Source organism: Pseudomonas sp. GW821-FHT03A09 (genome assembly GCF_059421065.1).
This window is the reverse complement of record NZ_JBWKUX010000005.1, coordinates 125,871-483,251: the sequence shown is the minus strand read 5'-3', so window position 1 is coordinate 483,251 and position 357,381 is coordinate 125,871. Positions and strand designations below refer to the sequence as shown.

Here is a 357,381-nt window from a genome sequence, read left to right as displayed (position 1 = left end):
GATTCAAGCGTCGGCACGGCACTTCTCATATTGAAATGCGAGAAGCCAACGACCCCAACAGAACCTGGTGTGTTGACTACAAAGGGCAATTCAAGATGCTCAACGCGCAGCTGTGCTTCCCACTGACCGTGACAGACCATGCATTCCGTTTGATTCTGGCTTGCAGGGCCCATCCTAAAATCAAGACCCAGCCTGTAAAGCAAACCTTTGAGCGGCTTTTTCAGGAGTACGGCATGCCGGAAGTCATTCGCTCTGACAACGGTGTCCCCTTCGCTTCTCCTGGTCTGGCAAGAATGTCCACGCTGGCCGTTTGGTGGATCCGTTTAGGTATTTATCCCGAGCGAACCATGCCAGGAAGGCCCGCCCAGAATGGTCGCCACGAACGAATGCACCGCAGCCTGAAACTTGAGCTACCGCTAGGGAGTAATTTGGTTGAGCAGCAGCTTTTGCTGGAGCATTTCAAGCATGAGTTCAATTACGTACGCCCTCATGAAGCGCTTGGTATGAAACGTCCGGGAGATGTGTATGTGCCGTCTACCCGACTTTACCCAGGATGCTTACCCGATGTGGAGTATCCGGCAGAAATGCGGGTTCGAAGCGTCAGGCAGGATGGATCGATCAAATGGAACGGCAAGTTGGTATTTGTCAGCGAGGCCCTATCCGGGGAAAGGATAGGGCTCAAAGAAGCTGAGGATGATGTCTGGGATTTGTACCTGTGTGATTATCCCTTGGGGAGGCTTGGACGAGGTATGACCCGCGTCCAAGCCTCAAATGTGTAAACGATGTCCCCGGTTTCAGATGTAAACGATGTCTACGGTTCTACACCCCGATTGCGGAGTATCAGCTAATGAATACTTAGCTGAATGACCGCTATCGGGGGCAAGCCCCCTCCCACATTTGGATCTGTGTTGTTCAGGCAGGGGACCGCTGGTCAAATAACTCCGTGCCCTGGCGGTCCATCCCCCCTAAAATGCCCGGCATTCCCAGCCCGAGGCGTTTTTGTTCATGTCCGTCACCGCTCAACCTGCCCGCCCTGCGCCGGATCATCACGCCCAGTTCATTGAACTGCTGAGCACAAGCCTGGCGCAGCATGCATTCATCAAGCTGGTGCTGGCCAAGTACGTGGGTGAAGAAGCCGAGTTGCAGCGGCTGATCATCAAGCCGGTAACGGTCAAGGAACAGCCGTGCCTGTCCTTCGTCTACCGCTACAAGACCCGCGACATCACCAAGAACTTGCCCCTGGCCGATGGCGTGGCGGCGATTGCCGAGTTGCTGCCGGCCTCGTTCAAGAACGCACACTTGCTGTCGCTGACCGACGAAGCCCAGCTGGAATACAGCAAGAAGAACAAAAGCTCGCTGTTCAAGAGCAAGCCGCAGCAGCTGCGCGAAGCGCCATCGGCCGAGCACAACCGCGAGAAAAATCGCTTCCTCGACCTGAGCCGGCCGTTCCTGGCTGACCTGGGCGTGACCGACGCCAAGCAGGCGCTGATCCCATCGATGTCGCGCAAGTGGAAGCAGATCAACAAGTTCATCGAAGTGTTCAGCCATGCGTTGACCTCGTCACCGTTGAAGCTGGATCGGCCGGTGCGCGTCGCCGATTTCGGCTCGGGCAAGGGCTACCTGACCTTCGCTATCCACGATTACCTGCGCAACACCCTCAAGGCCGAGGGTGAAGTGACCGGCGTCGAGCTGCGTGAGGACATGGTCACCCTGTGCAACAGTGCCGCCGCTCGCCTGGAACACCCGGGGCTGGTGTTCAAATGCGGGGATGTACGCAGCGTGGCGCCCAGCGAGCTGGACGTGATGATCGCCCTGCATGCCTGCGATATCGCTACCGACTACGCGATTCACACCGGTATCCGCTCCGGTGCCTCGATCATCATGTGCTCGCCGTGCTGCCACAAGCAGATCCGCCTGCAGATCCAGAGCCCGGTGCTATTGAAGCCGATGCTGCAATACGGCCTGCACCTTGGCCAGCAGGCAGAAATGGTTACCGACAGCTTGCGTGCACTGTTCCTTGAAGCCTGTGGCTACGAGACCAAAGTGTTCGAGTTCATCTCGTTGGAACACACCAACAAGAACAAGATGATCCTCGCGGTCAAGCGCGCCGAGCCGTTGGATAACGTGCAATTGCTGGAGAAAATCCAGGAACTGAAGGCGTTCTACCACATCACCGAGCACTGCCTGGAAACCCTGCTGCGTGCGGATGGTTACCTGAACTGACACCGGGTAAATGTGGGAGGGAGCAAGCCCCCTCCCACATTTTAAGCAGCGCTCGGCTTTGAAACGGGGGCTGGGTGTACAGCGGTCTTGCGCCCGAGCATCACCGTGACGATCACGCCACAGGCAAACAGCCAGGTAACCGGCTCGATCTGTTCACCGAAGAACATGGCCGAAAACGCGATGGTGAAGAAGATCTGCAACAGCTGAATCTGGCTGACCCGGGCTATACCGCCCATGGCCAGCCCGGCGTACCAGGCGAAGAACCCGAGGAACTGCGAGAACAGCGACACATAACCGAACGCCCACCAGGTGCGCATGGAAATCGCGCCTTGATGTTGCGCCGCCAGGTACCACACCGGGCCGATCAATACGGGTGTCGACAGCACCAGCGCCCAGCAGATCACCTGCCAGCCACCCATCTCCTTGGCCAAGCGGCCACCTTCGGCATAACCCAAGCCGCCTACGGCAATCGCGCCGAGCATCAACAGATCGCCCGCCTGAATACTGCCGGCGCCGGTGATCAATGCGTAACTCAGTACCAATGCGCTGCCCAGCGCCGCACAGGCCCAGAAGGCTTTCGATGGCCGCTCATGGGACAACCACGCCGCGTACAGTGCGACGCACAGCGGTTGCAGACCATTGACCAGTGCGCCATGGGACGCCGGCAAGGTTTGCATGGCCCAGGCCGACAGCACCGGGAAACCCAGGATCACGCCGGCAATGACCAGGCATAAACCGCGTACCTGACGCCAGGTCGGCCAGCGCTCACGACGCCACAGCAACAGTGCCGCCGCCGGGATCGCCGCAAACAAGGCGCGGCCCAGGCCATTGAGTAGCGGGTGGATTTCCTGCACCACGATACGGGTGAAGGGCAGGGTCAGGCTGAAGATGATGACGCCCAACAGGCCGAGGGCCATGCCGGTATTTTCGCGCGAGCTCATGGGAGGATCCGAAATGAAGAGGGCTTCCAGGGAGGCTCATATAGCCACAACCCTCGTCGATCATGGGCCTACAGCTGCGTGTGGATTTATCCGTACAGTTTCGCCAGACACTGAAGATCAAATGTGGGAGCTGGCTTGCCTGCGATACAGGCACCTCGGTTCGTTAGTGAAACCGAGGTGATCCCATCGCAGGCAAGCCAGCTCCCACCCTGACCCGTGCGAGCCTTAGAAAAATCGTGTGATGCTGATCTTCGCATCGCGGCCTTTGGTGTAGGCGCGGTCGCCGCTCAAGGCCGGGCGGAAGTTGCTGTTGAACAGGTTGTCCACGGTGAAGTTCACCTCGGTGCCTTTGAGGTAAGCCTGTTGCGGTTTCCATTTGGCAAACAGGCCCTGGGTGTTGTAGCGCTTGTTACCGTACTGGTCGTAGAACAAATCGCCGAGACCGCTGCCAGGGCCGCCAGCGTATTTGTCGCTGGGCAGGCGATCGGTCGCGCCGATGAACTGGCCCATCCAACCCACCTGGGCATCCCAGGCCGGAATGTTGGTGCCCAATACCAATACCCATTTGGTCGGTGGAATATCACGTGCCGGCACGTCCGGGCCCCACGGGTTGGTGTACGCGCCTTCGTGGTCACCCTTGGCATAGGCGAACGACACCGAGCCGAACAGGTAGGTGGAGTTGTAGAACGATTCCAGCTCAAAGCCCTTGATGGTCAGGCCGCCGATGTTGCGATAGTTGGACATCGCGCCCGGTGGGCAGGCGCTGGAAATGCTACCGCCGTTGATGGCTTGGTTCTGGCAACCCACGCCCGTGGCCTTGAAGATTTCGTCTTCGACCTTGTTGTGGAACAGCGTGGTACGCAGTTGCAGGTTGTCGTCCTGGGTGATGATGTTGTCGAAGCTGGTCACGCTGCCCACGCTGATCGAGGTGATGCGCTCCGGGTCGAGGTCGACGCTGGTGGCCGTGCGGCTGCCCAGGCCTTGGACTTCATACTGCTCGTCGATGACTGGCGCGCGCCAGGTCTTGCTCCAGTTGGCGAACAGTCCCAAGTGTGGGTTGACGTTCCAAAACAGCGCCAGGCGTGGCGACCAGCCGGTGTAGGTGCGATCGCTGTAGTCGTGTCCGTAGGACGGGTCCGGGTTGTTGTAGTACGGCGCATCGTTGCCTTCGCCACGGTTGCGCACATGGTCGTAGCGCAGCGAAGGGGTGATGGTCAGGTCGCCGACGGTGACTGCATCTTGCACAAAGAAACTGTTGGTATCGACCTTGCCATGGGGCATGAAGCCCGGTTGGAAATGTCCGTAGTTGTAGCGTGCGGTGTTGTAGGTGGCGCCGGGCATCCACATCTCGGTTTCGCGAATGTGCTTGCGGATCTGCCCACCCACTGTCAGCGCGTGTTTCAACGGCCCGGTGTCGAACAGGCTGATGTTGCGCACGTCGAGGTTCTTGTCGGTGTAGGACGTGTCCATCTTGCGTCCGCCGGTGGCCAGCTGGAAAAACGCGGTGGCGTCGCGCTCATCGGTCTGGTCGGTGTTGGACTGGGAGTACTTGATGGTCAGGTCTACCAGCGGGTTGTCCTGCGGCGTGTATTCATACTTGCCCGACCAGGTGGTGTCGGTAGTGTCACGGTGGGCTAAGAAACGTTTCAGTGCGTTTTCGTAGCCGTAGCGGTCGATGTTGAACTGGGACGGTGGCGTCGGGTAGCTGGCGGCGGAGAAGGGTGTCCAACGATTGCTGTGGGAGCGCGAGTAGGACAACCCTACGCTGTGCTCGTCGGTGAAGTGCGCGTTGACCTTGAACAACTTGCCGTCCACGTCCTGGGCCGAGTTGGGCAGGCGCTGGGGGTTGATCGGGTACTGGTTGTTCTCGTTGGGCAGTTTGGCGGCCACTTTCATGTCGCCGCCGTCACGTTGGGTGAGGTAGGCCAGGGCGTCGAAACGACCGTCGTCGGTGCGGCCATATACGGCGCTGCTGTAGACCTGTTCGTGGTCGTTGCTGGAGTAACCGTATTTGAGCATGGCGCCGCTGTTGCGGCCATCCTGGAGCAGGTCGGGGGCATCCTTGGTGGTCATGTTGACCGTACCGCCAAAACCGCCGTTGCCGGTGAACGGCGAGTTGGGACCTTTCTCCACCTCGATGCTTTTGATCAGCTCGGGCTCGATAAATACCGTGCCTTGCTGGTAACGCTCGAAGCCACTCTTGGTGGCACCGTCGACGGTCATCGGCACGTCTTCGGCATCGCCGAAACCACGGATGTTGATGGTTTGGCCCCCGGGTTTGAGCGAGCCGCCCTGGCTGACGCCGGGCAACGTCTGCAACAGGCTGGGGATGTTGTTGGACTGGTAGCGGTCGATATCGGCCTGGGTCAGGGTGGAGCGGTTGACGGTGCTAGAGTCGACTTCGTTACCGGTGCCGATCACGCTGAGGGCGTCCAGTTGGATCGCACCACTGTTTGTGGTCTTGCCTTCATCGGGACGCACCACGTAGGTAGTACCGACCTTGATCAGGGTGAACTCGCCGTTTTTCAGCAGGCTGCGAATCGCCACTTCCGGAGTGAAATCGCCGCTGAGCGCCGGTGCCTGCACATTCTTGAGCAGCGCTTCATCGAACAACAGCTGGATTTTCGCCTGCTGCGCCACTTGGCTCAGGGACGTTGCCAGCGGTTGGGCGGGCAGTTGCAGCTTGAACGACTCGGCCTGGGCACTGAGGCTGAACGCCAGGCAGGTGGCAATAAGGGTCGGTCGAAGAAACAGGTGCGAAGCGTGGCAAGGCGCGCGAAACATGAAATCCCCCGGTGCGGCTAAATAGCCAAAAAGGTGTGCTTATCAAACACAGTCGGGAGGAAGACGGGACAGGCAAAAAAATCCACACATGCAAATGCAAAATATTCTCAAGTGTGAATTCTGCGGCCCTACTTACGCGGTTCGATTCTGACGATGCCATCGGCCGAGGCCACGGTTTTTACCGGCAGCAGGGCAGGCAAAGCATTGAGCAGGGCGTCCGGGTCATTCACATCCAGATTGCCCGAAACCTTCAACTGCGCCACGGCACGACTGACCTGCAACGGGGCCTGAGGGCGGTAGAGGCTCAGTTCATCGATCAGGCTGGCCAACTCGCGATTGCGAAAGGACAGGTGCCCGCTGCGCCAGTCGGCCACCTCTTCAGCGGTGAGGGTTTGCTGCTGCACGGAGCCTTTGGCGTAGCTGTAGATGGCGCGTTGCTGGGCGCCGAGCAGGGCCACCGGGCTTTTTGCATCCGGCTCGAAGGCCACTTGGCCATGGGCGACGCTGACCACCAGTTGCTGCTGGCTGCGGCGTATGTCAAAACCGGTGCCGACCACCCGTACATTTGCCTCGCCGGCTTGCACGTACAGCGGCCGTTCTTTATCGGCGGCGACTTCGATGTACAGCTGACCTTTTTCCAAGTGCAGGATGCGCTGGCGGGCCGTGAAATCCACGCGCAGGCGTGTGTTGGCATTCACATACAAGGTGCTGCCGTCGGGTAGGTGCAGGGTGCGCATGCCTTTGGCGTGGGCGGCGATTTGGCTGTGGTAAAGCTCGCGGGGCGCGCCGATATGACTGGTCATCAAGGCGCAGACCAAGGCAGCGGCCACGGCCAGGGCAGGGCGCCACGCTGAGGGTTTGCGTTTGGGCAGTGGAACGGGCTTGTTGTGTTGCTGCAATTGGGCGAGGTCGGCCCACAATTGCTCGAACTCGGCATAGGCGCGGGCGTGGGCCGGCTCCGCTTGCCAGGCGGCAAAGGCCTTGCGGTCGGCTCGCCCCGACTCGCTGCGGTTGCGCGCAAACCAACTGGCGGCTTGGGCATCGATCGAGTCGCTCGTTTCGATGTCCAGGGCGTCGTTGTCGCTCAGGCGGTTCATTCTGGCTGCTCCGTGCCGGGTGCGTGTTGAAGGCGTCGCTTGCAATGCAGCAGGGCAAAAGCGATGTGCTTTTCCACCATGCTGGTCGAAATGCCCATGCGCTCGGCGATCTGCGCCTGGCTCAAGCCTTCGAAGCGGTGCAGCATAAGGGCTTCTCGCCTGCGGGGCGAGAGTTCGGCGAGGACTTCTTTCAACTGTTCCAGGCGTTGCAGGCGAAGTGCGGCGGCCATGGGGTCGTTTTGCTCGTCGGTGACCGGCTCGGCGTCCATGTCGCTCGGTCCTGCGTGGGCGGTGTGCCGTACCTTCTGTTTGCGCCAGTGATCACGCAGCAGATTGCGCGCCATCTGGAACAGAAACGCCCGTGGCTGCTCGACCTTGGCGCGGTCGCGGTAGTCCAGCCATTGGGTGAAGACATCCTGGGTCATGTCCGCGGCGTCGCTGGCGTTGTCCGTGCGTTTGCGCAGGAAATGCAGGATATCTGCATAAAACCCGCGAAAGACATCGGCCGACAACGGGTCGGGCTTGGGACGAGACATGGATACCCTTCTTGACGAAGCACGACTTAGAAAAGTCGCGAATGATATCGAGAACTATTGTCATTTGTCTCTATTTAAGAAATCTACTCGACCAAAATGTGGGAGCTAACGCCTGTGGGAGCCGGGCTTGCCCGCGATGGCATCGTCTCGGTTCAACTGAAAGACCGAGGTGTTGCTATCGCAGGCAAGCCAGCTCCCACAGGGACTACGGCATTAACGCAGGAGTGTTTTCAGCTGTTCGATGCCGGCGTCACTTAATGGGAACACCGGCAACCGCGGATCACCCACTTCCAACCCGGTCAAACGCAACCCGGCCTTGATCGTCGCCGGCAACCCACCTTTGAGGATGAATTCCAGCAGCGGCAACTGGCGATAGAACAGCTCCCGCGCCAGGGACAGGTCATTGGCCAATACCGCGTTATACAAATCCAGGTTCAGCTGTGGGATCAAGTTGGGCGCTGCCGTGCACCAGCCCTTGGCTCCTGCGGCGAAGGCCTCCAGGGCCAGCGGGTTGCAGCCGTTGTAGAACGGCACGTCGCTGTGGCGGCGTAACTGGTGCATGCGCTGAATATCGCCGGTGCTTTCCTTGACCATGGTCACGTTGGCCACCTGCTTGACGATACGCAGGATCAAGTCCACCGACATGTCCGTGCCGCTGGTGGCCGGGTTGTTATAGAGCATGATCGGCACGCCGACGCTGTCGCCGATCGCGGCGTAGTGGGCGAGGATCTCCGCCTCGCTGAGTTTCCAATACGAGGCCGGCAGCACCATCACCACATCGGCGCCATTGGCCTCGGCGTAACGGGCGCGGCGTACGGCTTTGGCGGTGGTCAGGTCGGACACGCTGACGACGGTCGGCACACGCCTGGCAATTTTTGCCAGGCTGTAGGCGCTGACTTCGTCCCACTCGGCATCGCTCAAGTAGGCGCCTTCGCCGGTGCTGCCCAAGGGGGCGATGGCGTGCACGCCGCTGTCGATCAAACGGTCGATGGAACGGCCCAGAGCGTCGAGGTCAATGCGTTGGCCGTCGGCGCTGAACGGGGTGATGGTGTAGCCGATGATGCCGTGGATAGTTGGGGTGGACATGGGAAAGTCTCCGCTCGAAAAAAGGGCAATCAGTTCAGGCAATCGGCGTGTTGACGCAGGTTCTGCCGGGCGTAGTAGTTGAAGGCGGCGCCATGGCGCTTGGGCTTGGAGATCCAGTCATGGGCCTCGCGACCAAGCTCCGGCAGGATCGGTTTGATCGTGCCGGCCGACATCGCCAGCAACTGCAACTTGGCCGCCCGCTCGATCAACTGTGCGATCACGCAGGCTTCCTCGATGCTCGCCCCGGTAGAGAGTTGGCCGTGGTGCGAGAGCAGAATCGCGCGTTTGTCGCCCAGCGCCGAGGTGATGATTTCCCCTTCTTCATTGCCCACCGGCACGCCCGGCCAGGCTTCCAGAAACGCGCAGTCTTCGTACAGCGGGCACAGGTCCATATGGGACACCTGCAACGGCACCTCCAGCATCGACAGCGCGGCGATGTGCGTCGGGTGAGTGTGGATGATGCAGTTCACATCCGGCCGTCCACGGTACACCCACGTGTGAAAACGGTTGGCCGGATTGGGGATGCCATGACCTTCCAACACTTCAAGGTCTTCGTTGACCAGCAGCAAATTGCTGGCCGTGATCTCATCAAAGCCCAGGCCCAGTTGTTGAGTGTAATAGGTGCCGGGCGTGGGGCCGCGTGCGGTGATCTGCCCGGCCAGCCCGGAGTCGTGACCGTGCTCGAATAGGATGCGGCAAGTGAGCGCCAGCTTTTGCCGGTCGGTCCACGTATTATCCGCCAGGGTGTTTTGCATCTGGATCAGCGCTTGCTTGACCAGTTGGTCTTTGGGGAGTGCTAATGTCTTGGCCATATCGGGTGCCCTCGGTGGCTGCAAATGACACTAACGATGCTATATGACACTTTGTGTCATTGGCAAGCATAGCTCATCGCTTTCTGCATGGATTAACCGCAGCACATGTCTATCCGTTTGAAATTATTGAGAAAAAAACTTGGCGTAACCCTTGAGGCCCTGGCTGAAAAATCCGGGATGACCAAGAGTTACCTGTCCAAGGTCGAGCGTGGGCTGAATACACCGTCCATCGCGGCCGCGCTGAAACTGGCCAAGGCGTTGAACGTGAAGGTCGAAGAGTTGTTCAGCGAAGACAACGTGAGCCTCGACAGCTACAGCCTGGTGCGCAGCCACGAGCGACCAGACACTTCGCCGGGATATGCGGTGCTGGCCCATCAGGTCAGCGAGCGCAGTTTGCTGCCGTTCATCATCTACCCGCCGACGGAGTTCACCGACAAGACCTTCAAGGAGCACCTGGGGGAAGAGTTTCTGTTCGTGCATGAAGGTCAGGTGGAAGTGGACTTCATGAACGAGCGGGTGATTCTGGAACGGGGCGATGCGCTGCACTTCAATGCACAGAAGCCCCATCGGTTGCGCTCGGTAGGCGATGTGCAGGCGCAGTTGTTGGTCGTTGTTCACAGCACCGAAGAGTGACAACGACGGTGACTTGAAATGCACTCCACTGTGGGAGGGAGCAAGCCCCCTCCCACAGTGGATCGCCTTTGTTCTGGATATCAGCGTTCGACTGGGACGGACAGTGTTGGGTTGCCCAACGGGTGCGTACGCGCCGCGAAGAACTTCAGCGCCACTCCCGTGCCCTCGAACAACTCCGAATACCGGCGCTTCTGCTGGCGGATAAACCCGTCACTGCGGCCCGATACCGAGATCGCCAGCGTCGTGAGCTTCGCCTGGCGAATCGCATCCACCAGGTGTTTATCCTGCGGCCCCAGCTCATGCCCGAAGATGCACAGCGCCCCTTCATGGCTGAGCAACTGCTCATAGCAGAACGACAGATAGTCTGAACTGCGGATGGTCTTGAGCTTCTCTTCTACCTTTCCTTCGTTGACGAACAACGGCACGTCGTCGAGGGTCTTGATCGTGTTGTTGATCGCGAAACTGCTGAGCAAGGTGCTGTCGGTGGAGGCCAGCTTGCGCGCCGTGCCATCGAGGTTGCGCACCAGGTGCAGGCCACCGTGCAGATAGAGGATGCGCGTGGCGGCGGTGTGGGTGTTGCGCAGGTCGAAGCTGGCGTCGGCACTGCGGAACAGATCATCGATGCCCGGCGTGTGCAGGATCGCCCAATAGTTGAGCAGGTCGTAGTTGCTGGTGAATACGGTAGGGTAGCTGGCCAACTCTGTGTTGATCGTCGCCAGCGTCGATGGCTGCACCAGGCGCCATGGGATGTGCACGGCGTGGATGGTGTTGATCAGCGCTTCCTTGATCGCGTAATAGCGATTACGCGGCGCCGCCGAGCTGACGGCCAGGGCCTTGTTGACCCGGCTGGTGGTTTTCAGCGCGCCCAGGGTCTGCTCGAAACTGCGGGTTTGCAGGGCATCGAACACGCTGAGTTCGGATTGGCTCAAGGGTTTTTCTTCGACCGTACGGGCGTTTTCGAACAGCGAGTCGTAGGCGAAGTCTTCCCAGATCGTGCGGCTGGCGCCGTTACCGATCAGAATCGCGCTGAAGTCGATGGCGCTGCGCAACGCGCTCCAGTCTTCGAGGTGGGCGTCAATATCCTGGAAATCCTTCATTGCGGCGGGTCTACTCAAAATCGGCGGGTGCGTGACTTTATCACGAGCCGGCGTTGATCCTGATCAAGATGCCGCAGGCCACTGAGGTTGATTCTGTAGGCATAACGCCTCTGAGGATTCGCCATGAGCAGTACTTTCTTCATTCCCGCCGTCAACATCATGGGCATCGACTGTCTCGACGAAGCCATGACTGCCATCCGCAACTACGGCTTTCGCAAGGCGCTGATCGTCACCGACGCCGGCCTGGCCAAGGCGGGCGTCGCGAGCATGATCGCCGAGAAACTGGCGATGCAGGACATCGACTCGGTGATCTACGACGGCGCCAAGCCCAACCCCAATGTGGAAAACGTCGAGAAAGGCCTGGCGCTGCTGGAGGCCAATGCCTGCGATTTCGTGGTGTCCCTGGGCGGCGGTTCGCCCCATGACTGTGCCAAGGGCATCGCCCTGTGCGCCACCAACGGCGGGCATATCGGTGATTACGAAGGCGTCGACCAATCGAGCAAGCCGCAACTGCCGCTGGTGGCCATCAACACCACCGCCGGCACCGCCAGCGAGATGACCCGCTTCTGCATCATCACCGACGAAACCCGCCACGTGAAAATGGCCATCGTCGACCGTAATGTCACGCCGCTGCTGTCGGTCAACGATCCGGCGCTGATGGTTGGCATGCCCAAGGGACTCACCGCCGCCACCGGCATGGACGCCTTGACTCACGCCATCGAAGCCTACGTATCCACCGCCGCCAACCCGATCACCGATGCCTGTGCGATCAAGGCCATCGAGTTGATCAGCGCCAACCTGCGTCTGGCCGTCGGTGACGGCAGCGACAAGGCCGCACGGGAAAACATGGCCTATGCCCAGTTCCTCGCCGGCATGGCCTTCAACAACGCATCCCTGGGATTCGTGCATGCCATGGCGCACCAACTGGGCGGCTTGTATGACCTGCCTCACGGCGTGTGCAATGCGGTGTTGTTGCCCCATGTGCAGAGCTTTAATGCGAGTGTCAGTGCCAAACGCTTGAGTGACGTGGCACGCGCCTTGGGCGCCGACATCAAAGGCAACTCGCCGGAAGAGGGCGCCCAGGCGGCAATCGCAGCCATCCGCACCCTGGCTCAGGACGTGGAAATCCCGGCAGGCCTGCGCGAGTTGGGCGCCAAGTTGCAGGACATTCCGCTGCTGGCCGCCAATGCATTGAAAGACGCCTGCGGGCTGACCAACCCACGACGGGCCGATCAGCGTCAGATTGAGGAGATTTTCCGCAGCGCGTTCTGATCCCTTCGGCACCGGACGGCGCACGCCAATGCGCCGCCTGCCAACGCCACGCACAACAGCGCCATCGGCCACGCCTGCTGACTCACCAGCAGGCTAGCCGCACCGCCGATCAATGCGGCCATCAGTTGATGCATAAAACCACTCAACGCCATGGCATAGGAACCGCTGACCGGTGACTCATCATTGGCTAGGGACAGGCTGATGGGGTAACTCATCGACTGCCCGAAAACCGCCAGGCAATACGGCAGCCACAACAATACGGCCAATGTCGTGGCAAACACACTGCCGAACAGCATCACCGCCGTGCCCAGCACTACCAAGGCCACGCCCCAGCCCATCATCGTCAGCCTTCCTGTGTGCGCAACGAAGCGGTTGACCATCAATGCGCCTGCCAGATAGGCCGCGCTGATCGGCCAACCCAGCCAGCCATACTGCGCCGGGCTCCACTCGAAATGGCCCTGCAGAATCAGTGGGGCGCAGGTATTGAACGCGATGATCACGCCATAACCCAACCCACCGGCCAGCGCTGCGTACAGAAAAGGTGGATGACGCACAATCGTGCTGTAGATGCGCCAGGCCGAGGCTGACGAATCGGTTTTTAATACAGTAGGAAACTCAACCCGCAATAACACGATTATCAAGGCGGAGGCGCCGATTGCCAGCCCGTAGAAAATTGCTTGCCAACCAAACGCCACCTGCAACAGGGAACCCGCAAACTGCCCGATGCCCAAGGCGACGACGAAGGTCATCCCCAGCCACGACAACCCCTTGGCCAATAAGGCTCCGCTGAAACTGTCCCGTACCAACACCCGTGCCATCACGGACACTCCGCCCGCACCCAGGCCTTGGACCAGGCGTAACGCCAGAAACGATTCGATATTGAATGCCGAAGGTATCGCCGCACTTGCCAGCCCATACACCACCAACGCGGCGAGTAGTACTGGCTTTCTGCCGAAGCGTTCCCCCAGGCTGCCCCACAGCAGCATGGGCAATGCCATGCCAATCAGATATACCGCCAGGGCCAGCGCCACCTGATCTTCAGACGCAGGCAGGGACTGGGCGATGGCGGGGACGGCGGGCAGGTAGCTGCTGATGCCGACTTGACCGAGGAATGCGGCACAGCACGCGAGAGCGAGAGTGGTGGTATTTTTCACGGGCGGACTTATCCTTTTTCAGCGGTAAGCTACAAGCTGATAGTGTGTTTGTCTCTAACGTGCGGCTTAGCGTTTGTAACCAAGGAAGCAACCCATGAGAGTTCTGCTATTCGGCGCCACCGGCATGGTCGGCCAAGGCGTGCTGCGCGAGTGTCTGCTGGCGCCTGACGTTCAGGAAGTTGTCGCCGTGGGTCGTACGCCGTTGACTCAGGAACACGACAAGCTGCACCAGGTGTTGCACAGCGATATGTTGGATTTCCAACCGCTGGAAAACCTGTTGCAAGGCTTTGATGCGTGTTTCTTTTGCCTCGGCGTCTCGTCGGCAGGGATGAATGAAACCAAGTACACCCATCTCACGTATGACCTGACGCTGGTCGCCGCGAGCACGCTGGCGCGGCTCAACCCGCAGATGACGTTTATCTATGTCTCCGGTGCCGGTACGGACAGCTCCGAGGCGGGCAAGTCGATGTGGGCGCGGGTCAAGGGGAAGACTGAAAATGCCTTGCTGCGTTTGCCGTTCAAGGCGGTGTACCTGTTCCGGCCGGGGGTGATCCAGCCATTGTATGGCGTGCGTTCGAAAACGCCGCTGTATCAATCCTTCTACACCATGCTTGGCCCTTTGCTGTCGTTCTTTCGCCGGGTCAAACCCAGCTGGGTGGTGAGTACCGAAACGGTCGGCCAGGCGATGCTCGCAGCGGTGCGTCATGGCGCGCCACATGCCGTGGTGGAGCAGGCCGACATTAACCGCCTGGCCACTGAGCGTCACTGATGTTGCACAAGAGCCTGGTTCGTCGCCTGGACTTGATCACCCTGCAATTGTTCGTCGCGGTGTTTGAAGAGGGGACGTTGACCCGCGCTGCCGCCCGGGAAGCCATTGCTGTGTCGGCGGCCAGCAAGCGCTTGATGGAATTGGAGCAGGTGCTGGGCGTGAGCCTGTTCGTGCGTCGGGCCAAGGGCATGGACCTGACGGCTGCGGGTGAGACGTTGCTGCACCATGCGCGGCAAATGTTGTTCAACGTGGAAAAAATGGGTTTGGAACTGGGAGAGCACAGCCACGGTGTGCGGGGTTATGTGCGGATGCTGGCCAACCTGTCGGCGATCATTCAGTTCCTTCCTGAAGATCTGCGGGACTTTTCCGAGTTGCATCCAGAAGTCAAAACCGACCTTGAAGAACGCCCTAGCAACGGGGTGGTGCAGGGCGTGCTGGATGGCGTGGCGGACCTGGGCATCTGCTCCAGCGATACCGACACCAAGGGCCTGCCCAGCGTGACCTATCGTCTCGACAAGCTGGTGGTGCTGATGCCGGCGGATCATCCGTTGGCAGCCCGTGAAACCCTGGCCTTCGCCGAAACCCTGGGCAGCGATTACGTTGGCCTGCATTCCGCCAGCTCGATCAATATGCGCACCCACGCCGCTGCAAGGGAGGCGGGCAAGATGCTGCGCCTGCGGATTCATGTGCCGGGGTTTGATGCGATGTGCCGGATGGTCCAGGCGAACATGGGCATCGGCATCCTGCCACTGAAGGCGTACGAATTATTCGGGCGCGCACTGGGTTTGCATGCGGTGCCATTGACCGATGCCTGGTCGGATCGCAGCTTGATTCTGGTGGTGCGGGATGAAGCGCAGTTGTCGCCGGTGAGTCGTTTGTTGTTCGAGTATCTGCGAGGCAGTTCCTACAGATAATTCCCGTTTCGTTCGCGTTTTGCGAACGCTCCTTGCCAACTGACGGTTGGATTTCCCCTGAGTCTGTCCTCTAGCCTTGGCCGCACATTCCAAGAACAAGAGGTACACCCCATGACGGCTCCCCTGAGCGGTATCAAGGTGATCGAGATCGGCACCCTGATTGCCGCGCCGTTTGCCGCGCGGTTGATGGCCGAGTTTGGTGCCGAGGTGATCAAGATCGAAGCCATGGGGCAGGGCGACCCGCTTCGCAAATGGCGAAAGCTGCATGAAGGCACCTCGCTATGGTGGTACCTGCAATCGCGCAATAAGAAGTCGTTGGCGTTGGACCTCAAGTCCGTAGAAGGCTTGAGCCTGATCAAACAACTGCTCGGCGACGCCGATGTGCTCATCGAAAATCTGCGCCCCGGCGGCCTGGAAAAACTCGGCCTGGGTTGGGATGTATTGCACGCCCTCAACCCCAAGCTGACCCTGGTGCGCATCTCCGGCTATGGCCAGACCGGCCCGTACCGCGACCGCCCGGGTTTCGGCGCCATCGGCGAGGCCATGGGCGGCATCCGCTACACCACCGGCAACCCGGACTCGCCACCGGCACGGGTGGGCGTGAGCCTGGGGGATTCCCTGGCATCGTTGCACGGCGTGATCGGCGCGCTGATGTCGCTGTTGCGGGTCAAGACCGGACAGGGTGATGGCCAGATCGTCGATGTGTCCCTGGCCGAAAGTGTGTTCAACCTGATGGAAAGCCTGGTGCCCGAATACGACATGCTTGGCCATGTGCGTGAACGCAGCGGTGGCGCCTTGCCCGGCATCGCACCGTCCAACACTTACCTCACGGCTGACGGTGCCTATGTGGTGATTGCCGGCAACAGCGACCCGATCTACAAGCGGCTGATGACCACCATTGGCCGCGCTGATCTGGCCGACGCGCCGGAGTTTGCCCACAACGATGGCCGCGCGGCGAAAAGCGGCTTGCTGGATGCCGCGATCACCCACTGGACCAGCAGCCTGCCGATCGAGCAGGTGCTCAGTGCCCTGGAAGCCGCCGAAGTGCCGGCCGGGCGCATCTACTCGGTGGCCGATATCATCAGCGACCCGCATTACCAGGCGCGCGACATGCTGCTCAATGCCGAATTGCCTGGCGGTGTGTCGGTGAAGATGCCCGGCATCGTGCCCAAGCTTTCCGAAACCCCCGGTGCGGTGAACTGGCAAGGTCCGACCCTGGGCCAACATACAGACGACATCCTCGGCAACCTGGGCCTGACGATTGCCGATATCCAACGTCTGAAAACCTCGGGAGTGGTGCAATGATCACTGACTATTCAGATCGACTGATCGTGCAGGAAGTGTCCCCGCGCGACGGCCTGCAAATCGAGCCGACCTGGGTGGAAACGGCCGACAAAATCGCACTGATCGACCAGCTTTCCCTGGCCGGCTTTTCACGGATCGAAGCCGGTTCATTCGTGTCGCCCAAAGCCATTCCTGCGTTGCGCGATGGTGAGCAGGTGTTCCAAGGCATTGCACGCAGAGCCGGAGTTATCTACGTCGCGCTGATCCCCAATCTCAAGGGCGCCCAGCGCGCCATCGAGTCCCGTGCTGACGAATTGAACCTGGTGATGTCCGCCAGCCAGACCCACAACCTGGCGAACATGCGCATGCGGTGTGAGGCGTCGTTGGCCGCGTTTGCCGATATTGTGAGTTTCGCTGCCGACCACCCGATACGCCTCAACGGCAGCATCGCCACTACTTTTGGCTGCCCATTCGAAGGCAAGATCGATGAAGACCGCGTACTGGAAATGGTCGACGCTTATCAAGCACTCGGCATCCAGGGCATCAGCCTCGCCGACACCACGGGCATGGCCAACCCGCGCCAAGTAGAACGCCTGGTCAAACGTGTCTTGAAGCAAGTCCCCGCCAGCGACCTGACGCTGCATTTCCACAACACCCGTGGCCTGGGTTTGTGCAATGTGCTGGCGGCCTACGAGGCCGGTGCCCGGCGTTTTGACGCCGCCCTGGGTGGTCTCGGCGGCTGTCCATTTGCTCCGGGAGCGTCGGGCAATATCTGCACCGAAGACCTGGTCAATCTGTGTGAAGAGGTCGGCATTCGTACCGGCATCGACCTACCACATCTGTTGGATATGTCACGCCGCCTGCCGTCGCTGCTCGGCCATGAATTGCCTGGCCAGGTGGCCAAGGCTGGGCGTAATTGCGACCTGCACCCACCACCGGCTTACATCACCACGCTGTAACGCCGCACCAGACAACAAAAACAATCGGACGCCTGTGAGCCGTCCGCTGGAGAGAAACCATGAGCACCCAAACGCTGGAGGCTGGCGCGCGCCTGGCCGCTGAAATCGATGCCGAAAAGGAACTGGTCAGCAAGGTCGCCTGGCGCCTGATGCCGCTGATCATGGTGTGTTACCTGTTCGCGTTTTTTGATCGTATCAACATCAGCTTCGCCAAATTCCAGTTGCAAGCCGACCTGAGCCTGAGCGACACCGCCTATGGCCTGGGAGCCGGGTTGTTCGTGGTGGGTTATGTGATCTTCGAAGTGCCGAGCAACATGATGCTGTACAAGGTCGGTGCCCGTCGCTGGATTGCGCGGATCATGATGTCATGGGGTTTGGCGACGGCGGCGATGGTGTTCGTCACTGCCGAGTGGCAGTTCTATGTGCTGCGATTTTTGATCGGCGCGATGGAAGCAGGGTTCGCGCCTGGCGTGCTGTATTACCTGACGTTGTGGTTCCTGCAGCACTTCCGTGGCCGTATCACGTCGATGCTGTTCCTGGCGTCGGCCTTCGCTGGGTTGGTCGGCGCGCCGTTCTCTGGCCTGGTGTTGGAGCACCTTGATGGCGTCCTGCAAATGCGTGGCTGGCACTGGCTGTTTTTGCTCGGCGGCTTGCCCTGCATCGGCCTGGGCTTCATGGTGCTGACGATGCTCAAGGACCGTATTGAAGACGCCCATTGGCTCACCCCGTCGGAGAAGACGCTGCTGGCCAGCCGCATTGCCAAGCATGAGCCGAACCCGCATGGTGGGTCATTGCTGTCGGCGATCCGTATTCCAGGGTTCTTGATGCTCGGCTTCATCTACTTCTTGATCCAGGTAGCTTCCTACGGTCTCAACTTCTGGGCACCGCAGTTGATCCGCAGCGCCGGCACCCAGAGCCCGGTGATGATCGGCCTGCTCACGGCGATTCCTTATGTATGCGGTGCGATCAGTATGGTGGTGATCGGGCGATTGTCGGACGCCACTGGCGAGCGCCGCAAGTTCGTCTGTGGCTTGGTCGTGCTGGGGGCGGTTGGTTTTTTCAGCGCCGGGATCTTCGCCGATCACACCACCTTTCTGATCGTCTCCCTGGGCATGTTGGGTGCGGGCATCATTGCCTCGATCCCGACCTTTTGGACCCTGCCGCCCAAGTTGCTGGCCGGAGCCGGTGCCGGTGCGGCCGGTGGAATTGCGGTGATCAACACCCTCGGCCAGTTCGGCGGGATTGTCAGCCCGGTGATGGTCGGACGGATCAAAGACCTCACCGGCAGCACCACCCCGGCGCTGTATGTGATCGGTGTATGCGCGCTGTTGGCCGCAGCGCTGTTGTTGTGGGGCTTGCCGCAAAAGCTGCGTACGCTGGACAAAAGCTGATCAGCTCGCGGCTGCCAGTGCGCGGGCCGGTGTGGCGCTGAACTGAATCAACGCCACCCCGCCAATCAACAACAGTGCTCCCAGCATGCGGGGCGTTGTCAGTGGGCGCTCCACCAGGCCGAACAGGCCGAAGTGATCGAGCAGCAGCGAGGCGAGAATCTGCCCGGCCATGGCCAGCGCGATAAACCCCGAGGCGCCCAACTTGGGCAGCAGCATCAAGGCCAGTGAAATAAAACACACACCAAACGCCCCACCGGCCCACACCCACAGCGGTGCCTTGCTGACAAATGCCAGGCTCGGCAGCGGCAGGCGCAGCGCCAAGATCACCGGCAGCAATACGATGATGCTCACCAGCAGCGACGCGAGGGTGGCCCACAGCGGGTGCCCGAGCCCGCGCCCCAGGTTGGCGTTGATCGCACTCTGAAACGGCACCACGGCGCCAGCGATTACCGCCAGTGCCAATAATCCTACCCAGTGCAACGTCGACATCTTCATTCTCCCAGAGGTTTTGCTGGACTCTAGGCTATTCGTCGCGCAAATTTAAATTCCAAGTTCTTATGTAGAGCATGCAGCTGATGAATGAGCTGAGGCGCATTGACCTCAACCTGCTGGTGGTCCTCGACGCTTTGCTCAGCGAGCAACACGTCACCCGTGCGGCTGAGCGTCTGCACCTGAGTCAACCGGCGGTCAGCCATGCGCTGGCGCGCTTGCGCGATGTGCTGAGTGACCCGTTGCTGGTGCGCCAGGGCGGCATCCTGGTGCCGACCGCTCGAGCCTTGGAGCTCGCGACGCCGTTGGCCGAAGTGTTGGCCCAGGTGCAGGCGCTGCTGGCGCCGAATCGGTTTGACCCTGCATCCGCCAAGCGCCGGTTTCGCGTTGCAATGTCGGACTACAGCGCGGCGATTTTCCTGCCGCAATTAGCGCGTGTCCTACGCCATGGCGCCCCTGGCATCGACCTGCAAATCATCCAGGCCAGCCGCGAAGGCATGGTGGATGGCGTGCTCAACGGTGACATCGACCTGGCTGCCGGCGTATTCCCTGATATGCCTGCTGAGCTGCGCACCACGCCTTTGTTCGAGGAGCATTACACCTGCCTGGTGGACCGTAACAGCCTGTCGGAAGGTGGCGCGTTGGACCTGCCAACCTACCTGTCGCGTCCCCATGTGCTACTGGAAATGCGCGGCAGCGGCACGCCGGAAATCGAGCGGGCGTTGACGGCGATTCGCCAACGTCGGCACGTGGCAATCAGCCTGCCGCATTGGGGGGTGGCACCGCAGTTGATCCAGGGCACGGATTTGATTCTGACGGTCTCGTCCCGAGGCGTGCTGAACATCGATCATCAGCATTTGCTGACCGTACCGCCGCCGTTCCATATTCCCTCGTTTGCTTTTGAGCTGGCGTGGCATGCGCGACGAGGTGGGGATTCGGGATTGCAGTGGTTAGTTGGGCAGGTGCAGGATGTATTGTCCGAAGGACATCGATAACAGGAAAAACAAAAATGCTCTCAGGCCTCAACCACCTGACCCTTGCCGTTACCGACCTGAACCGCAGCGTCAGTTTCTACCATGAGCTGTTGCAGCTTCGACTCGACGCCACCTGGGATAATGGTGCCTACCTCTCGCTGCCCGGCTTATGGGTGTGTTTGTCGCTAGACCCGTCGCGTCTCTCGGTGCCGACGGCTGAATACACTCACTACGCGTTTACCGTGCCCGTTCATGACTTCAGTGAGGTCGTGACGCGCCTGCGGGCTGCGGGGGTGCAAGAGTGGCGCGATAACCGCAGCGAAGGTGCTTCGTTTTACTTTCTCGACCCCGACGGCCATAAGCTCGAAGCCCACGTTGGCGACTTGGCGTCTCGTCTGCAAGCCTGTCGCGCCAAGCCTTATGCAGGAATGAAGTTTTACCCGTAGCACCAGAACGTGCAGAATCCGTCCACTCTCAACCGTCTGTCAGAGTCGCGTCCATGACCCCATCCTTGCTGCTCGCCGTCGTCGCTTCGGGTTTTATCTACGGTATTACGCCTGGCCCGGGCGTCCTGGCCGTGTTCGGCATTGGTGCCGCCCGTGGCCGCCGTGCCGGGGCGGGATTTTTGTGCGGGCATTTGCTTGGGGATGTGGTGTGGTGCAGCACCGCGCTGATCGCCATCGTGGGCGCGCGGGAAGTCGGTAGCAGTGCATTCGATGTGTTGGGCGTGCTCAGCGGCCTGTATCTGTTCTGGCTCGGCTGGCGTGCCATTCGTACCCAGCGTCGCAGCAGCGATGCGCCTCAAGGTGCCGCACGGCATCCGTTCTGGCACGGTATTCTGTTCGGTTTGACCAACCCCAAGGCGTACCCGGTGGCGGTTGCAACCTTTACTGCGTTGTTGTCCAGCCGTGCTGAATTGCTCACGTGGTCGATGCTGCCGGCATTGATTGTCCTGAGCTTCCTCGGCGGCCTGCTGGCCTACGCGATCCTGATTGGGGTGGTCGGCGCCCAGCGCGTGCGCACGGTGTATCAGCGTCATGAAGTGCTGATCACCAAGCTCTGCGGCGTGATGTTTATCGGCTTTGCCATCAATGCCCTGGCGCATGCGTTGCCGGGGCTGTTTGGCAGCAAACCGGCCTGAGGTGACGAAGACCGTTCGTCGCGCTGGTCAGTTTTTTCTAAACCTTTACCGCCATGAAAATTCGAATTGAGGGTGGGGACTTATTGCCCCGCCCTTATTTTTGCCCTGGAGGACCCCATCATGAGCCGCATGGCTATCCGGTTACGCACCGCCAGTTTCGCGATGCTGCTGGGCCTCGGCGCCAGCAATGCTTTCGCCCAGTCGCCTGCTGAATTCATCGAGCAGGCTTCGGCCAAAGGGATGGCCGATATCGAAACCAGTCGCATGGCCCACGCCAAGACCTCGTCACAGGAAATCAAGGATTACACCATCGAAGTGATCAACGAACGCACCCTGGCCAACCAGCACCTGGCAGCGATTGCCAAGAAGCTCGACTTGCCAGTGGCACCGCGGGAGAAGATCGTCGATAAAGCCGAAACCCTGATGCCGGAACTCAAGGACGGCGACTCCTTTGACGCCGCCTACACCGCGCAGCAGGTCAAGGAAAACGAAGACGCCATTGCGCTGTTCAAGCAGGAAGGCGCGGTGTCGGATGTACCGGAAATAAAAGCCCTGGTAGATGAGACTCTGCCCAAGTTGGAGGAGCGTCTGCAGAAAGCCCGGGCCCTGGCGTCAACCTACGGTAAAGGTCATCAAGGCGACGGTTGAGTCCGTCACTGGCAATGAAGAACGGCGGTTGGATCATCTCCAACCGCCGTTTTTTGTGCCTGGGCCGTCCAGGCCTCTCAGAACGCAAGCTCTGCCTGGCCTGCTCCTTCGAGTGCGAGCAGATATTGCTTGGCTTCCAGCCCTCCAGCGAAACCGGTCAGCCCGCCAGAGGCACCAATGACCCGATGACATGGCGCGATGATCGAAATCGGATTACGCCCATTGGCGGCACCCACCGCGCGTACGGCCTTTGGATTGCCGATCTGCCGGGCGATCTGGCTGTAGCTGCGGGTTTCACCAAAGGGAATGGTCAGCAGTGCCTGCCAGACCTGCTTCTGAAAGTCGGTGCCATCGAAGTCCAGCTCCAGTTCGAAGTGGTTGCGGGTGCCGGCGAAGTACTCCTTCAACTGGCGTTCGGCTTCCTGCAGCACCGGGCTGTCGTTCACTTCGTACAGCTCGCCTAGGCGTACGCGGTTGGCGCGCTCTTTTTCCCACAGGATGGCGCTGAGTTTGCCATTGCGTGCTACCAGGGTGAGCTGGCCGACGGGAGAGGGCATGAGCTTGTATTCGTAAGACATGATCGGGCTCCTGAGGAGGAAAGGTACGAGGCTACTGTAAGTTCATTTGCCCGAGTGGAAACTACGATTCTTGCGGTCGAATTTTTCGGTTGTCTAGAAATTCCAGTAAATCCAATTGGAGTAGTACGGGTACCAGTAGAGCCAGGAAAGTCTATAGAGCCCCATGAGTGCGGAGACTTCACCTATCGCAAATGTAGAAATCACATTGAGCAACGTGACGATTAGAGCGAACAAGGTCACTCGTTGGCTGGCGTGGTACCTGGCAAAACGTACGCCATAAGCCGACGCGACAAGTGTGCCTAGCACTAGAAACAATCCAAACGGAAACGGCAGCCTCACAAATGAAACCAATAGTGGCAATACCACCACCCAGCCCACCACTTGGCGCAGTATGGGTTTGGGGGTGGGTTGTCCAGGTTCAAGCATTGCGCGGGTCCTTCTTTCTGAGCTGACGAGCAGGCATCATCATAGGGTTGGTCCGTCACGTCATTCAGATATTTCTGAGCGGCGGTCAACGTTCCTGTTGCAACACCTTGAGTGCCGCCGACGCAAGAAATCCTGAGCGGCTTTTTTCTTCAGGGTGGTGCAGTACGTATTCATCGATACGGTTCAGCAGATACCCCGGCAACGTGATATTGAGCTTCTGTGCCTTGCCCAGGTACTTGGTGACGTCAATGTCCACCACCGCCCAGGTGCAGCCGGCATACTGTGGGTTGGCGGCGTGCACGGTGACTTTCTGCGCGTTGGGGATCGGCGCGCCGTCTTCCGCGAGGATCTCGAAGTGCCCTTCGATAGCTTCGCGGGCCATGGTCATGGCGTCGTCCAGGTCGTCACCCGCCGAGTAGCAGCCAGGAATATCTGGAACCTCCACGCCCCAGGCGTGATCGTCGTCGCCGGTTGAAATTGCGATGGGGTAAAGCATGTCTGTAATCCTCCAGGGACGTTAACTCAGCAGAGCTTGTTTCAAGATGCTCTTGGCGGTCTTGTCCAACAGGTCTTTTTTGGGGTGAGGAATCGTCACCAGCCCTGGTTTCACAGGGTGCTTGAAGTGGTGATGGCTGCCTCTGATGCGCACTAGATACCAGCCGTCCGCAACGATGTGACCTATCAAATATCGGCTATCCACATCACCTCCTTGTGGTGTGTGTTGGTGGTGACTATAACTACTGAAATTAAATTATCAACACTCTACCTACCGACGGTCGACGACCGGCGTTTCACTAGGCATTGAGTGAATTGTATGAGCGCGCAGGAACGGCGCCGGAGAGAGGTATTACGAGGTTTTGCGCAGATGTTAGTTGGTGTGTAGGGCCGCTGTGATAACGCTGAGAAAGGCTTCAACCAGCACACTTCTTGTTTCACTCGGGGTCAGCACCAACAACTGTGCACACGCATCCACCTCTGCCAACGGCCTGTACGTCACGCCCTTGTTCGTCAGGCTCTGTGTACATTCCGGCACCAACGCCACACCTTGCCCGGCTGCCACCAGGGCAATGATCGAGGTGATCTGCCGCCCGGTCGGGCCGGTACGCAAGGGAACGCCGTGGTGGCGGTAAAGCTGCTCGATGGACTGGTTCAACCCCGATCCGTAATCCGGCGGGAACAGGATCAACGGGTAAGCACTCAGTTGCGTCAGGCTGACCTGAGGTTGGAGCGCCAGGGGGCTTTCGTTGGAGACCGCTGCCACCAATCGTTCTTCTCCCAATGACAAGGCTTGTACGGCTTTGTCCTGTGGCAGCAGGCGGCTCAGCCCGATATCCAGCCGCCCATCCGCCACCTGCGCGCCGAGGCTGCCGGAGGCGCATTCCACTAGGGTCAGTTGCACATCGGGAAAACGCTGGGTGAACGCCTGGATGGCCTTGCTGAACAGATCCGACAAGGCGATAGAGCTGACATAACCCAATGCCATCTGCCCGGCGGTGCCGGCGACCAGTTTGCTGGCGATGACTTGCGCCAATTCGACTTGCTCCAATACGCCGCGGGCATAGGGCAGGAATGAACGGCCTTGGGCGGTGAGGGTCACCGTGCGGCTGGTGCGATCAAACAGCTTGAAGCCCAGCTCCGCCTCCAGGGCCGAGATCTGCCGGGTCAGCGGTGGCTGGGCCAGGTGCAGGCGCAGCGCGGCGCGGCCGAAATGCAGTTCTTCGGCGACCGTCAGAAAGTAACGCAGCTTGCGTAAGTCGAGCATCCGGGTCCTTGGGTATTGATCGGTCGGAAATCGGTATTGGTCACGATCCTGCCGCCCATTTTATAAAGGCGCTACAAAATAAAACGAGAGGTTTCATGAAACCGCGCCTGCATTGTGCCCGCCTGGCCCTGTTTTTGTGTGGCTGCGCGGCGTTTCTCAACCTCTATGCGACCCAGAGCATTCTCCAGACTTTTGCCGCGCAGTTTCAGATCAGCGCCAAGGCGGCGGGGTGGAGCATCACCGTCACCACCTTGGCGGTGGCCATCACTGCGCCCTTCGTCAGCCGCCTGACCGGGCGTTTCGAGCAACGCACAGTGATCGTCGTGGCCGCGTTGTTGCTGGTGGTGCCGGCGTTGATGACGGCGTATGCCGGGAGCTTCGCCGAAGTGCTGGTGTGGCGATTCGTCGAAGGCATGTTGATCCCAGTGGTGTTTGCCACCAGCGTGGCTTACATCGGCGATCGCTGGAGTGGCGGCACGGTGACTGAAGTCACCAGCCTCTATGTGGCTGGAACTGTGTTGGGCGGGTTTGCCGGGCGCTTCGTGACGGGGGTGATGACTGAATATGTGGGCTGGCGCGAAGCCTTTGAAGGGTTGGCGGTGCTGAGCCTGATGGTGGGCGGGTTTATCCAGTTTCTATTACCCGCCAATCGGCCACGGGCGGTGCCGGTGAAAGTGGTCTCATCGGGCATCTTTCGCAAGCCGTTGTTGGCAGCCTACGCTGTAGGTTTCTGCGTGTTGTTTTCTCAGGTTGCAGCGTTTACCTACGCTGGTTTGTACCTTGGCCTACCGCCTTACAACCTTGGACCTGCAGCCTTGGGGACGCTCTATATGGTGTTCCTGCTGGCCTTGATCGTGATCCCCATCGCCGGTCGCCTCAGCAAGGCCCGGCCCCATGCCGAGCTGCTAAGCATTGCCGCCGTGCTCGGCGTCACAGGTTCGGCGCTGACCCTGTTGCCGCCCTTGTGGTGCATCGTGGTGGGCCTGGCCCTCAGTTCCACTGGCGTATTTCTCGCCCAGGCCGCCGCGAATGCCTTTACCACGGCTACCGCCCGGGACAACAAGGCCGCTGCCGTTGGTGTCTACCTCACCTGCTATTACCTGGGCGGTAGTTGCGGTGCCATCGTCCCGGCGTTGATCTGGGAGCACTGGGGTTGGGTTGGCTGCGTGAGCCTGATTATCGGCTTCCAACTGTTCACCCTGCTGATCGCCCTGACCGGTTGGAAACCTGTTAAGCCTGAACGTGTACCGACACCATGAACGATACCCTCGCTTTGTCTGTCACCGAGAAATCCACCCGCCGCCGCTCACTGATCGCCGGTTGTGGCGCCCATGCGGTGCACGATGGCCTGACTGATGTCATCTACGTGTTGTTGCCGATCTGGCAAACCCAGTTCGCGTTGTCCTACGCCCAGATAGGCCTGTTGCGAGGTGCCTATTCCGGGATGATGGCGGTGTTCCAACTTATGGCCAGTCGCGCGGCCAAGCGCTGGGGGCGCATGCCGATGCTGGTGGGGGGCACCGCACTGGCGGGCGCGGCATACTTGTTGGTCGGGCAAGCCAGCGGCCTGGCCATGTTACTGCTGGCACTGCTGCTCGGTGGCCTGGGCGCCAGCACCCAGCATCCGCTGGCATCCTCGATGATCACTGACGCTTACGAGGAGGGAGGTGGTGTCAAGCAAGCTCTGTCCCAGTACAACTTTTCTGGTGACATTGGCAAAACCTTGATTCCGGGGTTGGTCGGCCTGCTGCTTACCGTTGTCAGCTGGCGTGCCAGTGCCACACTGCTGGGATTGATAGGATTGGCAGCGGCGCTGGCCCTATGGTGGTTGGTGCCTACGCAAATCTTCGAATCCACCGCCACAAAAAAGGCCAAGCCGCTCAGCAGAACGGGCTCGACCACTGGCCTGCGCGCATTGATTCTCACCGGTACCCTCGACAGCGCCGTACGCATGGGGTTTCTGACCTTCCTGCCGTTCCTGATACAGGCCAAAGGTGCCGGTACTGCCGGTATCGGCTTGGCGCTGACGATGCTGTTTATCGGCGGCGCATTCGGCAAGTTGCTCTGCGGCTACCTCGGTGCGCGTATCGGCATGATGAAAACCGTGTGGCTGACGGAGACCAGCACCGCGCTCCTGATTGTCACGGCTGTGTACCTGCCGCTGACCGGGTTGATGGTGATACTGCCGGTGCTGGGCCTGGTCCTTAATGGCACGTCATCGGTGCTGTACGGCGCAGTACCGGACTTGGCCGGTGCGGGCAGGCGGGAACAGGCGTTTGCGCTGTTTTACACCGGCACTATTGGTGGTGGGGCGCTGGCGCCGGTGATGTTTGGTGGGGTTGGGGATGTATTGGGTGTGCCGATGGCGGTGATGGTGTTGGCGGGACTGTTGTTGGTGACGTTGCCGTTGGCGTGGGTGGTGCAACGGGATGCCAAATTTGAGGTATAAAAAAACCGGTCGCCAAGGACCGGTTTTCATGTGTCTCCCGTCATGAGTCACCTCGACGTGAGAGCAAAATCTGAGTGGAGCGGGTAGAGGGAATCGAACCCTCGTCGGAAGCTTGGGAAGCTACTGTTCTACCATTAAACTATACCCGCTCAGAGCGGCTGACTTTGTACCAGATGTTCGCCGGGATTTGAAGTTTTTCTTCAAAAATGTGGGTGTGGGAGCTGGCTTGCCTGCGATAGCATCACTGAAGTGTGACGGACACTCCGAGGTGTCGATATCGCAGGCAAGCCAGCTCCCACACCCGCTTGCACCTCAGATCGCAAAGGCATGCTGCGTCTGGCCCTGGTGGAAGCGCAATCGACTGGCCTTACGCTGTGGTTTCAAGAAACCCACCACCGCATCACGGCTGTCTCGGCATGCCACCTTGTGCTCCATATCCAGGAAATGCCCGGTGGCCTGAATGGTGCTGAAGCTGCTGTTGGCTACGTGCTGGCCGAACAGCTTGGCGTCCTGGGCGCTGGTGTACTCGTCCCATTCGCCATTCAGAAACAGCACCGGGATGTTGATCTGTTTGGCCGCCTTGAGGTAGCACAGCCGATCGCCGTTCAGCACATGGTTGATGTGAAAGTGCATCTGTCCATATTCGTGCTCGGCCAGGCTGCTCACGTGCTTGTAGTTGAAGCGCTTGAACAGCGATGGCAGGTGCTTGCCGATGGTGCTGTTGACCAGGTGGCCGACGCTGTGACGATCGAGGTTGCCGAGGTAGTCGACGCCGCGCTCAAGGTAATCGCGCATGGGTGCGTTGATCACTGGGGAGAACGAGCTGATCACGGCTTTTTCCACGCGGCGGGGCCGCTGGGCAAGGGCGATCAGGGTGGCGGCGCCACCCCACGAGAACGACAACACATGCTCGGCGGCGAAGTGGTCGATGAGCTCCAGGAGGATCTGGCCTTCGACTTCCTTGGTCAGCATCTGCTCATGACGGTTATGGATTTTGGAGCGGCCAGCGTAGGGCTGGTCATACAAAACCACATTGAATTGCGGGTACAGGCTTTTCACGGTTTGGGCGAAAGATGCCGTGGTGGCCATGGAGCCGTTGACCAGGATGATGGTCTTGTCAGCAGCTTCCGCGCGATAGAACTCCGTGTAAACCCGATACTGACCCTGTATATCCAACACAGCGATTTCTGGCCTCATGTCGTAAGACTCCTGGCAAGCGGGTAGGGCGCGCAGATGACTCTGCACGAGCTTTGTGACAGGTAGGCATACGCCTGGAAAAATGAGGGCCCATGTCGATCCGATGACGGCTGGCCGACGGGTGTTGTTATGGCGGGCTGTTTGCCGGGGAGGCCCGTAGATCAAGCGCGGGCGGGGCAAAGTGTTTCTTGGAGGTTATAGGCGACTCATCAGTCATATTTTGGCCGACGGTTTGATTCAAGCAGCAGACGTTGGAAGTCGCAAGTCACAGAAATAGGTTTTTGCGATCACCGGCCGAATGGTCGTCAGATCTGTTGGATTTCGTCGATGGTCAGTTCCCGATACTCGCCCGGCGCAAGGGCTGCATCCAGCACCAGAGGGCCCATCCGCTCACGATGCAAGCGGATCACTTTATTATCAAAATGGCCGAACATGCGTTTTACCTGGTGATAGCGGCCTTCAATGATGGCCAGCCGCGCCGTCCTCGGTCCCAATATTTGCAGATGCGCAGGTTGGGTGGTGAGGTCCTCGAAGGCGAAATACAAGCCCTGCGCAAACGTCGCCGCGTACTCATCACCGATAGCCTGTTCGGTCTCCACCAGATAGACCTTGGGCAGTTTGGTCTGAGGTTGCGTGAGGCGCCGCGACCACTGGCCGTCATTGGTGATCAGCATCAGGCCGGTGGTATTGAAATCCAGACGGCCAGCGATATGCAGCTCGCCCTTGTCCGGTTCGTCGAGTAAATCGAGGACCGTCGGGTGTTGCGGGTCTGAGGTGGCGCTCACGCAGCCTTGCGGTTTATGCAACATGAAATAGCGCGCCGTTTTACCCGCTTGCAGGACTTCATCGTCAACACATACACGATGGAATAGGCGCACATCATGGTGCGGGTCGCTGATTGCCACACCATCGACCGTGACCCGCCGTTCAACCAACAGCCCTCGGACTTGCTTGCGATTGAAGCGAGGCAAGTTACTGAGAAAGCGATCAACCCGCATTACTCCGGCTCAGCCGTGCGTAGTTGCGCGTCTACCTGGGCACAGCGCGGGCACAGGCAAGCTTTATTGCGCAGCTCGTCAGGCAGCGCTTCGAGCACTGACGGGTCGATAGTGGCGCCGTAGCACCAGCATGGCTGATCGACAGTGCGTGGGTCGGCCAGCGTGCAGTCATTACGGGCGCCACAGGCAGGGCAAAGAGTTGGCGTGGTCATCACTCGATTCAGAGGGTAGGGGTAGTGTCTCGGGAAGTCCCGGCACGATACAGCGCCAGCCAGCTTGGTTCCAGTACGACAGGCGTTGGGCTGCCAGGCAGGCTCTGTTCGTCCGAAACAGGTGTTTCAGGTTGTGACAAAAACGCACCAGATTCGGTTTTTGATGTCAGATATTTCGTCATTCAGTGAAATCTGAATGCCGCCCCCCAGCGTCGCTGGAGGCGCTCTTTCGCGGTCCAGGAGGCCGCCATGTATCGACGACTGCTGCTCACCGCTTTTCTCGGCCTGACCCTGTCAGCTTGCGTGCCTTACTACGATGGAGGCGGCACTTACTACCGCTCGGAAGTCTACACGGCGCCGGCGCCGGCTTATTACTACGGCGGTCCTGCCTATTACCCGTACGGGCGTAGCTATTATGCCCCGTCACCTCGCTACTACTCGGCACCCCGGTATTACCAAGCGGCGCCGCGTTATTACCCACGACCCGGTTACCGGCCTTATCAAAACCAGGGCTGGGGGAATCGTTGGGGCAATGGTGGCCAGGGGCGTGGGTCCGATCATGGAGGTGGACACGGAGGTCATCGTTAAAGAGTCAAAAAAGCGGCGCAGGATGCGCCGCTTTTTTATACGTGTCATTTATTAGAACTGTCAGATTTAACAGCTATCTTTAGGGTTCAAATCATATTTCACTGCTGAAAAAACCATAGTGCTTGTTCAGTGGAGCGGCTATTAAATGAACCTCCCAATGTTCAAACAATTGATGGGCCTGCTTATATTGATGATCAGCGTCGTTGGCCAAGCGCGGGCCGAGCAAGGTTGCCCGTATCCATCGACGATCAAATACATCGATGGGCATTTCAAGATATCGGACAAGAAACTGTTGTGGCAAAGCCCCAAGGTCGAAACCAGCGATTTTATCGATCTGTTTGTCGGCGCAATCTTTATGCCTGGCAAGGGGCAAGAGCGGGAAAACGGCTACATGGACAAGTGCCTCTATCGCACCGGCAGTGGTCAACTTGCAGTATTGAGGCCTGTCACGGGAGACTTCGCCACCAATATGTCATTAACCAGTACGTTGTATTGGCAGCTCGGCACAGACTCATTCAATCAGCCGGTTTATCTGTGCCAGGACAGCCAGCCTGACAACTGCGCTTTCAGAGTCAACAGCCAACTGTAGTGAATGGTCAGTAGTCAGATAAATCCGCCAGTGGGTGGCGACCTTCCCAGGCCTTGTTGAAGTGCGCTTGCACCACCGCTTCCGGGACCGTGTTGACATCCGCCCAGTGCCAATGGGGCGTCTGGCCCTTATCGATCAATCGCGCCCGTACGCCTTCGGCAAATTCCGGGTGACGGCAGCAGTTCAGGCTCAAGGTGTACTCCACCTGGAATACCTCGGCCAACGACAGATGACGGGCACGCCGCAGATGCTCCCAGACCAGGTGTGCGGTCAGCGGGCAACCTTCGCTGAGGGTTTTGCCGGCGCGGCTCAACAGTGGGTCAGAGTGATCGCGCAGCAGGCTCAAGGCACGCCAGGCACCGCGCACATCTCCCACGTCCAACCACTCGTCGATCTGCGCACGGCGCGGCAACCATTGCGCTTCGGGTTGCTGGCTAAGCGCTTCCTGGCTGAGGGCCTTGAGCAAGCTGTTGAGCTGTTTCGCGGTCTGCTCCTGCCAGTTCAGGCGCAACAGGCCGTCGATCAGTTCCTCTTGTTGATCATCGCGCAGGAAACGGTCGGCCAGTCCCATGTCCAAGGCATCCCTACCGTTGATATGGGCGCCGGTAAGACCGAGGAACAAACCCAATTTGCCGGGCAGGCGCGAGAGAAACCAGCCAGCGCCTACATCCGGGTACAGGCCGATGCTGATTTCGGGCATCGCCAGGCGGCTGCTTGGCGTCACGATGCGCACCGCTGCGCTTTGCAGCAAGCCCATGCCGCCGCCCAGCACGTAGCCGTGGCCCCAGCAGATCAGCGGCTTGGGGTAAGTGTGCAAGCGATAGTCGAGGCGATACTCCGCCGCAAAAAACTGTGCAGCCAGGGCGGGCACCGCGCCGGGTTGTTCACGACAGGCTTGGGCCAGGCTGCGTACTTCGCCACCAGCACAAAACGCTTTGGAGCCGTTACCGCGCAGCAGTACGCAGACGATGTTCGGATCCTTGGCCCAGGCGTCCAGGCGTTCGCTCAGGGCCAGGATCATCGGCAGGGAAAGGGCGTTCAGGGATTTTTCTGCGTCGAGGCTGGCGATGCCGAGGCGGGCACCGTCGCTGCCGGTCAGCTCTTCGAAGTGCAGGTTCATCATGACCTCAATCGATACGTTGAAGGATCAGTATGATCGCTTGGTAGGAAAGTGCCGGTGGTGTGTCAGATCAATTGACAAGCGGGGTCGGCTTTCCTAGGGTTCGCCTCATTCTTTTTTACAAGACAATTCAACCATGACCGAAGACGACCGTATCAAACTCGAACCCAGCTGGAAACACGCCCTGCGGGATCAGTTCGAGCTGCCGTACATGGCTCAGTTGCGCGAGTTCCTGCGCCAGGAACATGCCGCAGGCAAAGAGATTTATCCGCCCGGACCGCTGATTTTCAATGCGCTCAATTCCACGCCGTTGGACAAGGTCAAGGTGGTGATCCTCGGCCAGGACCCGTATCACGGCCCTGGCCAGGCACATGGGTTGTGCTTTTCGGTGCAACCGGGCGTGCCGGCGCCACCGTCCCTGGTCAATATCTACAAAGAACTCAAGCGCGACCTGAACATCGACATCCCCAACCACGGCTACCTGCAAAGCTGGGCCGAGCAGGGCGTGTTGCTGCTCAACACCACCATGACCGTCGAGCGCGCCAATGCCAACGCCCATGCGGGCAAGGGCTGGCAGTTCTTTACTGATCGGATTATCGAGGTCGTCAGCCAGCATCAGCCGAACTTGGTGTTCCTGCTGTGGGGCGCCCATGCTCAGAGCAAGCAGAAGCTGATCGATGCGACCAAGCACTTGGTACTGACGTCAGTGCACCCGTCGCCGTTGTCGGCGTATCGCGGGTTCTTGGGGTGTGGGCATTTCAGTCGCACCAACAAGTTTCTTGAGCAGAATGGCGAGACGCCGATCGAGTGGCGGTTGCCGCCTCTTTGATGTAGGGAGCCCAACCGCTACAAGCGGACCTCGGATATTGTTGCGTTGCCGATATTTGCCACGTACGCAATGCGTCCGTTGGGTGTCACAGCGATACCGCGCGGTTTATTGAAGCCAGGGATTGTGCCGGTCACGTTTTGGGTGCTGGTATTGATGACGCTGACTTGGTTGCCATCGGTTTCGGTGACGTAAGCGCGCTCCAGCATCGTGTGAAAGGCCACCTGGAAGGGCCCGAGCAAACTGCCGAGTATCGAGCTGACCTGTGCAGTGGCGGTGTCACCGATATACATCTCGCCACGGTCCCGGTAGGTGATGTAGACGCGAGCGGCGAAACGAGCATGAGCAATGCTGGTGGGGTCCCCTACAACTGTGTTGGCCTGGAACACGACTCTGTTGGTACCCAGGTTGATGCCGGTCCAACCATCGATAATCGATGCAATATGCGAGCGAGCGTTGCCGGGCGCCACACTGATGTCTTTAGGGTAGGCCACCGGAGTGGTGGTGATGCGCTGATCGTTGGTGGTGTTGATCGTAACGACTTCTGAAGCGCCGTTGTCAGCGACATACAAACGTGCTCCGGTCGAATTCAATGCCATGCCGTTTACGGTCGTGAACCCCCCGATTTGATTGATGACGGTGTCGGTCGAGGTATCGATTACGGTGATGGGGGTATCGCTTGCCTGGCTGTTGTCGCTGGCATAAAGGCGCTGGGCCGTAGGATGCATGGCGAGCCAGATAGGCGATCCCACATTGACGATCATCGTGAGGATGCTGAAGCTTGCTGTGTCAATTACGGTGATGCCCTGTGGGAGTGTGGCACTGGCGACGTAAAGGCGTGTTCCGTCCTGGTTTAGCACAAGACGGTTGGGGGAACCTTGGACGGCAACCGTCCTGACAATGGCGGCAGGAAGGTCCTCGTCATCTTCGATATCTGAAAAGTACGCCATGATTGGAGTCCTCAAGCAGGCCTTTGGACCTTCTTGTTAACGCCGTCGCTCGGTCCCGTCCAGCTGTGAAAGTTCACAGTTCAGACCAGTGGCATTGAGTAATCAAATCAAGGCAAGCGGTTCCAATGCTTGAACAACGGCTCCGCCAGAAACAACACAAACAACAAGCGCATCACCTGCATCGCTGTCACCAACGGCACCGACAGTTGCAGGGTCTCGGCTGTAAGACTCATCTCGGCAATACCGCCGGGCATCATGCCCAAGGTCAGTGAGCGCAGATCAAGGCCAGTCAAGGCGCCCAACCCCACTGCAGCAAAAGTCGCCAGCGCCATGGTCAACGCTGTGCCAATCAGGGTGCGGCCCATGAACGACGGCGCCCGACGAAAGAACTGACGATTGAAGTGGCAACCCAGGCCGCTGCCGATCAGCCATTGACCGATTTGGCTGCCGCCGTCGGGCAGGCCGAGATGCAAGTCCCAGATAACACTCGCGGTAGCACTCACCAGCAGCGGCCCGAACAACCACGGGTTCGGCTGACGCAAGCGTTGCCACCCCCAGGCCACCAGTGCTCCAATCGGAAACAGCGCTAACAGCCAAGGCCAACTCACTGGCGCCGGATGAAACTGCGGCGCGCCGCCCTCCAGCACATACTTGAAGATCGCCGGCACACACAGCACCACCACCAACACTCGCAAACTCTGCCCCGCCGCGACCCGGCTGAGCACCGCGCCATTGCGTGCGCCGAGGTTGACCATTTCACCGGAGCCGCCCGGCATGCTCGAGAAAAACGCCGTGGCACGGTCTTCACCGCTGCGGCGCATCAACCACACGCCGACGATGCTCGACAGGCTGGTGACCAGTGCACCGAAGAAGATCAGGCCGAAGTGGCTCATCACCTGTTCGATCACCACCGGGGTGAAGTGCAAGCCAATGCCGATGCCCACCACCCATTGACCGCATTTGCGCCCGCCAGGAATCTCCGCCAACTGCCACGGCGTGAGGCAACGCACCAGGATGATCGCCAGCAACGAGCCAACCATATACGGCAAAGGCCAGCCGACCAGGCTGGCCAGGTAACCGCCGGCCAGGCCGACCAGCGGTGTTCCCCACCATTGTTTAAAGGTGGCCTCAGACATCGGCCACGGCACGACGCTGCAGGGCACGTTTGCGGTAGATACGTACTAGCGGGAAGGCCAGCATCAGTGCCGTCAGCACCCACACACCAAAGGTGATCGGGCTCGACCAGAGGATGTCCAACGCACCGTTGGAAATCGACAGCGCACGGCGCAGGTTCTGCTCCATCAGGCCGCCGAGGATAAAGCCCAGCAGCACCGGCGACAGTGGGAAGTCCAGCTTGCGCAGGATGTAGCCGAAGATACCAATGCCGATCATCAGGAACAGGTCAAAGGTGGTGGCGTGCACTGCGTACACACCGATCGCAGTGATGATGGCGATCACCGGCACCAGCGCCCAGTTCGGCACGGCGAGGATACGCGTGAAGATGCGGATCATCGGGATGTTGAGGATCACCAGCATGATGTTGGCGATAAACAACGACGCGATCAGGCCCCAGACGATGTCGGGTTGCTGTTGGAACAGCAACGGGCCGGGTGTGATGTTGTACAGCGACAGCGCGCCGATCATCACCGCCGTGGTGCCCGAACCGGGTACGCCGAGGGTCAGCATCGGCACCAGCGCGCCGCAGGCGGATGCACCGATGGCGGTTTCCGGCGCAGCGAGGCCACGCATGTCGCCCTGGCCGAATTTACCGCTGGCACCGGCCAGCCGTTTTTCGGTCATGTAGGCCACGGCCGAGGCCAATGTGGCACCGGCGCCAGGCAATACGCCCATGATGAAGCCGAGCAAACCGCAGCGGATGTTGACGACGAAGACCGCGCCCGCTTCCTTGAGGTTAAACATCATGCGCCCGGTGGCCTTCACGGCTTCCTGGCCCCGGTGGGTTTTTTCCAGCAGCAACAGGATCTCGCTGATGGAAAACAGGCCCAGCACCAACACCACGAACTGAATGCCGTCGGTGAGGTGGATGTTGTCGCCGGTAAAGCGGTATACGCCGCTGTTAGCGTCGATGCCCACTGCCGAAAGGAACAGGCCGATCAGCGCCGCCACGAAGGTCTTCAATGGTTTGTCACCGGCCATGCCGCCAAGGCAGACAATCGCGAACACCATCAGGACGAAATATTCCGCCGGCCCGAAGGCAATCGCCCATTTGGCCAGCAGCGGCGCAAACAGCACCATGCCGCAGGTGGCGATGAATGCACCGATGAACGAACTCCACGCTGACAGCGACAGCGCCACACCGGCCAGGCCTTTACGGGCCATCGGGTAGCCGTCGAGGGTGGTCATCACGGTAGAGGCTTCGCCCGGGATGTTGAGCAGGATCGAGCTGATACGCCCGCCGTATTCGCAACCCAGGTATACGGCGGCCAGCAGGATCAGCGCCGACTCAGGCGGCAGGCCCAGGGCAAAGGCGATGGGGATCAATAGCGCCACGCCGTTGATTGGACCCAGTCCTGGCAACAGGCCGACCACGGTGCCGATCAAGGTGCCACACAGTGCGGTCACCAGGTTGTAAGGGGACAGTGCAACGCCGAAGCCCTGGCCCAAATAGCCGAAAGTATCCATATCAGTTCTCCAGAACGTCGAGCAGGCCGAGGGGCAGCGGTACGTCCATGGCTTTATCGAACAGCAGATAAAGACCGACGCTCATCAAGGTGATGATCACCGCACCGGGCAACCAGCGGCCGCCATACAGCCGTGCCATCGGAATACCGATCAACATGCTGCTGAGGATGAAACCCAGGGACTCGAAGGTGCCGGCAAAGACCAGCAGCAGTACCACGCAGATGCCGATCTTGATCAGGGTTTCGCGGTCCAGTGCCGGTTCTTCCTCGGTGTGCTTGGTTGGCTGTGGGCGAAACAGCATGTACAGCAGGCCCAGGCTCATCAGCCCGAGCATCAGCAGCGGGTAGGCGCGAGGCCCGACCGGCTCGTAGGAAAACGACGCCTGATACGGCCAGGCCATCAGCGCGAGACCCGCGCAGACCAGCAGCATCACCGAGGCAAAAATGCGTTGTAAGAGCATGTAGAACTCCTGGGCCGCGCCGCCCGCTGAGGAGGGCGCAGCCAAGCAAAAGAGGGGCGTTTACTGGATCAGGCCGAACTCTTTGGCCAGCACTTTGTAATCAGCCACCTGTTTCTTCACATAGGTGTCCAGCTCTGGGCCGGTCATGGCGAACGGGAACAGCTCACGCTGGTCACGCAGCTTGGCGAACTCTTCGGAGGCCAGCAGTTTGTCGAACGCGTCTTTCCACCAGGCGTAGTCGGCATCGCTGACTTTTGGCCCAAGGTAGAAACCACGGACTACTGGCCAGACGATGTCGTAGCCTTGCTCCTTGGCGGTCGGAATGTTCTTCATTTCCGGTTCGTCCAGGCGCTCTTCGGCGAACACCGCTAGCAGGCGCATGTCACCGCTCAAGATGTGTGGCATGGAGTCGGAGATGTCGGTACTGCCCACCTGGATATGCCCGCCGAGCAGGGCGGTGGCGATTTCACCGCCGCCTTCGAGGGCCACGTAGCGCAGTTCACGCGGGTTGATCCCGGCGGCCTTGGCGATCAATGCGGTTTGCATCCAGTCCTGGCTGCCGACGGTGCCGCCGGAACCGATCACGACGCTGCCTGGATCTTTCTTCAGGGCTTTGACCAGGTCGTCGAGGGTCTTGTAGGGCGAATCGCTTTTCACCGCGATGGCACCGTAGCTGGTGCCTACCGCCGCCAACCAACGTACGGCGCTTTCATCAAAGCGACCGAACTTGCCCTGGGCCAGGTTCAGCAGCGAACCGCTGGACCAGGCAACCAGCGTGCCGGCATCGGCAGGCCGCTGGGCCACCACGGCGTTATAGGCCACCGCGCCCACGCCGCCGGGCATGTAGGTCACGCGCATCGGCTTGCTCAGCAGTTTTTCGTTGACCAGCGCGCTTTGCGCCAGTTTGCAGGTCAGGTCAAACCCACCGCCAGGGGAGGCCGGGGCGATACACTCCGGGCGCTTGGGCTCGTCAGCCAGCAGTTGGCCGGCGAACAGCATGCAGCCGGCAGCAAGGGCCAATTTACGCAGTGAAAAGGTCATGGTGTCTCTCCGTCTTTGTTGTTATGAGGTGGCTGACTACCAAAGCGCCACGCTGTAGCTGACCAACAGGCGCACTTCGTCCGCATCACGGGCCGAATAGTTGGAGCGGTACGTGGCGTTACGCAGGCGCACGGCCACGTCCTTGAAGGTGCCGCTTTGCACCACATAGCGGATCTCGCTGTTGCGCTCCCACTCTTTGCCGGTCTCGCCGTTCTTGAGCTTGATATTGTCACCCGACAGGTAACGGCTCATGAAACTCAGGCCGGGAATTCCCAGCTTGGCGAAGTCGTAGTCATAGCGTGCCTGCCAGGAGCGTTCTTCGGCTCCGGCGAAATCATTGATCTGCACGAAGTTGACCAGGTACGGGTCGCTGCCATCCACATAGGGAAAGGCGCTGTCGCCGGACATGTGCTGGTAGCCGGCGCTGAGCTTATGGCCATTGAGGGCATAGCTGAACAGGCCGTTGAGAGATTTGTTATCGATGTTGCCACCGCGGGCGGCCCCGGTGTCATCGCTGATCGCCAGGCGCAGGTCGGCGCCAAAGGTGCCGGGGCCCATAGGGCGCGAAGCCACTAGGCCGAGGAAGTGCTGACGGTACACGTCGTCGAGCTGGGCGAAGTGGTAGCTGCCGGTGATCTTGTCGGCGAACTTGTAGTCGACGCCGCCGAAGTTGAAGTGCCTGCCGGTGGCACCACCGACGAAACGGCTGTTCTTGTTGTTGAGGGCGATGTCTTCGTAGTCGGTGGAGTCGCGGTCTTTGGCTTTGTCCAGGCGACCACCGGTGAACACAAGGTTTTTGAATTCTTTCGACGTCAGCAGGCCGCCGTTGAAGGTCTGCGGCAGGATACGGCCGTCGTTGGGCTTGAGGGTCGGCAGTTCGGGGATCAATGCGCCGATTTTCAACTCGGTGGCGGAGATCTTCACTTTGCCGGTCAGGCCCAGCTTGGAGTACTCGTCGACCGCACGACCGTCGTCCGTGGGCAGCAGGCCGGTACCGGTGCGGTCGGGGCTGGAGTCGAGCTTGACCCCGAGCATGCCCAATGCGTCCACGCCGAAGCCGACGGTGCCGTCGGTGTAGCCCGATTGCAGGTTGAGCATGAAGCCCTGGGCCCATTCGTCACGCTTGGATTGTTGGGCACTGGTGCCGTCGCGGAAGTCGCGGTTGAAGTACATGTTGCGGGTTTCCAGGGTCGCGCTGCTGTCTTCGAAGAAAGCGGCCTGGCTGAGCGGCGAAAAGCCGGCGAGGGCGGCGGCACTGGCGAGGGCGGTCTGGGTCAGGCGGGAAAAACGAACAGGCGGGCAAGCCTGGGGCTGTGTCGACAGCATCGTGGTGTACTCCGTTATTGTTCTTATTTTGGCGAAAACGCTTCGAGGCGTTTTTCGGGTGTTGCGGATCAGGCAACGGGGTGGGCATAGACCACCGACGTTGGATGCTAAAGGGCGAACCTTTCACTAACCTTTCAGTTGTCTTTCAATGTTTTCGGGCTTCACAGGGCAGGTGGCGCCTGTAAACTGCCTCGCAAAGCGTGGCGCCGACCATGCCCGAATAAGGTGGAAATCCATGCGTGTCCTCTTGGTTGAAGACCATTTGCAACTCGCCGAAAGTGTCGCCCAGGCGCTCAAGAGCACGGGGTTGACCGTTGACGTGCTGCACGATGGCGTGGCTGCGGACCTGGCCTTGAGCAGCGAGGAATACGCGGTGGTGGTCCTCGATGTCGGGCTGCCGCGCATGGATGGTTTCGAGGTGCTGGCACGTTTGCGGGCGCGTGGGAAAAACCTGCCGGTATTGATGCTGACCGCACGCAGTGACGTGAAGGATCGCGTACATGGCCTGAACCTGGGCGCCGATGATTACCTCGCCAAGCCCTTTGAACTGACGGAGCTGGAAGCACGGGTCAAGGCGCTGCTGCGCCGCAGCGTACTTGGCGGCGAGCGCCAGCAGACCTGTGGTGTGCTGGTCTATGACCTGGATACGCGGCGGTTCACGGTGGGGGGCGAACTGATGACGCTGACCTCCCGCGAACAGGCGGTACTGGAAGCCTTGATCGCCCGCCCGGGCCGCGTGATGAGCAAGGAGCAACTGGCCTCCCAGGTATTCGGCCTGGACGAAGAAGCCAGCCCCGATGCCATCGAAATCTACGTGCACCGGCTGCGTAAGAAGCTCGATGGCCAACCCATTGCCATCGTGACGTTCCGTGGCCTGGGTTACTTGCTGGAAGCGCGTGATGCATAAGCCCAGCAGCCTGCGCTGGCGGCTGCTGTGGAACCTGGCGCTGCTGTTGGTGGTGTTGATGCTCGCCAGTGGCATGAGTGCTTACTGGAATGGTCGCGAAGCTGCCGACACCGCCTACGACCGTACGCTGCTGGCCTCGGCGCGGACGATCGCCGCCGGGTTGACCCAGGTAGATGGCACCCTCAGCGCCAATGTGCCGTATGTGGCCCTGGACACCTTCGCCTATGACAGCGCAGGGCGAATTTATTATCAGGTCAATGACATTGATCAGAAGCTGATCTCCGGCTACGAACATCTTCCCGGCCCACCACCCGGTACGCCGCGCACGGATGATTATCCCGCCTTGGCGCGCTTCTACGATGCCAAGTATCAGGGCCAGCCCGTGCGGGTGGTGAGCCTGCTCAAGGCCGTTTCCGAGCCGAACATGAACGGCATGGCGGAAATCCGTGTGGCTGAAACCGATGAAGCTCGCGTTGCCATGGCGCGTAGCCTGATGGCCGACACCTTGCTGCGCTTGGGCATGCTGGCTATCGGCGCGTTGCTGCTGGTGTGGTTTGCCGTGAGCGCGGCACTGCGCCCGCTGGAGCGCCTGCGCACGGCGGTTGAGGAGCGTCAGCCCGACGACTTGCGGCCGCTGCCACTGGTAGAGGTGCAGCACGAGTTCGGCCCGCTGGTACGCTCCATCAATCACTTCACCGAACGCCTGCGCGGTCAGTTTGAGCGGCAGGCGCAGTTCATTGCTGACGCCTCCCACGAGCTACGAACCCCGCTGGCCGCGTTGAAGGCCCGACTGGAACTGGGCTTGCGCGCAGAAGATCCCGGCACCTGGCGCAGTACCTTGGAGACCGCTGCCCAGGGCACCGACCGCCTGACTCACCTGGCCAATCAATTGTTGTCCCTGGCGCGCATCGAAAACGGTGCCCGGGCGATTGCCGAAGGGGGCGCGCAATTGCTCGATCTCAGCCAATTGGCGCGGGAGTTGGGGATGGCCATGGCGCCGCTGGCTCATGCGCGGGGTGTCGCCTTGGCCCTGGAGGCCGACGAGCCGGTGTGGCTGCGCGGCGAGCCGACGTTGTTGAACGAACTGCTGAGTAACTTAGTGGACAACGCACTCGCCCACACTCCACCGGGTGGCAATGTGATCCTTCGGGTCACGGCCCCGGCAGTGCTTGAGGTGGAGGATGATGGGCCGGGTATCCCGCTGGATGAGCGGGACCGGGTCTTCGAGCGTTTCTACCGCCGCAGTCAGCAGGGTGTGGGGTCCGGCCTGGGCTTGGCGATTGTCGGGGAAATCTGCCGGGCGCACTTGGCGCAAATCAGTTTGCACGACGGTGAGTCAGCGGGGTTGAAAGTGCGGGTGAGTTTTATCGCGGGTTGATCAGTAAAACATCGAGCGTGCTTCATCCAGTTCTGCACGCAGGGCGTCGCTGTAGGGATCCAGGCGCAGCTTCTTGATGGCCGGCAACGTTGAAACAGGCACACTCGCCAAGGGATGGTCGGTGCCTCGGTGGCAATACAACGTGGCGATTTGCACCAAATCGATGTAGTCCAGGCGCGGTGACTCGCGTTCCAGGTCCAGGTATTGCCCCGGCAGGCTGGCCAGCATCTCCGGGAAGTCCCAGACACGCAGCAGTTTGTCCCCCAACACCGGGTGAATGCTGTCGATCACGTGGTTGAGGCTGACCGGGTCCGAGAGCAGCTCGTAGTGGTCTTCGGCGTAGGTGAGGATCGGCAGCACGCCAATCTGATGCACCAGGCCGCCGAGGGCTGCCTGGTCCGGCTTGAGTTGGCTGTGGCTGCGGCACAGGGCATAGCTGACGCCAGCCACTTCCAGGCTGCGCCGCCACACTTCGCGCATTTTCAGCTCGACCACCTCGGAGCGGGCGTGAAAGATCTGCTCCATCACCAGGCCAATGGCCAGGTTGCTGCTGTAGTTGGTGCCCAGCCGGGTGATGGCGGTATGTAGGTCGGTGACTTCCTGGGTGGCGCGCAACAGCGGGCTGTTGACCACTTTGATCAGCCGCGCCGACAGGGCGGTATCGCGACCGATCACTTTGCTCAAATGGCTGATGCTGATATCCGGGTCTTCGGCGGCTTGGCGAATCTTCAGGGCCACTTCCGGTAATGTCGGCAGAACCAGGTCATCGTTGTCGATGGCCTTCACCAAAGCCTGTTGGACTTTTTCCGCCAGCTTGTTCATTCATGCTCTCTAGGGTGCTGCAAAAAGGTACGACGATTAACGCTGGATCTCTTTATCGCGATCCAGTGGGTAAGGCAGGTCAAGCAATTGCAAGCGTGGGCCTTCCAGGGTGCCTAAGTGCACATCGCCGCTGTCGGCAGCTTCGGCTTGCAATACGGCTAGAAGTTCAATGGTTTGGTCGGCTTTTGCGGCGATCACCACTTCGCCGATCGAACTGTTATGGCTGGGCGAGAATAGCGCAGTGCCAGGCTCAGGCAGTTCGGCGGCATTGAGGCTCAAACGATACAGGCGACGCTTGAGCTTACCGAGGTACTGCATGCGCGCGACGATTTCCTGGCCGGTGTAGCAGCCTTTCTTGAAGCTGACGCCGCCTACGGCCTGCAGGTTGAGCATCTGCGGGATGAACAGTTCGCGGGTTTGTGGCATGACCTGGCCGATGCCTGCGCGGATCTGGCCGAGCAGCCATTCATTCAATTCAGCTGCTTCAAGCTGTGCTGCCAATTGCGTACGTACGGCTTCGCCCTGGTCGGCAGGCGTCCAGAGTTCGGCGCGGCCGGGGGAGACCCGAATAGCGATCAGTGAGTCTGTACGCACGACGCTGTCGGTCTCGACAGGCAATTCCAGGCCCAGGCCGGCCAAGGCCTGATCCGCATTCGCCAGGCCAAAACGCGCCCAGGCGGCGCTTTCGTCGGTGAGCTTGGACTTGGAGAACACGGCGTACTTCTTCAGGTCCGCCAGTTGCGGTTCGAGCAGTTCGGTGGCCATCGCCAGGAGTACGCCGTCACCTTGCAACAGGATGCGAAAGCTCGACTGCATGCGCCCTTTTTGTGTGCAGCGCGCACCGAGGCTGGCCTGGGTGTCACTCAGGTAATTGAGGTTGCAGGTCAGTTGCCCTTGCAAGAACTTGGCAGCGTCGGCGCCGCGGACGGCGAGAACGCCTTCGTGGGACAGGGGGCAGAAAAAAGCAGAGTCAGCCATGGGTCATCGCAGGTCAAAAAGTCATGGGTGCATCATAGAGGGGCGCCCGGCAAATGGATAGTTTCCGTAAGGGCCGACCAAAGCCGAGTGTTCCACTGCCGTCGGGCCTGTATACTTGCCGCCTATTTGAGGAGCGCTCCATGGTCGAAGATGTAGAAATCAATCGCCTCTACTGGCACAGCCGCCGAGGCATGCTGGAGTTGGATGTGTTGCTGGTACCTTTCACCAAGGAGGTGTATGCGACGCTCAATCAGGTGGATCGTGACCTCTACGTCAGGCTGCTGACCTGCGAAGACCAGGACATGTTCGGCTGGTTCATGGAGCGTGCCGAATCGGAAGACCCTGAGCTGCAGCGCATGGTTCGGATGATCCTGGATCGTGTCCAGCCCAAGTAATCGCTTCGAATGCCGCTGGCAGGCCTCTCGGCTGCTGCTGGCGGCGTATCTCCTTGCCCAGTCGTTTGCGCTGGGTAGCTTGTTGGTTCTCGATTTACCCTATTCAAGCCTTGGCATGCTGGTGTGCCTGGCTCATGTCGCCTGGATAGTGCCGCGACATGTCCTGTTGACTCACCGTTCGTCGGTTCGTGGTTTGCGCCGTGACGAGGACGGCTGGCAGTTATTCAGTGATGAGCGCGGCTGGCACGCTGTGCAACTGCGCCCCGATAGCCTGGCATTGCCGCTGGTCGTGGTGCTGCGTTACCGAGTACAGGGCGAATGGCGCGTGCGCTCGCTGTGCGTGCCGAGGGATTCGCAGGTCGCCGATGTGCATCGGCGCCTGCGGGTTCGCCTGAAGTTCAGTCGTCGTAGGTGGCTGGCACCAGGATAGTGTCGCGGGCTTCGGGCAGCATTTGCGGGTAGTCGAGGGTGTAGTGCAGGCCCCGGCTTTCTTTGCGTTCCATGGCGGAGCGGATCATCAGCTCCGCGACTTGGGCCAGGTTGCGCAATTCGATCAGGTCGCGGCTGACTTTATAGTTGCTGTAGAACTCGTCGATCTCGTCCAGCAGCAGTCGCACCCGGTGCTGGGCGCGTTGCAGGCGTTTGTTGGTGCGCACGATCCCTACGTAGTCCCACATGAAGCGGCGTAGCTCGTCCCAGTTGTGGGCGATGATCACGTCTTCGTCGGAATCGGTGACCTGGCTGGCGTCCCAGCGGGGCAGGGCGGCGGGCACTGCGATATGGGGCAATTGTTCCAATATGTCCGCCGCCGCCGAGCGTGCGTAGACGAAGCATTCGAGCAGTGAATTGCTGGCCATGCGATTGGCGCCGTGCAGGCCGGTGAAGCTGGTTTCGCCAATCGCATACAGGCCCGGTACATCGGTGCGACCGTGCTGGTCGACCATCACGCCGCCGCAGGTGTAGTGCGCGGCCGGCACCACCGGGATCGGGCCTTTGGTGATGTCGATGTTGAAGGTCAGGCAGCGTTCGTAGACCGTCGGGAAGTGGGTCTTGATGAAGGCTTCGGGCTTATGGCTGATATCGAGATAGACGCAGTCGATGCCCAGGCGCTTCATTTCGTGGTCGATGGCACGGGCGACGATATCCCGAGGGGCCAGTTCGGCACGCGGGTCGAAGCGCTGCATGAAGCGCTCGCCGTTCGGCAGCTTCAAATGCGCACCTTCACCACGCAGGGCCTCGGTGATCAGGAAGCTTTTGGCCTGCGGGTGGTATAGGCATGTCGGGTGGAACTGGTTGAACTCCAGGTTGGCCACCCGGCAGCCCGAACGCCAAGCCATGGCGATGCCATCACCGCAGGCGCCGTCGGGGTTGCTGGTATAGAGATAGACCTTGGCCGCGCCGCCCGATGCGAGGATGGTGAAGCGCGCACCATAGGTGTCGACTTCGCCGCTGGCACGGTTGAGCACGTAGGCGCCGAGGCAGCGTTCGCCTTCCAGGCCCAGGCGTTTCTCAGTGATCAGGTCAACGGCGACGCGTTGCTCCAGCAGTTCGATGTTGGGGCGTTGGCGGGCCTGGTCGAGCAACGTCTTGAAGATCGCGGCACCGGTGGCATCGGCGGCGTGGATGATGCGGCGATGGCTGTGACCGCCTTCGCGGGTCAGATGGAACTCGAATCCACCGTCATCGTTGCCGCCCTGTTCGTCGCGAGTGAACGGTACGCCCTGGTCGATCAGCCATTGGATGGCTTCGCGACTATGCTCGACGGTAAAGCGCACCGCCTCTTCGTTGCACAGGCCGCCTCCGGCGTTGAGGGTGTCTTCAACGTGGGACTGGACCGTGTCGGTGTCGTCCAGCACGGCGGCGACACCACCCTGGGCCCAGAACGTCGAACCGTTGGCCAGGTCGCCCTTGCTCAGTACTGCAATGCGCAGGTGGCTGGGAAGGGTCAGCGCAAGGCTCAACCCGGCCGCGCCGCTGCCGATCACCAAAACATCGTGTTGAAACTGTTGGCTCATTGGAAGGATTCCGCAAAAAGCGATCCGAAGGGGAGGCGCAAACAGGACGCCTGGATCGGCGAATCAAAGGGTCACACGGGCCACTAGTATATAGAGGGGGGGAGCGGCACAATAGCCGGACATTCGTGGCAATGTGAGATTAGTGTGCACGAATCGGGCGCAGTGAGCCGGTTATTGACGTGGGAACTTTTTGCATGAGCCCCGACTCAATAGCAGGTTGCCCGAAAGCTGGGAAAACGTTGAGTTTATTGGCCCGTCGGGAGCATTGGACGCGTCAGGAAGCCGACGACAAGATTATTCGCGCAGCCGGCATCGCCCGTGCTGCGTTTTTCGTGTGTGCCAAATCAGTGCGCACCGGAAACTTGCTTGAAGGGGGAGAACTTTTGCGAAAAGCCCGAGTCTATGTTTGCAAGCCTGATCGTTTAGTTATGCAAGCCTCCTTCAAGTACAACGAGGAGTGTTCATGCTAACCCAGGAAGAGGATCAGCAGCTGGTCGAACGCGTTCAGCGCGGCGACAAGCGAGCATTTGATCTGCTAGTGCTGAAATACCAGCACAAAATTCTCGGGTTGATCGTGCGATTTGTGCACGACACCCATGAAGCGCAGGACGTAGCACAGGAAGCCTTTATCAAGGCATACCGGGCGCTAGGCAATTTTCGCGGTGACAGTGCGTTTTACACGTGGCTATACCGCATCGCCATCAACACGGCGAAGAACTATCTGGTGTCTCGCGGGCGCCGCCCACCTGATAGCGATGTAAGTTCAGAAGATGCAGAATTTTACGATGGTGATCACGGCCTCAAGGATCTCGAGTCGCCGGAGCGAGCACTGCTGCGCGACGAGATCGAAGGCACCGTTCATCGCACAATTCAGCAACTTCCGGAAGATTTGCGTACGGCGTTAACTTTACGTGAATTCGACGGTCTGAGTTACGAAGACATTGCGAGCGTCATGCAGTGTCCGGTGGGGACTGTAAGGTCACGGATTTTCCGGGCCCGGGAAGCCATCGATAAAGCCTTGCAACCGTTGTTGCAGGAAAACTAAAGACAGCGGCGACAGCCAAGAGAGGAACCGCCATGAGTCGTGATGCCCTGCAGGAATCGCTGTCCGCAGTGATGGATAACGAAGCGGATGAACTGGAACTTCGTCGAGTGCTCAATGCATTCGATGATGCCGAAACCCGTGATACCTGGTCTCGTTACCAAGTCGCTCGGGCGGTGATGCACAAGGATCTATTAGTCCCTCGTCTGGATATTGCTGCGGCCGTTTCTGCTGCGCTGGCCGATGAAACCGTTCCGGCCAAAGCTTCTCGAGGTCCATGGCGCAGTCTGGGCCGCTTGGCGGTTGCTGCTTCGGTGACTGTTGCCGTATTGGCGGGTGTTCGCTTGTACAACCAGGATGAGATCGCCGGTAACGAGTTGGCCCAACAGACTCAGCAACCCGTCATGGCCGGCCCGCAAGTTAAAGGCCCGGCAGTGCTGGCCGGCTACAAGGAAAGCTCTGATACCACCGGCCCTATGGCCAACGGTGTACTTCAAGGGCAATCCGGTTGGCAGGATCAGCGCCTTCCAGGTTACCTGCGCCAACACGCACAGGAATCGGCCTTGAAAGGCACTGAAAGCGCTTTGCCTTATGCCCGTGCTGCAAGCCTGGAAAACCGCTGAACCGCTAAGGGGCCCTATGCGCGCCATACCGCTCCTTACGCTTTTGCTCAGTAGTTGGTTTGCACTATCCGCCCATGCCGACGAAGCCCAAGACTGGCTGACTCGACTTGGGCGTGCAGAGCAGCAGCAAAGCTTCGAAGGTACGTTCGTCTACGAGCGTAATGGCAGTTTTTCTACCCATGACATCTGGCATCGTGTCCAGGATGGTCAGGTTCGCGAGCGATTATTACAACTCGACGGATCTGCCCAGGAAGTCGTGCGGATAGATGGTCGTACTCAATGCGTCAGCGGCACACTCGTCGCCGGCCTTGGTAACTCAAGTGATGCATCGTCTCCGCGTGCCCTTGATCCACAAAAGCTCACTCAGTTTTATGACCTGGCCGTTATTGGCAAATCCCGCGTGGCCGGCCGTAATGCGGTAATTGTCTCGATCACCCCGCGCGACCAATATCGGTATGGCTTTGAGCTGCATGTGGATCGCGAAACGGCGTTACCACTCAAATCGTTGTTGCTCAACGATCAAGGGCAGTTGCTGGAGCGCTTCCAGTTCACTCGCCTGAACACGTCAGTCGCGCCCTCTGATCGAGATTTGCAACCCAGCAGCGAATGTACGCCCGTCACGGTTTCCAATAACAAAGCACCAGAAGTGCCGGCCAGTCAGGCATGGCACCTGGATTGGTTGCCGCCTGGTTTTCAGCTCACCAGCAGTACCGCACGTCAAGACACCCAAACCAAATCCACGATCGACAGCTTGATGTATGACGATGGGCTTGCGCGATTCTCGGTTTTCCTTGAGTCGACAGACGGTGCGAGCGTGACGGAGGCCCGTACTCAGCTTGGCCCTACGGTGGCCGTGTCACGGCGCCTGAACACCGTGGACGGTGAGGTGATGGTGACGGTTGTCGGCGAAATCCCCATCGGCACTGCCGAGCGCATCGCTCTATCGGTACGTAGTGAAAAGGCTGCCTCCCAGCCGTGAGTTGTTAATCCTATGTTCATCCAGACCTTTCAATGTAAACCTATGCTTGTTTGGGGGCTGAGAGCATGAAATGTCCGGATCAGTATTTTCACTTGCAAAAAATCCCCATGTTTTTTATAGGTCAGGGCTTGTCGGCTCTGGCCTTGTTTTGTTCGCGGAACAAAGATGTCGGTCGCAGTTTTCGGCGTTTCTTGAACCCTGTCGCTCAACCCTGCTCGTCGTAACGGGAGCTGTATGTCGATACCACGTTTGAAGTCTTACTTATCCATAGTCGCCACGGTGCTGGTGTTGGGTCAGGCTGTGTCCGCGCAAGCGGCCGAGCTGCCCGACTTCACCCAACTGGTAGAGCAGGCCTCGCCTGCCGTGGTGAACATCAGTACCACGCAAAAGCTGCCGGAACGCAAAGTCTCCAACCAGCAGATGCCGGACCTGGAAGGCCTGCCGCCGATGCTGCGCGAGTTCTTCGAACGTGGCATGCCGCAACAACGCTCCCCGCGTGGCGGCGGTGGTGGTCAGCGTGAAGCGCAGTCCCTGGGCTCGGGCTTCATCATTTCGCCTGATGGCTACATCCTCACCAATAACCATGTGATTGCCGATGCTGACGAGATCCTCGTGCGCCTGGCCGACCGCAGTGAGCTGAAAGCCAAGCTGATCGGAACTGACCCACGTTCCGACGTGGCCCTGCTGAAAATCGATGGCAAGGATCTACCGGTGCTGAAGCTGGGTAAATCCCAGGATTTGAAGGCCGGGCAGTGGGTCGTGGCAATCGGTTCGCCGTTTGGCTTTGACCATACCGTTACACAGGGCATCGTCAGCGCCATCGGCCGCAGCCTGCCGAACGAAAACTACGTGCCGTTCATCCAGACCGACGTGCCGATCAACCCGGGTAACTCGGGTGGTCCGCTGTTCAACCTGGCGGGTGAAGTGGTGGGTATCAACTCGCAGATCTACACCCGTTCCGGTGGCTTCATGGGCGTGTCCTTCGCGATTCCGATCGACGTGGCCATGGATGTTTCCAACCAGTTGAAAAGCGGTGGCAAAGTCAGCCGTGGCTGGTTGGGCGTAGTCATCCAGGAAGTGAATAAAGACCTGGCTGAATCCTTTGGCCTCGACAAGCCGGCCGGTGCCTTGGTCGCGCAGATTCAGGACGACGGTCCGGCTGCCAAAGGCGGCCTGCAAGTCGGCGATGTGATCCTGAGCATGAATGGCCAGCCGATCATCATGTCCGCCGATTTGCCGCACTTGGTCGGTGCTCTGAAGGCGGGCAGCAAAGCCAAGCTGGAAGTGATCCGTGAGGGCAAGCGCCAGACCGTTGAGCTGACCGTCGGTGCGATCCCCGAAGAAGGCGCGACTCTGGATGCGCTGGGTAATGCCAAGCCAGGTGCCGAGCGCAGCAGCAACCGTCTGGGCATTGCTGTCGTTGAGCTGACCGCCGAGCAGAAGAAGAGCTTCGACCTCAAGAGCGGCGTGGTGATCAAGGAAGTCCAGGACGGTCCTGCCGCCTTGATCGGCCTGCAGCCGGGCGATGTGATTACCCACCTGAACAATCAGGCGATCAACTCCACCAAGGAATTCACCGACATCGCCAAGGCGTTGCCGAAGAATCGTTCGGTGTCGATGCGTGTCCTGCGTCAGGGGCGTGCCAGCTTCATCACCTTCAAGCTGGCTGAGTAATTCTCTAGCCCAATAAAAAGCCCCGCTTTCGTTTGACGAAGGCGGGGCTTTTTTGTGGGCGATGGGTTTAGCTCATCATTCCTTTTACCAAGCGTTCCTGTTCGATCAATTCACGCTGGCGTGCGTCGATACGTGAAGACAGCGGGAAGTTGTTGCCGGCCCGACGCTTGGCGAAGTCCAGTTGTTGAATGGCCTGTTTGAAGTCACCGACCAAGGCAAAGTATTCGGCCCGGGCCTGATGCAGGCCGATGATGTTGCCGGACAAACCGCGTGTTTCTGCGACCTGGTACCACACATCTGGATCGTCGGGGCGGGATTTGAGTAACCCATCCAGCGCCTTTTCGGCATCAGCGGTGCGGTTTTGCTTGAGCAGCAAGTCCACTCGCGCCTGGTTCAATGGATAGTTTCCAGGGTATTGGGTGAGCATCCGGTCAGTACGCTGCTGGGCGTCCGGCAGACGATTGTTGGTGATGTCCAGCTCGATCTGCGCCAGGTTGTAGGTAATGTCGTTGGGCGCCTTGGCCAGCAGCGGTGCCAGGCTTTCCCGCGCTTCCTTGAGTTTGATGCCCTTGATTTGGGCGATGGCCAGGCCATAGCGCGCCACGTCGTTCTTCGGATTTTCGTCCAGCTGTGCCTGGAAGCGCTTGGCGGCCAGGCCCGGGGTGTCTTCATATTGCAGTTGCACGCGTGCGCGGATCAGTTGATAGCGCAGGCTGTCTTCCTTGCCGCCGGGCTTGGCTTGTTCGGCGCGGTTGCGCGTGTCGGCGATCCGCGACTCGGTCACCGGGTGAGTCAACAGGAATTCTGGTGGCTTGGCGTCGAAGCGGTATTGGCGCATGAGCCGTTCGAACATGGTGGGCATGGAGCGCGGGTCGTAACCGGCTTTTTCCAGGTTGAGGATGCCAATACGGTCAGCCTCCTGCTCGTTCTGGCGCGAGAACCGGCGTTGCTCCTGGATAGCCGCTGCCTGGCTGCCGGCAATGGCAGCAATACCGGCGTCACCCGCACCTGCCGCCGCCGCGATGATGCCGCCGAGCAGGGCGGCCATCATCGGGATCTGCATGCGCGACTGCGCTTCTACGCCCCGTGCAAAGTGACGTTGGGACAAGTGCGCCAATTCGTGGGCCAGTACCGAAGCGTATTCACCTTCAGTCTGGGCATTGAGGAACAGACCACCGTTGACCCCGACAATCCCCCCAGGCGCGGCAAAGGCGTTGAGTTGCGGGCTGTTGATCAGGATGAACTCCAGGCGCCGGTCGTTGACCTGGCTGGTCTCCACCAGTTTATACACGCTGGTTTCGACATAATCCTTGAGCTGTGGGTCATTGAGCTGCGAGACCTGACCGCGCAAGTAAGCGAGCCAGGCGCGGCCCAGTTGAAACTCCTGTTGTGGCGAGACAATGGCAGAACTGGCGTCGCCAAGTGACGGCAGGTCGTCAGCGAAGCCCGGAGAGGCCAGCAGGCAAGCCAGCGTCAGCAGGGTAGGGCGCAAAAAAGTCATGCACAAAGCCTTTCGACAAAGAGCTTACTGTAGCCGGACACTGAGCTTCGGACCAGATATTCTAAGCAGCCCAAACGCTTGTCCGGAGTAAACCCATGACCGACGCTGTAGCCTTTGATGCCGAGCTCGACGCCAGCGGCCTCAATTGCCCGTTGCCCCTGCTCAAGGCCAAGCTGGAACTCAATCGATTGGCCAGTGGTGCAGTACTCAAGGTGACCGCCACTGATGCTGGCTCCCAGCGCGATTTCCGGACTTTTGCCAAACTGGCTGGTCATACTCTGCTACACGAAGAAGACGCTGCCGGCGTGTACCGTTATTGGTTGCGCAAAGCCTGAATCGTTCACCCCACCACCCGAGGTTGATTGATGTTCAAAGTGTTACGAGACTGGATTCAGCGCTACTTTTCCGATGAAGAGGCCGTGGTGCTGGCCGTCCTGCTGTTCCTGGCTTTTACGGCCGTACTCACTTTGGGTGGAATGCTGGCGCCGGTGCTGGCAGGGATGGTGCTGGCCTACCTGATGCAGGGGTTGGTCACTACCCTGGAGCGCTTGCGTTTACCGGGCGGTGTGGCGGTGGGGTTGGTATTTGCCTTGTTCATGGGCGTGCTGGTGGTGTTCATTGTGGTGGTGCTGCCGTTGCTATGGCATCAGTTGATCACTCTGTTCAATGAATTGCCGGGCATGCTTGCCAAGTGGCAATCACTCTTGCTCTTGCTGCCCGAGCGCTATCCGCATTTGGTGTCGGATGAGCAGGTGTTGCAGGCCATTGAAGTGGCGCGCGGTGAGATCGGAAAATTCGGGCAGTGGGCGCTGACCTTTTCTCTGTCCAGCCTGCCGTTGGTGGTCAACATCATGATCTATCTGGTACTGGTGCCGATCCTGGTGTTTTTCTTCCTCAAGGACCGCGCGATGATCGGCCGCTGGGTACGTGGCTACCTGCCGCGTGAGCGCGCGTTGATTACGCGGGTGGCCGAAGAGATGAACCGCCAGATCGCCAACTACATTCGTGGCAAAGGGATTGAGATCGTTATTTGCGGAGGCGTCACCTACATCGCCTTTGTCGCACTTGGGCTGAACTACGCGGCGCTGCTGGCGTTGCTGGTAGGTGTTTCAGTGGTGGTGCCGTATGTCGGCGCCGTGGTGGTGACGGTGCCGGTGATGTTGATCGCTTTGTTCCAGTGGGGCTGGAGTGACCAGTTCATCTACCTGATGGCGGTGTACGGCATTATCCAGACCCTGGATGGCAACGTGCTGGTGCCGCTGCTTTTCTCCGAAGCCGTCAACCTGCACCCGGTGGCAATCATCTGTGCAGTGCTTTTGTTTGGCGGGCTTTGGGGATTTTGGGGGGTGTTCTTTGCGATTCCCCTGGCGACGCTGTTCAAGGCGGTGCTGGATGCGTGGCCTCGACAGGAACCGGTGGTTGCACCGCTGTTGTAGTGAGCGGGGCAAGCCCGCTCACTACAGGGTCACGCTTTGTTCAAGGCTTGAGCGGCCGCCAGTACGGCATCTACATGGCCCGGCACTTTCACGCCGCGCCACTCTTGACGCAGCACGCCATCCTTGTCGATCAAGAAGGTGCTGCGATCAACACCCAGGTATTCCTTGCCATACAGCTTCTTCAGCTTGATCACATCAAACAGCTGGCAAACCGCTTCGTCCTTGTCGCTGATCAGCTCGAAGGGGAATTCCTGCTTGCCCTTGAAGTTCTCGTGGGACTTCACGCTGTCGCGTGACACGCCAAACACCTCGGTGTTGGCGGCCTTGAACGCCGTGTACTGGTCACGAAAGCCCTGGCCTTCAGTCGTGCAGCCCGGGGTGCTGTCCTTCGGATAGAAGTAGATCACCACTTGCTTGCCCTTGAGGGCGGCGAGGCTGAAGGTCTGGCCGCTGGTGGCCTGGGCTTCGAAATCGGCCACGGGGGTGTCGATGGCTACCGGCATGGTGTCTTCCTTACATAGGGTTCTGTGGGCGCCATGGCTCGATCAGGGCGTCGAGGTTCAGGGCATCGGCGAAATCCAGGAACTGGTCGCGCAGCCAACTGATCTGCACGCCGGCCGGCAAGGTCACGGTGAACGTGGCGTTGAGCATGGTGCCGCCGGTCTGTGGTGCCTGGTAGGTGTCGCAGGTCAGGTTCTCCAGCTCGACGTTGTGGTCGATGAAGAACTGGCACAGCTCATTGACGATGTCCGAGCGGTACGCCGAGCTGACATACGCCACATAAGGCAGTGCCTGTGGGCGGTTTTCCAGCGCGGCACTGCGTACCACGTTGACGGTGAAGTCGTGCTTCTTGGCCAGGCCCGGCAGGCCGGTTTCCAGGCGCGCCAGGGCATCCCAGCTGCCGGAAATCTGCAGGACCAGCGCGCTGCACTCGCCATGGCGGGTCAGGCGGGAGGTCACGACGGCGCAGCGGTTCTCATGGCTGGCGCGGCACAGGACGTTGGTCAGCTCCATGGGGTTGGCGCCGAGGGCACTGATAACAAGGAATTGTTCGCGAACTGTGGGGGTGGACATGCAGCCTTCCTAAAGCGATGAGCGGTCGATACCGTGTGGGCTGTATCGATCAAAGGATGAAGGGTAGCGAAAAGCGTCGCCAAGGGCTAGGAGGTGGCGTTTTCATTGCGTGATAGGTCTGATTTCATCGTGCTACGGGCCAGGCTTTGGCCCAATGATGGCATTGCCCGTCGTTTAGTTGATCCAGAACGCATCCTCAGGCGGTACTTCGCTTGTGCAAGCATCTTGGCGCCAGTACCATTACGGCTCTCTTTTTCCGGCAGGAGCGGTTGCATGATTGCGGGCAGTATGGTGGCACTGGTCACACCCATGGATGCACAAGGTCATCTCGACTGGGACAGCCTGGGCAAACTGGTGGACTTCCACCTGCAAGAAGGCACCAACGCCATCGTTGCGGTCGGCACCACCGGTGAGTCGGCGACCCTCGATGTGGAAGAACACATCCAGGTGATCGAGTTCGTGGTCAAGCGTGTCGCGGGTCGCATTGCCGTGATCGCCGGTACGGGCGCCAACTCGACGCGCGAAGCGATCGAACTGACCAAGAACGCCAAGAAGGCGGGTGCGGACGCTTGCCTGCTGGTGACCCCGTACTACAACAAGCCAACCCAGGAAGGCCTGTATCAGCACTTCCGCGCCATCGCCGAAGCGGTTGAAATCCCGCAGATCCTCTACAACGTTCCGGGCCGCACCGCCTGCGACATGAAGGCCGAGACCGTGATCCGCCTGTCCACTGTGCCGAACATCATCGGCATCAAGGAAGCGACCGGCGACCTGCAGCGTGCCAAGGACATCCTGGCCGGCGTGAGCAGCGACTTCCTGGTGTATTCCGGTGACGACGCCACCGCTGTCGAGCTGATCCTGCTGGGTGGCAAGGGCAACATCTCCGTGACCGCCAACGTGGCCCCGCGTGCCATGAGCGAAATGTGCGCCGCCGCCATCGCCGGTGATGCCGTGACCGCCCGCGCGATCCACGAGAAGCTGATGCCGCTCAACAAGACACTGTTTATCGAATCCAACCCTATTCCCGTGAAATGGGCACTGACTGAAATGGGCATGATGCCGGACGGTATCCGTCTGCCGCTCACCCGTCTCAGCGAAGCCTGTCACGAACCGCTGCGACAGGCCCTGCGCCAGTCCGGCGTCCTGGTTTAATTGAGGAAGCACTACGCATGAAGCGATTGGCCGGACTTTCCGCACTTGCCTTGATTATCTCCAGCACCAGTGGTTGCGGTTGGATTTGGGGCCCGGAAGGCTACTTCCGTGACCGCGGCAGCGATTACCTGGACGCGCAAGCGACCAAACCGATGCAACTGCCGCCTGATGTCAATGTCGCCAAGCGCCTTGACCCTCTGTTGCCGATTCCACGCAACGTAGCCGACGACACCGTCAAAGGTGAATTCGTGGTGCCGCGTCCACAGCCAATCACGGCCGTGGCGGATGCCAGCGACTACAGCCTGCAGAAGAGCGGCGACAACCGCTGGATCGTGGCCCAGCGCCCGCCAGCCGAAGTCTGGCCGGTGGCGGTGCAGTTCTTCCAGGACAATGGTTTCCGCCTCGACCAGCAGCGCCCGCAAACCGGTGAGTTCACCACTACATGGCAGCGTGGCAGCGAACTGTCCGCCAACATGGCCCAGCGCCTGCTGGCCGGTGGCGTAGCGGCTGACAGCGAAGCCCGTGTGCGTGTGCGCATCGAGCCTGGCGTGCAGCGCAATACCAGTGAAGTCTATGTGGTCAGCGCCGAGCGTCCTAGCGGCAGCACCACCAACGTTGACTTCACCAACCGCTCGGTCAACACCGGTGTCGATGCCGCTCTGGTCGACGAGATGCTGGCCAGCATGAGCCGTATCTCCGAGAAGGGTGGCTCGGTTTCCCTGCTTGCCGCCCGCGACTACGACACGCCTAACCGCGTCAGTCTCAGTGAAGACGGTAGTGGCAACGTGGTACTGAACCTGGGTGAAGACCTGGATCGTGCCTGGGCCAGTGTAGGTCGCGCGTTGGAGAAAGGCCCTTGGCGTGTTGAGGACATCAACCGCAGCCTGGGCCTTTACTACATCAACGTGGCTGAAAAGGCCGAGAAGAAAGACGACGAGCCAGGCTTCTTCGGCAAATTGTTCGGCAGCAAGCCGACCAAGGAAGAGATCGAAACCCGCGCCGAGCGTTATCAGGTTCGTTTGAGCAAGGTTGGCGACAGCGTGCAAGTCACCGTCGAGAAGAACATCAACACCGTTGCGCCGGCTGAAACAGCACGCAAAGTGTTGGGCGTGATTCAGGACAACCTGGGCTGATTCGATGCGTTTTGCCGTTCTCGGCAGCGGTAGCCAAGGGAACGGCACGCTGGTCGCACATGACGACACGTATGTGCTGGTGGATTGTGGTTTCTCGTTAAAAGAAACCGAGCGGCGCCTGCTGCGACTGGGGGTTCACCCCTCGCAGCTGAGCGCGATTCTGGTGACCCACGAACATGCCGACCACGTGCATGGCGTGGGTTTACTGTCTCGGCGCTACAATCTTCCGGTGTACCTCAGTCGCGGCACCTTGCGCGGGATGCGCAAACCCATTGAACCTGCAGGCTTCCTGGCCGGTGGTGAGCAACTGCAAATCGGTGCGTTGGGCATCGATGTGATTGCCGTCGCACACGACGCCCAGGAACCGACGCAATATGTATTCAGTGGCGGTGAGCGACGTTTCGGCGTGCTTACCGACCTGGGTTCCTACTGCGCGAAGGTGCTGGACGGTTACCGCGACCTCGATGCCTTGATGATCGAGTCCAACCACTGCCGAGACCTGCTGGCTCGTGGTCATTACCCGTACTTTCTCAAGCAACGGGTGGGCGGCGAACTGGGACATTTGAACAACCACCAGGCGGCATACCTGGTGTACGAGTTGGGCTGGCAAGACCTGCAACACCTGGTCCTGGCCCACCTGAGCAGCAAGAACAACCTGCCGACGCTTGCCCGGCAATGTTTTGTCGACACCCTCGGGTGCGACCCGGACTGGCTGCAACTGGCCGATCAAGATTCAGGGCTCGACTGGCGACATATCGCCTAGCCCACCTCACTCAAATCGGAGCCCATCATGGAAAAACGTGAAGAACTCTACCGCGGCAAAGCCAAGTCGGTTTACAAGACCGACGACGCCAACCGCCTGATCCTGCTGTTTCGCAACGACACTTCGGCGTTCGACGGCAAGCGTATCGAACAACTTGACCGCAAAGGCATGGTGAACAACAAGTTCAACGCCTTCATCATGCAGAAGCTCGAAGCGGCCGGCATTCCGACCCAATTCGACAAGCTGCTGGGCGACAACGAGTGCCTGGTGAAGACGCTGGACATGATCCCGGTCGAGTGCGTTGTGCGTAACTACGCTGCCGGCAGCCTGGTCAAGCGTCTGGGCGTGGAGGAGGGCCTCAAGCTCAATCCTTACACCTTCGAATTGTTCCTGAAGGACGACGCCAAGGGCGACCCGTTCATCAACGAATCCCACGTCGTGGCGTTCGGTTGGGGTACCGCTGAGCAATTGGCGCGCATGAAGGAGTTGTCCCTCAAGGTCAACGACGTGCTGAGCAAACTGTTCGACGACGCCGGCCTGCTGCTGGTGGACTTCAAACTGGAATTCGGTGTGTTCCACGACGGCTCCATCGTCCTGGGCGACGAATTCAGCCCGGACGGCTGCCGCCTGTGGGACAAGGACACCAAGAAGAAGATGGACAAAGACCGCTTCCGCCAGGGCCTCGGTGACGTGATCGAAGCCTACGAAGAAGTCGCCAATCGTCTCGGCGTACCGCTTTAATCGACGCAAGCATCTGATAGCACGGAAAAAAATCTCTTTTGGGGTTTGCTTCCACGAAACACACTGTTATGATGCGCGCCGTTGGAGAGATGCCAGAGTGGCCGAATGGGACGGATTCGAAATCCGTTGTACCTTCACCGGTACCTAGGGTTCGAATCCCTATCTCTCCGCCATTACATAGAAAAGCCCCGCAGATCAAAGTCTCGGGGCTTTTTGCATTTCAGGACTCTACGTAAAATACATCGCCTTTAGCGCTCCTTGTCGCTCTTCTCTACGTCGATTGGCATTATTCGCGAACCCAAGCGCTTCGACCGTCATTCCTCTTGAGCAGTGTCCTACGCATCCTGAAGCCAAGCCATAGCTACGGGTGTGCTCGGACCTTAGCCTTTACGCTCTCTTCTTGAAAGATCCGGACAGTGATGTGTGATGTATACAGCGCTGGTTTTAGTACTCAGTAGAGGTTTGCCGTGATGCCGACGGTGCCTAGGCGGAAATTTGATCTTTGAGATAGGGACCAAGGACGAAATCAACTCGATCAAAAACCAGACCTAGGGATTGATGTGCTGATGCATAGCTCTCTTCGTCCCACGTCGACCATACAAGGCTATCTGGCAAGCGATTGGGGCAGAGCGAATCCGAGTCACTGAAAAGCACTTCGCTGTGTACGCGGCAAACCAATTTCCTGATTGAACGCACAGTACAGGCCATGCACTTAAGCGAAGGGCGATAGCAATATTGTCGCTGATATCCATCTGGGGCCATTCTCCCAGAGGTGTATTTATCCTCGACAATTACAAAAGGTTGTCGTGACAGAAACGTCTGCATGACGCACCCTAAGTATGTTGAAGTCCTTGAGCGCAGGCGGGCCCGCGGTGCAAGGGTTGCCGGGCTGTTTCCAGTCGATGCTCTGCGTCGTCAGGAAGACCAGCAGTACCGCGCTAAGGCATCCCGCATCATCCTTGGCGTTCCGGTCTGAGCCCGACCGGCACTTGCCCTGAGGCGGTAGCTGAACTTGCATGGGGTCAGCCCTTGCAGTCGATCAGTACCAGCCCTGGAGTTGTACGGCCATCGTATTTCTTATGGGTGTATAGAAGTGCGAAGAACAGTGCCATTTTCAGTGTCAGGATGGGGCGGGTATCCATGGGGACCAAACGCACATCCAGGCCCTTGAGCTTCTGGGCGCGCTGCCATTGGTCTAGGGGAAAGGCAATTTCTTCCTTGTTCAGCGAATAAAAAAGTACGATATCCAGATCACCTGGAGTGCTTTTCAAGGTCAGGAAGCTGCCTCCGACCAGTGCGATATCAGCGCTCAATCCTGCATCGTTCAATTCGCTAATCGACAGTTTCAACTGAGCCGCAAGTCCCTGTCTGGGAGGGCTCGGGTAAGCCTCGCAGAAGTGCGAGAGCGAGGTGACGTAAGGTGCGGAGTTCAATGGTGTGCTGGTGATGTCAGAGTCGAGAAAGGCCGGAAATGCACGTTTGCTCGCCTGGTTGTAGTAGCACGAAAGCAAAGTGTCTAATTCGTCTGCAGGCATGTTGCATTCTCCGCTGCTGGTTGTGATCTGGGGTGAAAGAGCCGAATAGGTATTGAGGTGGGGTGGTAACGGTTCTAGTTGATTGCGCCTTGATTAAAGTTGCGCTGGCTCGGGGGGTACAATAGATCTTTTATTCTTGAGTCAAACTCGTCAGTTTTGGAGTTGTGCGGATTTTTTTCAGTCTTGGTGGAAGGGGAAAAAATATTCGGAACATGCTCCGTCAGGGGGTGCAACGGTCCCGAATGATTCTTTGAGGGATCTGTGTCGGATGGGACCGAATAAGCTGAGTATTCCTTTATACAGTTCTCTTTCTCGATGCCTTCTGGTGCATATTGGCAGGCTTGTCGGGCATTGCGTTTGAAACACGCTGCTCGTTCCGTTTCCAATAATCGGTTTTGGCAAGTGCTCACTGAAAGTAAGACTTGCGCAAGTTTTCCCCAACCAGTACCGCCAGAAAATGAGTCGGCATTTAGCGTGTTGGATATTAAGATGCAGACAACTAAAGCTATCTTTTGATGCAAGGGTAGGGTGAGCATATAAGTTGTCCATATTATGGATATTTCGGGCTATATAGCACGATTTCTTGTTGCCTGCAAACGTTGTTCATGGGTTTTATTTAGTTTGCCGCCTGTAAGAAAAGTGCAATCTCCAGCTGTTACAACGGCTGTCAGGCAATAGTTCCTCAAAGGTTTATCGTCGCTATGGAAGGCAATGTAGTTGAAAGGAAGCTCCTGCTCTATCCGGACCTGAAGTTACTCGCGGTCGAAACGCTGCGGTATGTCGGCAGAACGAATAAACAGCTCGTTGTCCATGGCCATCGAAACAGAGCTGAGCAGCTGCAAATCATTCACAGTGATGACTCGTTGGCAGTACTGCGACATTCATTGAGTCCGTACTACATGCAGAGAAATCCGCCGGCCCATGTAGCGAGTCGTTCACTCAGTGAAGTTGAGGCGATGAGCCAGCTCGCCGAGGCCTTTGCAAGTTGCATGGAGCAATACCGACCTCTGCAGTTCTACAGGTTCATCGAGGCGCTGGGTTGCCTGTTACTGGAAAAGCCAACCTCGCTTCGCAAGGGCTCGGTTTTTACCACGGCGGATCGACAGGGCAGTCGGGTCAAGTATCCTGATGCAGATCATATAGAGCCTGCGTTGAATGAAATGCACAGGTTCATTCTCTCTCGTAAGGATTCACTTCCTGATGTCGTCACTGCTGTTGTTGTGTCTACAGTATTGTTGAATTGCCATCCTCTGGTGGACGGAAATGGGCGAGCAGCGAGGATATTGTTGAATTTTTTGCTATTGCGTAGTCCACAAAATTACTTGCACTTATACGACGCTTATTCGGCAGCTCAGGGCGGTTATCAGATTCGTGTGCGAATGGCCGAGACTTTGGGTGAGTGGGATGAGTTGCTGGGTTTCTATTGTTCTTTGATCAGCCGGCTATGTGCGGCTTGATACAGCGCCTCAAAGGAACTTGATGCGTGCGTTAATGGCCAGGGAAGGAAAACCAGGGAATGATATTTACTTCATTGAGCGAGGTTTGCAATGCGTGAACTAACGGCTGCAGAGTTGCTGCTTGTTTCCGGCGGGAGTCCTACAGATCCTACTTCGGATTGGAATGATGAAAATGGAGTTCATGACAGCATAAGTAGCAGCGGCGGCGGTGGGCATAGCTTTACCTTTACCACCCCCAATGGAGTACAAGTTACTGTCGGTAGTATGAATGGCAATTCGATAACAGAAACCCATGGCACCAATCAACCGTCTACGCCGAGTGGCTTCCAGGGCGCGACTAACAGTTCTGTCGATCCCAATGGCGGGGCTGGAGGTGGCGTGACGGTCACAATACCAATTCACTAACGCTGTAAAGGTACGACTACTTTTAGTTCGTACCTTTTTTTGAAGAGTTGCAGTCGTTGCGAGTCCAATGATGAAAGTGCGTGGCTTGAGCAATATTGTTCTTATGCTTGTCATGTTGTTGTGGGGGGGGGGAGGCGCCTTTGCGGCGCCCAGTGAACTGCCGGGTATTGAGCAAGCGGCTTTTCTGCCGAAGGCACCGGCCCTTTCAAGGCTTCTGGAAAGACACAATGAGCAGAGTGTGATCGCCGCGATCATTCTGAGGCGCTCGTTACAGTCGGTTGCAGGGGCTGGAACAGACAGCCTTGCATGCGCTCAAATTGTCTCCGAGGAAAGGCGATTGGCCTGCCAGTTATTGCTGCTGGGCGAAGCATTCAATCAAAAGAACTATCAAGAAATGCTTCGGCTTTATCGGCTGCTGGACACGGACAGTAGAGCGATCTGGTCAGCCAAGGTGCCAGGGCTCAATGATCAGAGCCTGGCGGCCATCAAGGAATTCCCCGCTTTCGAACAAGGCCCCGGCCCCGGCGCAACAGCGATCGGGTGGCAGACGGTGGACAACGGTTTTCTGATGTTGCGGGCCAAGCCGTATCTGACTGTTGAAATAAATGGCGTTGCGCTCAAGGCCAAGCTGGATACCGGAGCCAGCGTCAGCCATGTATCAGCCGCCGATGCTCGACGTCTGAACCTGCAGGTCAGTCCTTGGGCGTTCGATCTGGCGACCTATTACCAGGGTTCGACCGCGAAGTCGAAGATGACGCTCTTGAAGACCCTCGATGTTGGAGGACAAAGGTTGAAAAACGTGGCGGTTCTGATGGGAGGCACGGAAACGCTCCTGGGTCTGGACCTGCTCTCCAAACTGGGCCGGATAAGCATCGACGGCTCGGATATCACCTTTGGCGGTACTGCCGACCAGAACCTGTGTGAGTCCAGGGTATTTCTGGGCGGCAACTTGTCCCGTACCACACAATTTTTATTTACCTATCTGCTGGTCGATGGCGAGAAGGTTCCAGTTCTATTGGATACCGGAAACATGGAGTACCTGAGTGGTGGGAAAAAACCGCTCGGCAGTGGTGTTTCCGTTCAAAGCGGCCGGATAAACGACCTGACCGGTTCCTATCATGAAGTTCAATATCGGGTCAGTGAGGTTATTAGCCTGGCAGGCAAGGACAGATCAGCGCAAAGACTGTATTCGCCAACACGCACTTACCTGCTGCCCTATGTTCTGGGATGGAGCGCATTCGAACACTACCAATTGGTGGTGGACTTCAATCAGGGGTGGGGGTGTCTGAACAATGTCCAGTAGGCTGATGGTGTTGATGACCACGCTGTTTTTTCTTCCCTGGGCCTGTTCGGCGGATATGAACCAAGCCTTGGCCGCTTACGCGCAGGAGAACTACGCCAAGGCCTATGAAATCGCCCGGGCTGTGCGTGACAGGGATAACTCTCAGTCGTCGCGTATTTTTATTGCCCGGCTGTTCTTTTACGGACAAGGCGTTGGGCGTGACACTGGCCGGGCGGTCAAGGAGTGGGAAGTGCTTGCGCAGGAGGGGAACATTGCCGCTCAGTCGGTATTGGGCGCCTTGTACATCGAAGGCAGCACGATACCGCGAGATATAGGCAAAGCGCTTTATTACAGCACCCTGGCCGCGGCCGCCAAAGACCCTGAGGCCATTTATAACCTGGGGTATCTAAACGAAATGGGGCTGGACGTAGAACAGTCCTACGCAAAAGCCGAGCACTTGTATCAACAGGCAGCCGATCTGGGCTTGCTCAAAGCATCGCTCCGGCTGGGCTACCTGTATGGCGATGGCGTGGGCTCCCACGCCAGCGCTGTGAATGCCTGTGATTGTTTTCAGAGGGCAGCGGATGGCGGCAATGCCGAAGGGCAACTGTTGTTGGGCAAGTGCTTCGCTACGGGGACCGGGCGCAGCAGGGACTTCCTCGCTGCCTCTGAATGGTATCGCCGGTCAGCCCAGATGGGGTTTTGGCTAGCCCAGGCCAATCTTGGTTACTTGTATGAGAAGGGGCTGGGTGTTCAGCAGGACCTGGACGCCGCGAGAAAATGGTACCTGCTGAGCCGTGAGCATATTCCCAGCGCTAAAACCAGGCTGAAGGCCTTGGAACGGGTGACCCCTCATTGAACAGTGCCCGAGATGATCTGGAACAGCTGTATTCACAAACGGCGGTAGAGGCCCGTTCCAAACAGCGATTATGAGGGGGAGCAAGACCGCATATATCACGGCAGTGCGTTCTATATTGATGCTCAGGTTCGATTGGTGCGTCGTGATGGCGAGTGGCTGATTGCTGAAAAGGGTTTGGGAATTCTTGCAGGAGAGAGCGACAAGGACCGGGATCGCGAAGTGGAGCTGGATGATCAATACGTTCAGTGGCTTGATGAACAGAGCGGTAGCGATGTCTGTGGGAAAAGTCTGATGGCTTGGGAAAAATCCTATATTAATTTTCAGCTATTTATGGAAGTCAAATATTAGAATGTTCCACTCGTCGGAAAATTCTTACTCAAGTATTGTTTTAATGGTTGTTAAATTTTATTTAAATCAATAAGTTAATATTGTTTTTGGCGTAAATCCGCAATTAGTCAGAATGTTGGCTTGATCTAAGTTCGATGTTAGTTTGCCAGCCTTCCTAATTCGACGGATCGAACATGCCTTCTCTTGTGCCAAGGACTCGGCTTCTGCTGGGCGTCTGCCTGCTGACTTGCTTCGCGCTGAACAGCGCGGCGGCTGCCCCGACGCCTGGCGATCAGGACTTGATCCGCGACCGGCAAAACCGCCTGTTGGAAGAACAACAGCGGCGTCTTGAAGAACTCAAAGACCTGCCCGGCGAAGCGGCAAAACCCGTCGCCCCCACCACCCCGGTGGATGCTCGTTGCTTCCCCATCCAAGACATTGAGCTCAAGGGCGCCGATAGCCTGCCTGCCTCTGACCGCGAGCGCTTGCTCAAGCCTTATATCGGCCAGTGCCTGGGTGTGTCTCAGCTTAATGAACTGCTCAAAGCCATTACCGACTACTACATCGACAAAGGCCTGGTGACCAGCCGCGCTTACTTGCCGCAACAGGACCTGTCCAAAGGTCATCTGCAAGTGTTAGTGGTGGAGGGCAAACTTGAAAGTTTGAAAGGCGCCGACAACAGCAAACTGTCAGAGCGCGAACTGGCGATGGCCTTCCCGGGTAAAAACGGCGACTTGCTGAACTTGCGCGAAATCGAGCAGGCCATCGATCAGCTCAATCGTTTGCCATCAAACCAGGCGCAAATGGAACTGGCGCCAGGCGATGCCGTTGGCGGTAGTTCGGTGCTGGTGAAAAACAACCCGCAAAAACCTTGGCGCGCGAGCCTGTCGCGCAATAACGACGGGCAAAAAAGCACCGGCGAACAGCAGTGGGGCACAGGCCTTGAGTGGGACAACCCGCTCGGCCTCGCTGATCAATTGATTCTGCGCGGTGGCCACGACGCCATCAGCGACCACCAGAAGACCTCGAAAAACGCGATGTTCTACTACAACCTGCCGTGGGGTTGGTGGAACTTCAGCTACAGCTACAACCAGAGCGATTACCGCTCGGTCGCGCAGGGCGACGGCTTTGATTTCAAACAGAGCGGTGACAGCCAGAACCACCAGTTGCGTGCCGAGCGCGTGATCCATCGCGATGCGCTGAGCAAGACCTCGATCAACGTCGGGCTGTCGCATCTGCGCACGAACAACTACATCGAAGACAGCCGCCTGGCTGTCAGCAGCAATCGACTCAGCGAATTGCAACTGGGGATCAACCACGGTCGCCGGATGGGCAGCGCCTACGTCAACATCGATCTTGGCGTGCAGAACGGCATCGGCGCCTTCGATGCCCAGCGCGACGATCAGCACCGTGATCGCTTCGGCAACCTCACCGCCACCCCGGACTACCGCAAATACACCGCCACCATCAGTTACCTGCAACCGTTCACGTTGTGGGGCGAGTCGTTCAGCTTTACCAGCCTGGCCACCGGGCAGCGCAGTGAAGACGTGCTGTTCAGCCCGCAACGCATGAGCCTCGGCGGTTCGTCCTCGATACGCGGCTTCAAGGACCAGCAACTGACTGGCGACAGCGGCGGCTACTGGCGCAACGACCTGCGCTGGTCCCGCCCGGTGGCCTGGGGTTGGATGCGCCCCGTGTTCGCGGAATACGGCGCCAGCGTCGGTTACGACCAAGGTGTGATTCGCAATGATCGCTACAACGGCGAAGTGCACGGGCGGGTCTCGAGTAACTCGCTGGAGCTGTTTGCCCGTGGCCAATACGTCAGCACCAGCGTGACCTTTGCCCATTCGCTGGAACGCCCGGGCGCGCTGCTTGAACGCGAAGCGCCGATCTACTTCCGCATGGACTTTTTCCTGTAATTCAACGCCTAGTTGCATCGAGAGTTTGAAATGGATGTTCGCCAATTTGCCTTCCTGGTCCGCCAGCCCTCAGCCACTCTGAAACGCCGTGACACGTTCTTGGGCCTGCCCAAACGTGGGCTGGTGCTGGTGCTGGTGAACGCCATGTTCTGGCAACCGTTGTGGGCACAGGCCGACGGCATTGTCGTCAGCGGTCCGGGAGCAACGGTGGGGCAGGCGGGCAATGGCGTCCCCGTGGTGAACATCGCTGCTCCCAATGGCAGTGGTTTGTCCCACAACCAGTTCAAGGACTACAACGTCGGCGCCAACGGCGTGATCCTCAACAACGCCACCGACCGCACCCAGTCGACCCAACTGGGCGGCATCATCCTCGGCAACTCGAACCTGCAAGGCCGTGCGGCCAACATCATCCTCAACGAGGTCAACGGCGGCGGCCCCAGCCAGCTACGCGGCTACACCGAAGTGGCGGGCCAGTCGGCCAAGGTCATCGTCGCCAACCCCTACGGCATCAGCTGTAATGGTTGCGGCTTCATCAACACCCCCAACGTCACCCTGACCACCGGCAAACCCATCCTCGATAACGGCCGCCTGGACCGTTATCAGGTCGACGGCGGCGCCGTGACCATCGACGGCCAGGGACTGAATGCCAGCAACGTCGACCGCTTCGAAATCATCACCCGCTCGGCGAAGATCAACGCGCAGATCAATGCACGCAACTTGACCGTGATTACCGGTCGCAACGACGTCAACGCCCAGACCCTGAATGCAACCGCGCGCGCCGATGACGGCAGCACCAAGCCGGAGCTGGCGATTGATTCGTCGGCGTTGGGCGGGATGTACGCAGGTGCGATCAAACTGGTAGGCACTGAAGCCGGTGTCGGGGTGAAGCTGGACGGGACGTTGGCGGCCAGTGGTGGGGATATTCAGCTCGATGCCAATGGGCACTTGAGCATGGCGCAGGCGGCGGCCAGCGGCGCGGTCAACGTCAAGGCCGCAAGCCTCGAGGCTCAGGGGGCGGTCTACGCCGGCACTGCGCTGGGTCTGCAGACCCAAGGCGACTTGAACAGCCGAAAAACCCTGGCCGCCCGCGACAGCATCACGCTGTCCAGTGGTGGTCAACTGACCAACAACGGCATTATCGAAGCCGGCGTCAACGCGGATAACACGCGCAACACCACGGGCGATGTCAGCCTTACTGCGCAGACCCTCAACAATACCGGCAACAGTGTGATCGCCAGCCGTGTGCTGACGGTCAACACCCAGGCCTTGAACAACCAGGGTGGCACCCTCAGCGCGAAACAGAGCGCGAAGATCACCGCCGTCACCCTCGACAACCAGAACAAAGGCCGCGTGCTCAGCAATGCCAGCCTGGATGTGAAAGCCGATCGCGTGCTGAACGCCCAAGGTGGGCTCATCACCAGCAGTGGCCCGCTGACCGCCACCCTTGGCGAGTTGAATAACCGCGGTGGCGAAGTGTCCAGCCTCGACGTGGCAGCCCTGAATATAGCCACCCTGGACAACGTCGCCGGGCTGGTCACGGCGGGCAACACTCTGAGCCTCACCGCCAGCGGTGCCGTCAACAATCAGGGAGGTACCCTCAGTAGCCAGGGCACGCTCGCGCTCAAGGCGGGCGCCGTGGATAACAGCGCGGTCGGCCGCATCGCCAGTAACCAGGCATTGACGGCCAACGTTGCCAGTCTCAACAACAACGGTGGCCGGCTCACCAGCGTCAACGGTCTGAACCTGGACCTTAATCACGGCCAACTGGACAACCAAGGCGGCCTGATCCGTGGTCCGGGCCTGGTGTTCAACAACCTCGCCGATGTGGCGAACCAGGGCGGCGAAATTTCCAGTACCCAGGGCTTCACCCTGGCGGCGCAAAACCTCGATAACAGTGGCGGCAACCTGATCAGTGATCAAGGCTTGACCCTGCGGCTCGCCCAGGCCTTGAGCAACATCAAAGGGCTGGTGTCTGCCGGCAGTCTCGACGCCCATGTCGCGAGCCTGGACAACAGCAATGGCATGTTCAGCAGCAAGGGCGCGTTGGATTTGACCGTCGATGGCGCGCTGACAAACCAGAGCGGCGTAGTGGTCGCCGATGGCAACGCCAACCTGATCGCCACGAGCCTGGATAACAGCAACGGCCAGGTTTCCGGCAAGCAAAACGTCAATGCTCGTATCGCTGATGTGGCCAACCACAATGGCCTGGTGATCGCTCAAGGTGTCATGAGCCTGGGTGGCAATGCTCTGGACAACCGCCAGAATGGCCTGGTGTCCGGTACTCAAGGTGTGCAGCTCACCGTTGCCCGTGTCGACAACCGTGGCGGCGAAGTGTCGAGCAAGGCCGCTGTCACCCTCAACGGTGCGCACCTGGACAATAGCGACAGCGGCCGAGTGATTGCGGGCACTGCGCTGAGCCTGACCGTCGATGACATTCTCAACCGCAACCTGGGCGTGTTGCGCGGGCAAACCGGCGTGAGCCTGAGCGCCGCACAACTGGACAACACCGGTGGCACCGTCGCCAGTCAAAAAGACAGTGCATTGGTCCTCAGGGGTAACCTGCAAAATGCTCAAGGCCTGATCAGCAGCGAAGGTTTGCTGACGGTCACTGCAACAGCCTTGGCCAACCGCCTGGGCAGCCTGTCCAGCGCCGGCCAACTGAGTGTCACCACCACGGGCTCCGTGGATAACCAGGGTGGCCGTTTGGTCACGGACAGTGGCCTGGACCTGCGCAGCGCCAGCCTCGACAACAGTCAGAAAGGCACCGTGAGCACGCGCCAGGCGGCACACATCAATACCGGCACCCTGGACAATCATCACGGTGGCGGTATCAGTTCCGCTGAAACGCTGGGCATCACCGCCGGCCAGCTCAACAACGGCGACGGCGGGCAAATCAGCAGCGCCAAGGCTCTTACTGCCAGCGTCAGCGGACTGGACCAGCAAGGCGGTCAGTTGACCAGCGGCGAGTCCCTGAGCCTGGACCTGAACCGTGGCCAGTTGAATAACCAGGGCGGCTTGATCAACGCCCCATTGTTGTTGCTCAAGAACCTCAAGGATGTGAACAACCAAGGCGGTGAAATCTCCAGCCGCCAAGCCTTCACCCTCACTGCCGATAATGTCGATAACGGCAACGGCAAACTGCTGAGCAACGATGCGCTGACCGTGCGCATCAGCCAGGCGCTGTCCAACGTCAAAGGCCTGATCGCTGCGGCGTCGGTGGACGCCCACGCGGCGACGCTCGATAACAGTGGCGGGACGTTCACCAGTCGTGGGGATGCACTGCTCAACGTTGATGGGCAACTGACCAACCAGAACCAGGGCCTGATCAACGCAACCCGCACCCTGACCATCAACAGCGCCGCGTTGGTCAATCAGAACGGTTCGTTGCTGGGCAGCGCCATTGCGCTGGATTTCGGCAGCGCCACAGGCGACTTGAACAACGCTGGTGGTTTGATCACCACAGCAGGTGTCCTGAGCCTGGACCACCTGCGTGATGTGAATAACCAGGGAGGCGAGATCTCCAGTGCGCAGAGCCTGAACCTCAGCGGCCGCACCCTGGACAACAGCGCCGGCAAGCTGATCAGCAACAACCTGCTCGTGCTCAAGGCCAACAACCTGATCAACCAGGGCGGTTTGATATCTGGCTGGCAGGGCTTGACCGTCAGCGGCGAGAGCCTGGACAACCGCAACAACGGCACGCTCTCCAGCCGTTACGGCGACCTCAACGCGACGCTCACCAACCGCCTGCTCAACAGCGGCGCCGGTGCACTGGTCAGCCAGAAAGCACTGACGGTCACCACCGCCGAGTTGGACAACAGCGACAAGGGCATTCTCTCCAGTGCGAGTGATCAGACCCTCACCGTCAGTGGCCTGCTAAACAACGCCCAGGGCGGCGTGATCGACAGCGGCGCAGCCCTGAACCTGACGGCACAGAATCTCGACAATAGCGGCGGCAGCATCACTGGCGGCACGGAGGCCACCCTCGGCCTGCTCGCGACCCTGACCAATACCAACGGTAAACTGTCCAGCGGTGGCCCGTTGTTGATTTCCCGTGCCGCGCAGATCAACAACCAGGGCGGCCAAATCGCCAGTCAAGGTTTGTTGACCCTGTTGACGGGCGGCCTCGATAACCGCAATCGCGGCACCGTCGCGGCCAATGAGCGCCTGACCCTCACTGCCAGCGGTGTCGTGCAAAACGGTAGCGATGGTTTGATCTACAGCCAAAACGCTGACCTGAGGCTCACCGCCAACCGCTTGGACAACGCCAAGGGCGCGGTACAAAGCAAGGCGGGCCTGACACTGGACGTCGCAGGCGATATCGATAACCAAAGCGGCAAGCTGATTGCTCAAACGGGCGACCTCAGCGCGCAAGCCGCCAGCCTCGATAACCGTGGCGGCGTACTTTCCAGCCTCGCAGGCGCGCTGCAAAGCCGCGTTGTCGGTGTGCTGCGCAATGGTTATGACCTGAACAACAACCGCCAGGGCGGCATTGTCCAGGGGCAATCCCTGAACCTGCTGGCTGGGACTCTGGATAACTATGGCGGGCGGCTCTCTGCGCAAAGTGGCAATGCCCTGGTCAGCACCGGTAACTTCGACAACCGTGACGGCGGGCTCTATGCCAAGGGCCTGGTGAGCGTCACCGGCTATGATTTCGACAATAGCGGCGACAACGGTGGCCAGATTGCCGGCCAGCAGATCGACCTCAACCTGAACGGTGCACTGAATAACCGCAAGGGCATTATCGAAAGTGAATCGACCCTCAAGGTCAGCGCCGCCAGCCTGGACAACCAGACCGGTCGGCTGCGGGCGCTGGGCGCCAGCGGCAGCACTGAGTTCACCATCGGCGGCCTGTTTGATAACAGCAATGGCCTGTTGGAAACCGCCAACAACACCCTGACCCTCGCTGCGGGCAGCCTGCAGAACGCAGGCGGCACGGTGTTGCACGTGGGCACCGGCCGCTTCGACATCGCTCCGGGCAACCTCAACAGTGTCGGCGGCAGCCTGGTGACGCGGGGCGACCTGACCGTCAATCAGGACGCCTGGACCAACAGCAGTGTGATCCAGGCCGGGCGCCTGACCGTCAACGTCAACCAACTCGACCAGACCAGCGGCGGTCAACTGTTGGCTGCCCAACGCTTTATCGGCAGCGGCGGAAACTGGTCCACCAATGGCCTGATTGCCAGTGATGGCAGCCTCGACTTGACCCTGAGCGGCGCCCTGAACGGCACCGGGCGCATCAGCAGCCTGGGCAACCTGACCCTCAGCGCCGCGCAACTGAACCTGAGCAACACCGCCAGCATCGCCGGAGGCGGCCTCACCACCGCCAACATCACTGGCACCCTGAACAACTACGGACGCCTGACGTCCTCCACCGACCTGAACCTGACCGCTGGCGCTATCAACAACTACGCGACCCTGGGCAGTGGCCAGAACCTCACCGCCACCACCGGTGCTTTGCTCAATGACCACGGGCTGATCTTCAGCGGTGGCAACATGAGCCTGCGGGTGGATGCGCTGAACAACAGCTACGCCGATATCTACAGCATGGGCGACCTGAGCGTCGACCGTGACGGCAAGGGCGGCTTGGCCAGCAGCATCACCAACAGCTCCTCCAGCATCCAGAGCGACGGCAACCTGAGCCTGGCCGCTTCGATGATCAGCAATCGGCGCTCAGTGCTGACCACTAATGACGGCGGCATCTACACGGCTTCGATCACTGAGTTTCCTTGTCAGGAAGGTCCCAACTATGCCGGCGATTGCAGCGGCGGCAAGGAAAACCACCTGTGGCAAATCGTTCAGCGCGACAAGTTCGAAGTTACCGACGCCAGTGCGGCATCGAGTATCAGCGCTGGAAAAAACCTGACCATTACCGGGGGTGACCTGCTGAACGCGAGCAGCAGCATCGGCACCGCTGGCAACCTGAATATCTCGGTCAACAACCTGGCCAACAACGGGATTGAAACCGGCGAGACCGAAACCTGGCGCCTGTTTATCTCCGAGCGTACCCGTGATGCCAGCGGCTGGTATTCGGCGGCCGCTGCGTTCAACAACCGCTACTCCAGCACGGGCGCAGCCTATAACCCCAAGGACCTGACCGGTCTTGAAGCGGCCATGGCCTCGTTCATCGGCATGACCGAGCAAGAGCGCACGGCGCTGCGTCGAGTCACGAAAATCGACTCCGGTGATCAACGTTACGCGGCCGTGATCCAGGCCGCCGGTGTGGCCACCGTCAAGGCCCAGGGCAACATCGATAACAGCGTTGTGCGGCCAGGCTTCAACTACGTGGGCGCAGGCGCCAAGACCAGCACCGACGCTTCGGGTGCCAGCGCGGCCAACGGTTTCTCGACCCGCATCACCATTAACCAACAGCTTCCACCAGACCTCGCCCAACAGCAGATCAACCCGCTGAGCCTGCCCGGCTTCAGCTTGCCCACCGGCCAGGGCGGCTTGTTCCGCCTGAGCGGCGAGGGCACTGCCATCCCCACCGATACCGGCCCACAAAGCTGGACGTTGGGTGGCAACAACCTGGCGGCGGCGGATCGCCCGCAAGCGGCGCCAGGTACCCCGTCACGCACGGTGGCCGGTCAAGGCTCGGCCAACCCGCTCGACCCGGGCCAAGCGACTGTCACGGGCAGTGGCACGTCAGTCAACGGCTTGACCGTCAACCGCGTGCAAGGCCTGCCCGACAGCCAGTTCGCATCCAACCCGCAAAAATACCTGATCGAAACCAACCCGCTGCTCACCAATCTGCAGCAGTTCATGGGCTCCGATTACCTGTTGTCGAAACTGGGGTATGACCCGGACCAGTCCCAAAAGCGCCTGGGTGACGGGCTCTACGAACAACGCCTGATTCAACAGGCCGTGATCGCCCGCACCGGCCAACGCTTCATCGACGGCCAGACCAGCGACGCCTCGATGTTCAAGTACCTGATGGACAACGCCATCGCCAGCAAGCAACAACTGAACCTGGCGGTGGGCGTGAGCCTTACCGCTGAACAAGTCGCGGCCCTGACTCATGACATCGTCTGGATGGAAAACGCCACCGTCGCCGGCCAACAAGTGCTGGTGCCGGTGCTCTACCTGGCCCAGGCCAACAACCGCCTGGCGCCCAACGGTGCGCTGATTGCCGGCAGTGACCTGAACCTGATGGCCGGGGCCAACCTCGACAACGTCGGCACCCTGCGCGCCACCCAAAACCTGGCCGCCAGCGCCGGACGCGACATGGTCAACAGCGGCCTGATCGAAGCCGGCAACCGCCTCGACCTGCTGGCCACCAACAACCTGACCAACCGCGCCGGCGGCATCATCGCCGGCCGCGACGTCAGCGTCTCGGCGGTCAATGGCGATGTGCTCAACGAACGCAGTGTCACCAGCCACCAGAGCAGCAGCGGCTACCGCACCGAACGCAGCGATGTCGTCGACAACGCAGCGCGTATCGAAGCCGCCAACAACCTGAGCCTGGGCGCCGGGCGCGACGTCAACAGTGTGGGCGGGGTGCTGAAAAGCGGCGCCGACACCGTCATCCAGGCCGGACGCGACGTTAATCTTGTCTCCGCTGAACAACGCAACGCCAACGCGGTGACTGATATGTCTCGCGGCAGCAGCACTACCCAATACGGCACCGTCATCGAAGCCGGCCGCGACTTCCAGGTCGTCGCCGCACGAGACATCAGCGCCATCGGCAGCCAGATCGATGCCAAGCGTGACTTGGCCATGGCGGCCACGGGCAATTTGACCTTGGCCTCGGCGGAGAATGAACAGCATTCGGCGTTCAATTCGAAGAAGGTGACGAGTCAGGAGGATCATGTTCAGCAGGTCGGCACGTCGTTGGTCGCCGGTGGCAACGCTTCTCTAAGCGCGGGCAGTGACCTGGCGCTCATCGCCAGTCGAGTGAGTGCCGGTAAGGAAGCTTATCTGTACGCAGGCGGTGACCTGGACCTGAATGCCGCGCAGAACAGCGATTACAGCTATTACCGCAAAACCAAGACCAGCAGTTCAGGGTTGTCCAGCACCCAGAAGACGCGCATCGATAGCAGCAGTTCAACGACGCAGCAAGGTTCCTCTGTCAGTGCCGACACCGTGGTCGTACGTGCAGGGCAGGACATTGGCACTTCTGCCAGCGACATCGTCTCCACTAACGGCACCAGCTTGATAGCTGGGCGCAATGTGGTGATCGACGGGGCTACTGAAACCTTCGAACAAAGTCATTCCTCATCGACGAAAAAATCGGGTTTGTTGAGCAGCGGCGGGATTGGCTTCACCTTGGGCTCGACCAGCAACCAGAACACCTCGACCAGCTCCACTGAAACCACCCGAGCCAGCAACGTCGGCAGTGTGCTTGGCAGCGTGAATATCGAGGCGGGTAAGGACCTGACGATCAGAGGCTCTGACGTCGTTGCGGGCAAGGACATTCGTCTTGTCGGACAGAACGTCAACATCCTTGCGGACGAAAACAACAACCGGAGCGAGCAGACCTCCAAGAGCAAGAGCAGTGGCCTGACCTTGGCATTGTCCGGGACCGTGGGCAGTGCGGTCGACTCCGCCTACCAGACGGCCAAGCAAGCCAAGAACGAGGACGATAGTCGCCTCTCCGCGTTGCAAGGTGTCAAGGCAGGCCTGACAGGTGTGCAGGCTTGGCAGGCGGCTCAACAAAATGGAGGAATGGCCGGCGATAACGCAGGGCAGTTCGTTGGTATCGCCATCTCGCTCGGCTCGCAAAAATCCAGCTCCAAGCAGACCCAGGAACAGACAGTCAGCCAGGGTAGCAGCCTGACCAGCGGCAATAATCTCACCATCGTGGCAGCCGGTAATGGTACCCCCGGTGCGGACGGTGATATCCGTATTCAAGGCAGCAAGCTTCAGGCAGGCAACGAAATGTTGTTGGCTGCTGAGCGCGATATCCGCTTGGAGGCTGCGGCTAATACGCAAAAGCTCGACGGCAAGAACAGCAGCAGTGGTGGGGCGGTTGGTGTCAGTCTGGGGGTTAGTTCCGAAGGCGGAATGGGCCTGAGTATTTTTGCCAATGCGAACAAGGGTACGGGCAGTGAGAAAGGTAATGGCACTACGTGGACCGAAACGACGCTGGATGCGGGTAAACAAGTCAGCCTGATCAGCGGGCGAGACACCGCCCTTAAGGGCGCACAGGTCAATGCTGAGAAGATCACTGCCAACGTAGGCCGTGACCTTACGCTGCAAAGCTTGCAGGACACCGACGATTACAAGTCCAAGCAAACCAATGTCAGTGGGGGCGCGAGTATCGCCATTATCGGCACGGGTGGAAGCGCGAGCCTTAGCGTCAACAAAAGCAAGATCGACTCCAAATACGAGAGTGTGCAGGAACAAACCGGCCTGTTTAGCGGCAAGGGCGGTTATCAAGTCGATGTGAAAAATCACACACAGCTCGATGGCAGTGTCATTGCCAGTACCGCAGACGCCGACAAAAATCGGCTGAGCACAGGGACTCTTGGTTGGAGTGAGATCAAGAACAAAGCCGATTACACCAGCAAGCTGCAGAGTGCCAGCGTCAGTAGTAGCAGCGATGGCGCTGGCAAATTTGTCAGCAACATGCCCAGTGGCACGTTGATCGCCTTCAACCATGGCGACAGTGCCAGCGGCACTACTTCATCGGCTATTTCCAAAGGCACCCTGGATATTCGTGAGCCCGCCAAACAGCAGCAGGACGTTGCGACTCTGAGCCACGACGTTGAACACGCCAACGATAGTATCAGCCCGATCTTCGACAAGGAGAAAGAGCAGAGACGGTTGCAGCAGGTGCAGTTGATTGGGGATATCGGTACACAGGCTGTAGACATCGTTCGAACCCAAGGCCAGATCGATGCCGATAAAGAGGCTCGTGCTGAACTTGATAAGCGTGGTGTCAAGGAGCCTGGCAAAGATGCCAGCAAAGAGGATATCGACGGATACAAACAGCAACTGATTGCTACGGACGCCTACAAACGGATCATGGAGGACTACGGTGTGGGCGGTAATTACCCGCGCGTAGCTCAGGCGGTGACGGCAGCATTGCAAGGACTGGTAGGGGGAGACATCGGTTCCGCCCTTGCTGGTGCATCGGCACCGTACCTAGCGCAAGTGATCAAGAAAACAACTGGAAACAATACCGCGCTCAATACTATGGCTCATGCTGTATTGGGAGCGGTGGTGGCGCAAGCTCAGGGCAACTCGGCGCTGGCAGGTGGGGCTGGAGCGGCGACGGGCGAGTTCATTGCTCACCAACTGTATCCGGGCATCAAAACCTCCGATCTGACGCAGGAGCAAAAAGAGACGGTTGTTGCGCTGTCGGGCTTGGCGGCGGGGTTGGCCGGGGGGATTGCTGGTGGTGATCTGGGCGGTGCGGTTGCCGGGGCAAATGCAGGAAGAAATGCGGTAGAGAACAACGCCATCAGTGATATCGCCGAAGCATCAGCGCTAGGTAAAACACAGGCGCAACTGGCTGAAGAGCGCGTCAAAGCAGAAAATGAGCACTACAAGGAGCAAAACTGCGCAGGACTGAGCGCGCAAGCGTGCTCGGCGCAAATGTATGATGAGCGTCGTAAAACACTTGCTTATACGGTAGCGGGTGGTGCGGTAGTCGCTGGAGCAGTGGCAGGCGCAATGTTGCTTGGTCCGGCACTGTTAAATTCCTGTGGGATGAACCCAGTTGTTTGCACCGAACTGACATTAGCTGCAGTTGAGGTGCCTTTTGGTGCCGCGACGGCTGGTGGTGCGGCGCTGGGTATGGGAGGGTTTGGCAGTCTTGCGGCGAAGGAAGTTGCTGCTACTGCCGATGCTGCTGCTGCGGTTCGAAATGCTGAAACCGCGAAAGTGGTTAATCAAGTTGAACCAGAGGTCCTTGCAAAAGTTAATGGTGGACGTGCGCCATACTCTGAGTTAAACGGCGCAATTGGGGAGGCTCGGGGTTGGAATCAGGCACTTGAATCAGGGCAAATACCAATTTCCGGACCAGGGAAGGCGTCATTACCTGGAGCTGATTTCATTACATATGATTCTGCAACGCGATCTGTGATCGTCTGGGATGCCAAATACCGTGCTCCTGGAGGAAGCTATCCATCGTCTTTGGCTCCGTCTAAACTGCAGGCATGGCAGACAGAAATTATCAATTCTGTAAAAAATATGCCGGATGGGCCAGCTAAAATATCAGCAGAGAATGCATTGAAGGCTGGTAGGGTCGAAGGTCGAATATTCAAGTGGCCACAATAGGCCAGGGAGGGATAAATATGCTCGATTGGCCGGATCTATGTAAGTTAAATGATGGGTGTACTTTTGATATTTTGGAAGGTGCAATTGCTTTAGAAGACGGTGTATATAAAATTTCAGATTCGAAATACTTTCTAGCTGATGTCGTTTGTGAGGGCGGAAAAGAAAAAATTAAATTTGTTTCGTTGTTTTGGGCTTGCAGTGAGCCTGCATTTCGTCGTGTCTATTTTAGGGATGTTGAAAATGATGATATGGTTAAGTGTTTGCCTCCACTAGAATTACTTCCAGTTGGCTCGGGGATGAGCTATGGCAGCATACGAAGTGCTTTGAGGTCTCATGAGTTGGACCAGTTTATGGAGTATGCAACTTATCGTGTTATGTCTGATGGTGCGTTTGTTCATAAGAGTTTGGCTGGTTTTAGAGCAGTTTATTATTTTCGCTCGCCTGATGATGATGTCGATGAGTTGCCTTACGCAATTTTGTGGAAGTCAGAAAACTAGAAGGAGGGGCGGAGTTATTTAAGTTTGGTGGAAAAGGGGGGTGTTTGATTTCCAAAAAATAAATGTGTCCCCTTTTTTGGGAGAGCACTGCGTGATAACTGGGGTAACCTTGGATATGGTCAAATATTAAGTACTGAAAATCGGCGATGCATGGGTTAAGGTTTTTCCTGAAGATGCAGGGCTAAAGGGCGAGAGAATTCCTATGCACCATATCCAGGGTTCGCCACTTACTGTGCCGTTGCCTGATACGCGGCATTTGGACGCGCAAATGCCGGGAGGATTTAGATATAATCCGGGCGGTCCAGGGTCAGCTCTCCCGGCATACTCTCCGAAAAAAGGAGCTGAGTAATGCATTACATACCGCTAGAACTTGCGAAGCAAAAGTTCATTTTTTATGTGGCTCAGGATTTGGACCAGTCTATTAGATCTAATGTACAGCAGCTTGTTAGTGAGGTTGCTGCGTCAAGAATATGGAGCGTTACTCCGCCAAGCTTTATTGATGAGATAGACAAAACTGGCGCGGAGGTAGTAGGTGGGATTTTAGAGCTTTATTCGGCTTTGCAGCCAAATTTACTCCATATTGAGATGGACTCAAAAAACCTAGATGACGTAGAGGCGCTGGTAGGTGCCGTAAAAAAAATATCTGAAAAAGAAAATCTTTCCTTTGAATTTCAGTTAGATACTACTTTTGTTGGCGCTATTGATGATGGTGTTATTGATCGAGTTCTGCTGGGCGGTTTGCTTGTACCGTGGCGAAATCACATCAAAGGGAAAAGTTGAGTTGGTGCGAAAGCAACTGGTGGCGCTGCCGGAAAGGTAGAAGATCTCACTGCTAGTGGATTAAGTTAAGCGTAAAACCTTACAAGTGGAACAGATCTTGGTGGTTTCAAGGTCGGCTTAAGTGCAGACGACATCACTGCTATAAAATCACAGTTTTGGGGTAGAAAAGGGGACGGATTTATTTAATTTCCAAAAAATAAATCTGTCCCCTCTTTTATTTGCATATCACGCTATAACATCATCAGGCCTCACAGTTACAAAGGCTACTGGTTGCCAGTCATAAGGGCTCGATTGGCTACGTAAAAATTTACGGGGGGCAAACTATTTAACCAGCTCAGTATTGATAGGCACTAAATTGCAGCAGGCGAATAGTTCTCGCATGTTCACCCTCCACTGCAGCCATCACCCCATATGCGATACTCCAAACGTTTTAACTCGCCGGTCGAATCTCTATAGATCATTGTTGCATCGGTAATGCCACAGGCGTACGGATCGGACTCGATACTAACCACTTCAGATATGTCTGGTTTTTCAGCAGCGTGAACTTGCATGCTCAAGGGGCTGAGCAATATATTTAGTAATATCAATATGGATAATTTGATTTTCATGGGGGAGACCTCGATTTAAGTTGGTCGAGTGACCGAAATCAATCCTTAATTGGGGTAAGCGATAGCTCTATTCAGTGGGCTGAAACGCTTTGCTGGAAGGGAACATCGATATGCGGTAGCTGTGTTTAAATAGTAGGAATGACGCAGCCATCAATACCAGATCTTTCATTAGAAAAGAGGTATGACCACCCATTGCAGGAAACCCTCCAGCAGAAACCTCCCAGGCGTTAGGGGTCGAGAAAATCAAACTGTATGTTGTCAAAAATGTAATAACTGAGCCTGCAGCAGCGAGGGCGGATACTCTCGGCATCCAGGCCCCGATAGCCAACCCTAGACCAATGGTCCACTCCGCAGTCCCCAGCGCATAACTGGCACCACTTACACCAAGTACGGAATGCATCCAGGAAAGTATAGGGCTGTTTTGTATTAGCGGGACTAGAGCCTCTGCTTCGTATGGGAACCATTTCGAGTAACCGAAGAATGCAAATACGAGCACAAGCATCCAGCGAATTAGTTCAACTTCGATGAGGCGACGGCTGGGTGTCGGAATATGATTGTTGTGCATGGGGTTAACCTCTGTTTTTTTGGGGGTTCAAGCTTCTAGAGTCAAGAGACACCCGTGCGTTACAGAGGGAGAATTTGTTTTTGTGCAATAAACGTTTTTCTCCGTGCCGCCGCGCCTGTACTAAAAGCGATGCGACGGCTCACTTTCAACCCTCCGAACATGCGCTCAATGATGTTGCGCTGGGGATTGAACAGACTGGGGAAACACGGTCGAGGCTTACGTTCCATGCTTCGCACAAAGGTCACTGGCGGCATCCGATAACGATCAGAGCCATGGCGCAAAATCTATGACGCCGAGTGGACGCAAGAGGAGGCTCGAATCCCTATCTCTTCGCCATTACATAGAAAAAGCCCCCGCTCAATTGAATTGAGCGGGGGCTTTTTTATGCAGGTTTTTATACCCGCTTGGTTAGCTTGGTTGCGCCGCGAGGCTATTACTCACATTCCGCCCCAACACCAACACCGTCATAAATCCAACCCCCACCAACGCCGTCGCCAAACTCAGCAGCACCGCGCTGCCCATCTGGTCGACAATCCGCCCACCGAAGAACGAGCCCAAGGCAATAATCACCTGGAACAAGGCGACGAACAGCGGCATGCCGCGTTCAACATCCTTGGGCGCTACTACAAACATCCAGATACTGGCGCAAGCCGGGAAGGCGCCGAAGGCGAAGCCCCAGAGTGCGATCAGCATCGTTGCGCCGGTCAAGCCGGTGGCGAAGTAGGGGAACAGGGCCGTGCTGGTGCCGATCATCAGCGCCACCAACAGCAGGGTGTAGCGCACGCTACGGTTGGCGGCGAATCCGGCAAAAACGTTACCGGCTACGCCCGCCACACCAAACATCAGCAACAGTGAGCCAATAGTCTGGCCGTCGAAGCCGGAGCTGTTTTTAAAGAAAGGCGCGACGTAGGTGTACGCGGCAAAGTGCGCCAGGCCGATCAGCAAGACCGCGATCAAGCCGACTCGAGCGCGTGGATTGATAAACAAGGCCGGCAGGTCACTGATGAGAATGGCCTTTTCCGGGTTGAGCCGGGGCAGCAGGAAGACTTGCGCCAACAGCACCGGGACGCCCACCAGCGCGGTGACCAGGAAGGTCATGCGCCAGCCCATCAGGCCACTGAGCCAGGTGCCGACGGGCACGCCCAGTACGGTGGCCAGGGTCACGCCCATCATGATGATCGAGGTGGCCTTCGCTACGCCCACGCCGTTGGGGGCCAGGCGGCCGCTGAGGGCGATGGCCGTGGCCCAGAACCCGCCGATGCTGATACCCAGCAGGACGCGGCCGAATAGCAGCAGGCTGAAGTCGCTGGCGAAAGCCACGACGGTGTTGGCGATGATCATGATCAGCGTCAGGCCGATCAGCAGATAGCGACGGTCCATGGCGCCAATGATCACCGACAGCAATGGAGCGGCGAGGGCCGCCATGATGCCGGGCAGGGTCACCATCAGGCCGGCATGGCCGGCGCTGATGCCGAGGTCACTGGCGACGTCGTTGAGCACGCCCACCGGCAGGAATTCACTGGTCACCAAGGCGAATGCACCCACGGCTACCGAGAGAATCGCCAGCCACTGCTGTTTGACACTCTGTTGATTATGTTCAGGACGGCCGCTAGGGGCCTGGCTGGCACTTGGCATGGTATTGGGTTCCAAGGGGGAATGTCGCCTGAAGTCAGGCGTGGGGAGGGGAGAAATTGAAGGCGATTATATAAACCGGTTTTGCCAAACCCTCAGGCGCTCGTTTCGATAATAATCATCAGTGCAATCGATTAGACGCACTTTAGCCAGCAGTCGGTCGACGCTTAACCTGGTGACGAAAAGGGTGCATGGTGGCTGTGTCTCTTGCTGTATTTCCTCATCGTGATGGAGCAGACCACCATGAAGACCTATCGCACCGTGCTTTTCCTGGTCGCGGCTGTACTCGCAGGCCACGCCTACGCTTCCGGTGATGAGTCGACACCGCCCAAGCCCAATTGCCCCAAAGGCCAGGTTTGGGACACCAAGACCGGCAAGTGCGTACTGCAAACCAGCAAAGCCACCTCGGACGCCGATCGCACCGATTATGCCTATCGCTTGGCCAAGGCTGGCCGCTACGACGAGGCCCTGGCCTTGCTCGACACCCTGCAAAACCCGAACACCGCCAAGGCCCTCAACTACCGCGGTTATGCCACGCGCAAGTTGGGGCGCACCGATGAAGGCATCGATTATTACTTGAAGTCGGTCGCGCTCGACCCCAACTACGCCCAAGTTCGCGAGTATCTGGGGGAGGCCTACGTGATCAAGGGCCGCGTGGACCTGGCGCAGGAGCAATTGGCGAAAATCAAAGCCTTGTGCAGCACGACTTGCGAAGAGTACCAAGACTTGGCCGAAGCTATCGCTGCCGGGCCACAGACGTGAAGCCGGGTGGCATGCCAATCACCTGAGTGTGGCGGGCGGGCCGTGATTATCGGGCAAGCCGTGACGAAAGCTGCTCGATAAACACCGCTTCCGCCCGACTCATCTTTTGCTCCCGATTCCACAGCAAATGAATATCCACATCGGCAATCCCGTCATCCGGCGGCAGCCGCCACAGCAGCCCGTTCTGCACATCTTGCGCCACCACATGAATCGGCAGGCAGCCCAGGCCGTACCCGGCAATCACCAGGCGGCGCACTTCTTCCAGGCTGGACGATGACGCTACGATGCGCCCACTGAAACCTTGCTGGTCGCGGAAAATCGTCAGCGGCGATAGCATTCCACCGATCTGGTCGCTGGTAAAACTCACGAAGTTCTCTGACTGCAAATCGCCCTCGGCCAACCCCGTACGCCCGAACAGTGCATGGTGTTTCCCGCAGAAAAACGCGTAGCGCTGACGCAGGAACAGGCGTTGTTCCAGGCGCGGTTGTGGCCGGCGGTTGAGGCTCAGGCCCAGGGTGGCGGTTTTTTCCAGCAGCGCGGCAACGATGTCGGAGCTGCGCATCACTTCAACTTCCAGGTCTACCCGGGGATGCTCACGGTGGAAGTCGGCTAGAAAGTCGTCGAAGGTGTCCGAATTTATCCGGCTGATCATCAGCAAGCGCACTTTGCCGATCACTTCATCACCGGGTTTCTGCAAAGCATTGCTCATTTGCGAGACCTGACCATACATCTCGCCGGCAATGGCGAAGATCTGTTCGCCCGCCTCGGTGAGTACAAAGCGAGGACCGCGACGCACGATAAGTTGGCAGCCGAGCTGCTCTTCCAGGCGTTTGAGCGCCTGGCTGATGGCGGGTTGAGTCAGGTGCAGACGCGCGGCGGCGCGGCTGATGCTCAGTTCCTGGCCAATGACGCGGAAGGTGCGCAGCAGGTTCCAGTCCAGCCGATCATTGAGCAGCGGGTGAATATCGCGGCGGGTTTCGGGCATGGTTTGGCTCAATAATAAGTGAGATTTATAATTTGAATAATAAATAGAAAATTGACTAATCATAGCCTCGCGTCGATAAATCACCCTCAACAAGCGCCATCAGAGCGCATGCGTTTGACCTTCTCCTGCCAAAAAAATAACCAAAGGAGCCAGCCCCATGAAGCCTTCCGCTTCACCACAGCCGCGCCGTGCTGCGGCCGCCGCTTTTATCGGCACCATGATCGAGTGGTACGACTTTTACATCTACGCCACCGCCGCCGCGCTGGTGTTCGGCCAGCTGTTTTTCCCTTCCGACGACAAGCTGTTCAGCACCATGGCGGCGTTCGGCACTTTTGCCGTGGGCTTCTTTGCGCGGCCATTGGGCGGCATCGTGTTCGGACATATCGGTGACCGGATCGGGCGCAAGAAATCCCTGGTGATCACGTTGGTGATGATGGGCGTGGTCACGGTATGCATCGGCCTGTTACCAACCTACGCACAGATCGGTGCCGCCGCGCCGGTACTGTTGGTGTTGTTGCGCGTCGTGCAGGGCATTGCCGTCGGTGGCGAGTGGGGCGGGGCGGTACTGATGGCCGGCGAACATGCGCCGAAGGGCCGTCGCAACTTCTTTGCCTCCTTTGCACAACTGGGCAGCCCGGCGGGGTTGATCCTGTCACTGCTGGCATTCAGTGCGGTCACCCGGTTGCCGGAGGAGGCCTTGTTGAGCTGGGGCTGGCGTGTGCCGTTCCTGGCCAGTGCCTTGTTGTTGATCGTCGGTTTGGCGATTCGTCTGGGTGTGAACGAATCCCCCGAATTCCTTGAAGACAAAGCCCTGGCGGAAAAGGCCCGCGCGATCAAGCAGGATCAGGCCCCGGTCATCGAAGTGCTGAAGACCGCCTGGCGCCCACTGTTGTTGTGCATCGGCGCCAACACCCTGGGCATCGCCGGTGTGTATTTCACCAACACCTTCATGATTGCCTACAGCACCCAGCAACTGGGCCTGCCACGCTCGTTGATTCTGGAGTGCCTATTCTTCGTCGCCATTATCCAGTTCTGCATCCAGCCACTGGCCGCCTGGGTGGCCGAGAAGATCGGCGCCACGCGTTTTCTGTGTGCCATGACGGTACTGGCGATGGCCTCGCCTTACCCGATGTTCGTGCTGGTCAGCAGCGGCCAGGCGCCGTTGATCATCCTCGGCATTGCCCTGGCGGTGGTGTGCATGGCCTCGTTTTATGCGGTGATCGCAGGCTTCGTCAGCGGCCTGTTTGAAACTCGCGTGCGGTACACCGCGATCTCCCTGGCTTACCAGGTGTGCGGTGCGTTGGCTGGTGGCCTGACGCCGTTGATCGGCACCTGGCTGGCCCATGAATACCAAGGCCAATGGTGGCCGATGGCAGTGTTTTACAGCCTGATCGCGGCGGTCTCGCTGGTGTGCGTACTGGCGTTGTCGCGCCGCCACGCCAGCGCCCATCGTCTTGAAATGGCCCACAGCGTTTAAGAGGATAAGGTGATGTTGAAGATTAATGGCGAGCGCCTGTGGGACAGCCTGATGGCCATGGCCGAGATCGGTGCTACGGCACGGGGCGGCAGTTGTCGGCTGGCGTTGAGTGCTGAAGACAAGGCCGGTCGCGAACTGTTCAGCCACTGGTGCGCCGCCGCCGGGCTGACCTTGAGCGTGGATGCCATCGGCAACCTGTTCGCTCGTCGCGCCGGTACGGATAAGGACGCCGCCCCGGTGATGATGGGCAGCCATCTCGACACCCAGCCCGAAGGCGGGCGTTTCGACGGTGTCTACGGTGTGTTGGCGGGGCTGGAGGTGGTCCGCAGCTTGAACGATCACGCTATCCAAACCCGCAAACCGTTGGAAATTGCGGTGTGGACCAACGAGGAGGGCGCGCGTTTTACGCCCGCCATGCTCGGCTCGGCGGTGTTCACCGGCAGCCTGGAACTGGGCAAGGCCCTGGCGACCACCGACGTCGAAGGGATCAGTGTGGCTGAGGCGTTGCGCACCAGCGGCTATAACGGCTCACGTGTTTTGGGCGGCGACGTGGATGCGTATTTCGAAGCGCATATCGAGCAAGGCCCGATTCTGGAGGACAACGCCAAGAGCATCGGCGTGGTCACCGGTGGCCAGGCGATTCGCTGGCTCGATGTACGGGTCGAAGGCATGGCCGCCCATGCTGGCACCACACCGATGCCGCTGCGTAAAGACGCGCTGTATGGCGCCGCCCAAATGCTCCAGGCCCTGGAAAACCTCGCGGCGGATTTCGCCCCGGAAGGGCTGACCACGGTCGGTGAATTGAGTATCGCCAAGTCATCACGCAACACCATTCCCGGCCTGTTGACCTTCACTGTCGACCTGCGTCATCACCGCGATGCCGACATTGAGGCCATGGAGCAACAGGTGCGCGCGCGCCTGCTGGCGATCGCCGAGCAACGTGGCTTGAGTGTGACCATCAGCCCTCACTGGATCAGCCCGGCCACACCATTCGACGCCGATTGCGTGGCGTGCGTGCAATCGTCGGTGGACGCCCTAGGCTACAGCCAGCAACGCATTGTCAGCGGTGCCGGTCACGATGCCATCCACTTGGCGCGTTACTGCCCGACCGCGATGATTTTCATCCCTTGCGTCGGCGGCCTGAGCCATAACGAAGCCGAGGATGTACTGCCCGAGGACGTACGCCAGGGTACCGATGTATTGCTTAACGCCGTGCTGAAACGCGCCGGCCAGGTTCAGTAAGGAGATAGCCCATGCGTACTTTTTTCCACCCCGAACAACTCCTGCACCATCCACGCAGCTATTACTCCCGTGGCCAGATGCGCACGCCGCAGGAAGTCCCCGAGCGCGCCCGCAACCTGCTGTTGGCGGCGCAAACCCTGGGGTTTGAGATTCAGCAGCCGACGGACTTCGGCCTTGATCCATTACTTGCCGTGCACAGTGCGCCGTACTTGGCCTTCCTTCAGGAAGCGCACCAGCGTTGGAAGGAAATCCCTGAGGACTGGGGCGACGAAGTCATGTCCAACATCTTCGTGCGCGAACCCAACGCCTTGCGCGGCATCCTTGCCCAGGCAGCGCGCTACCTGGCCGATGGCAGTTGCCCGATAGGCGAACTGACCTGGCGCTCGGCCTACTGGTCGGCCCAAAGCGCCGTTGCTGCGGCCAAGGACATCCTCGATGGTGCGCCGGCCGCTTATGCCTTGTGCCGACCGCCGGGCCATCATGCCCGTTACGATGCCGCGGGTGGCTTCTGCTACATCAACAATGCGGCGGTGGCTGCACAGGTACTGCGCGACGGTTTCCAGCGCGTTGCCGTGCTCGATACCGACATGCACCACGGTCAAGGCATCCAGGAGATTTTCTACGAGCGCGATGACGTGCTGTATGTGTCGATCCATGGCGACCCCACTAACTTCTACCCAGGCGTGGCCGGTTTTGCGGAGGAGCGTGGGGAGGGCGCGGGAGAGGGATTCAATCTCAATTTGCCGATGGCCCACGGCGCCAGTGAAGCGCTGTTTTTCGAGAAGGTGGAGCGGGCGTTGTCTGCCGTGAAGGACTTCTCGGCGGATGTGCTGGTGTTGTCCCTGGGCTTTGATATCTACGAGCTGGACCCGCAGAGCAAAGTCGCGGTCACGCGAGAAGGGTTTGTCCGGTTAGGCGAGTGCATACGGGCGCTGGGGCTGCCGAGTGTGATCGTGCAGGAGGGTGGGTATCACCTGGAAACGCTGGACAGTAATGCCCAGGCGTTTTTCGCCAGCCCGCAAGCGTGGACCCGGTAACGCGCACCCTGGCGCTCGCGTGCCAGGGCTGCGCGTTCAGTGAAGTGCTTTACGGTGCGACGGTGTGGGTCTCGGGTGCCAATTCCAACACCCGGTTCCTGCCACCTTCCGCCAACAGATAAGTCCCTCGACCCGTCGGTACAATCGACTGCGGCGCTTTGAGGAACGACAGAATGGTTTGTTGCTTGCCCTGAGGGTCTACCAGCAACAACCGCGCCCGGTGTGTCGAGTCCTCGTTGATCCACAACCCACGTTCATCGCACATCAGGAACGTCGGCTTGTTCAGGCCCGCGAGCACCACCGGGTCTTGGCCGTCGTCGGTCAACTCACGCACCACACCCTTCTTCTTCTCCGTATAGAGCATCCGCCCATCCGTGCAGCGCACGATGGACTCGCCTTCCTGCACCTGATCGCGCAGCACGCTCAGGGACTGGTCGCTCCAACGGTAGCGCATCAGGCGACCGGTGGGCTTGCGGTCTTCAATGGCGTAGAGGTCGTCGCCCTCGACCCACAAGCCTTGTACGTTTTCACCGCGGAACAGTTCCGTGACGACACCGTCCTTGAGAAAGCTGACGGGCGCATTGTCAGACTCCTGGCTGAACACCCAGCCGCCACGGGTGGCGACCATGCCGTCGGGTTTGGACAGGTTGCCCACCACGACTTCGCGTTTTCCATTTCCATGGATACGCACGATGCTGCCTAGCCCGTCCTTGAGTTCCTGGGTGACCATCAGCGAGCCGTCGTCCAGTGGCATCAGCGACGCGGCCTTGGCCACATCGCGATGAATCACTGCATAGCTCCAGCCATCGGTGGCACGCACGGGGTAAAAACTCTGCCAGGCAAAAAAGCCCAGGGTGGCGGCACAGAGCAGGCCGAGGATCCATGCACCGAATCGTAGTGTTCGGTAGGTTTTTATTGTTTGGGTCATTGATGTGCGCCGAAGGGGAGTGGGAAATAATCGAGTCGGACACCCTACCAAGCCTGCCGTTGAACTTCACCCTGGGATAATCGGCTGTCCCTGGAAAACGGTACCTGTATGCATCACCGACAACCCGATGTCAGTCTTCGTCGTTCTGCAACAGCGCTGTGTAATCTTGCCCGCCGTAAAACACGCCTATGATCGACACGGCTTGCGCCTGTGAATCCATCGTGAAGGCGATGACGGTGGTCTGTCGAAAATGAGTAGTGCGTAAGTGGGGTAGCAGTTCGTCACGGCGGGTGCCACGTAACGGAAATACGCAAAGGCTTTCGCAATAGCCGATGATGTTGTCGACGAATCGTGCGGCGATGAGTGGGTCTCTGTTGGTACTGATGTAGTCTTCAAGGGTGTCAAGTTGGGCCAACGCCTCAGGCGAAAAGGCCACTGAGTAGCTCACGATTTACCGTTGCTTTTTCGTTGGCGCTTGGCGGCCATGTGCTGCCGAACTTGATCGACAGAGAGGGCCCGCTCTGGGTCGGCTTGCAAGGCGACAGCCGCCGGGACCACTTGCTCACGCAACCAGTCATCCATGGCCCGGTCCCGCGCCAGCAAGGCCCGGAGCCCGTCACGTATGACTTCACTTTCGGTCGCATATTCACCCGCTGCGACTTTGGCTTTGACCAGTGCGGCCATTTCCAGAGGCAGCGTAATGCTCATTTGCTGGGTCGAGCGCATGGGGACGTCCGTCAATGATGAGTAGGATTCAATCCTACTCACCCCTTTGGGTGTTGCAAGGGGTAACTGACCGGCGTAACTGTCAGGTGTCTCATGGCTAATCCAAAAGCTGTCGGTATTCATGCAGGTTGAGCCTCACGGCGGCATCAGGATTGAATCGCAAGTATTGCCGCCATTTCCCGATCTTGCTTCTACGCCTCGCCGATAAAGTGCTGAATTTTATGACTTCATATTTGTAGCAGGCTATTGAGACAACCGCTGCATGACGTCACATCCACTCCCGTACGATAATGGCCCTCACCCGACAGCCACTGGCCACCTCCGTGATCATCAACTTCGACCTCAACGACCTCCAAGCCTTCCGCGCCGTGGTAGACAAGGGCAGTTTTCGCGGCGCCGCCGAGGCCATCCGTATCTCGCAACCGGCTCTCAGCCGGCGTATCGAGAAGCTTGAATCCGCCCTCGATGTGAAGCTGTTCGAGCGCACCACCCGACGCGTCAGCCTGACCATGGTTGGCCGTGCGTTCCTGCCCCAAGTCGAGCGTATGCTCGATGATCTCGACATTGCCTTGATGGGCATCAGCAACGTGGCGTCCACGCGCATGGGCAATGTCACCATCGCCTGTGTGCCGTCTACCGCTTATTACTTCATGCCCCACGTGATCTCCGAATTTCACAAGTTGTACCCGAAGATCCGCCTGCGGGTGCTGGATGCCAGCGCCGGTGAGGTATGCAATGCGGTGGAGAGTGGCGAGGCGGATTTCGGCGTGAGTTTCAGCGGCAGCCTGGCCGATGAAGTGGAGTTCGAGCTGCTGTTGCAGGAACGCTACGTATTGGCCTGCCGTCGCGACCACCCACTCGCTGAGCGAGAGAGTGTGAGCTGGGCCGAAGCCTACGAACATGACTACATCACCGTGGATAAAACCTCAGGCAATCGCTTCCTGCTGGACCAAGCCTTGCGCGGTGTGCGAGTCAAGAAGCCGAGTATCTGCGAGACCCACCACGTGACCACGATGATTGGGCTGGTGGAGGCTGGGCTGGGCGTGGCGATGGTGCCCTCGATTGCGATGCCGGCGGGCGAACACCCGATTCTGGTGAGTGTGCCGCTGGTGGAACCGCAGGTGATGCGCAATGTGGGCTTGATAAAACGCCGCGGGCGGACACTGCCGCCAGCGGCGCTGGAGTTGGAGCGGTTGGTGCGGGAGATGCCGTTTCGGTCAGCGTGACACCGAGTCCAGGCCGGTGGATTGCACCACCGGTTGCGCCTCGGGCGAAGCCAGGTATTTCAGCAGCGCCTTGGCCTGGGCCGGGTGTTCGGCGTTGACCGGAATGCCCGCCGCAAAACGCGTCACGGACTGCACGTCTTCCGGGATCTTGCCGACATACGTCACCCCCGGCACCGGCAACAGTTCCGCCACCTGCTGCAAGCCCACCTCGTAGTCACCCTTGGCGACCTGCTCAGCCATCGGGAGGCGTTCGATCATGCTGCCTTTGGCGGGCATGCCGAGCTTCTTGAACAGCTCTTTCTCCACATACACACCGCTGGCGCTGTCCGAATACGCCACGGACTTGGCTTGGCTCAGCACGGCTTTCAACTCGGCATCGGTGCCGATTGAGGGTTTGGCCGCGCCGGCTTTCACCACCAGGCCGATGCGCGAATCCGCCAGCTCCACGCGGGACGCGGGGTCGACCTTGCCTTGCTTGATCAAGTCATCCAGGGCATAGCCGACCATGATCACCACGTCAGCGTGTTCGCCACGCGCCAGGCGGTTGGGAATCGCTTCCGGCGCCTTGCCCATGGACGGGCCGAGGATGGTGTCCAGGGTGTCACCACTCGCCCGGGAATATTGCGGACCGAGCAATTTATAGGCGGCCGTGAAGCCGCCAGAGGTCATCACCTTGAGTTCTTCGGCCTGGGCCGTCAGCGCCAGGGCGCCGAGGGCCAGGGCCGCTAGGCTGTTGAGCAGCGGCCGCATCACACCGCCTCCTGCATCACCTGCCCACGGGTACTGGCGCTGCGGTACAGGGCCAAGGTCGAGCACAGGGCGCACAGCGCGGCAAACATCATCCAGTAGGCCGGCGAAGCCTTGTCTTCGGTGATGTGAATGAACCAGGTGGAGATCGCCGGGGTAAAACCGCCGAAGATTGCGGTCGCCAGGCTATACGCCAGGGAGAAGCCGGCCACGCGCACTTCCACCGGCATGATTTCGGTCAGGGCCGGGATCATTGCGCCGTTGTACATGCCGTACAGGAAGGAGAACCACAGCAGGGTTTCCAGCATGTGCGCGAAGCTCGGCGCATTCACCACGAACGACAGCGCCGGGTAAGCGGTGATCACGGTGAGGGCGGTCATTACCACCAGCACCGGTTTGCGCCCGAAGCGGTCGCTCAGGGTGCCGCCGATCGGCAGCCAGACAAAGTTCGATACCGCCACCAGCAAGGTCACCAGCAGGGCATCGGAGGTGCTCAGTTGCAGCACGGTCTTGCCAAAAGTCGGCGCGTACACGGTGATCAGGTAGAAGGCGGTAGTGGTCATGGCGACCATCAGCATGCCGCCGATCACCACGGTCCAGTTCTTCGCCAGGGTCGCCAGCACTTCGCGCATGCTCGGGCGATGCTTGCGGTTGGCGAACTCTTCGGTTTCCTGCAGGTTGCGCCGCAACACGAAGATGAACGGGATGATCACGCAACCGATGGCGAACGGAATGCGCCAGCCCCAATCGGCCACCACGGCCGGTTCCATCCACTGGTTCAGGCCATAACCCAGGGCGGCCGCGACCACGATGGAGATCTGTTGGCTACCGGACTGCCAGCTGGTGTAGAAGCCTTTGCGGCCTGGGGTGGCCATTTCAGACAAGTACACCGACACACCACCCAGTTCCGCACCGGCCGAGAAGCCTTGCAGCAGGCGGCCGAGCAGTACCAGCAAGGGAGCCCACAGGCCAATGGTTTGATAACCCGGCACCAGCACGATCAGCAGTGTGCCGCTGGCCATGATCGACAAGGTGACGATCAACCCTTTGCGGCGACCGACGTCATCGATGTAGGCACCCAGGATGATCGCGCCCAACGGACGCATCAGGAAGCCTGCGCCGAACACGGCGAAGGTCATCATTAATGACGCAAACTCATTGGCGGCGGGGAAGAACGCGGCAGCGATATAAGTGGCGTAGAAGCCGAACAGAAAGAAGTCGAACTGTTCGAGGAAGTTACCCGAAGTCACGCGGAAAACCGCACCAACTTTCGAGCGGGCAGAATCGGGCCGAGAAGGGCTAGTCATGGTTTTGTGTCTCCAGCGTTCTTTTTAAAGTGCTTGTTTCGCTTAAGACCGCGGATAGTGGCTGACACATTTAGAAATGATAAGTGAGTTATTTGGATGTATTGATGCGCATAGGTTATCAATAGGGGCAGCCAATCAAAATGCCCACCCTGTTCTATGCTGAAGGTGTGACCAATTCTTACGGATGGGAGGTGGCTATGGGTAATGAACAGAAGAAGCGGGATGAGCCGGAGCGTGAACAACCCCGGCGTCAGCGCGAAGAGGAAAAACCCCAGACCTGGAAGCATCCTGACGACGGTACGGAACTGTCCGAACGTGACCAGGAGTTTCCGCTCAAGCCTTGAAAAGACGTACCCCGATCAATGGATCGGGGTGCACAACTCCACCAGCGTTCCATCTGGGCAGCGCACGTAAGACACCACTTGCCCCCAGGGCTTTGTGTTCGGTGGCGACAGCTCTGTCGCGCCTTGCGCAAGGGCCTTGGCGTGGGCGACGAACACATCTTCGGTGACGAAACCCACTTCCATCCCCAGCGGCTGGCGTGACATGTGGGCTTGCACATGGCCCCCGTCGAAGTTCATGTCCCCCAATTCATGGGCGGCAAACGACAGGGTGGTGTCGCCTGTTTCCAGCTCTCCATAGGTGCCTGATTCATGCAGGAAACGGCGACTGAAACCGAAGGCTTTTTCAAAAAAAGCCAGGGAGGCGGCGACATCCGGTACGTAGATGATGGTGTAGGCGAACTTCATGGTTGGCAGTCCTTGCACATAGATAAGTAGCTGAGATTAAACCAGCAGCGATGTCGGAAATCCCGCCGCCAGTACCATATAGGCAATCACTGTCGCCAGGCACAAGCCAATAAATACTCGCAGCAGCGTCCTGACAGTAGGATTGGCGATGAGTTGGACAACCCAGAGACAGAACCCGGCTACGACAATAGCCAAGGCGGAAATGACCAGCACGATGGTGTTCCTTTGACCTTCAAGAGCTGATTTATAGTCCCAAAGTGGTTCGATGAACAGTGTTCACATAGACGCAGCCTCGCGGGCTTTCTACACTGCCGGCTGTCTTGGGGAAAGGGGCAGGCGCTGATGAATCGTAATGAACTACGCAAGGCCGACATCAACCTGATGGTGGTTTTCGAAGCACTGATGCTCGAGCGCAACGTCACGCGGGTGGCGGAGAAGCTGTTTCTTGGCCAGCCCACCATCAGTTCGGCCCTCAACCGTCTGCGCACATTGTTCAATGACCCGCTGTTCATCCGCGTCGGTCATCGCATGGAACCAACGGCGCGGGCCGAGGAAATCATCCAGCACCTGTCGCCGGCCTTGGATTCACTGTCGTCGGCCCTGAGCCTGACCCACGATTTCGACCCGTCCCAGAGCACCATGACCTTCCGCATCGGCTTGTCCGATGACGTCGAATTCGGCCTGCTGCCGCCGCTGCTGCGGGCCTTGCGCCAAGAGGCACCGTTGGTGGTGTTCGTCGTGCAGCATGTGGATTACTGGCGCATCCCGGACCTGCTGGCGTCCGGCGATATCACCGTCGGCATCACCCAGACCCGCGGCCTGCCGGCGAATGCCAAGCGCAAACTATTGCGGCATATCCGTCCGTGCCTGTTGCGCGCCGATGCCTCGGACACACCGCTGACCCTCGACGAATATTGCGCACGCCCCCATGTGCTGGTGTCCCACACTGCGAACGTGGCCGGGTTTGCCGATGAGTGGCTGGCGGAGATTGGCCGCAAGCGCCACGTGGTGCTGTCGGTGCCGCAATACAGTGCGCTGCCGGCGTTGCTCGCCGGCACCGACATGATCGCCAGCCTGCCGGATTACACGGCCCAGGCCATGGCCGCCAGCGGGCAACTGTTCTGCGAGCCGTTTCCGTTTGAAACCCCGACCCTGGACCTGTCCATGGTCTGGCTCAGCCACGTCGACACCGACCCGGCGGAACGCTGGATGCGCTCGCGGCTGGAGGCCTTCATGAGTGATCGCGACCTGCTGCCAGAGATCGCGCCAAAATCTTGAGATAACCCTTCAGGGAGATCCACCGATGACCTCATCCCGTTCTTTGTTACGTGGGCGCGGCAGCCAGGACAGCGGCAAGGTCGGCATGGTCGAGTTGTTTTTCGACCTGGTGTTCGTGTTCGCCGTGACCCAACTGTCCCACTCGTTGCTGGCCCACCTGACCTTGGGTGGCGCGGTGCAGGTGGTGCTGATGATGGTCGCGGTGTGGTGGGTGTGGATCTTCACTTCGTGGATCACCAACTGGCTCGACCCGGAAAAAATCCCCATCCGCATCGGCCTGTTCGGCTTGATGGTGGCTGGCCTGTTGCTGTCGTCCTCGATCCCCAAGGCGTTTACGGATCGAGGCCTGTTGTTCGCCGGGGCCTACGTCGTCATGCAAGTGGGCCGCACGCTGTTTGCGTTGTGGGCCGTGCGCGGCGAGTCACTGAACATGACCCGCAATTTCCAGCGGATTCTCGCGTGGATGCTCTGTTCCGCGGTGTTCTGGCTGACCGGTGCGTTGCTCGAAGGCGAGCAGCGCCTGGTGTTCTGGGCGCTGGCGTTGTTGATCGAACTGATCTCGCCGTCGGTATATTTCTGGGTGCCGGGGCTTGGGCGTTCGACGCTGGCGGACTGGAATGTGGAAGGCAATCACATGGCCGAGCGTTGCGGCTTGTTCGTGATCATTGCCCTTGGCGAGTCATTGCTGGTGACCGGCGCCACCTTCGCCGAGTTGCCCTGGAGCATCGAAGGCCTGGGGGCATTCCTGGTGGCCGTGGTGGGCAGTATTGCCCTGTGGTGGATCTACTTCGACAGCGGTGCCGAACGTGCCCATCACCGCATTGCCAGTTCCGCCGACCCGGGCCGTCAGGCACGGATCGCCTACACCTACCTGCACGTGTTGATCGTCGCCGGGATCATTGTCAGCGCGGTGGCCGATGAACTGGTGCTGGTGCACCCAGGGCATGCCAGCCAGGCGGGCGTCGTGGCGATCATCGCCGGCCCAGGTTTGTTTCTATTGGGCAGTGCGTTGTTCAAATGGGTGATGAGTGACCGACCGTGGCCGCCGCTCTCGCACCTGGGCGGTTTGCTCATGTTGCTGGTGCTATTGCCGCTGGGCTGGCAGCAGGTGTTTTCGGCGCTGGTGCTGGGGGCGCTGACCACGGCAGTGTTGGTGGTCGTGGGGTTTTGGGAGAACCGTTCGTTGCGTAGCGTGACTGAAGTTTCACACTGAAAGCGCTCTGATTCCGTTCGGCTGCGTGCTATACGTATGACTCTTTTCCTACAACCATTGGGAGCTTTTAATGCCGCACCTGCACCTGGAATACACTGCCAACCTGACAGACTTGCCCGTCGAGAAAACCCTGCTGCGGCTCAACAACGTGTTGATGGCGTCCGGTCAGTTCGCTTCCGAGTTCGATATCAAGAGCCGCGCAGTGAAGGTGGAGAGTTTCCAGGTCGGCACTTCCCTCAGCCCGCGTGGTTTTATTGCGGTGACCCTGTCGCTGCTCAGTGGACGTTCACCGCAGATCAAGCAGCAATTGTCGCAAAGCCTGTTGGCCGCGTTGCAAGACCTGGGTGAATGGCCGAAGGATCTACAGGTTCAACTCAGTGTGCAATTGGTAGACATGGACCGTGAGTCCTACAGCAAAGTCGCGATCGGCTGAGGCTTACAACAAGCCCTGATCGGCACACACCTTCACCACCTGTTCACGAAACCAGGTATTGGCACTGTCCTGTTCACTGGTTTCGTTCCACTGCATATCCAACGTAAACCCCGGCAACCCGTTGGGTGCTTCGCAATGGCCGAACGTGGGGGCCAGTGCCAGTAGCTTTTGCACACGGCGCGGCAGGGTGACGATAAAGTCGGTGCCGGCGATCATCTTCAAGGCGGCACTGTAGCTGTTGGCCCGGGCGATCACCTGGCGCTTGTGCGCCTGGCGGGCCAGCCAGCCGTCGATCATATTGGTGTCCGAGTTCCACGGCGTGGGGAACACGTGGCGCCGTTCGACGAAGGATTGCAGGCTGAAGGCCGGCTCCCGTGGCGCCGAGCGTTTGTCGAAGACGCACACCAGGTCATCTTCCAGCAGCATCTGGGTCTTGAAGTCTTTATGGGCGCGGTGAAAGTGCGGACCGAAGCAGACCACCAGGTCCAGGCGACCTTCGCGCAGGTCATCGGCGGGGATTTCGGTTTCCAGCTTTCGCACATTGACGACCACTGGCAGGTCGGCGTGGTCGAAGTGCTTCAGCAGGCGCGGCAGGATCAACTGTTCGAAATACTCCGGTGCGCACACGTTGAAGGTCACGGCCTTCTGCGTCGGGTCGAACGCCTGGCCACCGGCGTGGCACTGGTTGATGCTTTCCAGGATCTTCTGCACGTGGCCATACATCGTGGTGGCCTTGTAGGTTGGCCGCATGCCAGCCCGCGTGTTGATAAACAGCTCATCTTCAAAGCTGGTGCGCAGCTTCTTCAGGCTATAGCTCACGGTGGACTGGCTGACGAACAGCGTTTCGGACACCTCGGTAACGCTGCTCTGGTCATAGACGGCGATAAACACCATCAAGTCCTGCATATCGAGCTTTCTGAGCAAGTTACTGTTTAGCATCGGTTTCGTCCGTAAACCCTTTGTACCGAACTCAGTACAAGACTGCGCAAAAGCTTAACGGAACGGTCGTACCAATAGAAAGCTCTGTAGGACGTTTCTATGTTTGGTGTGGGACAAATACTGTTGGCAACACGACGTCAGTGGATATGCCGGGCGTAATGCTGGGGATTGAATCGAGTCACGATCACCAGCATCACCACGACCACGGCCGTCAGCGACCACCAGGCCCATTCGAAACTGCCCAATTGGTCGCGGATCATCCCGGCAATCAGCGGCGACAGGCCTGCGATCAGGTAGCCGATGCCTTGCACGAATGCGGTCAGGCCACCGGCGCGGCGTGGGTTGTCCAGATGGTCGAGGGACAGGATCAGGCTCATCGGAAACAGCCCACCGATGCCCAGGCCGAGCAGACACGGCCACAGCAGGCTCAGGTGCTGCGGGCTAAGAATCAACCCGCAGAAACCGCCGATGATCAGCACCAGCAGCACCGCGACCACGCTGCGTTTGTCCTGGCGGCGGTTGGCGATGGCTGGCGTTACCAACCCGGAGATCACTTCCATAGCGGTCAAGAACCCCAGCAGCAGGCCGGCGTTCTGTTCGCTCCAGCCTTGCTCCACGTAGTAAGGCGCCAACCACGCCAGCACGCAGGTGTAAGACGCGGTGCCGAGACCGAAAAAGATAGCCAGCAGCCAGGCGCGGCGATTGCCGAAAAACGACGCTTGCGGGCCTGCACTGGTTTGGGGCAGAGGCGGTAACACCGAGCGTTGTCCGTACCAGAACACCAGAGCCAGCAACGCCAGCACCGCCCAGATCGCCAAGCCAATACGCCAACTGCCGGTCTGCACTTGCACGAACGGCGCGAACGATGCCGCCAGCGCCGCGCCGCCCATGATGGCGGTGACGTACAGGCCCATGAACAGCGACACGTTATCGCTGAACCGCGACTTGATCAGCGCCGGCATCACCGCCTGGATCATCGCGATCCCTACACCGGCCGCGATGGCGCTGACGATCAGTTCCAACGCCGAGTCCAGGAACAGCCGCGACAGCGTGGCCACACCGATCACCAGTAGCGACAACACGATACTGCGGTGCTCGCCAAAACGTTTGGCCAAACCCATGCCAAAGAACATCGCCAAGCCCATGGCCATGACCGGCAACATGGTCAACAAGGCGGCACTGCTGAAACTCAACGGCACATCACCGCGAATCGAAGACAGCAATGGCCCCACGGCCGCCATCGACGGGCGCAGGTTAAGGGCGACCAGTACAACGCTGATCATCAGCCAAATGGCGGTGGTGGGTTTTGCGTGAACGTTTTCCATGAGCGGGCCTTGAGTGAACAAGGACGAATCAGGCCACGCGTGGGGGAGGGGAGCAAACGAGAAAGTCGCAAGGGCTATTGAAAAAATGCAGTGAGCTGACACACCACCGATCAAAATGTGGGAGGGGGCTTGCTCCCGATAGCGGTGGGTCTGTCACATATTTGTTGGCTGACAGATTGCTATCGGGGGCAAGCCCCCTCTCACATTAGATAGAGCGGATCACATGCTTGATCTCCTGAAACGCCGCCAACCCCCACGGCCCCAACTCGCGGCCGATGCTGCTCTGCTTGTAACCGCCCCACGCTGTTTGCGGGAAGATCACTTGCGGGGCGTTGATCCACACCATCCCGGCCTGCAAGGCATTGGCCACGCGCTCGGCGGTTTCGACGTTGCGGCTGACCACGCTGGCGACCAGGCCGAAGTCGCTGTCGTTGGCCAGGGCGATGGCCTCGGCTTCATCGGCGAAACGGCGGACACACAGCACCGGGCCGAAGATCTCTTCGTTCCACAGCGCACTGTCCAGCGGCACGTCGGTAAACACGGTCGGGCGGATGAAGTAACCTTTTTCCAGGTCCGTCGGGCGTGCTCCGCCGCACAGTAGTCGGGCGCCGTCCTGCACGCCGCGCTGGATATGCCCCAGCACCCGCTGGTACTGCGCACGGTTGATCAGTGCGCCCATTTCCACATCGTCGGTAAACGGGGCCGCGACACGAATACTTTCAGCCCGTGCCTGCAAACGCTGCAGGAACTCATCCGCCAAACTGTCAGCCACCAGCACTCGGCTAGTGGCTGAGCACATTTGCCCGGCGTTGAAAAAACCACCACCGCAGGCCAGTTCAACCGCCAGGTCGAGGTCGGCATCCGCCAGCACCAGTAGCGACGATTTACCGCCCAACTCCAAGCTCACGCCCTTGACGGTTTCGGCGGCACGTTGCATTACCTGGACGCCCACCGCATTACTGCCGGTGAAGGAAATCTTCGCCACCCGACGGTCTGCCGCCAGCGGCGCACCCACGGCCAAGCCGGTGCCGCATACCAGGTTGAACACCCCCGCCGGAAACCCGGCCTCGGCGATGATCCGCGCCAGCTGCAGCTCGGCCAACGGCGTGACTTCCGATGGCTTGAGCACTGCGCAGCAGCCAGCGGCAAGGGCCGGGGCGAGTTTCCAGGCGGTGGTCACCATCGGGAAATTCCACGGCACGATCAGTCCCACCACGCCGCACGGTTCCCGGCGCAGGCGTGCGCTGAACTCGTCGATGGGCAGTGCCACCGGGGCGTCTTGTCCCGCGTCCATCGCGTCGCAGACGCCGGCGTAGTACTCGAAGGTGGCGACCACGTCGTCCACATCGATGCCCGCCTCAAACAGCGGCTTGCCATTGTTGCTCGCCTGTATGTGCATCAATTGTTCACGCTGCTCGCGCACGCCTTGGGCGACTTTGCGTAACAGGGCGGCGCGATCACCCCCCGTGCTTTTCGACCAGTCGGCAAAGGCCGCGCTGGCAGCATCCACTGCCAGCTTCACCGCCACGGCATCACCGACACTGACCAGGGCCAGGGGCGCTTCCGTGGCCGGGTTGATCACCTCCAAGACTTCATGGCCGGCGCGCCAAGTGCCATTGATGTAGACACCGTTCAATACCGTGCTCATACCGCCACCGCCTGCATCCACAATGCCTGGTCGATTTCAATCAATGTCGGCCCCTGGCGATCCGTTGCCGCCCGCAACGCCGCCCGCAACGGTTCGATGCCGTGGACGCTTTCGGCCGCGCAGCCCAAGGCTTTGGCCACGCCGATAAAGTCCGGCGTGTAGATGTCTACGCCCACCGGCTCGATGGCGCGGTTGACCATGTATTTCTTGATTTCTTCATAGCCCTGGTTATTCCACAGCAGCACGATGACCGGCGTGCGCGCTTCCACCGCACTGGCCAGTTCCGGCAGGCTGAATTGCAATCCACCGTCACCGATCAGGCACACCACCGGTTGCCCATCGCCACGCCCCAGCCATGCGCCGATCGCCGCCGGCAAGGCATAGCCCAAGGTGCCGTAGCCGGTGGAAGAGTTGAACCAGCGACGCGGGTGGTCGAGGTTGAGGGTCAGGTTGCCGCTGTACACCGGTTGGGTGGAGTCGCCCACCAGCACGGCGCCGGGCAATTCATCCAGGAGGGTGTTGAGTAGCAGGGTTTGCGCACGGGTGGCTGCATCCCACGTCGGTGTCAGTTCGGCCCACAGGCGGGCGACCCGTTGCTCGCCCCAGGTTGAATCCCGGTCAGGCAGAGGCTTGCTGCGCAAGTCATCCAGCAAGGCCGTGGCGGCGATTTGCGCGTCGGCCACCAGCGCGACCTGGGGCGGGTAATTGCGCACAGTCTGGTCGGCGTCGATGTCGATACGTAGCAACGCACCCGGAATTTCGAAGCCGCCGGCGAAGGTCACGTCATAGTCGGTTTCCGCCAGCTCGGTGCCAATGGCCAGCACCACGTCCGCCTCGGCCACCAGCGCACGCGTGGCGACCAGTGTCTGGGTCGAGCCGATCAGCAGCGGATGAGAGGAGGGCAGCATGCCCTTGGCATTGATCGTCAGGGCCACCGGTGCACCCAAGGTTTCGGCCAGGCGCGTGAGTTCAGGGGCGGCATCGATGGCGCCACCACCCGCCAGGATCAACGGGCGTTTCGCTGCGGCGAGCAACTGGCTCATCTGCTTGACCGCCGACGGCGCCGCACCGGCTCGGGCCACGCTGATGGGCTCGCTGCCCAGCAACGCATCGGCGTTTTCCACCAGCACGTCCAACGGGATTTCGATATGCACCGGGCGCGGTCGACCGGCCTGGAACAATGCAAAGGCTCGCGCCAGTACGCCGGGCAATTCTGCGGCCGACATCAAGGTATGGGAGAACGCCGCCACGCCCGCGATCATTGCGCTCTGGTTCGGCAACTCATGCAACTTGCCGCGCCCGCCGCCCAATTGGCTGCGCGATTGCACGCTGGAGATCACCAGCATCGGGATCGAGTCAGCATAGGCCTGGCCCATGGCGGTGGTGATATTGGTCATGCCGGGGCCGGTGATGATGAAGCACACGCCGGGCTTGCCACTGGTGCGTGCATAGCCATCGGCCATGAATCCGGCGCCCTGTTCATGGCGCGGGGTGACGTGACGGATGCCGGAACGGGCCAGGCCGCGGTACAGCTCCACGGTGTGCACGCCGGGAATACCGAACACCTGGTCCACACCGTAGCTTTCCAGGAGGTTGACCAATACTTCGCCGCAGGTCGCCATGCTTGTCGCTCTTGTTATGGATTCGAGGCGGTATTGGAGCGGCTGGCCGGTAGCGGCAACAATCGATAAAAAGTCATACTAGCCATGTCCTCACGTCATGGCTCAATTCCAATGAAGCGCCTTCCACCGCTGCCCGCCTTGCACACGTTCTGGGTCACGGCCCAGTGCTGCAACTTCACCCGCGCCGCCGAGCAGTTGCACATTACCCAAGGCGCGGTGAGCCGGCAGATTGCCGGGCTGGAAAACCATTTGGGCTACGCCTTGTTCCAGCGCCAGGCGCGGGGCTTGAGCCTGACTGAAGAAGGTCGCGAATGGTCGCTGCGGGCGCAGCAGGTGTTTGGCTTGATCGGTGACGCGGTGGAGCAGATCGGCAGCCGCCGCCAAACCCTGCAACTCAAGGCGTCTACCTGTGTGATGCGTTGGCTGCTGCCGCGCCTGATGCAATGGCAAAAAGAACGCCCGGACGTGCCGGTGGAACTGACCACCACCGTGGCCTACACCGTGGACTTTCGCCGTGAGCAATTCGACGCGGCGGTGATTTATGCGCCCATTGCCGAGCAATCGGCCGAGGCGCGGCATTTATTCGATGAACAACTCACGCCGGTCTGCGCCCCCGCGTTGCTCCCAGGCTTGCACACACCGGCAGATTTGCAGCGACAGGTGCTGCTGCACCCCACGCGGGATGAACGGGACTGGGCATTGTGGTTGAAAGCGGCGAACACCCGCTTGAGCAATCTGGCCCAGGGGCATCATTTCGAGACGCTGGATCTGGCCATGACGGTGGCGTCACAAGGTTCAGGCGTGGCGATTGGCGACAGCGCGTTGATTGGCGAGGATGTGATGGCAGGAAGGTTGGCGATGCCGTTTGAACTGCGGGTGCCGACGGGGATGGGGTATTACTTGGTGTATCCGCCGGAGACTGAGCCGTCGGCAGGGTTGGAAGCATTGATGGAGTGGCTAGTGAGTCAGGCAAAGTCTCCTGAACACTGAAGATCAAAATGTGGGAGGGGGCTTGCTCCCGATAGCGGCGGATCAGTGACAGATGCAGTGACTGACACTCCGCTATCGGGAGCAAGCCCCCTCCCACAGTTTTACCGAGTTGAATCAGTAGCCGACGGTGAAGCGCTGGCGCGGATGCTTCGGTGTTTCCACTTCATCGATCAAAGCGATGGCGAAGTCAGCAAAACTGATCCAACTGCGACCTTCGCTGCTCACCAGCAAATTATCCTGGCCCAGGCGGAATTTGCCGGTGCGCTCGGTCTCCACGAACTCCGCCGATGGCGACAGGAACGTCCAGTCCAATTCCTTCTCTTTGCGCAGCTCATCCAGGAATGCAGCACCCGCAGTGGCCTCTACCTTGTATTCGGCCGGGAAGTTCGGGCTGTCGAGCAACCGACCGCCGTCTGGCAGCAGCAGGGAGCTGGCACCGCCTACCACCAGCAGGCGTTTGACCCCGGCCTTTTTCACCGGGCCGATGACGGCACTGGCGGGCAGGGTGGTGAAGTGTGCCGCACTGATCACCACATCATTGCCGCTCACGGCTTGTTGCAGGGCATTGGCATCCAGGGCGTCGACTTGCTTGACGGTCAGGCCCGGGCGTGCCGCCAGCTTGTCAGTGTTACGAGCGATGGCAGTGACGGTATGCCCACGGCGCAGCGCTTCTTCCAGCAGTTGGCTACCGGCACGGCCGGTGGCACCAATGATTGCGATCTTGCTCATGACATTCTCCAGTACGGTCAGGGTTTAAAACCAATCACCACTTCATTTCGCCCTTGGCGACTTTGGCACTCAGTTCCAGAGAGCTTTCGTCAGCGAGGGTTGGGTAACGCTTCTTCATGGCCGCGATCAGGGCGGCGGAATCCTTGGCCTTGGCGGTTTCTTCGTCGAACGCTTTGATGTAGTCCGCGGTGAAGGCCACGGATTTGAGCGACGGGCTGCCCAAGTAGTGACCTGGAATCACGGTGTGCGGTTTCAGCTGTTCGATACGTTGCAGCGTAGCCAACCAATCTTTGTGGGACTGCGCGCTCTGGGTGTCGGCCATCCACAGGTGGATGTTTTCTGCGACGACCACGCCGCCCACCACCGCCTTGATCGATGGAATCCATACAAAGCTGCGATCCGGCTGCGGGCCGCCGAGGCCGACAACGTCCAGTTGCTGACCTTCAAGTGTCAGGCTGTGGCCCTCAAGCACCTGCGGCACGATGGTTTTGGCCGGTTTGTCGGCACCCATTTTCGGGCCCCAGAATTCCAGCTTGCCAGCCACGGTGGCCTTGATATGGTCGACTACCGGTTGCGGTGCCAGCACCTTTGCGTCGGGGAAGGCAGCGGTCAGGGTGTCGAGGCCGAAGTAGTAGTCCGGGTCGCCATGGCTGATGTAGATGGTGGTCAGGTGCTTGCCGCTGGCGCGGATCTTTTGCACAAGCTGCTCGGCCTGGCTTTTGCCGAACTGCGCATCCACCAGGATCGCGTCCTTGGCACCGCTGACCAGCACCGAGCTGACCGGGAAGATCGCGGCTTCGCCTGGGTTGTACACGTCGAGTTTAAGGTCGGCCGCTGCCGCGTGGGCTGCAAAAGCCAGGGCGGCGGTGGCCAGGGTCAAGCGTTTGAAGGTCGAGAACATCGGGCAGCTCCTGCCGTTGCTAAGGGATGCACAGAGCTTAGTTGCACCAAACGCAACAAAAAATGCGATGCTTGGACATAGTTTGTTTCTGAAAGCGGGCAAATCATGGATCGTCTTCAAGCAATGCGCGTGTTTGTCACAGTCGTGGACTTGGGCAGCCAATCCGCCGCCGCCGACCACCTGGACCTGTCACGCCCCGTGGTCTCGCGCTATCTGGCCGAGCTGGAAGACTGGGTCGGCGCTCGCCTGTTGCACCGCACCACGCGCAAGTTGAGCCTGACCGCCGCCGGCAGTGAAACCCTGCCGCGCTGCAAGCAACTGTTGGACCTGTGTTGCGACATGCAAGCCGCCGTCGCCGAACCCGATGACGCGCCTCGTGGCCTGTTGCGCTTGAGTGTCAGCACCTCGTTCGGCCAGGCGCAATTGGCGGACGCCATCGCCGAGTACGTCAAGCTCTACCCCTTGGTGACGGTGGATATGCAAATGCTCGACCGTACCGTGAACCTGGTGGACGAACGTATCGACGTGGCCATCCGCACCAGTAATGACCTGGACCCCAACCTGATTGCCCGGCGCCTGACTGTCTGTCGTTCCATGGTGTGTGCTTCGCCGGCTTATTTGCTCGAGCATCCTGCCCCACAGAAGGTTGAAGCGCTGGCCCGCCACAACTGCCTCACCCACTCTTATTTCGGCAAAAGCCTGTGGCATTTCGAAGAAGGGGGCGAGCATGTCTCGGTGCCAGTGCAGGGCAACATCACCGCCAACGAATCGAGCACCCTATTGCGTGCGACGCTGGCCGGTGCCGGTGTGTCGCTATTGCCCAGCTACCAGGCCGGTGACTACATTCGCGCAGGCGAGTTGGTGCGCTTGTTACCCCAGGCTGAGCCCCGGCATATGAGCATTTACGCGGTGTACGCCTCACGCAAGCACATGCCGTCGGCCCTGCGCAGCCTGCTGGATTTCCTGGTACTGCGCTTTCCGGAAGAGCCGGTGTGGGACGTCGGTCTGTAAACCGACATAAACCGGTTGAATGACGCCCAATAATGGCAACTAGCCCTGACTGACCTATGCTTATAACAGCACTGTGTAGATCCGTGCAGAGGTCTGTGCCATGAGCATCAAAACCAGAAAATACCTGATGATTTTCACCCTCAGCGCATTCGCCACGGCGCTGTATGGGACTGCCGCCTACCGCGTTGAACAAACGCGCATGCAACCGGCGGCATTCGCAATCAGTTGTCATCAGGACCAATGCGTTCCCCGCACCGGCAGTTTCAGCGCGCTCAGGTAGGCTGCTCAGCCTTCAATTGCTCGCGAAACGCCTTGGGCGAGAACCCGACCCGTCGGCGAAACAGCCGAGAGAAATTCGTTGGGTCGGAAAACCCCAACACCTCCGACATTTCATTGATGGTCATGCTGGTGTAAGTCAGCAAGCGCTTGGCCTCCAGCAACTGGCGGTCGTGCATGATCTGCAACGCGGGCTGGCCGCCCAACTCCCGACACGTCCCGTTCAAGTGTGAGACCGAGATGCCCAGCTTGTGGGCCAGGTCTTCGATCTTGGGATGCTCGCGGTAATGCTGTTCAACCAACTGGGTGAAGCGGCGAAAATACTCGCGGCCCCGGGGCGTCCGTGGGTGGCGCCGCTGGATCGCCTGACGGCTGATCCACACCAGCAGCACGCTGACCAGGGCATGCATCATCATGTCGCGCGCCGGTTGCTCATCGGCGTATTCGTCCTGCAGGCGGGCGAACTGCGCGTTGAGATACTCGCTGTCTTTGCCCGCCGGATAATTTCCTAAGGTTTGCAGGCCGCCGACCGTCGAGCCCAACTGCGCCTGCAAGTGGCTGACCAGCGGTGCCGACAACGTCACCACGTAGCCTTGCACTTCTTCGGCAAACCGAAACCCGTGCACGCACAAGGGCGGCAGCACTTGCAGGGTGGCTTCGTTGAGCGTGGTGCGCTGGCCTTCGATTTCCAGGTGAGCCTGGCCTTTGTGGACGTAGAGCAATTGGCACAGATCCGCGTGCCGGTGGGGCTGGATTTCCCACTGGTATTCCCGACTCCGTCGGGAAATGGTTTCGCAGTGCAACAAATCGGGTGTCGGCCATTGCTGGCTTTCTCCGTAAAGCTTGAAGACCGGAATCGCGGTTTTGGTCATGGTTTCAATCCGATACTCAGGACAGTGGTGCGGTAATCGCCCCAATTGGCAAAAAGTGCAGGCTTTCTGGCAGTTTTCACCTTCTTATGCTGCTCGCTCAAGCGAAAAATGTCAGCAACAAGAGCAATGACAACTCTTTCACTTGATCGGTTCGGGTGAAGCTTGCGGGCGATAAAAATAATGAAAATACTGAAAACCCAAGTCGCCATTATTGGCGCCGGTCCTTCGGGATTGCTGCTAGGCCAACTGTTGCATAACGCGGGTATCCAGACCCTGATTCTAGAGCGCCAGAGCGCCGATTATGTACAAGGTCGCATACGTGCCGGGGTGCTGGAGCAGGGCATGGTCGACCTCTTGCGCGAGGCGGGCGTCAGCCGACGTATGGACGCCGAAGGGCTGGTGCATGACGGTTTCGAACTCGCACTCAATGGCGAACTGACCCACATCGACCTCAAGGCACTGACCGGTGGCCAATCGGTGATGATCTACGGTCAGACCGAAGTCACCCGCGACCTCATGACCGCCCGCGCCGCTGCTGGCGCTGTCACCTTGTACGAAGCATCGAATGTGCAGCCCCAGGATCTGAAAAGTGATCGGCCCTGGCTGACCTTCGAGCACCAGGGCGAAACCTTTCGCCTGGAGTGTGACTACATTGCCGGCTGCGACGGCTTTCATGGTGTAGCCCGGCAGTCGATCCCGGCCGAGTCGCTGAGCGTTTTCGAGCGGGTCTACCCCTTTGGCTGGCTGGGCATCCTGGCCGACACGCCGCCGATTCATGACGAACTGGTGTATGCCAAGCACGAACGCGGCTTTGCCCTGTGCAGCATGCGCTCACCGAGCCGCAGCCGCTATTACCTGCAAGTCCCGGTGGATGAAGCGCTGGAGGAATGGCCGGATGAGCGCTTCTGGGATGAGCTTAAAACCCGCCTGCCAGGCCCCCTTGCGCAACGATTGATCACCGGCCCGTCGATCGAGAAAAGCATCGCGCCCCTGCGCAGTTTTGTGGTGGAGCCGATGCAGTACGGGCGTCTGCTCCTGCTGGGGGACGCTGCGCATATCGTGCCGCCGACCGGAGCCAAGGGCTTGAACCTGGCGGCCAGTGACGTGAGTACGCTGTATCGGATCTTGCTCAAGGTATACCGCGAAGGGCGGGTGGACTTGCTGGAGCGATATTCCGCCATCTGCTTGCGGCGTGTGTGGAAGGCCGAACGGTTTTCCTGGTGGATGACCTCGATGTTGCACGCGTTTCCGGAGGCGGATGCCTTCAGCCAGCGCATTGCACAGAGCGAGCTTGAATACTTCATTCACTCGCAGGCCGGTCGCCAGACCATCGCAGAAAATTACGTCGGCCTTCCTTACGAAGCTATCGAGTAGCCTGCTATCGTATCGAGCATTCCCGCGCGCTTTCCCTGCCTCGCGGGTCTTGCTCGAAGGTTCTGCCGTGACCCACCTGAATCAACCCACCCAACCCGTTCCCGCCGTACGCAGTGTGCTCGTCGCCTTGATGATGGCGATCTTTCTCGGAGCCCTGGACCAGACTATCGTCGCCGTGTCGATGCCGGCCATTTCCGCGCAATTCCATGACGTCAACCTGCTGGCCTGGGTGATCTCCGGCTACATGGTGGCGATGACGGTGGCGGTGCCGATCTATGGCAAGCTCGGCGACCTTTACGGGCGGCGCCCGATGATGCTGATCGGCATGGGCGTGTTCACCCTGGCCTCGCTGTTCTGCGGCATGGCGCAAAGCATGGAGCAACTGGTGCTGGCGCGGATTCTCCAGGGCATCGGCGCCGGCGGGATGATCTCGGTGAGCCAGGCGATCATCGGTGACATCATCCCGCCCCGCGAGCGTGGGCGCTATCAGGGTTACTTCAGCAGCATGTACGCGGTGGCCAGCGTGGCCGGGCCGGTGCTGGGTGGTTACATGACCGAGTACCTGTCCTGGCGCTGGGTGTTCCTGATCAACCTGCCCCTGGGCGCTGGGGCCTGGTACGTGGCCTACCGCACCCTGGTAGGGCTGCCGGTGCCACAACGCAAGCCGATCATCGATTACCTCGGCACCGTGCTGATGATCATCGGCCTGACGGCCTTGCTGTTGGGCATTACCGAAATCGGCCAGGGCCATCATTGGCGTGACGAACAGGTGCTGGGGCTGCTGGCCTGTGCGTTGGTGGCATTGACGGTATTTGTCTGGCACGAACGGCGTGCGCGGGAGCCATTGTTGCCGATGCACCTGTTCGCCAATCGCACTGCGGTGCTGTGCTGGTGCACGATTTTCTTCACCAGCTTCCAGGCGATCTCCCTGACGGTGTTGATGCCCCTGCGTTATCAGACGGTGACCGGCTCTGGTGCCGACAGCGCCGCTTTGCACCTGCTGCCGTTGGCCGTGGGTTTGCCAATGGGGGCTTACTTTGCCGGGCGCATGACCTCGGTGACGGGGCGCTATAAACCGATGATTCTTACCGGCGCACTGTTGAGTCCTTTCGCGATTCTAGGCATGGCCTACAGCGCGCCGCAGGCGGTCGGGCTGACAGCGATCTTCATGCTGCTGTGCGGGATCGCCGTGGGCATGCAGTTCCCGACTTCGTTGGTCGGTACGCAAAACTCCGTTGAGCAGCGGGACATCGGCGTTGCTACCAGCACGACTAACCTGTTCCGTTCGCTGGGCGGCGCGGTCGGGGTGGCGTGTATGTCGGCACTGTTGCTGGCGCTGTTGCAGGACTCCAGTTTCGCCCACCTGGCCAGCGGTTCGCTGGTGGCTGAAGGCAGCTCCGGCAACGTGCTGCTCGATGGCTTGAAAGCCGCCCCGGGCCCGGCGCAGGATGCCTTGCGCGGTGAGCTGGCGGTGACGTTCCGGCATTTGCTGATGGTGAGTGCGGCAGTGTCGCTGCTGGGGTTGGCGGCAGCGGTAGCGATGCCTAACCGTCTGTTGCGCGGTCGTGAAGACAAGGCCCGTTAGCAGGTACGCCATAGAACCCCATGTGGGAGCGGGCTTGCCCGCGATGGCAGCGTGTCAGTCGATACATTCAGTGACTGATCCACCGACATCGCGGGCAAGCCCGCTCCCACAGGTTTAACCGCTTTTCAGCCTCAAGGGCTGTAGTACCCGACAGCGACCATGAAATGCCCGGCCTTGCGCAAGTACGCATGCTTGTTCTCGACCTTGTCGGTTGCCGGGTTTTTCCAGCGGTACTTGTATTCACTCTGGTCCTGCTGGGCCATCAAGTGCAGGATCGGCTCGCCGACAGGCTTGCCGTCCGGGTCCTTGATCTTGCTGAAGTCGGTGTTGACCAGGCGCAAGTTGGTGCCGTGAGCCACATAGCGCCGGGTATCCAGGTCCACCACGAACACATACAGGTCATCCTGCAGGAACCCGCCTTCCAGTGAGTTGATGGCCTTGAGTGTACCGGCCTCATCCTTGAGCAGCGCTTTCACCGCCTTGTCGCGCAACGCCCGCGCTTGTTCCGGCGTGGCCCGTGGCAGGTAGTAACCCACTGCCAGGATGCGCTGGCCCATGCGCTGATAAAACACGTGCTTGTGTTCGACCTTGCCATCGTTCCAGTTCTGCCAACGGTAATCGGCTTGTTGGATACCCTGGCCTTCGGGGGTGGCCAGTGCTTGTTTGAACGAGGCTTGCAGGTCCGGGCCGAGCAGCTCGGACACGTCGCGGCCGATCAAGGCGGAAGAGGGCCCGCCGCTGGCCAGCAGCACACCTTGGGTGTCGACCACGAACACATAACGATCGTGGTCGATGAAGTCGCCCTGACGACTGAACGCCGCGAAGGCTTTGTCGCCGTTGCTCTGGTAGTAAGCCAAGGCTTTTTCCAGCAGGGTCTTGGCGGCCTGTGCGTCCTCATCCTGAGTGGCCGCGTGCACCGAGCCGAAACACAACAGCAGCAGCCAGGTGATTCGGAGCAATCCCTTCATTCCCTATCCCTCCTTCTTGTTGATGTGACAACAGCGTAGACGGCGGCGGCTCAAGGCGCCGCCAGCCACTGGTTGACGATGCCTGCGTACACGCCAGTGGCCACGCTCAGATGCAGCCACTGGTCGACGTAGCTTTTCCACGCCACATCATCCCGGGGCAGCAGGAAGGCTTTTTCGCTGAATTGCATGTACTGCTCCGGGTTGACCGCGCATAGCCCCGGTTTCTGCTTCTGCTGATAACGCGCCTCGCTGGCGTCGGTGATCATCACATCGGCCTTGCCTGCCAGCAGTTCGTCGAAGATGGTCACGTTGTCATGCAGGCGTATCTGCGCCTGGCCCAGATGGGCGCGGGCAAACACTTCATTGGTGCCGCCTGCCGGCTCGATCACCCGCACCTGTGGTTGGTTGATCTGCGCGATGGTCTGGTAACGCTGCACATCGGCGCAGCGCACCAATGGGATCTTGCCGTCGACGCCCAAGGGCTGGCTGAAGAACGCTTTTTTCTGACGCTCCAGGGACACGGAAATACCACCCACGGCGATGTCGCAGCGTTGGGCAAGGAAGTCCGGCATCAAGGTTTTCCAGGTGGTGGGCACCCAGTGGATCTTTGCGTTGAGGCTCTTGGCCAAGGATTCGGCCATGGCAATGTCGATGCCTTCATAGCGGCCATCGGCGCGCAGGGCGGAGTAGGGTGTGTAGTCGCCGGTGGTGCAGACGGTCAGCGTGCCACGTTGCAGCACGTCATCCAGGCGCGAATCGGCCAGGGCGTGGGTGGTCAGACTTGCCAAAAAACAGAAGGCCAGCGGAGCTTTCATGCGGTCGAGTCCTTGGGGCATGGGCGGGGAGGCCATTATTTCCAGCAGGTGGTGGGATGGCAAATGTTTAGCCCCGTCGCAACCAAACTCCGCCAACCCTGAATTGAACAACCTTTGCCCGCGTGTGACGCTGGCTGGCATCTCCCTCACTGTGATTGACACATGGATGGTTCCCCCGACACTCACCCCGAGACATCGCCTGGCGTTTTAGTGCCGAGTGGTTCGACGGTCGTCGAGGCCTTACCGTCCGAGTTGGCGTTCTGGGCGCTGTTCCACTGCCGTCACGCCCGCCCACCAGATACCTCTCTTCTACGTTGATCTTCCCCATGGATGACGCGCGCCTGTGCGCATCTGCCCGGCGGCGCCTGTGCGCCTGCCTGACGCAAACGTATGAGAATTGCCATGAGTGTTTTTGCCAGCCTGCACGAAGCCCAAGCGTTCCTTGAACACAACCCGGACATCGAAATGTTCGAGCTGTTTATCCTCGATAACAACGGCGTGCCACGGGGCAAGTTACTGCACCGCGATGAGCTGTTGGCGGTGTATGAAAGTGGCCGGCCACTGCCCAGCACCATCCTCGGCCTGACCATCAATGGCGACGATGTGGAAAACTCTGGGTTGGTGTGGGAGGTCGGTGATATCGACTGCCGCGCCTACCCGGTCAGCGGCAGCCTGCAGCGCATGCCGTGGCGGTTGATCCCGACGGCCGCCGTGCAGGTCAGCATGCACCCCACCGAAGGTCTGCCCGCCACGGTGGCCGACCCTCGGCATTTGCTGGCCAAGGTCATCGACGGGTTGAAAGCCGACGGCTATTACCCGGTGATGGCTGCGGAACTGGAGTTCTACCTGCTCGACCAGAAGCCCGATAGCAACGGTCGCCCACAACCGGCGCGGGATGTGGACGGCCATCGCCCACGCTCGACCCAGGTGTATGGCCTGCGTGAGCTGGAGCAGATCGAGCCGTTTCTGGCCGACCTCTACAGCGCCTGCAAACTGCAAGGCATCCCGGCGCGCACGGCGATCTCCGAATACGCCCCGGGCCAGGTGGAAATCACCTTGGAGCATCGCGCCGATGCCCTGCAAGCCATGGACGAAGCGGTGCGCTACAAACGCCTGGTCAAAGGCGTGGCCCATAAACACGGGATGACCGCCTGCTTCATGGCCAAGCCGTTCGACGACCTGGCAGGTACTGGCATGCACATGCACGTCAGCTTGGCGGATGCTGAAGGCAACAACCTGTTTGCCAGCGAAGCCGCCGACGGTACACCGCTGCTACGCCAGGCGGTAGGCGGCATGCTCGACACTTTGCTCGATTCGCTGCTGATGTTTTGCCCCAACGCCAACTCCTACCGCCGCTTCCAGACCAACAGCTACGCGCCCTTGGCCGCTACCTGGGGCGTGGACAACCGCACCGTCAGCCTGCGCGTGCCCGGCGGCCCGGCGAGCTCGCGGCATATCGAGCACCGCATCTGCGGTGCCGACGCCAACCCGTACCTCGCTGCCGCCGCGATGCTGGCCGGCATCCACCGTGGCATCCGCGAACGAAGCGATCCAGGCGCCCCGGTGGAAGGCAACGGTTATGCCCAGGCCAAGGAGTTTTTGCCTACGGACTGGCTCACCACCCTGCGTGCATTGGAGGCTTCGAGCTGGGCACGGGATGCGTTCGGCAGCGAGTTCCTCGGGGTATTCCTGGCGGTCAAACGCGCCGAATATCGCCAGTTCATGGGCGAAGTCGGCGAGCAGGATTGGCGCTGGTACCTGAACCAGGCCTGAAGGGATTTGCGACGGCGGCGGTTTCGACCTTTTTTTCACGTTGCAGTGATTAAGCTGTGGATCAAGGTCGTTCACTACCGTTTCGCTTACATGAGCCCGTGATGTCGCCACAACCTCCATCCTCCATCGAGATCGAATTCACCGAGCGCTGTGACCGTGAGCATGCCCTAGTCTGCGGTGATACCCGCCCGCAAGGATTGTTGCAGCGCTTGGCCGCGTGGCGTACGGCGCGGCTGGTACGCCATGCATTGAAAGTGGCGGGCGAGCCGGGGCTGATTCTTGACCTGGCCTGCGGCTCGGGGCAGTTCTGGCCAGTACTGGGCGAACACGTCAACCGGGTGATCCTGGCTTCGGACAACTCCCAGGCCATGCTCGACCATGCCCGCACCCATCACCCGGCGACGCTGCTCAAGCGGATCAAGACTTTTCAAGGCTCGGCGTTTTCCATCGGCCTGTCGGCGAATGCGGTGGACTGCATTTTCTGCCTGGAATTGTTTCGCCATGTCCCCGACAGTGATGTGCGTTTAACCTTGCTGCGCGAGTTTCATCGGGTCAGCCGTGACACCGTGATCGTCTCGGTGAGTGCGCGAACGCTGGTGGAGGGTGAGTTCCGCGAAGCCGGTTTCAAAGTCCTGAATTACCAGGAGTTCCTCCCAGGCTCCACGTCGTGGCGGATCTACGTTCTACGTAAGAGAGGATAAGTCCCGCTCGTCGGACTATTCTCCGTCTCTTGTCGGAGTTTTCATGATCGTGTGTGCACTGCGAATGCTCGCAAGCCCCTTTCGCGATATATACTGCGCGCCATTCTTCAAGGGAGAGCCGTGTGGCCATCGATATTCACTGGATCTGCGACAACGATAGCCTCGGCCAACATTGCGCCGAATGGCAGCAGTTGCCATTCGTCGCCCTCGACACCGAATTCATGCGGGTCGACACCTTTTATCCCATTGCCGGGCTGATCCAGATTGGCGATGGCGTACGCGCTTACCTGATCGATCCCCTGACCATCGACAACTGGCAACCTTTGGCCGCCTTGCTGGAAAATCCAGCGGTGATCAAGGTGGTGCACGCCTGCAGCGAAGACCTCGAAGTGTTGTTGCGCCTGACTGGCAGTTTGCCGGTGCCGCTGTTCGACACCCAATTGGCCGCGGCTTACCTGAACCTCGGTTTCTCGATGGGTTACTCGCGGCTGGTGCAGGCCGTGCTCGATATCGAGTTGCCCAAGGGCGAGACCCGCTCGGACTGGCTGCAGCGGCCGCTGTCCGAGACGCAAGTGAGCTACGCCGCCGAAGACGCTGTGCACCTGGCCGAGGTCTACACCCGGCTACGTCCGCGCCTGTCCGATGACAAATACGCCTGGGTACTGGAAGACGGCGCCGAGCTAGTGGCCAACCTGCGCCGCGAAGTCGACCCGTACGAGGTGTACCGCGAGGCCAAGCTGGCGTGGAAACTGTCCCGCGCCCAGCTCGCCGTACTGCGTGAACTGTGCGCCTGGCGCGAACAGCAAGCCCGTGCCCGTGACCTGCCGCGCAATCGCATCATTCGTGAGCATTCGTTATGGCCCCTGGCCAAATCCCAGCCGGATAACCTTGCCGCCCTGGGCAAGATCGAAGACATGCATCCGCGCACCGTGCGTCAGGATGGCCAGTTCCTGCTGGACCTGATCAAGCGTGCCGGTAGCGTGTCAATGGACCAATGGCCGCCTGCCGTCGCAGAACCCCTGCCGGTAGACGCCGCCGCGTTGATCAAAGAGCTGCGTGCCTTGGGCCAGGCGTTTGCCGAACGCCTGGACATGGCGCCGGAACTGATGCTGCGCAAGAAAACCCTCGAAGCCCTGGTTAAAAGCGGCTACCCCGATGGGCCTTACCAATTGCCAGACTCGCTGCGTGGCTGGCGCCGCGAGTTGATGGGCCAGGCGCTGCTCGACAGCCTGGCCATTGCCGGAGAACAGCCTTGAAACGTATTTGTTCCATCTACCGCAGTTCGAAACGCACAGGCATGTACCTCTACGTGCTCAAGAGCGACGCCCTTGAACGTGTGCCTGAAGCCCTGATCACTATTTTCGGCAAGCCGGCGCACGCGTTCGATCTGGTACTGACGCCCGAGCGCAAGCTGCAACAGGAAGACATCGTGCAAGTCCTGGAAAACCTCGACAAGCAGGGCTACCACCTGCAAATGCCGCCGGCCGAGGACGAGTACATCGAACACTTGCCTGAAGAGCTGCTGCGCCGCAACGACCCGATGTGATCGATCAGTGCCCCGCCCGGGGCACTTGCTTCAATGGAATCGTATAAGTGGGCGGTGGCCGTAAGGATGCGGGCGGCCGTCCGTATTGTTTTTGAAAGGTTTGAACCATGCGTGTTCTGATTGCTGAGCAGGATCACCCGCTCTACGCCCAACTGCTGCGTGACGCGGCGCCGGACCTCGAGGTACTGACCAGCGGCGATTCGGCCGAACTGTCGCGCCTGGCCGCCGATTGCCCGGTATGGCTGGGCCAGCCGGACCTGCTGGCCACCCTGTTGCGCCAGGGCCACCAGCCGCAGTGGCTGCAATCGACCTGGGCCGGTATCACGCCACTGCTGGCCGAAGGCTTGCCGCGCCACTATCGCTTGACCCGAGCGGTCGGCATCTTTGGCCAGGTGATGGCCGAGTTTGTCCTCACCTACATGCTGGGCCATGAACGTGAAGTGCTGGCGCGGCTGGTCAGCCAGGTCGAGCGCAAGTGGGACAACCGCATGGGCCAGAGCCTGGCGGGGCGCAAGGTGCTGATCGTCGGCACCGGCGATATCGGCCAGCGCGTGGCCGAGTTCCTGGTGCCGTTCGGTGTGAAGCTGTATGGCATCGCCAGCAGTGCGCGGGAGCAGGCGCCGTTTACTGAGGTGGTCGGGCTGGATCAACTGGGTCGGTTGGTGGGGGAGGTGGACTACGTGATCAACCTGCTGCCCAATACACCTGACACCCATGATCTGTACGACGCTGCGCTGTTCAAGCAATTCAAGCCGACCGGGTTGTTCATCAACGTCGGGCGCGGCGTGGCGGTGGTAGATGCCGATCTGGTCGAAGCCTTGAAAGAAGGGCACCTGGCCGGTGCGGTGATCGATGTATGCCGCCAGGAACCGCTGCCGCAACGCCATCCGTTCTGGACCGCGTGGGGCCTGTTGCTGACCGGGCACAGTTCGGCACCGACGTCGCCTTCGATGATGGTGGAGTTGTTTGTGCAAAACCTGCGGGCGTATCAGGCTAAGGAAGCGTTGCGCGGGGAAGTCAGCTTCGAACGCGGCTACTGAAGCCACTGCTAATCAAAATGTGGGAGCGGGCTTGCCCGCGATGACGGTAGGCCAGCCAACATCTCTGTAGCTGACACACTGCCATCGCGGGCAAGCCCGCTCCCACATTGGGTATTGCGTCAGCGTCAGAGGCTGAAGTCACCTTCCGAAACCAGCTCGCTCAACGGCCGACGCGGGCTTGGCGCCTCACGGCCTTGCAGGTACTCCGGCAAGGTCGATTTGTCACCCAGCTTGCCCACGGCCACCGCCGCGTGCAGAGCATAACCCTGCGGAATCTTCAGCTCTTTGCGTGTCAGTTCCTGATCGAAACCGGCCATGCCGTGGGTGTGCCAGCCGGCGAGGCTGGCTTGCAGCGCCAAGTGGCCCCAGGCCGAGCCGGTGTCGAAGGTGTGCCACAGGGCTGGGGTTTCTTCGCTGGCGCCGGGGGCGGTGAAGTCGGTTTTCGAGGCGATGATCACCAGGGCCGACGCGTGCTGCGCCCAACCACGGTTGAATTCATTGAGCAGGCCCAGGAAGCGTTCCCAGTTTGGCGTGTCGCGGCGCGCATACAGGAAACGCCACGGCTGTGAGTTGTAGGCCGACGGTGCCCAGCGTGCGGCTTCGAAAAAGCTCAACAGGGTGTCCTGCGGGATGCTTTCGCCGGTGAAAGCGCGAGGCGACCAGCGGTCGGTGAACTGGGTGTGGATTGGATAGTCGGCAACACGTGTCATTGAGCATTTCCTGATCGTCAATTCGGTGCTCAAAGCTACTGCGCGGCCACTAGACTGACAAGTCTTGTCACACCGCCAGTCGTAAGCGCTTGGCCCCAAGGGCCTTGGGCACTAGACTGGCGGCCTTTTCACCTAGCGATGTTGATGTAGAGCCATGGCCGCCAAAGTCGAACCTTTCTGGATACGCAAAACCCTTGAACACCTTGATCAGGAGGAGTGGGAGTCGTTGTGCGACGGCTGTGGCCTGTGCTGCCTACAGAAGCTTGAGGACGAAGACGACAACAGCGTTTATTACACGCGTATCGCCTGCAAACTGCTCGACCTGAAAACCTGCCAGTGCACCGACTACCCCAACCGCCGTGCCTCGGTGCCTGATTGCATCCAGCTCACCCCGGGCCAGGCTGATCAGTTCAAGTGGTTGCCGCCGACTTGCGGCTACCGACTGGTTAGCGAGCGTAAAGACCTGCCGCTTTGGCATCACCTGGTCTGTGGCGACCGCGACGCAGTGCATCACGAACGCATTTCCCAGTCCGGGCGCATGCTCAGCGAAGGCAGCGTGCCCGAAGACGACTGGGAGGATTACCTGATCTTCCGCGCGGGCTGAACAAGGAGTGAGTATGCGGGTGGGAACCAAGCTGGCGGCGGGCCTGATGTTGCTGGCGTTGAGCATGCCGGCATGGTGTGCGAAGAAAGTCGACCTGGACTATCACGTCAAGTTGCTGCCCCAGAGCGACCAGGCCGAAGTGCGCCTGAGCCTGTCCCAGGGCTCGGCGGTGCGCAGCCTCGACTTCGACCTGGGCCGCGCGGGTGACTACAGCGACTTCAAGGCCGACGGCCAATGGAAAGTCACCGGCAGCCGTGGCCTGTGGCAACCCAGTGCCGACAAAGCCAGCCTGACCTATCGCGTCCGCCTTACCCATGCGCGCAAACCTGGCACCTATGAAGCGCGGATGACGCCCAACTGGGCGCTGTTTCGCGGTGAAGACCTGGTGCCGGCTGCGCGGCTGGATCAACAAGACGGCATCGAGCTGGTCTCGCGCCTGGTGTTCGAACTGCCGGCAGGTTGGAAGAGCATCGAAACTGCCTGGCCGCGCATCGGCAAAAACAAATTTCGCATCGACAACGTCTCCCGCCTGTTCGACCGCCCCACCGGCTGGATGCTTGCCGGAACCCTGGGTAGCCGGCGTATGCGACTTGGTGAAACCGAAGTCACCGTGGCTGCCCCCAAAGGGCAGGGCATGCGGCGCATGGATGTACTGACGCTGCTGACGTTCGTCTGGCCGCAATTGGAGGCGGCGTTCCCGCGCCATCCAGCGAAACTGTTGATCGTGGGCGCCAGCGACCCCATGCGCCGGGGTGTTGTGGCGTCGCGCGATTCGATCTACCTCAACAGCCACACACCGCTGGTCAGTGAAAGCGGCAGCAGCCCGTTGATCCGCGAAGTGGTGCAGGCCATTGGCCGCTTCAATGATCACGACAGTAGCGATTGGATTCGCGAGGGGCTGGGGGAGTATTACGCGATCGAGCTGGTGCGCCGCGCCGGTGGCATCACCGACGAGCGCTACGCAGCCATCCAGGCGCGGTTGAGCAAGGAAGGCAAGGACGTCACCACCCTGCGGGGTGAGCACATCAGCGCCGGCGCCGTGGCCCGGGCGGTGGTGGTGTTGCAGGAACTGGACCGCGAGATCCGCGTGAAAACCCACAACAAGCGCTCGCTGGATGACCTTGCGCAGGGGGTCATGCGCTCGAACGGCATTACCACTGCTGAGTTTGTGCAACTGGCTGAAAGTGTGATCGGCGAGTCGTCGGTGGTGCTGGACAACAAACTGCTGCGCTGAGCCCAAACCTTGCACACAACCAAATGTGGGAGCGGGCTTGCCCGCGAAGGCGGTGTGTCAGTTACAGATGTTTCAACTGATCCACCGTATTCGCGGGCAAGCCCGCTCCCACATGTTGATCTCCACTATCCGGAAGATCACCTTCAGCCGGTGGTTTTGGTTGTTTTCTCAGCCGCCACTTCGGCCTTGGTCTTGAGGTTCTTCAGCTCTTGGCCGGCGCGCTCGATCTTCGTGCGCACGCTGTTCATGTCTTGGCGACCCTGTTCCAGTTTGTCCTTGAGCGAGCTGTGCCCGGTGAAGCCACGGGCCAGCGCCACACCGCCGATCGCCACTTGGATCAAGCCGAAAATCCCGCCACGGCGCAGGCCTTTGCCAACCATCATCACGCCGCCGGCTACCGAGCCGATACGTTCCCAGCCGTGCACGTTCTGAGTCGGCGGGGTGTCGAGTGGTGCGTGTTCGATGATCGGTCGCAGGTTTTTGCTGTCGCTCATGGTCTGTCTCCAACAAGGGCAAGTGTAAGTAGCTGACTGTTCGCAGGCGCTGGATGTTCCCGAAAAATCAGTACTTGGGGCCTGAACGGGTGTTGTTGCCCTTGGCCAGGCGGTCGTAAAGCACCACGTTGACGGTGGCGGCGAGGTTCATGCAGCCAGTGGTCGGGATATACACCACGTCTTCGCACCAGTCGCGGATCTCTTTGTCGAGGGAGCCGTCTTCGGGGCCGAAGATGTACAGCGCGCGGTCGGGGTGGGTGTATTCGGGCAGCGGGCGGGCGCCTTCCACCAGTTCCACGGCGACCGGGATACAGCCCAGGGGCAGGATCTTTTTCAGGTCATCGATGCCGATCAGCGGAATGTCGTGGTGGACCTTCTTGGTGTCGGTGATGAAGTCCCGGGCGCGCTCGTAACGCACGCCGGTGTAGAACACCGAGGCCACGCCGTAGCAGCCGGCGGCACGCATCACCGAGCCGACGTTTTCGGGGGATTTGGGGTTATACAGACCGATGCAGCTGTAGCGTTTATTGCCCACGGGGAAGGGTGCCTTGGAGAAAAACGGCGATTATACGGCCTTGGAGGGATGCGGTGTTTGGGGGATAGCTATCGCGGGCAAGCCAGCTCCCACATTTTGACTTGTGAACACGTTCAAATGTGGGAGCTGGCTTGCCTGCGATGGGGCCAGGACAGGCAAAGAAGACCTTCAGTCGTCTTTCTTCATCAGGCCAGCCAACGCCGCAAACGGGTTATGCGTGGCCTTGGCAATGGTCGGGCTACTGGTGGAGCCGTCGCCGAAATACTGCTGGTCGGTGTAGCGCGAGTGTTCGTTGTCGTGACAATACAGGCACAGCAACTCCCAGTTGGAGCCGTCCTGGGGATTGTCATCATGATTGTGATTTCGGTGGTGTACTGTCAGTTCGCTCAGGCGTTTGCCGGAGAACTCACGGGCGCAGCGGCCGCACACGTGGGGGTACATCTTCAAGGCTTTGTCGCGGTAGCCCATTTCCCGGTCGCGCTGGGCATCGGCGAGGATGCGATCCAGCTTGGCGGTGTGGGAGGGCGGGTTGGTCGAGCTCATCATGGCTCCTGGCTATCTTGCGGTTCACGGATAGGGTTGATTCTAGCCGCTCGCGTTGCAAATGACTGCTTCACTTTACATATAAGGATCTGAAACTCATGCGTCTGCATTCATGGATTGTTGCGTTACTGCTGTGTGTCGTTACCGCCCAGGCCCAAGCGTTCTCCACACCCAAACCCGGAGAGGTGATCGAGGTGGCCCTGGAGCGACTGCACCCGACCCAGGCCGTGGTGGGTTTTGACCAGATTTATTACAGCCTCGGCTTGTTCGCCGATAAACCCGCCAAGGTTTTCGATGAATACTGCGAGACCAACGGCCAGGGCAGCGCTGACAAAGTGCCGAAAAAAGCCGACCTGCACAAACCCGACAGCTTCACCTGCAAGGACCCGGTGGGCACCCATCCCGAAGACATGAAAACCGTGGTGGTCGGCCCCGCGGGCCAGTTGTACCTGACCGATGGCCACCACACGTTCACCACCTTGTGGGAAACCACTGGCGGCGGTTCGCAGTTGAAAATGTGGGTCAAGGTCACCGACGACTTCAGCAACAGCCCGGACATGGCCACCTTCTGGCAGCGCATGCAGGCGGCGCGCAAGGTCTGGCTCAAGGACAACCAGGGCCAGACCTTGCCGCCCGAGCAACTGCCGGCGCACCTGGGCTTCAAGAACTTGCAGGACGATACTTTCCGCAGCCTGGTGTATTTCACCCGCAAGGCCGCCTATGGCAAGCCGGATGACGGTGCGATTGCGCCGGAATTCCTGGAGTTCTACTGGGGCAACTGGTTGCGCACCCAAGTTGACCTGAGCGCGTACAACCTGAACAAGAAGAGCGGCTACAAGGATGCCATCGAAGCGGTGGCCAAGCGCATGGTCAGCCTGGCGCCGGGTTCACAGGTGGGTGACAGCGGTTTTACCGCCCGCCAACTGGGTGGCATGACCCAACTGGATCGCGATGAGCTTGAGAAGACCTTCGATAAAAAAGTGCCGTACGTGATCGATTACCGCAAATCCCGAAACTGACCCAGCACAAAATGTGGGAGCTGGCTTGCCTGCGATAGCGGTGTATCAGACGGCAGATGTGTTGACTGTTACGGCGCTATCGCGGGCAAGCCCACTCCCACAGGGGATTTTCTGCGTTGGGTGAATCGTGTTCAGCCCTTGAGCTTCTCGGCAATCCAGATGGTATGCCGGGTGCCCTTGTTGCCATGGGCAAACACTTGCACCTCTTCGGCCTTGAACCCGGCCTTGCGCAGTTTGTCGCTGAACAGTTTGTCGGCGCTGGCCGACCACACGGCCAAAACGCCTTTGGGGCGCAGGGCCTTGGCACAGGCGGCCAGGCCACTGGCGGAGTACAGCCAGCTATTGGCCTTTTGCGTGAGGCCTTCGGGGCCGTTGTCGACGTCGAGCATGATCGCGTCAAAGCCCTGGGGCTCGGCTTGCAGTACCTTGGCCACGTCCTCCATGCGGATTGTGGTGCGCGGGTCCAGCAGCGGGCGTCCGGATTTTTCCCCGAGCGGGCCGCGGTTCCACTCCACCACGCCGGGCACCAACTCCGCGACCACCACTTCGGCCGTCTTGCCCAAATGCTTGAGCGCCGAGGCCAGGGTAAAGCCCATGCCCAACCCGCCGATCAGTACCCGTGAGCCCGGACGCCCGGCCACTTTACGGCAAGGAATCTCCGCCAGTGCATCTTCGGAACCGTGCATGCGCGTGTTCATCAACTGGCCGCCGTCACCGCCCTGAATCTTGATGACAAAATCCTCACCGTATTCGAACAGGCACAAGGCTCCGCCGTTGTCGGGGATCGGAGTGGTGTCCAGCAGAACGAAACGTTTCATGGAAATCTCATTGGGAAGGGCATTCTTGCGCGGTTGGGAGTAGCCTTACGACATTCCGGTCAGGCCATGGAGCCATCGATGAAGTGCAACATTCTAACGGTCATTGTGCTTGGCGCGCTCACATTGGGTACGGCGCAGGCGCAAGAGGTGCAAACCGTGCCGGTCGCACCCGCGCCAACCCCCGGTGCGCCGGGCACACCGACGCCCACGCTGTATCCGCAAGTCAGTCCGCCCGTCGCCCCCAAAGCCACCGCCAATGGCTCGCCCGCGCTGGTGCCGATCGTGTTGCCCGCGCCGCCAAAAGATCAAACGGTGCCCGGCCTGCAACAGAACGACAGCAAGCCGAAGACGCCCGGCGGTTAATACTGCTGCGAGAGTAATTGCCCATCGGCCATGCGCAAGCGCTTGGAGAGGGCAATCGCAATAGCGCGGATCATCTTCGCCGCCACACAGCTGGCGGAGCGCCGTTCGCCGTCGAGCACGGCCCTAAGTTCCTAAATCAGGCCGAGGGCCTTGAAGACAAATCCATATTCGAGCGCTACGTCACGCAATCCCTGGTAACGACCGCTCATGCCACCGTGGCCGGCGCCCAGTTCGGTCTTGAGCAGCAACAGGTTGTCGTCGGTCTTGGTGCCCCGCAGCTTGGCCACCCACTTGGCCGCTTCCCAATACTGCACGCGGCTGTCGTTGTAACCGGCGATCACCAAGGTGGCCGGGTAGGCTTGGGCGCTGACGTTTTCGTAGGGGGCGTAAGCCTTGAGGCGTGCATACACCTCGGGCTCTTCAGGGTTGCCCCATTCGTCGTACTCGGTGATGGTCAGCGGCAGCTCGGGGTCGAGCATGGTGTTGAGCACGTCGACAAACGGCACTTCGGCAATCGCCGCCTGGAACAGCTCCGGACGCTGGTTGAGCACGGCGCCAATCAACAAGCCACCGGCGCTACCGCCGCTGATTGCCAATTGCTTGGCCGTGGTCAGGCCTTCGGCGATCAAATGCTCGGCACAGGCGATAAAGTCGCTGAACGTATTCTGCTTGTGTTCCTGCTTGCCATTGCGATACCAGGCTTCACCCAACTCGCCGCCGCCGCGCACATGCGCGATGGCAAACGCCACCCCACGGTCCAGCAGGCTCAGGCGGGCATGGGAGAACCACGGGTCGAGGCTCTGGCCGTAGGCGCCGTAGCCGTAGAGGTAAAGCGGGGTTGGCTTGCCCAGTTGGTCGCGCTTGACCACCAGGCTGATCGGCACCTGGGTGCCGTCGGCGGAGGTGGCCCACAGGCGCTGGCTGACATAGTCATCGGCGTTGAACACGCCGAGCACCGGGGTTTCCTTGAGCACAACTTGCGCACCTGTGGCCAGCTCGAGCTGGCGCACCTGGGCGGGGCGGTTCAGGGCTTCGTAGCGCAGGCGGATCTTGTCACTGGCAAATTCCAGGCTGTTCTGTACGTAGAGGCTGTAGGCAGCGTCGGGCAATTCCACGCGATACGCCGGCAAGTCCTGGGCGTGCACTTCGATCACCGGCAGGCCTCCGATGCGCAGGCTCAAGGTCATGGCCTGGGCGTTCAGGGTCACGCCGTCGAGCATCACGGTGGCGTCGTGGGGGATCAGGTTTTGCCAGTCCTCCTCATTGGGCACGCTGCCGGTGTCGGCGGCGACGAATAGTGCGTAGTTGATGCCGTCACGGTTGCTGCGGATGAACCAGGTCCACTCGCCATTACGCTTGCCGTGGTCCACGTCGTATTCATGGTCTTCGACCCGTGGTGCCAGGCAGGTGAAATCCAACTGCGGCTGGTCGGCGTCCAGCGCCCAGATTTCACTGGTGGTCTTGCTGCCCAGGGCCAGCAGCAGCTGGCGCTCGGAGCTTGCGCGGTAGCAATGCAGGAAGAAACGCCCATCGGGTTCGTGGAACACTTCCTGCGCCGCCGTGCCGTCCAGGCGATAGCGATACAGCTTATGTGGGCGATGGGTGTCGTCCAGCTCGCCGAAGAACAGGGTCAGGCTGTCGTTGGCCCAGGTCATGCTGCCGTCGCAGTTTTCGAATGCCAGCTCGCTGACTTTGCCGGTGGCCAATTCCTTCACGTACAGGGTGTAAATCTCTTCACCGCTGGTGTCGAGGCTGTAGGCCAGGCGCTGGTGGTCGGGGCTGATGCTGAAGGCGCCGAGGGAGAAAAAGCCGCCGTTGGCCAGCACGTTGGGATCGAGCAGCAGTTCTTCGCTGCTTTCATCCACGGCATGGCTGTCATCCGCCGGACGGCGGCAACGGTAGTGGCGGGCGTATTCGTCACCGGCGGTGGTGCGGGTGTAATACAGGTAGGGGCCCCACGGCGAGGGCAGGGACAGGTCGGTTTCCAGGATGCGGACCTTGATCTCTTCGAACAGGGTTTCGCGCAGGGCTTTCTGGTCGGCAAGCTGGGCTTCCTGCCAGGCGTTCTCGGCCTTGAGGTAATCGAGGACGTCGCTACTGTCACGCTCTTGCAGCCAGGCGTACGGGTCTGGACCTTCGGCCTTGCGGGCAATCGGGGCGGTCGATATAGGCATGGATTATTCTCTATCTGGCGGACGGTGGCAGGCATTGCAGCCGAGACACGCAAAAGCCGTTATCATAGCCGCCTCTTTGCCAGCCTTGCCATGGACACCATGACCGAGAACGACTATCTGACCGCTTGGGGCCTTTACGCCTTCGCCGCTTTGGGCTGCCTGTTGGTGTGGTGGCGCATGACCCGCTGGATCTGGCGCTGGCTGCGCGAGCCGCTGCAGTTGCTGATGGCAGTGCTGCTGCTCAGCCCGACCATCGTCGATCCCGTCAAGACTCAATTTGCCCCGGCCGTGGCGATTACCGCCCTGGACCTGGTGCTCAAGGTCGGTAATAACGCCTGGCGGGCCATTTCCGATCTGTTCATGTACACGATGATCGCGTTTGCCGTGTACCTCGTGTTCGTGCTGATCCGCTGGCCCATCGAGCGCGCCGCCAATGCCCGCCGTGAGCGCAAGGCCGCTGCCGATGCTGCCCTGGCCGCCGAGCCTGTAGAGGACGACGAACCTTTCCGCCGCCCGGCACCTGTGAGCGGCATGCGCGTCGAACCGCGCCTTTAACGTTGCAGCGAGAGCCCTGGCATGTGTGAATTATTGGGCATGAGTGCCAACGTCCCCACCGATATCGTGTTCAGCTTTACCGGGCTGATGCAGCGGGGCGGGCGTACCGGCCCCCACCGCGATGGTTGGGGCATTGCTTTCTATGAAGGTCGTGGGCTGCGCCTGTTCCAGGACCCGGCCGCCAGCAGTGAGTCGGAAGTCGCCTTGCTGGTGCAGCGTTATCCCATCAAAAGTGAAGTGGTGATTGGCCATATCCGCCAGGCCAATGTGGGCAAGGTGTGCCTGTCCAATACTCACCCGTTCGTGCGCGAACTGTGGGGGCGCAACTGGTGTTTTGCGCATAACGGCCAACTGGCGGGCTTCAACCCTCGCGCCACGTTCTACCGCCCGGTGGGCGATACCGATAGCGAAGCGGCATTCTGCGACTTGCTCAACCGCGTGCGCGAGGCTTTCCCCGAGCCGGTGGACATCGAGCAGGTCTTGCCGGACCTGATCGCCGCTTGCGCCGAATACCGCAGCAAAGGCGTGTTCAACTGCCTGCTCAGCGACGGTGACTGGCTGTTTTGCTACTGCTCGACCAAGTTGGCGCAGATCACACGGCGCGCACCGTTCGGCCCGGCACGCTTGAAAGATGTCGACGTGATCGTCGATTTTCAGGCTGAAACCACGCCAAACGATGTGGTGACAGTGATCGCCACCGAACCTTTGACCGACAACGAAAACTGGACCCGCTACGAACCGGGCCAATGGAGCCTGTGGCGACGCGGTGAATGCGTCAGCCAGGGCGTCACCGAGTAAGGATATCGACCATGTTGCTCAGCTATCTGCGGTTGGTGCTGTTTGCCATTGGCTTGTTGGTCGGTGTGCAAGTGCCGGGGTTTATCAACGACTACGCCAAGCGCGTCGAAGCCCATTTGATCGAAGCCCGGACCGGCTTGCGTGGCTTTGATGCCACCGCGCAGCAATTTTTCAACGGCGACTTGCAGGCATTGGTGGCGCATTACCGTGCCAGTGATGACCCGGTATTCCGCAGCGACGCCAACAGCCTGGGCACCTTGCTCGACCGCCAGGTGGCGTTGGACAAGCAATTCCAGGCCATGCAAGGCCCTTGGTACATCCGCGCCCTGCAAGTGGCCGTGGCCGCCGATCCGGATATTCGCCTGGAAACCTGGAACGGCTACAGCTATCAGATCCTGCTGACGCCCGAGGCCATGGGGTGGGGGTTGGGCGGGGCGTTGTTGTTGTCGTTCGGCCTGGAGTGCCTGTTCCGCTTGATCGACTGGGTGGTGTTGGGCGGCAAGCGCCTGCGCCAGAGCCGGCCGATTGAAGAGCGCGACCTCAAGGGGTTGTAAGTGCACCTCTGATCCAAATGTGGGAGCTGGCTTGCCTGCGATGGCGGTGGGTCAGCTTGCACATTTACTGCTGATACTCCGCTATCGCAGGCAAGCCAGCTCCCACAGTTTTAATCGGGTTTCGTCAGTAACATCCTTTCCTCACCCACTTCCTCGGCATACCGCGCCACTACCGTTTGGCACAGCGCCACAATCTCCTCCACCAACTCCACCCCCACGCGCCATGACACCACCACCTGCAAGTTCGGCAGTTTTTGCGCCATGGGTAACATCACCAACTCGCCCCGTGCCAGTTCCTCGCTGACCAGTACCGGCGGCAACGCGCCAATGCCGAAACCATCGCGTAGCAACCGGGTGATCGCCGACACTGAATTCACGCAGTTCATCCGTGGCGCGGCCACGCCGTTGGCTTGCATCAGGCTCAGCACGTCCTGGTGCGGGTGGGAGTTTTTCGAGTAAGTGATGATGCGTTCCTGGGCCAGTTCGGCGAGGGAGGCGTAGTCGCGGTTGTAGATGGAGTGGCTGGCGACGATCCAGGCCATGGGGTGGCTGGCCAGTTCCAGGCTGCGCACGGTTTCCAGGCGCAGCAGGTCGGTTTGCAGGATCAGGTCGAGGAAGCCTTTTTGCAGCTGATCGCTGAGGTTCAGCGCGGTATCGGCGATCAACTCGATTTCCACCAGCGGAAAATGATCCATCAGTTCCGCTACCAGCGGGCTAAGCCAGGTATGGATGACCGTGTCCATCACACCGATCCGAATGCGCCCGACCTTGCTGCTGGTGGTTTCCAGGGACTGCTTCAGGCCCTGCATGGTCACCATCATCTGCTCGGCGTAATCGAGCACCTTCAAACCTTCCGGGGTCAGGCTCACACCCCGTGAGTCGCGCAGAAACAGCTTCACGCCCAATTCGCTTTCCAACACGGCGATACGGCTGGAGATCGAGGCCTGGGTGGTGAACAACTTCTCGGCGGTCAGGCGAAAGCTCTTGAGCTTAGCCACCCAGATGAAGGTTTCGAGGAACTTCAAATTCATGGGATCAACTTTTCTTATGCATGGATCGGTTTTTATTAGTTGGACGCCGCGCGGGGCCAGCGCCAAAAATCGAGTTATTCCACGATAAGCGTCGTTGGGGGCTCAGGACAAGTTGCGAGTTCTGCGTAAAAAATCCCACACTACAAAAAAATAAAGCCTACAGGAGTACCCCACCGTGAGCCGCTTGCTACTGAACTGCGACATTGGCGAAAGCTTCGGTAACTGGACCATGGGTCTGGATGCCGAGGTCATGCCGTTCATTGATTGCGCCAATGTGGCCTGCGGCTTCCATGCAGGCGACCCGAGCATCATGCGCAAGACGGTCAGCCTGGCGCTCAAGCATGGCGTGCAGGTCGGTGCGCACCCGGCGTATCAGGACCTGCAAGGTTTCGGCCGCCGCTCCATGGCCTACACGCCCCAGGAAGTGCAGGACCTGCTGCATTACCAGATCGGTGCCCTTGACGGTATCTGCCGTGCCCAAGGCGGGCGGGTCAGCTACGTCAAACCCCACGGCGCGATGTACAACGACATGATGGCCAACCCTGCGCAACTGCGTGCCGTGATCCAGGCCGTGGCGGCTTACGGTGGCTTGCCCCTGATGCTGCTGGCCACCCGCGATAACAGCGCGGCCCAGGCCCTGGGCGATGAATATGGCGTGACCTTATGGTTCGAAGCCTTTGCCGATCGCGCCTATGACGCGAACGGCCACTTGGTTTCCCGGCAGTTGCCCGGGGCGGTGCATCACGACTCCGGCACCATCTTGCAGCAAGCCTTGACCATTTCCCGTGGCGAAGCCCTCACCGCCAGCGACGGCAGTGCCTTGGTCTTGCGGGCCAACACCCTGTGCGTGCATGGCGACAACGCCAGTTCGGTCGCTGCGGTACAACGCATCCGCGAGGCGTTGAAGTCCGCATGAAGCCCCGCATTGAAGTGGTAGCCATCGACTGCCTGATGGTGCGTCTGTTCGACGTGATTGCCGAAGCCAATATGCCGTGGATGCTCGCCGCCACTGGGCGGCTGCGCGAGGGGTTTGGCGCTGCATTGGTGGATCTGGTGCCGTCCTACACCACCTTGATGGTGCATTACGATCTCACGGCGTTGAGCCCGGCCCAGGCACGGGAGCTGATCGACATGGCGCTGACGGACCTGCAACCCCAAGCCCAGGGCAGCGGCCAGTCCCACGTGCTGCCGGTGTGGTATGACCTGAGTGTCGGCCCTGAATTGACCTTGCTCAGCCAGCGCAGCGGCTTGACGGTCGACGACGTGATCCGTCGCCACAGCGCCCACGACTATCAAGTATTCGCCCTCGGCTTTGCCCCGGGATTCGCCTTCATGGGGCTGGTGGATGAAAGACTCGCCACGCCGCGCCTCGACACACCGCGCAAACGCATCGCCGCGGGGAGCGTGGGTATCGCCGAACGGCAGACCGCCGCCTATCCGGTGGTGTCGCCAGGCGGTTGGAACCTGATTGGCCGCACCCCGGCCAAACTCTTCGACCGCGAGCGCGACGGCTACAGCTTGATGCAACCCGGCGATACGGTACGTTTCGAGCCGGTCGACCATGCGGAATTTATCAACCTGGGTGGCGATGACACGCCGTTGGAGGCGCAGGCATGAGCCGCTTGTTGATCGAGGCCAGTACGCCGCTGTGCCTGTTGCAGGATGCTGGTCGCTTTGGTGTGCGTCACCTGGGCGTGACCCAGGGCGGAGCGCTGGACTGGGTGTCGATGTCTTGGGCCAACTGGCTGCTGGGCAATGCGCTGGATGCGCCGGTGGTGGAAATCACCCTGGGTGGTTTTACCGTGCAGGCCGAGGATTATTGCCTGTTGGCATTGGCCGGAGCGGATCTGGGCGCGTACATCGATGAACGCGCGATCAGCCCGGGCCGCAGTTTCATCCTGCAAAAGGGCCAACGGCTGCGTTTCACCCAGCCGTTCAGCGGTGCCCGTGCCTATCTTGCAGCACCGGGTGGGTTTGATGCGCCGCAGGTGTTGGGTAGTTGCGCCACGGTAGTCCGCGAGGCGCTGGGCGGTTTGGATGGTTTCGGCAAAGCACTGGTCGAAGGTGGGCGCCTGGCTTACTCAGGAACAGGAGGGGCGATGAAGGTGCTAAATGCGCCTGCTCTGCCAACCCAAGCGGTGCTGGACGTGATTGTCGGTGCCCAGATCGGCCAGTTCAGCGGCCAAAGTCTGTTTGATGCGTTCAACACCGAATGGGCCCTCGACAGTCGCGCCGACCGCATGGGCATGCGGCTGTTGGGCACGCCGTTGCAGTATCAGGGGCCTTCACTGATTTCCGAAGGCATTCCGCTGGGGGCGATCCAGGTGCCGCCGGATGGGCAGCCGATTGTGTTGCTTAATGATCGCCAGACCATTGGTGGCTATCCGCGTCTGGGGGCGTTGACACCGTTGTCGCTGGCGCGGCTGGCGCAGTGCCTTCCGGGGGAGAAAGTGCGGTTGGCGCCGGTGGTGCAGGAAACGGCTCACCGGCAGCATATGGACTTTTTGCAGCGATTTCTGAATAGCTAAAAGCATCGCAGGCAAGCCAGCTCCCACAGTTGAATGCATTTCAAAGTTGGAATGCATTCAACTGTGGGAGCTGGCTTGCCTGCGATAGCTTCTTATTTGGAGAGAAAGCGCATTCCTTCTTCCAGCCCGCGCAACGTCAGCGGATACATCTGATCCTCCACCAACTCCCGCACAATCCCCGTCGACGCCGTATAGCCCCACGTGTCCTTGGGATACGGGTTAATCCAGATCAGTTTCTTGTACTTGGCCATGAAGCGCTGCATCCATACGTACCCCGGCTCTTCATTCCAGTGTTCGACGCTGCCGCCGGCCTGGGTGATTTCGTAGGGTGCCATCGACGCATCGCCGATAAAGATCACTTTGTAATCCGCCCCGTACTTGTGCAGCAGGTCTTGTGTGGAAGTGCGCTCCGACGTACGGCGCTGGTTGTTCTTCCACACCGACTCGTACACGAAGTTGTGGAAGTAGAAGTACTCCAGGTGCTTGAACTCGGTCTTGCACGCGGAGAACAGCTCTTCGCAGATCTTCACATGGGCGTCCATCGAGCCACCGATATCGAACAGCAACAGCAGCTTGATGGTGTTGCGCCGCTCCGGGCGCATCTGGATGTTCAGCAAGCCGGCATCGCGGGCGGTGTGGTCGATGGTGCCGTCGATGTCCAGCTCTTCCGCCGCTCCTTGGCGTGCGAATTTGCGCAGGCGGCGCAGGGCGATCTTGATATTGCGCGTGCCCAGTTCCACCTGATCGTCGAGGTTCTTGTACTCGCGCTGGTCCCACACTTTCACGGCCTTGCCCTGGCGCTTGCCCGCATCACCGACACGGATGCCTTCCGGGTTGTAGCCGCCGGAGCCAAACGGGCTGGTGCCGCCGGTGCCGATCCATTTGTTGCCGCCGGCGTGGCGTTCCTTCTGTTCTTCCAGGCGCTTCTTGAATTCCTCGATCAGTTTGTCGAGGCCGCCGAGGGACTGGATCTGCGCGCGCTCTTCATCGGTCAGCGAGCGTTCGAACTCCTTGCGCAGCCATTCTTCAGGAATCAGCGCCTGCAAATGGTCGTCGAGCTTTTCCAGGCCGTTGAAGTAGGCGCCGAACGCTCGGTCGAACTTGTCGAAATGCCGTTCGTCCTTCACCAGGATGGCTCGGGCCAAGTAGTAAAACTCGTCCATGTCGGCGAAGGTCACGCGCTGTTTCAGGGCGTTGATCAGGTCGAGCAGCTCGCGCACCGACACCGGCACCTTGGCGGCGCGCATCTCGTTGAACAGGTTGAGCAACATCAGCGATTACCGCGACGGCTCATGAACGCCAGACGCTCCAGCAACTGCACGTCTTGCTCGTTCTTGACCAAGGCACCGGCCAGGGGCGGGATCGCCTTGGTCGGGTCACGCTCGCGCAGCACGGCTTCGCCGATGTTGTCGGCCATCAGCAATTTGAGCCAGTCCACCAGCTCGGAGGTGGAGGGCTTCTTCTTCAGGCCCGGCACTTTGCGCACATCGAAGAACACGTCCAGCGCTTCGCTGACCAGGTCTTTCTTGATGTCGGGGTAGTGCACGTCCACGATCTTTTGCAGGGTGGTGCGGTCGGGGAAGGCGATGTAGTGGAAGAAGCAGCGACGCAGGAACGCGTCCGGCAGCTCTTTTTCGTTGTTGGAGGTAATGATGATGATCGGGCGTTTCTTGGCCTTGATGGTCTCGTCGATTTCGTAGACGTAGAACTCCATCTTGTCGAGTTCTTGCAGCAGGTCGTTGGGGAACTCGATATCGGCCTTGTCGATTTCATCGATCAGCAGGATCACCCGCTCTTCGGATTCGAACGCTTCCCAGAGCTTGCCTTTCTTCAGGTAGTTGCGCACGTCGTGCACTTTGTCTACGCCCAGTTGCGAGTCGCGCAGGCGGCTGACCGCGTCGTACTCGTACAACCCCTGGTGGGCCTTGGTGGTGGACTTGATGTGCCAGGTGATCAGCTTGGCGCCGAAGGATTCGGCCAGTTGCTCGGCGAGCATGGTCTTGCCGGTGCCCGGTTCGCCCTTGACCAGCAGCGGTCGCTCCAGGGTGATGGCGGCGTTGACGGCCAGTTTCAGGTCATCGGTAGCCACATAGGCCTGGGTGCCTTCGAACTTCATCGGTCATTCCTCGAATTCATCAATGCCCGGACTATACCGCGCGGCCCCGGCGACTGTGAACGCAGGCGGATTATTCAGTCTCTGAATGAGCGGTCACATTCAATCCACCGAGGGCTTGGGCTGTTCATGCCAGGCAGGCGATGGATCTGCGTGGCGGGTGCAACTTTCCTCTGACTGGACGCCTAGGATGACGAGGCATACCCTTGATGCCTTCTTCAAATCGCCTTAAGGACCCCGTCATGAGCCGCATTTTTGCAGACAACGCGCACTCCATCGGTAACACGCCCCTGGTGCAGATCAACCGCATCGCACCGCGTGGCGTGACCATCCTGGCCAAGATCGAGGGGCGTAACCCGGGGTATTCGGTGAAGTGTCGTATTGGCGCAAACATGATCTGGGATGCCGAAAGTACCGGCAAGCTCAAGCCGGGCATGACCATTGTCGAACCGACGTCCGGTAACACCGGTATTGGCCTGGCGTTTGTCGCCGCGGCCCGTGGTTACAAACTGCTGTTGACCATGCCGTCGTCCATGAGCATCGAGCGACGTAAAGTGCTCAAGGCCCTCGGCGCCGAGCTGGTGCTGACCGAGCCGGCCAAAGGCATGAAGGGCGCTATCGAAAAAGCCGGCGAAATCGTCGCCAGTGATCCCTCCCAATACTTTATGCCGGGCCAGTTCGAAAACCCGGCCAACCCGGCGATCCACGAAAAAACCACCGGTCCGGAAATCTGGAACGACACCGACGGCGCGGTGGATGTGTTGGTGGCGGGCGTGGGGACTGGCGGCACCATCACCGGCGTGTCGCGTTACATCAAGAACATTGCCGGTAAACCGATTCTATCGGTGGCCGTTGAGCCGATCATCTCGCCGGTGATCACACAAGCGCTGGCCGGTGAAGAGATCAAGCCCAGCCCCCATAAAATCCAGGGCATCGGTGCTGGTTTCGTGCCGAAAAACCTCGATTTGTCGATGGTCGACCGGGTGGAGCTGGTGACCGACGATGAGTCCAAGGCCATGGCGCTGCGCCTGATGCAGGAAGAGGGGATTCTGTGCGGTATCTCCTGTGGCGCTGCCATGGCCGTGGCCGTGCGCCTGGCCGAAAAACCGGAAATGCAGGGCAAGACCATCGTGGTGATTCTGCCGGACTCGGGTGAGCGCTACCTCTCGAGCATGCTGTTCAGCGATTTGTTTACCGAGCAAGAGAACCAGGCTTGATTTGAGTCAGCGCCGATAAGCTGGGCCTTCTGCATACTGGCCCAAGTGTTTATCATGGCCGGCTGCTACGTCTGCTGTTGGCCAGGCGCTTATTTTCAGGAGTTGCTGCATGACCTTTTCTTTGGCCGCCAAACTGTCGGTGTTGTCGCTGTTTATCGGCAGCATTCTGTACGTGCACCTGCGCGGCAAGGCGCGTTTGCCGGTGTTGCGTCAGTTCGTCAACCATTCGGCGCTGTTCGCCCCTTATAACGCCTTGATGTACCTGTTTTCGGCGGTGCCGTCCAAGCCCTACCTGGACCGCAGCAAGTTTCCGGAGCTGGATGTGCTCAAGGACAACTGGGAAGTGATCCGCGAAGAGGCCATGCACCTGTTCGACGAGGGTTACATCCGCGCAGCCGAAAAGAACAACGACGCTGGCTTCGGTTCGTTCTTCAAGAAGGGCTGGAAGCGTTTCTACCTCAAGTGGTACGACAAACCGCTGCCATCGGCCGAGGCGTTGTGCCCGAAGACCGTGGCCCTGGTCAGCAGCATTCCCAATGTCAAAGGCGCGATGTTCGCGTTGTTGCCCGGTGGCAGCCATCTCAACCCGCACCGCGATCCGTTCGCCGGTTCCTTGCGTTATCACCTGGGCCTGTCCACACCGAATTCCGACGACTGCCGCATCTTCGTCGATGGCCAGGTCTACGCCTGGCGCGACGGTGAAGACGTGATGTTCGACGAAACCTACGTGCACTGGGTGAAGAACGAAACCGAAAAGACCCGCGTGATCCTGTTCTGCGACATCGAACGCCCCCTGAGTAGCCGTCTGATGACTCGCGTCAACCGCTGGGTCAGCAAGCAACTGGGCCGCGCCACCGCGCCACAGAACCTGGACGACGAACGTGTGGGCGGGATCAACCAGGCCTATGCCTGGAGCAAGACCTTCAGCGACAAGTTCAGTGGTGTGGTCAAGCAGTGGAAGCGCAAGCATCCGAAGGCGTACCGCATTGCACGGCCGGTGTTGGCGGTGGTTGTGCTGGTGCTGCTGTGGAAGTGGCTGTTCTGATCAGAGCACGCTCAAAACTGTGGGAGCTGGCTTGCCTGCGATAGCGGTATGTCAGTTAAACAAATGCTGGCTGGCTTGCCGCAATCGCAGGCAAGCCAGCTCCCACATTTGATCTCCAGTGTTCTTTAGCTGGCGATCAGTTGGCGCAGTACGTAGTGCAAGATGCCGCCGGACTTGAAGTACTCGACTTCGTTAAGCGTATCGATCCGGCACAACACCTCCACCTTCTCGCTACTGCCATCCTCCCGCGTAATCACCAGTGTCAGGTTCATCCGTGGCTCGATCTCGGCATCGGTCAGCCCCAGGATGTCGATCTTCTCCTTGCCCGTCAGCTTGAGCGTCTTGCGGTTCTGGTCCAGCTTGAACTGCAACGGCAGCACGCCCATGCCTACCAGGTTGGAGCGGTGAATACGCTCGAAACTCTCGGCGATCACTGCCTTGACTCCCAGCAGGTTGGTGCCCTTGGCGGCCCAGTCACGGCTGGAACCGGTGCCGTACTCCTGCCCGGCGACCACCACCAGCGGCGTGCCCGAGGCCTGATACTTCATCGACGCATCGTAGATCGCCATCTTCTCGCCAGTGGGGATGTACAGCGTATTGCCGCCTTCCTCGCCGCCAAGCATTTCATTGCGGATACGGATGTTGGCAAACGTGCCGCGCATCATCACTTCATGGTTGCCCCGGCGTGAGCCGTAGGAGTTGAAGTCACGCGGTTCCACGCCTTGTTCGCGCAGGTAGCGACCGGCGGGGCTGTCGGTCTTGATGTTACCGGCGGGGGAGATGTGGTCGGTGGTCACCGAGTCCCCCAGCAGGGCCAGCACGTTGGCGCCCTTGATGTCCTTGATCACCGGCAGAGGCCCGGCAATATCATCGAAGAACGGTGGGTGCTGGATGTAGGTGGAGTCCTTTTGCCACACGTACGTCGCGGCCTGCGGCACTTCAATCGCCTGCCACTGTTCATCACCGGCAAACACCTCGGCGTATTCCTTGTGGAACATGCCGGTGCTGACCTGGGCCACCGCATCCGCGATTTCCTTGCTGCTCGGCCAAATGTCCTTGAGGTAAACAGGCTTGCCATCCTGGTCGTTACCCAGCGGCTCGCTGCTGATATCGATGCGCACCGTGCCGGCGAGGGCATAGGCCACCACCAACGGCGGAGAGGCCAGCCAGTTGGTTTTCACCAGCGGATGCACGCGGCCTTCGAAGTTGCGGTTGCCGGACAGCACCGAAGCGACGGCGAGGTCGGCTTTCTGGATGGCTTTTTCAATCGGCTCCGGCAAGGGGCCGGAGTTACCGATGCAGGTGGTGCAACCGTAACCCACCAGGTCAAAGCCGAGTTTATCCAGGTATTGGGTAAGGCCCGCCGCCTTGTAGTAGTCGGTGACCACTTTGGAACCTGGAGCCAGGGAGCTCTTGACCCAAGGTTTTCGGGTCAGGCCCTTTTCCACGGCCTTTTTCGCTACCAACCCGGCCGCCATCATGACGCTGGGGTTGGAGGTATTGGTGCAGGAGGTGATGGCTGCAATGACCACGGCGCCGTTTTTCAGGCGATAGGTCTGGCCGTTGTGCTCATAGTCGGTTTCCCCTACCAGGTCGGCATTGCCCACGGCGACACCGCCGCCGCCTTCACTTTCCAGGCGGCCTTCTTCTTTGTTGGTGGGTTTGAATTGCAGGTCGAGGAAGTCGCTGAACGCCTGGCTCACATTCGGCAGCGATACGCGGTCCTGCGGGCGTTTCGGCCCGGCGAGGCTGGCTTCGACGCTGCCCATGTCCAGCGCCAGGGTATCGGTGAACACCGGCTCCTGGCCCGCGTTGCGCCACAGGCCCTGGGCCTTGGTGTAGGCCTCCACCAGCTTGACGGTTGCTGCTGGACGACCGGACAGGCGCAGGTAATCCAGTGTCACATCATCGACGGGGAAAAAGCCGCAGGTGGCGCCGTATTCCGGGGCCATGTTGGCGATGGTGGCGCGGTCCGCCAGGGGCAGGTCGGCCAGACCGTCGCCGTAGAATTCGACGAATTTACCCACCACCCCTTTTTTGCGCAGCATTTGGGTGACGGTCAGCACCAAGTCGGTGGCGGTGATGCCTTCCTTGAGCTTGCCAGTGAGCTTGAAGCCGATCACTTCCGGAATCAGCATCGACACTGGTTGCCCGAGCATCGCCGCTTCCGCTTCGATCCCCCCCACGCCCCAGCCGAGTACGCCCAGGCCGTTGATCATGGTGGTGTGTGAGTCGGTGCCGACCAGCGTGTCGGGGAAGGCATAGGTGCGGCCGTCTTCGTCCTTGGTCCACACGGTGCGGCCCAGGTATTCGAGGTTGACCTGGTGGCAGATGCCGGTGCCGGGTGGCACGACGCTGAAGTTGTCGAAGGCGCTCTGGCCCCAGCGCAGGAAGGCGTAGCGTTCGCCGTTGCGCTGCATTTCGATGTCGACGTTTTGCTCGAACGCGCTGGTGGTGCCGAACTTGTCGACCATCACCGAGTGGTCGATCACCAAGTCCACGGGGGAGAGCGGGTTGATACGCTGCGGGTCGCCCCCGGCCTTGGCGACGGCGGCGCGCATGGCGGCCAGGTCGACCACGGCGGGTACGCCGGTAAAGTCTTGCATCAGCACCCGGGCGGGGCGGTATTGGATCTCACGGTCGGACTGGCGCTCTTTGAGCCAGGCGGCAATGGCCTTGAGGTCCGCACCGGTGACGGTCTTGTTGTCTTCCCAGCGCAGCAGGTTTTCCAGCAGCACCTTGAGCGACATCGGTAGCTTGTCCAGGTCACCCAGGCTCTTGGCGGCTTCGGGCAGGCTGAAGTAGTGGTAGGTCTTGCTGTCTATTTCAAGGGTCTTAAGGGTTCTCAGGCTATCAAGCGATGACATGACACAACTCCTTATGGTCCGCACGGCTACGGACCTGACGGGACGAACAGAGCTATCACGTTAGCCCTGTTTTCATTAGCAGGCTAATAACTGGACTCTATCGTTAAGTCCAAGGTTCCGAACTCCGTTATCATGCGCGGGTTTTCATGACAGGTATTGCGATAGCGCAATCCAGTTGCCAGGAGAGTTGATGAACACCCTTTTTATGCATTGCCGCCCGGGTTTTGAAGGCGAAGTCTGTTCCGAGATCGCGGAACACGCCGCGCGCCTGAACGTTTCCGGCTATGCCAAGGCCAAGACCGGTAGCGCCTGCGCCGAATTTGTCTGCACCGAAGAAGATGGCGCCCAGCGCCTGATGCACGGCCAGCGTTTTGCCGAGCTGATCTTCCCGAGGCAGTGGGCGCGCGGGGTATTCATCGACCTGCCGGAAACCGACCGCATCAGCGTGATCCTCGCCCACCTGCAAGGCTTCCCTGTGTGCGGCAGCCTGTGGCTGGAAATGGTCGACACCAACGACGGCAAGGAACTGTCGAACTTCTGCAAGAAATTCGAAGTGCACTTGCGCAAGGCGTTGTTGAACGCCGGCAAGCTGGTGGACGACGCGAGCAAGCCGCGCCTGCTGCTGACCTTCAAGAGTGGCCGTGAAGTGTTCATGGGCCTGGCCGAGTCGAATAACTCGGCGATGTGGCCGATGGGCATTCCCCGCCTGAAATTCCCCCGTGAAGCGCCGAGCCGCTCGACCCTGAAACTGGAAGAGGCCTGGCACCACTTCATCCCTCGCGACCAGTGGGACGAGCGCCTGCACGGCGACATGACCGGCGTCGACCTGGGCGCCGCGCCGGGCGGTTGGACCTGGCAACTGGTCAATCGCGGCATGCTGGTGACCGCCATCGACAACGGCCCGATGGCCGAAAGCCTGATGGATACTGGCCTGGTGCAACATTTGATGGCCGACGGCTTCACCTTTGTGCCCAAGCAGCCGGTGGACTGGATGGTCTGCGATATCGTCGAAAAGCCTGCGCGTAACGCAGCGCTGCTGGAAACCTGGATCGGCGAGGGGCATTGCCGCGAGGCAGTGGTGAACCTGAAATTGCCGATGAAACAGCGCTACGCGGAAGTGAAACGCTTGCTGGAACGCATCGAAGAGGGTTTCAAGGCCCGCGCTATTCGCGTGGAAATCGGCTGCAAGCAGCTGTATCACGACCGTGAGGAAGTGACGTGCCATTTGCGTCGGCTGGAAAGTGCAAAGAAACCCAAGGCCCGCTGACTTCAAGTCAGGCGCCGCTCAAAATGTGGGAGCTGGCTTGCCTGCGATAGCGGTATAACTGTCGATATCTATGTTGAATGTGCCCCCGTCATCGCGGGCAAGCCCGCTCCCACAGTAGAGCGGGTCCGTTTCAGGAGTGATGAAGTATGAGTGTTGATTTGGCGGTCGATGGCATTCTGGACGCAACGGGCCTCAACTGCCCGGAGCCGGTGATGATGCTGCACCAACACATCCGCGACCTGCCGCCAGGCGGCTTGCTCAAGGTGATCGCGACCGATCCGTCGACCCGTCGCGATATTCCCAAGTTCTGTGTGTTCCTTGACCACGAGCTGGTGGATCAGCAGGTGCAGGCCGGTACGTACCTGTACTGGATTCGCAAGAAGCTGGCTTAACCCCGCGCCTTGTCTGCGCGGATGCGCCGGCGTGCACTGCGCGCCAGGCGCACCAGCAGCATCCCCGCCGCACAACTCAAGCCGACGATCAGCCCTTGCCACAAGCCGCTTGGGCCGCTGGGCGCGCCGAGCCAGTCGGTCAGGCCCAGGGCGTAGCCCACCGGCAGGCCCACGCCCCAGTAGGCGAATAAGGTCAGTACCATGGTCACCCGGGTGTCCTGGTAGCCACGCAGTGCGCCAGCGGCGGTGACTTGGATCGAGTCGGAGAACTGGAACAGCGCCGAAAACACGATCAGCGTCGAGGCCAGGTGGATCACTACGGGGTCCGGGGTGTAGATCGTCGCGATCTGTTCGCGGAACAACAGCATCAAGCTGCAGGACAAGCAGGCATAGGCCAGCGCCGTGCCCATGCCGACCCCCGCCGCAAAGCGCGCTTCACGCGGTTCGCCACGGCCCAGGGCCTGGCCGACACGTACGGTGACCGCCATGCTCAGGGAGTAAGGAATCATGAACACCAGGGAACTGACGTTCAGCGCGATCTGATGCCCCGACACCACCGTGGCGCCCAGGCTGCCGATCAGCAGCGCGATCACCGCAAAAATGCTCGACTCGGCAAAGATCGCGACGCCGATGGGCAGGCCGATGCCCAACACGCGCTTGATGACCGACCACTGGGGCCAGTCGAAACGCTTGAACAGCTCGCTGCTCTGGTAGGCCGGGCCCCAGCGTGTCCACGCGGCCAGGCCGAGCATCATCACCCACATCGCAATGGCCGTGGCCCAACCGCAGCCCACGCCGCCCATGGCCGGTACGCCCAGGTGGCCGTAGATGAAGATGTAGTTCAGTGGAATGTTCAATGCCAACCCGCACAGGCCCATGACCATGCTCGGCCGCGTGCGGCCCAGGCCGTCACTGAAGCAGCGCAACACGTAATAAAACGCGATGGCCGGCATGCCGGCGGCGATGCCGTGCAGGTAGCCCATGGAGGGTTTGATCAGGTCGGGCTCGACCTTCATTGCATGCAGGATGGGTTCGGCGCAGAGCAGCAACAGCGCCGCGGTGATCCCGACCACCAGCGCCAGCCACAGTGATTGACGCACCAGCGGGCCGATCTCGCTGAATTGACCGGCGCCGTAGCGCTGGGCGACTTTCGGCGTGGTGGCCAGTAGCGTGCCGGTCATCAACAGATACACCGGAATCCAGATCGAATTGCCCAGGCCCACCGCTGCCAGGTCCTGCGGGCTGACGCGCCCGGCCATCACCGCGTCGACAAAGCTCATCGCCGTGGTTGCCAGTTGGCCGATCATGATCGGCAGGGCGAGGGTCAGCAGGCCGCGCACTTCCCGGCTGATGCGGGCGGGGCGGGTGAGGGTGGCGGTGGCAGTGTTCACGTACGGGTGTCCAATCGGGAAGCGAAGCGCAAGGACGGCGGATTCTACGCTTTGACGCACTGGTCAGGAAAAAACCTGTGTTAGGTATTTGTAAGCAATCTACCAGCAGGCGCTGAGTTCTTGTGGGAGCTGGCTTGCCTGCGATGGCATCAACTGGATATGTCTGATGTACCGAGCCGCCTGCATCGCAGGCAAGCCAGCTCCCACATAAACAGATCTCATCCCTGTACACTGCGGGTCCGCGAAAGGAGCCTGCCATGCTGATTGTTGCCGACGAAAATATCCCGCTGCTCGATGCCTTCTTCGAAGGGTTTGGCGAAATTCGCCGGGTGCCCGGTCGTTCCATCGACCGCGCCACGGTCGAGCAGGCCGATGTGTTGCTGGTGCGTTCGGTGACCAACGTCAACCGCGCCTTGCTGGAGGGCACACCGGTGCGTTTTGTCGGTACTTGCACCATCGGCACCGATCACCTGGACCTGGATTACTTCAAGCAGGCCGGCATTGCCTGGTCCAGCGCTCCCGGCTGCAATGCGCGGGGCGTGGTGGATTACGTGCTGGGCAGCCTGCAGACCCTGGCTGAAATCGAAGGTGCCGACCTCAAGCAGCGCACCTACGGTGTCGTGGGTGCCGGTGAAGTGGGCGGGCGTCTGGTCAAGGTGCTCAAGGGGCTGGGCTGGAATGTGCTGGTGTGCGACCCGCCGCGTCAGAGCGTCGAAACCGGTGACTACGTCAGCCTGGAGCAGATCATCGAGCAGTGCGATGTGATCAGCCTGCACACGCCGTTGACCAAATCGGGCAATGGCTCGACCTGGCACCTGTTTGATCGCCCGCGCCTCAACCGCCTCAGGCCCGGCACCTGGCTGATCAATGCCAGCCGTGGCCCGGTGGTCGACAACGCCGCCCTGCGTGACGTGCTGCTGGAGCGCGAAGACCTGCAAGCGGTGCTCGACGTCTGGGAGGGTGAGCCCGAAGTGGATGTCGACCTGGCTGACCTGTGCGTTCTGGCCACGCCGCATATCGCCGGTTACAGCCTTGATGGCAAGCAGCGCGGTACGGCGCAGATCTATCAGGCGCTCTGTGCGCATGTGGGCCTGGAGCCCAACATTCAATTGAGTGACTTGCTGCCGCCGCCATGGTTGGCCGAGGTGCACCTGAATGCCTCCACCGACCCGGCCTGGGCGCTGGCGACCCTGTGCCGCAGCGTGTACGACCCACGCCGTGATGATGCGGATTTCCGTCGCAGCCTCGTGGGAACCGTGGAAGAACAGCGCAAGGCATTCGACCTGCTGCGCAAGCACTACCCGGAGCGCCGCGAGATCGATGGCCTGCGTGTGCGGATCAACGGAGAGTCGGCAGAGCTGTCGAGCATCGTGTCGGCATTGGGCGCAGCCACGATTTAAACCTCAATAAAAAACCCGGCCATTGAGGCCAGGTTTGAAAGAGCGTGGGCGCTTCAGCCTTGCTGGGCAGGTTTGACCAGTCGCTGTTCCAGCTCGCGGCACGCTTGCTGGATCATGTCCTCGGTAATCGGCACCTCGCGCCCTTGGGCGTCGATGATCGAACAACCCAAATGAGCCTGGCGCTCTTTGCGGACAACTTCTACTTTGTCAGTGCTGCTGGTGTGCAAGGTCATGGCCTGTCTCCTCATCAGGTTGTGTACCTACTTTAATTCCCCCGCGTGACCGAGCTATTACAACTCCTTACAAGATCACCGGTTCGAGCCTCCAGTCCACCAGAAACCGATACATATTTCCAGCCGGGGCTTAGACCGATAGCCTCTAGGGGCCAGTGTCGGTGGGCATAATTAATCCGACTCATTGCTTTTACGAACGTTGTTATTTACCCAAGCTCCCCCAATGTTGCTGTGTAGCGACCTATCTCCCTGACGCAGGTGATACCCTCCATGTTCTCGATCCGTCAACGCCGTGCGATTCGCCTGGCCAGCCGCTTTATCGCGCCTTATCGCTGGCAGGCGTTGGGTGCCCTGTTGGCATTGATCGTCACGGCAGGCATCACGCTGTCCATGGGGCAGGGCATCCGCCTGTTGGTGGACCAGGGTTTCATGACCCAGTCGCCGCACCTGCTCAACCAGTCCATCGGCCTGTTCATGATTCTGGTAGTGGGCCTGGCCGTGGGCACGTTCACCCGGTTCTATCTGGTGTCGTGGATCGGCGAGCGGGTGGTGGCGGATATTCGTCGGCAGGTGTTCAACCACCTGATCTACCTGCATCCTGGGTTCTATGAAAACAACCGCAGTTCGGAAATCCAGTCGCGGCTGACCACCGATACCACCTTGTTGCAATCGGTGATCGGCTCGTCGCTGTCGTTGTTCCTGCGCAATGCACTGATGGTTATCGGTGGCATCGTGTTGCTGTTTGTCACCAACCCCAAGCTGACCAGTATCGTGGTGGTGGCACTGCCACTGGTGCTGGCACCGATCCTGATCTTCGGCCGCCGCGTGCGCAGCCTCTCGCGTTTGAGCCAGGACCGTATTGCCGACGTGGGCAGCTACGTGTCCGAGACCCTCGGCCAGATCAAGACCGTGCAAGCCTACAACCATCAGGTGCAGGACGAACAACGCTTTGCCGTGACCGTGGAAGAGGCGTTTGCCACGGCGCGCAAACGCATTGCCCAGCGCGCATGGCTGATTACGCTGGTGATCATGCTGGTGCTGGGGGCGGTGGGCGTCATGCTGTGGGTCGGCGGCATGGATGTGATCAACGGGCGCATTTCCGGCGGTGAGCTGGCGGCGTTTGTGTTCTATAGCTTGATCGTCGGCAGTGCCGTCGGCACCTTGAGTGAGGTGCTCGGTGAGTTGCAGCGTGCTGCGGGTGCCGCTGAGCGTATTGGCGAGCTGTTGCAGTCGAGCAACGAAATACAGGCGCCGGCCAGTGGCACGGTGCAATTGCCTGAGCGGGTCAGCGGTCGCATGGAACTGCGGGATTTGCGCTTTTCCTACCCATCGCGGCCGGACAGCTACGCCATCGATGGCTTGAGCCTTACGATCAACCCTGGCGAAACCCTTGCCCTGGTAGGCCCGTCCGGGGCGGGCAAGTCGACGATTTTCGACCTGTTACTGCGTTTCTATGACCCGCAGCAAGGCCGCATCCTGCTGGAAAACCTCCCGCTGACCGAACTCGACCCCATGGACCTGCGTCGTCATTTCGCCCTGGTGTCCCAGAGCCCGGCGCTGTTTTTCGGCAGCGTTGAAGAAAACATCCGCTACGGCAACCCGTCCGCCACCCGTGAGCAAGTCGAAGCTGCTGCGCGTATCGCCCACGCCCATGACTTCATCCTGCAAATGCCCGACGGCTACCAGACCCACCTCGGCGACGGCGGCATGGGCCTCTCCGGCGGCCAGCGCCAACGCCTGGCGATTGCCCGTGCGTTGCTGGTAGATGCACCGATCCTGTTGCTGGACGAAGCGACCAGCGCCCTCGATGCCCAGAGTGAACACTTGATCCAGCAGGCATTGCCGCAATTGATGCAAGGCCGCACCACCTTGGTCATCGCCCACCGATTGGCGACAGTGAAGAACGCAGACCGGATTGCGGTGATGGACCAGGGCAAGTTGGTGGCGGTGGGCACGCACCAGCAGTTGATTGCGAGCAACCCGCTGTATGCGCGGTTGGCGGCGTTGCAGTTCAGTGATGGGGTGAAGGTCTTGGAAGGCGAAGGCTAGGAGAGAAGGCTACAACCGAGAACCTTGTAGTGAGCGGGGCAAGCCCGCTCACTACAGGACTTTCATCGGTCGGTGTTACTGATCATCAAAGTATCGCTCGTGCCAATCCACCAGCGGCTGTGGCGAGTTGAGCTTCTGCCCGTAGATCACCGAATAAGACAGCACGTTCTGTACGTACTGGCGGGTTTCGTCGAACGGAATGCTTTCCACCCATACATCGAAACTCAGGTGGTCGGCCCCGCGTAGCCATTGGCGCACGCGGCCAGGACCGGCGTTGTAGGCGGCGGAGGCGAGCACGCGGTTGCCGTTGAACTGGCTGTGTACCTGGCTCAGGTAGGCGGCGCCCAGCTGGATGTTTTTGTCCGGGTCGAGCACCTGGGCCGGTGAGGCCAGGGGAATGCTGAATTTGCGCGCGGTTTCCTTGGCGGTGCCAGGCATCAGTTGCATCAGGCCGCTGGCGCCGACGCCGGAGCGGGCGTCATCCATGAAGGCGCTTTCCTGGCGAGTGATAGCGAACACCCAGCTGGAGTGCAGGCCACGTACCTTGGCTTCACGCACCAGTGTGTCGCGGTGGGCCATCGGGAAGCGGATGTCCAGGTCGTCCCAGTACTGTGCCTGGCTGATGGTGCGGATGGCCGGGAAATACCATTTCATGTCGTAGGCCAGCTTGGCCTGGGCGACCATTTCATCGCGATTGAAGTGACGACTGACGTGGTACCACTCGCGACGTCCATCCACCACTTGGCCGCGGGCGTAGAACTCCAGGGCACGACGTACGCCGGGGGTGTTGCGCACCTTGTTCATCAGGGCCTGGCTCATCACCAGCGGCTTGTTGGTCAACTGGTAAGGCGATTTGGAGCGATCAGCGGCGAGGAACCCGTAGAAATCCCGCTCCTTCGCCACGTTTTTGTACAGCACCAGCGCCTGGGGATTTTTTGGCTCGGCCAGTTCCAGGCTGCGCGCCTGCCAGTAGCGCCAGCGGTTGGTGGTCGCCAGGTCTTGTGGGAGTTTGCGGGTGAGCTGGTAGGCATCTTCCCAACGGGCCAGGCGCAGCAGCAGGCGCAGACGCCACTCGGACACCGTGTTGTCGCGCAGTTCAGGGTCGTACTTGGTCATCACGTCCAGGGCGCGCGGATCGTAGCGGCGCGCCAGGGTCAGGCCGATTTCCCGGGCGATCGACACTTTTTCGTCACGGGAGAAGTGCATGCTGCTGGCGTAGCCATCGAGCAGGGCCATAGCCTTGTCCGGGTCCTGGCGTGCCAGGCGGCGCAAGCCCAGGCCGACCGCATCCGACATCGCCTCGCTGGCGGGCAGGAAACGTGACGGATCGCCGAGCATGTCAGGCTTTTGCGCGACGTCGACCATCAGGCGGCCTTGGGCGCCGAGAGTGGGCAGGGTTTTCACCAGGCTGTTAGCCAGTGAGTAGTTGCGCGCTTCGGCGGCGAGCTTGGCGCGGTCCCAGATCTTCTGTTCGGTGAGTTGGCCATCGGCGGCCCACTGACCAAAGGTGGCATCACAGGCGGCCGGTTGGGATTTGCCGGTCATCCATAGCTTTTCAGTCGTCTTGTAGCCTTCGGCTTTCAGATTGTGCGTGAGCTGGTATTGACCGTGCAGGCAGTCCAGTTCGGCGAAATTGAGCTTGGTGTCGTAGTACTTTTCGAATGTCTGCCAGTCGCCACGGTCTGCCAGCCAGCGCAACCAACGCAGTTTCATCCAGTTGGCCTGGGGCAGGTCGCCGTTTTTGGCGAGGAATTGTTCGATTTCCTCGTTACTGGCGGTTTTCAGGCGCGCGGTCAGCTCGTCGTAGGCCAGGTAGGGTGTCAGCGGGTAGTCGGCCAGGGCCTGGCTGTATTGCATGTACGGCCCGCTGTCGCCTTTGGCCAGGGCGCGCTTGGCTTCATCGTAATATTGACGTTGGGTGGTGAGGTCCACGGCCTGGGCGGATTGAGCGGCGGTGGCGGAAAGAAGCAGACAAGATAAAAAGTTGAAAAGGCGGCTGCGCATGAGTCGTCCGTGCAGAGGAATCTGGACAAGTGCCGAGGTCGCCGGCACTGATTGTCCCTAGCTTAGCCTTTTGCCCGCGGCCGGTGAAAGCTTTGAAGGGCGCTTCGCTCAAGTTCCTCGGAAATGTCTCTCAGAGTGTGTCGCCCGAGAAAATCCCGGCCGCCTTAGCCCCTAACTCAGGTAGAATGCGCGCCCAGTTTTTGGAGAAGCGTATGACCCTGCTCAAATTCAGCGATGTGTCCCTTGCTTTCGGCGCTATGCCGTTGTTGGACAAGGTGTCCTGGCAGATCGCCCGTGGTGAGCGGGTGTGCATCATCGGCCGCAACGGCACCGGCAAGTCCAGCATGATGAAGCTGGTCAAAGGCGATCAGAAGCCCGACGACGGCTCTGTTTGGCGCGCTCCGGGCCTCAAGATCGGCGAACTTCCGCAAGAATTGCCGGTAGCCGACGGACGGACGGTGTTCGACGTGGTCGCCGAAGGCCTCGATGGTGTGGGCGCTCTGCTTGCCGAATATCACCACCTCGCGCAGAACTGCGTCACCGAAGAAGACCTGGACAAGCTGATGCACGTCCAGCAAGACCTCGAAGCCCGTGACGGCTGGCGCTTGCAGCAGTTGGTGGACAGCACCCTGAGCCGCCTGCAATTGCCAGCCGACAAGACTCTCGCCGAGCTGTCCGGTGGCTGGCGTCGTCGCGTGCTGCTGGCCCAGGCGTTGGTGTCCGAGCCGGATCTGCTGCTGCTCGACGAACCGACCAACCACTTGGACATCGGTGCGATTGCCTGGCTGGAAGAAGCCCTGAAGGATTTCCAGGGCGCCGTGCTGTTCATCACGCACGACCGTTCCTTCCTGCAGAACCTGGCAACGCGCATTCTCGAGTTGGACCGTGGTGGCCTGATCGACTGGAACGGCGACTACGCCAGCTTCCTGGTGCACAAAGAAGCTGCACTGGCCGCCGAAGAAACCGCCAACGCGCTGTTCGACAAGAAACTGGCCCAGGAAGAAGTCTGGATTCGCCAGGGCATCAAGGCCCGCCGCACCCGCAACGAAGGCCGTGTACGTGCCTTGAAGGCACTGCGCGTTGAGCGCAGCGAGCGTCGCGAGCGCACTGGCAAGGCCAACATCCAGCTGGATACCGCCGACAAATCGGGCAAACAAGTGATGGTGCTGGAGAACGTCAGCTTCCATCATCCGGACGGCCCGTTCCTGATCAAGGACTTCTCCATGGTCCTGCAGCGCGGCGACCGTATCGGCCTGCTGGGCGCCAACGGTACCGGCAAGACCACTTTGCTCAAGCTGATGCTCAATGGCCTGCAACCGACCAGCGGTAAAGTGGAAGAGGGTACACGCATCGACGTGGCTTACTTCGACCAGTTGCGCCACCAGTTGGACCTGGAAAAAACCGTGATCGACAACGTTGCAGAAGGTCGCGACTTTATCGATATCGACGGCCAGAGCCGTCACGTGCTCAGCTACCTGGGCGACTTCCTGTTCAGCCCGCAACGTGCACGTACGCCAGTGAAAGCCTTGTCCGGTGGTGAGCGCGCGCGCCTGCTGCTGGCCAAGTTGTTCAGCAAACCGGCCAACCTGCTGGTGCTCGACGAACCGACCAACGACCTCGACGTGGAAACCCTCGAGCTGCTGGAAGAGGTGTTGTTGACCTTCAACGGCACCGTGCTGATGGTCAGTCACGATCGGGCATTCCTCGACAACGTGGTCACCAGCACCCTGGTCTTCGAAGGTGAAGGCAAGGTGCGTGAATACGTCGGTGGTTATCAGGACTGGCTGCGTCAGGGCGGCTCGCCGCGCCTGTTGGGCGTGACCGAGAGCAAGTCCGGCAAGGCCGACCTGAACTCGGCAGTGGTCGCCCCGGCGCCAGCGCCCGCACCTGTTGAGCAGGCAGCACCGGTTGGCAAGAAGAAGCTCAGCTACAAGCTGCAGCGCGAGCTGGAAGCTTTGCCGGGCGATATCGACGCCAAGGAGCAGCAGATTGCTGCGGTGGAAGCGGAAATGGCTGATGCGGGTTTCTATCTGCGTCCTGCGGCTGAAACCGCCAAGGTCATCGCTTCGCTGGAGGCGTTGAACCAGGAGTTGGAAGTGCTGATGGAGCGTTGGGCGGAGTTGGATGCCTGATTGATTCCAGTGCATTGAAAAACCCGGTGCTCATCTGATGAGCACCGGGTTTTTCATATGAGAATGCAGTTTAAATGTGGGAGGGGGCTTGCCCCCCGATAGCAGTCTGTCAGTCGATACATCTGGTGACTGATACTCCGCCATCGGGGGAAAGCCCCCTCCCACATTTGACCTTCATTGATTTAAGAAGGGTTTTTGACCAGTTTCACGGCCAGTACGTCGCACGGGGCACCGTGCAGTACGTCATTGGCAGTAGAGCCCAGCAACAGCGCCAGGCCGTGACGACCATGGCTGCCGACCACGATCAGGTCGCAGTGCTGTTCCTTGGCCAAATGGTGGATTTCCTGGCGTGGTTGGCCGTAAGTGAGGTGGGAGTTTTCCTTGGTCACCTCGGGGTACTTGAGGATCAACCGATCAAGGCGCTCTTTGGCTTGATCGAACTGTTGTTGTTGCAACTGGGAGAGGTCCATGGGCACATCGCCGCCGAAGGCCATGGCCATGGGCTCGACGATGTGTACCAGCGACAGCTTCGCGCCGCTGGCGACCGCGAAGGCGCGGGCGCGCTTGATCACTGGATCGCACTCTTCGGTCAGGTCGACGGCGACCAGAATATGTTCGTAGGACATGGGGCGTTCCTCCAGGGGACTGCAATAAATTCAGTATGGCTGCTTTCAAGCGGATCGCGTTGCGTCAGATCAAATCCGCTCATCTGGAAATTCGGGAGTACACATATGACGGTCTGGATAGTGGTGTCAATCCTTGCGGTGGTTCTGAGCCCCCTGGCATGGCTGCGTCCGTCGCGCCATCAGAGCGGGCGCATGGCCCTGCGCATGGAGGCGCGCCGCATGGGACTGACCATGCAATTGGCGCCCCAGGAATGGCCGCACTGGCTCAAGCAGGAGCCGCCAAGCCCGTGTGCGCAGTACTGTCGACCACGGCGCGGCACGATGCCGGCGATCTGGAGTTACTGGCAGTTGGAGCCGGGTATGTGGGTCAATCAATGGCGCGAAACATGCGTTGATGAAAAGTTGTTGCCGCATTTTGCGACGCTGCCGGCCAACGTCTACAAAGTCGAGGCCGACAAGCAAATGATCGCCTTGTACTGGGGCGAAAAGGGCGAGTCGAGTGTGTTGAAGGATATTGATGCGCTGCTAAAGGCATTGGCTTGAACGCAGGCAATAAAAAGCCCGACATCATCATCGGGCTGGAGTTGGCCAGGCAGGCCGGTAATTCTGTGTATCCCGCGCTGGGTGTTCATTCCGGCGCATCAGGGTTGTCGCTAGCCTAGCGGCATATCCCATTCTGTACAGCCTTTTCCCACAAGTTTTCTCTTATTGATTTCGTGAATATTTGAATATTGACGCGAGGCGGGCGTAGGGGCGGGGTTCTGAAATGACTGGAAAGTCGCGTTTTTCCTAGCCTTTGGAGCGATTGACAATTGCTCGGAATTGGATGAAGGTGGCGTACCCAAATCAAACGGGCGTATGAATTGAGCGTTTGTCTGTCAGATTGCTCATACAGAACCCCGACTAGCGCATTGACGGGTGTGCCTGGCGGATTGGCGTGAGCATTGACGTAACTATCAATGTCCAGCCATAGGCCAGCGTTCAATGTGTACTGTTCAGCTTCCATATCGTGGAGATCAGTTGATGATTTACGAAGGTAAAGCCATCACGGTTAAGGCTCTTGAAAGTGGCATCGTCGAACTGAAGTTCGACCTCAAGGGTGAGTCCGTCAACAAGTTCAACCGTCTAACCCTGAACGAACTGCGTCAGGCCGTAGACACCATCAAAGCAGATGCCTCGGTCAAGGGCGTGATCGTTTCCAGCGGCAAGGACGTGTTCATCGTCGGCGCTGACATCACCGAATTCGTCGACAACTTCAAGCTGCCCGATGCCGAGCTGGTGGCTGGCAACCTCGAAGCCAACAAGATTTTCAGCGATTTCGAAGACCTCAACGTACCCACCGTTGCCGCGATCAATGGCATTGCGTTGGGTGGTGGCCTTGAAATGTGCCTGGCCGCAGACTTCCGCGTGATGTCGGCCACGGCCAAGATCGGCCTGCCTGAAGTCAAACTGGGCATCTACCCAGGTTTCGGTGGCACCGTACGTCTGCCGCGCCTGATCGGTGCCGACAACGCCATCGAGTGGATCGCCGCCGGTAAGGAAAACAAAGCTGAAGACGCGCTGAAAGTCGGCGCCGTCGACGCAGTGGTTGCACCGGACAAACTGGCCGAAGCCGCACTGAACCTGATCAAGGGCGCCATCAGCGGCGAATTTGACTACAAGGCCAAGCGCCAGCCGAAGTTGGAAAAACTCAAGCTCAACGCCATCGAACAAATGATGTCGTTCGAAACCGCCAAAGGTTTCGTGGCTGGCCAGGCCGGCCCGAATTACCCGGCGCCGGTTGAAGCGATCAAGACCATCCAGAAAGCCGCGAACTTCGGTCGCGACAAAGCCCTGGAAGTGGAAGCGGCAGGTTTCGTCAAACTGGCGAAAACCTCGGCTGCCCAGAGCCTGATCGGCCTGTTCCTGAACGATCAGGAACTGAAGAAAAAGGCCAAGGCCTACGACGAAATCGCCAAGGACGTGAAACAGGCTGCCGTACTCGGCGCCGGTATCATGGGCGGCGGTATCGCCTATCAGTCGGCGTCCAAAGGCACGCCGATCCTGATGAAAGACATCAACGAGCACGGCATCGAGCAAGGCCTGGCGGAAGCCGCCAAGCTGCTGGTCGGCCGCGTGGACAAAGGTCGTATGACCGCCGCGAAGATGGCTGAAGTGCTTAACGGCATTCGCCCTACGCTGTCCTACGGCGATTTCGGCCACGTCGACCTGGTGGTCGAAGCGGTTGTCGAGAACCCGAAGGTCAAGCAAGCCGTATTGGCAGAAGTGGAAGCCCAGGTTAAAGACGACACCATCCTGGCGTCCAACACCTCGACTATTTCCATCTCGCTGCTGGCTAAGGCCCTCAAGCGTCCGGAAAACTTCGTCGGCATGCACTTCTTCAACCCGGTGCACATGATGCCGTTGGTGGAAGTGATCCGTGGCGAGAAGTCCAGCGAGCTGGCCGTTGCCACCACCGTCGCCTACGCCAAGAAAATGGGCAAGAACCCGATCGTGGTCAATGACTGCCCGGGCTTCCTGGTCAACCGTGTGCTGTTCCCGTACTTCGGCGGTTTCGCCAAGCTGGTCAGCGCCGGTGTGGATTTCGTGCGCATCGACAAGGTCATGGAAAAATTCGGCTGGCCGATGGGCCCGGCATACCTGATGGACGTGGTCGGCATCGACACCGGCCACCACGGTCGTGACGTGATGGCTGAAGGCTTCCCGGACCGCATGAAAGACGACCGCCGCTCGGCGATTGACGCGCTCTACGAGGCCAAGCGCCTGGGCCAGAAGAACGGCAAGGGCTTCTACGCCTACGAGGCCGACAAGAAGGGCAAGCAGAAGAAAGTGGCCGACCCATCGGTGCACGAAGTGCTGGCTCCGGTCATCTACGAACAGCGTGAGGTGTCGGACGAGGACATCATCAACTGGATGATGATCGCCCTGTGCCTGGAAACCGTGCGTTGCCTGGAAGATGGCATCGTCGAAACCGCCGCCGAAGCCGATATGGGCCTGGTGTACGGTATTGGTTTCCCTCCATTCCGTGGTGGTGCTCTGCGTTACATCGACTCGATCGGTGTGGCCGAGTTCGTTGCCCTGGCTGATCAATACGCTGATTTGGGCCCGCTGTACCACCCGACCGCGAAGCTGCGTGAAATGGCCAAGAACGGCCAGCGCTTCTTCGGTTAAGTGCCCAGACGACTAGAGCGAGAATATTTATGAGCTTGAATCCAAGAGACGTCGTGATTGTCGACTTCGGTCGTACTCCGATGGGCCGCTCCAAGGGCGGCATGCACCGCAACACCCGTGCCGAAGACATGTCGGCACACCTGATCAGCAAATTGCTGGAGCGCAACGTCAAGGTCGACCCGAACGAAGTCGAGGACGTGATCTGGGGCTGCGTCAACCAGACCCTGGAGCAAGGCTGGAACATCGCGCGCATGGCGTCGCTGATGACCCAGATCCCGCACACCGCCGCCGGCCAGACCGTCAGCCGCCTGTGCGGCTCGTCGATGAGCGCGCTGCACACTGCCGCCCAGGCGATCATGACCGGCAACGGTGATGTGTTCGTGGTCGGTGGTGTAGAGCACATGGGCCACGTCAGCATGATGCACGGCGTCGACCCTAACCCGCACATGTCGCTGTACGCGGCAAAAGCTTCGGGCATGATGGGCCTGACCGCAGAAATGCTTGGCAAAATGCACGGCATTACCCGCGAAGCCCAGGATGCGTTCGGCCTGCGCTCCCACCAGTTGGCCCACAAGGCGACCGTGGAAGGCAAGTTCAAGGATGAAATCATCCCGATGAACGGCTACGACGAGAACGGTTTCCTGAAGCTGTTCGACTACGACGAAACCATTCGCCCGGACACCACCCTGGAAAGCCTGGCGGCCTTGAAGCCGGCCTTCAATCCAAAGGGCGGCACTGTGACAGCGGGTACTTCGTCGCAGATCACCGATGGTGCTTCGTGCATGATCGTGATGTCGGCGCAGCGTGCCCAGGACCTGGGTATCCAGCCGATGGCCGTGATCCGTTCGATGGCCGTAGCGGGTGTAGACCCGGCGATCATGGGCTATGGTCCAGTACCGGCCACACAAAAAGCCTTGAAGCGCGCGGGCCTGACCATCAATGACATCGACTTCTTCGAGCTCAACGAAGCTTTCGCTGCACAGGCCTTGCCAGTGCTGAAAGATTTGAAAGTACTCGACAAGATGAATGAGAAGGTTAACCTGCACGGCGGTGCAATTGCCCTGGGCCACCCATTCGGTTGCTCCGGTGCGCGTATCTCCGGCACTTTGCTTAACGTGATGAAGCAAAATGGCGGCAACCTTGGGGTTGCAACCATGTGCATTGGTCTCGGCCAAGGCATCTCCACCGTCTTCGAACGCATCTAAGTGTTGGGGTGACGGAAAGCCGGGGCCCAGTGCCCCGGTTTTTGTTTTTTGGCGGTTTTGTATTTTTTTTTTAACAAATTTTGTGAGAGGGCCAGAGCATGAAAGTCGAACCAGGGCTCTACCAGCATTATAAAGGTCCGCAGTACCGCGTTTTCAGTGTGGCGCGGCACTCCGAGACCGAAGAAGAAGTGGTGTTCTACCAAGCACTGTATGGCGATTACGGCTTTTGGGTGCGCCCATTGAGTATGTTCCTGGAGACCGTCGAAGTTGACGGCGAGCAAGTCCCGCGCTTTGCTTTGGTCCAGGTCGAACCCAGTCTTTTTTCAGGGCAATAACGGCAGGCCGCGCAGAATGCTGCGCTTGACCTCACCTTGTTGCCACTATATATAGCGTTGCCGCGACAGGCGCCAACTGCCTTTCACTTCTCGAATTCAGGAATTTTCCGATCCATGGGCAAATCGCTGGTCATTGTGGAATCCCCGGCTAAGGCCAAGACCATCAACAAGTACTTGGGCAACGAGTACGTGGTGAAGTCGAGTATCGGCCATATCCGAGACCTGCCCACCAGCGGTTCGGCTAGCGCCAGCAAGGAGCCTGCTGCCAAGCGCGGCAAGGCGGCTGCGGGCGAAGGTCCGGTGCTCAGCCCTAAAGAGAAAGCGCGCAAGCAGCTGGTTTCGCGCATGGGTGTGGACCCGGATCATGGCTGGAAGGCCAAGTACGAGATCCTTCCTGGTAAGGAAAAGGTCATCGAAGAGCTGCGCCGGCTCGCCAAGGATGCCGACACCATCTATCTCGCAACGGACTTGGACCGCGAAGGGGAAGCCATTGCCTGGCACCTGCGGGAAGCCATCGGCGGTGATGACAGCCGCTACAAGCGTGTGGTGTTCAACGAAATCACCAAGAAAGCCATCCAGGAAGCCTTCTCCAAGCCGGGCGAGCTGGACATCGACCGCGTCAACGCCCAACAGGCCCGCCGTTTCCTCGACCGCGTCGTGGGTTACATGGTCTCTCCACTGCTGTGGGCCAAGATCGCCCGTGGCCTGTCCGCTGGCCGTGTGCAATCGGTTGCGGTGAAGCTGGTGGTGGAGCGTGAGCGCGAGATCCGTGCGTTCAACCCCGAAGAGTACTGGGAAGTTCACGCTGACCTCGGCACCGCCAAGGGCGCCAATGTGCGCTTCGAAGTGGCCCGTGAGAAAGGCGAGGCCTTCAAGCCGCTGAACGAAGCCCAGGCCATGGCCGCGCTGGAAAAGCTCAAGGCGTCCAGCTACAGCATCGTCAAGCGTGAAGACAAACCGACCAGCAGCAAGCCGTCGGCGCCGTTCATCACCTCCACCTTGCAACAGGCCGCGAGCAATCGCCTGGGCTTTGGTGTGAAGAAAACCATGATGATGGCCCAGCGCTTGTACGAAGCCGGCTACATCACTTACATGCGTACTGACTCCACCAACCTGTCGGTGGACGCGGTGGCGATGGCGCGTACTTATATTGAAGGCGAATTCGGCAAGAAGTACCTGCCGGAGAAGCCAAACGTCTACAGCAGCAAGGAAGGCGCACAAGAGGCTCACGAAGCGATTCGTCCTTCCGACGCCAACACCACGCCTGCCAAGCTGAGCGGCATGGAACGTGACGCTGAGCGCCTCTACGAGCTGATCTGGCGCCAGTTCCTGGCCTGCCAGATGCTGCCGGCGCAATACCTGTCCACCACTGTCAGCGTGGGTGCTGGCGATTTTGAGCTGCGTGCCAAAGGCCGCATCCTCAAATTCGACGGTTACACCCGCGTAATGCCGCAAATTGCCAAGCCTGGCGATGATGACGTGCTGCCGGACATGGCCCAGGGCGACACGCTGAAGCTGATCAAGCTTGACCCGTCCCAGCACTTCACCAAGCCGCCGGCGCGTTATTCGGAAGCCAGCCTGGTGAAAGAGATGGAAAAACGCGGTATTGGTCGTCCTTCGACCTACGCGGCGATCATCTCCACCATCCAGGATCGCGGCTACGTGGCGCTGCACAACCGTCGTTTCTATTCGGAAAAGATGGGCGACATCGTTACCGAACGCCTGTCCGAGAGCTTCTCCAACCTGATGGACTACGGCTTCACCGCTGGCATGGAAGAGCATCTCGATGACGTGGCCCAGGGCGAGCGCGACTGGAAAAACGTACTCGACGAGTTTTACGGTGACTTCAAGAAAAAACTCGAAGTAGCCGAAAGCCCTGAGAGCGGCATGCGTGCCAACCAGCCGGTAATGACGGATATTCCGTGCCAGACCTGTGGTCGTCCGATGCAGATTCGTACGGCATCCACCGGTGTATTCCTAGGCTGCTCGGGCTACAGCCTGCCGCCAAAAGAGCGCTGCAAGGCGACGGTCAACCTGGTGCCGGGCGATGAAATTGCCGCCGATGACGAAGGTGAGTCCGAGTCGTTGGTACTGCGTGGCAAGCACCGCTGCCCGATCTGCAGCACGGCGATGGACGCCTACCTGCTGGACGAGAAGCACAAGTTGCACATCTGCGGTAACAACCCGGATTGCAATGGCTACGAGATTGAGGAGGGCACCTACCGCATCAAGGGCTACGAAGGTCCGAGCCTGGAGTGCGACAAGTGCGGCAGCGAGATGCAGCTCAAGACCGGCCGTTTTGGCAAGTTCTTCGGTTGCACCAACCCGACCTGCAAGAACACTCGCAAACTGCTGAAGAGCGGTGATGCGGCGCCGCCGAAGATGGACCCGGTGAAGATGCCTGAGCTCAAGTGCGAGAAGGTCAACGACACCTACATCCTGCGCGATGGTGCTTCGGGTCTTTTCCTGGCGGCCAGCCAGTTCCCGAAAAACCGCGAGACCCGTGCGCCGCTGGTGCTGGAGATCGTGCCGCACAAGGACGAAATCGATCCGAAGTATCACTTCCTGTGTGAAGCGCCGAAGAAAGATCCGGATGGTCGTCCAGCCGTGATCCGCTACAGCCGCAAGACCAAGGAGCAGTACGTGCAGACCGAAGTGGACGGCAAGCCTACTGGCTGGAAAGCGTTCTACGACGGTGGCAAGTGGAAGGTGGAGGACAAGCGCCAGGGCGCTTGATCCGCTAATCTGCGAAAGACAAAGGCCGCCTGTATAGGCGGCCTTTTTTTGCGCTTGCAGTGCGTTCGGCTGATCCGTGACACTGTTCAGCCAGTATCACGCTTATTTGTTGTGGAGACTGCCGTTATGGCCAACGAACTCTATACCCGTACCAATCAGAAAATTTACTTCGCGGGTTTGTCCCTGGAAGCCCTTGGTCGCGCCGAGGAAGGGAAGGAGATGAATGCCATCGCTCTGGTCCAGGCGGGGCGAGAAGCGGCGTTGTTCCACTTGTACGGTGCTTTGCTGGGTTTGTGCCATGAGATCGCCGGGTTCTATCGCTTGCCCCAGGCCGGTTCGCCTCGCGCGGAAATGATCGTGACTCGCGAAGTACTGGAAAGCATGGCCATCCCCGAACTGGCTGAGTTGGTAGAAATGGCCCAGAGTCCGGACAGCTGGGTAGCGCGCTTGCTGAAGGCTCACGCCGACATGTTTCAGCCTCCGCGTATTCCCCATGTGCCCAAGGGCGACGTGACCCAGCCGTTGATCTTGGCCGTCGCGCTGGAAGAGGACGAACCCAAGCCGCTGAGCCGCGAAGAGTTGGAAAGCTGGCGTCAGGAGCTAAAAAAGATGGCACTGCGCTTTCGTGAGGGTTTGAACGAGTGCTGAGAGGTTTGCACTGAACAAATGTGGGAGCTGGCTTGCCTGCGATGGCATCGGCCCGGTTTAACTGAAGAACCGAGGTGCCTGCATCGCAGGCAAGCCAGCTCCCACATTGATAGGCGTGTTCCCGAGACCACCATTCATCACGTCGTAAAGAAACCTGTTCAGATCCTCGGCGGGGCCGGGTGGATGACTGATATAATCCCGGCCTTTCGTGGAGAACAGACTTTTATGCCTACGTCCTTTCTGGAAATTGTTGAATTGCCTGACGGCCGAATCGAGCTGCGCCGGGCTGAGGACGAGGGTTCTCTGGTGACTTTGGATTTTTCCGAGGATGCGAAAGCGTTCCTGCAAGGCCAACACGTGGAAGTGGCGAAGGCTATGTTGAGCGTAGGTGTGCAAATGGCAGGGCGGTTGGCGGAAGGTGAGCCAGAGAAGGAAGATGGGCCGCGGGTTCTTCACTGAGTAGCAGTTGTGTGCGGCCCGCTCACTACAGTAGCCCGCCTTTATCCCAGTCGAATATTCAAACTTTGCGCATCGCCGACGCGAGCAGCGCTGATTAACTGCTGCTTGGCGGTGGCATTCAGCGGGTTCAGCCAGCTGACAACCGTATGGCTACGCCCCAGTCGCAAAGCTTCGCAGGTCAATTGCTGGGCACTTTGCGTACCACGTGGTTGCAATAGCAGGATGCGTTCACGATTGAGTCCCGCGTCCCGCAACCAGGCCTGGGTCAGGCTGGCAGGTGGAGCGATCAGCGTCAGCCAGCGTGCATCCTGCTCTTCGCTCAATTCGCGAAGGATCGGCGCCAGCAGGCTCAAGCAGCTCCCGGCAGCACCGCGCAACGACAGTTCACTAAACGCCTCAGGTTCGGCGCCCCAAGGCGCTTCAGCCGTTTCCTTGAGGATGGGCGCTAAAGGTTGGGCCATAAAGGCTTCAAACAGCGACAGTTGTGTGTGTTGCGGGGTGTGCACGAGCTGCATGGTGTCTCCTTTAGCGGCGAATAACGCCGACGCTCAAGCCTTCGATCACCAGGTCCTGATCTTTCAGGTTGACTTCGATCGGGGCGAACTCAGGGTTTTCGGCCAGAAGCCAGACCTTGCTGCCTTCACGCTTGAAGCGTTTGACCGTGACTTCATCGCCGATACGGGCGACGACAATCTGGCCGTTTCGGGCTTCACGAGTGGTGTGGACGGCTAGCAGGTCACCGTCGAAAATGCCCACGTCCTTCATGCTCATGCCGTGAACCCGTAACAGGTAGTCGGCGCGCGGATGGAAGAAGGTCGGGTTGATGTTGCAGGACTCCTCGACGTGCTGCTGCGCCAGGATCGGCGCACCGGCGGCGACACGGCCGATAATAGGCAGTGTCGATTCGTCGGCCTTGGCCTCGAAGCCAGGGATGCGAATACCGCGTGAGGCACCTGGGGTCATCTCGATCGCGCCTTTGCGAGCGAGGGCCTTGAGGTGTTCTTCAGCGGCGTTCGGGGACTTGAACCCCAGTTCCAGCGCAATTTCCGCTCGCGTCGGCGGGTAGCCGTTGTCATCGAGGCAGCGCTTGATAAAAGCCAGAATCTCAGCTTGGCGTGGCGTCAGTTTTAGCATGTTGATCGCTCTGTCTTTTTATACAGTGACTGGGATTATATACAGTGGACTGCACTTGGCAATCATCCTTTTTGGCCACTCCGCTGGACGGTCATTCGTCAGTCGTCCTGCAGGGCAGGGACAGCGCTGCCTACAGAGCCGGAAGGATGTGATTAAATAGCGAAGAAATAGGTGGCTGGCCGGCCGGAAAACGGACCCGCAGGGTTGACAAGACACACTCTGAAACGTATGTTTCAAACAAGTGTTTGTCAGGCGGAGTAGCCATGGCCCAGTCGGAAACCGTTGAACGCATTCTCGATGCTGCCGAGCAGTTGTTCGCGGAAAAAGGATTTGCTGAAACCTCATTGCGTCTGATCACCAGCAAGGCTGGAGTCAACCTCGCGGCAGTGAATTACCATTTCGGCTCGAAAAAAGCCTTGATCCAGGCGGTGTTCTCGCGCTTCCTGGGGCCGTTCTGTGCCAGCCTCGACCGTGAGCTGGAACGCCGCCAGACCAAGCCTGAAAACAAGCAAAGCCTGGAAGACCTGTTGGAAATCCTGGTTGAGCAGGCGCTGGTGGTACAACCGCGCAGCGGCAACGACCTGTCGATCTTCATGCGTCTGTTGGGCCTGGCGTTCAGCCAGAGCCAGGGCCACCTGCGGCGTTATCTTGAGGATATGTATGGCAAGGTATTCCGCCGTTACATGTTATTGGTCAACGAAGCGGCCCCGCGTATTCCTCCGATCGAGCTGTTCTGGCGCGTGCACTTCATGCTCGGCGCGGCTGCGTTCAGCATGTCCGGGATCAAGGCGCTGCGTGCCATTGCCGAGACCGACTTCGGCGTCAATACCTCTATTGAGCAGGTGATGCGCCTGATGGTGCCGTTCCTCGCCGCCGGCATGCGGGCTGAAACCGGTGTGACCGATCAAGCCATGGCCGCTGCCCAATTGCGCCCACGCAGTAAATCCACGCCGGCCGTCGCCAAGGCGTGATCGCTCTGGGTGTGCGCGGCCGCTTGCATCCGCTAAGCTAGCCGCCATGCCGATTTCAGCTATCTACTCGCAACCCGTTGTGCTCACTGCGCTTACCGCGCTACGTGAGGGCAACGGGTTGTGTGCGTTATTTAAGGAAGGTTTATGACTGCTGCCCTGCAAGGTTCTTTGATGGTCGACGTTGCCGGCACTTGGCTGACGGCCGAGGATCGCCACCTGTTGCGCCAGCCTGAAGTGGGCGGGTTGATCATTTTTGCGCGCAATATCGAGCACCCGCGCCAGGTCCGCGAGCTGAGTGCGGCAATTCGCGCCGTGCGCCCGGACTTGCTGTTGGCGGTCGACCAGGAGGGCGGTCGCGTGCAGCGCCTGCGCCAAGGCTTTGTGCGCCTGCCGGCCATGCGCGCTCTGGCGGATAATCTCAACGCCGAGTACCTGGCCGAGCAGTGCGGCTGGATCATGGCGACAGAAGTACTGGCTGTGGGCCTTGACCTTAGTTTTGCCCCGGTACTGGATCTGGATTACCAGCGCAGCGCCGTGGTCGGCACCCGCTCTTTCGAGGGTGATCCCGAGCGCGCCGCCGTACTCGCTGGCGCTTTTATCCGTGGCATGAACAGCGCCGGCATGGCCGCCACGGGTAAGCATTTCCCGGGCCACGGTTGGGCTGAGGCCGACTCCCACGTTGCTATTCCCAATGACGAACGCAGCCTGGAACAGATTCGTGCCAATGACCTGGTGCCTTTCGCGCGCCTGAGCAAGCAGTTGGCGGCAGTGATGCCTGCACACGTGATCTACCCGCAAGTTGATGCTCAGCCCGCTGGTTTTTCGCGCCGCTGGCTGCAGGACATCCTGCGTGGCGAATTGCAGTTCGATGGGGTGATTTTCAGCGATGACCTGTCCATGGCCGGTGCTCATGTGGTGGGCGACGCTGCGAGCCGTATCGAAGCGGCGCTGACAGCGGGTTGTGACATGGGGCTGGTGTGTAATGACCGGGCTGCTGCCGAGCTTGCACTCAGCGCTGCACAGCGCATGAAGGTCAAGCCATCGCCGCGTATTGCTCGCATGCGGGGGCAGGCCATTGCTTCGACGGACTACAAGCAGGACCCGCGTTGGTTGGTGGCGTTGACCGCGTTGCGGGATGCTCAGTTGATCGATTGAGCACAGCGTTGCTGCCATCGCAGGCAAGCCAGCTCCCACACTTGGAATGCATTCCCCTGTGGGAGCTGGCTTGCCTGCGATAGCGATCTGACCGTCAGCGCTTTTCTTGCTTATTGGGCAACGGCGCAAACAACGCTTCGATATCCTCGTTGCCCAATTGCCAATCCCCGGTCGTCCGTCCGTCCAGCACACCCGCTGCCAAGTCGGACTTCTCCTTCTGCAAGTGCTGGATTTTCTCCTCCACCGTGCCCCGGGCAATCATCTTGTAGACAAACACCGGTTTCTCCTGCCCGATGCGGTAGGCGCGGTCGGTGGCCTGGTTTTCCGTGGCCGGGTTCCACCATGGGTCGTAGTGGATCACCGTATCGGCTTCGGTCAGGTTCAAGCCCACGCCGCCGGCCTTCAGGCTGATCAGAAAAATCTGTAGCTTGCCGCTCTGGAAATCCTTCACCGGCGTACGCCGATCACGGGTCTGGCCAGTCAACAGAGCGTAGGCGATGCCGCGTTTTTTCAGCTCGTCTTCGATCAGGCTCAGCATCGAGGTGAACTGGGAAAACAGCAGGATTCGCCGGCCTTCCTCAAACAGCTCCTCCAGCATCTCCATCAGGCTGTCGAGCTTGCCCGAGCTGCTGCCGCGGGCAGGCAGGGTGGCGTCGTTGACCAGGCGCAGATCGCAACACACCTGCCGTAGCTTGAGCAGTGCTTCAAGAATGATGATCTGGCTGCGTGCCACGCCCTTGCGAGTGATCTCGTCGCGTACCTTCTTGTCCATGGCCAGGCGCATGGTTTCATATACATCACGCTGGGCTTCGTTGAGGTCGACCCAATGGATGATCTCGGTCTTGGGCGGTAACTCCGTGGCCACCTGCTCTTTGGTGCGGCGCAGCAGAAACGGTTTGATCCGACCGTTGAGGTGCTGCAATCGCACCTCGCTCGCGCGTTTTTCGATGGGCATGCGGTAATCGCGGTTGAAGCTTTTCACATCGCCCAGCCAGCCCGGCAGCAGGAAGTGGAACAACGACCACAGTTCGCCCAAGTGGTTTTCCAGTGGCGTGCCACTCAGGCACAGGCGTTGGCGTGCGTTCAGCTCGCGTGCAGCCTGGGCTGCCTTGCTGTTGGGGTTCTTGATGTACTGGGCTTCGTCGAGGATCAGCACGTGCAAGGGGAGGGCGGCGAGCTGTTCGATGTCTTTGGGCAGCAATGCATAGGTGGTCAATAACAGGTCATAGTCTTGCAGGTTCGCGAAGTGTTTCTTGCGCCCGGCGCCGTATAGCGCCAACACCTTGAGTTGCGGTGTGAAGTGCGCCGCTTCATCCATCCAGTTGGGGATCAGGCTGGTGGGCATCACCACCATGCACGGTCGGTCCAGGCGACCAGCGGCTTTTTCACTGAGAATGTGCGCCAGGGTTTGCAGGGTTTTACCCAAGCCCATGTCATCCGCAAGAATCCCGCCGACGTCTAGTTGACGCAGCGACTGCATCCAGCTCAGGCCTTCCAGCTGATACGGGCGCAGGGTCGCATTCAACCCTTCAGGCGCCACGCAGGTGAAATCCTTGATGTCGCGCAAGCGTTGGGCAAAGTTGCGGATCTTCTCGCCACCCTCCCATTGCAGCGGTAGGTCTTCCAGCGGGTTCAGGCGGGTCGCATCGGCCTTGGCCAGGCGCAACGCCGTGGTGCCGGGATCTTGCAGATAAAACTCGCCGAGGGTCGCCAGCACCGGTTTCAAGCGGCCGTAGGGCAACGCCACTTGTATCGGGCCATGGCCATTTGGCAGGCCCGGGATATTCACCAGGATCAGCTCATCATCTCGACGCCGAGCAAGCTTCTCCGGGTTGAGAATCTCGGTGTGAGAGCGCATCAGGTTCAACAGGATCGGTAACAGGCTCAGCCGCTCGCCGTTGACGATGATCCCCAGTTCCAGATCGAACCAGTCGCGCTCCGGCCCTTCATCGACCGTGGCGTACCAGTCATCGACGGCGCTCAGGTCGAAACCGAAATCATCGTCGATCAGCAACTCCCAACCCTCTGCCCGCAATGTCGGTGTGGCATTGAGGGTGAACGTCAGCCAGGCGCTGTCATTGACCATCTCGAACAGTTCGCCGGCGCTTTCCGGCAAGGCCTTGCTCTGGCGCGTGGCAATCTTGAAGCCCAGCAAGCGCAGTTGCTCGCGATAGCGCTGCTCCAGCTCGGGATGGCGTTTGATCCGCAGGCTCTGGGTTTCCTGGCGCACGATGATATCGGCGTTTTTCTGCCCGCTGACATAGTTGCCCAGGTAATTGAACGACAACGCCGCGCGGTGCTGGATATAGCGCTGCATCTTGCCGTTGCGCGGTTCAAACGCACTGAACTCCACGCTTGCCATCCACAGGCGCGGCACCGGCAGCACATCTTCCATCACGACCTGCGGCAACACCACACGGTTATCCAACACGGCCTGGAGTTTTTCCAGCAGCTCGGCATCCTGGGCGGCGGCAGGGTAGGCCAGGGTTTCCTGGACTTTGAGCAGCACTGCCGCGATGTGCTTGCAGTTGGTATGCACCGGGCAGGTACAACGGCTGTCCACGAGGATCAGCGTGCCCTTGGCCGATTCGCGCAGTGAGATGGTCTGGCGGTAAACGTTGCCGCCGGAGCCTTCGCAGCTGGCGACGATGGTGCTGTCGCCGGATTCGACGATGCGCACGCGATTCTCCAGCGCGTAACGCCGCCCGCGCTCGAGGCTCTGCTCTTTGAAGCGATTGGCCCACGATGGGGCCAGGGGTTTGGTCAGCGTCGACGTCAGGGGCATGGCGTTGGATCAGTCCTGAATGTCGGGCGGTGGTGCGCTGGGTGGCTTGGCGGTCAGCGACGTGATCTTGATCAGCAGCGCCAGATGGCCGCCATCCAGATAATTGAGCTGGTTGTTCTTGGTACGTACGTCTTTCTGTGCCAGGTGCTCGCTGGCGATCACGCTACCGTTGCTGTCGAACTGGTTGATCCAGAAGTCCGCGTCGATGTCGGTGAAACGGCCCAATTGCAGGTTCAGTACGCCCTCGATAGGGAACTGGCCAAACTGTTCCTGGCCGTCGGTAATAGCGATCTTCACCGGCTGATCGCCGAGGTTCTGCTCCCACGCCTTGTGCGCCAATACGGTGTAGCTGTTGTCGGTATTCAGCTTATCGACGATGTTGTTCAGGCGAGGCGGGCTCAGTTTGTCGTTGCTCAGGTGTGCGGCGCCGGCGTCCCAGTTTTCCGGAGCTGCGCGGCTGTTGATCACCGGCTCCGCATTCTGGCGCACCAGGATCATTTCCACCTGGTACAGGCTGTCGGCAAGTGCCGAAGGCGCGAGTACCACCAACAACAGGCTCAGAATGCGGAACACGCGCATGGGGGCGTCCTTAAACAGATTTCGGGATGAGGCGTTCAAACAGCGCCTCCAGGGTATTGAAGCGTTCTTCGGCGCGCTCCATCGGCACCATGAATTTGAACAGCGTAGCCCCTTCGAACTTGTAGCGGTTGGGCTGGCCCTGGATCAGCTTGATCAGCACCAGTGGGTCCACCGGCGTTTGCGCTTCGAACTCGATGCGCCCACCCTGCGGTCCGGCGTCGACTTTCTTGATGCCAAGCTGTTCGGCCTGCAATTTGAGCAAGGTCAGACGCACCAGGTTCTTGGTCGGTTCCGGCAACAGGCCGAAGCGGTCGATCATCTCCACTTGCAGATCCTTGAGGCCTTCTTCGTCGGTGGCCGAGGCAATGCGCTTGTACAGGATCAGCCGCGCATGCACGTCCGGCAGGTAGTCTTCGGGGATCAGCGCCGGCAAGCGCAGGTTGATCTCCGGACCGCCGCCCAACGGCTGATCGAGGTTCGGCTGCTCGCCTTTGCGGATGGCTTTCACCGCCCGTTCGAGCATCTCCATGTACAGGGTGAAGCCCACCGCCTGGATCTGTCCGCTCTGGCCGTCGCCCAGCAGTTCACCGGCACCACGGATTTCCAGGTCGTTGGTGGCCAGTACAAAACCGGCACCCAGGTCCTGCGTGTTGGCGATGGCTTCCAGACGCTTTTCCGCATCGCCTGTAATCTGCTGGCGCGGAGGTGTCAGCAAGTAAGCATAGGCTTGGTGGTGACTACGCCCGACCCGGCCGCGCAGCTGATGCAGTTGTGCCAGGCCGAACTTGTCCGCGCGCTCGATGATGATGGTGTTGGCGCTCGGCACGTCGATGCCGGTCTCGATGATGGTCGAGGCGATCAACACGTTGAAGCGCTTGTGGTAGAAGTCGCTCATCACCTGTTCGAGTTCGCGCTCGCGCATCTGGCCGTGGCCGATGGCAATACGGGCTTCCGGTACCAGTTCGGCGAGGTCGGCGGCGCACTTCTCGATGGTTTTGACGTCGTTGTGCAGGTAGTAAACCTGCCCTCCGCGCAGCAGTTCACGCAGCAGGGCTTCCTTGACCGTGCTTTTGTTCTGCTCCATCACGAAGGTACGCACCGACAGGCGACGTGCTGGCGGCGTGGCGATGATCGACAGGTCGCGCATGCCCGACACTGCCATATTCAGCGTGCGCGGAATCGGGGTGGCGGTCAGGGTCAGAATGTCGACCTCACTGCGCAGGGTCTTGAGCTGTTCTTTCTGGCGCACACCGAAGCGGTGTTCTTCATCGATGATCACCAGGCCCAGGTTCTTGATCTTCACGTCGTCCGACAGCAGCTTGTGGGTGCCGATGACGATGTCGATCTTGCCTTCAGCCAGGTCGGCGACGGCGGCATTCACTTCCTTGGCGGACTTGAAGCGGCTCATCACCTCTACGGTCACCGGCCAGTCGGCAAAACGATCGCGGAAGCTGTTGTAGTGCTGTTGGGCGAGCAGGGTGGTCGGCACCAGGATCGCTACCTGGCGGCCACCGTGCACGGCGATGAAGGCGGCGCGCATCGCCACTTCGGTCTTGCCGAAGCCCACATCGCCGCACACCAGGCGATCCATCGGCTTGGGCGCGAGCATGTCGGCGCGCACGGCTTCGATGGTGGTCTGTTGGTCCGGGGTTTCTTCGAAGGCAAAGCCGGCGCTGAAGGTGGCGTAGTCGGCTTTCGGGTCGGCGAACGCATAACCTTCGCGGGCGGCACGACGGGCATAGATGTCGAGCAGTTCGGCGGCCACATCGCGCACCTGTTCGGCGGCTTTGCGCTTGGCTTTCTGCCAGGTCTCGGAGCCCAGGCGGTGCAACGGCGCCAGGGCGTCGTCGCTGCCGGTGTAGCGGGCGATCAGGTGCAGGTTGGCCACAGGCACGTAGAGCTTGGCGCCTTCGGCGTACTCCATGGTGAGGAATTCGGCGGCCTGGTTATCGATCTCGAGGGTCTGCAAGCCCAGGTAGCGGCCGACGCCATGGTCGATATGCACCACCGGCGCGCCTTCGCGCAGCTCGGTGAGGTTCTTGATCACGGCATCATTGTTGGCGTCGGCGCGTTTTTCGCGGCGACGACGCTGCATCACGCGTTGGCCGAACAGCGGGCTCTCGGCGATCAGCGCCAGGGCCGGGTCGTCCAGTAACAGACCTTCGTCCAGTGGCGCGATGGTAATCGCCAGGCGTTCTTTGCTTTTTACAAAGTCCGGCCAACTGTCGACGGTTTTGGGGCGCAGTTTCAGGCGTTCCAGCAGTTCCAGCAGCACTTCACGGCGGCCGGCGGATTCGGCGGTAAACAGCACGCGGCCGGGGAAGTCACCGAGGAAGTTGGAGAGTGCTTCCAGTGGTTGGTTGGCCTTGGCTTCAATCGCCAGGTTGGGCAACGTCTGCGCGGGGAAGCGCTCGCGACCGGCACCACTGTCCACATCCTGCTGGCTGGCGACCACGCGTGGCCAACTCTTCAGGCGGGCGAAGCAGTCTTCCACCGGTAGGAATAATTCGGCTGGCGGCAATAAAGGACGGGAGGGATCGACGCGACGTTCTTCGTAGCGGTTACGCACATCGTTCCAGAAGTTTTCCGCCGCTTGCTCGATGCCCGGCAGCGAGAACACCTGTGTGTCCTGGGGCAAGTAATCGAACAGCGTGGAGGTTTCGTCGAAGAACAACGGCAGGTAGTACTCGATACCGGCGGGTGTGATCCCGCTGCTCAAGTCCTGAAAGATCGGGCAGCGGCGGAAGTCGACGTCGAAGCGTTCACGGAAGCGCGCCTTGAAGCGGGTGACCGCATCTTTTTGCAGCGGGAATTCCCGTGCCGGCAGCAACTTGACCGAGTCCACTTTATCGATAGAGCGCTGGTTCTCTGGATCGAAGGTACGCAGGGTCTCGATTTCGTCATCAAACAAGTCGATGCGGTACGGCAGTTTGCTGCCCATCGGGAACAGGTCGATCAAGGCGCCCCGCACGGCGAACTCGCCGTGCTCGTACACCGTGTCGACGCAGCGGTAGCCGCTGGCCTCCAGGCGCGTGCGCATTTGCTCTACATCCAGCTTCTGGCCGACATCCAGTACCAGGCTGCTGCCTAGCAGGAATTTGGTCGGTGCCAGGCGATGCAACGCCGTGGTAATAGGCACCACCAGCACGCCGTGGGCCAGTTCCGGCAAGCGGTACAGGCTGGCGATGCGTTGGGAGATGATGTCCTGGTGCGGCGAGAACAGGTCGTAGGGCAGGGTTTCCCAGTCGGGGAAATGCAGCACCGGCAGATCAGGGGCGAAGAAGCTCAGCTCCTGCTCCAACCGTTCAGCGCTTTGGCTGTCGGCGGTGAGCAGCAGGGTAAAGCGCTTGGCTGCGCTGGCAGCCTCGGCAATGGCCAGGCTCAGGGCGGCACCGGGCAGGTTGCCCCAGTGCTGTTTGCCTGCCGCGGCAGGGAGTAGCGGTAGACGCAGGACGGGCACGGAAGGTTGAGCTCCAAGCGTTGCGACAAAGTCGGTAATTGTAACGGCCCAAGGTGCCGCCTGTCAGTTGCTGACTGTGCCTAATGCGGTTTGTAGGAAATGTAGTGGCTAAGACAAACAATGACGGGTTTTGACTCAATATGTAGTGCCAAAATGTACGCGTTTTTCGGAGGGTTACGGACAAGTTGTCCCGTGCGTGCCATTGGTGGCCTTCTGGAGCCCGCGTATTTACTGGGCTGTAGCGGGGTGTCAATTTTTCGCAAGCACTTTTTGTTGTCGGGCGTGCATTGCTCCGAGGGCGGCCGGGCGGCATAATGTAGCCCCTTTTTTCTGCCCCTACATGTGGAAGGTTCCCGTGACTCAGAAGCCCGACCAGTGTCTTGGTGAATGGATCGACCGTGAAGCACTCGCAGAAGCGATGATTCCGCTTATCGGCCAGCTGTACCGCAATAACAATGTGGTGAGCTCGATCTATGGCCGCAGCCTGATCAACCAGTCTGTCATCGCGATTCTCAAGGCGCACCGTTTTGCGCGCCATCGCTCCGCCGACGACAGCGAACTCTCCGTCCACGAAACATTCCCACTGCTCAAAGCCATGAGCGAGCTCAAGCTCGGCGCGGCTTCGGTAGACCTGGGCAAGTTGGCCTATAAATTCCGCAACGAAGGCAATGGCCGTACCGCCGAGCAGTTCGTGCGCGAAGAAATGGCCGATGTGGTTGGCCAGCAAAATGCCGCTGCCCGTAAAGGCACCGACGTTGTCCTGTACGGCTTCGGTCGTATCGGCCGCCTGCTGGCGCGCATCCTGATCGAAAAAACCGGTGGTGGCGACGGCCTGCGCCTGCGCGCCATCGTGGTGCGCAAGGGCGCCGAGAACGACCTGACCAAGCGCGCCAGCCTGCTGCGTCGCGACTCGGTACACGGTCCGTTCAACGGCACCATCGTCATCGACGAAGAAAACAACACCATCACCGCCAACGGTAACCTGATCCAGGTGATCTACGCGAAGAACCCGTCCGAGGTGGATTACACCCAGTACGGCATCAAGGACGCCCTGCTGGTGGACAACACCGGCGTATGGCGTGATGCCGAGGGCTTGGGCCAGCACCTGGCCTGCCCGGGTATCGACCGCGTTGTGTTGACTGCGCCTGGCAAGGGCAAGCTGAAGAACATCGTTCACGGCATCAACCACGCTGAAATCACCGCTGACGACAAGATCGTGTCTGCCGCTTCCTGCACCACCAACGCCATTGTGCCGGTGCTGAAGGCTGTGAATGACAAGTTCGGCATCGTTAACGGCCACGTTGAAACCGTTCACTCGTACACCAACGACCAGAACCTGATCGACAACTTCCACAAGGGCGATCGCCGTGGCCGTAGCGCCGCGTTGAACATGGTGATCACCGAGACCGGTGCTGCCACCGCTGCTGCCAAGGCCCTGCCTGAGCTGGCCGGCAAGCTGACCGGTAACGCGATCCGCGTTCCGACGCCAAACGTGTCGATGGCCATTCTCAACCTGAACCTTGAGAAAGCCGCCACCCGCGAAGAGATGAACGAGTACCTGCGCTACATGGCGCTGCACTCCGATCTGCATAAGCAAATCGACTTCGTCAACTCGCAGGAAGTGGTTTCCACCGACTTCGTGGGCTCGCGTCACGCCGGTGTGGTGGATGCCGAGGCGACCATCACCCAGGACAACCGCGTTGTCCTGTACGTGTGGTACGACAACGAGTTCGGCTACAGCTGCCAAGTGGTTCGCGTGATGGAAGACATGGCTGGGGTCAACCCGCCTGCGTTCCCGCGCTAAGCATTTGCGCTAAATGAAAAAGCCCCGACTGGTTCGGGGCTTTTTCATGTCTGTTGGTTTTATGTTGCTTGTACCGGCCTCATCGCAGGCAAGCCAGCTCCCACATTTGAATGTATTCACAAATCAATATGTGGGAGCTGGCTTGCCTGCGATAGCGATCCATCAGGCGCCGCCGACTACCGAGGCTTGCGCGGTGCGCAGTTCATGCCGATTGCCTTTGAACAATACCAAGGTCGCAATCAACCCCAGCACCGCCGCACCACTGAGCCAGATCCCCGGTGCCGCCTTGTTGTCCAGCACATGGATCAGGTACGTGCAGGCCGCTGGCGTAAACCCACCGAAGGTCGCTGTTGCCAGGCTGTAGGCCAAGGAGAAGCCGGTAGTGCGCACTTCGACCGGCATGATCTCGGTAAGCGCCACCACCATCGCACCGTTGTACGAACCGTACAGGAACGACAACCACAACAGCACGATCAGCAGATGGCTGAAGCTTGGGTTGGCTACCAGCCACGACAGGGCCGGATACGCAGTGAGAATTGCCAGAATGGTCGCGCCCAGCAGCAGGGGTTTACGCCCGATCTTGTCGGACACTGCGCCCATCACCGGCAGCCAGATAAAGTTGGAAATACCCACGCACACCGTCACCAGCAGGGCATCGAAGTCCGACAAGTGCAGTTCCGCTTTGCCGAAGGTCGGCGTGTAGGCCGTGATCAGGTAGAACGACACCGTGGTCATGACCACCAGCGCCATACCGGCAATGACGATGCCGAAGTTCTGACCGATAGAGCGCACGATTTCTTGCAGGGTAGGGCGGTGTTTGCGCGCCTGGAATTCAGGGGTTTCCTCCAGGGAGCGGCGAATCACGAAGATCACCGGCACGATCAGGCAGCCGATCAGGAACGGTACGCGCCAGCCCCAGTCACCCATGTCTTCTGGGCTCAGCCAGTGGTTCAGGCCCACACCGAGCAGGCCGGCGAATACCACAGCAGCCTGTTGGCTAGCGGACTGCCAGCTGACGAAAAAGCCCTTGCGGCCTGGTGTGGCGATTTCCGCCAGGTACACCGAGACACCGCCCAGCTCCACGCCGGCGGAGAAGCCTTGCAGCAGTCGACCAAACAGCACGATCAGTGGCGCAGCAACACCCAAAGTGGCATACCCGGGCACGCAGGCGATCAGGATGGTACCGGCGGCCATCAGTGCCAAGGTGATCACCAAGCCTTTTTTGCGGCCGTGGCGGTCAATGTAGGCACCGAGGAAGATCGCGCCGAGTGGGCGCATCAGGAAGCCGGCGCCGAAGGTCGCCAGGGAGAGCATCAGGGAAGCGAAGGCGCTGTCGGCCGGGAAGAAGGTTTTGGCAATGGCCGTGGCGTAGAAGCCATAGACCATGAAGTCGAACATTTCTAGGAAGTTACCGCTGACAACGCGAAAGATCGCCTTGCCTTTGCCCGTTGAAGTGGACATGTCATGCACTCATTTTGGCTATCTTATTAGTGATCCCTGGTCGTCGTTCGTCCTTGCTACCGTTTTGTAACCATATGTGTATTGGCCACCACAGGCAATAGGAACCCATAGCTGGCTGACTAAATGCCGTAAGAACTGAGGGCAGCGAAAATCCCACAGGGGATTTGTGTTTAATTCAGGAGGGGGCGTCGATGTCGCGAAAGTAATACCGCGTAATTGCAATTTCCTGAGCTTGTAGTTAAGGCAATACTGGCCTACGACGCGACCAAGGGTTAATGTGCGCGGCGTTGAGCCTTATATAGACTGTGCCCCGGTTCACACACTTGAGCCGAATTGTCCTTCATGACCGCTGGCCGCGGCATGATTTAGCCAGGCGTTCAACCGTGCGCCTGGCCTGTTCTGAGGAGTACGCATGGCTGTCTACAACTACGACGTGGTGGTACTGGGTTCCGGCCCGGCTGGAGAAGGTGCGGCGATGAACGCCGCGAAGGCAGGGCGCAAGGTGGCGATGGTCGATAGCCGTCGCCAGGTCGGCGGTAACTGCACCCACCTGGGTACCATTCCGTCCAAGGCCCTGCGTCACTCGGTGCGCCAGATCATGCAGTTCAACACCAACCCGATGTTCCGGGCCATTGGTGAGCCGCGCTGGTTCTCGTTCCCGGACGTATTGAAAAGCGCCGAGAAAGTCATCTCCAAGCAGGTTGCTTCGCGTACTGGTTACTACGCGCGTAACCGGGTCGACCTGTTCTTCGGCACCGGCAGCTTTGCCGACGAGCAAACCGTTGAAGTGGTGTGCTCCAACGGCGTCGTCGAGAAACTGGTGGCCAAGCACATCATCATCGCCACCGGTTCGCGCCCCTATCGCCCGGCCGATATCGATTTCCACCACCCGCGTATCTACGATAGCGACACCATCCTCAGCCTGGGCCACACCCCGCGCAAACTCATCATCTACGGCGCTGGCGTGATCGGCTGCGAATACGCCTCGATCTTCAGCGGCCTGGGCGTATTGGTGGAGCTGGTGGACAACCGCGACCAATTGTTGAGCTTCCTCGACTCGGAAATCTCCCAGGCGTTGAGCTACCACTTCAGCAACAACAACATCACCGTGCGCCATAACGAAGAGTACGAGCGGGTCGAAGGCCTGGACAACGGTGTGATCCTGCACCTCAAGTCCGGCAAGAAGATCAAGGCCGACGCCTTGCTGTGGTGCAACGGGCGCACCGGCAACACCGACAAGCTGGGCATGGAAAACATCGGGGTCAAGGTCAATGGCCGTGGCCAGATCGAGGTCGACGAGAACTACCGCACCTGTGTGCCGAACATCTACGGCGCGGGTGACGTGATCGGTTGGCCGAGTCTGGCCAGTGCCGCGCATGACCAAGGCCGCTCGGCGGCGGGCAGCATCGTCGACAATGGTAGCTGGCGTTATGTGAACGACGTGCCGACCGGGATCTACACCATTCCCGAGATCAGCTCGATCGGTAAGAACGAGCACGAACTGACCAAGGCCAAGGTGCCTTACGAAGTGGGCAAGGCATTCTTCAAGAGCATGGCGCGCGCGCAGATCGCCGGCGAGCCGCAAGGCATGCTGAAGATCCTGTTCCACCGTGAAACCCTGGAAGTCCTTGGCGTGCATTGCTTCGGCTATCAGGCGTCGGAGATCGTGCACATCGGCCAGGCCATCATGAACCAGCCGGGTGAGCAAAATACCCTCAAGTATTTCGTCAACACCACGTTCAACTACCCGACCATGGCCGAAGCCTATCGGGTAGCGGCCTACGACGGCCTCAACCGGCTTTTTTGAGCGGCTCCGGCCGGTGGCCTGAGCCGGCCGGGGAGACCGATTTCAGTAATTCTCGAGGGTGGCAGTGGCCAAACCGGGAAAGTCTGTAATCAGGCTATCTACGCCGAAGTCGGCGAGCCTGCGCATCAGCGCAGGTTCGTTGACCGTCCACACGGACACGTGCAACCCCTGGCGCTGGGCTTTTTCCAGACGCTCAGGGGTGCACAACGTCCAGTTCAACGCCAGGATGTCACAGCCGTAGTTCTGCGCGACCTTCAACGGGTCGAGCCAGGCGTACTCGGCGACCAGGCCGCGTGACAGGTCCGGGGTGAGTTCAACTGCTGCCTTCAAGACTTCCCGCGAGCTCGAGGTTACGGTGACCTTGTCCATCAGGCCAAAGCGTACGGCCATCTCCCGGATCGCCAGTACGGTGGTGGCAGCACGGGTGCGCGAGGCGCTTTTGACTTCCAGTTGCCAGTGATCGAAGTCGCACTGTTCGAACAATTCTTCCAGGCGTGGGATCGGGCAAGGCTTGACCCAGCCCGGGCCGCCTTTGCGTGCGTCCATTTTCACTAGGTCCGCTGCCGAGTATTCGACGATTTTGCCACGCCGATCGGTGGTGCGCTTGAGGGTCGGGTCGTGGATGACCATCAGCTCGCCGTCCATGGACAGGTGCAAGTCCAGTTCGCAGCGGCGTACACCGTGCTTGAGGCATTCCTGAAAGCTGGTCAGGGTGTTTTCCGGTGCTTCGCCTTTGGCACCGCGATGGCCGTAAATCAGGGTCACAGTTGCTCCTTTACGCCAGGTTGTCTGGCGGGGTGAATATCAATTCAGGTGTCTTGGGCGTCGCTCTGTTCCCGCGCCAGGCGTCGTTCCTGTGCCTGTTTCTGCAGGATATAGCGGGCGAGTAGCTGGCGCTGGGCATCGGTCATGGACTCGAACTCGGTGCCCACGTCAAAGCCGTCGCCTTTAGGGTCGCAATGGGTGATCTTTGCACGCAGCAGCAAGCCGAGCGCCTGGGGCATCAGCACCAGCTTGACCGCCAGGTGTGCACCGGGTACCAGGGGCGTGGGGTGCTGGAAGTCGATGCCGCCTTCGGAAATGATCACTGGCTGCGGGGCGCCGACTTCACTCAGCAGGCCGCGGGCCATGACCTGGCTGAGCAGGTCCAGGCGTTTGTTCTGCACTTTGAGGAAGGCGGCCAGGCTGCGATCTTTCTCGTTGATCTGGCGCAACAGGTGCTGGGCTTCGAATTCGCTGAGATGCAGTTCGCTGAGCAGATTGAACAGCGGTGAATCATCCAGCAATACTTCCTTGCTCGCGGCCTCGGGGGCGGACAGGCTTTTGATTTGGAGTGCGATCATGTCGGCGATACGGTAGTATTCGCGGCGTTCTTCTTCATCTAATGTCGACATGGCGAACCCCAGGTAACGGTAATGGTCAGAGTGTAAAGCTGCTTACCAGACCCCGCCACCGGGACGTCTTCTTTTCCTCCGAACAAGCCCCGACATGTTCAGACCTCTCTTCGTATTTATCGGCACGCGTTATACCCGTGCAAAGCGTCGCAATCATTTTGTGTCGTTCATTTCCTTGACCTCGATGATCGGGCTCGCCTTGGGCGTGGTCGTGATGATCGTGGTGTTGTCGGTGATGAATGGCTTTGATCATGAGATGCGCACCCGCGTGCTGGGCATGGTGCCCCACGCGACCATCGAGGGTGACTCGCCCATCAGTGACTGGCAGAGCCTGGCCGACAAGGTCAAGCAGAATCCCAAGGTGGTGGCTGTCGCGCCGTTTACCCAGATGCAGGGGTTGCTGACCAATGACGGCAAAGTGCAGAAGATCCTGCTCAACGCCATCGACCCGGCACAGGAGCGCAACGTCTCGATCATCGACAAGTTCATGCTGCAGGGCAAACTCGATGATTTGACCCCCGGCAGCTTCGGCATCGTGATCGGTGACAAGGCCGCGACCAAGCTCGGCGTGGGCATCGGCGACAAGCTGACCTTCGTCGCGCCGGAAGTCACCGTGACTCCGGCCGGTATGTTCCCGCGTATGAAGCGGTTCACTGTGGTCGGCACTTTCCACGTCGGCGCCGGTGAGATCGACGGTTACATCGGCCTGACCAACCTCACTGACCTGGCCCGCCTGCATCGCTGGCAGCCGGATCAGGTGCAGGGCCTGCGCCTGAAGTTCAATGACCTGTTCGACGCGCCGCGCACGGCCTGGGAAATCGCCCAGCACTTGGGCGACAGCCAGTACTACGCCCGCGACTGGACCCGCACCCACGGCAACCTGTACCAGGCCATCCGCATGGAAAAAGCCATGATCGGCCTGCTGTTGCTGCTGATTGTCGCCGTGGCCGCGTTCAATATCATTTCCACGCTGGTGATGGTGGTGAACGACAAGAAGGGCGACATCGCGATCCTGCGTACCCTCGGCGCCACACCGGGTCAGATCATGGCGATCTTCATGGTGCAGGGCACCGTGATCGGTGTGGTCGGCACTTTGATCGGCACCGCCGTCGGCATCCTGGCGGCATTGAATGTCAGCGCCGCCATCGCCGCGCTGGAAAAAGTCATCGGCCACAAGTTCCTCAACGCCGACGTCTACTTCATCGACTACTTGCCGTCCCAGGTTCAGGCCCAGGACGTGTTGATGGTGGGCGGCGCGGCGTTGGTCTTGAGTTTCCTTGCCACCCTGTATCCAGCCTGGCGCGCGGCACGTACCCAGCCAGCACAGGCCTTACGTTATGAGTGAATCGGGCATGAGTGAAAAAGCAATCCTGAGCTGCCGCAACCTGGGCAAATCCTACGAGGAAGGCCCGGAGTCGGTGGTGGTGCTGTCCAACCTGCAGCTTGAACTCCACCCTGGCGAGCGCGTGGCGATCGTCGGCAGTTCCGGTTCTGGCAAAAGTACCTTGCTCAACCTGTTGGGTGGGCTGGATACGCCGTCCCAAGGCAGCGTCTGGCTGGCAGGCGAAGAATTGTCGGCCCTGGGCGAGAAGGCCCGTGGTCAGCTGCGCAACCGTTCGCTCGGTTTTGTTTACCAGTTCCACCATCTGTTGCCGGAGTTCACCGCCCTGGAAAACGTGTGCATGCCGTTGTTGATCGGCAAGATCGCGATTCCCGAAGCGCGCGAGCGTGCCAAGGCGTTGCTGGAGCGTGTAGGCCTCGGTCATCGCCTGGAGCACAAGCCGGCTGAGCTGTCCGGTGGTGAGCGCCAGCGTGTGGCGATTGCCCGTGCCTTGGTCAACAACCCGGGCCTGGTGATGCTCGACGAGCCGACCGGCAACCTCGACTCCCACACCGCCCAGGGCATCAAGGACTTGATGCTGGAACTGAGCACCCAGATGCGCACCGCGTTCCTGGTGGTGACCCATGACATGAGCATGGCCCGCCAGATGGATCGCGTGCTGCACCTGCAGGAAGGTCATCTGGTCGCCATTTGACCCGTTTCAAGCCTGGCGCCTGGCGTCGGGCTTTTTAATTTTTTCAACGGTGCCCGCGAATGTTCAGACCGTTATCGATTTTCATCGGCACGCGCTATACCCGCGCCAAGCGCCGCAACCGTTTTGTTTCGTTTATCTCGATGACTTCGATGATCGGCCTCGCCCTGGGCGTATTGGCCATGATCGTGGTGTTGTCGGTGATGAACGGCTTCCAGCGCGAAATGAGCTCGCGCATTCTCGGCATGGTGCCCCACGCCACCATCGTTGGCGTGAACCCGATCGATGATTGGCAGCCGGTGGCCGCCGCCGCGATGAAGAACCCACAAGTGACCGCTGCCGTCCCGTTCACGCAGATGGACGGTATGTTCTCCTACAAAGGTGCGATGCAGCCGATTGAGATCAGCGGCGTTGACCCGGCCCAGGAAGGCAAGGTGTCGATCGTGGCCCAGCATATCGTGCAGGGCAAACTGGATGACCTGAAGCCCGGCGAGTTCGGCGTGGTGGTAGGCGAAATCACCGCACGGCGTTTTCGCCTGAACGTGGGTGACAAGCTGACCCTGATCGTCCCGGAAGTCAGCACTGCGCCGGGGGGGATCACCCCGCGCATGCAGCGTTTGAACGTGGTGGGCATCTTCAAGGTCGGCGCCGAGCTGGATGGCTCCATGGCCTTGATCCACATGGCCGACGCCGCGGAAATTCAGCATTGGCAACCGAACCAGGTGCAAAGCGTGCGCCTGGCGGTGAAAGACCTGTACGCGGCACCCAAAGTCTCGGCGGATATCGCCGCCAGCCTGGGCGCGGCCTACAAGGCTGACGACTGGACCCATACCCAGGGCAGCCTGTTCAGTGCGATGAAGATGGAAAAGACCATGATCGGCCTGCTGTTGCTGATGATCGTTGCCGTGGCTGCGTTCAACATCATCGCCACCCTGATCATGGTGGTGAACGACAAGGGCGCGGATATCGCCATCCTGCGCACCATCGGCGCCACGCCACGCCAGATCATGGCGATCTTCATGGTGCAGGGTACGGTGATCGGTATCGTCGGCACCCTGATTGGTGGCGTGCTGGGCGTGATTGCGGCATTGAACGTGAGTGAGCTGGTGGGCTGGCTGGAGCGGGTGTCCGGGCAACATATCTTCAGCTCGGATGTGTACTTCGTCAGCAACCTGCCTTCGGAGCTTCAGGGCGGTGATGTGTTGCTGATTTGCACGGCAGGGTTTGTGTTGAGCTTCTTGGCGACGCTGTATCCGGCGTATCGGGCGGCGAAGATCGAACCGGCGCATGCCCTGAGATATTCTTAAGCCTTTAGGCCGCCATCGCAGGCAAGCCAGCTCCCACATTGGAATGTATTCACAGCTCAAAATGTGGGAGCTGGCTTGCCTGCGATGGGGCCGGCCCAGCTGCATCAACTTCCCTTGGGCAACTCAATCACAAACCGCGTCAACCCCGCCTCCGACTCACAATAAATCCTCCCGCCGTGGGCCCGCACAATCGACTGGGTAATCGCCAACCCCAGCCCTGCATGCTCGCTGCTGCCTTCCCGCCGCGCCGGATCGGCCCGATAGAACCGGTCAAACAACCTTGGCAGCAGCTCCGCAGGAATACCATCCCCGGTGTTCTCTATTGAAAGCCTCACTCCATCGTCTATCCGCACACGCACTTCGCCACCTGGCGGGGTAAACCGCAATGCGTTATCCAGCAAATTCGAGAATGCCCGACGCAACATCCCGCGATCACCCGTTGTACGGGCCGTGCCTTCGCGCACCAGGCTGATTTGCCCGTCCTCCGCCAACAGGGTGAAGAACTCCAGCAATGTGTCAACCTCATCTGCCAGCACCAAGGTTTCCCGCTTAGGCACCAGCAAACCATGATCCGCCTTGGCCAGGTACAACATGTCATTCACCAACTGTGCCATCCATTGCAGCTCTTCCAGATTGCTGTGCAACGCCTCGCGATAATCTTCAAGTGGGCGCGGTTGAGTGAGGATGACCTGGGTCTGCGTCAACAGGTTCGACAGGGGGGTGCGCAGTTCGTGGGCGATGTCGGCGGAGAATGCCGACAGGCGTTGGAAAGCATCGTCCAGGCGGTCCAGCATGGCGTTGACCGCCTGTGCCAGCTCGGCCAGTTCCACCGGCATTTGTTCCTGGGGCAGGCGTTGGGTCAAAGAGTGGGCGGACACGCTGGCAGCCACTTCACCCATGCGCCGCAATGGCCGCAACCCACTGCGTGCCGCCCACGCGCCGAGCAGGGCGGTGGCCAGGGCCGAGAGGCCGACGGTGAGCCAGATCAGGTGTTGCATGCGTTGTAGGAAGTGTTGGTGATGGGTGATATCCAGCATCAGCGTCAGCTTCGGTGAGTCAGGTTGGCCTGCTCTCAAGGGCGCGTTGTATACCCGGTAGTCGGTGCCCGCGTTTTGCAGGCTGTGCAGACCGGGAGCTTCGGGCAGGGTGATGTCGGGAGCATCGTCCAGCCAGCGCTGGCCTGCGGCGGTGATGCGCAGCGTCAGGTCCTGCTGGTGAAGGAGCTCGCCGCGCAGTTGTGCTTCGTGGCGGGCGAATGACTCTGGCGAGTCGACACCCTGCAGGGTTGCGCGCAATGCCAGCAGCTTGCTGTCGAGTTGCTGCTGGTCCAACTCAATGAAGTGCGCCTCGCTGGCGCGGTTGAACAGTACGCCAGCCAGCAACGAAACCACTGCCGTACACGCGGCAAACAGCAGTGCCAGGCGGCTGGATAGGGACAGGCGCTTGATCAATTGACGCGCTCCTCCAGCACATAGCCCATGCCACGTACGGTGTGGATCAGTTTATTGGGGTAGTTGTCGTCGACTTTCAGGCGTAGCCGGCGGATCGCTACTTCGATGATGTTGGTGTCGCTGTCGAAGTTCATGTCCCACACCTGAGAGGCGATCAGGGTCTTGGGTAGTACTTCGCCCTGGCGGCGCAGCAGCAATTCCAGCAGGGCGAACTCCTTGGCGGTCAGGTCGATGCGCTGGCCATCTCGCTCGACACGGCGCCGGATCAGGTCCAGGCGCAGGTCGGCCAGTAGCAGGGTGGTTTCCTGGGGCGAACTGCTGCCTCGGCGCAACAGGCTGCGTACCCGGGCCAGTAGCTCAGAGAAGGCGAAGGGTTTGACCAGGTAATCATCGGCCCCCAGCTCAAGGCCGTGCACACGGTCTTCCACGGCATCGCGGGCGGTGAGAAACAACACCGGAAGGTCCAGACCGGCGCTGCGAACGGCTTGCAAAATCTGCCAGCCGTTTCGGCCTGGCAGCATGACATCGAGGATCAGCAGGTCGTAGTCGCCGGTCAGCGCCAGGTGCTGCCCCGTGGTGCCGTCAGCCACCAGCTCGGTGGTAAAGCCAGCTTCGGCCAAACCTTGGCGCAGGTATTGACCGGTTTTGGGTTGGTCTTCGACGATCAGCAATTTCATGGGCAGCTCTTGGCAACGGGTTACGACGGGCTTTATACCTTGGGTGCCAGGGGATGGGCGCAACCTGACAAAGTTGTAATCTAGCAGTCAGGTGGCTGGCAGCGGCGCTATCTTAGAGTGCATCGCAGGCTTAACCCACATATTGGAGAGTGAGAAATGGCGTTGCGTACACCTTTGTTGTTGGCAGGTTGCCTGTTGGCGTTAAGCCTTGATGCGGTGGCTGACGCGGCACACACCTATGCGTTCGGCCAGCCGGCGCCGGCGAGCAAGGCCACACGCACCGTAGAAGTTGTGCTGCAGGACATTTCCTTTTCGCCCAAATCTTTGGACGTAAAAGCCGGTGAGACAGTGCGCTTTGTACTCGTCAACAAAGGCCAGTTGCTCCACGAATTCAATCTGGGCGACGCGGCGATGCACGCCGAACACCAGAAGGAAATGCTACAGATGCAGGCCAGCGGGATGCTTACCTCTACCGGCATGGGCAAGATGGACCACAGCGCCATGGGCCATGGCGATATGGGAGGCATGAAACACGATGACCCCAACAGTGTACTGGTGGAGCCCGGCAAGACCGCTGAGCTGACGTGGACCTTTACCAAGGCCACCGGACTGGAGTTTGCCTGCAACCTGCCAGGGCATTATCAGGCGGGTATGGTCGGCAAGCTTAACGTCGATTGATCCGCTGCCGTTTAGGCGCGGGAGTAAAGGCTGGTAGACTGGTGCGGTTTATTTAGCCAGGTTTCCGCCATGCATCCCGCAGCCGAACATTCGCCGCTGGGCAAGTCCAGTGAATACATCTCCACCTACACCCCTTCGTTGCTGTTCCCGATTCCTCGTGCCGCCAAGTGGGCCGAGCTGGGACTGAGCGCCGAGACCTTGCCTTACAAGGGCGTGGATTTCTGGAACTGCTTCGAATTGTCCTGGCTGCTGCCTTCAGGCAAGCCGGTGGTGGCTATCGGTGAGTTCAGCATCCCGGCCGACTCGCCTAACATTATCGAGTCCAAGTCCTTCAAGCTGTACCTCAACTCGCTGAACCAGACCGCGTTTGCTGATACGGCCAGCCTGGAAGCGACCCTGCGCACCGACCTGAGCGCCGCTGCCGGCAAGCCCGTGACCGTGCGCATTCGCAAGCTGGCCGACATTGAGGCCGAAGGTGTGATGGCGTTGCCGGGTGTGTGCATAGATGACCTGGATATCAGCGTCAGCAACTATGAGCACCCGCGCCCGGAACTGCTGCGCTGCGACGATTCACGCATCGTCGAGGAGAGCGTGCATAGCCATCTGCTCAAGTCCAACTGCCCAGTGACCAGCCAGCCTGATTGGGGCAGTGTGGTGGTGGAATACCGTGGTTCGGCGTTGGATCACGCAAGCCTGCTGGAATATATCGTGAGCTTTCGCCAGCACTCGGACTTCCATGAGCAATGTGTGGAGCGCATCTTCCTGGACCTGCAGCGCTTGCTGAAGCCAGAGAAATTGACGGTGTATGCGCGGTATGTACGTCGTGGCGGGTTGGATATCAACCCGTATCGCAGTACTGAAGATGTGGCGTTCCAGAACGTGCGCCTGGCCCGCCAGTAGCCTTTATACAAAACCAATGTGGGAGGGGGCTTGCCCCCGATAGCAGAGGTTCAGACACAGACTCTGTGACTGTCACTCCGCCATCGGGGCAAGCCCCCTCCCACATTTTGATCTGCGCTTGGCTGACGGGCAGATTAGATCCCGATATTACCCAGGGTGATCATGATATTGCGCAAGGTCCCGGAAATGACCGGGTGTTCGGCGTCAAACTCGATGGCCGCTTGATTCACATCGTCGGAAATGCTGGGTGTCTGGGTGGCCGGCTCCAGTTCAAGTTGTAATTCAAACTTGGCAATCAAGGCTTCCAGCGCTTCACGTTTTTCTTCCGGCAGCGGCGGTTCCTGTTCCAACTGCCCGCGCAGGATTTCGACCTGTTCTTCCAGTTTTTTGCGATCAGGCATGACGTGTTTCCTTTTATCGATAGGCACTGGCATAGACCGCGGCACGCCGAGAAAGGTCTACGAGCTGACCTGTAGATTAATCCACTGGCGTCGACTGTGCATGATCCGTGTCAGGGCTTCTCGCCTTTGAGCTGGCGCAGGCTGATGTCCGCCAGGCAGGTGCCGAGTTCGCCCAGGTGGTCGATCACCGAGTGTACACCCAGTCCATACAGTGCCACCGTGGCTTTACCGCGCTTGTGCTCGCGTTGTTGCTCGGTAAGTGCCTGCCACTGCTCGGGCGCCAGGCCACAGAGTGAGCCGCAGGACGCCAAACCGATGGTCCACAGCCCGGCATTCAGACCCGATTGCAGCAGGCGCGGCTCACCGCTGACCAGCACGCAGCCTTCCAGGCGTTCGATGTTCAATTCCATCAAGGCTTGCCAGCACGCATGAGGCGCCGGCCAGCGGATGGAGGAGGGTGATGTTGCTTTCAGCCAGCCAGGCAGTGTCGCAGCCAATGGCGTGGTGATTGAGGCGGGCAGTTCATCCAGCCATGCGCAGGGCACGCCTTGGTCCTTGAGGCTACGCAGGATCTTCAGCGCGCCAGGAGTGGCTTGGGAGTCGGGAGAGGGCGAATCGGTGCGTGCCTGGGAACCGAAATCCACCAGGCAGCCACTCAAGCCGAACAGCACGGCGGTCAAGGAAGGGGCGCTGGCGACGGCAATTTCGGCTTGAGGCATTTCGACATCCCTGAAATAGCTGTGACGCTAGCGAGGCGGGATGACAAGCAGATGACACTGGCAGGAGATTGTAGGGATTTTGTGCATTTTCTATATGACGTTTCCTACTGGCTGCCTAAATTGATACTTCCGTCATATACTGACGGTCTTCTTCAGGGCATAGCGCCCATGACAGACTATTCAAGGAGCTAAAGCTATGCGCTGGAGCCAGTATTTCGCTCAGCTATCTGTGTGTGCCACTATTCTGATGGCCCCGTTCGCCGCTCAGGCTGCGTCGGAAGACGACCCATGGGAAAGCGTCAACCGCCCGATCTTCACCTTCAACGACACGGTTGACACCTACGCCCTCAAGCCATTGGCTCAAGGCTATCAGTTCGTCACTCCGCAGTTCGTACAGACGGGCATCCATAACTTCTTCCGCAACATCGGTGATGTTGGCAACTTTGCCAACGACGTGTTGCAGCTCAAGCCGCACGCGGCGGGTGTCGACACCGCTCGTCTGCTGGTGAACACCACTTTTGGCGTGCTGGGCTTTATTGATGTCGGCACCAAAATGGGGCTGCACCGCAATGACGAAGACTTTGGCCAGACCCTCGGCTACTGGGGCGTTGGCAGCGGTCCTTACGTGATGCTGCCGTTGCTGGGCCCAAGCACCCTGCGTGATGCACCGTCCAAATACGTCGACACCTACACCCAACCGTATCGCTACATGAACGATATCGGCTGGCGTAACAGCACCTTTGGCCTGAACGTTATCGATACTCGTGCCAGCCTGCTGGACAGCGAGAAACTGATCACTGGCGACAAATACACCTTCATCCGTAACGCTTACCTGCAGAACCGTGAGTTCAAGGTCAAGGATGGCAAGGTCGTCGACGATTTTTAAATCGTGATGCTTTGAAATGAAGGCGACCCTGGCGGTCGCCTTTTTTGTGGGCGGATTTCAGTGCATTTTCAAGATCTTGAGGCCCAGGTGCTGTTCATCCCCCGCGGCCTTGGTCCACACCACTTCAGTGTCTGCCTCCAGGCCTTTGAGGGCTGCGTGCTCCGAATCGATGCGCACCGTCAGTTGGTCACCCACGTTGAATTGTCGAGGGGCCTGCACCTGCATACCGGAGCTGGAGAGATCCAGGCAAACCCCGGCAATCTCCTGGCCGGCGTGGATCAACGACACATCGGCATCTACTCGCATACGGATGAAATCGCGTTTTTCGGCGTAGTCGCGCTCGTGTTCGCTCATGGGTTCCATCCTTACTTTGTGTTGTGGTGGTGGGTGTTCTTATAACTCCCGGTGATTTGCGGTGTAAAGACGCCCAGCGACCATCGGCATGAGCTTGAAACCCCTGACGGATGGGAGTACCGTCTGCGCCTTAGAAGGGCACCTCTGCTTTACAGTTGTGCGTGGGTTAATTGCCTATGCTTTGTAGGACAGAGAGGCTAGAAAGCGAATCCAGTACGTGAGCCCGGCCATTGTCGAGCCACCTACGCCAACCTAATTCTGGCGCCGTTTGCCCACATGCAAAAAACCAGTGCCACGCTGCTGATAATCGATGACGACGAAGTAGTGCGCGCGAGCCTCGCGGCCTATTTGGAAGACAGTGGCTTCAGCGTCCTGCAGGCCGGCAATGGCCAACAGGGTCTCCAGGTGTTCGAGCGCGACAAGCCCGACCTTGTGATCTGCGACCTGCGCATGCCCCAGATGGGCGGCCTTGAGCTGATCCGCCAGGTGACCGAGCTTGCTCCGCAGACGCCGGTGATTGTCGTGTCCGGTGCCGGCGTGATGAACGATGCCGTCGAAGCCTTGCGCCTGGGCGCCGCCGACTACCTGATCAAGCCCCTGGAAGACTTGGCCGTGCTGGAGCACTCGGTGCGCCGCGCCCTGGATCGTGCACGCCTGCTGGTCGAAAACCAGCGCTACCGCGAGAAGCTCGAAACCGCCAACCGCGAACTCGAAGCCAGCTTGAATTTGCTCCAGGAAGACCAGAACGCCGGTCGCCAGGTGCAGATGAACATGCTGCCGGTCAGCCCCTGGACCATCGACGACTTCAAGTTCGCTCACCAGATCATTCCGTCGTTGTACCTGTCGGGTGATTTTGTCGACTACTTCCGGGTGGATGAGCGGCGTGTGGCGTTCTACCTGGCCGATGTCTCCGGCCACGGCGCTTCTTCTGCTTTTGTGACCGTGTTGTTGAAGTTCATGACCACACGGCTGTTATTTGAATCCAAGCGCAATGGTACCTTGCCGGAGTTCACCCCTTCCGAGGTGCTGGGCCACATCAATCGGGGCCTGATCAGCTGCAAGCTGGGCAAGCACGTGACGATGGTCGGCGGCGTGATCGATGAAGAAACCGGTCTTTTGACCTACAGCATTGGCGGTCACCTGCCGATGCCTGTTCTATACACTCCTGACAGTGTGCGTTACCTGGAAGGGCGTGGTCTGCCCGTTGGCTTGTTCAATGAAGCCACTTACGAAGACCACATCCTGGAACTGCCGCCGACCTTCAGCCTCACGCTGATGTCCGACGGCATCCTCGACCTTCTTCCAGAGCCTACACTCAAGGAGAAAGAAGCCGCCTTGCCCCAAAAGGTCAAGTCGGCGGGCGGCAGCCTGGATGGCCTGCGGCAAGTGTTTGGATTGGCCACGCTGGGGGAGATGCCGGATGATATCGCCCTATTGGTGTTGAGCAGGAACCTTTGATGAGTACCGGAAGAATCCAATTCGCCGAGCAAGACGGGACCTTCGTCCTGAAGTTTGTCGGTGAAGTGCGCCTGACCTTGTGTTCGGCGCTGGATGCGACGATTGAGCGGATCTTCACAGCGCTGAACTTCTCGGCGATCGTGATCGATCTGACCGAAACCCGCAGCATCGATAGCACCACCCTGGGCCTGTTGGCCAAGTTGTCCATTCTGTCTCGGCAGAAGGTCGGCTTGTTGCCGACAGTCGTCACCACCCACGAAGACATCACCCGTCTGCTGCAGTCCATGGGGTTCGACCAGGTGTTCAACATCGTTGATCGCCCGATCCCTTGCCCGGAATGCCTGACCGACCTGCCATCCCAGGACCAGTCCGAGGAAGTGGTACGGGTCAAGGTGCTGGAAGCGCACAAGATCCTGATGGGCTTGAACGAGTCCAACCGCGAAGCCTTCCACGACCTCGTCAATGCCCTCGAGCGCCACTGATTCCCCAATTGAAATGTGATCAAAATGTGGGAGGGGGCTTGCCCCCGATGACAGTGTGTCAGCCAAGGTATCTGCGCCTGACCCACCGCTATCGGGGGCAAGCCCCCTCCCACATTGAATTGAGCTGGGCTTCAGATCTGCTGAGCATAAAAAAGGGCGGTACCCGCGAAGGGTACCGCCCTTTTTGCCGCCGCCGCTTTTACAGCTTGGCAGTCAACAACGCCTCCAGCTTCTCCTGGTCCCGAGCAAACTGACGAATCCCCTCTGCCAGCTTCTCAGTTGCCATCGCATCTTCGTTGGACGCCCAGCGGAACGCCTTTTCGTCCATATGAATACGTGCCTCACCGGCATGGCCCGGCGCCAACTTGCGCTCCAGCTTGCCTTCATCTGCCGCCAGCTTCTCCAGCAGATCCGGGCTGATGGTCAGGCGATCACACCCAGCCAGCTCTTCAATCTGGCTCAGGTTACGGAAGCTTGCACCCATCACTACGGTCTTGTAGCCATTGGCCTTGTAGTAGTTGTAGATGCGCGTCACCGACTGCACGCCCGGATCATCCGCGCCGGTGTAGTCGTTGCCGTTGGCCTTCTTGTACCAGTCGTAGATACGGCCCACGAACGGCGAAATCAGGAATACGCCAGCCTCTGCGCAAGCCACAGCCTGGGCGAAAGAGAACAGCAGGGTCAGGTTGGTCTGGATGCCTTCTTTTTCCAGCTTCTCCGCCGCACGGATGCCTTCCCAGGTGGAAGCGATCTTGATCAGCACGCGGTCACGGCCAACACCGGCCTTGTCGTACAGGTCGATCAGACGGTGCGCACGTTTGAGAATGGCGGTTTCGTCGAACGATAGGCGGGCATCCACTTCAGTGGAGATACGGCCTGGCACCACTTTGAGAATCTCTTGACCCACCGCCACCGCAAAACGGTCGCTGGCCAGGCCTACATCGCCGTTGCAGTCCTTCACGGCCTCATCCAGCAGCTTGGCATAAGCCGGAATCGACGCAGCCTTGAGCAGCAGGGAAGGGTTGGTGGTGGCGTCTTGTGGCTTGAGCTTGGCGAGTGCCGAAAAATCGCCGGTATCGGCAACGACAGTGGTGAATTGCTTGAGTTGTTCCAGCTTGGAAGTCATGGGCGTGCTCTGTCCTGTGGGTCTGATGACATTACCCGAGCACCGGCAGGCGCTCAAGGGCGCAAACGCGTTCGAGCGTTTGCGAGGGCAATAACGTGAAAACAGCCGTTTGAATGACTGGCTGTGCTGCTAAATAGGAGGGCAAAATCGGGGGTAGGTTCATTCTGGGTGGACGCACCCCGAGCCGCCGTCTTTATATATTCAATTTCACTGTTTTGAAGTTGTGAAAACTTTATTTTATTTAAGTTTATTGGTTGCTGTTTTTGCCTGTGCTATACCTGATTCGCAGACGCTGAATATGCCGATAAAAATTCTGAGGACTTAACTGTTCGCGGCGAAGTGCGTGTGTGTCTTCCCATTAGTAATCTGCTTGTTCGCTAGTTAAAAAGCAAAGGAGAGATATGATGAAACGGAATATATCAACGCTAGTCGCTGCCATGGGTTTTATATGTTCAACGGCGGTATTTGCCGATGTAACAACAGTGCAGCAGGCCCTCACCGCCGGTTGCTACGATACCCAGGAGATGCGCGCAATCATCGACACCGCCAAGGCTGGTAAACCGATGGGGAGCCGCACCCTTGAAAAGGAAAATGAACTGACCTCGACCTATGGAGGCAAGATCACCGATTCCAGAGTGACGGCGCCTGCCACCTGGGTGTATCGCGCGTATGAAAACGCAGACACCAACAATTGGCATGTCCAGAAGCTGAAGGCGGGCGTGATCTATGCCAAGGCCCAGAACGACCTGGAGAGATACATTAAAAACGGCGGCACGCCCGAAAAGTACTGGGCCATCGACGGGCCCGACCTGCATCAGGCGGATTTCCCCACTGCCACTTACACGACAATGCGACTGCTCGCGTTACAGTCCAGCGACACTCCGCAAAGCCAATTTGTAAGTTTTGCACTGGACTACGCTACCACTGGAACCTTTGGAGAGGCGGTGTATGCACTTCAGGTGAACCCGAATTCACCCATTCTAGGGCTGGTTAACTGCAAGGCTGCCGGTGGTGAAGTTCAAGTTCAAATTCTTGGCGGCACCACATTCGATACGCTTTACCGAAAACTTAGAACGGAGAGTGTTTGGAAACGATATGACCGCAAGGCAGACGCATGGGTAACTGTACCCAATGGAACAGTGCCGGAAAAATTGTAAAACCGCAGCAAGGGCCGGCAGCCAATGCCGTGCCCTTGCACTTGATCCACTCTGAGCTTAAGACATCACACTTGAAATGTGGGTGCTGGCTTGCCTGCGATGCCTGCGATGACGGCCTTGCAGGCACTGACACTTTTCTGATGTACACCACACCAGATGTTGGAGGGGGCTTGCCCCCGATAGCGGTGTGCCAGTTACCAATCTATCCGCTGACACTCACCGCCCTTCCAACAGCCCCGCAGCCTGATCCAACAACGCCAACGGGTCAGCAGCCTTATGAATATCCACCGACAACAACTGCCTGAACTTGCGCGCCCCCGGGAACCCAGTGCCCAGCCCCAGCACATGCCGCGTAATATGATGCATCGTCCCACCACTGGCCAAATGCTCAGCAATATAAGGCCGTAACTGCGCAAGCGCCTCCGCCCGACTGATCACGGGTCGGGTACTGCCAAACAACTGCTGATCCACCTCCGCCAGCAAATACGGGTTGTGATAAGCCTCTCGCCCCAACATCACCCCATCAACCGTCTGCAAATGCTCATGGCACTGCTCCAACGTCTTGATCCCACCGTTGAGCACAATCTCCAACTCAGGAAAGTCCCGCTTCAACTGCGCCGCCACGTCATAGCGCAACGGTGGAATATCGCGGTTCTCCTTGGGCGACAACCCCTCCAGAATCGCAATCCGCGCATGCACTGTAAAACTGGTACACCCCGCGTCCTTCACAGTGCTGACGAAATCACACAACTCGGCATAACTGTCGCGCCCATTGATCCCGATGCGATGTTTCACCGTCACCGGAATCGAAACCGCATCGCGCATCGCCTTCACACAATCCGCCACCAACGCCGGGTGGGCCATCAGGATCGCACCGATCATATTGTTTTGAACGCGGTCACTGGGGCAGCCGACGTTCAGGTTCACTTCGTCATAACCGGCCGCCTCGGCCATGCGCGCGCAGGCGGCCAGGTCTGCGGGGACGCTACCGCCCAGTTGCAGTGCAAGCGGGTGCTCGGCTTCGTTGTGGCGCAGGAAGCGCTCGTGATCGCCATGCAGGATCGCGCCGGTGGTGACCATCTCGGTGTAGAGCAGGGCGTGTTTGGAGAGCAGGCGCAGGAAGAACCGGCAGTGGCGGTCAGTCCAATCCATCATGGGGGCGACGGAGAAGCGGCGGGAGAGTGGGGCGGTTTGTAAGGGCATTGGGGGATCTGAGTCAGCGAGGCGGATGGGGCACAGTTTATCAGGGATGGGTCGCGGGGAGGTGTTAGCCGTGCCTTTCACCATTTCGAGAAAACCATCTTGTGCTGCTTTTTCGTAGGGTTGCTTGATTGCGTCATGGTGGGTCTGAGAGCGTTTGTGTCTTTTCAGCATGAGTTGTATTTGGGCAGCGTCCAAATTAGTATCAGGCGCACAATGCGCGTTCACCATGGAGGGTATATGACTTGGGTCGTTGGTGGTAATTGTTTTAATGGTTTTATATGTGTGGCTGATATTCAGGCTACTATCATATATCCGGGTGTTAAGGGTGCTAAGTATTATAATTGTGTTCAGAAAATTCACAGGGTTTCAAATAACCTTTGCGTTGCTTTTTGTGGAGATATACGCAGTGGTCTTGAAATTATTCAAGAGTTGAGATGGGCTCTTGAGGGGGTCATAAAGACCAATGAGTATTTTGATATTGATGGGCAATCCAAGAGCGTAATAAATTTTTTGAGAGAGAGCTATAATCGGTTGAATCCGCGTTCTAAGCCTGTTGTAGAGTTTATGTTCTTGTGGAATGCTCAGGATGGTGAGGATGAGCATTTTCGTCCGTTTTGTATGAAGTTTCGTTCTCCGAATTTTGGCATGTCTTCAACTGCCCGAATTGGTTTGACAAGAATCGGTTCAGGAAATGACAGCGAAGGTTTTCGTGCAATTGCAGATTTTCTTGCAGGTGCGGATGCGGTTACTGAAACGTCTAAAAGAATTTTCCCTAATCAGCCGGAAGCGCCAAATATTTGGACGGTTCAAAAGTTTAAGAAGCTTCTTTTTAATGAGGCGACTAATATTGACTTTGCAGGCGTAAGTAAGAGCTTTATTTCCTTTGAGTCGGTTGTGGATTATGCGGGCATTTTTCCTGAAGATATTCATCTGGATCTCACGGATGCTTTCAAGAAAATCGGTGTCGCTTATGACGTTGTCCACACGGAGAATCATTCTTATAATCAAGTGACTTTGGATCCTGATAAAATAAAGAAAACTGTTTCTGAACTCTTTAGGTCGGATATACGGTCTGCGCGCGATGTGCAAAAAAAATTACAGGCAGGGTTGGCCAGTGCAAACCTTGAGTCGATATCAAAACTGCCAACTATCAAGGTAGATAAGATCTATGGCGATGAGGAAATTCATAGCTATAAACTTGTAACTACTTGGGATGGGATGAGTGATTTTCTTGATGGGTGCAACATCAAGGCTGATGCCTGCATAGCGAATGCTTGAGAAATTGCTAACTGGAGTACCTGGTGCAAGCCAGGTTACTCCCTTGTTTTTCTCGGCTCAGCTATCAGGCTTCATGCCGCTAACCTATTCAAATTGACGCAAACTGAAGGTGAACGGGACGAGGTAAACGGGACAGATTTATTTTTCGCCTAATACTCTAGCTTCAATTTTAAATAAATCCGTCCCGTTTACTCTAAAACAGGCCGCGCCGGCCTAGTCGACTTCGCGCTTTGGCGGATGAGCCGTGATGATTTCGGCATAGTGGGCTTCGATTACCCTTGGTCATCACTGCCCTGTGCAGCAGCAATCAACCAGTCACGCAATTGCACGGCGGCTGCGTTGAGAGGCCGATCCTTACTCGTGATTAGGTAGTAACCCTTTCCAGTGCGCAGTTTGTGCGCAAATAACTGTACCAAGTGGCTCTTATCCAGATCTTCTTCTACCAACCATGGGCTGGTCAGCACCAAACCCTGACTTCGCCGTGCCGCATCGATGGCTATTTCCGACTGGTCGAAACGTAGATGGCTTGTCATGCCGTCGAAGGAGAGTCCGACCTGCGCGAGCCATCGCGACCAATTTGAGTGCGAGGTCGTTACTAGCAGGGTCGCTCGCGTCATGTCCCCCACATTTAACGCTTGGAGCCACTCCCGATAAGCGGGGCTGCAATAAACGCTCACTTCGTCAGGCAGCAGCAACAGGACATTCAGATTGTCGTCCTGGCCGTCGAAGTACCGGACAGCCAGATCGTATGTGTGGGCGTTGAAATCCACGTTTTCGGCTGACGCGCTGAGATGAAGCTCCAGGCCAGGATATCGACCGGTTAGAGAGGGCATGCGTCTCGCGAACCAGGTGTTGGCGAACGCTGGCGGCATGCTCAGACGCACTTGAGATTCGTGTCGATGCTGTACCGAGGCATTGGCTTCGTCAATCTGCTGCAGCGCAGGTTTTATCTGTTCCCAATAGTGCGTCGCCTGTTCGGTCGGTTGCAATTTGCGCACGGTGCGCACGAACAAAGGAACGCCCAGCCACTCCTCAAGCTTGCGAATCTGTTGGCTCACTGCACCCGGCGTGACAAACAGCTGTTGAGCAGCTAACGACGCGCTACCGGTCTGCATAACCGCGTCAAAACAAGCAATGGCCTTAAGCGGAGTATCAGATCGCATAGTTTAGTTATTCTCTACCATAGCGATAAAACAGATGGTTTGTACGGCATTAGCGAGGCCATGACAATGACTCCGTCAATCGTACAAAGCTATGGAGGTGTAAGACATGAATATTCTGATCATCCACGCTCATCCCGAACCTAAGTCATTCAACGGCGCCATGACTAAGACCGCTGTGCGCACTCTTGAAGCGCTAGGGCATAAAGTCCAGGTCAGCGACTTGTACGCCATGGGGTGGAGTTCTGCGCTTCACCCAGATGAGTTTGGCGATCGTGCCGATGCAAACTATTTTGATCCATCTAACGAACAAGAGCATGCGCAGGCCAGTGCGACAGTGTGCCGCGAGGTCGAGCGTGAACAATCAAAAGTCGCCGAGGCCGACCTGGTCATTTTTCAGTTCCCGATGTGGTGGTTTTCCATGCCAGCAATACTCAAAGGATGGGTCGATCGGGTCTTTAGCCGTGGCTTCGCGTACTCCTCCGGGCGCAAGTATGAAACCGGACTCCTCAAGGGCAAGCGAGCAATGCTAAGCCTGACCACAGGCACGGCCAGCACTCTATATGAGCCCAACGGAGTTGATGGCGATCTGCACCATATTCTTTGGCCCATTTATAACGGGATTTTTGCCTACACCGGCTTCACTGTCCTACCACCTTATGCCGCTTGGATGCCTGCGCGAGTGAGCCATCTGCAGCGCGAACAGTACCTGCGGGATTATGTTGAGCGCTTGTCTAACTTGGATGAACTCCAACCGTTGTTCCTCCACCCCCGTCGGGATTACGACGAGCATCAACAACTCAAGCCCGGTGTCATCGCCCGCTCTGGCGTCCAGTGGAATCCGCGCGCAGAGCAGACCTTTGAGGAGTCGGCAATCAGCTTTGCGCAGCCGCGCCTTGAAGATGAAAAGAACTCACAAACCTCATGCTTCAACGAGATTGAATCTTCACGGGGGGAATCCCAGTGAAAGGCTATTGGATCATTCTGGGGACGGATGTAGTCGACGCCGATGCACAAAAAGAATACAGCCGGCTTTGGGCGCCGATAAGCAAAAAATATGGTGCTAGGGTCAGGCTTTTAGAGCCCGGCGTGCTGGTGGAATCTGTGACCACTAAGCGGGTATTGGCTGTCGAGTTTCCAAGCTATGAACAGGCCAAAGCCTGCAATATTGATCCTGACTATGCTGAAGCAAGGTTGATTGCATTACGTGCTTACAAGCGCGAGATGATAATTATCCAAGGCGATTTGGCGTAATGCCTTGCGGGTTGGTAGAGGTTCGTATCCTTTCGAAACGTTGCAACTTTCTGATTCTAGTCGTTTAGCCAAACCGTAAAGCTCAACTTGGAGTTATCCGCCTCAGAGGGTAGCTAATGTCAAATTTCGCAAGTTAGTGGGGGATAACTATGGGGCGGCGCTATAACTCGATGACGTCATCGCCCAAAGCAGTCAGCTGAGTATTACGGTCGCGCAAAGCTACTGAACCGGAAAGGCTCTGCGGCGCCCAACATCGATGGGGTAAACGGGACAGGTAAACGGGACAGATTTATTTTGCGCCTAATACTCTAGCTTCAATTTTAAATAAAACCGTCCCGTTTACTCTGTGTAGTGCCGCCGAGGCAAAGCACATCACGGCGGCTGAGCGTGTTGCTCGTCGTCCCTCGTTCCAGGGGGAGAAAGTTGTTGTCACCCCTCGAGGCCAAGCAACTGGGAGAGCACGCGTCCTTGCGGGGTAGTCCAGTCGATGGCCAGCTCCGACACGACTTGTGCTGTCGATGTGATCACGGCTCCGGCCTGCTCCATACGCCGTAGCGCGGCGTCGTCTCCTATCTTTGTGAAAGAAGCAGACGCGTCCGTGACAACCTGAACGTGATACCCCTCGTCAAGCAACTGGAGCACCGGAAAGACGACACAGACCTCGGTTGTGATGCCGGCGACAATCACCTTCTTTCTTCCTGTGGCTTTGACCGCGTTGTTGTAGTTCGGGTCGTGCATCGCGTTCACGATTCCCGTGCGCTTGACCCGCTTGGCGAAGGCGTCCGGTACGACCTCCTCTAGCTCGGGAATCAGTGGGCCCTGGAGGTTTTCCTCCATGCTTGAGGTCAGTACCAGTGGCATGCCGACGCCCTTGGCGATCTTCGCGAGCTGCACGGCGTTCCTCTTGATTTGCTCGACGTCATGCGATCGTGTCCAAGATATCGTTCCCGTCTGATGATCGATCAGCAGCATCGCGGCGTTTTCTGCGGTGTAGACATTCTTATGCATGGCTTGCTTCCTATCTGGTGATTGTCGACTCTCCATGAACACAATATGTTTCGTCATTTTCTTGCACAAGCAATGGTTTATTGGCAACATTGTTCCATGAATAGAACGATCGATCTCAATCAGCTCTTGATTTTCGTACGGGTCATTCAGGCGGGGAGTCTGAGTGAGGCCGCGCGACGTTTGAACCTGCCAAAGTCCACAGTGAGTCGGAAGATCTCCGACCTGGAGGAGCGGGTCGATGAGCGGCTCATCCAGCGCACGACGCGTAAACTGAGCCTCACCGAGGCGGGCCGTCTGCTCTTCGAGCGTGTTTCCCCGGCCATGAGCGACATCGAGGAGGCTGAGAGCGCGGTGGCTGGAATGCGTGGGGCTCCGCGCGGCGTGCTGCGGGTCGCGGCTCCCATGTCGTCCAGCACGCTCGGCCCGATCGTCGCCGAGTACTTGATTCGTCATCCGGACGTGGCCGTTGAGATGGTGTGCTCCGATCGTCGTGTTGATCTCGTGGAGGAGCGCTTCGATGTGGCCATTCGAGCGGGAGAACTTGTCGATTCGACCCTTGTTGCGCGCAATCTCGGAAAAGCGAAGTTCATGCTGGTCGCAGCCCCCGAGTACTGCAAGCGCCATGGCGTCCCGAAGACACCTGCGGAACTGACGAGTCACGCATGTATCGCGTTCGGCGGCGGAGCCGCACCGCACATCTGGCCTCTGGAGTCGAAGGGGAAACGTGTCGAAGTCCGCGTTACCCCACGACTGACGGTCAATGACATGGAGATCGTTCGCGAGGCCGCCCTCATGGGCGTGGGGATCGCATGGCTACCCCAACTCTTCTGCACCGATGACCTGCGCCATAAGCGCTTGCTGCCCTTGCTCGTCGACTGGTGCTCGACAGCGATCCCCGTGAATGCGCTCTACCCAACGAGACGTCATCTTTCGCCAAAGGTGGTTTCCTTCGTCGACCTGCTCTCCGAGCGGATCCAACTGCACGATCACTAACGCGCAGCTTTCTCAGAGGGTAGCTAATGGTCAATTCTCGCAAGTTAGTGGGGGATAGCTATGGGGCGGTGCTATAACTCGATGACGTCATCGCCCAAAGCAGTCAGCTGAGTATTACGGTCGCGCAAAGCTACTGAACCGGTTCCAGGCTCGCTCCGCCGACTGCCTTGTACAGCGCGACCACAGCCAGTGCCTGCTGCTCGACAACGTCCGCTCTGCTCAGTTGCGCTTCGCGCAAAGCCTTTGTCGCGTCGAGACGGTCGAGCAGGTCCGTGATACCGCGTTGATAAAGCGTATCGGCATGGCTGACCGTGCGCTGGGCGGCGGCGAGGCGAGTCTCTTCCTCAAAGGCTCTGCGGCGCCCAACATCAATGGCGTTGAGTGCATTTTCTGTATCTTCGATGCCTTCAAGCACGGCCAGGCGGTACGCAAAGATCGCTTCCGTCAAACCTGCTTCACGCGCACTCACCACCGCGCGGCGAGCGCCCCAATCCAGCAATGGGATATGGATGGACAGTCCCGCCGATGCGTTTGTCGCGCGTTTGGCTAGAGGTGTGCCGATCAGGTCGCCCTTGGCGGTAATGTCGCCCACCAGAGTCATGCGCGGGTAGAGGTCGGCAACAGCGATACCCAGCTCCGCGCTGGCTTGTGCAATCGAGCGTTCTGCACGCTGGATTTCCGGGCGCACGCGCACCAGATCCGCCGGTAGAACACGCAGCGCCAAGCGCTCAGCCACGGGTTGTGGCATCGGTTTCAGTAAGTGGGAGTCAATGGTGGTTTTACCGGTCAACACGGCGATGCGCTGGGCGGCTTGCTGTATGGATTGCTCAAGCAACGGCAACTGCGCCGCTGTCTCCGAGGCTGCGGTCAGGCTGCGATCAATGTCGAGATCGCCCACGATACCGGCAGCGCGGCGGTCGCGTGTCATCGCTACGAGACGGTTTTGATCTTTGAGGTTTTCTTTTTGAAGCGCCAGGCGGCGTTGTCCGCTACGTAGTTCGATGTAGCTGCGCACCACTTCGGCGACTACGGAAACACGCGCCATTCGCGACTCGGCCAGCGCGCTACCGGCTGTTGCGTGGGCGGCTTCTTCGGTAGCCGCGAGGCGTCCGAACAGATCCAGCTCCCAGGAGGCGTCGAAACCTGCCTGGAAGTAGCTGCTGGCTCGCGATCCGGAAGGCGACTGCAGGTCGTCTTCCGAGGTGCGCTCAAAGTCACTTTCGGCCCGGCCGGACAGACGCTTCTGGCGCCGACCTTCAGCGCTTGCGCCCACCTGCGGCAATCGTTGAGCTGCGGCCGTTCTCGCTAGCGCCCGGGCGGCTTGCAAGCGATTGCTGGCCTGCAACAACGTCAGGTTCTGTTCAAGCGTCTGTGCAACCAACGCATCCAGCACCGCCTCATCAAACGCCTTCCACCATTGAGCAGCGTCGACACTCGGGGTGCGATGCACGGCGCCACGGTTCGCCCAGTCGGTTGCAACGGGCTGCGCGCTGTCTGGCTGCGGGCCAAGCTTTGCGCAGCCCGCCAACGCGACGGCCATGACGATGGCCGCGAACAGGGGCGGTCTTTGCCTGAGATAAGGGGTTGCCTGTCGGCTCACGGAAAGATCCTTTCGTGTCGTTGCTTGACTGTGACTGGGGCTTCCTAAATACTAGACTAAGTAGTCGATCTAATGAAAGGGGCATACATCAGCATTGGCCTCTACGGAGAAGAAATGAGAAAAGTTGATCCTGAGAAGCACCAGGCCAAGCTGCAGCAGATCCTTGAGGCTGCGGTCATGTGCTTCGCTGAAAAAGGTTTTCGCGGCACATCGACCAACGAGATCTGTGCTGTCGCGGGCATGAGTCCGGGCAATCTCTTTCACTATTTCCCCAATAAGCAGGCAGTGATTGAGGCCATCGTGGAGGAGGACCGGCGCGAAATGAGTGAGCGCTTTGCTCAACTGGCCAGTGAACCCGACGCCATAGTGGCTGTTGAACAATTGGTAAAGGATCTCTTGAAGCAGTGCGCCGATCCTATCTACGCCAAGATCGGTGTTGAAGTGGTTGCCGAGTCCATGCGCAACGCTGAAATGGCAGCCTTGGTTGCTGTCAGCGAGGCTTCGATCAAGGGCGATCTGGTCGCGCTTCTCCAGCGCGGGATCATCCAGGGTCAGATCGATGCGACCTTGGACCCGAAGGTCGCGGCGACCTGGCTCATCGCGCTGCTTGACGGCGCAGTCTCTCGTTCTGTGCTGGACCGGGATTTCAAGCTCAAAACGTATACGCCGACGCTGATGCGCATGATCCGGCGATTTCTTGAATAGATCGCCTCACTAGGTCTATCGCCTGTGTACTGCCCCTTCTCCAGTGAAAGCTGGAGCCGCAGGGGTGTGCGTCAAGCCCACGGTTGTGCTGCGTTCCGACACGCTTTTTCGGACTACCTCAATGAAAACTCCGATGAATCCTGCTCCCTCTATTCCTGGTGCGCCAAAACCCTGCAACCTTAAGCGTTGGACATGCATCTTCCTGCTGCTGGTCAGCATGGGGGCGTGGTTGCTTTGGCCTGTCAGCAAGCCTGTAGCCCCCGTAGCACCACCACTGCGTGTCAGCACTGTCACGGCCGGCCCGGCGATGTTTGATCGCACTGTACAGATGAATGGAACACTGGTTGCCCGCGAGGAAATCGCGATCAGTTCCTCTGTACCGGAACAGCGCGTGACGGAGGTGAGCGTGGAGGAGGGCGACAGCGTCGAGGCTGGACAGTTACTGGCGCGACTGGAAACACAAGGGCTGGACGCGCAGGTTCGCCAGGCGCAAGCGGCATTGGCACGTGCGCGTGCGGCAGTCGGCCATCAGGAGGCTGTCACCGTAGAAGCACACGCCACTTTCAAGCGTATCGAGCCGCTGGGGGGAAGTGGGACGGTCAGTGAGCAGCAGGTCGACGAGCGTCGCGCCCAGGCGGACTCGGCAGCGGCCAGCCTGCGTGCGGCACGTGCGGAAGTTGACCAAGTACTCGCGCAACTGGCCGACGCTCGCCACCAGCGGAGCAAGGCTGATATCCGGGCACCCTTTGCGGGTGTCATCGTGGAGCGTGTGGCACGTACCGGTGCGTTGAGTGGGAGTGAACCCATGTTCCGGCTGATTAGAGAGGGGCTCATCGAATTCGACGGGGAGGTGGCGGAAACCGATCTGATCGACATCGCGCCAGGGCAAACGCTTCGCGTCCAGGTTGCCGGGATCTCTTCCCCCATGGAGGGCACGGTTCGACGGGTGGACCCCAAGGTTGATGCGCGATCCAGACTCGGCCGTGTACGCGTTGCGTTGGACTATTCGCCTTTGCTTCGCACCGGCACCTATGCCCGGGCGACGCTAGGCCTTGCGCGGCGCAAGCTCGACGTGACGCTACCGGTGCGGGCATTTTCTATCATTGATGCCAGTCGGGCTTTCGTGATGCGAGTCAATGAGCAGGGGATCGTCGCCCGGCAGGAAGTGGCAACCGGTCGGCGCAGTGTCGACTTGCTGGAGATCACCTCGGGTTTGCAAGCTGGCGAGCGTGTCGTAGCGAATGCATCTGCTTTTGTGCGCGAAGGTGATGTCGTCATCGCCTCCACCGCAGATGCCCCTCTGACGCAGGAGGCGCCATGAGCTTCCAGATTTCATCCTGGGCGATTCGGCGGCCCATCCCTACATTGGTGCTGTTCTTCCTGCTGGCTGTCGTCGGCATCAGCGCTTTCTTGCGTCTGCCCATCAACGCGAATCCACGGGTGGACTTTCCCGTCGTTACCGTCGCTGTCACCCTCCCGGGAGCGGCATCGAGCGAATTGGAAAACGCTGTCACTCGTCGTGTGGAAAACGCTATCGCCGGGCTCGCCGGTATCCGGCACATGAGTTCAACGCTGAGCGATGGCACCTCGCTGACCACGGTTGAGTTTCAACTCGGCGTTGATCCCGACCGCGCAACGAATGATGTGCGTGAAGTTGTCACCGAGGCGCGTGCAGAGTTGCCGCAGTCAGTGCTTGAACCACGCGTTTCACGGGTGGATATAGAAGGTGGTGCGATCCTTTATTACGCCGTCGATTCCGCTGAGCGCAATACCGTAGAACTGTCGTGGTTCGTGGATGACACCGTCAGCCGAGCCTTGCTTGCGACGCCCGGTGTACAACGTGTGCAACGTATGGGCGGGGTGAATCGTGAGATCCGTATTGAACTCAAGCCTGATCGGCTGACCGCACTCGGTATCAGTGCCGAGCAAGTCAACACTCAATTGGTGCAAAGCAATGTGGATGTGCCCGGTGGACGTATCGTCCTCTATGGCCGCGAACAAGCCATCCGCACCTTGGGGAGCGCCGTTAGCGTAGAAGCGCTCGCGGCTCGCCCGATTGCCCTTCCGGGTGGGCGGTGGGCCACGTTGGCCGACCTGGCGACTGTGCGCGATGCCAGTAGCGAGAGTCGGGAGCTTGCTCGCTTGAATGATCGGGAAGTCGTAGGGTTTGCCGTCTACCGCGCCAAGGGGTCCAGTGACACGGTGGTTGCGAAGGGGGTCGAGGACACCATCGCCGACCTCCAACACCGTTATGGCGATCTCAAGATCCAGCAGTTCGCCTCCACGGTGGACTACACCCGCTCCAGCTACAAAATGTCCATGATGACGTTGTTGGAAGGTGCGGGCTTGACCGTCCTCGTGGTGTTCTTCTTCCTGCGCAACTGGCGCGCCACCCTGGTCGCGTCCATTGCGCTTCCGTTGTCGATCCTGCCGACATTTGCCGCCATGTCATTGCTGGGCTACACCCTGAACAGCATCACCTTATTGGCCTTGACCCTGGTGATAGGCATTCTGGTGGACGACGCGATTGTCGAAATCGAGAACATCGAACGCCACCTGGGCATGGGCAAGCGCCCGTTCCGTGCGGCGATTGATGCCTCCGATGCGATCGGCTTCGCTGTCATTGCGATCACCGCGACCATTGTGGCCGTGTTTCTGCCGGTCAGTTTCATTGGTGGCTACATCGGGCGCTACTTCACGCAGTTCGGCGTCACGGTTTCCGTCGCCGTGCTGGCCTCTATGCTGGTCGCACGGTTGGCAACGCCGCTGCTTGCAGCCTATCTGATGCAGCCTAAGCCCGAAGTGGGTTCAGATGGGCATGGCAGCCACGGCCAACCAGGCAAGCTCATGGGGCGTTACCTGAGTGTGTTGGATTGGTCGCTTCGCCATCGCCGCAAAGCGCTGGGTATCGGGGGCGCGTTTCTCATCAGCTCGCTGCTCTTGATTCCTTTGCTTCCCACGGGGTTCCTGCCCGTCAGCGACCTCAGCCTTACGCAAGTCAACGTTGCGATGACACCGGGCACGCCACTGGCTCAGATCGACGAGAAGCTGCGAGAAGCCGGTAACCAGATCGCCCAGCGCCAGGAAGTGAGCGCCGTGTTCACGTTGTCGGGAGGCCAGGATGCTGCGGGCGCCAACGATGTCACCAAAGGTATGCTGTTGGTCCGCCTCAAGCCCCCGAGTGAGCGCGAACTGGATCAAAAAGGCTTCGAGCAATCGCTGCTGCAAGATCTTAATCAGTTCGATGACATACGTTTCACATTCCAGGGCGGAAGCGATGGACGCGACGTTTCCATTATCCTGCTGAGTGCGGACCCCGCAACACTGTCAGAGACCGCAAATGAACTTCAGCGACAAATGCGAGGTGTCGCAGGTATTGCCAACGTTCAGGTTAACGAGCCGCTTGCGCGCCCGGAATTACTGATTCAGCCGCGTGTGCACGAGGCAGCACTGGCGGGTGTCTCTGCGTCCAGTATCGGCAACGTCCTGCGTGTCACCACACTCGGTGAAGTCAATGCTGGTTCTGCGCGATTCAATCTGACGGACCGACAGATACCCATTCGGGTCGCCCTGGATGAGCGCTCACGCGGTGATCTGGATACGCTTCGAAACCTGAGCATTCCCACCGACGACGGCAACAGCGTTCCGCTGCATGCCGTCGCTACCCTCGGTTTTGCAGATGGGCCCGCCCGCATCGAGCGTTTTGACCGTCTTCGACGGGTATCGGTCGATGCGGACCTGAGTGCTGGCGCCACCCTGGGCAATGCCCTCGACAGTATTAATGCCTTACCCGTACTGCAAGCGTTGCCTGACGGCGTACGCCGTGTTGAATATGGTGACGCCGAGTACATGAACGAGATGTTCGACAAGTTTGGTGTGGCCATGGGGTTTGGCATCTTGATGGTGTATGCCGTTCTCGTGTTGCTGTTCAAGGACTTCCTTCAGCCCATCACGATCCTGGTCGCGCTGCCTCTGTCCATTGGTGGTGCCATTGCGGGCTTGCTGCTCTATGGGGCAGCACTCGACCTTCCCGCGATGATCGGCATCTTGATGTTGATGGGCATCGTCACGAAGAACTCAATTCTTCTGGTTGAGTTTGCCAATGAAAAACGCAGGGAAGGGGTTTCGCGCCGAGACGCACTTCTGCGTTCGGGAGCAGAGCGTGCGCGGCCGATCATCATGACGACCATCGCCATGGCCGCGGGCATGGTGCCCGCGGTACTCAGCAGCGGTGCCGACAGTGGTTTTCGGGCGCCCATGGCGATTGCTGTGATCGGAGGTTTGATCACGTCTACCGTCCTGAGTCTGGTTTTCGTGCCGGTGGTGTTCACCTATATGGACGATTTGCGCGGGTATCTCGCGCGCAAGTTAGGGCGATTGACCTCGGTCACCGAGCAGGATCGAAAGGAGGGGAACTCACTGGTGGGATGATGGCCGAATGGCCGTTGAGTCGAATCGCATGGCAGGTAAGCCGATCTGCCACAGCAACACAAGCACCGCCAGTACCGTAGCACCGAACCCAATCCAGGCCAGGCTTGGCAGCCCCCAACGCGTCAGTGCGGTCGCGCCCAACATCGAACCTATGACTACACCGCCGTTGAACGCGGCGATGTTCAGGCCCGAGGCAATGTCCAGCGCTTGTGGTCGGTGCCGCTGAGCCAATCCCAGGATGCGCGACTGCAGGGGCGGGATGGCGCCGTAGGTTGTCAGGCCCAGCGCCATGACTAGCAGCAGCATCGCAGGAAAACTCCGCTGGCCTAAGCCGATCATTGCCAGCACCAGCGCAATGCCGACCAACAGCCAAAGGGAAGCACGATCCATGCCCAGGCGATCGGTCATTCGTCCACCCATGACATTGCCGACTGCTGCGCCAATTCCATAGGCCAACAGCATCATGCTCGCACCTCGAATGTCGGTGTGGGTGACCTGTAGAAGCAGCGGCGTGATGAAGGTATAGAGCGCGAACGAACCACTGTAGGACAGCAACGGCAAACTGGCCCCGGCGAGCAAGCGTCGGTCGAACAGCACCGGCAACTGCCGCCAGCCCGCGCCCGTCGTTTTCAGGTCGCCCGCCCCGGACGGCATCCACCTGGCCAGCCCCAGCGCACCGATGAGTCCACACCCCGCTATCAAGGCGAAGATCCACTGCCATGGCAATACGCTGCCGAGCCAAGTGCCCGCCGGCACACCCAGGGCCATCGCAACCGTGACACCGCTGAACACCAGGGCCAGCGCCGCACCGGAACGCTTTGGCGTCACCAGTCGTGTCGCCACGCTTGAAGCCACCGCGAAGAACACCCCATGTGCCAGCCCCGACAGCAAGCGGGCCGCTAGCAGCTGTGGTAGGTGTGTCGCGAACGCGGCCAGCAGGTTGCCCACGGTGAACGCCAACATGGCGATCAGTAACAGTCTCTTGCGTGGCCAGCGGGTCGCGAATGCGGTCAACACCGGGGCGCCGATCACGACGCCGAGCGCGTAGTAGGTCACGGCCAGACCCGCCTGGGACACACTGGTATGTAGATCCGTCGCTAGCGTCGAAGCGAGACCGATACTGATGAACTCGGTAAAACCGATGGCGAAGGCGCAAAGCGTAAAAATGTAAATAACGACGGGCATCAGGAAACTCCAGGGCGCAGCTGCTCGCGGATAGCCGACGCAGAAAGGCAAGTTGATGAGCCTAATGCCAGTCAGTTAAGCGGTGGTATGTCGAACGTATCATTTGTAGTGAGCGGGCTTGCCCGCTCACTACAAGAGTCTGGTCGCGGCAGATTTTCTTAACTGATTGGTATTAAGTTGATGAGCGCCCATTCTGAGCATCCCATTTGTTTCCAGAAACGAGTAAGTTGGCCAAACACTTGTGGCGAAATGGATCAAGTCATGGCATTGCGTAATCTTGATGATCTCGCGATCTTTCTGAAGGTCGTCGAGTGCGGGAGCTTCTCATCCGCCGCTCGGGCGCTGGATTTAGCCCCGGCCACCGTCAGCAAACAGATCGCCAGGCTGGAGCAGGCGCTGGGTGCGCGAGTCTTCGAGCGCAACACGCGGCATCTGCGTATCACTGACGAGGGCCGTGCTGTCGCAGAGCGTGCGTGGCCGGCTTTGGCCCTGCTTGACGAGGCTGTCGACGTCGCCCGACAGGGCGCGCAGACGTTGACTGGCTTGTTGCGCGTGACAGCGCCGGTGCCTCTAGGGGGGCGTTATCTGGCACCCGTGATCGCGGCCTTCCGCGAGCGGCATCCCCAACTCGGCTTTCATTTGCAGCTGAGCGACCATGTGATTGATCTCTACGAGGGTGATATCGACCTGGCTGTGCGCGTTGGCCAACTCGCCGACTCCCGACTGGTCAGCCGCAAGCTGGCGGACAGCCAGCGGATCCTTGTGGCGTCGCCCACCTATTTACAGCGCGTCGGCACCCCCTTGCATCCGCGCGAGCTGTCCCGCCATCAATGCCTGTTGTTTGCTTACCCTGGCCTGCGGCAGAACCGTTGGACGCTCAAGCGCAGTATGGGTGACAGCGTTGAGTCGGTGGAGGTCGTGGGCGATCTGCGCAGCGACAATGGTGATGCCTTGCGAGCCTGGAGTGTGGCCGGGATGGGGATCTCGCTGCGCGAGACGTGGGACGTCGCCGATGAACTGCGCAGTGGCGTTCTGGTGCGCGTCCTGCCCGAGTGGGCAGAACCCGCGACACCGATTCAGGTGGTACGTGCCCAGCGTGATCCGATGCCACGCCGGATCAGTGCATTCGTGGACTTCCTGGCAGAACAATGGCGCAAAGCGCCTTGGGATGATCATCCTGGGTAGCGTTAATCCTGGAGAACTTTCTCGGTTTTCGAGTGAAATCGGGTCACACGCAGGGCAGTCACAACGGCCAAGATGGGCGCGAGCGCGAACACCCCAAACAACCAGCCCGCAGCGCTCGCCATGCCGGCGATGCCTCCGGGATCAGTGAGGCCAGCAAGGTTTGCCACCATTCCCGCGAGAGCAGCGCCGAGCGCGGTGGCGAACAACTGCACGGTCGTGATGGATGCAGCCGCAAGGTCCTGCTCGCCAGCCGGTGCGACCTGAAATACACGGGTCAGCAGATGTGGCCAAGCCAGCCCCACGCCCAAGCCGATTGCGACGAGTGCCAGGCAGATCGGCGTGACCGTCAGCCAGCCACCCGCACTTTCGGTTCGAATCAACACGGCAAGCGCGAGCATGCCAGCCAATCCAAGGATCGGGCCGGCAAGGATCGCGCGCCTGATGCCTTTGCCGCTCGCCCCAGAACTTGCGATTGACCCAAGCGTCCATCCGGCAGCCATGAGCGCTGCGAGATAGCCGGCGAAGAGTGGGGATTGATGGTGAAGAACTTGGAGGAACAGTGGCACGAATATCTCGCCACTGGTCACGGCGACTGCAAGCAGCGACATCGTTGCATACAGCGCTCCCAGTGCTGACGTGATTCTGAATGCACCGGCTGGTAGCAGCCTGTGGCGGGCGCGGCTTTCCGTCGCTATCAGCAGGGCCGTCAGGATGACGGCGGCGGCAAGGCCCGCGATGTTCCAGAAGATGATTGGCGAGACGCTGCCAGCGGAAACGGCAAGAACTGCCGACGTCAGAAACACGAGCTGTGTGAGTGGAAGCGGTGAGCGTTGCGATTTTTCAGCGCTGCGTTTGGGCAAGACGACCGCAGCCAACAGGGCGAACAGCGTTGCGATGGGGATCAGCGCCCAAAAAGCCGCTCGCCATACACCGAGTTCAGCGAAGATGCCGCCGACCGCAGGACCGATCAGCGTTGCAACTCCCCACATGCCGGAGACCAACGCCATCGCGCGCGACCACAAGGCTTCATTGAAAACCAGCCGGATCATGGCGTAGGAGAGGGCGAATAGAAAACCGCCGCCCAGCCCCTGAATAAGGCGGCCGGCCAGCATTGCGGGCATTGACGGGGCAAACGCACATATGAGGGAGCCGCTCGCAAACACCAGCGTGGCGAGGATGTATGCGCCGCGTGGCCCAGCGCCGATTAACAACCTCGCGGACAGTGCCGAGCCGAGGATGGAGGCCGCGACGAACAGCGTGGTGTTCCAGGCGTAATAGTCGATGCCGCCAATGTCCCTGACCACCGACGGTAGAATCGTGGTCGCAAGGTAGACGTTGATCGCATGGAGGACGACGCCTCCCGCCAGTGCTAGCGAGCGCACGCCATTCGAACCCGACAGCAGGGCGGTCCAGCCTGCATTTGAAGAATGGCCACCCAGAGGCGCCCTCACTTCTGGTACGGATTGCTGATCAGATGAGGCGTTATGTTTATTCATGTCGGCTCCATTTCAAGATTACACACGCGGCTGCGAGCGAGGCTTGCGAAGGCAAACCGACATCCCTTATAAAACCTCATGTAAAGATGAGGTCAAGAGGCGTTTGGAATCCATGATCGATGTGCACTTGCCACTTTCGGTAGGAGAGCTAGCCCGCCGATGCGGCGTCACTGTTGCGACAGTCCACTTTTATGAGGCCAAAGGCCTCATTCAAGGTCAAAGGAGCGCGGGCAATCAGCGTCGTTATGCCCGGGAGGTTCTTCGCCGGATTGCCGTCATCAAGGTCGCACAGCGCGCAGGTATTCCTTTGGCGACCATCAAGGCCGCGCTGGATCAGCTCCCATCCGGGCGTCCGTTAACGGCAAAAGATTGGACGCACCTCTCCACCGTTTGGAGGGATATGCTGAGTGAACGGATCCGCAGCCTTACTCAACTTCGCGATCAGCTCGATGGCTGTATCGGCTGTGGGTGTCTTTCCATGGACGAATGCCCGCTTCGCAATCCAAGAGATCGTTTGAGTCGGCTCGGGACCGGTGCCGTCTTGATCGAGGACGGCATCATGCCGACAGATTGAGTGAGTCTTCTGCGTTTTATTCACCGTCAATGTCCACGCTTGATGCCTGGCTTGACCGTGTTGTAACAAGACCACTCAGCCCACGAAAGCTGGGTGGTCTTGGGTTTTCAAAACGTGAGGGCCAACTTCTCCTTGGCTGATGCTGAGCCCAATCAAGGCGTCATAGAGATCCTGCTGCCCAGCTGGCAGAACAGGGAGCAGCGTCGCGCGGCGCTTATCGACATCGAACCAGGACTCAACCAGCCATCCCACCAGATAGAGCGCCGCAAGGCATCCGCCAGCGGTTGCAACGTTTCCCTGCCATACCAGAGGCTGGTCCACGGGCTCCAGCCCTAGCGCCAGCAGGCGCGGTCGTGCGTCTGGGTGAGTAGTCGCCCGGCCGCTGAGCAGCAGGCCAAGCCGTTCGAGAATGAAGGCTCCCGCGCAGATGGAGCCGATTCGCTGGCGTGTGGGGTCAAGTTCAAACGACGGCAGGAAATCTGGAGCGGCCAGTGCGGCGGGTATTCCCTCTCTGCCGCTGACGAACAGTACCGCGTCGGCACTGTTGGCCTCGGAAAGCGGGCCGTGCACCGGAACAGGCAGGCCGTGCGCCGAATGCACGATAGCGCTGGAACCCAGTATTCGGACGTGCCATTCCTCGGTGTTGCGGCCTAAAATATCCCACATCAGGAATAGGTCGATGTCGGTGAATTGGTCGAAAGCGACCAGAGCGATTGTCTTCAAGGCAAACTCCATGAGAAGTACTGGCGTGCAAAGCGCAACGCCTGTCTTTGCTGGTGTTTGCAGGGTATCAATCGGTTTTGCACCATACACAGTCTGTATGGCGCCATTGAACGTGAGCGAAGCAACTCGTGAGAACACTAACGCGTAACCATTGGGTCGCGGCGGGATTCGATGCCCTCGACCAAGTAGGGCATACCGAGGTTTCGGCCGAGAGTCTGGCGCGCCGATTGAATGTGACCCGCGGATCGTTCTATCACCACTTCCGCAATCGCGAAGACTTTGTCCGAACCTTGCTGGCCGCTTGGGAAGAAGAGTACACGGAGCGGATGCTTGCCCACGCAGTGCAGGGCCGTAGCGCAGGCGAAACCTTGAAGCGCTACTTGAGTATTGCTGCCGAGAAGCAACCTGGACGGGAAGTTTCCATCCGAGCCTGGGCGCTGCAGGACCCATTGGTAGCCGAGTTCCAGCAGCGTGTCGACGCAACACGACTGGCCTTCGCGATACGGGTGTGTCGTCGATGGGGCCACGGGCCAGGTGAAGCGGAAGTCATTGGCCAGGTGGCCCATTTGTGCCTGATCGGTGGGCAACAGGCAGGGCTGCGACGTGATGCAGCGCGCTTCAACCGTTTTCTGCAGCGAGCGTTCTCGCTTTTCGAAGGGGGGCTTCCACCGTGGCGACGCTAAGCATCGCCACCGCCTGACACCCAACTCTGCCGCCTTACCCCAAGGCGGCAACCTGAACCCATCCTGTCATCCCGCAAAGTTTCATCATTCCCTGCACCTTTGAGGTCTACGATCCTCATCAAGAGAGGACCTCCGTGCCTCCAGTCCATAGGGAACTGAAAACATGATCTCGAACCTCGTGAAAGTCGTGATGATTGCTGGCACGTTGCTGTTGGGCGCTTGTTCGTCGGGTTCGTCGGGCGTGAGCAGTGATCCTTGTTTTTCCGGGGGATGCCAGGCGTTTGGCGACCATAGTCCGAGCAAGGCCGCCAAGATGAATTTTGGCGGCAGTGGGCTGGGGAGTAGTTATGGAGAGTATGGTTCGGGGTTGTTGCATGATGATTGATGGGGTGGTGGGGCAGTCATTTATTGATTGACTGGCCCACCGCTATCGCGGGCAGGCCCGCTCCCACAATTGGGGTTGTGGTGGCCTGAAAAATATCAGTGGCCGCCTTTCATGCGGCGGGCGATGAGGTAGATGCCCAGGCCGACCAGTGCTGTCGCTGCACCGATGTAGCCGGTGCTGGTCCAGCCATACCCAGCGGTAATCGCCATCCCGCCAAACCAAGGCCCCAGCGCGTTCGCCAAGTTGAACGCCGCATGGTTGGACGCTGCCGCCAAGCTTGGTGCTTCATGGGCGATGTCCATCAGGCGGATCTGCAGCGGTGCAGCCAGCGCCACCATGGTGCCGACCAAACCCATGCTCAGCAGCACGCTCCACAGCGACGCCGCCGCGAAGGGGAAGAACAGCAGCACCGCCATCGACCACACTAATATCAAGCCCACCGCCCGGAACTGCATGCGATCAAACAGCTTGCCGCCCGCGATGTTACCGATGATGCCGCCCACACCAAACGCCGCCAGGCCAAACGGAATCCACTGTGGCGACACTTTGGTCACCTCCAGCATGGTTGGTGCCAGGTAGCTGAACACGCAAAACATCCCGGCAAAACCAATCGCGCCGATGGACAGTGCCATCCACACCTGGGGTTTGGTGAACGCGCGCATCTCCTTGCGTGGGTCGCTGCGTTGTTCGTCGCGGCGATGGGGCACAAATTGCCAGACCAGGGCGATGGTGCACAGGGCAATCACGCTGACCAGAGCAAACGCCGAGCGCCAGCCCAGGTGCTGGCCGAGAAAGGTGGCGATGGGGTTGCCGAGCAACATGGCCAGGGTCAGGCCCATCATCACGCGCGCCACGGCGCCGGCGCGTTTGTCGTTGGGCACCATGCTGGAGGCGACCACTGCTGCAATCCCGAAGTAGGCGCCGTGGGGCAGGCCGCTGATGAAGCGGAAGGCCACCAGCGAGCCGAAGGTCGGGGTAAAGGCGGTGGCAAGGTTTCCCAGGGCATACAGGCCCATCAACAACAGCAGCATGTGCTTGCGCAGCAACTTGGCGCCGAGGATGGCCAGCAGCGGGGCGCCAACCATTACACCCAAGGCATAGGCGCTGATGGCGTGGCCGACCTGGGGTTCACTTAGGTTCAGGTTCTGCGCGATGTCGGGCATCAAACCCATGATGGCAAATTCGCCGGTGCCGATCGCGAAAGCGCCCACGGCCATGGCAGCTTCCATTTTGGCGGCGCTGCGCGCGGGCAGCACGTGCCCGGGTGTTTGCTGGATAGTCATGGGGAACTCTAGTTAGGATGGATCGCACGAAGGAGAGTCGCCGATGCTACGCAAGCAGCGGCGAGGGTGTCTAGAACAGCCTTTTGCGCGAGAGTTCCACTCAAGCGTCCCTAGCCGTTCACGGCGCTGGGTTCTCCATCAAAAAGTCGAGCAAATGCCGGCAAAACGCTTCCGGCGCCTCTTCCATCACAAAATGCCCGCAGTCCTTAATGATCGCTCCGCGTAAATTCACCGCGCGCGCCTCCAGCGTCACCAGCGGGGCATCGTTGGTGGCGTGCTCGGCGCCGATAGCCAGTACCGGCATCTGCAATTGGCGGGTTGCCCGGCCATGGTTTTGCCGGATGGTTTCGGGAATCGCACGGTAGTAGTCAAACCCTGCGCGCAGGCCGCCCGGGGATGAGTAGGCACGAATGTAGACCTCAGAGGCAACGGCGTCGCGGTGGAAGGCCCAGCGATCAAACATGAAGTTCAAGTAGGTTTCTTCGCGCCCGGTGATCAGCGCCTCGGGCAGGTCCTGGACTTGGTTGAACAGAAAGTGCCAGAGAAAGATGTTCTGTTCCGGTGCGACGAATATGGGCGGTGGTGGTGCAAGGCCGGGGATTACGGCTTCGGTCAGGGTGAGTGTGCGCACAACCTGTGGCTGGTCACTCGCCAGCGCGTAGCCCACCCACATTCCTACATCGTGCCCGACGAGGTGATAACGCGTGATATCAAGCGCCTGCAAGGCGCGGTGCAGTACGTCGGCAATATTGCCGGTGTCGTAACCGTGTTCCGGTCGGTCCGAGTTACCGAGCCCTGGCGGATCGACGGCAATGGCCTGGTAACCCTGGGCAGCCAAGGCGGACATGACGTGCCGGAAGGCATACCAGGTTTGTGGCCAGCCCGGTATCAGCAACACCGGTTCGCCACTGCCCGCCATCACGCAGTGAAGCTTTTTGCCATCAACTCTTACGTAATGGTGGGTGAAGGTGTCGTCGGTGCTCAGAGATGTAGCCGTCGCTGCGTTCATGGGCGTGCCTCAAGCGGTTGAGTAAGGCCGAGCATGGCCTGGATCTGTTGTAGGTCGACCGGCGCGCCGGCGAAGTCGTCGAAGATGCGGTCAGTGACGCCGATAATGTGGCGGTTGATGAAGTCCACGCCTTCGCGCGCGCCGTCTTCCTGGTTTTTCAGGCAGCACTCCCACTCCAGCGTGGCCCAGCCGGGGTAATCATATTGGGCCAGTTTGGAGAAGATGCCTTTGAAGTCGACCTGGCCATCCCCAAGCGAGCGGAAGCGTCCGGCGCGGTCGGCCCAGGCGCTATAACCGCCGTAGATGCCTTGGCGGCCGGTGGGGTTGAACTCGGCATCCTTGACGTGAAACATGCGGATGAATGATTGGTAAATGTCCAGGTAGCTCAGGTAGTCCAGCTGTTGCAGGACAAAATGGCTGGGGTCGAACAGTATCCGGCAGCGTGCATGCTGGCCGACGCGCTCGTAGAAGCGCTCGAAGCTGGTGCCGTCGTGGAGGTCTTCGCTGGGGTGGACTTCGTAGCAGATGTTTACGCCGTGCTGCTCGCCCAGGTCCAGAAGCGGTCGCCAACGTCGGGCTAACTCCTCAAACGCGGCATCAATCAGCCCTTCCGGGCGTTGGGGGAAGGGGAACAAATAGGGCCAGGCGAGTGAGCCGGAAAACGTGCCCAGGTCTTCAAGCCCCAGCCGTTGCGAGGCAATGATGCTCATGTGCATGCGTTCAATCGCCCATTGCGTGCGCGCCTGGGGATTGCCCCGTAGAGGCTCCGGGATGGAGGCGTCCCACATGGCGTCGTAGGCAGGATGCACGGCGACCAGTTGGCCGAAGATGTGGCTGGTCAGTTCGCTGATCTGCAAGCCGTGGCTGGCGAGTGTGCCTTTGATGTCATCGCAGTAGCTCTGGCTGCGGGCTGCCCGTTCGACGTCGAAGAAGCGGTTGTCCCAGGCAGGAATTTGCAGCGCCTTGAATCCTTTGGCCTTGGCCCACCGAGCGACGGCATCCAGGCTATTGAAAGGTGGTTCGCTGTGGCTGAATTGTGCCAGGTGCAGGCTGGGGCCTCTAAGCGTACGCATCGAAATCATCCTATTGTTTGTCGATCAACAAAAAATAGGTCGGCAGGTTTGTCAGCGTCAACTCGATATGCGTTAAAGTGATGGAATTACACCACTAGGTAAGCGAGCAATGGCCGGACGTCCGCGCGAATTTGATAGGGAAGCCGCACTGGAGCGCGCCATGCGACTGTTCTGGGAGCAAGGTTATGAAGGCACCAGCATGTCTGCGCTGGTCGACGCTTTAGGCATCGCCTCGGCGAGGATCTATGCCGCGTTTGGCAGCAAAGAGGGGCTGTTTCGTGAAGCTGTGGCTTTGTACGAACAGGCCGAAGGCGGTTTTGCGAGCCGTGCTCTGCTTGAACCGGGCGTCAGAAGCGCCATCAAACGTATGCTTGACGATGCCATCACCACCTACACGCAGCCCGGCCGCCCTACCGGGTGCTTGGTAGTGAGTGCCGCGAGCAGCACCAGCCCGGACGGTGCGGATGTTCAACAATGGCTGCGTGAACATCGCAGGCAGCGCACTGACTCGATTATTGCGAGGCTGCAGCAAGCCAAGGTCAATCAAGAGCTTGGCGATGAGGTTGATGTGCAGGGCCTGGGCGATTTTTACGCGACGTTCCTGCACGGTATCTCTACCCAGGCGCGAGACGGCGTACCTGCGGATCGGCTCCACCAGTCAGTCGACGTGGCGCTTAGCCTGCTGCCCGTAGAACCGCCGAGTCCAGAACAGACGCCCGATCCCGTCGGAGCATGATATTCTGCGCGCCATCTTGGTCTAGTCTGTCTTGGGTACGTACATCCGTATACGTCCCAGCGATTGGCTGTCGCCCAGGTAGCTGAAGCCAATAATGATAAGAAGTCAGCGCAGAAGGGACATAAACAGTGAGGTCGATACGTCGGCCTTGTGTGCCCACCCTGCGGTTTTCTGATGAATGTGCGAACCCCGCGGTGCGTTGCCTGGCGCAGTGTGATTGAGGGTCGCTCGGGATCAGGGACAGTGGGGCGGATGGCGTTTTATCATAGGTGCTACTGATGTTTAAAAAAGTAAACACTGCCCTGCTGGGGCTGGCTTTGTCGCTGGGGATCAGCTCCGCTCACGCGGAAGAGGCAAAGAAAGTCGATGTGCTGCTGATTGGCGGCGGCATCATGAGTGCAACCCTGGGTGTCTGGCTCAACGAGCTGGAGCCGGGCTGGTCGATGGAGATGGTCGAGCGCCTTGATGGCGTGGCCGAAGAAAGCTCCAACGGCTGGAACAATGCCGGTACCGGTCACTCGGCCCTGGCTGAGCTGAACTACACCCCGGAAGACAAGAACGGCAACGTTGAGATCCCGAAAGCGGTCGAGATCAACGAAGCGTTCCAGATCTCCCGTCAGTTCTGGTCCTGGCAGGTCCAGCAGGGCGTGCTGAAGAACCCGCGTTCGTTCATCAACACCACACCGCACATGAGCTTTGTGTGGGGCGATGACAACATCAAGTTCCTCAAGAAACGCTACGAAGCCCTGAAAGCGAGCCCGCTGTTCGCCGGCATGCAGTACTCCGAAGACCCGGCGCAGATCGCCAAATGGGTTCCGCTGATGATGGAAGGGCGTGACCCGAACCAGAAAATCGCGGCCACCTGGAGCCCGCTGGGTACCGACATGAACTTCGGCGAAATCACTCGCCAGTTCGTCGCTCACCTGCAAACCACGCCGAAGTTCGACCTGAAACTGTCGAGCGAAGTGCAGGACATCACCAAGAACGCCGACGGTTCGTGGCGTGTCAGCTACAAAAACCTGAAAGACGGCACCAAGACCGAAACCGACGCCAAGTTCGTGTTCATCGGCGCCGGTGGCGGTGCACTGCACTTGCTGCAAAAGTCGGGCATTCCTGAAGCTCAGGAATACGCGGGCTTCCCAGTGGGCGGTTCGTTCCTCGTGACCGATAACCCTGCCGTGGCCGAGCAGCACCTGGCCAAGGCCTACGGTAAAGCTTCGGTTGGCGCGCCACCGATGTCGGTTCCGCACTTGGACACCCGCGTGCTGGATGGCAAGCGCGTGATCCTGTTTGGCCCATTCGCGACTTTCTCGACCAAGTTCCTGAAAGAAGGCTCGTACCTGGACCTGCTGACCAGCACCACCACCCACAACATCTGGCCAATGACCAAAGTCGGTATTCGTGAATACCCACTGGTCGAGTACCTTGCCGGTCAACTGATGCTGTCGGATGACGATCGCTTCAAGGCGCTGCAAGAGTACTTCCCGAACGCCAAGAAAGAAGACTGGCGCCTGTGGCAAGCCGGTCAGCGCGTGCAGATCATCAAGCGTGACGAAGAGCAGGGCGGCGTCCTGAAACTCGGCACCGAAGTGGTCAGCTCCGCCGACAACAGCATTGCAGGCCTGTTGGGTGCATCGCCAGGCGCATCCACTGCGGCTCCGATCATGCTGTCGGTGCTGCAGAAAGTGTTCAAGGACAAGGTGGCGACCCCTGAGTGGCAGGCCAAGCTGCACCAGATCGTACCGAGCTACGGCACCAAGCTGAACGACAGCCCTGAAGCCGTTGCCAAGGAATGGGCCTACACCGCCAACATCCTGCAACTGCCTACCCCGCCTGTGATTCCACAAGCGGCTGCTCCACAGGCTACCGAGGCTGCCAAGCCTGCGACCGAGCCGAGCAAGCCTGCATCTGACCTGGCGCTGTAAGCCGAGTCCTGATGTAAAGAAGCCCGCTGAACCGGTGACGGTCAGCGGGCTTTTTAGTGGGCGTTGTTCAGAGCGTGAAGCCGTTTTTCAGTTGCTCATGCAGATGAAGCGCCAGGTGGTTTGCGCTATCGGATAACAAGTAAATGTGGTGGCGCGGCAGTTCCGGTAGCTGCATGCCCGGAATATCTCTAGTCAATCCGGCAGTGATCCGGCTTTCCTCGATCATACCGACGGCCAACCCGCAGCTGACTGCCGTTTCTACGGCGGTTGAGCTGGCACTTTCCAACAAGATTCGATAGTAGATGCCGTTTTCCTTCAGCACCCGCATCGCTGAGGCTCGATAAGGGCAACCCGTTAGTTGCACCGCAATCGGCAACGGCGTCTGCTCCGGCGTTTCGAATTGTTCGGACACTACCCACACCGGTTGTATAGAGCCTAACTGTTCCCCTTGCTCCAAAGGTTGGGCGCTCACGATGAGTGCCAAGTCGATCTGTTCGCGACTGAACATCGTGAACAGTTCACCACTGGATCTGGCTTCCACCTCCAGTTCCAGCAGTGGGTTATCCGCGATGAGTTGTGGGAGAAATTCACGCATAAATGCGGGCGCATAGGAGTCGGGCAGGCCCAGTCGGATCCTTCCCTGCATACGTTGTGGCGTCAATGACGCCAGGAGCCGGTCATGGCTCTTGAGAAAGTCGGTGGTTTCGCCGAGCAATTTTTTGCCATACATCGTCAGCTCTACGCCCTGATTGCTTCGGCTGAACAGGCGTTGGCCCACCAAACTCTCCAGTTTCTGGATCTGCGTAGTGACGGTCGATGCGCTGCGGTGAACATGGTTGGCCGCTTCGTTGAAGCGTCGAAAACGTGCGACGGCATGGAAGGTGCGCAATAGGTCGATGTTGAGCTGTTTGGTCATGGTTCCACTTTTGGGGATTAGTGGTGCAGATTATTCAAATATACAAAATCATGCGCGCTGCCTAGGCTTCGGTCAAACAGGTGAGCGCGTGCGATGGGCACCTGACAATAAGAAAAGGGAGCGGATATGGATATCAACGAATTGGTGGTGTCGTCACTTAGAAACAACCATGGGCTGGAAGGACAAATCTGGACGATTGAAAACGCCGAAAAATACACGGCTGTGTGTTCCGGGTTCGCCGATCAAGACCAGCAGCTCAGTGAGGAAATTCTCAAGCTGATGACCTTGCTGAACCTGGAGGGTATGCATCGAGTTGACCTCTGTGCCGCGCCTTGCGGCAAAGGCGGGTTGAGTGAGCTGCTGCGTTGCGTGGCGGACGATCTGGTTGATCTGGTGGGGGAGGGGCAGTTGCATTATGTCGAGTTGGGACCTGAGCCGATCAAAACGTCTGCGCTCATTCACTACTTGCTTGAACACGGCACAGAGCCTCTTCATTACACTGCGGTTGATGTCAACCAAGCATCACGCGGTGTGATGCGCCAAGTCGTCGAGCCGTTGTTGGCAACTCCCCAGGGGTTTCGTTATCTCGCCACTGACTTTCGCACGTTGTGTCGTAGCCATATCGAGCACGGACAGGACGTGACATTGATCACCATGCTGGGCTTTCAGGAAGGAAACGAACTGCCCGACACCATCGGTCAGATCATCCGTCAGATAGGCGGTGAAAGGACCTATGTCTTATCCGAAATGCAGTTGTCCCTTCCGGGAAACGATGAGCATATTTATCGGTTTTACCGGCACGACTGCATGCATCGTTTTTCTGACCTGATAGGAATAAAGCTCGGTTTTGAGAAGACCGGCAACCACCGGGTCATCGTTTTAGACATTGAGCATGGCGGGGATCGTTACCGCGTTGCCGCGACGCTGCTGCCCGTCAGCAGTGGTTCGGATCAAGGGCATTTGTTGACCAATGTCTGCTTGAAATACACCCGTGAGCAATTTACTCGAGTACGTCAGGACTACGGCGGCTGTCGGGTCATTGGCGAGTATTGCAGTGGTGACGGCAGCGTTCTGTATCAGTTGTCGGAGTATTGCGCGGGTCACGGTGTCGTCAACTGAATGAGGGATCACGATGAGAAGACAAGGTGAATTACCGGTATTCGCACAGGGGATAGGTCGCTTGAAGTCAGCCTTGCAGGCGTCACTGTCCCCAGCATCGCGGTGCAAGCATCCAGGCGCTTTGCTCGATACGTTGCAGCATTGGAGTGACAGTTATCTGCGCGTTGGTGGGCCACGTTTTGCCAGCTACCACAGCCTCGCTGATCTGGGTTACAGCACATCGCCGCTGGAGATTTCCACACCAGAGCAATTGACGGCCCTGGCACCGGTGTCCGGGCTGTTCAACGAACAAGGCATCGCACAGTTGCGACGCGCCTGTTACCAATTGGAGGCAGGGTCCAGCGAGAGTGACTGGATTATCTCGAATCGCACACGCTCTGCGACTCAGTTTTCGACAGTTATCCGAGAGATGATGAGCAGCCGCGCGTTCTTACTGGCGGTGTCTCGCATTGCGGGGGTTCCACTGGTGCCCCATCCGTTTCTGCGGGCTCGATCACAGGTCAACTATTTCTACCCACCCCAAAAGCGTGAAGACAAGGCTCAAATCGGTATGTGGCATACCGATGGCACCAGTTTTGTCCTGAATATTCTCTTGTCAGAGCCCAGTGAGTACGACGGCGGTGAGTTTGTGTATTTCGCGGGTCCCGTAGAGCAGTTCGAAGAAGGTGACGAAATGGATCGGCGCGTGCGCAGTTGCTCTGTCGAGTCCATTGGCGACGCCGTCTACATTTACGGCAGCCGAGTGTTCCATGGGGTACGCCCGCTTACACGCGGGCGTCGCATGTCGCTGGTGCTGTCGTTTCATTGCCCCTATACCCAGGAAGATGCAAACAGGTTCTGGCACCTGGCATCTGACGATGGTGTGCTAAGGACTATCAAGCCTTGGTTCCAACTCCTGCGCGACCTGCGCCGACCCGCCAGTGATCACTATCAACGGTTGGGGATAGAGCCCATTACGTTTGCGGACCTTGCGCCTTTGACGGTGCCACGGTGACATTCGCTCGAAAGGCTCCGGCCGGTGGTTATCTCAAGTTGCTGCTGCTCCAGGTGGTGTTTGTCATGTCCTGGAGTTCCGGCTTCATCGGAGCCAAGTTGGGCGCGCAGAGTGCTGGCGCTTTCAACCTGCTGTTCTGGCGTTTTCTTTTGGTTTGTGTGTGCTTGGGTATGTTTCTGAATATCCGACTGCTGAGCGTCTCTTGGAAGCAAATCCGTCATCACGCCGTGATTGGGTTTCTGTCGCAGTTTCTCTACTTAAGCTGCGTTTATGTTGCCATCCAGAACGGTCTGCCGCCGGGTATTGCAGCGATTATCGCGGCATTGCAGCCTTTGATGACGGCGGCAATGTCCACAGGTCATGCCTCTGAGCGCAGTGGTAGTTGGCAATGGCTTGGATTGATGATTGGGTTCGCCGGAGTCTCTGTTGTTATTTTGGGTCAGTACGGCAGCAGTGGAGGAGGTATTGGCCTGGTAATGTATTTGCTGCCACTGGTATCTGCATTGGGGCTGACACTGGCGACCCTGTACGAGCGCCGAGCCGTGCACCGCCAGGACGCGGGCCTTGTATTGCCACTGTTTATCCAGTCACTGCTGACTCTGGTGGGCTTTAGTGCTGCGGTCTTGTACACCGATACCCTGAGCATACCCCGCGACCCTGATGTGTTGATTTCAATTGTCTGGCTGACGGTGTTCTCCACTTTCATCGCTTATCTGAGCCTGTGGATGTTGCTTCGGGTAATGACCGCTACCCATGTGGCGGTGCTGGTTTATCTGGAGCCTCCGGTCACTTTGGTGTGGGCGGCACTGATGTTTGGCGACGCGATCCAAGCGTCAACCTACATCGGCGTTGCCGTCGTGGTTGCAGGGCTGATTCTGGTACGACTGAAACAGCCGACCGTCGCGTGTGCTTCCTAAGTGCAGGTTCAGCAAATCGACAGACATCACCTGTTAAAAAGACCCCATAGCCAAGCAGGAGCGAGGCTGCAAGAAAGGGGGCATTTTCAGCGTGTTTGTTGGGCGTTTACGCCCGAGGGTTTTGTATGTTGCTACGTTATGCGGCATTGGCGGCAGTGGTCGTCGCGGCGTCTGGGTGTGTGCAAGAGCGTGTGGTGCATGAGCGCGGGCCGGTGAAACGTGAGTATGTCGAAGTCGTCGCTCCGCAACCGCCGCCGGTTCAAGTGATCGAAGTCGAGCCGGCTGCACGTTACGGCTATGTGTGGTCGCGCGGTTACTGGCGTTGGCAAGGCGGGCGGTACGTGGCGGTACATGGCCATTGGGAGCCGGTGCGCGAAGGCTACCGCTATGTGCATCCGCATTGGGTGCAGCGTAATGATGGGTACCACTGGCAGGGCGGTGGCTGGGTTCGCTGAGCCCTGGCTAGATCGGCTTCTGGGTGCCTAGAAGCCGAACCTCTCGCAGCAACGCAGCACCGAGCTGGTCGGTGCTCAACTCCCTATAGCCCACGGCCTTGATCTCGCCGTTCTCTTCGGCCTGGATGATGATCACTGGCGTTTCTTTGCCGGTGGCTTCGTCGATGTGCAAGGCGTATTGCGGAATATCCAGCTTGATCGGCGTACCCGCCGCCTTGCCTTTCACATTGATCAAAAACGCCGCGCAGCCGGTGTCGACATCCGCACTCGTGGCGGAGCGCCCACTGACGAAGCAGGTTTTTGGCAGGTCGGGCCAGGTGATGGCGTCGGCAATGGCCAATGCGGGGGCCATGCTCAAGAGGGTAAGAAGCAGCTTGCGCACGTGATGTTTCTCTTGATCAGGTTTGAACGCGGTTTTACCAAAGCCTGAGTGCCACCGCAACGCGGTAGCTCAGTTCAGCCGTTTCATCCCCGTTGCCTTGGCGGCATTCAGGTCAAAAGTGGCGGTGTATTCACACCCAGCCGAATGGCCGCAACGCTCTATCAGGCAGTCGGCAAAGTCGGCTTTGCTTGTAGTGAATTTTCGAAGTGCCTGCCAGACGATTTCGGCCTGCTCAATGGTCAATTCGCGGGTGCGCAACAGTGTTTCCAAAACAGTCACCAATTCACCTTTGGCGCATTGATAGCAGCTTTGTAAAACCCACACCAACTCCACCACTGAGACCAGGCTGACAAAGCCCGGTGAAAGCGTAGTGAGCGATTCGATCAGTTCAGATGCCTTGCGGGATTGGACGGGATCATCCTGGGTGACATAGCGCACCAACACATTGGTATCCAGGCCGATCATCCAGCTTTTGCTCCTTGGGCCGCGATGGCGTGGTTCATTGCCTCGATTGAGACAGCCTTGGCTGGCTTGCGGATCAGTCCCTTGAGGTCATGCACGGTTTTACTGGCTGCAATGATGGAAAACTTGCCGTCTTCCATCTCGACAAACTCTACGCGGTCTCCCGTTTCCAGGCCCAAGGCTGTTCTGACCTGGACCGGAATGGTGATTTGCCCTTTTGACGTCAGTGTGGCGGTTGCCATATTGAAAATCTCCATCGTGATGTTCCTTACCTTAGGGTAAGGAATTATGGAGGACAAGATCCGTTGGTCCATAGGCTGCTCTTCTGGTGTGAGTTGATCGGAACAAGTGAAACGATAGCTCGGTTCGTTCCGTCGACACTTCCAAAACGTCTGCAAAGAGATACAGCATATGACTGACATTCCTCCCAGCATGCAGCTCATCGTCGAACGTGCCAGCTACGAGGTGAAAAACCGCTTGTTTCCAAGAGGGCATTGCGCCTGGACCACGATCGGGGTGTCCGAACTGGCACACCCCGGCCTATTGGTGGAAATCAAATGTGTGGCGGTACTGCGCTAGTTCACTGCACCACTCGATAACACGGCACATACGCCGCGCCACCCGGCAATTTCATGCGGTGCTGGGCCACGAAGGCCTTCAGCAACTCATCCAGCGGTTTCATGATGGCTGGGTCGCCATGGATCTCGTAGGGGCCGTTTTGTTCGATCAGGCGAATGCCCTTGTCCTTGACGTTGCCGGCCACGATGCCTGAAAACGCGCGGCGCAGGTTGGCGGCGAGTTCATGGGGCGGCAGCGCGTGGCTCAGTTGCAGGCTGGCCATGTTTTCGTGGGTGGGGTCAAACGGGCGCTGGAAGCCTTCGTCGATTTTCAGCAGCCAGTTGAAGTGGAACGCGTCGTTGCGCTCGCGGCGGAACTGCTTCACCGCCTTGAGGCCGACCGTCATCTGCCGTGCCACCTCGGCCGGGTCGTCGATGATGATCTGGTAGTGCTTCTGCGCGGCTTCGCCCAGGGTGGCGCCGACGAACGCGTGCAATTGTTCCAGGTACGGCGCGGCGTGTTTTGGCCCGGTGAGGATGACCGGGAACGGCAAGTCTCGGTTGTCCGGGTGCATCAGGATGCCCAGCAGGTACAGGAACTCTTCGGCCGTGCCGGCGCCGCCCGGGAAGATGATGATGCCGTGGCCGACGCGCACAAAGGCTTCCAGGCGTTTTTCGATGTCCGGCAGGATCACCAGCTCGTTGACGATGGGGTTTGGCGCTTCGGCGGCGATGATGCCGGGTTCGGTCAGGCCCAGGTAGCGACCATTGATGATGCGTTGCTTGGCGTGGGAAATAGTCGCGCCTTTCATCGGGCCTTTCATCACGCCGGGGCCGCAGCCGGTGCACACGTCAAGGCTGCGCAGGCCCAGTTCGTGCCCGACTTTCTTGGTGTATTTGTATTCTTCGGTGTTGATGGAGTGGCCGCCCCAGCACACGACGATCTTGGGTTCGACCCCGGCGCGCAACGTGCGGGCATTGCGCAGCAGGTGGAACACGTAGTCGGTGATGCCTTGGGAGTTACTCAGGTCGATGCGCTGGCTATCCAGCTCGTTCTCGGTGTAGACGATGTCGCGCAGGGCGCTGAACAGCATTTCACGGGTGCTGGCGATCATTTCGCCATCGACGAACGCGTCGGCGGGAGCATTCAGCAGTTCCAGGCGTACACCACGGTCTTGCTGGTGGATACGCACTTCAAAGTCTTTGTAGGCGTCGAGGATGGTCTTGGCGTTGTCGATATGCGCACCGGTGTTGAGGATTGCCAGGGCGCATTGGCGGAACAGCGTGTAGATGCTGCCGGAACCGGCTTCACTCAGTTGTTGTACTTCACGTTGAGACAGGGTTTCGAGGCTGCCCTTGGGGCTGACGGAGGCATTGATGACTTGACGTTGGGGCATTCTGAGTCCTTGAAAGCACAGCCATCGCCGCCCATGGGAATGGCGATGACTTGAGAATGATGAGCGCCGAACTCGGTCGCACTAGACAGTTATTCTGGCCGCCTCACAGGCAGGGCGCAAACACCGTCCGGCACCATCATGCCGCAGAACTTACTGAATCAGCTTCCAGTTTTTGTAGAAAACCCGACGCAGGGTGAAGACCAGGCCGGCAAAGCCCGAGATCACAGCGTTGAGCACGAACGGCAGCGGGGTTGGCCGCACGATATCGATGAACAGGCAGTAACGTTTTGCATCGTTCTTGTTGAAGGATGCGTGCATCAAGGTGTCATCGAAAATAAACAGTGGGTCGTCGTGCCAGTAGTGCTTGTGCTTGCCCACCTGGATGTAGACGCCTTCGTGGTGCGGTGCCGGTGCCATGTTGTAGAGCACGCGGAACATCATGCGCAGGGGGCCGAAGTGGAAGGACGTCGAACGGTTCTCGTTGAACACCGAAACGCCAATGGTCTTCACAAATGGCAGTTTCTTGCGCAGTTGCGGGATGTCCAGCGTGGTTTCGATCGGTCGGCCATACCATTGGAAAAACAGCATGCCGCGCTTTTTCTCGGCCATGCGCTCATCCAGGTAACTGATGATTTCATCTTTGTTGGCCATGGCGTCATCGATCACCTGTTGCAGGTCTTCGCGCCAGGCGGGCGGCAGATCGCGCATGGTGTAGACATGGCGGTTGCGGCTGCTGAACAGGTCGAACAGGGTATTGAACGGGGCCAATATCCACGTATTGCGACCATTTCCGATGAAATACTTCTTGATGGTGTCGCGGTCGTACAGGCCGTTGCGCAGGAAATCGTACAGGCCGCAGAACACCACCAGCAGCAGAAACACCAGGCTGGTGCGCGGGAAGCAGTAGATAAACAGCAGAACGCCGAGCACCCAGGCAACTGATACCAGCTTTTTGCGAACAGCACTTTTACTCATGAAACATGGCTCCGAACCGGAAACAAAGCGAAACAATCTGGCCATGATAGGGCTTTATGGCGGCGGCGGGCGGTTTAAATATTGCGAATTTGTGAAGCCCCGGCACAATTTTTAACGCGGGCCGTGGCCGCCCGGGTGTTTTGTGGATTGAATTTTGAGAACAGAAGATTTGCGTCTATCGTGACGCTTCGGTTTTTCGGACGTCATAGACCGGTACGATTGAAGTTGAATGGCCACTATTGGTCTTCGGCACCTTGGAAGAGGCAGAATTTTTATGATCATCAAACCGCGGGTTCGTGGCTTTATCTGTGTGACCGCTCACCCTGTTGGCTGTGAAGCGAACGTCAAGGAACAGATCGATTACGTAACCCAGCATGGCGCCATCGAAGGCGGCCCAAAAAAGGTGCTGGTCCTCGGCGCTTCCACCGGTTACGGCCTGGCCGCGCGCATCAGTGCTGCGTTTGGCTGCGGCGCCGATACCCTGGGCGTGTTTTTTGAGAAAGAAGGCGAAGAAGGCAAGCTGAGCTCCGCCGGCTGGTACAACAGCGCCGCGTTCGAGAAGTTTGCCGTCGAAAAAGGCCTGTACGCCAAGAGCATCAACGGCGACGCATTCTCCGACGAGATCAAGCGCCTGACCATCGAAACCATCAAGAAAGACCTGGGCAAGATCGACCTGGTGGTCTACAGCCTGGCCGCGCCACGCCGTACCGACCCGCAAGGCGTGGTGCACAACTCCACTCTCAAGCCGATCGGCAAGGCCGTGACCCTGCGCGGTATCAACACTGATAAAGGCGTTGTGGTCGACACCACTCTTGAGCCGGCTACCCAGGAAGAAATCGACGGTACCGTCAAAGTGATGGGCGGCGAAGACTGGCAGCTGTGGATCGACGCACTGCGTGACGCCGACGTGCTGGCCGAAGGTGCCAAGACCACCGCGTTCACCTACCTCGGCGAGAAGCTGACCCAGGATATCTACTGGAACGGCTCCATCGGCGAAGCCAAGAAAGACCTGGACAAGAAAGTCCTGACCCTGCGCGACAACCTCGCCGCGCTGAAGGGCGACGCCCGTGTATCGGTACTCAAGGCCGTGGTCACCCAGGCCAGCTCGGCGATCCCGATCATGCCGCTGTACCTGTCATTGCTGTTCAAGGTGATGAAAGAGCAGGGCACCCACGAAGGTTGTATCGAGCAGGTCTACGGCCTGTTCAAGGACAGTCTGTACGGTAAAGAGCCCAAGCTGGACGCGGACGGCCGCTTGCGCGCCGACCTGGCCGAGCTGGAACCGAAAGTCCAGGACGCCGTGGCTGCACTGTGGAACCAGGTGACCGACGACAATGTCAACGAGATCAGCGATTTTACCGGTTACAAGGCTGAGTTCCTGCGCTTGTTCGGCTTTGAAATCGACGGCGTGGATTATGATGCCGACGTGAACCCGACCGTGAAAATCAACGGTCTGATCTCGGCATAAGGCATGGGCAACAGCAGCCTCGATAACCCTGTTTATGAGGCTGCTGCTTTGTTCCTCCCCCCGGAGTATTCAGCCATGGCGAAAGGCTGATGCCAGGCGCGAGTGGGCATCGGTGAAGCTGGATCTCTTGATACTGGCTACTTCTCCTTCCCACAGTGGATTCAGCGGCACATGATATCCGCTGTTTTTAGCCGTTTTTATAAAATTCGCCATCTCTTTGTTGTCACGAATAATGCAGATTTCGTCGAATTGACCCAGCTTGCTCGGTAAAAAAAATGTCGCTGGATAGTTGGCGGCCTCGTCTGTTGCTGGGCTGCCGGAGTCTGCATTGTGGTGAACTACTCTCTCTCCGTTACCGATTAACTTGTTATTGATCAGTTCTATCATGTTTTTGATTCGTGGTGTCGCATTGCCAAGGTCAGGATGTTCTTTCTGATAGAAGTGCGAGGCACTTTCATAGTCTGCACGTAAGGGGGCAGGTACTTGGTAGGGGCGTGTGCCCATATGACGCTGCTTGTATTGATCAACCCGGCTCTTGAAAACACGGTGGGCGACATCGGGTACCGGGATTTTGTCCTGAGAACCGAAGTCGCTTAAATGAGGCGCGACGATGTGCAAGTCATAATCGGCCGTCATGGGTTTGCCATCTTGGTTTTTTGCCAATACTTCAACGTGCTTACCATCATGAGTAATGAGGTAGTTTTCACCTGAGGACGATGTGCGCTTGCCTTCGAACGTATACAGCTGCTGAGTGGGCGCCAGAGCGCTGAAGCGCAGCGCGCCGTGGCGTTCGCTGGATGCCAGCTGAGTGAGCAGGCCGAGGTCTATCAATTCGCCGATACGCTGTCGGGATACCGTCAACGGGATGGCAACGGCATGTCCTTCATTGATGCAGTCTTGGACTTGCTCGTTCGCCTGGGAAACTTTCCCAGGTGCATCTTTCGCAAATCTTTCAAGCTTGCTGAATGCTTGGTTTGTACAAATGAGGCCGGCTTGCGGCCCCCAATTAGCACTTTTCCCTTTGATGTGAAAGTCCTTCGTCGGGTGGCCCGCTTCTATAAGCCCGGTGGCGACGTTTTCTACCGGACGTATGCCAATGATGGTGTTAGTTGTTGCAGCTATATGTTGAAGAGGAATAAGGTGGCTGGAGACTATTCCTGTCAACTCTTCGATACGTTCAAATGAGGCTCTTACGGGATCAGTTGTCGGTTGAACGGTATTGTTCGGCTGGTTTGAGAGGGTATGTTTTAACCATTCCAAGCTGAGGGCGGAAGGAGAAATAGTAGGCGTCAGTAAACGTGTCATTGAACAACTCCCAAACATGTTTGCAAGAACATTGGCGGGTCCGTTCCAAGTGTGGGGCGTTCCTTCTGTCACGCAGGCGACTTTAATGAAAGCGTCTTTCTGTGGGGGAGAAAAAGTATGACGAAAGGTACGGAAAACTCAGGTAATAGGGTTCTAAGCCCGAATAGAGTGGCACCGACGAGATTTGTTATACGCGGACCTTGAAATTATCAGAGCGATCTTACGTTAGCTTTCTTGCTGCCTTGGGCAATAGGTATGCAAGACTGTGATCTCTGATGCCACACTGATGGGAGGAGTGTATGACGATTCGTGCAGTCGTTTTTGATTTCGGCGGTGTCCTGTTCGACTGGAGCCCGCAACACCTGTACCGCAAGCTGATTGCCGACGATCACGAACGGCAATGGTTTCTCGATAACATCTGCACCCAAGCCTGGAACACCGAGCAGGACGCCGGTCGTACCCTGGCGGAAGGCACCCGCAGGTTGATCGAGCAATATCCTCAACATGAACCCTTGATCCAGGCCTACTACGATCGCTGGCACGAGATGTTGCGCGGTCCGCTGCCCGAAGGTGTGACGATTCTCGAAGCGTTGCATGAAGCCGGCATGCCTCTGTTCGGGCTTACTAACTGGTCTGCCGAGACCTTTCCTTATGCGCGCGCCAACTACCCGTTCCTGCAGCGTTTTCGCGATATCGTGGTGTCGGGCGAGTTGAAGCAGATCAAGCCGGATGCGGCGATTTATCACGCGAGTCTCGCCCAGGTGCGCGCCCATCTACCTGATATCCAGCCCGGTGAAGTGGTATTTATCGACGATGTTGCCGGCAATATCGAAGCGGCCGTCGCTCTTGGTTGGCAGGGCATTCACCATGTGTCGGCTGAGCGTACCGCGCAGCGCCTGCGTGAGATGGACGTGAGATTCTAGCGCGCCCACTTTTCCATGGCGAAATCGACAAAGGCGCGCAGCTTGGGCAGGCGATAGCGGTCCTGGCCATAAAGCAGGTGCATGGGGCGGCTCGGCAATTGGTAGGTGGTTAGCAAGGCTACCAGCTTGCCGCTGTCCAGGTCCGGTTGTACCAGGGCATCGGCCAGCATGATGATGCCCATGCCGTTTATGGCTGCCTGGCGCAAGCCCTGCGAGCTGTTGATGATCAATGACCCGGACACCGGAACCTCTACTTCACCTTCCTCGCCGGTCATGCGCCACAGGTTGCTGGTGTCACGCCAGTTATCGTTCGCCGGGTAGGCGAACGCCAGGCAGTCGTGCTGCTTCAGGTCGTCGGGCGTCTGCGGAATGCCACGTCGCGCCAAGTACGCGGGTGACGCGCAGAGGGTCAGGGTGTAGGCCTGCATGGGCCTGGCGATCAGGCTTGAAGTTTCCAACTCGCCAAGGCGGATCGCCACGTCGAAGCCACTATCAACCAGGTCCATCCGCTCATTGCTCAGCTCTACATACAGGTTGATCTGCGGGTAGATCCGGGAAAACTCGCACAAGGCCGGGGTGAGGCGTTCGGTACCGAACACCGGTGGTGCGGTGATACGCAGGCTGCCTTTGGGAGTTTCGCTGTGGATCTGCTCCGCCAGTAGCTCAGAGTCGGCCACCAGCCCCAGCACCTCCAGACAGCGTTGGTAGTACTGCCCGCCGAATTCCGTAAGGCTTTGTTTGCGGGTGGTGCGCTTGAGCAAGCTGACCCCCAACCGTTGTTCCAGCGCGCGCATATGGTTGCCGACCATGGTGGTCGACATTCCGCACTCTTGCGCGGCGGCGGTCATGCTGCCGGTCTCCACGACCTTCACGTACACCGACATCGCCTGGAACAGATCCATTATAAAGCCCTGGTTTAAAGTCATTGCAGGAATGCGCAGTTTATCCAGCTCAGGTGGCTAACGATACTGCACCCATCACAACGATGTACTGGAGCCCGCCACCATGACCGCCGCCTGCCTGATGACCACTTATCAACCCTTGGCCCTGAGCTTCACCCGTGGCCTGGGCACGCGCCTGTGGGACCAGCAAGGCCGCGAGTACCTGGATGCCGTGGCCGGCGTGGCGGTCACCAATGTCGGGCACTCCCACCCCAAACTGGTGGCGGCCATCAGTGAACAGGCCGGCTTGTTGCTGCACACCTCCAACCTCTACAGCATCGACTGGCAGCAACAGTTGGCTCGGCGTCTGACACACTTGTCCGGCCTGGATCGCGCGTTCTTCAACAACTCCGGCGCCGAAGCCAACGAGACGGCACTGAAATTGGCGCGGCTGCACGGTTGGAAAAAGGGGATCGAAGAGCCGCTGGTGGTGGTGATGGAAAACGCCTTTCATGGCCGCACCCTGGGCACCATGGCGGCCAGCGATGGACCGTCGGTGCGCTTGGGTTTTCAGCGCTTGCCGGGGGATTTTCTCAAAGTGGGTTTTGGCGATATGGCGGCCCTGGAAGCGATCACTCAACAATTCGGCCCGCGCATCGCGGCCGTCTTGCTGGAACCGATCCAGGGCGAAAGCGGTGTGCTGCCTGCACCGCCCGGTTATCTGAAAGCGCTGCGTGATCACTGCACACGCCAGGGTTGGCTGATGATGCTCGACGAAATCCAGACAGGCATCGGCCGTACCGGCAGCTGGTTCGCGTTCCAGCATGAGGGCATTGTTCCGGACGTGATGACCCTGGCCAAAGGCCTCGGTAACGGTGTCCCCATCGGCGCTTGCCTGGCGCGTGCCGCCGTGGCGCAGTTGTTCACCCCAGGCAGCCACGGCAGCACCTTTGGTGGTAACCCGTTGGCGTGCCGTGTGGGCTGCACCGTGCTGGATATCATTGAAGAGCAAGGTTTGCTGCAGAACGCGGCGCAACAGGGCGAACGCTTGTTGGCGCGGTTGCGGGTGGAGTTGAGCGAACACCCACAGGTTCTGGCAATTCGTGGGCAGGGCTTGATGATCGGTATTGAACTGGCCAGCCCTTATCGCGACCTGGCCCAGCGTGCTGCCCAGGAACAGGGGCTGTTGATCAACGTGACGCGGGGCAAGATCATTCGCCTGCTGCCGCCGTTGACCCTGGACGCCAAGGAGGTCGAAATGATCGTGCGCGCCATCACCCGTTTACTGGATTGAAATGTTGCCTGAATGTGGGAGCAGGCAAACCAGCTCCCACAGTTGAACGGCGTGATTTTCAAAGATTTGGCCCATTCAGCCATTCCTGGTTCATGGTTTGCGTATCTCCCAAGTACTCCAACAACCACGTCATGGCCGGGGACAGTTTGTTCTGGGCCCAGGCCACGCACGACGGGCTGGCGGGGAAGGGGCGGTGCAGTTGCAACGCCACCAGTTCGCCGCGCTCGATCCACGATAAAACCTGATGCGCCGGCGCCATGCCGACGCACAGGCCATCGCGCAGGCAATCCAGGGCCGAGGCCCAGTTGGGCACCACCAGGCGACGTTGGTTATCCAGGGTCCAGGTGTCGCGCTTGGGCAGGTTGCGTGAGGTGTCGGTCATGCACAGTGAGGCGAACGGGCGCAATTGATCGTCACTGAGCAAACCCTCTACCGCCGCCAAGGGGTGCTTGGCGCTGACCACGCACAACCAATTCAACAAACCCATGTCGCGAAATGTGAAGTGGCTGGCCACCGGTACTGCGCTGGTGGCGCCGATCACAATGTCGGTGCGTTCGTCGGCCAAGGCGTCCCATACGCCGTTGTACACCTCGTATTCCAGCAACAACTCCACCTCGGGGAACTGCCGGTAGAAGTCCAGAACCAATTGCCGGCAGCGCTGGGGTTTGACGATGGAGTCCACGGCGACTTTCAATTGGCCACTCCAGCCATTCGCCACTTGCTGGCACAAACGTCGCGTGCCGAGCATTTTTTTCATCACACCACGGGCTTCGTCGATAAACAGGCGGCCGGCCGGGGTCAGTTCGACATCGCGGTGCCGACGCACGAACAGCGGCACTGCCAGCCATTCTTCAAGCTGGCGCACCGTGTAGCTGATGGCCGACGGCACGCGGTGCAATTCCTGGGCAGCAGCGCTGAAGCTGCCATGGCGCGCAACGGCGTCGACCACATCCAGAGAGTATTCGGACCACATAGGCTTGCCTTCAAAAATATTGATGAGCGCGTCCAATTATTATCGCTTCACAGCAAAACTGTCAGCCTCATAATGGGTGCCGGTCAGCAAATAGTTTGATGGCAGGTTCTCAAAGGTTTCGATGAAAAATTCTTTTGGTTTTACTGGGTATCTGGCGGGGCTGAGCATGCTTGGTTATCTCGCCATGGACATGTACTTGCCGGCGTTCGGCGCCATGGGCGAGCAGTTGCAGATTGGCGCGGGTGCCGTGGGCGCCAGCTTGAGTATTTTCCTCGCCGGTTTTGCCGTAGGGCAGTTGCTGTGGGGGCCGCTGTCTGACCGTCTGGGGCGTAAACCAGTCTTGCTCACGGGCCTGAGCCTGTTTGTGTTGGGCTGCCTGGGCATGTTCTGGGTCGAGACCGCGCCGCAGCTGCTGGCATTGCGCTTCATCCAGGCGATTGGCGTATGTTCCGCCGCCGTGAGTTGGCAGGCCTTGGTGATCGACCGCTACCCGGCCGACAAGGCTCACCGCGTGTTCGCCAGCATCATGCCGCTGATGTCGCTGTCGCCGGCCCTGGCACCGTTGTTGGGGGCGGTGGTGTTGAATCACTTTGGCTGGCAGGCGATCTTCGGCGTGCTGCTGGGCGTGTCGCTGTTGTTGCTGCTGCCAACGTTGTTCCTGCGCAAGATGCAGAAGCGTCAGGCAGAGGAGGGCGAACCTTCGCGCCTCGGCTATGGCCAGTTGCTGACCTCCCGCGTGTTCACCGGCAACGTGATGATCTTTGCAGCGTGCTCCGCCAGTTTCTTCGCCTGGCTGACCGCTTCGCCCTTCATCCTTGGCGGCATGGGTTACAGCCCGAATGACATTGGCTTGAGCTACGTATTGCCGACTCTGGCCTTCCTGATCGGTGGTTACAGCTGCCGCAGTGCGTTGCAGCATTACCAGGGCAAAACCCTGTTGCCCTGGTTGCTGGTGGCTTATTGCATCAGCATGGTGGCGTTGTACCTGGTCGCCACATTGACGGTGCCGACCCTGACTACCTTGCTGATTCCGTTTTGTCTGATGGCCCTGGTCAATGGCGCCAGTTACCCCATCGTAGTGGCGAATGCACTGATGCCGTTTGCGGAAAATTCCGGCAAGGCGGCAGCGCTGCAAAATACCCTGCAGCTGGGCTTGTGCTTTCTCAGCAGCCTGTTGGTCTCGTCGATGCTCGATCAGCCGCTGCTGATCACCGCGATTGTGATGCTGGCAACCGCGCCATTAGCGATGTTGGGTTACTGGCTGGCGCGGCCGAAGGCGGATGATTCGGAATTGGCCAGCGCTTGAACTGACAAGGCGGTCAAAAAATGTGGGAGGGGCGGTGTGACGATTCGACTTGCTCCCACATTTTGATTGGGCTCATTCAGCTAGAACGTTACTTCCATATTCAGCGTTGGCGTGGATGTGCGACTGCCCCGGCCGCCGTCCACGCCGAATTTGTTGTGCCAGTACTCGTAGCCCACCCCGAGATACAGGTTCGGCTTGACGCTTTTACCCGGCCGTACCGCCACCATCAACGCGGTGCGCATCAGCGTTTCCGGCGCGGTGTCGCGGCCATGGTAGTCCTCGCCTTTTTCCCCGACGTAATTGATGAAACCCTGGAATTTCGCCGCGTGGCTGGCGATTTCAAAGGGTCGCATCCAGGTCAGGTTGAGCATGTAGGTATCGTCGAAGGTGCGATTGGACTCTTTCGCGCCGGGGATGCCGGTGTGGTTCCGTTCCTTGTAGTACATCAGGCTCAGGTCCAGTACGCCGACGGTGTTGAACTTCAAGGTGGGGCCGATCACCAGCGCACGTTTCTTGGCTGAGGCGAAGTTGTTGTTGCGGTTGGCGTCAAAGCCCAGGGTCAGCGCGTAGTCCTTGATCAGCCCGGTGCCGAGCGGCATGTCGAATACCCGCGAGGCGTACAGTTGGTGCCGGTAGACGGCGTACACCTCACTGCCACCGTGATCGGTGCCCTTGCGTGGGTCGCGGCTATCGGAGAGGAACACATCGAGGTTCAGGTAGTTGCTGCCGTACTGGTAGCCACTGGCGTGGGTAAAGCTGTAGATGCGCTTGCTGAAATCGTCGGGGTTATTCGGGTTGGTGAAGTGTTGCCCGTAGCGAAATCCGACGCTGTTGTTCATCCATTCCAACGCGACGGCCTCCCCGCCGCCGAGGAGGGTGAGGGCAACGGTTGCGCCTTGTAATGCCTTTTTCATTATTTTAGGTCCTTTGGCGTTCTGGCTCATGACGGCCGAATTGTTTTTGTAACGCCGTTGGAGGGTATCTTGTTCAATTGATTGTATACAACTCTATGGACATCCAGTCCTAACATTGCATACAGTGCTTGCACAACAAAAACAGAGAACCCCTCACCATGACTATCCCGAAGGCGTCATCGCAGCGGCCAGAAGATGAAAATCTCGGCGTCGCTGCCAACATGGCTTACGGCCTGCAGCATGTCCTCACCATGTACGGCGGCATCGTCGCAGTGCCGTTGATCATCGGCCAGGCGGCCGGGTTATCCCCAGCCGATATCGGCCTGCTGATCGCGGCATCGTTGTTCGCGGGTGGTTTGGCGACTTTATTGCAAACCCTCGGCCTGCCGTTCTTCGGCTGTCAGTTGCCGTTGGTGCAGGGCGTGTCGTTCGCTGGTGTGGCGACGATGGTGGCGATTGTCGGCAGTGATGGTGCGGGTGGAGTGCCGGCGATTCTCGGGGCGGTGATGGCCGCGTCGTTTATCGGGTTGTTGATCACGCCAGTGTTCTCCAGGATCACCAAGTTTTTCCCGCCGTTGGTGACGGGTATCGTCATCACCACCATCGGCCTGACCCTGATGCCCGTTGCGGCGCGGTGGGCCATGGGCGGCAATAGTCGCGCAGCGGACTTCGGCAGCATGTCCAATATCGGCTTGGCCGCACTGACGCTGGTGTTGGTGCTGCTGCTGAGCAAGATCGGCAGCGCGACCATTTCACGCCTGTCGATCCTGCTGGCCATGGTGATCGGCACGGTGATTGCGGTATTCCTGGGCATGGCGGACTTTTCCGGTGTGACCCAAGGGCCGATGTTCGGTTTCCCTACGCCATTCCATTTCGGCATGCCCACTTTTCATGTGGCCGCGATCATTTCCATGTGCATTGTGGTCATGGTGACGTTGGTGGAGACCTCGGCGGATATCCTGGCCGTGGGCGAGATCATCGACACCAAAGTCGATTCCAAACGCTTGGGTAATGGTCTGCGGGCAGACATGTTGTCGAGCATGTTCGCGCCGATCTTCGGTTCGTTCACCCAGAGTGCATTCGCTCAGAACGTCGGGTTGGTGGCAGTGACCGGTGTGAAAAGCCGTTTCGTGGTGGCCACGGGCGGGGTGTTCCTGGTGGTGCTTGGCTTGCTGCCCTTTATGGGCCGCGTGATTGCAGCGGTGCCGACCTCGGTACTCGGCGGTGCTGGGATCGTGCTGTTCGGCACCGTGGCGGCCAGTGGTATTCGCACCTTGTCCAAGGTGGACTATCGCAACAACATGAACCTGATCATCGTCGCCACTTCAATCGGTTTCGGCATGATTCCCATCGCTGCACCGAACTTCTACGATCACTTCCCGACCTGGTTCGCAACCATTTTCCATTCGGGGATCAGTTCGTCGGCGATCATGGCGATCCTGCTGAACCTGGCATTCAACCACTTCACCGCCGGTAACTCGGACCAGCAATCGGTATTTGTGGCGGGGACGGAGCGCAGCTTGTGCTTTCGTGATGTGTCGGAACTGCGTGATGGCGACTACTTCAGCGGCGGCAAGTTGTTTGACGCTGAAGGGAAGGAGATTCCGTTGGTGGCCGATGCCCCCAGGAAGGCCGTAAAACCTGAAACTACCGAAGTCTAAATGTGGGAGGGGGCTTGCCCCCGATGGCTTAGTGTCAGTCACTGCATCTGGTGACTGACCCACTGCTATCGGGAGCAAGCCCCCTCCCACATTGGAATTCAACCAACCTTGAGCTCTCGATGCGGCACCGAACACGCCTCATCCAAAAACTTCACCACTGTCCCCATGCAGGCCTGGCGTTCTTCTACGTGGGGCATGTGGCTGGAGTCTTCAAACAGTGCCCAGCGCACGTCCGCGATCTCATCCAGGAACGGCTTGACCACCAACGGCGTGGCCTCGTCGTGTCGCCCGGAGATCACCAGGGTCGGTACGTTGATCGCCGACAGGCGGCCAATCACGTTCCAGTCTTTCAAGCTGCCGATGACATGAAACTCGGTCGGGCCGCTCATGGCGTGGTACACCGTCGGGTCTGAATCCACTTGGGCGAAGGTGCGCGCCACTTCTTCCGGCCACGGGTTGACGCGACAAACGTGCTGATCGTAGAAAATCCGCGAAGCGGCGAGGTATTCCGGGTCCTGGTAGGTGCCGGCCTGTTCATGCTTGAGCAGGGTTTCATGCACCCCTTCCGATAACAATTTGCGCAGGCGGTTGGCCTCGCTGACCCAGGTACGCATGCATGTCGGCGAATTGGCCGGGATGAACGCGCGCAGGCCCTTGGGCTGCAAGATCGCGTGTTCGCTGCCGAGCATGCCGCCCCAGGACTGGCCGAGGATCGCGTAGTTATCGCTGATTTGCAGATGGTCCAGCAGGTTGTCCAACTCGTCGAGGAACAGGCCGATGGTCCAGAACGACGGGTCTTTGTCGGGCAAATGAGTGGAGCGACCGTTGCCCAGTTGGTCGTAGTGAATGACCGCGTGACCGCTGGCGGCGACGTCCTTGAAGGCGTCGACGTAGTCATGGGTACAACCAGGGCCGCCATGGATAATCACCAAGGGTGTGTGGCCGGTGGTCAGGTCGCCAGTGACGCGATACCAAGTCTGGTAGGCACCAAAGGTTGCATAGCCTTCGCGGACTTTTTCGATGAATTCCATTTCGTACCCTGCTCTGAAAAAAGGATCAGGGCAACGATAGTCCGCACGAGAAGTTTAGGTAACTAGCAAAACAGCTAGGTTTTGCCGGCGAATCAATCTTCGAGCAGCCGGTAATGGGTGGCACGTACCACCGCCTGGACGCGGTTTTTTGCACCCAATTTGTGCATCGCCGAAGCCAGGTGCAAGGTGACCACTGCCAATGAACGGCTCAATTGCGTGGCGATTTCGGCCGCGGTCAAGCCATCGGCGGCCCATTTCAGACACTCGCGTTCACGCTTGGTCAAATGTATGTGTGGGTAGGTGCGTAGCTCTTTGCTGAACAACGGGTAGGCCGCTTCCTGCAAGGCATGGGTGATCAGGCTGAAATCCGCCAAGGTCTGCTGGGCGTCCTTCAATACCGTACGCGCCTTGCCGGTGCGCAAGCCGGTGAGTGACGCAAAGCCGCCACGGGGCAAGTGAATAGGCACGCTGACACCGCAGGTCAGTTGCCGATCATGCAGGTAGGTAGAGACCGGCGCGTGACAGGGGTCGATGATTTTTTGCAGCGCCGTCTCGGCTTTCGCTTCGTAGGACCAGACAAACGGCGACACTGTGCTCAGGGCCAGATGCTGCACTGGGTCGATCTGGTAAAACCCTTCGCTGCACCACAGGGCCTGCCAATCGGTCGGCGTATTGCGCAGTTGCAGTACAGAGGGGGTGATCAGTGTGCCATTGAGGTCAATGGGCACCGGGGTGTAGTCATACACCAATGCATCGAAGCCCAGTTGTTGGGCGAGGATAAACGTGTTGTCCATCTGTTCATCCAGGCTCCTGCCTGGCATGAGGCGATTATTGAAGGCGGTTAGCTTGGCCAGCATCCGTTCTGCTCCCGAATTCATTTGAATCTCGACTTGCTGCAAGTAGAATGCCACGCCCCGGCGAAGGACTGCCAGGCCAAACCTATAAGAAATACTAGGTTATGGACGCGCGGCATCCTCGGTAGTGTTGGCCTGATAAATGGCCGCTACCTGCCAGGCCGATACAACACAAGGAATGTATGCATGTGGCGTGAAATTGCCCCCGACCAGCAGTACAACGTGCAAGTCGACGGCCATAACCTCGTGGTCTACAGCTTTGGCGACGGCGATGAGGTGCTCTTGTGTCTCAATGGCGGCCCGGGGCTGCCGTGTGATTACTTGCGCGACGCCCATGGCTGGCTCAAGGACCATAACCTGCGAGTGGTCGCATTCGACCAGCTTGGCACGGGCGCATCAGCCAGGCCGACCGATGTTTCCCTGTGGGAAATCCGCCGTTATGTGGAAGAAGTCGAAACCGTGCGCCAAACCCTGGGCCTGGGCCGTGTGCACTTGCTGGGGCATTCCTGGGGTGGCTGGCTGGGGATCGAATATGCCATCCATTACCCCGAGGCGCTGAAAAGCCTGATCCTGGAAAACACCGTCGGCGACATCCCACACCTGTCCCAGGAGCTCGAACGCCTGCGCGGTGCCCTCGGCAGCGAAACCGTGGCCATGATGCAGCGCCACGAAGCCATGGGCACCCTGGATCATCCGCAGTACCAGGCCGCGATCACCTTGCTCAACTATCGCCACGTGTGCCGCCTGGACGAGTGGCCCGAGCCGGTCAAGCGCTCCCTCGGCGACTGGAACATGGGGCCTTACGAAACCATGCAAGGCCCCAACGAATTTCTCTACATCGGTAACCTCAAGGACTGGAACCGCATCCCCGAGATGGCTGAGTTCAAGATGCCGATCCTGATCACCACCGGCCAACACGACGAACTCACCCCGGCCTGCGCCATGCGAATGAAGCTGGCCGCCCGGCACGCCGAGTTGCACGTGTTCCCCAACAGCAGCCACATGCCGTTTTATGAGGAACCCCAGGTGTACTTCCCGGTATTGCTGGACTTCCTCGCTCGTCACCGAGGCTGACGGATGAACCTGGCGCGCTACCGCTTCGTACTTTCCCGGCCGCTGCAACTGCTGCCGGTGTTGTTCGGTATCAGCCTGATCACCTTCGTGCTGGTGCGCTCGATCCCCGGCGACCCGGCGCGGGCCTTGCTCGGTTCGCGCAGCACGCCGGACGCCTTGCTGAAAATCCGCGCCCAGTACGGCCTCGATCAGCCGTTGTGGCTGCAATATTTCTACTTCCTCAAGAACCTGCTCAAGGGCGATCTCGGCCAGTCGTTGTTGTACAAGGTCGATGCCTTGAAGCTGATCGTCACACGTATCGAACCGACTCTGGTGCTGGTGCTGGGCAGCGTGCTGCTGGCGCTGCTGATCGCGGTGCCGTTGGCGACGCTGGCGGCACGCAATAAAGGTGGGTGGGCGGACAATCTGATCCGAGTGTTCACCACGGTTGGCCTGGGCATGCCAGCGTTCTGGCTGGGCTTGATGCTGATTCTGTTGCTGAGTGTGCAGTGGGGTTTGTTTCCGGTGTCCGGCTATGGGCGGACCTGGCTGGATAAAGCGCACCATATGGTGCTGCCGTGTTTGACCATTGCGCTCGCGCTGTCGGCGGTGCTGGTGCGCAACCTGCGCGCCAGCATGTTGATGGAGTTGCAGGCCGACCATGTCACTGCGGCCCGAGCGCGCGGCCTGCCAGAGGCGGCGGTGTTTCGCCGGCATGTGCTGCCTAACTCCCTGGTACCGGCGGTCAACCTGCTGGCGGTGAACATTGGCTGGCTGATCAGTGGCACGGTGGTGATCGAAAGCCTGTTCGCGATTCCGGGCATTGGCCAATTGCTGGTGCGCGGCATCTTCACCCGTGACTACATGGTGGTGCAGGGCGTGGCGATGGTGCTGGCCTGTGCGACGGTGGTGGTCAACTTCCTTGCGGATGTGGTGACGGTGGCCCTCGACCCGCGAGTGAAGATGCAATGAGCAGTCGTCCACTGATCGCCCCATGGCGTTTGCGCCTGCGGTTTGGTTTTCGCAATGGTCGGCTGACTGCGGCGTGGGGCCTGTTGATTTTGTTCGGCTGGTTGGCCTTGGCGTTGTTCGCGCCGTGGATCGCCCCGTATGACCCGATTGCGCAGAACACAGACTTGAGCTTGCTGGCACCGAGCCTGGCCCATCCGTTCGGTACGGACAATTATGGCCGGGACATTCTTTCGCGGGTCATCTGGGGCGCACGCATCGACCTGCAACTGGCCGTCGTGGGAGTGATCTTTCCGTTCATGATCGGCACCTTCGTCGGCGCGGTATCCGGCTACATCGGCGGGCGTTTCGACAGTGTGTGCATGCGCGTGATCGACGTGATCCTGGCCTTCCCGTTCCTGGTGTTGATGCTGGCGATCATGGCAATCCTCGGCCCGGGCTTGAAGAGTTTCTATATCGCCATGGCGTTGGTGGGCTGGGTGTCGTATGCGCGGTTGATCCGCTCGCAGATCCTGGTACTCAAGGAAAGTGACTTCGCCCTGGCTGCCAAGAGCCTGGGCTTCGGTCATGGGCGCATTCTGTTCCGACACTTGTTGCCCAATGCGATGTTCGGTTCGATCGTGTTCTCCATGTCTGACGCGGTGCTGGTGCTGCTCAACGGCGCCGCCGTGAGTTACTTGGGCCTGGGCGTGCAGCCACCAACCGCCGAGTGGGGGACGATGGTGGCCGAAGGGCAGGCCTTTATCACCACCGCGTGGTGGATCTGCACATTCCCGGGCCTGGCCATTGTGACGCTGGCCATGGGGTTCAGCTTGCTGGCCGATGGCGTGGCGCAAGTGTTGGGGGATCGCTCATGAGTCTGTTGCAGGTCCATGACCTCAGCGTGATTGCCCATAACGCCGGACACGATGTCACGTTGGTTGACCGCGTGTCCTTCGACATGGCTGAAGGTGAAATTCTCGGTCTGGTGGGTGAGAGCGGCTCGGGCAAGACCATGGCCTGTCGCGGGCTGATGCGCCTGTTGCCGTCCCCAAATCTGCGTGTACAGGGCGGCACGGTGCGCTTGGCCGGACAGGATTTGCTGCGATTGGATGACGCCGGTATGCGTGCCGTGCGCGGCGGCCAACTGGGGATGATCTTCCAGAACCCCAGCAGCCATCTTGACCCTCTGATGCGTGTCGGTGAGCAAATCGCCGAAGGCATCCGCCTGTATCAAGGCGCGTCGAAAAAAGACGCACGCCTGCAAGCTATCGAGGTGCTGCGCCAGGTCGGCATTCCCGATCCCCAGGCGCGGGTCGACAATTATCCTCACGAGTTTTCCGGCGGCATGCGCCAGCGCGCGATGATTGCAGTGGCGTTAGGCTGCAATCCGAAAGTGCTGATTGCCGACGAGCCGACCACAGCCCTGGATGTGACGGTGCAAGCGCAGATCCTGCGCCTGCTGCTGGACCTGCGCGACCAGCGTGGCCTGTCGATCATCATGATCACCCACGACCTCGGCGTGGTGGCGCAGACCTGCGATTCCATTGCGGTGATGTACGCCGGACGGCTGTGTGAACATGGCAGCAAGTACGACTTGCTGGCCCATCCGCAACACCCTTACACCGCCGGCCTGATCGATTGCCAACCGGCCCACAGCAGTGGCCACGCCTTGCTGCGGACCATTCCCGGCCAGCCGCCGTTGTTGGACGCGTTGCCGGAGGGATGCCGCTTCAGTCCACGCTGCCCACAGGTCGGCGCGCTGTGCACCGAGCGGTTGCCCGAAGGGGCGCGGGTGGCGTGTCACTATCCGTTGGGAGGCCGCCCATGAGCCTGTTGCAGATCAAGGATCTTGAGGTGCGCTTTGCCGCGTCCGGCACCGGTTTGTTCGGCCTGAACAAGCAGTGGGTGAGGGCGGTCAATGGTGTCTCGCTGAATCTGGCCGCCGGTGAAACCCTAGGGTTGGTCGGTGAATCAGGCAGCGGTAAGAGCACCTTGGGCCGGGCGATCTTGCACCTCAACCCGATCAGTGCCGGGCAGGTGCTGTTCGATGGCATCGACATGGCCCACGGCAGCGCCATCGACATCACCCGCCTGCACCATGAAACGGCGATGATCTTCCAGGACCCGTACGCTGCGCTGAACCCACGCCACACGATTGGAGAAACCATTGCCGAAGTGTTGCGCGTGCAACGCAAGGTGGCCCCCAGTCAGGTCTCCGCTCGCGTTAACGAGCTTCTTGAACTGGTCGGCCTGCGTCCCGAGTTGGCCAATCGTAAGCCGGGCTCCCTCAGTGGCGGTCAGTGCCAGCGTGTGGGTATTGCCCGCGCACTGGCGGTGGAGCCGCGCTTGATCATTGCCGATGAGTGCGTGGCGGCGCTGGATGTGTCGATCCAGGGCCAGATCATCAACCTGCTGCTGGAACTGCAGCAGAGCATGAACCTGGCGATTCTGTTTATCGCCCATGACCTGGCCATTGTGCGTCGCCTGTGCGATCGCGTGGCGGTGATGTACCTGGGCAAGATCGTCGAAGAAGGGCCGGTGGAAGCGGTGTTCACCGCGCCACGCCATCCGTATACGGCGGCGTTGATCGAGGCGATTCCCGAGATCGACCCGCACCGGCCGTTGCCTGCAGAACCGTTGCCCGGCGAGCCGCCGAGCCCGTTGAATTTGCCTGCGGGTTGCGCCTTTCACCCGCGTTGCCGGCACGCTCGGCCCCAGTGTTCCGTAGTGTTGCCGCCTACCCATTTCCTGCACGAGCATCGGTACAGTTGCGTGCTTGAAGAACCGTTGACCCTTTCTGCCGTCTATCAACAAGGAGTTCAGACATGCAATCCCGTCACTTGAAGTTGCTCGCCGCCGCCACATTGACCGCTTGGTCGCTGACGGCCGGGCTGGCCCATGCCGCCGGCGTCCTGACCATCGGCTGCCGTGAAGACAGCACCACGTTCGACCCGATCAAAAGCGCGCAAAACCGCGATACCTGGGTATTTGCCAACGTCTACGACACCCTGGTACGCGTGGACAACCTGGGCACCAAAATGGAGCCGGGCCTGGCTGAAAGCTGGGACATTTCCAAGGATGGCCTGACCTACACCTTCAAGCTGCGTGATGCGAAGTTCTCCGACGGTTCGCCGATTACTGCCGACGATGCAGCATTCAGCCTGTTGCGCATCCGCGACAACAAGGCTTCGCTGTGGAGCGACCCGTTCAGCCTGATCAACACGGCCAAGGCCGCAGATGCGAAAACCCTGGTGGTCACCCTGAAAACCCCAGCCGTGGCCTTCCTCTCGCAATTGGCGTCGCCGACGGTGTCGATCCTGTCGGAAAAGGCCATGACTAAAATGGGGGAAGACGCCTATTCGGAAAACCCGGTGACCTCCGGCGCGTTTACCGTGGATGAATGGCGTAAGGGTGATCGTGTAATCCTCAAGAAAAACCCGAACTTCTGGCAGGCCAAGAACGTGAGCCTGGACGGCGTGGAATGGGTGTCCGTCACCGACGACAACACCCGCATGCGCATGGTGCAGAACAACGAGCTGGACACGGCGATCTTCGTACCGTTCTCCCGTGTTGAAGAGCTGAAGAAAGACAAGAACGTGGTCATTCATGCCGACCCGTCTACCCGCGAAGATCATCTGCTGATCAACCACGCCCACGGCTTGCTGGCCAAGCCGCAAGTGCGCGAAGCGCTGGACATGGCCATCGATAAACAATCGCTGGTGAAGACTGCCACTTACGGTCAAGGCACCGTGGCTTACTCCTACATCCCGAAAGGCTCGCTGTACCACTACGCCAACAACCTGCAACGCCCCTATGACCCGACGGCGGCCAAGAAACTGCTGGCCGATGCGGGGGCTCAGGACTTGAAGCTCAACTACGTGGTCAACGCCGGCAACGAAGCCGATGAGCAGATCGCGGTGATCATCAAGGACCAACTGGCCAAGGTCGGCGTGACCGCCAACCTGCAAAAGGTCGACCCGACCCAGAGCTGGCAGATGTTGGTGGACGGTGAGTACGATATTTCGGTGATGTACTGGACTAATGACATTCTTGACCCGGACCAGAAGACCACTTTCGTACTGGGCCATGACACCAACCAGAACTACATGACTCGCTACAAGAACGACAAGGTCAAGGACCTGGTGGCCCAAGCGCGCATCGAGGCCGACCCGGCCAAGCGTGAGCAGATGTATGTCGAACTGCAGAAGCTGGCGAAACAGGATGTGAACTGGATTGACCTGTACTACAGCCCTTACATCAACATCTCACGTAAGAATGTGAGCAACTTCTTACAGAGCCCGTTGGGGCGCTTCACCCTTGAGGAAGTGGTGAAGAACTAAGGAACACCGCAATAAAAAATGTGGGAGGAGGCTTGCCCCCGATTGCAGTAGTTCAGTCACTGTATCTGTTGACTGATCCTCCGCTATCGGGGGCAAGCCCCCTCCCACATTTGGTTTTTGGTGCGTCAGTTATTGCGCGTCGAACGCCTGGCCATTGATGCCGGCACTGTCCGGCCCCATCAGGTACAGGTACACCGGCATGATTTCTTCCGGTGCGGGCCGTTCCATCGGGTTCTCCCCTGGGTACGCCTGGGCCCGCATGCTGGTGCGCGTGCCGCCTGGGTTGATGCTGTTGGAGCGTACTGACGCCACATCCTCAAGCTCATCGGCCAGGGTTTGCATCAAGCCTTCGGTGGCGAATTTCGATACGCCGTAAGCGCCCCAATAGGCCCGACCCTTGCGCCCGACGCTGCTGGAGGTGAACACCACCGACGCATCCTGGGACAGCTTGAGCAATGGCAGCAGAGTGCTGGTGAGCATGAACATCGCGTTGACGTTCACATGCATCACCCGCATGAAGTTCTCACCGGACAACTGTTCGATCGGCGTGCGTGGGCCGATGATCGAGGCGTTGTGCAGCAGGCCGTCGAGGTGGCCGAACTCCTTTTCGATCATCGCCGCCAGCTCATCGTATTGATGGGGTAGGGCAGTCTCCAGGTTGAACGGAATCACCACGGGTTGCGGTTGGCCTGCGGCTTCGATCTCGTCATACACCTGGGCCAGGTTGGCTTCGGTCTTGCCCAGCAGCAACACGGTGGCGCCATGGGCGGCATAGGTCTTTGCCGCCGCCGCGCCAATCCCGCGACCGGCGCCGGTCACCAGGATCACCCGGCCTTTGAGCAGTTCTGGACGTGCGGAGTAATCAAACATAAACAACCTCGACAGAATTCACAGTGATACAGCGCTCAATGTGGAATCCAATTCCTGTGGGAGCTGGCTTGCCTGCGATAGCGGAGTATCAGTCAGCAGAAGTGTTGGCTGGCAGGCCGCTACCGCAGGCAAGCCAGCTCTCACATTGACATCAGCGGTTTTGAGATATGTAAGCAATCAGCAACTGCACAGTGCGCTATCTAGCACCTTGCGCAGTTCCAGCGGGTGATCCACCACCACATCGGCCCCCCAGTTGCGTGGGTTGTCGTCCGGGTGGATGTAGCCGAACGTGACCGCGGCGGTGCGGGTGCCAGCGTCGCGGCCGGACTCGATGTCACGCAGGTCGTCACCCACGAACAGTACGCTGGCCGGGTCCAGGTCGAGCATCTTGCACGCCAGGATCAGCGGTTCCGGGTCCGGTTTGCTGTTCTTTACGTGATCCGGGCAGATCAGCAGTGCCGAGCGCTCGGCCAGGCCCAACTGCTGCATGATCGGTTCGGCAAAGCGCAGCGGCTTGTTGGTGACCACGCCCCACACCAGCTTGGATTTTTCGATGTCTGCCAGCAGCTCGCCCATGCCGTCGAACAACTTGCTGTGGATCGCGCAGCCCTGGAGGTAGCGCTCCAGGAACTCCAGGCGCAATTCTTCAAAGCCTGGGGATTCCGGGTCCATCGAGAACGTCACTGCCACCATCGCCCTTGCACCGCCGGAAATTTCATCGCGGATGTGCTGGTCGTTCATCGGTGGTAGGCCGCGATCGGCGCGCATCGCCTGGCAGATGGCGATGAAGTCCGGCGCCGTGTCCAGCAGGGTGCCATCCATATCGAAGAGAACTGCTCGCAACTTCACAGGCTTACTCCTCGCGCAGGGTCTGGATCATGTAGTTGACGTCAACGTCGTTGCCCAGCTTGTAATGCTTGGTCAGCGGGTTGTAGGTCAGGCCGACGATGTCCTTGACGGTCAGCCCGGCCTGACGGCTCCAGGCGCCCAGTTCGGAAGGGCGGATGAATTTCTTGAAGTCATGGGTGCCGCGCGGCAGCAGTTTCATGATGTATTCGGCGCCGATGATGGCGAACAGGTAAGCCTTGGGGTTGCGGTTGATCGTGGAGAGGAACACCTGGCCGCCCGGCTTGACCATGCGGAAGCAGGCGCGGATCACCGACGACGGGTCTGGTACGTGCTCCAGCATTTCAAGGCAGGTGACCACGTCGAACTGCTCCGGCATCTCTTCAGCCAGGGCTTCGGCGGTGATCTGGCGATATTCCACGCTCACGCCGGACTCCAATTGGTGCAGCTGGGCCACGGCCAGCGGGGCTTCGCCCATGTCGATGCCCATTACGGTGGCACCGCGCTGGGCCATGGCTTCACTGAGGATGCCGCCGCCGCAACCGACATCCAGGACCTTCTTGCCGGCCAGGTTGACGCGTTCGTCAATCCAGTTGACCCGCAGCGGGTTGATGTCGTGCAGGGGCTTGAATTCGCTTTCGCGGTCCCACCAGCGGTGAGCCAGGGCTTCGAATTTGGCGATTTCGGCGTGGTCGACGTTGCTCATGGTGAATCCTCTAAATCTGATAAATCGGTTTGCAGGTGTTGGACGCGCAGCGCCAAAACCGACGTTATTCGTTGTGCCCGCTGATGCGTCGGCCCCACTCAGTCGCCGAGGCGATCAGCTCTCGTTCGTTCATGCGGGTCAATCGCCGGTCGTCGAGCAACTGCTTGCCGGCGACCCAAAGGTGTTTCACACAATCGCGCCCGGTGGCATATATAAGCTGTGAGACCGGGTCGTAGATCGGTTGTTGTGCCAGCCCGGACAGATCGAAGGCCACCATGTCGGCGGCCTTGCCGACCTCCAGCGAGCCAATCTCGCTCTCCAGGCCCAGGGCACGGGCGCCATTCAGGGTAGCCATGCGCAGGGCGCGATGGGCATCCAGTGCGGTGGCTGATCCGGCAACGGCCTTGGCCAGCATCGCGGCGGTGCGGGTTTCACCCAACAAGTCCAGGTCATTGTTGCTGGCGGCGCCGTCGGTACCGATCGCTACATTGATCCCTGCTTGCCACAGGCGTTCCACCGGGCAGAAGCCGCTGGCCAGTTTCAGGTTCGATTCCGGGCAATGGATGATGCTGGTGTTGCTTTCTACCAGCAAAGCCAGGTCATCCTCGCTGATTTGGGTCATATGAACGGCCTGGAAGCGCGAGCCCAGCAGTCCGAGGCGGCCCAGGCGCGCCAGTGGGCGCTCACCAGTTTGTTCGACGGCCTGCTGCACTTCGAAGGCGGTTTCGTGCACGTGCATATGGATCGACGCGTCCAGCTCTTCGGCGATCACCCGGATTTTTTCCAGGTTGTCGTCGCACACGGTGTAGGGCGCGTGGGGGCCGAAGGTGATCTTGATGCGCGGGTGATGCTTGAGGTCGCCGAACAGCTCTACGCCCTGGCGAATCGCTTCATCGGCATTGGCGGCGCCGGGAATCGGGAAGTCAAGGATCGGAATGGCAATCTGCGCGCGCATGCCACTGTTGTGCACGCAGTCGCTGGCGACCTTGGGGAAGAAGTACATGTCGGAGAAGCAGGTGATGCCACCTTTAAGCTGTTCGGCGATAGCCAGGTCGGTGCCGTCGCGTACAAAGGCTTCATCGACCCATTTGGCTTCGGCGGGCCAGATGTGTTTTTCCAGCCAGGTCATCAGCGGCAGGTCATCGGCCAGGCCGCGAAACAGACTCATGGCGGCGTGGCCGTGGGCGTTGATCAGCCCGGGGCTGAGCAGCATGCCCGGCAGTTCGCGGGTTTCTTTGGCGGCGAGCTTCAAGGCGGCGTCGCGAGGCCCGATAAACGCGATTCGCCCGTCGCGAATGCCCAGGCCATGCGCTTTGAGCACCACACCAGCGGGTTCGACGGGTACCAGCCAGGTTGGCAGTAGCAATAAGTCGAGGGGGGCGGCAGTGGCGGTCATCGCAGGCTTCTTCCCAGGCAGCTATAAAAGAAGGGCGAAGTATACCCGAGCGTCCTGGCTGGCGGATCGCTATAATCGGCGGCTTTTGTTCATGAGTGCGGGGTAAGGGATGCGCGACCGACTGTTGGCTGCAGAGAAAGTAAAGGCCATCGATTGGCGTGATGGCGCGCTGCACCTGCTTGATCAGCGTGCGTTGCCGTCCCGGGAACACTGGATCACCTGCACGACAGTCGATGAGGTGGCTCAGGCGATCCGCTCGATGGTGGTGCGTGGCGCGCCGGCCATCGGTATCAGCGCAGCCTATGGGTTGGTGCTGGCGGCCCGTTCCCGACTCGCCGAAGGCGGTGACTGGCAGGCTGCGTGGGAGGAGGACTACGCACTTCTGGCCGACTCCCGCCCGACCGCGTCGAATTTGTTCTGGGCCCTCAAGCGCATGCGCGACCGCCTGGATCGCGTCAAGAAACACGCTGATCCGTTGGCTGCGCTGGAAGCCGAGGCCATTGCGATCCATGAGAGCGATCGGGAAGCCAACCTCGTGATGGCTCAGCTGGGTGTCGAGCGGATTCGTAAACACCAAGGCAACGCCCAGGCGATTCTGACCCACGGCAACGCAGGCGCCCTGTCTACCGGTGGCGTCGGTACGGCACTGGGGGTGATTCGTGCGGCGTTCCTGGAGGGCTTGGTCGAGCAGGTCTATGCCAACGAAACCCGCCCCTGGCTGCAAGGTTCGCGGCTGACAGCCTGGGAACTGGCGGGCGAGGGCATCCCGGTCACGGTAAACGCCGACTCTGCGGGTGCCCATATTCTCAAGACCAAAGGCGTGACCTGGGTGATCGTCGGTGCCGACTGCATTGCCGCCAATGGCGATGTGATCGGCAAGATCGGCACCTATCAGTTGGCGGTGTGCGCCATGCACCATGGTGTGCGCTTCATGGTGGTGGCGCCGAGTTCTACCCTCGATCTGATGATGGCCACAGGTGATGATGCCGCCTTGGAAGAGCGCGATGCCAGTGAGTTGTTGGACGTCAATGGCCAGCGGTTGGAGGTGAATGCCTTCAACCCGGTGTTTGATGTGACCCCGGCAGACCTGATCGATGTGATCGTGACTGAAAAAGGTGTCGTCGAACGGCCTGACACGGCCAAGCTGGCCAAGTTGATGTGCCGTAAGCGGCTGCATTGAGGGCTGTAGTGCCTGTCAGATTGTAATCGGGGGCAAGCCCCCTTCCACATTTGAATGTGTTCACAGCCCAAGTGTGGGAGGGGGGGCTTGCCCCCGATTGGTCATCAAAGTCAATAATTCTCTCGGATCTGCCCCCTTAAAATTGCATCAACCCAGCTCTGAGCCCCTCTCGTCCCCCTCAAGCCTGTCATCCGTCAACTTACTATGCTCCATGCGCATCAGGGGGATAGGTGCGTGGCGGCGATTGTGATAACATCCGGCGGTTTCCAGGGCTGCCCCGAGGGGTTGCCTATAACGCGCAGATCCGTGTCATAACTCGTTGATTTGTCGTAAGTCGTTGTCAGGCACTTGCCGGCAGCGGCGAGCTTCGTTCGTCCCATATGGATGTGACGAGGTTTCACCCGAAAAAGGAATCAGGCTTCTCATGGGCGAACTGGCCAAAGAAATCCTCCCGGTCAATATCGAAGACGAGCTGAAACAGTCCTACCTCGACTACGCGATGAGCGTAATTGTCGGTCGGGCACTGCCTGATGCGCGCGATGGCTTGAAGCCCGTGCATCGGCGTGTGCTGTTCGCGATGAGCGAGCTGGGTAACGACTGGAACAAGCCGTACAAGAAATCTGCCCGTGTTGTCGGTGACGTGATCGGTAAGTATCACCCTCACGGCGACACTGCGGTGTACGACACCATCGTTCGGATGGCCCAGCCGTTTTCCCTGCGCTACCTGCTGGTAGACGGCCAGGGCAACTTCGGTTCGGTCGACGGCGACAACGCCGCGGCCATGCGATACACCGAAGTGCGCATGACCAAGCTGGCGCACGAGCTGCTGGCCGACCTGCATAAAGAAACCGTGGATTGGGTGCCGAACTACGACGGCACCGAAATGATCCCGGCGGTCATGCCCACCAAGATCCCCAACCTGCTGGTCAACGGTTCCAGCGGTATCGCCGTGGGCATGGCGACCAACATCCCGCCGCACAACCTCGGTGAAGTCATCGACGGTTGCCTGGCCCTCATCGACAACCCAGAGCTGACCGTCGATGAGCTGATGCAATACATCCCGGGTCCGGACTTCCCGACCGCCGCGATCATCAACGGTCGTGCCGGCATCATCGAAGCCTACCGCACCGGTCGCGGCCGCATTTACATGCGCGCCCGCTCGATCATCGAAGACATCGACAAGGTCGGTGGCCGCCAGCAGATCGTCATCACCGAACTCCCATACCAGCTGAACAAGGCGCGTCTGATCGAGAAGATCGCCGAGCTGGTTAAAGAGAAGAAGCTCGAAGGCATTACCGAACTGCGCGACGAGTCCGACAAGGACGGTATGCGCGTCGTGATCGAGCTGCGTCGTGGCGAAGTGCCTGAGGTGATCCTCAACAACCTCTACGCCCAGACCCAGCTGCAAAGCGTGTTTGGTATCAACGTGGTTGCACTGATCGACGGCCGCCCGCGCATCCTGAACCTCAAGGATCTGCTGGAAGCCTTCGTCCGTCACCGCCGTGAAGTGGTTACCCGTCGTACCGTGTTCGAGCTGCGCAAGGCTCGCGAACGCGGCCACATCCTGGAAGGCCAGGCGGTTGCGCTGTCGAACATCGACCCGGTTATCGCACTGATCAAGGCTTCGCCAACCCCATCGGAAGCCAAGGAAGCGCTGATCAGCACGCCTTGGGAATCCAGTGCGGTGGTGGCCATGGTTGAGCGTGCCGGCGCCGACTCTTGCCGTCCGGAGACCCTGGACCCGCAATACGGCCTGCGCGAAGGCAAGTACTTCCTTTCGCCGGAACAGGCCCAGGCTATCCTGGAACTGCGCCTGCACCGCCTGACCGGCCTGGAGCACGAGAAGCTGCTGGCCGAGTACCAGGAGATCCTCAACCAGATCGGCGAGTTGATCCGCATCCTCAGCAGCGCCGTGCGCCTGATGGAAGTGATCCGCGAAGAACTGGAAGTGATCCGCGCCGAATACGGCGATGTGCGCCGCACCGAGATCCTCGATGCACGCCTCGACCTGACCCTGGGTGACATGATCCCGGAAGAAGAGCGTGTGGTGACCATCTCCCACGGCGGTTACGCCAAGACCCAGCCTTTGGCTGCGTACCAGGCCCAGCGTCGTGGCGGTAAAGGTAAATCGGCTACTGGCGTGAAGGATGAGGACTACATCGCTCACCTGCTGGTCGCCAACAGCCACACCACGCTCCTGCTGTTCTCCAGCAAGGGCAAGGTGTACTGGCTGAAAACCTACGAAATCCCGGAAGCTTCCCGTGCCGCCCGTGGTCGTCCGCTGGTCAACCTGCTGCCGCTGGACAGTGATGAGTACATCACCACTATGCTGCCGGTCGAGGAATACACTGAAGGTCACTTCATCTTCATGGCTACCGCCAAAGGCACCGTGAAGAAGACCCCGCTGGAATCCTTCAGCCGTCAACGCAGCGTGGGCCTGATCGCCCTGGAACTGGACGAAGGCGACGTACTGATCTCCGCCGCCATCACCGATGGCGAGCGTGAAGTCATGCTGTTCTCTGACGGCGGCAAGGTGACACGCTTCAAGGAGTCCGACGTTCGTGCCATGGGCCGTACCGCTCGCGGTGTGCGTGGTATGCGCCTGCCGGAAGGGCAGAAGCTGATTTCGATGTTGATCCCGGAAGAAGGCAGCCAGATCCTCACCGCTTCCGAGCGTGGTTATGGCAAGCGCACCGCCATCAGCGAGTTCCCGGAGTACAAGCGTGGCGGCCAGGGCGTGATCGCCATGGTCAGCAACGACCGCAACGGCCGTCTGGTTGGCGCGGTCCAGGTGCTTGATGGCGAGGAAATCATGCTGATTTCCGACCAGGGCACCCTGGTGCGTACCCGTGTGGCTGAGGTGTCGAGCCTGGGTCGTAACACCCAGGGCGTGACCTTGATCAAGCTGGCCAAGGACGAAAAACTGGTCGGCCTGGAGCGTGTCCAGGAGCCGTCGGAAGTCGAAGGCGAAGAAGTGGAAGGTGAGGAGTTTGAAGGCGAGGTGATCGCAGCAGGCGATGACAACGTCGACGAGCCAACACTCGACGCTGCCGCAGACGAAGAAGAACCGCAGGAATAAGCGGACACACAGGGGGCGGATGAAGATTCGCCCCCTTGTTGTTTGTCCCTTCTGAAATAACATGTCCTTTGGCTGGACGCGGTCAATGTGGGAGCTGGCTTGCCTGCGATGGCAGCGCCGCGGTATCACTGCGCTACCGAGGCGCCCTTATCGCAGGCAAGCCAGCTCCCACAAGGGTTCGCTCCAGAGAAAGGTTGTTGCCGAACATGATTGCAGCCCCACCAGATCAGAGTGAGATTGGATGTGAGCAAGAGAGCCTATAACTTCTGTGCCGGTCCCGCGGCGCTTCCTGAAGCAGTCCTGCAGCGCGCGCAGGGTGAACTCCTCGACTGGCATGGAAAAGGCCTCTCCGTGATGGAAATGAGCCATCGCAGCGATGAGTTCGTGTCCATCGCCACCAAGGCCGAGCAGGATCTGCGCGACTTGCTGGACATCCCATCCAACTACAAAGTGTTGTTCCTGCAAGGTGGCGCGAGCCAGCAGTTCGCCCAGATTCCACTGAACCTGCTGCCGGAAGATGGCACCGCCGACTATATCGACACCGGTATCTGGGGGCAGAAGGCTATTGAAGAGGCTTCCCGCTACGGTCACGTCAACGTGGCAGGCACTGCCAAGCCTTACGATTACTTCGCCATTCCGGGTCAGAACGAGTGGAAGCTGTCGAAGGACGCGACCTACGTGCACTACGTCGCGAACGAGACCATCGGTGGCCTGGAATTCGACTGGGTGCCGGAAGTCGGTGACGTGCCGCTGGTGTGCGATATGTCTTCGGACATCCTTTCGCGCCCGATCGATGTGTCCAAGTACGGCATGATCTACGCAGGTGCGCAGAAGAACATCGGCCCGAGCGGCATCCTGGTGAACATTATCCGTGAAGACTTGCTGGGTCGCGCCCGTTCGTTGTGCCCGACCATGCTCAACTACAAGGTCGCGGCAGACAACGGCTCGATGTACAACACCCCGCCGGCTTTTGCCTGGTACCTCTCCGGCCTGGTGTTCGAATGGCTGAAAGAGCAGGGCGGTGTTGCCGCTATGGGCAAGCTTAATGAAGTGAAGAAGCGCACCCTGTACGACTTCATCGACGCCAGTGGCCTGTACAGCAACCCGATCAACCTGACCGACCGCTCGTGGATGAACGTGCCGTTCCGCCTGGCTGATGACCGTCTGGACAAGCCATTCCTGGCCGGTGCCGACGAGCGTGGCTTACTGAACCTCAAGGGCCATCGCTCGGTGGGTGGCATGCGCGCCTCTATCTACAACGCCGTCGACATCCATGCGATCAACGCGCTGGTTGCCTACATGGCAGAGTTCGAAAAGGAACACGGCTAATGTCTGAGCAAGAACTCAAGGCCCTGCGCGTACGCATTGACAGCCTGGACGAGAAAGTCCTGGAACTGATCAGTGAGCGTGCGCGGTGTGCCCAGGAAGTAGCACGGGTGAAGATGGCGTCCCTCGCGGAAGGCGAAGTGCCGGTGTTCTACCGGCCCGAGCGTGAAGCCCAGGTGCTCAAGCGCGTGATGGAGCGCAACAAAGGTCCGCTGGGCAACGAAGAGATGGCGCGGTTGTTCCGCGAAATCATGTCGTCGTGCCTGGCCTTGGAGCAGCCACTGAAAGTGGCGTATCTCGGTCCTGAAGGCACCTTCACCCAGGCGGCGGCGATGAAGCACTTCGGTCACGCGGTGATCAGCAAGCCGATGGCGGCGATCGATGAAGTGTTCCGTGAAGTGGCGGCCGGTGCGGTGAACTTTGGCGTGGTGCCGGTGGAGAACTCCACCGAAGGTGCTGTGAACCACACGCTGGACAGCTTCCTTGAGCACGACATGGTGATCTGTGGTGAAGTCGAGCTGCGTATCCACCATCACCTGCTGGTGGGCGAGAACACCAAGACCGACAGCATCAGTCGTATCTACTCCCACGCCCAGTCCTTGGCCCAGTGCCGCAAGTGGCTGGACGCGCATTACCCGAATGTCGAGCGCGTGGCGGTCTCTAGCAACGCCGAAGCCGCCAAGCGGGTCAAGGGTGAGTGGAACTCGGCGGCCATTGCCGGTGATATGGCTGCGGGCCTGTACGGCCTGACCCGCCTGGCCGAGAAAATCGAGGACCGCCCGGACAACTCCACGCGCTTCCTCATGATCGGCAGCCAGGAAGTGCCGCCGACTGGCGACGACAAGACTTCGATCATCGTCTCCATGAGCAACAAGCCCGGTGCGCTGCATGAGTTGCTGGTGCCGTTCCACGATAACGGGATTGACCTGACGCGCATCGAGACTCGTCCTTCGCGCAGCGGTAAATGGACTTATGTGTTCTTTATCGACTTCATCGGCCACCATCGCGACCCGCTGGTCAAGGGTGTGCTGGAGAAAATCAGTCAGGAAGCCGTTGCACTCAAGGTGCTGGGCTCTTACCCGAAAGCGGTTTTGTGAGGCTTTAACATGAGTGGCAACTTCCTCGCCCTGGCGCAGCCGGGCGTGCAACAACTGTCGCCTTACGTTCCGGGCAAGCCTGTGGACGAGCTGGCGCGTGAGTTGAATCTGGACCCTTCCCGCATCGTCAAGCTGGCGAGTAACGAGAACCCGCTGGGCCCTAGTCCGAAAGTGCTGGCGGCGATTCGCGAAGAGCTGGCTGAGCTGACACGTTATCCCGATGGCAACGGCTTTGCCCTCAAGTCCCTGTTGGCGGAAAAGTGCCGGGTGGAACTGAGCCAGGTCACTCTGGGCAACGGCTCCAATGACATTCTTGAGCTGGTTGGTCGTGCCTATCTGGCGCCAGGCCTGAACGCGGTGTTCAGTGAGCACGCATTCGCGGTCTATCCGATCGTGACCCAGGCTGTGGGTGCCGATGCGAAAGTGATTCCAGCCAAAGACTGGGGCCATGATTTGCCGGCGATGCTGGCGGCCATCGACGCGCAAACCCGCGTGGTGTTTATCGCCAACCCGAACAACCCGACCGGCACCTGGTTCGACGCTCAGGCGCTGGACGATTTCCTGCAGGATGTGCCTGAACACGTGTTGGTGGTGCTGGACGAGGCCTATATCGAATACGCCGAAGGCAGTGACCTGCCGGACGGCCTGGACTTCCTGGCGGCTTACTCGAACCTGCTGGTGTCGCGCACGTTCTCCAAGGCATACGGCCTGGCGTCGTTGCGGGTGGGTTATGGTCTGTCCACGGCGGTTGTCGCGGACGTGCTGAACCGTGTGCGTCAGCCGTTCAACGTCAACAGCCTGGCCCTGGCGGCGGCCTGTGCGGCGGTGAAGGATGTCGAGTACCTGGAAGAAGGTCGTCGCATCAACGAGCGCGGCATGCTGCAGTTGCAGGAAGGTTTCCGTGAGTTGGGCCTGGGGTGGATTCCATCCAAGGGCAACTTCATTTGCGTCGATCTCGGCCAAGTGGCTGCGCCAGTGTTTCAGGGCTTGCTGCGCGAAGGTGTGATCGTGCGTCCGGTGGCCAACTACGGCATGCCGAACCACCTGCGTATCACCATCGGTTTGCCGGCTGAAAACAGCCGCTTCCTGGAGGCATTGGCCAAGGTTCTGGCCCGTGGTTGATGTCACTGCATTGCAACCTGCTGTGCCTATGATCGGTCGCCTGGTGGTGGTCGGCCTGGGGTTGATCGGCGGCTCCTTCGCCAAAGGCCTGCGTGAAAGCGGGTTGTGTGGCGAAGTGGTCGGTGTGGACCTGGACCCGCAATCGCGCAAGCTGGCGGTTGAGTTGGGTGTGGTGGATCGCTGTGAGGCTGACCTGGCGCTCGCGTGCCAGGGCGCGGATGTGATCCAGCTTGCCGTGCCGATCCTGGCGATGGAGAAGCTGCTGGCTCTGCTCGCCGGAATGGACCTGGGGCAAGCGATCCTGACGGATGTCGGCAGTGCCAAGGGCAATGTGGTGCGCGCGGCACAACTGGCGTTTGGTGGCATGCCGGCGCGGTTTGTTCCGGGCCACCCGATTGCCGGTTCCGAGCAGAGCGGGGTGGAGGCGTCCAACGCGCAGTTATTCCGCCGCCATAAGGTGATTCTGACACCGCTTGAACAAACCGATCCGGCAGCCCTGGCTGTGGTCGATCGGCTTTGGCGCGAGCTGGGGGCGGATGTCGAGCATATGCAGGTCGAGCGCCACGATGAAGTGTTGGCGGCAACCAGTCATTTGCCCCACCTGCTGGCCTTTGGTCTGGTGGACTCCTTGGCCAAGCGTAACGAGAACCTCGATATTTTTCGCTACGCCGCGGGTGGTTTTCGTGATTTTACGCGTATAGCTGGCAGCGATCCGGTGATGTGGCACGACATCTTCCTGGCCAATCGCGAAGCTGTATTGCGCACCTTGGACACTTTCCGCAGTGATCTCGACGCCTTGCGCGACGCGGTCGATGCCGGGGATGGCCATCAATTATTGGGTGTATTCACCCGTGCGCGGGTGGCGCGTGAGCATTTCAGCAAGATCCTGGCTCGCCGGGCTTATATGGAAACCGCTGTGAACGCTGATGAATTGACCTTCCTCGCCAACCCGGGCGGCCGCTTGAGCGGAAGTATCAGGGTGCCGGGTGACAAGTCGATCTCCCATCGGTCGATTATGCTGGGTTCATTGGCGGAGGGGGTGACCGAGGTCGAAGGTTTCCTGGAGGGCGAAGATGCCCTGGCGACCTTGCAAGCATTTCGCGACATGGGCGTGGTGATTGAAGGACCGCACCATGGGCGCGTGACCATTCACGGTGTGGGCTTGCAGGGCTTGAAGCCGGCGCCGGGGCCGATTTATCTGGGTAACTCCGGTACGTCCATGCGCCTGCTGTCCGGGTTGTTGGCGGCGCAGAGCTTTGACAGCATGTTGACTGGCGATGCGTCGTTGTCCAAGCGTCCGATGAGCCGCGTGGCCAAGCCGCTGCGGGAAATGGGCGCGGTCATCGAGACCGGGCCCGAAGGGCGTCCGCCGCTGACCATTCGGGGTGGTCAGGTGCTGAAGGGGCTGACTTACGCGCTGCCAATGGCCAGTGCGCAGGTTAAATCCTGCCTGCTGTTGGCGGGGCTGTACGCTGAGGGTAAGACTTCTGTCACTGAGCCCGCGCCGACCCGCGACCATACCGAGCGCATGTTGCGTGGCTTTGGTTATCCGGTGGCGGTGGAAGGGGCGACGGCGTCAGTAGAGTCTGGCCATGCGCTGACCGCTACCCATATTGAAGTGCCCGGGGATATTTCCTCCTCGGCGTTTTTCCTGGTGGCTGCTTCGATTGCCGAGGGCTCCGAGCTGTTGCTGGAGCATGTCGGCGTCAATCCGACGCGTACCGGGGTGATCGATATCCTGCGGCTGATGGGGGCGGATATCGCATTGGAAAACCCGCGCGAAGTCGGCGGCGAACCCGTGGCTGACCTGCGCGTGCGTGCAGCAGAGTTGAAGGGGATTGAAATCCCTGAAGCACTGGTGCCGCTGGCGATCGACGAATTCCCGGTGCTGTTTGTAGCGGCGGCCTGCGCCGAAGGGCGCACCGTGCTGCGAGGTGCTGAAGAGTTACGCCTCAAGGAGTCTGATCGCATCCAGGTGATGGCCGACGGTCTGCTGGCGCTGGGGGTTAAGTGTGAACCGACTCCTGATGGGATTATCATTGACGGTGGTCTGATCGGTGGTGGTGAAGTCCATGCCCATGGCGATCATCGGATTGCCATGGCGTTCAGCGTAGCCTCCCTGCGGGCGGTGGCGCCGATTCGTATCCGTGACTGCGCCAATGTTGCTACGTCTTTTCCGAACTTTCTTACACTGTGTGCCCAAGTCGGCATCCGTGTTGCCCAAGAGGCTCAATTGTGAATATCAAAGCACCGGTGATTACCATCGACGGGCCAAGTGGCTCGGGCAAAGGCACGATCGCCGGCATTCTGGCCAAGCGCCTGGGTTGGTGCCTGCTGGATTCCGGCGCGTTGTATCGCCTGCTGGCGTTTGCTGCGCGCAACCATGGCGTCGACCTGACCAACGAAGAATCCCTGAAGCTGTTGGCGGCGCACCTTGATGTGCAGTTCGTCGGGGCGACGGAAGGTCACCCCCAGCGCATCATCCTGGAAGGGGATGACGTGACTGATGATCTTCGTAACGAGCAAGTCGGCTCCTGGGCCTCCCAGGTAGCTGCGTTGCCGGCCGTGCGTGATGCATTGCTGCAGCGTCAGCGGGCGTTTCAAGAGCCGCCGGGCCTGGTGGCCGATGGCCGAGACATGGGAACGGTCGTATTTCCTGAAGCGCCGCTGAAGATCTTCCTGACCGCCAGCGCCGAGGAGCGAGCTCGTCGCCGCTACTTGCAGTTGAAGGGCAAAGTCGATGGTGTTAGTCTGTCGAGTCTGCTAGATGAGATCCGTGCACGCGATGAGCGTGATACCCAGCGCGCAGTAGCCCCGCTCAAGCCGGCGGCTGATGCCATACAGCTGGATTCCACGGAGTTGTCCATCGAGCAGGTGCTGGAACGCATCTTGAGTGAAATCGCCATTCGCGATATCGCCGGGTGATCAAGAAGGCCGCAGGGGACCAGTCATAGTCCTGCGGTGGCTTCTTTTAACTGAAACTGACCCACACCGTCTGGGGTGTGGAGATGGGCGTATTCTTCGCCCTTATCAACAGGAATTAAAATGAGCGAAAGCTTTGCGGAACTCTTTGAAGAAAGCCTAAAAACCCTGAACCTTCAGGCAGGCTCCATCATCACCGGTGTTATCGTTGATATCGATTACCAAGCTCGCTGGGTAACCGTTCACGCTGGTCTGAAGTCTGAAGCTCTGATCCCGCTGGAACAGTTCTACAACGATGCTGGTGACCTGACTATCAATGTCGGTGACGAAGTTCACGTTGCTCTGGACTCGGTTGAAGACGGTTTCGGTGAAACCAAGCTGTCCCGTGAAAAAGCCAAGCGCGCTGAATGCTGGATTGTTCTCGAAGCAGCCTTCGCAGCTGAAGAAGTGGTCAAGGGCGTTATCAACGGTAAGGTTAAAGGCGGCTTCACTGTCGACGTTAACGGCATCCGTGCGTTCCTGCCAGGTTCTTTGGTCGACGTTCGTCCAGTGCGCGACACCACGCACCTGGAAGGCAAGGAACTCGAATTCAAGGTCATCAAGCTCGACCAGAAGCGCAACAACGTTGTCGTTTCCCGTCGCAGCGTCCTGGAAGCAGAGAACTCCGCCGAGCGTGAAGCTCTGCTGGAATCCCTGCAGGAAGGCCAACAAGTCAAAGGTATCGTCAAAAACCTCACCGACTACGGCGCATTCGTCGACCTGGGTGGCGTGGATGGCCTGCTGCACATTACCGACATGGCTTGGAAGCGTATCAAGCATCCATCCGAAATCGTCAATGTTGGCGACGAGATCGATGTCAAGGTTCTGAAATACGATCGCGAGCGCAACCGTGTTTCCCTGGGCCTGAAGCAACTGGGTGAAGATCCATGGGTTGCTATCAAAGCCCGTTACCCAGAAAGCACTCGCGTAACCGCGCGTGTTACCAACCTGACCGACTACGGCTGCTTCGCTGAGCTGGAAGAAGGCGTGGAAGGCCTGGTACACGTTTCCGAAATGGACTGGACCAACAAGAACATCCACCCTTCGAAAGTCGTACAAGTCGGCGACGAAGTGGAAGTTATGGTTCTGGACATCGACGAAGAGCGTCGTCGTATCTCCCTGGGCATCAAGCAGTGCAAATCTAACCCATGGGAAGATTTCTCTGGCCAGTTCAACAAGGGCGATAAAATCTCCGGCACCATCAAGTCGATCACCGATTTCGGTATCTTCATTGGTCTGGACGGCGGCATCGACGGCCTGGTTCACCTGTCCGACATCTCCTGGAACGAAGTTGGCGAAGAAGCTGTTCGTCGTTTCAAGAAGGGCGACGAGCTGGACACCGTTATCCTGTCGGTTGACCCAGAGCGCGAGCGCATCTCCCTGGGTATCAAGCAACTGGAAAGCGATCCGTTCTCCGAGTACGTTCAAGAGAACGACAAGGGCGCAATCGTTAAAGGCACTGTGAAAGAAGTTGACGCCAAAGGCGCCATCATCGTTCTGGCCGACGATATCGAAGCGACTCTGAAAGCCTCCGAAATCAGCCGTGACCGCGTTGAAGACGCGCGTAACGTTCTGAAAGAAGGCCAGGAAGTAGAAGCCAAGATCATCAGCGTTGATCGCAAGAGCCGCGTAATCCAACTCTCCATCAAGTCGAAAGACGAAGTTGAAGAGAAAGAAGCTATCCAGAGCCTGAAATCGGCTCCAGAAGCTGCACAAGGCGAGACCACCATGGCCTCCCTGCTGCGCGAAGCAATGGCTAAACAGAACTAAGTTCTGTAAGGCTGTAAAAAGGGCGACTTCGGTCGCCCTTTTTTGTGTTTGAAATTCGTTGAATCAACAACCGAGAAGCAAGGTCTATAGCTAAGGGTCAGAACTGACTATAGTTTCAGGAGGGCGACTTCCGTGTTGTTGTTCAGTAAGGATTTAAATGAAGAGGCTAGCCGTAGTATGTGCAGTGGTGTTACTCGCTGGGTGCGCTGCGACCAGTGCCAAGACCCATGCCAAGCGTGGTGTGAGTGGTATTGAGATCGATTGCTCGGGGCTCGGTTCGGGCTGGGACAAGTGTGAAAAGCGCGCTTCGCGAGAGTGTAAGCTGCAAGGCTATAAGGTTGTGACTCGGTCCAGTGATGCCAAAGATGAAGAGGGTGACTACCTGTTTGGCTGGAATCCCGCTGGTGCCGTAACGCGTACGATGCTGGTCATCTGTAATTGACGCGGTAAGGCGTATTTACAGAGAGGGTGGTATGTCCTGTCGATAAGTTGTCGCGTGGGCTGTTCAAATTCATCAAGTCATGCTAAAACCTTCGAAGCGCTTTTCCTAGCTGCTTGAAAAAGAAGGGAAAAATATGACGAAGTCGGAGTTGATCGAACGAATTGTCACCCATCAAGGGCTGCTTTCATCCAAGGATGTGGAGCTGGCTATCAAGACTATGCTTGAGCAAATGTCCCAGTGTCTGGCTACCGGAGATCGCATCGAGATTCGTGGCTTTGGTAGTTTTTCACTCCATTACCGCGCGCCGCGCGTAGGCCGCAACCCAAAGACTGGCCAATCCGTCAGTCTCGACGGCAAATTCGTACCTCACTTCAAGCCGGGCAAGGAGTTGCGCGATCGGGTGAACGAAGAAGAGGAAGAGGGCGTCTGAGTGTTTTTGGGGGGAGAAGACTATGCGTGGGGTTAAGCGCTTTTTAGCGGTGTTAATGTTGGTAGTTGTGGTACTGATGATTTTTGGCTTTGTGCTGGAAAATCAGCAAGCGATTTCCCTGTCGTTCTTGGGCTTCAGTACCGCACAGATGCCAGTGGCTGTATATATTGTGCTCGCTTTGATTGGTGGGATGATGATAGGGCCCTTGCTAGGCGTTCGGGTATGGCGTAAGTATCGTTCGCCTGCGAAGGGTGAGTTATAGACAGTGGTTGCCCGCTTCGATCTCGATTCTCTGACTGTTCATTGCACACCTTTCTTCCAGGTAGTTCCGAGTCGGACAGTGATACTGTGCTCTGACAATTGGTCTAACTGCTTATGCTCTGGAGCATGGGCTTGATTTTTTCAGCCAGCATCTGTCGGAAAAATTTGGAAAATCCCCACAATCGGCGTTTATTGCTATGTAGGATCGATACTACAGTCCTGTCAAGCCTTGTAATATGTCGGAGGGCTGGCAAAATGAAGCCTGTTCTCGAAAACGGGCATTTTGTGCGCCCCAGGCTCGGCAGCGACGCTGAGTTTTGACGGTCATCCAATTAAAATAAAAATACACAATCTTGTCTGCATAACGAGCCCGCAGTTTCTCATTGAAGGCAGGTTTTTGTTGTGAGTAGTAGCTTCCGCATTCCCCCCGCACCGCCGCACGGCGAAATTGATATTGCCGCCGTTTTCAAGGCGGTTTGGCAGCAAAAAACACTTGTTCTTCTTGTAGCTGCCGGGGTAACCCTGATTGCGGCAGCTTATGCTTTTACTGCGACTCCTGAGTATCAAGTAAGTAGCGTGTTGCGCCCTGCTGCTATTAACGAGCTCGACGCACTGAATCGTTCAGAAGTTTATCGGCTACCTCCGGGGGATGCACTCATCAAGGTGGGGGCTTCCCTAGAGTCCTATGAGACCCGTTTGAACTTTTTTAGGGCGAATCAAGCCTTGTTCAAGCCGTTCGAGCGACCAGGCAGAACGCTTGAGCAAAGCTTTGATGCTTTTAATCGTGATTCCTTGAAGTTAGTACTTCCTGACCCCAAAAAATCTGACTCTCTGAGCGCATATATTGGCCTTGGGCTCAATTATCCTAAAGGTATCGACGGTGTCAGTGTCCTCAATAAATTTGTCGATTACGCGATTGACGCCGAGCGTCAGCAGATCGCTGCTGATCTGAAGGTCATTGTTAAAAATCGCCTGACCGAGCTGGAAGGCAAGATTGAAGCTGCTCGCTCTAGCTATAAGACGGATAAGGATGCGCGAATAGCGACGCTCCAAGAGGCTGATAATCTCAAGCGCGCTCAGTTGCAGGATGAGTTGAAAGCGCTGCGCCAGCAAATCAAGACTGCGCGTCAAGATCGGATTGCTCTATTAGGTGAGGCGATCACGATTGCCAAGTCTCTGGGTATCGAAAAGCCGACGACACCCTCTGCGTTGGGAGAGAAGACTGCTCGTGCAGGTGAGAACAGCGTAATGCGGACAGAGATTAATAATCAGCAAGTCCCTCTCTATTTTATGGGAGTTGAAGCGCTGACAGCCGAGCGCACCGCATTACTGCAGCGCAAGTCTGATGATTTTACTGAAGGTCGAATCGCTCAAATTGCTCGTGAGCTTCAGTTGTTGCAGAGCAACCGCGAAATTGAGGTGCTCAAGCAGCGTCAAAATGAAGACCTTTTTCTTTCGGGGGTTGAGCCTCTACGCGCTGAAGTCGTGCGCCTGCAAAATTTAGGCAACCTCGACATCAGTAATATGAAGTTGGTAACCATTGACCGCAAAGCTCTGGAACCGCTTTCGCCCATCAATCCGAAGAAAATACTGATACTGATCCTTGGGGGAGTAGTTGGCGTGATTCTGGGTGTCTTGGCTGCTCTGGTCAGGCACTTCATGATCAGCGGTCGACACATAACACAAGATGTCACGCCTTTGCTCTCAACTGCTATGGGTAAGCCATCAAAGGAGCGTACAGCGCTTCAACCCGGCGATAGCTGAAACAGGCAGCGAGCCTCTGTGATGTAAGCGCCTTGATTCGTTGTTTGTTTCGTGGGGCGGGTTGCGGGGGCGTTTCCTGGCATTTCTATCTCAGCCCAGCCTAAAAGTGGTGTTCGCCAATGTGCGGCAGCGGCGGGGCGTATTAATTCCAGCCTCTAGGGCAAGGGGATTTTTTCCAGCGTTGCCTCTTTCGGATTTCAATTTGTATGAAGGCCCCCAAGCCCTGATTTTGGCCAAGCTCTAATGACCAGTGCTTGGGAGTTGATCACTCGTGCAAGAAGTGCGGCGTAGTGATGTCAGCGAGCTTGGGGTCGAAGCTATTGCAGGCTTTTCACAATGCGTTTTATTGAAATGGGGGGTGAGCGCTGTATCATCACGCTCTCTGTAGCCCTCGTTCATATGGCGTTGGCGTCGCGGGCTGAGGTCTTCCTTCCGTTGTCTTCGGTGCGAATTGAAAGGTGACGCTGGGGAGGTAGTGGTGAGCGTTTTGCGATATTTATTGTTCCAGTGTTTTCTACAGGCCAGCTATGGGCATTGGCCGAGTAGCGAGTAATTCAGGGAAACCTAAGTAAGCCTCTGTCGGAATGGTGGGGGAATCAACGGTAAGGATGTTTTTCAGGTATGACAATGTTGAAGCGTAAGGGGATTATTCTTGCCGGAGGCGCGGGTACCCGCCTCTATCCGTTGACGCTGGGAGTGTCGAAGCAAATGCTCCCAATCTACGACAAACCAATGATTTTTTATCCCCTGTCCGTTTTGATGCTGGCAGGCATTCGTGAAATTTTGATTATTTCAACGCCAGATGACTTACCGGGCTTCAAGAAATTGCTCGGTGATGGCAGTCAGTACGGTGTGCAATTGAGTTACGCCGAGCAGCCTAGCCCTTATGGGCTGGCACAGGCCTTTATCATTGGTGAAGAGTTTATCGGCGAAGATCCTGTGTGCTTGATCCTGGGCGACAATATTTTTTACGGACAGCATTTTTCCGACAACCTGCGTTCAGCCATGTCCCAGTCTTCTGGTGCCACGGTGTTTGGCTATCACGTCTCGGACCCGGAGCGTTTTGGCGTTGTTGAGTTTGACACCGCTGGGCGAGTATTGAGCATCGAGGAAAAGCCTGCCAGGCCGAAGTCGAATTATGCCGTTACAGGGCTGTATTTCTACGATAACCAGGTCGTGGAGATTGCCAAGAGTATCAGCCCGTCGCCCCGTGGCGAGCTTGAAATCACCGATGTAAATCGTGTTTATCTCGAGCAGCAGAGCTTGAATGTCGAAATGTTGGGGCGAGGCTTCGCCTGGTTGGATACAGGCACCCACGAGTCTCTTTTGGAGGCGAGCCAGTTTGTGCACACCATCGAACATCGACAGGGCTTGAAAGTGGCCTGCCTTGAAGAGATTGCTTTCCATGCTGGTTGGATCACACCCGAACAATTGGCGATTCAAGTACAGCACCTGAGCAAAACCGGCTATGGCCAGTACCTGCAAAAGATTCTGACAGAGCATAAGAACTGATGAAGTTTATAGAAACCAAGCTGGCCGGCGTCGTCGTCATTGAGCCCAAAATCTTCGCAGATGACCGCGGATGGTTTATGGAGAGCTTCAATGAGCCTTTGTTTCATGAGCAACTTGCCGCGCTAGGTCACCCCATTCCGCGTCCTTTTGTGCAAGACAACCACTCTTGCTCAAAAAAGCACGTCCTGAGAGGGCTTCACTTTCAGCGCGCACCCCATGCCCAAGGCAAGCTGGTACGGGTTACCGCAGGCAGTGCCTACGACGTCGCGGTTGACATCAGAAAAGGCTCGGAGACATTTGGCCAATGGGTGGGGGTCGAGCTCTCCGCCAAGAATGGACGAATGCTCTGGATTCCGGAAGGTTTCGCGCACGGGTTTTTAGCGTTGGAAGACAACACGGAGTTTCTCTACAAAACCACGGACACTTACTCTAAGGCATGTGAGGCGTCGATTAACTGGAGTGATCCTTCCATCGCTATCCAGTGGCCGGTCACTGAAGGATTGATTGTCAGTCAGAAGGATAACGAAGCGCCGTTGCTCTCAGACGTGATGTCTTCAATTTCAGCATTGACGGGCGATGTGACGTCGCACGAGCTGAGCATAATCGGTGATGACCGTGGCAGTTTGATTGCCTTGGAGCAGGGGCGTGACATTCCATTTGATGTCAGGCGAGCCTATTACATCTTCAATACCAAGGCTGGCGTCAGCCGGGGATCGCACGCGCACTACAGGCTGGAGCAGTACATTATCTGCCTGTCAGGCAAGTGCAGGATTCTGCTCGATGACGGCTTGGAACAGGAGTCCATATGGCTCGATGCTCCAAACAAGGCCATCCATATCAAGAACCTGATCTGGCGCGAGATGCACGACTTCAGTGAAGATTGCGTTCTTCTGGTATTTGCCAGCAATCATTATGATGAGCGCGATTACCTGCGAAATTACGATGATTTTCTTCGCGCGGCAAAACGATACGCTTGATTTCGACGGTGCAGATCTGCCTGCGCCTTCATACACCTAATAACGAAGCACTGACGTCAGGTATTTTTGATGATTCCATTTCTCGATCTAAAGTCATTGAACTCGGCTTTCCGCGAAGAACTCGTAGAAGCTGCGACACGTGTCATTGATTCTGGTTGGTATATTCAAGGTGAACATCTCAAGCGCTTTGAAGAGGAGTTTTCTGCCTATACCGGTGCGCGCCATTGCGTCGGTGTAGCAAATGGGTTGGACGCACTGACCCTGACGATTCGCGCTTGGAAAGAAATGGGTAAGCTCAAGGACGGCGACGAGGTCATTGTTCCGGCCAATACCTATATCGCGACGTTGCTGGCTGTGACTGAAAATAAGCTGAAGCCGGTGCTGGTTGAGCCGGACGTCGACACCTACAACCTGTGCCCCGAGAACATCGAACGTGCGCTAACTGAAAAAACCCGGTTGATCATGCCTGTTCACCTCTATGGGCAGTTGGCGGCTATGCCTGCCATCGACGCGATTGCCAAGCGCGAGAACCTGCTGGTGCTTGAGGATTCCGCGCAGGCTCATGGTGCACAAGTGGCTGGTAAAAGTGCGGGTCATTGGGGTGACGCATCCGGCTTCAGCTTTTATCCAGGTAAAAACCTGGGGGCATTGGGCGATGCCGGCGCCATTACTTCCAGTGACACAGAGCTGGTCCATATGATTCAGGCGCTGCGAAACTACGGCTCACATGAGAAATACAAGAACCTTGTGCAGGGCGTAAACAGTCGGTTGGACGAAATGCAAGCCGCGATGTTGAGCGTGAAGCTTAAATACCTTCAGGCTCAGACCGAAGCGCGCCGACGCGTTGCTGCAATTTATATGGCGGGAATAAAGAATCCGTTGATCAAACTGCCATTGGATTCAGGCATTGATGTCATGAACCATACCTCACACGTGTGGCATCTTTTTGTCGTGCGCTCAGAGGTCCGCGAAGCCCTGCAAGGTCATCTAGCGGCATCAGGTGTTCAAACACTAATTCACTACCCTATTCCGCCGCATCAGCAACAAGCCTACGCGGGTGCTGATTTTTATAATAAGTCATTCCCTATTACTGAGTGCATTCACAGGGAAGTGTTGAGTTTGCCAATTAGCCCGGTTATGACTGACGCCGAGGCTCAGCGTGTCGTTGAAGCCTGTAACAGCTTTTCTGTAGAAGCATGATATGACGTTGCTTCGAACCAGCTTTCTCAACGGTATTGCTGTCATCATTAAAATGCTCACGTTGTTGGGCATTAATAAGATGCTCGCCATTTATGTCGGGCCGTCGGGCTATGCCGCTTTAGGTCAGTTTCAAAACGCAGTGCAAATGGTGACGACATTTTCCACCGGTGCTATCAGCACCGGAGTGACCAAATACACAGCCGAGTTTCAGGAGGATGAAGACGCGCAACGCCGCGTGTGGCGAACGGCAGGCACTATCGCTTTCATCGGGTCAATTGTGACATCTGTTCTCATTGTCATCTTCAGCAAGCCGTTGGCGGCTTGGTGCTTCAATGATGAGTCGCTCTACAGTGTTTTTATCTGGTGCGCTGCGACCGTCGTCTTCTTCTCTTTCAATACCTTGTTACTCGCTATTCTTAACGGCAAAAAAGAGATTAACCGGTATATATTGGCCAATATCGGGGGAAGCCTGCTTTCCTTGATCGTGACCATTATCATGGTTGTGCAGTTTGGGTTATATGGCGCCTTGGTTTCATTGGTGCTCTATCAGTCTATTGCTTTTTTTGTAACATGCTTGCTTTGTTACAGGACACCGTGGTTTCGGATGTCCAACTTTCTGGGGCGCATGGACAAGCAGATCGCGATAAATTTGACAAAGTTTACCGCCATGGCACTCACGACTGCCGCTTGTGTGCCAGTCAGCCATATTCTAGTGCGGAACTATTTGGGTGGGGAGTACGGCTGGGAAACAGCTGGATATTGGGAGGCCATGTGGCGTTTAAGCACGGCTTACTTACTGGTAGTGACAACGACACTGGGCCTTTACTTTTTACCGAAGTTATCAGAGTTGGTGGATCCACAGGAAATCAAAAACGAAATTCTGCAGGGCTATAAGTTGATTTTGCCGGTAGCAATGGTTTGCGGGTTGGCAATCTATCTACTGAGAGATTTCATCATTGGTCTACTCTTCACGGGGGCGTTCAGCCCGATGAGAGATTTTTTCGCCTGGCAGATGCTGGGAGATACCCTGAAAATCGCAAGCTGGATATTGGCTTACTTGATGCTGGGCAAGGCGATGGTCAAGATGTATATCTTGACAGAAGTGGTTTTTGCATTTGGATTCTATGTGCTGACAGTGATGCTGACGAAATGGGGTGGACCTATCGGTGTGACTTGGGCTCACGCGCTCAACTACGGTATCTACTTGATTGTCATGTACTTTCTTATTTATAGAAAGCTAAATAAAAATACTAAAATTTGAGGTCTTTTTGCCTATGAGTCGCTTGCTATCTTCAATTCGCGATTTAATTCTAACGCAAAAAGATATTAATAAAAGTATCGAGTTGGCGGAAGTGTATGGTGCCATTCTGTGGTCTGTCGATAAAGGGGTCTATGATGAACCTGAGTTGGAGGCCACATTAACCGCACGGTGCGTGAGTGTGTTCCCGAAAGGCGAGTTTCAACAACCGGCTAAAGATTGTGTTCATGTGATTTCGGAGCCCTATTTGATAGGTGGGCACACCCGACTCATGGAGCAGCTCTCCACGATGCATGCGGAAAAGCCAGATCTGCTGATTACTCGCGTAAGTGATGAAAAAGCCGTTGAGCGTACGCGAAAGTTTTTCGAGGCGTGTGCGGTAGTTAAACCTGGTACTCCGCTGGAGAAGATTGCGGAGATTGTAGGGTATTTAAAAAATTATAAGAGGGTGGTGTTGCATATCCATCCGGATGACATGATTTCTGTCATCGCGTGCTCCATTGTCAAAAAGATCAGCAGTGCAAAGATATTTTTTGTTAATCATGCTGACCATGTGTTTACTTATGGGAGTTCCGTTGCAGATATATATTTTGAGATAAGTACATTTGGTCGGCACCGAGATATGAAAAAAAATATCCCGGGAGAGAAGTCATTCTTAGGGATTCCGTTGACCAGTCATCGTGTCTCAAAAGAACATTGCTTGCCAGAGAAGACAGATGCATTGAATTTTTTCAGTGCTGCCTCACCGTTCAAGTTCAAGCCAGTTAAAAACTACGATCTGCGGCCGGCGATCGATCGGGTTCTATCAGAGTTTAAAAATGCGAAATTCTGGATAGTAGGTGCCAGCCCATATACGAATTTTTGGTGGTGGCCACTTAAGCTTCGATATGGCAGTCGATTTAAGATTCTGTCGTCAGTACCCTATGAAAGTTACTTAAAACTTTTGGAGGGGGCTGATTTTTACGTTGATAGTTATCCTACGCCAGGAGGTACCGCTTTTGCGGAACAACTGGTCAGTGGTCGCCGGTGCGTTGGCCTTCGTGCGCCCATACAAGGTTATTCACCAGCGGATAACTTGAAAGATGAAAGTGTAGACGAGTTCATCGACAGTATTTTGCATCGTAATAATGACGAGCAGACCATTGCGTCAGTGTTCGCCGTGAATGGTTATGAAGCCGTTAAGTCACGTTATCGAGCATGCCTGTATGAAGGTGTTGTATGCGTTAATGAAATGGAAAAGTACGTCGCTTGGACGGGAGATATTGCTGTCTATGAGCAGATAGGGAAAATCAGCTCGGCTATTCCCCCCGCAGTTGTATCAAGGTTGTTAGATTTCGATAAGCATTTTCTGTACACCCTACTGCTTGAGCTTAATGCAGTGCAGAAGATGAAAGTACTTGCAAAGTTGGCATTGCTCAGGCTTAAAAGTATTGTTGTAAAGAATCTGAGGTCCAGCAAGTCATGAGGGTGCTGGGGTTGCGTTTTTTTATAATAATGTTGATGCTCTCGGATTACATGATCTTGACGCTGCACGCACCTTCTGCCGTTGGTGCTTGGCGCGAAGGTGTAGTTTTATATTATGTTCTTTTCACGACGTTGATTGTTTTTTTTCAAGCAGGAACTCGCCATTCGATACCTAGGCAATACAAAGAGCAGCTCATAGCATTTGTGTTCTTCATTTTCTTTTATTTGATGTGTGGAGAGCTGTCTGACGCGTCCTTTCGAATGTTTCGTTCATTTGCCATGCCGATACTCTTTGCGTTGATGCTGAATTCAATGTGCCGGGGAGTAGAGCTGGAAGTCAAACTGCGAGTCATGTTCTCCACGCTTGCAATGATGACGTTCATCTCGGGTTGTTATGCGATTTATCAGTACCTGACTATCAGTGACGCGGAACAGTTTTGGTATTGGCCTTTGCTGTCTGAGAAAGGTTTTGAGTTAGAAACCTATAACTCCATGCGCGAAGGCAATCCAAGGATGTCGGGCTTTTTCACCGGCACCCTTGAGTTTAATGCCTTTGTTCTTAATACAGCGCTTTTCGCTTGTTGCTTACTTGTGCAGGCTGTCCGAAAAAAAACATATAACCTGAACTTCTTGGTTTACATCGCCGTAGCGTTTTTCTCGACCATCCTTATTGTTTATGGCTCAGTCAGAACTGCAGCAATTGGGATGGTGTCTGCCATGTTTTTCCTTCTGGTATTGCAGCTATTCAAGAGAAGGGGGTTTATCTCTTTTTTGGGGTATAGCTACCTTTTCTTTTTTACGTGCTCGATATTTATTTACCTCGCGTTGGGGTATACGGACGATCTCTCTGCTCTGGATCGAGTCCGGCAGTGGTCGGAAGTCCTGGGTTCACTGGGGTCGATGCCATTGGGGCTGGGTTTCGGAGCTATCGGGCCGGGACAGGCATATTGGTTTGATTCGTTTTGGCTGAACCTATTGTCCTCCTCAGGTTATATAGGGCTGGCTATTATGATAGGCCTGGTGTGTTTTTACAGTAAAGTTGTGGGGGTTGCCCAGCGACTGCGACTGGGCAATAGTGCCTTTATGGCAGGTGCCGCAGATTACCTAATCATCAGTTACCCATTCTTTCTGAGCAGCTTCTTTTTTCAGTCATATACCAATAGTGTTGTGTTGTACCTTTTTGCGCTGGTTATAGTGGTGGTGATGTATGAATCAAAATATCGTAAAAACTAAGCTTTCGATATTGATTGTTCTGTATAAGAGGCATTATAAGGACTCTGCTGCTATAACAACATTGCTGAATAATGTTGATTATTTTCAGGAGAAGGGGATTACGGTTGAGTTTTTTGTGTGGAACAACACTCCGGAGTGCTCGCCCGAACTTATAAGAGATAGTTTGACTTGGTTGGTAGGTAAGAATAACGGTTTGTCCGAGATTTATAATGCTGTTGCTGACAAGGCTTTTGCCGGTGGTGCTACGCATTTCATGATTTCTGATGATGATACAGATTACTCTAGTCAGAATTATGTCGATGCAATTGTGAGTGCGTTAGAGTTTGAAGCAGCATCACCCGCTGACACGTATGGTGTGATGCTGCCAAAAATTTACTCGGGAGAGAGGTTGGTAAGTCCAGGCGAGCGTTTGTGGTTTCTCGGTCGGCTCTCATCTGCTGTCAATGCAGGAGTTAATTCTTCGATCAATAAGCTCGCAATTAATAGCGGCGTGATATTTAGAAGGTCGTGCTATGAAAAAATGTCACCTCTCTTCGATGAGCGTTTGAAATTCTATGTTACGGATACTGCTTTTTTTGTGAGGTATGAATCCTTTTATTCGCATTTTTATGTGCTGGATACCGCCCTGCAGCATGATCTATCCGAACACACATCAGATAGCCCTGACCGCGCGATCTTTCGTTTTCAGGAAATGATTCGGGGCTTCAGGGTCATTTTTGAGCGGAAGAGCTTTCTTTTTCGTGGGGTGATGGAGACGTACTTGGCTGTTTCGGCGCTAAGAAAAAGCATGTCGTATAGGGATATGGGTTTCCTTAGTTCATATTTTTCTTCTTTTAAAGAGTAATAATCATGTTGATAGAACTGGTCGAGCTTCTTTCTTTGAAGGTGAGAAAAAGAGGCATGAAAATTGACAAGAAAATTCCCGACAGTTACCTATTCAATTTTGTAGTATCGAAAGCGTTCATGGCAGTCAATGGTTTTTTAAAATTTCGAAGGCTGTCAGTCATTCTGGTCGGAAAGGGCGTTACTGTGAAGGCTCGTTCAATGATCCAGGCGGGCAAAGGGCTGGTGGTAGATGATGGGTGCTTTATCGATGCATTGGCCGTCAACGGGATTACCTTTGGTCGCGGGGTTTCCTTGAAAAAGAATGTTATTATTGAATGCACCGGCAGTTTGACAAAGCTGGGCGAAGGGCTTTCGGTTGGTAACGATGTTGGTATAGGCAGCGGTAGCTTCCTTGGCTGTGCCGGAGGTATTACCATCGGCGATGATACCATCATTGGAAACTACGTTTCTTTTCACTCTGAAAACCATAATTTTTCTGATCCCTCAATACCTATCCGCCTTCAGGGCGTGAATAATGAAGGCATACACATAGGTAGCAACTGTTGGATTGGAGCCAAAGTCACGGTGCTGGATGGGGTGATTTTGGAGGATGGCTGTGTTGTCGCCGCTGGAGCTGTTTTAAAAGCAGGGCGATACGCCGCTAATTCGATTTATGCTGGTGTCCCGGCAAAACGCATAAAAGAACGTAGCTAAAAGGATGTGTAGTGAAAAAAATTATATTTTTTCATTTGCTAAATGACTACAGCGGGAGCCCAAAAGTTCTTTCTCAGGTTATTGAGGCGGTGTCAAAAGAAGGATTTGAGGCCGAGCTATTCTTGGGTGGGAAGGGGAATGCTGGGTTTTTATCTTCAGCGCCTTGCATTCAGAAACGTTATTTCTATAAGCGTTTTGATAACAAGTTAATGACGCTGGTAAGCTACAGCATATCGCAGCTTCTGCTATTTATTAAATTGTTGGGGTATAGAGATAAGTCGGCTGTTTTTTATGTTAATACGTTGCTTCCATTTGGTGCGGCTTTGGCTGGTAAAGTTCTTGGGGTAAAGGTTGTTTATCATATTCACGAAACGTCAATTCGTCCAAAACCATTAAAGTTATTTTTGCGCTGGATTGTTGAGAAGTGTTCGAGTGAAAATATTTTTGTTTCATACTTTCTTGCGCAAAACGAAGGATTTTCAAATATTGATAATCGTGTGATCTACAATTCGCTCCCGCATAGTATGTCCTTGGTAGCTCAGCGCCATTCATATCAACCTCTTATTGATGACGAATTCAATGTGCTGATGATTTGCTCGTTGAAAGCATATAAGGGGGTCAATGAATTTGTCGAGATTGCTAAATTGTTGAATAGCAATCCGGCGGTAAAGCTGAAGCTGGTTCTTGGAGCGACTGACGCGGAAGTGGCTGAGTTTTTTTCAAGTATTACCCTTCCTGGCAATTTGGAGGTTGTTTCAAGTTGTGCGGATGTTGTGCCCCATTATCAAAAGGCTAGTGTTTTACTTAGTCTTTCAAAACCGAACGAGTGGGTTGAAACCTTCGGCCTGACGATTCTCGAAGGACTATCCTTTGGCATTCCATGCATTGTTCCTCCAGTAGGTGGACCCATTGAGCTCGTATCCGACGGCATTGAAGGTTTTTTGATGTCTTCTGATCGGGTCGAAGAGATAGCGGAAAAACTGGTGTACCTCCAGAGTAATCCTGATGTGTGTTATAGCTTGTCTGAAGCGGCAAAGTTGAAATCACTTAGTTTCTCAAGTGAAAAATTCGAAAGTGGTGTGCTTGGGGTGTTTGATGGGAACTAAATTTGCAGTCATTGGTACAGTCGGTCTTCCTGCGCAGTATGGCGGTTGGGAGACGCTATCTGAGCAACTGGTAACCTATCTGGATCGCGATTACGATATTTCAGTGTATTGCAGTTCTAAATCTTACTCGTCTCAACCCAAGAAATACGGTAACGCTGACTTGATTTATATTCCGTTGAAAGCCAACGGTGTGCAAAGTATTCCCTATGACATAGTCAGCATGCTACATGCCTACCGTAAGAACGATGTGCTGGTCATTTTAGGTGTGTCAGGTTGTATTGCACTTCCATTCATCAAGATGCTGACAAAAAAGAAAATTGTCGTAAATATTGATGGTTATGAATGGAAGCGTGCGAAGTGGTCACCCCTGGCGAAAAAATTCCTGAAGTTTTCAGAGGCCGTGGCCGTCAAGTATTCTGATGCCGTGGTGACTGACAATCAGGTCCTCCAGGACTATGTGCGTAGCGAGTACGGTCGCGAGAGCACTTTGATCGCCTACGGTGGTGATCAGGCGAAGACTCGTGTATTGGACGAGTCCGATAGGGAGCGCTACCCGTTCCTTCGTGAGCCCTATGCATTTTCTGTATGCAGGATTGAGCCTGAAAACAATATTCACGTCATTGTCGAGGCTTTCCATGCCAGTGGCCTGCCCCTGGTGATTGTGGGGAATTGGAAGCAAAGTGAATATGGGCAGGCGCTTCAGGATAAATACTCAGACGCAGCTAATTTGCATCTGCTGGACCCGATCTACAATGGCGATGAGTTGAGCCCATTGCGCAGTAATGCCACTATTTACCTCCATGGTCACAGCGCCGGCGGAACCAACCCTTCATTAGTGGAAGCGATGTGGCTGAGTTTGCCGATTATTGCTTTTGATGTGTCCTTCAATCGGGCATCTACCGAAGACAGTGCCAAGTTCTTTTCCTCCAGCCAAGAGCTCACCGAGCATGCCTCTCGCCTTTTTGGCGATGAGTCCGAGCGCAGGGAACTGAGCGAGACAATGCATGAAATAGCCGTGCGTCGTTATCGTTGGGAAGGCGTTTCCGCTCAATATGATAAGTTGTTCAAACAATTGCTGTCGTCTGATAAGGCCTGAATATGTTCGATGATTTGAACGCCGTGCCCACGCCTGAAATGCCCAAAGTGCTTCTTACTGGAGGCACTGGTTTTGTGGGCCGCTCGATATTAGGGGCTCTCGTGGAGGCTAAGTATCAGGTCGTCAACGTTACTCGTAAACCTACTGCCACGACATTGCCAGGTGTACAGGATCATGTGGTTCAGTCACTGTCGGGACGAAACGACTGGTCTGTTTCGTTGAAAGGAGTGGATGCAGTGATTCACTCTGCTGGCCGAGCGCATATCATGAACGAAACGCATGCCAATCCGTTGCAGGCGTTTCGTGAGGTCAATGTAGAGGCTACGCTCAATCTCGCCCGGCAAGCCGCAGCGGCAGGGGTCAAACGCTTTATTTTTATAAGTTCCGTCAAGGTCAATGGTGAAGAGACGGAGGCGAACAGGGCGTTTAGTTCTTCAGACACACCCGCTCCTCTTGATGCTTACGGCGTGTCCAAGATGGAAGCGGAGCAAGCGCTGTTGGAACTGGCCAGCCAGGCTGTAATGGAAGTTGTGATTATCAGGCCTGTTTTAGTCTACGGGCCGGGCGTAAAAGCGAATTTTGAAAGGATGATAGCAACCGTCGATAAAGGGCTGCCGCTTCCATTCCGCACTATTAGCAATCGCAGAAGCCTGATTTTTGTTGAAAATCTGGTCGATTTGATTTGCCTGTGCATTCATCATCCCGCCGCAGCAAATCGTGTCTTTTTGGCAAGTGATGGTGAAGACTTATCGATCGGCCAGATTTTGGACAAGCTGGCCGTGGCCATGAATAAAAAGTCTCGGTTGTTTGCATTTCCACAAGGCCTTTTGGCCTTGGCGGCCTCTCTGGTAGGTAAGAAAGAGTTTTTTCAACGTTTATGCGGGTCGCTTCAGGTTGATATTAGCGATACGCGGGAGCGTCTAGGTTGGGTGCCACCCGTTAGCGTTGACAAGGCTTTTGCTATTACGGCACTTCATTATCGGGCTAAAGAAGCTGGAACCTCCCATGGGTAATTTGGCCGAAATGCTGAAGTCGAGGGATAATAACTTCAATTTTATCCGCATGGTCGCAGCGCTTTTTGTGCTGATTTCCCACGCTTATCCACTGTCGCGCGGTGCTAGCGAAGTCGAACCGCTCGTGGCACAACTTGGGATCTCTCTCGGTGGCCTGGGGGTGTTCACGTTTTTCTGTATCTCAGGATTTTTCATATCCCTGAGCTACGAGCGCTCCAAGACGAATATCGACTTTGTAGTTGCAAGAATCTTGAGGCTATACCCGGCGCTATTGGTTGTTCTGGTTCTAAGCGCTTTAGTTATTGGTCCACTTTTTACTGTTATGGATGTGCGTGACTATTTTTCCTCGAGTGAGGTCTATAGCTACATAACAGCTAATTTGAAGCTAAAGGATATTCACTTTCAGTTGCCTGGGCTTTTTCAGGATAATCCTTATCCAGGAATTAATGGGTCATTATGGACCCTGTATTATGAAGTCTTGCTCTACGCTTTGGTTTTAGTCCTCGGCATGCTTGGGTGTTTAAAGCGCATTCGCAGGGTGTCATTATTTTTCGTAGCCTATTTTATATTTTATTTTACATTCAGGTTTTTGCTTGAGGAAGGCTACACTCACCCAGGTATGCAAATGCGTATGTGGGTGCAATGGAGTTTTGCATTTGTAGTTGGCATGGTTCTGTATGCCTACAAATTCAATATTCGATTGAACTACCGAATTTTAGTGGGCTGTTGGTTGGGTGCATTATTTTTGTACAAGACTCCTGTTTTTGTTGAAGCCTTCGTGATTGCTTGGGGCTACTCTGTTTTTTATGCAGGCTTCAATACACAGTGGTTTGCCCGGCAGTACAATAAATTAGGTGACTACTCTTACGGCTTATACATATATGCGTTTCCCACCCAGGAGATATTGGCTCACCTTTGGAAGGGAATATCCCCCATCGCCATGATCTTCGTGGCGTTTGCGTTTGCACTTATTCCTGCAGTGTTGTCTTGGCACTTTATCGAGCACCCCTGCATTTTACGCAAAAGGACGGTGGCTCAGCGGTTGTCTGAATCCTTTGCCCGGTTCTCAAAAATATTTAACAGATACTCAACTAAATAGCTCTGAATTGAAAGGTTGGTGCTTAACATGAAGCGTTTTTTTGATCTTGTATTGAGCTTATTCGCCCTGCTCATACTGTTGATCCCGATTGTGCTTGTTACGATAGCGGTTAAATTGACCTCGAGGGGACCTGCGTTGTATTGGTCGGATCGCGTGGGTGTCAATAATGCTGTGTTCAGGATGCCTAAGTTTCGCTCAATGCGCACCGGCACGCCTGCGGTGGCTACTCACTTGCTGTCGGACCCCTCTCAGTATCTGACACCCATTGGAAACTTTCTTCGAAAATCCAGCCTGGATGAACTGCCTCAATTGTGGAGCATCATTGCGGGTGACATGAGTTTTGTCGGGCCGCGTCCTGCGCTTTTCAATCAGGCTGACCTAATAGAATTGCGCACGGAGCAAGGCGTGCACCTGATTCGGCCAGGGCTCACTGGATGGGCGCAGGTTAACGGTCGCGATGAGTTGCCGATACCGGTTAAGGTTGGCTATGATGCTTATTACGCGAAAAATATGAATTTCTTTTTCGATTTGAAAATCCTGTTTTTGACAGCCTTGAAGGTAATCAAGCGGGATGGTGTTTCCCATTGATTTCATGGGGGCATTAACGATTGACCTGTTTAGGCAGGCATTGTGCAGTGTGCTTTTTGTTCTGCGTTTATTGCGCGGTCGACAAGAGTTTTTGATCTAACGCATGGACCGTAGGTGAATCATGATTAACCGGTTGCGCACTTGGCTACTGAAGCTGCCTCGACATCAAAAACGATTGATTCAGGTATTTGCAGATGTTGTTCTGGTCTTTTTAGCGCTGTGGATGGCGTTTGTTGTTCGCCTCGGTATCGACGAGATGATCAACCCCGTCAAAATGCATCTTTGGCTGTTTTTGGCCGCACCGGTGATCGCAATCCCGCTCTTCATCCGCTTTGGCATGTATCGCGCTGTAATGCGGTATTTCGGCAACGATGCACTGGTCGCTATTATCAAGGCAGTCAGCCTTTCGTCGCTGATCCTCGGTGTGGTCGTCTACTGGTACAGTAATCATCAGAACGTCGTTCCTCGTTCAATTATCTTCAATTACTGGTGGTTGAGCCTGATTATGGTAGGTGGCCTGCGCTTGACCATGCGCCAGTACTTTTTGGGTGATTGGTTCGCTGCCGCTCAACATGTGCCCTTTACCAGCCGCGAGGACGGCTTGCCACGGGTTGCAATTTATGGGGCGGGCGCGGCAGGTAACCAATTGGTTGCCGCACTACGTATGGGACGCGTCATGCGACCTGTAGCGTTCATTGATGACGATACCACCATTTCGGATCGTGTCATTTCCGGTCTCCAAGTCTATAAACCCAAGCATATTCAGCGAATGATCGATGCGACCGGTGCCCAGGAAATTCTCTTGGCGATTCCTTCATCGAGCCGTGGTCGGCGTCGTGAAGTACTCGGGTTCCTCGAGGGTTTTCCGCTCCATGTCCGCAGCGTTCCTGGTTTCATGGACCTCGCCAGTGGGCGGGTCAAGGTTGATGATATTCAAGAAGTCGATATCGCCGACTTGCTTGGTCGTGATTCGGTGCCGGCGCAAGATGATCTGCTTGAACATTGCATCAAGGGGCAGAATGTCCTGGTAACCGGTGCGGGCGGGTCAATTGGTTCTGAGCTGTGCCGGCAGATCCTGGATTTGAAACCTACCACCCTGTTGTTATTCGAACACAGTGAATTCAACCTCTACAGTATTCTATCTGAACTAGAACAACGTATTACGCGTAACTCGTTGCCCGTCAAGTTACTGCCAATCCTAGGATCAGTACGTGACCAGTCCAAGTTGCTCGATGTGATGAAAACCTGGCACGTAGACACTGTTTATCATGCTGCTGCTTACAAACATGTTCCTATCGTCGAGCACAATATTGCGGAAGGCGTGCTCAATAACGTGATCGGCACACTCAATACGGCTCAAGCTGCACTCCAGGCCGGCGCCTCCAATTTTGTTCTGATCTCTACCGATAAAGCTGTGCGCCCGACCAATGTCATGGGTAGCACCAAGCGCCTTGCAGAACTGACGCTCCAGGCCTTGAGCCGCGAAATTGCCCCTGTTCTATTCGGTGACAAATCCAACGTATCCCGAGTCAATAAAACCCGTTTCACAATGGTGCGCTTTGGCAATGTACTGGGCTCTTCCGGCTCGGTCATCCCGTTGTTTCACAAGCAAATCAAATCGGGTGGGCCGCTTACGGTTACTCACCCGAAAATTACCCGCTATTTCATGACGATTCCCGAAGCGGCTCAACTGGTCATACAGGCGGGTTCAATGGGTTTGGGAGGAGATGTGTTCGTGCTGGATATGGGCGAACCCGTCAAGATCGTTGAGCTGGCTGAGAAAATGATCCACTTGTCCGGATTGAGCGTGCGCTCCGACAAAAATCCTCATGGTGATATCGCCATCGAATTCTCGGGATTACGTCCAGGTGAGAAGCTCTATGAAGAGCTGTTGATTGGTGACAATGTTGTGGCGACCCCACACCCGATGATCATGAGCGCCAATGAAGATCACCTGCCGTGGGAGGCGCTCAAGGTAAAACTCTCCGAACTGCTCGCCGCCGTCGATCAGGACGACTATAACCGTGTTCGCCAACTGTTGCGTGACACCGTCAGCGGTTATACGCCAGATGGTGAAATTGTTGATTGGATCTATCAGCAGCGTCGGCTGGAGCCTTGAGAGGCCCGGAAGACGGGGCTGTTCAGTTTCGACGTTGATAATGCTTTTCAGTAGAAAAAATGAGCCGGTCTTCAACCGGCTTTTTTACGTTAATAATTTGGCTCTTATACGTTTTTCTTGGTTTGAGAGCTTATGATTTTCGCGGGGTTGCCTACAACGGTTGCATTAGCCGGCACCGAGCGGGTAACCACTGCTCCCGCGCCTACCATTGCATTTTCCCCGATCACCAATCCTGGCAGGATAGTGCAATTGGCTCCTAGGGATGCCCCTTTCTCTACAACAGTTCGATCAAAGGCCTCAGGATAGACTTTGCTTCTGGGATAGATGTCATTCGTGAAAGTGACATTCGGGCCAATAAAGACGTCATCGGCGATTGTAATGCCATCCCAAAGTTGGACACCGCATTTGATCGTGACACGATCGCCAATGGTCACGTCATTTTCGATAAAGACGTGGTCGCAGACATTGCAGTCCGCACCAATTTTCGCCTTCGGCAAAATATGGGTGAAGGCCCATATTCTGGACCCCTTGCCGATGTCTGACGTTTCGCACAATGCATGGGAATGCACGAAATAGTCTTTGGAGTTGCTCATCTCTTCACCGTGTGGATTTGACTCAAAGTTTATAGTCTCTTGGAAAGGAACCTGAGTTTCCATGTTTTTCGAAGAGTTTTTTACTGACCCGATGCTAAATGCAATACCGTGCTGGGCTGGATTTCTCTAAAGTGCTCTATCTCAGCCTTCTTGGTTTTCTTTTCACTGCCAGCCAGCTTGCAGAATTGCATTCACTGGCCGGCATCAATCATGTCAAAAAAATACAAACACACCCTGTAACCCACCAACTTTTGACTCTCTCCCAGCATCATCTAAGTTAGAAAAGCAGCTTTGGAAAGCTGCTTTTTCTCTCACTGATGTCATGGAGCGTCACCAATGCAAAACGCGTACATCTCTTCCCTTATCTTCGCCTTCCTCACCAGCATCTCTGTTGCCACCACCGCAGCCCCATCCGTCAAGCCAGAAGCCTCAGCTCCGGTCGTTTCGCAGATGACCAAGGTCGAGCAGTCCACCAAGGTCAACCTCAACGCCGCCGACGCCGAAACCTTGCGCCGTGACCTGTTCGGTATCGGTGCCGCCAAAGCCAAGGCGATCATCGCTTACCGCGAAAGCAACGGCCCCTTCACGGCGGTGGATGAGTTGTTGGAAGTAAAGGGTATCGGCAAGGCGTTGCTGGAGAAGAACCGCGACAGGTTGATTATTCAATAAGGGTGTAGTACCAGAACAAAGGGCCGGTCATTGATCGGCCTTTTCATTTTCTGAAACCTGCGCTTTCAAACTGGCGCGCACGACATCCAGTATGCGTGTCGCTAACTTCGGATTCTCTACGCTCCTGGCCAGCACCAAAGCCCCCACTAACGTCGACATCAAGACCAGGCTCTGTTCGTTAGCATTCTCGGTTCCCAAGGCGGCTTCGATCTGGTTCAACCGCGCCTCCAGTACTGCGTCCGTGGTCGGGCTATGTTGGCCTCTCAATCCAAGCTCTGAAGACATGGTCGGCAGTGGGCAACCGTGATCCGGCGTAGTCTGGTGCCACTCGGACAAATAACCGTCAATGAACGCCTCCAGCGGCTGCTCCTGGCTGAACAGCATCTCGCAGTGCACATCCAACTCCGCCGCCGCAGCCTGCAGGGCCTTTTCCACCAACTCATCCTTGGATTTGAAATGTGCATAGAAGCCGCCATGCGTCAGGTTCAGTGCCTTCATCAATGGCTGCAAGCCGGTGGCACCAATGCCGTCGCGGCGAAAGCGTACGGAAGCTTCCTTGATAATGCGTTGGTGAGTCTGGGCTTTATGGTCGGATGAATAACGCATAGCACTGCCTCTGGAACGAACGCGCATTTTAACGAAATTGTACTTCTTTACCCATCCAGGCAATGCCCGGCAGCGTTGGCATGAAAAGTGATTACATCTGGTTCAGGTATTGTTCAACAATCGTGAGGTGGTGATGACGCTCAGTTTGTCCCTGGCCGACCAGATCGCCCTGGAGTTACGTGCCGACATTACTGGCGGCCGATTGCTGCCTGGCATGGCGTTGGTCGAAGTTGATCTGGTCAAGGCGTACAACGCTTCGCGGAACACTATCCGTGAAGCGCTGCATCGTTTGGGTCAGGAGGGGCTTACGCGCTATGTGCGCAACAAAGGTGTGATGGTCCGCCGCTTGGAACGGGGCGAGGTGCGCGATCTGTTTGTCGTACGCCGTACCCTGGAGTTACAGGCCATAGCCCAGAGCGGCCCGCTGACCGCTGATCAAGTTGAGCGCATGCAAAACGCCATTGAGGCGACCAGCCTGGCCCGAGAGCGCGAGGACTGGCGAACCGTTGCCACACACAGCCTTGTGTTCCACCAGCAGATTGTCGGGCTGATGCGCAGCCCGTTGTTCGATGAGTTTTTCGCCCAGGTGATTGCCCAGCTCCGGTTGGTATTTTGTGCCGCCCCCGATGAGCAGCGTTTCCAATCCCCCTGGTTAGAGCGTGACCGCGAGATTTACCAGTTGCTGGTCCAAGCCAATAAGCCGGCGGCCTGGGAGGCAATGAGCCTGTACCTGGACGATTCGGAGCGCCTGTCCTTGGCCCTGTTTGATCACCCTTGATGGAGGATTGCCCCATGTACAAAGACTATCCGGCCGCTTATCAGGTCAGCAAAGGTTCGGCGTTGCAGGTGGATACGGCGTTCTATGAGCGTATTCGTGATCGTAAGGATCAGCGCACGTTGATCGAGCAGTTCGAGGTACCGATTCGTACGGGGAGGGCGTGGAAAGTACCGGCAGGGCATGTGTTTCGTGTCACCACGCCTGTCGGCCCACAGGTGGGCGATTTCAACGTTTGGAATGCCAATGACCCGCGTGAACGCCTGTGGGCCGCGCGCACTCGCCAATTGCAGGGCGCCCATGTCAGCACGCACGACCGGCTTTGGTCGAACCTGCCGTTCCTGCGGCCTTTGGTGACGATCACCGATGACAGCCTGGCCGGCTACGGTATCGATGAGCACGGCGGTCGCTTGCACGATCTGCTTGGCACGCGCTGCGACCCCTATGTGAACCGTATGCTGACCGGCGAAGACTTCCATCACCACTGTCACTCGAACCTCACGCGTGCGGTATTACCCCACGGCCTGACGGAGTTCGATGTGCATGACGTGCTGAATATTTTCCAGTGCACCGGCCTCAATCATGACGATATGTACTTCATGAAGGCTTGCCCGGCACAGAAGGGCGACTACCTGGAGTTTTTCGCCGAGATTGATCTGCTGTGCGCATTGTCGACTTGCCCAGGCGGAGATCTGTCGTTGCCGATGTGGGGGCCGGACGCGCAGGACCCGTTGACGGTGTGTCGTCCACTGGGCGTAGAGATCTATCAATTGGAGGATGAGTTGCTCAACGGCTGGAGCCAGCCTGAGCGTGCTGCCTACAAGGGGCAGCACGGCTTGCATATTACCAAGGCGGCGTGGGAGTAAAACGCCCTAGCGGTCCTGTGCGTCCTTGGCGTCTGCCTGGGCGTTGCGCTCGGCCACGCGCTTGCGTTGTTCGTCGGTGAGTTCCACCTTGTTCGCGCTGTCACGCAGCATCAGCAGCCCACCGACGATCGACCCGATCGCTACCACTAAAATCAACCACGCATACCACGGCATAAGGCTCTCCTTGAGGCGGACTATCGTGGGAGAATTTTCCCACGGTAATAACGGCTTTGAGTCACGGGCTTTCTGAGTAGTTCAGTGTAGGCCCGTTCCGCCTCAATAACCTCAGAGTCCCGTCAACATTGCATCCGCCGGTGCATCGGCACGGTCTTGGGCGGTCATCTGGAAGTACACGAACCCCACCAGCATGAAGCCCAGGAAGATCAAGCCGATCAGCGCGTTGAACCAGGTCATGGCCACCAGGCACACCACGGCCAACGCCAGCGCGATGCCCGGTACGATGGGATAGCCCGGTGCGCGGAAGGTACGCTCCAGCAGCGGTTCGGTCTTACGCAGCTTGAACAGGCTGAGCATGCTCATGATGTACATCACAATGGCACCGAACACCGCCATGGTGATCATTGCCGCGGTGAGTGTCATGCCGCCCAGGTTGATCAGACCATCGCTGTAGATGGCAGCAATGCCGACAACGCCACCGGCGATGATCGCTCGGTGCGGTGTCTGAAAACGCGACAATTTGGCCAGGAAAGGCGGTAGGTAACCGGCACGCGCCAGGGCAAAGAACTGGCGTGAGTAGCCAAGGATGATGCCGTGGAAACTCGCCACCAGCCCGAACAGGCCGATCCACACCAGCATGTGCAGCCAGCCGGAGCCATTGCCCACCACTGCTTTCATCGCTTGCGGCAGTGGATCGTTGATGTTCGACAGTGCGCGCCAGTCGCCCACGCCACCGGCGAAGAACATCACGCCCATGGCCAGGATCACCAGGGTCAGGATGCCGCTGATGTAGGCTTTTGGAATGGTGCGCTTCGGATCTTTCGCTTCCTCAGCGGCCATGGCGGCACCTTCAATGGCCAGGAAGAACCAGATGGCGAAGGGGATCGCCGCAAAGATCCCGGCAATCGCCGGAGCACCAAAGGTATCCGAACCGGCCCAGCCATTCAGGGCAAAGTTGCTGAAGCTGAACGCCGGGGCGACCACACCCATGAACACCAACAACTCGGCCACGGCGAGCACGCACACCACCAGTTCGAAGGTTGCCGCGAGTTTCACGCCGAGAATATTCAGGCCCATGAACACGATGTAGGCCCCCACGGCCGCATGTTTCGGGTCCAGTGCGGGGAACTGCACGTTCAGGTAAGCACCGATGGCCAAAGCGATGGCAGGTGGCGCAAAAACAAACTCGATCAAGGTCGCGAGTCCGGCGATCAAACCGCCTTTTTCACCAAAGGCACGGCGGCTATAGGCAAACGGCCCACCGGCATGGGGGATAGCAGTCGTCAGTTCGGTGAAACTGAAGATAAAGCAGGTGTACATCGCCGCGACCATCAGCGAGGTCACCAGAAAGCCCAGCGTGCCCGCGACGCCCCAGCCATAGCTCCAGCCGAAGTACTCGCCGGAAATCACTAGCCCGACCGCGATGCCCCATAAATGCAAGGTGCCCAAGGTGGGTTTGAGTTGTGTGTTCATTGTGTTGCTCTCCCTGAACGGTTTGGAATGATTCAGGGTGTTGCAGCGGACATGCCAGCCCACAGAACCGTGTCGTAAAGCCGCGCTACTGTCGTCGGGGGAACGGTTTTGCGTTTGAAATTCGCCGGAGTTGCACCAGTAAAGTGCGGCAGTGACCACACCGGCGCTTTCGCGGGCAAGCCCGCTCCCACATTTGAAATGCATTCCAAGGTGGGAGGGGGCTTGCCCCCGATGAGGCCCTCCCAACTGCCACAAACACCCCCTGTAACCCCCGCATAAACTCACTCTTTACGCCGTCTTTACGCCCCACCCATACCCTCGCTCTCGTTCCTTTACGCCACTCCTGCCGACAATTGCCACACACGCGGCAATCGCCGCAAAACGGAGAGACTTCCATGAGCGTTCTGGACGGGGTGTCACTGCTATTGGCCGTGGCGCTGTTCATTTATCTGCTGGTTGCGCTGTTACGCGCGGATCGGAACTAGGAGCAGGCTATGCACAGTTATGACTATTGGCTGATCATCGCCTTCTTTGCCGTGGTGCTGCTGCCGGCACCGCTCCTGGGGCGGTTCTACTACAAGGTGATGGAAGGCCAGCGCACCTGGCTGACGCCGGTGCTGGGGCCGGTGGAAAAAGCCTGCTACCGCCTGTCCGGTGTGGATGAGCATCAGGAGCAAAGCTGGCAGAAGTACACGCTGGCCTTGCTGGCGTTTAACCTGGCCGGTTTCGTGTTGCTGTTCGTGATCCTGTTGTTCCAGGAATATCTCCCACTGAACCCGCAGAAGTTGCCGGGTCAGGAATGGACTCTGGCCTTCAACACCGCGGTCAGTTTCATGACCAACACCAACTGGCAGAACTACAGCGGTGAGGCGTCCCTGAGCTACCTCAGCCAGATGGTCGGCCTGACCGTACAGAACTTCGTCAGCGCCGCCACCGGTTTGGCTGTTCTGGTCGCGCTCTGCCGTGGCATCGGGCGCAAGTCCACCAAGACCCTGGGCAACTTCTGGGTCGACATGACCCGCGCCACCCTCTACGGCCTACTGCCGCTGTGCCTGGTGCTCGCGCTGTTCCTGGTGTGGCAGGGCGTTCCGCAAACGTTCGCGCATTATGTGAACGCGGTGACCATGCAAGGCGTCGACCAGGTGATTCCACTGGGTCCGGCCGCCAGCCAGATTGCTATCAAGCAATTGGGTACTAACGGCGGTGGATTCTTCGGGGTCAACTCGGCCCATCCATTCGAAGACCCGACCGCCTGGGCCAACCTATTTGAATTGGCCGCGATCATCCTGATCCCAGTGGCGTTGGTGTTCACCTTCGGCCACTACGTGAAGGATCTGCGCCAGAGCCGGGCGATCCTCGGTTGCATGCTGGCCCTGTTCCTGATTGGCGGTGCCACGTCGCTATGGGCCGAATACCAGCCCAACCCGACCCTGGCCAACCCGGCGGTTGAGCAAACGGCCCCCCTGGAAGGTAAGGAAGCGCGCTTCGGCACTACCGGCACCGTGTTGTGGTCGGTGACCACGACGGCGGCGTCCAATGGCTCGGTCAACGGCATGCAAGACAGCCTCAACCCCCTGAGCGGGATGGTGGCACTGGTCAACATGATGGTTGGCGAAGTGATTTTCGGCGGCGTCGGCGCCGGGATGTACGGCATGTTGCTCAACGTCTTGATCGCCGTGTTCCTCGCTGGCCTGATGATCGGCCGCACCCCGGAATACCTGGGCAAGAAGCTGCAGGCCAAGGAAGTGCAATTGCTGGTGGTAACCCTGATGGTCATGCCGGTGGGCACCCTGGTGCTGGGCGCTATCGCGGCCAGTCTGCCTGGCCCCGCGGGCGCGATCAGTAACCCCGGCCCTCATGGTTTCAGCCAATTGCTGTATGCCTACACCTCGGCCAGTGCGAACAACGGTTCGGCGTTCGGCGGCTTCAGTGGCAATACCGCGTTTCACAACCTGATGCTGAGCCTGAGCATGTTGCTCGGCCGCTTTGGCTACATCCTCCCGGTACTGGCCTTGGCCGGCAGCCTGGCGATGAAAAAGACCGCCCCGATCGGCCAGAACAGCTTCCCCACCCACGGCCCGTTGTTCGTGACCTTGTTGACCGTGACCATTTTGCTGGTGGGCGGCCTGACTTTCCTGCCGACACTGGCGTTAGGCCCCATCGCTGAACACTTGAGCATGGGCTTCTAAGAGGGGATATGAAAATGAATATGCCTGCAAAAAATGCGGCTCCTGTGACAACCCATGAGCCCGCCAAAACCGCTATTTCCGCGCTGTGGCGCCCGGCGCTGGGCCAGGCTTTCGTCAAGCTGGACCCGCGCCAGTTGCAACGCTCGCCCGTGATGCTGGTGGTCGAACTTACCGCGATCCTCACCACTGTGTTGTGCTTCGTGCCCGACACCAACGTGCCAACCTTTGTCGCTGTGCAAATCGCCGTGTGGCTGTGGTTCACGGTGCTGTTCGCCAACTTCGCCGAAGCCCTGGCCGAAGGGCGCGGCAAGGCTCGTGCCGACAGCCTCAAGGCCGGTAGTGAAGGCCTCAGTGCACGCCGTAAAGAGGCTGATGGCAGCTTCAAGGTGGTGCCGGCCACCAGCCTGCGCAAAGGTGATGTGGTGCGTGTCGCCGCCGGGGAAATGATTCCCGGTGACGGCGAGGTCATCGAAGGGATCGCGGCGGTCAACGAAGCTGCGATTACCGGCGAATCCGCCCCGGTCATCCGTGAATCTGGCGGTGACCGTTCGGCCGTCACCGGCAATACGCGACTGGTGTCCGACTGGCTGCTGATCCGCATCACCGCCAACCCCGGCGAGTCCACCCTGGATCGCATGATCGCGCTGGTGGAAGGTGCCAAGCGCCAGAAAACCCCCAACGAAGTTGCGTTGGACATTCTGCTGATCGGCCTGACTCTGATCTTCCTGCTGGTGGTGGTGACCTTGCAGCCGTTCGCCCACTTCGCCAATGGCAGCTTGCCGTTGGTGTTCCTGGTCGCACTGTTGGTAACGCTGATCCCTACCACCATCGGCGGCCTGTTGTCGGCCATCGGTATTGCCGGCATGGATCGACTGGTACGCCTTAACGTGATCGCCAAATCCGGCCGTGCCGTGGAAGCGGCGGGGGACGTTCACGTGTTGCTGCTCGACAAGACCGGCACCATCACCTTCGGTAACCGTCGCTGCGCAGCGGTGATTGCAGCGCCTGGCGTCAGTGGTCGGGACCTGGCTGAAGGCGCGCTGCTGGCGTCGCTGGCGGACGACACGGCAGAAGGTAAATCCATCGTCGAATACCTGCGCGCCTTGCACCCACAAGCCGAGCCAACCCTGGATCAACTGACCTCCGTGCCGTTCAGTGCGGAAACCCGCTTGTCCGGTGTCGATTATCAGGGGCGTGTGTTCCGCAAGGGCGCCGTGGATTCGCTGCTGGCATTCATCGGTCAGCAACGCCGTGACCTGCAACCGGCGCTGTCGCGGGAAATCGACAAGATCGCCCAAAGCGGTGGCACCCCATTGCTGGTGTGCGCAGACGGCAAATTGCTGGGTGCGATCCACCTCAAAGACGTGGTCAAGCCTGGCATCCGTGAGCGTTTCGCCGAACTGCGCAAGCTGGGCATTCGCACCGTGATGGTCACCGGCGACAACCCGCTGACCGCCGCCGCGATTGCCGCCGAAGCGGGTGTGGACGATGTACTGGCCGAAGCCACGCCGGAGAAAAAACTCGCACGCATTCGCCACGAGCAGAACGATGGCCGCTTGGTCGCGATGTGCGGTGACGGTGCCAACGACGCCCCGGCGCTGGCCCAGGCCGACGTCGGCATGGCGATGAACGACGGCACCCAGGCCGCCCGTGAAGCCGCCAACATGGTCGATCTCGATAGCGACCCGACCAAGCTGTTGGACGTGGTGCAGATCGGCAAGGAATTGCTGGTTACCCGTGGTGCGTTGACCACCTTTTCCATTGCCAACGACGTGGCCAAATACTTCGCGATCCTGCCGGCGCTGTTTGCCTCGATCTACCCGCAATTGGGGGTACTTAACGTGATGCACTTGCAGAGTCCGCAGAGCGCGATTCTCTCGGCCATTGTGTTCAACGCCCTGATCATCGTGGTGCTGATTCCCCTGGCGTTGCGTGGGGTGCGCGTGCAGGCGGCGAGTGCGGCGGCGTTGCTGCGGCGCAACCTGCTGATCTACGGGCTGGGCGGGATTCTGGTGCCGTTCGTGGGCATCAAGGCGATCGACATGCTGCTGACCGCACTGCACCTGGTGTAACCGGATCGTTCCCACGCTCCGCGTGGGAATACCGAGCTGATAAACGAATTGAGGAATATGAAATGTCCACCATGATCCGCCCGGCCCTGAGCCTGCTGGTCCTCATGACCCTGATCACTGGCGTGGCCTACCCGCTGGTTGTCACCGGCGTCGCCCAAGTGGCTTTCCCTGATCAGGCCAATGGCAGCCTGGTGCGCGATGACAGCGGCAAGGTGCGCGGCTCCAGCCTGATCGCCCAGGATTTTACCGGTGACAGCTGGTTCCATCCGCGCCCATCGGCCGGCGCATTCGCGACGGTTTCCAGCAGCGCCAGCAACCTCGGCCCAAGCAACCCGGCATTGGCGACACGCATCTTTGATGACGCGAGCAAACAGCTGGTGCCCAGCCAGGGGCCGGTGCCGTTGGCGTCGCTGACTACCTCTGGCAGCGGTCTTGATCCACACTTGCCACCCGCGGCGATTGCCTATCAACTGGCGCGGGTGGCGGCGGCGCGGAATGTGCCGGTCTCCACGTTGCAACGCTTGCTGGATGAGCACATCGAAAGCCCGCTGGTGGGGCCGCCGGTGGTGAATGTGTTGGCGCTGAACATGGCGCTGGAAAAATTGTAAGCAGTGCTGGCGCCATCGCAGGCAAGCCAGCTCCCACATTTGGAATGCATTCCCCTGTGGGAGCCGGGCTTGCCCGCGATGACGGCCTTCAAGACTCCCTATGAACACCTGAAGGAACCGCAAAGCATGAGCGACTCCGGCCGCGCCGATGCCCTGTTAGCCGAACTGCCACGGGACGGCCGTGGCCGGCTCAAAGTTTTCCTCGGTGCCGCGCCGGGTGTGGGCAAGACCTACGCCATGCTCCAGGCCGCCCACACCCAGCTGCGCCAGGGCGTGCGGCTGATCGCCGGCGTGGTCGAAACCCACGGCCGCGCCGAGACCGAGGCTCTGCTCAGCGGCTTGCCTCAGCAACCCTTGGTGCGCAGCGAGTACCGTGGCGTGATGCTCGAAGAAATGGACCTCGACGGCCTGCTCGCCGCCAAGCCCAAGCTGGTGCTGGTGGACGAGTTGGCCCACAGCAACGCCCCGGGCAGCCGTCATGAAAAGCGCTGGCAAGACATCCAGGAACTGCTCGCCGCCGGCATCAACGTGTTCACTACGGTCAACGTTCAGCACCTGGAAAGCCTCAACGACCAGGTGCGTGGTATCACCGGCGTGCAAGTGCGTGAAACCCTGCCGGATTGGGTGCTGCAAGAAGCTGACGAACTGTTGCTGATCGACCTTCCATCCCGCGAATTGCTGGAGCGCCTGCGCGACGGCAAGGTCTATGTGCCGGAGCAGGCCCGTGCGGCGATCGATGCGTTTTTCACCCAGACCAACCTGATGGCCCTGCGTGAGCTGGCGATGCAAACCGCCGCCGCTCACGTCGACGATGACTTGGCCCAAGGTTATCGCCAGCTTGGCCAGGCGGCACCGGCAGTACGCGGGCGCTTATTGGTCGGTGTGGATGGCGATGCCCAAGCCGAGCGTCTGGTGCGTCACGCCAGTCGCGTGGCACAGCGTCGGCATTTGCCCTGGAGCCTGGTGCATATCGATAACGGCCGCGCACGGGATGAGCAATCGCGCCTGCGCCTGCAGAACGCCCAGCAACTGGCCGAGCGGCTGGGCGGTGAAGTCGTGTTGTTGCGGGCGGGGGAGGTGGCGAAGACGTTGATCCAGCATGCCGCCGAACGCCGTGCCAGCCTGTTGCTGGTGGGGCAGTCGCGGATGCGTTGGCGACGCCGATTGTTCGGTGGCGGGCTGGCGGCGCGCTTGCTGCGCAATGCGCGGGGCTTGGAAATCAACGTGCTCGACAGCGACGATAATCCCGCGCCGCCCCGGCTGCCCGATGTACGTGGGTTGGTGTGGTTTGATTACGGCCTGGCGGTGGTCGCCACCGTGGTAGCAGCGGCGTTGGCCTGGGCGGTGGCCAGTGTGTTGCCGCTGCCGAATATCTCCCTGGTGTTTCTCGCGGCGGTATTGCTGGTGGCGGTACGCAGCAGCCTGGGACCGTCCCTGGTGTGTGCGGCGCTGTCGTTCCTGACTTACGACTTCCTGTTCATCCCGCCGAATTTCTCTTTCGCCATCCAGCGTGAAGAAGACGTGCTGACCCTGTTGTTCTTCCTGTTGATGGCGGCATTGACCGGCAACCTGGCTGCCCGCCAACGCCGGCAACTGCAGGCCCTGCGCGACACCCAGGAAGAAACCAGCGAACTGCTCGACCTGTCGCGCAAACTCACGGCCGCCACTGATCGCCAGGCGGTGATCAGTGCGGCGGCCCATCATCTGGAAGGTTGGAGTGACTTGGATCTGTGTCTGGTCAATCGCGACGGCCAGGGTGGTTGGAAAGTCGAGACCGGCAACCCACTGAACCTGACCGAAGCCGAGCGCGCCGCCGCTGACTGGGCCTGGCAGCACGATCAACCTGCTGGCATGGGCACCGGCACCTTGCCGTTCGGGCGCTGGTGGTGGTGGCCGTTATCGGGTGAGGAGGGGCCTTTGGGGTTGCTCGGCGTCAGCCCCAAGCCGGGCCAGGAATTGAGCGGCCAGCGCCGTCGCTTGCTGACTGCATTGAGTCAGCCGTTGGCACAGGCGTTGGCGCGGGCCCAATTGGGCCAGGAACTCGAATCCGCCCGACTACATGGTGAAACCGAGCAACTGCGCAGCGCCTTGCTGGCCTCGGTGTCCCACGATTTGCGCACGCCGCTGACCTCCATGCGCGGCAGCATTGACAGCCTGTTGGCCCTTGGCGAAGCGATTCCCCTGGAGGACCGCCGCGAGTTGCTCGAAGGCACCCGCGATGAAGCCGAACGCCTAGACCGTTACATCCAGAACCTGCTGGACATGACGCGCCTGGGGCATGGGGCGTTGAAACTGGCGCGAGACTGGGTGTCTCCAGGCGATATCGTTGGCAGTGCCCTCGGTCGCTTGCGTGCCGTGCTGGCGCCGTTGCGGGTTAGCACCGATGTGCCCGCTGAGCTGCCATTGCTGTATGTCCATGCGGCGCTGATCGAACAAGCCTTGCTCAACGTGCTGGAAAACGCCGCGCGTTTCTCTGCGCCCCAGGGCCGCTTGCAGTTGACGGCCGGCGTGTCGGATGACCAGCTGTTTTTCGCCGTCGCCGATGAGGGGCCGGGTATTCCCGAGAATGAGCGTGAAAAGATTTTCGATATGTTCTATACCGCCGCCCGCGGTGACCGGGGCGGACAAGGCACCGGCCTGGGCTTGGCGATTTGCCAGGGCATGGTGGGTGCCCACGGTGGGCATATCAGCGTGGGCGATGGTATTGATGGGAGGGGCACTTGCATCACCTTGTTCTTGCCATTACCGAAGCAGCCTGGCTTGGAGCGCGAGGCTTGAGCTACCCTCTTTTTTCCACGGATTTTGATTGGACACCATGAGCCAGACCGCGACGATTTTAGTCATTGATGACGAACCGCAGATCCGCAAATTCTTGCGGATCAGCCTGGCCTCCCAAGGCTACAAGGTGATCGAGGCCGGTACCGGCAACGAAGGCCTGGCCCAAGCGGCATTGAGCAAACCGGACTTGCTGGTGCTCGACCTTGGCCTGCCTGACATGGACGGCCAGCAAGTACTGCGCGAGTTTCGCGAGTGGTCAACGGTGCCGGTGCTAGTACTGTCGGTACGGGCCAGCGAAATACAGAAGGTCGAGGCCCTGGATGGCGGTGCCAATGACTACGTGACCAAGCCGTTCGGTATCCAGGAGTTTCTCGCTCGGGTGCGTGCATTGCTGCGTCAGGCGCCGGCGGGTGAGGCCCAGGAAGCTGCATTAAGTTTTGGCCCGCTGACGGTGGACCTGGCCTATCGTCGTGTTCTCTTGGACGGTGTCGAAGTGGCACTCACCCGCAAGGAGTACGCGGTGCTGGCACAATTGGCACGACATCCGGGCCGGGTGATTACCCAGCAGCAACTGCTCAAGGACATCTGGGGGCCGACCCATACCGAGGACAGCCATTACCTGCGCATTGTCGTGGGCCACCTGCGCCAGAAGCTGGCGGATGACCCGACTCAGCCACGGTTTATCGTGACCGAGGCGGGGGTGGGGTATCGGTTGTTAAGTGCTTGAGTTCATCTACATCTGCACGGCCCTCATCGCGGGCAAGCCCGGCTCCCACAGGGGAACGTTTTTCAAATGTGGGAGCCGGGCTTGCCCGCGATGAGGCCAGAAGTCGCACCGAAGGCTTCAGCGCTGTTCGCTCTCATACCGATCCAACGTATCACTGGCAATTTCCCGCCCCAGAGCGATCAACTCCGGCGCCTTGTAGAACTCGAAAAACCGGCACACCCGCTTCGGGACGTTGATCAGTATGTCGGGCGGATAGCCGGCGATCTTGTACTGCGCCAATGACGTCTGCATCACTTCGAAACTTTGGTTGATCAGGTCCAACAGTGATGCCGGGCCGACGTTGTCGATGATGAACGAACCGGTCGCAGACCTCGGCGCACCTTCAGCTTCCGGCGCCGCAGCGGGTTGCTGGGCTTCGGGTTCTGCCGACTCCAACCAGGGGTTGATCTCTGCCGCGTCAGCCTGCAATGCCTCCTGTTCCAGCTTCATCAATTGTTCGGCTTGTTTACGTCGAAACGGCAGGTGCGAACCCAAGGATCTCGCCAGGTTATTGAAACGACTCTTGAACGCTGGTGGACGCTGGATCACCGGCAAGTGGTAGTGCTTTTGATTGGTAGCATTGAGATTGACCGCGATGATCAAGTCGCAATGGCTCGATACCACCGGTACGATCGGTAGTGGGTTGAGCAGGCCGCCGTCCACCAGCATACGGTTACCCTGCATCACCGGTGTGAACAGGCTGGGGATCGCTGCCGAGGCGCGCATGGCCTGGTGCAGGCAACCTTCCTGGAACCAGATCTCTTGCTGGTTGGTCAGGTCGGTGGCGACTGCGGTGTAGGGAATGCGCAGTTCTTCGATGTTGAGTTCGCCGACGATCTTGCGGATCTGTCCGAAGACTTTTTCGCCACGAATAGCGCCCAGGCGAAAGCTCACATCCACCAGGCGCAGCACATCAAGGTAATCGAGGCTTTCGATCCAGTTTCGATACTCGTCCAGTTTGCCGGCGGCGTAGATCCCACCGACCACCGCGCCCATGGAGCAGCCGGCGATACAGGCGATGTCATAACCCCGTCGTTCGATTTCTTCGATCACGCCGATATGGGCGTACCCCCGGGCCCCTCCGGAGCCCAGCACCAAGGCAACACGTTTCTTCATGAGCTGATCCTTCGTAAAACAGTTGCCCACAATGCGCCCATCCTAGGGGCGGCTTCAATCTTCGTCGATGTGCGGAATATTTTTCCAGAATAACCAGGGTGCTCGGGTATGCTCTGGCTATAGTCAGTTTTGCTTTCAGATGGTCAGACAAGGCACTTTTTCTTGTGGGCAACGTCTACAGCCTACGACTGTTTTTGTTTATTTTGAGGTGTCATCGATGAAAGCCTGGATGTGTGTGCCTGTGATCGTGTTGGCCCTGGCCGGTTGTGCCGGGAAAACTGCATACCGTGATAGCTGTGGCACGCAATTGGATGCCGCCTGGCATGAACTGGACCTGGCCAAGGCCGAAGGTTTTGCCGGGACTGTCAGTTACTCCAAGGCCTTGTCCCTGTTGACCGGCGCCAAGACCCAGCAGCAATTCGAAGCTTTTGAGGGTTGCTCCAACAAGGCTGAGAAGGCACGGTTCTATATTCGTGAGTCGCGCGCCGGACGTTAATTGAAACGTCGCGGTGGGTAGGGAATTTCATCGTCAGCGGAGGAAGGGATGTCAGCTTTGGTTGATCAGTTAGTCGCTCAGGTCATTGGCCTGGAAGTAGGGTTACTGAGCTGCCAGGCTCGCCTCGCTGCCGTCACCGACGATGAAGCTCTACATGATCTGCGCACCACGCTGCGACGCCTGCGCAGCCTGTTGCGCCCCCTGCGCGGGTTGCCGGGGGTGGAACAGCTCGAATCGGCCGCCAGCACGGTCGGCCAATTGACCACGCCACTGCGGGACCGAGAGGTGCTGGCTGCCCATCTGCATCAGCATGGTTATCATCAGGCCGCTGAGCGACGTTTACGCCTGCAACCCGACGCTTATCGGCACGTGGCGCAAAGCCCTGAAGTGGCCCATCTGTTGCTGATCCTCGATGCCTTCCCGCGGTTTGTACGCGCGTCTGAACACCAGAAATTGCTCAAGGGTTTACGCCCGCGCATTGAGAAGCGCCTCGCCAGGCAATGGCAAAAACTCGATGAGGCTTTGAAGGAGCCCGGTCATGACCGCCACCGTCTGCGGTTGTTGATCAAGCGTGTGCGTTACGCTGCCGAAGCCTATCCCGAGCTGGACAAGCTCCCCAGCAAAGCCATGTCCCGTCTCAAGAGCGCTCAAAGTGCCCTGGGGGACTGGCACGACTGTTGGCAGTGGCTGGCCCAGGCCGAACTCCAGCCGGACTTGCAACCCTGCGTCGCCGTGTGGCATCGCACCATGGCCAAGGCAGAAGGGCAGGCGGATCGGGTTCTGGATAAGCTCAGCGCCGATTGTTTCTAAACCGGTCCGGTTTTTGGCCGGTATGGGCGCTGTGCCGTCATCCTTCGGTGGTTAAGATCGCCCAATCCGTGTTCCTGCTGTGAGGTCCCCATGCGCTTTAGTGATTTGCTCGACGCCGCCCGTAGCAACCCGCTGGAGGTCACCATTCCTGCGGAATGGGGCCAGGGCCGCGCTACGTTTGGTGGCCTGGTCGCCGCCTTGCAATATGAAGCCTTGCGCGCTCAAGTGCCGGCGGATCGTCCATTACGCTCACTGGCGATTACGTTCGTCGGCCCGGTTGAGCCGGATGTACCCGCCAGTTACCAAGTTGAAGTGTTGCGCGAAGGTAAAGCTGTCAGCCAGTTACTCGGGCGTGTGGTGCAGAAGGGCGAAGTGGCCACCCTGGTACAGGCCAGTTTTGGCGCTGCCCGTGAGTCGCAGATTGACGTAGGCAGTGAGCCGCCACCGGCTTTCAAACACTGGGACGAGTGCCAGGAATTACCGTATATCAAAGGTGTCACCCCCGAGTTCATGCGCCATCTGGCCATGCGCTGGAGCGTCGGCGGGTTGCCATTCACCGGCAATAAGTCGCGCGACATGGGCGGCTGGGTGCGCCTGCGCGGTGATGTGAAGGAGGAGGCGCTGACCGAGTCACACATCCTCGCCCTGGTCGATGCTTGGCCGCCGGCCTTGCTGCCGCACCTGAGCAAGCCTGCTCCGGGCAGCACCTTGACCTGGACTATCGAATTCATTCAGCCGCTGCAACAGCTGACCACGCTCGACTGGTGCCAGTACTACGTCAACATCGAATATGCGCGCGACGGCTACGGCCATGCCGCCGCTGCACTCTGGAGCCCGACCGGCGAGTTGATCGCCATCAGCCGCCAGACCGTGGTGGTCTTTGCCTGACCGGCTCAATGCCGGTGGCGCTGGCGCCAGGCGCGCCACCAGCCACCGCTCAGTACAAAGCGCGGAAAGGTCACGAACTGCTCAACGACCAGGCGCTGCACGGCATCTTTACGATCACTGAACGGTTCACTGGCCTGGGCTTCCAGGCTGTGGCCGTGACGCTGCAGCGCCAGGCCGGCGATGATGCCGACAACACCGACGGCAAAACTGGCCAGGCTCAGGCTGAACACGCCGGACACGATCAACAGAAACCCGATGATAAACAGCGGCACCGCAATCAGGTGCAGCGCGAGATTGGTCGGGTGCTGGTGATTTTGCGGGTAGTTACGCCATTGCCAGGCGGGGAGATTGGGATGACGTTTGCCCATGATGGTGAATCCTCTGTCCGTTGAATTAGCTTGGACAGAGTTTAGGCGGGGGTTGGCAGACCGGCGAATTGGGGCTGGCTATGGGACCCATAGCCAGTTTTGCAGGGTTACAGCTTCAACTGCCCGATGGCCTTGCTCAACTCCCCAGCCAACGTCGCCAGTTCATTGCTGGTGGTGGCTGAGTCCACGGTCTGCTGTACGGTATTTTCAGTCACATCGCGAATGCTCACCACCGCACGGTTCATCTCTTCGGCCACATGGCTTTGCTGCTCGGCGGCCACGGCGATCTGGGTGTTGCTTTCGCGCATCTGGGCCACGGCGCCGGTGATCTCGGCCAGTGCGGCACCGGCTTCCTGAGCCTGTTGCACGCAGTCGTCGGCCTTGAATGAGCTTTCCTGCATGAAGTCCACCGCATCACGGGTGCCGGCTTGCAGCGCCGAGACCATGCGGGTGATTTCATCGGTGGAGCTTTGCACGCGCTTGGCGAGGTTGCGCACTTCGTCGGCAACCACGGCAAAACCACGTCCCATTTCCCCGGCGCGGGCGGCTTCGATGGCGGCGTTGAGGGCGAGCAGGTTGGTCTGTTCGGCGATGCTGTGGATGACACCGACTACGCCGTTGATTTTCTGGCTGTCCTCGGCCAGTTTCTGGATCATTTCGGCGGTCTGTTGCACACCGGTGGACAGCCCGGCGATCGAGCGCTGCACACGAATGACCACTTCCTGGCCGCTGCCGGCGAGTGTGTCGGCAGACTGGGACAGATCGCGGGTGGCGCCGGCGTGCTGGGCGATGTGGTAGACCGTGGCCGTCATCTCATTGATAGCGGTGGCGGCCTGGTCGGTTTCGCTTTGCTGGCCGAGCATGCCGTGCTGGACCTCGTTCATGCTGCTGGCCAGGCGTGCTGCGCCCTCGTCCAGTTGTTGGGCAGTGCGCGCCACGGTATTGACCACGCGCTGGTAGCCGGCCTGCATGGCGTTGAACGCACTGGCCATCTGGCCGACTTCGTCTTTGCAGGCCAAGGGCACGCGGGCTGACAGGTCGCCGGTTTTTTCAACATGCAGCATCACATCCTTGAGCGTGTTGAGCTGGCTGAGCAGGAAGCGGATCAGCAATTGCGAGGCGCCGAGCATTGCCAGCATCAGGATCAGCACGGCCACGGCGTAGTTGGCGAAGCGTTCGCTGAAGACCTGGCTCAGGCTGCGCCCGTAGGCCAACACGGCGATCTGTTGCCCGCCCTCGCGGGTGATTACTTCGGCGCCGATCAGCGGGTTTTCACCGAACAGGGGTATGTGATCAAGTTCGATCCAGCCGTTGGCGCTGCTCAGGGCTGACAGATCCTGGTCTGCCAGTTGTGGGACTTGGCCCCGCGTAAACTCCAGCCAATGCTCGCCCTTGGGCAACGGCTTGTCGACGGGCCAGGCAGCGAGTACGCGCGCCTGCTCTTGCGCCGAGGTTTGGGATGCGTCGCTGCGTGCCTGTTGTTCAAGCTGCACGGCGTACAGCACCAGCAGCAGGGTGGTGATGAAGGCGACCGCGTTGACGGCCCAGAATTTGTATTTCAGCGAGATATTGCTAAGCCAGGCACCCATGGAAGGTTTTCTCTGATAGCGGAAACAGTATTGGCAAGGTGCCATTATTGTGCCGCTACTCCAAAAACCGGTTTTGACATGGGTCAATGCGCCGCATCAATCCACTTGAGGCAGGCCAAAAAAGGCGCGAGCACTGGCGGTGCTGTGCTCGGCCAGATCCTCGATGGCTTCGTTACGGTGCAAGGCGACTTCGCGCAGCACTTCGGGCAGATAAGCCGGTTCGTTGCGTCCATTTTTCGGTTTTGGTCGCAAGGTGCGCGGCAGCAGGTACGGCGCATCGCTTTCCAGCATCAGACGGCCACGGGGAATTTCCCTGACCAGTGGGTGAAGATGTGTCCCACGGCGTTCGTCGCAGATCCAACCGGTGATACCGATGTGCAGGTCAAGATCGAGGTAGCTGAACAGCGCCTGCTGCTCGCCAGTGAAGCAATGCACCACGGCGGCGGTCAGGTGGTCGCGGTAGTCCTTGAGGATCTCCAGCAGGCGTTGGTTGGCGTCGCGTTCGTGGAGAAACACCGGCAGTTTCAGCTCGACTGCCAAGGCCAGGTGTTCCTCGAGGACTTTTTCCTGTTGTGGACGCGGGGAAAAGTCCCGGTTGAAATCCAGCCCGCATTCACCCACCGCACGCACGCGGCTTTCGCTGAGCAAACCGCGTAAGCGCTGTGCACTGTCACCATTCCAGTCGCTGGCGGAGTGCGGGTGGATGCCGGCGGTGCTGAACAGCCGTTGGCCGCTTTCATCGAGTTTTACACACAGTTCCAAGGCCTGTTCGCTGCCGTCGACACTGGTGCCAGTGAGTACTAATTGCTGCACGCCGGCGGCATAGGCACGGTCAAGAACCGCTTGGTGCCTCTCGTCGAAACTGGGGTTGGTCAGGTTGACGCCGATATCAATGAGTTGCATGGTGCTATCTCCGCCTGCGGCCGGAAAGCATATCAGAGCTGTAGATTTATAAGAAAATCAAGAACTACAACGAGTTAAAGCTGTCTTTGAACGTCGCAAGTGACATTGTGGTTGGCCGAACGCCTTCTTCCGTGCCGCCGTTGCGTGTCTTGCCAGCGCTTAAAGCGCTCTGTTTCTGACCTCCAGCACCTCGTCTTTCACGATGGCGCTGGCCAGTATTCTTTCCGGAGAGCGGATGATCCGACCCTCGGCGTTGCTTATGTTGTGCCTGACGTTACTGCTGCCCATGGCGGCGGTGGCGCGTCTGGACGGCCCGCTGGAAGTGACCAAGCCCGGCAAGGTGCGAGACCTGGCACAGATTCGTTCCAGCCGCACCTTGCGGGTGCTGGTCAACCAGAGCCGCAACAGCTCTGGCGAAATCCAGGGCCAGGCCATCGGTGTCGAATACCATCGCTTGCGGGCCTTTGAGCAGTACCTGAACGGTCACGCCCGTGACGGTGAAGAAATCAACCTCAAGATCATTCCCAAGGCCAAGGATCAGTTGCTGGGCGCGTTGGCCCGCGGTGAAGGCGACCTGGTGGCCCCTGGTGAACTGCTGGATGTGAAGGCTGCACACAGGATCAGCGCCAGCGACCCGATAGCCAGCAATGTGCCGTTGTGGTTGGTGGGCGTTAAGGGCGAGCGACGGTTTACCAAGCTGGAGCAATTGTCCGGGCGCACGTTGATGCTGACCACCGGCAGTGCCGCAGCGGATGCCATCAGCCAAGTCAACCAGAAGCTGGCGCTGCACAAGCAACCGCCGGTGAAGGTGGAGTGGGTCGACCCGACACTGGCGGTGGAAGATGTGCTGGAGATGGTCCAGGCCGGGATCTTCCATTTGACCATCGTCGAGAAACCCATTGCCGAACGCTGGTCGAAGATCCTGCCCAAGCTGCGTTTTGATAAGCAGGTGGCGATCAGCGAGCCAGGTGACGAGTATTGGTTCGTGCGTCAGGATGCATCGATGCTGCGGGCCAGCATTGACCGGTTCCTCAAGACCTATCGAACGCCGTCCGACCAGGATGTGGCCTTTCAACGGATTTACCGACGCCTCTATCAGGTACGCAACCCGCTGGCCCGCGCCGATCGTCAGCGCCTGGAGAAGCTGCGCCCCGTTCTGCAAAAGCACGCCCGGGAGCAAGGCATGGACTGGTTGAACCTGGCCGCGCTGGCTTTCAAGGAATCCTCCCTCGACCCCGGAGCGCGCAACAGTGGCGGCCCGACGGGCTTGATGCAGATCACCCCTTCGGCGGCGCAGCGAGTTGGGGTGAATAATATCGAGAGCCTTGATAGCAATGTGCAAGCAGGGGCGCGTTACCTGGCGATGATCCGTCGAAAATTCTTCGCCAGCCCCAAGCTCAACGAGAGAGAGCGCATGGCCTTTGTGCTGGCCGCTTACAACATGGGGCCGGAGCGGGTGCAGGGCATGCGTGCGGAGGCCCGTCGGCGTGGGCTTAATCCGAATCAGTGGTTCTTCCAGGTTGAACGCATTGCCATGGAGCAGGTAGGGATGGGCGGCGTCAGCTATGTTAATAGCGTGAACAAGTACTACCTGGCGTTCAATCGGGAGCGGGAGTCCCTTGAGCCGGCTGGGCCGAAGATTGTCTCACGCAAATAATCGATTAAATCGATATTGATAAGGCATATTTTTGGCTTTTATCATTGCTTAATCTGATTAATATAGCGGCCAACCCAACCCTACTTTGAAAAGGATTATCCCCATGAGCCCACTGATTAAAAGCATTCTGTCCACCCGCGCCGGGTATGGCCTGACGATTCTGCGTATCTTCGTCGGCATTATCTTCGCCGCCCACGGCTCGCAGAAACTGTTCGGTTGGTTTGGCGGTAACGGCCTGGCTGGCACGGCGCAATGGATGGAAAGCATCGGCCTGGCTCCGGGCACCCTGATGGCGGTATTGTCGGGTGGTACCGAGTTCTTTGCCGGCCTGGCGTTGATCATCGGTTTGTTGGCGCGCCCTGCGGCATTGGGCCTGACCATCCTATCGCTGGTGGCGATTTTCTCGGTGCATATCCACAACGGTCTGTTCATGGCCAACAACGGTTATGAGTTCGCATTGGCTTTGCTAGGCGGCTCGCTGGCGGTGATGTTGGAAGGCGCTGGCAAACTGTCGGCCGATGGAGCCATCAGCCGCTGATCCCTGGGTACCCCTCTAAAAAGCCCGCCATGAGCGGGCTTTTTCGTTGCCTGGAATTCTTGACACTGGCCTATCGGCTTCTCTAGGATGCTGCTCATGCGCCGATTTAAACAGCTAATTGCGGGGCGCCACTGGGACTCATACAGCCCGACAGAAGCGTGTTATCTCATGCAGAGCACACTTCGAAATACCGCTAAAGCGCTGGTTCGGTGTTGCCTCTCACCTGCCCGCAGACTTTTGAGGCAGAGACACGACACGATGAATGCACTACGCCCCCTTATTCGCCTGGCCCCAATCACTGCGGACCTGACCCAACGTAACCCCAAGATCCTCCTTGGCGGCAAGCACCAACCCACGCTGTTGCGTTACCTGGATGGCTGGCCCCGTCGCACCGGGCGGCCCTCGGCGTTTCTGATTCAGTTTGTTGAAGACGGCGATTCCCTGGCCCGTTTTGCCAGCGACAGTTTCGACCTTGCGGTGATCCAGGCGCCTAGCGCCAGCGATGCCGATGAAGTGATCCGCCAACTGACGCGTATTGCCCGGCAAGGGCTGATTGCCCGCCGTTGAGTGCTCAGTGACAGGTCAATGAAGAAAGCGCTCGACGCCGGCGCAGCCAAAGAGAAAGCCCCCAGGCGATCAGGCACAACAGTAGCGGCACCGTTGCGATCAAAAGCAGTTTCAAGAGGTATTCGAAGCGATGCACACGCGCATAAGCCTCGATCTCCAGTGCATTCAGCTCCATGGGTAGCCGCAGCCGTTCTTTATTGAGCGCTTGTAACTGGGTATTGGTATCGACAGCCTGGGCGCCAAAACCTGCGATCTGTGGGGCCAGCCGTTGCCACTCTTGTTCTGTGCGTTCAAGTCGTCGCTCCAGCTCTCCCGATTTCTCCTGATAAACCTGTGCCGCTGCGTCGCGCATGTGTTCAAGCACATGCAGGGGGCGGGTGAAGGTACGTGGTCGAATATTCGCAAGCGCTGGGGGCGCCGCCAGGTTATCCAATGTATTCAAGACAAACTGCACATTGTTGTTGGGAACGGAACGGATGACCGTGTTTGCGAGTAAATCCGTGTCGGCGACCAACACCACCTGGATCTGCGCAGTCTTCTGCAAACCAGGTGGCTGCCCGTTAATGCCATCGGGAAATGCCGAGTAGGCGGGGCCTTCAAGGCGAGCTGCGATGACATGGACCTGTCCAGGCGCAGCCGCTTCATCGATGAATGAGTCGAACTGCGTCGCTGAAGCAAAACTTCCTACGTCAATCAGTTGGGATCGCCGGGAGCTTCGCAGCAGTGGGATGAATGTCGTTCGGCTTTTCCGAGTGCGAGAAAGGGCGCCGCTGCTCGATACGATCATTGAGCTCAGTTTCCAACTGCTGACATCGCTGGCGGTCATGGCCTGTCGTGGCAGGTTCAGCAAGGCCGGGCGTAATACCGTTGGCTTGTTTGGGTCTTGGGTGGTCGATGAGGCGTAGAGGTTATCGACCAACAGCTTGTCCGCCTGCATCTGTACACCCCATGCGGCCAGCAGTCCATCCAGTCGGGAACCTGACGATGCGGGGGTTGTGTCCATTTCGCTCCGAGGATCAATAAAAATCATCAGCTTGGCGCCCTTCAATACATATTGTTCAATCGCATACAGGGTCTGCTCGGGCAGGGCGCGCGGATGCACGACCATCAGCGTGTCTATCGATGGTGGCACCTGGGCGATATTGGAAGCCAGTTCAACCAGGTTGAAATGCTCGTTCAGGTGCGCCAATAGCTCTCCAGCAGACGTGTGTAACGCAAGGCCTGACAGCAGGCCGACGGTTGGGCGCCCGGGGTGCATCAACTGATGGATCAGATGGCTGATTTCGTACTCAAGCAAGGACGCCTGGTCCGGGTTGAAGGCTTCGATGCGTTGCGCACTTTGGCCGGCGCGGGTGCCAATGAGGCCCTGGAATCCTTGCGTATTATCAAGCCCGAATAAACTGGCCCTGTAGGCTTCTTCGGAAAACGGAGTTGGGTCGATAACGTGTAGGTTGATCATGCCCTTGGCCGCCTTCTCGAACTCCTTGAGTAAGTCTTCCACCTGTTGGCCGTAGCGCTCCAATGTGTGGCTTTTCTTGGGGGCATTGATCGAGTTGAAGTAATACAAATCCAGTGGGCTTTCGAGGGTTTTGAGAAAGTCCCGTACGGCTGGCGATAAAGTGTGGATTTTATCTTGTGAAAAATCCCAGCGGGCATCAGGCAATTTTTTTACCCAGACGAGATTGAATGCGAGGAAAATTAACGATATGACGATGAGTGTCATACCCGTACGAAGAGCGGATCGCATCAGGGGCTATCCTTCTCAGCGGTTTTTGTAGTTGAGTGTGATGGTTGTAGCGGATAGGAAAAAAAAGATGATGCTGATGAAGTAAGCACAGTCATGAAGAGTCAGTTTCCCATTGTCCATCGTGCTGAAGCGTAAAATAGGGTTGAGCGATATCAAACTATCAATCACCCATATCGGCGCCTGATGTTCGAACGCATCCAGAGCTGACGTAAGTCCACTGACTGTCAGCAATAGGCCTAATGTCAGTAGGAAAATAATAATGCGTTGGTGTGTCAGTACGCATACGAAGCTACCGACGGCCAGATAACTACCCGCCAATAACCAGCTGGCGATGAATTGCGAGGCGATAATGCTGTTGTCGGCGGTGCCAAGATAATTGGCGGCGATGACTATTGGGAAGTTTAATATCAGGGCAATACTGCACACGACCCAGGCCGCCATAAACTTTCCAATTACACGTTCTGCAGAGGTAATAGGCAAGATTTTCATCATATTGGAAAAGCTTGCGTTGTGCTCATCTGACCACAGCTGTGTCGATAGCGTGGGGATCAGCAGAAGATAGAGCCAGGGGTGAAGCTCGAAGAAAGCCTGCAAGTCGCTGCTGTTTCGTTCCATCCAGTGCTGAGTGTGCAAGCCCAATACGGTACACAGCACCAAGAACACTGCCACATTCAAATAGGTCTCTGGTGAGGAGGCATAACTGATGAGCTGGCGTTTGAAAATAGTGGGTAGCAGTTTCAAGGGGATACCTCTTGGCTGAGATGGTGAACGACATCGTTCAGGCGTCCTGGCTCCAGGCTCATGGACGTTATGTTCCAGCCGCGGTGGGTAATGAGCGCGTTGATTGAGGGGAAAATGGAGTGGCCGGGCATGGCTAGAACCGTTACCGTGCCCGGTGCGAGCCGGTCTTCTTCGATGCCTGCGACGCCGGGTAGCACGGCAAGTGCCAGTAAATCCAGTGGTGTATCCGCGGCTAGGGTCACGGCTTGGAAATGTCGGGAGTTACGCTGCAAATCCACCAGTGACGCATCGGCTTTAAGGCGCCCACCTGCGATAACCAATGCTCGGCTGCAGATGTCGGACAGCGCGTCGCAACGGCGGGAGGCAATGATGATTGTCATCTCCTCGTTTAAAGTCCGAATAAGGGCACTTAGCTTGAGCCGTTGATCTGTGCAAAGCCCTTCCATGGGTTCGTCCAGCAACAGCAGGTCGGGCGAATGCACAATGGCCTGGGCAATCGCAACTTTGCGCTTTATGCCGAGGGAGAGGGTATCGATCGGGTAATTAAATACGGGTAGCAACTCTAGGCGTGTGACGACTTGATCCACCCTTCTGCGCTTTTCGGCACCACTGAACCCCCGAATGGCAGCAATGAAACTCAGTAGGCTTTTGACCGACATCGCATCATGGCTGAGACCATCATAGTGTTGGTACCCGATGGCTTTCCTTGTTTGAAGTGGATGGGGCTGGGTGCTGAATCCCTGAATATTGATTTGCCCGAAAGTTGGTTTGATCGCACCTGATATCAAATTCAATAAAGTTGTTTTACCTGCACCTTTTTCTCCAAACAGACCTACACATTCCCGGCGCTGGGCGTTGAATGAAAAATGACTGATGACACTCCTTTTGCCCACTCGTTTCGTCAGGTTGCTTATCTCGATCATAGGATTACCGAATAAGTTTGGCCGGGCGTATGGGCAACGGCTGGGATGTGCGTGTGAACTTTAAAAAGGGTACGTTCAATAGTTGCGCTTGGGAACGCGGGGGATGATTAATAAGACAAGTCCTACGTCAGGCTTGATAATTCACTGAAACAATTGCTTTGTCCTGAGGGCTTATTAGCGGTCGGATGTTTATCTGGTGTTTATATAAGATTTTACTTTTGTGATGAGGTCTGATTGTCATGATGCTTCTACGTACTCTTGTTCTTGAACGCGGTGGCGAAGAGGCACCCGTCAACGGTGCACTGCTCTGTGGGTTCGCTGTCGCCCAGATCGCCTCTAACTTTCTTGTGTATAGCCTGGATGAAGAGACTGAACCGGGTCACTCAAGGGTCTATATCGCGGCACTCCGTAAAAAGCTCGAACGGTATTTCCTCGGGGGGGTGGACTCTAAGGACGATTTGCAAGTTGCGATGCATGTCTTCAAGCAGATCCTCATGACGGCATCCGGCGCAAAGACAAGTGGCGCTGGTGAGTCCCGGATTGCCTTCCATTTCGTGGATTTGAAAGGTTGCAGGTTGCCACCTGCCAGGCCAGAAGATCATCACTCGGTCATTATCAAGAAGGCATTGGTGATGAAGGTGATTACTTTGGGGATATCTGCGCCCGCATTGCCCCCGATCGAAAGTAATACGGTGATCGTGCCGACTATTCGCTTTTCGTCACAGATGGTTGCGCCACCGAAAAGCGTGAGCCAACCGAAGGCAGCTACTCAACTGCCGGACGAATACACCGTTGAAGAACCTGCGCATTCGGTCGCTGCGGTACCCTCGGCGCTTGTGCAAACCGAGCCGAGTGCATCGCCGGTTGAGTTTGAAGCAGGCGAGGCGGCACCTGCGAAACCGCCAGCCCATCAGGAACATGCCTCTTTGCTGGAGGTGGACAGTACGCTGGCTAATCTCGCTCGGATCGCTCAAGAACTGACACAAAAAAAGCACGCGGCCATTGAGCGAGAAGAGATGCTTGAGCAGTGGCAAGTTCGATTGCAGCAGCAGCAAAGCCAGTTGGATGAGAAAAGCCGTGAGGTGGAGCAGCGCCAGAGACAACTCCAGGATCAGGTGGTGGACGTTGGTCGGAGGACCGAAAAACTGACGCTGATGATGTCGCAGTTATCAGGCATGCGACAGCGCCTGCAGGGCACTCTCCTTGAATTGGATCAGGTCCTCGGGGCGCCGGAGCTGAGTTGATCTGCCTACCGGCTGGCTACTTTGCTGGGTTCATTTATCATCAGCGCTAGCCAGCCGGCGCCAGGGCGTGATGTCGTGACGTATCGGCCCCAATGGACATTGCCTCGGGATGCAAGGGTTTGAGTACCAAGCTGATTACCAAAGAAGGTCATGAAGCGCTGAAAAAAGAGCTGGATTACCTGTGGCGTGAGAAGCGCCCGGATACCACGCGCAAAGTGACGTGGGCTGCTTCCCTGGGAGACCGTAGTGAAAACGCGGACTACCAGTACAACAAGAAGCTGCTGCGTGAAATCGACCGACGGGTACGCTATCTGCGTAAACGCCTGGAAGACATGCGCGTCGTGGAGTACATGCCCGAGCAGGAAGGGAAGGTGTTTTTTGGCGCATGGGTGGATATCGAAAACGAGCAGGGTGAAACCAAGCGTTTTCGGATCGTGGGTTATGACGAGATCTACGACCGCATGGATTACATCTCTATCGATTCACCCATGGCGCGTGCGTTGCTGCGCAAGGGAGTGGACGACGAGGCGATTGTGCAGACCCCAAGTGGTGAGGTGTGCTGGTGGATCACCCTCATCGAATATGTGAAGTAAGTAATGATGGCCTGCGCCCAGGACGGGGCGCAGGCCTGCCGCGCTTCAGCCTTCGCGCAGTACTGTCAGAGGGCTGGCATTCAGGGCTCGTCGCGTACCGAATACCCCGGCGCCACCGATGAGCACGGCACCGATCACCGGCAACAGCAACAGCCACGGGTGAGGGTGCCAGGCAAGGTCGAACGCGTAGCGGTACAGCACCCAGGTCACCAGCTCGGTGCCGAGTGCAGCCAACAGGCCGCTGACCGCACCCAACAGGCCGAACTCGATGCGTCGCGCTTTGACCAGCAACTTGCGTTCGGCGCCGAGTGCACGCAACAGCGCGCCTTGGCGAATTCGCTCGTCGAGAGTGGCCTGCAAGCCGGAGAACAGCACGGCCATGCCTGCGGCCAGCACAAACAGCAGCACGTATTCCACCGCCAAGGTCACTTGGGCAAGAATGCTGCGCAACTGTTCCAGCAACGCCTCGACCTGCAGGATGGTAACGGCCGGGAAGGCCCTGGACAGGTCGACGATCTGCTGGTCGTGCCCCGGCGCCAGGTAGAAGCTGGTCAGATAGGTTGCGGGCAGGTCCTTCAATGTGCCCGGCTGGAAGATCATGAAGAAATTGGGCTGGAAATTATCCCAGTTGATCGTGCGCAGGCTGGTCACCCGGGCCTCGCGATTTTCGCCGCCTACCGTGAACACCAGATGATCGTTGAGCTTGAGCTTCAGGCTTTCGGCGACTTTGGCTTCTACCGACACCCCGGGAATGTCATCGCTCGGTTGTGGCGACCACCAGGAACCAGCCGTCAGGACATTGCCGGGTGGCAAATCGGCGGCCCAGGTCAGGCTCAAGTCGCGTTGTACTGCACGGTCACCGCTGGAGTCTTTGCTGACAATCTCCTGCACAGGTTCGCCATTGATACTGATCAGTCTCCCCGGCACGACTGGATACAATGGCGCGGACTGCGCCTGCACCTGCAGCAGGCGAGCGCCAAACGCATCTTTGTCGGCCGGCAGGATATTCAGGGCGAAATAGTTGGGGGCATCCTTGGGCAACTGGTTCTGCCAGGTGTCGAGCAACTCGCCACGTAACAAGGCAATCAATCCCATGGACAACAGGATCAAGCCAAACGCCAGAGATTGGCCAGCCGCCGCCAGCGGATGCCGTAGCAGTTGGCCCAGGCCCAGGCGCCAAGGCAGGGATGCGCGAGCCAATAACCGCCGCAGGCTTTGCAGCAGCAGTAGAAGCAAGCCACCCAGAATCAGCGCAGCCACCACGCCGCCGCCCAGCAACGCGAACGTCAGCACCAGGTCGAGACTCAGGCGCCACATGATCAGGCCGAGGGCGAACAGTGCGGCACCGTAGACCATCCAGGTGCTGGAAGGGATAGGCAACAGGTCACGCCGCAATACTCGCAACGGTGGAACGCGCCCCAGGGCTGCCAATGGCGGCAGGGCGAAGCCGGCGAGGGCAACCAGACCGGTGCCGATGCCTGCGACTGCCGGAAGCAGCCCGCCGGGCGGCACATCTGCCGGCAGCAGGTCGTGCAGGAAATAGAACAGCCCAAATTGCGCCAACCAGCCGAGCAGGGCGCCGGTCAGGCTTGCCAGCAGGCCCAGTACGCTCAGTTGCAGGCTGAACAGAAGCATCGCTTCGCGCCGTGACAACCCCAGGCAGCGCAACAGTGCGCTGGCGTCGAAGCGTCGGCTGGCAAAGCGATTGGCCGACAATGCCACGGCCACGCCGGCCAACAGCACGGCCACCAGGCTGGCCATGTTCAGGTAGCGCTCGGCTTTGCCCAAAGCGCCACCGATTTGCTGATTGCCATCGCGTGAGTCCTGCAGGCGCTGGTTGGCGGCGAGGCCGGGCTTGACCAAGTCGCGATAGGTCTGCAACGCTGTACTGCCTTGGGGAGCGCGCCATAGTTCGCGGTAGCTGACGCGGCTGCCGGGCTGAACCACACCGGTGGCATCCAGGTCCGCGAGGTTGATCATCACTCTGGGCGTAAGGCTATAGAAGTTGCCGGCACGGTCTGGCTCATAAGTGAGTATGCGCGTCAGGTGCAGGGTCTTCATGCCAACATCGATGCTATCGCCAACTTTCAGCTCCAGCGCCGTCAGCAGTCGTGCTTCAACCCAGGCTTCACCAGGCTTTGGGCCGCCTCCTGCTGTTTCGGCGCCGAAGGGCTCTGCAGCACTCTTAAGCTCTCCCCGCAGCGGGTATTGCTCGTTGACCGCCTTGATGCTGGAGAGCTGGATACCGTTATCCGTGGCGATGACACTGGAAAACTCCACGATGCGCGCGTGGTCCAGCCCCAGCTCGGTCCCGGACTTTATCTGCTCTGGGCGAGCCGGCGAACTGCCTTCGAGCACCAGGTCGGCACCGAGGAATTCAGTGGCGCGCAACAGCATGGCGCCGTTGAGCCGCGCGCCGAAGTAGCCGATGGCAGTGCTGGCGGCGACGGCTACCAACAGGGCGAAGAACAGCACGCGCAATTCGCCGGCGCGGGCGTCCCGTAATAATTGGCGCATGGCAAGGCTGAACAGGCGCAACAGCGGCAAACGTGCCATCAAGGCTCCAGGGGCGCGACCATCAGGCCGGCTTCAAGGCGGATCAGGCGCCGGCAACGATGGGCCAGGCGTTCATCGTGGGTGACCAGCACCAAAGTCGTGCCGCTCTCTTTGTTGAGCTCGAACAGCAAGTCGCTGATGCGCTCGCCGGTGTGGCTGTCGAGGTTGCCGGTGGGCTCGTCGGCAAACAGCACATCCGGTTCGGCCGCAAAGGCGCGGGCGATCGCTACCCGTTGCTGCTCGCCACCGGAAAGCTGGCGGGGAGAGTGGGTCAGGCGTTGGCCCAGGCCGACACGCTCCAGCAAATGCCGGGCGCGCTCGCGGGCGTCCTTGCGACCGTCCAGCTCCAGCGGCAGCATGACGTTTTCCAGCGCGTTGAGGCTGTCGAGCAATTGGAAGGATTGAAATACAAAGCCCACATGCTCGGCACGGATGCGCGCACGCTGGTCTTCATCCAGGGTGCTCAGCGCTTGGCCGGCCAGGGTGACTTCGCCGCTGCTGGGCAGGTCGAGGCCGGCCAGCAGGCCGAGGAGGGTGGATTTGCCGGAGCCGGAACTGCCGACGATAGCCAGGCTATCGCCCTTGTTCAGTTCCAGGCTCAGTTCGTGCAGGATAGTCAGTTCACCTTCCGCGCTGGGAACCACTTTGCTAAGGTTTCGCGCGGTGAGAATGCTTGCGCCCATGGAGAATCCGATGCGAATGTGGTTTTTGAGTGCTGGCCTGGCCTTGATGTGCATGGCCCAGAACGCAGCGGCGGGTACAGTCCTGATCGTTGGCGATAGTATCAGTGCCGGTTTCGGCCTGGATACCAGCAAGGGGTGGGTCGCATTGCTGGAACAACGGCTCAAGCAGGAAGGTTTCGGCGATAAAGTGGTCAATGCCTCCATCAGTGGCGACACCAGTGCGGGAGGCTTGGCGCGGCTGCCAGCGGCACTTGCAGAGCATAAGCCAGACGTAGTGGTTATCGAATTGGGGGGGAATGACGGCTTGCGTGGCCAGCCTCCAGCACAATTGAAACAAAATCTTGCATCGATGATCGATCAGTCCAAGGCCGGTGGTGCCAAGGTGCTGCTGTTGGGGATGCAATTGCCGCCCAATTACGGCCCGCGCTACACCACGGCATTCGCGGAGGTGTATGGCGTATTGGCCAAGGAGAAAAACGTGCCGCTGGTGCCATTTTTCCTCGAGGGCGTGGGTGGCCACCCGGAGTTGATGCAGGCAGATCAACTTCACCCGGCGGTCGGTGCCCAGGGCAAATTGCTCGAAAATGTCTGGCCGACGCTAAAACCGCTGCTATGACGCTTTTCTACCGGCAGGCTTTCGGCTAAGGTGGCGCCCCCCCGATTTGGAGCCCTCGATGTCGCGTCCTGCCTGGTCCCTGTTTAACTACCAACTGATCGAGCCGGACGAGCAGCTGGATCTGTTCGCCTGCCAGGAAGTCAGGGTGCATTTGGTGGCGCGTCAGCTGGAATTGGGCGGCTCGATCGACCGTACGCTGTGCGGTACATTGTTGCCGGCACAACCCCGCTGGTCATCGGTGAATCGCTCGATTTTTCAAGATCAGCGGCTCTGCCCTTTATGTCGCGCCATTCTCGAATCGCAAAAGCGCGGCACGCCGCCTATCTGGCCGGAGCTGCGCTTCGAGCTATAGCGGGGCGGATTGATGCTTGAAGCCCGCTTCACGTATACAATCAATTTTTTCCTACCCGTCGTTCTGCGAAGGATTTTCCGGATGTTGTCGCGCCTTTCCGTCGTCACCTGCTGTCTGTCCCTCGCTGCTCTCTGTGCGGCCGGTTCTGCGGCAGCCTTGCAGTTGCCCTTGCCGCCGCCAGGTGAGGACATCGTTGGTCAGGTCCAGGTCATCAAGGCCAAATACGAAGATACCTTTGCCGACCTGGGCACTACCTACGATCTTGGTTATTCGGAAATGGTCGCGGCCAACCCGGGCGTCGATGCCTGGCTGCCCGGTGCGGGCACCGAGATTGTGCTGCCGACACGGTTCATCCTGCCGCCCGGCCCGCGTGAAGGCATCGTGATCAACTTGGCGGAATACCGGCTCTACTACTTCCCTAAAGGACAGAACGTCGTCTACACCTTCCCGTTGGGGATTGGTCGTGAAGGCTGGGGCTCGCCGATCGCCCATACCAGTATCATCGCCAAGACGCCGAACCCTACCTGGACACCCCCTGCCTCGATCAAGGCCGAACACGCCGCCAATGGCGATCCGTTGCCCAATGTGGTGCCTGCTGGCCCGGATAACCCGCTGGGGCCGTTCAAGTTCACCCTGGGCACTCCGGGCTATCTGATCCATGGCTCCAACATGAAATTTGGTATCGGCACGCGTACCAGTCACGGCTGCTTCCGCATGTTCAATAACAACGTGCTGGAGATGGCCGGTATGGTGCCGGTGGGTACGTCGGTGCGCATCATCAACGACGCCTACAAGTTCGGCAGCAGTGGTGGCAAGGTCTATCTCGAAGCCCATACACCACTGAACGACGACGGCACGCCATCGGTGGTCGACAAGCACACTGCGGTCATCAATGCCTTGCTCAAGCGCGAAGACCTGGCCAACAACCTGCGAGTCAATTGGGATCAGGTACGGGATGTGGTTGCTGCTGAAGATGGTCTGCCGACTGAGATCGGCGTACCCGGAACCGCGCCAGTCGCCTCAAGCGTACCGGTTGATTTGCAGCAATAAGTCTCTCGATCAAGGCCCGTCACCGCTTTGCGCTGTGGCGGGCTTTTTTATTGCCTGGGGCTCAAGACTGGACTCCAGGCAATAAAAAAGCCGATCCAAAAATGGATCGGCTTGATAACAACCCCGAAGGATTATTACTTGCGGCTTGCTTTTTCAAGCATGCGCAGAGCGCGTTCGTTAGCTTCGTCAGCAGTCTGTTGTGCTTTTTGAGCAGCAGCCAGAGCTTCATCAGCTTTACGGTAGGCTTCGTCTGCACGAGCCTGGGAGCGAGCTGCTGCGTCTTCAGTTGCAGTCAGACGAGCTTCGGTTTCTTTGGAGACGCTGCTGCAACCGGTAGCCAGAACTGCGGCCAGAGCCAGAGCAGAGAATTTCAGAACGTTGTTCATCGTGTTCCCCTTCAAGGACTTTCTATTAAATGGCTACTTTCTCAGATTGAGCTGATAGCCGGCGTACATACTACCCATTACTTGTAGTAAGTAAACTGACGTAGCGCAAGAAGCAAAAAAAATTCTTGAGCTGAATCTATTTTGGCTAATCTTTTGGAAATCTGCATAAAAACTATCCAATTTTCTGCATCGCGATTGAGATTGGATCCAGGCTGAAAGCTACGCCCCGCATGTGTTAAGCCGGGTGAACAGGTGAAAATATATATATCCATGCTGACACTTTTGTACAGGTTTCCTTTAACCCGCCTGACATCTTTTGCGCATGTAGAGGTGACTTTAAGAGCGCCTGTTCGTCTCAAGCTTCAACTGCCGGCAATGTTCAGGCTTTCGATCATTGGTTGATCGAGGCCCTTTCTATTCACCAGCGGCAGGGAATGACGTGTGCGCCTTGAGCAATTGCAGGATTGGTGCCTACTATCTCCCTACGTGCTGGTTGTGAGCGCTATGGGTTTTCTCGTTGTCGAAACCGGCACGGGGTGGCGTAGATGTTCCTTCGCCGGAAAAACATCGGTAAGGTAGGGGTCGCAATTCCAGACCCGCGAGGAGTAGTGATGAGCGATGCGTTGTCCATCCACCATGACCAGGCTGGTCATCAGTTCGAGACCAATGTGGACGGTCATCGTGCCTATCTGACCTATATGGACCTCGGAAAGCAGACCCTGGATATCTATCGCACCTTCGTACCCAACGCGCTGCGGGGCCGTGGCATTGCTGCCGCGTTGACCGAAGAGGCGTTGAAGTTCGCTGAAGAGGCGGGCTACACAGTGATCCCTTCGTGTTCTTACGTAGAGCGCTACATGGAGCGCCACCAGCGCCATGCTGCGAAGTTGTGAGTCATAGGCAGCACCATGAAAAACGCCGGGCTTAGCCCGGCGTTTTTGTGTGCGCAGTTCAGGTGCGTTTGCGTTTGGGCAAGACGTCCTTGAGCTTGGCGTGCATGCTGCGCAGGGTGGTTTCGGTGGCGGACCAGTCGATGCAGGCATCGGTGATCGACACGCCGTATTGCAAGTCGGCGAGGTCTTTTGGAATGGCCTGGCAGCCCCAGTTCAGGTGGCTTTCGACCATCAAGCCGATGATCGACTGGTTGCCTTCGAGGATCTGGTTGGCGACGTTTTCCATCACCAGCGGTTGCAGGGCCGGGTCCTTGTTGGAGTTGGCGTGGCTGCAGTCGACCATGATGTTCGGCTTGATCTTGGCTTTGTTCAGAGCCTGTTCGCACAGGGCAACGCTGACCGAATCATAGTTGGGCTTGCCGTTGCCACCGCGCAATACCACGTGGCCGTAGGCGTTGCCCTTGGTGGTGACGATGGACACGCCACCTTCCTGGTTGATTCCCAGGAAACGGTGCGGGCTGGAGACCGATTGCAGTGCGTTGATCGCCACCGTCAGGCCGCCGTCGGTACCGTTCTTGAAGCCCACGGCCGAGGACAGGCCGGACGCCATTTCGCGGTGAGTCTGGGATTCGGTGGTGCGCGCGCCGATGGCCGACCAACTGATCAGGTCCTGCAAGTATTGCGGGGAGATCGGGTCGAGGGCTTCGGTGGCGGTCGGCAGGCCCATTTCGGCCAGGTCCAGCAGCAACTGGCGACCGATGTGCAAGCCGTCCTGGATCTTGAACGAGTCATCCAGGTAAGGGTCGTTGATCAAGCCTTTCCAGCCGACGGTGGTACGTGGCTTCTCGAAATAGACACGCATGACCAGATACAAGGTGTCGGACACTTCCGCTGCCAGTACCTTGAGGCGCTCGGCGTACTCGTGGGCGGCCTTGAGGTCGTGGATTGAACACGGGCCGATCACCACGAAGAGGCGGTGGTCGGTGCCGTCGAGAATGTCACGGATGACTTCGCGGCCCTTGGTGACGGTCTGCAGGGCAGTGTCGCTCAGGGGAATTTCGCGTTTGAGCTGATCGGGCGTGATCAGGGTCTCGTTGGATTCGACGTTAAGGTCGTTGATCGGTAAATCAGCCATCGTGTTACTCGTCAGGGTCACGGGTGCCGGCCGCCAGCCATCCCCGTGCGGCGGAGCACAGCATGATTTGAATGCAGGGGGGAGGAACCTTAGCGCGTATCACCGGCCCGCGACAATGGGCAAAACCCGCTTTAATCCAGCGCCGGCTGCACAAAAGCCTCATGGGCGAATTCGGCGGCATGGCGTGAAACCCATTCGCGGGCCATGGCTTCGTGTTGAGCAAGGGTCGGCTCGGCCTCTTCGTGCAAGCGGCAGTAGCGTTCGATCTGGCACACTTGTTCGCCCATTCGCGCACCGAACAAGGCGTGCTCATCGGTAAACGAGATGCCGATGCGGTAGCCATTTTCGACTTTGCGGCACCATGCGACATAGCCCGGATAACGGGCGCTGGCGCCTAGGGACGGAATCTGCAAATCAACTGCCGTGCCCTGGCGCCAGGCGCGCGGCCAATTGCAGGCAACACCGCCCAGGCCGATAGTGTGCAGGCGTTGGCGGGGCAGGGCAGGGGAAGGACGTTGGATCAACTCGACAGCGACATCATCAGGGTGAGGTAAAAAACGACCCATGTACACGGACTCCGAGCGCCGTCCCGATGACGGCAGTGGCAGCAGTATAGTGAAAGCGCTGGAATTGACCGATCTGGATATTGACCAGCAATTGCTGGGGTTGCCAGGTGTTTCACTGGTGGTGTTTACCAGTGTCGGTTGTTCCAGTTGCCGTTGGGCGCGTCAGAAATTACCGGGCTGGCACTTGCCAGTGGACCGCGTGTGCTGGGTGGATGCCGGGCACAATGGTGGCGCGGTCGAACGCTACCAGATCTTTCATTTGCCCGCGTTATTCGTGGTGTGCGAGGGTCAATTCCTTGGACAAATACAGACCAGCCTTACACGCAGTGACGTTTCCACTGCCGTAAAACAAGCGCTCACCCGTACCCCAGAGGATTTGCCATGACAACAGTCGCACCCCGTTCACCCCGCATTGGCATCATCGGTACCGGCGCCATTGGTGGGTATTACGGCCTGATGCTGGCGCGTGCTGGCTTCGATGTGCACTTCTTGTTGCGCAGTGAATACGCAGCCGTCAGCGAGCATGGCCTGCACCTCAACAGCACGGTGCACGGCAAACTGCACCTGCATCCGGTCCAGGCCTATGCCCGTGCTGCGGATATGCCGGCGTGCGATTGGTTGCTGGTAGGCACCAAGTCCACTGGCAATGTGGACTTGGCACCGACCCTCGCCCAGGTCTCGGCGCCGGACGCCAAGATCGTGCTGCTGCAAAATGGCCTCGACGTCGAAGATAGTTTGCGCGAGCACCTGCCGCCGTCGCTGCACCTGTTGGGCGGCCTGTGCTATATCGGTGTGCACCGCTCCGGTCCTGGTGTTGTCGAGCATCAGGCGTTGGGGCGGGTCAACCTGGGTTACCACAGTGGCAGCGCAGCTGACGATGAGGCACGCCGCAAGGCCATCGTCGAAGAGGGCGCCGGGCTGTTTCACCAGGCCGGTATAGAGTCTCAGGCGATGGCCGATGTGCATCAGGCGCGCTGGCATAAACTGGTGTGGAATGTCCCCTACAATGGCCTTTCCGTGTTGCTGGGCACCGGCACTACGGCGCTGATGGCCGACGAATCCAGCCGCGAATTGATCCAGGCGTTGATGGCTGAAGTGGTGCAGGGCGCCCGTGCCTGTGGCCATGACATTCCGGCCAGTTACGCCGGGCAGATGTTTGCGATGACTGAAACCATGGATGACTACCTGCCCAGCATGTACCACGACCACGTGCACAAGCGCCCGCTGGAGCTGGAGGCGATTTACGCCCGTCCCCTGGCGGCGGCGAAGGCCGCAGGCTGTGAATTGCCACGCATGCAGGCGCTGTATCAGGCCTTGAGTTTTATAGATCGGCACAACCGCTGATTCGGGGGGGGGGGAACACCATGGCAAAGGGATTGGGTGACAAGCTGGTGCTGGCGATTTCTTCACGAGCCCTGTTCGACCTGAGCGACAGCCACAAGGTCTACCTGACCGAGGGCGTGGAGGCTTATCGCAAGTACCAGATCGAGCACGAGGAAGAAACCCTGGAACCCGGCGATGCCTTCCCGCTGGTCAAAAAACTGCTGAGCCTCAATGCCAGTTTGGGCCGTGCGCGGGTCGAGGTGGTGCTGGTATCACGCAACAGCGCCGACACCGGCCTGCGGGTATTCAATTCTATCCAGCATTACGGCCTGGATATTTCCCGCGCCGCTTTCGTAGGCGGGCGTAGTCCCTATCCTTATTTGGCCGCTTTTGGTTGCCATCTGTTTCTTTCTACCCATGCTGAAGATGTGCGCAGCGCCCTCGATGCCGGGTTCGCGGCGGCGACGATTCTGTCGGGCGGCGCACGTCGAGCATCGAGTGAGGAATTGCGGATCGCGTTCGACGGGGATGCGGTGCTGTTCTCCGACGAGTCGGAGCGTGTGTACCAGGCCGGCGGTCTGGAAGCCTTCCAGGCCAGCGAGCGAGAGTCGGCGCGCCAACCTTTGCACGGTGGTCCGTTCAAAGGTTTCCTGGCGGCTCTCAACTTGCTGCAGCGAGAGTTTGCCGACGAGGCGTGCCCGATCCGCACCGCGTTGGTCACTGCGCGATCGGCGCCCTCCCATGAGCGGGTCATTCGAACGCTGCGCGAATGGGATATCCGCCTGGACGAATCATTGTTCCTCGGCGGTCTGGAGAAAGCGGCGTTTCTGGAGGCATTTGCCGCCGACGTGTTTTTCGATGACCAGGCCGGTCACTGCGAGAAGGCCAGGGAAGTGGTCGCTACCGGGCATGTACCCCATGGCATCAGCAATGAGTTGAAAATCCAGAGCGAGAGCTGAGCCGAACTGCCCCGGGCGCTGCTAAGCTCATTCAATCTCCGCCATCCTGGCCGTCCAGGAGGTTCTATGATTCGTTCGATGTTGTACGCCACGGACCTCGGTTTGTATGCGCCTTATGTGATGCAACATGCGCTGGCACTGGCCCGAACGTTCAAGGCGGATTTGTATGTGATTCACGTGGTTGAGCCCATCGGGTTGTTCGCCGAATCGGTGTTGCAGAGCTACCTTGATGAGCAGGCCTTGAGCGAGTGGCAGAGCCAGGGGCTGACCACGGTCATGGCGACGATCGAGCAACGGGTGCTGGACAGTTTTCGTGAAGAGTTGGGGGAAGGGGAGCAAGACCTGAAGTTGATTCACTCGGTTCGAGTGATCCAGGGGGATCCTTGTGAGGTGATTCTCGACCAATTGCGTAAACTTTCCGTTGACCTGTTGATCGTAGGTAGTCATAGCCATGCAACCGCTGCGGCCACACCCCTTGGGCGAACCGCTGCACGGGTGCTGCAATTGGCGACAGTGCCGGTGTACATGGTGCCCTCGCTGCAGCGTCGACGCAGCGATGATATTTGATCGGTAAAAAACGATAAAAGGTTCTAGATTTATCCATCTAACCTTTAATATAGTTATATACCGTCGCTGATACCCGTGGCGTCTATCTGCTTTGAGGGATACATATGAAGCTTCAACAACTGCGCTACATCTGGGAAGTGGCGCACCACGACCTCAACGTTTCCGCTACTGCTCAAAGCCTTTACACCTCGCAACCCGGTATCAGCAAGCAGATCCGCCTGCTCGAAGACGAGTTGGGCGTCGAAGTGTTCGCGCGCAGTGGCAAGCACCTGACCCGCGTCACCCCGGCGGGCGAGCGCATCATCACCACCGCTGGCGAGATTCTGCGTAAAGTCGAAAGCATCAAGCAGATCGCCCAGGAGTTCTCCAACGAGAAGAAGGGCACCCTGTCGATCGCCACCACCCACACCCAGGCGCGCTATGCATTGCCGCCGGTGATCCGCGACTTTATCAAGCAATACCCTGACGTCGCCCTGCACATGCACCAGGGTTCGCCGATGCAGATCGCCGAGATGGCCGCTGACGGCACCGTCGATTTTGCCATCGCCACCGAAGCCCTGGAGCTGTTCGGTGATTTGGTGATGATGCCGTGCTACCGCTGGAACCGTTGCGTGGTCGTACCCCAAGGCCACCCCCTGGCCAAGCTGCCGAAACTGACACTGGAGGCCCTGGCCGAATACCCGATCGTCACTTACGTGTTTGGTTTTACTGGCCGCTCCAAGCTCGACGAAGCCTTCAGCCACCGTGGCCTTACACCGAAAGTGGTGTTCACTGCGGCCGACGCCGACGTGATCAAGACCTATGTTCGCCTGGGCCTGGGCGTGGGTATCGTCGCCAAGATGGCGGTCGACACCAACCTCGATAAGGATTTGGTGGTACTCGACGCCAGCGAGCTGTTCGAGTCCAGCGTGACCAAGATTGGCTTCCGCCGTGGCACGTTCCTGCGTGGCTTCATGTGCGATTTCATCGAAAAGTTCGCGCCGCACCTGACTCGTGAAGTCATGGCCAAGGCGATCCAGTGCCACAACAAGCAGGAGCTGGAAGAGCTATTCGATGGTGTGGAATTGCCGATTCATTGATACCGTCATTTGGCCTCGGTAACCGTAAAGTGTTGCCGAGCGCCCGCCACCAGAATCTCCACTTCATCCCCTTCGAACTTGCCCAGCAGGCTTTTGCCCAAGGGTGAGCGCGGGGTGATGACGGTTACTGGTTGCCCGACCACATCCACCTTCAAGCCTGCGCCGTCTGGTGCCAGGAACAGCCATTGCTGGCGGCCGTTCTCATCTTCAAGGCCCAGTAGAGCGCCGACTTCAATGCCACGCTGATCATCGTAAGCCCGCAGTGCCATGTTCTGGCACAGCGTCAGCGCCTGCTTTATTTCCTCTACACGCTTGGCTTGGCCCGCCGCCAGGTAGGAAGCCTCCAGCCCCAAGGTGTCGTATTTGTTCTCCGCAATGTTTTCTTCGTGGGTCGCAGTTTCGTAGGCGGCCTGTGCGGCGCGCTGGGCGATGTCGAGGTCGATGCTGAGTTTTTCCAGGACTAACGAGTGGACGGCGTATTTATTCATGGGGGTGTGGGGTCATTCGCAAAATTGCAGGACATTGGCCCGGCTCTTTTCATTGGGGGCGTTCTGGTCTTGTTGCAGCCAGAACTGGCATTTGGGGTTATTCAGGTTGCGCGCATTGTTACGGGCCTGGTCCAGGGATTGCTGCTGTTCCTGTTTACGCAGGTTCTCGGTGTACTGCTCGAACATGCGATTCGCCGGCTCGGGTGTGGCGACGGCAGGTTTGCCCAATTGTTGAACGGCCTGGGCGACGGGCGTCAGGCTTTGCGGGAACAGGTAGCGCGACGCCAGCCAACTGGTCAGCACGATGGCGACAAACCCCAGCCATACGCCAAATGCGATGGCGACACTGAGTTTGAACAGGGGCAGCGAACGATCAGACATGATGGCCTCCTGGCAGGTAATTGATGGCATGGCAGCAATTGTCGCATAGCCACTGTGCAGAATAATCGCGATCAAGCCTTCTGCATCGGCGCATTTATACGGACAATCGAACCTTTGATCGTTGGAGCCCGGAATGAAAGCCCGCTGGGATATTTTTTGCAGTGTCGTCGACAACTATGGCGACATCGGCGTGACCTGGCGCCTGGCCCGGCAATTGGTGGTGGAGCACGGGTGTGAAGTGCGCTTGTGGGTCGATGACCTACGGGCCTTCGAACGCATGTGCCCGGACATTGATGTGCAGATGGATCAGCAAACGCAAGAGGGGGTTGAGGTGCGTCACTGGCCGGCCGAATGGCCCGCTACCCCGTCCGCCGATGTGGTGATTGCTGCCTTCGCTTGTCAATTGCCGCCCGCTTACATGGAGGCCATGGCCGAACGCGAACGCACGCCGCTGTGGATGAACCTGGATTACCTCAGCGCCGAAGAATGGGTGGTCGGTTGCCATCGCTTGCCGTCGGTGAAGTTCAAGGGAGTGCAGAAGTACTTCTTCTTTCCCGGCTTTCGTCCGGGCACGGGCGGCCTTTTGCGCGAGGCTGGATTGCTGGAACAGCGTCAGGCTTTTCAGCAAGACTTGGCTGCACAGCGACAATTCCTGCAAACCCTGGGGGTTTTTCCTGCTGCCGACACACGACTGATGTCGCTGTTCGCCTACGAAAATGCCGGACTGGCCAGTTGGCTGGACGTGTTGGCGACGGACGGGCGTGCCACTCATCTATTGGTGCCGGAAGGGCGCATTCTCGGTGATGTGCAACGGTGGCTGGATGTAGAGCGGTTAGCTGCGGGCGATATTCTTCAGCGCGCGGCCCTGACCGTGCAGGTCATCCCGTTTGTGCGTCAGGAACAATACGACCGCCTGCTGTGGTGTTGTGACTTCAACGCGGTACGCGGCGAAGATTCGTTTGTGCGTGCCCAATGGGCGGGGCGGCCCATGTTGTGGCACATCTATCGCCAAGATGAAGACATTCATCTGGACAAGCTCGACGCCTTCCTGGCGCTGTATACCGCCGCTTTGTCACCGGCCGCCAAGGCCTCGGTGGTAGCGCTTTGGCAGGCCTGGAACACGAGTGGCGATATGGCGCAGTCGTGGAAGATGCTGCTGGAACACTGGCCCGAGATTACCCAGCACGCCGAAAGCTGGTGTCTGGAACAAGGCTTGCAGGCCGATCTTGCGACGGCGCTGGTACAGTTTTATGAAAGTTGGATATGATACGCCACCTTGAATTTTGTAAATCCCATCCAAATTTCGGATATATGCAATGAAAACTGGTAAAGAACTGAAACCCGGTACCGTGATCCGTATCGACAACGACCCTTGGTTGGTTCAGAAAGCTGAGTTCACCAAGTCTGGTCGTAACAGCGCAATCATGAAGACCAAGCTGAAGAACCTGCTGACCGGTTACAAGACTGAAACCGTCTACAGCGCTGACGACAAGCTGGACGACGTGATCCTCGACCGCAAAGAAGCGACCCTGTCCTTCATCAGCGGCGACACCTACACGTTCATGGACACCACCGACTACACCATGTACGAGCTGAACGCCGAAGACATCGAAGCTGTTCTGCCGTTCATCGAAGAAGGCATGACCGACGTTTGCGAAGCGATCTTCTTCGAAGAGCGCCTAGTATCCGTAGAGCTGCCGACCACCATCGTACGTAAAGTGGCCTACACCGAAGGTTCCGCTCGCGGCGACACTTCGGGCAAAGTCATGAAGCCTGCCAAGCTGGCTAACGGCACCGAACTGCAAGTGGCCGACTTCATCGAAATCGACGACATGATCGAGATCGATACCCGTGAAGGCGGTTCGTACAAAGGTCGCGCCAAGAAGTAATTCTGGCCCCGCCGATACGAAAAAAACCCGACGCTGGCGTCGGGTTTTTTTATGGGCGTCTGTTTTTCAGACAGTGACGTGCAGGCGCACATCCACATTGCCGCGGGTGGCGTTGGAGTAAGGGCAGACCTGGTGAGCCGCATCGACCAGGCTTTGCGCGTCGTCCTGGGCCAGGCCCGGCAGGCTGATATGCAAATCGATGTCCAAGCCGAATCCGCCAGGGATTTGACCGATGCCGACGTGGGCAGTGATCGATGCGTCATCCGGAATCTTGCGTTTGGTCTGGCTGGCGACAAATTTCAGTGCGCCGATGAAGCAGGCCGAGTAGCCGGCGGCGAACAATTGCTCAGGATTGGTGGCTTGGCCGCCAGCGCCGCCCAATTCCTTGGGGGTGGAGAGTTTGACATCGAGGATGTTGTCGCTGGAGACAGCACGACCATCACGGCCGCCGGTGGCGGTAGCTACTGCGGTATAGAGCGTTTGCATGGCGTTTCCTCTTTGTTGTTAGCGCTAATTATTTGTGCGCTAAGTAGTTGGTGAGGCGAATGTATAGCGCAAATGTTTTGCGCGCAAGATAAATTTACAAATATTTTTATGCGCTACCACAAACCAATGTGGGAGGGGGCTTGCTCCCGATTGCAGTGTGCCAGTCAGTACATCTGATACTGATCCACCGCTATCGGGAGCAAGCCCCCTCCCATATTTTAGAGCTTCAATTCTTTTAGATTGAGGTCTGCAGGTTGCTGCGCAAGGCGACCAAGTCCGCCTGCAGCTTGCGTAACTGCTCCAGCTCCAAGCCACTGGCGCCGAGGATGCATTGCGGAATCCCCATGGCTTTGTCCTGCAAGGTGCGGCCGGCCTCGGTCAACTCCACCACCACCACTCGCTCATCTTCGCGGCTGCGGGTGCGGCTGAGCAGGTCTTCGGCTTCCAGACGCTTGAGCAGCGGCGTGAGCGAGCCTGGGTCGGTCAGCAGGCGGTTGCTGATTTCACCGACAGTCAGGCCGTCCTCTTCCCACAGCACCATCATGGCCAGGTATTGCGGATAGGTCAGGCCGAGGGCTTGCAGCAGCGGCTTGTAGGCCTTGGTCATCAGCAGCGAAGTGGAGTGCAGGGCGAAGCACAGCTGGTTGTCCAGCATCAGGTTTTCGCATGGGGCGGGATTTTTGCTCATGGTGGCGCCTCGAAAAAGCATATCTGGCCTGGAATCTAGCGGGCAAATCTTTAATGCGCCAGATAATTCTGGCCAGCCGGTCAGACCAAACCGCTTTGCAGTGCCAGATCCCAGGGCGGCACGGGGCTGAAGCGGGACTTGAGGTACTCGAGCAACAACCGGCTGCGGGCATTGGCCTGTTGTTCCAGGCGCAGCGCATAGATGCCGGCGGTTTCCGGACTGGGCAGGCCGTCTTCGCAGAACAGTGGCAACAACTCGCCGCGCACCAGGTATTCACTGGCCAGCCAGGTGGGCAGGTGCGCAATGCCCAGCCCGGCCAGCGCGCCGGAGAGCAGGGCTTCGGCATTGTTGGCACTCAGGCGGATGCGCTGCGGGCGATAGGTGGCACGGCGTCCGTCCAACTCGAAGCGCCAGGCGAACATCGGCGCCAGGCCATCCCAGTCGAGACCGTCGTGCTCGCTCAGTTCCCGGGGATGGGTTGGCGTACCGCGGGCTTTCAGATAAGCCGGGCTGGCACAGGCGATGCGCACGATGCTGGCCAGGTGCGTGGCAATCAGCCGGGTGTCGACGATATGACCGGCCCGCAGCACCAGGTCGACCTTGCCCAGGTGCGCCCCCTGCATATCGACAAAGCTGTCGATCAGGTGCAGGTGTACATCCAGCCCGGGGTACACATTCAAAAAGTCCGCGATCACGGGTGCAAGGTGGCGTCGGCCGAAGGCTGCGGGTGCATCCACACGAATCAGGCCTTCCGGTGCATGGCTCAAGGACACGGCTTCGGCCCGGGCCAATTGCAACTCACCGACAATCCGCCGCGCGCGTTCGGCAAAGGCCAAGCCTGCCGGGGTTGGCACCACCGCGTGGGTGCTGCGTTGGAACAAGCGGCTGCCCACGGAGCTCTCCAGGCTGTCGATACGCCGGGCAACGGCCGAGGGTGTCAGCGGATGACGGCGCGCGGCGGCGGAAAAACTGCCGGTCTCCAGTACATCGAGAAACAGGCTCAGTTGGTCGGTGAGCGTATTAGGGTTCATCAGCAGGTGCTTATGCGAAATTGGCACAGCCATTGTGCGTTGCTGTGCGTTTCCGCGCCAGAGTCGACTGCGTAGCATGCAACCCCTGGGATTGCGGAGTGATGAGTGGTGTTGGATTTAGCAATATATCTGGTATTGGGCGCGGCCCTCGGTACGGTGGGCGGGCTGTTTGGCATTGGTGGCGGGCTGATTGCAATTCCGGTGCTCGGCGTGTTGTTCGGCCTGGATCAGCAGATCGCCCAAGGCACGGCGTTGGTGATGGTAGTGCCCAATGTGATGCTGGCGCTGTGGCGTTATCACCAGCGCAACCGTATCGAATTGCGCCACGCATTACCGTTGGGCGTCATGGGCTTCAGCTTCGCCTGGCTGGGTTCGATCTGGGCGGTTGGGCTGGACGCCGGAGCCATGCGCATAGGTTTTATCGTTTTCCTGCTGACGCTTGCGGCATACAACCTGCTGCGCATGTTCACCCGCAATGCGCCACCGACGGCTCAGATGCGTTATTCCTGGCCGTGGCTTGGCGTGCTTGGGGCTGCTTCCGGGTCCATGGGCGGTTTGTTTGGCGTCGGTGGCGCGGTGGTTGCCACGCCGGTGTTGACCAGTGTGTTCGGCACCACCCAAGTGGTTGCGCAAGGTTTGTCCCTGGCGTTGGCACTGCCCAGCACCAGCGTGACCTTGGTGACCTACGCCTGGCACCACGAAGTGGATTGGCTGATCGGCGTACCGTTGGCGATCGGCGGCCTGCTCAGCATCAGTTGGGGCGTGAAAGTCGCCCACGCACTGCCTGAGCGTGTGCTGCGTGGCCTGTTCTGCGCTTTCCTGGCGGTGTGCGCGGTGATGCTGACCTTTAAAGTCTGAAGCCTTCGAGGATGTAGTCTGCCAGGCACTCTGTGATCGGGGAGGTCATCAGTGGGTTGCGCAACAAATGCAGGTTCATCGAGGGCAGTGGCGGGAAACCCTCGTCCTTGCCCAGTATGCGCAGGTCTTCGGTCACCAGGTTTTCCATGCTGACCATGACCGCCAGGCCAGCGTTGACCACCGCCTGGATCGCCGACACATTCGAGCTGTGGTAGGCTAGGCGATAATCCCGACCGGCTGCATCCAATGCCGAACGCGCCCACTGCGTGTAGAGGCAGTCGGTACCCGACATCGCCAGCGGCAGTGCATCATGCTCGTCCATGCAAAAGCACGGTGACGCCGCCCACACCATGCGCTCAGTGCGCAACAGCTCGCCGATTTCATTGCCAGGTTCGCGACTGACGACTGTCAGCGCGAGATCCCGCCGCTGCATCAGCACCGTCGACGACTCGCAGTGCATCTCGATCTGAATCAGCGGATAGGCCTTGGAAAACTGCTTCAGAATCCCCGGCAGAAAACGCATCACGTAATCATCCGGCGTACCGATGCGTACCAGCCCCACCATATGTGGTTCACGCAGGGTGTTGAACACCTCACTGTGCAGTTTCAGGATACGCCGCGCATAGCCCAGCAGCACCTGGCCTTCAGGCGTCAGTCGCACCTGGCGGCCGTCACGTTCGAACAGCTTGCGCTGCAGTACGTCGTCCTCCAGGCGCTTCATCTGCATGCTCACTGCCGATTGCGTACGGTTGACCAACTCCCCGGCACGGGTGAATCCGCCTTGGTCGGCGATGGCGACGAAGGTGCGCAGGACGTCGGTGTCGATACTCGGGTAACTGGACAATTGATCAATCTCAGAGATGTATTGCATAAGAAACATTCGTTGGATTGATCATAGTGCCAGGCTCACACTTTCGTCATCCCCACTGGAGGGCGAAAAGATGAAAGGTCAAACCGGTTTTGTATTGATGGCGAAACGTCCGTTTTCCGGGCTGTTTCATACCCTGGCCCGCTGGCAGTCGCTGTACCACGAGCGCCAAATGCTGGCGAGCCTGAGCGACGACGCGCTCAAGGACATTGGGCTCAATCGTGCCGATGTGGAGCAGGAGCGCCACCTGCACTTTTGGGAAGACCCGCTGCGAAAATGAGCCAGGATGAAGTAGGGTGGTGGGCGAGCCCCAATGGAGATTGCCATGCCCGCCGACCTGTCTTTTTCACTCAAGCAAGCTCGACGCATGGCGCTGGCCGCCCAGGGTTTTTCCGGGCGCCAGGCGCCTGCACTGATCAAGCCCACACACCTCAACCGTTTGATCGAGCGCCTCGGCGTGCTGCAGATCGATTCAGTCAACGCCGTCGTGCGCTCCCATTACCTGCCGTTGTTTTCCCGCCTGGGCAATTACGCCCCGTTGATGCTTGAGCAGGCCGCCTGGAGCCAGGGGCGGCGTCGTTCCCTGTTTGAGTACTGGGGGCATGAGGCCTCGTTACTGCCTATGGCGCTGTACCCGCTGATGCGTTGGCGCATGGAGCGGGCAAAGATGGGGCAGGGTATCTATTCACAGATGGCGCGTTTTGGTCGTGAGCAACAGGCGACTATCCATCGGGTTTTGCAGACCGTCGAGCAGCAGGGCGCACTGGGGGCTGGCAGTCTGTCGACCCGTGAGGAGCGCGCCGGTCCTTGGTGGGATTGGAGTGATGAAAAGCACGCGCTGGAATGGCTGTTCGCTGCCGGCTTGGTCACCGTCGCGGGGCGCCGTGGTTTTGAACGGCTCTATGATTTGCCGGAGCGGGTTATCCCAGGCGAGATCCTTCAAACGTTTGTGGACGAGGCGCAGGCCCAACGGGGTTTGCTGCTGCACAGCGCGACGGCGTTGGGCGTCGCCACCGAAAAGGACCTGCGCGATTACTTTCGCCTTGATCCTGCCGACAGCCGCAGTCGCTTGCTGGAGTTGGTCGAAGAAGGGCAATTGTTGACCTGCCGGGTGCAAGGCTGGAAGCAACCGGCATATTGCCTGCCTGATCCGAAAGTACCGCGCAAGGTGCCGGCCAGCGCCTTGTTGTCGCCGTTCGATTCGCTGATCTGGGAGCGCAGCCGCACCGAGCGATTGTTTGATTTCCGTTATCGGCTGGAGATCTACACCCCGCAAGACAAGCGGGTGTACGGCTACTACGTGCTGCCGTTTTTGCACAATGAGCGGATCGCAGCGCGCGTGGACCTGCGTGCCGAACGCGCCAATGGGCGCCTGGCCGTGCATGCGGTGCATGAGGAGGAGCCGGGGTTGGACGATGAAGGGATGCAGGCGCTGGCTTCGAGCCTGTTGCAAATGGCCGACTGGTTAGGGTTGGAACAGGTCCAGCTCAATTGCCAGCGGCCGAGTGCCGATAGGTTGCGGGTGGCGATGATCGCTATGGGCAGTGTTCTTTAGGCCCCCATCGCGGGCAAGCCCGGCTCCCACAGGAGTACGCGGGCAAATGTGGGAGCCGGGCTTGCCCGCGATGGCGTCAGAGCAGTCGACGCAAAGTCAGCGCTTGACCTGCTTCAACGTCTCGGCAATCAAAAACGCCAACTCCAGCGACTGGTCAGCATTCATCCGTGGGTCGCAGTGGGTGTGATAGCGATCCGACAAACCATCTTCGGTAATCGGTCGTGCACCGCCGATGCATTCGGTGACGTTCTGCCCGGTCATCTCGATATGAATCCCGCCGGCGTAGCTGCCCTCGGCCTGGTGAACCTGGAAGAACTCTTTCACTTCTCCGAGGATCTGCGCAAAGTCACGGGTCTTGTAGCCACTGCTGGCCTTGATGGTGTTGCCGTGCATCGGGTCGGAACTCCACAGCACATGCTTGCCTTCACGCTGCACGGCGCGAATCAGGTTGGGCAGGTGATCGCCGACCTTATTGGCACCCATGCGCGCGATCAGGTTGAGGCGGCCAGGGTCGTTGTCCGGGTTGAGGATATCGATCAAGCGGATCAGGTCGTCCGGGTTCATGCTCGGGCCGACCTTGACGCCGATCGGGTTGTTCACCCCGCGCAGGAACTCGACATGGGCACCATCCAGTTGGCGGGTGCGGTCGCCGATCCACAGCATGTGGGCCGAGCAGTCGTAGTAATCGTTGGTCAGGCTGTCGCGGCGCACGAAGGCTTGTTCGTAGTTGAGCAGCAGTGCTTCGTGGGCGGTGAAGAAGCTGGTTTCGCGCAGTTGCGGCGAGCTGTCCATGCCGCAGGCGCGCATGAAGGCCAGGGTTTCATCGATGCGGTCGGCCAGTTGGCTGTACTTCTCGGCGAGGGCGGAGTTGGCGATGAAGTCCAGGTTCCACTTGTGCACCTGGTGCAGGTCGGCGAAACCGCCCTGGGCGAAGGCGCGCAGCAGGTTCAAGGTGGCGGTGGACTGGTGGTAGGACTGCAGCAGGCGATCGGGGTCCGGCACGCGGCTTTTTTCGTCGAAGCCGATTCCGTTGACGATGTCACCGCGGTACGCGGGCAGGGTGATTCCGTCGATGGTTTCATCGTTGGCCGAGCGCGGCTTGGCGAACTGGCCGGCCATGCGCCCGACCTTCACCACCGGGCAGCCAGCGGCGAACGTCATCACGATTGCCATCTGCAACAGCACTTTGAAGGTGTCGCGGATTTTTGCGGCGGAAAACTCGGCAAAGCTCTCAGCGCAGTCGCCACCTTGCAACAGGAAGGCGCGCCCCTGGGTCACTTCGGCAAACTGACGGCGCAATTCGCGGGCTTCCCCGGCAAACACCAACGGCGGGTAGCTGGCCAGGTTTTGCTCCACTTGCAGCAGGTGTGCCGCATCCGGGTACTGGGGTTGTTGCTGGATCGGCAGTGCGCGCCAGCTATCGGGGCTCCAGGGTTGGCTCATCATGAACTCGTTTGGTTGGTTGAGGATGAGCCAGATGTTATCAGCAATTAGTGCGTGACCTGCTGCTGCCGCTTGGCCGACAATCGCGCCTTTGCCGAGCTGCAAACCCTTAGGAGTAGAGATGACCGAGGAGCGTGTCGAGCGCCTGCTGGCCGAAGTCCATGATGATTTCGGCATGATCCGCGTGCTCGAAGTGGCCGATTACCGTTTTCTCGAATTTGGCGACGCCATCGAGCAAAGCTGTGTGTTCACCGCCGACCCGAGCTGGCTGGAGTACGACTACACCCGTGCCATGTTGATCGGTGCGTTGTGCCATGAGCAGCCGGAGAGTGCGCTGTTTCTCGGTCTGGGCGCCGGGACGCTGACCCAGGCGTGCCTCAAGTTCCTGCCGCTGGAAGATGTCGAAGCCATTGAGCTGCGCCCGGACGTGCCGCGCCTGGCCATTGAGTACCTGGGTTTGGATGATGATCCACGCCTGTACATCCGCGTTGGCGACGCCCTGCAATTGCTCGGCAGCGCAGAGTCGGCGGACCTGATTTTCGTCGACTTGTACACCGATGTCGGCCCGGGTGTCGGGCACTTGGCCTGGACGTTCCTGGAAGATTGCCAGAAGAAGCTCAACCCTGGCGGTTGGCTGGTGATCAACCAATGGGCCGCCGACGACGGCAAGCCATTGGGTGCCGCATTGTTGCGTGGGTTGTACCACCGGCACTATTGGGAGCTGCCGGTGAAGGAGGGCAACGTGATCTTGCTGGTGCCTTCGGAGCTGGATCAGATGCTGGACATGGAGGCATTGTCCGCTCGCGCCGAAGCGTTGGCACAGCGATTGGGGTATTCGTTGCAGTCGCTGATCAAGGCAATTCGTCCGGCGACCTGATTGCCTGTACTGACGCCTTCGCGGGCAAGCCCGCTCCTACAGGGGAATGCATTTCAGCAGGGAAATGTGGTCACAGTGTGAGAGCGGGCTTGCCCGCGAAGAGGCCGGTTCTGGCAGCTCAGATTCCCTTGAAGACCCCAGGCCGCTTTTCAATCATCGCCCGAACCCCCTCTTTGGCATCTTCACTGTTCAGCAATTTCTCCACCAACGGCTGTAACCCCGCCGCCGCGACAGCTTCGCCTTCCATGCGCGCCTGACGTGCCGACATCAACGTCGCCTGCACACCGAGCGGCGCCTGGCGTGCGATACGGTTGGCCAACTCAATGGCACGGGGCAGCAGGTCTTCGCTGGCCATCACTTCCTGAACCAGCCCCAGGCGCAGGGCTTCATGGGCGTCGAACTCATCGCCTGTGAGCAGCCAACGCATCGCGTTGCCCCAGCCGGCGATCTGGTGAAAACGCAGTGTCGCGCCGCCAAACGGGAAGATCCCGCGTTGCACTTCCATCTGCGCAAAGCGCGTGTTGCTTGCACAGAGGCTGATATCCGCAGCAAGCATCAGCTCGATCCCGATGGTCAGGCAGTAACCCTGGGCGGCAACGATCACCGGTTTGTTCACACGGGGGCCTGCGAACACGCCCCAAGGATCGCAGCCTCCCAGCGGTGGTTGCCAGCCACCCGCCATCACGGCGCTGACATTGGCCAGGTCCAGCCCTGCGGTAAAGTGCTCGCCATGGGCAAATACCACGGCCACCCGTGCATCGTCATTTCGATCAAATTCGCCATAGGCCAGGCTCAGCTCGTTGAGCAGATCCAGGTCAAAGGCATTGCGTTTGGCCACCCGGTTCAGGCCCAGTAACAGGACATGGCCCTGGAGTGCACGGCTGACACGGCTGCTGCTGGCTTGATTCATCGGGTGTGCCCTCGGGCATGGGAAGGGTTTCAGACCAAAGGGTCTCAATCGACAGGTGAACCGTTTAAGCGTTTTGACCAACAGGGCCGGGCCTTTGAAAAATAGACCCTGGCGCCCTTATCTGCAAAGGCTGCGATACAGCGCGGTTTGTCGGTACTTTTCGATAAAAAAAGCTCCCTTTTTCAGGTATTTCCGGTATAGTGCGCGCCGGCCTTTAACCGGGCCGCGTTTAGGTAGCGCAATTCCCCGAAGTCAGCTTCGGCTGCACGTCCGCACAGCGGACTCTCCCTTGACGAATCTTTTTCATTCATTCGTTTTCGCAAATCCCCGCCGACAAAGCAGCCAGGGCGACTCTTGAGTCTCAACACGGCATGCGCAGCTTTGGAGCATGGGTCTTTGCGGATGCACTTAGAGGCAGACCCATGACCCAGGAAACCGGCGGCTTCGCCGCTTTTAATCTTAACCCGAATATTCTTGCAGCCGTCGCAGCGACCGGCTACGAAGAGCCTTCGGCGATTCAGCAGCAATCGATCCCGATCATCATGGCCGGCAAAGACATGATTGGCCAGGCGCAAACCGGTACCGGTAAAACCGCCGCGTTCGCCCTGCCTATCCTGCAGTGCATCGATCCTGCCAAGCGCGAACCGCAAGCCCTGATCCTGGCGCCAACCCGTGAGTTGGCGCTGCAAGTAGCAACCGCTTTTGAAACCTACGCCAAGCAAATGCCAGGTGTAACCGTTGTGGCCGTTTACGGCGGCGCGCCTATGGGCCCACAACTGAAAGCAATCCGTAATGGCGCACAGATCGTTGTCGCCACCCCGGGCCGTCTGTGCGACCACCTGCGTCGTGACGAGAAAGTCCTGTCGACCGTGAACCACCTGGTTCTCGACGAAGCTGACGAAATGTTGAAGCTGGGCTTCATGGATGACCTGGAAGTCATCTTCAAGGCGCTGCCACCGACCCGTCAGACCGTACTGTTCTCGGCCACCCTGCCACAGTCGATCCGTGCCATTGCCGAGCGTCACCTGCGTGACCCAGAGCACGTGAAGATCCAGACCAAGACTCAGACCGTTACCGCGATCGAACAGGCTCACCTGTTGGTTCACGCTGACCAGAAGACCTCGGCTGTATTGAGCCTGCTGGAAGTCGAAGACTTCGACGCCCTGATCATGTTCGTACGCACCAAGCAAGCGACCCTGGACCTGGCCAGCGCCCTGGAAGCCAAAGGCTACAAAGCCGCTGCGCTGAACGGTGACATCGCCCAGAACCAACGTGAGCGCGTGATCGACTCCCTCAAGGATGGCCGTCTGGACATCGTTGTAGCGACCGACGTTGCCGCTCGTGGTCTCGACGTTCCACGTATCACCCACGTGTTCAACGTTGACATGCCGTACGACCCAGAGTCCTACGTTCACCGTATCGGCCGTACCGGCCGTGCCGGTCGCGAAGGTCGTGCACTGCTGCTGGTGACTCCACGTGAGCGCCGCATGCTGCAAGTGATCGAGCGTGTAACCGGTCAGAAAGTTGCCGAAGTCCGCCTGCCGGATGCCCAGGCTGTTCTGGATGCTCGCATCAAGAAACTGACCAACAGCCTGTCGCCGCTGGTGGCTGACGCTGAATCGACCCACGGCGACCTGCTGGACCGCCTGACCGCCGATATCGGTTGCACCCCGCGTGCCCTGGCTGCAGCCCTGCTGCGTAAAGCCACCAACGGTCAAGCATTGACTCTGGCAGCCATCGAGAAAGAACGTCCACTGGTTCCGAACAGCGCGCCACGCGGTGATCGTCCAGAGCGTTCCGGCGACCGTCCAGACCGTGGTGATCGTGAGCGTCGCGCTCCGGTTCCATTGGCTGAAGGTCGTGCTCGTTGCCGTACCGCGCTGGGCGCGCGTGATGGTATCGCCGCCAAGAACCTGCTGGGCGCTATCCTCAACGAGGGTGGCCTGGCACGTGAAGCCATCGGTCGCATCCAGGTTCGTGACAGCTTCTCCCTGGTGGAGCTGCCGGAAGATGGCCTGGAAAAACTGCTGGCCAAGCTGAAGGACACCCGCGTTGCTGGCAAGCAGTTGAAGCTGCGTCGCTACCGCGAAGATTGATCCGCCCTTGGGCTGATTGATCGCACATAAAAAATCCCCGACTGGTTCGGGGATTTTTTTGCCTTGGGTTTTTGAGTCCACCCGGAATCAAATGTGGGAGCTGGCTTGCCTGCGATGGCGGTGGTTCAGTCCGCGCATTTGTCACCGCTGTACCGCAATCGCAGGCAAGCCAGCTCCCACAGAGAAGCGCGCGTGTTTCTTCAGTCGAAGCGGTAGATGTCCATGCCGAGGGCGCCCATGGTGAAGCCCTGATGCGCCACGCTGAACGTTCCACCAGCGCCTCGCGCAAAGTACAGCGGCAGCAAGTGTTCATCGCTAGGATGACTGCGCACGGCATGCGGCGCCTGGCGACGGTAGTCGTGAAGTGCGGTTTCATCGTTGGTCGCGAGTTTATCCACCACCCAGTCGCGGAAGTCTCGTGCCCAGGGCTCGATGGTTTCAGGCCCGGCACGCCAGTCCAGTTCACCCAGATTATGGGTGATGCTGCCGGAGCCGATCAGCAATACACCCTGTTTACGCAGGCCGGCGAGGGCGTTCCCGACACGGGTTTGCAATGCAGGGCCCATGCGGCTGGGCAAGGAAACCTGGACGACTGGGATATCCGCCGCCGGGTACATCAGTGACAACGGCACCCAGGTGCCGTGGTCGAAGGGGCGGCGGTCATCGATGCGTGCGTTCAGGCCATCGGCGTGCAGCAATTCGACAATCTCGCCGGCCAACCGCGGGTCGCCCGGTGCCGGGTACTGCACGGCAAACAACTCGCGTGGAAAGCCGCCGAAGTCATGCCAGGTTTCTGGGGTGGCACTGCCGCTGACCAGCAGTTCGTGGCTTTCCCAATGCGCCGACACCACCACAATCGCCTTGGGGCGCGGCAGTTCGGCAGCCAGGCGTTGCAGCGCAGGGCCGCTGGCACCGGGTTGCAGGGCAAGCATGGGCGAACCATGGGAAATAAACAGGCTAGGGAGCATAAGTCGGGTCCTGAGCGTTAATATGAGCCCATCTTCAATCAGATCATTGATCTAAATCTAATATAAGTTTTAGCCCCTTTTGATCGAATTTTCAGGGTGATTCCATGGAGCCTAAATTTTGGCAGGACCGTTGGGCGCGCAATCAGATCGGTTTTCACTTACCTGAGGTCAATCCTTATCTGCAACGACACTGGCCGCTATTGGGCCTTGCCGAAGGTTCCAAGGTGCTGGTGCCGCTGTGTGGCAAGAGCCTGGACTTGATGTGGTTGGCAAACCGAGGGCTGCGGGTGTTGGGTGTGGAGCTGTCGGAGCAGGCGGTTGAGGTGTTTTTCAGCGAACAGAACCTGACCCCGCGAATCAGCGAGAGGGGCGTTTTCAAGGTGTATCAGACGGATTTGATCGAGATTTGGTGTGGCGATTTCTTTGCCTTGGGTTCTGAGCCGCTGGCTGATTGCACTGCACTGTATGACCGTGCCGCTCTGATCGCGTTGCCGCCGTTGATGCGTGCGCAGTACGTCGAGCATCTGAATACCCTGCTACGTCCAGGTTGCCAGGGGTTGCTGATCACCCTTGATTACGACCAGACGCAAAAGGCCGGGCCACCGTTTGCAGTGACGGATGATGAGGTGAGGGTGTTGTTCGGTTCGGACTGGTCCTTAGAGACGCTGCAGGAGCAAGACGTGCTGGGGGAGAACTGGAAGTTTGTGCAGGAGGGCGTCACGCGGCTTGACGAGCGTGTCTATCAGCTGGCGCTGCGTTGACCAAGTCGCCGTCATCGCGGGCAAGCCCGGCTCCCACATGTGCCCGCGTACTCCAGTGGGAGCCGGGCTTGCCCGCGATGACGATATAAGCGTGCACAAAAAAGGGGCGATCAGATCGCCCCTCGTTGTGCCACCTGGCGCTTAGCCGCGACGACGCAGTGCGTCGATCCGCTCTTCCAGTGGCGGGTGGCTCATGAACAGGCGTGCCATGCCCTGTTTGATGCCACCGTTGATACCGAATGCGGTAAGGCTGTCCGGCATATGTACCGGCAGGCCCTGTTCGGAGCGCAGGTGTTGCAGCGCCGCGATCATTGCCCCGGTGCCGGCCAGGCGGGCACCGGCTTCGTCTGCACGGAACTCCCGCTTGCGAGAGAACCACATAGTGATTGCACTGGCCAGGAAGCCCAGTACCAACTCAGCGAAGATGGTCGCCACGTAGTAGGCAATGCCACGACCTTCTTCGTTCTTGAAGATCACTTTATCGACAAAGTTGCCAATGATCCGCGCAAAGAACATTACGAAGGTGTTCACCACGCCCTGTACCAGCGCCAGGGTGACCATGTCACCGTTGGCCACGTGGCCGATCTCGTGAGCAAGGACGGCCTTCACTTCATCGTACGAGAAGCGTTCCAGCATGCCCTGGCTCACCGCAACGAGCGCGTCGTTCTTGTTCCAGCCAGTGGCGAACGCGTTGGCCTCATAGGCTGGGAAAATCCCCACCTCGGGCATCTTGATGCCGGCGTCACGGGACAGTTGCTCCACGGTCTGCAGCAACCATTGCTCATGCCGGGTGCGTGGCTGGGTGATGACCTGGGTGCTGGTGCTCATCTTCGCCATCCATTTGGAGATGAACAGCGAGAACAGCGAGCCGGCAAAACCAAAGACCGCACAGAAAACCAGCAGCTGATTGAGGTTCAGGTCAACCCCGTTGGCCGCCATGAACCCGTTGAAGCCGAACAGGCTCAGGGTGATGCTGGCAATCAGCACGACCGCCAGGTTAGTGGCCAAGAACAGCAGGATGCGCATCATGGTTGTAGAGTTCTCCTCATGCTTAATATGTCGCGTACTGCGGGGTATATAAGGTGCGGGGTGGGGTGATTCAACCGAGCGACTATTTCAAACTGTGTCCTACAGCCTGAATGTAGAGCCTTGAAAGGATTTTCCGACCCGCCAAGCCTACGTTCTTCACCACACTCTTACCTTGTCGTCCCGTAATTATAGGGGGCTTGCCGGTTCGTGGCGGCAACGACAGGGAAGGGGGAGGGGAAGGGCAAAGAAGTGTTGCCAGATACTCGCTGTACGACCGATTGTCGGTCGTACAGTGTCGTTTACGTTACTGGCGATAGGACTTGAGGAAGTTGCCGATGCGACCAATGGCCATGTCCAGGTCATCCACCCGTGGCAACGTCACCACACGGAAGTGATCCGGCCACGGCCAGTTGAACGCGGTGCCTTGCACCACCAGCAGCTTTTCCGACAGTAGCAGGTCGAGCACGAACTTCTCGTCGTTGAGGATCGGGCACACCTTCGGGTCGATCCTCGGGAAGGCATACAACGCCCCCATGGGTTTTACGCAACTGACGCCAGGAATCGCGTTGAGCAGCTCCCAGGTACGGTTACGCTGTTCCAACAGGCGGCCCTGGGGCAGCACGAGGTCATTGATGCTCTGATAACCACCGAGGGCAGTCTGGATGGCATGCTGGCTCGGCACGTTGGCGCACAGGCGCATGTTGGCCAGCATGTCGATGCCTTCGATGTAGCTCTGGGCGTTGTGCTTGGGGCCGGAGATGGCGATCCAGCCGGAACGGAAACCCGCCACGCGGTAGGACTTGGACAGGCCGTTGAAGGTCAGGCACAGCAGGTCCGGCGCCAGGGAAGCGGTGCACACGTGTACGGCGTCGTCGTAGAGGATCTTGTCGTAGATCTCGTCGGAGAACACTACCAGGTTATGCTGACGTGCCAACTCAAGCATGCCCAGCAGCACTTCTTTGGAGTACACGGCGCCGGTGGGGTTGTTCGGGTTGATGATCACCAGCGCCTTGGTGTTCGGGGTGATCTTGGCCTTGATGTCGGCCAGGTCCGGGAACCAGTCGGCGCCCTCGTCACACAGGTAGTGCACCGGGTGGCCACCGGCCAGGGTCACGGCGGCGGTCCACAGCGGGTAGTCCGGCGCCGGCACCAGCACTTCGTCACCATTGTTGAGCAGGGCCTGCATGGACATCACGATCAGCTCGGACACCCCGTTGCCCAAGTAGATGTCTTCGATGCCGACACCTTCGACTTGCTTCTGTTGGTAGTACTGCATGACCGCTTTACGTGCGCTGAACAGACCCTTGGAGTCGCTGTAGCCCTGGGCGGTCGGCAGGTTGCGGATCACATCCTGGAGGATTTCGTCCGGCGCTTCGAAACCAAAGGGCGCCGGGTTGCCAATGTTCAGCTTGAGGATGCGATGGCCTTCCTCTTCCAGGCGTTTGGCGTGCTTGAGCACCGGGCCGCGAATGTCGTAGCAGACGTTGGCGAGCTTGTTCGATTTGCTGACCTGCATGGCGATGTGATCCTGAAAATGAACGATCCAGACGGTGTAGACACTACCGTACTGTGAATCCAGCGAGGCCCGCACCCATAAATACGTTTGAATGCCGGTAGCGTGGGTGCCAGACTGGCGTTTTGAAGAGGCGCAATCATACGTGCCGCCTGATCCACGGAAAAGACACAGATCAGGGTTTTTCAGTTGCCGAGGTGTACCGATGGAAAAGTTGCAGAAAACCGTTGATGAATGGAAGGCGATGCTCGACCCAGAGCAGTACAACGTGTGTCGTCTCAAGGGCACCGAGCGACCTTTCAGCGGCAAGTACAACGGTACCAAGACCGATGGCGTGTACCACTGCATCTGCTGCAATGAGCCGCTGTTCGATTCCACCACGAAATTCGATTCCGGCTGCGGTTGGCCGAGCTTCTACGCGCCGATTGCTGAAAGCGCGATGATCGAGATCCGTGATGTCAGTCACGGAATGATCCGTACCGAAGTCACCTGTGCCAAGTGCGATGCCCACCTGGGGCACGTGTTCCCTGACGGCCCACCGCCGACTGGCCTGCGGTATTGCATCAATTCGGTGTGCCTGGATCTGGTACCGCGCTAGACCAGCAACGACCTTCGAATGTGGGAGCAGGCAAGCCGGCTCCCACATTTGGCTTGAGTCAAGGCTGAATAACGCGCCATCAATCCAGGTGATTAGATTGCACACAATTGAATTGGCTACTATCTTTCTGCTTCTTCCCCTTATCTGAGGCACTGCCATGAGCGACAACCTGCTGAGCATCCCTTGCACCACCATCAAGGGTGAGCAAAAGACCTTGGCTGATTTCGCCGGCAAGGCCATTTTGGTGGTCAACACCGCCAGCAAATGTGGTTTTACGCCGCAATATAAAGGGCTGGAGCACCTCTGGCAGCAGTACAAGGATCAGGGGTTGGTGGTGCTGGGCTTTCCCTGCAACCAGTTCGGCAAGCAGGAGCCGGGCAACGAAGGCGCCATCTCCGAGTTTTGCGAGCTGAACTTCGGTGTCAGTTTCCCGCTGTTCAAGAAGATTGACGTCAATGGCAGTGATGCTCACCCTTTGTTTATCCAATTGAAAAAACAGGCGCCTGGTCTATTGGGTTCTCAGGGCATCAAGTGGAATTTCACCAAGTTCCTTGTCAGCCGCGACGGTCAGAGGGTCAAGCGGTTTGCCCCGACCACCAAGCCTGAGGATCTGACTCAAGAGATCGAAGCGCTGCTCAAATGACCGATTTGCCTGCCGTTTCTCTGGCCTTGGACAACCAGCTGTGCTTCAAGCTCTATGCCGCCTCACGAGCGGTCACCCGCGCCTACAAGCCGATGCTGGATCAACTGGGTCTGACCTATCCGCAATACGTGGTGATGCTGGTGTTGTGGGAGTGGCACGACACCGCACCCGCGCAACCCACGGTCAAGGCCTTGGGTGAGCGGTTGATGTTGGATTCGGGCACGTTGACGCCATTGCTCAAGCGGCTTGAGCAGCTTGAGTGGGTGAGGCGCCAACGCAGCGTGAAGGATGAGCGGGAAGTGCACCTGAGCCTGAGCGAGGCCGGCGTGCAATTGCGCGGCCAAACCCAGCGCTTGAAGGTCCGCTTGCTGTGCGACAGTGGCATCGATCTGAATCAGGCCGACGCCCTGCGTGATGGCCTGGACCAGTTGCTGGCGCAGATCAAAGGCTTGTCGTCTTAGGCCCCCAGAGGTCCAGCAACGCGTTGAGTTCCTCACGGCGAAACGGCTTGGCCAAGTAATCATTCATCCCCGCCGCGCGGCAACGCTCGCGTTCTTCGGACAAGGCATTGGCGGTCAACGCGACGATGGGCAAGTCCGGCCAACGCCCGCTACGACGAATTTGCCGACTCGCCTCGTAGCCGTCCATCACCGGCATATTGCAGTCCATCAGCACCATGTCGAAGCGTTGGTCTTCGAGACGCTTGAGCGCCTCGCCACCATGGGCGGCGACGATGACCTCACACCCCAGTTTGCTGAGCATACCCTTGGCCACCAGTTGGTTGACCGGATTGTCTTCCACCAGCAGGATGCGCGCTCGGTGGGCCAGTGGGGCAGCTTCCATCTGGATCGGATCAAGGATCAAGGGGGCCTCGCTGCGCAGGTTCCGTTGCAGGATCTGGTACAAGGCGTTGCGGCTTAACGGCCGCGCCTGTTGCTGCAACGGCACCAGTGCTGCCACTTCTTCATTGGGCATGAAGTTGCCATAGGCGGTCACCAGCAGGATCGGCGCGCTGATCGTCGGGCGTAGACGGAACAGGCACTCAGGGCAATCCGTAATCAGCAGGTCCGGGTTTTGCCCGCTCAAGTCATCGTCCTGGGAATAGCAGCGCGGTGTCAGCCCCCAGTGGGGCAACAGAGTGGTGAGCAGTTCCGTCAGGCCGCTGCCCGCGTTGGTGATGACAATGACTTCGCCCGCGAGTGGGGCATACCGGGGAGCCGGCAAATGAGTGGGCAACGGAAGATCTGCACAGAACTGGCTGCCAAACCCAACCTCCGAGCTGATACTCAAGCGGCCCTTCATGGCTTCGCACAGGTTGTGGGTCAGTGCCAGACCCAGCCCTGTCCCGCCGAATTGCCGGGTGATGCCGGCGCCCGCCTGGGTGAACGGTTGGAAGATCTTCACCTGAGCTTCCTGGGCTATGCCGATGCCGGTGTCGCACACTTCAATGCTTACCCGGTCACCTTGAGCGCGCAGGCGCACATCGACGCGGCCGAAGCGAGTGAACTTCAACGCGTTAGAGAGCAAATTGCTGACGATCTGGCGTACGCGGGTTGGGTCGCCAATGACTTGGGCAGGAAACTGCGGGTCGATCAGGCAAGTCAGCTCGACACTCGGCGCGGCGTTCTGCGACAGCAGGTTAGCGGTGTCTTCCACCAGTGCGCCGAGGTCGAAAGGGATGCGCTCCAGCTCCAATTGGCCTGCGTCGAACTTGGACAGGTCCAGGATATCGTTGAGCAATTCCACCAGCACTTTGCCTGAATCATGGGCGATGGACAGTTGCTGGCGCTGTTCGGCATTCAGCGGGCTGTCCAGTGACAGTGCGATCATCCCCAGCAGGCCGTTCAGTGGCGTGCGGATTTCGTGGCTCATATTGGCCAGGAACGCCGCCCGTGCCTGGGCCATGCCCAAGGCGGTCATCTTTGCAGCTTCCAGCTCATCGTTGGATTGGCTCAGGCGCTGATTGCTGGCTTTGAGCTCCAGGGTTCGCGCGGAGACGATATCCTCCAGTTGCCCGAGGTATTCAGTGAGGCGATCTTCGGCATGGCGGCGCTGATGGATTTCGGTTTCCATGTTTTCGAATTGTTGGTTGGCGACGTTCACCAATACGCCGATTTCGTCGTTTTCGTGCCCCGGCGGGCAGTCCAGGTGGGCCTGCTTGCTGTTACTCAGTGCGCGGATAATGCGCACGAGGGGCTGGGTCAGCATCACGTAGAACAACGCCAGCAATATTCCGGTCAGCAGTAGGCTGCGGGCAAATCCGTTGAGGAGAGTAATCTCGGCACGGTGCAGGAAACGGCTACCAAAGGCGTAGGTGTCCACGTCCAGGCGCAATACCCCGAGTGAGTCATTGGGCATGTGGCTCAGGAACAACCGGTCTTCAAACTGACGATTGGCGCCAAACAGAAAGTCGCTGATGGGCCGGTAGCTGCTTTCCTTGCGTGGGCGGTCGACGTCAGCCAAGACCACACCGTTGTTGTCGATCAACTGCGCGTGGGTGATGGCAGGGGAGTGCAGCAGGCCCAGGGTCAGCTCCTGGGCAAGTTCGGCATCGATGTTGTAAGCGATACGTGATGCGGGGTTATGGCTGATTTCGATCAGCGAGCGTATTTCACGGTTGATGGATGCGTCTTCGCTGGCATAATCGATACCGATTTGGATCAGGCTGAGCAGGGTTCCCAAGACGAAACCGACCAGCACAGTCAATCTGGCTTGTTTATAAGACAAGCGGTGGGCGAACTTGATATCCATCGAGTGTTGAACCACTTCACGTTTCCCTTCGCCCGGCAAGCATAGCTGAACATCCACAGGCTCTGGCTTACCCGGCATGAATCGTTTTTTTACGCAGCCTCGTGCGGTCTGCCGCAGGGTTGCCAATACGCCATCTTTTGCAAGAACTTGCCAGAGGAATAATTGTGGACTCTCGATTGAATGCCTTTCTTGAGCGGGCCGACGCAGTGCTTGCGCGTCTGGAGCCCTTGTTGCCAGCGCCACGTCAAGCTATCGATTGGAACCATTGTCTGGCTGCCCGCTGGCAGCGCGAAGGCCGCACTGGCTTCCTGTTACCGTTGGACGTGAGCCTGGACATGCGCCTGTCCGACCTGATTGGCGTCGACAAGCAACGTGAGCAACTGGCCCGCAACACCCAACAATTTATCGATGGTCTGCCCGCCAACCACGCGTTGCTCTGGGGCTCGCGAGGCACCGGTAAATCGTCCATGGTACGTGCGCTGCTGGCTCAGCACGCCAAGGCGGGTTTGCGCCTGATCGAAATCGAGCGCGATCACTTGGCCGACCTGCCGCGTGTGGTCGAGCAACTGCTCAAGCTGCCGCAACGCTTCATCCTGTTCTGCGATGACCTGTCGTTCGAGGCCGGTGAAGGGGATTACCGTGTGCTCAAAAGCGTATTGGACGGTTCGCTGGAGCAGGCGCCGGAAAACGTGTTGCTGTATGCCACGTCCAACCGCCGTCACCTCGTGCCGGAAAACCAGAGCGATAACGACAACTGGAAACGCGTGGATGGCGAGCTGCACCCGAGTGAAGCCGTCGAGGACAAGATTGCCTTGTCGGATCGTTTCGGCTTGTGGTTGTCGTTCTACCCATTTACCCAGGAGCACTTTCTGGATGTGGTGGAGCACTGGATCGGCGAGCTTGCCAGCAAAGCCGGTTTGCAGTGGCAGCGCGATGAAGCCCTCGATATTCTCGCCGTGCGTTGGGCTACCGGGCGCGGCAACCGCAATGGCCGGTGTGCCTATCAATTCGCCCGTTATTGGGTGGGTCTTAAATTGCTGGAACGTCAACCATGATCGATTTACAACAGGCAGGTACTGGCCTTGATGGCTACGCCATGCTCTGCGCGCAACTGGAGTCGCTGTTGGCGGATGAGCGTGATTTCATCGCCAACAGTGCGCAGTTTTCCGCGTTTCTCTTCAACCAGTTGGAGGATCTGAACTGGGCGGGCTTCTACCTCAATCGCAATGAAGAGCTGGTGCTGGGGCCATTCCAGGGGCAGATCGCCTGTGTGCGGATTCCATTTGGTCGTGGCGTGTGTGGTGCGGCGGCGGCTTCACGGCAAACCCAGCGGGTAGAGGATGTGCATGCATTTCCTGGGCACATTGCGTGTGATAGCGCCTCCAACAGTGAATTGGTGGTGCCATTGGTCAAGGACAATAAGTTGATTGGTGTCCTCGACCTCGACAGCCCATCGTTGGCCCGTTTTACACATCAAGACCAAGTCGGGATCGAGCAACTGGCGGCGATTTTCCTGCGTTTGACCGACTGCTGAAAAAGCGAGGCGGGGTTGAACCCCTGCCTCTCATTGGCGGTCCAGCTCATGAAGTTGCGCCTGCAACGTCCTTTCCAGTTCCAGCATCAGTTTTTCCAGCGCTTTGATACCGGCTTCGATCACTGGCCGATTTTCGCTCCGGGCGCAGGTCTGCTCCAGCGCTTCGCATTGCCCTGCCAATGCATGGGCTTGAACGATGCGAGCGGCGCCTTTGATTTTGTGGGCTTGCTCAATGATGTCCTCGGGCGGGGTCTGCCGAGTCAGCAGTTCCATGAGCTCGCGGCGGTCGTGCCGGCTGCTGTTCAGCAGTTCTTCCATCAAGCGTCGACTTAATAGTGGGTCTCCGCCGGTCAGGGCTTCCAGGCATCCCAAGTCCAGGCGTGAACTGGCTGGTTGAGGGGGTATTTGTGCCAGTTGTCGTTCCAACACCGTGAGGCTGATGGGCTTGAACAGGCAGTCATTCATACCTGCCTGCACACATCGTTGCCTTTCCTCCGGCTGCGCATTGGCGGTAAAGCCCAGCACTACACAGGGCGGCAGTTGTTCGCGTTGTTCGTACTCACGGATCGAACGACTCAACTCGTAGCCATTCATGATGGGCATGTTGCAGTCGGCGATCACCAGGTCGAAATGCTCCTGGCGCCACGCCTGAAAGCCGGCTGCGCCGTGCTCGGCTGCGGTGAACTGGTGACCCAGATAACCCAGTTGCTGGCACATCAACAGACGGTTTGCCGGGTGGTCATCCACTACCAGCACATTGAGCACCGGGGTAGAGGCTGGGGTCGCCGGCGTAAGTTCGCCGACCTGGTTCTGCTTATGCAGGCGAGGCATCTTCAGGCTGACATGCACCTGGGTGCCGACCATGGGCACGCTGCTCAGGCTTAACTGGCCACTCATCATTGTGCAGAGGCAGCGGCAGATCACCAATCCCAACCCCGCACCGCTCCTGGCCAGGTGCCCCGAGTTGTCCGCTTGGGCGAATGGTTCGAACAAGCGTGATTGGTCGTCCCTGCTGATGCCGATGCCGGTGTCTTCGACCACTAGTTTGAGCTCGACCTGTTCGGGTACCAGCGTCGGCAGCACCTCCACTTTGATCTTCACCTGCCCGCGTTCGGTGAATTTGATCGCATTGCTCACCAGGTTGGACAGCACTTGCTTGAAACGCAGGGGGTCTATCTGGACTTCGATGTCGTCCAGATCGGGTTTGAACTCTAACAACAGGCTGAGGGTTTTCTGGCGTGCAAGCCCGTCGAAGACGCGCACGACGGACTCAATCACTTCTCGCAGGTTGACGCGTTCCGGGGCGAGGCTGAGGCGACCGGACTCAATGCGTGCGATGTCCAATATGTCGCCGATCAGTTCCAACAGGTCCTTGGCCGAGTTGTACGCCACCTCGATGGCCGGCCGATCGAGATGCCCTTGGTCTGCGCGCTTGAGTGTCAGTTCGAGCATGCCGATCACAGCGTTCATCGGCGTGCGGATCTCATGGCTCATGGTGGCCAGGAACGTGCTTTTGGCGCGATTGGCCTCGTCGGCACGCTCCTTGGCCGCACGCAGTTCATCAAACAATTGACGTCTTTCACTGATGTCGATCCAGCCGCCGATGATGCCTTGGACTTCACCGGTGGAGTCGCGATAAGGCAGGATCCAGTGGTAGATGGTCAGTTTCCTGTCGTGGATGTGCAGGGTGCGATCCAGGATCAGCGGGTTGCCTTCGGCCACTACCCGCTGGTAGTCGGCGTGATACTGCGCCGCCTCCGACTCAAGGGCCATGCTCATCTGGATCACGCTTTTGCCGATGACGTCTTCGCGTTTGACGTCGAATGCCTGGAGGTAACTGTCGTTGCAGGTCTGCAAAAGGCCGTTGCGATCACGTACGTAGATTGGATGCGGCGTTTCATTGACCAGGGCGCGCATGAATTCGAACTGATCGTTGAGCGCGCGCTCGGCCATTTTCCGTTGCTTGATCTGGCGGCGCATGTAAGCGTTCCAGGCCAAGGATATCAACAGCAGCAAGCCGGTACCGATGACGATTCGGGCAATCAGTTGATGGTAGTTGCGCCAATAGCTGTCGGACGCGGCGGTATAGCCACGCCAACGGCTGTTTATCACGCCCATTTCGTCCGGGGCGATGCTTAGCAGCGCTTTGTCGAGGATCGAGCTCAACTCCGTGGCGTGGCGCGATGTGGCCAGGGCGAACGTGGCGGGAACTGTCCCGATCGTGCTGCTGATTTGCAGTTTGTCCTGGAAGACCTGTGAGGAGAGGAAATAGTTGGCGATCACCAGCGAATTCACGGCACCGTCGACATGACCTTGTGCGAGCAGTTCCGAGGCTCGGAAGGTATCGCTGGTTTCCACCAGGTGAACCTGCGGGAAGTCCCTGCCCAAGGTGCTGGCCAGAGGGTTGCCTTGGGTTATAGCCAGACGTTTTCCGGCCATCTGCTCCAGGTTCAGGGGCGCTCCTGGCTCTTTGCGTGTGAGCAATACGTAGGAGTTTTCCAGGTAGGGGCGACTGAAGTTGAGCTGTGCTTCCCTTTCGTTGCTCGGAACGATGGCGCCTATCATGTCGGCTTTTTGGGTGGTGACCTGTTCGATCATGTCGTTGACTTCGCGCCCGCGCTCTATGACGAAACGCATGCCCGTGCGCAGGCGAATCAGTTCCAGGAGGTCGGCAGTGATACCGCGGAAGTTGCCGTCGGCATCGAAGAAGGTGAGGGGGGCGAAGGTTTCGTTCACCACGACCTTCACCACGGGGTGCTGTTTCAGCCAGCGTTCCTCACGTTGGGTCAGCTGCAGTTTTTTGTCGGTCAACAGAATATCGCTACCGGCACTCCAGCGTTTGGCAATGCTATCTCGCTCGTTGGTAGGCACGGCGGCCAATACCGAGTCGATAATACTCAAGAGGATCTGTTGGTCCTGGCGCAGTGCAAAGCTGAAACCAAAGGCCTCATGCTTGCCGAAGTTAGCCATGTGGATATTTTTGAGGTAGCCCTTGTTGATCATGTAATGAGTGGAAATAGTGTCGCCCAAAAATACATCCGCTTGGTCGAAGGCCACTGCATTCAAGGCATTTTGATAAGAGGGGTAGGCGCGGATGATCGCGTTGGGGTACAGCTTCTCGACTTCACTCAGTGGCAGGTAATGATAGACAAGGCTCAGGCGCAGCCCCGCCAAGCCATCGCTGAGGCTGCGGGTTTCACCCTCGCGAGTGACGAGTACTGGCTGGTCCACGGCGTACGGTGCTGACAGGATGAGATTCGGGTTCGCCGCCTCGAAGCCATTGGAGGAACCCAGCACGTCGATGTCACCGGCTTCCAGGGCGCGGATGGATGCCTCCCGCGAAGAGTAGCGCACGACTTTGACTGGCACGGACAGAGCCTTGGCCAGCAGTCCCGCGTAGTCGGCAGTGAGGCCTTCATAGTCACGGCCGCTTGAAGTGAGGTCGAAGGGCGGGTAGTCAGGTGCGGACGTGCCCAGCACCAGTTCGCGTTTGTTCTGCAGCCACTGGCGCTGTGCTCTATCCAACTGTATATCCAGTTGAACAGTTCCCGCGCGACTCAATAAAGTGAAGTGTTCCGGGTCAGGTTGGTATTGCGCGAGCACGACGGTGCTGAAGCACAAGCCGGCACTTAATATAATTAGATAGTCCTTTATACGCCTGGGCATCCGCTTTCTCACACTAGCGCGTTTCGTTTTGCCATCTCGATGAGTTCTACCAAGGACTTGGCTTTGAGTTTTTGCATGAGCCTCTTTTTGTAAGTGCTGACTGTTTTATTGCTCAAGAACATACCTTTGGCTATTTCTTTATTAGTTCGCCCTTGTGCAAAAAGTTGTAATACCATTAGTTCTCGGTCGTTGACTGTCTTGAACAGTTCCAACTCCTGTATGTCCACGCCTTCGGCACCGTTGCCATTCAATGCCTGACTGGGGAAATAGTTGTAACCGGACAGCACCGCACGGATTGCGCTCAGCAGTTCGCTCAGGTCACCTTCCTTGCATACAAAGCCTTCAGCACCCGAGCGCATGCAGCGTGTCGCAAACAATGTGGGGCATTGAGCCGTGAGCACCAGGGTTTTCATCGACGTGTTCATGGCGTTGAATCGGCAGAGTACTTCGAGGCCATCAAGTTTTGGGATGCTGATGTCGAGAATAACCAGGTCCGGAAGGCATTCGCGGACCATTTGTATGGCATCGCAGCCATTGTCTGTTTCTCCAACGACTTTGTAACCTTCGTGTTCCAGTAACATTCGAATGGCAAGTCGTATAACAGGATGGTCGTCAATAATAAAAACAGTATTCATGATCACGTTCCGCGCAGATGCAAATAAAGCGGGCACATTAGCTCAGAAGATGAGCCAGGAGGATCAGCGCTGATGGTCTAGACATAAAACAAGAAAAATCCTACATCAAAAGAGGATTGCACCTACCAGTTGTTGCATGCTTGTGAAGTGGAGGGTGTACATTTTGGGCGCGAAAGCAATGAACGGGAGTAGCTGGGAATTTATGTTGCGTGCTGTACCGAATTTCATCAGTTGAAATGTTTAACGTCCTACATTTTTTGATGCGATGTTATTAGTTTTTCAAGGCCGTCTTTATTCAACGGCTTAGATAAATATCCCAAGAGTGGCAGGCTTCGTTGCGCAGCTTGAATAGCGAGGTTGATCAATTCGACGGTAGGTAACCCACTGAGCAAAATCGCGCCGGTAATAAGGCGGCTACGGCTGGCTATCTCTATCAGTTCGAGACCGGGCAGGTCTGGCAGGCATTGGTCGCAAAGCATCAGGTCGAAGGGTAATTCGGACTGGGTCATTGTATGCAGGGCTTGTTCTGCATTTTCCACTGGCGTCAGTTGATCGAAGCCGAAGCTTTTGAGTAGGCACTGGGTGGCAAGGAGTTGAAAGGGATGGTCCTCCACCACAAGAATACGAAGAGGGTGTCTGGGCATAGGGAGCACGCAGTGAGTCAAGCATCGATGGAATGTAGGAGTTGTTTGCCTGGCCCGCTTGGAGGGCGCGAGATTATTCTTCGATTGCCTGTACGAATTCGATCAGGCCGCTCTGTTCCCTTCGTAGGGCGATTCTTTTCAGGGAACAGGCTGCTTGATTGGCGCTTTATTGAGGGCTGGAGCGCCCTGTCATCTCACGTGCCATTTCGGTGGCGTAACTGTCGGTCATGCCGGCGATAAAGTCGATCATGCGCAGGAACGAAGCATGTAACGACCAGGCAGGGTCCGGTGCGCTATTACCCAGCAAATCGAGGATGCGCCGGTTCTTGAACGACGGCGTGCGCCCGCCGTGTTGTTCCAGGGCTGCGCCACAAAACGCATTCAACAGGATTTCCAGGGTGGTGTAAGCGCCGATTTCATGCAGCGTCTTGCGCTTGTCCTGGAAGATTTTCTTGCGCGCCATGTCTTTGGCGTCGAGTACGCAGCGCTTGGCAGGCCCGTGCATGTGCTCGACCAGATCGCCAGGCAGGGTGCCGGCCAGCAAGGCGTCCTGCTGTTCGACAAACGCCTGTGCCGCTGCGTTGGTCAGGTGCTCGATCGCCTTGCCGCGCAAGATCGCCAGTTTGCGCCGGCGGGAGTCCAGTGGGCCTAGCTGTCGATAGGTCTGTGGCAGGTCATCGCCTACCAGGTTGAGCAGCAGCGATTCGACCTCGGCGTAGTCCAGCAGCTCCATCTCCAGCCCATCTTCCAGGTCGATCAGGGCGTAGCAGATGTCGTCCGCCGCTTCCATCAGGTAGACCAGCGGATGACGCGCCCAACGTTGCTCTTCCAGTTGTGGCAGCCCAAGTTTGTGGGCGATTTGCTCAAGAATCGGCAACTCGCTCTGGTAGCAACCGAACTTGTGTTTCTTGTAGCCCAAGGAGTCGGCGTGACGAGCGGTCCAGGGGTATTTCAGGTAGGTGCCCAAGGTGGCGTAAGTCAGCCGTGTGCCACCGTCGAACTGGTGGTATTCCAGCTGGGTCAGTACTCGAAAGCCTTGGGCATTGCCTTCAAAGTTGAGGAAGTCATTGCGTTCGGCGCTGGTCATGTCATCCAGCCAGCCACGCCCGGCTGCCTGCTGAAACCAGTGGCGAATGGCATCTTCACCGGAATGCCCGAAGGGTGGGTTACCGATGTCATGGGCCAGGCAAGCTGATTGCACCACCATGCCCAGGTCGCTCGGCTCGCACCAGTCGGGCAGGGCGCTGCGCAAGGTCTCGCCTACGCGCATGCCGAGTGAGCGGCCAACGCAACTGACTTCCAGTGAGTGGGTCAGGCGCGTGTGGATATGGTCGTTGCTCGATACCGGATGCACTTGGGTCTTGCGCCCCAGGCGTCGGAACGCACCTGAGAAGATGATGCGGTCATGGTCTTTGTGAAACGGGCTGCGGCCCAGTTCTTCAGGGCTGTGCAGCGGTTTTCCAAGGCGTTCGCGAGTCAGCAGGGTGGGCCAATCCAAGGCGGGTACTCTCCGTTCGGTGAATGACTCGCCCAGCTTCCCGGTTCAGCGCTGCCTGGGCAAGCGAAAATCCACAGGTCGGACGCATCTACATCGATTAGCAGCAAGCCCTGGACGGACTCCCGTGTTCCCGTGCTTCTCGACTATCGGTAGAGAGGGGCAATGCAGTCATTACGAAATCAAATCACGGGAGCGCGTGGAGTCTGGCTATATCGACGGCTTGAACAAGACTGTCTGTGCAAAGCTTTTTAAACAGACTTTTCTTATGAGTGCTGACCGTTTTGTTACTCAGGTGTAGCTGGCCGGAAATTTCTTTGTTGGAGTAGCCGGCTGACAGTTTCTTGAGGATCAACTGCTCGCGTTCTGTGAGGTTGTCTTTGATGAAGCTGTCGAAGTCGTCAATCTGAACGGATATCTGCGCCCTTCCTAGCGCGGGATAATACTTTTCCCCCCTTTCCAAGGCGGCCATTGCGTTTATGATTTCGCGAGAATCCAAACGTTTAGGGATGTAGGCGTTAATACCTGAAGCCAGGCACTCCCTCTGGTTGTGCACGTTTTCGTATTCAGAGAAAACAATAATTTTGGCTTTGATATTCAGTGTGTTGGCAACGCGAAGAAACTCTGCAGCGCAAATCAGTGGCTGGGTGATGTCAATTATTATGAATGAAGGCTGATTTTGTAGAATGACCGTGTAAATGTCTTCATCTTTACTGTACCCGTTGATCAACTGGTAGCCATGCTCCTTGAGTATTTTTTCCAGTCCAACATAAATCAGGGGGTGACGATCAATTAATACTACTTTTTTCTTCATTTTTATATTCGCTAATGTGTTGTGTGTCACTCACTGTGCCCGGAATGAAGTCAGGCGTGTCACTTGCTGTGTTCGGTACCTGCTACAGAGCGTGGTGCTCTGGATGCTCAGTGTTTTTTTTGCAGTCATCATGTCCTCTAATCCCCAGAAAGACATTTGCAGATACGGTGATGGAACTTTTCTAAATACTTAACCTGAAATGATAGATAGCGAATTTTCAGAATGGTGTTTATAGCGCAAGTTAAAGTTCAGCATCAAGCGGGAGGCCACGAAAGTCGGTGGCCGAGGCACTATTTGAGACAAGTCTTGTCTTGTCCGAGATCTCGGGACGATAAGCCGCCGCGCTTTTTCCAAGTACTCCATTGTCCTTGCCCACCTTTACTTTCACGCCTTCGCGACCTGTCCGACGTTTTTGAGACATGTCTCTAGTGGGGGGTGCCTTGGCTGCTGAGACAATCTGAGTACTAGGCCAATGTGCGTCTTTCTCACTGAGGTCTTAACTGCGTCGCCGGACCGGCGGGCGTGATGAATAAAACTCGTACTTAAGGCAATTATGATGAGCGTAGTTCCAGTAAATACGGCCGTTGTTGACAAAGACACGATTGTCCAGGCGGAAGTGCTGTCCAAGGGTAAAGTCACCAAAGTCAAAGCTATCGCAAATGGCAAATACATCCTTTCCGAAGGTGAAAACGGTGTCGCGCCTGAAAACATCACGCTCAAGCGTGTCGGTAAAGATCTGCAGGTTATCCTCGAAGGAGACGATCAGCCGCAGTTGATTATCGAAGGCTTCTACGACCAGACCGGGACCTTGGTAGGTAAAGGCGAAGACGGCCAGTGGCATGAATACGTCGCTACCAGTGGCGACGACCGTGACGACGCTGCCTTCCTGATGGATGGTGAAAGTTCGAGCGTTGCATTGGGTTCGGGCGTTTTTTCCGGCATCGGCGAACTGGTGGCTTCCGGGACGGCATTCTCTCCAGCCCTGCTGGCGTTGGGCGCATTGGGCGCGGCAGTCGGTCTGGGCAGTCTGGTGGGCAACCGCAGTTCTGGGGGCGGAGCCGATCCAGTCGTTCAGATTCCTACCCCCTCTGTCGAGGGCGCCTTCGATAACAAGGGCGACATTCAGGGCCCTATCAAAAATGGCGACGTCACTGATGACGATACTCCGACGTTAATCGGGACAGGTACGCCAGGTAACATCATCATCGTCAAAGATGGCGACGACATCATTGGCTCCACTGTCGTCGGTGATGACGGTAAATGGGAGTTCACTCCGGAAACTCCGCTCGCTGAGGGTGAGCACGTACTGACGCCTATTGAGCAAGATAAAGGCGGCCATAGCAGTGAGCCTGGTGATAGCTTTACGGTGATCGTTGACATTACTCCGCCTGAAACTGCAGTGCTGAGCACAGTGGTTGACGACGTTGGCCCTTATACCGGCGAACTGCACAGCGGTGACCTCACTGATGACAACACCCCAACCTTTACCGGGACTGCGGAAGCAGGTTCCACGGTTGAAGTGTGGATGGATGGCCAGTTGATTGGCACCGTGATTGTCGACGCACAGAGCAAATGGAGTTTCACACCTGCTGAAGGCGCGATAGCCGATGGCGAACATGAATTTACGCTGATCGCTGTAGATAAGGCTGGTAATCGGGCCGAGCCAAGCGAACCGTTCAAACTGACGATTGATACCGAAGCACCAGGCCGTCCGGGAGAAGGTGATAAAGGTGGCATTGAACTGGTCTATGACGACGTTGAACCACGTACGGGACCGGTCGAAAATAACGGTTATACCAACGATGATACGCCGACCTATAGCGGTGGAAGCCAAACGCCAAATGATCTGGTTATTGTTTATGACAATGACAAAATCATTGGTTCTGTCGTGGTTGGCGCTGATGGTAAATGGGAATTCACACCAGACCCCGCTTTTGAAGATGGCGTCCACGCCGTAACCATCCGCGTGCGCGATCCAGCCGGTAACGAATCCCTGCCTTCAGACCCTTGGACTGTGATCGTCGATACCGTCGCTCCAGGTAAACCGGGTGAAGGCGATAACGGCGGCATCGATCTCATTACCGATGACGTCGGTCCTATTCAAGGTCAGATTGCTCGCGGTGAAACTACCGATGACACCCAACCGGCCTTGGGAGGTAGCTTCCAACAACCTGGCAGCATCGTCACCATCATCGACAACGGTGATGTGATTGGTTCAGCCATCGTCGATGAAAACGGTGGCTGGCAGTTCACCCCTGATACGCCGTTGGGCGAAGGCGATCACAACCTCAGCATCATCGTCACCGACCCTGCGGGCAACGTCTCCGAAGAGTCTGATCCGTACCTGATCATCGTTGATACCGTTGCGCCGGATGCACCCACCATCGGCAGCGTCATCGACGACCAGGGTGCTGTGACTGGCCCGATCAACTCGGGCGATATCACTGACGATGCACAACCTCAGATCAGCGGTACCGCCGAAGCCGGCAGTACTGTCATTATCTACGACAACGGCGTGGAAATCGGCCGTGCGAATGCCGATGAAACCGGCAACTGGGTGTTCACACCGGTGCCACCGCTGCTCAACGGTTCGCACAACCTGACCGCCAAAGCGCAGGATGCCGCAGGCAACATCAGCCAACCGTCCAACGAGTTCGATTTCGAACTGATTGCGGGCGGCAACGCCACAGCTCCGTCCATCATCGGCGCTTGGGACGATGTCGAAGGCCATGTCGGGATGTTGGACAACGGGGCCATCACCAACGATGCCCGTCCTGAACTGCGCGGTACCGCACAGGCTGGCCAAGTGGTCACCATCATCCTCGACGGCCAGGTGCAAGGCAGCGTCACCGCCAACAGCTCCGGCAGCTGGAGCTGGACGCCATCTGCCGACCTGGCGGACGGCACCCACAACTTCTTGGCCTCGGTTTCCGATGCAGCGGGTAACCTGACGCGCACCGGTAACTTCCGTCTCGATATCGACACCACGCCACCCAACGCGGCGGACGACACCACGGCCAGCGACAACGTGGGTCCAGTGACCGGTCTCATCCCGTCCGATGGCATCACCGACGACCGGACCCCGACCTTCGAAGGTACCGGGGAAGCCGGTGATACCGTGATCATCAAAGATAACGGTGACATCATCGGCTCGACCGTGGTCGGCGAAGACGGCCACTGGAGCTTCACCCCAGAGACCCCATTGGAAGACGGGTCGCACAGCGTCGTGGTCGTGATTCAAGACCCTGCCGGTAACAGCTCTGATCCGAGCACGCCAATCGAGTTTGATGTCGATACCTCTAACGTCATCGTCAGCCTTGACTATGCAATCGACAACGCAGGCAGCGTCACCGGCAATATCAGCTCTGGCGCCGTGACCGACGACACCACCCCTACACTGGTGGGTAAAGCCAGCCCGAACAGCATTGTCGAGCTGTTTGACGGCGTTGTGTCACTGGGTAGCGTGAAAGCCAACGCCTTCGGCGACTGGAGCTTCACACCGACAACTCTGTTGGCAGAAGGGGCACACAGCTTCACCGCGGTTGCCACCAACACTGCGGGCGTGGTGAGTGAACCGACGGCCGAGTTCAACCTGAACATCGATACCACCGCACCGAGCAAGCCGGGTGAGGGCGGTACCGGCGGCGACGGTATTGGCGACGTATGGGACGACGTAGGGCCAATCCAAGGCAACGTGGCCCGTGGCGAACGCACTGACGACACCACCCCGACCCTGGATGGTAGCGGCTTGCAGCCAGGTGACATCGTGACCATTATCGACAACGGCCAGCCTATCGGTTCGGCCCGTGTGGATAACAACGGTGGTTGGACATTCACACCGGACACTCCGCTGAACGACGGCGACCATAACTTCACCGTGATCGTCACCGACCCTGCGGGCAATGCCTCCGTAGAGTCCGATTCGTACCTGATCATTGTTGATACCGTTGCGCCGGATGCGCCGGTCATTTCCGGTCTGCTCGATAACGTGGGTGACCGCACGGGCGCTATTGCCCCGGGCGATATCACCGACGACGCACAGCCTGAAATCAGCGGTACCGCCGAAGCCGGCAGCACTGTCATTATTTACGACAACGGCTCGGAAATCGGCCGCGCGCAAGCCGATGAAGCCGGCAACTGGGTGTTCACACCGGTGCCACCGCTGCTCAACGGTTTGCACAACCTGACCGCCAAATCGCAGGATGCCGCAGGCAACATCAGCCAGCCGTCCAACGAGTTCGATTTCGAACTGATTGCGGGCGGCAACGCCACAGCTCCGTCCATTATCGGCGCCTGGGATGATGTGGATGCCCACGTCGGAATGTTGGGCAACGGCGACCTGACCAACGATGCCCGCCCTGAACTGCGCGGTGTCGCACAGGCTGGCCAAGTAGTCACCATCATCCTCGACGGTCAGGTACAAGGCAGCGTAACCGCCAATAGCTCCGGCAGCTGGAGCTGGACGCCATCTGCCGACCTGGCGGACGGCACCCACAACTTCGTGGCCTCGGTTTCCGATACAGCGGGTAACCTGACGCGCACCGGTAACTTCCGTCTCGACATCGACACCACGCCACCCAACGCGGCGGACGACACCACGGCCAACGACAACGTGGGTCCAGTGACCGGCCTCATCCCGTCCGATGGCGTCACCGACGACAGCACTCCGACCTTCGAAGGTACCGGGGAAGCTGGCAATGTGGTGATCATCAAGGATAACGGTGACATCATCGGCTCCACCGTGGTCGGCGAAGATGGCCAGTGGAGCTTCACCCCAGAGACGCCACTGTTGGACGGCTCGCACAGCGTCGTGGTCGTCATTCAAGACCCGGCCGGTAACAGCTCGAACCCGAGCACGCCGATCGAGTTTGATGTCGATACCTCTCGCGTCATCGTCAGCCTTGACTATGCCATCGACAACGTAGGCAGCGTCACCGGCAACATCAGCTCCGGCACCGTGACCGACGACACCACCCCTACATTGGTGGGTAAAGCCAGCCCGAACAGCATTGTCGAGCTGTTTGATGGCACCGTGTCACTGGGTACCGTGAAAGCTAACGCCTTCGGTAACTGGAGCTTCACACCGTCGTCCCCACTGGCAGAAGGGCCGCACAGCTTCACCGCGGTTGCCACCAACCCAGCGGGTGTGGTCAGTGCACCGACGGCTGAGTTCAACCTGGACATCGATACCACCGCACCGGGCAAACCAGGTGAAGGCGGTACCGGCGGCGACGGTATTGGCGATGTCATCGATGACGTGGGCCCTGTCCAAGGGTCTGTGGGTAACGGTGAACGCACGGACGACACCACTCCAACCCTGGAAGGCAGCGGTCTGCAACCGGGCGACATCGTCACCATTATCGACAACCGCCAGACTATCGGTTCGGCCCGTGTGGATAGCAACGGTGGTTGGAAATTCACACCGGACACTCCGCTCATCGACGGCGACCATTACTTCACCGTGATCGTCACCGACCCTGCGGGCAATGCCTCTGTAGAGTCCGATCCGTACCTGATTATTGTTGATACTGTTGCGCCGGATGCACCGACCATCAACAGCGTCATCGACGACCAAGGGGATGTGACCGGTCCGATCAACTCGGGCGATATCACTGACGATGCACAACCGCAAATCAGCGGTACTGCCGAAGCCGGCAGCACTGTCATTATTTACGATAACGGCTCGGAAATCGGCCGCGCGAATGCCGATGAAACTGGCAACTGGGTGTTCACACCGGTGCCCGCGCTGCTCAATGGCTCGCACAACCTGACCGCCAAAGCGCAGGATGCCGCAGGCAACATCAGCCAACCGTCCAACGAGTTCGGTTTCGAACTGGTTTCGGGCGGCAACGCTACAGCTCCGTCCATTATCGGCGCCTGGGACGATGTGGATGCCCACGTCGGGATGTTGGGCAACGGCGATCTGACCAATGATGCCCGCCCTGAGCTGCGCGGTAGTGCACAGGCTGGCCAAGTGGTCACCATCATCCTCGATGGCCAGGTACAAGGCAGTGTCACCGCCAATGACAACGGTCAATGGAGCTGGACACCATCCACCGACCTGGCGGACGGCACCCACAACTTCGTGGCCTCGGTTTCCGATGCAGCGGGTAACCTGACTCGCACCGGTAACTTCCGTCTCGATATCGACACCACGCCACCCAACGCGGCGGACGACACCACGGCCAACGACAACGTCGGGCCGGTGACCGGTCTCATCCCGTCCGATGGCATCACCGACGACAGCACCCCGACCTTCGAAGGTACAGGGGAAGCTGGCAATGTGGTGATCATCAAAGATAACGGTGACATCATCGGCTCGACCGTGGTCGGCGAAGACGGCCAGTGGAGCTTTACTCCTGAGACGCCACTGTTGGACGGCTCGCACAGCGTCGTGATCGTCATTCAAGACCCGGCCGGTAACAGCTCTGATCCGAGCACGCCGATCGAGTTTGATGTCGACACTTCCAACGTCATCGTCAGCCTTGACTATGCCATCGACAACGCAGGTAGCGTCACCGGCAACATCAGCTCTGGTACCGTGACCGACGACACCACGCCTACACTGGTGGGTAAAGCCAGCCCGAACAGCACTGTTGAGCTGTTTGACGGCACTGTGTCGCTGGGTACCGTGAAAACCAACGCCTTCGGCAACTGGAGCTTCACACCGACTACTCCGCTGGCAGAAGGGCCGCACAGCTTCACCGCGGTTGCCACCAACACTGCCGGCGTGGTCAGCGCACCGACGGCCGAGTTCAACCTGGACATCGATACCACCGCACCGGGTAAACCGGGTGAGGGCGGTACCGGCGGCGACGGTATTGGCGACGTATGGGACGACGTAGGGCCTATCCAAGGCAACGTGGCCCGTGGCGAACGCACTGACGACACCACCCCGACCCTGGATGGTAGCGGCTTGCAGCCGGGTGATATCGTGACCATTATCGACAACGGCCAGCCAATCGGTTCGGCCCGCGTTGATAACAACGGCGGTTGGAAATTCACTCCGGACACCCCGCTGAACGACGGCGAACATAACTTCACCGTGATCGTCACCGACCCTGCGGGCAATGCCTCCGAAGAGTCCGATCCGTACCTGATCATCGTTGATACCGATGCACCGGATGCACCGGTCATTTCCGGTCTGGTCGATAACGTGGGTGACCGCACGGGTGCTATTGCCCCGGGCGACACCACCGACGACGCTCAGCCTGAAATCAGCGGTACCGCCGAAGCCGGCAGCACCGTCATTATCTACGACAACGGCAAGGAAATCGGCCGTGCGCAAGCCGATGAAACCGGTAACTGGTCGCACACACCAGTCCCACCGCTGCTCAACGGTTCGCACAACCTGACCGCTAAAGCGCAGGATGCCGCAGGCAACATCAGCCAGCCGTCCAACGAGTTCGATTTCGACTTGCTGGCTGGCGGCAACGCCACAGCTCCGTCCATTATCGGCGCCTGGGATGATGTCGATGCCCATGTCGGGATGCTGGGCAACGGGGACATCACCAACGATGCCCGTCCTGAACTGCGCGGTACTGCGCAGGCTGGTCAAGTGGTCACCATCACCCTCGATGGCCAGGCACAAGGCAGCGTCACCGCCGATGCCAACGGCCAATGGAACTGGACACCGACTGCTGACCTGAGCGAAGGCGTGCACAACTTCACGGCTGCTGTTACTGACATTGCGGGCAATACCGTTCGCACCGGTAACTTCCGCCTGGATGTTGATACCACCGCGCCTGATGCTGCAGACGACACCACTGCCCACGACAACGTTGGCCCGGTAACCGGTCTCATCCCTCAGGATGGCGTCACCGACGACAGCACTCCGACCTTCGAAGGTACCGGGGAAGCCGGCGATACCGTGATCATCAAAGATAACGGTGATGTCATCGGCTCGACCGTGGTCGGCGAAGACGGCCAGTGGAGCTTCACCCCAGAGACGCCACTGTTGGACGGCTCGCACAGCGTCGTGGTGGTCATTCAAGACCCGGCCGGCAACAGCTCGAACCCGAGCACACCGATCGAGTTTGATGTCGACACGTCCAACGTTATCGTCAGCCTTGACTATGCCATCGATGATGCTGGCAGCATCACCGGCAATATCAGCTCTGGCACCGTGACCGACGACACCACCCCTACACTGGTGGGTAAAGCCAGCCCGAACAGCACTGTCGAGCTGTTTGACGGCACCGTGTCACTGGGTACCGTGAAAACCAACGCCTTCGGCAACTGGAGCTTCACACCGACTACTCCGTTGGCAGAAGGGCCGCACAGCTTCACCGCAGTGGCTACCAACACAGCGGGCGTGGTCAGTGCACCGACGGCCGAGTTCAACCTGGACATCGATACCACCGCACCGGGTAAACCAGGTGAAGGCGGTACTGGCGGCGACGGTATTGGCGACGTATGGGACGACGTAGGGCCTATCCAAGGCTCCGTCGGTAACGGCGACCGCACGGACGACACCACCCCAACCCTGGAAGGCAGCGGCCTGCAACCGGGCGATATCGTCACCATCATCGACAACGGTGACGTGATTGGCTCGGCTGTCGCCGATGAGAACGGTGGCTGGAAGTTCACCCCTGACACACCACTGAGCGAAGGTGATCACAGCTTCACCGTGATCGTCACCGACCCTGCGGGCAATGCGTCCGAAGAGTCTGACCCGTACCTGATCGTCGTGGACACCACCGCACCGAACGCACCGGTCATTTCCGGTCTGGTCGATAACGTGGGTGACCGCACGGGCGCTATTGCCCCAGGCGACACCACCGACGACGCACAGCCTGAAATCAGCGGTACCGCCGAAGCCGGCAGCACCGTCATTATTTACGACAACGGCAAGGAAATCGGCCGTGCGCAAGCCGATGAAACCGGGAACTGGTCACACACGCCAGTGCCACCGCTGCTCAACGGTTCACACAACCTGACCGCCAAAGCGCAGGATGCCGCAGGCAACATCAGCCAACCGTCCAACGAGTTCGATTTCGACCTGTTGGCTGGCGGCACGCCATCTGCACCGGCCATCATCGGTGCTTGGGATGATGTCGAAGGCCATGTCGGGATGTTGGACAACGGCGACATCACCAACGATGCCCGCCCTGAACTGCGCGGTACTGCGCAGGCTGGTCAAGTGGTCACCATCACCCTTGATGGCCAGGTACAAGGCAGCGTCACCGCCGATACCAACGGCCAATGGAACTGGACACCGACTGCTGACCTGAGTGAAGGCGTACACAACTTCACGGCCGCTGTTACCGACACCGTGGGCAATACCGTCCGCACCGGTAACTTCCGCCTGGATGTTGATACCACCGCGCCTGATGCAGCGGACGACACCACGGCCCACGACAACGTTGGTCCAGTGACCGGTCTCATCCCTCAGGATGGCATCACCGACGACAGTACTCCGACTTTCGAAGGTACCGGGGAAGCCGGCGATACCGTGATTATCCGTGATAACGGTGAGATCATCGGTTCCACCGTGGTTGGCGGCGACGGCCAGTGGAGCTTCACCCCAGAGACTCCGCTGTTGGACGGCTCGCACAGCGTCGTGATCGTCATTCAAGACCCGGCTGGTAACAGCTCTGATCCGAGCACGCCGATCGAGTTTGATGTCGATACTTCCAACGTCATCGTCAGCCTTGACTATGCCATCGACAACGCTGGCAGCATCACCGGCAATATCAGCTCTGGCACCGTGACCGACGACACCACCCCTACATTGGTGGGTAAAGCCAGCCCGAACAGCATTGTTGAGCTGTTTGACGGCACCGTGTCACTGGGTACCGCTCAAGCTAACGCCTTTGGTAACTGGAGTTTCACACCGACTACCCCGTTGTCGGAAGGGGCGCATAGCTTCACGGCGGTGGCTACCAACACTGCGGGCGTGGTCAGTGCACCGACGGCCGAGTTCAACCTGGACATCGATACCACCGCACCGGGTAAACCAGGTGAGGGCGGTACTGGCGGCGACGGTATTGGCGATATCATCGATGACGTGGGCCCTATCCAAGGGTCTGTCGGCAACGGTGATCGCACGGACGACACCACGCCAACCCTGGAAGGCAGCGGCCTGCAACCGGGCGACATCGTCACCATCATCGACAACGGTGACGTGATTGGCTCGGCTGTTGCCGATGAAAACGGTGGCTGGAAGTTCACGCCTGATACACCACTGAGCGAAGGTGATCACAGCTTCACCGTGATCGTCACCGACCCTGCGGGCAATGCCTCCGTAGAGTCCGATCCGTACCTGATCGTTGTGGACACCACCGCACCGAACACGCCGGTTATTTCCAGCGTGGTCGATAACGTGGGCACCATCATCGGTGACATCGCCAACGGCGGCAGAACGGATGACACCACGCCAACGTTGAACGGTACCGCCGAAGCCGGCAGTGTCGTGCGTATCTACAACGGCAACACCTTGCTGGGCAGCGTCGTCGCTACCGGTGGTAACTGGACGTACACGCCAGCGCCATTGACCGACGGCACCACTTATAACTTTAAGGTTACGGCCACCGACGAGGCGGGCAACGTCTCCGCTGATTCGGCGACGCGTCAGGTCACTATTGATACCACTCCACCGAACGCGCCGATCATTACCAGCGTGATCGATGACGTGGGTACTGTCACTGGAGACATCGCCAACGGTGGTCGAACCAACGACACCACGCCAACGCTGAACGGTACTGCCGAAGCCGGCAGTGTCGTGCGTATCTACAACGGTACCACCCTGCTGGGCAGTGTCGTCGCTACCGGTGGCAACTGGACTTATACTCCAGCGCCATTGACCGACGGCACCACCTATAACTTCAAGGCTACGGCTACCGACGTGGCGGGCAACGTTTCCGCTGATTCGGCGACGCGTCAGATCATTGTTGATACCACTCCACCGAACGTGCCGGTCATTTCCAGCGTGATCGATGACGTGGGTACTGTCACTGGAGACATCGCCAACGGCGGTCGAACCAATGACACCACGCCAACGCTGAACGGTACCGCCGAGGCAGGCAGCGTCGTGCGTATTTACAACGGCAATACCTTGCTGGGCAGCGTCGTCGCTACCGGTGGCAACTGGACGTACACGCCAGCGCCATTGACCGACGGCACCACCTATAACTTCAAGGTCACGGCCACCGACGTGGCGGGCAACGTCTCCGCTGATTCGGCGACGCGCCAGATCATTGTTGATACCACTCCACCGAACGCGCCGATCATTTCCAGCGTGGTCGATAACGTGGGCACCGTCACCGGGGATATTGCCAATGGCGGTCGAACCAACGACACCACGCCAACGTTGAACGGTACCGCCGAAGCCGGCAGTGTCGTGCGTATCTACAACGGCACCACCTTGCTGGGCAGCGTCGTCGCGACCGGTGGCAACTGGACGTACACGCCAGCGGCATTGACCGATGGCACTACCTATAACTTCAAGGTCACGGCCACCGACGTAGCGGGTAACGTTTCCGCTGATTCGGCGACGCGTCAGATCATTGTTGATACCACTCCACCGAACGCGCCGATCATTTCCAGCGTGATCGATGACGTGGGTACCGTCACTGGAGACATCGCCAACGGCGGTCGAACCAACGACACCACACCAACGTTGAACGGTACCGCCGAAGCCGGCAGTGTC

At 58.7% G+C, this 357,381-nt stretch carries 329 protein-coding genes, 2 tRNA genes and 4 pseudogenes; 193 read left to right on the top strand and 142 right to left on the bottom strand.

Features of this window, described 5'->3' with window-relative positions; translation table 11 throughout:
- Together AC07V4_RS12595 and AC07V4_RS12590 are read left to right on the top strand one after the other, a co-directional pair.
- Nucleotides 1-779, top strand: a 779-nt coding sequence (locus AC07V4_RS12595) for a transposase (protein WP_492636059.1), incomplete at its 5' end; no start/stop codon positions are given.
- A gap of 226 nt (nucleotides 780-1,005) precedes the next feature.
- Nucleotides 1,006-2,223, top strand: a complete 1,218-nt coding sequence (locus tag AC07V4_RS12590; RefSeq protein ID WP_492636060.1) for a class I SAM-dependent methyltransferase — start codon at nucleotides 1,006-1,008, stop codon at nucleotides 2,221-2,223.
- Nucleotides 2,224-2,264: 41 nt separating this feature from the next.
- On the opposite strand, the gene AC07V4_RS12585 is transcribed toward AC07V4_RS12590, so the two are convergent.
- The 6 genes from AC07V4_RS12585 to AC07V4_RS12560 form a co-directional block, all read right to left on the bottom strand.
- Nucleotides 2,265-3,164, bottom strand: coding sequence for a DMT family transporter (locus AC07V4_RS12585; RefSeq protein WP_492636061.1), 900 nt, complete (start codon nucleotides 3,162-3,164; stop codon nucleotides 2,265-2,267).
- A gap of 225 nt (nucleotides 3,165-3,389) precedes the next feature.
- The gene (locus AC07V4_RS12580; protein ID WP_492636062.1) at nucleotides 3,390-5,948 is read right to left on the bottom strand and encodes a TonB-dependent receptor; all 2,559 of its coding nucleotides are present in this window, start codon (nucleotides 5,946-5,948) and stop codon (nucleotides 3,390-3,392) included.
- 128 nt (nucleotides 5,949-6,076) lie between these two features.
- Nucleotides 6,077-7,045 (bottom strand): FecR family protein, encoded by a 969-nt coding sequence (locus AC07V4_RS12575; RefSeq protein ID WP_492636063.1) that lies wholly within the window; start codon nucleotides 7,043-7,045, stop codon nucleotides 6,077-6,079.
- Complete coding sequence (locus tag AC07V4_RS12570; RefSeq protein ID WP_492636064.1) at nucleotides 7,042-7,581, bottom strand: RNA polymerase sigma factor; 540 nt, start codon at nucleotides 7,579-7,581, stop codon at nucleotides 7,042-7,044. Before AC07V4_RS12570 ends, AC07V4_RS12575 begins: the two co-directional genes overlap by 4 nt.
- Before the next feature lie 213 nt (nucleotides 7,582-7,794).
- Nucleotides 7,795-8,667 carry a dihydrodipicolinate synthase family protein gene (locus tag AC07V4_RS12565; RefSeq protein ID WP_492636065.1) on the bottom strand — a complete coding sequence of 291 codons (873 nt, stop codon included), beginning with the start codon at nucleotides 8,665-8,667 and terminating at the stop codon, nucleotides 7,795-7,797.
- A gap of 29 nt (nucleotides 8,668-8,696) precedes the next feature.
- Complete coding sequence (locus AC07V4_RS12560) at nucleotides 8,697-9,479, bottom strand: aldolase (RefSeq protein WP_431752562.1); 783 nt, start codon at nucleotides 9,477-9,479, stop codon at nucleotides 8,697-8,699.
- Nucleotides 9,480-9,584: 105 nt separating this feature from the next.
- On the opposite strand from AC07V4_RS12560, the gene AC07V4_RS12555 reads away from it, so the two are divergent.
- Nucleotides 9,585-10,112: a helix-turn-helix domain-containing protein gene (locus AC07V4_RS12555; RefSeq protein ID WP_492636066.1), complete on the top strand. Its 528-nt coding sequence runs from the start codon at nucleotides 9,585-9,587 to the stop codon at nucleotides 10,110-10,112.
- 80 nt (nucleotides 10,113-10,192) lie between these two features.
- On the opposite strand, the gene AC07V4_RS12550 is transcribed toward AC07V4_RS12555, so the two are convergent.
- A complete protein-coding gene (locus tag AC07V4_RS12550) occupies nucleotides 10,193-11,209 on the bottom strand; it encodes a DUF4917 family protein (protein WP_492636067.1) in 1,017 nt (338 codons plus the stop codon).
- 123 nt (nucleotides 11,210-11,332) lie between these two features.
- Here AC07V4_RS12550 and yiaY point away from each other — a divergent pair, with 123 nt between their 5' ends.
- Nucleotides 11,333-12,481 (top strand): L-threonine dehydrogenase, encoded by a 1,149-nt coding sequence (gene yiaY, locus AC07V4_RS12545; RefSeq protein ID WP_492636068.1) that lies wholly within the window; start codon nucleotides 11,333-11,335, stop codon nucleotides 12,479-12,481.
- On the opposite strand, the gene AC07V4_RS12540 is transcribed toward yiaY, so the two are convergent.
- Nucleotides 12,448-13,635, bottom strand: coding sequence for an MFS transporter (locus AC07V4_RS12540; RefSeq protein WP_492636069.1), 1,188 nt, complete (start codon nucleotides 13,633-13,635; stop codon nucleotides 12,448-12,450). The genes yiaY and AC07V4_RS12540 overlap by 34 nt on opposite strands.
- Before the next feature lie 94 nt (nucleotides 13,636-13,729).
- Here AC07V4_RS12540 and AC07V4_RS12535 point away from each other — a divergent pair, with 94 nt between their 5' ends.
- The 5 genes from AC07V4_RS12535 to AC07V4_RS12515 all read left to right on the top strand — a co-directional run bounded on the left by AC07V4_RS12535 (nucleotide 13,730) and on the right by AC07V4_RS12515 (nucleotide 18,952).
- The gene (locus AC07V4_RS12535) at nucleotides 13,730-14,404 is read left to right on the top strand and encodes an NAD(P)H-binding protein (protein ID WP_492636070.1); all 675 of its coding nucleotides are present in this window, start codon (nucleotides 13,730-13,732) and stop codon (nucleotides 14,402-14,404) included.
- Nucleotides 14,404-15,318, top strand: a complete 915-nt coding sequence (locus tag AC07V4_RS12530; protein WP_492636071.1) for a LysR family transcriptional regulator — start codon at nucleotides 14,404-14,406, stop codon at nucleotides 15,316-15,318. Before AC07V4_RS12535 ends, AC07V4_RS12530 begins: the two co-directional genes overlap by 1 nt.
- 111 nt (nucleotides 15,319-15,429) lie before the next feature.
- Entirely contained in the window at nucleotides 15,430-16,623 is a 1,194-nt protein-coding gene (locus AC07V4_RS12525) for a CaiB/BaiF CoA transferase family protein (RefSeq protein ID WP_492636072.1), read from the top strand.
- Nucleotides 16,620-17,561, top strand: coding sequence for a hydroxymethylglutaryl-CoA lyase (locus AC07V4_RS12520; RefSeq protein ID WP_492636073.1), 942 nt, complete (start codon nucleotides 16,620-16,622; stop codon nucleotides 17,559-17,561). The genes AC07V4_RS12525 and AC07V4_RS12520 overlap by 4 nt, the downstream gene beginning before the upstream one ends.
- Nucleotides 17,562-17,620: 59 nt before the next feature.
- Entirely contained in the window at nucleotides 17,621-18,952 is a 1,332-nt protein-coding gene (locus AC07V4_RS12515) for an MFS transporter (protein WP_492636074.1), read from the top strand.
- Here the strand turns inward: AC07V4_RS12515 and AC07V4_RS12510 are convergent, their stop codons facing one another.
- The gene (locus AC07V4_RS12510; protein ID WP_492636075.1) at nucleotides 18,953-19,441 is read right to left on the bottom strand and encodes a DMT family transporter; all 489 of its coding nucleotides are present in this window, start codon (nucleotides 19,439-19,441) and stop codon (nucleotides 18,953-18,955) included.
- 77 nt (nucleotides 19,442-19,518) lie between these two features.
- Between AC07V4_RS12510 and AC07V4_RS12505 the strand changes: the two genes are divergently transcribed.
- From AC07V4_RS12505 to AC07V4_RS12490, 4 genes are all read left to right on the top strand, one after another.
- A complete protein-coding gene (locus tag AC07V4_RS12505; RefSeq protein WP_492636076.1) occupies nucleotides 19,519-20,436 on the top strand; it encodes a LysR family transcriptional regulator in 918 nt (305 codons plus the stop codon).
- 14 nt (nucleotides 20,437-20,450) lie between these two features.
- Nucleotides 20,451-20,861, top strand: coding sequence for a fosfomycin resistance glutathione transferase (gene fos, locus AC07V4_RS12500; protein WP_492636077.1), 411 nt, complete (start codon nucleotides 20,451-20,453; stop codon nucleotides 20,859-20,861).
- Between the two features lie 53 nt (nucleotides 20,862-20,914).
- On the top strand, nucleotides 20,915-21,556 hold the full coding sequence (locus tag AC07V4_RS12495) for a LysE family translocator (protein ID WP_431752548.1): 642 nt from the start codon (nucleotides 20,915-20,917) through the stop codon (nucleotides 21,554-21,556).
- 120 nt (nucleotides 21,557-21,676) lie between these two features.
- On the top strand, nucleotides 21,677-22,204 hold the full coding sequence (locus tag AC07V4_RS12490; RefSeq protein WP_431752547.1) for a DUF4142 domain-containing protein: 528 nt from the start codon (nucleotides 21,677-21,679) through the stop codon (nucleotides 22,202-22,204).
- 77 nt (nucleotides 22,205-22,281) lie between these two features.
- Here the strand turns inward: AC07V4_RS12490 and AC07V4_RS12485 are convergent, their stop codons facing one another.
- From AC07V4_RS12485 to AC07V4_RS12465, 5 genes are all read right to left on the bottom strand, one after another.
- A complete protein-coding gene (locus tag AC07V4_RS12485) occupies nucleotides 22,282-22,782 on the bottom strand; it encodes a methylated-DNA--[protein]-cysteine S-methyltransferase (protein WP_492636078.1) in 501 nt (166 codons plus the stop codon).
- A gap of 93 nt (nucleotides 22,783-22,875) precedes the next feature.
- On the bottom strand, nucleotides 22,876-23,208 hold the full coding sequence (locus tag AC07V4_RS12480) for a hypothetical protein (protein ID WP_492636079.1): 333 nt from the start codon (nucleotides 23,206-23,208) through the stop codon (nucleotides 22,876-22,878).
- An 85-nt stretch (nucleotides 23,209-23,293) separates the two neighbouring features.
- On the bottom strand, nucleotides 23,294-23,704 hold the full coding sequence (locus AC07V4_RS12475) for a type II toxin-antitoxin system HicB family antitoxin (protein WP_492636080.1): 411 nt from the start codon (nucleotides 23,702-23,704) through the stop codon (nucleotides 23,294-23,296).
- 21 nt (nucleotides 23,705-23,725) lie between these two features.
- Nucleotides 23,726-23,908, bottom strand: coding sequence for a type II toxin-antitoxin system HicA family toxin (locus tag AC07V4_RS12470; RefSeq protein ID WP_492636081.1), 183 nt, complete (start codon nucleotides 23,906-23,908; stop codon nucleotides 23,726-23,728).
- 168 nt (nucleotides 23,909-24,076) lie between these two features.
- A complete protein-coding gene (locus tag AC07V4_RS12465) occupies nucleotides 24,077-24,970 on the bottom strand; it encodes a LysR family transcriptional regulator (protein WP_492636082.1) in 894 nt (297 codons plus the stop codon).
- A gap of 95 nt (nucleotides 24,971-25,065) precedes the next feature.
- Between AC07V4_RS12465 and AC07V4_RS12460 the strand changes: the two genes are divergently transcribed.
- Both AC07V4_RS12460 and AC07V4_RS12455 read left to right on the top strand, forming a co-directional pair.
- Entirely contained in the window at nucleotides 25,066-26,229 is a 1,164-nt protein-coding gene (locus AC07V4_RS12460) for an MFS transporter (RefSeq protein WP_492636083.1), read from the top strand.
- The gene (locus AC07V4_RS12455; RefSeq protein ID WP_492636084.1) at nucleotides 26,226-27,419 is read left to right on the top strand and encodes an MFS transporter; all 1,194 of its coding nucleotides are present in this window, start codon (nucleotides 26,226-26,228) and stop codon (nucleotides 27,417-27,419) included. The genes AC07V4_RS12460 and AC07V4_RS12455 overlap by 4 nt, the downstream gene beginning before the upstream one ends.
- A 75-nt stretch (nucleotides 27,420-27,494) precedes the next feature.
- On the opposite strand, the gene AC07V4_RS12450 is transcribed toward AC07V4_RS12455, so the two are convergent.
- From AC07V4_RS12450 to AC07V4_RS12435, 4 genes are all read right to left on the bottom strand, one after another.
- Nucleotides 27,495-27,568 (bottom strand) — tRNA-Gly (locus AC07V4_RS12450).
- A 163-nt stretch (nucleotides 27,569-27,731) separates the two neighbouring features.
- Nucleotides 27,732-28,616, bottom strand: coding sequence for an alpha/beta fold hydrolase (locus AC07V4_RS12445; protein WP_492636085.1), 885 nt, complete (start codon nucleotides 28,614-28,616; stop codon nucleotides 27,732-27,734).
- A gap of 305 nt (nucleotides 28,617-28,921) precedes the next feature.
- On the bottom strand, nucleotides 28,922-29,614 hold the full coding sequence (locus AC07V4_RS12440; RefSeq protein WP_492636086.1) for a pseudouridine synthase: 693 nt from the start codon (nucleotides 29,612-29,614) through the stop codon (nucleotides 28,922-28,924).
- Entirely contained in the window at nucleotides 29,614-29,826 is a 213-nt protein-coding gene (locus tag AC07V4_RS12435) for a cysteine-rich CWC family protein (protein ID WP_492636087.1), read from the bottom strand. Before AC07V4_RS12435 ends, AC07V4_RS12440 begins: the two co-directional genes overlap by 1 nt.
- 249 nt (nucleotides 29,827-30,075) lie before the next feature.
- Between AC07V4_RS12435 and AC07V4_RS12430 the strand changes: the two genes are divergently transcribed.
- Together AC07V4_RS12430 and AC07V4_RS12425 are read left to right on the top strand one after the other, a co-directional pair.
- Nucleotides 30,076-30,414, top strand: coding sequence for a hypothetical protein (locus AC07V4_RS12430; RefSeq protein WP_492636088.1), 339 nt, complete (start codon nucleotides 30,076-30,078; stop codon nucleotides 30,412-30,414).
- 157 nt (nucleotides 30,415-30,571) lie between these two features.
- Nucleotides 30,572-31,003 carry a DUF3757 domain-containing protein gene (locus AC07V4_RS12425; protein WP_492636089.1) on the top strand — a complete coding sequence of 144 codons (432 nt, stop codon included), beginning with the start codon at nucleotides 30,572-30,574 and terminating at the stop codon, nucleotides 31,001-31,003.
- Nucleotides 31,004-31,010: 7 nt separating this feature from the next.
- Here AC07V4_RS12425 and dspII read toward each other — a convergent pair whose 3' ends face one another.
- Entirely contained in the window at nucleotides 31,011-32,123 is a 1,113-nt protein-coding gene (gene dspII, locus AC07V4_RS12420) for an enoyl-CoA hydratase/isomerase DspII (RefSeq protein ID WP_492636090.1), read from the bottom strand.
- Between the two features lie 136 nt (nucleotides 32,124-32,259).
- Between dspII and ung the strand changes: the two genes are divergently transcribed.
- Nucleotides 32,260-32,952, top strand: a complete 693-nt coding sequence (gene ung, locus AC07V4_RS12415; RefSeq protein ID WP_492636091.1) for a uracil-DNA glycosylase — start codon at nucleotides 32,260-32,262, stop codon at nucleotides 32,950-32,952.
- Nucleotides 32,953-32,969: 17 nt separating this feature from the next.
- Here ung and AC07V4_RS12410 read toward each other — a convergent pair whose 3' ends face one another.
- From AC07V4_RS12410 to AC07V4_RS12385, 6 genes are all read right to left on the bottom strand, one after another.
- Nucleotides 32,970-33,899 (bottom strand): YncE family protein, encoded by a 930-nt coding sequence (locus AC07V4_RS12410; protein WP_492636092.1) that lies wholly within the window; start codon nucleotides 33,897-33,899, stop codon nucleotides 32,970-32,972.
- A gap of 107 nt (nucleotides 33,900-34,006) precedes the next feature.
- A complete protein-coding gene (locus tag AC07V4_RS12405; protein ID WP_492636093.1) occupies nucleotides 34,007-35,035 on the bottom strand; it encodes an AbrB family transcriptional regulator in 1,029 nt (342 codons plus the stop codon).
- A complete protein-coding gene (locus tag AC07V4_RS12400) occupies nucleotides 35,028-36,542 on the bottom strand; it encodes a tripartite tricarboxylate transporter permease (protein ID WP_492636094.1) in 1,515 nt (504 codons plus the stop codon). Before AC07V4_RS12400 ends, AC07V4_RS12405 begins: the two co-directional genes overlap by 8 nt.
- Before the next feature lies 1 nt (nucleotide 36,543).
- Nucleotides 36,544-37,002 (bottom strand): tripartite tricarboxylate transporter TctB family protein, encoded by a 459-nt coding sequence (locus AC07V4_RS12395; RefSeq protein WP_492636095.1) that lies wholly within the window; start codon nucleotides 37,000-37,002, stop codon nucleotides 36,544-36,546.
- 60 nt (nucleotides 37,003-37,062) lie between these two features.
- A complete protein-coding gene (locus AC07V4_RS12390; RefSeq protein ID WP_492636096.1) occupies nucleotides 37,063-38,043 on the bottom strand; it encodes a Bug family tripartite tricarboxylate transporter substrate binding protein in 981 nt (326 codons plus the stop codon).
- 36 nt (nucleotides 38,044-38,079) lie between these two features.
- On the bottom strand, nucleotides 38,080-39,369 hold the full coding sequence (locus AC07V4_RS12385; protein ID WP_492636097.1) for an OprD family porin: 1,290 nt from the start codon (nucleotides 39,367-39,369) through the stop codon (nucleotides 38,080-38,082).
- 235 nt (nucleotides 39,370-39,604) lie between these two features.
- Here AC07V4_RS12385 and AC07V4_RS12380 point away from each other — a divergent pair, with 235 nt between their 5' ends.
- On the top strand, nucleotides 39,605-40,276 hold the full coding sequence (locus AC07V4_RS12380; RefSeq protein ID WP_431752721.1) for a response regulator: 672 nt from the start codon (nucleotides 39,605-39,607) through the stop codon (nucleotides 40,274-40,276).
- The gene (locus AC07V4_RS12375; protein ID WP_431752720.1) at nucleotides 40,269-41,654 is read left to right on the top strand and encodes a sensor histidine kinase; all 1,386 of its coding nucleotides are present in this window, start codon (nucleotides 40,269-40,271) and stop codon (nucleotides 41,652-41,654) included. The genes AC07V4_RS12380 and AC07V4_RS12375 overlap by 8 nt, the downstream gene beginning before the upstream one ends.
- Here AC07V4_RS12375 and AC07V4_RS12370 read toward each other — a convergent pair whose 3' ends face one another.
- Nucleotides 41,655-42,476 (bottom strand): HDOD domain-containing protein, encoded by an 822-nt coding sequence (locus AC07V4_RS12370; protein WP_492636098.1) that lies wholly within the window; start codon nucleotides 42,474-42,476, stop codon nucleotides 41,655-41,657.
- 36 nt (nucleotides 42,477-42,512) lie between these two features.
- The gene (gene ygfZ, locus AC07V4_RS12365) at nucleotides 42,513-43,454 is read right to left on the bottom strand and encodes a CAF17-like 4Fe-4S cluster assembly/insertion protein YgfZ (RefSeq protein ID WP_492636099.1); all 942 of its coding nucleotides are present in this window, start codon (nucleotides 43,452-43,454) and stop codon (nucleotides 42,513-42,515) included.
- 140 nt (nucleotides 43,455-43,594) lie between these two features.
- On the opposite strand from ygfZ, the gene AC07V4_RS12360 reads away from it, so the two are divergent.
- The gene (locus tag AC07V4_RS12360) at nucleotides 43,595-43,849 is read left to right on the top strand and encodes an FAD assembly factor SdhE (protein ID WP_014717362.1); all 255 of its coding nucleotides are present in this window, start codon (nucleotides 43,595-43,597) and stop codon (nucleotides 43,847-43,849) included.
- On the top strand, nucleotides 43,833-44,279 hold the full coding sequence (locus tag AC07V4_RS12355) for a protein YgfX (RefSeq protein ID WP_492636100.1): 447 nt from the start codon (nucleotides 43,833-43,835) through the stop codon (nucleotides 44,277-44,279). Before AC07V4_RS12360 ends, AC07V4_RS12355 begins: the two co-directional genes overlap by 17 nt.
- Here the strand turns inward: AC07V4_RS12355 and nadB are convergent.
- Nucleotides 44,248-45,864, bottom strand: a complete 1,617-nt coding sequence (nadB, locus tag AC07V4_RS12350) for an L-aspartate oxidase (RefSeq protein ID WP_492636101.1) — start codon at nucleotides 45,862-45,864, stop codon at nucleotides 44,248-44,250. The two genes, AC07V4_RS12355 and nadB, sit on opposite strands and share 32 nt — an antisense overlap.
- A gap of 463 nt (nucleotides 45,865-46,327) precedes the next feature.
- Here nadB and rpoE point away from each other — a divergent pair, with 463 nt between their 5' ends.
- The 4 genes from rpoE (at nucleotide 46,328) to AC07V4_RS12330 (ending at nucleotide 50,182) form a co-directional block, all read left to right on the top strand.
- The gene (gene rpoE / locus AC07V4_RS12345; protein ID WP_003172477.1) at nucleotides 46,328-46,909 is read left to right on the top strand and encodes an RNA polymerase sigma factor RpoE/AlgU; all 582 of its coding nucleotides are present in this window, start codon (nucleotides 46,328-46,330) and stop codon (nucleotides 46,907-46,909) included.
- 32 nt (nucleotides 46,910-46,941) lie between these two features.
- On the top strand, nucleotides 46,942-47,529 hold the full coding sequence (locus AC07V4_RS12340; protein ID WP_492636102.1) for a sigma-E factor negative regulatory protein: 588 nt from the start codon (nucleotides 46,942-46,944) through the stop codon (nucleotides 47,527-47,529).
- Nucleotides 47,530-47,545: 16 nt separating this feature from the next.
- Nucleotides 47,546-48,508 (top strand): MucB/RseB C-terminal domain-containing protein, encoded by a 963-nt coding sequence (locus tag AC07V4_RS12335; protein WP_492636103.1) that lies wholly within the window; start codon nucleotides 47,546-47,548, stop codon nucleotides 48,506-48,508.
- A 234-nt stretch (nucleotides 48,509-48,742) separates the two neighbouring features.
- Entirely contained in the window at nucleotides 48,743-50,182 is a 1,440-nt protein-coding gene (locus AC07V4_RS12330) for a DegQ family serine endoprotease (RefSeq protein ID WP_492636104.1), read from the top strand.
- A gap of 67 nt (nucleotides 50,183-50,249) precedes the next feature.
- Here the strand turns inward: AC07V4_RS12330 and AC07V4_RS12325 are convergent, their stop codons facing one another.
- The gene (locus tag AC07V4_RS12325; protein WP_492636105.1) at nucleotides 50,250-51,683 is read right to left on the bottom strand and encodes a M48 family metallopeptidase; all 1,434 of its coding nucleotides are present in this window, start codon (nucleotides 51,681-51,683) and stop codon (nucleotides 50,250-50,252) included.
- A gap of 95 nt (nucleotides 51,684-51,778) precedes the next feature.
- Here AC07V4_RS12325 and AC07V4_RS12320 point away from each other — a divergent pair, with 95 nt between their 5' ends.
- Together AC07V4_RS12320 and AC07V4_RS12315 are read left to right on the top strand one after the other, a co-directional pair.
- Entirely contained in the window at nucleotides 51,779-52,018 is a 240-nt protein-coding gene (locus tag AC07V4_RS12320) for a sulfurtransferase TusA family protein (protein WP_269133153.1), read from the top strand.
- 30 nt (nucleotides 52,019-52,048) lie between these two features.
- The gene (locus tag AC07V4_RS12315; RefSeq protein WP_431750938.1) at nucleotides 52,049-53,119 is read left to right on the top strand and encodes an AI-2E family transporter; all 1,071 of its coding nucleotides are present in this window, start codon (nucleotides 52,049-52,051) and stop codon (nucleotides 53,117-53,119) included.
- 29 nt (nucleotides 53,120-53,148) lie between these two features.
- On the opposite strand, the gene AC07V4_RS12310 is transcribed toward AC07V4_RS12315, so the two are convergent.
- Complete coding sequence (locus tag AC07V4_RS12310) at nucleotides 53,149-53,622, bottom strand: peroxiredoxin (protein WP_492636106.1); 474 nt, start codon at nucleotides 53,620-53,622, stop codon at nucleotides 53,149-53,151.
- A 10-nt stretch (nucleotides 53,623-53,632) separates the two neighbouring features.
- A complete protein-coding gene (locus tag AC07V4_RS12305) occupies nucleotides 53,633-54,193 on the bottom strand; it encodes a glycine cleavage system transcriptional repressor (RefSeq protein ID WP_003189463.1) in 561 nt (186 codons plus the stop codon).
- A gap of 273 nt (nucleotides 54,194-54,466) precedes the next feature.
- On the opposite strand from AC07V4_RS12305, the gene dapA reads away from it, so the two are divergent.
- The 5 genes from dapA to AC07V4_RS12280 all read left to right on the top strand — a co-directional run bounded on the left by dapA (nucleotide 54,467) and on the right by AC07V4_RS12280 (nucleotide 58,155).
- Nucleotides 54,467-55,345, top strand: a complete 879-nt coding sequence (gene dapA, locus AC07V4_RS12300) for a 4-hydroxy-tetrahydrodipicolinate synthase (RefSeq protein WP_090366213.1) — start codon at nucleotides 54,467-54,469, stop codon at nucleotides 55,343-55,345.
- A 17-nt stretch (nucleotides 55,346-55,362) separates the two neighbouring features.
- Nucleotides 55,363-56,478, top strand: a complete 1,116-nt coding sequence (gene bamC, locus AC07V4_RS12295) for an NlpB/DapX family lipoprotein (protein WP_492636107.1) — start codon at nucleotides 55,363-55,365, stop codon at nucleotides 56,476-56,478.
- Between the two features lie 4 nt (nucleotides 56,479-56,482).
- Nucleotides 56,483-57,241 carry an MBL fold metallo-hydrolase gene (locus AC07V4_RS12290; protein WP_492636108.1) on the top strand — a complete coding sequence of 253 codons (759 nt, stop codon included), beginning with the start codon at nucleotides 56,483-56,485 and terminating at the stop codon, nucleotides 57,239-57,241.
- Between the two features lie 27 nt (nucleotides 57,242-57,268).
- Nucleotides 57,269-57,982: a phosphoribosylaminoimidazolesuccinocarboxamide synthase gene (gene purC, locus AC07V4_RS12285; RefSeq protein WP_492636109.1), complete on the top strand. Its 714-nt coding sequence runs from the start codon at nucleotides 57,269-57,271 to the stop codon at nucleotides 57,980-57,982.
- Between the two features lie 83 nt (nucleotides 57,983-58,065).
- Nucleotides 58,066-58,155 (top strand) — tRNA-Ser (locus tag AC07V4_RS12280).
- Between the two features lie 849 nt (nucleotides 58,156-59,004).
- Here the strand turns inward: AC07V4_RS12280 and AC07V4_RS12275 are convergent.
- Both AC07V4_RS12275 and AC07V4_RS12270 read right to left on the bottom strand, forming a co-directional pair.
- Nucleotides 59,005-59,517, bottom strand: a complete 513-nt coding sequence (locus AC07V4_RS12275) for a DUF6932 family protein (protein ID WP_492636110.1) — start codon at nucleotides 59,515-59,517, stop codon at nucleotides 59,005-59,007.
- 74 nt (nucleotides 59,518-59,591) lie between these two features.
- On the bottom strand, nucleotides 59,592-60,053 hold the full coding sequence (locus AC07V4_RS12270; RefSeq protein ID WP_492636111.1) for a hypothetical protein: 462 nt from the start codon (nucleotides 60,051-60,053) through the stop codon (nucleotides 59,592-59,594).
- Nucleotides 60,054-60,218: 165 nt separating this feature from the next.
- Between AC07V4_RS12270 and AC07V4_RS12265 the strand changes: the two genes are divergently transcribed.
- The 8 genes from AC07V4_RS12265 to AC07V4_RS12230 all read left to right on the top strand — a co-directional run bounded on the left by AC07V4_RS12265 (nucleotide 60,219) and on the right by AC07V4_RS12230 (nucleotide 78,263).
- Nucleotides 60,219-60,974: a Fic family protein gene (locus tag AC07V4_RS12265; protein WP_492636112.1), complete on the top strand. Its 756-nt coding sequence runs from the start codon at nucleotides 60,219-60,221 to the stop codon at nucleotides 60,972-60,974.
- 475 nt (nucleotides 60,975-61,449) lie between these two features.
- Nucleotides 61,450-62,682, top strand: a complete 1,233-nt coding sequence (locus AC07V4_RS12260; protein WP_492636113.1) for a retropepsin-like aspartic protease — start codon at nucleotides 61,450-61,452, stop codon at nucleotides 62,680-62,682.
- Nucleotides 62,683-62,695: 13 nt separating this feature from the next.
- Complete coding sequence (locus AC07V4_RS12255; RefSeq protein WP_492636114.1) at nucleotides 62,696-63,520, top strand: tetratricopeptide repeat protein; 825 nt, start codon at nucleotides 62,696-62,698, stop codon at nucleotides 63,518-63,520.
- 135 nt (nucleotides 63,521-63,655) lie between these two features.
- Nucleotides 63,656-63,868, top strand: a complete 213-nt coding sequence (locus AC07V4_RS12250; protein WP_492636115.1) for a hypothetical protein — start codon at nucleotides 63,656-63,658, stop codon at nucleotides 63,866-63,868.
- A gap of 173 nt (nucleotides 63,869-64,041) precedes the next feature.
- Nucleotides 64,042-65,766 (top strand): ShlB/FhaC/HecB family hemolysin secretion/activation protein, encoded by a 1,725-nt coding sequence (locus AC07V4_RS12245; RefSeq protein WP_492636116.1) that lies wholly within the window; start codon nucleotides 64,042-64,044, stop codon nucleotides 65,764-65,766.
- 30 nt (nucleotides 65,767-65,796) lie between these two features.
- Complete coding sequence (locus tag AC07V4_RS12240; protein WP_492636117.1) at nucleotides 65,797-76,986, top strand: hemagglutinin repeat-containing protein; 11,190 nt, start codon at nucleotides 65,797-65,799, stop codon at nucleotides 76,984-76,986.
- A gap of 17 nt (nucleotides 76,987-77,003) precedes the next feature.
- Nucleotides 77,004-77,483, top strand: coding sequence for a hypothetical protein (locus tag AC07V4_RS12235; protein ID WP_492636118.1), 480 nt, complete (start codon nucleotides 77,004-77,006; stop codon nucleotides 77,481-77,483).
- Between the two features lie 348 nt (nucleotides 77,484-77,831).
- Nucleotides 77,832-78,263 carry a hypothetical protein gene (locus AC07V4_RS12230; RefSeq protein ID WP_492636119.1) on the top strand — a complete coding sequence of 144 codons (432 nt, stop codon included), beginning with the start codon at nucleotides 77,832-77,834 and terminating at the stop codon, nucleotides 78,261-78,263.
- Between the two features lie 383 nt (nucleotides 78,264-78,646).
- On the opposite strand, the gene AC07V4_RS12225 is transcribed toward AC07V4_RS12230, so the two are convergent.
- The 4 genes and pseudogenes from AC07V4_RS12225 to AC07V4_RS12210 all read right to left on the bottom strand — a co-directional run bounded on the left by AC07V4_RS12225 (nucleotide 78,647) and on the right by AC07V4_RS12210 (nucleotide 81,071).
- Complete coding sequence (locus AC07V4_RS12225) at nucleotides 78,647-78,871, bottom strand: DUF2790 domain-containing protein (RefSeq protein ID WP_492636120.1); 225 nt, start codon at nucleotides 78,869-78,871, stop codon at nucleotides 78,647-78,649.
- Between the two features lie 67 nt (nucleotides 78,872-78,938).
- Entirely contained in the window at nucleotides 78,939-79,436 is a 498-nt protein-coding gene (locus AC07V4_RS12220; RefSeq protein ID WP_492636121.1) for a YkgB family protein, read from the bottom strand.
- Nucleotides 79,437-79,564: 128 nt separating this feature from the next.
- Nucleotides 79,565-79,717, bottom strand: a pseudogene (locus AC07V4_RS12215) (IS5/IS1182 family transposase); the annotation flags it as partial.
- Nucleotides 79,718-79,844: 127 nt separating this feature from the next.
- Nucleotides 79,845-81,071, bottom strand: coding sequence for an MFS transporter (locus tag AC07V4_RS12210; protein WP_492636122.1), 1,227 nt, complete (start codon nucleotides 81,069-81,071; stop codon nucleotides 79,845-79,847).
- 240 nt (nucleotides 81,072-81,311) lie between these two features.
- Between AC07V4_RS12210 and AC07V4_RS12205 the strand changes: the two genes are divergently transcribed.
- Nucleotides 81,312-81,830 (top strand): tetratricopeptide repeat protein, encoded by a 519-nt coding sequence (locus AC07V4_RS12205; protein WP_492636123.1) that lies wholly within the window; start codon nucleotides 81,312-81,314, stop codon nucleotides 81,828-81,830.
- Nucleotides 81,831-81,876: 46 nt separating this feature from the next.
- On the opposite strand, the gene AC07V4_RS12200 is transcribed toward AC07V4_RS12205, so the two are convergent.
- Entirely contained in the window at nucleotides 81,877-82,815 is a 939-nt protein-coding gene (locus AC07V4_RS12200; RefSeq protein ID WP_431750312.1) for a LysR family transcriptional regulator, read from the bottom strand.
- A 157-nt stretch (nucleotides 82,816-82,972) separates the two neighbouring features.
- Here AC07V4_RS12200 and AC07V4_RS12195 point away from each other — a divergent pair, with 157 nt between their 5' ends.
- The 3 genes from AC07V4_RS12195 to AC07V4_RS12185 are packed head-to-tail and all read left to right on the top strand — an operon-like array spanning nucleotide 82,973 to nucleotide 86,571.
- The gene (locus AC07V4_RS12195) at nucleotides 82,973-84,292 is read left to right on the top strand and encodes an MFS transporter (RefSeq protein WP_492636124.1); all 1,320 of its coding nucleotides are present in this window, start codon (nucleotides 82,973-82,975) and stop codon (nucleotides 84,290-84,292) included.
- Between the two features lie 12 nt (nucleotides 84,293-84,304).
- Complete coding sequence (locus AC07V4_RS12190) at nucleotides 84,305-85,534, top strand: Zn-dependent hydrolase (protein WP_492636125.1); 1,230 nt, start codon at nucleotides 84,305-84,307, stop codon at nucleotides 85,532-85,534.
- An 11-nt stretch (nucleotides 85,535-85,545) separates the two neighbouring features.
- Entirely contained in the window at nucleotides 85,546-86,571 is a 1,026-nt protein-coding gene (locus tag AC07V4_RS12185) for a histone deacetylase family protein (RefSeq protein ID WP_492636126.1), read from the top strand.
- 49 nt (nucleotides 86,572-86,620) lie between these two features.
- On the opposite strand, the gene AC07V4_RS12180 is transcribed toward AC07V4_RS12185, so the two are convergent.
- The 3 genes from AC07V4_RS12180 to AC07V4_RS12170 form a co-directional block, all read right to left on the bottom strand.
- Nucleotides 86,621-87,499 (bottom strand): SMP-30/gluconolactonase/LRE family protein, encoded by an 879-nt coding sequence (locus AC07V4_RS12180; protein WP_492636127.1) that lies wholly within the window; start codon nucleotides 87,497-87,499, stop codon nucleotides 86,621-86,623.
- Between the two features lie 130 nt (nucleotides 87,500-87,629).
- Nucleotides 87,630-87,947: a type II toxin-antitoxin system RelE/ParE family toxin gene (locus AC07V4_RS12175; protein ID WP_492636128.1), complete on the bottom strand. Its 318-nt coding sequence runs from the start codon at nucleotides 87,945-87,947 to the stop codon at nucleotides 87,630-87,632.
- A complete protein-coding gene (locus AC07V4_RS12170) occupies nucleotides 87,944-88,225 on the bottom strand; it encodes a ribbon-helix-helix domain-containing protein (protein WP_431750953.1) in 282 nt (93 codons plus the stop codon). Before AC07V4_RS12170 ends, AC07V4_RS12175 begins: the two co-directional genes overlap by 4 nt.
- 323 nt (nucleotides 88,226-88,548) lie before the next feature.
- On the opposite strand from AC07V4_RS12170, the gene AC07V4_RS12165 reads away from it, so the two are divergent.
- Entirely contained in the window at nucleotides 88,549-89,451 is a 903-nt protein-coding gene (locus AC07V4_RS12165) for a LysR family transcriptional regulator (RefSeq protein ID WP_492636401.1), read from the top strand.
- Here the strand turns inward: AC07V4_RS12165 and AC07V4_RS12160 are convergent.
- Both AC07V4_RS12160 and AC07V4_RS12155 read right to left on the bottom strand, forming a co-directional pair.
- Nucleotides 89,443-90,201, bottom strand: a complete 759-nt coding sequence (locus AC07V4_RS12160) for a substrate-binding domain-containing protein (RefSeq protein ID WP_492636129.1) — start codon at nucleotides 90,199-90,201, stop codon at nucleotides 89,443-89,445. The two genes, AC07V4_RS12165 and AC07V4_RS12160, sit on opposite strands and share 9 nt — an antisense overlap.
- Entirely contained in the window at nucleotides 90,201-91,505 is a 1,305-nt protein-coding gene (locus AC07V4_RS12155; RefSeq protein ID WP_492636130.1) for an MFS transporter, read from the bottom strand. Before AC07V4_RS12155 ends, AC07V4_RS12160 begins: the two co-directional genes overlap by 1 nt.
- A 197-nt stretch (nucleotides 91,506-91,702) precedes the next feature.
- Between AC07V4_RS12155 and AC07V4_RS12150 the strand changes: the two genes are divergently transcribed.
- Complete coding sequence (locus AC07V4_RS12150) at nucleotides 91,703-91,849, top strand: hypothetical protein (protein ID WP_431750956.1); 147 nt, start codon at nucleotides 91,703-91,705, stop codon at nucleotides 91,847-91,849.
- Nucleotides 91,850-91,864: 15 nt separating this feature from the next.
- Here the strand turns inward: AC07V4_RS12150 and AC07V4_RS12145 are convergent, their stop codons facing one another.
- Nucleotides 91,865-92,254, bottom strand: a complete 390-nt coding sequence (locus AC07V4_RS12145) for a VOC family protein (protein WP_492636131.1) — start codon at nucleotides 92,252-92,254, stop codon at nucleotides 91,865-91,867.
- 36 nt (nucleotides 92,255-92,290) lie between these two features.
- Nucleotides 92,291-92,467 (bottom strand): hypothetical protein, encoded by a 177-nt coding sequence (locus tag AC07V4_RS12140; RefSeq protein ID WP_492636132.1) that lies wholly within the window; start codon nucleotides 92,465-92,467, stop codon nucleotides 92,291-92,293.
- A 129-nt stretch (nucleotides 92,468-92,596) separates the two neighbouring features.
- Here AC07V4_RS12140 and AC07V4_RS12135 point away from each other — a divergent pair, with 129 nt between their 5' ends.
- From AC07V4_RS12135 to AC07V4_RS12125, 3 genes are all read left to right on the top strand, one after another.
- Complete coding sequence (locus AC07V4_RS12135) at nucleotides 92,597-93,532, top strand: LysR substrate-binding domain-containing protein (protein ID WP_492636133.1); 936 nt, start codon at nucleotides 92,597-92,599, stop codon at nucleotides 93,530-93,532.
- A 25-nt stretch (nucleotides 93,533-93,557) separates the two neighbouring features.
- Nucleotides 93,558-94,745, top strand: a complete 1,188-nt coding sequence (locus AC07V4_RS12130; RefSeq protein ID WP_492636134.1) for a low temperature requirement protein A — start codon at nucleotides 93,558-93,560, stop codon at nucleotides 94,743-94,745.
- A gap of 70 nt (nucleotides 94,746-94,815) precedes the next feature.
- Complete coding sequence (locus AC07V4_RS12125) at nucleotides 94,816-95,178, top strand: 5-carboxymethyl-2-hydroxymuconate Delta-isomerase (RefSeq protein ID WP_431750161.1); 363 nt, start codon at nucleotides 94,816-94,818, stop codon at nucleotides 95,176-95,178.
- Between the two features lie 3 nt (nucleotides 95,179-95,181).
- On the opposite strand, the gene AC07V4_RS12120 is transcribed toward AC07V4_RS12125, so the two are convergent.
- The 4 genes from AC07V4_RS12120 to AC07V4_RS12105 all read right to left on the bottom strand — a co-directional run bounded on the left by AC07V4_RS12120 (nucleotide 95,182) and on the right by AC07V4_RS12105 (nucleotide 100,712).
- Complete coding sequence (locus AC07V4_RS12120; RefSeq protein WP_492636135.1) at nucleotides 95,182-96,117, bottom strand: LysR family transcriptional regulator; 936 nt, start codon at nucleotides 96,115-96,117, stop codon at nucleotides 95,182-95,184.
- A 137-nt stretch (nucleotides 96,118-96,254) separates the two neighbouring features.
- A complete protein-coding gene (locus AC07V4_RS12115; RefSeq protein WP_492636136.1) occupies nucleotides 96,255-97,442 on the bottom strand; it encodes a cyanate transporter in 1,188 nt (395 codons plus the stop codon).
- A 205-nt stretch (nucleotides 97,443-97,647) separates the two neighbouring features.
- Nucleotides 97,648-99,090 carry an aldehyde dehydrogenase family protein gene (locus tag AC07V4_RS12110; RefSeq protein WP_492636137.1) on the bottom strand — a complete coding sequence of 481 codons (1,443 nt, stop codon included), beginning with the start codon at nucleotides 99,088-99,090 and terminating at the stop codon, nucleotides 97,648-97,650.
- Nucleotides 99,087-100,712 carry a 5-guanidino-2-oxopentanoate decarboxylase gene (locus tag AC07V4_RS12105; protein WP_492636138.1) on the bottom strand — a complete coding sequence of 542 codons (1,626 nt, stop codon included), beginning with the start codon at nucleotides 100,710-100,712 and terminating at the stop codon, nucleotides 99,087-99,089. Before AC07V4_RS12105 ends, AC07V4_RS12110 begins: the two co-directional genes overlap by 4 nt.
- 111 nt (nucleotides 100,713-100,823) lie before the next feature.
- On the opposite strand from AC07V4_RS12105, the gene AC07V4_RS12100 reads away from it, so the two are divergent.
- Nucleotides 100,824-101,702, top strand: a complete 879-nt coding sequence (locus AC07V4_RS12100) for a LysR substrate-binding domain-containing protein (RefSeq protein ID WP_492636139.1) — start codon at nucleotides 100,824-100,826, stop codon at nucleotides 101,700-101,702.
- A 114-nt stretch (nucleotides 101,703-101,816) separates the two neighbouring features.
- On the opposite strand, the gene AC07V4_RS12095 is transcribed toward AC07V4_RS12100, so the two are convergent.
- The gene (locus tag AC07V4_RS12095) at nucleotides 101,817-102,431 is read right to left on the bottom strand and encodes an NAD(P)-dependent oxidoreductase (RefSeq protein WP_492636140.1); all 615 of its coding nucleotides are present in this window, start codon (nucleotides 102,429-102,431) and stop codon (nucleotides 101,817-101,819) included.
- Nucleotides 102,432-102,465: 34 nt separating this feature from the next.
- Nucleotides 102,466-103,332: an MBL fold metallo-hydrolase gene (locus tag AC07V4_RS12090; protein ID WP_492636141.1), complete on the bottom strand. Its 867-nt coding sequence runs from the start codon at nucleotides 103,330-103,332 to the stop codon at nucleotides 102,466-102,468.
- 105 nt (nucleotides 103,333-103,437) lie between these two features.
- Between AC07V4_RS12090 and AC07V4_RS12085 the strand changes: the two genes are divergently transcribed.
- Both AC07V4_RS12085 and AC07V4_RS12080 read left to right on the top strand, forming a co-directional pair.
- Entirely contained in the window at nucleotides 103,438-104,343 is a 906-nt protein-coding gene (locus AC07V4_RS12085) for a LysR family transcriptional regulator (protein WP_492636142.1), read from the top strand.
- Between the two features lie 100 nt (nucleotides 104,344-104,443).
- A complete protein-coding gene (locus AC07V4_RS12080; protein WP_123715057.1) occupies nucleotides 104,444-104,623 on the top strand; it encodes a hypothetical protein in 180 nt (59 codons plus the stop codon).
- Here AC07V4_RS12080 and AC07V4_RS12075 read toward each other — a convergent pair.
- A complete protein-coding gene (locus AC07V4_RS12075; protein ID WP_492636143.1) occupies nucleotides 104,616-105,491 on the bottom strand; it encodes a helix-turn-helix domain-containing protein in 876 nt (291 codons plus the stop codon). The two genes, AC07V4_RS12080 and AC07V4_RS12075, sit on opposite strands and share 8 nt — an antisense overlap.
- A gap of 189 nt (nucleotides 105,492-105,680) precedes the next feature.
- On the opposite strand from AC07V4_RS12075, the gene pobA reads away from it, so the two are divergent.
- The gene (gene pobA / locus AC07V4_RS12070; RefSeq protein ID WP_492636402.1) at nucleotides 105,681-106,865 is read left to right on the top strand and encodes a 4-hydroxybenzoate 3-monooxygenase; all 1,185 of its coding nucleotides are present in this window, start codon (nucleotides 105,681-105,683) and stop codon (nucleotides 106,863-106,865) included.
- Nucleotides 106,866-106,932: 67 nt separating this feature from the next.
- Nucleotides 106,933-108,450, top strand: coding sequence for an MDR family MFS transporter (locus AC07V4_RS12065; protein ID WP_492636144.1), 1,518 nt, complete (start codon nucleotides 106,933-106,935; stop codon nucleotides 108,448-108,450).
- A gap of 131 nt (nucleotides 108,451-108,581) precedes the next feature.
- Here AC07V4_RS12065 and AC07V4_RS12060 read toward each other — a convergent pair whose 3' ends face one another.
- Together AC07V4_RS12060 and AC07V4_RS12055 are read right to left on the bottom strand one after the other, a co-directional pair.
- Nucleotides 108,582-109,418: a cache domain-containing protein gene (locus AC07V4_RS12060; RefSeq protein WP_492636145.1), complete on the bottom strand. Its 837-nt coding sequence runs from the start codon at nucleotides 109,416-109,418 to the stop codon at nucleotides 108,582-108,584.
- A gap of 50 nt (nucleotides 109,419-109,468) precedes the next feature.
- The gene (locus AC07V4_RS12055; RefSeq protein WP_492636146.1) at nucleotides 109,469-110,233 is read right to left on the bottom strand and encodes a transporter substrate-binding domain-containing protein; all 765 of its coding nucleotides are present in this window, start codon (nucleotides 110,231-110,233) and stop codon (nucleotides 109,469-109,471) included.
- Nucleotides 110,234-110,635: 402 nt separating this feature from the next.
- Here AC07V4_RS12055 and AC07V4_RS12050 point away from each other — a divergent pair, with 402 nt between their 5' ends.
- The 5 genes from AC07V4_RS12050 (at nucleotide 110,636) to AC07V4_RS12030 (ending at nucleotide 115,293) form a co-directional block, all read left to right on the top strand.
- Complete coding sequence (locus tag AC07V4_RS12050; RefSeq protein WP_492636147.1) at nucleotides 110,636-112,006, top strand: glutamine synthetase family protein; 1,371 nt, start codon at nucleotides 110,636-110,638, stop codon at nucleotides 112,004-112,006.
- A 101-nt stretch (nucleotides 112,007-112,107) separates the two neighbouring features.
- Nucleotides 112,108-112,707, top strand: coding sequence for a class I SAM-dependent methyltransferase (locus tag AC07V4_RS12045; protein ID WP_492636148.1), 600 nt, complete (start codon nucleotides 112,108-112,110; stop codon nucleotides 112,705-112,707).
- A 122-nt stretch (nucleotides 112,708-112,829) separates the two neighbouring features.
- Nucleotides 112,830-113,963, top strand: a complete 1,134-nt coding sequence (rnd, locus tag AC07V4_RS12040; protein WP_492636149.1) for a ribonuclease D — start codon at nucleotides 112,830-112,832, stop codon at nucleotides 113,961-113,963.
- A complete protein-coding gene (locus AC07V4_RS12035) occupies nucleotides 113,960-114,253 on the top strand; it encodes a YcgL domain-containing protein (RefSeq protein WP_071488977.1) in 294 nt (97 codons plus the stop codon). The genes rnd and AC07V4_RS12035 overlap by 4 nt, the downstream gene beginning before the upstream one ends.
- A gap of 107 nt (nucleotides 114,254-114,360) precedes the next feature.
- Nucleotides 114,361-115,293, top strand: coding sequence for a D-2-hydroxyacid dehydrogenase (locus tag AC07V4_RS12030; RefSeq protein WP_492636150.1), 933 nt, complete (start codon nucleotides 114,361-114,363; stop codon nucleotides 115,291-115,293).
- A gap of 125 nt (nucleotides 115,294-115,418) precedes the next feature.
- Here AC07V4_RS12030 and AC07V4_RS12025 read toward each other — a convergent pair whose 3' ends face one another.
- Nucleotides 115,419-116,003 (bottom strand): nitroreductase family protein, encoded by a 585-nt coding sequence (locus AC07V4_RS12025; protein WP_492636151.1) that lies wholly within the window; start codon nucleotides 116,001-116,003, stop codon nucleotides 115,419-115,421.
- A gap of 154 nt (nucleotides 116,004-116,157) precedes the next feature.
- On the opposite strand from AC07V4_RS12025, the gene AC07V4_RS12020 reads away from it, so the two are divergent.
- Together AC07V4_RS12020 and AC07V4_RS12015 are read left to right on the top strand one after the other, a co-directional pair.
- The gene (locus AC07V4_RS12020) at nucleotides 116,158-116,607 is read left to right on the top strand and encodes a YcgN family cysteine cluster protein (RefSeq protein WP_003172524.1); all 450 of its coding nucleotides are present in this window, start codon (nucleotides 116,158-116,160) and stop codon (nucleotides 116,605-116,607) included.
- A gap of 13 nt (nucleotides 116,608-116,620) precedes the next feature.
- A complete protein-coding gene (locus tag AC07V4_RS12015) occupies nucleotides 116,621-117,841 on the top strand; it encodes a hypothetical protein (RefSeq protein ID WP_492636152.1) in 1,221 nt (406 codons plus the stop codon).
- A gap of 143 nt (nucleotides 117,842-117,984) precedes the next feature.
- On the opposite strand, the gene AC07V4_RS12010 is transcribed toward AC07V4_RS12015, so the two are convergent.
- From AC07V4_RS12010 to AC07V4_RS12000, 3 genes are all read right to left on the bottom strand, one after another.
- Entirely contained in the window at nucleotides 117,985-118,335 is a 351-nt protein-coding gene (locus tag AC07V4_RS12010; protein ID WP_492636153.1) for a YgaP family membrane protein, read from the bottom strand.
- A gap of 67 nt (nucleotides 118,336-118,402) precedes the next feature.
- Nucleotides 118,403-118,870 carry an RNA methyltransferase gene (locus AC07V4_RS12005; RefSeq protein ID WP_003189607.1) on the bottom strand — a complete coding sequence of 156 codons (468 nt, stop codon included), beginning with the start codon at nucleotides 118,868-118,870 and terminating at the stop codon, nucleotides 118,403-118,405.
- A 168-nt stretch (nucleotides 118,871-119,038) separates the two neighbouring features.
- Nucleotides 119,039-119,413: a YajD family HNH nuclease gene (locus AC07V4_RS12000; protein ID WP_010212122.1), complete on the bottom strand. Its 375-nt coding sequence runs from the start codon at nucleotides 119,411-119,413 to the stop codon at nucleotides 119,039-119,041.
- 98 nt (nucleotides 119,414-119,511) lie between these two features.
- Here AC07V4_RS12000 and AC07V4_RS11995 point away from each other — a divergent pair, with 98 nt between their 5' ends.
- Nucleotides 119,512-120,432 (top strand): ParB/Srx family N-terminal domain-containing protein, encoded by a 921-nt coding sequence (locus tag AC07V4_RS11995; RefSeq protein WP_492636154.1) that lies wholly within the window; start codon nucleotides 119,512-119,514, stop codon nucleotides 120,430-120,432.
- 131 nt (nucleotides 120,433-120,563) lie between these two features.
- Here the strand turns inward: AC07V4_RS11995 and AC07V4_RS11990 are convergent, their stop codons facing one another.
- Nucleotides 120,564-121,250, bottom strand: a complete 687-nt coding sequence (locus AC07V4_RS11990) for a spermidine synthase (protein WP_492636155.1) — start codon at nucleotides 121,248-121,250, stop codon at nucleotides 120,564-120,566.
- Between the two features lie 78 nt (nucleotides 121,251-121,328).
- On the opposite strand from AC07V4_RS11990, the gene AC07V4_RS11985 reads away from it, so the two are divergent.
- Nucleotides 121,329-121,613, top strand: coding sequence for a hypothetical protein (locus tag AC07V4_RS11985; RefSeq protein WP_492636156.1), 285 nt, complete (start codon nucleotides 121,329-121,331; stop codon nucleotides 121,611-121,613).
- Here the strand turns inward: AC07V4_RS11985 and AC07V4_RS11980 are convergent.
- Nucleotides 121,610-121,735, bottom strand: a pseudogene (locus AC07V4_RS11980) (cyclic nucleotide-binding domain-containing protein); the annotation flags it as partial. The gene AC07V4_RS11985 and the pseudogene AC07V4_RS11980 sit on opposite strands and share 4 nt — an antisense overlap.
- A 9-nt stretch (nucleotides 121,736-121,744) precedes the next feature.
- Entirely contained in the window at nucleotides 121,745-123,787 is a 2,043-nt protein-coding gene (locus AC07V4_RS11975) for a S9 family peptidase (RefSeq protein ID WP_492636157.1), read from the bottom strand.
- A 24-nt stretch (nucleotides 123,788-123,811) separates the two neighbouring features.
- Here AC07V4_RS11975 and AC07V4_RS11970 point away from each other — a divergent pair, with 24 nt between their 5' ends.
- From AC07V4_RS11970 to AC07V4_RS11960, 3 genes are read left to right on the top strand one after another with little or no spacing between them, the layout of a single operon-like run.
- Nucleotides 123,812-124,342 carry an MFS transporter gene (locus tag AC07V4_RS11970; RefSeq protein ID WP_431753046.1) on the top strand — a complete coding sequence of 177 codons (531 nt, stop codon included), beginning with the start codon at nucleotides 123,812-123,814 and terminating at the stop codon, nucleotides 124,340-124,342.
- A 21-nt stretch (nucleotides 124,343-124,363) separates the two neighbouring features.
- On the top strand, nucleotides 124,364-125,140 hold the full coding sequence (locus AC07V4_RS11965; protein WP_431753045.1) for a class II glutamine amidotransferase: 777 nt from the start codon (nucleotides 124,364-124,366) through the stop codon (nucleotides 125,138-125,140).
- A gap of 11 nt (nucleotides 125,141-125,151) precedes the next feature.
- Nucleotides 125,152-125,694, top strand: a complete 543-nt coding sequence (locus AC07V4_RS11960) for a DUF2937 family protein (protein WP_492636158.1) — start codon at nucleotides 125,152-125,154, stop codon at nucleotides 125,692-125,694.
- A gap of 110 nt (nucleotides 125,695-125,804) precedes the next feature.
- On the opposite strand, the gene AC07V4_RS11955 is transcribed toward AC07V4_RS11960, so the two are convergent.
- A complete protein-coding gene (locus AC07V4_RS11955) occupies nucleotides 125,805-126,725 on the bottom strand; it encodes a LysR family transcriptional regulator (protein WP_492636159.1) in 921 nt (306 codons plus the stop codon).
- Nucleotides 126,726-126,900: 175 nt separating this feature from the next.
- Between AC07V4_RS11955 and AC07V4_RS11950 the strand changes: the two genes are divergently transcribed.
- The 3 genes from AC07V4_RS11950 to AC07V4_RS11940 are packed head-to-tail and all read left to right on the top strand — an operon-like array spanning nucleotide 126,901 to nucleotide 129,253.
- Nucleotides 126,901-127,641 carry a 5-oxoprolinase subunit PxpA gene (locus AC07V4_RS11950; RefSeq protein ID WP_492636160.1) on the top strand — a complete coding sequence of 247 codons (741 nt, stop codon included), beginning with the start codon at nucleotides 126,901-126,903 and terminating at the stop codon, nucleotides 127,639-127,641.
- Nucleotides 127,638-128,342: a 5-oxoprolinase subunit B family protein gene (locus tag AC07V4_RS11945; RefSeq protein WP_492636161.1), complete on the top strand. Its 705-nt coding sequence runs from the start codon at nucleotides 127,638-127,640 to the stop codon at nucleotides 128,340-128,342. The genes AC07V4_RS11950 and AC07V4_RS11945 overlap by 4 nt, the downstream gene beginning before the upstream one ends.
- A complete protein-coding gene (locus tag AC07V4_RS11940; RefSeq protein WP_492636162.1) occupies nucleotides 128,339-129,253 on the top strand; it encodes a 5-oxoprolinase subunit C family protein in 915 nt (304 codons plus the stop codon). Before AC07V4_RS11945 ends, AC07V4_RS11940 begins: the two co-directional genes overlap by 4 nt.
- 92 nt (nucleotides 129,254-129,345) lie before the next feature.
- Here the strand turns inward: AC07V4_RS11940 and AC07V4_RS11935 are convergent, their stop codons facing one another.
- Together AC07V4_RS11935 and AC07V4_RS11930 are read right to left on the bottom strand one after the other, a co-directional pair.
- On the bottom strand, nucleotides 129,346-130,524 hold the full coding sequence (locus AC07V4_RS11935; protein WP_431750454.1) for a vWA domain-containing protein: 1,179 nt from the start codon (nucleotides 130,522-130,524) through the stop codon (nucleotides 129,346-129,348).
- Entirely contained in the window at nucleotides 130,524-131,369 is an 846-nt protein-coding gene (locus AC07V4_RS11930) for an AAA family ATPase (protein ID WP_003210690.1), read from the bottom strand. The genes AC07V4_RS11935 and AC07V4_RS11930 overlap by 1 nt, the downstream gene beginning before the upstream one ends.
- A gap of 239 nt (nucleotides 131,370-131,608) precedes the next feature.
- Here AC07V4_RS11930 and cysK point away from each other — a divergent pair, with 239 nt between their 5' ends.
- Together cysK and AC07V4_RS11920 are read left to right on the top strand one after the other, a co-directional pair.
- A complete protein-coding gene (gene cysK / locus AC07V4_RS11925) occupies nucleotides 131,609-132,583 on the top strand; it encodes a cysteine synthase A (RefSeq protein WP_431750456.1) in 975 nt (324 codons plus the stop codon).
- Nucleotides 132,584-132,692: 109 nt separating this feature from the next.
- Nucleotides 132,693-133,628: an aspartyl/asparaginyl beta-hydroxylase domain-containing protein gene (locus AC07V4_RS11920; RefSeq protein ID WP_492636163.1), complete on the top strand. Its 936-nt coding sequence runs from the start codon at nucleotides 132,693-132,695 to the stop codon at nucleotides 133,626-133,628.
- 125 nt (nucleotides 133,629-133,753) lie between these two features.
- On the opposite strand, the gene acnA is transcribed toward AC07V4_RS11920, so the two are convergent.
- Nucleotides 133,754-136,495: an aconitate hydratase AcnA gene (gene acnA, locus AC07V4_RS11915; RefSeq protein ID WP_492636164.1), complete on the bottom strand. Its 2,742-nt coding sequence runs from the start codon at nucleotides 136,493-136,495 to the stop codon at nucleotides 133,754-133,756.
- Nucleotides 136,496-136,685: 190 nt separating this feature from the next.
- Between acnA and rlmM the strand changes: the two genes are divergently transcribed.
- Entirely contained in the window at nucleotides 136,686-137,762 is a 1,077-nt protein-coding gene (rlmM, locus tag AC07V4_RS11910; RefSeq protein ID WP_492636165.1) for a 23S rRNA (cytidine(2498)-2'-O)-methyltransferase RlmM, read from the top strand.
- A gap of 146 nt (nucleotides 137,763-137,908) precedes the next feature.
- On the top strand, nucleotides 137,909-138,154 hold the full coding sequence (gene tusA / locus AC07V4_RS11905; RefSeq protein ID WP_492636166.1) for a sulfurtransferase TusA: 246 nt from the start codon (nucleotides 137,909-137,911) through the stop codon (nucleotides 138,152-138,154).
- Here the strand turns inward: tusA and AC07V4_RS11900 are convergent.
- A complete protein-coding gene (locus AC07V4_RS11900; protein WP_492636167.1) occupies nucleotides 138,151-139,545 on the bottom strand; it encodes an MATE family efflux transporter in 1,395 nt (464 codons plus the stop codon). The genes tusA and AC07V4_RS11900 overlap by 4 nt on opposite strands.
- Nucleotides 139,546-139,802: 257 nt before the next feature.
- Between AC07V4_RS11900 and pdxB the strand changes: the two genes are divergently transcribed.
- The gene (gene pdxB, locus AC07V4_RS11895) at nucleotides 139,803-140,945 is read left to right on the top strand and encodes a 4-phosphoerythronate dehydrogenase PdxB (protein ID WP_492636168.1); all 1,143 of its coding nucleotides are present in this window, start codon (nucleotides 139,803-139,805) and stop codon (nucleotides 140,943-140,945) included.
- Between the two features lie 53 nt (nucleotides 140,946-140,998).
- Here the strand turns inward: pdxB and AC07V4_RS11890 are convergent, their stop codons facing one another.
- On the bottom strand, nucleotides 140,999-141,178 hold the full coding sequence (locus AC07V4_RS11890; RefSeq protein WP_185709384.1) for a PA1571 family protein: 180 nt from the start codon (nucleotides 141,176-141,178) through the stop codon (nucleotides 140,999-141,001).
- A gap of 270 nt (nucleotides 141,179-141,448) precedes the next feature.
- Here AC07V4_RS11890 and AC07V4_RS11885 point away from each other — a divergent pair, with 270 nt between their 5' ends.
- Nucleotides 141,449-143,227, top strand: a complete 1,779-nt coding sequence (locus tag AC07V4_RS11885; protein ID WP_492636169.1) for an ABC transporter transmembrane domain-containing protein — start codon at nucleotides 141,449-141,451, stop codon at nucleotides 143,225-143,227.
- Between the two features lie 75 nt (nucleotides 143,228-143,302).
- Here the strand turns inward: AC07V4_RS11885 and AC07V4_RS11880 are convergent, their stop codons facing one another.
- Nucleotides 143,303-145,231, bottom strand: coding sequence for a transglycosylase SLT domain-containing protein (locus AC07V4_RS11880; protein ID WP_492636170.1), 1,929 nt, complete (start codon nucleotides 145,229-145,231; stop codon nucleotides 143,303-143,305).
- A 212-nt stretch (nucleotides 145,232-145,443) separates the two neighbouring features.
- Here AC07V4_RS11880 and AC07V4_RS11875 point away from each other — a divergent pair, with 212 nt between their 5' ends.
- On the top strand, nucleotides 145,444-147,363 hold the full coding sequence (locus tag AC07V4_RS11875) for an ATP-binding cassette domain-containing protein (RefSeq protein WP_492636171.1): 1,920 nt from the start codon (nucleotides 145,444-145,446) through the stop codon (nucleotides 147,361-147,363).
- Nucleotides 147,364-147,545: 182 nt separating this feature from the next.
- Here AC07V4_RS11875 and AC07V4_RS11870 read toward each other — a convergent pair whose 3' ends face one another.
- Nucleotides 147,546-147,989, bottom strand: a complete 444-nt coding sequence (locus tag AC07V4_RS11870) for a universal stress protein (RefSeq protein ID WP_060753141.1) — start codon at nucleotides 147,987-147,989, stop codon at nucleotides 147,546-147,548.
- Between the two features lie 105 nt (nucleotides 147,990-148,094).
- Between AC07V4_RS11870 and AC07V4_RS11865 the strand changes: the two genes are divergently transcribed.
- The 7 genes from AC07V4_RS11865 (at nucleotide 148,095) to AC07V4_RS11835 (ending at nucleotide 156,543) form a co-directional block, all read left to right on the top strand.
- Nucleotides 148,095-148,532, top strand: coding sequence for a hypothetical protein (locus AC07V4_RS11865; protein WP_492636172.1), 438 nt, complete (start codon nucleotides 148,095-148,097; stop codon nucleotides 148,530-148,532).
- A gap of 480 nt (nucleotides 148,533-149,012) precedes the next feature.
- Entirely contained in the window at nucleotides 149,013-151,160 is a 2,148-nt protein-coding gene (fadB, locus tag AC07V4_RS11860; protein ID WP_492636173.1) for a fatty acid oxidation complex subunit alpha FadB, read from the top strand.
- Between the two features lie 29 nt (nucleotides 151,161-151,189).
- The gene (gene fadA, locus AC07V4_RS11855; RefSeq protein ID WP_492636174.1) at nucleotides 151,190-152,365 is read left to right on the top strand and encodes an acetyl-CoA C-acyltransferase FadA; all 1,176 of its coding nucleotides are present in this window, start codon (nucleotides 151,190-151,192) and stop codon (nucleotides 152,363-152,365) included.
- A gap of 98 nt (nucleotides 152,366-152,463) precedes the next feature.
- Nucleotides 152,464-152,700, top strand: coding sequence for a DUF1653 domain-containing protein (locus AC07V4_RS11850; protein WP_027604241.1), 237 nt, complete (start codon nucleotides 152,464-152,466; stop codon nucleotides 152,698-152,700).
- 114 nt (nucleotides 152,701-152,814) lie between these two features.
- Nucleotides 152,815-155,436, top strand: coding sequence for a type I DNA topoisomerase (gene topA, locus AC07V4_RS11845; RefSeq protein WP_492636175.1), 2,622 nt, complete (start codon nucleotides 152,815-152,817; stop codon nucleotides 155,434-155,436).
- 126 nt (nucleotides 155,437-155,562) lie between these two features.
- Nucleotides 155,563-156,084 (top strand): DUF6586 family protein, encoded by a 522-nt coding sequence (locus AC07V4_RS11840; RefSeq protein ID WP_492636176.1) that lies wholly within the window; start codon nucleotides 155,563-155,565, stop codon nucleotides 156,082-156,084.
- Nucleotides 156,085-156,309: 225 nt separating this feature from the next.
- On the top strand, nucleotides 156,310-156,543 hold the full coding sequence (locus tag AC07V4_RS11835) for a hypothetical protein (RefSeq protein WP_057722981.1): 234 nt from the start codon (nucleotides 156,310-156,312) through the stop codon (nucleotides 156,541-156,543).
- A gap of 41 nt (nucleotides 156,544-156,584) precedes the next feature.
- Here AC07V4_RS11835 and sulA read toward each other — a convergent pair whose 3' ends face one another.
- Nucleotides 156,585-157,058: an SOS-induced cell division inhibitor SulA gene (gene sulA, locus AC07V4_RS11830; RefSeq protein ID WP_492636177.1), complete on the bottom strand. Its 474-nt coding sequence runs from the start codon at nucleotides 157,056-157,058 to the stop codon at nucleotides 156,585-156,587.
- Nucleotides 157,059-157,068: 10 nt separating this feature from the next.
- Nucleotides 157,069-157,677 carry a transcriptional repressor LexA gene (gene lexA / locus AC07V4_RS11825; protein ID WP_003172575.1) on the bottom strand — a complete coding sequence of 203 codons (609 nt, stop codon included), beginning with the start codon at nucleotides 157,675-157,677 and terminating at the stop codon, nucleotides 157,069-157,071.
- A 263-nt stretch (nucleotides 157,678-157,940) separates the two neighbouring features.
- Here lexA and AC07V4_RS11820 point away from each other — a divergent pair, with 263 nt between their 5' ends.
- Together AC07V4_RS11820 and nagZ are read left to right on the top strand one after the other, a co-directional pair.
- Nucleotides 157,941-158,648 (top strand): TetR/AcrR family transcriptional regulator, encoded by a 708-nt coding sequence (locus AC07V4_RS11820; RefSeq protein ID WP_492636178.1) that lies wholly within the window; start codon nucleotides 157,941-157,943, stop codon nucleotides 158,646-158,648.
- 144 nt (nucleotides 158,649-158,792) lie between these two features.
- On the top strand, nucleotides 158,793-159,803 hold the full coding sequence (gene nagZ / locus AC07V4_RS11815) for a beta-N-acetylhexosaminidase (RefSeq protein WP_431749996.1): 1,011 nt from the start codon (nucleotides 158,793-158,795) through the stop codon (nucleotides 159,801-159,803).
- Between the two features lie 94 nt (nucleotides 159,804-159,897).
- Here the strand turns inward: nagZ and AC07V4_RS11810 are convergent, their stop codons facing one another.
- The 3 genes from AC07V4_RS11810 to mfd are packed head-to-tail and all read right to left on the bottom strand — an operon-like array spanning nucleotide 159,898 to nucleotide 166,627.
- On the bottom strand, nucleotides 159,898-162,588 hold the full coding sequence (locus tag AC07V4_RS11810) for a DEAD/DEAH box helicase (RefSeq protein ID WP_492636179.1): 2,691 nt from the start codon (nucleotides 162,586-162,588) through the stop codon (nucleotides 159,898-159,900).
- Nucleotides 162,589-162,597: 9 nt separating this feature from the next.
- Nucleotides 162,598-163,167, bottom strand: coding sequence for a CsiV family protein (locus AC07V4_RS11805; protein ID WP_492636180.1), 570 nt, complete (start codon nucleotides 163,165-163,167; stop codon nucleotides 162,598-162,600).
- A gap of 10 nt (nucleotides 163,168-163,177) precedes the next feature.
- Complete coding sequence (gene mfd / locus AC07V4_RS11800) at nucleotides 163,178-166,627, bottom strand: transcription-repair coupling factor (RefSeq protein ID WP_492636181.1); 3,450 nt, start codon at nucleotides 166,625-166,627, stop codon at nucleotides 163,178-163,180.
- A 340-nt stretch (nucleotides 166,628-166,967) separates the two neighbouring features.
- On the opposite strand from mfd, the gene AC07V4_RS11795 reads away from it, so the two are divergent.
- Nucleotides 166,968-168,431: a glyceraldehyde-3-phosphate dehydrogenase gene (locus AC07V4_RS11795; protein WP_431752717.1), complete on the top strand. Its 1,464-nt coding sequence runs from the start codon at nucleotides 166,968-166,970 to the stop codon at nucleotides 168,429-168,431.
- Nucleotides 168,432-168,593: 162 nt separating this feature from the next.
- Here AC07V4_RS11795 and AC07V4_RS11790 read toward each other — a convergent pair whose 3' ends face one another.
- A complete protein-coding gene (locus AC07V4_RS11790) occupies nucleotides 168,594-169,892 on the bottom strand; it encodes an MFS transporter (RefSeq protein ID WP_492636182.1) in 1,299 nt (432 codons plus the stop codon).
- Between the two features lie 412 nt (nucleotides 169,893-170,304).
- Between AC07V4_RS11790 and sthA the strand changes: the two genes are divergently transcribed.
- Entirely contained in the window at nucleotides 170,305-171,699 is a 1,395-nt protein-coding gene (sthA, locus tag AC07V4_RS11785; RefSeq protein WP_257780541.1) for a Si-specific NAD(P)(+) transhydrogenase, read from the top strand.
- A 42-nt stretch (nucleotides 171,700-171,741) separates the two neighbouring features.
- Here sthA and AC07V4_RS11780 read toward each other — a convergent pair whose 3' ends face one another.
- Complete coding sequence (locus tag AC07V4_RS11780) at nucleotides 171,742-172,464, bottom strand: glycerophosphodiester phosphodiesterase (RefSeq protein ID WP_492636183.1); 723 nt, start codon at nucleotides 172,462-172,464, stop codon at nucleotides 171,742-171,744.
- 44 nt (nucleotides 172,465-172,508) lie between these two features.
- Complete coding sequence (locus tag AC07V4_RS11775; RefSeq protein ID WP_492636184.1) at nucleotides 172,509-173,093, bottom strand: PilZ domain-containing protein; 585 nt, start codon at nucleotides 173,091-173,093, stop codon at nucleotides 172,509-172,511.
- Nucleotides 173,094-173,187: 94 nt separating this feature from the next.
- Here AC07V4_RS11775 and AC07V4_RS11770 point away from each other — a divergent pair, with 94 nt between their 5' ends.
- Genes AC07V4_RS11770 through AC07V4_RS11760 form a run of 3 tightly spaced genes read left to right on the top strand, consistent with a single transcriptional unit; the run spans nucleotide 173,188 to nucleotide 176,433 of the window.
- Nucleotides 173,188-174,438 (top strand): lipoprotein-releasing ABC transporter permease subunit, encoded by a 1,251-nt coding sequence (locus tag AC07V4_RS11770; RefSeq protein ID WP_492636185.1) that lies wholly within the window; start codon nucleotides 173,188-173,190, stop codon nucleotides 174,436-174,438.
- Nucleotides 174,439-174,445: 7 nt separating this feature from the next.
- Entirely contained in the window at nucleotides 174,446-175,129 is a 684-nt protein-coding gene (gene lolD, locus AC07V4_RS11765) for a lipoprotein-releasing ABC transporter ATP-binding protein LolD (protein WP_492636186.1), read from the top strand.
- 59 nt (nucleotides 175,130-175,188) lie between these two features.
- Complete coding sequence (locus tag AC07V4_RS11760; protein WP_431750961.1) at nucleotides 175,189-176,433, top strand: lipoprotein-releasing ABC transporter permease subunit; 1,245 nt, start codon at nucleotides 175,189-175,191, stop codon at nucleotides 176,431-176,433.
- A 104-nt stretch (nucleotides 176,434-176,537) separates the two neighbouring features.
- On the opposite strand, the gene AC07V4_RS11755 is transcribed toward AC07V4_RS11760, so the two are convergent.
- Complete coding sequence (locus AC07V4_RS11755; protein WP_492636187.1) at nucleotides 176,538-177,884, bottom strand: heavy metal sensor histidine kinase; 1,347 nt, start codon at nucleotides 177,882-177,884, stop codon at nucleotides 176,538-176,540.
- Nucleotides 177,881-178,561 (bottom strand): heavy metal response regulator transcription factor, encoded by a 681-nt coding sequence (locus AC07V4_RS11750; RefSeq protein WP_431749449.1) that lies wholly within the window; start codon nucleotides 178,559-178,561, stop codon nucleotides 177,881-177,883. Before AC07V4_RS11750 ends, AC07V4_RS11755 begins: the two co-directional genes overlap by 4 nt.
- Nucleotides 178,562-178,717: 156 nt before the next feature.
- Between AC07V4_RS11750 and copI the strand changes: the two genes are divergently transcribed.
- The gene (gene copI / locus AC07V4_RS11745; protein ID WP_492636188.1) at nucleotides 178,718-179,239 is read left to right on the top strand and encodes a copper-resistant cuproprotein CopI; all 522 of its coding nucleotides are present in this window, start codon (nucleotides 178,718-178,720) and stop codon (nucleotides 179,237-179,239) included.
- A 69-nt stretch (nucleotides 179,240-179,308) separates the two neighbouring features.
- Complete coding sequence (queF, locus tag AC07V4_RS11740; RefSeq protein ID WP_492636189.1) at nucleotides 179,309-180,139, top strand: NADPH-dependent 7-cyano-7-deazaguanine reductase QueF; 831 nt, start codon at nucleotides 179,309-179,311, stop codon at nucleotides 180,137-180,139.
- A 134-nt stretch (nucleotides 180,140-180,273) separates the two neighbouring features.
- Here queF and AC07V4_RS11735 read toward each other — a convergent pair whose 3' ends face one another.
- Complete coding sequence (locus AC07V4_RS11735) at nucleotides 180,274-180,540, bottom strand: DUF4404 family protein (RefSeq protein ID WP_492636190.1); 267 nt, start codon at nucleotides 180,538-180,540, stop codon at nucleotides 180,274-180,276.
- Nucleotides 180,541-180,650: 110 nt separating this feature from the next.
- Nucleotides 180,651-181,259 carry an HAD superfamily inactivated hydrolase PcrP gene (gene pcrP / locus AC07V4_RS11730; protein ID WP_492636191.1) on the bottom strand — a complete coding sequence of 203 codons (609 nt, stop codon included), beginning with the start codon at nucleotides 181,257-181,259 and terminating at the stop codon, nucleotides 180,651-180,653.
- 247 nt (nucleotides 181,260-181,506) lie between these two features.
- On the opposite strand from pcrP, the gene AC07V4_RS11725 reads away from it, so the two are divergent.
- Nucleotides 181,507-182,145, top strand: coding sequence for an MlaA family lipoprotein (locus tag AC07V4_RS11725; protein ID WP_492636403.1), 639 nt, complete (start codon nucleotides 181,507-181,509; stop codon nucleotides 182,143-182,145).
- 57 nt (nucleotides 182,146-182,202) lie between these two features.
- Here AC07V4_RS11725 and AC07V4_RS11720 read toward each other — a convergent pair whose 3' ends face one another.
- Nucleotides 182,203-182,499 carry a PilZ domain-containing protein gene (locus AC07V4_RS11720; protein ID WP_492636192.1) on the bottom strand — a complete coding sequence of 99 codons (297 nt, stop codon included), beginning with the start codon at nucleotides 182,497-182,499 and terminating at the stop codon, nucleotides 182,203-182,205.
- A gap of 276 nt (nucleotides 182,500-182,775) precedes the next feature.
- Here AC07V4_RS11720 and rssB point away from each other — a divergent pair, with 276 nt between their 5' ends.
- Nucleotides 182,776-183,957 carry a two-component system response regulator RssB gene (rssB, locus tag AC07V4_RS11715; RefSeq protein WP_198761422.1) on the top strand — a complete coding sequence of 394 codons (1,182 nt, stop codon included), beginning with the start codon at nucleotides 182,776-182,778 and terminating at the stop codon, nucleotides 183,955-183,957.
- Nucleotides 183,957-184,439, top strand: a complete 483-nt coding sequence (gene rssC, locus AC07V4_RS11710; RefSeq protein WP_003172602.1) for an anti-sigma factor antagonist RssC — start codon at nucleotides 183,957-183,959, stop codon at nucleotides 184,437-184,439. The genes rssB and rssC overlap by 1 nt, the downstream gene beginning before the upstream one ends.
- Nucleotides 184,440-184,638: 199 nt before the next feature.
- Here the strand turns inward: rssC and tal are convergent, their stop codons facing one another.
- Entirely contained in the window at nucleotides 184,639-185,565 is a 927-nt protein-coding gene (gene tal / locus AC07V4_RS11705; RefSeq protein WP_492636193.1) for a transaldolase, read from the bottom strand.
- A gap of 404 nt (nucleotides 185,566-185,969) precedes the next feature.
- On the opposite strand from tal, the gene AC07V4_RS11700 reads away from it, so the two are divergent.
- Nucleotides 185,970-186,722, top strand: coding sequence for a hypothetical protein (locus tag AC07V4_RS11700; RefSeq protein ID WP_492636194.1), 753 nt, complete (start codon nucleotides 185,970-185,972; stop codon nucleotides 186,720-186,722).
- A 216-nt stretch (nucleotides 186,723-186,938) separates the two neighbouring features.
- Here AC07V4_RS11700 and dusA read toward each other — a convergent pair whose 3' ends face one another.
- Nucleotides 186,939-187,925 carry a tRNA dihydrouridine(20/20a) synthase DusA gene (dusA, locus tag AC07V4_RS11695; protein WP_492636195.1) on the bottom strand — a complete coding sequence of 329 codons (987 nt, stop codon included), beginning with the start codon at nucleotides 187,923-187,925 and terminating at the stop codon, nucleotides 186,939-186,941.
- A 237-nt stretch (nucleotides 187,926-188,162) separates the two neighbouring features.
- On the opposite strand from dusA, the gene AC07V4_RS11690 reads away from it, so the two are divergent.
- The gene (locus tag AC07V4_RS11690) at nucleotides 188,163-189,203 is read left to right on the top strand and encodes a hypothetical protein (protein ID WP_492636196.1); all 1,041 of its coding nucleotides are present in this window, start codon (nucleotides 188,163-188,165) and stop codon (nucleotides 189,201-189,203) included.
- A gap of 272 nt (nucleotides 189,204-189,475) precedes the next feature.
- Here AC07V4_RS11690 and AC07V4_RS11685 read toward each other — a convergent pair whose 3' ends face one another.
- Nucleotides 189,476-190,366 carry a LysR substrate-binding domain-containing protein gene (locus tag AC07V4_RS11685; RefSeq protein WP_492636197.1) on the bottom strand — a complete coding sequence of 297 codons (891 nt, stop codon included), beginning with the start codon at nucleotides 190,364-190,366 and terminating at the stop codon, nucleotides 189,476-189,478.
- 106 nt (nucleotides 190,367-190,472) lie between these two features.
- On the opposite strand from AC07V4_RS11685, the gene AC07V4_RS11680 reads away from it, so the two are divergent.
- On the top strand, nucleotides 190,473-191,330 hold the full coding sequence (locus tag AC07V4_RS11680; protein WP_492636198.1) for an NAD(P)H-dependent oxidoreductase: 858 nt from the start codon (nucleotides 190,473-190,475) through the stop codon (nucleotides 191,328-191,330).
- On the top strand, nucleotides 191,327-191,617 hold the full coding sequence (locus AC07V4_RS11675) for a DUF1330 domain-containing protein (protein WP_492636199.1): 291 nt from the start codon (nucleotides 191,327-191,329) through the stop codon (nucleotides 191,615-191,617). Before AC07V4_RS11680 ends, AC07V4_RS11675 begins: the two co-directional genes overlap by 4 nt.
- A gap of 429 nt (nucleotides 191,618-192,046) precedes the next feature.
- On the opposite strand, the gene AC07V4_RS11670 is transcribed toward AC07V4_RS11675, so the two are convergent.
- A complete protein-coding gene (locus tag AC07V4_RS11670) occupies nucleotides 192,047-192,625 on the bottom strand; it encodes an isochorismatase family protein (RefSeq protein WP_492636200.1) in 579 nt (192 codons plus the stop codon).
- 45 nt (nucleotides 192,626-192,670) lie between these two features.
- Here AC07V4_RS11670 and AC07V4_RS11665 point away from each other — a divergent pair, with 45 nt between their 5' ends.
- Nucleotides 192,671-193,618: a LysR family transcriptional regulator gene (locus tag AC07V4_RS11665; RefSeq protein ID WP_492636201.1), complete on the top strand. Its 948-nt coding sequence runs from the start codon at nucleotides 192,671-192,673 to the stop codon at nucleotides 193,616-193,618.
- 130 nt (nucleotides 193,619-193,748) lie between these two features.
- Here AC07V4_RS11665 and AC07V4_RS11660 read toward each other — a convergent pair whose 3' ends face one another.
- The gene (locus tag AC07V4_RS11660) at nucleotides 193,749-195,158 is read right to left on the bottom strand and encodes an efflux transporter outer membrane subunit (protein ID WP_492636202.1); all 1,410 of its coding nucleotides are present in this window, start codon (nucleotides 195,156-195,158) and stop codon (nucleotides 193,749-193,751) included.
- Nucleotides 195,159-195,332: 174 nt separating this feature from the next.
- On the opposite strand from AC07V4_RS11660, the gene AC07V4_RS11655 reads away from it, so the two are divergent.
- The 3 genes from AC07V4_RS11655 (at nucleotide 195,333) to AC07V4_RS11645 (ending at nucleotide 200,354) form a co-directional block, all read left to right on the top strand.
- The gene (locus AC07V4_RS11655) at nucleotides 195,333-195,923 is read left to right on the top strand and encodes a TetR/AcrR family transcriptional regulator (RefSeq protein WP_492636203.1); all 591 of its coding nucleotides are present in this window, start codon (nucleotides 195,333-195,335) and stop codon (nucleotides 195,921-195,923) included.
- A 121-nt stretch (nucleotides 195,924-196,044) separates the two neighbouring features.
- On the top strand, nucleotides 196,045-197,244 hold the full coding sequence (locus AC07V4_RS11650; RefSeq protein WP_492636204.1) for an efflux RND transporter periplasmic adaptor subunit: 1,200 nt from the start codon (nucleotides 196,045-196,047) through the stop codon (nucleotides 197,242-197,244).
- Nucleotides 197,241-200,354, top strand: coding sequence for an efflux RND transporter permease subunit (locus tag AC07V4_RS11645; RefSeq protein ID WP_492636205.1), 3,114 nt, complete (start codon nucleotides 197,241-197,243; stop codon nucleotides 200,352-200,354). Before AC07V4_RS11650 ends, AC07V4_RS11645 begins: the two co-directional genes overlap by 4 nt.
- Here AC07V4_RS11645 and AC07V4_RS11640 read toward each other — a convergent pair.
- The gene (locus AC07V4_RS11640) at nucleotides 200,340-201,539 is read right to left on the bottom strand and encodes an MFS transporter (RefSeq protein ID WP_492636206.1); all 1,200 of its coding nucleotides are present in this window, start codon (nucleotides 201,537-201,539) and stop codon (nucleotides 200,340-200,342) included. The genes AC07V4_RS11645 and AC07V4_RS11640 overlap by 15 nt on opposite strands.
- A gap of 261 nt (nucleotides 201,540-201,800) precedes the next feature.
- On the opposite strand from AC07V4_RS11640, the gene AC07V4_RS11635 reads away from it, so the two are divergent.
- A complete protein-coding gene (locus tag AC07V4_RS11635) occupies nucleotides 201,801-202,724 on the top strand; it encodes a LysR family transcriptional regulator (protein WP_492636207.1) in 924 nt (307 codons plus the stop codon).
- Nucleotides 202,725-202,726: 2 nt separating this feature from the next.
- On the opposite strand, the gene AC07V4_RS11630 is transcribed toward AC07V4_RS11635, so the two are convergent.
- Nucleotides 202,727-204,220: an MFS transporter gene (locus AC07V4_RS11630; RefSeq protein WP_492636208.1), complete on the bottom strand. Its 1,494-nt coding sequence runs from the start codon at nucleotides 204,218-204,220 to the stop codon at nucleotides 202,727-202,729.
- A gap of 112 nt (nucleotides 204,221-204,332) precedes the next feature.
- Here AC07V4_RS11630 and soxR point away from each other — a divergent pair, with 112 nt between their 5' ends.
- On the top strand, nucleotides 204,333-204,794 hold the full coding sequence (gene soxR, locus AC07V4_RS11625) for a redox-sensitive transcriptional activator SoxR (protein ID WP_492636209.1): 462 nt from the start codon (nucleotides 204,333-204,335) through the stop codon (nucleotides 204,792-204,794).
- Nucleotides 204,795-204,869: 75 nt separating this feature from the next.
- On the opposite strand, the gene AC07V4_RS11620 is transcribed toward soxR, so the two are convergent.
- Complete coding sequence (locus AC07V4_RS11620; protein WP_492636210.1) at nucleotides 204,870-205,517, bottom strand: DJ-1/PfpI family protein; 648 nt, start codon at nucleotides 205,515-205,517, stop codon at nucleotides 204,870-204,872.
- A 128-nt stretch (nucleotides 205,518-205,645) separates the two neighbouring features.
- Between AC07V4_RS11620 and AC07V4_RS11615 the strand changes: the two genes are divergently transcribed.
- Together AC07V4_RS11615 and AC07V4_RS11610 are read left to right on the top strand one after the other, a co-directional pair.
- Nucleotides 205,646-206,200 (top strand): TetR/AcrR family transcriptional regulator, encoded by a 555-nt coding sequence (locus AC07V4_RS11615; RefSeq protein WP_492636211.1) that lies wholly within the window; start codon nucleotides 205,646-205,648, stop codon nucleotides 206,198-206,200.
- A gap of 163 nt (nucleotides 206,201-206,363) precedes the next feature.
- A complete protein-coding gene (locus tag AC07V4_RS11610; RefSeq protein WP_069075489.1) occupies nucleotides 206,364-206,585 on the top strand; it encodes a hypothetical protein in 222 nt (73 codons plus the stop codon).
- A 95-nt stretch (nucleotides 206,586-206,680) separates the two neighbouring features.
- Here the strand turns inward: AC07V4_RS11610 and AC07V4_RS11605 are convergent, their stop codons facing one another.
- The 3 genes from AC07V4_RS11605 to AC07V4_RS11595 form a co-directional block, all read right to left on the bottom strand.
- The gene (locus tag AC07V4_RS11605; protein WP_492636212.1) at nucleotides 206,681-207,868 is read right to left on the bottom strand and encodes an MFS transporter; all 1,188 of its coding nucleotides are present in this window, start codon (nucleotides 207,866-207,868) and stop codon (nucleotides 206,681-206,683) included.
- A gap of 118 nt (nucleotides 207,869-207,986) precedes the next feature.
- The gene (locus tag AC07V4_RS11600) at nucleotides 207,987-208,877 is read right to left on the bottom strand and encodes an alpha/beta fold hydrolase (RefSeq protein WP_492636213.1); all 891 of its coding nucleotides are present in this window, start codon (nucleotides 208,875-208,877) and stop codon (nucleotides 207,987-207,989) included.
- Entirely contained in the window at nucleotides 208,874-209,950 is a 1,077-nt protein-coding gene (locus tag AC07V4_RS11595) for a sugar phosphate isomerase/epimerase family protein (RefSeq protein WP_492636214.1), read from the bottom strand. Before AC07V4_RS11595 ends, AC07V4_RS11600 begins: the two co-directional genes overlap by 4 nt.
- Before the next feature lie 160 nt (nucleotides 209,951-210,110).
- Between AC07V4_RS11595 and AC07V4_RS11590 the strand changes: the two genes are divergently transcribed.
- Both AC07V4_RS11590 and mqo read left to right on the top strand, forming a co-directional pair.
- Nucleotides 210,111-210,686, top strand: coding sequence for a TetR/AcrR family transcriptional regulator (locus AC07V4_RS11590; protein WP_492636215.1), 576 nt, complete (start codon nucleotides 210,111-210,113; stop codon nucleotides 210,684-210,686).
- Between the two features lie 278 nt (nucleotides 210,687-210,964).
- Complete coding sequence (gene mqo, locus AC07V4_RS11585; RefSeq protein ID WP_492636216.1) at nucleotides 210,965-212,611, top strand: malate dehydrogenase (quinone); 1,647 nt, start codon at nucleotides 210,965-210,967, stop codon at nucleotides 212,609-212,611.
- 67 nt (nucleotides 212,612-212,678) lie between these two features.
- On the opposite strand, the gene AC07V4_RS11580 is transcribed toward mqo, so the two are convergent.
- Nucleotides 212,679-213,527, bottom strand: coding sequence for a LysR substrate-binding domain-containing protein (locus AC07V4_RS11580; protein WP_492636217.1), 849 nt, complete (start codon nucleotides 213,525-213,527; stop codon nucleotides 212,679-212,681).
- A gap of 126 nt (nucleotides 213,528-213,653) precedes the next feature.
- Between AC07V4_RS11580 and AC07V4_RS11575 the strand changes: the two genes are divergently transcribed.
- The 4 genes from AC07V4_RS11575 (at nucleotide 213,654) to AC07V4_RS11560 (ending at nucleotide 217,012) form a co-directional block, all read left to right on the top strand.
- Complete coding sequence (locus tag AC07V4_RS11575; protein WP_492636218.1) at nucleotides 213,654-214,646, top strand: hypothetical protein; 993 nt, start codon at nucleotides 213,654-213,656, stop codon at nucleotides 214,644-214,646.
- Nucleotides 214,647-214,767: 121 nt separating this feature from the next.
- A complete protein-coding gene (locus AC07V4_RS11570; RefSeq protein WP_493074964.1) occupies nucleotides 214,768-215,640 on the top strand; it encodes a 2OG-Fe(II) oxygenase in 873 nt (290 codons plus the stop codon).
- Nucleotides 215,637-216,557, top strand: coding sequence for a DMT family transporter (locus AC07V4_RS11565; protein WP_492636220.1), 921 nt, complete (start codon nucleotides 215,637-215,639; stop codon nucleotides 216,555-216,557). The genes AC07V4_RS11570 and AC07V4_RS11565 overlap by 4 nt, the downstream gene beginning before the upstream one ends.
- A gap of 125 nt (nucleotides 216,558-216,682) precedes the next feature.
- Complete coding sequence (locus tag AC07V4_RS11560; protein ID WP_492636221.1) at nucleotides 216,683-217,012, top strand: YXWGXW repeat-containing protein; 330 nt, start codon at nucleotides 216,683-216,685, stop codon at nucleotides 217,010-217,012.
- A 7-nt stretch (nucleotides 217,013-217,019) separates the two neighbouring features.
- Here the strand turns inward: AC07V4_RS11560 and AC07V4_RS11555 are convergent, their stop codons facing one another.
- The 3 genes from AC07V4_RS11555 to AC07V4_RS11545 form a co-directional block, all read right to left on the bottom strand.
- Nucleotides 217,020-217,394, bottom strand: coding sequence for a hypothetical protein (locus tag AC07V4_RS11555; RefSeq protein WP_492636222.1), 375 nt, complete (start codon nucleotides 217,392-217,394; stop codon nucleotides 217,020-217,022).
- Nucleotides 217,395-217,463: 69 nt separating this feature from the next.
- Nucleotides 217,464-217,859 (bottom strand): type II toxin-antitoxin system VapC family toxin, encoded by a 396-nt coding sequence (locus AC07V4_RS11550; protein ID WP_492636223.1) that lies wholly within the window; start codon nucleotides 217,857-217,859, stop codon nucleotides 217,464-217,466.
- A complete protein-coding gene (locus AC07V4_RS11545; RefSeq protein ID WP_431752121.1) occupies nucleotides 217,856-218,113 on the bottom strand; it encodes an AbrB/MazE/SpoVT family DNA-binding domain-containing protein in 258 nt (85 codons plus the stop codon). Before AC07V4_RS11545 ends, AC07V4_RS11550 begins: the two co-directional genes overlap by 4 nt.
- Before the next feature lie 205 nt (nucleotides 218,114-218,318).
- On the opposite strand from AC07V4_RS11545, the pseudogene AC07V4_RS11540 reads away from it, so the two are divergent.
- Nucleotides 218,319-218,435: pseudogene (locus AC07V4_RS11540) on the top strand (RidA family protein); the annotation flags it as partial.
- A gap of 1 nt (nucleotide 218,436) precedes the next feature.
- Here AC07V4_RS11540 and ppnN read toward each other — a convergent pair.
- Both ppnN and AC07V4_RS11530 read right to left on the bottom strand, forming a co-directional pair.
- Complete coding sequence (gene ppnN, locus AC07V4_RS11535) at nucleotides 218,437-219,810, bottom strand: nucleotide 5'-monophosphate nucleosidase PpnN (protein ID WP_492636224.1); 1,374 nt, start codon at nucleotides 219,808-219,810, stop codon at nucleotides 218,437-218,439.
- Nucleotides 219,811-219,960: 150 nt separating this feature from the next.
- Nucleotides 219,961-220,785 (bottom strand): aspartyl/asparaginyl beta-hydroxylase domain-containing protein, encoded by an 825-nt coding sequence (locus AC07V4_RS11530; protein ID WP_431752119.1) that lies wholly within the window; start codon nucleotides 220,783-220,785, stop codon nucleotides 219,961-219,963.
- A 274-nt stretch (nucleotides 220,786-221,059) separates the two neighbouring features.
- On the opposite strand from AC07V4_RS11530, the gene fabV reads away from it, so the two are divergent.
- A complete protein-coding gene (gene fabV, locus AC07V4_RS11525; protein ID WP_492636225.1) occupies nucleotides 221,060-222,253 on the top strand; it encodes an enoyl-ACP reductase FabV in 1,194 nt (397 codons plus the stop codon).
- 69 nt (nucleotides 222,254-222,322) lie between these two features.
- On the opposite strand, the gene AC07V4_RS11520 is transcribed toward fabV, so the two are convergent.
- On the bottom strand, nucleotides 222,323-223,558 hold the full coding sequence (locus AC07V4_RS11520) for an anthrax toxin-like adenylyl cyclase domain-containing protein (protein ID WP_492636226.1): 1,236 nt from the start codon (nucleotides 223,556-223,558) through the stop codon (nucleotides 222,323-222,325).
- Between the two features lie 299 nt (nucleotides 223,559-223,857).
- Between AC07V4_RS11520 and AC07V4_RS11515 the strand changes: the two genes are divergently transcribed.
- Nucleotides 223,858-224,481, top strand: a complete 624-nt coding sequence (locus AC07V4_RS11515) for an HAD family hydrolase (RefSeq protein WP_492636227.1) — start codon at nucleotides 223,858-223,860, stop codon at nucleotides 224,479-224,481.
- Here the strand turns inward: AC07V4_RS11515 and AC07V4_RS11510 are convergent.
- Complete coding sequence (locus AC07V4_RS11510; RefSeq protein ID WP_492636228.1) at nucleotides 224,478-225,383, bottom strand: LysR family transcriptional regulator; 906 nt, start codon at nucleotides 225,381-225,383, stop codon at nucleotides 224,478-224,480. The genes AC07V4_RS11515 and AC07V4_RS11510 overlap by 4 nt on opposite strands.
- A 103-nt stretch (nucleotides 225,384-225,486) precedes the next feature.
- Between AC07V4_RS11510 and AC07V4_RS11505 the strand changes: the two genes are divergently transcribed.
- Nucleotides 225,487-226,656, top strand: coding sequence for an aspartate aminotransferase family protein (locus AC07V4_RS11505; protein ID WP_492636229.1), 1,170 nt, complete (start codon nucleotides 225,487-225,489; stop codon nucleotides 226,654-226,656).
- A 58-nt stretch (nucleotides 226,657-226,714) separates the two neighbouring features.
- Here AC07V4_RS11505 and punR read toward each other — a convergent pair whose 3' ends face one another.
- Nucleotides 226,715-227,629, bottom strand: coding sequence for a DNA-binding transcriptional activator PunR (punR, locus tag AC07V4_RS11500; RefSeq protein ID WP_492636230.1), 915 nt, complete (start codon nucleotides 227,627-227,629; stop codon nucleotides 226,715-226,717).
- Nucleotides 227,630-227,750: 121 nt separating this feature from the next.
- Here punR and punC point away from each other — a divergent pair, with 121 nt between their 5' ends.
- Nucleotides 227,751-228,935 (top strand): purine nucleoside transporter PunC, encoded by a 1,185-nt coding sequence (punC, locus tag AC07V4_RS11495; protein WP_492636231.1) that lies wholly within the window; start codon nucleotides 227,751-227,753, stop codon nucleotides 228,933-228,935.
- A gap of 80 nt (nucleotides 228,936-229,015) precedes the next feature.
- Here punC and AC07V4_RS11490 read toward each other — a convergent pair whose 3' ends face one another.
- The gene (locus AC07V4_RS11490; RefSeq protein ID WP_492636232.1) at nucleotides 229,016-229,849 is read right to left on the bottom strand and encodes a nucleoside-binding protein; all 834 of its coding nucleotides are present in this window, start codon (nucleotides 229,847-229,849) and stop codon (nucleotides 229,016-229,018) included.
- Between the two features lie 158 nt (nucleotides 229,850-230,007).
- Between AC07V4_RS11490 and AC07V4_RS11485 the strand changes: the two genes are divergently transcribed.
- Complete coding sequence (locus tag AC07V4_RS11485) at nucleotides 230,008-231,510, top strand: nucleobase:cation symporter-2 family protein (protein WP_492636233.1); 1,503 nt, start codon at nucleotides 230,008-230,010, stop codon at nucleotides 231,508-231,510.
- Between the two features lie 98 nt (nucleotides 231,511-231,608).
- Here AC07V4_RS11485 and AC07V4_RS11480 read toward each other — a convergent pair whose 3' ends face one another.
- Together AC07V4_RS11480 and AC07V4_RS11475 are read right to left on the bottom strand one after the other, a co-directional pair.
- Nucleotides 231,609-232,541 (bottom strand): proline iminopeptidase-family hydrolase, encoded by a 933-nt coding sequence (locus tag AC07V4_RS11480; RefSeq protein ID WP_492636234.1) that lies wholly within the window; start codon nucleotides 232,539-232,541, stop codon nucleotides 231,609-231,611.
- 92 nt (nucleotides 232,542-232,633) lie between these two features.
- A complete protein-coding gene (locus tag AC07V4_RS11475; RefSeq protein WP_492636235.1) occupies nucleotides 232,634-233,398 on the bottom strand; it encodes a LuxR family transcriptional regulator in 765 nt (254 codons plus the stop codon).
- Between the two features lie 183 nt (nucleotides 233,399-233,581).
- On the opposite strand from AC07V4_RS11475, the gene AC07V4_RS11470 reads away from it, so the two are divergent.
- The 6 genes from AC07V4_RS11470 to AC07V4_RS11445 are packed head-to-tail and all read left to right on the top strand — an operon-like array spanning nucleotide 233,582 to nucleotide 239,739.
- Nucleotides 233,582-234,469, top strand: a complete 888-nt coding sequence (locus tag AC07V4_RS11470; RefSeq protein WP_492636236.1) for a proline iminopeptidase-family hydrolase — start codon at nucleotides 233,582-233,584, stop codon at nucleotides 234,467-234,469.
- A gap of 3 nt (nucleotides 234,470-234,472) precedes the next feature.
- On the top strand, nucleotides 234,473-235,420 hold the full coding sequence (locus tag AC07V4_RS11465; RefSeq protein ID WP_492636237.1) for an ABC transporter permease: 948 nt from the start codon (nucleotides 234,473-234,475) through the stop codon (nucleotides 235,418-235,420).
- On the top strand, nucleotides 235,417-236,274 hold the full coding sequence (locus AC07V4_RS11460) for an ABC transporter permease (protein ID WP_492636238.1): 858 nt from the start codon (nucleotides 235,417-235,419) through the stop codon (nucleotides 236,272-236,274). Before AC07V4_RS11465 ends, AC07V4_RS11460 begins: the two co-directional genes overlap by 4 nt.
- Entirely contained in the window at nucleotides 236,271-237,227 is a 957-nt protein-coding gene (locus tag AC07V4_RS11455) for an ABC transporter ATP-binding protein (RefSeq protein WP_492636239.1), read from the top strand. Before AC07V4_RS11460 ends, AC07V4_RS11455 begins: the two co-directional genes overlap by 4 nt.
- Nucleotides 237,224-238,243 (top strand): ABC transporter ATP-binding protein, encoded by a 1,020-nt coding sequence (locus tag AC07V4_RS11450; RefSeq protein WP_492636240.1) that lies wholly within the window; start codon nucleotides 237,224-237,226, stop codon nucleotides 238,241-238,243. Before AC07V4_RS11455 ends, AC07V4_RS11450 begins: the two co-directional genes overlap by 4 nt.
- On the top strand, nucleotides 238,225-239,739 hold the full coding sequence (locus tag AC07V4_RS11445; RefSeq protein ID WP_492636241.1) for an ABC transporter substrate-binding protein: 1,515 nt from the start codon (nucleotides 238,225-238,227) through the stop codon (nucleotides 239,737-239,739). Before AC07V4_RS11450 ends, AC07V4_RS11445 begins: the two co-directional genes overlap by 19 nt.
- Before the next feature lie 129 nt (nucleotides 239,740-239,868).
- Here the strand turns inward: AC07V4_RS11445 and AC07V4_RS11440 are convergent, their stop codons facing one another.
- The 4 genes from AC07V4_RS11440 to AC07V4_RS11425 all read right to left on the bottom strand — a co-directional run bounded on the left by AC07V4_RS11440 (nucleotide 239,869) and on the right by AC07V4_RS11425 (nucleotide 243,557).
- Nucleotides 239,869-240,609 carry a YciK family oxidoreductase gene (locus AC07V4_RS11440; protein ID WP_492636242.1) on the bottom strand — a complete coding sequence of 247 codons (741 nt, stop codon included), beginning with the start codon at nucleotides 240,607-240,609 and terminating at the stop codon, nucleotides 239,869-239,871.
- 177 nt (nucleotides 240,610-240,786) lie between these two features.
- The gene (mupP, locus tag AC07V4_RS11435; protein WP_492636243.1) at nucleotides 240,787-241,458 is read right to left on the bottom strand and encodes an N-acetylmuramic acid 6-phosphate phosphatase MupP; all 672 of its coding nucleotides are present in this window, start codon (nucleotides 241,456-241,458) and stop codon (nucleotides 240,787-240,789) included.
- A 4-nt stretch (nucleotides 241,459-241,462) separates the two neighbouring features.
- Entirely contained in the window at nucleotides 241,463-242,161 is a 699-nt protein-coding gene (gene ubiG / locus AC07V4_RS11430) for a bifunctional 2-polyprenyl-6-hydroxyphenol methylase/3-demethylubiquinol 3-O-methyltransferase UbiG (protein WP_492636244.1), read from the bottom strand.
- 64 nt (nucleotides 242,162-242,225) lie between these two features.
- Nucleotides 242,226-243,557 (bottom strand): TRZ/ATZ family hydrolase, encoded by a 1,332-nt coding sequence (locus tag AC07V4_RS11425; protein ID WP_492636245.1) that lies wholly within the window; start codon nucleotides 243,555-243,557, stop codon nucleotides 242,226-242,228.
- A 109-nt stretch (nucleotides 243,558-243,666) separates the two neighbouring features.
- Between AC07V4_RS11425 and mtnA the strand changes: the two genes are divergently transcribed.
- The 27 genes and pseudogenes from mtnA (at nucleotide 243,667) to AC07V4_RS11290 (ending at nucleotide 275,193) form a co-directional block, all read left to right on the top strand.
- Nucleotides 243,667-244,737 (top strand): S-methyl-5-thioribose-1-phosphate isomerase, encoded by a 1,071-nt coding sequence (gene mtnA, locus AC07V4_RS11420; RefSeq protein ID WP_492636246.1) that lies wholly within the window; start codon nucleotides 243,667-243,669, stop codon nucleotides 244,735-244,737.
- A gap of 424 nt (nucleotides 244,738-245,161) precedes the next feature.
- The gene (gyrA, locus tag AC07V4_RS11415; protein WP_431750504.1) at nucleotides 245,162-247,816 is read left to right on the top strand and encodes a DNA gyrase subunit A; all 2,655 of its coding nucleotides are present in this window, start codon (nucleotides 245,162-245,164) and stop codon (nucleotides 247,814-247,816) included.
- A 243-nt stretch (nucleotides 247,817-248,059) separates the two neighbouring features.
- Complete coding sequence (serC, locus tag AC07V4_RS11410; protein WP_492636247.1) at nucleotides 248,060-249,145, top strand: 3-phosphoserine/phosphohydroxythreonine transaminase; 1,086 nt, start codon at nucleotides 248,060-248,062, stop codon at nucleotides 249,143-249,145.
- Nucleotides 249,145-250,239, top strand: coding sequence for a prephenate dehydratase (gene pheA / locus AC07V4_RS11405; protein WP_003172650.1), 1,095 nt, complete (start codon nucleotides 249,145-249,147; stop codon nucleotides 250,237-250,239). The genes serC and pheA overlap by 1 nt, the downstream gene beginning before the upstream one ends.
- 9 nt (nucleotides 250,240-250,248) lie before the next feature.
- Nucleotides 250,249-251,361 (top strand): histidinol-phosphate transaminase, encoded by a 1,113-nt coding sequence (hisC, locus tag AC07V4_RS11400; protein WP_492636248.1) that lies wholly within the window; start codon nucleotides 250,249-250,251, stop codon nucleotides 251,359-251,361.
- 28 nt (nucleotides 251,362-251,389) lie between these two features.
- Nucleotides 251,390-253,600 carry a bifunctional prephenate dehydrogenase/3-phosphoshikimate 1-carboxyvinyltransferase gene (locus AC07V4_RS11395; RefSeq protein WP_492636404.1) on the top strand — a complete coding sequence of 737 codons (2,211 nt, stop codon included), beginning with the start codon at nucleotides 251,390-251,392 and terminating at the stop codon, nucleotides 253,598-253,600.
- Nucleotides 253,597-254,286, top strand: coding sequence for a (d)CMP kinase (gene cmk, locus AC07V4_RS11390; RefSeq protein ID WP_003172653.1), 690 nt, complete (start codon nucleotides 253,597-253,599; stop codon nucleotides 254,284-254,286). Before AC07V4_RS11395 ends, cmk begins: the two co-directional genes overlap by 4 nt.
- A gap of 120 nt (nucleotides 254,287-254,406) precedes the next feature.
- Complete coding sequence (rpsA, locus tag AC07V4_RS11385; protein ID WP_016975322.1) at nucleotides 254,407-256,092, top strand: 30S ribosomal protein S1; 1,686 nt, start codon at nucleotides 254,407-254,409, stop codon at nucleotides 256,090-256,092.
- A 157-nt stretch (nucleotides 256,093-256,249) separates the two neighbouring features.
- Nucleotides 256,250-256,534 (top strand): hypothetical protein, encoded by a 285-nt coding sequence (locus AC07V4_RS11380; RefSeq protein WP_492636249.1) that lies wholly within the window; start codon nucleotides 256,250-256,252, stop codon nucleotides 256,532-256,534.
- A 133-nt stretch (nucleotides 256,535-256,667) separates the two neighbouring features.
- On the top strand, nucleotides 256,668-256,964 hold the full coding sequence (gene ihfB / locus AC07V4_RS11375) for an integration host factor subunit beta (RefSeq protein ID WP_003189779.1): 297 nt from the start codon (nucleotides 256,668-256,670) through the stop codon (nucleotides 256,962-256,964).
- 22 nt (nucleotides 256,965-256,986) lie between these two features.
- The gene (locus tag AC07V4_RS11370; protein ID WP_492636250.1) at nucleotides 256,987-257,226 is read left to right on the top strand and encodes a lipopolysaccharide assembly protein LapA domain-containing protein; all 240 of its coding nucleotides are present in this window, start codon (nucleotides 256,987-256,989) and stop codon (nucleotides 257,224-257,226) included.
- Between the two features lie 401 nt (nucleotides 257,227-257,627).
- Nucleotides 257,628-258,989, top strand: a complete 1,362-nt coding sequence (locus AC07V4_RS11365; RefSeq protein WP_492636251.1) for a Wzz/FepE/Etk N-terminal domain-containing protein — start codon at nucleotides 257,628-257,630, stop codon at nucleotides 258,987-258,989.
- A 621-nt stretch (nucleotides 258,990-259,610) separates the two neighbouring features.
- The gene (gene rfbA, locus AC07V4_RS11360) at nucleotides 259,611-260,501 is read left to right on the top strand and encodes a glucose-1-phosphate thymidylyltransferase RfbA (RefSeq protein WP_492636252.1); all 891 of its coding nucleotides are present in this window, start codon (nucleotides 259,611-259,613) and stop codon (nucleotides 260,499-260,501) included.
- Nucleotides 260,501-261,046: pseudogene (gene rfbC / locus AC07V4_RS11355) on the top strand (dTDP-4-dehydrorhamnose 3,5-epimerase); the annotation flags it as partial. The gene rfbA and the pseudogene rfbC, both read left to right, overlap by 1 nt.
- Before the next feature lie 3 nt (nucleotides 261,047-261,049).
- Complete coding sequence (locus AC07V4_RS11350) at nucleotides 261,050-261,478, top strand: sugar 3,4-ketoisomerase (RefSeq protein WP_492636405.1); 429 nt, start codon at nucleotides 261,050-261,052, stop codon at nucleotides 261,476-261,478.
- A 69-nt stretch (nucleotides 261,479-261,547) separates the two neighbouring features.
- Complete coding sequence (locus tag AC07V4_RS11345; protein WP_492636253.1) at nucleotides 261,548-262,678, top strand: DegT/DnrJ/EryC1/StrS family aminotransferase; 1,131 nt, start codon at nucleotides 261,548-261,550, stop codon at nucleotides 262,676-262,678.
- A 1-nt stretch (nucleotide 262,679) separates the two neighbouring features.
- The gene (locus tag AC07V4_RS11340) at nucleotides 262,680-263,939 is read left to right on the top strand and encodes an O-antigen translocase (RefSeq protein WP_492636254.1); all 1,260 of its coding nucleotides are present in this window, start codon (nucleotides 262,680-262,682) and stop codon (nucleotides 263,937-263,939) included.
- A gap of 13 nt (nucleotides 263,940-263,952) precedes the next feature.
- Complete coding sequence (locus AC07V4_RS11335) at nucleotides 263,953-265,401, top strand: hypothetical protein (protein ID WP_492636255.1); 1,449 nt, start codon at nucleotides 263,953-263,955, stop codon at nucleotides 265,399-265,401.
- Between the two features lie 50 nt (nucleotides 265,402-265,451).
- Entirely contained in the window at nucleotides 265,452-266,633 is a 1,182-nt protein-coding gene (locus AC07V4_RS11330; RefSeq protein ID WP_492636256.1) for a hypothetical protein, read from the top strand.
- Nucleotides 266,608-267,477, top strand: coding sequence for a glycosyltransferase family protein (locus AC07V4_RS11325; protein ID WP_492636257.1), 870 nt, complete (start codon nucleotides 266,608-266,610; stop codon nucleotides 267,475-267,477). The genes AC07V4_RS11330 and AC07V4_RS11325 overlap by 26 nt, the downstream gene beginning before the upstream one ends.
- Before the next feature lie 5 nt (nucleotides 267,478-267,482).
- Complete coding sequence (locus AC07V4_RS11320) at nucleotides 267,483-268,172, top strand: acyltransferase (protein WP_492636258.1); 690 nt, start codon at nucleotides 267,483-267,485, stop codon at nucleotides 268,170-268,172.
- An 11-nt stretch (nucleotides 268,173-268,183) separates the two neighbouring features.
- Nucleotides 268,184-269,278: a glycosyltransferase family 4 protein gene (locus AC07V4_RS11315; RefSeq protein WP_492636259.1), complete on the top strand. Its 1,095-nt coding sequence runs from the start codon at nucleotides 268,184-268,186 to the stop codon at nucleotides 269,276-269,278.
- Nucleotides 269,268-270,374, top strand: a complete 1,107-nt coding sequence (locus tag AC07V4_RS11310; RefSeq protein ID WP_492636260.1) for a DUF1972 domain-containing protein — start codon at nucleotides 269,268-269,270, stop codon at nucleotides 270,372-270,374. Before AC07V4_RS11315 ends, AC07V4_RS11310 begins: the two co-directional genes overlap by 11 nt.
- 2 nt (nucleotides 270,375-270,376) lie before the next feature.
- Complete coding sequence (locus AC07V4_RS11305) at nucleotides 270,377-271,387, top strand: UDP-glucose 4-epimerase family protein (RefSeq protein WP_492636261.1); 1,011 nt, start codon at nucleotides 270,377-270,379, stop codon at nucleotides 271,385-271,387.
- Nucleotides 271,380-272,486, top strand: coding sequence for an acyltransferase family protein (locus AC07V4_RS11300; protein ID WP_492636262.1), 1,107 nt, complete (start codon nucleotides 271,380-271,382; stop codon nucleotides 272,484-272,486). Before AC07V4_RS11305 ends, AC07V4_RS11300 begins: the two co-directional genes overlap by 8 nt.
- Before the next feature lie 27 nt (nucleotides 272,487-272,513).
- Entirely contained in the window at nucleotides 272,514-273,074 is a 561-nt protein-coding gene (locus AC07V4_RS11295) for a sugar transferase (protein ID WP_492636263.1), read from the top strand.
- A 121-nt stretch (nucleotides 273,075-273,195) separates the two neighbouring features.
- Complete coding sequence (locus tag AC07V4_RS11290) at nucleotides 273,196-275,193, top strand: polysaccharide biosynthesis protein (protein ID WP_492636264.1); 1,998 nt, start codon at nucleotides 273,196-273,198, stop codon at nucleotides 275,191-275,193.
- Nucleotides 275,194-275,297: 104 nt separating this feature from the next.
- Here AC07V4_RS11290 and AC07V4_RS11285 read toward each other — a convergent pair whose 3' ends face one another.
- Complete coding sequence (locus tag AC07V4_RS11285; protein ID WP_492636265.1) at nucleotides 275,298-275,786, bottom strand: acyltransferase; 489 nt, start codon at nucleotides 275,784-275,786, stop codon at nucleotides 275,298-275,300.
- A gap of 336 nt (nucleotides 275,787-276,122) precedes the next feature.
- Here AC07V4_RS11285 and AC07V4_RS11280 point away from each other — a divergent pair, with 336 nt between their 5' ends.
- On the top strand, nucleotides 276,123-276,455 hold the full coding sequence (locus tag AC07V4_RS11280) for a ComEA family DNA-binding protein (RefSeq protein WP_492636266.1): 333 nt from the start codon (nucleotides 276,123-276,125) through the stop codon (nucleotides 276,453-276,455).
- Between the two features lie 27 nt (nucleotides 276,456-276,482).
- Here the strand turns inward: AC07V4_RS11280 and AC07V4_RS11275 are convergent, their stop codons facing one another.
- Entirely contained in the window at nucleotides 276,483-277,061 is a 579-nt protein-coding gene (locus AC07V4_RS11275; RefSeq protein WP_492636267.1) for a TetR/AcrR family transcriptional regulator, read from the bottom strand.
- A gap of 133 nt (nucleotides 277,062-277,194) precedes the next feature.
- Here AC07V4_RS11275 and AC07V4_RS11270 point away from each other — a divergent pair, with 133 nt between their 5' ends.
- Both AC07V4_RS11270 and AC07V4_RS11265 read left to right on the top strand, forming a co-directional pair.
- The gene (locus tag AC07V4_RS11270; protein WP_492636268.1) at nucleotides 277,195-277,839 is read left to right on the top strand and encodes a GntR family transcriptional regulator; all 645 of its coding nucleotides are present in this window, start codon (nucleotides 277,195-277,197) and stop codon (nucleotides 277,837-277,839) included.
- 14 nt (nucleotides 277,840-277,853) lie between these two features.
- Nucleotides 277,854-278,702: an urea carboxylase-associated family protein gene (locus tag AC07V4_RS11265; RefSeq protein ID WP_492636269.1), complete on the top strand. Its 849-nt coding sequence runs from the start codon at nucleotides 277,854-277,856 to the stop codon at nucleotides 278,700-278,702.
- A 6-nt stretch (nucleotides 278,703-278,708) separates the two neighbouring features.
- On the opposite strand, the gene AC07V4_RS11260 is transcribed toward AC07V4_RS11265, so the two are convergent.
- Both AC07V4_RS11260 and eat read right to left on the bottom strand, forming a co-directional pair.
- Nucleotides 278,709-278,876, bottom strand: coding sequence for a DUF2897 family protein (locus AC07V4_RS11260; RefSeq protein ID WP_008437727.1), 168 nt, complete (start codon nucleotides 278,874-278,876; stop codon nucleotides 278,709-278,711).
- A gap of 111 nt (nucleotides 278,877-278,987) precedes the next feature.
- On the bottom strand, nucleotides 278,988-280,352 hold the full coding sequence (gene eat / locus AC07V4_RS11255; RefSeq protein WP_492636270.1) for an ethanolamine permease: 1,365 nt from the start codon (nucleotides 280,350-280,352) through the stop codon (nucleotides 278,988-278,990).
- Between the two features lie 395 nt (nucleotides 280,353-280,747).
- On the opposite strand from eat, the gene kdpF reads away from it, so the two are divergent.
- From kdpF to AC07V4_RS11225, 6 genes are all read left to right on the top strand, one after another.
- Nucleotides 280,748-280,837, top strand: coding sequence for a K(+)-transporting ATPase subunit F (gene kdpF / locus AC07V4_RS11250; protein ID WP_003218754.1), 90 nt, complete (start codon nucleotides 280,748-280,750; stop codon nucleotides 280,835-280,837).
- Nucleotides 280,838-280,846: 9 nt separating this feature from the next.
- Nucleotides 280,847-282,541, top strand: a complete 1,695-nt coding sequence (kdpA, locus tag AC07V4_RS11245; protein ID WP_492636271.1) for a potassium-transporting ATPase subunit KdpA — start codon at nucleotides 280,847-280,849, stop codon at nucleotides 282,539-282,541.
- A gap of 14 nt (nucleotides 282,542-282,555) precedes the next feature.
- On the top strand, nucleotides 282,556-284,613 hold the full coding sequence (gene kdpB / locus AC07V4_RS11240; RefSeq protein ID WP_492636272.1) for a potassium-transporting ATPase subunit KdpB: 2,058 nt from the start codon (nucleotides 282,556-282,558) through the stop codon (nucleotides 284,611-284,613).
- A 62-nt stretch (nucleotides 284,614-284,675) separates the two neighbouring features.
- Nucleotides 284,676-285,221: a potassium-transporting ATPase subunit KdpC gene (kdpC, locus tag AC07V4_RS11235; RefSeq protein WP_492636273.1), complete on the top strand. Its 546-nt coding sequence runs from the start codon at nucleotides 284,676-284,678 to the stop codon at nucleotides 285,219-285,221.
- Nucleotides 285,222-285,347: 126 nt separating this feature from the next.
- Entirely contained in the window at nucleotides 285,348-287,999 is a 2,652-nt protein-coding gene (locus tag AC07V4_RS11230) for a DUF4118 domain-containing protein (protein WP_492636274.1), read from the top strand.
- Nucleotides 288,000-288,036: 37 nt separating this feature from the next.
- Entirely contained in the window at nucleotides 288,037-288,726 is a 690-nt protein-coding gene (locus tag AC07V4_RS11225; protein ID WP_431751087.1) for a response regulator, read from the top strand.
- A gap of 117 nt (nucleotides 288,727-288,843) precedes the next feature.
- On the opposite strand, the gene AC07V4_RS11220 is transcribed toward AC07V4_RS11225, so the two are convergent.
- Nucleotides 288,844-289,881, bottom strand: a complete 1,038-nt coding sequence (locus tag AC07V4_RS11220) for a patatin-like phospholipase family protein (RefSeq protein ID WP_492636275.1) — start codon at nucleotides 289,879-289,881, stop codon at nucleotides 288,844-288,846.
- A 217-nt stretch (nucleotides 289,882-290,098) separates the two neighbouring features.
- Here AC07V4_RS11220 and AC07V4_RS11215 point away from each other — a divergent pair, with 217 nt between their 5' ends.
- The 3 genes from AC07V4_RS11215 to AC07V4_RS11205 all read left to right on the top strand — a co-directional run bounded on the left by AC07V4_RS11215 (nucleotide 290,099) and on the right by AC07V4_RS11205 (nucleotide 292,075).
- Nucleotides 290,099-290,377: a hypothetical protein gene (locus AC07V4_RS11215; protein ID WP_010176194.1), complete on the top strand. Its 279-nt coding sequence runs from the start codon at nucleotides 290,099-290,101 to the stop codon at nucleotides 290,375-290,377.
- A 48-nt stretch (nucleotides 290,378-290,425) separates the two neighbouring features.
- Nucleotides 290,426-291,187 (top strand): CHAD domain-containing protein, encoded by a 762-nt coding sequence (locus AC07V4_RS11210; RefSeq protein ID WP_492636276.1) that lies wholly within the window; start codon nucleotides 290,426-290,428, stop codon nucleotides 291,185-291,187.
- Nucleotides 291,188-291,277: 90 nt separating this feature from the next.
- Nucleotides 291,278-292,075, top strand: coding sequence for an acyl-CoA thioesterase (locus AC07V4_RS11205; RefSeq protein WP_492636277.1), 798 nt, complete (start codon nucleotides 291,278-291,280; stop codon nucleotides 292,073-292,075).
- 5 nt (nucleotides 292,076-292,080) lie between these two features.
- Here the strand turns inward: AC07V4_RS11205 and AC07V4_RS11200 are convergent, their stop codons facing one another.
- The 3 genes from AC07V4_RS11200 to AC07V4_RS11190 form a co-directional block, all read right to left on the bottom strand.
- Nucleotides 292,081-292,443, bottom strand: coding sequence for an Mpo1-like protein (locus tag AC07V4_RS11200; RefSeq protein WP_431752480.1), 363 nt, complete (start codon nucleotides 292,441-292,443; stop codon nucleotides 292,081-292,083).
- A gap of 107 nt (nucleotides 292,444-292,550) precedes the next feature.
- Nucleotides 292,551-294,032: a methyl-accepting chemotaxis protein gene (locus tag AC07V4_RS11195; RefSeq protein ID WP_492636278.1), complete on the bottom strand. Its 1,482-nt coding sequence runs from the start codon at nucleotides 294,030-294,032 to the stop codon at nucleotides 292,551-292,553.
- Between the two features lie 96 nt (nucleotides 294,033-294,128).
- Nucleotides 294,129-294,935 (bottom strand): TatD family hydrolase, encoded by an 807-nt coding sequence (locus AC07V4_RS11190; RefSeq protein WP_492636279.1) that lies wholly within the window; start codon nucleotides 294,933-294,935, stop codon nucleotides 294,129-294,131.
- Nucleotides 294,936-295,170: 235 nt separating this feature from the next.
- Here AC07V4_RS11190 and AC07V4_RS11185 point away from each other — a divergent pair, with 235 nt between their 5' ends.
- The 3 genes from AC07V4_RS11185 (at nucleotide 295,171) to AC07V4_RS11175 (ending at nucleotide 297,697) form a co-directional block, all read left to right on the top strand.
- Nucleotides 295,171-296,592, top strand: a complete 1,422-nt coding sequence (locus AC07V4_RS11185) for an MltF family protein (RefSeq protein ID WP_492636280.1) — start codon at nucleotides 295,171-295,173, stop codon at nucleotides 296,590-296,592.
- Nucleotides 296,593-296,695: 103 nt separating this feature from the next.
- Complete coding sequence (locus AC07V4_RS11180; RefSeq protein WP_492636281.1) at nucleotides 296,696-297,130, top strand: DoxX family protein; 435 nt, start codon at nucleotides 296,696-296,698, stop codon at nucleotides 297,128-297,130.
- Between the two features lie 258 nt (nucleotides 297,131-297,388).
- The gene (locus AC07V4_RS11175) at nucleotides 297,389-297,697 is read left to right on the top strand and encodes a class I SAM-dependent methyltransferase (RefSeq protein ID WP_177012963.1); all 309 of its coding nucleotides are present in this window, start codon (nucleotides 297,389-297,391) and stop codon (nucleotides 297,695-297,697) included.
- A 4-nt stretch (nucleotides 297,698-297,701) separates the two neighbouring features.
- On the opposite strand, the gene AC07V4_RS11170 is transcribed toward AC07V4_RS11175, so the two are convergent.
- From AC07V4_RS11170 to AC07V4_RS11160, 3 genes are read right to left on the bottom strand one after another with little or no spacing between them, the layout of a single operon-like run.
- The gene (locus AC07V4_RS11170; protein ID WP_492636282.1) at nucleotides 297,702-299,444 is read right to left on the bottom strand and encodes a Gldg family protein; all 1,743 of its coding nucleotides are present in this window, start codon (nucleotides 299,442-299,444) and stop codon (nucleotides 297,702-297,704) included.
- A 15-nt stretch (nucleotides 299,445-299,459) separates the two neighbouring features.
- Nucleotides 299,460-300,185, bottom strand: a complete 726-nt coding sequence (locus tag AC07V4_RS11165) for an ABC-2 transporter permease (protein WP_492636283.1) — start codon at nucleotides 300,183-300,185, stop codon at nucleotides 299,460-299,462.
- Nucleotides 300,182-301,108, bottom strand: a complete 927-nt coding sequence (locus tag AC07V4_RS11160) for an ABC transporter ATP-binding protein (RefSeq protein ID WP_492636284.1) — start codon at nucleotides 301,106-301,108, stop codon at nucleotides 300,182-300,184. The genes AC07V4_RS11165 and AC07V4_RS11160 overlap by 4 nt, the downstream gene beginning before the upstream one ends.
- 239 nt (nucleotides 301,109-301,347) lie before the next feature.
- Here AC07V4_RS11160 and AC07V4_RS11155 point away from each other — a divergent pair, with 239 nt between their 5' ends.
- Both AC07V4_RS11155 and greB read left to right on the top strand, forming a co-directional pair.
- Nucleotides 301,348-302,352 (top strand): hypothetical protein, encoded by a 1,005-nt coding sequence (locus AC07V4_RS11155; RefSeq protein WP_492636285.1) that lies wholly within the window; start codon nucleotides 301,348-301,350, stop codon nucleotides 302,350-302,352.
- A gap of 119 nt (nucleotides 302,353-302,471) precedes the next feature.
- Nucleotides 302,472-302,945 (top strand): transcription elongation factor GreB, encoded by a 474-nt coding sequence (gene greB / locus AC07V4_RS11150; RefSeq protein ID WP_492636286.1) that lies wholly within the window; start codon nucleotides 302,472-302,474, stop codon nucleotides 302,943-302,945.
- A 45-nt stretch (nucleotides 302,946-302,990) separates the two neighbouring features.
- Here greB and AC07V4_RS11145 read toward each other — a convergent pair whose 3' ends face one another.
- Nucleotides 302,991-305,501 (bottom strand): ABC transporter permease, encoded by a 2,511-nt coding sequence (locus AC07V4_RS11145; protein WP_492636287.1) that lies wholly within the window; start codon nucleotides 305,499-305,501, stop codon nucleotides 302,991-302,993.
- Nucleotides 305,501-306,184 (bottom strand): ABC transporter ATP-binding protein, encoded by a 684-nt coding sequence (locus AC07V4_RS11140; RefSeq protein WP_005786391.1) that lies wholly within the window; start codon nucleotides 306,182-306,184, stop codon nucleotides 305,501-305,503. The genes AC07V4_RS11145 and AC07V4_RS11140 overlap by 1 nt, the downstream gene beginning before the upstream one ends.
- A gap of 10 nt (nucleotides 306,185-306,194) precedes the next feature.
- Between AC07V4_RS11140 and AC07V4_RS11135 the strand changes: the two genes are divergently transcribed.
- From AC07V4_RS11135 to AC07V4_RS11125, 3 genes are all read left to right on the top strand, one after another.
- The gene (locus AC07V4_RS11135; RefSeq protein ID WP_431751077.1) at nucleotides 306,195-306,800 is read left to right on the top strand and encodes an arylesterase; all 606 of its coding nucleotides are present in this window, start codon (nucleotides 306,195-306,197) and stop codon (nucleotides 306,798-306,800) included.
- Between the two features lie 58 nt (nucleotides 306,801-306,858).
- Nucleotides 306,859-307,152: a hypothetical protein gene (locus tag AC07V4_RS11130; protein WP_003189866.1), complete on the top strand. Its 294-nt coding sequence runs from the start codon at nucleotides 306,859-306,861 to the stop codon at nucleotides 307,150-307,152.
- 81 nt (nucleotides 307,153-307,233) lie between these two features.
- Nucleotides 307,234-308,202, top strand: a complete 969-nt coding sequence (locus AC07V4_RS11125) for a L,D-transpeptidase family protein (protein ID WP_492636288.1) — start codon at nucleotides 307,234-307,236, stop codon at nucleotides 308,200-308,202.
- Nucleotides 308,203-308,336: 134 nt separating this feature from the next.
- Here AC07V4_RS11125 and oprI read toward each other — a convergent pair whose 3' ends face one another.
- Nucleotides 308,337-308,588: an outer membrane lipoprotei OprI gene (gene oprI / locus AC07V4_RS11120; RefSeq protein ID WP_003172710.1), complete on the bottom strand. Its 252-nt coding sequence runs from the start codon at nucleotides 308,586-308,588 to the stop codon at nucleotides 308,337-308,339.
- Nucleotides 308,589-309,199: 611 nt separating this feature from the next.
- On the opposite strand from oprI, the gene AC07V4_RS11115 reads away from it, so the two are divergent.
- Nucleotides 309,200-309,481: a GNAT family N-acetyltransferase gene (locus tag AC07V4_RS11115; RefSeq protein WP_431752151.1), complete on the top strand. Its 282-nt coding sequence runs from the start codon at nucleotides 309,200-309,202 to the stop codon at nucleotides 309,479-309,481.
- 58 nt (nucleotides 309,482-309,539) lie between these two features.
- On the opposite strand, the gene AC07V4_RS11110 is transcribed toward AC07V4_RS11115, so the two are convergent.
- Together AC07V4_RS11110 and AC07V4_RS11105 are read right to left on the bottom strand one after the other, a co-directional pair.
- Nucleotides 309,540-310,616 (bottom strand): 3-deoxy-7-phosphoheptulonate synthase, encoded by a 1,077-nt coding sequence (locus tag AC07V4_RS11110; RefSeq protein ID WP_431752150.1) that lies wholly within the window; start codon nucleotides 310,614-310,616, stop codon nucleotides 309,540-309,542.
- A gap of 131 nt (nucleotides 310,617-310,747) precedes the next feature.
- Nucleotides 310,748-311,182: a PilZ domain-containing protein gene (locus AC07V4_RS11105; RefSeq protein WP_492636289.1), complete on the bottom strand. Its 435-nt coding sequence runs from the start codon at nucleotides 311,180-311,182 to the stop codon at nucleotides 310,748-310,750.
- On the opposite strand from AC07V4_RS11105, the gene AC07V4_RS11100 reads away from it, so the two are divergent.
- The 5 genes from AC07V4_RS11100 to cysB all read left to right on the top strand — a co-directional run bounded on the left by AC07V4_RS11100 (nucleotide 311,181) and on the right by cysB (nucleotide 315,110).
- Nucleotides 311,181-311,567: a YbbN family protein gene (locus tag AC07V4_RS11100; protein ID WP_492636290.1), complete on the top strand. Its 387-nt coding sequence runs from the start codon at nucleotides 311,181-311,183 to the stop codon at nucleotides 311,565-311,567. The genes AC07V4_RS11105 and AC07V4_RS11100 overlap by 2 nt on opposite strands.
- Nucleotides 311,564-312,526: a putative 2-dehydropantoate 2-reductase gene (locus tag AC07V4_RS11095; protein ID WP_492636291.1), complete on the top strand. Its 963-nt coding sequence runs from the start codon at nucleotides 311,564-311,566 to the stop codon at nucleotides 312,524-312,526. Before AC07V4_RS11100 ends, AC07V4_RS11095 begins: the two co-directional genes overlap by 4 nt.
- A 20-nt stretch (nucleotides 312,527-312,546) precedes the next feature.
- On the top strand, nucleotides 312,547-313,464 hold the full coding sequence (locus AC07V4_RS11090) for a 5'-nucleotidase (RefSeq protein ID WP_492636292.1): 918 nt from the start codon (nucleotides 312,547-312,549) through the stop codon (nucleotides 313,462-313,464).
- Between the two features lie 66 nt (nucleotides 313,465-313,530).
- Complete coding sequence (locus tag AC07V4_RS11085) at nucleotides 313,531-314,031, top strand: universal stress protein (RefSeq protein WP_431752192.1); 501 nt, start codon at nucleotides 313,531-313,533, stop codon at nucleotides 314,029-314,031.
- A gap of 104 nt (nucleotides 314,032-314,135) precedes the next feature.
- Nucleotides 314,136-315,110: an HTH-type transcriptional regulator CysB gene (gene cysB / locus AC07V4_RS11080; protein WP_348748576.1), complete on the top strand. Its 975-nt coding sequence runs from the start codon at nucleotides 314,136-314,138 to the stop codon at nucleotides 315,108-315,110.
- Nucleotides 315,111-315,115: 5 nt separating this feature from the next.
- Here cysB and AC07V4_RS11075 read toward each other — a convergent pair whose 3' ends face one another.
- The gene (locus AC07V4_RS11075) at nucleotides 315,116-315,598 is read right to left on the bottom strand and encodes a GreA/GreB family elongation factor (protein WP_492636293.1); all 483 of its coding nucleotides are present in this window, start codon (nucleotides 315,596-315,598) and stop codon (nucleotides 315,116-315,118) included.
- A gap of 12 nt (nucleotides 315,599-315,610) precedes the next feature.
- Nucleotides 315,611-315,979, bottom strand: coding sequence for a hypothetical protein (locus AC07V4_RS11070; protein WP_431752194.1), 369 nt, complete (start codon nucleotides 315,977-315,979; stop codon nucleotides 315,611-315,613).
- Nucleotides 315,980-316,112: 133 nt separating this feature from the next.
- Here AC07V4_RS11070 and earP point away from each other — a divergent pair, with 133 nt between their 5' ends.
- The gene (gene earP / locus AC07V4_RS11065) at nucleotides 316,113-317,246 is read left to right on the top strand and encodes an elongation factor P maturation arginine rhamnosyltransferase EarP (RefSeq protein WP_492636294.1); all 1,134 of its coding nucleotides are present in this window, start codon (nucleotides 316,113-316,115) and stop codon (nucleotides 317,244-317,246) included.
- Nucleotides 317,247-317,295: 49 nt separating this feature from the next.
- On the top strand, nucleotides 317,296-317,868 hold the full coding sequence (locus AC07V4_RS11060) for an elongation factor P (RefSeq protein WP_016975379.1): 573 nt from the start codon (nucleotides 317,296-317,298) through the stop codon (nucleotides 317,866-317,868).
- Nucleotides 317,869-317,934: 66 nt separating this feature from the next.
- Here AC07V4_RS11060 and AC07V4_RS11055 read toward each other — a convergent pair whose 3' ends face one another.
- The 3 genes from AC07V4_RS11055 to AC07V4_RS11045 all read right to left on the bottom strand — a co-directional run bounded on the left by AC07V4_RS11055 (nucleotide 317,935) and on the right by AC07V4_RS11045 (nucleotide 320,073).
- A complete protein-coding gene (locus tag AC07V4_RS11055; protein WP_010176159.1) occupies nucleotides 317,935-318,354 on the bottom strand; it encodes an organic hydroperoxide resistance protein in 420 nt (139 codons plus the stop codon).
- 235 nt (nucleotides 318,355-318,589) lie between these two features.
- Nucleotides 318,590-319,042 carry a MarR family winged helix-turn-helix transcriptional regulator gene (locus AC07V4_RS11050; RefSeq protein WP_492636295.1) on the bottom strand — a complete coding sequence of 151 codons (453 nt, stop codon included), beginning with the start codon at nucleotides 319,040-319,042 and terminating at the stop codon, nucleotides 318,590-318,592.
- A gap of 80 nt (nucleotides 319,043-319,122) precedes the next feature.
- A complete protein-coding gene (locus AC07V4_RS11045; protein ID WP_492636296.1) occupies nucleotides 319,123-320,073 on the bottom strand; it encodes a LysR family transcriptional regulator in 951 nt (316 codons plus the stop codon).
- Between the two features lie 108 nt (nucleotides 320,074-320,181).
- Between AC07V4_RS11045 and AC07V4_RS11040 the strand changes: the two genes are divergently transcribed.
- Entirely contained in the window at nucleotides 320,182-320,931 is a 750-nt protein-coding gene (locus AC07V4_RS11040; RefSeq protein WP_431752947.1) for a sulfite exporter TauE/SafE family protein, read from the top strand.
- Here the strand turns inward: AC07V4_RS11040 and AC07V4_RS11035 are convergent.
- Nucleotides 320,921-321,802 carry a LysR family transcriptional regulator gene (locus tag AC07V4_RS11035; RefSeq protein ID WP_431752948.1) on the bottom strand — a complete coding sequence of 294 codons (882 nt, stop codon included), beginning with the start codon at nucleotides 321,800-321,802 and terminating at the stop codon, nucleotides 320,921-320,923. The two genes, AC07V4_RS11040 and AC07V4_RS11035, sit on opposite strands and share 11 nt — an antisense overlap.
- 70 nt (nucleotides 321,803-321,872) lie before the next feature.
- On the opposite strand from AC07V4_RS11035, the gene AC07V4_RS11030 reads away from it, so the two are divergent.
- Both AC07V4_RS11030 and AC07V4_RS11025 read left to right on the top strand, forming a co-directional pair.
- Nucleotides 321,873-322,079: a DUF1127 domain-containing protein gene (locus AC07V4_RS11030; RefSeq protein WP_492636297.1), complete on the top strand. Its 207-nt coding sequence runs from the start codon at nucleotides 321,873-321,875 to the stop codon at nucleotides 322,077-322,079.
- A gap of 45 nt (nucleotides 322,080-322,124) precedes the next feature.
- The gene (locus AC07V4_RS11025; RefSeq protein WP_492636298.1) at nucleotides 322,125-323,354 is read left to right on the top strand and encodes a winged helix-turn-helix domain-containing protein; all 1,230 of its coding nucleotides are present in this window, start codon (nucleotides 322,125-322,127) and stop codon (nucleotides 323,352-323,354) included.
- 96 nt (nucleotides 323,355-323,450) lie between these two features.
- Here the strand turns inward: AC07V4_RS11025 and AC07V4_RS11020 are convergent, their stop codons facing one another.
- Nucleotides 323,451-324,797 (bottom strand): class II 3-deoxy-7-phosphoheptulonate synthase, encoded by a 1,347-nt coding sequence (locus AC07V4_RS11020; protein ID WP_492636299.1) that lies wholly within the window; start codon nucleotides 324,795-324,797, stop codon nucleotides 323,451-323,453.
- Between the two features lie 121 nt (nucleotides 324,798-324,918).
- Between AC07V4_RS11020 and AC07V4_RS11015 the strand changes: the two genes are divergently transcribed.
- Nucleotides 324,919-325,674 (top strand): spermidine synthase, encoded by a 756-nt coding sequence (locus AC07V4_RS11015; protein WP_492636300.1) that lies wholly within the window; start codon nucleotides 324,919-324,921, stop codon nucleotides 325,672-325,674.
- A gap of 118 nt (nucleotides 325,675-325,792) precedes the next feature.
- Here the strand turns inward: AC07V4_RS11015 and AC07V4_RS11010 are convergent, their stop codons facing one another.
- Nucleotides 325,793-326,584: a crotonase/enoyl-CoA hydratase family protein gene (locus tag AC07V4_RS11010; RefSeq protein WP_492636301.1), complete on the bottom strand. Its 792-nt coding sequence runs from the start codon at nucleotides 326,582-326,584 to the stop codon at nucleotides 325,793-325,795.
- A 422-nt stretch (nucleotides 326,585-327,006) separates the two neighbouring features.
- On the opposite strand from AC07V4_RS11010, the gene AC07V4_RS11005 reads away from it, so the two are divergent.
- The gene (locus AC07V4_RS11005; RefSeq protein ID WP_016972326.1) at nucleotides 327,007-328,680 is read left to right on the top strand and encodes a DEAD/DEAH box helicase; all 1,674 of its coding nucleotides are present in this window, start codon (nucleotides 327,007-327,009) and stop codon (nucleotides 328,678-328,680) included.
- A 200-nt stretch (nucleotides 328,681-328,880) separates the two neighbouring features.
- Here the strand turns inward: AC07V4_RS11005 and AC07V4_RS11000 are convergent, their stop codons facing one another.
- A complete protein-coding gene (locus AC07V4_RS11000; RefSeq protein WP_492636302.1) occupies nucleotides 328,881-329,648 on the bottom strand; it encodes a DODA-type extradiol aromatic ring-opening family dioxygenase in 768 nt (255 codons plus the stop codon).
- A gap of 104 nt (nucleotides 329,649-329,752) precedes the next feature.
- Here AC07V4_RS11000 and AC07V4_RS10995 point away from each other — a divergent pair, with 104 nt between their 5' ends.
- Nucleotides 329,753-330,409 carry a thiopurine S-methyltransferase gene (locus AC07V4_RS10995; protein ID WP_492636303.1) on the top strand — a complete coding sequence of 219 codons (657 nt, stop codon included), beginning with the start codon at nucleotides 329,753-329,755 and terminating at the stop codon, nucleotides 330,407-330,409.
- 141 nt (nucleotides 330,410-330,550) lie between these two features.
- On the opposite strand, the gene htpX is transcribed toward AC07V4_RS10995, so the two are convergent.
- Complete coding sequence (gene htpX / locus AC07V4_RS10990) at nucleotides 330,551-331,438, bottom strand: protease HtpX (RefSeq protein ID WP_060753271.1); 888 nt, start codon at nucleotides 331,436-331,438, stop codon at nucleotides 330,551-330,553.
- A gap of 304 nt (nucleotides 331,439-331,742) precedes the next feature.
- Nucleotides 331,743-332,954: a pyridoxal phosphate-dependent aminotransferase gene (locus AC07V4_RS10985; RefSeq protein ID WP_016978462.1), complete on the bottom strand. Its 1,212-nt coding sequence runs from the start codon at nucleotides 332,952-332,954 to the stop codon at nucleotides 331,743-331,745.
- A gap of 202 nt (nucleotides 332,955-333,156) precedes the next feature.
- On the opposite strand from AC07V4_RS10985, the gene msrB reads away from it, so the two are divergent.
- From msrB to AC07V4_RS10970, 3 genes are all read left to right on the top strand, one after another.
- Complete coding sequence (msrB, locus tag AC07V4_RS10980) at nucleotides 333,157-333,549, top strand: peptide-methionine (R)-S-oxide reductase MsrB (RefSeq protein ID WP_492636304.1); 393 nt, start codon at nucleotides 333,157-333,159, stop codon at nucleotides 333,547-333,549.
- Nucleotides 333,550-333,706: 157 nt separating this feature from the next.
- The gene (locus AC07V4_RS10975; protein WP_431749099.1) at nucleotides 333,707-334,192 is read left to right on the top strand and encodes a glutathione peroxidase; all 486 of its coding nucleotides are present in this window, start codon (nucleotides 333,707-333,709) and stop codon (nucleotides 334,190-334,192) included.
- Nucleotides 334,189-334,653 carry a MarR family winged helix-turn-helix transcriptional regulator gene (locus AC07V4_RS10970; protein ID WP_492636305.1) on the top strand — a complete coding sequence of 155 codons (465 nt, stop codon included), beginning with the start codon at nucleotides 334,189-334,191 and terminating at the stop codon, nucleotides 334,651-334,653. Before AC07V4_RS10975 ends, AC07V4_RS10970 begins: the two co-directional genes overlap by 4 nt.
- On the opposite strand, the gene AC07V4_RS10965 is transcribed toward AC07V4_RS10970, so the two are convergent.
- Nucleotides 334,634-336,943, bottom strand: a complete 2,310-nt coding sequence (locus AC07V4_RS10965) for a hybrid sensor histidine kinase/response regulator (RefSeq protein ID WP_492636306.1) — start codon at nucleotides 336,941-336,943, stop codon at nucleotides 334,634-334,636. The two genes, AC07V4_RS10970 and AC07V4_RS10965, sit on opposite strands and share 20 nt — an antisense overlap.
- Nucleotides 336,944-337,107: 164 nt before the next feature.
- On the opposite strand from AC07V4_RS10965, the gene AC07V4_RS10960 reads away from it, so the two are divergent.
- Nucleotides 337,108-337,998, top strand: coding sequence for an ATP-binding protein (locus AC07V4_RS10960; protein WP_431749096.1), 891 nt, complete (start codon nucleotides 337,108-337,110; stop codon nucleotides 337,996-337,998).
- Nucleotides 337,995-338,477, top strand: coding sequence for a GAF domain-containing protein (locus AC07V4_RS10955; protein WP_492636307.1), 483 nt, complete (start codon nucleotides 337,995-337,997; stop codon nucleotides 338,475-338,477). Before AC07V4_RS10960 ends, AC07V4_RS10955 begins: the two co-directional genes overlap by 4 nt.
- A gap of 30 nt (nucleotides 338,478-338,507) precedes the next feature.
- Here the strand turns inward: AC07V4_RS10955 and AC07V4_RS10950 are convergent, their stop codons facing one another.
- The 5 genes from AC07V4_RS10950 to AC07V4_RS10930 form a co-directional block, all read right to left on the bottom strand.
- Entirely contained in the window at nucleotides 338,508-342,143 is a 3,636-nt protein-coding gene (locus AC07V4_RS10950; RefSeq protein ID WP_492636308.1) for a transporter substrate-binding domain-containing protein, read from the bottom strand.
- 8 nt (nucleotides 342,144-342,151) lie between these two features.
- A complete protein-coding gene (locus tag AC07V4_RS10945) occupies nucleotides 342,152-342,778 on the bottom strand; it encodes a response regulator (protein ID WP_492636309.1) in 627 nt (208 codons plus the stop codon).
- A gap of 248 nt (nucleotides 342,779-343,026) precedes the next feature.
- Nucleotides 343,027-343,422, bottom strand: coding sequence for a response regulator (locus tag AC07V4_RS10940; RefSeq protein ID WP_492636310.1), 396 nt, complete (start codon nucleotides 343,420-343,422; stop codon nucleotides 343,027-343,029).
- Between the two features lie 166 nt (nucleotides 343,423-343,588).
- Nucleotides 343,589-344,920, bottom strand: a complete 1,332-nt coding sequence (locus AC07V4_RS10935; RefSeq protein ID WP_492636311.1) for a deoxyguanosinetriphosphate triphosphohydrolase — start codon at nucleotides 344,918-344,920, stop codon at nucleotides 343,589-343,591.
- Between the two features lie 184 nt (nucleotides 344,921-345,104).
- A complete protein-coding gene (locus tag AC07V4_RS10930) occupies nucleotides 345,105-345,731 on the bottom strand; it encodes a LuxR C-terminal-related transcriptional regulator (RefSeq protein WP_492636312.1) in 627 nt (208 codons plus the stop codon).
- A gap of 556 nt (nucleotides 345,732-346,287) precedes the next feature.
- Here AC07V4_RS10930 and AC07V4_RS10925 point away from each other — a divergent pair.
- On the top strand, nucleotides 346,288-357,381 hold an 11,094-nt coding region (locus tag AC07V4_RS10925; protein WP_495029364.1), incomplete at its 3' end, for an Ig-like domain-containing protein.

What these genes read in the sequence shown, in the direction of transcription:
- AC07V4_RS11230 (WP_492636274.1), top strand. Translation starts at nt 285,348, where the DNA reads ATGAGCGACTCCGGCCGCGCCGATGCCCTGTTAGCCGAACTGCCACGG.
- AC07V4_RS11225 (WP_431751087.1), top strand. Translation starts at nt 288,037, where the DNA reads ATGAGCCAGACCGCGACGATTTTAGTCATTGATGACGAACCGCAGATC.
- AC07V4_RS11175 (WP_177012963.1), top strand. Translation starts at nt 297,389, where the DNA reads ATGAATGCACTACGCCCCCTTATTCGCCTGGCCCCAATCACTGCGGAC.
- AC07V4_RS12020 (WP_003172524.1), top strand. Translation starts at nt 116,158, where the DNA reads ATGGCCGCCAAAGTCGAACCTTTCTGGATACGCAAAACCCTTGAACAC.
- AC07V4_RS12080 (WP_123715057.1), top strand. Translation starts at nt 104,444, where the DNA reads ATGAGCATCAAAACCAGAAAATACCTGATGATTTTCACCCTCAGCGCA.
- AC07V4_RS12380 (WP_431752721.1), top strand. Translation starts at nt 39,605, where the DNA reads ATGCGTGTCCTCTTGGTTGAAGACCATTTGCAACTCGCCGAAAGTGTC.
- AC07V4_RS11270 (WP_492636268.1), top strand. Translation starts at nt 277,195, where the DNA reads ATGACGCTCAGTTTGTCCCTGGCCGACCAGATCGCCCTGGAGTTACGT.
- AC07V4_RS12075 (WP_492636143.1), bottom strand. Translation starts at nt 105,491, where the DNA reads ATGACCAAAACCGCGATTCCGGTCTTCAAGCTTTACGGAGAAAGCCAG.
- AC07V4_RS11215 (WP_010176194.1), top strand. Translation starts at nt 290,099, where the DNA reads ATGAAAGCCTGGATGTGTGTGCCTGTGATCGTGTTGGCCCTGGCCGGT.
- msrB (WP_492636304.1), top strand. Translation starts at nt 333,157, where the DNA reads ATGGAAAAGTTGCAGAAAACCGTTGATGAATGGAAGGCGATGCTCGAC.
- AC07V4_RS12095 (WP_492636140.1), bottom strand. Translation starts at nt 102,431, where the DNA reads ATGAGCAAGATCGCAATCATTGGTGCCACCGGCCGTGCCGGTAGCCAA.
- lolD (WP_492636186.1), top strand. Translation starts at nt 174,446, where the DNA reads ATGAGTGAAAAAGCAATCCTGAGCTGCCGCAACCTGGGCAAATCCTAC.
- AC07V4_RS12150 (WP_431750956.1), top strand. Translation starts at nt 91,703, where the DNA reads ATGGGTAATGAACAGAAGAAGCGGGATGAGCCGGAGCGTGAACAACCC.
- AC07V4_RS11130 (WP_003189866.1), top strand. Translation starts at nt 306,859, where the DNA reads ATGTCGCGTCCTGCCTGGTCCCTGTTTAACTACCAACTGATCGAGCCG.
- AC07V4_RS12255 (WP_492636114.1), top strand. Translation starts at nt 62,696, where the DNA reads ATGACCACGCTGTTTTTTCTTCCCTGGGCCTGTTCGGCGGATATGAAC.
- AC07V4_RS12220 (WP_492636121.1), bottom strand. Translation starts at nt 79,436, where the DNA reads ATGCACAACAATCATATTCCGACACCCAGCCGTCGCCTCATCGAAGTT.
- AC07V4_RS12385 (WP_492636097.1), bottom strand. Translation starts at nt 39,369, where the DNA reads ATGCTGTCGACACAGCCCCAGGCTTGCCCGCCTGTTCGTTTTTCCCGC.
- AC07V4_RS11685 (WP_492636197.1), bottom strand. Translation starts at nt 190,366, where the DNA reads ATGCGATCTGATACTCCGCTTAAGGCCATTGCTTGTTTTGACGCGGTT.
- AC07V4_RS11020 (WP_492636299.1), bottom strand. Translation starts at nt 324,797, where the DNA reads ATGAGCCAACCCTGGAGCCCCGATAGCTGGCGCGCACTGCCGATCCAG.
- mqo (WP_492636216.1), top strand. Translation starts at nt 210,965, where the DNA reads ATGTTTAAAAAAGTAAACACTGCCCTGCTGGGGCTGGCTTTGTCGCTG.
- AC07V4_RS12560 (WP_431752562.1), bottom strand. Translation starts at nt 9,479, where the DNA reads ATGGCCAAGACATTAGCACTCCCCAAAGACCAACTGGTCAAGCAAGCG.
- AC07V4_RS11965 (WP_431753045.1), top strand. Translation starts at nt 124,364, where the DNA reads ATGTGTGAATTATTGGGCATGAGTGCCAACGTCCCCACCGATATCGTG.
- punC (WP_492636231.1), top strand. Translation starts at nt 227,751, where the DNA reads ATGAAAAATTCTTTTGGTTTTACTGGGTATCTGGCGGGGCTGAGCATG.
- AC07V4_RS11000 (WP_492636302.1), bottom strand. Translation starts at nt 329,648, where the DNA reads ATGCTCCCTAGCCTGTTTATTTCCCATGGTTCGCCCATGCTTGCCCTG.
- AC07V4_RS10940 (WP_492636310.1), bottom strand. Translation starts at nt 343,422, where the DNA reads ATGCCCAGACACCCTCTTCGTATTCTTGTGGTGGAGGACCATCCCTTT.
- AC07V4_RS11305 (WP_492636261.1), top strand. Translation starts at nt 270,377, where the DNA reads ATGTTCGATGATTTGAACGCCGTGCCCACGCCTGAAATGCCCAAAGTG.
- AC07V4_RS12425 (WP_492636089.1), top strand. Translation starts at nt 30,572, where the DNA reads ATGTTCAAACAATTGATGGGCCTGCTTATATTGATGATCAGCGTCGTT.
- AC07V4_RS11865 (WP_492636172.1), top strand. Translation starts at nt 148,095, where the DNA reads ATGACGGTCTGGATAGTGGTGTCAATCCTTGCGGTGGTTCTGAGCCCC.
- AC07V4_RS11295 (WP_492636263.1), top strand. Translation starts at nt 272,514, where the DNA reads ATGAAGCGTTTTTTTGATCTTGTATTGAGCTTATTCGCCCTGCTCATA.
- AC07V4_RS11575 (WP_492636218.1), top strand. Translation starts at nt 213,654, where the DNA reads ATGGATATCAACGAATTGGTGGTGTCGTCACTTAGAAACAACCATGGG.
- AC07V4_RS12015 (WP_492636152.1), top strand. Translation starts at nt 116,621, where the DNA reads ATGCGGGTGGGAACCAAGCTGGCGGCGGGCCTGATGTTGCTGGCGTTG.
- AC07V4_RS12520 (WP_492636073.1), top strand. Translation starts at nt 16,620, where the DNA reads ATGATCACTGACTATTCAGATCGACTGATCGTGCAGGAAGTGTCCCCG.
- AC07V4_RS11115 (WP_431752151.1), top strand. Translation starts at nt 309,200, where the DNA reads ATGAGCGATGCGTTGTCCATCCACCATGACCAGGCTGGTCATCAGTTC.
- AC07V4_RS11645 (WP_492636205.1), top strand. Translation starts at nt 197,241, where the DNA reads ATGAGCTTCCAGATTTCATCCTGGGCGATTCGGCGGCCCATCCCTACA.
- AC07V4_RS12270 (WP_492636111.1), bottom strand. Translation starts at nt 60,053, where the DNA reads ATGCTCACCCTACCCTTGCATCAAAAGATAGCTTTAGTTGTCTGCATC.
- AC07V4_RS12435 (WP_492636087.1), bottom strand. Translation starts at nt 29,826, where the DNA reads ATGACCACGCCAACTCTTTGCCCTGCCTGTGGCGCCCGTAATGACTGC.
- tal (WP_492636193.1), bottom strand. Translation starts at nt 185,565, where the DNA reads ATGACTTCCAAGCTGGAACAACTCAAGCAATTCACCACTGTCGTTGCC.
- AC07V4_RS11870 (WP_060753141.1), bottom strand. Translation starts at nt 147,989, where the DNA reads ATGTCCTACGAACATATTCTGGTCGCCGTCGACCTGACCGAAGAGTGC.
- AC07V4_RS12055 (WP_492636146.1), bottom strand. Translation starts at nt 110,233, where the DNA reads ATGAAAGCTCCGCTGGCCTTCTGTTTTTTGGCAAGTCTGACCACCCAC.
- AC07V4_RS11180 (WP_492636281.1), top strand. Translation starts at nt 296,696, where the DNA reads ATGAGCCCACTGATTAAAAGCATTCTGTCCACCCGCGCCGGGTATGGC.
- cysK (WP_431750456.1), top strand. Translation starts at nt 131,609, where the DNA reads ATGAGCCGCATTTTTGCAGACAACGCGCACTCCATCGGTAACACGCCC.
- rlmM (WP_492636165.1), top strand. Translation starts at nt 136,686, where the DNA reads ATGAACACCCTTTTTATGCATTGCCGCCCGGGTTTTGAAGGCGAAGTC.
- AC07V4_RS12185 (WP_492636126.1), top strand. Translation starts at nt 85,546, where the DNA reads ATGCGTACTTTTTTCCACCCCGAACAACTCCTGCACCATCCACGCAGC.
- kdpF (WP_003218754.1), top strand. Translation starts at nt 280,748, where the DNA reads ATGAGCGTTCTGGACGGGGTGTCACTGCTATTGGCCGTGGCGCTGTTC.
- AC07V4_RS12110 (WP_492636137.1), bottom strand. Translation starts at nt 99,090, where the DNA reads ATGAGCACGGTATTGAACGGTGTCTACATCAATGGCACTTGGCGCGCC.
- AC07V4_RS11110 (WP_431752150.1), bottom strand. Translation starts at nt 310,616, where the DNA reads ATGGCTGATTTACCGATCAACGACCTTAACGTCGAATCCAACGAGACC.
- AC07V4_RS10955 (WP_492636307.1), top strand. Translation starts at nt 337,995, where the DNA reads ATGATCGATTTACAACAGGCAGGTACTGGCCTTGATGGCTACGCCATG.
- AC07V4_RS11940 (WP_492636162.1), top strand. Translation starts at nt 128,339, where the DNA reads ATGAGCCGCTTGTTGATCGAGGCCAGTACGCCGCTGTGCCTGTTGCAG.
- AC07V4_RS11605 (WP_492636212.1), bottom strand. Translation starts at nt 207,868, where the DNA reads ATGACTATCCAGCAAACACCCGGGCACGTGCTGCCCGCGCGCAGCGCC.
- AC07V4_RS11735 (WP_492636190.1), bottom strand. Translation starts at nt 180,540, where the DNA reads ATGCCTGATCGCAAAAAACTGGAAGAACAGGTCGAAATCCTGCGCGGG.
- AC07V4_RS11010 (WP_492636301.1), bottom strand. Translation starts at nt 326,584, where the DNA reads ATGAATCAAGCCAGCAGCAGCCGTGTCAGCCGTGCACTCCAGGGCCAT.
- AC07V4_RS12535 (WP_492636070.1), top strand. Translation starts at nt 13,730, where the DNA reads ATGAGAGTTCTGCTATTCGGCGCCACCGGCATGGTCGGCCAAGGCGTG.
- AC07V4_RS11170 (WP_492636282.1), bottom strand. Translation starts at nt 299,444, where the DNA reads ATGCGATCCGCTCTTCGTACGGGTATGACACTCATCGTCATATCGTTA.
- AC07V4_RS11340 (WP_492636254.1), top strand. Translation starts at nt 262,680, where the DNA reads ATGACGTTGCTTCGAACCAGCTTTCTCAACGGTATTGCTGTCATCATT.
- AC07V4_RS12290 (WP_492636108.1), top strand. Translation starts at nt 56,483, where the DNA reads ATGCGTTTTGCCGTTCTCGGCAGCGGTAGCCAAGGGAACGGCACGCTG.
- AC07V4_RS11560 (WP_492636221.1), top strand. Translation starts at nt 216,683, where the DNA reads ATGTTGCTACGTTATGCGGCATTGGCGGCAGTGGTCGTCGCGGCGTCT.
- AC07V4_RS10965 (WP_492636306.1), bottom strand. Translation starts at nt 336,943, where the DNA reads ATGGATATCAAGTTCGCCCACCGCTTGTCTTATAAACAAGCCAGATTG.
- AC07V4_RS11840 (WP_492636176.1), top strand. Translation starts at nt 155,563, where the DNA reads ATGGCCAACGAACTCTATACCCGTACCAATCAGAAAATTTACTTCGCG.
- AC07V4_RS11530 (WP_431752119.1), bottom strand. Translation starts at nt 220,785, where the DNA reads ATGAGTAAAAGTGCTGTTCGCAAAAAGCTGGTATCAGTTGCCTGGGTG.
- AC07V4_RS12585 (WP_492636061.1), bottom strand. Translation starts at nt 3,164, where the DNA reads ATGAGCTCGCGCGAAAATACCGGCATGGCCCTCGGCCTGTTGGGCGTC.
- AC07V4_RS12045 (WP_492636148.1), top strand. Translation starts at nt 112,108, where the DNA reads ATGTCGCCACAACCTCCATCCTCCATCGAGATCGAATTCACCGAGCGC.
- AC07V4_RS11810 (WP_492636179.1), bottom strand. Translation starts at nt 162,588, where the DNA reads ATGCCCCTGACGTCGACGCTGACCAAACCCCTGGCCCCATCGTGGGCC.
- htpX (WP_060753271.1), bottom strand. Translation starts at nt 331,438, where the DNA reads ATGATGCGCATCCTGCTGTTCTTGGCCACTAACCTGGCGGTCGTGCTG.
- AC07V4_RS12245 (WP_492636116.1), top strand. Translation starts at nt 64,042, where the DNA reads ATGCCTTCTCTTGTGCCAAGGACTCGGCTTCTGCTGGGCGTCTGCCTG.
- AC07V4_RS11960 (WP_492636158.1), top strand. Translation starts at nt 125,152, where the DNA reads ATGTTGCTCAGCTATCTGCGGTTGGTGCTGTTTGCCATTGGCTTGTTG.
- AC07V4_RS11930 (WP_003210690.1), bottom strand. Translation starts at nt 131,369, where the DNA reads ATGAAGTTCGAAGGCACCCAGGCCTATGTGGCTACCGATGACCTGAAA.
- AC07V4_RS11105 (WP_492636289.1), bottom strand. Translation starts at nt 311,182, where the DNA reads ATGGGTCGTTTTTTACCTCACCCTGATGATGTCGCTGTCGAGTTGATC.
- AC07V4_RS12525 (WP_492636072.1), top strand. Translation starts at nt 15,430, where the DNA reads ATGACGGCTCCCCTGAGCGGTATCAAGGTGATCGAGATCGGCACCCTG.
- AC07V4_RS11085 (WP_431752192.1), top strand. Translation starts at nt 313,531, where the DNA reads ATGATTCGTTCGATGTTGTACGCCACGGACCTCGGTTTGTATGCGCCT.
- AC07V4_RS11795 (WP_431752717.1), top strand. Translation starts at nt 166,968, where the DNA reads ATGTGGAAGGTTCCCGTGACTCAGAAGCCCGACCAGTGTCTTGGTGAA.
- AC07V4_RS11220 (WP_492636275.1), bottom strand. Translation starts at nt 289,881, where the DNA reads ATGAAGAAACGTGTTGCCTTGGTGCTGGGCTCCGGAGGGGCCCGGGGG.
- AC07V4_RS11690 (WP_492636196.1), top strand. Translation starts at nt 188,163, where the DNA reads ATGACTTGGGTCGTTGGTGGTAATTGTTTTAATGGTTTTATATGTGTG.
- AC07V4_RS12455 (WP_492636084.1), top strand. Translation starts at nt 26,226, where the DNA reads ATGAACGATACCCTCGCTTTGTCTGTCACCGAGAAATCCACCCGCCGC.
- AC07V4_RS12430 (WP_492636088.1), top strand. Translation starts at nt 30,076, where the DNA reads ATGTATCGACGACTGCTGCTCACCGCTTTTCTCGGCCTGACCCTGTCA.
- ihfB (WP_003189779.1), top strand. Translation starts at nt 256,668, where the DNA reads ATGACGAAGTCGGAGTTGATCGAACGAATTGTCACCCATCAAGGGCTG.
- earP (WP_492636294.1), top strand. Translation starts at nt 316,113, where the DNA reads ATGAAAGCCCGCTGGGATATTTTTTGCAGTGTCGTCGACAACTATGGC.
- AC07V4_RS11635 (WP_492636207.1), top strand. Translation starts at nt 201,801, where the DNA reads ATGGCATTGCGTAATCTTGATGATCTCGCGATCTTTCTGAAGGTCGTC.
- AC07V4_RS11090 (WP_492636292.1), top strand. Translation starts at nt 312,547, where the DNA reads ATGGCAAAGGGATTGGGTGACAAGCTGGTGCTGGCGATTTCTTCACGA.
- AC07V4_RS11510 (WP_492636228.1), bottom strand. Translation starts at nt 225,383, where the DNA reads ATGGATCTGTTCCAGGCGATGTCGGTGTACGTGAAGGTCGTGGAGACC.
- AC07V4_RS12515 (WP_492636074.1), top strand. Translation starts at nt 17,621, where the DNA reads ATGAGCACCCAAACGCTGGAGGCTGGCGCGCGCCTGGCCGCTGAAATC.
- purC (WP_492636109.1), top strand. Translation starts at nt 57,269, where the DNA reads ATGGAAAAACGTGAAGAACTCTACCGCGGCAAAGCCAAGTCGGTTTAC.
- AC07V4_RS11145 (WP_492636287.1), bottom strand. Translation starts at nt 305,501, where the DNA reads ATGGCACGTTTGCCGCTGTTGCGCCTGTTCAGCCTTGCCATGCGCCAA.
- AC07V4_RS11135 (WP_431751077.1), top strand. Translation starts at nt 306,195, where the DNA reads ATGCGAATGTGGTTTTTGAGTGCTGGCCTGGCCTTGATGTGCATGGCC.
- AC07V4_RS11140 (WP_005786391.1), bottom strand. Translation starts at nt 306,184, where the DNA reads ATGGGCGCAAGCATTCTCACCGCGCGAAACCTTAGCAAAGTGGTTCCC.
- AC07V4_RS11630 (WP_492636208.1), bottom strand. Translation starts at nt 204,220, where the DNA reads ATGAATAAACATAACGCCTCATCTGATCAGCAATCCGTACCAGAAGTG.
- AC07V4_RS11770 (WP_492636185.1), top strand. Translation starts at nt 173,188, where the DNA reads ATGTTCAGACCTCTCTTCGTATTTATCGGCACGCGTTATACCCGTGCA.
- cysB (WP_348748576.1), top strand. Translation starts at nt 314,136, where the DNA reads ATGAAGCTTCAACAACTGCGCTACATCTGGGAAGTGGCGCACCACGAC.
- mtnA (WP_492636246.1), top strand. Translation starts at nt 243,667, where the DNA reads ATGCGCGACCGACTGTTGGCTGCAGAGAAAGTAAAGGCCATCGATTGG.
- AC07V4_RS12370 (WP_492636098.1), bottom strand. Translation starts at nt 42,476, where the DNA reads ATGAACAAGCTGGCGGAAAAAGTCCAACAGGCTTTGGTGAAGGCCATC.
- AC07V4_RS11455 (WP_492636239.1), top strand. Translation starts at nt 236,271, where the DNA reads ATGAGTCTGTTGCAGGTCCATGACCTCAGCGTGATTGCCCATAACGCC.
- AC07V4_RS12395 (WP_492636095.1), bottom strand. Translation starts at nt 37,002, where the DNA reads ATGCTCTTACAACGCATTTTTGCCTCGGTGATGCTGCTGGTCTGCGCG.
- AC07V4_RS11335 (WP_492636255.1), top strand. Translation starts at nt 263,953, where the DNA reads ATGAGTCGCTTGCTATCTTCAATTCGCGATTTAATTCTAACGCAAAAA.
- AC07V4_RS11280 (WP_492636266.1), top strand. Translation starts at nt 276,123, where the DNA reads ATGCAAAACGCGTACATCTCTTCCCTTATCTTCGCCTTCCTCACCAGC.
- AC07V4_RS11655 (WP_492636203.1), top strand. Translation starts at nt 195,333, where the DNA reads ATGAGAAAAGTTGATCCTGAGAAGCACCAGGCCAAGCTGCAGCAGATC.
- AC07V4_RS11190 (WP_492636279.1), bottom strand. Translation starts at nt 294,935, where the DNA reads ATGCAACTCATTGATATCGGCGTCAACCTGACCAACCCCAGTTTCGAC.
- AC07V4_RS11290 (WP_492636264.1), top strand. Translation starts at nt 273,196, where the DNA reads ATGATTAACCGGTTGCGCACTTGGCTACTGAAGCTGCCTCGACATCAA.
- AC07V4_RS11520 (WP_492636226.1), bottom strand. Translation starts at nt 223,558, where the DNA reads ATGACACGTTTACTGACGCCTACTATTTCTCCTTCCGCCCTCAGCTTG.
- AC07V4_RS11650 (WP_492636204.1), top strand. Translation starts at nt 196,045, where the DNA reads ATGAAAACTCCGATGAATCCTGCTCCCTCTATTCCTGGTGCGCCAAAA.
- bamC (WP_492636107.1), top strand. Translation starts at nt 55,363, where the DNA reads ATGAAGCGATTGGCCGGACTTTCCGCACTTGCCTTGATTATCTCCAGC.
- AC07V4_RS12205 (WP_492636123.1), top strand. Translation starts at nt 81,312, where the DNA reads ATGAAGACCTATCGCACCGTGCTTTTCCTGGTCGCGGCTGTACTCGCA.
- pdxB (WP_492636168.1), top strand. Translation starts at nt 139,803, where the DNA reads ATGCTGATTGTTGCCGACGAAAATATCCCGCTGCTCGATGCCTTCTTC.
- AC07V4_RS12135 (WP_492636133.1), top strand. Translation starts at nt 92,597, where the DNA reads ATGAATCGTAATGAACTACGCAAGGCCGACATCAACCTGATGGTGGTT.
- AC07V4_RS12010 (WP_492636153.1), bottom strand. Translation starts at nt 118,335, where the DNA reads ATGAGCGACAGCAAAAACCTGCGACCGATCATCGAACACGCACCACTC.
- AC07V4_RS12405 (WP_492636093.1), bottom strand. Translation starts at nt 35,035, where the DNA reads ATGTCTGAGGCCACCTTTAAACAATGGTGGGGAACACCGCTGGTCGGC.
- AC07V4_RS12360 (WP_014717362.1), top strand. Translation starts at nt 43,595, where the DNA reads ATGGTCGAAGATGTAGAAATCAATCGCCTCTACTGGCACAGCCGCCGA.
- AC07V4_RS12275 (WP_492636110.1), bottom strand. Translation starts at nt 59,517, where the DNA reads ATGCCTGCAGACGAATTAGACACTTTGCTTTCGTGCTACTACAACCAG.
- AC07V4_RS11260 (WP_008437727.1), bottom strand. Translation starts at nt 278,876, where the DNA reads ATGCCGTGGTATGCGTGGTTGATTTTAGTGGTAGCGATCGGGTCGATC.
- dspII (WP_492636090.1), bottom strand. Translation starts at nt 32,123, where the DNA reads ATGAACCTGCACTTCGAAGAGCTGACCGGCAGCGACGGTGCCCGCCTC.
- AC07V4_RS12305 (WP_003189463.1), bottom strand. Translation starts at nt 54,193, where the DNA reads ATGTCCACCCCCACAGTTCGCGAACAATTCCTTGTTATCAGTGCCCTC.
- AC07V4_RS12400 (WP_492636094.1), bottom strand. Translation starts at nt 36,542, where the DNA reads ATGGATACTTTCGGCTATTTGGGCCAGGGCTTCGGCGTTGCACTGTCC.
- oprI (WP_003172710.1), bottom strand. Translation starts at nt 308,588, where the DNA reads ATGAACAACGTTCTGAAATTCTCTGCTCTGGCTCTGGCCGCAGTTCTG.
- gyrA (WP_431750504.1), top strand. Translation starts at nt 245,162, where the DNA reads ATGGGCGAACTGGCCAAAGAAATCCTCCCGGTCAATATCGAAGACGAG.
- rfbA (WP_492636252.1), top strand. Translation starts at nt 259,611, where the DNA reads ATGACAATGTTGAAGCGTAAGGGGATTATTCTTGCCGGAGGCGCGGGT.
- lexA (WP_003172575.1), bottom strand. Translation starts at nt 157,677, where the DNA reads ATGCTAAAACTGACGCCACGCCAAGCTGAGATTCTGGCTTTTATCAAG.
- AC07V4_RS11670 (WP_492636200.1), bottom strand. Translation starts at nt 192,625, where the DNA reads ATGCATAAGAATGTCTACACCGCAGAAAACGCCGCGATGCTGCTGATC.
- AC07V4_RS11995 (WP_492636154.1), top strand. Translation starts at nt 119,512, where the DNA reads ATGCGTCTGCATTCATGGATTGTTGCGTTACTGCTGTGTGTCGTTACC.
- rpsA (WP_016975322.1), top strand. Translation starts at nt 254,407, where the DNA reads ATGAGCGAAAGCTTTGCGGAACTCTTTGAAGAAAGCCTAAAAACCCTG.
- AC07V4_RS11790 (WP_492636182.1), bottom strand. Translation starts at nt 169,892, where the DNA reads ATGTCCACTTCAACGGGCAAAGGCAAGGCGATCTTTCGCGTTGTCAGC.
- AC07V4_RS12505 (WP_492636076.1), top strand. Translation starts at nt 19,519, where the DNA reads ATGCAGCTGATGAATGAGCTGAGGCGCATTGACCTCAACCTGCTGGTG.
- AC07V4_RS10930 (WP_492636312.1), bottom strand. Translation starts at nt 345,731, where the DNA reads ATGAAGAAAAAAGTAGTATTAATTGATCGTCACCCCCTGATTTATGTT.
- AC07V4_RS10975 (WP_431749099.1), top strand. Translation starts at nt 333,707, where the DNA reads ATGAGCGACAACCTGCTGAGCATCCCTTGCACCACCATCAAGGGTGAG.
- AC07V4_RS10985 (WP_016978462.1), bottom strand. Translation starts at nt 332,954, where the DNA reads ATGCAGGTCAGCAAATCGAACAAGCTCGCCAACGTCTGCTACGACATT.
- AC07V4_RS11805 (WP_492636180.1), bottom strand. Translation starts at nt 163,167, where the DNA reads ATGCGCGTGTTCCGCATTCTGAGCCTGTTGTTGGTGGTACTCGCGCCT.
- AC07V4_RS11920 (WP_492636163.1), top strand. Translation starts at nt 132,693, where the DNA reads ATGACCTTTTCTTTGGCCGCCAAACTGTCGGTGTTGTCGCTGTTTATC.
- AC07V4_RS12440 (WP_492636086.1), bottom strand. Translation starts at nt 29,614, where the DNA reads ATGCGGGTTGATCGCTTTCTCAGTAACTTGCCTCGCTTCAATCGCAAG.
- fadB (WP_492636173.1), top strand. Translation starts at nt 149,013, where the DNA reads ATGATTTACGAAGGTAAAGCCATCACGGTTAAGGCTCTTGAAAGTGGC.
- AC07V4_RS12375 (WP_431752720.1), top strand. Translation starts at nt 40,269, where the DNA reads ATGCATAAGCCCAGCAGCCTGCGCTGGCGGCTGCTGTGGAACCTGGCG.
- AC07V4_RS12475 (WP_492636080.1), bottom strand. Translation starts at nt 23,704, where the DNA reads ATGCTTTACCCCATCGCAATTTCAACCGGCGACGACGATCACGCCTGG.
- ung (WP_492636091.1), top strand. Translation starts at nt 32,260, where the DNA reads ATGACCGAAGACGACCGTATCAAACTCGAACCCAGCTGGAAACACGCC.
- AC07V4_RS11025 (WP_492636298.1), top strand. Translation starts at nt 322,125, where the DNA reads ATGCCCGCCGACCTGTCTTTTTCACTCAAGCAAGCTCGACGCATGGCG.
- AC07V4_RS12480 (WP_492636079.1), bottom strand. Translation starts at nt 23,208, where the DNA reads ATGCTTGAACCTGGACAACCCACCCCCAAACCCATACTGCGCCAAGTG.
- AC07V4_RS11515 (WP_492636227.1), top strand. Translation starts at nt 223,858, where the DNA reads ATGACGATTCGTGCAGTCGTTTTTGATTTCGGCGGTGTCCTGTTCGAC.
- AC07V4_RS11775 (WP_492636184.1), bottom strand. Translation starts at nt 173,093, where the DNA reads ATGTCGACATTAGATGAAGAAGAACGCCGCGAATACTACCGTATCGCC.
- AC07V4_RS12580 (WP_492636062.1), bottom strand. Translation starts at nt 5,948, where the DNA reads ATGTTTCGCGCGCCTTGCCACGCTTCGCACCTGTTTCTTCGACCGACC.
- AC07V4_RS12190 (WP_492636125.1), top strand. Translation starts at nt 84,305, where the DNA reads ATGTTGAAGATTAATGGCGAGCGCCTGTGGGACAGCCTGATGGCCATG.
- AC07V4_RS12060 (WP_492636145.1), bottom strand. Translation starts at nt 109,418, where the DNA reads ATGAAGGGATTGCTCCGAATCACCTGGCTGCTGCTGTTGTGTTTCGGC.
- AC07V4_RS12085 (WP_492636142.1), top strand. Translation starts at nt 103,438, where the DNA reads ATGGATCGTCTTCAAGCAATGCGCGTGTTTGTCACAGTCGTGGACTTG.
- ubiG (WP_492636244.1), bottom strand. Translation starts at nt 242,161, where the DNA reads ATGAGCAACGTCGACCACGCCGAAATCGCCAAATTCGAAGCCCTGGCT.
- AC07V4_RS12485 (WP_492636078.1), bottom strand. Translation starts at nt 22,782, where the DNA reads ATGTCTTACGAATACAAGCTCATGCCCTCTCCCGTCGGCCAGCTCACC.
- AC07V4_RS11450 (WP_492636240.1), top strand. Translation starts at nt 237,224, where the DNA reads ATGAGCCTGTTGCAGATCAAGGATCTTGAGGTGCGCTTTGCCGCGTCC.
- AC07V4_RS11470 (WP_492636236.1), top strand. Translation starts at nt 233,582, where the DNA reads ATGTGGCGTGAAATTGCCCCCGACCAGCAGTACAACGTGCAAGTCGAC.
- AC07V4_RS11325 (WP_492636257.1), top strand. Translation starts at nt 266,608, where the DNA reads ATGAATCAAAATATCGTAAAAACTAAGCTTTCGATATTGATTGTTCTG.
- AC07V4_RS11550 (WP_492636223.1), bottom strand. Translation starts at nt 217,859, where the DNA reads ATGATCGGCCTGGATACCAATGTGTTGGTGCGCTATGTCACCCAGGAT.
- AC07V4_RS11045 (WP_492636296.1), bottom strand. Translation starts at nt 320,073, where the DNA reads ATGAACCCTAATACGCTCACCGACCAACTGAGCCTGTTTCTCGATGTA.
- AC07V4_RS12240 (WP_492636117.1), top strand. Translation starts at nt 65,797, where the DNA reads ATGGATGTTCGCCAATTTGCCTTCCTGGTCCGCCAGCCCTCAGCCACT.
- ppnN (WP_492636224.1), bottom strand. Translation starts at nt 219,810, where the DNA reads ATGCCCCAACGTCAAGTCATCAATGCCTCCGTCAGCCCCAAGGGCAGC.
- AC07V4_RS12155 (WP_492636130.1), bottom strand. Translation starts at nt 91,505, where the DNA reads ATGACTAGCCCTTCTCGGCCCGATTCTGCCCGCTCGAAAGTTGGTGCG.
- nadB (WP_492636101.1), bottom strand. Translation starts at nt 45,864, where the DNA reads ATGAGCCAACAGTTTCAACACGATGTTTTGGTGATCGGCAGCGGCGCG.
- acnA (WP_492636164.1), bottom strand. Translation starts at nt 136,495, where the DNA reads ATGTCATCGCTTGATAGCCTGAGAACCCTTAAGACCCTTGAAATAGAC.
- AC07V4_RS12210 (WP_492636122.1), bottom strand. Translation starts at nt 81,071, where the DNA reads ATGCCAAGTGCCAGCCAGGCCCCTAGCGGCCGTCCTGAACATAATCAA.
- pcrP (WP_492636191.1), bottom strand. Translation starts at nt 181,259, where the DNA reads ATGCCTCAAGCCGAAATTGCCGTCGCCAGCGCCCCTTCCTTGACCGCC.
- AC07V4_RS11660 (WP_492636202.1), bottom strand. Translation starts at nt 195,158, where the DNA reads ATGGCCGTCGCGTTGGCGGGCTGCGCAAAGCTTGGCCCGCAGCCAGAC.
- AC07V4_RS12575 (WP_492636063.1), bottom strand. Translation starts at nt 7,045, where the DNA reads ATGAACCGCCTGAGCGACAACGACGCCCTGGACATCGAAACGAGCGAC.
- AC07V4_RS12000 (WP_010212122.1), bottom strand. Translation starts at nt 119,413, where the DNA reads ATGAGCTCGACCAACCCGCCCTCCCACACCGCCAAGCTGGATCGCATC.
- soxR (WP_492636209.1), top strand. Translation starts at nt 204,333, where the DNA reads ATGATCGATGTGCACTTGCCACTTTCGGTAGGAGAGCTAGCCCGCCGA.
- AC07V4_RS10995 (WP_492636303.1), top strand. Translation starts at nt 329,753, where the DNA reads ATGGAGCCTAAATTTTGGCAGGACCGTTGGGCGCGCAATCAGATCGGT.
- AC07V4_RS11205 (WP_492636277.1), top strand. Translation starts at nt 291,278, where the DNA reads ATGCGCTTTAGTGATTTGCTCGACGCCGCCCGTAGCAACCCGCTGGAG.
- AC07V4_RS11050 (WP_492636295.1), bottom strand. Translation starts at nt 319,042, where the DNA reads ATGAGCAAAAATCCCGCCCCATGCGAAAACCTGATGCTGGACAACCAG.
- AC07V4_RS12555 (WP_492636066.1), top strand. Translation starts at nt 9,585, where the DNA reads ATGTCTATCCGTTTGAAATTATTGAGAAAAAAACTTGGCGTAACCCTT.
- copI (WP_492636188.1), top strand. Translation starts at nt 178,718, where the DNA reads ATGGCGTTGCGTACACCTTTGTTGTTGGCAGGTTGCCTGTTGGCGTTA.
- AC07V4_RS12490 (WP_431752547.1), top strand. Translation starts at nt 21,677, where the DNA reads ATGAGCCGCATGGCTATCCGGTTACGCACCGCCAGTTTCGCGATGCTG.
- AC07V4_RS11350 (WP_492636405.1), top strand. Translation starts at nt 261,050, where the DNA reads ATGTCTTCAATTTCAGCATTGACGGGCGATGTGACGTCGCACGAGCTG.
- AC07V4_RS11125 (WP_492636288.1), top strand. Translation starts at nt 307,234, where the DNA reads ATGTTGTCGCGCCTTTCCGTCGTCACCTGCTGTCTGTCCCTCGCTGCT.
- AC07V4_RS12410 (WP_492636092.1), bottom strand. Translation starts at nt 33,899, where the DNA reads ATGGCGTACTTTTCAGATATCGAAGATGACGAGGACCTTCCTGCCGCC.
- AC07V4_RS11590 (WP_492636215.1), top strand. Translation starts at nt 210,111, where the DNA reads ATGCGACTGTTCTGGGAGCAAGGTTATGAAGGCACCAGCATGTCTGCG.
- AC07V4_RS11265 (WP_492636269.1), top strand. Translation starts at nt 277,854, where the DNA reads ATGTACAAAGACTATCCGGCCGCTTATCAGGTCAGCAAAGGTTCGGCG.
- AC07V4_RS11330 (WP_492636256.1), top strand. Translation starts at nt 265,452, where the DNA reads ATGATCTTGACGCTGCACGCACCTTCTGCCGTTGGTGCTTGGCGCGAA.
- fadA (WP_492636174.1), top strand. Translation starts at nt 151,190, where the DNA reads ATGAGCTTGAATCCAAGAGACGTCGTGATTGTCGACTTCGGTCGTACT.
- AC07V4_RS11465 (WP_492636237.1), top strand. Translation starts at nt 234,473, where the DNA reads ATGAACCTGGCGCGCTACCGCTTCGTACTTTCCCGGCCGCTGCAACTG.
- AC07V4_RS11285 (WP_492636265.1), bottom strand. Translation starts at nt 275,786, where the DNA reads ATGAGCAACTCCAAAGACTATTTCGTGCATTCCCATGCATTGTGCGAA.
- fabV (WP_492636225.1), top strand. Translation starts at nt 221,060, where the DNA reads ATGATCATCAAACCGCGGGTTCGTGGCTTTATCTGTGTGACCGCTCAC.
- AC07V4_RS12445 (WP_492636085.1), bottom strand. Translation starts at nt 28,616, where the DNA reads ATGAGGCCAGAAATCGCTGTGTTGGATATACAGGGTCAGTATCGGGTT.
- AC07V4_RS11195 (WP_492636278.1), bottom strand. Translation starts at nt 294,032, where the DNA reads ATGGGTGCCTGGCTTAGCAATATCTCGCTGAAATACAAATTCTGGGCC.
- AC07V4_RS11425 (WP_492636245.1), bottom strand. Translation starts at nt 243,557, where the DNA reads ATGACCGCCACTGCCGCCCCCCTCGACTTATTGCTACTGCCAACCTGG.
- AC07V4_RS11015 (WP_492636300.1), top strand. Translation starts at nt 324,919, where the DNA reads ATGACCGAGGAGCGTGTCGAGCGCCTGCTGGCCGAAGTCCATGATGAT.
- AC07V4_RS12335 (WP_492636103.1), top strand. Translation starts at nt 47,546, where the DNA reads ATGCGCGCCATACCGCTCCTTACGCTTTTGCTCAGTAGTTGGTTTGCA.
- AC07V4_RS11035 (WP_431752948.1), bottom strand. Translation starts at nt 321,802, where the DNA reads ATGCAATACATCTCTGAGATTGATCAATTGTCCAGTTACCCGAGTATC.
- AC07V4_RS12160 (WP_492636129.1), bottom strand. Translation starts at nt 90,201, where the DNA reads ATGCGGCCGCTGCTCAACAGCCTAGCGGCCCTGGCCCTCGGCGCCCTG.
- AC07V4_RS11725 (WP_492636403.1), top strand. Translation starts at nt 181,507, where the DNA reads ATGGCCCCGTTCGCCGCTCAGGCTGCGTCGGAAGACGACCCATGGGAA.
- topA (WP_492636175.1), top strand. Translation starts at nt 152,815, where the DNA reads ATGGGCAAATCGCTGGTCATTGTGGAATCCCCGGCTAAGGCCAAGACC.
- AC07V4_RS12330 (WP_492636104.1), top strand. Translation starts at nt 48,743, where the DNA reads ATGTCGATACCACGTTTGAAGTCTTACTTATCCATAGTCGCCACGGTG.
- AC07V4_RS11835 (WP_057722981.1), top strand. Translation starts at nt 156,310, where the DNA reads ATGCCTACGTCCTTTCTGGAAATTGTTGAATTGCCTGACGGCCGAATC.
- AC07V4_RS11680 (WP_492636198.1), top strand. Translation starts at nt 190,473, where the DNA reads ATGAATATTCTGATCATCCACGCTCATCCCGAACCTAAGTCATTCAAC.
- dusA (WP_492636195.1), bottom strand. Translation starts at nt 187,925, where the DNA reads ATGCCCTTACAAACCGCCCCACTCTCCCGCCGCTTCTCCGTCGCCCCC.
- AC07V4_RS11030 (WP_492636297.1), top strand. Translation starts at nt 321,873, where the DNA reads ATGAAAGGTCAAACCGGTTTTGTATTGATGGCGAAACGTCCGTTTTCC.
- AC07V4_RS12265 (WP_492636112.1), top strand. Translation starts at nt 60,219, where the DNA reads ATGGAAGGCAATGTAGTTGAAAGGAAGCTCCTGCTCTATCCGGACCTG.
- AC07V4_RS11955 (WP_492636159.1), bottom strand. Translation starts at nt 126,725, where the DNA reads ATGAATTTGAAGTTCCTCGAAACCTTCATCTGGGTGGCTAAGCTCAAG.
- AC07V4_RS11210 (WP_492636276.1), top strand. Translation starts at nt 290,426, where the DNA reads ATGTCAGCTTTGGTTGATCAGTTAGTCGCTCAGGTCATTGGCCTGGAA.
- eat (WP_492636270.1), bottom strand. Translation starts at nt 280,352, where the DNA reads ATGAACACACAACTCAAACCCACCTTGGGCACCTTGCATTTATGGGGC.
- AC07V4_RS11060 (WP_016975379.1), top strand. Translation starts at nt 317,296, where the DNA reads ATGAAAACTGGTAAAGAACTGAAACCCGGTACCGTGATCCGTATCGAC.
- AC07V4_RS11300 (WP_492636262.1), top strand. Translation starts at nt 271,380, where the DNA reads ATGGGTAATTTGGCCGAAATGCTGAAGTCGAGGGATAATAACTTCAAT.
- AC07V4_RS11580 (WP_492636217.1), bottom strand. Translation starts at nt 213,527, where the DNA reads ATGACCAAACAGCTCAACATCGACCTATTGCGCACCTTCCATGCCGTC.
- ygfZ (WP_492636099.1), bottom strand. Translation starts at nt 43,454, where the DNA reads ATGGCTGACTCTGCTTTTTTCTGCCCCCTGTCCCACGAAGGCGTTCTC.
- AC07V4_RS12325 (WP_492636105.1), bottom strand. Translation starts at nt 51,683, where the DNA reads ATGACTTTTTTGCGCCCTACCCTGCTGACGCTGGCTTGCCTGCTGGCC.
- AC07V4_RS11700 (WP_492636194.1), top strand. Translation starts at nt 185,970, where the DNA reads ATGAAACGGAATATATCAACGCTAGTCGCTGCCATGGGTTTTATATGT.
- AC07V4_RS12025 (WP_492636151.1), bottom strand. Translation starts at nt 116,003, where the DNA reads ATGACACGTGTTGCCGACTATCCAATCCACACCCAGTTCACCGACCGC.
- AC07V4_RS10945 (WP_492636309.1), bottom strand. Translation starts at nt 342,778, where the DNA reads ATGAATACTGTTTTTATTATTGACGACCATCCTGTTATACGACTTGCC.
- AC07V4_RS12130 (WP_492636134.1), top strand. Translation starts at nt 93,558, where the DNA reads ATGACCTCATCCCGTTCTTTGTTACGTGGGCGCGGCAGCCAGGACAGC.
- AC07V4_RS11600 (WP_492636213.1), bottom strand. Translation starts at nt 208,877, where the DNA reads ATGAACGCAGCGACGGCTACATCTCTGAGCACCGACGACACCTTCACC.
- AC07V4_RS11005 (WP_016972326.1), top strand. Translation starts at nt 327,007, where the DNA reads ATGACCCAGGAAACCGGCGGCTTCGCCGCTTTTAATCTTAACCCGAAT.
- AC07V4_RS12235 (WP_492636118.1), top strand. Translation starts at nt 77,004, where the DNA reads ATGCTCGATTGGCCGGATCTATGTAAGTTAAATGATGGGTGTACTTTT.
- AC07V4_RS11075 (WP_492636293.1), bottom strand. Translation starts at nt 315,598, where the DNA reads ATGAATAAATACGCCGTCCACTCGTTAGTCCTGGAAAAACTCAGCATC.
- kdpB (WP_492636272.1), top strand. Translation starts at nt 282,556, where the DNA reads ATGAATATGCCTGCAAAAAATGCGGCTCCTGTGACAACCCATGAGCCC.
- AC07V4_RS12260 (WP_492636113.1), top strand. Translation starts at nt 61,450, where the DNA reads ATGAAAGTGCGTGGCTTGAGCAATATTGTTCTTATGCTTGTCATGTTG.
- AC07V4_RS11275 (WP_492636267.1), bottom strand. Translation starts at nt 277,061, where the DNA reads ATGCGTTATTCATCCGACCATAAAGCCCAGACTCACCAACGCATTATC.
- pheA (WP_003172650.1), top strand. Translation starts at nt 249,145, where the DNA reads ATGTCTGAGCAAGAACTCAAGGCCCTGCGCGTACGCATTGACAGCCTG.
- AC07V4_RS11370 (WP_492636250.1), top strand. Translation starts at nt 256,987, where the DNA reads ATGCGTGGGGTTAAGCGCTTTTTAGCGGTGTTAATGTTGGTAGTTGTG.
- AC07V4_RS12180 (WP_492636127.1), bottom strand. Translation starts at nt 87,499, where the DNA reads ATGACCCAAACAATAAAAACCTACCGAACACTACGATTCGGTGCATGG.
- AC07V4_RS12230 (WP_492636119.1), top strand. Translation starts at nt 77,832, where the DNA reads ATGCATTACATACCGCTAGAACTTGCGAAGCAAAAGTTCATTTTTTAT.
- punR (WP_492636230.1), bottom strand. Translation starts at nt 227,629, where the DNA reads ATGTGGTCCGAATACTCTCTGGATGTGGTCGACGCCGTTGCGCGCCAT.
- AC07V4_RS10970 (WP_492636305.1), top strand. Translation starts at nt 334,189, where the DNA reads ATGACCGATTTGCCTGCCGTTTCTCTGGCCTTGGACAACCAGCTGTGC.
- AC07V4_RS11095 (WP_492636291.1), top strand. Translation starts at nt 311,564, where the DNA reads ATGACAACAGTCGCACCCCGTTCACCCCGCATTGGCATCATCGGTACC.
- dapA (WP_090366213.1), top strand. Translation starts at nt 54,467, where the DNA reads ATGATTGCGGGCAGTATGGTGGCACTGGTCACACCCATGGATGCACAA.
- AC07V4_RS11880 (WP_492636170.1), bottom strand. Translation starts at nt 145,231, where the DNA reads ATGCGCAGCCGCCTTTTCAACTTTTTATCTTGTCTGCTTCTTTCCGCC.
- AC07V4_RS11440 (WP_492636242.1), bottom strand. Translation starts at nt 240,609, where the DNA reads ATGTTTGATTACTCCGCACGTCCAGAACTGCTCAAAGGCCGGGTGATC.
- AC07V4_RS12590 (WP_492636060.1), top strand. Translation starts at nt 1,006, where the DNA reads ATGTCCGTCACCGCTCAACCTGCCCGCCCTGCGCCGGATCATCACGCC.
- hisC (WP_492636248.1), top strand. Translation starts at nt 250,249, where the DNA reads ATGAGTGGCAACTTCCTCGCCCTGGCGCAGCCGGGCGTGCAACAACTG.
- AC07V4_RS11380 (WP_492636249.1), top strand. Translation starts at nt 256,250, where the DNA reads ATGAAGAGGCTAGCCGTAGTATGTGCAGTGGTGTTACTCGCTGGGTGC.
- AC07V4_RS11595 (WP_492636214.1), bottom strand. Translation starts at nt 209,950, where the DNA reads ATGCGTACGCTTAGAGGCCCCAGCCTGCACCTGGCACAATTCAGCCAC.
- AC07V4_RS12195 (WP_492636124.1), top strand. Translation starts at nt 82,973, where the DNA reads ATGAAGCCTTCCGCTTCACCACAGCCGCGCCGTGCTGCGGCCGCCGCT.
- AC07V4_RS11460 (WP_492636238.1), top strand. Translation starts at nt 235,417, where the DNA reads ATGAGCAGTCGTCCACTGATCGCCCCATGGCGTTTGCGCCTGCGGTTT.
- AC07V4_RS11850 (WP_027604241.1), top strand. Translation starts at nt 152,464, where the DNA reads ATGAAAGTCGAACCAGGGCTCTACCAGCATTATAAAGGTCCGCAGTAC.
- AC07V4_RS12310 (WP_492636106.1), bottom strand. Translation starts at nt 53,622, where the DNA reads ATGCCGGTAGCCATCGACACCCCCGTGGCCGATTTCGAAGCCCAGGCC.
- kdpC (WP_492636273.1), top strand. Translation starts at nt 284,676, where the DNA reads ATGTCCACCATGATCCGCCCGGCCCTGAGCCTGCTGGTCCTCATGACC.
- fos (WP_492636077.1), top strand. Translation starts at nt 20,451, where the DNA reads ATGCTCTCAGGCCTCAACCACCTGACCCTTGCCGTTACCGACCTGAAC.
- AC07V4_RS12125 (WP_431750161.1), top strand. Translation starts at nt 94,816, where the DNA reads ATGCCGCACCTGCACCTGGAATACACTGCCAACCTGACAGACTTGCCC.
- AC07V4_RS11505 (WP_492636229.1), top strand. Translation starts at nt 225,487, where the DNA reads ATGACCGCCGCCTGCCTGATGACCACTTATCAACCCTTGGCCCTGAGC.
- AC07V4_RS11890 (WP_185709384.1), bottom strand. Translation starts at nt 141,178, where the DNA reads ATGACCTTGCACACCAGCAGCACTGACAAAGTAGAAGTTGTCCGCAAA.
- queF (WP_492636189.1), top strand. Translation starts at nt 179,309, where the DNA reads ATGCATCCCGCAGCCGAACATTCGCCGCTGGGCAAGTCCAGTGAATAC.
- AC07V4_RS12200 (WP_431750312.1), bottom strand. Translation starts at nt 82,815, where the DNA reads ATGCCCGAAACCCGCCGCGATATTCACCCGCTGCTCAATGATCGGCTG.
- AC07V4_RS11310 (WP_492636260.1), top strand. Translation starts at nt 269,268, where the DNA reads ATGGGAACTAAATTTGCAGTCATTGGTACAGTCGGTCTTCCTGCGCAG.
- AC07V4_RS12105 (WP_492636138.1), bottom strand. Translation starts at nt 100,712, where the DNA reads ATGGCGACCTGCGGCGAAGTATTGGTCAACCTCCTGGAAAGCTACGGT.
- sulA (WP_492636177.1), bottom strand. Translation starts at nt 157,058, where the DNA reads ATGCAGCTCGTGCACACCCCGCAACACACACAACTGTCGCTGTTTGAA.
- AC07V4_RS11820 (WP_492636178.1), top strand. Translation starts at nt 157,941, where the DNA reads ATGGCCCAGTCGGAAACCGTTGAACGCATTCTCGATGCTGCCGAGCAG.
- tusA (WP_492636166.1), top strand. Translation starts at nt 137,909, where the DNA reads ATGAGTGTTGATTTGGCGGTCGATGGCATTCTGGACGCAACGGGCCTC.
- AC07V4_RS10950 (WP_492636308.1), bottom strand. Translation starts at nt 342,143, where the DNA reads ATGCCCAGGCGTATAAAGGACTATCTAATTATATTAAGTGCCGGCTTG.
- AC07V4_RS11545 (WP_431752121.1), bottom strand. Translation starts at nt 218,113, where the DNA reads ATGGAGATTTTCAATATGGCAACCGCCACACTGACGTCAAAAGGGCAA.
- AC07V4_RS12145 (WP_492636131.1), bottom strand. Translation starts at nt 92,254, where the DNA reads ATGAAGTTCGCCTACACCATCATCTACGTACCGGATGTCGCCGCCTCC.
- AC07V4_RS11160 (WP_492636284.1), bottom strand. Translation starts at nt 301,108, where the DNA reads ATGATCGAGATAAGCAACCTGACGAAACGAGTGGGCAAAAGGAGTGTC.
- AC07V4_RS11100 (WP_492636290.1), top strand. Translation starts at nt 311,181, where the DNA reads ATGTACACGGACTCCGAGCGCCGTCCCGATGACGGCAGTGGCAGCAGT.
- AC07V4_RS12315 (WP_431750938.1), top strand. Translation starts at nt 52,049, where the DNA reads ATGTTCAAAGTGTTACGAGACTGGATTCAGCGCTACTTTTCCGATGAA.
- AC07V4_RS12510 (WP_492636075.1), bottom strand. Translation starts at nt 19,441, where the DNA reads ATGTCGACGTTGCACTGGGTAGGATTATTGGCACTGGCGGTAATCGCT.
- AC07V4_RS12340 (WP_492636102.1), top strand. Translation starts at nt 46,942, where the DNA reads ATGAGTCGTGATGCCCTGCAGGAATCGCTGTCCGCAGTGATGGATAAC.
- AC07V4_RS12570 (WP_492636064.1), bottom strand. Translation starts at nt 7,581, where the DNA reads ATGTCTCGTCCCAAGCCCGACCCGTTGTCGGCCGATGTCTTTCGCGGG.
- AC07V4_RS12030 (WP_492636150.1), top strand. Translation starts at nt 114,361, where the DNA reads ATGCGTGTTCTGATTGCTGAGCAGGATCACCCGCTCTACGCCCAACTG.
- AC07V4_RS12460 (WP_492636083.1), top strand. Translation starts at nt 25,066, where the DNA reads ATGAAACCGCGCCTGCATTGTGCCCGCCTGGCCCTGTTTTTGTGTGGC.
- nagZ (WP_431749996.1), top strand. Translation starts at nt 158,793, where the DNA reads ATGACTGCTGCCCTGCAAGGTTCTTTGATGGTCGACGTTGCCGGCACT.
- AC07V4_RS11640 (WP_492636206.1), bottom strand. Translation starts at nt 201,539, where the DNA reads ATGCCCGTCGTTATTTACATTTTTACGCTTTGCGCCTTCGCCATCGGT.
- AC07V4_RS11445 (WP_492636241.1), top strand. Translation starts at nt 238,225, where the DNA reads ATGCAATCCCGTCACTTGAAGTTGCTCGCCGCCGCCACATTGACCGCT.
- AC07V4_RS11935 (WP_431750454.1), bottom strand. Translation starts at nt 130,524, where the DNA reads ATGTTGCTCAACCTGTTCAACGAGATGCGCGCCGCCAAGGTGCCGGTG.
- AC07V4_RS12225 (WP_492636120.1), bottom strand. Translation starts at nt 78,871, where the DNA reads ATGAAAATCAAATTATCCATATTGATATTACTAAATATATTGCTCAGC.
- AC07V4_RS11055 (WP_010176159.1), bottom strand. Translation starts at nt 318,354, where the DNA reads ATGCAAACGCTCTATACCGCAGTAGCTACCGCCACCGGCGGCCGTGAT.
- AC07V4_RS12465 (WP_492636082.1), bottom strand. Translation starts at nt 24,970, where the DNA reads ATGCTCGACTTACGCAAGCTGCGTTACTTTCTGACGGTCGCCGAAGAA.
- AC07V4_RS11155 (WP_492636285.1), top strand. Translation starts at nt 301,348, where the DNA reads ATGATGCTTCTACGTACTCTTGTTCTTGAACGCGGTGGCGAAGAGGCA.
- rpoE (WP_003172477.1), top strand. Translation starts at nt 46,328, where the DNA reads ATGCTAACCCAGGAAGAGGATCAGCAGCTGGTCGAACGCGTTCAGCGC.
- AC07V4_RS11490 (WP_492636232.1), bottom strand. Translation starts at nt 229,849, where the DNA reads ATGAAAAAGGCATTACAAGGCGCAACCGTTGCCCTCACCCTCCTCGGC.
- AC07V4_RS11480 (WP_492636234.1), bottom strand. Translation starts at nt 232,541, where the DNA reads ATGGAATTCATCGAAAAAGTCCGCGAAGGCTATGCAACCTTTGGTGCC.
- AC07V4_RS11185 (WP_492636280.1), top strand. Translation starts at nt 295,171, where the DNA reads ATGATCCGACCCTCGGCGTTGCTTATGTTGTGCCTGACGTTACTGCTG.
- rssB (WP_198761422.1), top strand. Translation starts at nt 182,776, where the DNA reads ATGCAAAAAACCAGTGCCACGCTGCTGATAATCGATGACGACGAAGTA.
- AC07V4_RS12530 (WP_492636071.1), top strand. Translation starts at nt 14,404, where the DNA reads ATGTTGCACAAGAGCCTGGTTCGTCGCCTGGACTTGATCACCCTGCAA.
- AC07V4_RS11345 (WP_492636253.1), top strand. Translation starts at nt 261,548, where the DNA reads ATGATTCCATTTCTCGATCTAAAGTCATTGAACTCGGCTTTCCGCGAA.
- AC07V4_RS11395 (WP_492636404.1), top strand. Translation starts at nt 251,390, where the DNA reads ATGATCGGTCGCCTGGTGGTGGTCGGCCTGGGGTTGATCGGCGGCTCC.
- AC07V4_RS11985 (WP_492636156.1), top strand. Translation starts at nt 121,329, where the DNA reads ATGAAGTGCAACATTCTAACGGTCATTGTGCTTGGCGCGCTCACATTG.
- AC07V4_RS11750 (WP_431749449.1), bottom strand. Translation starts at nt 178,561, where the DNA reads ATGAAATTGCTGATCGTCGAAGACCAACCCAAAACCGGTCAATACCTG.
- AC07V4_RS11610 (WP_069075489.1), top strand. Translation starts at nt 206,364, where the DNA reads ATGATCTCGAACCTCGTGAAAGTCGTGATGATTGCTGGCACGTTGCTG.
- AC07V4_RS12115 (WP_492636136.1), bottom strand. Translation starts at nt 97,442, where the DNA reads ATGGAAAACGTTCACGCAAAACCCACCACCGCCATTTGGCTGATGATC.
- AC07V4_RS11975 (WP_492636157.1), bottom strand. Translation starts at nt 123,787, where the DNA reads ATGCCTATATCGACCGCCCCGATTGCCCGCAAGGCCGAAGGTCCAGAC.
- AC07V4_RS11665 (WP_492636201.1), top strand. Translation starts at nt 192,671, where the DNA reads ATGTTTCGTCATTTTCTTGCACAAGCAATGGTTTATTGGCAACATTGT.
- AC07V4_RS12390 (WP_492636096.1), bottom strand. Translation starts at nt 38,043, where the DNA reads ATGACCTTTTCACTGCGTAAATTGGCCCTTGCTGCCGGCTGCATGCTG.
- yiaY (WP_492636068.1), top strand. Translation starts at nt 11,333, where the DNA reads ATGAGCAGTACTTTCTTCATTCCCGCCGTCAACATCATGGGCATCGAC.
- AC07V4_RS12320 (WP_269133153.1), top strand. Translation starts at nt 51,779, where the DNA reads ATGACCGACGCTGTAGCCTTTGATGCCGAGCTCGACGCCAGCGGCCTC.
- sthA (WP_257780541.1), top strand. Translation starts at nt 170,305, where the DNA reads ATGGCTGTCTACAACTACGACGTGGTGGTACTGGGTTCCGGCCCGGCT.
- AC07V4_RS12565 (WP_492636065.1), bottom strand. Translation starts at nt 8,667, where the DNA reads ATGTCCACCCCAACTATCCACGGCATCATCGGCTACACCATCACCCCG.
- AC07V4_RS11070 (WP_431752194.1), bottom strand. Translation starts at nt 315,979, where the DNA reads ATGTCTGATCGTTCGCTGCCCCTGTTCAAACTCAGTGTCGCCATCGCA.
- AC07V4_RS12050 (WP_492636147.1), top strand. Translation starts at nt 110,636, where the DNA reads ATGAGTGTTTTTGCCAGCCTGCACGAAGCCCAAGCGTTCCTTGAACAC.
- AC07V4_RS11200 (WP_431752480.1), bottom strand. Translation starts at nt 292,443, where the DNA reads ATGGGCAAACGTCATCCCAATCTCCCCGCCTGGCAATGGCGTAACTAC.
- AC07V4_RS12495 (WP_431752548.1), top strand. Translation starts at nt 20,915, where the DNA reads ATGACCCCATCCTTGCTGCTCGCCGTCGTCGCTTCGGGTTTTATCTAC.
- AC07V4_RS11760 (WP_431750961.1), top strand. Translation starts at nt 175,189, where the DNA reads ATGTTCAGACCGTTATCGATTTTCATCGGCACGCGCTATACCCGCGCC.
- AC07V4_RS12170 (WP_431750953.1), bottom strand. Translation starts at nt 88,225, where the DNA reads ATGCGCTCGACCCAGCAAATGAGCATTACGCTGCCTCTGGAAATGGCC.
- AC07V4_RS11885 (WP_492636169.1), top strand. Translation starts at nt 141,449, where the DNA reads ATGTTCTCGATCCGTCAACGCCGTGCGATTCGCCTGGCCAGCCGCTTT.
- AC07V4_RS12090 (WP_492636141.1), bottom strand. Translation starts at nt 103,332, where the DNA reads ATGTTCTCGACCTTCAAACGCTTGACCCTGGCCACCGCCGCCCTGGCT.
- AC07V4_RS11945 (WP_492636161.1), top strand. Translation starts at nt 127,638, where the DNA reads ATGAAGCCCCGCATTGAAGTGGTAGCCATCGACTGCCTGATGGTGCGT.
- AC07V4_RS11875 (WP_492636171.1), top strand. Translation starts at nt 145,444, where the DNA reads ATGACCCTGCTCAAATTCAGCGATGTGTCCCTTGCTTTCGGCGCTATG.
- kdpA (WP_492636271.1), top strand. Translation starts at nt 280,847, where the DNA reads ATGCACAGTTATGACTATTGGCTGATCATCGCCTTCTTTGCCGTGGTG.
- rssC (WP_003172602.1), top strand. Translation starts at nt 183,957, where the DNA reads ATGAGTACCGGAAGAATCCAATTCGCCGAGCAAGACGGGACCTTCGTC.
- AC07V4_RS11475 (WP_492636235.1), bottom strand. Translation starts at nt 233,398, where the DNA reads ATGCTGGCCAAGCTAACCGCCTTCAATAATCGCCTCATGCCAGGCAGG.
- AC07V4_RS12120 (WP_492636135.1), bottom strand. Translation starts at nt 96,117, where the DNA reads ATGCTAAACAGTAACTTGCTCAGAAAGCTCGATATGCAGGACTTGATG.
- AC07V4_RS11320 (WP_492636258.1), top strand. Translation starts at nt 267,483, where the DNA reads ATGTTGATAGAACTGGTCGAGCTTCTTTCTTTGAAGGTGAGAAAAAGA.
- AC07V4_RS12550 (WP_492636067.1), bottom strand. Translation starts at nt 11,209, where the DNA reads ATGAAGGATTTCCAGGATATTGACGCCCACCTCGAAGACTGGAGCGCG.
- AC07V4_RS11990 (WP_492636155.1), bottom strand. Translation starts at nt 121,250, where the DNA reads ATGAAACGTTTCGTTCTGCTGGACACCACTCCGATCCCCGACAACGGC.
- AC07V4_RS12100 (WP_492636139.1), top strand. Translation starts at nt 100,824, where the DNA reads ATGAAGCGCCTTCCACCGCTGCCCGCCTTGCACACGTTCTGGGTCACG.
- AC07V4_RS11720 (WP_492636192.1), bottom strand. Translation starts at nt 182,499, where the DNA reads ATGAGCGAACACGAGCGCGACTACGCCGAAAAACGCGATTTCATCCGT.
- AC07V4_RS11485 (WP_492636233.1), top strand. Translation starts at nt 230,008, where the DNA reads ATGACTATCCCGAAGGCGTCATCGCAGCGGCCAGAAGATGAAAATCTC.